Here is a 461,373-nt window from a genome sequence, read left to right as displayed (position 1 = left end):
ACGACCAGGTGCCGGTTTCGGGCGAGCTGCATTACCTCCGGAATTACCTTCAACTCCAGAAAATCCGGTTTGAAGATACGGTCAGCATCGCGCTGCAGATCGAGGACAGGGCGACAAGTGCCCAGCAGATTATTCCGCTCGTGCTGATTACGTTCGTCGAAAATGCGTTCAAATACGGCGACCTGCACGAACCGACCCAGCCGCTCACGGTCGAGGTGGAGAACACGGACGAACGGCTCTTTTTCCGGTGTTTCAACAAAATCCGGAGAAACGGGCTGCCCGAACGGTCGAGCGGCATCGGACTGGCCAACGTCCGGCAGCGGCTCAGCGCCCAGTATGCGCCCGGCCGGTACCGCCTCGACCTGCACCAGACCGAACAGACATTCGAAGTGATTTTTACGCTATTCCACGCCTGATATGCTCAACTGCCTTGTCCTTGACGATGAACCTCACTGCGTGCGGCTGCTGGAGGATTACATTGCCGAAACGCCGTTTCTCAACCTCGTGCTGGCCACCACCGACGCCGTCGAGGCGCTCACTTTCCTGAAGCGGGAGGAAGTCGATGTCCTTTTTCTCGACGTCAACATGCCGACCCTGACGGGCTTTCAGTTTCTGAACGTGGCCAGCCCCGCCTGCCACGTCATCATCACGACCGCCTACACCCAGCACGCCGTCGAGAGTTACAACTACGACGTTTCGGATTACCTGGTGAAGCCGATTTCCTACGAGCGGTTTCTGAAATCCGTCACCAAGGTGCTCAACAAAGTGGCGGAGGCGGCCCAGGGTCCGGCGGAGCAGGCCGCGTCGGATTTTATTTTTGTCAAAACAGAGCACAAGGGGAAGTTTCAGAAGATCAATCTTGAGGACATCCGGTACATCGAAGGGCTGCTGAATTACGTTTCGATCTACACCCGGCAGAGCGACAAGCCGGTCATTACGTACGTGGGAATCGGAGAGATGGAAGCCAAGCTGCCAAAGCATTTATTTGTCCGGGTGCACCGCTCCTACATCGTCTCGATCAGCGACATTGAGGCCATCGACGGAAACGAAGTCATTCTGAAACGCCCGCCCCGCATTCCCACGGGCGAAAAGTACAAGGAAGCGCTGCTGAAAGACTTCTCCAGCGCCATGATCGTTACGCCTAAAAAGAAAAAAAGTTAGGGAGCGAGGGGACAAGAGAGAAGAGATAAGAGGGGGAGAGAAAAGAAACAAGAGATAAGAGAAAAAGAGAGAGAGAAAAGGGTACTGGCTTTGAAGCCGGAAAAGTTGCTTGTCCCTTGTCTATTCTCTCTTGTCACTATTCTCTCGTCGCTTGTCTCTTGTCTATCCTCTCTTGTTTCTTTTCTCTTTTCTCTATCCTCAATTTGCCTCCGCCACGACTTTGACGTTTCGGAACATGAACGTGTTGTCGCTGACGCGCAGGGGCTTGCCGCTGGCGGTGGTCACTTTCCGGAGAACCACTTCGCGGGTGGTGACATACGGGAATTTCTCGCGGAAGGAATCGTCCGTCAACTGGGGATTCATGTTGGCGAAAATGGCCGGTCCCCCGTAATTCGCTGGGTGGCTGGAGTCGTCGATATGGAGATTTTCGATCAGAATCCGCTCCGGCATGTAGCAGATGTACCCGAAATCGTGCTGACCAGAATTGGACCCACCGATCAGCGAAGCGCTGGCGGGCCGGCCGCCCGACGGCACGAAAACGCAGTTGCGGATGATAAAGTCCCCCTGCCAGGTGCTGCCGTAATCGGAGCGCAGATTGACCAGATTACCGCCCCGGATGGTACTGTTCTCGACGGTTAACGTCCCGCTGCCGATGGCGTTGATGCCCATGTGGCCCAGGGTCGAGTTGCGGATGGTGGCGTTGGCCACGCCCATGTGGGCATCGAACCGCGAAAAGACGCACCCGTCGTACAGCATGTTCTTACAGTAGTTGGAGCCCAGAATTCCCCAGTACGTGCGGTCGTTGATGTCGTTGGTCTGTCGGCAGTTGATGAAGGACACGTTCAGGGCGCGGTTGGCCGAGAGGTCGTAGGTGCCCATCGAAACGGGTTTTCCGGCCGCGCCGATGGTCGAGTAGGTTTTGTGGCCGGTCAGAACGGCGTTCCGGACGGTGACGTAGCCGCAGTCGCGGATGTTGAGGAAGCCGCCGTAGGGTGCGCCGTGGTCGCCTTCGCCCGTGATGCGGTGTTCGAGCCCGTCCACCACGACATTGGAGCGTTTGATGGCGATGTTCCGGTTGTAATACGTGTACTTCGATTCGGCCCGGTTGGCAATCGTGGTAAACCGTCCCCCGGTGATCGTCAGCGGCTTTTCGTCGATGGGAAGGGCGCTGATGTCGGTGATCTGGTCGAAGTCCCAGATGATCGGCGCGCCCCGGTCCACCCTGCCGTTTTTATCCACCAGAAAAATGTCGGTCTGCGCGGCTCCGTTGTTCTGGTTCAGCCCAAAGCGGATGTAGTGCTTCACGGCGGCATTGGTGACCGTGACCAGACAGGGCCCGGGCAGAGAAACGTCGATTTTTTCCTGATTCCTTTTCAGGGACGTGATTCCTTTCAACGGAAACGGCTGCAGCCCCGAGCTGACCATGAAAACGGAGGCATTCCGGTTCTGCACCTCGGTATCGTCGATGATAAAGGCCGCCGTTCCGAAGTCGGTATTGGTCCGGATGACGGCCGTACGCTCTTTTCCGCCAATGTAGTAGGTGGCCCCGCCGTCCGCTTTGACGGGCAGTCCCTGCTGATTGGCGAACGCATGGGTTCCGGCGATCGCGTCGATGTCGTCGGTTTTGCCGTCGCCCCGGGCCCCAAAGTCGCCGTAGCGGACCCATCCCCGTTTTTTGAAGGTGCGGGCATCCTGAGGGGAGACATTCACCTGGAGTTCCCCATTTTCGAGGGCCTGAATCCCTGTTTTCTGATTCAGGGAAGTGATGACCACCTTCTCCATCTGGCCTTCCGTCTGCCCGAGGGCCACCACGGCTCTGGACACGAGGAGGACCCACAGAAGCAGGCCGGTCAATAGGGGTTGTCGTCGGGATGCGGAGAAACGTTCGGGCGACCTGTTCATCGGGCGTATGTTTGAGCGAAGCTTAAGATTCATCTGTCTAAAGAAGCCTTCGCCCCAATTCTATCCAAAACCCGCAGGTTCTTCTCCTCTTCCGAATCGGCCGGCCCGGTTTTCGCTGCCCGGCCCACCCTCCGACGGATGGCCGAGGCCGCCGGCAAGTCAAGGGGCGGCGTTGTAAGACAAGGCCCAAAATGGCCGCTTCACCTCCTTCGTTTGCTGCTTCATGAAGTACGCGACATCGCCGGGCCGGACGGCGCTTCACCTTTGCTGCTGTAAACAACAGCAGTACCACACCATGAACAAGTTATATGCCCTCCTCTTCAGCGCTGCCCTGCTTGGCTCGCTGGTTTCGTGCAAGAAAGAGGTCGATGAGGTCACGCCCGGACAACCTGGGACCGGGCAGCCCATCCCGACCGAACCGACCGGGGCCGTTACGCCCGTCGCCGCGCCCCGGGGCGACCTCCTTACGGCAACCATTGGTCCGGCGGGAGGCATCATCGAGTCGGCCGATAAACGCCTGCGGGTGACTGTACCGGCAGGGGCGCTCTCTACGACGCAGACCCTTTCCGTCCAGCCGCTGAGCCAGAACCACTGCCCGCTGGGGACGGGGCAGGCTTTCCGGCTGCTGCCCCACGGCCTGACGTTCGCCAAACCCGCCACCCTGACGATGCAGTACGATCCGCAGGACATCAACGGCTCGGCCCCGCAACTCCTGCGCATCGCTTACCAGACCGACCAAGGCCACTGGCAGTCGCCCGGAACAAAAAGTATCGACACGACGGCCCGAACGGTGACCGTCCAGACGACGCACTTCAGCGACTGGGCGCTTTTTCAGACCATGGAAATCAGTCCGGATCACGCCTTTCTCAATCCCGGCGAGGAAGTCGAGCTGAAGGCGCTGGTCATTCCGGTAAAAGATTATGGCGACGAGTTGCTGGTTCCGATTCCTTACCCGGCTCCGGCCAGATACATTAAAGGCTGGGCTCTGCGCGGAGAAGGCATCCTGGTCAGTTCCGGCAATCAGGCGGCTTACTATGCACCTAAGAAGATTCCGGCCCTTAATCCGGAAGCGGTCACGGTCTATCTGAACCAGTCGGTTACGGTCGGCGGACAGGAATTCAAAGACCTGCGGCTGGTGGCTAACCTCTTCGTGGCACCGGAGGGCATTTCCTTTCAGGTGAGTAAGGATGAGTGGAAAACCTTTCCGGGAGGAGCCAATATAAACGCCGCGTGGAATTTGGTGGCGGGCGCCATCGGCAGCGAGCACGTGCAGCTTGGCTGGAAGGGAGCCCCAACCGGTACGTTTGCCTGGACAGAAGGCACCAGCGTATCGTTTCTGTACGTCAACGGCCTGTTTCATCGCTCGCACATGTACTTCAAGGAAGTCAGCGGCGGAGCCCTGCGGGTCAATAACGAACACCCGGACTGGGTGACCGGCACGTTCACGCTGACGCGGGCGGGCTGGATCGACGCTTCCTCGGCTCCCCCACCCCACGGCACCACGACGATCACCGGCGTTTTCCGCGTCAAGCGCCTGTAAAGGCATTTCAGACCTAGTAAATCCATAAACAACAAATCACTTACAACTATGAACTATTCATTGCCCCACACCATCGAAAATCATCTGGGTGAACGACTCATTTTTCAGCGCATCGAGCACGGACCGGACGGCGACCGGCTGATTGCCGAGGCTTTTGTCCAGCCCGGCAGCGGGCCGCCCATGCACACCCACTGGCTGCAGGACGAAGGCTTTACGGTGCTGGAAGGACGAATGGGCTATCAGGTAGCCGGACAAAGGGAGCAGTACGCCGGGCCGGGTGAGTCGGTGGTGTTCCCGCGGGGCGTTGCCCACCGGTTCTGGAACGCCGGTTCGGAGGTGCTGCACTGTGAAGGCTGGCTCACGCCCCCCAACCACTTTGTGTTTTACCTGAGCAGCGTTTACGCGGCCCAGAACAAGTCCGGCAAAGCCCAGCCCGAGTTCTTCGACGCGGCTTACCTGCTGACCCGGTACGCGAGCGAATACGAGATGAACGAAATTCCCGCTTTAATCCGGAAAGTGATCATGCCCCTGACGTACCGGCTGGGCAGGCTGCTAAACCGGTACGGGCACTTCAAAGACGCCCCGGAACCCATCTTCGCGTCCGGAGCGAAGGTCGTCAGACGGGCCGCCGCGGAGGTTTAACGGGCCTCTACCGATAAACCCGAGCGGGGTGAAACGGTACGGCGGAGGTCAGGGACATTGCAGCAGTTCGCCAAGGACCCGGATGGTTTGCGGGTGCGTCAGGATGGTTTCGTGCGTCACTTGGGGCAAAATCACCATCCGATCCTTCGCCCGCAGAAAGTCCACCAGCCCGTAAGCGGTGCTATGCCTGTTCGGGGTGCTGAGGACCACCACCGTACTCGGCGCGGTCTGCACGTCTTCTTCGGTAGAAAAGACGAAGCCGGTTACGGAAGGCAGGGGAAAGTACAGCAGGTCGGTTACCCGGTCGCTGAAATCCCCGCCCGCCGAAGCCGGGTCGATCAGGATGGTCATTTTAGGCCGGTTTTGAGACGCCAGATACGCCGCAATCCGTCCGCCCAGGGAGTAGCCGCACAGCACGATCTGCTCCTCGCGGTACCGACGCCGGAGCGAATCGTAGATGGTCTGGGCGTCCGTTTTGAAATTTTGCAGGCTGATGGCGCCCCGACTTTTGCCATGCTGGCGGTAGTCGGTTATCAGCACATCGTACCCAAACTGAAGAAAGGTCGGGGCCATCGCTCCCCAGTTGGCCAAAGTGCCGCCATTGCCTTTCCAGAAACAAACGACCCCTTTTGCCCGGGGCGCTTTAAACAGCAGGGCATTGAGCAAACCGCCCCCCGCTGCCGGGAAATTGTGCTCCTCGACGGGCTGGGCAAACTGAAACCGGTAGGACGCAGGCAGCGCGACGGAGCGATACCGCCGCGTTTGCTCGTCCCGGTGCGTATACAGAAACCCGTAGGCGGCGATGTACCCGATTAGGGCGACGGCCCCAACTGTAGCCGCCCGTCGGGTCAGCCCGTTTGCAAAAGACATCCGCAAGACATTGGTAAGGCCGAAAGGTAGGCATCCGGCCGCAAACCAGCGCCTTAAAAAAAGTTAATAAAAGGAGCGTCAGGTCGTCAGGGTGATGCTCACCCCCCTGCGCAGGGTGTTATGGATTTCCGCCACCCGGTCGGTATGCTGCAGCAGGTCCTCAATTTCTTCTGCGGAGGCGCTGGAAGACACCCGGGCGTGGTATTGGAAATCGGAACCGGGCTCTCCTTCTGCGCCAAAATCGGCCGTCACCAGCACTTCCACTTCCTCAAGGGTCAGGCTGCGTTTGGCCGCCTCCCGGTAGAGGTCATTGCAGTAGCAGGTCGCCAGCGCCAGCAGTAGCAGCTCGCCGCCGTTGAAGGCCGAGCCGTACCCGGACGCTTTTGACGGAAGCTGGAGGGTTTTCACGTCTTCGTTGGTTTGCAGCTGAATCTGGTGCTGCTGAAAGCGATTGGTCAGTGTGGCCTTGATTTTCATGGATTTCGGGTCGGCTGGTGATCGGCAGGAACTTTAGCGGGATTGTGCAGGCAGGAACTACCGGAGCGCCGGAACGGGGACACCGGGCTTTATGTCAACGTTATGATAGGTGATGACCTTCCAGTTGCCGGCCTGTTTCTGAAAAACCTGAAGCAGGCGGGTATGAAGGCGCCCCTGGGCATCGACATGCATGCCCGGCGGCAGGTTGTTCTGGGAAAGTCCCGATACGCGGGTAAGCGTTTCGACGAGGGCGACATCCGGGCTCAGAAAACGGAAGGAGGCCAGTTCCTGCTGCAGGACGGTCTTGTGAAACATGCCCTTGAAAATCTCTTTATGCCGGTCGAGGAAGGGCCTGTGCCCGGTAAAGAACATGCCCCTGATGTTGGTAAACGTCCCGTTCTCCGCGAAGTGTTTCGAATACGTATCCGCGTCGCCGCTGTTCCAGGAAGTTGCTTCTTCCTGAAGAATGGCGGCAATGGCCGTCGAATCGGCGGGACTTTGTGCTTTCAGCTTCGCCGCCCAAAGCAGGAACATTCCGGTAAGCAGCATCAGACGTTTCATGTCAACGAGGTTTCGTGAGTGTTCGAATTTGCCTGCAATGCCTTTTCGCCCCTAACGCACCGGCGTTTGAGGGTCCACGCCGGGCGGGCGGCAAAGCGTCTGAGCTAAAAGTAACTGATTTCCTTTATTTTACCCGCACGGATAATCGAAGAGGGTAACCCACCGGGGGCCGACCTGCTTACGGGCGGATTCGCTTTCCGGTGTCAGTAGGTTCGCCCGGCTGGCCGGTTTACGTAAGCAAACCCGTTTGTGCATGGACCGTTTTGTTTTCTGCTGTTGTCTTGGCCTCATTCTGCTCGTTGGTTTAAGCGGAAACGTGGCCGACTGGAGCCGCTCCCACCCCGTCCGAATCAATCCGGCAGACAGCGCCGAACTGGTTTACGTGCCGACGCGCGAGTTTATCATGGGCAGTGACTCCGCCGAACTGGCCTCCGTCTGGCAGCGATTTCACTGGGACCCCCGGGAGCTGGCCTTCACCCGGAGCGAGCAGCCCGCCCACCGGGTGCGGGTTGACGGGTTCTGGATTTACCGAAATCTGGTTACGGTGGCTCAGTACCGTCACTTCTGCGAGGTCACCCACCGGCCAGCGCCCCAAGCCGCCGCCTACGCCCAGCAGGACGATTTTCCGGTCGTTCAGGTGAGCTGGCAACTGGCCAGCGACTACTGCGCCTGGGCCGGGGGAAGGCTTCCCTGGGAAGCAGAATGGGAAAGCGCGGCCCGGGGCACTCGCACCGGAATCGACGGGCGGGCCAGAACCGTATTCGTCTGGGGAGATTCACTGCCGGTCGGGCGGGTGGCCAACCTGGCCGATGAGACGTTCAGAAAAGCGAATTATTACAACCACCCCAATTTTCACGTATTTGCCGGATACACCGATGGCTATGTAACGGCCTCTCCGGTAAGGGCTTTTCCCGCCAGCGAAACGGGCGTGTATGACCTGGCCGGGAATGTGCTGGAATGGTGCGGCGACTGGTACGGGCGGGACTATTACCGGCACTCCCCGGTTCACAACCCGAAAGGCCCCGCCACGGGCAGCCAGCGGGTGCTGCGGGGGGGCGCTTTTGATACCACACCGACCATCACCCGCATTGCCCGGCGGCTGGGCAACGCTCCGGACATCCGCCACAATGAAAAAGGCTTTCGTTGCGTCCAGCCATAAAGAGGTTGTTCGTCAGGCAGCCAGTTCCGTCTGGAGCGCGGCCTCTTCCACCCTTCCGGTGTTGGTCATGTCGGGCAGGGCCGGCAGGTAGACCAGGAAGGTAGAGCCTTCGCCCGGACGGCTGTGGGCCGTAATGTATCCGTGGTGGTTGTCGATCACCCGCTTGCAGATCGCCAGTCCCATGCCGCTGCCTTCAAACTGGACCCAGTTGTGCAGACGCTGGAACATCCTGAAAATTCGGTCCAGGTACGATTCTTCGAAGCCAATGCCGTTGTCCGACACCGAGATTCTGTAAAATTCGGTGGGCGCTTCCCTGCCCGCTGCCGGAGCCCCCGCCGGGACGGACTCCCTCCATTGGTCGGGCAGTTCGTGGGCGGCTACCCGGGAGAAAGCAATCCGGATATGAGGCGCGACGCCTTCCTGCATGTACTTCAAGGCATTGGAAATGAGATTGGTAAACAACTGCTGCAACTGAATTCCATCCCCCATTACCTCGGGCATGGGACCCACGTCAATGCGGGCGTTGCTTTCCCTGATTCTTAATTCCTGATCCTGCAAAACCCCTTCCAGCACCGTTTGCACCGACACCACTCCGACGGGCGTCTGCCGCTGGCTTAGGCGGGAGTAGGTCAGCAGGTCCTGCACCAGCTGGGACATGCGGCGGGCGGCAGCCTGCATCCGTCCAAGCAGGTCAAGGCCGGTAGTGCCCAGGTGATCGCCGTACTGCGTCGCGAGCATATCCCCGAAGGACGTTATCTTGCGCAGCGGCTCCTGCAGGTCGTGGGAGGCCACGTAGGCAAACTGCTGCAGGTGCTCGTTGGAGCGTATCAGCTCCTGATTCTTTCGTTCCAGTTCGCCCGTGCGCTCGGCTACGAGGCTTTCCAGAGTGCCTGCCAGGGTCCGGTAGCGCACCTCGCTTTCCTGCACGGCCCGGGCCAGCCGGGTCTGTTCCAGGGTAATGGCGATCAGGTCGCAGGCCGAGCGGATCGTTTGAATTTCGTCAGCGGCAAAATGCGTCCGTTGCCGGGTAGCAAAGCCAATCGTGCCGACCAACCGCTGACCGGCCTGAATCGGAAAGCCGGCGTACGCCTTCACCCCGGTCTGGTGCAGTTTCTCGCTGCCGGGCAGCAGGTTTTCTCCCAGGTTTTCGGCGACCAGCAACGCGCGCCGCTCGGCGACCTGTCCGCAGAGGTAGTCCCCAAACCGGATGGTGTCGAAATGGTCCGCTTCCTCCGCGGTGAGGCCGCCCCAGGTGTTGAGCCGGAGCAGACGGGCCTTTTCGTCCGCCTCGAAGTTGAAAAACATCTCCAGTTCAAAGGTCTGACAGATGTCTTTAAAAATGGTTTGCAGCAGATCGTTTTCGTTCTGGTGGGTCACAATCAGCGAATGCGACGTCCGCGAAAGAAGATCCAGCTGTTTGTTGCGGCGGCGAATGGCTTCCTCCCCTTTTCGCTGGTCGGTAATGTCGCGGGAGGCGGAAATGACCTGCTCGATGGAGCCATCTTCCTGAATGACCGGCGAAACGACCACGTCCCACCATTTGGCGGTTCCCTGCGCGGTGGGGCAGTAAGCCTGAAACTGCGCCCGGGAGCCGTTGAGGGCCTGGTCGAGAGCGGCTTTGACGATGGGTTGACTTTCGGCCGGCCAGAGGGTCCACCACGGGCGCCCTTCTATCTGGCAGAAATCGGGAATTTCCATCACGCACAGGCCGTTGTGGTTCATGTAATGCAGCCGTCCTTCCCGGTCCAGTACTTTCACGCAGTCGGGATTGCTCTCCAGGGCGGCCCGTATAAAAGCCTGGCTTTCCTCTTCCCGTTTGCGGGCGGCAACCTCCACCGATATATCGTAACTGGCGGCCATAATGCCTTCAATCTCCCCCTTCGAATTGACGATGGGCGAGTGGGTGATCCGGTGAATTTCCTCCACCGTTTTGCCGTCGCGCAGGTAGGTTACCGGCACTTCGGGACGGATAAACGGCTGACCGGTACGGTACACTTTGCGGAGGTCTTCTTTCAGTTGGTCTACGGCAGCGGGCGCAAACGCCTCGAAGTACGGCCGTCCGACCACGTCACCGGCTTTTTTGCCCCATACTTCCAGCAGCCGGTCGTTGGCCAGTTCGAGGATAAACTCCTCGCCTTTCATCACCGCTACGGGGCTGGGAAGTTGCTGCAGCAGGGCCGTTTCCGGGGTTTTCGGGGGCACGGCCGGTTGGTCATTGACCGAAATCAAAAGGACCATTTCCTGCCCGAAAGGCTTTATTTCCAGCCGCATTTCTTCGTTCAGATGAGGGATGTAACAGATTTCCCGGGCGGACTCGCCGGAGAAATAGCAGGCGCTAATCCGGTCCCAGAGCCGGTCCTGCCCCCAGGTCGAAAGCAGATTCCTTAAGGTGCCGTCAGACGTGTTACCCGTCAGGTGTTGTTCCGGCTGAACCCAGCGACTGGCCGCCTCGTTGATCACCTGCACTTGAAAATCAACCAGCGAGCCGCCCTGATAGCAGGGTTGCAGATGAAGCAACCCCTCGGAAAAGGCATTGAGTAAATTGAGCGATACCATGACGCCTCCAGGATTGCCTGACACAGATGGGTATGAATTGGGTGAAAATACTATACTACAAATCTACCTTACAAGTAGAATTTAAATAGAGCCTCTCAGGAGAATTAATTGAGTTTTAACGGTTTTGAGCAGCCCCGCCCGGATGAGGCGAAGCAAGTTCACTTTTTTTACCGCTATGCAGGCTCGCCTGGCCGATCGTGCCGACACACAAGGTATTTTTCTGCGTTATTTGTTCGATTCAAAAAGAACGTAAACCGGATACCCGATGAACCCTCTTTTCACAACGCTACTCCTCTGTCTGGGATTGCACCAGGGCTTTTCGCAATCGTCTCAGGCGATTCCCCTCAACCGCCCGGAGCGTTTACAGCCCGTTAAGGTCGCCCTCTCGCTGGCGGATTATAAAGGAAAACAGGCCCTTCGCGTCGTTGACACGGCCAAAGGCCTTTCCTCTGAAGATAAGTTTGTTAAGATCAAAGACCTCCGGTTCCGGAATGGCCGCATCGATCTGGAAGTGTCCGGAAAGCCCTTAAACACGGCGTCAGAAACGGCACGGGGCTTTGTGGGGATTGCTTTCCGGGTGGCCGATGACAATTCGCGCTTTGAGTGCATTTACCTGCGTCCCACCAACGGCCGGGCGGCAGACCAGGTGCGTCGCAATCATTCGGTGCAGTACATCTCCTTCCCGGACTATCCCTGGGAGCGCAGCCGCAAGGAGACCCCCGAAAAGTACGAATCGTACGTGGATCTGGTCCCGGGCGAATGGACCAAAGTCCGGATTGAAGTGAAGGGCAACACCGCCCGACTCTACGTGCATGGTGCCCAGCAACCCACCCTGCTGGTCAATGACCTCAAGCTTGGGGTCGATCAGGCGGGAAGCATCGGGTTGTGGGTCGGCTCCGGTACCGAAGCTCACTTTGCCAATCTGGTGGTTACCCCGGAGCCCTGAGTCTCCCGCCTTGTGCCAGATAATTGCCCGGCATACCCTGCCGGTGCCGTCGGGCGATGAGGTGTGGGCTTTCCGGTCGTTGCGGGAAAAGGCCGTTCAGGCAAAAGACCGGCGGAATTCCAACGGGGAGTGATTCGTTTTATTCCGGAAAAGTTTACTGAACGACTGCGGGTACTCAAAGCCCAGCCGATAGGCTATTTCGCTTACGGACAACGAGGTTGTACTCAGCACCTCCTTTGCCTTCTCGATCAGCTTGTTGTGAATATGCTGCTGCGCGCTTTGCCCCGTCAGTGCCCGCAGCGAATCGCTCAGATAACTCGGCGAAAGGGAAAGTTGGTCAGCAAGGTATTGCACCGTCGGTAAGCCCGATTGCTGCACCTGGTCGCTGTCGAAATAAGTGGTCAGCAGGGCCTCCACGCGAATCAGCAGGTCGTTGCTGGCCTGCTTCCGGGTGATGAACTGCCGGTTGTAGAATCGGTTGGAGTACGTCAGCAGCAGGTCCAGCTGCGATACGATCACATCCTGGCTAAAGGTATCCAGGGCAGAGCGATATTCCCGTTCGATGTTCGTCATGATCGACGTCAGGATGGTTTCCTCTTTCTCGGAGATATGCAGCGCCTCCGTTACCGCGTAGGAGAAAAAGCCGTACTCTTTCACGCGTTTGGCCAACGGATACGATTGAATAAAATCGGGGTGCACCACCAGCCACCAGCCGTTCAGCGCCTGCTCTTCCGTGGCGTCCGTTGTGATTACCTGACCGGGCGAAAAGAACGTCATCACCCCTTCGTCGAAGTCGTAGTACTGCTGCCCGTACCTGAGTTTTCCCCTGAAGTCCTTTTTGATGCAGATGGAATAAAAGTTATACACGAAACTGCCCACCAGCTCGGGGCACTTCTCCCGCAGGTCACTTAACCGGATCATGCTGACCAGGGGATGCTCCGGTTTGGGCAGCGACAGCAGGCGATGCAGTTCGGAAACCGAGTTGATGACGTGGGGGCTGTTGGTCGTTCTTTTCATCCGGATGGCAGCTAAATCAACGGGAGGAACTTTGCTCACTACGTTCGGTTCCTCCCGTTGGTTCCAATTTGGTTATTTATCGATTCCCATCATATTCGCCTCATCATAGCGCGCTCCGGTGGAAGTACCCAGCGGAACAATCGATTCCAGCCGGTTCAGGTCGGCGGCACTCAGCTGGATGTCGGCGGCGGCGAGGTTCTGCTCGACGTACCGGACCCGCTTGGTCCCCGGAATCGGCAGTGAGCCTTTGGCAAGCGCCCAGGCAATGGCCAGCTGCGACGGCGTCACGCTTTTTTCGGCCGCCAGACTTTTTATGGCCTCGACCAGCTCCAGGTTTTTGTAGAACTGCTCCCCCTGAAACCGGGGAATCATGCGTCGGAAATCGTCCGGGGCAAAATCGTCCGGATTCCGGATGTCGCCCGAAAGAAAGCCTCTGCCCAGGGGCGAGTACGCGACCAGGCCGATGCCAAGCTCCCGGAGCGTATCCAGAATTCCTCCGGCTTCGACCTCGCGCTCAAACAGGGAATATTCGGTCTGGACGGCCGTCAGCGGGTGAACGCCGTGCGCTTTCCGGATCGTTGCCGCCGATACTTCCGAAAGGCCGATGTAGCGCACCTTGCCTTCCTGCACGAGTTCGGCCATGGCGCCCACGGTTTCTTCAATGGGCGTAGCGGGGTCGAGCCGGTGCAGGTAATACAGGTCGATGTAGTCCGTGCCGAGGTTTTTCAGGGACCGTTCGGCCGCTTTCTTCACGTAAGCCGGCTGCCCGTTGAAGCCCCAGGTGAGCTGCTCCTGGTCATCAATCTCGTAGCCGAATTTGGTGGCAATGACGTAGGCGTGGCGGTTTCCCCGGGTGGCTTTCGCCACGAGCCGTTCGTTTTCCAGCGGGCCGTAGAGGTCGGCGGTGTCGAGAAAGTTGCCGCCCAACTCCAGCGAACGGTGAATGGTGGCGATCGACTCCGCTTCGCTGGCCTGGCCGTAAATATCGGCTCCGTTAATCCTGGTCATTCCCATGCAGCCCAGCCCCATGGGGGGAACAACGAGTCCCTGGCTACCCAGTTGCGTTTTTTGAATGCTGTTCATTTGGTTTTTTATGTGGTCTATCAACACCACAAAGGTCAGCCGGTCGGCGGGGAGAAAAGTAGCCCAATCGCGGGTTGTTGTATCCAAATGACGGGTTCCGGGCTTGATACCGGGGAGCGACTTCCCGGCTTTTAAGCCGGTCCCCTCCCCGACGGCGTCCGACGCCGCGCTGCCCATCTGAGAACCGAACGCTCCTTTGGCCGTTTCGATATGCTTCGCACCTGCGAAACGGGTGCACCGGTGTTATGCCTTGGAAAAGAAAAAACCTCCCAACTGATTACTAGTTAGGAGGTTAAAATTAGAGCGGGTGGTCCCGACGGGAATCGAACCCATATCAAACGTTTAGGAAACGTCTATTCTATCCGTTGAACTACGGGACCAGTTATGTACCCACGGGCAAACCGTCCGCAGGTACATAACAGGTGCAAAAATCTGAAAAAACTATCACATGCCCAAACCATCGGAGATTTCCTCGTCCCTGGCGAAATCCGCCAGCGGAATGTCCTTCCAGTTGGGGTAGATGGTGTAGTGCTTTTCCCGGACCAGTTTGTAGAGAATATCCCGCAGTTCGTCGAGGTTGTCGCGCTTCTCCGCCGAGATAAACACTACGTTTTCGGCCTTTCTGGCCAGGTAGGTTTTCTTCAGATAGGCCAGCGCCGACTGCCGGCGAACGGCCACCGGAATGTTGTCGTCGAAGTCGTCTTCGTCGTGCATCCACTCGTCACGGGGCTCGAACTGGTCCATTTTGTTGAAAACCAGGATGGTCGGCTTCTCGCCCGCCCCGATTTCGGTCAGGATGCTGTCGACCACCTCGATATGCTCTTCAAACGACGGGTGCGAAACGTCCACCACGTGCAGCAGCACGTCGGCTTCGCGCACCTCATCCAGGGTCGATTTGAAGGCCTCGATCAGCGTCGTGGGCAGTTTGCGGATAAAACCAACCGTGTCCGATAGCAAGAATGGGATATTTCCCAACACCACTTTCCGCACCGTTGAGTCTACGGTCGCGAAGAGTTTGTTCTCGGCAAACACGTCGGCCTTCGCCAGCGTCCGCATGAGGGTCGATTTCCCGACGTTCGTGTAACCGACCAGCGAAACCCGCACCAGCCGGTCGCGTTCCTTGCGGCGGGTGACGTTCTGCTTGTCGATTTTCGCCAGTTTCTCTTTCAGGAACGCAATCCGGTCCTGCACGATCCGGCGGTCCGTTTCGAGTTCTTTTTCCCCCGGACCCCGCATCCCGACCCCGCCTTTCTGGCGGCTCAGGTGCGTCCACATCCGGGTCAGACGCGGATACATGTACTGATACTGAGCCAGTTCGACCTGCACCCGGGCCTGGGCCGTCTGGGCGCGCATCGAGAAAATATTCAGAATCAGCAGACTCCGGTCCAGTACTTTGATCTCCTGAAAGGCCTGCTCCAGGTTCCGCACCTGCGAAGGCGTCAGGTCGTCGTCGAAGATGATGGTATCCACCGGGTTGGCGGCAATGAACGTCTGAATTTCTTCCAGTTTCCCTTTCCCGACAAAGGTACGGGTATCCGGCCGGTCCAGTTTCTGCACAAAGGCCTTAACGGTCTGGATGCCCGACGTTTCGGCCAGAAAAGCCAGTTCCTCCAGATATTCCTGCGTCTTTTCCGGTGACTGTTTCTGCGTCACCAGGGCGACCAGAACAGCGGTTTCGGGTTGTTTATGGGTATCAATCATAGATAATAGTCAGGGAATGAGGGAGTGAAGCGCAGGAAGTGACTGAATGATGAGTGACCGAATGACTGCTTCCCGGCGCCGCAGTCGCCAGCTTCGTAACTTTTAAATCTTAAAAGCTAATCACTACGGCGGACCGCTCAGTCATTCAGTCACTCAATCATTCAGTCACTTCCTGCGCCCTCTCCTTCCGTCATTATTTTATTTTGGTCATTTTGTAACCGGCTCAGTTTACAAAAAGTTTCGGGACCTTCGGCCGGGTGTATACGTAATTTTAATTTGGCGATCTGAACCGGAGTTGTAACTTTGCGGTATCAAGCTGCTAAGCCCATGATTGTCCTCGCTTAAAGACCTACGCGGTCTTCTATTCTTCCTGCCCCGCAATTCTTTCGGGGTCATCACTTCTGTTTTATTCAGCTTTCATTGGCTGTCCGTCCGCCGGGCTGCCCAACCCTCTCTTTCTGCATGAAAAAGTTCATCCGGCTTTTTGTGGCGGCTTTGCGCGGCTCCGAAAAAAATTTTACGTCCGGAAGTATCAACCGGGCCATCTTTCTGCTGGCCGTTCCGATGATTCTCGAAATGGTCATGGAATCGCTTTTTGCGGTCGTTGACGTGTTTTTTGTGGCCAAAATCGGCACGGAAGCCGTGGCGACGGTCGGGCTGACAGAGTCGGTGCTGACGCTGGTCTACTCCGTGGCCATTGGGCTGAGTACGGCCGCTACGGCCCTCGTTTCGCGGCGGGTGGGCGAAGGCAATCCGCGCGGAGCCGGCACGGTCGTCGGGCAGGTCATTCTGGTCTCGCTGGTACTGGCGCTGCTCATCGGCATTCCGGGCGCCTTGTTCGGAGCCGACATTCTGCGGCTGATGGGCGGCGATGCGCACCTGATTGCCAGCGGCTCGGCCTTCACGCGGATGATTTTTGCCAGTTCACCGGCCATCATCCTGCTGTATACGCTCAGCGGCTGCCTGCGCGGGGCGGGCGATGCCTCGGTTGCCATGCGTTCGCTCTGGATTGCCAACGGCGTCAACATCGTGCTGTGCCCGCTGTTCATTTTCGGCTGGGGTCCCGTGCCGGCGATGGGCGTGCTGGGTTCGGCCGTGGCGACGACCCTCGGCCGGTCGATCGGCGTGCTCTACCAGCTTTCCGCTTTTTACCGGCAAAACGGCGTCATTCACCTGCTGGGCTCCGACTTCAGGCCTGATTCGGGCCTCATCCGCAACCTGTTGAGCGTGGCGGCCGGCGGCACCGGGCAGTTCCTGATTGCCTCGGCCAGCTGGGTGTTCCTGACGCGGATTCTGTCCACCTTCGGACCGGATGTGGTGGCCGGGTACACCATCGCCATCCGGATCATTGTGTTCACAATTCTGCCTTCCTGGGGACTGGCCAACGCCGCCGCCACGCTCGTAGGCCAGAATCTGGGCGCGGGCGAACCCGAACGGGCCGAAACGTCGGCCTGGCGGGCGGCCTTCGGCAACATGCTGTTTCTGGTGGGCGTGGCGATCGTGTTTTTCATCGCGGCGCGCCCCATCGTGGGCATTTTCAATGACACCCCCGCCGTGGTTTCGATTGCCGTCCAGTGTCTCCGGATTTTCTGTCTCGGCTACATCGCCTTCGCCTATGGCATGGTCATCAGCCAGTCGTTCAACGGGGCGGGCGACACCCGGACGCCGACGCTCATCAACATCGTCTGTTTCTGGCTGATCGAAATACCGCTGGCCTACGTCCTGGCGAACCTCCTGAACTGGGGTCCGGAAGGCGTTTTCTGGTCGGTGGCCTTCAGCGAAACCCTGCTGGCCGTGGTAGCCGTCGCCGTCTTCCGCCGCGGCCACTGGAAACTGGTGCGGGTGTAGCGGAAAAGTTTATAGTTTAGGGTTTATAGTTTAAGGTTCAGGGGCGCGGTGTTGGTATCTGAATAGTGGTCTCTTTTCCGTTAAACTATAAACCATAAACTTTAAACTATTCAACCTTTTTGCATGAAAACAGGACTTGTACTTTCCGGGGGTGGGGCGCGGGGCGTGGCGCACCTCGGGGTGATTAAAGCGCTGCTGGAAATGGGGGTGGTCATCGACCGTATTTCGGGGACGAGCGCCGGGGCCATCGCCGGCGCGCTACTCGCCCACGGCTACACGCCCGACGAGATTCTGAAAATCATCGAAACTACGCCTTTTTTCAGGCACGTTCGACCGGCCTTTACCCGCATGGGGCTGCTCCGTCTCGACAAAGCGGAAGCGCTGTACCGGCAGTACCTTCCCCACGATTCGTTCGAAGCACTGAAAATTCCGCTGCATGTGGCCGCTACCGATCTGATCGAGGGCGAGCTGATTGTCTTTGAAAGCGGGGAGTTGATTCGCCCCATCCTGGCTTCCTGCTGTCTGCCGGGCATTTTTGAACCCTATCAGATCAACCAGCGGCAGTATGTGGACGGCGGCGTGCTGAACAACCTGCCCGTCGAATGCCTCGAAAACAAGGTCGATTTCATCATCGGCTCGCACTGCAACCCGTTCCAGCTGTCCAAACCGATCACTTCGCTGAAGGGCGTGCTGGAGCGGAGCCTGATTCTGGCCGTGCAGTCCAAAACGCGGGAGCGTTTTGCCAAATGCCACGTGCTGATCGAACCGACCGAGCTCAACCGCTTCGATGTGCTCAATCTGCGCAAGGCCCGCGAGCTGTTCCGGATCGGGTATGAATACACGCTGACGCTGGAAGACCGGCTGACGAAAGCCGTTCGGGAACTGTCGGTTGGCGGATGATTCCGGAATTGTTGTACTTTTGCAGTTTCCCGCGCTTCATCATCATCCCGTTTCTGCAAAAGTCTATTTATTTCCGTTAGCACCGTCCATGATTATTTCCCTCGCCAAACGCGCCGGGCAAACCCAGGAGTACTACTTTTCCGTCAAGCTGGCCGAAGTTCGCAAGCTGCTTGCCGAAGGCCATGACGTAATTAATATCGGCATCGGCAACCCCGACATGATGCCGTCCGACAATACACTTAGTGCCCTCGAAAAGTCGGCGGGTCAGGCGCTTTCGCACGGGTATCAGTCGTACAAAGGCACGCCTGCCCTGCGCGAGTCGATCGCCCGTTTTTATCAGAAAACCTACGGCGTTGCCCTGAATCCGGAAACGGAGATTCTGCCGCTAATGGGTTCCAAAGAAGGCATTACGCACATTTCGCTGGCTTTTCTGGACGAAGGCGACGAGGTGCTGGTGCCCGAACTGGGCTATCCCGCCTACCGGGCCGTCAGCCAGATGGTCGGGGCCACGGTCAGGACGTATCCACTTCTTGAAAATGCGGGCTGGCAGCCGGATTGGGAGGCCATCGAGAATCTGGTGTCCGACAAAACGAAGATCATGTGGCTGAACTATCCCCACATGCCGACGGGTGCCCCGGCCACGCGCGAGCTGTTCGAGCGAGCGGTCGCTTTCGCGAAAAAGCACAAAATCCTGCTTTGCCACGACAACCCCTACAGTCTGGTCCTGAACCGCCGTCCGCCGATCAGTCTACTGTCGGTGGAAGGGGCAAACGAGGTAGCGCTGGAGATGAACTCGATGAGTAAGTCGCACAACATGGCGGGCTGGCGGGTCGGCTGGGTGATGGGCGCCAAACCGTATATCGACGCCGTGCTGACGATCAAGAGCAATGTCGATTCGGGCATGTTCAAACCCGTCATGGACGCCGCGGCTGAAGCACTGAACAATTCCGACGACTGGCATGCCGCACGCAACGCCGTTTACCACGACCGACTGGAAGCCGCCCGCGCCTTTCTGGATGCCCTCCACTGCACCTATACCGACGACCAGGAAGGCATGTTCCTCTGGGCCAAACTGCCCGACAGCGTAGCATCGGCCGAAAAGCTGGTGGACGACCTGCTCTACCAGAAGCACGTGTTCATTGCCCCCGGCTTCATCTTCGGCCCCAAAGGCGAGCGCTACATCCGCGTCTCCCTCTGCATGCCGAAAGAGCGGATTTGGGAAGCGGTGAAAAGGGTGAACGTTTAAAGTTGAAGGTTGAACGTTTAACGTGGCTCCGCTTTCCTAAGAGCTTGTAAAAAGGCGAAGCAGCGTTAAACTTTCAACGTTCAACCTTTGAACTATTTTCCCTACCTTCGCGTTACAAAATAGCACGCCCTTACGGCGTCAATCTGGGGATGACCGGAATTGACAGCTTGATGAGGCTGCGGGTAAGCATGCCGGGAGTTGAAGACATTTCCTGTATAACAAATCTTCAAACAATAATCGGCGAGTATAACTACGCCCTGGCTGCCTAATCGGAGATTAGCTAGCTTGTGTCTCCCCGACCCTACGTGCTGCTGGGTTGGAATCGGAGGCATCGACTTGCAGCGCTGGTTTAGCGGGCGATACGACCGCTGAACGAGACAAAGTATCTAAGGATGACGGTAGGTTTGATGCCGACCGGCCCGATTCCCGACAATCCAAACGGCATCTAAGCATGTAGAAAGCACGACGGTTTCCTTGTCTGGACCAGGGTTCGACTCCCTGCATCTCCACAAATTCCGTGAAAGCCGCCTCCCGATGGGAAGCGGCTTTTTTCGTCTTTCCTCCCTTGTCCCTTGGACTTTCCCCGCTGACGCTCCGGGCAAAACCCCGCCCAATCGGAAGACACCCGAATTCGTGTAATGACAGCAAACTTTTTGCGCAAAAATTTGGTTGATATATCAACAGCAATTACTTTTGTCGCCATGATATCGCAGGAAAATAAAAATGAACTACAACACCGGATTACCGGAGCACTGGGCCAGCTGTTGGTGTTCAATATTAACCATGTCAGCCACCTGATCGCCAGATTCACCAACCGGGAGCTGGCCAAGCTTGGTTATGACCTGCAGATGGAACAGATGCCGGTGCTGGCACTCGTTTACTTTTCGGGCCCCGAACTGCCTTCGCAGCAGGACATCGCGAACCTGCTGCAGAAGAACAAAGCGGGCATTCAGCGTTCAATCCGCACGCTGGAGCGGGATGGCTACCTGCGAATCGTGGATGATGCCAACGATCGCCGCAAGAACCTGATTGCCCTTACTCCCGCCGGGAAAATGGCCATCGAACGCATCCTGGCCTCGGCCGTTGAACTGAACAAACAGATCACCGACTGCCTGACGCCCGACGAGAACGAAACCCTGATGAAACTCCTTCGCAAAGTTTCGTCGGTTATTGAGTGATATTTTTTTAACCATATGGTTGACATGTATACGGTATACATATCAACAACTACTATGAAAAAGACAATTGTTTTAGGAATTAGTCTCATTCTGGCCGCTACCGGGCTCAGCCGGGCGCAGAGTCCCTGGTCACTGAAGCAGTGTATCGACTACGGCCTTCAGCATTACGGAACAGTACGCATTGCCCAGTATCAGGTTGCCAATGCCAACCAGCAGGCCCGTCAGGCCGTTGGGCAGTACCTGCCGAACATCACGGGTTCCGGTAATTTTACCGATAACATCAAGCTGCAAACCTCGATCATTCCGGCCGGGGTTTTCGGACCTGAGCCGGTCCGGGTAGCTTTCGGGCAGAAGTACCAGACCAACCTGGTGGCTCAGGCGACCCAGCCGATCTACGACAAATCGCTGCTGATCGGCCTGAAAGCGGCCAAACCCAACCAGCAACTGGCGGAACTGAACACCCGTCAGACGCGGGAGGATATTGTGTATAACATCACCAGCAACTTCTTCCAGGTGTTTATCGCCAAACAGCAGATCAACCTGCTGCGGGATAATCTGGCCCGGACGGAGCAGGTGCTGAACATCCTCCGGCTCCAGCGCGACAACGGCGTGATTCAGCCCGTCGATTATACCAATACGGAAGTGAGCTACAACAACACCCGGTCGCTGCTGTCGCTGGCCGAAAATGATCTGGCCCTGTCGCTCAACCGGCTCAAATTCCAGATGGGACTGAACCAGGACCAGCCGCTGGCCTTGCCGGATTCGCTGACGTTTGCCCCGGTACAGGTGGCCGAAACGGCGACGTTCGACCCGCGCCGACTGGCCAGCATCCAGCAGTCGGAAACGAACCTGGCGCTGCAACGCCTGCAGCTCGACCGCATCAAGGCCGGTTATCAGCCGACCCTGAGCGCCACGGCCAGCTACGGAACGCTGGCGTTTGCCAACAACTTCGGCGGTGCGCTGAAGAATTTTACGGGCTTCGGCAGCATCGGCCTGAGTCTGCGGGTGCCCATTTTCGACGGGTTGCAGCGCGACGCCCAGATTCAGCAGCAGCGCCTGACCGTCCTGACGCAGGAAGAGCAGCAGCGCCTGAACACGTCCTCTTTCCAGTTGCAGTTCAACAACGCACAGTCGCAGCTCCAGAAGGCCCAGACCAGCGTTCAGAACGACGAGCGCAACGTCAAACTGGCGCAGGAGGTGTACAACGTCACGACCTTGCAGTACCGCCAGGGGACCAAATCCCTGACCGATCTGATCAACGCCGACAATTCGTACCGCCAGGCGCAGTCGAATTACATCAACTCGCTGATCAATTTCTACCAGGCCCGGCTCGATCTGGAACAATCGCAGGGAACCCTGTTAAACTTTTATAATCAACTCTGAAATACAACCGAAGAAAGTCCATGAAAAAGTCATCCATCATCGTTGTCGTTGCTCTGCTGGCGGTTACGGCGCTAATCGGCTTCCGGCTGGCTTCCAACAAGAAGACCATCGAGGATCGCAAGAAGCAGCCAACCAGCGTTAATGTCGCGATTCCGGTAACGGTAACTCCGGTCGAGGAAGGAACGGTCAGCCAGCAGTTGGTTAAAACCGGCAACCTGATTCCGTTCCGCGAAGCCGCCATCACCGCTACCACGCCCGGCCGGGTTACGCGGGTCAGTTTTGACCTCGGCTCGCAGGTCCGGGAAGGGGCCGTGCTGGTGCAGCTCGACAATAAGCTGAAAGAACTGTCGCTGAAGGCCACCGAACTGAGCATCAAGAAGCTGGAGAAAGACGTTAACCGCTACAACACCCTCCTGGCGGGCAATGCCACCACGGAGATTCAGGTGAACGAGACGAAATATAACTACGAGGCCGCGCTCAACCAGGCCGAGCAGATCCGGAAGCAGATTGCGGACGCCAGTGTGAAGGCCCCCATCAGCGGCCAGATCGTCAGAAAGGACATTGAGCCGGGTGAGTTTGTCAACGCCGGAACGGTGCTGGGCACGGTACTGGACGTAAACCGCCTGAAAGTGAACGTGCTGGTGAACGAAAGCGACGTGTACCAGCTGCGCAAAGGACAGTCCGTCCGCGTGACGGCCGATGTGTTTCCGGGAAAGACCTATACCGGCCAGATTTCGTACATCGCGCCGCAGGGCACCGAAGAGCATAACTACCCGGTCGAAATCACCATCGGCAGCGCCAATGGCCTGAAAGCCGGTACGTTCGTCAACGTCGATTTCTCGCAGCAGTCGAACCAGAAAGCCCTGCAGATTCCGCGCGCCGCGCTGGTTGAAAGCATCAAGAATCCGTATGTGTACGTGATCGAAGGCAACGTAGCCAAACAGCGGAAGATTAAAGTAGGCCGTGAGTTCGGCGATTCCATCGAAGTGCTGGGCGGTCTGACGGCCGGCGAGCAGGTCGTGACCACCGGCCAGTTGAACCTCAGCGACGGTAAGCCCGTCCAAATCACCAAATAAGGAAACAAATCATGTCTGTATCCGAAATAGCCGTTAAACGACCGCTGCTGGTTCTCACGGTCTTCATCGTACTGATTCTGTTCGGTGCGCTGGGCTACCAGCAGCTGTCCTACAACCTGTTGCCTAAGTTCGAGGCCAACGTCATCAGCGTGGCGACGACCTACCGGGGTGCCTCGGCCGACGAGGTGGAAACCAACGTGACCAAGCGGATTGAAGATGCACTCTCGGCCCTGGAAGGGCTCGACCGCATGACGTCCACTTCTCAGGAAGGCGCTTCCATCGTGGTGGTTCAGCTGAAAAACGGGGTCAACACGACTCTGGCCCAGCAGGACGCCCAGCGGAAGGTGGAGCAGATCATCAACCTGCTTCCCGACGAGGCGGATCGCCCGATTATCAATAAATTCTCGACCGACGAAATTCCCGTCCTCCGGATGGGCGTGACGGCCAACCTGTCGCCGACGGCCCTGTACGACCTCATCGACGACAACATCAAGCCGCAGTTGTCGAACGTGTCCGGGGTTGGTCAGGTGAACATCATCGGCGGCAACGAGCGTGAAATTCAGGTAAACGTCAACCAGGAGCGCCTGCGGGCCTACGGGTTGTCGATCGGCCAGGTATCGCAGGCTATCGCCGCGGCGAACACCAGCTACCCCGCCGGTCAGATCGAAACCCGGGAATCGCAGTACTCCATCCGGTTCGACGCTTCTGTCGAGACGACCAACCGGCTCCGGAACCTGATTGTGGCCCGCCGCACCAACGGCAGCCAGGTGCTGCTCCGGGATGTGGCCGAGGTGGTAGATGCCACGACCAAGCCGACGGCTATCAACCACATCAACGCCCAGCCGTCGATCGGTCTGCAAATTCAGAAACAGTCGGACGCCAACGCGGTATCCGTCAGTGAGCAGACGCGGGCCAAGATCGCCCAACTGGAGAAGCAGCACAGCAACATCAACCTGAAGTTCAACATCGCTTCCGACCAGTCTACGTACACGCTGGCTTCGGCCCACGCGGTGGTGGATGACATGATGCTGGCCATCGTGATCGTGTCGCTGGTGATGCTGCTGTTCCTGCACAGTATCCGGTCCGCCACGTTCGTGCTGGTGGCGCTTCCGTCGTCCATGATTCCGACGTTCGCCCTGATGTACCTGATGGGCTTTTCGCTGAACCTGATGACGCTGATGGCCCTTTCGCTGGTCGTGGGTATTCTGGTCGACGACTCCATTGTGGTGCTGGAAAACATCAACCGCCACCTCGAAATGGGCAAGGAGAAGCGGACCGCCGCCCTCGACGGCCGGAGCGAAATCGGCTTTACGGCCCTGGCCATTACCCTGGTCGACGTCGTGGTATTCGTACCGCTGGCGATGACGGGCGGCCTGATCGGGAACATCCTGCGCGAGTTTGCTCTGGTGGTCGTTTTCTCGACCCTGATGAGCCTGCTCGTCTCGTTCACGCTGACGCCGCTGCTGGCTTCGCGCTTCGGCAAGGTGGAAGTGCTGAGTCGCAGCTCGCTCTGGGGTCGGCTGAACCTCGGCTTTGAAGATTTCCTGACGAGCCTGACCAATGCCTACGGCCGCATTCTGGAATGGGTGCTGGGGCACAAACGATACGTGATGCTGGCCACGCTCGCCATGCTTTTCGGCTCCATCGCGCTGGTTCCGGCCGGGTTTATCGGGGGTGCCTTCATGCCGAGCAGTGACCTTGGCGAAGTGACCGTCAACCTGGAGCTGGCGCCCACCGCTTCGATCTACCAGTCCAACGCCGTTGCGCAGCGGGCCGAACAGATCATTCTGAAGCAGCCCGGCGTGACCAACGTCTTTACCAACGTCGGATACGCGAGCACCGGTCTGGCAACGTCGTCCAACAGCAACATCGCCGACCTGAACGTGAAGCTGGTCGATAAGAAAGACCGTACATTTTCGACCGAAGAGTTCGGGCAGCGCATCAAGCAGGAAGTCGCCCAGATTCCGGGCGTGAAAGTAACCGTGAGCCCCGTCGGTATCGTCGGCGCCCAGCAGGCCCCGATTCAGATTGCGGTGAAGGGAACCAACCTGAAGGATATCCGCGAGGCGGCGGCCATTGTGAAGCAGGTAACGCAGTCGGTGCCGGGAACGCAGGACGTGAAATATTCCGTCAAGGACCCGAAGCCGGAAGTGACCGTCAACCTCGACCGGGAGAAAATGGCGCAGTTGGGCATCAACGCCTCCGAGGTGGGTATGGCCCTGCAAAACGCTTTCCGCGGCAACGACCAGACGAAATTCAAGCAGGGAGGAAACGAGTACGACATCCTCATCAGCCTCGACCGGTTCGACCGCTCAAGCGCGGCCGACATCAGCCGCCTGACGTTCGTCAACAACCAGGGCCGCTCCTTTGAGCTTTCGCAGTTTGCCTCCGTGCAGGAACAGATCGGTGAAAGCGTGCTGGAACGGATCGACCGTCTGTCGTCGGTGACGATCAACGCGCAGGTGGTGGGCCGTCCGGTGGGTACGGTCGGTACCGACATTCAGACGAAAATGGCGCAGACGAAGCTGCCGGAAGGGGTCACCATCCAGTACCTCGGTCAGTTGCAGCAGCAGTCCGACGCCTTCGGCAGTCTGGGTCTGGCCCTCGGGATTGCGATTCTGCTGGTGTACTTCATCATGGTGGCCCTGTACGAAAGCGTAATCTATCCATTCGTTGTTCTGTTCTCCATCCCCGTGGCGCTGATCGGTGCCCTGCTGGCGCTGGCGCTGACGATGGAAAGCCTGACGGTGTTCTCGATTGTGGGGATGATCATGCTGCTCGGTCTGGTGGCCAAGAACGCCATTCTGATCGTTGACTTTACCAACCAGCTGAAAGCGGAAGGCCACGACGTAATCCACGCGCTCATTGAAGCCGGGAAGGAACGTCTGCGCCCGATCCTGATGACGACGCTGGCGATGATTCTGGGGATGCTGCCCATCGCCCTGGCGAGCGGGGCCGGTGCCGAGACCAAGAACGGGATGGCCTGGGTCATCATCGGCGGTCTGTCCTCGTCGCTGCTGCTGACGCTGCTGGTGGTGCCGTCGATGTACCTCATCGTTGACCGCCTGAAAGATCGTTTCACGGGCAAAAAGAACCTGCCGAAGAAACCGAAGGACCTGGAAGTCGCTAAAGCAATCAGTTAATACCTAGATTAATAAATGAACCAGCAAAGGGTCTGCCGATTGGCGGGCCCTTTCTTATTTCAGGGCAGCAGGGTTTCGTAAAGCGCCAGTCCTTTCGGCGTCAGCAAACCCCGGATGAAATGGTGCTTGATGGCCGCGTCGGCCTCGCTGAACGGAATATCCCACTGGCTTTCCTCGGCCCACAGCCAGGCCAGAACGTTCTCGTTCAGATCGCGGCGGTAAAGCTCCTGTTCGACGCCCTGCCGCAGGTTGGTCGCCAGAATGGTGTTGATGTACGCCGTCCGGAACGCCTGAAACATGGCCCACACGGTCGGGTAAAACCGCTGGATGTCGCGCAGCAGATTCGGGTTGGTGGTCTGGCGGTAGCCCGACAGCCGGTCCCAGAGCTGCATGGCGGCAACAATCGGGTTGACGACCTGCGCATGAATCGAAGTATCCACGGTCATGGCCTCGTTCAGCTGCGCCTCCAGCATGGCCCGGACGAGTTCTTCCTTGCTGCTGAAATACTGGTACAGCGTTTTCTTGGAAATGCCCAGTTGCTGGGCAATATCGTCCAGCCGGACGGTTTTTACGCCAAAATGGTAAAACTGGTGCCGGGCCTCGGCAAGGATTCGTTCTTTCATTCCTGTGTGCAGAAGCGGACAGAATAAGGCGTGTCGCGTCGTAAGATCTCGTGTTTTTTGTAGAACTAATTTTAATGAATAAGTGCTGAAGAATGAACCGCCCGCGGACAAATAAGCTTAACGTTTTTTAACAGCCCGCCTCCCCCAATCGTCCGTACCTTGCCGCCGCATTCAAGGCACGGACTCTATGCTTCAGAATTACTTCAAAATCGCCTGGCGGAATCTGCTGCGCCGCAAGCTGTATTCCGGACTCAACATCGTCGGGCTGGCGGTCGGCATCACCTTTGCCCTGCTCATCAGCACCTACCTTTGGGGCGAATTTGGGGTGAACCGCCAGTTGCGCCATGCCGACCGGCAGTGCCTGATTCAAAGTCGCTGGAAAGAAGACAGCCGGGCAATGCCCATCACGTCGCTGGCCCCGATGGCGGCGGCTCTCAAAACCGAGTATCCCGCGCTGGTGGCCAATTACTACCGCTTCCACGGCGTCGGGGCGACCCTCTCGAAGGGCAGTAACCACTTCCGCGAATCCATTCAGATTGGAGACTCTACCCTGCTGACCATGTACGGCTTCGGCCTGCTGCACGGCGACCCCCGCACGGCCCTGAACGCCCCGAACGCCATAGTCCTGACCGCCGCCAAAGCCGAAAAACTGTTCGGCACGACAGACGTGCTCCACCAGACCCTGACGGTCGAAACGCCCCAGGCGGGACGGCAGGAATTTCAGGTCACGGCCGTTCTGAAAGCCCTGACGCCCAATTCGGTTTCGCACCTGCTCCGGGAACCGAATGAGATTTTCATGTCGCCCGGGGCCCTGCCTTACTTCGGGGCCGACATGAACTCCTGGCAGAATCCCTACATCGTCAATTACATCGAATTGCAACCCGGCGTGACGCCGCAGGACCTGGCCCGGCCGCTGGCCCAGCTCATCAAAACCAACGCACCCGCCGACATTCAGCAGAGTCTGACGGCCTACGTGACGCCGTTGACGGACTTTTATCTCGAAAGCAACTTCGGGCTGGTTCGCCGCCTGATGACGACACTGGCCGTCGTGGCGGTGTTCATCCTGCTGATGGCCGTTCTGAATTTTGTCAATATTTCGATGGGCGTATCGACGGCACGGCTCCGGGAAATCGGCGTGCGGAAGCTGCTGGGCGGCCTCCGTCGGCAGCTGACGGTCCAGTTTCTGACGGAAGCGCTGGTGCTGACGACCCTGGCCTTTCTGCTTTCTATCGGCCTTTACATGGCTTTCCGGCCCTTTTTCAGCGAGGTGGTGGGCAAACCCATTCCCGCCTTGACGGAGCTGCCCTGGCAGTACGGCGCGCTGATTCCGGTCGGCGTGCTGCTGATTGGCGGGCTGGCGGGCGCTTATCCGGCCCTGCATCTGGCGGCCTATTCGACCGTCGCTTCGCTGAAAGGCAAAAGCCGAACCGCCCGCGAAGGGATGATTTTCCGGCGGGCGCTGGTGACGCTCCAGTTCTCGATTGCCGTTTTCGTGTTTGTGGGAGCCATCATCGTCTCGCGCCAGATCGCCCATTTTTTCCATTCCGACCTCGGTTTTGACAAGGAAGCCGTGCTGACCGTTTCGTCCCTGCCTCGCAACTGGTCGGCGGAGGGCGTCACCCGGATGCAGGCGGCCCGCGACCAGCTCGCCCGGACGTCCGGGGTGCAGGCGGCGAGTCTTTCTTTCGAGATTCCGAACGGCAATGTCGGCAACGATGTCAGCGTGTATCCCGAGGGCCGCGACTCGACCCGGGCCGTCAGCGCCCGGCTCATGACCACCGACGAGCACTACGCCCGCACCTACGGCATCGAGCTGCGCAACGGCCGTTATTTCCACGAAGGCGGCGCGGGGTTCGACTCCACCCGCATCGTCGTCAACGAAGCGGCCATCCGGGCACTCGGGTACGCCAGTCCGGAAGCGGCGGTGGGGCAGCCCGTCCGGTTTCAGGGCGGCCCGGCGACCTTCCGGATTGGGGGCGTTGTGCGGGACTTTCACTTCGGGCCCATGCACCAGGCCATCGCCCCGCTGGTCGTTATGCCGGTTCAGGTCCGTCCGCTGTACCGCTTTTTCTCGTTCCGGCTCGCCCCCGGCAATCCGCGCCGGACGCTGGCCGGGCTGGAGCAGCGGTGGCGCACGCTTTTCCCGGACGCCCCGTTTGAATACGCCTTTATGGACCAGACACTGGAGCAGCTTTACCAGACAGAGCTTCAACTGGAAAAGGCGGCGTATCTGGCAACCGGGCTGGCGCTCCTGATCGTTCTGCTGGGCGTGGTCGGCATGGTGTCGCTGACCGTGGCCCGCCGCACCCGGGAAGTAGGCATCCGGAAGGTGCTCGGCGCTTCGGTGGCGAACGTCGTTCTGCTGTTTCTGCGGGAATATTTCTGGGTCATGATTCTGGCCAATCTGATTGCCTGGCCGCTGGCCCATCTGGCTTTGTCGGACTGGCTGGCCGGTTACGCGTACCACACCCGGATTGGCTGGCAGCCGTTTGTGCAGGTGGCCGCGCTGCTGGCGATTCTCACCACGGGGGTCGTGGCGCTTCAGGTCATCCGGACGGCGCTGATGAATCCGGTGAACTCCATTCGTTCCGAATAAATCGGCACTTCAATTTCTGTTTGAGGCGGTTGCGGGCTTCTTTTCCTCCATTCGTTTGACTTTTGTTGCAAACGCGGGTGTTCGGATCACACCTTTGTCAAAAAAGCAACAAAAAGCTCATTTAAAGAAGGTTAAGGGTAATTTCCAAAAATCACCCTGCCATCCGCACCCGCACTATCAACATGAAAACGTCAACCTTCCTCTTTTTTCTACTGCTCTGGAATATGATCCCTCTTGCCAAAGCAACCCCGCCGACCGGCCCGTCCGGCGACAAACTGCTGGGCGTTCTGCCCCTGATTAACCAGAAAGTCCGGTACGCGGCCGTTGTAGACTGCGGCAGCGTGTCGCAGGCCGAGCTGTTCCGCCGGACCCGCCTCTGGCTGTTGCAGACCGGAGCCGACGAAACGCTGGCCCTCAACGACCCGCAAACCGGCGATCTGGCGGGACGGGTAAAGCTGACCGTCCAGATTCCCCGTTCAGAAAGCTCATCGGGAGGAGTTTATCGGTTCCGGGGCACTGTTCTGGTCGAGTGTGCCAATCGAAAATACCGGGCCACCCTGACGCGGCTTCAGGTCGAGGACGCCAACGGGCAACCGCTTGCCATCGAAACCTACGGCCAGCGGTCGGAAAAAGACCTTCAGGCTGCCTACGCCGAACTTGACAAACAGCTGAAGACGCTGCTGGCCTCTCTGGAAGAAGAGGTAAAAAATTACCCAGCCTTTTGAGAAAGCCGTCCGGCTGCTTCAACCGGACAGGCCACCCTTGTTTGCTTTCCGCACGATGTCCTACACCACGCTTTTCGATGTCTCGACGCGGCCGCCGCTGGACTGGCGGTCGCTGGTACTGCCGTTTGGGCTGGCGCTGCTGGCGGTGCTCTGCTTTGCCTTTTCGCGTTCGTCGTCCGCCGGGCGGTATTTCCTGCTGGTCTTTGCCGCCCTTGCCGTGATTGTTCCGGTGGCCCTGCCGTACTGGGACCATTCCCGGCTGACCAAAGCGCTCACGACGGGGCAGTGCGCGGTGGCCGAGGGCACGCTGACGGGGCATTGGGAGCGGAAATGGACCGAACGGCGCAACGGCAAAAACAACCGGCTCCATTACGAAGGCTTTCGGGTCGGGGCCGTTTCCTTTGGCTATTACCGCTCCCGGGATGCCAGCGATTTCAACAACCCGGACAATTTTCTTTTTCGGGACGGCCTGCCGGTGCGCATTCATTACTTCCCCGAACGCCAGCTCGACGACGGAACCGTGCTGAACCGGATCGTCAAAGTGGAAGTTCAACCCCGTGCGGAACCGGTTGCCAGCCATGAAAAAGCCCGGCCTTGAGGAGCCGGGCTTCAATTAATCCTGCCGTTTGGTCGAGTCTTTGGCCATCTCGCGGTAGTCCTGACGGGATTCTTCCAGTTCCTGGCGCTCCTCCCGGATTTCGCTGCTGTCGCCTTCGGCCTTCGCTTCTTCAACATCCTTATAATCGTCCGTCACTTCGTCGGCTTTCTGTTCGGTTTTCGACTGACACCCGACCGCCCCGGTAGCCAGAAAGGCCGCCAGCGCCAGCATGGTCATCTTCGCTTTGATTTTCATAACATTGTTCGTAATGGTTACGGCCGAATAACCCGCCCCGAATAATCTTTGTTTGTCGGTCTTATTTTGTCGCCACCGGCATCGCCGACTGCAGGGCCGAATTATCCAGCATCAGCACCCAGTCCTGCCCGTACCCGCTGCGGGGCGGCGCGAACTTCTGCTGCCCGGTATTGGCAAAGGTCCCGGCTGGCTGCGTCTTGCCCGTGCGCGGGTCGAACCAATTGGCAATCACCTCCCGACCGCCGATTTTGCCCATGTTGACCGTAAACGGCCGACCGGCGGCCGAGTAAATAAAGGCGTAGTCCTTCCCGCGGGTGGCCTGAATCCGGTCGGCGGGGCCGTTGCTGGCCTCCACCAGCAGCGACTGGTCGGGCACGCGTTCTTCCATCGGCCGGGATTCCATCAGGCTCCGGACGGCCCGCATCTGGTTGGCGGCGGGCAGTTCGAGGGCCTCGTGCCAAGCCATGTGCGGGCCGTTGACTGGTTCGCGGCCGGGGGCGTACATCTGCCAGATGTCGTGGCAGCCGTAGGTATGGCCGAACGCCCCGGCAAACAGGTCGAGGTAGGCGTAGCGGCGCACGTCGTGGGCGTTGGACGTTCCCAAGTCCTTCGCGTTGAAGCAGACCGGGTGGTCTTCGTACAGCGGTTCGCCGTCGATGACGGGCTTGGCCGGTGTGCGGTTATAGGCAAAGGTGATTTTGTCGTAGGTTTCGGTATCGCGGCAGTGCCCGTTCTGGAGCATGTTGAAATCGAGCCAGTTGTCGGTATGGAACCACTTCGACGAGCCGCCGTCCTGCATGCCGTTGGGCTGCGGGTGGTAGGTCATCAGCGCCTTGTCGTGTCCGCCGACGCCCTCGGCCACGCCTTCCGCCATCGCCCGCCAGACGGCCACGTCCTGCGAACCCTCGCGCGGGTTGCGGTCGCCGCCCAGAATCCAGATGACGTTCTCGCGGTTTTTGTAGCGGGCGCCGATCCAGCGGCCGTAAGCCCGGGCATTTTCAGGCGTGAAGATTTCGGGGCCTTTGCCCCAGGTCGATTTATTCAGCTTGTCGCCCCAGGTCGGTAGCAGGCCGATGGCCAGTCCGTTCCGGGCGGCGGCGTCAATGACATAATCGACGTGCCGGAAATACGCGTCGTTGGGTTTGGTCGGGTCGTTGTCGATCAGGGGTTTATCGCCGTTGGCATTGGGGCTGTTCAGGCCGTCGAGTTCGGCCAGGGCCACGGCCTGAATGACCGTAAAGCCCTGCTCCGCGCGGCGTTTCAGGTAGCGGTCGGCCTCTTCGCGGGAAAGGCGGTGGAAAAGCTCCCAGGCCGTATCGCCCAGCCAGAAAAACGGTTTGTTGTTTTTGGAATGAACGAGGTAGCGCTGGTTGGCAGAAATTTTAAGGCGTCCGTTGTCAAAAGGCGATTGTGCCGAGCCGGTCAGAAAAAGGGCCAGCAGGCCGGCCGTCAGGAAGGCTTTTTTCATGCAGAGTAGTATCGTTAAGGTACTCCTTCCAAAAGCAGGGTTCCGCGGGAAAATACTAAACCGGCCGGGGCAAATAAAAAGGCCGTCCGGTTTCCCGAACGGCCCGGCACCGAGGCGCCTGTTTTCATGAACGTTGAGTAAAGTTACGATGTGCGGCCTGTCGGCCTGATACGGAATCCCGTCACGGTCGGCCTTTAAATTTCCCGACCGTTGACATTACAAAATTAGTCTATGGATGTAGTGAAGAAATGAAAATCGTCTTAAAACTGTGTCTGACAAAAATCACGTCCGCGGGACTCCGCAAGGCTCTGTTCAGCAAAAAGGCAGCTTCTCCAGACAAATAAAGAGTGTACCTGTCTAGTTAATCGACTTCCGGAAGCAGACAAGGCGCTCCACTTCGTCGTACCCCAGGGCCGCGTGCGCCCGCAGGCTGACGGCATTATCCAGTTCGACATCCGAGGCCATTTCGGTGCAGCCCAGCTGGCGCGCCCAGGTTTCCGCCGCCCGCACGAGCGCCGCCCCTATCCCCTGCCTCCGGAACGGATCGGCCACGAACCAGCCTTCGATGTACCCGACCGGACTGCTCTCGCAGCCCTCGGCATAGTCGCGCAGGCCCGCTTCCAGAAAACCCACCAGCAGGCCGTCGGCCGTTTCGGCCAGCAGCACATGGATGCGGTCGTTTTGCAGAAAACCGGCCATTTCGGCCAGCCAGTCAGACGGATCGGCATCGCTCCATAACTGGCGGCGGAGCGTATACCAGGCGGGCAGATCAGCGGCAGTAGCGGAACGGATGGTCATGGCGGCGTGTCCTGATTTGGTTTTTGATTGTAAGTTTACGCAAACAAGCCCATTGGGTGTTAGTTTGTCCTGTATGAAAGAAAGCATTGCGGACCTGATTGCTCAGGGAGAAGGCTCCCGGCTCGAATTTAAGGTGACGATTCACTCCGCGCACCGCATCGCCCGAACCCTCACCGCTTTTTCGAATACGGCGGGCGGTCTCCTGCTGGTCGGTATCGCGGACGACGGAAAAGTGGCGGGCATTGAGTCGGAGTACCGCGAAATTCAGAAACTGGAGAAGGCGACCGATTTTTTTGTTGACCCGCCGATTGCCGTCAGTTACGAAGTCGTGATTGCCGAGGGTAAACGGGTGCTGGTCATCCGCGTGCCGGAAAGCGAGGACAAGCCGCACCAGGCCGTCGACGAACGGGGTCAGCGCACGATTTACGTCCGCGCCAAAGACAAATCGGTGCCCACCAACAAGCTGATTCTGACGGGCGAAGGGCCGGATGCCCAGCTCATGCAGTCGTCCAACGTCCGGAATCTGATTCAGTTTCTGCGTAAAAATGAGCACATTACGGCCAAGCGGTTTGCGCAGCTGGTCAACATTTCGGATGCCCGGGCGCTGAAACTTCTGCGGCAACTGACCGAACAGGGTTTGCTGCTGATGGTGGACCGGACGCGGCCCGTGCAGTTCTCGCTGAAAGTGTCGGACTGATTTTTTATCCGGGCGAACCGGCACGTCGGCCGGGTCGGTGCCGCTGCGCTGCGAAATTTTTGCGACCTTTGTCCCCATCATGGCGTCGCTGCGGCGACCGACTTTGCCGTTTACCAGGTATGATCTCAACCGAAACACCTCCCGACAAACAAACCATTACCCAATTTTTCACCGGTCTCCAGGATCGCATCTGTGCCGCGCTGGAAGAAACCGACGGCGGTGCCCGCTTTCAGGAAGACCTCTGGGAACGGGCCGAAGGCGGCGGCGGCCGGACGCGAATTCTGCAGGAAGGCGCCGTGATCGAAAAAGGCGGCGTGCTGTTTTCCGCCGTTCACGGGCCGGCGTCCGAGGCGACGCGGCGGCAGATGAACGTGACCGAGCCCGTCGATTTTTACGCGACCGGCGTATCCATTGTGCTCCACCCGCGCAGTCCGATGGTGCCCATTATTCACATGAACGTCCGGTATTTTGAACTGAGCAACGGCATCAATTGGTTCGGCGGCGGCATCGACCTGACGCCGCACTACCTCGACCGCCAGGATGCCCGGTGGTTTCATCAGCAGCTCAAAACCGTCTGCGACCGCCACCATCCGGATTTTTACGCCAAGCACAAAGCCTGGGCCGACGATTATTTCTACCTCAAACACCGCGACGAAACCCGGGGCGTCGGGGGCATTTTCTTCGATTACCAGAAACCGTCGGAGGAGTTTTCGAAAGAGGCGATCTTTGCCTACGTGCAGAGTGTGGGGGACGCGTTTGCTCCGATTTACACGCATTTTATGCGCCAGAACCGCGACCTGCCCTTTGGCGAAGCCGAAAAACAATGGCAGCTGCTGCGGCGCGGCCGGTACGTGGAGTTTAACCTCGTCTGGGACCGGGGCACCAAATTCGGGCTGGAAAGCAACGGCCGTACGGAGTCCATCCTGATGAGCATGCCACCGCAGGCCAACTGGGCCTACGATTACAAACCACAGCCCGGCAGTCGGGAAGAAGAAACGCTTCTGGGGCTGAAGAAGGGCGTGGACTGGTTGAACCCTTTGGGCTAACTGTGGGGCCGGTTTTACCAGAAAACGCGGCCATTTCCCGGGATTAATCATAAACCGCTGAAGCGGTTGAAAACCGCCTTTCAACGGCTCGTGGCCCACGGTTTCAACCGTTTGAACCCACGGTTAAAACCGTTTGGACCCACGGTTAAAACCGTGGGCTAATCCAACTCGATTTTTAGGTTCGGGAAAGCCCGGTGCAGCACGTCCGCCAGCGTCCGGAGGCCCCATTCCTCGCTTCGCAGGTGTCCGATGGCGGCGACGGCCATACCGGTCTGCTCCACGGCTTTACGAGCGGGCTGTCGCCACTGGCCGGTGATGTACAGCTTCGCACCCCGTTCGGCCGCCTCCCGGACGAGGGCCTCGTTCATGGCCCCGACCACCGCAATCCGGTCCACCGGACAGTCGGGGTCGCCGGTGAGCGAATCCAGTCCGCCGAAGTGCCGGGTCAGCTGCGTCTGCCAGGTTTGCAGCGACTGCCGGGGGGCGTCGCCGAGCATCCCGATGGCGCGCGGCGGCAGCCCTTCTGCCTGTTTATACCCCAGTTCGGCCACTTCTGTCAGGCGGAGAACGTCCGCCAGCGGGGTGTTGTGCCCGAGCGTCAGGGTTTCGTCAAACGGCAGGTGGTGGTACAGGACCGGCACGTCCGGCGGCAACTGGCGCAGATCCAGTTTCCAGGGCCGGTGCAGCCAGAGCGCATCCGGCGGGGCCGTCCGGAGCCGTTCATAGAGCCGGGCGGAAGGCTCCAGCGCCACCGCCAGCCGCCGGAGGGGCCGATGGCCGGCGCGATACACCCCGCCCTGCTCGTCGGGCGCAAAGCTGCGGACCGAAAAATACGTACTCAGAAACGCCACTACCTCCTCCATCGCTGCGCCGTTTGGTCAACCGCCGATCAGATCGGCGAGGCGGCCGCGGTCTTTGACCCGCACGCCTTTTTCGGTTAACTCCACGGTGGCCGCTTCGGTTGTGGGGTCGTGCTCAAAAACCAGAATCCAGTTTTCGGCGGCGGCCTGCTTCAGCACGGCTTCTTTCTCCTGCATCGTCAGCAGCGGACGCACATCGTAGCTCATCACCCAGGGCAGCGGCACGTGGGCGGCGGACGGAATCAGATCGGCGGCGTACAGCACCATCCGGCCGTTGACCTGGAGTTTGGGAAGCGTCATTTTTTCGGTATGCCCGTCCACATGCAGTAATTCCGTTCCGGGCAGCGCAAAGCCGTCCGTGTCGATAAACCGGAGTTGCCCGCTTTCCTGCAGCGGCAGCAGGTTTTCGCGCAGAAAAGAAGCCTTCTCGCGGGGATTGGGGGCCGTGGCCCATTGCCAGTGCGCGGAGTGCGACCAGAAGATGGCATTCGGAAAAGCGGGCAGCAGCCGGTCGCCCTGCCGCACGACCGCGCCGCCGACGTGGTCGAAGTGCAGGTGAGTCAGCAGCACGTCCGTGATGTCGGTTTCGGTGTACCCTGCGTTCCGGATGGAATCGGCTAGCGAAGCCTCGCCGTGGAGGTCGTAGTGACTGAAAAATTTCTCGTCCTGTTTGCGGCCGATGCCGGTATCGACCAGCACGAGCCGGTCGCCCGCTTCGATCAGCAGGCAGCGCATGGCCCAGGTACAAAGGTTACGTTCGTCGGCCGGATTCTGTTTGTTCCAAAGCGTTTTGGGCACTACGCCAAACATAGCGCCTCCGTCAAGTTTGAAGAAGCCGGTGTCGAGGGTTTTGAGTTGCATGGACTTGTCTGGATTTAGCGGCAAAGCAAGGAAAATCCGCTTAAAAACGTGCGACGGCCCGTTTCCCGTTGTCGCCAAAGTCGCTTTGTCAGACACAAAAACGTTGATATGTATGAATTCCGGCTGGTTGACCGCTCCGTTCGGCATCATTTATTTTCCGACAAGTCCGCATCAGATTGAGAAAAAAGCTAGTTTTGCAGAACACAGCAGCCCATTTCAGTTTAAATCCTTTTTTAATTCTGGTAAAATTTTCTGGCACGGTCCTTGTAATTATCAGACAAGAAAGCAGCTTAAAAATTTACCGCCGCCAACGGACCGGGAAACGTTTTGAGAAAGCCTTCCGCCGGTCGGTGCGCCCGTTTTGGGGTGCGGAAACCAACTAGCGAAATTAATCTGTAGACTAGTAGACTGTCAGACGAGATTTTGCGTTATAGGTAAAGCCGAGGGTCTATCCCGAAGCTTCACTTAGGCGCAGGTCGAAGGTTGACGTAGCAATACTTAAAATCTCGCTTGCAAATAAGTGATCAATCGGAAAGTTCGGTGCACACGATTGTGCCGGCCTTTTTTCCAGCCTTGTCTGCGCTACGGTAGGTGTAGGCAAGGCAGGTAGGACAGAGAAAAATGGCAGTAAAAGTCCCCAGACAGGTGTTTCCGGGGACTTTTCTTTTTTTCTGCCGGATCTCCGTTACTGATCTCTGTCCTCTTTTTCGGACTCGGCGCCTTTGGCTCCCGAGTTACCCGGAGCGTCGTCGCGGTGGTTATCGCCCGCTCCCTGGTGGTTGTCTTCGTTCTCGCCTTTGCCGACGTTATCCAGTGAATTATTCTCCCGTGTGTTTTTTTCCATCCTCGTATTCTGCTGCTGATGGCAGAACTGGAGGTTGATCGCAATCAGCGCCACCAGTCCGACTCCAAGCGCCGGCAGCAGCCAGCGGAGAAAGGCCGTGCCGCGCGGGTCGCGGTTGGTTGGAGCCGCCATGGCCCCCTTCCGACTATAGCGAAAAATGATGAATCCCAGAAAAAGCAAAATAACCAGGACAAACAGAACCAACTCAAATCCAAATCCCATAATCGTATCTGTTTAAGGTTTGCCCATACAACCACCTGTATGCGGGGCCGGGAAGGAATGCGGAAGGACAGTGAGGATTTGGCCCAGCGGCTCTGTTTTCGAACTTTCCCTCCCAACAACCCGTTACTTCTCCGGATATGTGCCGAGCGTTCACTATGTGGGAAAAGAGGAATACCGCCGCCAGCAGTCCCCTGACCAAACAGGGCTGTGTACTGGTTGTGGAAGACAATACCGATCAATGGGTGTTTATTCAACTGGCCTTCCGGAAAAGTGCTCCGGCCGTGGAACTGGTGCTGGCCACGACCGTCCAGCAGGCGACCCTTTACCTGGAAGAATGCGAACGGGCCGGCGGCGATTACCCGCTGCTTATCCTGCTTGACCTTTATACCCCCTGGCGCGACGACAGCCTGCTGCTCCTCGAAGCGATCCGCCGCAAAACCACGCCGCTGAGCCAGACCCCGATTATCATGCTGACGGCCTCCGACGATCAGGAGGACATTACCGCCGCGTTTGCCAACGGCTCCAACGCGTACGTGGTCAAACCTTCCAGCTTTTCGGCCTGGCTCGACTGCATTCACGACGTAAACGGGCAGTGGCTGAGCCGGAAACGCAGGCCATAAACCTCCGACCGTTTGTTCTGAGACAAATCACTTTCTTTTTTGAGGGCAATCAAGGCACGGGCGGGAAGAAGACGGTAATCTTGGGACGTTTCCAAACTGCCCGATTGCCATGATCCGCCTCTTGTTTGCTTTTCTGCTGGTCGTCCACGGCCTGATCCACCTCATCGGTTTTACGCAGGCCTGGGGCCTGAGCCGCCTCGCCGAATTTTCCGGCAAAACGATTTTCCCGCTTGGCGAGCAGGCGTCCAAAGCCGTTGGGCTGCTCTGGCTCGTCACCTGCCTCGCTTTTCTGGCGGCCGCGGGCAGTTTTTTGCTGAAACGGGAAAGCTGGTGGATGATCGCCCTCCCGGTGGCCGTTGTTTCCCAACTGCTGGTGATACTGTACTGGCCCGACGCCAAAGCCGGAACGGCCGCCAACCTGCTGATTCTGCTTGTCGCCGCGGTTTCTCTCGCCAACTGGCGCTTTGAGGAGTCGGCCCGGGCCGAAGCGCAGACCCTGCTGGAACAGGAAGCCGATGCACCCGCATCCCGGCTTGTCACTACCGAAATGCTCAGCGAACTGCCTCCGGTCGTGCGGACCTGGCTCGAACGGGCCAACGTGGTGGGAAAACCGTTCATCCACACCGTCCGGCTGAAGCAGCGGGGCCTGATGCGGACCAAAAGCGACGGCAACTGGATGCCGGTCGAAGCCGAGCAGTATTTTACCGTCGACCAGCCGGGTTTTGTCTGGAAAACGCAGGTCCGGATGGCTCCCCTGCTGGAGATGACCGGCCGGGACCTGTACCGCGACGGGCACGGCAACATGACGATCAAGCTGCTGTCGCTGGTGCCGGTGGCTGACGCCCGGGGCAACGAGGTGGACCAGGGCACCCTGCTCCGTTACCTGAGCGAGATCATCTGGTTTCCGACCGCGGCCCTGCATCCCTACCTCCGCTGGGAAGCCCTGGACGGCCGGTCGGCGCGGGCGACCATGAGTTACGGGTCTGTTACGGCCTCGGGAACTTTCCACTTCAACGAAGCGGGCGACGTCGCCGGTTTTGAAGCCAGACGGTACATGGAGCAGAACGGAAACTATTCGCTCGAAACCTGGACAACCCGCGGGGATACGTTCAAAACGCTGAGCGGGGGAATCCGGATTCCCACCGAAGGCGCGGCCACCTGGAAGTTGAAATCCGGCGACTTTACCTGGTTCAAGCTCACCATTGAAGCACTGGACTACAACCGCCCGGTCCTTTACTGATCCGCGTGCGCCCGGCTGTATACATTTTACGGTTTTCCCTACCACTTTTACGGGTAGCGGAATAACCCGGCGTTCGGATTGGTAGTTTTGAGAAAGAAAGGGCCATGATCATCTACGATACCATCCGGAAATACAGCGAGACGTTCAACAACAGGACCCTGCATCCGCTGATCAATCTGGTCCATCTCGATAAGGCCGGTCCCTTGAAACGAACCCGCTTCCGGCTGGATTTTTATGCCGTCATCATCAAGGAAACCAACTGTGGCGATCTGCGGTACGGCAACCAGTACTACGACTATTCGGAGGGCACGGTGGTGTTTATTGGTCCGGGGCAGGTCATGGGCAGCGAACCCGAGGGCGAACTGCACCAGCCGTACGGAAAGGCGCTCATTTTTCACCCCGACCTCATCAAAGGCACTAGTCTGGGCCGACAGATCTACGAGTATTCCTTTTTCAGCTACCAGTCCAACGAGGCCTTACACCTCTCGGATGCGGAGCGGGCGACTCTGGATAACTGCTTTGGGAACATCACCGCGGAAATCAGCCAGACCATCGACCGGCATAGCAAAAAACTGCTGGTCGCCAACCTGGAACTGCTGCTGAAATATTGCTCCCGTTTTTATGACCGCCAGTTTATCACCCGTGAGCACGTGAATCACGGCATCATCGGGCAGTTTGAAGAAGAACTGAAGGAGTATTTATGGAGCGACAAGCTGAAAACGAACGGCCTGCCCGGCGTTGCCTACTTTGCGGACGCCCTCAACCTGTCGCCCAATTATTTTGGTGATTTAATCAAAAAGGAAACCGGCAAATCCGCCCTGGAATACATCCAGCTTCACCTCATCGATCTGGCTAAAGAACGGATGTTTGACCCCAGCAAGTCGGTCAGCGAAATCTCCTACGAGCTGGGTTTCAAGTACCCGCAGCATTTCACCCGGTTCTTCAAGCAGAAAGTGGGCATGGCTCCCAACGAATACCGGGGGCTCCAGTCAAAGCTCAACTGATCCGGGTTCCGCCCGTCAAAGCGTCCTGACCACCTTCGCCGGAACTCCGGCCACCACCGTATTGGGAGGAACGTCCCGATTGACGACCGCACCCGCGGCCACGACCGAGTTTTCGCCCACCGTTACGCCCGGCAGGATGGTAGCACCGGCCCCAATCCAGGCATTCCGGCGGATCACAATGGGCTTGAGCAGGAGCGTTTTGCGGTCGGCGGGGTCCAGCGGATGGTTTTCGGTAATGAGGCTCACTTTGGGGCCGATCAGTACGTCATCTTCCACCGTGATGCCGCCAATGTCCACAAAAGAACAGTCGTGGTTGATGAAGATGTTTTTCCCCAGCCGCGTAAATCGGCCAAAATTGGTATAAAAGGGCGGAAAAATCGTGGTGGAAGCGTCGATCTCCGTGCCGATGATGACGCTGAGCCGGGCGCGGACCGCATCCACATCGGTCGCCGCCGCGTTCATCTCGACACATAAGCGAATGGTGTGCGCCACGGCTTCGCCGAACTTCGGGTACTCGGGGTCATCCCGGCGGAGAGGCTCCCCCGCCTGTAGTCGCTGAAAAATATCGGCAGTTGCTGATTCGTCGGGCATAGGCTGTCTGATTAAGTCGTCCGCAGGAGCTTATCCGGGGTAATGGGCAGCTCGCGGATGCGCTGGCCGGTGGCGTTGAAGACCGCATTGGCGACGGCCCCGGCAAAGCCGATCAACGCAATTTCTCCCATCCCCTTCGCGCCCATCGGGTTGATGATCGGGTCGGGTTTGTCGATGAAAATCGTTTCGATGGCCGGGACGTCGGCGTGGACGGGCACGTGGTAATCGCCCAGGTTATTGTTGACAAAGCGGCCAAACCGGTGGTCGATGACGGCTTCTTCGGTCAGGGCCATGCCGATGCCGCCCGCAACCCCGCCGATCATCTGGCTGGCGGCCGTTTTGGGAGAGACAATCCGCCCCGAATCGGCCACGCTGACGGCTTTGGTGACGCGCACGACGCCCGTCAGCGGGTTGACCCGTACCTGCACGAAATGCACCGAGAACGAATACATGGAGTACTTTGCCTGATTGGGCCCGCCCTTCGAGTCGCCGCTTTTGTCGATCACCGTCAGGTTGTTTGTCCGCATCAGGTCGCTGACGGCCACCCGTTTAGCCGGGTCTTTTTCGACGAAAAGCTGCCCGTCGGCCAGCGTCAGTTCGTCGGCCTTCCTGCCCGCCAGCGGCCCGCCCGCTTTGGTAGCCAGTTCGACGAGCGTATTTCTGATGGCCGTACACACCTCGAACACCGCCGAGCCGACCGCCGACACAATGGCCGAGCCGCCCTGCGTGGGGGCTTTCGGCAGCGACGTATCGCCGTAGGCCACTTTGATCCGGTTCACCGGGACGCCCAGCACGTTGTGGGCAATCACCGTCAGGGCGGTGCCGGTGCCCGGCCCGATGTCGGTCACGGCGCTTTGCACCGTCAGCGACCCGTCGGCGTTTAGCAAGGCCCGTGCGCTGGCCTCCCACCGGAAGGCGTTGAACGTACCTGTGCTCATGCCATAGCCCACCAGCCAGTCGCCCTGGCGCACACTGCCCGGCTGGGGTTTGCGGTCCGTCCAGCCGATGGCCTCGGCTCCTTTCTGGTAGGCTTCCCGAAGGTGTTTACTCGAATAAGGCCGGTTGTGTTCGGGGTCGGTTTCGGTATAATTCCGCAGGCGGAAGTCGATGGGGTCGATGCCCAGTTTGTAGGCCATTTCGTCCATCGCCGATTCGAGCGCGAAGGCGCCCGTCGCTTCGCCCGGTCCGCGCATCCAGATGGGCACACTCCGGTCGAGCCGCACGATGCGGTACCGGGTGCTCACGTGGGGGCAGGCGTACATGAACTTGGTCATGTTGACGGTGGCTTCGGTAAAGTCTTCGTAGCTGGCCGTTTCCGCCGTTGCTGCGTGGGCGATGCCGACCAGCTTTCCGTCCCGGTCGGCTCCCATCTGAATGGTCTGCACGGTATAGGGACGATGTCCAACCAGCGTAAACATCTGCTGGCGGGTGACGACCAGCTTCAGCGGCCGACCGATTTTGCGGGCCACCGCCACCACCGCCGTTTCCTGCGGCCAAGTGCGCAGGCCCATGCCGAAGCCGCCGCCCATGAATTCGGTATGGACGTGGATGTTTTTCGGGTCGAGCTTGAACGCCTGTGCCATTGCCTGCTGGGTAGCGTTGACGCCCTGCGTTTTGGCGTAGATCATGAGGCTATCCGGGCCGGTCCAGTGAGCCAGAATACCGTGCAGTTCCATCGGGTTATGCACCTCGGTCGGAATGGTGTAGTGGGCTTCCAGCGTAACCGGCGCTTCTTTGTACCCGTCCGCTTTGCCCCGCACATAATCCCCGGAACGACCGGGTCGGCCGGGAGCAATGCCTTCGGCCACGTGCTTCCGCAGGTCGGTGCGGGCGGCCTGCCGGGTGTAGGTCGCCCGTACCAGCGAAGCCGCGTGGGTGGCCCGCTCGTAGCTGTCGGCGACTACCAGCGCAATGGGCTGCCCGTCGAACAGGATTTTGGGACTGCTCAGAATCCGGTACGTTTCCTCTGTTTTGGGCTTTGGCGCTGGCCCATCGGCCTCCCCGCCGACCGGCGCGTCCCAGCCCGGAATGGGCGGCATATTCTGGTGCGTAAACACGCCCAGTACGCCCGGTGCGTTCTGCGCCCGTCTGGTGTCGAGGCTGGCGATGGAACCCCGGCCAATCTCGCTGCCGACCAGAACGCAGTAGGCCATGTTGGGCAGCTCAAAATCGGCGAAATATCGGGCGCCGCCGGTCACTTTCATGCGCCCGTCGACCCGGTCAATGGGTGGATTTTTCGTATCGTTCGTCATGGGTCAGGCGGTTTGGGTGGCGGTTCTGAGGGCCTCGACAATGGCGTTGGGGGCCAGCGCCAGTTTAAAATCGTTTTCGCCGTAGCCCTTCGCGCCGGTCATGGCCAGCTGGGCGGCCTGTTTGAAATTGGCTTCCGTGGCGGGTTTGCCGCGCAGAAAATCCTCCGCTCCGGTCAGTCGCCAGGGTTTATGCGCCACCCCGCCCATCGCCAGCCGGATGTCTTCGATGGTATTGCGCCTGAGCTGCACCCCGACGCCCACCGACACCAAAGCAAAGGCGTAGGAAGCCCTGTCGCGCACTTTCAGGTAGTGCGAATGGTCGGCGAAACCGTTCGTGGGTAGGTCCACCGACAGAATCAGCTCGCCCGGCAGCAGCGTATTGTCTTTCTGGGGCGTGTCGCCGGGAAGCCGGTGAAAGTCGCGGAACGGAATTGTCCGGTTGCCTTTGGGACCGGATACGTTGACGGTGGCGTCGAGAGCCGCCAGGGCAATGCACATATCGCTGGGATGAACAGCAATGCATTTACTGGAGGCCCCGAAGATGGCGTGCATCCGGTTGTAGCCGCCGAGGGCTCCGCAGCCCGTCGGGCCGTTGGGCTGCCCCTTGTCCACCCGGGCCGCCGCGCCGCCCGCCTGCACGGGGCTGCGTTTGTTGCAGGGCATCGAGGGGTCGTAAAAATACGAGCAGCGGGTGCGCTGCATCATGTTGCCGCCCACGGTCGCCATGTTGCGCAGCTGCGCCGACGCGCCCGCGTTGAGAGCCATCGACAGCAGCGGAAAATGATTCTTCACGAGGGCGTGTTCGGCCACGGTTGAATTTTTGGCCATGGCCCCGATGCGGAGGCCGGTCGCCGTTTTCTCGATCGTTGCCAGCGGCAGTTTGTTAATGTCGATCAGCCGTTCGGGAATGATCACCCCGCGTTTCATGAGGTCGATCAGGTTGGTACCGCCCGCCAGAAAGTACGTCCCGCTTTCTTTGGCCATAGCGGCAATAGCGGCCTGCGGGGTCGTGACCCGCGTAAATAGAAACGGATTCATACCTTTTTCCCTCCCTCTTTTACGTCCATAATCGCCTCGACAATATTGGCATACGCGCCGCAGCGGCAGATGTTGCCGCTCATGTACTCCCGTATCTGATCGGGATTGTCGGCGTGGCCTTCCCGGATGCAGGCCACGGCCGACATAATCTGTCCGGGCGTGCAGTAGCCGCACTGGAAGCCGTCGTGTTTGATAAACGCCTCCTGCATGGGGTGAAGCCGGTCGCCGTCGGCCAGCCCTTCGATCGTCGTGACTTCGCTGCCTTCGGTGGTCAGGGCCAGCGTCAGGCAGGCGTTGACCCGCTGCCCGTCGAGGTGGACCGTGCAGGCCCCGCACTGGCCGTGGTCGCAGCCTTTTTTGGTGCCCGTCAGGTGCAGTTGTTCGCGCAGCAGGTCCAGCAGCGTAACGCGCGGTTCGATGCTCAGCTGCTGCACTTTGCCGTTGATGGTCACCTGAAGCGGCATCTGCTGGAACGTCGGCCGCTCGAAGGCGGCGGCGACTCTTTCGTCCAGCCCGTTGTCCACCGCGGTCAGGGCGGCGGGGGGTGTCATCGCCAGCGCCGCCAGGGCGGAGGATTGTTTTAAAAAAGTCCGCCGGGATGAATCAGTCTGCCCTGATTGCCCCCCTTGATTTTCCGTCTGTTCCATAATGCCGGATTTTTCTGGGCAATGCCCGGTCTGAATTAATGAGCGGCCTTATATTCTTCGTCCGTAACGGCCTGTAACCAGGTAACGGCACCGCCTTTGCTCACATTTGGATTAATGGCAATATGCGTCATTTTGTTTTGGGGACCGGCTCCGTGCCAGTGCACCACGTTCGGCGCAATGTTGACGGCCTCCCCTTCCCGGATGATCTGAACGGGTTTCCCTTTTTCCTGATAATAGCAGTTTCCCTGCTTCACCACCAGAATCTGACCGTTGGGATGCGAGTGCCAGAACGTCCGGGCTTTCGGGTCAAAAGCGACTTCGCTGACGATGCAATCGGTCTGGTCGTTGGCCGGAACCAGCGTTTTTACCCAGACGATTCCACTGAAACTGGTGGCCGGGCCACGACTGGGCTGCGGGGTACCCGCGGGTTTGTCTGTCTGTGCCATGAGCGTATTGGTTATTCCCCAAAAAAGCCAGATTAACAGGGTAAGTGCCTGACTTACCGCTTTAACGGATGTTTTCATCGCTGTAAAGTGGGTGTCTAAATGGCCGGGCGCTTACAGTGTCGCCATGTCGATCACAAAGCGGTAGCGCACGTCGCCCTTCACCATGCGGTCGTAGGCCTGATGAATGAGAGGGTCCCTCCCCACTCATCCCTGATGACGTGGAGGTCAGAGTGGCAGACCCCGCAGTAGAGAATATCGAACTGCACATCGTGAGGCCCTACTTCACGACGGTCAAAATTCCAGGGGGCCAAATCGGTTTCCTTCGCCTGGGCGGCGTATCCTTTGGCTGCGATCACAACGGATTATCTTTTTTGAATCAGGTTGGATAGACTGGCGGCTTTCAGGAAATCAGACGCCGTAAAGAGGCTCGTTCGCCGTCAGGCTCTGGTTCCAGTTCTGCCACGGGTTGCTTAATCAAAGGTATTTGATTCTCTTCCCGTGCGGTTCTCTATCGGTAAAACTGGTAGGAATATCCGTAATCGAGGTAAGGGGCGGGTGAATGATGAATAATGAAAAATAAACGTCCCTGAACGAGCGGGGGCGGGCTCTTTCAGGGACGTTCGGCAGCGGGATAAGGGGGTTAACGAAGGGTCATTTGCCGGGGCGCGGGGCGGAGACCGACGGCAGTTTCTGCGGGGTGGTGGTCGGTCCGGAGACGGTAATACGGCCCGCTTTCACCTCCATCCGGTCGATAAACACCACGCGTTCCTCGCCCGTCCGGGTGGTTCTGCCGTGGTAGACGCAGAACATTTCCTTGCCGTCGGGCGAATAGGTGATGCTGTTGTGGCCCGTGCCCGTTACGGTACCGCCCTGGGCCGTATTTTTCTGCAATACCGGGTTATTGGCGGCTTTTTTGTACGGCCCCAGCGGGGAAGCGGCCGTCGCGTACCCGACGGCGTAATGCTGACCGCCGAAGTAATTGGCCGAATACATCATGTAGTAGGTCCCGTCTTTCTTAAACGTCACGGAGCCCTCCGTCCAGCGCCGGTTCACTTCGCGGGCGGTGACGGACCGGCTTTCCCACTCGGCCTGTTTATCGTTCAGCCGGACCGGGGGCCGCAGCAGCAGCACCGGCTGGCCGATGGTTCCGGAAAAATCAGGCTTGAGTTCTACGCCGTACACCCAGCTTTCTTCAATTTCCTTGTACCAGCCTTTCTGCCGCGCCCAGTCCGCGATTTCGCTTTCCACGGGGTGTTTGTAGGCCGCGCGGGAGTAGTACAGGTAGGTTCTGCCATTGGAATCAAAAAACACATTGGCGTCAATGATGGGATAGCCGGGGTCAAAAATCGGCTTGCTGGTCAGGTCCACGAAGGGGCCGGTGGGCTTGTCCGCTACGGCTACGCCAATCCGGAAATTCTCGACTTCCCGGTTCGGGTTGACCTTCCACTGGGCGCTGTAAAAAAGGTAAAATTTGCCCTTTACTTCGTACACCTCGGGGGCCCAGTACGCCCCGCCCCAACTGGCTTTGGGATCACTCCACCCGTTTTTGTTGTCGTGAAAATAAACCTGCCCTTCCGGCTTCCAGCTGACCAGGTCTTTGGAAGAATAGGCGGCAAATCCCTTATCGGCTCCGGCCCCCGTGCCGTACATGTAATACGTCCCGCCGGTGTAGAGCACGTAAGGGTCGCCAAACTGTACGTTCAAGGGGTTGGAATAGGTGGTTTTGGCCCGGGCCACGCTTTGGGTGGTCTGGGCCGTGAGAGAGTGGAAAGACAGTGCGGTTAAGCAGAAAAGGAGCAGTACATGTTTCATGCTGACAAAAGGGCGAAAGCTACGCTAATTTACCGTTTAGGTCGGCATCTCTCAGGACAGGAACGAATGTCGGAATTCCAGGGGCGTCACATTTGTCTTGCTCTTGAATAGTTTGCTGAATGACTGCGGGTGCTCGAAACCCAGCAGATACGCCACTTCGCTGACCGATAAGTCGGTCGTCGAAAGTTTCTCTTTGGCCTTCTCGATGAGTTTGTCGTGGATGTGCTGCTGGGTGTTCTGGCCCGTTACCGTCTTCAGTACACTACTCAGGTAAGTCGGCGACACGCTGAGCTGTTCGGCCAGATACCCGACCGTCGGCAAACCGGTTTGTTCCAGCGCCTCGCCGGCGAAATAAGCCTCCAGAACGGCCTCAAACCGGTCGAGGATTTTGTGGTTGGAAATCCGGCGCGTGATAAACTGACGCTGGTAGAACCGGTCGGCATACTGAAGCAGTACGTTCAGGTGCGCGACGATGATGTTCTGACTGAATGAGTCAATCGGCTCCCTGTATTCCCGCTCCACCTGCTGAATGATGCCCACGATCAGCGCTTCTTCCTTCTCCGACAAAAACAGGGCTTCCCGAATGGAATAGTCGAAGTAGTCGTACTGCCGGATTTGCCTGGCTAGGGGCGTATTCCACAAAAAATCCGGGTGAATCATCAGCAGCCAGCCCGTATGCTCATGCGACGCCTCGGCCGAAACGGCCAGCACCTGACCGGGGGCCAGAAAGACCATCACGCCTTCGTCGAAATCATACTGCTGCTGCCCGTACCTCATCCGGCCGCTGAAATTCCGCTTCAGCGCAATCGAATAAAAATGGTTGACGATGCTCTTGGGCCGGTCCGGATTGCGGGGTTTCACCTCCTCGAACCGGACCACGCTGACGAGCGGGTGGACTGGTTTGGGAAGACCCGCAAACTGGTGGTATTCGGCAATGGACTGGATTCGGTATGGCGACTCGGTTGACATCAGGCGACGGGTTAATGGCGGGACATTCCCGGAATCCGGGTTAGCGTTGATACAACAAAGATAACCCTTCGCGGAGCGTCGTCGGCTTCCGGCCGAGCAGCTTTTCCAGGTCAGGGCTTACGGCTTCTTCCTGTCCGTTGGCGATGTCGGCGATAAAGCTGCTAATGCGGCGGGCCACCACCGGCGGCAGTCCGCGGCCAACCAGCTGGGCTTCAAAAGCGGCGGGTTCGGCCGGGCGGTAAGTCACGGACTTTCCCGAAAGGTCGGTCAGGGCCGCGGCCACGTCGGCGAAGGAGTACGACTCACTGCCGGTAAGCAGGTACGTGCGGTTGCCCGTTTGCGCCATCAGCAGGGCATTGGCTATCGCCTCGCCGAGGTCGCGGCGCCAGGCAAACGCGACCCGCCCCGCCCCGGCCGGCACGACGATGCCCCGCTCAAAAACGGCGTCGCCGCCTAAAAATTGCGGAATCGCATCCAGATAAAGGCTGTTTTGAAACAGCGTATACGGCAGGCCGCACTGTTTGATGTAGTCCTCGGTTTGGAAATGTCCTTCCATCAGGCCGTTGACCAGCGTAAGCCGGTCTTTGAGCGCCCGGCCCGTGTAGGCAATCCGCCGCACCTGTGCTTTCCGGGCCGCATCCACCACCTGCTGGTGCTGGCGAACCCGGTTTTCTTCATCCGTCCCGGCAATCAGCAGGACGGTCTCCACGCCCGGCATGGCGCGGTCGAGGGAGTCGGGCTCGTCGTAGGTTCCCACGCGGATGGTCACGCCCCGTTCCGTCAGGTCGGCGGCTTTGTCTGGGTTCCGCACGAAGGCGACAATCTGGGAAGCGGGCATTTTTTGCAGAAGCTGCTGAATGACGGCTCCGCCCAACTGGCCTGTAGCCCCGGTTACTAGAATCATGGCGATGGTATGTTTTAATTGGGACAAAGGTCCGCCGGATTACCCGCAAAGACGTAGCCGGATTCGGGATTGTTGTAGCCGAATCAGAAGTAGCGACAAAAAGGCCCGCCGGTCGAGCTAGCCCTGCGTGCTACACCGGGCGGAAAAACCGGGCGCCTGCTGCTGACGGCCCCAGGCGATAAAAGCCGCCAGAACGGCAAAGCCAACGTTGACGCCCACCCCGGAGGCTTCGTGCCGTAACAGATGGAACATCCCCGCCCCGATCATCCACACCACAACCCCCGCCGCGACCCGGGAGGTGCGTGTTGCCGGGTGACTCCGGATGGGTAAGAGCAGTCCGATGGCCCCCGCCACCTCGACGAATCCGGTAAATTTTACCAAAGCCACCGGGACCTGCGCCACCCAGGGCCACATGGTTGCCAGTTCATCAGTCGGCTGAAACCATTTTATGCCCGCGGCCCACAGGAAGCTAAGGGCCAGAACGACTTGTGTGATCCAGAGGGCGAGGTGAAGATTCCGAAACCATCTCGTTTGTGAGGTCATGGGCTGATTGATTTTGGTGAAAGCCCGAAATTAGATAGGTTTGCAATCCGCCTGCCAGCACTATCCAACCGGAAAGTGCTATCTGACCGGATAGTAACGTACCAGCCTAAACTGCGAGCCCTGCCTATGTTGAACGGTGCCGGATGTCCCAAAACGATGCTTTCTATCCGCGATGCTCTGGAAGCACTGGAAGGGCGCTGGAAGCTGCTTATTCTGTTTGCTCTGGCCACCGGTCCCAAACGGTTCGGGCAGATCTCCAGGCTGGTACCGGGGATTACCGACAAAGTGCTTTCCAAAGAGCTGAAAAGTCTGGAAGCCAACCAACTGATTAAAAGGGAAGCCCACGACACGTTTCCGCCCACGGTGGAATATTCGCTGACCGACCACGGACGATCGCTCGAAAAAGTCATGGATGAACTGCATTACTGGGGCCTCTCCCACCGCAAAATCATAATGCGTTCCTAAGGCCGCCTGTCAGCCCGCCTGGCTGATGACTCTTTGATCGCTACGGGGTCGCTCTCTGCCCGAAAGACAGGTGCTGATTTGTTCCATTCAGTACCAGACAGGCAAAAATGAAACGCATCCGAAAGACTGGTTTTTCACTAAACGAAAATCAGAAAAGTCGCCCCGGTCGAAGCCGGTTTTTGGGCGTACTCCCGCCACCGGCCCGCTTTCGGCGGCCCGCCCGGGGAAGGAATTTTCTGCATCAGGTGTAAAAAACAAAAGGCAGATTCTGAATCTGCCTTTTGTTGAACGGCTTACCACCCGGGGTTTTGCATCGCTGTTTTTTGCTCCGCCGTAAGGATGGCCCCGTTCTGCTTCACCCCGTCGAGGAATTTCTGGGGAATCGGCCGCAGCAGATGCCGGCTTTGCGGCTTCGCCTCATCGTTGAAGGCCGTCGCCCGGGTCACCAGCGTCTGGGTACGCGACAGATCCTCCCACCGCATCAGTTCGCCCACCAGCTCGCGGGAGCGTTCGTTGAGCATGAAGGCTACAAATTTGGTCGCCTCCGAAGTGGCTCCCACCCGCGAATAGAACTGGTTGGTCGCATTGAAGATGTCGGCCACGCTGTTCAGGTGCATTCCCTCCAGCGTACTGGTGGTGGCTACCGGGATGTTGTTCGACTCGAAGTAGGTGTTCTTGTCCGAATACGAGACGAACTGGGCGGTGTTGGCCGCCGGGTTGTTCTTGTAGGCCACGCCCCCGTCGACGTAGGCCGAACGGTCTTCTCCCGTTTTGTAGGCGGCCCGGTCCCGTACCTTGTTGAGGTACGGCAGCGCTTCGGCGTATTTGCCCAAACGGCCATAGGCTTCGGCGGCGATCAGGTAGGTTTCGCCCAGACGGGCCAGAATGCCGTCGCGCTGGCCGAACTGAGAGGCCACGGCATTGCGGGAACCGTCCATAAACTTGGATAAGGCCAGGTACTGGTTGGTGGTGAAGTTGCCATGACCGCCCAGCAGGTTTTCGGGCTGACCGGCGAAGTACCGCACAAACAGCGTCGGGGCCCGGAACGGAAGGCTTGCCGGGGTGTAGCGAGTGTCGCCCGGGGCGTTCACGATGTACAGAACGGCCTCTTCGCCGCCGGCAAATTTGGGTTTACCGACCAGACTCGGGTTGGGGGCCGTCGCCGCGGTCCAGGTGGGTGCCGTGGCAGGCCGGTTGGACAGGTATCTGGTTTTGAAGCTTTTCCAGAAACGCGAATCGTTCACCCGGTCGTAGACATCGATGGAGTAATCCGTGGTACGCAGCCGCTGAAACTCCCGGTCTCCGGCAATATCCCGCTGCATGCCCGGCAAGGTCTGGTACACCGACGGGTAATACAGGTGCACCTGGTTTCCGTAGCGCCCCTGCGTCGCCGTGTTGTTGGAGAACTGGGCCGAGAGGATGATTTCCTTGTTTGTTTCGTTGGGGCCATCGACCGTGCTGAAGTTCCACAAGTCACTGAAGTTCGTGGCCAGGGTGTGCCCACTGGTGTTGATAACCAGATCGGCGTATTTGATGGCGTTCTGCAAATCATCGGCTTTGGTGGCGCTGTTCCAGTCGTTGTTGATTTCACTGGCCCGGTACAGGTAAGCCTTTGCCAGGAAATGGGCCGCGGCCCATTTGGTCAGTCGCCCGGGTTCACCGGCCGTTGCCGGCAGCAGGGTATACGCCTGGGTGAAGTCTTCGACAATCTGGTCATAGACCTGCTTGGCCGTCGCCCGCGTATATTCTTCCTCGATGCTGGTCGATGGCGCCAGTTTGAGCGGAACGCCGCCAAACTGCCTGACGAGCTTGAAGTAATCGAAAGCCCGCATGAAGTACCCCTCGCCCAGGCGGGTATCGGCGGCCGCTCCCCCTCCGTAGTACTTGGGTACATTCTGAATCAGGATGTTGGCCGAGTTGATGTTGCCGTACATGTTGTCCCAAACCGTCGACAGGTCGCCGTTCTGCGAGTTCAGGTTGGCATCGTAGGAGTTGAACATCTGCTCGGTACGGTCGCCGCCCACGGTAAACTCATCGGTCCCATAGTTCGTGGTCGAATAGGCCCATTCGTAGTTAAAATGAAAGCGCAGACTCTGGTACATGCCGATCGAGAGCCCGTCCAGCCCGCTGGCGGTCTGGAAGTTCTGCGTCGTCAGCAGGGTAATCTGGTTTTCTTCCAGAAAGCTTTCCTTACAGGCCGAGGGCAGGGTCAACAGACTGACAGCCAGGACCGTCTTATATATTTTGGTAAGTTTCATAGAAAGTGTCGTTTCTGATTAAAATCCTACGTTTACACCGAAGACCAGGCCCCGATTGAAGTTGGAATTGCCCGTATCGGGATCAAGCCAGCTGATGTTGGAATAAATAAGGCCGGGGTTGAGCAGCTGGGCGTAGACCTTCACCCTCGACAAGCCTACTTTCTGCACCAGCGAAGCCGGGATGAAATAGCCCAGGGTGACGTTACGAATTTTGACAAACGACCCATCCTGGTAATTCATCGCATTCACGAATGCGTCGCCGGAAGCACTGTTGTAGTTGGGTGCCGGGTAGTCGTTGGTCGGGTTGGTCGGCGTCCAGTAGTTCACCAGGCGCTGGGCATACCGTCCCTGCAGGGTTTCTGCGCCGGTCCGAACCATAAAGTTCAACCGCGAGAAGATAAAGGCCGACAGCTGAAAACCTTTGTAGTTGAAGTTGTTGGTGATGCCACCCGTCCAGGACGGGCTGCTGCTGCCCCGGATGACGCGATCATTGTTGGCGTCGATTTTATAATCCCCGTTCTGATCGACCACCTTGATATCTCCCGGCCGAAACACCTGCCCGTTGGCGGCAAACTTCTGCATCTCTTCCCGGTCTTCCGCAGTGTTCTGCCAGATGCGGTCCTTCTCGTAATCGTAGTAGACGTTCAGCCGCTGCCCGATAAACCACAGGTTGTTGATGTCATCCACTTTTCCGTTTGCCAGGCTGACGATGCGGTCTTTGTTGGTGCCCACGTTCAGGGTGGAGTTCCACTCAAAATCCTGCGTCTTCAGGTTCACCGTGTTCAGGGTCAGTTCGATACCCCGGTTGCTGGTTTCGCCCACGTTGGTCAGCGAAGTCGTGTAGCCATTCACCGACAGGATGTTGCGCAACTGGAGCAGGTCGGTGGTTCGCGAGGTATAAACGTCCAGCGCCCCGCTGATCCGGCCTTTGAAGAGGTTGAAATCGACCCCCAGGTTCAGCTGGCTGGTGTGTTCCCAGCCCAGTTGCGGGTTCGGAAAGGAAATCGGGTTGGCCAGGGAGGCGTCCGACGAAACGTAGCCTGCCTGAACGGAACTGCCGAAGGTGTAATACAGGGTTTGCAGAACGCCCTGGGTCGTATAAGGGCCGATGGCGGCGTTACCCGTCACCCCGATGCCCGCCCGCACCTTCAGCTCGTCGATCCAGGGAGTGTTTTTGATGAAGTCTTCCCGGTCCAGACGCCACGCCGCCGAAATGGAGGGGAAGAAATCCCACTTATGCCCCGGTGCCAGCTGAGAGGCCCCGTCCCAGCGACCGAATGCCGTCAGGATGTATTTGCCGTCAAAGCTGTAATTCACCCGCGCCATGTACGAGAGCAGCGACGACTGAACGAGGTTGCTGCCAAACCCATCCAGGGCACTCACCGAGTTGAGCTGATACCACAACTGACTGTTGTAAGGCAATTTGGTCGCCGTCATGGAGGACGTTTCCTGCCGGTACGAAGTGGCATTATGCAGCAGGGTCACACCGATATCGTGTTTGCCGATGGATTTGTCATAATACAGCAGGTGATCGAGCGACCAGGAGAAGTTGTTGGTCTGGCCCAGCTGGGCGTAGTTGGTGGAACCCGGCTCGCCGCCGCCCCGGTTTACCGAGTTCTGGTCCATCCAGCGGCCGTTGCGGTTGTAATAAAAATCCGGCCCGAAGTTTACCCGATAGCGCAAGCCTTTGAGGATGTTGACCTCGCCGTACAGGGAAGCCAGGGCACGGGTGACATTGCGCAGGTTGATGTTGTACTGGTCTTCCCCGATCGGGTTCAGAATGGTGATGTCGCCGCCGGGAAGATTAATCCGTTTGCCATCGGCGTTGTAGGGAACCGCGTAGGGCAGCATGCCGATCGCCGCCGCGTACAGGCTCCCGGCTCCCGATGCACTGGTCGAACTGAAACCGTAATTTTGCTTGCTGAAAGTTCCGTCGATCGAACCGCCCATCCGGAACCACTTCACCGGATTGACGTCCACGCTCACTTTCGCGCTGTAGCGGGTATAATCCTGACCCAGCTGGGTGCCGTTCTGCTTCAGATACCCGAAGGAGCCATACGCTTTGATCTTATCGGTTCCTCCGCTGGCGCTGAGGATGTGGTCCTGGGTAATCCCGGTTCTGGTCACCAGTCCCGTCCAGTCGGTGGTCGGAACGAGGCTGCCGTCCCACGCTCCGTTCACCCAGCCTTTGTTTACGTTGGCCATCGCCACGGCGTCGTTGCCGAAAAGGCGCTGATCATCGGTCTGAGTAGGCAGCTCCGGGTAACCCGTGCCCGCGGGGGTTGTCCGGCCCGCCAGCGTGTTCAGGTAGTTGATGCGCCGGTAGGCGTTTCTGCGGAGTTCAATGTACTGGGCCGAGTTCATCATTTCCCGCCGGTCGTGGATCTGCTCCAGCGTCGTCGTTCCGACGTATTCAAGGGATAAACGACCGCTTCGGCCCCGTTTGGTCGTAACCACGACTACGCCGTTGGCGCCCCGCGAACCGTAGATGGCGGTGGCGGAGGCATCTTTCAGAATGTCGATGGACTCAATATCGTTGGGGTTGATAAACTCGATTCCTCCCGACGAAAGCGGAATGCCGTCGACCACGTAAAGCGGGTTGTTGGTGGCCGTCAGGGAGCGGTTGCCCCGGATGCGGATGCTGCCCATTTCACCGGGCCGCTCGTTGGTGGTGATGTCCACCCCGGCGGCTTTGCCCTGAATGGCCTGCATGGCGTTGGCGACCGGTCTGGACCGGATTTCATCGGCTCCGACACTGACCACCGAGGAGGTCACATCCGACCGTTTGACGGTGTTGTAACCAACGACCACAAACTCATTGAGGGTTTTGGTATCGGGCTGCAACTTAACTTCCAGCGACGTTTGCGCGCCGACAGCCACCTCCTGCGAGGTGTAGCCAACCATTGAAAACACCAGGGTGCTGTTCCCTTCGGGTACGTTCACCCGAAACCGGCCGTCTACATCCGTGACGGTTCCCCGGGTCGAGCCTTTTACCAGCACGTTTACGCCCGGCAGTCCCTCGCCCGTTTCGCCCGTAACCCGTCCGCTTACCGTCCGGTCGGCCGTTTGCGCGACAGCGGTCTGGTTGCCGGAAGGAGTCTCGCTGCCCGTTGTACTGGTTGAGGAAGCGGGCGGCAGCTGTACCAGAATGATCTGGCTGCCAACGATTTTGTAGGTGAGGCGGAGCGTTGGCAGCAAATTATTCAGGACATAGCCCAGCGTCACGTTCTGGGCCTCGAAGGTCACCTTGCGGTTCGACTGGATAACCTGCGGGCTATACGAAAACTTGATGCTGACTGATTTCTCAATGGCCGCTAGAACGGTTTTGATCTTTTCGTTATTCGCCTGAAGACTTAACCGGCGTTCAAGCAGTTCCTGAGCCGAGACGTCGGTAGCCCAGGACATGCTGACAAACAGGCAGAAGGCCATGATTTGTACCACCGAAAGTTTCATGAGTCTCAACAATAGTAAATGGTTTTTTTTCATACTTTTAAGCTGTTTGTTCGATTGTTCGTGAGTGCGGACAAAGACAATCCCCTACCAGCCCCGGTGGCTGGACCTCTGGACCATAAAGGGTAGGGTTCAGGCCAATGGTTGTGCGAGAACCATTGGCTTTTTTTGCTATTAGCGGCTGTGTTTCCGTTTGATCATTCGGTTTTTTGGGTTAGCGTTTAGGTTTACTGATTTTTACATCCCCTGCCGGTGATGATTACCTGCCCTTCCACCACTTCGTAGGAAGCACCGATGGATTGGGTAATGACATCCAGCTTCTGAAATAAAGTCTCTTCGGTGAGCGAGGCGGTGAGCTGGCAGTCCGCCAGCAGTTCGGCGTTGTAGATAATGTCGATGCCGTACGTGGCCTTCAGTCGCTCCAGCACGCTGACGACCGGCGTTTCGTCAAACACGAAGCTTACGACCGTGTGCTTACCGGCAGGCAGCAGCGCCGGTCTGTCGACGATGGTTTTGGTAAACTGCTCGCTTTCCAGCGAGAACACCACCTGCTGATTCGGCTGCAGCAGCACGCCATCCAGCGCCTGCCGGGTCGGCCGTAAATCCTGGGTGGCCCTGCGGTAGACGCTGACCTGCCCCTGCTCCACCTGAACCACCACGTCGCCGGCCTGTTCATACGCTTTCACCACAAAGCGGGTTCCGAGTACTTTGGTGACGACCTTGCCGGCAAACACATAAAAGGGCTTGGCCGGGTTCTTCGTGACGTCGAACGTGGCTTCGCCCACCAGGTATAGCGTGCGGTGTTCCCGGTTAAAGTCCGGAGCGTAACTAAGCCGGCTCTGCGGGGCCAGCCAGACCTGAGAGCCATCCGGCAGCGAGACTTTTTTGGGCTGTGGCGAGGGGTTCACCACTTCGGTTTTGGTGGCGGGCAACAAGGCAACCTGCTCTTCGTAGGAAGCGCCCGCTGCGGAGGAGGTCCGGCGATACCACATCGAGAAGACCAGCACGAGCGCGAGGCAGGCCGCGGCCGCGCCCAGAAGCCAGGGGGAGCGCCAGAGGGGAAGCGTCAGGGTCGTCTCCGCTTTGGTCACCTGGGCGTTGGTCGCCAGGATGCGGGCGAGCAGGCGGGCCTCCGCTTCTTCGGAAAGATAGGTACGGGTATAGTCCGACAGCCCCAGACGCACGGCTTCCAGCAGGTGAACCGCCTGCTCCCAATCCTCCTTTTTGTCGGCATTTTTCTGCAGCCATTCCGCCCAGAAGTGAGTCGACTGGTCGGTGGGCGTCAACTGGTGTTTCAGGAAGGCGTCGTCACAAACAAAGTCCGCTGATGTAAAGTGTTGGTAGGCTGCGTCCACAAAACAGGCTTTTTTTGCCTGTAGATGACACAAGCCCGGCTTCCATACTCAGATAAACTAAAAAAAACTTGAAAATAGTACAACTTAGGCGATCAGCCACTGCCGGAGCTTTTCTACCGCTCTGAAAACCAGGTTCTGCGCCGATTGCCGGTTGATGGTGAGCACTTCCGCGATTTCGGTGTAATCCAGTTCCTCCACAAACCGCAGCCGGACGGCTTCCTGCTGGCGGGGCGGCAGCTGGTTGATGAGCTTCTGAACGAGTTCCTTCCGGTTTGTGGACTCCTGCTGTTCCGTAAAAATCTCTTCGGAGGAAGGCTCGGCCCAGAGGTCATCGAAATCCAGGTTATTCAGGGACTGGAACGGTCGTTCTTTGCGTTGGAGCAGGTGAATCATGCGCGTTTTCAGCGCCTTCAGGAGGTAGTAGCGTATGTTGTCCGGACACGTCAGGCGGGTCCGCTTCACCCAAAGCTCGGCAAAAACATCGTGAATACAATCCAGCACAAACGCTTCAGAGATAGGCGTAAGGCTCATCCCGTAGCGGTACATGGGTCGAATATGGACCCTGTAGATCCGGGTATAGGCCTCTTCGTCGCCCTGCTGGAACGCCTGCCAAACCTGAACGTCTTCTGCGTTGAATGACACGATGAGCGATTAATTTAGGTAATGCATGAATCCCGGTATCCCAAAGATCAGCCATTATTTTTGCTCCTAAAGCTCCCAAACACGCCTGGAAAGCAGGAATCAACCGCCTACTGCGTGGTATTCCCGGTTTCTGACGGATGTGTTTTGGAATTGGGCCAGCGAAGCGCTACGGTAAAGTTAGAGAATAGCAACCGCCAGCCCTCCTGTTCTCTCCTATAGGCGGGAATTAAGTTTTAAACTCTTCAAAAGGGAACATGCTTTTCCCTGCCAAATGGAAATTTGGGGGGCCTTTCGGGGATCCGTCGGGAGAAGCCAGCGGTGGCCGGGTGGGGTCTGGAAGGGATCGCTTATTGAGCGGACAAGCCCAATGCCTACTTTTTCAGGATTCCGTTTTCAACGCTGTCATTAAGGAGCTGCTCTGCGTATTGCCAGATTCGGGTGGAGCCCTTTTGGATGACTTGTTTTTTGGCATACACCCTTTCATAGGTCACGCCGAACTCATTCCAGGTACCGCCGTTATTCGACGTGTTCTGAAGCAGGGGTTCGAGGCGGTCCATGGTCCGGGCAAATTTAGCTTCAGGGGTTTGCCCTTCTTCAAACTCCTCCCAGATGGCTATCAGCTCACGGGCCTGAGCATCGGGCAGCAACCCAAAAATCCGCTCGGCCGCGACTCTTTCCTCTTCGGTATTGTCGTGGCTTTTCTGGGTGTCATAAATAAAGGTGTCACCCGCGTCTATTTCGACAATATCATGGATCAGCAGCATCTTGATTACCTTGAGCAGATCAACCGGAAAATTGGCGTGCTCGACTAAAACCAGGGCCATCAGGGAGAGGTGCCAGCTGTGTTCCGCATCGTTCTCGTTGCGGTCACTGTTAAAGAGCTTCGTCCTGCGGAGGATGTATTTAAGCTTGTCTACTTCCTTGATGAACTCCAGTTGCTTTGAGAGATTCGTCGTTTCCATCGGTCTGGTTTTGATGATTGGGCAAAATTGAGCCCTGGGACGGCAAACACAATTGTCAATTGGCAAGAAATGCGGTCAGAGGATTTTTTTCCGAATCCGACTCAGCGACGAGGGAGTGATGCCCAGATAAGAGGCCAGCATCGTGAGCGGAATCCGATTGGCCAGTCCCGGGTAATGGTCCAGAAAATTCAGATACCTTTCCTGGGCATCCTGCACCAGCATATTACTGGTAAACTTCAATTTATTTTCGAGGACGTGCGACGTAATTTTAGCGAAGATATCGTGCCAGCCGGGAATGAGCCGGGAAAGCTCGGTAAAGTCTTCTTTGGAGAATACCAAAAGCCGACAATCCGTAATGGCTTCAATGTACTCCGCTGACGGAATCTCATCCCGAAAACTGCTGATATCCACGACCAGTCGGTTCTCGTAGACAAAGTACCGGGTGAAGCTGTCGCCCCGTTTATCGTAGTAACAAACCCGGAAAACCCCGTCCGTTACGAATCCCAGGGAAGTAGCAATTTTTCCGGCCTCGGCAAAGTAAGCTCCTTTGACAATCGTCCTGAGTTTGGCCCTGGCCCGGATCAACTCCCGTTGTTGCGGGTCCAGGTAGCCAAACTGCAGCAAATAGGTAAAGAGTTCTTCCATCGACCAAAGTTAGTTCGTTATGCGATATGGCATCAGGTAAGACTATGAGCACGGCAAGTCCGCCAGGGGCAGAAACAAACCAACTCCGTCCAATATGTCGCCAATAAGCCCCATCCACCCATCGGTTTAACGAGCGTATCAGCCACCCACCGCTCAGCAGGAAAGCGGCCTGCGAGAGGAAAAGCAGGCGGGAACCGGCTATGCCCCCAGCGTATGTTCCCGGTAAAGATGCTGCCGAAATGCCGCGCTGTCGGGTGCCTGCCGATACGGCCCGTAGCAAGCTCAGTCAGGGAGGTGCTTTTAGCACATATCTTCCAACCGACTCCTAAGCTTACCTGATACTTAAGCCTGTTTCTTGCGCTGGTAGTAGCGACGAGCCTTCTCGTTAGACCCACAGGACTGCATATCGCACCACTTCCGCCGGTGGTTCTTGGTGGTATCCAGAAAAAACCAGGCACAGCCTCCGCATTGCTTAATCAGCGACTGGTCCTGAGTGCTCAGCAGGTTGTAGGCCGATAAGCAAAAGACCCAGACCGCCTGCATGAGTTCGCTTTGGGGATGTTCCTGGCTCCGTACCAGCTTGTTGGCCTGCGGTAAAAACCCCTGTCTGTCCAGGGCTTCATTGATAAACCCGTTGAAGGTTTTCAAAACCGAGACCGAAACGTTGTCTAACGTACCCTCCACCAAAGCGGCAAAAATAGTCAGCATAGACTGCCTGAACTGACGGGCTTTGAGCAGTACCCGCTCAGCCTGGCGGGAATCTTCTTCGGCTGATCGCTCCAGGGCGGTGAGGGTATCAGCACTCAGCAGGGATAACCGGCGGACCAGAGTCAGCAGATCCTGGTAGGTGTGCAACCGCTCTACAGGCTCATCAAATTCAAGTGCCGTGTTCACCAGGTCAAGACACGCAGCTCCGCCCAGAAGGTCCATCCGGGTTATCGTACTCAGCTTTGGCATACGCTAAAAGGAACGTGGGATTTATTACCTGCAAAACAATTTTAGACGGTTATAAGTTTTGTGAAATATTTCACACCCTTAAAAGCCACTTAGACGGTAAGCTTATGAAAACAGATGCAGCTCCGAAGGGGTGGCTGGTGCTGGCGTTTATCGCAATTTATTTTGTTTGGGGCACTACTTACCTGGCCAACCTGTTTGCGCTCGAAGCCATGACACCCTTTATCATATCAGCCCTTCGCTACGTGGTCGCAGGCTTGTTGCTGGCGACTCTGGCTTACGGTAAAGGGCAAGCGTTTCCCAAGAGGAAAGAGCTTCGGGACTTAGCGATTAGTGGTACACTCATGCTCGCAGGCGGCTCAGGTCTGGTTGTCGTGGCCGAGCAGTATATCTCATCCGGTTCCGCTGCGGTTATTGTCGCCACGGAGCCGCTTTGGTTCGTGCTTTTGGACCGCCGCCGCTGGAGACTGTATTTTAACGATAGAAAAATGATTACGGGTCTGTTATTGGGCTTTTTGGGGATTGTTCTGTTCACCCGATTTACACCCATGCACTCCCCTCAGGGAAGCCCGTCAGGAAGTCCGCTTCTGGGGACGATGATTGTGCTGGCGGGCGTGATCCTGTGGGTAATCGGGACCTTGTTCGCATCGCGGCGGATAAAGCCGAACGCTTATACGCTTTGGCATCCAACGGCCCAGTTACTGGCAGCGGGTATTTTTGCCGGCCTGATTGCCGGGCTGGCTGGCGAGTGGACGGTCTTCGATTTCCGGGAAGTGTCGGGGCCGTCCTGGGGAGGGCTAGGCTTTCTCATCCTCTTCGGTTCGCTCATCGGCTACCTTGCCTACGGTTGGCTGGTGACCGTCCAGCCCCCTGCGCTGGTCAGTACCCATACGTATGTCAACCCGCTGGTGGCGCTGCTGATGGGCTGGCTGTTTGTCGGGGAACCCATCGCCAGCCAGCAATTGATGGCCCTGGCGGTGGCGCTGCTTGGGGTCGTTCTGACTCAGACGAGTAAAGTCCATGCCGAGGCCCATTACGACGGAGAGGGTGAGGTTGAAACTCATTCCTAAACTAGACCTCTCCCCTGGTAAAGAAAGTGAAACTGTTAGCTCAAGTCATCCCTTAACGTCGAGCAGGTAGCCCAACTAACTCATGCGGCCATAGCGACGATCCAGGGGTGGATGAGTTAGCGACTCATTCCTCACCATAGGAAAGGGAAGCGGTTATACTTTTTCGAGGAGAATATCCTGGAATGGCGGTATGGGCCGTGGCTAACGAGCCAACAAGCTGAGGAGGGTTTGGCACAAAATCATGCCAGTTGTGGCCTCACCCTACCGCCTTTGCATTTCCATTAATCCCTTCAATGATTGAAAATAGCTGCGTGGACCGATCATCAAACAGATTCACTACGCCTCCACTGTCGATGTCCGTAAACGGTTGTTTGAAAAGGACTTTCAGCTCAATGGTGCCGTTTTCGGCCAGGTATTCGATGAGGGTATTCAGAAAGGTCTGCTGAGCGACCGTCAGAGAGCCCGCCTCCAGAAACGCGGAGAACGCTTCCTTGGCGGCCGTGACGTCCAGTCCTACCAGACTACGGACAAATTCCCCCAGCGGCCGCTCCCCCAGCACCTGCGTAAACTGCTCGCGGGATTCCAGACCGGTCTCCTCAAACAACATCCACTCCAGTTCTCCCAGTTCGGCCTCGGTAATCGGCGTATTGAAGCGCAGCTTCCGGATGGTGAGGTGATTGCTGTTTTTACGGATGATGCTTTCCATGCGGTCGCGGTACGCTTCGCTGCTGGCGTAGCCCACCAGGTGCTCGTGGACCTCTTCAGGACCGCTGATTTCGTCCGTGAAGTTGGTGTAGATCGGCTCCCGGGTATCCTTATCCAGATAGCGCACCAGCCCCCGGCCGGTCAGACGGATGGGTTCCAGCGACCCAACCGGTACGGCGGGCCAGAAATCTTCCTTACTCCACTGTTCCAGCTGGGGCATTTGCCGGGCCACTTCGGGCACGCTCCCTTTCTTCTGCAGGCCCCGGGCTACCCGCTGAATGCGAGCCGTGAGGGCGGCCTCCTGCCGGCCCTGACCACTCAGCCGGGCCAGGGCGGTTTGCAGCACCAGCAGGTCGAAACGGCGGGCAGATTCGTCGCTGCGTTCGTCGCGCACCAGCGGGGCAACATGCGTGCGCAGGGCCGTCACATCCGCCTCATCCAGCACCCGCCAGCGGGCGGCATCCTTGTAATGGCTTACGACTTCCCATTGCTGCCGGACCAGAAAGGAATCTTCGTCCAGCGCCTGTACCTGCCCGTGCAGGGTTTCCCGTACTTCCTCCCGGAAGGCCAGCAGGTCGCCGGTCGCCTCATCGGGAATGGCCCGCACGATGCGCAGCCGCGTTAGGAAAATCTGCTCGCTCAGGCTCGGCGGAACGGGCGTATCGCGTTCTTCGGTTTGCTGGCTGAAGAAACTGAAGTTGTCGCAGAAATCGAAAATATAGAAAAACTCCTTGTGCCGCCCGGGTCCGAAGAGGTGGGGCCGCAGCCGGGTGCCCCGGCCGATCATCTGCCAGAACTTGGCCCGCGACATCACCCGCTTGAAAAACACCAGATTGACTACCTCCGGAATATCGATGCCCGTGTCGAGCATATCAACCGAAACGGCAAGCTGAAATTCGTTTTTCTTTTCGTCAGAAAACTCGTCGATGAGCTTCTGGGATTCGACCGCCCCGAGCGAGTAATCGATCAGTTTACAGAAATGCCCCCGCAGGTGCGGAAAAAGGAGGTCGAACCGCTGCACAATGTATTCGGGATGGGCGTGATTTTTGGCAAAAATGATGGATTTGCCCAGGCGGTCGCCCCCTTCGATTTTCTGGCCTCGCTCCATGAGGTAGAGCAGTACCTTGTCGACGGTGTCCTGATTGAAAAGCCAGGTATTCAGTTCGTCGGGGTCGAAGCCGTCCGGCACGTTGCCGTTCTCGTCGCCGAAGGTTTCCTCGTATTTTTCTTTTTCTTCCTCCGAAAGGTCGTCGTAGCGGATGCCCTGCCGGGGAAATTTCAGCGGGACCGCCACGCCTTTGTAAGGCCGCAGGTAGCCATCAGCCACGGCCTGACTCAGCGAGTAGTCGTAGGTTGGTTCGTGCTGGGGCAGATCGAAAAAGGTGAACGTATCGCGGTCGGTTTCGTCTTTGGGCGTGGCCGTCAGTCCCACCAGCAGGGCGTCGAAATATTCAAAAATGGCGCTGTATTTTTTGTAAATGCTGCGGTGTGCTTCGTCGATGATGATCAGGTCGATATAGCCTATTCCCAGCGTCCGCTGGTCACCGCTCCAGAGAGCGTCGATGCGGTTCAGAACGGTCTGGTACGTTGAGAACACCAGATGCGCCCCGGCGATTTCGTCCTCTTCCAGCAGGTTGACGCCCGTCAGGTGGGGTACATAGCGACCGAAGCTGTTACAGGCCTGTCGCACCAGCGACCGACGGTCGGCCAGAAACAGCACCCGCTTGATCCAGCCCGCCCGCATCAGCACATCCACCAGTGCGGCGGCGGTGCGGGTTTTGCCGCTGCCGGTGGCCATTACCAGCAGGGATTTTCGAAAGCCTTTCCCGAAATGTTCGCCCACGGCCGCAATGGCCGCTTTCTGATAATAGCGGTCGGCAATGGTTTTGTTGACTTTCTGAGTAGCGAGGGGTTTAGCCTCCTGGCGACGGGCAATGAGCCGCTCCATTTCATCGGGCGTATGAAACCCCTGCACGGGTCGGGGTGGATAGCGCCGGTCGTCCCAGAAATGGGTCTGAAAGCCGTTGGTGTAATAAAGCAGCGGCCGACGACCGTGTTTTGCTTCCAGCGCGTCGGCGTACCGGATGGCCTGCCGCTGGCCTTCTTTGGCATCACGGGTGGTACGCTTGGCCTCCACCTCCACCAGCGGAAGCCCGTCGTCCCCCCGTAGCACGTAATCCGCCCGGTCGGCGACGGTCAGCACCTCCTCCACGGTCACATTTTTTCCGATTTGCCAGCCCGCCTCCCGCAGCAGCCGGTCGATGTACAACTCGCGGGTCTGCTGTTCGCTCAGCACGCCGGTATAAGTCCGCAGGGGTTGGTTGCGGTCTTCCAGCTGGGCTTTCAGGCGTTCTATTTCGGCTTCTCTGGCTTGCAGCAGCGCCTGACTGATCTGAATGGTCTGTTCCTGCTCCGCCTGCAACTGACGAAGCTCCTCCCGTTCGTCGGCGGTCAGGTAGCGGGGCTGGGTGGGCAGCAGACTTTCGTCGAAGCCGGCCGACGGGGCCGCACTGCGGATATAAAGCCGGTCGAAAAGGGTAGCGAAGCCGAACAGCACCTTCAGCATCGGCAGGGAGTCGGCCGGGCTGAAATGGGCCTGGACGGCGTGGAAGGCCTGATTGCCGGTGTTTTTCAGCAGATGAGGCTGCTGATACAATTCCGAAGACAGGGTTTTCCGAAAAGCCGGGTGCTTGAGCAGGTTTTCAGCGTCTGGTCTTTGGGTTCGGCGGGCAGGTGCTCCGTCAGACGCGGGTCGTTGGCATACTGCCAGAAAACGAGCTGTTCGAGCGCCTTGCGGGCGTAAATCAGCGCCATTTCCGGCTCAAGGTGGGTGTATTTCTCGGCTTTGTGGGCCGTTTCAAAAATCAAAGGGTGGGTCGGGGACAGAAACGTAAAATTCGAACTCATGGATCGCTTTCGGTGCCGGGGCTGATAAACCCTCTAATAAAACAAATTAAGGCGAATCGCCCCCCGGCAGGTTACCGGTTTTTTGTGAACGGCAACAGGCGAATCACACGGTTATCAGGTGGTGCCAATCGATTTAGTAGGGTGAGAAAAAGAAGCGAAAAAGGGTAAAAACAGGCAAAGAAAGGGTAATTTACCCGTGGTACCGGGGTTACTTCAGAGGCAGTTTTGCGATCTCTGTTAGTAATCTTCATACATTCATGAATCCGTTTACCAAACTGTCACCCGTGCAATGGTTCCGGTGGATTCTGGGAATACTCACCTTCCTGGCCACTCTTTACCTTTTACTCCACTGGCTCCTTCCGGCAGGCCGGTCCAAAACCAAACTAACCCGGTCCGATATTGCCATCCTGAGCAGTATCCTCGCTACGCAGCCCGACAGCACCTTACTGAAGGACTCTGACCCGTCGGATACGACCCGCAGGAAAACGGCAGCCACTCCGTCGGCACCCGGTTCGCAGACAACGGGCTCCTCCTCAACCGCTACCGACGACAGGCTGACGCCGCTTCAGCGTGGGCGCATACTGGGCTACATCGCCGCCACCTACGAGCTGGAAAAATCCGATTCGCTGGTGGTCAATAACTGGATCAGGCTGTTCGACAAGCGTTCGGACCTTATCCGGTCGCTCAGCAATTTCGTCTTTCCGGTGCGGTCCTACTTCTGGCTATACGACGGCAGCCTGTACGCCGAGATCATCTTCTGGACGTGGTTCGGCCTTATTGCCAGCCTGCTCTACAGCGTCTCGGAAGCCCTTCGGGGCGGGGTGAAGGCTTTCGACCGCAACGAAATCTGGGTCCATATCGCCAAGTTTTTCTACGCGCCGCTCTGTGCGCTGGTCATCTTTCTGGGGTTGAGTCTGGCTATTGGCGAAAAGGAGGTGATCGAGCGCATCGAATACAGTCCCAATCAGGTGCTGGTGGCGTTTCTGATGGGCTTCTTCTCCGGGCGGCTTATCGAACTCCTGCAGGGACTCAAAAACCTGGTCTTTCCGGGCGGGGCAGGCACTCCGGAGGCGGAAAAGGCCACACCTGCCGAAAAGACCGCCTCGCCGGAACCGACCGCCGACGACATCCGCAAGGCCATCGAGGAGCTTGGTCCGGGGCTGCGGCTTCAGTTCCCGAATGTGGTCGGCCTCGCGCTTCAGACCAAACAGACGGCCGGACAACCCACCGGACAACTCTCGATCCTGTTTGAGGTCCGGCAAAAGGTGGCCGGCATCACCACCGGAAAAATTCCGGATACCCTTCCTTTTACCACGCCAGACGGACGCCGGGTGCTGATTCCTACCGACGTGCAGGAAGTGGGCGACATCCGGTTTGCGGCCTACACTCCCGGCAACCCGATCCACAGTAACCTGCCCACCGCTCCCGGCGGCAGCATCCGGCGGCAGTCCCTGACCAACTGGGGCACGCTGGGCCTGCGCCTGCGGGGCAATCAGAAAGACTACGTGCTGTCGTGCTACCATGTGCTTTGCGCCGATTTGCTACAGGCCGGGACCACGTCGGTAGCCAACCAGACCAATTTGCCGGTGGTGGCACCGGGCACAGGAGGCAGCCCGGCACCCATCGGGAGCGTCACCGACGGCCGTTTTGACCCGGAATCCGACTTTGCGCTGGTCGAGTTGACCAACGCGGCGGCGGTGGGCCGGTTTCCGGCCGGTCAGACCCAGGGTTTCTTCGACATCCTGTTTCAGCCGGGAGATTCGCTGGTGGGGCGCACGGCCGTCATGATCGGCGCGAAGTCCAACCGGCAGGAGGGGAAAATTCTGGCCCCGTATCAGGAGGGCGACTTCATCCTGCCCGGCCTGACGGCCAAATCGATGAAAGGACTCATCAAGACCGAACGCCTTGCCGACGAAGGCGACTCGGGAGCGGCCGTCTTTATTGAAGAAAACAACCGCAAACGGGTGGTCGGGATTCTGATCGGGTTCAGCAACGAGGCGTCGTATGTGATGCCCGTCAGCAAGTTCTGTTTAGACCATGGCGTTGATTTACCTTAATTTTCAATCTGTTCATTCATGAAAAGTCTGCTTACCTGCTTAACATTTGTACTGGTATTCTGCCTTTCGGAGGCATCATTCGGCCAACGGCCCGATCCCATCGTTGTGAACCAGCCGATTTCGCGTCAAGATCTCGAAAATGGAATTTCACAGCCTCTTCAGTTGCCCCCCGATCAGTACTGGAAGGCGATCAACGACGGAATCCCTATCGTTGTAAAACTCCCCGTAAATGGATTGGCGCCTGCCGATGCAACTACAATAAAGCTGGCGACTCAAAGACCCGAAAATTCGGACGCAGTTGCTGGTGGAGCCGCCCCAGAATTTAAACAGGACTGGAAACCTGGCTCACCGCTGGCATTGACGTTTGTGTTACCTAGTGGTTTAAAAAGATTAGTAATCTTAACCGAACCGCCGATAACTTCTCAGAGCCTCTCCGGCACCGCTCGGGATAAAAACGATTTTGTACTGGACTTTTGCCCGGAAGTTGAAACACCTTTTCAATTCCCTAGAAATAAAAAATGGGCCTTTCTTAATCCAGGAGACAAAACCCGGCTGGTCATACAGCACATCAATCCCCTCAGGTTTACACTCAACGTAGACGCAGCGGCGATAGCGTTTAATACAGACGCGGCGGCCGCCCGCAGTGCGGTGGACGCTGTCCTGAAACAAGCTATTATCCCTTCTTCGTCAGCCGATGAAAGTTCTATCTCAAATGAAGAAAAGGAGCTTCGGAACATATTAAACCTGTCGGCTTCGCTGGGTTCAACCATCAATAGCTTGCAGAAGCTGGAGTGTCTGACAGACCAGACGATCACTAATCTGACCAATCAATTGAAAATGGTGAGCAGGGCGCTTGCTACTTTTTCGGATGAACACTGGCTTGATATACGCATCAAATCCCTGGTCACTGCAATTGGGGCTGAAGCCGCCGCGGCGGGTAATGCTGGTGATAAACTGCGCCTGACCGAACTGGCCACCTATGCCAAACGCGAAGGCATTGCCAGCGAAATCTTCAGCCGACTTGCGCTGCTCCGGCAGGTGCCGCAGGCCACTACCCTCAGCACGCCCTGGATTAAGGCCAAAGACTACCCCAACGCCGATGTGCTGCGCTTTACGGTCTCGACCAAAAACCGCCTCGACACCACGGCCCTCGCCATTCCGCAGTACAAAGACGTCTGGATTTTGTGGCGGGCCAAGCTGGACTTCAGCGCCGGGCTGGCCCTGACCGGCCTCTACGACCGCACCATGGCCGTGAAGGATGTGGTGGTAGCGCAGACCCGCATCGTGGAAGGACAGCCGCAAACCAACGAGGTGGTACGGCAGCAGCCCATGCCCGAAGAACACGACAAGCGGTCGCTGGCGCTGGTGACGCTCGCCCATCTGCACTGGCGTACGCCGCTGTTCCGGGGTGGATTCAGCTTCGGGCCGACGCTGGGGGGCGGGGTTACTGCCAAAGGGCGGCCCCTGCTGGTGGCGGGCGGCAGTCTGCTGTTCGGGCGCAAACAACGGCTCGTGCTGACGGGCGGCTGGGCCATCGGCACCGAAAAAGTGCTCTCCAGACGCTACGACGACACCACCAATTACTTCCCGAGCGCGCCCGCCGAAAGCCTCACCTACGTAGACCGCACCCGCGCCCGCTGGTTTGCCGGGGCCACGTTCAATTTCGGGCAGAACGAAAAGAAACAGACCATCATCGGCAAGTAGCCCGGCGGGGCCGGAAGCAGGGTAAGGCCCTTCCGGCCCCTCACCCGCCAAAACTCTCCTGCAACAGCCGCCCGAACAACGCCTCGCTCGCGGCCATCTGCTGACGCATCACCGCCTTCTGCGCTTCAATCCGCTCGATAACGGCGGCGAATTGGGTTTAGAGGGAAAGAGGGGGCTGCTTAATTTTTAGCGCTTTAATAACACCTAAGTTTAGTCCATCCATAATCGCTCCTTTGTTCTGAGATTTTAGCTGATACCTTACGTCAGGGTCATAGAGAAAAGAATATGTAAGGTACATCGGTACAGCAGTGTGCTTGTTTAAAGTAATTGCTACCAAATGTTTGGAATTAATCGCTGCTGGCATGTCGTCAGGCACAACAGCAGTTCTTCCGGTTGTACCCATAATTGAAATCAAAACATCCCCAGGATAAACAGTGTATCTTTTTAGCTTTTCGTACTTCTCTTCTGTAATAAAACGAGACTTTGCCCATTCAAAGCGATTATTGACAACATTATTAATACCTAAGACGAATACTCCTTTTTCAACAAACTCACTATGAAGCAAATCACTTCCAAATGGCCCTGTCCTCATGCTTCCTTTTCCGTTTGAAATTGCTTCGATATTGACTGTAGGCCAGCGACCTTCTTCGCCGAACATATCCAGAAAAACGCTTTGGGCGAGGGCGTCGTAGTGGGCGAGCAGTTGGCGGTCTTTCTGCCGCAGGGCGTCGGCGCGGTCTAACAGGGCCGCAATCCGGCGTTGTTCGGGGAGCGGCGGCAGGGGAATTTCGATGTTGACTAGATCATCCCTTGTAACTCCTTTTATGGTTGCTCCTCGGCTGATAACCTTAAACTTTTGTAGTTTTTCCGATAACCCGTATACCAAGAATTTGCTATCAATGACTGGTTTTAAAATTAACCCCTGTAAATCCTGACTAAACGCTAATGGTTGATCATTGACAGCAACTTTTCCTAAGCCTACACGAGTGACGACAAGAACGTTTCCCGCTGGAAGTATGTCGGCACCCGCTTTTTCCGTTAAAAACTTTCGTGGTGTTACCGTAAAATGGCCTTGTACATCGGCACTTGTTATCCAAGGAATATTACCATTCCAAAAATCAGATTTCTCAGTTGAAGGAGTACCTCCACTTAATATTTTACTACAAACCTCCCCCAGCTTAACAACTTTAGTCATTTTGAGTACGAATTAATTAGCGTTTGAAAACAGGCGTTTGCCGTCTTCGGTGAGCATGTAATGACCGTTTTTCAACGCGCCTACTCCGTGAATCCATCCCGCTTCACGGAGTAGCGCAAAGTCGCGTTTTACGGTTTTTTCGGCGACACCAAATTGGTCAGCCCATTGTCTGGGTCGGGCGTCTTCTCCGGCCGCCAACCCCTCCAAAATGAGTCGCAACCGCTTCCGGGTTGCTTCATTCACCGGAAAAGGGAACGGTATAGGGATATTTACAGGGACATCCGACTCGTTTACAGGGAACATTTCCGGCTACATCCGGCTTCACGGGCTCAGGCTGGTACACCGGCAACGGCACCACCGTCCGAAAACATCCCCTTCCACAAACTGTGCGGGCCGTCCGGCATAGGTGCCCTCTGGTGTCATGGCTCCGCAGGCTTACACCGTTTCGGACGCTACGCCCGTCAGCATTTCCTCCAGCGCCTGCAAATCGGCCCCTCGCTCGGCGTCGAGGGCTTTGATGCGGGCGATGATGTCGGCGGGGGCGTCGTACTGCTTCTGTTCGTAAACGACTTCCTTGTAGCGGTTGATGCTCAGGTCGTAGAGGTTGGTGCGAATGTCCGCTACCGGCACCAGAAAACTCTGGTCGGTACGGGTGCGGGTGGTTTCGGCTTCGAGATGCCGCCAGCGGTAAACGATGTCCGGAATGTCGTTTTTCAGCGAATCCACCGTGGCCGCCTGTCCGCAGCCCGCGCAGGATGAGGGCCAGAAACAGCAGTTCGGTTTTTTTGGTGGCCACCGTCCGGACGAGGTCCGGCAGTACGTGGTCCACATCCAGCGAGCCTTTGAAGGGCGGATTGGCGAGCACCAGCGTCGCCTGGTCTTCAAAGTCGGCGTTGCCCGTGCTGAGAGCGTCCACGTCGTGGAGGCGTTCGGTTTCGATGCCGTGCAGGAGCAGGTTCATGGCCCCGATGCGGATCATGGTCGGGTCGAACTCCATGCCCATCAGCATCTGGCGGCGGTAGTGTTCCTGGGTCGTCGGTTTGAGCAGCGCCTGGGCGTGTACCTGCCCGACGTACTCGCCCGCCGTGACCAGAAAGCCCGCCGAACCCGCCGACGGGTCGCAGACCACATCCTCGGGCGAAGGCCCCATCAGGGCAACCATCATCTTGATGATGTGGCGGGGCGTGCGAAACTGTCCGTTCTGGCCCGCCGTGGCGATTTTGGACAGCAGGTATTCGTAGACGTCGCCCTTCGTATCCCGGTCTTTCATCGGGATGTTGGCCAGCAGGTCCACCACCTGTCCCAGCAATTGGGGCGTCGGAATCATGAACGTCGCCCCTTTCATGTAGCGGCTAAAGGCCGAGTCGGCGCCCAGGCTGCGGATAAAGTCGAACACGCCGTCGGGCATCGTAAAGAGGCGGTAGAGCTCGTTGGGGTCTTTGTCTTTGAAGCGGCTCCAGCGGAGGGCGTACTGTTCGGGCCCGTAGACCGGGGTTTCGATGGGTTCGCCGGTAAAGTTGGCCTGCTGTTCTTTCAGGGTCTGGCTTTCGTCGAGTCGCCGCAGGAAGAGCAGGTAGGTAATTTGTTCGATAACGGTGAGGGGGTTGGAAAGGCCGCCGGTCTAGAAGGCTTCCCAGACTTTATCAATTTTTGAGCGTAGATCGCCGGTGAGCATAGCAACAACAAAGGAGATAATGCGCCGAAGCGGGTGAATATATAAGGGAACAAATCTGGCAAAATAGTCGCGGAAAGGAAAGACCTTTCCAAAAGAAGTGAGTAAAGCCGGTTAGGTACCTGCCATAAAAAAAGCCACTTAGCAGGAAGAAGCTAAGTGGCTGATTTTCACTGTGGGCCCACCAGGGCTCGAACCTGGGACCACCTGATTATGAGTCAGATGCTCTAACCGACTGAGCTATAGGCCCTGACTGCGGTTGTGGCCGCAAATCATCGACAAAGGTACAAAATTTTGCCTTTCGGCCAAGCCCCTCCGGACCGAATCTCGTCCGCTTCCGCGCCAAATCCGCATCGCTCGTACCATTCAAAAGATTTTTTGAAGCGCATCCCGGCAGTCGGTGGTTGTCTTTAGTATCAACGTTAGAAACGACACCTATGCTCGCAATGAACTACCGCGGCCCGCAACGGGTCCGCATCGACCACAAACCCATGCCCGAAATCCTCCACCCCGAGGACGCCATCGTTCGGGTAACCCGTTCCTGCATCTGCGGGTCCGATCTGCACCTCTACAACGGCAACGTTCCCGATACCCGGGTGGGCACCACCTTTGGTCATGAGTTTGTCGGTATCGTGGAAGAAGTGGGGCCGGAAGTCCATAACGTGAAGGTCGGCGACCACGTGCTCGTGCCTTTCAACATCGCCTGCGGCCGGTGCCACTTCTGTCAGCAGGGCCTCTACGGCAACTGCCACGAGTCGAACCCCGAGGCTACTGCGGTGGGCGGCATTTTCGGCTATTCGCACACGGCCGGCGGCTACCACGGCGGACAGGCCGAATACGTGCGCGTGCCGTACGCCAACTTCGGCCCGACGGTCATTCCGGAAGGGATGGACCTGGACGATGCCGTGATGCTCACGGACGTGGTCCCGACGGCCTACCAGGCCGCCGAAATGGGCGGCATCCAGCCCGGCGATACGGTCGTCGTTTTCGGCGCCGGCCCGGTCGGCATCATGGCGGCCCGCTGCTCGTGGCTGTTCGGAGCCGGACGGGTCATCATCATCGACCATGTCGAATACCGGCTTGAGTTTGCCAAAAACTACGCGCACTGCGAAGCCTATAACTTCAAGGAAATGGACGACGTGGTCCTGTTCCTGAAAAAGGAAACCGACTGGATGGGAGCCGATGTCGTCATCGATGCCGTGGGCGCCGAAGCCGCCGGCGACGCCATGCAGACCATCACGGGCCGCAAAATGCTGCTGCAGGCCGGGTCGGCCACGGCGCTGCACTGGGCCATCAACTCCGTCAAGAAAGGCGGAATTGTCTCCATCGTGGGCGTCTACGGACCGACGGGCAACCTGATTCCGATCGGTAACGTCGTCAACAAAGGGCTGACCATCCGGGCCAACCAGGCGTCGGTCAAAAAGCACCTGCCGCGCCTGATCGAGCACATCCAGAACGGCATTCTGAACCCGAAAGGGCTGATTACGCACCGCGTGCCGCTGGAAGAAATCTCGGACGCCTACCGCATTTTCTCGGACAAACTCGACAACTGCATCAAACCCGTGCTGATTCCGCCCAGGGCGGCGTAAGGGGGTTTTCAGTTTACAGTTTTCAGTTTTCAGTTTAGGGTTTATGGGGGGCACCGCTATAAACTATAAACCTTAAACTATAAACTGTACACCATAAACTACCAATTCATTAAACAACCAACGTATGGAAACGACCATCGCTCCGGTAAATGCCAAAAATCCGGATTTCAAAAATATTCCCGGCTGGGGCATCGACGCCGACCCGAAAAACGACCCGACTTACCCGATGAAAGATCGGACCGATGCCGAACAGACAGGCTACAGCTGGGAGCGCCCGGCGCAGCAGCCCGTCAACATCGAGGTGCTGCACTCCAACGAGCGGCCCAACGTGAGCGCCGTCTTTGGGACGGCTTCACCGCCGTCGGGCCTGAGCGGGCAAATCCGCCGGTATGCCTTCCAGTACAGCGAAAGTAAATTTCGCCACTGGCTCCCGCTGATCGTTGCCGACCGCGTCAACGTGGTGGAAGGCATCGTGGAAGACATCCGCAACGGCAAAATCCCGAATTTCTTCGCCGAAAAAGGCTACAAAGCCATGTGGAAGCACAACCCGAAAGGACTGGCCACTAACATAGCCATCACCGTCGGCGTCGCCACCCTCGCGTACCTGTGGTTGTCAGGGGGGAGAAATCGTTCAAGAGATTAAGGTTTATCGTTGAAGGTTTAAGGTTTAACGTTGAAGGTATAAGGTTGAACGCGGCTCCGCTTTCCCAAGAACTCGTAAAGAGGCGAAGCTACGTTACACGTTAAACCTTCAACGATAAACCATTATCTTTGCCCAAAACACCCCATCACCGGTTTGGCCAGTTCCAACAAGAAAAAGATTTTTAACGATCCCGTTTACGGGTTTATCACCATTCCCAGCGACCTCATCTACGATCTGGTCGAACACCGTTATTTTCAGCGGCTGCGGCGCATCAAGCAGCTCGGTATGTCGGAATTCGTGTATCCGGGAGCGCTGCATACCCGTTTTCACCACGCGCTCGGGGCCATGCACCTGATGGGGCAGGCCATCCAGGCTTTGCGCGGCAAAGGACATCTCATTACCGAGGCGGAGTGCGAAGCCGTTCAGGCCGCCATCCTCCTGCACGACCTTGGACACGGCCCGTTTTCCCACGTCCTGGAACACACCATCCTCAACGGGGTTCACCACGAAAGTCTGTCGCTGCTGCTGATGCAGGACATCAACTGGGAGTTCGGCGGGGCGCTGACGCTGGCGATCCGGATGTTTGAGGGCACGTACGAGCGGCCTTTCTTCCACCAGCTTATTTCGAGCCAGCTGGACATGGACCGCATGGATTACCTCAACCGCGACTGTTTTTACACGGGCGTGGCCGAAGGCACGATCGGGGCCGACCGCATCATCAAAATGCTGGACCTGGCCAAAGATGCCGGGCAGAAAGACCGGCTGGTGGTGGAAGCCAAAGGCATTCTCAGCATCGAAAACTTCCTCAACGCCCGGCGGCTGATGTACTGGCAGGTCTACCTGCACAAAACCTCGCTCTGCGCGGAAGCCATGCTGATTCAGCTTATCCGGCGGGCCCGGTTCCTCATCAGCCGGGGAACGGCGGTACCGGCCTCCCCCGCCCTGACGCTCTTTCTGAGCAGGGCCGTTACGCTGGCCGATTTTGAAAGCCATCCCGAATACCTCCAGGCCTTCTCGGAACTGGACGACTACGACATCTGGTCGGCCATCAAAATCTGGAGCCGCCACCCCGACCGGGTGCTGGCGGATCTCTGCGCGCGCATGCTCGAACGGAAACTCTTCAAGATCATCCTTTCGGACCAGCCGCTGGCCGAAGAAGTGATTCTGGACGTGCAGCAGCAGCTCGTCCGCCAGAATATTCCGTCCGACGAATTATCCTATTTTATTCACAGCGGCATTGCCACCAACGCCGCTTATCTGTCTTCGCAGGAAGCCCGTACCGACAACATTCTGATCAAATTCAAAAATGGCCGGGTGGCCGATATTGCCGACGCCTCGGACCTGCCCGGAATCAAGGCGCTGGCAAATATTGTACGTCGGTATTACGTCTGCTGGGCTAGAAATCCAATGAATAATGACCAATGAAGAATGAATAAGGAGGTTCTGCCGCAAAAGGCCCAAACCGGCTGCCCTTTCATTATTCAGTAGTCATTATTCATTATTCATCGAAATTTGTCCGAATCCTGTCAATAGTCCAATTTGTTGGCTACCTTAGCGGCTGAATTACCTGAATCTTGAAGGGTTGCTCCGGTGACCCGGCTAACTCTATGGAATTTACTATCAGGCAGATTGCGACCCTGCTAAACGGTACTACCAGCGGCGATGACTCACTGAAAATCAGCCGGGTATCTAAAATCGAAGAAGGCGGCGCGGGTAGTATATCTTTTTTATCAAATCTCAAATACGAGCCTTACTTATACACAACGGCTTCCTCGGCCGTCATTGTCGATAAGAGTTTCCAGCCGAAGCAATCTGTCCAGGCGACGCTTATTTTCGTAGATAACTCCTATTCTGCGTTTACCCAGCTGCTCGAAGAAGTAAACCGGCGCCTGAAAGAAGGCCGCTCGGGCGTTGAACAGCCTTCCTTTGCCGGGGCCGGAACCTCCTTCGGCGAGGGCGGCTACCGGGGCGCGTTCTCCTACGTCGGCGACAATTGCCGCATCGGCAGCAACGTCCGGATCTACCCGCAGGCGTACATCGGCAACAATGTCAGCATCGGCGACAATACGATTATTTACGCGGGCGTCAGGATATACGACAACACGGTCATCGGCCGGGATTGCGTTCTGCATGCCGGGGCGGTCATCGGTTCGGATGGCTTCGGCTTTGCACCCCAGGCCGACGGCACCTACCGGACGATTCCCCAGCTCGGCAACGTGGTCATTGAAGACAACGTCAGCGTCGGGGCCAATACCACCATCGATTGCGCCACCATGGGTTCGACCATCATCCGGCAGGGCGTCAAGCTCGACAACCTGATTCAGGTCGGACACAACGTCGAAATCGGCCGGAATACGGTCATTGCCGCCCAGACGGGCATTGCCGGTTCGACCAAACTGGGCGACAACTGCGTCATCGGCGGACAGGTCGGCTTTGCCGGTCACCTGGTTCTGGCCAGCGGCACCAAGGTCGGTGCCCAGTCCGGCGTCGGCAAATCCATCAAGGAGGAGGGCGTGTCGCTCAACGGCTCACCCGCCACCGAACTGAGCGAAAACATGCGCTCGCTGGCGGTTTTCCGCAAGCTGCCTTCCCTTGAAAAACGCGTCAGTCTGCTTGAAAAGAATCACAGAAATCAATACGGAAGCGAAGTGCCTGCCAACGGAAAAGTTAGTTAACCGCTTCCGGTCTCTATCGGAAAACCTATACATGAATACCAAACAGCAAACGATTCAGAAAGCGGTCTCGGTCTCGGGCGTCGGCCTTCACACGGGGGTTCAGGCGACGATGACGTTCCTGCCCGCTCCGCCCAATCATGGTTACAAGTTCCAGCGCGTGGACCTGCCTGGACAGCCCATCGTCGATGCGGACGTGGACAATGTGGTGGACCTTTCCCGCGGCACAACCCTGGAGCAGAGCGGTGCCCGTGTCCATACCGTTGAACACACCCTGGCCGCCCTGGTCGGTTTGCAGCTTGACAACATTCTCATCCAGCTCGACGGCCCCGAGCCGCCGATCATGGACGGAAGCTCCATCCGCTTCGTGGACGCCCTGCGCGACGCGGGCATCGAGGAGCAGAACGCCTACCGCAACTACTTCGAAATCAACGAGTACGTCCATTACCGGAATCCGGAAAAAGACATTGAGATTGCCGCCCTGCCGCTGAACGACTACCGCCTGACGGTGATGGTCGATTACAACTCCCGGGTCATTGCCAGCCAGCACGCCTCGCTGAACGACATCACCCAGTTTTCGGACGAGATCGCCAAGTGCCGGACGTTCGTATTCCTGCACGAACTGGAGATGCTCTACAAGCAGAACCTGATCAAAGGCGGCGACCTCACCAACGCCATCGTCATCGTGGACCGGGAAGTGGAAGAGGGCGAACTCGACCACCTGGCCCAGCTGCTCAACAAACCGAAGGTAGGCGTCAACCGGCAGGAAGGCATCCTCAACAACCTGGAACTGCATTACCCGAACGAAATGGCCCGGCACAAGCTGCTGGACCTGGTGGGCGACCTGGCCCTGATCGGGCGTCCCATCAAAGCACAGGTACTCGCGGCCCGGCCGGGTCACGCAGCCAATGTGGCTTTTGCCAAAAAAATCAAAAAATTGATCCAGAAAAACGCCGCCAATCAGGTGCCGCAGTACGATCCGAAGCAGCCGCCCGTTATGGATATCAACCGGGTTTACCAGTTGCTGCCCCATCGGTACCCTTTCCAGCTGATTGACAAAATCATCGCGCTGGATGCCAACAGCGTCACCGGAATCAAGAACGTGACGATGAACGAACCGTTCTTCCCGGGCCATTTTCCGGGCAACCCCGTCATGCCGGGTGTGCTGCAACTGGAAGCCATGGCCCATACGGGCGGAATCCTGGTCCTGAGTACCGTGCCCGATCCGGAAAACTACTGGCCGTTCCTGGCAGGCATCGACAACTGTCGCTTCCGCCGGAATGTCCTGCCGGGCGACACGATTATCTTCCGCTGTGAATTTACGTCCCCCATGAAACGGGGCATCGCCAAAATGAACGGCCGCGGATACGTAAACGGACAACTTGTCTGCGAAGCGGACATGACCGCTAGTCTTGTAAAGAAAAAATAGTCGGCAGTCGCTCCGCCGTCAGTCGTTTGGCTTACCGATGACTGCCGGCTTATGGACCGACGACTTTAAACCGTACACTTGGAATGATTCAACCACTGGCATACGTCCATCCTGAGGCAAAAATCGCTCACAATGTTGTGATTGAGCCTTTTGCTATCATTCATAAAGACGTTGAAATTGCGGAGGGCACCTGGATTGGTTCCCACGCCGTTATCAACGAAGGGGCCCGTATTGGCAAAAACTGCCGGATTTATCCGGGAGCGGTGATCTCATCGACTCCCCAGGATTTGAAATTCAAAGGAGAATACACCCGAACCTACATCGGCGACAATACGACCATCCGGGAATATGCCACCATCAGCCGCGGCACGGAAGAACACTGGAAAACCGAAATCGGGAGCAGCTGCCTCATCATGGCCTACTCCCACGTGGCGCACGACTGCCGGATCGGGAACCACTGCATCCTGACCAACAACGTCCAGATGGCGGGTCACGTGCACATGGGCGACTGGGCGATCATCGGCGGCTCAAGCTCGGTCCTGCAGTTCACCAAAATCGGGGCGCACGCCATGATTTCGGGCGGGTCGCTGGTGCGGAAAGATGTTCCACCCTACACCAAAGCCGCCCGCGAGCCGCTGACGTATGCGGGCATCAACTCCATCGGGCTGCGCCGCCGGGGCTATTCCAACGAAAAGATCAACGACATCCAGAACATCTACCGGTACGTGTACCTGCGGGGCCTCAACAACAACGACGCCCTCCAGCTGATCGAACTGGAACTGTCCCCCTCCGACGAACGCGACGAAATCGTCAACTTCATCCGCAACTCCGAACGCGGCATCATGAAAGGCCCCTCGGGACGGGAGAATGAATAGTTAAGAATTAAGAGTTAAGAGTTAAGAGTTAACAGCCGTCTGCCGCACATAACTCATAACTCTTAACTCATAACTCATAATTAATGAACATTGAGTTGTCCGGTATCGGCAAGCGCTTTCGGCGGGAATGGATTTTCAGAGGGGTGGACCTGCGGCTGGAAGCGGGCCGGAGCTACACCTTTGTCGGACCGAACGGCAGCGGAAAATCGACGCTCCTGAGCGTGATTTCGGGTGTTGCTCCCGCGACGGAAGGACAACTCACTTACCGGACCGACACCGGGGCCCTCGACGCCGACGACTGGTACCGGCACATCGTCATCGCCGCCCCCTATCTGGAACTCATCGAAGAACTGACGCTGCTCGAACTCCTCGAATTCCACCAATCCTTCAAGCCTTTCCGCGACGACATCACCCCGGCGGCCCTCTGCGAACGCATGCGGCTCGAACACGCCCGGAACAAGGAGCTCAAGGCGTTTTCGTCGGGCATGAAACAGCGCGTGAAGCTGGCCCTCGCCTTTTATTCGGAGGCGTCCGTGGTCATTCTGGACGAACCCACCTCCAACCTCGACCGGCAGGGCGTCGCCTGGTACCGCGAACACGTCACCGCCCTGAAAGCCCCCATCCTGCTCATCGGCTCCAATGTCCCCGAAGAATACGATTTCTGCGACAACGTGGTGGACGTGATGCAGTGGAAGCCGTAACCCGGAATGGCATTCCGGGCTACTTATCAGCACATCGCCTCTCTGCCGGGCATGACGCCCGAAACGCTGAGCCGCATCCGGAGCAAAGCGCGCTGGACTGGCGTCACGCAGAAAGCCATTTCTTGATTTTTGTCAATTTTCGGAACGGTTTGAGCGTGCAGTTTTGTACCGAACCATTCGCCGTTTCGCCATGTCTTCCATCCGTCTTCAATCACTTTCTGCGCGCCTCTGGCCCGGCGGACAAGCTTACGCCGCCATCGCAGCCGTATCGTTTCTTTTTATCACTGATTGCCACTCCAAAATACCTCTGCCCATTTTTATCTGGCTGTTCGCTGGTTTTTTCCCCGGTTTTACGTTCGTAGCCAAGCTCAGCAGCCTTATTCTTTTGCTCAGTTACGGCTATCTGTGGGGATTTTGCTTTTGGCCGAAAGTACGCCACGGAAACCTGCTGGCGCTATCGCTGAGCGTTCTTGTTGCCTTGACTGCATACGCGGGCTTACTACATGCCCAGAATGCCTGGTTCTGGATACCAGGCACCGTCTTCTGCCTTTCCGCCTGGAAACTGGCCTGGTGGCACCTGGTTACCTGTCAGCTTTAGGCGAAACGATTCCCCATTTCGCGTATATTGGTGTCACCACTGTAAGTCGTGCCACCAATCCGTCATACATCCCATGCCCGTACCCTACCCCTTCGCCGACCTTCCCCTCGCCCGCCAGCTCGAACGCACCGAAGCCCGGGCCAACGCCGCTTTTGTCACTTCCCGCGCCCGCCTTCAACCCGACAGCGGGGCCACGTGGCAGGAAGTTGCCGGGGCCTACGCTATGTTCGACGGGGTCGGCTCGCCGCTCACCCAGACGTTCGGGCTGGGGCTGTTCGAGGCGGTCACGGATGAGCATTTGCAGCAACTGGAAGAATTTTTCGGGAGCCGGGGCGCGGAGGTCTTTCACGAGATCAGTCCGCTCGCCGGGCCTTCGCTGCTGGCGCGGCTGGCCGAACGGGGTTACCGGCCCGTCGAGGTGAGCAGCGTTCTGTTCCGCCCCACCGAGCTGGCCGTTGCGCCTTCCGCTCACCCGGATTCGGGGCTGCGCGTCCGGCAGACGGGCCGTGACGAAGCCCGGCTCTGGGCCCGCACCGCGGCCGAAGGCTGGTGCAGCGAAGCACCGGATCTGGTCGATTTCATGCTCGAACTGGGCGAAATCAGCGCCGGTGCTGATCAGGTTTTCTGCTTTCTGGCCGAGAAGGACGGGCAGCCCATCGCCGCCGGAAGCCTGAGTCTGGGCGAAGGCGTGGCGCTGCTGGCCGGAGCCAGTACCGTCCCGGAAGGCCGCAAACTGGGGGCCCAGCGCGCCCTGCTCGAAGCCCGGCTCCGCTTTGCCGCCGAACAGGGTTACCCGCTGGCGATGATTGCCACCGAGCCCGGCAGCGCCTCCCAGCGCAACGCCGAACGGCAGGGCTTCCGGATTGCCTACACCCGCACTAAATGGCACCGGGTGTAGGGCTTCTGACGTATAGCCATCACGGCCCGGAGGGGTGTACCCAAGATTGCAACGCTTCGGTGCTTTACGGAGTCAGAAATAAGTGTATATTTCTACGCTGATTATCCTGCTCATGCACCGTCTCTACACCATTGCCTTAAGCTGTTTTCTTGCCCTGCTGTTGTTCCCCCTTCTGGCAGCCAACCGGCCCGAAGGAGTGCGCTTTGTTCAGAACAAGGGACAGTGGCCTTCCGAAGTACTGTTCCGCGCCGAGTTGCCGGACGGTTTTCTTTTTCTCAAAAAACAATCGCTGCATTACGTCTTTTACGACGGCGCTACCGTGGCGGCCCTTCACGCCGGTAAGCCGGTTTCGGCCGACAAAGCCCGCCTGAGCAGCACAGAGCCGATACCGCCCACCCAAATCCGGGCACATGGCGTGGAAGTGCAGCTTCAAAACAGCCAGAACGCGCAGATTGAGACACATAAGCCCATTGCGGAGCACCTCAATTACTTTTTTGGAAACGACCCGGCCCGTTGGGCGGCCAAAGTGTCCGTTTTCGGCGAAATCATCTACCGAAACATCTACCCGGACATTGACCTCCGGATTTTCGCCTATTACCAGACCGTCAAGTACGAATTCATTGTCCGGCCGGGGGCGGATGCGTCCCAAATCGCGCTCCGCTACACCGGGGCCGATTCCGTCCGGCTCGACAACGGCCAGCTCCACGTCACGACGAGTCTGCAGCCGTTTCGGGAAGAAAAGCCGTACAGCTTTACCGACCGCGGCGACGTTCCGGCCGAATGGACGCTGACCGGCAACCGCGCCGGGTTCCGTTTCCCGGCCGGTTACGACCACACGCAGACGCTGACCATTGACCCGACGCTCGTTTTCTCGACCTATTCCGGGTCCGTGGCCGACAACTGGGGCCATACCGCCACCTACGACCGCAGCGGCAATCTGTATTCCGGGGGCACCGTGTTCGGGGCTCAGTTTACCGCTTCGGTGGGGGCTTATCAGGTCCGTTTCGGCGGTCAGGTGGATATAGCCGTGCTCAAATTCAGTCCGGACGGCGACCAACTGATCTATGCAACTTACCTCGGCGGCGAATTTACGGAGGTGCCCCACAGCATTCTGGTCGATCCGGCCGGTTCGCTGCTGATCATGGGCACTACGTCTTCCAGCCGGTTTCCGGTAGGCCAGCGGGCGTTTCAGCGGCAATTTGCCGGGGGCACCATCACTTCGCCCATCAGTTCGCTCGATTTCGATCAGGGCAGCGACCTGTTTGTGACCAAACTCGACTCGCTCGGGGAACGGCTGCTGGCCGGCACTTTTATCGGCGGCAGCCGCAACGACGGCCTGGGCAACATCAACCCGCTGATTATCAAAAATTACGGCGATAATTTCCGGGGAGAAATCGTGACCGACGCCGCCGGAAATGTGTTCGTCGCCAGCGTGACGACTTCCCCGGACTTCCCGCTTCAGAATGCCGCCCGGACGCAGCTCGCCGGTCAGTACGACGGGGTGCTGTTTTCCCTCAGCCCGGACCTGGCGACCCTGCGCTGGAGTACGCTGCTCGGCGGTGACGGGTACGACGCCATTTACGGCCTGAAAATGAGTCCTTCCGGCGCTCTGTATGCCTGCGGCGTCACGCGGAGTACCGACCTGCCGACCCATGCCACGGCCCTGCATCCCCGACTGCTCAACGCCGCCACCACGGAGGACGGATTTGTGGCCCGCTTCGTCAACCAGCAATTGACCCAGCTAACCTACCTCGGCACCGAGAGCGCCGACATTGCTTACCTGCTCGACTTCGATACGGCCGAAAACGTGCACATTTTTGGCCTGACGCGGGGCCAGTACCCCGTTTCTGACGGCGTTTACCGAAGCCTGACCGGCGGGCAGTTCGTCCACGCCCTCGACCCGACCTTGTCCAGAACGTTTTTCTCGACCCGCATCGGCTCCGGACGCAGCACGCCGGACATTTCGCCGACGGCTTTTCTGGTGAACGAATGCGGCAACATCTACCTGGCGGGCTGGGGCGGGGCCGTCAACGCCCGTACCGGCATCAACTTCGCCAGCAGCACCATCGGACTTCCGGTCACCAGCGATGCCATCAAGCGCACCACCAACGGCAGCAATTACTGGCTGGCGGTGCTCGAAAAAGGGGCCCAGTCCCTGCTCTACGCCACGTTTTTCGGCAGCGAAAACCCGACTAACCCGAACGAGGAAGACCGCGGCGACCATGTGGACGGCGGCACCTGTCGGTTCGACAAAAGCGGGGTCATCTACCACGCGGCCTGCGCCTGCGGCGGCTCCCGGTTCCCGGCCTCGCCCACGGCCTGGTCGCGGCAGAACCGGAGTTCAAACTGCAACAACGCCGCCTTCAAAATCGACGTAGACCGCCTGAAAGCGTCGTTTGACGCCTTTCAGGGCAACCAGCAGAACGTGGTTCAGGGCTGCGCTCCGCTCTCGCTCACGTTTGTCAACACCAGCGAAGGCGGCATTACGTACCAGTGGGACATCGGAGGGCAGGCGACTTCCAGCAACCCCGAGCAAACGGCGTACACCTTCACCCGCCCCGGCGAGTACACCGTGGTGCTGCGGGCCTTCAACCGGCTGTCGTGCAAACAGGTAGACGTGGCTACGCGGGTCATCCGGGTCTTTCCGGCGGCCTTCAAAGTGAGCGCCGATACCGCCATCTGTCCGGGAAAGAGTGTGCAGTTATTGGCCGAAGGAGCCCGAACGTACGTCTGGACCCCGGCCCAGGGACTGAGCAATCCCAACGTGGCCAATCCCGTCGCGACGCCCACCCAGACGACCCAGTACACCGTCAACATGACCAACGAGTTCGGCTGCACCGTCCGCCGGCAGGTGACCGTCAGCGTCGACGATTCGTTCCGGCCCAACGTGACGCTGCGGACCAGTTCCGGCTGCGGACAGGTCACCCAGGTGGAACTTCTGAATCAGTCCACCGGAGCCGACGAAATCCGCTGGTCGATGGGCAACGGCGATACGCTGAAAATTCCCGAGCCGGGGTCTTACCGGTACGAAAAATCGGGGCAGTACACCATCACCGTCACGGCCCGCAGGGGCGGCTGCACGCTCACGGTCAGCCTGCCGCCGGTCGATGTCGAGAACCTGAAGGACATTCCCAACGTCATCACGGCCAACAACGACGGCAAGAACGACCTGTTCGATACGGGTCTTTCGGGCGCCAAAGTCGAAATCTATAACCGCTGGGGCCGCCTCATTTACAACGCCGCCCCGTACGCCAACAACTGGGGCCGCGACGTGCCGCACGGCCTGTATTATTTTATGCTGACCACCGCTACCGGCGTACGCTGCAAAGGTTGGGTGGAAGTCTTGCAGTAGCGTCGATTTGTTTTGTATTTTTGTTCCATACTAACCTGTTCACGGTAATGAAATACATTCTGACCTTATGCCTGTCTCTGAGCCTGTTCTGCGCTGCACTTGCTCAGGACAATGTAAGCTATCACGGCAAAAAAATAACGCCCGACAAAGCCCTGCCCGCCACCGAACTGCTGACCAAACTGGGCAGCAAAAAATCCATGAACGCCAAAGTGGAAGGCACCGTGGAGTCGGTCTGCAAAATGAGCGGCTGCTGGATGAAGGTCAAAACGGCCGACGGCGAAACCATGCGCGTGACGTTCAAGGACTATGGTTTCTTTGTCCCGAAAGACATCGTCGGCAAGCAGGTCGTCTTTGAAGGCACGGCCAAAGCCACCACCACGTCCGTCGCCGAACTGCGCCACTACGCCGAAGACGCCGGCAAGAGCAAAGAGGAAATCGCCAAAATTACCGAGCCCGAAAAGGCCGTTACGTTCGTGGCCGACGGCGTGATCGTCCGGAATTAATTGCGGTGTTCTTTGCCAAAAATCGTATTTTGAGCCGCTGGGTCCGCCTCAGCGGCTTTTTTGTACCCTTGTAACAGCCCGTTTGCTATGACCAGAACGTTCCGTAAACTCCTTGCCCTGACGGGGCTTACCCTCCTTTCGTCTCCCCTTTTTGCCCAGCGGACCCTCATTCACTGCGGTCAGTTGCTCGACGGCGTCCGCAGCGATCTCCAGCGGGAAGTGACCGTGGTGGTGGAAGGCAACCGGATAACCGCCATCCGGAAAGGCTACAGCCCGCCCGCTTCCGGCGAGACGGTTGTCGACCTCAAATCCAAAACGGTGCTGCCCGGCCTGATCGACATGCACGTCCACCTCGAAACGGAAACGCGCCGGGGCGGGGCTTACGACCGCTTTACGATGAATGTACCCGACGTGGCTTTTCTTTCCGCCAAATACGCCAGAACGACCCTGCTGGCGGGCTTCACCACCGTGCGCGACCTCGGCGGCAGCGGCGTCAACATCTCGCTCCGCAATGCCGTCAACCGGGGTCTGGTCGAAGGGCCGCGCATCATCACCTGCGGCAAGTCCATCGCCACGACTGGCGGCCATGCCGACCCCACCAATGGCTACCGCAAGGACCTGATGGGCGATCCCGGCCCGGACGAAGGCGTCATCAACAGCCCCGAAGACGCCCGGAAAGCCGTGCGCCAGCGGTACAAGGACGGCTCAGACCTCATCAAAATCACGGCGACGGGCGGGGTGCTCAGCAACGCCAAAGACGGCTCGGGGCCGCAGTTTACGGAGGAGGAAGTGCGTGCCGTGGTCGAAGCGGCGAAAGATTACGGGTTTGCGGTGGCGGCCCACGCCCACGGAGCCGAAGGCATGAAACGGGCCATCCGGGCGGGCGTCACCACGATCGAGCACGGCACGTTCATGGACGACGAAGCCATCGCGCTGTTCAAGAAACACGGCACGTATTTCGTTCCCACGATCATTGCCGGAAAAACCGTCGCCGACTCGGCCCGCATCATGGGTTACTACCCGCCGCTGGTCACGCCCAAAGCGCTGGCCATTGGCCCCAAGATTCAGGATACGTTCGCCAAAGCCTATAAAGCCGGGGTCAAGATTGCATTCGGGACGGATGCGGGCGTGTATCTCCACGGCTACAACGCCAAAGAATTTGAGTACATGGTCGAGGCCGGTATGCCGCCGCTGGAAGCCATCCGGGCCGCCACGGTCGTCAACGCCGAATTGCTGGGCCTGCGCGACCAGCTCGGCTCCATCGAAACCGGCAAGCTCGCCGACCTCATCGCCGTCGACCAGAACCCCCTCCAGAACATCAAAACCCTCCAAACCGTCCGTTTCGTGATGAAGGACGGAAAGGTCTATAAGAATTAAGAGTTATGAGTTATGAGTTAAGAATTAAGAGTTAAAAATAGGCTCCGCCAGAGCAGGTTACCTGTTTCAGCGGAGCCTATTTTTAACTCATAACTCATAACTCTTAATTCTTAACTCTTAATTCCTTTCTATTCCGAGCATTAGGCCGCGCAATTCGGCGAGGCCGCGGAGGCGACCGATGGCGGTGTAGCCGGGGTTGGTTTTCTTGCCGGAAGTCAGGTCGTCGAGCATTTTGTGGCCGTGGTCGGGGCGGAAAGGCATGCGGAGATCGGTGCGGCCCTCGGACGCACGGCGCTTCTGCTCCGCCAGCAGGGCTTTCATGACGCCGTACATGTCGACGTTGCCTTCCAGGTGGTTCGCCTCGTGGAAGTTGCCTTCGGCGTCGCGCTGGGTGCTCCGGAGGTGAACAAAGTGAATTCGCGGTCCCAGCCGTTCCACCATGCCGACCAGATCGTTGTCGGCCCGCACGCCGTACGAACCCGTACAGAAGCAGATGCCGTTGGCCGGTGCGTCGGCCGCTTGTAGCAGCATCCGGGCGTCCTGCTCGGTACTGACGACCCGCGGCAGGCCCAGAATTGGGTACGGAGGATCGTCGGGGTGAATCGACAACCGGACACCGGCGTCCTGAGCGACCGGCACGATTTCCCGCAGAAACGCGTACAGGTTCTGGCGCAGTTCCGGATCGCCCACGTGCTGGTAGGTATCCAGCGCCTCCTGAAACTGTTCGACCGTATAACTTTCCTCCGAACCGGGCAGCCCCGCGATGATCGTCCGGGTCAGCCGTCGGGCCGAATCCTCGTCCAGCGCCTCAAAACAGGCTTTGGCTTTGGCAATCCGGTCGGGCGAGTAATGCGCTTCCGCACCGGGCCGTTTGAGGATGAACAGTTCGAAGGCGGCAAATTCGTTCATGTCGAACCGCAGCCCCGTCGAGCCGTCGGGCATGGGATAATCCAGATCGGTGCGGGTCCAGTCGAGAACGGGCATGAAATTATAACAGACCGTATCAATGCCGCAGGCGCCGAGGTTAGCAATCGATTCCTGATAATGCTGAATCAGCTGCTGGTAATTGCCCGAACGGGTTTTGATGTTTTCGTGAACCGGAATGCTTTCCACGACCGACCAGGTCAGCCCGGCGGCCTCGATTTGGGCTTTGCGGCGGGTGATCTCTTCTTTTGTCCAGACAACTCCGTTGGGAAGGTGGTGCAGGGCCGTGACGACGCCCGTAGCGCCCGCCTGTCGTACATCCGACAGACTGACCGGGTCCTTATCGCCAAACCACCGCCAGGTTTGCTCCAATGCCATGTTTGTTACGCTCGGTAAGGCGGATCGATGATCCGTTTGGGGGTTTACTACTTGCGGACCGGAGTCCGGATACATTCGGCAAAGAGACGGAGTCCGAAATTTTACCCCTTCGGTTGAAAACAATCCAATCCTTCCTTTCGTTAATTCAATAAAAGTAAAGCTTTCAAGATATAATGTTTTACTTTACACCCAATCGCAATGATGGAAGCCCTTACCATACCCAAAGAAACGGTTGGCCTCCTCCGGTTTCCGGCTTACGAGGTCCTTCCGGGCGATGCCGCGCGGGCGCAGCGGTTGCAGAATCTGCAAAAGGCGCTGGCGCTGGGCAATCTTGAAAAACAGAAAGTGGTACTGTTTTTCGATACGGTGGACGGTCTGCGGACCGTCGAAGCAACCATCTGGGCCGTACTTGACGACTATGTGCTGCTGAAAGGCGGCAACGTCATTCCGATCCGGGTTATCCGGGATGTTCACTTCTGATTCCGGCGGCGGGATTCTGCCATCCGGCTCCAAACCCGCCGCCCTTTTTCCTTCGCCTTGTCCTGAAATAAGACTACGGAAGCGGTAGGTTTTGCCCCGGTGCTGCTTTCTGGCAGTAGTATTAGCCCCTATCGGCATGTCTCTTACCCCTACCGGAAATTTTCGCTGGCGCATCGTTCTGCTCCTTTTTTTCGCCACTACCATCAACTACATCGACCGGCAGGTGCTGTCGTTTACGATGATTGATGAGGAGTTCCGGCGCGCCATGCTGGGGATTCCGGCGGGACGTCCGCTCACCCAGGCGGATCTGGACGACTTCCGGATTCAGTACAGCTATGTCGATACGGCGTTCAAGATTGCCTATGCGCTGGGGTTTGTGCTAACCGGCTGGCTCATCGACCGGGTGGGCACCAAGCGCGGTTTTGCCATTTCCATCGGCCTCTGGAGCGTGGCCGGGGTGCTCAACGCCTTTGTCGGCTCGATGCGCGGCCTGAGCCTGACCCGTTTTATGCTGGGCATCGGCGAAGCGGGCAATTTCCCTTCGGCCATCAAATCCGTGGCGGAGTGGTTTCCCCGCAAGGAACGCTCTTTTGCGGCCGGGCTCTTCAACGCGGGCACCAACGTGGGCGTCATCGCCACGGCCGCCGTTGTGCCCTGGATGACCATTCAGTACGGCTGGCGTTTCTCGTTCATCACGACCGGCTCGCTCGGCTTTCTGGTGCTCATCGTCTGGCTACTGACCTACCGCCGCCCGGAGGAACACCCGCGGCTGACAAAGCGGGAGTTCCGGCACATCCGGCAGGACCAGGACGATGATGTTCCCGAAGAGCGGCTTTCGTGGTGGCGGCTGCTGGGCTTCCGGCAAACCTGGGCATTTGTGATCGGCAAGCTGCTGACCGACCCCATCTGGTACTTTTACCTGACCTGGCTCCCCGACTTTTTCAACAGCAGCGAGTCGCTCGACCAGAAACTGGACCTGCAAAGCATCGGTCTGCCGTTTCTGGTCATTTACATCGTTTCGGACGGCGGGAGCGTGCTGTTCGGCTGGCTGTCGTCCAAGCTCATGCACCTGGGCTGGTCGGTCAACCGGGCGCGAAAAACGACCCTGCTCATCTGCGCCCTCTGCGTGGTACCGATTTTCTTTGCGGCCCGCACCAACAGTCTTTACGTGGCCATCGCCCTGATCTCGCTCGCTACGGCGGCGCACCAGGGCTGGGCGGCCAACATTTATACATTTGCGTCAGACCTGTTTCCGAAAAACGCCGTCGCTTCGGTGACGGGCATCGGCGGCATGTTCGGGGCGGTGGGCGGCATTGTGCTGGCGGCGGTCGCGGGCGTGATCCGGGTCCATTTCGGGTATTTTCCGCTGTTCCTGATCGCCAGTTCGACTTACCTGATTGCGCTGATTCTCCTGCACCAGCTTGTTCCGAACATGGAACCGGTTCAGCACCGTGAGCTGGAGAAACAGCGGTTTTAATGTGCCGGGATGGGCTTTTTGCCTAAACGGCATGCATTTCTTACGTATCTTGCGGGGCGAAAACGCCTTCCGAGTACCCATAACATTAAGAAAGACTCCAGTCATGAATCCATTGAATCGTTCGACCCACCCGGCACCGGCTCTGCCCGAACGCGTACTCCAATTCGGCACGGGTGTGCTCCTGCGCGGTCTGCCCGATTTTTTCATTCAGAAAGCCAACGAACAGGGCCTCTTCAACGGCAGTGTGGTCGTGGTGAAATCGACCGGCGGGGCTACGGATGATTTTTCCGCCCAGGACGGGCTTTATACCCTCGTAACCCGGGGCATCCAGCGGGGCGAGGCCGTGGACGAAAGCGGCGTGATTTCGGTGATCAGCCGCGTCATTTCGGCCCAGGAGAACTGGCAGGACGTGCTGCAGGCTGCCCGAAACCCTCAACTTCAGATCGTTATTTCCAATACCACGGAAGTGGGTATCCAGTATGTCGAGGAAAGCATTTTTCAGCACCCGCCGAAATCGTATCCGGCCAAGCTGACGGCCTTCCTCTACGAACGGTTCAAGAACTTCGGCGGCAGCAAGCACAAAGGCATGGTCGTCATCCCGACCGAGTTGATTACGGACAACGGGCTGAAACTGCGCGACATCGTCGAGCGGCTCGCCAAGCACAACGAACTGGGCAAGCTGTTCATGAAATGGCTCAAATTCCACGTCCGGTTCTGTAATTCGCTGGTCGACCGCATCGTGCCCGGCGCTCCGGACGAAGCCATCCGCCACGAACTTGAGGAAAAACTAGGCTATCAGGACAACCTGATGATCGTCGCCGAACCCTACCGGCTCTGGGCCATCGAAGGCGACGAACGGGTGCAGGAAATGCTTTCGTTTGCCGGGGCCGACGAGGGCGTGATCGTCGAGGAAGACATCACGTTTTACCGCGAACGCAAACTGCGCATCCTGAACGGCAGCCATACCCTCAGCGCCCCGCTGGGCTACCTGCTGGGCAACGTGACCGTGCAGGACAACAGCGACCACCCGCTCATGAGCCGGTTCATCGAGGAAGCAGTCCTGCAGGAGATCGTCCCGACCATTCCCGGCCTGCCCGACGATCCGTCGGCCGTCCGGACCTTCGCCGAGGAGGTTCTCGACCGTTTCCGGAACCCCTACATCGAACACTTTCTGCTGAACATCACCCTGCAGGAAACCTCCAAGATGCGGGCCCGCAACCTGCCCACGTTCCAGCGGTTCATCGACCAGACCGGCCAGCTGCCCCAGCGGATGACGCTCGGCTTTGCGGCCTACCTGCTGTTTATGAAGGCCGTTCGCGTGGAAGACGGCGTGTTCATGGGCGAAGCGACCACGGAGAAAGGCGTCATCACTTACCCCATCCGCGACGATTATGCCGATTACTTCTTTAAACTCTGGCAGCAAACCACGCCGACCGACGAGGCGTCTGTCCGCCAGTTTGTAGCGACGGTCTGCGGAGACACGACGCTTTGGGAAGCAGACCTCAGCCAATGGGCGGGTTTTACCGAAGCCGTGGCCGACCATCTCCACAATCTGCTGTCGCTGGGCGTCGAAGCAACGCTGGAGCGGCAGATGGTCACTGCCTGAATTTGCCTGTTATTTATTCCCGAAAGCCGCTTTCTCCGGGAAGCGGCTTTTGCTTTTCCGCCCTTTCAGCAACTCCCTAAGCACAAAGCGCTTATAACCGATATAAGACATTCAGTTACAAAGATTTAAAAAATACTCCGCTTCTTCCCGCTGTCCGACAAAAACATGAATATTTACTCATAAGAAAATTCAGCTTAGTTTTGAGAACAGTAGTTATGTTGATCACGTACCGTATCTGTTCTCCTATGTTCAAGAAAACCTTTACCTTTCTTTCTCTTTTCGCGCTAACGTTCCTGATAGCCACCTCCCTTCAGGCCCAGCAGGCAACCGATTTTTATCAGGACGGCCTCAAAAAGCTGGCGGCCGGCGACAATCCCGGCGCCATCACCGCCTTTACGAATGCCATTCTCACGAGCCCCGAACATGCCGCCAGCTACTTCAGCCGGGCCGTTGCCAAACAGAACCTCAAAGACTTCCGGGGCGCCGAGGTCGATCTCGAACAGGCCATCGATCTGAATCCGCAGGACGCGCAGGCGTACCTGTTCCGGGGCCGCAACTACATCCAGCAGCAGGACTATTCCAGCGCGCTGGCCAACTTCACCCGCGCCATCGAACTGGCTCCGCAGGATGCGCAGGCGTACTACCAGCGCGGACAGTGCCGCGAGGCGCTGGGCTCCACCATCGGGGCGCTCAATGATTACAACCGCGCGCTGACCCTGAACGGCCAGGAACCCAACTTCCTGACGGCCCGCGGCCTGATTCGCATGCAGCAGTCGGACTGGAAAGGGGCGCTGGCCGATTTCAACGTGGCCGTCGAACGCTCGCCGAACCTGTCGCGGGCGCTCGGCGGACGGGGCTATGTCCGCTACCAACTGAACGACAACAAGGGCGCGCTGGACGATCTGGCCCGGGCCATCGTTATCTCGCCCAACGACCCGGAACTGTATTACCGCCGGGGTCTGGTGAAAGCCCGGCTGAAGGAGTTTGAAAATGCCCTGGCCGATTTTAACAAAACGCTGGAACTGAGACCCGACTACCACAAGGCCCTCTTCAGCCGCGGTTTCTGTTACAGCCGCCTGAACAACACCAAAACGGCGCTGGTCGATATCGACAAAGCGCTGATCGTCAGCGACAACCTTCCGGTGCAGGGTTCCAAAGCCTATTACAGCAATTTCATCACCTACAATACGCTGGACCTGCTGTCGAAGACCGTCCAGGACCGCTACCGGGTGACCGAGCTGACCGAAGACCGTTCGGAGGCGTTTCTGGTGCGCGGACTGCTGAAAAACTCCTCGGGAGACGGTAAATCGGCGCTGCTGGACCTGAGCCGCGCCATCGAACTGAACCCGACGTATGCCGAAGCGTACTTTATCCGGGGCCTCATCCGCTCGACGCTCGGCGACCAGAAAGGCGCCGTTACCGACTGCAACAGTGCGATCAAGCTAAGCCCGGTGCATTCGGAAGCCTACTACCTGCGGGGCGTTATCCGGTACGATCTGGGAGACGAAAAAACGGGCTGTCTGGACCTGAGCCGTTCGGGCGAACTGGGTTTTCAGGGCGCTTACAAAGTCATTAGTGCCAACTGCGGGGCGGCCCGACCCGCCACGGCATCGGTCAAATAAAGCAAAAGGCCCTCCGCAGCGGAGGGCCTTTTTTATGAGTTCTAAATTTTAGGACTTGCGAACCAGCAGCGGCCAGATGACCATGCTGGCGAGCAGACCGCCGATCACCCCGACCGTATCCGCCAGCAAATCCAGCCATTCGAAGGCCCGGTTGATGGGCATTACCAGTTGGTACACTTCGATAAGCAGTCCGTAGGCCACGCCAATCAGCAAGAGGGTGGCATTGGTCAGCGGAGAAGCTTTTCGCCAGAGAAACGCCCACAGCGCAAAGATGGCAAAGTGCATCACTTTGTCATTCTGATTTCCGCCGGGGCTCCCGTCGCCGGGCCAGGCGCAGCCGATAAAAATGATGACCGTCCAGACGACGGCCAGCGTTCTGACAACTTTCGTAGAAAACATATTAACGCTGGTAAGCGGCCAGCCGCCGCTCCGTAAAAAATAAAAACAGGACCGTCACGCTCAGCAGAAACACCACGTTTCGGGAGTCGATCAGGCCGCGGCCCAAAGCCCGGTACTGCTCGTCGAGCGCCATCCAGCTCAGCGGGTACGCCAGCGGTCCCCAGAACGAAAGTCCGGCCACGGCGCTGAGGCCCACGTACAACAGAAAGCTCAGAAACACGCCGATCACGAAGGCGACCACCTGGTTGTCGTTCAGCGAGGAAGCAAACAGCCCAATGGCGGCAAACACGCCCCCAAGCAGCAGCAGCCCCAGATACGAACCCAGAACCGAAGCCGAATCGATGTTCCCGACGGGGTTGCCGAGCTGGTAAATCGACAGATAGTATACCAGCGTCGGGAGCAACAACCCTGCCACAAGCACCCAGCTCGCCGCAAACTTGCCGACGACCAACCCCCACCGGCTCAGAGGCCGGGTCAGCAGCCATTCCAGCGTACCCGTCCGGACTTCCTCCGCAAACAGCCGCATGGTCAGGGCCGGCACCAGAAACAGCATGACGTAGGGCGTCAGGTTAAAAAACGTGCCCAGATCGGCATACCCGTAATCCAGCAGGCTGGTTTCCGGAAAAACCCAGAGCATGAGCCCGATCGCCGTCAGGAAGACCGCCATGATGATGTAGGCGACCGGAGAACCCAAAAAGCTGTTGATTTCTTTGCGGAGGATAGCGAGCATACGGATTATTGAAATTCAGCAAACGGCTTGTTGCGGCGCAGGAAGGCCGCCACGATCAGGGAGATGATCAGTCCGCCGATCAGAGCAAAGAGAAGTCCGAACAAAAACGTCAGGCCCGGGCTCTGGAACATATTTGTCCACTCCTTGGCCTGTTCGATCTGCTCGTCGGACAGCCCCTGTTCGACCCACTGCTCTTCCATTTTGTCCATCAGCCGCTGGACGACAGTATTGTCAATGAACGTGGTATAGATGTAGCTGAAAATTCCGGAAATAATCGCCGAAATGACCGAAACGAACAGCCCGATGCTGACGCCCTCCCCGTACGTCATAAATCCATCGTTCTGCGTCCGGTAATCACGCATGGCCAGCACGATGAAAATAATGGACACGACAAAGCTGATCCAGCCCAGAGACTGGTTGCCGTACTGGTCGGTCAGGTAAAGAATCGCGGAATAAAGCATGTATACGACGCCAGTGATGACGCCCCATTTCAGACCAATACGAGCGGGGGTAGTCTGTTGTTCCATAGACATAAAAAGGTAGGGTTAATGATACGGTTTGGTTTGCCAGGGTCCGGCTTCAGTCCTGTTTTTGAAAACTGACGTCCTGCTTGCGGAAAATTAACGAAATAATGAGCACCGGCAGCACGGCCAGTACGGTCTTTTTGCTGACTTCGTCGGTGATCAGATCGGCGGGCCGGATTTTGTTTACGTCCTGCAGCACCCGGCTGTACTGCGCCGCCCCCATTTCCTTGGTAATCTGCCCTTTGCGGGACAGGATCAGGTTTTTGATTTCCGCGAGATAGTCCGTGAAAACCGAAGGGTCGATCTGTTCGACAAAAAAATAAATGAGCCAGCCGGTGATGATCGCCGCCACCGTATTGAGCACATAACAGATCGACAGGCCCTCCCAGAGGTGCAGCAGCCCCTTCCCGACGCGCCGGCGATAATACCAGACCGTGGCAATCATCATGATGATGTTGATTCCGAAGTCGGGCGTTCGCTTGTTGCCCAGCGGCATGATGTCCAGGGCGTACAGCGCCAGAAAATACCCGAACGAGAGCACGCCGGTAATCAGGCCCGAGATCATCGCCCATTTCAGCAGCGGGTGACCAAAAATTTCTTTCAGCATACGTTACGATTCTACATGTTCAACCGCTCCCCTGTTCACTATCCACAACGCTTTGCCCGTCAGCTTCTGTCCGAGGAACGGTGTATTTTTTGCCTTGGAAACGCTTTTGGCAAACGTCCATTCCCGGTCCGGATCGAACAGGGTCAGCGTGGCGGGCTGATTTTCGGCAATCGTCAGCGACGGCAGGCGCAGGATGCGGCGGGGCTGACGGGTTAGCTTATCGATCAACCCGTCGAGCGGCATTTCCGTGTGGCTGCGGGCCACCGAGAAAGCTGTTTCCAGTCCAATGATGCCAAATTCGGCCTGGTCGAACTCCAGATTTTTGCTTTCTTCTTCCTGCGGATTGTGGTCGGAAACGAGGGCGTCGATGGTCCCGTCGGCCAGTCCTTCCCGCAGGGCCGCCACATCCGTCGGCAGACGGAAAGGCGGATTTACTTTCAGATTGGTGTCGAAGCCCATCAGGGCTGAATCGTCGAACGCCAGCTGGTGGGTGGCTACGTCGCAGCTCACGGGCAGCCCGGCCGCTTTGGCCTGCCGCACCAGCTCCACCGACCGGGCCGTCGACAGGGTCGAAAAGTGCAGCACCGGCGTATCCTCCGGCTTCTGCCCAAACGTTTCCACGGGCTCCAGCCCGTTCGGCTGACCCGAAGCCTGCGGGTCCAGGGCAAACCGGAGCAGCTGCAGATCCCGTTCGATCATCAGTTCCTCGGCCAGGGCGGGCATGCCGCGCAGCCCCAGCAGCGTGCTCGACACGCCTTCGTTCATCTGCCCGTAAACGGTCAGCCGGGTTTCTTCGGGCCGGTTCATCAGCAGTCCGTTGAAAGGCCGCAGGTAACGCAGCGTTTTGACCAGCAGGTCCGGGTTGGTCAGCGGGTGTTCCCCGTCCGAAAACGCCACGGCCCCGGCATGGTGGAGGTCGATCATATCGGCGAAGTCGGTGCCTTCCGTTTTTCGGGTCACGGCACCGATGGCGTGCACGGACACCGGCTGCCCCGTCGTCGCCTGCCGGACGTAGCCCAGGGTGTCTTTGCTGTCGAGCGCCGGTTTGGTATTGGGCAGGACGGCAATGTCGGTAAATCCGCCCCGCGCCGCCGCCCGGCATACGGTAGAAAGGTCTTCCTTGTGTTCGTAGCCGGGGTCTTTGGCCGACACCCGCATGTCCACCCAGCCGGGGGACACGCACAGATTCGGGGCCGTGAGCACGGTTGTCGTGTCGTCGGCTTCCAGCCCTTCTCCCATCTGCCGGATGAGGCCATTTTCAATCAGGATGTCGCGCACCCGTCCGTTCAGCGGCGACTGGGAATCAATAATGCGGGCGGCTTGTATGAGGATTTTCATGGTTAAATTCGGAACCGGGATTACGCTGATTTTTGGATTTACTGTGATGTCCTCAGCCATTTACATCGTGGGCAAACGCCGGGTATCAGAGCGAAATCGCCCCAATCTGTGTAATCTGTGGTCAAAAAAAAAGCCCCGTTTGGAGCTTTCTATTTATAATACAGGGCGCTTAGGCTCCAACCAGTTCGCGGTAGGCACCGTCGGACAGGAGCGCTTCCAGGTCAGCGGGGTTTTCCACGCGCATTTTGATGATCCAGCCCCGGCCGTACGGATCGGAGTTCACCAGTTCGGGCGACTTTTCGATCTCGTCGTTTACTTCCAGAACTTCGCCGCTTACGGGCAGAAACAGGTCCGAAACGGTTTTAACCGCCTCCACCGAGCCGAAAACTTCGCCCTGTGCCAGCGTACTGCCGACGCCGGTAATGTCTACAAAAATAACGTCACCCAGTTCTTTCTGGGCAAAATCCGTGATACCTACCGTGGCAACGTCGCCGTCCACCCGGATCCATTCGTGGTCCTCCGTGTATTTAAGTTCAGCGGGAAAGTTCATGCGTTCTTAGTTTGGTACGCAAAATACGCGATACCGGGGAAGATTTGCAAACGAAAAAAAGAGCCAGGCCGGAGTGAAAGAATGAATAATGAAAGCTTCGCCTGACCAAGAGTCTTGGTCAGGCGAAGCTTTCATTATTCATTATGCATTTATTACTTACCCTCTACTCCGCCAGGTTAAACCGCACCTGCACCCCGCCGGACGTCGTCGCGCGGCGGAACGAGTTGGACACCAGCGGGTCGTTGAACATCCGGTCGAAGTAGAACTGGACGTTCAGGCGGCGGTTGACCACGTAGCTGAGCTGCGGACGAAGCTGGAAGTTGATGTTCCCGGCCGTGGCAATCTGCTCGCCGACCCCGTTGGTGGCCGTATTGTCGAGCTTGCGCTGGATGGCCCGGGTGTCGCGAAAGGTCATGTTCAGGTTGAACGTCAGGTCGTTTTTCAGGCGCTGGTATTTCCCGTTGATCCGGAACGGCACCCGGAAGTTGTTGCGCGTAAACCCAATCCCGACGGTCAAATCCTTGTTCGACAGCTCGGCCACCTGCGAGTTGGACAGGTTGAGGGCCACGGTCCGGTCCTGGTTGTATTCCAGCCGACCGGTGATTTTGCTCTGCGTCCGGAAGTTGATGCCCAGGAAAGGCGCAAAACGCTCCTGCATCGTGATCGTGCTCATCACAAAGACCGGCACAAAAATTCCGTCCTGGTTATAGCGCGACGCCAGCGGGTAGCCCATCACGGCGAGGTTCACAAACAAGGCGTCGTAGTCCAGCGAGGACGTAAAGTTGCCGACGCTGTACGTCGAATTGTAGCTGTGCGACAACGTGAACGAACTGAACAGCCGCTTGAACGGAGCCAGTTGCGACAGGCCGTTGTAATCAACCCTCCAGTTCGGCAGGGGGAACCTCAGGAACGGGTTTACCTTCACCTTGTTGATATCCTTGCCGCTGTAGGCCGCAAAGAAGGCCGGAATCAGCACGTCCTGCGAATTCAGATTGTATTCCCCGCCCTGCCCCACGGCCGCGTTCTCCCGGATCAGCCGGTCGAGCATGACCTTGCGGTACTCGGCAAAGCGGTCGAAAATCGGGGACGTATTGTCGCGTCGGATACCTTTGAAAGCCGTCATGAACGACCAGAACGACATGCTGAACTGTCCGTTGCGGAATGGACTCAGGCTCCGGTAAGCACCAAGGCTGTCGGGCCGGAAAATCTCCTGATAGCTGTCCTGTCGGGTCAGCCGCGTCTCGATCGTCATCCGGAAGTCGCGGAACGGTTCCAGCGTCGTCCGGGCTTCAAACCGTTTGGCAATGGTCTGCGTAAACGGCTGGTTCTGCTGCTGGCTGCGCGAAATCCAGCCCTGTTCGGCGGCTTTGTACTGAATGTTCCGGTCCTGACTGCCCAGCACGAACGGCAATCCCGGCGCGTTCGAAATCCGGGCCAGCCCGAAGAAGCGCGGCGTCGGCAGGAAGCCCGGCAGTGCGGTCGTTTCCTGCACATTATACGAGAAGTTGATGCCCCGCACCGTCAGCAGCGTCCGCACGAAGCCTTTCACCAGCCGACTTTGTTCCCGCACCAGTTGTTCGACATCGCCCGGATTTCGGGTGAAGTTCTTGCGCGGCTGCGAGGGCGTGTTGGCAAATCGCAGCGCCTTGATCATGTTGTAGAGCATCACCAGATCGGCCCGGCCCTGAATGCCCCGTTCGCGGTTGTTGCGGATGACGTTGCCAAAAAGGACGTCGTTGGTATCCGCGATGCCGAAGGAGTTGGCCATGAACTGCACGCCCACGTTGTAGGTCAGGTCGGCGGCCAGCCAGCGCGTCAGCGGCAGCTTGTCGAGCGGCAGCCGGTAAGTCGACCGGATTTCCTGGTCAAATTGCCGGGTCCGGCCAAAATTGCGCAGGTTGCTCAGGAGAGAATCCTGTTTCTGCTGCGTGTTCAGATCCCCCGCCGGTTCGTCGATGATGGCATTCGTACGCGCTTTGTACGTCACCAGCAGGCTCTTGGTCAGGTTCCACTGAATGTCGTACAGGCGGTTGAAATAAAACCATTTTTCAAACAGCGGCACCTGTCCGCCCGTGGTCAGATCGGCGTTGCGGAGCTGCGTTTTGACAAAATTCCGGTCCAGTTCCCCGCGAATCGCCACCTGCGTCGGTGCCAGCGTCAGGTTGAAATCCCGGAGCCAGTACAGATACGGTTTTTCGAGGGACTTAAACCGTTTAAACGGTTCAATCGCTTTAGGCTGGGCCGTGTAGATGTAGGCCAGACCGCCCCGGTACTGCCGCTGGATAAACTGCTCGGTCAGGACGTTCGTGCGTTCCATCTCGTTGAAAGCGTACGTGGCCGAGAAGTTTTCGATATCCCAGAAATGCGTCTTTGCGTTCGGGTTCGTCTTGATTTTCCGGACGTTCGACAGGTTGATGCCCCGGCGAACCATGTTATCCTCCACCAGTCGCCGGTAATTGCTCCGCTGGTTCTCGCTCAGCGTCGAGAGCGTAGTTTCCAGCGGCGTATCCGGGTTCAGCGGGTTGAAATGCGGCGATACGTTCCGGCGGTCGAAGTTGATGTACATCGGAATGCGCAGTCCCCATTTTTCAGGCAAAAACTTGTCTACCGCCAGCTGCGACTGAATGCCGTATTCCAGCGTGTTATCCCGCGACCGTTCGCCAATGCGCTGCTGCACGCCGCCGAAACCGAAGGTCGAAATTTTACCCGACATGGTCACCGTCCCGACGTCGGCCAGCTTCAGGTTCAGCGTGCCTACACCGGCGCGCCCGGCGGTCTGGTCGTAGCCGTTCGTGCGGAGTTCGTTCACCCAGACCGTAAACGACCGGGGCCGCTGGTCGAGCGACTCGGGGTTGCGCGGGTTCCGGACCCCAATCATGACCACCTGCACCGCCGACAGATCGGGGTTGCCCTGCACCGTCAGGTTGTACCGCCCGTCCAGACTCGCCAGCGAGAACGGCAGGGTCGAAAGGCGCGTCAGTTGCCGGTCGCGTTCGGCTTTCAGGTTAATCAGTTCCTCCAGCGCCAGGTCGAGGTTGTTCTCGGTAGGCCAGATCAGTTCGGGGGCACTCCGGTTCGGTTCCGTTACCCGCAGTTTCGGAATTTCTATTTCGTAATAGTTATCGGTAAAATCCGTCCCAAGCCGCACAAACGCAGCCACTTCGCCGCTGGCGTCCGTTTCGTCGCTGTGCATGTGGATGAACATCTGCAGACGCTTGCGGAACAGGAGGTCGAGGTTCGTGTTCCGGAAGGCCGCCCGCGAATCGCCGTCGCGCAGGTTGGTCACGCTCAGGCTCATCGACTGCTCATTGAGCTGAAAATTGTTGAGCTGCGTGAAATCCCGGTCGCGGATGAAGCCCGGCGGCACCGAGTAGATGTAGCGGGTGGTTCCGGCGCTGGCGTTGCCCGCTCCGTTCTCTTCCACGTTCACCGTTGCTACCTTAAACTGGGCATCGTACGGTTCCGGCACTTCCTGCAGACCGCGGGCCGTCAGGTCGTTGGTGTACTTGCGGTACTGGTTGGCGGTGAGCTGCAACTGGGCAAAACGCAGCACCACCGGCTGTTCGAAGTCCGTCATGTACATCCGCATGAAACGCATGGACTTGAAGCCGTTGATGTTACCGACCCGCCGCTGGTACTCCCGCACCGGAATCCGGAACAGATACCAGGTGGTGCCCTGCACCTGCACCTTGTCCACAATGTATCCCTGTCCTACCTGCAGACTGCCCGGACGCAGGTTCAGTTCGTATTCGTAATACGCATCATTGTCGTTGACGGTATTGTCGATGTTCAGGTCTTCAATATCAGGCAGGTTGGTCGAGGCGGGGGTAAACAGCTCGTTCTGGGTCGTTTCGGGCGAGTTGTTTTCCATGCCCATAAACTGTTTGTACCGGGCCACGATGTAGCGCGCCGAGTCGGCTTTCTGGCCGAAATAAAACTGAAAATCGTCGCCGGAAGGGTCGCTTTCCAGCCGGGTGCGGGCTTCGCCGTTCAGGCGGGGCGCAACCTGATTCAGGTAGTTCCGGTAAAACGTGCGCTCCTGCTCGTTGCTCAGTCCGTCGAGACCGACATCCTGCCGCTGCCGGGCTCCGGCCTGGTTGTCAAAAGCCTGCGTCACAAACTGCGACCGCGTGACGCGGCCCCAGGGCGTGGTGTCCACCTTGCGGCGACCCGTTGCCGTGACGGTATCGCCGTCGATGGGCAGCCCGTTTTCGAAGTTGTAGCGGCTGTCTTTCACGACGTCCTCCGAAATATCACCCAGGTTGAAAATCAGCCGTCCGCCCGTGGTGTTGTTGCGGTTTTCGAAGCCATCGCGCACGACGCCGTTTTCGCCGCTCAGAAACGGGTCCATCATCCAAAATTCCAGGTTCTCGATGTTGGCATTGTCGAAATCGACATCCGACGTAATGGCCCGGGTCACCGACCCGAAGTTGCGGCGCGGGTCACCCGCCAGCCGCCCGTCCTGAGCCAGGTTGGGGTTGTAGTTGTACATACCCCGTTCCCGCGGGAAATAGGCTACGTCCAGAATCGACTCGGGCAGGTTCACGATCCGCTGCGAACGGCCGGGAAACAGCTCCTGGGGCAGGAACGGCCGTTCGTAGAAATTCTGCCGGTCCCGGTCGGTCAGGTTGGTTTGCGGCGTGCGCGCGTCGATGCTGTTGTTATAAAAAGTCTGGTCAACGGTATAAACCGAAATCCGCGCCCGGCTGTAGGCGTACTCCAGCGGGTTGGCGGCGCTCCCCTGCGGGAAACTCAGCGGGGTGGCCCCCAGCCGCCAGCGGGTCGGCTGGCGGGTCAGGTCGAAAATGGTCCGGGCCGCTTCAAAATCGTCGATAAACGAGTTGTCGTTCACCCGCGGTGCCACCCCCGGAATCAGTTGCGCGACTTCGCCCTGAAACGCGATGGCCGACGGTTCCTTCGTTTGCAGCAGCGGCAACCTGTCGAGCAGTTTGGTCAGAAAACGGGAGTCCTTGCGGATGGTGGCATCCAGTCCGATAATCGTGTTGTTGATCGGTTCGTTGCCGATGGCGACGCGCGTCAGGAAGCCCGCCGGGGTTTCGCGCATGGCCATGGCCGTCAGGCCCAGGTTCACGTCCGGACTCATGCGGTAATCCAGCCGCGTACCGAACAGGCGCCGTATCTGGTTCTGGAACAGGTCCGGGCGTTCGTAGCGAATCCGGATTTCCTGCCCGGAGTTCAGCAGGCTTTCGTTCAGAAAACGCAGCGCGCCCGTCTGGGGCTCCACGGCAAAATCCACGCCCGCCGAGAGCGGCACGTTGCCCACCAGCACCTGCACCGACTGCTCATCTACCCCGTAAGGCAGGTTGATGGGCCCGCCGCCAAACGACTGAAAGGAGCCTTTCAGGAAAAATTTATTCTTGCCCGCGATCTGCTGGGCTTCCACCATCGTCTGGCGGTACAGTTCGTTGTAGACGTATTTCGCCCGAAAATCGTCTTCCGTAGGCCCAAATTGCCGCGACAGGTTTGACCCAAACGGCTCCAGCACCGGAAAAATCACCCGGCCAAAGCGGCTGTCCACCGTCACGTTTTCGACATAATCGAAATTCCCGTCCGGCTGGCGGTCGTTCTGCGGGTTCAGATTATCAAGATTGAACAGGCGCAGCAGTTGGATGTTGGCCAGGCTGCTTTCCTGCAGATTCGGGTTGTCGATGCCCGTCTGGTCGTCCTTGTAAACGATCCGCAGCTGGAAGTTCTGCCGGTTCAGCTGGGCGGTATTCAGGTTGTAAATGTTTTTCATCATCAGGTTCCACATCGGCAACTGGGTGTTGTTGCGAAGGGTCGATGATTTCAGCATCTTCAGCACGATGGTTTCGTCCTCGTTGCGGCCCTGGTAGTCTTCGGTCAGTTCCCCGACCTTAAACTTGCGGCCGTTGTAGGTGTATTCGTAGGCTACGGCCAGCACCTCGTCGTTCCGCAGCGGCGTCACCAGCGAGATATAGCCCAGTTCGGGTTGAAATTTATACTCCCGGTCGGTCAGGCGCTTGGCTCCGCGCAGGACTTCGTAGCCCACGCCTTTCTGCAGCCCAAACGTCCCTTCCAGCGCGCCGGACGCCTGGTCGGTCTGCCGAACGGCCGTACTCTGACGGACCCGTTCATAAAGGCCGTTGGTTCCGTTATCGGCCGGCTGGTTTGCCCGGATGGGCTGGTAGTTCGGACTCTGCTGGTTGAGCTGGGACGCTTCACCGAGGTCCGAGAGGCCGACGATGTTGCGCAGGCTCTCGGTGGTGTTGGTCCGGTTGGTTACGTACACTTCCAGACGCGTGATGGTCACGCCCGAGGTGACCTGGGGCAGCGTCCTGAGCGAGCTTTCGTAGGTATTCCGGAAAAACTGCGACAGGAAAAAGTGCCGGTTCTCGTCGTAGGTATCCACCCGGATTTCGTAGGGCCGCTGAAGAGCTCCTCCGCGCATCACGATCTCTTCCTGCCGCGAACGCTGCTGCGAAAACACGAGTGTCGTATTCAGTTTCCCGAACCGAAGCTGCGTTTTCACCCCGAAGAGGTTTTGTACGCCGGGAATCAGCTGACTGCTCAGGGGCCAGCTGATATTTCCCGCTTCGATGCCCTGGATGATGCTGGCGTCCTGCGCCTGGTACTGGGTCGGCACATTCGGCATCTGCACGGGGCTGTTCAGCGAGGGCAGGCCGGGCTGCTGCATGCCCGGTACACCCGGTATGCCCGGCATCCCCGGCACAGTCGGCAGATTCGGCCGGTAGTTCAGCTTCAGCATGTTCTCGAAGTTGAAACTGGCCTTCGTGTCGAAGTTGGCCATCAGCCCGAGACGCTCGCCGATCTTTCCGTTAAAATTGATGTTGATCTGTTCGTTGAAAATAAAATTACCGTTGCGCCGCTGGCGAACCGGAATCGACGGGTTGTCGATAAACTGGTGCAGATAACCAAAATCCAGCGTCACGAAGCCGTTGGGCTTGAAGTCCACCAGACTTCCGCCAAAAATGCGATCCACGATGGGCGGCAGTTCGAGCTTCGGCAGCAGTCCGCGGCCGCTGACGGCGCTCTGTCCGTCGCGGCGGGCGCCGTATTCGCGCCACAGGCTTTGCTGCACGCGGCGATCCTGCATGCGGCTGTACTGCTCAAACGGAATGGTTTCGCCCGGCCGGAAAGGCAGTCCGGCATTGGCGGGAGAAGTAACGGGGGCGGGTGTGCCCGGAACGGCCACACTCGGTGCGCCGACGCCAGGCGTCGCCACACCCGGCGTAGCGACGCCCGGCTGGGTGCGCGTGGCGTCCGGACGGGCGTTGATGCGTTCGTTGACGGACAGACGGCCCAGCGAATCGAGCCGGATATCGGCCGAAACCGAACGCGGGTCGCGGAGAATGAACGGGGAGCGGGATACGCGGCTGCTGTACGGGCTGGTGTACCGGTCGCTCCAGCGGACAACCGGTCGGCGGGCGGCCGACCGCTGCGCCCGGATGCTGTCCTGGCGGGCGCGCGAAGCCGAATCGGCCGGAGTAGTCCGGCGAGTTTGCGCGGCCGTTTCTTCAGGAATGGCACACAGAAGCATCAGGATCAGACCACACCAGGGGGCGGCCGAAACCCAGCGGCTTCTGTATGAAGCGGGGAAGGATGTAAACGAATTCAAGTACAACGGTAGTTGTTCAATAATGTTTCAATCAGGAGGCTTCTACTCTCAAACGGCAAAAATCGTGTCGATAGTCTGTAAGCCGCTGTTTTTAATGCACTTTTAAAAATGCAAAAGGAAAGTCCGGCCGGGCGGCCGGACTTTGGGGGCGAAAGAAATTAGCGTAAGGCCATCCGGATGAGGTCTTCGACGCTGATTCCGTCGCCCTCCCGTTTCAGAATGGTATCGATACTCTTCTCGGCTACCGGCTTCGGAATCCCCAGCGTGGTGAGGGCGGCGAGGGCTTCGTCGCGGACGGGGTTGGCCGCCAGGCGGTAATTGGGCGTGGCCTGGGCGGTAATGCCGGCCTTCTTCATTTTATCCCGCAGTTCGAGGATCACCCGCTGCGCCGACTTGGCCCCGATGCCTTTGATAGCCTGAATCGCTTTTACGTTTTCCATCAGAATGGCGGAACGCATCTCGGCGGGCGGAAGCGTCGAGAGCATGACCAGCGCCGTGTTGGGACCGATGCCGGAGACGCCGATGAGGTCCATGAACAGCTGTTTTTCGTCCGTATCGGCAAATCCGTACAGCGCCTGAATGTCTTCGCGGATGTGCTGGTAGGTGTACAATTTCACCTTTTCGTTCAGGGCGGGCAGCACTGAGGAGGTATAGAGCGAGGTGTGAAGCTCGTACCCGATGCCATTGGCTTCAATAATGGCAAATGTAGGGTCTTTGTGGGCCAGTATGCCGTTGATGTATGCGATCATATCCTGCAGAAAAAAGGCCCGGTTAACGGGCCTGTCGTCTTACAAAAATACAAAATTCTGTTGGCAATTCCTCAGCCTAAAATCAGCTTTTGGCCCGCTTTCAGGGTGTTATCGGTGATGTTGTTGAGCTTTTTCAGCTCATCTACCGAGATGCCGCCGTAGCGTTTGGAAATGTTCCAGAGCGTGTCGCCTTCCTGCACGATGTGGTACTTCGGCTTGTAGGTTTTGCTTTCTTTGCGCGCGGCTATCGGCTCGGCTTTCACCACCGGCTTTTTGTCCACGCGCTCCCGCTCGACTACCGCCGGCTCTTTGAGAATCAGCAGCTTTTGTCCGGCCGCTACTTTCTCTCCTTTCAGGCGGTTCCATTTTTTGAGGTCATAGACTGCCACGCCGTACTTATCGGCGATCTTGCCCAGCCACTCGCCGCGCCGCACGGTATGCGTCACTTTTTTCGGCTTGCGCTGCACCACTTCCTCGATGGTTTCGCCTTCTTCCACCAGCGGGTTGGCCGCCACGACCGGCTGGCTCGACTGCTGCTCGTTGGCATCGGTGAACGGGAACCAGTCGCGTTTCTTATAGGACGTGTCGCTGCGGTAGTCTTCTGCCGAAGCCAACAGCATGTTGGCCGCCATGACCGGCAGGGACGTTACCGAGTCCAGAATAACTTTCCGGTTCGATTCGAAGTACTCAAACCGCTCGGCCGGGACCCGAAGTACGTAGTTGCGGGTATGCGCCGGCAGTACGGTCGTCGTCAGGGCAGGGTTCATTTTCTGCAAATCCTCCAGCGCAATGCCGGTGAATTTCGAAAACTTCGGCAAATTAAAGTAACTGTTGACGTGCAGCGTATCGAACGGAATGGGGTATTGCGGATTTTCGGCAAAAATGCCGTGGTCGTTGGCGTAATGCATCATGTACGTCAGCGCGATGAACTGCGGCACGTACGCCCGGGTTTCCTGCGGCAGGTAGTTGTAAACCGTCCAGAACGAATCGCCGCCCGAACGCCGCATGGCCCGCTTTACGGTGCCGGGACCGCTGTTGTAAGCCGCCAGCGCCAGGTGCCAGTCGCCGAAAATCTTGTGCAGCCGCTTCAGGTACCGGCAGGCCGCATCGGTCGATTTCACCGGGTCAAAACGCTCATCGACGTATTCATCCTGATACAGCCCGTATTCGCGGCCCGTGACGGGCATAAACTGCCAGAGGCCGCCCGCGCTCGCGACCGAAATGGCTTTCGGGTTCAGCGCCGACTCGACGATGGACAGGTATTTGAGTTCATCGGGAATTTCGTACTTCTCCAGGTATTTTTCGTAGAGCGGAAAAAACATCGGAATCCGCTCCATCACCATCCGGGTATAGCTCGGCTTGCGGAAGGTGAAGTAATCGATGAAGCCGTGGACGGTCTTGTTATAATTCAGCGGAATCGTTTTCTGAAGCCGGGCGAGGCGCTGCTGCAGGAGCTCGGCCGGGACGGTCGGCACATCCTGAACCAGGACCACGTTCACTTCTTCGCCAGTTGAATCGGCTACTTCGGCGGCCTTTTCGGCCGGAATCTGTTGGGCAAAAATCGCGGGGCTTACACACAGGGCGATGGCGAGGGTTCCCATTCGCCGCAGACTACTCAAGGCTTTTTTTACGTGCAACATGCGTAATCGGTTCGTTTCAATAGGCTAAATCACAATACAGTAAGGTGCGGTTCTTGTAAAAGTCCGATAATTTTCCGAAAAATCCAATTCCGGTGTCCTATGATTCCCCATTCATGAGGCGGGCCGCCGCCAGCAGGTCGGCTTCGCGGAAAGGAGCCGCCATCATCTGGAACCCGATGGGCAAACCGGCTTCGTCGGTGCCGTTGGGAATGGAAATGGCCGGACAACCGACTACATTGGCCTGAACGGTAAAAATATCGGCCAGATACATCTGGAGCGGATCACTGGTCTTCTCGCCAATGCGGAAGGCCGTTGTTGGGGTAACGGGCGATACGATCAAATCGTATTTTTCAAACAGCGAATCCGTAAATTCTTTTATCAACCGCCTGACCTGCTGCGCCTTGGTATAGTAGGCGTCGTAATAGCTCGCACTCAGGACAAACGTGCCGAGCACGATCCGCCGGCGGACTTCCGGCCCGAACCCTTCCGTCCGGGATTTCTTATACAGGGATTCCAGATCCGTGGCGGCCGGGGAACGATGGCCGTAGCGCACCCCGTCGAAGCGGGACAGGTTGGAACTGGCTTCGGCCGTCGTCAGGATATAATACGTAGGGAGAATGTATTGCAGGAGCGGAAAATCCACCGGCTCGGCCGTATGGCCCTCGGCCCGGAGCCCTTCCAGTCGCTCCTGCGTACGCTGCCGGATAACGGGGTCTACGCCTTCGCTCTCCACGCCTTCCCGCAGATAACCAATACGCAGTTTCCGGCCGTCGGCAGGCTGTCCGGTATACTCCGCAACCGGCTGCCGGGACACCGTACTGTCAAACTCGTCGGGACCGGCCATGATTTCCAGCAGCAGCGCCGCGTCTTCCACCGAATGGGTAATCGGCCCAATGCAGTCGAAGGAGGAAGCGTAGGCGATCAGGCCCCAGCGCGAGACGCGGCCGTAGGTCGGCTTGAGGCCCACCACGCCGCAGAACGCCGCGGGCTGCCGCACCGAGCCGCCCGTGTCCGTCCCCAGCGAAGCCAAACACAGCCCCGCCTGCACGGCCACCGCCGAGCCCCCCGAGGAGCCGCCCGGCACCCGGTCCGGATCGGCCGCGTTGCGCACGGGTCCGAAAGCCGAGTTTTCGTTGGACGAGCCCATCGCAAATTCGTCGCAGTTCTGCCGCCCGATGATGATGGCATCTTCGTCGAGCACGCGCTGCACTGCCGTAGCCGTAAACTGCGACACAAAGCTGTCGAGAATGCGGCTTCCGGCCTGTACGCCGTGGTCTTTGTAACACAGCACATCCTTGATGCCGAGCACCATCCCCGCTAAACGTCCGGCGGTACCGGCGGCCAGTTTCTGATCGACGACCTCGGCCTGCGCTCTGGCCTCCTCGGCATAAACGGCCACAAAGGCATTCAGATGCCCGTTTTCGTCGATTCGCTGGAGGTAATGGTCAACGAGCTGGCGGCAGGTAACAACCCCGGAAGCGAGGTCGGACTGAATCTGGGAAAGGGACTGGTAAAAACGGATGGGCATACGGCAATTACAGCAGGTGATAAAAACAGACAACAGAGCAGCCGCAAAAATAAGGGCTACTCTGTTGCCAAAGGTACTAATGAGTGAATGATTGATTGACTGAATGACTGATTCGCTTTGCCAAATTCAGTCATTCAGTCAATCAATCATTCACTCATTTTATTTCGTGTCTTTCAATCCTTCTTCGATATTCTCGCGAACGTCTTTGGTTGCGTCTTTGAACTCACGGATGCCTTTGCCCAGCCCTTTCATCAGTTCGGGAATGCGCTTCGCGCCGAAGAACAGCAGGATAACCAGACCGATCAACAGCAGTTCGGTCCCGCCCAGGGAGCCTAAAAAGGCAAAAATGGTCAGAAATTCCATGATAAACTTGTTTTGAGAATTATAGACAAAAGTAACAATAAATACGAATCTACCCGACGAATGGATTTAAGAATTAGCCAATTTTAATCGTTTTCTGGCCATCTTCCCATTGCCGGAACTTGTCGAGGTCGACGCTGATGCTTCGTACGAGCCACAGAATAAGGGCCACATCATCCGCAAAGCCGATAACGGGCAGGAAATCAACGATCAGATCGATCGGGCTGACAAAGTAGATCAGCACGGCGGCGGCCGAGATCAGCGTCTTCTGGGGAACCGCTTTGTAATCTCCTTTGGCGTAGGCCCGCAGCATCCGGACCAGCACGTTGATCTGGTCCTTGACGGCCGCATAACTGCCCGAAACCCCCAGCGAACTGGATTTAGAGGCCACTTTTCGAATCAGGTCAAAAATACTTTTGCTGCTCCGTACATAACGGGAAGCTTTACTGGTGGAACGGCGGAAAAAAATGGAGCGAAGAACGCGGGTTAACAAAGCACTGTCTGCCATTGTAAGGGTATGCGGAATGAATGTTGATTAAACTGTTCGGCTTAGTAACAATAATTTAGCAGGAAAAGTCTTTGGTTGCAAAAAAAACTGAGCAGGTAGTCTACCGGGGCTTGCATTCTCTCCTAATTTTGCGCCGGGCCGCTGACGTTCCTATTCCGTGCCGGACCCGTTTCCCGTTAATATTCAACTTAAATTCCGTACCCTCATGAAAATCACCGTTGTAGGTGCCGGTGCCGTTGGCGCGACCTGTGCTGACAATATTGCCCGCCGCGAACTGGCCGAAGAAGTGGTTCTCCTTGACATTAAAGAAGGTCTCAGCGAAGGCAAGGCCCTGGATATGTTCCAGACGGCCACGCTCTGCGGCTTTGACACCAAAATTACCGGCTCTACCAACAATTACGAACTGACGGCCGGCTCGGACGTTGTGGTCATCACGTCGGGAATTCCGCGCAAACCGGGCATGACCCGCGAAGAACTGATCGGCACCAACGCCAACATCGTCAAAGGCGTAACCGAAAATATCCTGAAATACTCACCCGACGCCATCATCATCATCGTGTCCAACCCGATGGATACCATGACGTACCTGGCCCTGCAGGCGTCTGGTCTGCCCAAAAACCGGATCATCGGCATGGGCGGCATTCTGGATTCGGCCCGCTTCAAGACGTACCTGTCGCTGGCGCTCAACTGCCCGCCGAACGACATCCACGGCACGGTGATCGGCGGCCACGGCGACACGACCATGATTCCGCTGACGCGCCTGGCTACCCGCAACGGGGTGCCCGTCAGCCAGTTCCTGGACGCCGAAACGCTGCAGAAAGTAGCGGCCGACACGATGGTGGGCGGCGCTACGCTGACCAAGCTCATCGGCACCTCGGCCTGGTACGCACCCGGTGCGGCGGTGGCAGCCCTGGTGGAAAGCATCGTCCGCGACCAGAAGCACATCTTCCCCTGCTGCGTGGCCCTGGACGGCGAATACGGGCAGTCGGACATCTGCCTCGGCGTGCCGGTCGTGATTGGCCGCAGCGGCTGGGAACAGATCATTGATTACAGCCTGACCGAAGAAGAACAGGCCACCTTCAACAAATCGGCCGATGCCGTCCGGAACATGAACAGTGTTCTGGCTACGCTGTAAGTCAGTCGATACGGTCAACCCCGAAAAGCCCGGTTTTAGCGAACCGGGCTTTTTTGTGCTTTGGAAAGAAATAGTATCAAAATTTTATTTGGTTAAAAATAGATAACGATAAGCCCATAAACGCGGCATATTTATTGCATAAGTACAATTTACCGGTCAAATAGAAAAGCAGCATCTGGACATCTGCCACAACCGCTCCTGTATTTGCCAAATAATATTTTGTAACCGGATTTATCTTTGTATCATTAAAACGAAACAACCACCATCAAATGAAAACGTTAGTAAGTATTTTCGCCCTGTGTGCCGTCCTGATGACGGGCACCGTTACAGCCGCCAATCCGACTGTCCTGACTATAAAAACCGACGCTGAAGTAAAACTGGAAAACGAAATCAGCCACCTGATTGCCTACCCGAAGGTGTTCGGGCAGCAAAGTCGTGGGGAAGTGCTGGTCCGGTTCCGGGTCGACGGCAGCAACCGCATCACCGATGTCCGCGTAGTGGGTGGCAGCGAAGACCTCAACAGGCGCATCCAGCAGCAGCTGGCCGGCAAACGCCTCAAAGGCGCCGATTACGGCCAGACTCAGAGCTATAACATCCGGCTGAAATACCAGACGGTCGGCTAAGCGGCCCAACGCCTGACGGAGAAGCCGGTCACCTGGGTGGCCCGCCTGAGCCCGTTTCCATCCTGAATAGCTTGAATCGCCCGGACGGCTTACCGTTCCGGGCGGTTTTGTTTGGGGTCAATTCGGCCGAAGACCCTGCCGATCCGTAAAAGGCTTCACCGGGCAATCGCCTTTTTTCTCTAACTTAGTCGCTTCATTTTGCATACGTCCCATTGTAACGACTGATTGACCCGGATGAGGCTTGTTAAAGGTATTTTCTCAACGATTCTGTTCTTCTCGCTCAGCAGCTTTTTTAGCCCTTCCCAGACCATTGAGCGACTCGCCGTCCAGCTGACCACCCGGCAGGTGGCGCAGGGCAAATCGGTGACCATCCGGGGCGAGCTGTTCTACCAGCGCAGCGGCGACCTCGTTACGCATTTCACCTACCCGAAGGAAATGGTCATTCTGGCCAACAAATTCGGGGAGACCCGCATCTACGACCCCAAAGCCAACGCGGTCATGCGGGTTCAGAACGCCATGTTCGGCACCCAGACGACCCAGCTTTCTTATTTTCTTTCGGGCGCTACGGCCGACATGGGCCTGAGCCAGATCGGCTTTGTTCAGAAAAAAACCAGCACCGCCAAAGGATTGCTGGTGACCGACTGGAAGCCCAAAACCGCCGACAAAAAAGCCCTCATTCAGCGGGTGCGGGTGGTGTACAACGGGCTGAACCCGATCTACATGCATTATACCGACGGCGGCGGCAAGGTGATCCGGAAGGTGTACTATTCCGGCTATCAAAACCTCGGCGCGCGGCCTTTTCCTACGGCGACCACCGAAATCATGTACGACAAGGGCGATTCGACCGTCTCGAAAACGACCTACACCGATTTTCGCCTGAATCAGCAGGCCAACAGCCCTTATTTCACCTACCGCATCCCGGCCAACGCCCAGGTTCAGAAACTATGAAAACGGTTGGTCTCCTTTTCTTCCTGCTCCTGAGCGCCTTCGCCGTTCAGGCCCAGAGCAGCGACTGGCAGCTCGTGGCCGGACAACCTTCCGGCCCTCCCCCAACGGCTTACTACGACCGGCCGGGCAACGACGCCGACGTGCTGCAAAGCCACCGCCGTAGCTGGATCGCCCAGTACAACCCGGTTTCGCTGGCGCTGAAAGGGGCTATGCTCGGGTATCAGCGACTGGTTTCCCAGCAGCTGGCCCGGAGCTGTCCGTACGACATCACCTGTTCCAATTTCAGCAAACAGGCCATTGAGCGCTTCGGCGTCGTGAAAGGCGTTTTCCTGAGTGCAGACCGGATCATGCGCTGCAACCGCATCGGGCTGCTCGATGTCCACCCGCTCAATATTCATCCCCAGCGCGGCACCATCCTCGACTCCCCCGACCTCTACCGATGAAACGCAGCCTCATTTCGCGGTGGCTGGTGCTGGTGTTCCTGCTCCCGCTGGCGGCGATGGCCCAGGACCAGCCCTCGGCTGAAGCCGATTCGATCCGGGAGGAACTTCGTTTTGCCCGTTATCTTGCCGACAAAGACGCTTTCGAAGAAGCGCTTTCCGTTTTATCAGCCCTCGAAAAAGCGCCGCTGGCCTTACCGCTCCGCGATTCCCTGCGCTACAGCCAGGGCTGGAACGCCTACAGCCTCCGCCGTCTGCTTCCGGCCAGCCGGTATTTTCTGGCGGTCTCGCCCGCCTCGCCGCTCTACCTGAAATCCCAGTTTTTTGGTCATTATTCCCGAGCGTTCGAGGGACAGACGGATTCCGCCTACGCCGCCCTGCGCCGCCTGCCCGTAGCGGATACCGTGCTGAATGAGCTGAAAGCCCTGCAACTGGCCGGACTGTCCCTGCTGAAGCGGGATTTTGCGGCTTATGACGAGCACCAGCAGAGATTTACGCATACTTCGTACGCGCTGGCGGCCGAAGAAAAACGGATGGGGATTTACGCGCAGAACCTGAAAACCTTCAAACGCAAATCGCCCCTGCTGGCGGGCCTGTACAGCGCCGTTGTGCCGGGAATGGGCAAGGTGTATGCCGGGAAGAAAAAACAGGGCATTGCGGCCCTGCTGCCGGTGCTGTCGCTGGCGGCGCTGACCTACGAAGGCTTGCGGAAAGACGGGGTCCGAAGCGCCCGTTTTATTGGTTTCGGGTCGCTGTTCACCATTTTCTACGTCGGCAATATCTGGGGCAGCGTGCTGTCCGTCAAGGTCAAACGCAACGAATTTTACCGCGAACATGACAACAAGATTCTGTTTGATATGCACATTCCTCTGCGTAACCTTTTTCAGTAAGGCGCAGACCGGAACGCTGGCGCTGGCGGATTCGCTTTTCCGGCAGAAGGCGTATTTTGAAGCGTCGATCGCCTACGAACGGGTTTTGTTCCGGAATGAAGGCGTGGAAAACCGCTACCGGGCCGCTCGGGGCAAAACCCAGTGCCTGAAACAGCAAAGCCTGTTTGCGCCCGCCATCCAGTTTCTGAACGGGCAGCTCACGGCCGATTATCCCGACAGCCTGCGGTTCCGGCTTCGCTACGAACAGCTGCTGTGCACCTACCTTGCCGGCCAGTACGAAAACACGCTGGCGGGCCTGGAGCAACTGGCGTACCTGCACCCCGACCAACCCGTTCCGCCGCTGCTGTCGGTGCTGAAAATTCTTTCGCTGAACGAGCTACAGCGGTGGCCGGAGGCGGCGGCGGCCTACCACCAGTTTGTGGCCGCGCGGGGCGTGGATACGACGCAAAACAGTCCGTACCGGCAGCTTCCGAAGCTGAAAAGCGAAAAGAAAGCGCAATGGCTTTCCACGTTCATTCCGGGCGGCGGGCAGTTTTATGCGGGCAAACCCGGCGAAGCCCTGCTGAGCATTGCGGTTCAAGGTGCCGGACTCTACTTTGGCATCGTCAGTTTTCTGGAGGGGTATTACATTTCCGCCTGGGGCATCGGCGCGGGAATGTTCGGCTCTTTCCACATGGGCGGCGTCCGGCGGGCCGAGGTCCTGGTCAGGCAGTACAATGCCAGGAAGACAGCTGATTTTAACGCAAAAGTGAAGCAGTTTTTGGTTTCAATGAATAATGAATAAAGGCTCCGCCGGGTCAGAATCCTGAATCAGCGAAGCCTTCATTCATTCTTCATTATTCATTAATTATTCGCCCACATGAAGAACTTCGGGTTGTCGATGTAAGGCGCAAGATTTTCGTTGTTGATGATCAGGACGATCAAGTCAACCAGGGGAACGACCCCGAAGATACCGCCGCAGGTCAGGATGTAACCAACCCAGGTCAGCGTTTTGGTGCCCAGGTACAGGCGGTGGATACCCAGTCCCCCCAGGAACAGGTTCAGCAGCAGAGCCGGAACAAACTCTTTGGCCTGCACTTTCGATACATCACCCATCCCAACCGTAGCGGCTGACTGGCTCAGTGACATTCCGTCAACGGCAGCAAGGCTGACGTCAGTGCTCTGGTCGAACAGCTGCTCAATTTTCTGATCGTTTGCCAAATACGCTTCGGCGGGGGTTTCGGCGGCGAAAGCCGTAAAGCTGCCTACGGTGAGGGCGAGCATGAAGAAAAACTTTTTCATAAATACAGATGGGTTTTAAATCCGGGCTAAATATATAGTACTTTTCAAAAAGGGCCGCCAACAACTAAACAAAAGTGTTTTTTGTTTTCCCAAACGGCAAAAACGTAACGTACAGTCCGCTAACGGACCCATTCGCAGTCCGGCTCCAGCCACTCCTGACCCGGGTCGATCGGGGCCCCGTCGGGCGGCGCCTGAATGCTGCCAACCGGCAGATTGTCCGGATTTTGCTCGTACTGAGAAATCAGCCAGTACAGGAAGTCCGGGGCTTGACCGACTGAGCTGGCCATCGGTTTGCCAACCACCAACTGGGTATAGCTCCGCTTGATGTTCATGATGGCATCATTGGCGGCCGACCGGACGGCACCGTCCACCGTCTTGTCCGCGGCAAGCTGGATGTATTGCTCCAGCAACTTTTGCTGCACCATCCGGCGAATATCGGCTCCGTACGACCTCTGTTCCTGCCCGGTGCGGTAAGCGCCGCGGTTGCCGAAGACCTCCTCCGTCAAAGCCTGTAGCATCTGCTCCAGTCCAAAGGCGCTATTGCCCGGCGCGTAGGCCGAGCGGGAAAGCCGCGCGAGCCGTTCGGGGTTGAGCAGGAAGCGCAGCGTCATGCCCGCGGCGGCTTCGGGCGGCCCCAGCGGATCGAAGGCCAGCCCCGTCCGCCGCTTGAATACCTCACGCGGGTTGGGTTCGAAGCGGTACGGGCGTGGCGGAATCAGCCGCAGAATCTGGGTCGGAACGGCCAGGAACTCGGGCTTCAGCGTCGTCAGCAGGGCCTGAAATGCCCGCCGCTGCTCTTCCGGCCGTACCGGAGACAGAATCGGCTGGCCGTCGCCACGCAGGGCGTTGGTGTACTCCATGCCCCCGATGACTTTGGCCGCCGCCTCCACCTGGTACCGGTGAAACATGTACATCGGCACGAGGACTTCCTCCAGCGTCGCCAGCGGCATGTTGGCCGGGATTTTCTTTTCGGTAAAATTAGCCAGGGCCACCTTGCGCACCTCGGCAACTCGGTTCAGTTCGTCCACCGCATTGGCCCCGTTGTCCCAGAGGTGGGTAGCCGGGTGAACGCTGCCTTCGGGCCGGGCATCCTGATCGGTCAGGAAGCTAAGTCCCTGGGCGTGCATCTGCTGAACAATTTTCGCCAGTTCGGCTTTCTCGTTTGTTCCGGCCGGAAAATCCTGGTAGCCCCAGACAATGCTCCATTTGTCGTACTCCCCGATTCCGAGGGTGTAGGCGTCGGACAGGTCGATGGAAGCGCCTTTCAGCCGGGCGACCATGTGCGGGTAATCCATGACCGAAGCCCGCTTCTGGGTGCTGGCAATGTAGTTGTGCGGCAGACCCAGCGTATGGCCGACCTCGTGGGCCGCCAGTTGCCGGAGGCGGTTGAGCGACATCTGCATCATCGTATTCAGGCCGGAAGTGTCGGTTTCAAAATTACCGACTAGCCCCTGCGCAATCAGGTAATCCTGCCGGACGCGGAGGGAGCCGAGCGTCACCTTTCCTTTCAGGATTTCGCCCGTCCGGGGGTCGATAACGCTCGCGCCGTACGACCAGCCGCGCGTCGAGCGGTGCACCCACTGGATGACATTATACCGGACATCCATCGGGTCGGCCTCGGCGGGTAGCAGCTTGACCTGAAACGCATTGCGGTAGCCTGCCGCTTCGTACGCCTGATTCCACCAGGCCGTTCCTTCGAGCAGGGCCGTCCGGATGGGCTCGGGCGTGCCGGGGTCCAGGTAATACACAATCGGCTTGACGGCCTCACTGACGGCCGCCTTCGGGTCTTTCTTCTGGAGCCGGTGCCGGGCAATGTACCGTTTGGTAATCGGCTGGCTGACAGGCGTCGCGTAATCGAAATACTCAATGCCGTTGTACCCAACGCGGGGATCGAACTCGCGGGGTTTGAAGCCGCCGTCGAGCGGGGGCAGTTCGACAAACGAATGATGCTGCCGCATGGTCACGGCCGTGGGCGTGGGCACGACCTGCCGCAGATACGCGCCGGGCGAGTCGCCGGTCAGGGTCACGGTGACTTCAAACTCCGTATTTTGGGGAAAATTCTTGGTATGCGGAATATACAGGGCAGAGCGGGAGGCATCGAACCGGTACGACCCCTGCCGGCTCCGGGCAATATCCTGGGCCGCCCCGACGGCATCCTGAAGCAGAAAAGGCGTCAGATCGACCAGCACCCGGTTTTGCTCCTCGGCCAGAATCTCGAAGCCGTGGTGCACCGACTGGGCAAACGACTCCTCGACCGCCCGCCGTTCCAGCGGGTCGTTCGTGATTGCCCGGTACTGGTAATTAGGCTCCAGCATGAGCACTTTCGTTCCGATTCGCTGGAATTTGATGACGTGCTCCTGCCCTAGTCGCCCGCGGTCGAGGCCGATGTCGTTGGAGCCGACCCCCTGCGCCAGCGACGGGTAGTAGAGCAGTTCGGTATCGAACCGGTCGATTTCGAGGTAAATCTTGCCTCTTTTGACATCCCAGTAGAAGGGCAGAAATCCCGGCTGTTTTTCCATGCCGGTCGTAAAGGAGGAAATGGTTTTGGGCGCGTCAGCCGGTTGGGCAAAAGAAGAATGCGCAAACCAGCATAACCAGAAGAGGGGTAAAATGTGTTTCATTGGCGGGTTGACGTTATCCGCCTAAAATACAAAATTTCGGCCTTCCACGACTGTCCATGCAACTGACCATCCCCGAATTTTCCCTGATTTTGCTCACCGGAGCCAGCAGTGCCGGCAAAACGACCTTCGCCCGGCGGCATTTTCGCCCGACGGAAGTGATTTCGTCGGACCATTGCCGCGCCCTCATTACCGACGATGAAGCCGACCAGACCGTTTCGGCGGACGCCTTTGCTCTGCTGCATTACATCGTCGATAAGCGGCTCAAACACCGGAAACTGACGGTGGTCGATGCGACGAATCTCCAGCTTTCGGGTCGGCAAACGCTGCTGAGCCTGGCCCATTATTACAACTGCCCGGCCCTCGCCATTGTCCTGAAACTGCCTTTTTCCACCCTTCAGGAACGGCACCGGCTGCGCCCCGACCGGTCGTTCGGCGAGCACATTCTGGAAAATCACTTCCGGGAAGTTCAGCGCACGCTCGACAGCCTGCCGTTTGAGGGGTTTCGACGCACGTACGTGCTGGAGACCGAAGAAGCGGTCAACAACACGGTGCTGGAGCGGGCGGCGGCGGAAAAGGCATAAAAAAACCGCGGCAGCCAGAGCGTACCGCGGTTTTCCAATAAACTTTATTTCGTCTTAGCGTCCCTGACCGGTCGTCAGCAGGTTGAAGAACTGATCCAGTTTCGGCGTCAGGATGATCTCCGTCCGGCGGTTGATCCGACGGCCATCCGGGGTCGTGTTGTCGCTTTTCGGTTCGTATTCACCGCGACCGGCAGCCGTCAGGCGCTCCGGAGCCACTTTGAATTTGGTCTGCAGCAGACGGGCGACGGACGTAGCACGCAGCACCGACAGATCCCAGTTATCTTTCATGTACTCGGTCTGGATGGGGTATACGTCGGTATGGCCCTGCACCAGGATGTCGAGTTCTTTATGGTCATTTACAACCTGGGCCACTTTACCCAGAACGGTTTCAGCGGCCTTGTTGACTTCGTATTTAGCCGTCTGGAACAGCAGTTTGTCAGCAATCGAAACGTACACGACGCCCTTCTTCACTTCCACCTGCACGTCCTGGTCGTTGATGTCCTGCAGCGAGCGCTTCAGGTTCATCACCAGGGCCAGATTCAGCGAATCCTTGCGCTGGATGGACTGGTTCAGGTTGGTCAGCTGGCGGCTCTGTTCGTTGAGCGTTTCCAGGGATTTCTTGATGCTTTCGGCGCCCGACTTGCTCACCACCGACAGATCCGACAGGCGGTCCAGCAGGTTGGTGTTGGTACGCTTCAGGTAATCGATCTGAGTTTGCAGGTCGGCGAGCTGTCCGTTTTTGGCAGCCAGATCCGTGTCCTTGCTGCCCAGTTGGGTGCGCAGGTCTGCAGTCAGTTTTTCGCAATCAGCGACCGCCTTGTCGCGGGCAGCTTCCAGCTCCGTAATACGGGCTTGAGCCTGCGTCATTTTCTTTTTGCTGACGCAGGAGGTGGCCAGCATTGACAGCACGGCCATTGACATGATTAGTTTTTTCATACGCTTTCCAGGCGGGTAAAAAGGTTCTTCTTTGGTAAACCGGTGCAATTTACAACTGTCCGACTATTCTACCAATGAAAAGTTTGGCTGCCTGTAGTTATACTTATCTTTTTTTCAAGTATAGCCATACAAGCGACCTGCCTTCCTTCCGACCTGATTCAGAAAGAATTATGTCCGATAAACGAAAAACTGGTTGATAATTATATACCTTAACCGGTTTTGTGTCAGAATGATTCAGACAAAATTCAGAATTTGCCCTGTTCTGCAATCAGGCGGCGAGCGAAGTGGGCTGCGGCTCGCTTTGGGATAACGGCGAAGTTTGAAGTCCCTCAAAAATGTTGACCACGGCTTTTTCGATCCGGTTCCAGCTCCGCTCGTTCGTCAGGTCCAGACCGGCCACGGGCCGACCGAGTTTCGCCATGAGCGTCATGTAATTCATGGCCCCAATCAGCAGCGCCCGGACGGCCACCTCGTCGATGGGTTCCTGAAAATGCAGTTGTTCGGCGAAAAGCATCGTTTCTTCTTCCAGCGCATCGGCTACCGTTCCGATTAAGCCCTGCTTTTCGCTGGTGGCCGCCTTGATGAGTTCAACCGCCTGCGGCTGGTGGCGGATGTGATGAAACGTTGTCAGCAGGGTCCAGCAACTCACGTAAAAGTTGTTCTTTTCCATGAATACCTGTTTCTCCGACTTATTCTGCCGGTACGGGAAAAACTGCTTTTGCTGCATGTACTGAACCAGCAGGCCGTCCAGCCCGCCAAAGTAGCGGTAAATCAGCACCTTACTCACGCCTGCCAGCTCCGCAACGCGGTTTACGCCCAGTTTACTGAGCCCTTCTGTGGACAAAATGGTATCGACAGCCTCCAGGATAGCGGCGCAGGTTAAGGCACGGTTTCGAACTCTTCGGGTTACGGGGGTGGTTGCGGTCTTCATGGTTGTTTGAAAAGCATTGATCGGTCAATTTTAAGAAAGACAATGCCGCAAAAAGTAACCAGCCGCTCACCAATTTTTTTTAACTGTCTGTGAATAAGGCACTATAAGCCGGGAATCTTCAGCAGCAGAGCCGGGTTCGGGCAGATCGCCAGGTAGGCGTCCCGCTCGGCCAGCGAACATACGCCGGGAAAGTCGCCTTTCCGCCCCTGCATGTCCCGCATCAACTGAAAATGCAGATGCGGCGGCCAGTCGCCATTCTCCGGAAACGGCCCAATCTCCGCCAGTTTCTCCCCGGCGACAACCCGCTTGCCCTCGTAGAGTCCGTCCAGCGAGGTCCGGCTCAGATGGCCGTACAGCGAGAAAAGGGGGCTGCCCTGCCATTCGTGTTCCAGAATGATCGTCGGGCCGTAATCGCCGAAGTTGTTGTTGTCCTGAAAACTATGCACAACCCCGTTCAGCGGGGCCAAAACGGGCGTTCCGGCCGCGGCCCAGAGGTCGATGCCCAGGTGGATTTCGCGCGGTTCGGCGGTCTGCTGAAAATGGGGACTGCGGCGATAGATGTCGCGGTGTTCGTTGTAGCCGCCCACGCCCACGACGGCTCCCGCCGCGTTCAGCTTCCCGAAAACGTAGTCGCTGAAGGTTTGGGTGTCGGTCAGGTCGAGGGTGGCCAGGTCCGGGTTGGCCCGGGTAAAATCCAGAATCAGGTAAGGCGTGGTCGCGAAGTCGTAAGGAAGTACCATGCTAAAGTCAAAAAAACAGAAAACCGGAGCGGTAGCAAAGATAGCGCAACGGCAGCAATGTCTGCGCCGTTCTTTCTCTTTGTACCGCTCCGGTCCGCTCTGTGTCGGGCGACGGCGTTACGTGACCGGCCCGCCTGCGCGGATTTCGTCGTTCGCCACGTCTTCAAAATCGGCGAAGTTCCTCCGGAACAGACCGGCCAGATAAGCCGCTTTCGCATCGTACGCTGCCGGGTCGGCCCAGGTGCTCCGGGGGTTCAGCACTTCGTCGGGCACCTCCGGACAGGTTTTAGGAACCGCGATGCCGAACACGGGATGGTTTTCGTAGGCAACGGCGTCCAGCTGACCCGTCAGCGCCGCCGTAATCATGGCCCGGGTGTATTTCAGTCTGATGCGCTCGCCTTCGCCGTAAGAGCCGCCCGTCCAGCCGGTATTGATGAGCCAGACGCTGGTCTGGTGCTCGTGCATTTTCTCGCCCAGCATCTCGGCGTAGCGCGTCGGGTGCAGCGGCAGGAAGGCTTCGCCGAAACAGGCGGAGAACGTGGCTTTGGGCTCGGTGATGCCTACTTCCGTCCCGGCCACTTTGGCGGTATAGCCCGAAATAAAATGGTACATGGCCTGTCCGGGCGTCAGCCGGGAGATGGGCGGCAGCACGCCAAAGGCATCCGCCGCGAGGAAGAAAATATGCTGCGGCACCCCGCCCACCGAAGGCTCCAGGGCGTTGTCGATGAAGTAAATCGGGTAAGAAACCCGCGTGTTTTCCGTCTTCGACGTGTCCGCGTAGTTGACCGTCCGGGTTCCGGGATGAAACTTCGTGTTTTCCACGATGGCCCCGAACTGAATGGCCTTGTATATCTGCGGTTCTTTTTCGGCCGACAGATCAATAACCTTGGCATAGCAGCCGCCTTCAAAATTGAATACGCCTTCGGGGGCCCAGCCGTGTTCGTCGTCCCCGATGAGCCGCCGGTTCGGGTCGGCGGAGAGCGTCGTTTTGCCGGTTCCGGAAAGCCCGAAGAACACGGCAGTGTCGCCCGCCGCGCCCATGTTGGCCGAAGCGTGCATCGACAGGGTGTGCCGCTCGACGGGCAGTTTGAAATTCAGCACCGAGAAAATGCCTTTTTTCATTTCGCCGGAATAGGCGGTGCCGCCGATCAGAATCAGGTTTCGGCTCAGGTTGAGGATGGCGAAGTTTTCGGAGCGCGTCCCGTCCTCGGCGGGGTTGGCCTTAAATTCGGGGAGACACAGGATGGTAAATTCGGGACTGAACCCGTTCAGCTGCTCCGGCAAGGGCCGCAGGAACATATTGAAACAAAACAGGTTATGCCAGGCAAGGGTGTTGATGACGCGCAGACTGAGCCGGTAAGCGGGATGGGCGCCGGCGTAGGCATCCCGGATGTAGAGCCGTTTGCCGTCGAGCGTCGCCAGCATTTTGTGGTACAGGCGGTCAAACTGCTCGGGAGAGATACCGTGGTTGATGTCGCCCCACCAGACATCGTTTTCCGTTGTTTCGTCCCGGACGATGTAGCGGTCTTTGGGACTGCGGCCGGTAAACTGGCCTGTATCGACGGCGAGCGCACCCGTCCCGGTGAGTTGGCCTTCGCCGTTCCGGAGGGCGTGTTCGATGAGTTCGGCGGGGGTCAGATTGATAAATTGCTCGGCGGCGCGGTTGGTAGCGGCGGTCAGTTCTTCGAACGCGAGGCGGGGGGCAGCGTCTGAAATCATAAGTGGTTCCGTTTGTTGATGTGAAGTAAATTTAAGGGAAATGGCTTGTCTATGCCGAAACTCAGTCCTTTTCCTGATTTAATGACCCGGCATCTGACTATTTCGTATCTTTACGATCTTTTTCATCGTTAATTACCACAGTTTCACCTTAAAAGTAAATAAACCTTTCTTCATCAGAATGCAAGCAACTGTTTCACCACCGTCCTCCTCGACCGGCCACCCGCGGGGTCTGTATGTTCTGTTTTTCACCGAGATGTGGGAACGGTTCAGTTATTACGGCATGCGGGCCATTTTGCTGCTTTTTCTCATCGCCAACATCGGCGAGGGGGGCATGGGGCTGACCGAAGCGGAAGGCGCGGCGATTTACTCTCTATACACCGCCTCGGTGTACCTCCTGTCGCTGCCGGGAGGCTGGATTGCCGACAATATTCTGGGCCAGCGTAAATCCATCTGGTACGGCGGCATTATCATCATGATCGGGCACATTATCCTGGCAGTACCGGGCGGGGCGGCGCTGTTTTACATCGGTCTGTGCACCGTAGCGCTGGGAACGGGCCTGCTCAAACCCAACATCAGTGCCATCGTGGGCGAACTGTACCCGGAAGGCGGTGCCCGGCGGGATGCGGCGTTCAACATCTTCTACATGGGCATCAACCTGGGCTCGTTCCTCGGCATCACCATCGTCGGGTACCTGGGCCAGAAAGTAGGCTGGCATTACGGCTTCGGAGCCGCCGCCATCGGCATGGCCCTGGGGCTGTTCATCTTCCGCATCGCCGGTCAAAAGTACCTTAGCGAATACGGCAACGCCCCGCGCCCGACGGCAGCGGAGGAAAAAGGGTCCGGCGGCAGCCGTTCATTGCTGGTTTTCCTGGCCGTGCTGGTCGCGATTCTGGCGGGTCTGCACCTGACGGGCACCCTCGACCTGACGACCGCGCAGGGACTGGCCAAAGCCATGGGCTCGATCATTTCCCTGGTGGCCGTGAGCTACTTCGCCTACATTCTGATTGCCGGTGGGCTGACGGAGGTGGAGAAAAAGCGGGTCGGCGTGCTCTTTGTGTTCTTCCTGGCGGCGGCGCTTTTCTGGGCCGGTTTTGAGCAGCAGGGGTCGTCTCTGCAGATTTTTGCGGACCGGCATACGGACCTGAATCTGTTCGGCTGGCAGGTGCCTTCAAGCTGGTTCCAGAACTTCAACCCGTTCTTTATCCTGACCTGCTCCCCGATTCTGGCGTCCCTCTGGATTACGCTGGCAAACCGGGGGACGAACCCGCCCGCCCCGGTCAAATTCGCGATTGGTCTGCTGCTGCTGGGTCTGGGCTATCTGGTGATGGTTTTTGCCTCGCGCATTGCCGTGACGGGTGCCCAAACCTCTCCCCTCTGGCTGACGTTCACGTATCTTTTCCACACGCTGGGAGAAATCTGCCTGAGCCCGGTCGGCCTAAGTTCGTTCACCAAACTGGCTCCGAAGCGGTACGTGAGCCAGCTGATGGGCATCTGGTTTGTAGCCTCCTCGCTCGGTAACCTGATTGCGGGTCTGTTTGCCGGTGGTTTCGACGAAGAAAACGTCGCCCAGATGCCCGACCTCTTCATGAGCGTAGTCTACTTCAGCATCGCCTCCGGCCTCATCATCCTGCTCTTCTCCAAACCCCTCAAGAAATGGATGGGCGGAATAAGTTAAAAATTAAAAGTTAAGAGTTAAAAGTAGGGCTTCGCTTATTCAGGTTTCTGAACCGGCGAAGCCTTACTTTTAACTTTTAACTTTTAACTCTTAACTGGTTTAACCTCCTGCTTTTTTGGCTTTGTACCCTTTTGTGGTGAGCCAGGTCAGGAGTTTGTCGCGGTGGTCGCCTTGGACGAGGATTTCACCGTCTTTGACAGAACCGCCGGAGCCACAGGCGTTTTTCAGCTGCTTTCCGAGATCGTTCAGGTCGGCGTCGGTGCCGACGAAACCGGCCACGGCCGTCACAACTTTATTGCCGCCTTTGCGGTCGAGGAAAATCCGAAGATTCTGCTGCTGGGGGGGCAGCGTTTCGGCCTCGGGCTGGGCGTCATTCAGGTAGTCGAAGTCCGGATTGGTTGAGTACACAATACCGGTTTTGTTTTTCTTGCTCATAGATTTTTTGTTTTAACCACAGAGGACACGGAGGCAGGCACAGAGGGGCACAGAGTTGTTTTCTGCAACATAAAATCTCTGTGTCCCTCTGTGCCTGCCTCCGTGTCCTCTGTGGTTAACCCAAATTACATCGTTCCGTTTTTCAGGTATTTATCCAGATAGTCCGTGTATTGCTGGTGCAGCAGCAGGTAGCTCGGACCGTTGTAGGCCACCCCATGGGCACCCGGCGGATAAATGCGCAGGTCGTGGTCCTTGCCCGCATCGATCAGGGCATTGACCAGTTGCATCGTGTTCCGGACGTGAACGTTTTCGTCCATGGTCGAGTGGGCGATGAACATCCGGCCCTGCAGGTTTTTGGCGTAGGGAGAAACGGCGCTTTTTTCGTAGTTGGCCTTGTTTTCCGGCATCAGGCCCATGTAGCGTTCGGTGTAGATGCTGTCGTACAGGCGCCAGTCGGTTACGGGAGCACCTACCAGCGCCACTTTGAACACGCCGGGATGCGTCAGCATCGTGAAGCTGCTCGTGTAACCACCGTAGCTGTGGCCGCGAATGGCCATGCGGCCGCCGTCGGCCCAGGGCAGGGTGGCGAGGTAACGGGCCGTTTCGGCAAAATCCAGACTTTCGTACTGGCCTAGTTTTTCGTAGACCACCTTTTCGAAGGCCCGGCCGTAGCCGCCGCTGCCCCGGTTGTTTACGCTCACCACCACGTAACCCTGCTGGGCCAGCCACTGGTGCCAGCCGCCGCCCGAGAACTCGTTGTACACCGACTGCGCGCCGGGGCCACCGTAAATATCAATCACGACCGGGTACTTCTTGCTCTGGTCGAAATCCAGCGGTTTGATGACCGAGATGTCGATTTTCTGCCCATCCGAGGTCGTGAAGTTCATCAGTTCTTTGGGGGCGTAGGCGTGCGTGTTGAGGAATTCCCGGACGCGGGCGTTGTCTTCCAGCGTCTTGATTTTCGCACCGCGCGTATCCCAGAGTTCCACCTGCGTCGGAGTGGTCAGGTTAGAATAGCGATCGATGTAGTACTGGCCGTTGGGCGAAAAGTTGATGGTATGGCGGCCGGCCGTCTGCGTGAGGCGGCGTTTGTTTTTTCCGTCGAAATCGACCACGTACAGCTGCCGTTCGAGCGGTGAAACTTCGGTCGAGGTGTAGTAGATCTTCTTTGTTTTTGCGTCCACGCTGTGCACGTAGGTCACTTCCCAAGGGCCTTTCGTCACCTGATTCAGAAGCTTTCCGGTATAATCGTAGCGGTACACATGCGCAAAACCGTCCCGTTCGGAGACCCAGAAAAATTCTTTGGTTTCGGTCGGAAAGTAGAAATAGTGCATGATGCCGGCGAAGAAGTCGAAGACATCCACCCAGGCGTCCGACTTTTCCTCCATCACCTGGCGCGCCTCGCCCGTCCGGGCATCGGCCATGTAGAGCTGCAGGTGATTCTGCTTGCGGTTCAGGTGCACCAGCGCCAGCTGACCCGGCTGGGCCGTCCAGTAAATCCGGGGAATGTAGCCTTCCTCGCCTTCGACTTTCATCCACGCTTTTTTGCCGCTGGCTATTTCAATGGTGCCAATGCGGACGGTCGGATTCCGGTCGCCGACGCGGGGATACGGCAGCGAATCGAACTGTTCGTCAAAACCTTTGTAATCCGTGAGGCGGTACAGCGGCACCTGCCGTTCGTCGGACTGCCAGAAAGCGATGAATTTGCTGTCCGGCGACCAGTCCCAGGCCTGCGCCAGGCCGAATTCCTCCTCGTACGCCCAGCCGAAACGGCCGTTGTAGAAGGCGGGTTTGGCGTCGCTGGTGAGCTGCGTTTCTTTCCCGGCGGCAAAATCGAAGACAAACAGGTTGCCGCCCCGTTCGTAGCCGACCTTCGTGCCGTCGGGCGACAGCTCGGCCGTCTGCGCATCTTTGGCCACCAGTTTCAGGCTTTTGTCGGCAACCGAATACACGTAGTAGTCCGAGATGCCCGAACGCCGCCAGACGGGCCGGAAGTTGGCCTGGAACACCAGGTTCTTTGAGTCTTTTGACCACTGGAACGAACTGTACTGAAACGGCTTGTCGGTTCCGGGAAACTTCAGGCCGCTGCCGTCGAAGACGGTTTCCTCGCGCTGGTCTTTAGGCGAAAAGGTTTTGATGACGTTCTGCCCGGCGATGTACGAAAACCGGTTGCCGCCTTCGATCCAGTTCACGCTGCGGGGCCCGTTGGAACCCGACAGTTGCCCGCCCGCGGAAAGGGCCTGCGGCAGGCTTTGGTACCGTTGTTTCTGCTGCGAGAAAGCAGTGTAGCTTACAAAAAGAAAGAAGAAAAAAAGCCTGATTCTGGGCATATTTCTGATGAAGAAGGATTAGTTATTTTCCCAAACTTAATGAAAATTCCCGGCAACTACTCCACCGCCATTTTCAGTACCCGCCCGACCTCTTTCTGATACAGCCGCCCGACGGGCAGTTCCTGTCCGGCCACGTCGATATGCGTCGGCGTGTAGGCCGTGATTTTATCAATCGCCACCACAAAGGAGCGGTGGATACGCAGGAAAGCGGTTTCGGGCAGCATCTCCTCTACCGACGAAATCGTCTGTTTCACCACCAGCGGCCGGCCCGTCGTCAGGACGATTTTCACGTAATCCTTCAGGCTTTCCACGTAAAGAATGTCGCGGGTGAACACTTTGACCATTTTGCGGTCGGCGCGGAAGTAGAGAAACGTCGTTGGCTCCTGAGCGGCGGGCCGGACCTCCGCCGCGGCCAGCACCGGCGCGTCGGTGCGCATCACTTTGGCGACGGCTTTCAGAAAGCGCTCGAAGGGAATCGGTTTCAGCAGGTAATCGACCGCGTCGAGTTCGTAGCCTTCCAGGGCGTAGTCGGGATAGGCCGTGGTGAAGATCACCTTGGGCGGCTGGCGGAGGCTGCGCAGAAAATCCGTCCCGAGCAGCCGGGGCATCTTGATGTCCAGAAACAGCAGGTCCACCGGCTTTTCCTGCAACACGCCGAACGCCTGCACGGCATTGTAGCATTTGCCCGCTATTTCGAACCCGTCGACCATCTCAATGTACGACTGCAGTACCTCCAGCGCGGGCGGCTCATCATCAATCAACAGGCAGCGTAGCTTCATGATTACCGGCAAAAATTGGGATAAACTTAAGCAGTGGTCGCCGGAACCGACGGAAAAATCGGTTCAGCGGATGCCAGAGCGGGTTGTTCGGCCAGTTCGAGCGTCAGGCTCACCAGAAAGGTTTCTTCTTCGGGAATGATTTTGAGGTCGTGCCGCCCCGGGTACAGCAGTTCGAGCCGCTTTCTGACGTTCTGCAGGCCGATGCCTCCGTACTGCTGCTCGTGTTCGGCCGTCGGCTCCCGGCTGTTGACGAGCTTGAACTTCATGACGTTGTTCTGCACGGCCAGTTCCAGATGCATCCAGGCCTGTTCCAGCTGCTCACTCGTGCCGTGTTTGAAGGCATTTTCCAGAAACGGCACCAGCAGCAGCGGGGCCACCAGTTTGTTGCCGGTATCGCCGGTGATGGACACGGACATGTCCAGGCGCTGGCCGTAGCGCAGTTGTTCCAGGCCAATGTAATTCCGGAGAAACGCGATTTCGGCGTCGAGCGGTACCTGGGCGGCGTTGGCCTCGTAGAGCATGTACCGCAGCAGTTGCGACAGTTTGAGCACCACCGCCGGCGACTGTTTCGACGCGTGCAGGGTCAGCGAATACAGGTTGTTGAGCGTGTTGAACAGAAAATGCGGGTGAATCTGCGATTTCAGCAGTTGCAGTTCGGCGGCCATCTTTTCGCGTTCGATCTGCTGGAGCGCCTGCCGTTTCTGGTACCAGTCCTTGACGATTTTGATCGCGGCGGCAAACCCGCCCACGGTGGTGCCGCCCCGCATCCCGGCCATAAAAATATACACAAACGACCCGGCATTGCGCTGCAGGCCGGTCCATTCGCGAAAATGGGAGACCACCAGAACGTTCATCACCGTCGACATCAATCCTGCCAGCATGATCAGGCAAATCACCCCCAGAGCCGTACCGATGTAGCGCCCCCTGTACAGAAACCGGGGAAACAGCACGTAGATGATCCCGTAGGCAAACACCATGTGCTGGGGCATGTACAGAACGGCCTCCACACCCGACGAAAACAGCCCCCGAATCAGTGCCCCGGACAGGGTATGGCCTTTCCCCAGAAAATAGTACACCGGAAAGACCCCGTACAACACCATGAAATGCAGCCAGTTGATTCCCCAGAACAGGCCATGTCGGGCCAGCCGGTAGCGGGGTGCTTTCGAGAAGACGAAGTCGTGGGTGAAGAGCCGCATAAATCCCTCGTTTTGAGTTCGAAGGTAACGAAAGGAGGGCTAAACCGCCATTCCGCGCGGCCTTTGTAGACGAACGGTGAACCCCCGTCGACAAACGGCAAAGGTTGTCGCCGTCCGGCATTCGGCCCTCCCGCGGTCGTTTCTGGCTATGGACGCCGGTCACCGGGCGAAAACGGCAGCACCGGGCTTTCGGACGCGTTACTTTTCGGTCGTAAACAAACACAACACGACTATGAACATGCTAATGAACTCCTTCCGCGCTTTCGCCGTTCTCACCCTCCTGCTGACGGCCCCGTTGTCTTTCGGCCAGATTCGCCGGACGCTGCCCGTTCCGGAAGGCGGCTACTGGGTCGTCGAGACGGCCCCCCGTCCGAACAGACAATCCGTGGCGTACTTTTACAATACCGATAACGTGCTGGTTTACAAGGAACAACTCAAAAAAGTACGGGTCAACATCCGGCGTATACAGGTAGCCGAAAGCCTCAATACGGTCCTCACCCAGGCCCTGCGGGAATACGCCGCCACCCGGCAGATGCGCGCCGACCAAAACTGGGTAGCGGCCCAGATCAGGTAAACAGACGGGGCGGTCTCGCCGCGCGGTGCGGAAAAAGCGGAGTTTCGCCGGGATTCCGGTCACGCTCCGCTTTGCTTTGCGCCCCCGGCGAGGCCGCCCTTCTGCCGTTGGCACAATAATTTTCCTACTATTTAGAAGGGTTTGCGTATTTTCGGCGGCGATTGGTGTAGCTACCGATATTCCTATGAACAACCCCTTGACCAACCCTTCATCTATTTCTGTCCGAACGGAAGTTCTTGCCGGTATTTCCACTTTTCTGGCCACGATGTACATCATTGTGGTCAACCCCTCGATCCTGAGTCAGGCCGGTTTGCCCTTCAGCGGGGTACTGACGGCCACGGTGCTGCTGTCCTTTATCAGCAGTCTGATGATGGGTTTGTACGCCAAAAACCCGATTGTGGTCGCTCCGGGCATGGGCCTCAATGCGTTCTTCACCTTTACGGCCGTCAAGACGATGGGAATCCGGCCCGAGGTGGCGCTGGGGGCGGTTTTCTGGGCAGGGGTGCTGTTTCTGCTGCTCTCGGTTTTCAACGTTCGTTCTTCCATTGTCAAAACCATTCCGCAGCCGCTGCGCTACGCGGTGGCGGCGGGCATCGGCCTGTTTATCAGCCTCATCGGCTTCGAAAATGCCCGGTTCATCGTCGGCAATCCCGCTACGCTGGTGGGCATCGCAAGCATCAAAGACCCCATCGTGCTGACGTTTCTGTTCGGTCTGATGCTAATGGCCGTGCTGGTAATCCGGCAGGTGCCGGGGGCCATTATCATCGGCATTGTGCTGACGACGCTGGCGGCCTGGCCCATTGGCCGCTGGTACGGCGACGCCTCTGCCGTGAATTATGGGCAGAAAACGCTGGTCAATTTTACCGAGATCGTCGCCGCCCCGGATTTTAGCCTGCTGGGTCGCCTCGATTTCATCAACTCGCTGCAACTGAGCCTCTGGCCCGTTATTTTCGCCTTTGTTTTCACCGATTTGTTCGACAGCCTGTCCACCTTCGTAGGCGTCGCCGAAGCGGCCGACCTCTACGATGAAGACGGAAATCCGCAGCATCTGGACCGCTCGCTGCTGACCGACGCCGTTGCCACGACCCTCGCCGGGGCGCTGGGCACCAGTCCGGGAACAGCCTACATCGAGTCGGCCATCGGCATTGAGCAGGGCGGACGCACGGGATTGACGGCCGTGGTGGCGGGCTGTCTGTTTCTGCCGTTCCTGTTTCTTTCGCCCTTGCTGTCCGTCATTCCGGGCATCGCCACGGCCCCGGCGCTGGTGCTGGTCGGCGCGTTCATGATGAAGCCCGTCACCAAGATCAACTGGGGCGCGCTGGACGAAGCCCTCCCCGCTTTTGTGGCGCTGGTGCTGATTCCGTTCGCCTACTCCATCACGCAGGGCATCATCTGGGGCTTTCTGCTCTGGACCGTCGCCAAGCTGGCAGTGGGCAAACGGCGGGAAATCCCGGTGGGGCTGTGGGTGGTGGATGCGTTCTGTCTGCTGGCGCTGTTTTCGGGGCATTAGCCGCGGCGGAAAACGGCGGCGGGCTTCTGGAAAACATTGTTTAGGTCCGTTGTCTGCGCCCCGGTCCGGGATATTGCCTTTTTCCCGAACTTTACGCCATGAAAAAAATACTTGTACTCCTGCTTTTCCTTGTTCAGACGTCTTTTGCCCAATTGTACAAATCCGAACCGGTCACGGCCCTGCTCGGGGCTTTTGACCAGGAGGTGGACATGGTCCGGCAGTCGCTGACCAACGCGAAGACCGAAACTCTGAACGGCATTGCCTTCACGACCGGCACCCTGAACGGGCGGCGCGTGGTGGTAGCGGAAACCGGCATCGGCAAAACCAACGCCGCCATGACGACGGCTTTTGTGCTGGCCTATTTCAAACCCGAACGGGTCTTGTTTACCGGCATTGCGGGCGGCACCAACCCGGAGCTACAGCCCGGCGACCTCGTGATTGCGGACAAAACGGCCTACCACGACTTCTACTACACCACGTTCGACAAGCGCAAGACGCACCAGACCCGCAATCCTATCACGAAGGAGCTGAACCCCGAGTATTTTCCGGGCGATTCGGTGCTGCTGAAAACCGCCGTGGCCGTGGCCAAAAGTCAGAAGTTTGAAAGCATTCCGCAGACCTCGCGGCCGCCTTCGGTCATCGTCGGGACGGTGGTTACGGGCGATATGTTCGTGTCATCGGAAGAAAAGGTGGCGAGTCTACGGCAGGAGTTCCGCGCCGACGCGACGGAGATGGAAGGCGCAGCGGTGGCGCAGGTGTGCTACCAGCAAGGCGTGCCCTGTCTGGTGATCCGGAGCCTGAGCGACAAAGCCAACTCCAACGCCCGCACGGATATGCTGGCCTTCGTCAAAATTGCCGCGCGGAACTCGGCGAATCTGGTGATGGGGATTGTGCGGGCTCTTCGTTAGATTGTGGGGAGGCAGACCACCGAACAGGCTATGTTTCGGGGCGATGAGACATAGCCTGTCGACAATCAAACGATTTACGACCAGATAAGAAAACCCACTTATCGGTTAGGTTTTCTTTTTATGTCCCAATAAGAAGGTTGGGAGGAATATTTAGGTTACGGCTAATCTCCCTAATCATCTTCAAGGTTAAATTCCGCTTGCCGGAAAGGACTTCTGAAACCCGGTTCGTGCCTCCAAAGAAAGGGGCAACGTCGGACTTGGAAAGCCCCAGTTCCTCCATTTGATATTTTACCAGGTCAATGGGGTCAAGGTCGGGAAGCGAAAAGTGTTTTTTCTCGTAGTCTTCAATCAAAATAGCGAGCACTTCAAGATAGTCCGCTTCGGAACTGCCTTCCGGGCTACTCCAGAGTGCTTCGACCGTCTTCATGGCCTCCTGATAATCCTGTTCCGATTTAATAGCTTTAATTGTCATTGCTGTTCTGGTAAAAGATGGCGTGCAGTTTCGGGGCCGGATGGTTTTGATTTTATAATTTTAACGTATCATACTCTTTGTGAGAGCCAATAAACTTAATCCAGCAGATTTGTTTATCGTACCGGAATGCGGCCACTAATCGGTACTTATTTCGGGCAATATTGAAGATAATTCGCCCCTCGCTTGCCGTATCAGCATCTTTAAAAACTTTTATTACTTCTTGTGGATTCGCATAAGTACTTTTTTCAATTTTGGTGTACCACGTCTTCAGAGCTGCCTGCGCGTCAGGATGTAGTTCCCAAAACTCCCGTAAAGTTTGTAAGGCGATAATTCGCATTGGGGTTTTTGTGCGTTACGGTGTAAATAAATTTCAACCTTAGAGCAAATATATAAATTTCCCATTTTGGGAAATTCCTCTTTGTATTTTTCACTTTTGTACCTCCGACGGGAATTTATGCTTAAACGTATTGGAAGGCGTTAACCAACCCGTGGTCTGTGCAGACACAAGACAGGGATAAGGCCCAAACCGGCCCCCCTTGGCTTGGGATTGGGCGAAGGAATTCGTAATTAGCCAGAAGACCCAATCGCCATTTTTCTCCGAAAGCCCACAGCCCGACCTGTCATGAAGAAATTTGCCAAGTACACCGCCCTGTTTCTGCTCGGCCTCGTCCTCATTGCCGCCGGATACGCTTACTACAACGGCCGCGACCGGCATCCCGGCTACAGCCTCGACCTCGACATCAAGGCACCCGCTTCGCCCCAGCCGCTCCGGGCCGGATTCGCTGCCCTGATCATTACGCCGCCCCTGCCCGACCGCTGGACCGACGCCGACAGCAACGCCGCCTACGAACCCGGCAAAGGCGATACCTTCTACGACGGCAACAACAACGGCCGCTTCGACACCTACTGGATGGCCGGATTTGGCAAGGGCCGCGCCGCCAACGGTGCCCACGACGACCTGTGGGCCCGCGCCGCTGTCATCGACGACGGGCAGACGCGGCTGGCGATTGTGGCGGTGGATCTGCTTGGATTCAGTCATAAAAACGTGGTGAACGTCCGGAAGGCGCTGCCCACAATCGCCGGGATTACCTACACCATCGTTTGCAGCACGCATAACCACGAAGGCCCGGACATGATCGGCATGTGGGGCGACAGCTTCCTCGAATCGGGCGTGAACCGGGACTACGAGCGCTTTGTCGAAGATCAGGTCGTGCGAGCCATCGTACAGGCCGCCAGTCGCCTGCAACCCGCCCGCCTCAAATTTGCGCAGGACCCCACCGGGGCCGATTCGCTGGTGACCGACACCCGCAAGCCCCTGGTCAAGGACTCCGGCCTGTACATCATGCAGGCCCTCGCCGCCGACCGGGACAGCACGCTGGGCACCCTCGTGGTCTGGGGCAATCATCCCGAAACGCTCTGGAGTAAAAACCGCGCAATTACCTCCGACTTCCCGCACTACGTTCGGGAGTATCTCGAAAAAGGCATTTCCGACAGCACCCGGACGGTTCAGCCGGGGCTGGGCGGCACGGTCGTGTACGCCACCGGCTGCATCGGCGGCCTCATGACCACCTCACCCGAAGTGACGGTAGCGGACCCCGTTTCGGGCCAGCGTTTCAGGGAACCGTCTTTCGAAAAAGCCGATGCGGAGGGCAAACAGCTCGCCCGGCTGGTGTATCAGGCACTGCAAGGCCAGGACAGCACCACCGCGCAGGCGGGCATCCGGCTGCTCGCCCGGACCGTGGAGTTACCGCTGGACAACAAGCTGTTCCGGCTGGGCGTGGCGCTGGGAATCATCGATGCCGGGTACAGCCGCTGGGGACAATTGCGGACGGAAGTGGCCGCCGTTCAATTGGGAGAGGCTTCGTTTCTGTTCGTTCCGGGGGAGATTTATCCCGAAATCGTCAACGGGGGCATCGAAAGTCCGGCCGGGGGGGATTTTCCGGGCAAGCCCGTAGAAACGCCCGCCCTGCGCACACTCATGCGGGGCCGGTACAAGTTCGTGGTCGGGTTGGCAAACGACGAACTGGGCTACATTATTCCCAAAACCGAATGGGACACCGAAGCGCCGTATTTGTACGGAGCGGAAGGAAAGCTTTACGGCGAAATCAACTCGGTCGGGCCGGAAACGGGGCCGCGGCTGCACGGGGCGATGGTGGATTTGCTGAAGGGGCTGTAGGCTTGTTTCTCGCAGATTCACGCGGATTTTCTCGCAGATTGACGCGGATTTTTCTGTGAGAATCTGCGAATCAAATCTGCGGGAATCTGCGTGAAACAGCCCTTCTTACTTCTTCGCCTGCTTCTCCGGCTCGGCCGTTTGCAGGTACCGCACGAGATCCACTACCTCCGTATCCGTTAGCGAATCGAACAGTCCGGGCGGCATCATCGACACGGGCGTCACCTCGCGGGACTGGATGGCCGATTTGTTCAGCAGCACCGCCTCCTGCCCCACAATCCGAAGCGTCAGTTGCCGGTCGTTTTCCGACACGATATTGCCCGAATAAGTCCGCCCGTCGCGGGTCGTAATCACGACGAGTTTGTAATCGTCCTGAATTTCCCCGCTGGGATTGAGCACGTTGAACAGAAGGTAATCGACACTGGAGCGGTTAGACCCCGACAGGTCCGGGCCGATATTGCCGCCTTTGCCGTACATTTTATGGCAACTGCCGCAGGTCCGCTGGAACAGCGCCTCGCCTTTCACCGGATTCGCCGCCGCCAGTGCTTTGTCGGTCAGCAGCCGCTGGTATTTTTTGTACGATTTCTCATCCATTCCCTGCTGCTCAATGGGTCCCCAGACTTCCACGAAACCACTGCCTACGACCCGCAGCAACTGCCGGGCAACGTAGGGCGGCACCTCCCGTTTGGGCACCGAGCCGTCTTTGATGGCCCCCGTCAGCAGCCAGCCGTAGCGGGGCCGGGCCGACAGCGTCTGCACCGCTTCCAGCTTTTCGGCGGCATTAAAGCTGTTGTATTTCGACAGCAGCAGCTTTGCCAGCGATTCGTTTTCGTACCCGGCAATGGCCCGGATGGCGTCCGGACGCAGGGCCGGGTCGTTGAGCAGGGCGGGCAGTTCGGCAACCAGTTCGGGGCGTTTCCGGGCCGAAACCGCCGCCAGAGCCTGCCGACGCTGTTCGGCATCGGCGCTCCGGTCTTTGAGGGTCGTCAGGTATTTCTGGGTCGCCTCGGTATCGCCGAACCGCTGCGCTACCTGGAGCGCCAACTGGCTTGTCTGACCGCCGGAACTGCGCAGACTGGCGTAAACGCCCGACCAGGCCGCCGGGGCCGTCAGATCGAAGCGGCCTTCCAGACCGTCGCGGAGTCCTTCCAGCAGGCTCACCTGCGTTTTCGGCTTTTTGCCGATGGCGGTGACCACGCCGTTGACCGCATCTGCATCGACCAGCCGCCGGGCGATGTAGCGGGCAATCATCGGAATGTTGCTTTCTGCGGCCAGCGCCAGCGCCCGGTCGGGAGCCGCTTTCACCAGTGGTTCCAGTCCAAACCAAAGCATTTTCGGCAGATTGTGGTCCTCGGTATCTTCGCCGTGGCGGGCCAGCGCTTCGGCAATCGGCCAGGCCGACGACGCGTTCATCCGCTGCAGGGCCGACGCCAGATACAGCCGCACCACCGGCGAGGCGTCCTCACGGGCCATGCGGGCAAACACGTTCAGGGCTTCGGCCGGGGCAGCCTTGTCTTCACACAACAACTGAATGGCCCAGGCGCGGACGTATTCGTCGCGGTCCGCCAGGAGGCCGGTCAGGTCTTTGGCGCTAAAACCGCCGGTCTGGTGCAGGGCCCACATCGCGCGCAGCCGCCAGTCCGCATTGGAATTTTTCTGAAACACCTCGCGCAGTTGGGCGTGCGTTTTTTTGGCGAGTCGCCCTTCAGCGGCCCGGTGCTGAAGGATCAGGCGGGCGCGGCGGGCGTGCCAGTCGCTGGGACTGGTCTGGAGGTCTACCAGTTGAGCGTCGGTTAATTTGGTCAGATCGGCGTAGCGGCCTTTCCAGTTTTCGGCCTTCGACGCTTTGGGAACAATCCGGAAAATCCGGCCGGTTTCGCTGTTCAAAACCTCTTTGCCGCAAATGTCCGCATCATGCCAGTCGAGGACGTACAACCCGCCGTCGGGGCCGATCTCCATGCTGAAGCCCACCCATTGCGCGTTGTTTGCGAGCAAAAAATCATCCCCGTGTCGGGCGACAAAACCCGAACCTTTCTTTTCCAGAACGTCCGACAGAACGGCATGTTCGTGGATGTTGGCCATGAAAATCCGGCCCTTGTGGTTGTCCGGAAAAGCGTCCGACTGGTAAATCCGCGCCCCGCCATGCGCCGAACGGTGGCTGTGGTCGGCGATGGTCCGGATGTCGCTGTAGACGTAGGGATTGAAATGCTGTCCGCCCTGCCGGTGGTAGATGCCGCCCGGAATGACGTGCCACATGTGCGGGATCACGCAGGCGCTGATGAACAGCTGCCCTTTGGCGTCGTAATCGATGCCCCAGGGGTTCGAGAAGCCGTGCGCCACGACCTCAAACTTGTCCTTGACGGGGTGATAGCGCCAGACGCCGCCGTTAATATCCACGCCGGGGCCGTTCAGAATGTCTTCCGGAAACGGGTCTTTGTGTTTGTAAAGTCGGCCCTTTCCTTCGGGCTTGCGGACTTTTGAAGGCGTCGCGAAACCCTGACAGCCGTAGAGCCAGCCGTCCGGACCCCAGTGGAGGCTGTTGAGCGTTTCGTGGCGGTCGCGGATGCCCCAGCCCGTCAGCCGGACCTGCACATCGGTCATATCGGCCACGTCGTCGCCGTTTTTATCCGGAATAAACAACAGGTTGGGCGGCGCGCCGAGATACAGCCCGCCAAAGCCCACGGCCATGGCGGCGGGGAACGGAATGCCTTCCAGAAAGACCTTGCGGCTATCGGCCCTGCCGTCCTTGTCGGTATCTTCCAGAATCAGAATCCGGCTCGTGCCGGCGTTCGAGAAGCCATGTCCGCGGGATTCGTAGTCTTTATTTTCGGCAATCCAGAGGCGGCCGCGGTCGTCCCAGCAGAACGCCATCGGCTGGGTCATCATCGGCTCGGCGGCCCAGACGTTCACCTGAAAACCTTCGGGGACGGTCATGGCCTTTACTGCCTCTTCCGGCGTCAGAAATTTGGCTTCTTTGGCTTCCTGCTGGGCGATGTTCCAGAGCGCCCAGGTGCCGCCCTGTCCGCTGTAATTGCTCCAGGCCTTGGTAATTTCCACGTCGCTAAGGTCGCCCGTGTAGACAAACAGCTGGTGTTTGATGATTTCGGTTTCGCCCTTCGGAATTTTCCAGTCACCAGTGCGGGCGCGGGCGGGTCCGGCACCGAGTTGGGCGTCCACCCGCCAAATCTGCGGAAATCCTTTGTTTTCGGGATGGTCAAAAACGGCGATGTGGGCCTGGTCGGGGCGACCGTCCACCTGCATGCCGATGTCCACCCACATGGCCCGCTGGCCTTCCGCCTTTTCGTTGCGCTGCCGGGCGGCGTTGACGACCTGCCCGTTGATGCCTTCTTTCCACGGCATCCGGACAAACAGCCCGCCGTAGTCGTATTTGCCGATGGTCACGTCGGTTTGTGCTTCGCCGGCCCACTCCAGGTCCAGAAAATAGCGGCCGCCTTCGTCGCGCATGGCCCAGGTCTGGGTTTCGGTCAGCACCGGGTTACCGGCTTCGTCCAGCAGGTGGTAGACGGTCTGCCATTTCACTTCGGGGCCAGTTCCCTGAAGCACTTTCACCGCCACGCGCCGCCAGTAGGTACCTTCCGGATGGTGGAAATAATCGCGGCCGTTGACCCGGGTGAAGCCCCAGTAAATGCCCGTCTGGTGCTTGTGGTGGCCGGGGCTGTATTCGGTCAGCAGGCCCTTGCCGTCGGGAGCCTGAACCGGGTGCAGGTACGGCCGGAAGTCGGGTTTCGCGTTCTGCACCAGAATGGGCTGCGAACCGCCCGGCCGCAGGACCGAAATCGTCCCGGCGGCCTCGTCCTGCACCAGACGCAGCTCGACGACCAGGGCGCCAGGACGGGTGGTTTCGCTTTCGGGCCTCAGGTGGTACATCCATCCGAAGACAAACGTGACAAACGAAAAAAGAAAGGTCCACGGTTTCAGCATACGGTCGTCAGGGTTTGGAAGCTTGTCGGTCCCTTGCGAGTCCGACTGTTTTCCGTAAAAGCCCTTTGCGTCTGCTTTATAACTGCCTGAACATAAACTTACCACGCCGGTGTAAGCCCGCGCTTAATTCATTTATATTTAGAAAACCAACAACAAATTCAATACTAGCATGAACACGTCCGTCACACCGATTCTCCGGATTTTCGATTACGCCAAGACCAAAGAATTTTACGTTGACTTTCTGGGCTTTACCATTGACTGGGAACACCGTTTTGAAGAAAATATGCCGGTGTACCTGTCCGTTTCCTCCGGCCCCGTCACGCTGCACCTCTCGGAACACCATGGCGATGGTTCGCCCGGTGCCCGCGTCCGGATACACACCCCGACGTGGAGCAGCTTCAGGCGCAGTTACTGGCTAAAAAATACAAATACATGAGGCCCGGACTGGAAGAAACGCCCTGGAATACCGTGGAGATGACGGTTGTCGATCCGTTCAACAACCGTCTGACGTACTGGCGGGAAAAGTAAACCGGATCAGCGCCGCCGCGTCGAACGCTTCACGGGCCGGGCCGCCTTGCCGCCCGGCAGCCACAGGCCACCGCTGAGCGTCACGCCGCGAACGTGGGCGTATTCCCGGCGGCCCGGCCCCAGCCAGGTATCCTGAAAACGCAGCTCGGCGTAGAGCGGCAGTTTGGTCTGCCGCCACAGGTAGCCCACACCCAGCGCCAGTCCCAGCCGAACGCGGTCGGAGCCCTGCCAGGCGTAGTTGTAACGGACGAAATCGTCATCATCGTCCCGGTAAGCCCCGTACATCCACACTTCGGCCATCGGCCCCGCCAGCAGATAAGCTCCCTGCCGCAATGAATTCACGTAATACTTGAAGGTAACGGGTATCTCCAGGCTGGTGGTATAGCCTGAATAAATCCGGCGGCTGACGTACTTGCCGCGCGGATTGACGTAAACGACGTGTTCGCTCCGCCAGCCGCGGGTCGTGAAGGCCAGTTCGGGTTGCAGCGCCCAGTGACGGGTCAGCGGAAACTCCACGGGAACGGCCAGCGTGAAGCCCGGACGATAGGGCTCGGGGTCGTAGTCGCGGGGGTAGTAGAGGCTCGAAAACGTAAGGCCTGCCCGGAGACCCACGCGGGCCGACTGGGCCTGAGAAGAGAACGTGACGCCGAGCGCCAGCAGACAGAATAGAAGCTTTTTCATAACGGTTACGGAGAATAATTGCCTGATTAACGGACAAAAGTAAGCCTTCTGTATGAAGGAATGAAAAGCGCCAGCGCCTCCCGAGCACCGGCCGGAAGGTCTGGTCTTTAAACAATGCTATGAATCAGTCGGTTAGTATTTGGCTCTTTAATTATACTCAACAATGAAAAAAACCGTGCTTCACGGCCTGTTGACGGCCTTTCTTCTGTTTAATTTTTTTGAGGCAACTTCCCAGAGTACCACCGCTTCGGTGAAAACGGGCGCGTCTTCGGCCAGCCTGCCCGCTCCTTTCGCGACCAAATCCGTAGCCCGATTCAGCAATGTCATTGGCTGGTCGAACAACAAAACACCGAAAGCGCCGGAAGGTTTTGTCGTCACCGAATTTGCCCGCGACCTGCGCAACCCCCGCTGGATTTATGTCGCCCCGAACGGCGATATTTTTGTTTCGGAGGCGAATACGGAGCCGAAAGGAACGAAAAAAGTGGCGGCGGTCGCGTCCGGCAAAGCCAAATCGCAGGAGCTGGGAAAAAGTGCCAACCGCATCACCCTGTTCCGGGATACCAACCGCGACGGCAAGCCGGACGTCCGCCAGACGTTTCTGGAAGGCCTCAACCAGCCGTTCGGCATGCTCGTCCTGAACAACAGTTTTTACGTGGCCAATACCGACGGTCTGCTGCGGTTTCCGTACAAAGCCGGACAGACGAAAATGACGGTTCCCGGCAAAAAAATCGTCAATCTCCCGGCGGGCGGCTACAACAACCACTGGACGCGGAACCTGCTGGCGAGTCCGGACGGCAGGAAGATTTACATTTCGGTCGGGTCGGGCAGTAACGTAGGCGAAAACGGCATGCAATACGAGGTGCGCCGGGCCGCTATTCTGGAAGTCAATCCCGACGGCACAGGTGAACGCATCTACGCCGACGGGCTGCGCAACCCGGTCGGCATGGACTGGCTGCCGGGCACGCGCACGCTCTACACGGCCGTCAACGAGCGGGACGAACTGGGCGACGAACTGGTGCCGGATTACCTCACCAGCGTCCGGCAAGGCGGTTTCTACGGCTGGCCTTACGCCTATTTCGGGAAGACGGAAGACCCGCGCCGCAAAGGCGAGCGGCCCGATCTGGTCAAAAAGAGCCTTGCCCCGGACGTGGCACTGGGCGCGCACACGGCCTCGCTCGGACTGGCGTTCTACGACCAGAAGGCATTTCCGGCGCGCTACCGGAACGGCGCGTTCATCGGCCAGCACGGCTCCTGGAACCGGTCGCAGCTGTCGGGATATAAGGTGGTATTTGTGCCGTTTTCGAACGGGAAACCGGGTAAGCCGGAGGATTTCCTGACCGGCTTCATCGCCGATCTGGAAAAACGGGAAGTCTATGGCCGCCCGGTCGGCGTAGCCGTGCTGCCGGATGGCTCTATGCTGGTGGCGGATGACGCCGGCAACCGGATCTGGCGAGTTGCGAAGAAATGAATAGTTAAGAATTAAAAGTTAAAAGTAAGGCTCCGCTCGTTCAGGATTCTAACGAAGCGGAGCCTTACTTTTAACTTTTAATTCTTAACTCTTAATTCATAACTTCTTGCGGTTTCGGTTCGTCTTCGTACATCGACGTATCGACCGCTTTGAAGCGGGACATAAAGGAGTACATGGCCGGGATGACGTACAGCGTCAGGATCAGCGAGAACATGATGCCGCCGACGATCACGATCCCGAGCGGCATCCGGCTTTTCGAGGCGGCCCCCAGCGCCAGCGCAATCGGCAGGGCCCCGAAGGCTGTCACGAGGCTGGTCATCAGAATCGGGCGCAGACGCATGGCCGACGCTTCGATGGCGGCTTCTACCTTGCCCAGGCCCTCTTTCCGCTTTTCGTTCGCGAATTCCACGATCAGGATTCCGTTTTTCGTCACCAGACCAATCAGCATGATGATGCCGATCTGGGAGAAAATGTTCAGCGTCTGGTTGAACATCCAGAGCGAAAGCACCGCCCCGGCGATAGCCAGCGGCACGGTAATCATGATGATGAACGGGTCCGTAAAGCTTTCAAACTGGGCCGCCAGAATAAGGTAAATCAGCACCAGCGCCAGCACGAATGCGAAAAGCGTGTTCGACGAGCTTTCGGCAAAGTCGCGGGACGCCCCGGACAGAGCCGTCTGGAAAGTCGGGTCGAGGGTCCGCTGGGCGATGGCGCGCATGGCCTCCACCCCGTCGCCGATGGTCTTACCCGGTGCCAGACCGGCCGACACCGTTGCCGACTTGAAGCGATTGTAGTGGTACACCTGCGGCGGGCTCGACACTTCCTGGAACTGCACGAGGTTGTCCAGCTGCACCAGTTCGCCCCGGTTGTTGCGGACGTAGAACGCCTGCAAATCCACCGGTTCGTCGCGGTTTTCGCGGTCCACCTGACCAATGACCTGGTACTGCTTCCCGTTCATGAGGAAGTACGCCAGACGACGGTTGCTGAGTGCCAGCTGGAGCGTCTGGGCCACGTCCTGCACCGACACGCCAAGGTTGGTCGCCCTTTCCCGGTCGATGGAGATGTTCAGCTCCGGTTTGTTGAATTTGAGATCCACGTCCACGCCCTGAAAAGTGGGGTCTTTCTGGGCTTCTTCCAGAAACTTCGGCAGGTGTTCGCGCAGTTTCTCGAAATTCAGGTTCTGAATCACGAACTGCACCGGCTGGCCACCGCCCCGGCCCACCTGAATCGTCTGCTCCTGAACGGGCAGCATCCGGGCGTCGGGGAAGCGTTTCAGATTTTTGTTCAGGTAATCGACAATGTCCTGCTGGCTGCGCTGCCGCTCATTGGGCTCGGTCAGGTTCAGGAACACAAAGCCCGAGTTCACCGCGCCCGCGCCCGAGAAGCCCGGTGCCACGACGCTGAAGGTCAGCTTGGTTTCCGGAATCGAGTCCAGCACAAACTGGGTCACGCGCTCGGTCAGGTTGGTCATGGCCTCGTAGCTGGTTCCTTCCGGTGCCGTGATCGGAATCCGAATCCGTCCGCGGTCTTCCAGCGGGGCCAGCTCCGATTTCAGCGTAGAGCCAAGTCCCAGAATCAGGGCCAGACAGGCCGCAATCATGGCAAAGGCCCAGCGCCGCTTTTTCATAAATCCGGTCAGCGACGAGCGGTACGATTCGTCCAGTCGCCGGAAGAACGGCTCGGTCTTTTTATAAAACCACGAGTCCTTGCCGTGTCCTTTGGTCGTCAGTTTCACGCTCAGAACGGGCGTCAGCGTCAGGGATACGAACGCCGAAATCAGCACGGCGCCCGCCACGACAATACCAAACTCCCGGAACAGGCGTCCGACGAAACCTTCGAGGAAGATAATCGGCAGAAACACGACCGCCAGGGTAATGGACGTGGCGATAACGGCGAAGAAAATCTCGTTGGAACCTTCCTTGGCCGCCTTTTTCGGGTCCATGCCTTCTTCAATCTTCTTGAAGATGTTTTCAGTCACCACAATCCCGTCGTCCACCACCAGACCGGTTGCCAGCACGATACCCAGCAGCGTCAGCACGTTGATACTGAAGTCGGCCACGTACATGATGAAGAACGCCCCGATCAGCGACACCGGAATGTCGATCAGCGGTCGGAAGGCAATCAGCCAGTCGCGGAAAAACAGGTAGATCACCAGCACGACGAGCACAAACGAAATCAGCAGCGTTTCGCCCACCTCCTCGATGGCCCGCCGGACGGTTTCGCTTCGGTCGGTGCCCACGTCCATGACAATGTCGGCGGGCAGTTCGCGCTTGATGTCTGCCAGACGCTTATAAAATTCGTCGGCAATATCGACGTAGTTGGCTCCCGGCTGCGGAATCAGCACCAGAATCACCCCCGCGGCATTGTTCTGCCGGGAGGCCGTTTCTTCGTTTTCCGGTCCCAGTGTGGCGTACCCGACATCCTTGAAGCGGATGATCTGGTCGTTGGTCTGCCGGATGATGAGGTTGTTGAAATCCTCCTCCGTGCGCAGACGGCCCACGGCCTTTACGGTCAGTTCGGTGTTGTTTCCGTAAATTTTCCCGCCCGGCAGTTCGACGTTCTGCCGGTTGAGGGCATCCTGCACATCCTGCGTCGTGAGCGTGTAGGCCGACAGCTTCAGCGGGTCGATCCACAGGCGCATGGCGTAGCGCTTGAGTCCGTAGATGGTCACCTGGCTGACGCCGGGAATGGTCTGCAAACGCTCCTGCAGGACGTTTTCGGCATAGTCCGACAGCTGCATGGGGTCGCGCGTCGTACTTTGCACCGGAAGAAAGATAATCGGATCGGAGTTGGCGTCGGCTTTGGAAACGACCGGCGGGGCGTCGATGTCGAGGGGCAAATGCCGCTGCGCCTGTGCCACCTTGTCCCGAACGTCGTTGGCCGCCCGTTCGAGGTCGGCACCCAGATCGAATTCCACCGTGATCGTACTGGCCCCGAGGGCGCTGTTCGACGAGATGGTCCGGATGCCCTCGATGCTGTTGAGCGACTTCTCGATGGGTTCCGTAATCTGCGATTCAATAATATCCGGGTTCGCACCGGTATAGTTGGTCCGAACCGAGATGATCGGCGGGTCGATGGCCGGGTATTCCCGAACCCCCAGAAAAGTGTACCCAATGGCCCCGAACAGCACAATGACAATGGACATTACCATGGCCATGACGGGGCGCTTCAAACTAAGGGATGGCAGACTCATACTGTTGCAGTTATGAGTTATGAGTTATGAATTATGAGTTATGAACAGAAACAACCACCCGGCGCAACAATTCATAACTCATAACTCATAACTCATAACTGAATTTATCTCATGCTTACATTCGCTCCCGACGCGCCAGCGGCTGGTTTTTTGCCGGGTAATCCTTCCACTTTGGCAATCTTCACGGGCGAATCCGGGCGCAGAAAGTTCAGACCAGTTGTGATAACGGTATCGCCCTGCTCCAGCCCGGATGTGATTTCAACCGTGCTGGCCGAGCGGATTCCCGTCGTTACGTCGCGGAAAACCGCTTTCCCTTTGTTGATGATGGCCACCTGTTTGCCGCGCGTCTGCGGAATGACCGCCTGCGTCGGCACCACCAGGGCCCGATCGGTATTGATAATCAGATTGACTTTCGCAAACATGCCGGGCCGCAGGGTTGCTCCGGGGTTGGTGGCCCGGGCCCGGATGCGCAGATTCCGGGTCTCCTCCTCAACGCCGGGGTCGATGGCGTAGACGTTTCCTTTGAAATTCTGCCGTACACCGTCCACCGTAAAGTCCACCACGCTGCCTACTTTGACCGAAGCGCCGTATTTCTCGGGAATCGAAAAGTCCAGTTTGAGCGAGCTGACCTGCTGAAGTCGGGCGATGAGCGTACTCGGGGAAACATAAGCGCCGGGGCTGACGTTCCGCAGACCGATCACGCCGGTAAACGGAGCCCGGATTTCGGTCCGGCGAATCTGCGCCTTGACGAGTTCAATGTCCGCCAGGGCACTTTTGAGGTTCGTCGTCACGATGTCATATTCCTGCTGGCTGATGCCGCCGCGCTGAAGCAGCTGGCGGTTCCGTTCTTCGGTCCGGCGGGCGTTTTCCTCCTGAACATAAAGCTTCTGGAGCTGGGCGCGCAGGTCCGCATCGTACAGCTTGATCAGCAGGGCCCCTTTCTGGACAGACCGCCCTTCCTGAATATTCAACGTAACAATCCGTCCGGCCACTTCCGGATAAATATCAACCTGTTCGGAAGCCAGCAGGGAGCCGCTGGCCACCACCTGTTCCTGAATGCTGGTCGGTGCCACGATAAAGCCGCTGACGGCCGCCGTCTGTCCGGCCCCGGGTCCGCCCAGGCCGCCGCGACCGGCCGCACCTTTGCCACCCCCTCCTGCCTGGCCGCCGGGACCACCGGCGCCGGGTGCGGGTTTCAGGATTTTGTTATACACAATAATGCCGCCCACGACGACAACCAGTAAACCAATAGCAATCCACCTTTTCACGGGATATCCTACTAAGTAAAGATTAACGGACGCTTCGTGCGCCCGGATTGGAATAGGCAAAGGTTGTACTCCTACTGCCAATTATCCAATTTTTCAACCATCAAGATAGCCATAATGTTCGCTTTCCGCTCCCCGAATCGACGGATACCGGGATTTGGTCGATGAATATCGACAAAGGCCCAACCTTCCGAAACGACAAAGCGGCAAAGCGGGACTTTCCGTCCTCCGCTTTGCCGCCTGGCACTTCTCTGACTTTCGACCCGTCAGGGCTTCTTATTTTTTCAAAACTTTCAGCGTCTTCAGCACGTGCGCATCGTTGGAAATACTCAGTAAGTAGACGCCCGCCTGGAGGTTCAGCGACTGAACGGGAATGCGGATGGTCTGCCCGGAAATCTGAACGTCGCCGCGCGCAATGACGAAGCGGTTGCCCTGCAAAGAGGCCAGCGAAAGCTGCACCGACTGCGGATCGAACAGGGTCGGAATGGTCAGCGTCACGTGGTCTTCCACCGGGTTGGGATACAGCGACCAGCTCGCCTGTACCGGCTCCGAAGCCAGTCGCCCGGTGAGTCCGCAGGCGAAGTTGACCATCACGGAATCAACGAGTTGCTGCGAATTGGCGAAGCGGACCACCACCGAACGCGCGCCCTCTTTACGCAGCGCCTGCGGAATTTCCCAGTCAAATCCGTGCAGACCGTTGTCCATCAGGCGCGTGGCCAGATCGGGGCGGTTCAGGTTGGCGACGGTGGTTCCGGCCAGTTTGCCGTCAAGATAAATGTCCACCGAAACGGCGGTATAGCTCTGGTTCAGGTCCGCGGCCCAGCCCCGGATTCGCTGGCAGTCCACGCTTTCGACCTTTCCTTCCGGCCAGCCGTACACGCTCACCTGCGGCGCCGGTTCCGGGCTGGGCATGGGGTCGGCGTTCGGCGAGGGCGTGGGCGTCATGTCGCAGAGGTAAGTTGCCGTCGGTTTGGTGAGCGGGGTCATGCCGCCGGAAAAACGGGCTTCCACCGCGTGATTGCCGGGCGTCTGAAAGCTCTGCGGAATAACGAAGGAAAAGCCGTACCGGCCGTTTCCGCCGATGCGGGTGCCGATGTCGGTGCGCAGGGCGCTGGCTTCCAGCGTTCCGGCCAGCTGGCCGTCAATAAAAATCCAGACCCAGACCGGGCTGGTCAGGTCGTTGCGGTTGGCCGCCCATCCCCACACCCGGCCGCAGTCGGCGCCTTCGAGCTCCCCTTCCAGACGGGTGGTTTGCTGGGCGGGATTCGTCGTGTTCGTCACCGGCGAGGGCTCCAGAAGCGGAGGTACCGGAGCCGTAGTGGTAGTGCCGCAGCGGGTTGTAAAGTTAAAAGTCGAGAGTACCCCGGCCTGCCGTACCCGCAGCGTCAGCGTGACGCCCAGGCGAACGGAAGCGGGCAGAATGAAATTCGGCGACGTCTTCCAGGTACCCAGCCCTTCGATCATGTATTCCTTCAGCTCGGTGCCCCCTCCAGTGGTGTTGATGGTCAGTCCGCCGGTCTCGCAGTCGTAGGTCGGGGCGGTCACCACCAGCGGCGTTTGCGGCTGCGGATTCGGATTCGGGTTGGTTTCCGGCGTCGGAGTCGTTGCCGGGCTGGTCGAGGAATTGAACGGAACGGGCAGCGGCAGGTACGGCACCGAACGGGCGAAGAAAGCGTCCGTCAGGGCATCGGCCCACAGCCGGGCCGCCTTCATCTGGCCGCTCAGGGCCAGGTGGATGTTGTCGTAGCGGTCCGTGCGGTCCAGACCCGCATCGTAGTCCGGCCCGGCAAAGCAATGCGGCGTTGCAATCATCCGCTCCTGCACCCGGCGAATGTGAAACTGCGGGTTGGTCGACAGGTACGGCGTAGCCCGGTTGACCACGCAGGCCAGCTGGCCAAAACCAAGGTCGGTCCGCGCCTGATTTACCCACGTTTTATAGTTGTTCAGCAGAATGTCTTCGGCCTTCTGCGGCGTATCGTTTTGTCCCTGGTCGGAGAGAATGGCCCGGACGCCTGTCTGTTTGATATACGTCAGCAGCGCGTTTTTCAGGTTAACGTACGGCATGCCGATGGATGCGTTCACGAAACCGTGCTCAAACGGCTGGCCCTGCGACGAAAGCGCCCAGTGTTCGAGGCTCGTTCCGCCGAAAGCGGCGTTAAAAATAAGAACGGGCACGTTCAGACGGCGGGCCAGATTGTCGCCGAACTGGCCCCAGAAATAAGCATTGTATCCAAAAGGAGCCGCCGCGACGCCGGTGCCGTAATGCGCGAAGCCGGGCGTCGGCAGAAATTCGGGTTTTGCCGTGCGGTCGTACTGGTCTTTGCGGGCCGGGTCGTTCAGCGGAATGGCGCTGACGCGGTCGTCTTCGGCTCCGGCAATGGTGTTGGGATCGCCCTGCGCGACGGAATGGCCACAGATAACGAACACTTCACCGGCCCCGACCCGCTCCACGAGCGAAGAAGTCAGGATGCCCGAACCGGCCACGGCCCGCACTTCGAGGTCGTACCAGCCGCCGGTCATGGTGAGCTGGCCTTTGAAGGTGCCATTGACGGGACTCATATCGATTACCGTCCAGTTGACGGCCGTACCGATGCCGCTGACGCGCGGGATTAGACGGGCTTCGATCCGGGTTGCATTTGCCGGACATGACCCTTTGATGGGAAGAACCGCCTGGTTGGCGTTGTTACGTTGATAGACGGCGCGTTGGACAGGGCTTTGCACCACCACCTGAGCCATCAGCCAGGTTGGTAAGCATAACAATGCCCCTAACAGGTAGGAGTATTTGTTTTTCATAACGGGTTACGGTGAGCAATTACCAGACAAAAAGCAAATATGAAGCCAAAGACGTCTACCGTCCCATTAATTCGCTTTAATGTGTTGATGGGAACCGCGGGACGGGCATAAAGCAAAAAAGTCGCCGTCCGTAGACAAGCGACTCTATATTAAAAAGTTATAATATGAAATCAATTCTGCTTTGGCACGGAAAGTTGGGCGTTTCCGCCGCTGCGACGCAGCTTTTTCGCGCAGATTACCGCCTTACCTTCCGCAAATCCGCTTGTAATCGCAGAATTCGCAGACTTTCTTGTCCTCGGTGCGCGTAAAAGGCTTTTCCGGATCAAACAGTTCCGCGATTTTCTGCCGCAGCAGCGCCTCGGTCTGCGCCACGTAATCGGCCGCTGTGCCCAGGCTCACGGTATTGCGGATGAATCCCTCGGGCAGGTTGCGGAACGAATAAAACCCGGCTTCAACGGCCGTATCGGGTCCGGCGGTCCAGCCGTTGAACGTCAGCACTCCCTCCTGCACCAGTTTTTTGTAAACGAGGTATTCGTAGAGCCACAACTGCCGCGTTTTATCGAATTCGCTGTTGTTCAGGAGGTCGTCCGTCCCACCGGTTTTGACCTGTTTTTTGTCCACCTTCCCGGTCTTGTAGTCGGCCACGCGGATGATGGCCCTGCCGTTCTTGGTCAGCTTCTCCACCCGGTCGATTTTCCCGGCGATGCGCACCCGAATCACGCCCTGGGCCGTCGGGACGTCCAGAATCGTGTCCCATTCCTGTTCGGTCTGAAGCACCTCCAGACTGCCGTTGTAGTCGGTTTCCTGTTTCCGGTGAAAATCGAGCAGCAGTTTTTCGGCGATATTGTACAGCAGAAAATTCATACCGGCGTCGCGTTCCCGTTTGCCAAACAGGACGGTGTACTGTTCTTCCAGCACCTTCCGGATCACCGCTTCATCGACCGGCTCGCCTTTCATCCGGTAGTCCACATCCAGGTGTTCGAGCACGGCATGCACCCAGGTCCCGAACTCATCGGCGCCGAGCTGTTCTTCCACCTCGTCATCTTCCTTGACCTGGATGACGCGGCTGAAATAATACCGCAGGGAACAGCTCACGAAGTAGTTCAGATGGGTCGGATAAAGCCCGCCGCGCACCCGGATTTTGCCGTTTTTCTCCTCAACCCGCGCTTCGAGCATGCTGCGCAATTCGGCCAGCACACTGTCGCTTTTGGGAATCACCAGGTTGTCGGCTTCGACCGTCGGGAGGGGTTCGGGAACGGGCAATGGTGCGGGCTCCGGACTCCCAAACCGAACGATGGGATAGCTGATTGTCAGGCTGTTACTCGCCTTTTGCTTCAGTTCATGTTCAATTTGCCGGATAAAGCGGCTGGGCTCGCCCTTGCTGGTTCCGTAGGCGTCGGGAGAGGTCACGTACAGCAGCACCACTTCCCTGGCCCGCTGCAGCAACCGGTAAAAGTGGTAGGCCATCACCGACTCCTGATCCTGATAAGTCGGCAGTCCCACTTCCACGCAGGCATCGAACGGAATGAGCGAATTGAGGTGCCGCGACTGTGGCAGCACGCCTTCGTTGACCGACAGAATGATGAGCCGGTCGAAGTCCAGCGCCCGCGTTTCGAGCATCCCCATCACTTGGAGGGCGCTGGCTCCTTCGCTTTCGAACGGGATGCTGGTTTGCCGGATCAGCTCGTACAGAAACTGCTTGAAACTCCGGATGTCGATGAGTTCGCGGCGGTCGTCGCGTTCGAGCGTCGTTTCGAGCTGGTGCAGCAGATTCTGGAACAGAAACAGGTATTCTGTTTCGATGGCGTCCGGCTGGTTGGCGTACACCTGACTCAGCAGGTCGATGAGTTTGTAAAACTGATGGACGATGTCGAGCGGCTTTTCGGGTCGCCAGCGCCGGAACAGCACCCCAAAAAGCTCAGTGTTTTCGCCCATTTCGATCAGGTCCGTTTCGCTCAGGTAAACCCGGTTTTCGGTCCTGATCTTGTGCATCACCCGCCGAAGCAGCGTGGGCGTTTCGGGGTCCTTTTCGGGCAGAAACGCCTGTTCGTACTGCCGGATGAACGGGTGGCTGAGAACCTTCGTGACGTGCCGGTGGTTGAATTTGGGCACCCGCACCACTTCACCTTCCTTCGTGCGAAACTCGGCGATGGTCCGCTGCATTTCAAACAGGGCGTCGATGAGCGTAAACAGCATCGAGTTCCGCAGCGACAGGCCCATCGTGACGTTTAGTTCGCTGACCGACTCACCCAGGGAGTACAGCACCGGGAGCAGCAGCGTTTCGTCGCCGAGGACCAGCGCCGTCTGGGTAGTATCGTCGGGCGCTTTCTCCCGGTTCCATTCTTCGTACAGGTGCCCGGCTACTTTGGCCTGCATGCTGGCGTTGGGCACGCCGATGATGCTCATGTGTTTGGGCGCCGTCAGGGCTTCCTCCTCCCAGTTCCACGGACCGCTCCAGGCTTCTTCCTTGTAGCGGCGCAGGAGTCGCCCGGCTTCCTGGCGGCGGGATTTCATGTAGTATGCATCCGAATCCCAGAGCATTTCGGCCTTCTGCGCCTTGACGAGCGTTCTGACCACGTCCTCCTCCGACCGGCTGAGTGCGTTGAATCCCACGAAATACAGCTTTTCGTAGGCCGGATTATCGCGCACGAAGCCCTCGATGTTGTCGGCCAGCATGCGGTAGGCCATGCCCCGGTACGCCATGCCCTTGGCCTCCAGCCGTTCCCGAAGCGTGAAGTAGGCCGCCTGGAGGTTGTCGAAAAGCTTGAAGTATTTTTTGGTTCCGGCCGTTTCGACATTTGGCATTTTGCCCGCCGGGAGGTCGAGCCGCCAGCGTTCGATGGCTTTGGCCGCCGAGAGGTAGCTGAACAGCTCGGACGGATTGATGCGGTACTGGTCGATGCGGTCGAGGTCGTTGAGCAGGATGGTCGCCCAGTTCATAAACCGCCCGAATTCGAGCGCTTCGTCCAGTTCGCGGAAAACTTCGTAAAGTTCAAAGAGCAGGCTGACCGGATCGATGAGCTGCACCCCGGCGGCCTGCATGATGAAATCGTCGACGGCCAGGGCGTGCGGCGACAGAAACGGCTGGTCGGACTGCCGGGCCAGTTCCTGCTGGAAGGTTGTCACGGCGCGGCGGGTCGGCAGGATGACCCAGACGTTGTCCATCCGGGTGCCGTGTTTTTCAAAAATATATTGGGCGGATCGTTGAAGAAATGACTGCATCAAAGCAAATGCGGGAACGCTAAGGTTATTGCAAAATACGCAAAGATTTACTCGTTCCTGACTTTATTTTCCGGAAAGCAAGCCAGCACGGCCTTCAATGAAACCGGTCGGCCCGCACTTCCAGGTTCCGCATGATGTCGGCTTCGGCTTCGAGCAGTTCTTTCCAGCGGGCCCAGACCTGTTCTTTGGGCAGGTATTCTTCGGCGAGTTCGATGAAATTGCGATAATGTCCGGCTTCCGAAATCATCAGCTCCCGGTAAAATTTACGCAGACTTTCGTCGGCAATGTTCTCCGAAAGCAGCTTGAACCGCTCGGCGCTGCGAGCTTCGATGAGGGCGTTGAGCAGGAGTTTTTCCATCAGCTGCTCGTTGCGGTCGGGCGACTTCCGCAGGACCTGCTGAAGCTGGTTCACGTACTCGTCTTTGCGCTGTCGCCCCAGCGGAATACCCCGTTTGCGCAGTTCTTTCAGCACCCGCTGAAAATGCCCCCACTCCTCGGCCACCACGGGTGTCAGCACCTCCACCAGCTTTTCGTGTTCGGGATACTGCACGATCAGCGAAATGCAGGACGAAGCCGCTTTCTGCTCACAGAAGGCGTGGTCGATCAGAATGTCGCCGAGGTTCATTTCGGCAATATTGACCCAGCGCGGGTCGGAAGGAAGTTCAAGTCCGAGCGTAGTTATAGACATGTTCGGCGCTGTTTTTCAGGGCTATACAATCAATTTTTCACCGTTCCAGCGGTAAGGAGAAGTTCCGGCCTGGTGGTAGCCGCCCAGCCAGCGTTCCGCCGGTGCATGCGGCTTGCGGCCCGTGGCAATGTCGGCTCCTTCGGGCGTCAGTTCGACCTGATGGTCCGTGCGGCGCAGCAGGTGCGGACTCATGCCGCGGATGTACTGCATAACTCCCACGTCGCCCATTCCGAACAGATGGTCCTGGTGCAGAAAACGCCGCACCAGTTCGGATTCCGGCATCGGCCCTTCCAGCACGATGGTCAGCAACTGCGTTTCGATCAGGTTCAGCCCGTTGCCGACAAACGGAAACCGCTGGAGGTGCGCCCGCAGCGCTTCGGGCAGATACGGCAGGTTGCCAAACGTCGCTTCGGCCGCCAGAAACTTCGGAATCGCCAGCGGGTCCGGTCCGGCGTAGGCAAACCAGGCGCGGGAAGCCAGGGCCAGATCGGCGTCCGTCAGCGTCCGGCGCTGGGCGTACAGGGTTCGAAACTGCCCGCCGTTCAGCTGGCCGATGCCTTTGAAGGCCGGATCGGGACGGAACTCGTCAACGTGGATGATGGACAGTTTTATGCCTCCCCGATCAATCCGTTCCAGCCGCATGAGCAGGAAAATGAGGTTGATCTGGCAGAACAGGTCGTGTTCGAACCACAGCACCACTTCGTCGTAGCGGGTCAGGTGCTGCAGCCGGTCGAATTCGCGGACCACCTGCTGGTCGTACGAGGCGGCTTCCGGCCCGCCGATGTAGTGGCGGCGGATATCCCAGAATTCGGTCATGCCCGCATCGGCCCGTACGGGTCCTTCAGACAGCATTTCGCGCCAGACCAGCACGTCGTCACCGGCAAAACCGGCTTCCTGAAACGGCCGCAGCGAAGCGTCACCGTTGAGAATGTGGAGAGTCATAATTTGTCCGTTTTTGTTTCTCCGGTTCGTCCCACGGAATAATTCACCGATAACCCACGATATAACCAACGGAATAGCCCACGGAATAGTCCACGGCTTCAGCCGTGGGTGGGTGGGGTAGGTAACCCAGGTTATTTTATCCGTCTCGCGGCGGAAACAAACCGTTTAAACGGTTTCGGGCGGGGCCATTTCGGGTTCCGCGTTCCACGCCACGGGGTCCCACGGTTGAAACCGTGGGCTATGCGTGCGTTGATTGGAACGAAACCGGTTTTGTCGGCAACGTATTTTTAAATCTTCCTTTTAATCAAACAGCAGCCAGTGCACGCCAAACCCAAACGCCCGCCGCATGGTGTGGAAATACGGGGCCGTAAAATCGCCGACGTTGACGAAGCCCTGGGCCACGTGCGAGAATTTTACAAACAGCCGAACCCGATTGATGCGGGCGTTCACAAACACATCGCCCACCAGGTACGGAGGCAGTTCAAAGCGGTTTTGCAGAAAATACTGCTGCGTCAGCGGCATGTACCAGTCGGCAAAATACGACGACTTGTAATGCACATCCACGCCCGCCTGCAGGAACAGCCGCTTGGCGTACAGAAAATCCTGCTGAAGACGCAGATTGGCAAAAAGGCGGGGAATCCGGATCACATCGTCCCGCGAAACCACCGTGTAATACCCCTGCCCCACTATAGCAAACTTCCCGGCCGTGAACCGCAGTCCCAACCCGGTTCGCAGGATGCTGAATGCCCCGCTGAGCTGCCGTGGCCGCGCCAGCGTGTCGAAATAAATGTAGTTCGTCAGCAGGTAATAATCCAGACCCGGCTGTAAAACCAGTTTATTCACCCGCAGATTGATCTGCCCGTAGGCGTGCTGGGTGCCGCGCAGGCCCAGATTCGGGTTGTTCCAGCGCATGACGTTGCTGACAAAACGCTCCTGAAGCAGGGTCGGAGAAGCAAAAACGCTTTCATAACCGGCCGTAATCAGTTTCGTTTCCAGTTGGCCCTTCAACCGGAAATCCCGGGCGACGGAGTATTCGGCCTCGACCGTCACCCGGCTCAGGCTGTCGGGGAAATAATAACCGAGCCAGCCGCCGATGAAGTTTTCAAAACGGTTTTGCCGGTACGTGCTGTCCTGCAGCCGGTTCAGGTTAAACTGTCCGTTCAGCCGCATCACCCGGGGCCGTATCCACGCCCGGTAGTTGAACCCCTTCAGACGTCCCCGCGTCGCCGTTCCTTTGATGCCAAACTGGTTTTCGACGAGCAGAAACCGGGTATCCTGCCGGATGGCCGAACTGTCGAACGGCGTCTGGCCGACAAGCAAATCGCCCGGAAGGCGGTAAAAATTGAACACTGTATCCGTAAGGGTGGTCCTGAACGTCTCGGCCTCGTCGCGGTACTGGTAATGCTGGCCCTGCACATCAATCGTGTGGTAGGCCTGGAATCCCGGCGCGACCACATACTGCTGGTAGAGGTGCAGGTCGTTGCGCTTTTCGGACGAGTTGACGCCCGCGGGCAGAATGGAAGGCCCGTCGTAGATGTCCCGCAGCGAATCAAACCGGGCCTCCGCCAGACCGCCCTGTTCGACAAGCCGGTGGTTGAGGTTGCTGTAATGCGCCAGCAGCGTGTATTTCTTGTCTTTTGAGCGATAATTTCCGTGGAAAACAAAAGCCCAGTTTTCGGCCAGCCGCTGGTTGCGGTTAGACGCCGCGTTCTGCCCAAACTGCACATCGGACGTAAACCGCTGGATGTTAAAACCCAGATTCAGACGCGGATTGAGGTTCTGGGTGAACTCGAACCGCAGGATGTTCTGGTCGCGTCCGCCCGCCACATAATACATGTTTGTGAAGGGCGATTTGGTGTCGAAATACCGGATTTGCTGCGTCTGGTAGGCATACGGACCAAAGGCGTTCAGTCCCGGACGCGTCCCGACCACCGGCGTTTCGTAGAAAACCGGGCGGAGCGGCGTTCCGAGGTTGCCCAGATCGACCAGCAGGTTTTCGCTCGCCTGCACAAAACTGTAGCGGTGCGTGCCTTCGATCGTGGTATCGACGGTGTACAGTTTCTGGCGGTCGTAGAGCAGGTCGCTTTCCAGAAAAAACCGGGTCGTGCGCGGCCCGTAGATCATCTTGGTGGAATCGTCGATGACCGCCCCCCCGGACCCGCGACCGGCACCGGGGCCACCCGAGCGCCCTCCAAAGCCGCCCGAACCGCCGCCCAGACCGCCCGGCAATCGCGTAGGAAATTGGGCCTGTACGGCCTGGCTGCAACTTATCAGAATCAGTAGAATGCGTAGGATTCGAAACATCAGCGCAAAAATAAGGAAAAAGCCCGGTGCCCGCTTGTCTGGCGGCAAAGCGGACGGCCTTGTCCGCGGGCTTTTAAGAATTCTTAACGAATGGTCGCCGCAGGAGTTGTAAAAATTCTGCTTCGCGGTTCAGAAACTGCACTTCGATGGGCAGGTAAAAAAACCGCGACAGGTCGGCCCCGCTCTCCTCCAGCAGCGGGGCCAGCTTCACAAAATCCTTCTCCGTCGTCAGATACAGCCCCTCCGCCGTATCCAGTTTTTTAAGGTCTTTCGGCGCGAACCGGTAATGGTCCGGAAAGTCCAGATGCTCGCGGAAAGTATCGGCATAGTCTTTCTTTAGATAATCGACCAGCGGCCTGGGGAACGCAATTCCGGTCAGCAAAGTAAATGGCGTATCGGCCGGCGTTTGCCGGGGCGTTCCTCCGAAAACCACCGGCTGCCCGTACTGGATTCCGGCGAAAAAAACGGGCACTTCCGGACGAAGGTAGGGCGCCAGTTCCAGCCGGATTTGTTGCTGCTCGGCTTCCCGGAGCAAATCCGGGCATTTGGTCACCACCACGGCATCGGCCCGGCGGGCTCCGTGTCGCCGCTCCCGCAGCCGCCCGCCCGGAAACGGGTAATCCCTGAAAAACAATCGGTTATAATCGGTCAGCAGAAGCGTGAGGTCGGCCTGTACGGGGCGGTGCTGGTAGGCATCGTCCAGCACAATCGCCCGCAGATCCGGTCGGGCGTCCAGCAGTCGGGGAATGGCTTCGGCGCGTTTTTCGCCCACGGCCACCGTGACCGCCGGGCCATGTTTGCGGTAAAGCAGCAGCGGTTCGTCGCCTACGGTATCGGCTGTATCGGCGGGAGTGGCCAGCCGGAAGCCTGTGGTCCGGCGACCGTACCCCCGGCTCAGCGTGGCGGCGGGACCATAGGATTGAATTTGGTGCAGGATGTAGTCCACCATCGGCGTCTTTCCGGTTCCGCCCACGGTCAGATTACCTACGCTGACAGTCGGGATGGGTGGCCGGTAAACCCGACTGATCTGTTTGTCGTACAAGTAATTACGAAAATCCGTAATTCCGCCGTAGAGCCAGCTAAGCGGACGCAGCAGCCGGGTCAGCACAAAAATTTTAGGTAATAATTTGGTAACGTTCTGTTCATAGATGTTCCAAAATTACTAATTTTAGTTTGTCGTTAACCCCGTGACTGCAACTACCCATGAGCCTGAAGGCTGATTTCATCAAACACACGCTGAACTTCAAATTTGAGGCCGGAACGTCGCGGGGCGTACTGACGGAGAAGGAGACGTATTTCGTCCGGATCCGCAACCACGAAAGTCCGCTGGTGTACGGTCTCGGCGAATGCGGCCCGCTCAAAGGCCTGAGCATCGACGACCGTCCGGACTTTGAAGAGCAGCTCAGCGAGGTGTGTGAGTTGTTCAACAGCCTTGACCTCCAGCTTTTTACCTGGAACATCCCCATCATCCTTTCGCAGCTGATTTCCAACGAATTTCCGGCCATTCAGTTCGGTTTCGAAACGGCCATGTTCGATTACATCCACGGCGGGCGGCGGGTGATTGTGGAGAATGATTTTTCCAAAGGCAGCAAAACCATTCCCATCAACGGGCTGGTCTGGATGGGCAGCCGGGAGGCCATGCTGCGGCAACTGGAAGAAAAACTGGGCGGCGGCTACACGACCATCAAGCTGAAAATCGGCGCCATTGATTTCGAGCAGGAATGCGATCTGCTGGCCTACGTCCGCTCCCGTTTCTCGCCCGAGCAGGTGACGCTGCGGGTCGATGCCAACGGCGCGTTTCATCCCGAAGAAGCCGACGAAAAACTAGCCCGGCTGGCCGGTTTCGGCATTCATTCCATCGAACAGCCCATTCGCGCGGGCCAGCACGAACTGATGGCGGACCTCTGCCGCCGTTCACCCGTGCCCGTGGCGCTGGACGAAGACCTGATCGGCCACATGGAATACGTCGATAAATTCCGGCTGCTGAAAAAGATTCACCCGCAGTTTATTGTCCTCAAGCCCACGCTTCTGGGCGGGATGCGCCACTGCGACGAATGGATCGAAATTGCCAACCGGCTGGGCATCGGCTGGTGGATCACCTCCGCCCTCGAATCCAACATCGGCCTCAACGCCATTGCCCAGTACACGGCCGGCTTCAAGAATCCGTTGCCGCAGGGCCTCGGCACCGGCCAGCTCTATCACAACAACATCGACAGCCCGCTGACGATTGCCAACGGGTACCTACACTACGATTCGCAAAAAGACTGGAAACTCGGGACCGTGGCCGCGCGGACGGGTGTGCAGGTATAATCCAAAGCATCGCTACTTTTTCAGCAGGTTGTTCTCCAGCACGTACTTCACGAGCGTGGCGGTGTTTCGGCATCCGAGTTTGTTAAGAATATTCTTCCTATGCGTATTGATCGTCAGAGGGCTTAAAAAAAGCCTTTCGGCAATTTGCTCGTTGGTGAGGCCGTCGATAATCAGCGCCGTCACTTCTTTTTCACGCTGGGTCAGTGGTTCTATGAGCGAAGCGGAGGTGTTTCGGCGCCCGGCCACGCCTTCGTAGAGGATCGCCGTCAGTTGTGGACTCAGATAAATATTCCCCTGCATAACCATTTCGAGGGCATACCGCAACTCAGCGATTCCGGTATTCTTCACCAGGTAGCCATCGGCTCCGGCCTGAAGCATCTGCCGGATGGTGCTGTAATCGCCCATCATGCTGACGGCAATAATTTTCGGCGACGTAGTGCCTTTTTTCAGCTGTCGGGTTGTGTCCAGGCCACCCATTTTCGGCATCTGAACGTCCATCAAAATGCAATCGACAGGCTGCCGATCCACAAACTCCAGCACCTCCAGCCCATCATGCGCTTCTCCGACGACCTGCCAGCCGTCGAGGCAGTCCAGCAAAATACGGAGCCCATCCAGAAACAGTTGGTGGTCATCGGCAAGCAACAGCGTACGAGGCATGTCCGTAGAATGTTTAGGAAAAGCCGGGTACGGTTTTGCGTAAAACCGTACCCGGCAGGCAAGCGACTGATTTTCCACAAAAGTTACTCAAAATAGGGGATTACTCATCCAGCCATGTTGTATGGATGTACACGTTCTGGCCATTTAAATGGTGTTGTTAGGCAGAAGGTTAGAACAAAAAGGCTGCAAATTTAACGCCCGATGCTCACGCCGCACCCATTGACGGCCCAGCGGCCGCGGTGTTGACCGGTAGTTGGAACTAAAGCGGGGTCACGGCATGAAAGGTGTTTAGTACAGTTTGAACGTACTGCAGCTGTTCGCTTCCACTTCGAACGTCGCGTCCCAGGTGTACACACCGTTCATTGAGGTAGCATTCAGCGAATGGCGCCCGGCCGTGCCGGTGTACACCAATTCTCCACCATCATTGTCGTTCCGGGCGCAGTCCGCTCCTCCCGACGTGTAGTATTTGGTAAGGGTGCCAATAGTACGGCCGTCTACTTTTACAATGACGCCTCCACCAGTAGTTCCCAAGACGGTATAGAACATAATCTCGCCGGTGTCTTCCTTGGGCGTAACCTCGTCATCTTTTTCGCATGAAGTCAGGGCGGTGAGCATTATCATGAGAAACAGTCGGCTCAGTAAACGAAGGTTAGTTTTCATACGTGTGAATGTTAAAAGGTGTTAGAATGCTGAAAATGTCAGTGATTGGACAGTTTAGGGACTACTTGCCACTTGAAGCGCCCCGGCTTGTTGAATTTTAGGTATGGCTTTTTGATTACGAGGCTGGCCAGCAGCATGCCGCTACCGGTTACGAAGACGGGCACTTCCCAGGTAAGCGGGTTTTCGTAGTACGTGTAGCCGTTGTAGGTATAAGACCCCTGATCTGCTTTGGCCCCCTGCGAAGCACCCGCAACAATCATGGCCAGTGCCCCACCGAAGCGCAGGATATTCTGGAGTGCATTCGACTGCTTATGTTTTATACCCGTAATGTTCCGAAACGGCATGTTGTACTCTGTACCGCCCGCTGTCAGCAAAAGGGTTTCGCGGGTGACGCCCAGAATACGATAGCTGGAAAAGTTGCCGCCGTAGCTGTCGTCATCGTTTTTGAGACGTACTTCGTCCCCTGCTTTAAACGTATACTGACGGCCACCGCTGAGCTTGGTTAGCACCAGTTGGTTGGCGGATCCGGACCTTTCCGTTTCTGGGGCCGCTTCCGAACCAGCCTCTGGGGGAGCCGGGGTGCCGGGAGTAGTCGAGGCCGTAAACGATTCGCTTTCGCCGTTGGCGTACACGACTACCGCAATTCGTTCTTTAAGCTGGCTGAAGATTGGGCCCGTCGGATTACTCATTTTGCGGTACCGGACTTCTTTTTCGGTTACTTCCGTAATGAGCGCTTCGATCACCGAATTATCACGCAGGTAAATGCGGTCAGCTTTGACTGCGTTCTCGGCAGGCCGGGGAGCATTCTGAGCCCGCGCCGACGGCATCCCGAACGTAAGCCAGGTGCCGGTAAGGAACCAGAGGCAATAACGTACTGCTTTCATGGCAATAGAGAGTAAAATGGTAGAGAAAGAATGTCAACCGGATACCTGCTGCACCCCTACTGCTCTGCCAGCAAGTGAGATTGCGGATGGTGGCGGATGATGGTTACAAAGCTCTCTCCCACCGGGCTGCCAAACATCATCTTAAAAGTGTAATTGAAAGCCTACTGGTTAAGGCGTAGAAACAGGGGGAAATCCATCGTTTCAAAACCGGAATTGCACCGTTTTGCAGGACTCCTGTTTTTCTGGGAAGACAAAGCGCCCGACGGCAGGTCGTCAGCCCTGCCAACTGCCTGGGCGACGTTCGGACGGCACACTAAAGTCGGGAGAAGATTGGCCCACCTGGTGAAGTTGTCGGAGTGACACTGCAATATTCCCAGAAAAGCCTTACTTTTCCAAAGAATCGTTGGCAGACCGTGCTTATTTCAAAATTTTGCATCATCTTGCCGGTTAAATTGCCAACTTTGCAATCAACAGCCACTGTCGTTGGAAAACATGAAAGAGTACATCCGACCGATTAACCGCCTTCTCGTTGCCAACCGGGGCGAAATTGCGATCCGTATCATGCGGGCCGCCACCGAGTTAGGCATCACTACCGTTGCCGTTTATACTTACGAAGATCGCTACTCGCTCCACCGGTACAAGGCGGATGAAGCGTACCAGATCGGCCGGGAAGACGAGCCGCTGAAGCCGTACCTCGACGTGGAAGGGCTGATTCTGCTGGCAAAACACAAGAAGGTTGACGCCATCCACCCCGGCTACGGCTTTCTCTCCGAAAATGTCAACCTGGCGCGGCGCTGCCGGGAAGAAGGCATTATTTTTGTCGGACCGACGCCCGAAGCGATGGAGGCCCTCGGCGATAAGGTCCGGGCCAAAAACCTAGCCATGAACGCCAACGTGCCGCTCATTCCGGATAGTCGGCTGGAGAACATGGACGTGGCGACGGCGACCTCCGAGGCGCACCGGATCGGATTCCCGGTGATGATCAAGGCGGCAGCGGGCGGTGGCGGACGCGGTATGCGCGTTGTCCGGAACCCGGACGACTTCGAAAAATCGTTCAACGAGGCCAAAAACGAAGCGAAAAACGCCTTCGGGGACGATACGATCTTCCTCGAAAAATTCATCGAGGACCCCAAACACATTGAAGTCCAGCTGCTCGGCGATACACACGGCAACATCGTTCACCTCTACGAACGCGACTGCTCCGTGCAGCGGCGGTTCCAGAAGGTCGTCGAGGTGGCCCCCTCGTTCGGACTACGGCAGGAAACCAAAAATAAACTCTACGAATACGCCCTCAAAATCGGTCGGCAGGCGAATTACTCCAATGCCGGGACGGTCGAGTTTCTGGTCGACAAGCACGAAAATATCTACTTCATCGAGGTTAACCCGCGGATTCAGGTCGAGCACACGATCACCGAAGAAGTGACGGGCATCGACCTTGTGCGGACGCAGCTGCTGGTGGCGATGGGCTACAAATTGTCGGACAACGGCATTTACATCAACCACCAGGATGAGATTCCGCTCAACGGCTACGCCATCCAGTGCCGCATCACGACCGAAGACCCCGCCAACGGCTTCAAGCCCGATTTCGGCACCATCATCGCCTACCGCAACGCGGCGGGCTTCGGCATCCGTCTGGACGAGGGCAGCTCCTACCCCGGCGTTAAGATTTCGCCTTATTTCGATTCGATGATTGTGAAGGTCTCGGCCCGCGGCCGGACGCTGAAAGGGGCCACCCAGCGCCTGAAACGGGCTCTGGTGGAGTTCCGGATCCGGGGCGTGAAGACCAACATTCCGTTCCTGATGAACGTCATCGACCACCCGATTTTCCAGCGGGGCGAGGCGCGCGTATCGTTCATCGAAAATCATCAGGAACTCTTTAACCTCCGCAAACCGAAAGACCGCTCGACTCGCGCCCTGAAGTACCTGGGCGAAGTGATCGTGAACGGAAACCCGGAAGTTAAAGTCAAACAGGAGAAGGTTTTCCGGACACCCGTAGTCCCCCTTTTCGACCGCTACGCCCCCTATCCGAAAGGCAGCAAAGACCTCCTGAAGGAGATGGGCCGCGAGAAGTTCATGGAGTACGTCCGCGATCAGAAAGGCATTCTGTATACCGATACGACTTTCCGCGACGGCCACCAGTCCTTGCTGGCAACCCGCGTCCGGACTCGCGACATGATGACGGTGGCGGAAGGCTTCGCCAAAGCCCATCCGGAACTGTTCTCGATGGAAGTCTGGGGCGGCGCAACTTTCGACGTGGCGATGCGCTTCCTGTACGAGAGTCCGTGGGAACGGCTGCAGCTTTTCCGCGAGGCCATGCCCAACCAGTTGCTCCAGATGCTGTTCCGCGGCTCCAACGCCGTGGGCTATTCGGCTTATCCGGACAATCTGATTGAAAAGTTTGTCGAAAAATCCTGGGAATCGGGCATCGACGTCTTCCGCATCTTCGATTCGCTGAACTGGGTCGAGGCGATGAAGGTCAGCATCCGGGCCGTACGCGAACGCACGGACGCCATCGCCCAGGCCGCCATCTGCTACACGGGCGACATGCTGAATCCGAAGCAGCAGAAGTATACGCTACAATATTACCTCGACATGGCCCGCCAGCTCGAAGACGAGGGCGCGCACATGCTGGCCATCAAGGACATGGCCGGGCTGTTGAAACCGCTGGCCGCCGAAGTGCTCGTGCGCGAGCTTAAGGAGGCCGTCAGCATTCCCATTCACCTGCACACGCACGATACGGCCGCCATTCAGTCGTCTACCTACCTGAGGGCTGTCGGCGCGGGTGTAGACGTGATCGACTGTTCGCTCGGTGCCCTTTCGGGCCTGACCGCCCAGCCGAACTTCAACTCGGTGGTGGCGATGCTGCAGGGCCACGAGCGCGAAAGCAAGATCAACCTGGAGTCGCTGAACGCCTATTCCAATTACTGGGAAGACGTGCGAGAATGGTACTACCCGTTTGAGTCCGGCATGAAAGCGGGCAGCGCGGAAGTGTACGAAAACGAGATTCCGGGGGGGCAATATTCCAACCTCAAACCGCAGGCCATCGCGCTCGGGTTGGGCGATAAGTTCGAGACGCTGAAAAAGAACTACGCCGTGGTCAACCGGATGTTCGGCGATATCGTGAAGGTAACGCCGTCGTCGAAAGTCGTGGGCGACATGGCGCTGTTCATGACTTCCAACAACCTGTCCGAAAAAGACGTGATGGAGCGCGGGGCCTCGCTTTCGTTCCCCGAATCGGTCAAAGGTTTCTTCAAAGGCGAACTCGGCCAGCCCTACGGCGGCTTCCCGAAAGAATTGCAGGAAATTGTGCTGAAAGGCGAAACCCCGTACGAAGGCCGCCCCAACGAACACCTCGCCCCGGTGGATTTTGACGCCGACTTTCAGGCATTTGCCGAAAAATTCCCGCAGAACGAAGGCTTCCTCGATTACCTCTCGTACAAGATGTACCCCAAAGTGTACGAGGAATATTACAAAGCCATCGAGCAGTACGGCGACGTCAGCATCATTCCGACGCCGGCGTTCTTCTACGGCCTGAAGCAGAACGAGGAAATCCTGATCGAGATCGACGAAGGCAAAAACATCCTCGTCCGGCTCCTGTTCGTTTCGGAACCGAACGACCAGGGCATGCGGACCGTTACGTTCGAACTCAACGGCCAGAGCCGCCAGGTGCCGATCCGCGACCGCTCGCTGAAAATCGACCGGCCGCAGAACCAGAAGGTCGGGAAAGCCGGTGACGTGGGCGCTCCCCTGCAGGGCCGTCTGACGCGGATTCTGGTCAAGCCTGGCGACACGGTGAAGAAGAACCAGCCGCTGTTTGTGATTGAAGCCATGAAAATGGAAAGCATCGTGGCCGCACAGGGCCCCGGCACGGTCAAGCAGGTACTGCTGAAAGAAGGCACCGTGGTGGAGCAGGACGACTGGGTCGTTGAACTGGCGTAACGCGGTTTTCCGATAAAAGCGACGGGCACGGTCTTTTGACCGTGCCCGTTTTGCTTTACTCCTGATGCACGTCTCTGAAGCGCAGCATCTCGCCCAGCTTCAGTTCTTTTTCCTCATCAAAACCGCAGGACGACTTAAATTCCTTTGGGTTCTGATACGTCCCGAAGAGCATATCCCACCAGACAATATCGCCGTAGTTGTTGGTGTGCTTGTTGTATTCGTGGTGAATGCGATGCATTTCCGGGCGTTGGAAAATGTAACCAATCCACTGCGGAGTCCGGACGTTGGTATGGTAGAAAAACTCACCCAGAGCCGTACAAAGCGTATAAATGCCTCCCGCCTCCAGATCCAGCCCGAGCAGCGTATAGACCAGCAGACTGCCGATGATCGAATTAACCGTCATTTCGAGCGGGTGTTTGTAGAACGACGTGATGACCTCAATTCGCTGCGGGCTATGGTGAATCTGGTGAAAGTGTTTCCAAAGAAAATCGACGGTATGCCGCCAGCGGTGCCACCAGTAAAAGACGAACGTAGCGATGACGTAAGCCAGCACGCCCCCGCCAACTGGCCCGACATGATCGGAAAGGTGAAATACCGAATAGGCGGAAAGCCATTTTTCCCAGCTGATGCCTGCCAGCAGGACGACAATCAATTGGACAAAGTTGATGGCCAGCACCCGGATCGTCCAGGTCGGAACGGCGGGTAATTTCCAGCCGGGAACGAGGCGTTCGAGCAGGAAACAGAACGCGAACGTAGCAAAGATGATTGGTAACATGGTTTAAGAATGAGTTGGTTGCCAATTCAAACCTCCCCCATTTTTCATTTCCAATCCTTGACAAATATCAATTTCGTCCGTCGCCGGCAAACGGTTGAGAAAGGCAGAAATGAAGTTGCACGATGGTTCGTCAGGCAGCGACTCTCGCGCTATTGCAAATACCTGCAATTATAGTAACTTACTACAAACAAACCTTTTATCCTTATGGAAGGCCAATCTTACCACAATCCGCCCCCACCTCCCCCCTATTCTTCCCTGAGCCAGTCGGACGAACGGATGTGGGGAATGTTTTGCCACCTTAGCGCCCTGGCGGGCTTCCTCATTCCGTTCGGAAACATCATTGGTCCGTTGATTGTCTGGCAAACGCAGAAAGATAAATCCGCCTTTGTGGACTTTCACGGCAAAGAGTCCCTGAATTTCCAGATCACCATGACCATCGCTTACGCGGTCTGCTTTCTGCTCTTCATCATTGCCATCGGTGTTTTTATCCTGCCGATTGTAGCCGTGGTGAGTCTGGTGCTGTTTGTCATTGCCTCCATCAAAGCCAACAACGGCGAGTACTATAAATATCCGTTTACGATCCGGTTTATTCAGTAAACCGCAGGTTTCGGGGAACAGCGTTCCTGAGTGGCAAAGCGTTTTCGGAACGAAACGTTGGCCCTTCGGGAACGCTGTTCGTTTCCCGGCCGGGCGTTTTTACACCGCTTCCGCCTTAAATCCGGCTTCGGTCACGGCCTTCACGACATCAGCCCCGGTTGCTCCGGCCGTTTCGACGGTCAGCGTGCGCTCGGGGCTTTTCAGGTCTACATCCCAGCTCTCAATTCCCGTGACATTGTTCAGGTGCGGCGTAACGGTCGCCAGACAGGCCCCGCATTTTATGGTTGTTTTGAACTTAAGTGTGCTCATCCCTTTTCCTGGTTATTTAGTTTTTTAACAGGACAAAGGTAACAACGGTTCGGCCTTCGGTTCGTACAGGATTTTTCCGAACTTGTGCACCATTTTGCGAAGTACATGAAACACTTACATTACCGATTGGCTTGCGGGAGGAAATGGACCCTTCCGGCTGTTATCTTCTTTTGTTTACTACTGGGACCCACGCAGGCGCTGCGGGCGCAACAAAACCGATGGGGAAGCTGGGGAATTCTAACCGTTCAACTGCCGGGCGGACCCAAAGGCTGGGGCGGTTTTGCAGAAGCGCAGGTCCGGATGGTCGGCGTTCTCCGGGATTTCAATTATTACGAATACAAGGGCGGCATCAGCTACGACATCAGTAAAAACTTCACCGTCCTGCTGGGCGTCGGCCGCTACACCACCTACCAGGTGGACGAATACGATTCGCCTTTGACGCGGGAAACGCGGCTCTGGCAGCAGTTGACGCAAAGCCAGAACATCGGTCGGCTGAAGTTCGAGCATCGGTACCGGGTTGAACAGCGCTGGCTCACGCACCGCGACCGGGACGAGTACCGCAACCGCATCCGCTACCGCCTGAACCTGCAGATTCCGCTGAACAACGAGGAAATCGAGGCCAAAACCTGGTTTGTTTCGACCTACAACGAGATTTTCCTCAACCCAAATCTCCAGCCCTTCGAGCGGAACCGCCTGTACGCCGGGCTGGGCTACGAACTTTCCCCCGAATGGATTCTGCAGGCTGGCTGGCTCAACCAGTACGACTACTCCCCCGGTACACCCCGTCACAAAAACAACCTCGTCCTGACGGCCGTATTCCGCATCCCCCGGTCGCATACGGGCATCCTGCGGCTACCGACGCCGTTTGATTGAATGGTTGATTGGTTGAATGATTGATTGGCTGAATGGCTGAATGGTTAATTTGTTAAATGACTGAATGGTTGAATAGCTCCGCTTAGCTAACCTCTGCGGAGCCATTCAACCATTCAACCTTTCAAAACCAGGGTCTTCGGACTTTGAATTCTTTTTTCAGTCCCCGGATCAGCAGGAAGGCGCCGAGGAGGCCGAAGATGATGGCGAGGAGATTGATTTTGAGCAGGGCGAAGATAACGGCGACCAGAATGACCGGCACGGAGGCTTTCAGCGACCAGTGGATGCGCTGCCACCAGTTCAGTTTCGGGCGGGGCTTGAGGCCGAGAATTTCCCGCAGAGTCTTTTTTTCGCCTGTCCGGGCCTTCGGCTTCGGGCGCGGCTGCGCTTCCACTTCAGATGAGGACGTGGCGGCGGAAGTATGGAGCAGACTGGCGACATGACGGGCGTGCTGCCGGATGCGGCCGGAAGGCTCGGAGGGTTTCAGGGGCAGTATGGAAGCGACGGCTTCCGGGGCGGGTTCGGGCAGGGCCGCTGAGTCGGCAAGGAGGCTAACCCAGTCGGAAGAGTCCGTCAGGACAGGGGTCGGAGCCGGTTGGGGGGCAATGCGGGCGGAAGGCTGCCGGAAGGTTTCAACCGGCATTCGCTGGTAAAGGGCGTGCGGGCGGTGGCAGGAAACGGCAAAAAGACAGCAAATCAGAAGGGCAAAGAAGGCGTTTTTCATCAATAATTCTGCGATTCTTGTGCAAGAAGGATGTTCCTAGAACGAATTTACGTATACTCCAAGTATGAAGTATGTTCTCTGCCTTCTGCTTTTTATCCTGACCCCTGACCTGCGCGCCCAAAACGCCGTTCCGGTCGCCGTTCGGGTGCTGGAAGCGGCGACCGGCAAGCCCACGCCCGTGCGGGTCCGGATCACCCGGGTGGGCCGACCGTTTCCCGGCCTGCCCGCAGAGGCGCTCGCCGTCATGTACGGACTCTGGGACCATGCCGACGGCTACGGTTTTCAGCCGGACAGTTCGTTTTACACTTCAGGCACGTTCCGGCTCAGCCTGCCGCCCGGCCCCTATCAGCTGACCCTGTCCAAAGGCCCTGAATTTCTCGACCAGCAACACGAACTGGTGGTCAGGGCCGCCAACCCGCTCAGCCGGACGTTCTCGATGAAACGCTGGATCGACATGGCGGCGCGCGGGTGGTACTCGGCCGACGACCACATCCACATCCGGCGATCGCCGCGCGAAAACCCCATTCTCCTCGACTGGCTGCGGGCCGAAGACCTCAACGTGGGCGTGCTGCTGAAGATGGGCGATTTCTGGGAGACCTATTACCCGCAATACGCCTTCGGGACGTCCGGCAATTACCAGAAAGGCAATTTTCTCCTGACGTCCGGCCAGGAAGACCCGCGCACGCCCGAACTGGGCCACGCGCTGGGGCTGGGCGCCGACAAATCGGTCCGGTACCGGGACGATTATTACTATTACGACAAAGTGTTCGACGAACTGCACCGCCGCGGCGGGCTGACCGGGTACGCCCACCAGGCCGAATCCTTTCACGGGTATCGCGGCCTGACGCTCGACGGACTGCGCCGGAAGGTCGATCTGCTCGAAATTCTTCAGTTCTGCCACGATGAGCAGCCGCTGCGAACCGCCCATTTTTATCACCTGCTGGACCTGGGGTACGCCCTGACCGCCGTGGCCGGTTCGGATTTTCCCTGGTGCGGGCACGACCACCAGCACGGCCCCGCCGAACGGACGGCCCGCATCGGCAACGCCCGGTTCTACACGCATCTCGACGGCCCGTTTACCTACGAAAAATGGCTTCAGGGCGTCCGACGCGGCCATACATTTGCTACCACGGGGCCTATGCTGCACCTGCGGGTCGGTGAGGCCATGCCGGGCGACACCCTCCGCCCTGCGCCGGGCGACTCGCTGACGATCACCGCTCAGGCGTTCGGGCACCGGGGCAAGGTCCCGCTGGAGCGGCTCGAAATCGTCGGGCACGGGCAGGTGCTGGCCTCGGTCAGCACCGGGGCGCCGGAACAAACCGCCGAAAACCTCACGCTGCGCTTTCGTTACAAGCCGGAGCATGGCCTGTGGCTGGCGGCCCGTTGCTACGCCGGTCCGCAGCAGATTGCCCACACCACACCCGTCTACATCAGCCTGAACGGAAGCGGTTTTCACAACCCCGCCACCGTCAGGCAGTACCTGGACCTCAGCGAGCGTTATTTGCAGGAAATCGAAAAAGAGCTGGATCAGGAGCGCGACAAACCGGAATTCCGGGCCTGGTATTACCGAAAAGGCCTGAAGGAACGAATCGCAGAAACCCGGCGGATTGTGGAGGAGTTGAGGGGAAAGCTGAAGTAAATAGCGAATTAGCGGTCCGCCGCAGCGGTGAATAGCGAATTAGCGAATAGGCTCCGCCGAGCCAGCAATTCTGACAAAGCGGAGCCTATTCGCTAATTCACTATTCATTTTCCACCGTCTCTCCCTGCCGGATCGGTACTTTCCGGACGGTTCGGAACCTGGCCAGTTCCTGCATGGAGAACGAGCGGACAATCGGGTAGGAGAATCGGGTCATCCAGGAGAGCAGTTTGCCGTACAGCGGCATCACAATCAGCTCCCGGTTCTCGGCTACGCCTTTCAGCAACTGCTCGACGGCCTCCTCCACCGGAATCTTTTTGACCTGATTCAGCGCCATCAATTCGTCAAACGAGGCGCCGGAGTAGAGTGATGATTCGTAGATATTGGTCGAGATGTAGCCGGGGCAGAACGCCGATACCCGGACGCCCAGGTCCTTCCCTTCCAGCCGCAGCGCCCGCGAGAAGGCGACGACCGCGTGTTTGGTGGTCAGGTAGGGCACCAGCACCGGCGCATACGTCAGGCCCGCCAGCGAAGCGGTCGTTACGATATGACCGAACCCCTGCTCGACCATCACTTTGTACGCCTCGGTAGCGGTGTAAATGACGCCGTTGAGGTTGACGCTCAGGACCCGCTCCCAGTCTTCGATGGGAATGTCGCGGACCTCGCCCGCCACCCCGATTCCGGCGTTGCAGAAGGCATAATCCAGTCGTTTGTAATTATTCACGCAGTAGCGGATGAGCGTCCGTACGGCATGATAATCCGTCACGTCCAGCCGAAAATACTCGGCTTTCCCGCCCTGCTGCCGGATTTCTTCGGCGAGGGCTTCCACACCAGACTCGTTCACGTCCGTGGCGATTACCATCGCACCGCGCGCCGCCAGTTGAAGGGCTGCCGTACGACCGATTCCGGAGGCAGCACCTGTAATAAAAGCAACTTTCTGGTAAAATGTGCTCATAGGCGAACTGTTTATGGATTAAACTCCGAATAAGTTAGACAAAAATGGCGTCCCGGTAAAGTAAAAATCCAGATACTTAGCCACGAGCATCAACGAAGGATTGTCTGATAATAAAAGAGCAGCCGGAGGTCCAGCTGCTCTTCATGCTTAAAACAGGTGTAGGGTCAATATCCCTGGTTCTGAGTCAGTTCCTTGTTGGTATCAATTTCCCGCTGCGGGATGGGCAGAATCAGGTTATTGGCACTGAAGGCCGTACTGCCAACGCTGGCCCCGGTCCGTTTTACGTCGTGAATCTGCTGGCCTTCGAAAGCCAGTTCCAGACGGCGCTCGGTCAGGACAGAAGCCAGCGTTACGGCTGTCAGCGGAGCCGCGCCCGCCCGTGCGCGAATGGCGTTTACATCCGCCAGCGGCGTGGCCCCCACGGCGGCATTCAGCCGGACGTTGGCCTCGGCCCGGATGAGGTGCATTTCGGCCAGACGCACCACCGGAACATCACCGAAACGGTCGTTGAACTTGTTGGTAAACGTATTCTGGCCTGTCGTGGTGAAGAACGTTCCGCGCACGTCACCCGCGGCAAACTGCTGCCGGTATTTCTGCTGAACCCGTACGTCGCCCCGGCCCTGGTTGGTGGTGGAGGCAAAATAGGTGTTCAGGTCGTTGACGCCATCCTGATCGGTTACGATAATCTTGAACACCGTCTCCGGGCTGGCGTCGGTAAACGCTTCGGCATACGACGGCGCCAGCGAATACTGGCCGGAGGTAATCACCCGGTTGGCGGCGTCCCGGGCGGCCGCAAAATTGCCCTGCTGCAGGTACACCCGGGCCAGAATGGCCTGAGCCGCACCTTTCGTGGCAAAACCCGTCCCCCCGGTCTGACGGGCGGGCAGCAGTTGCTCGGCTTTGGTCAGGTCGTCGAGGACCTGGGTGTACACTTCGGCTACGGTATTCCGCTTGCGGTTGTCGGCTTCCGTGACCGCGCTGGTCGGTGTCAGCACCAGCGGGACGCCGGGGTTCTGGGCCGGGGTGCCGTCGTTCCAGCTTTTTCCGAAGAAGCGAACGAGGTCAAAATACACCAGTCCGCGGATGAAACGGGCCTGTCCTTCAATATTGCCCCGGTTGGCCTCCCCCACTTTGCTGAGGGCGTTCAGGACGTTGTTGGCCCGGTTGATGGCGTTGTAGCTGTCGAGCCAGAAATCACGAACCACCGTGTTGGACGTGGTGATGGACTTGCGCCAGATTTCGTCCAGCGTGGTAAAGGTGCCGCCGAAGACTACGTCCCGGTCGTCGCCCAGCAGGTCGCCCATATACTGGATGCCGCCGCCGTAGACATTGACATCGGAGATGCCGTCGTACGTCCCGGTGAGGGTAATCTGTACGTCCTGTTCGGTAGCCAGGGCCGTGCCGGCTTCAATACTCTGGGTTGGCTGTACGTCCAGCCGGCTGTCGCAGGCCGTCACCAGAAACGTGGTAGCGCCGGCCAGCAACAGGATTTTGATGGATTTATTCATAATGCTAAAGTTCGTTTGTCCGGAAAATTAGAAACCAATGTTGATGCCTCCCGTGATGGTCCGCGCCTGCGGAGCCGTGTAGAAATCATAGCCAAGCGCAATGTTGGTGACAATATCGTCGGCGTTCACTTCCGGATCCCAGCCCGCATAGTTCGTAAACGTCAGCAGGTTCTGCCCCGTCACAAACAGCCGGACATTGTTGAGCTTCACGCGGTTGATGAGGGCTTTCGGCAATTGGTAAGCCAGCGTTACGTTGCGAAGACGAACGTAGGAGCCATCCAGAATAAAGCGGCTCGACGGCTGAGCTCCATTGTTGAAGAACAGCCGGGCCTCGGGCACGTTGGTATTGGGGTTCTGCGGCGTCCAGGCGGCCAGCTGGTCGACCGTCTGGTTGTCTTCAAAACGGCCGTTCGCCGACGAGAAGCGACCCACGCCGTAGAAGTTGATCTTGTTGCCGAATACGCCGTTGAAGAAGACACTCAGGCTCAGCCCTTTGTAGCTCAGCGTATTGGTGACGCCACCCTGCCACTTCGGCAGCGGGTTGCCGACCACCACGCGCTGCGCCTGGTTGTAGCGGTTGGTCGTCGTGCGGTCCACGGAGCCGTCCGGATTGGCCGTATTCTTAAACCACAGAGCATCGCCGTTGGCGGGGTCCACCCCGGCGTATTCCGCCGTAAAGAACACGCCCAGCGGCTGGCCTTCCACGGCCCGGCTCATGGAGCTTAGACCGCCCTCGATGACCTGGTCCTGCAGGTCGGTGATCTTATTGCGGTTGGTCGAGAAGTTGAGGCTCGTCGACCAGCGCAGGGCACCGGTCAGGTTTTCGGTATTCAGCACAAATTCAAAGCCTTTGTTCTCCAGCTTACCGACGTTCTTGAACTGCGTCGCGAAGCCCGTCGTGCCGGGCACGTTTACGTTCAGCAGCAGGCCGGAGGTTTGTTTGTTGTAGTAGTCAATTTCCCCGTTGATCCGGTTGTTGAGCAGACCAAAGTCAACGCCGATGTCAAACTGGTCGGTCTGCTCCCAGCGCAGGTCCGGGTTAGCCAGTTGGGAAGGCCGCTGACCGGGCAGGGCGGCATAACCGGCATCGCCCGTAAACAGGCCCAGCTGCGGGAAATTCAGCGTCGCGGTGTTGGCGGCGTTCTGGATGTCGGCATTCCCCGTCCGGCCGTAGCTCGAACGGACTTTCAGGAAGCTGATGGTTCCGTTGTTTTTCAGGAAATCCTCCTCGGACAGCACCCAGCCTGCCGAAACGGCCGGGAAGAACCCGTAGCGGCTGTCCTGCCCGAAACGCGACGAGCCGTCCACGCGGGCGCTTACGCCCAGCAGATACCGGTCGGCAAATTTGTAGTTGGCACGGGCGAAATACGAGACAAAGCGGAAATCCGCCTGGGTCGAGTTTCCATCCGTTTTGCGGGCCGCGCTGATGATCATGCGGTAGGCGTCCGACGGGAAATCCTGTCCTTCGATGTAGTTCCGCTTATCCAGCGACTGCTGGTACGACATACCCAGGGTGGCGTCGAGGGCGTGGCGGCCGAAGCCCGTGTTGTAGAGGAAGAAATTGTTGGTGTTGTAGTTTTCCACCCGAACGTAGCGGTTCTGGCCCAGGCCCTGCGGAGCGTTGAAGTTCCGCTGCGTCTTGCTGTTGTAGTACAGTTCCTCCTGCTGGTTGAGCACGTCCAGACCGAACTCCGAACGGAATGTCAGGCCCTTCAGGATGTCGAGCTGGCCGTAGAGGCTGCTGATGTTGCGGTACACCGTGGTGTTGTAATAGGCGTTTCCGATGTTGATCAGCGGGTTGTAGTAAACCGGAATGCTGATGTCGCCCGGCGGCATACCAACCGGCAGTCCGGTCTGGGGATCGGTGGCCGGCGTCATCGGCGGCAGGGCCACCATCTGCATCGGGTTATCAAACTGCCGGTCGCCCGAAATCCGCTCGTTCAGCGTGCGGCTCAGGCCGGTATTGAAGCCGATGCGCACCCGGTTCGAAATCCGGTGATCGAGGTTGATGCGGCCCGAGTAGCGTTGCAGGGCGTTGCCGATCAGAATGCCTTTCTGGTCCAGAATCTGGCCCGAGAGGTAAAACGTCGTCTTTTCGTTGCCACCGTTGACGTTCAGGTCGTACTGCTGGAAAGGCGCGTCCTGAAACGCCAGCGCGCCCCAGTCCGTGCTGGCCTGATTTTGGGTGCCGAAGGTTCCGAGGCCCTGCGTTTCAAAGAACTGCTCCATGTACGAAGTGTACGAATCCGGGTCCTTCGGGTCCAGTTCATCAATGCGGTCCGAATTGGCCGCCGCCTGCCGGTAGAAGTTGACGTATTGTTCGGTATTCAGGAAATCAACCTTTTTGGTGGGGGTGCTGGCCCCGTACTGCGCTCCGAAATTGACATTGGTCCGACCGGCCTTTCCGCGCCGCGTGGTGATGAGCACCACCCCGTTGGCCGCCCGGGCACCGTAGATGGCTCCCGCGCTGGCATCTTTCAGAATTTCGATGGATTCAATGTCCTGCGGGTTGATGTCCGACAACGGGTTGGTGTTCCCGCCCGACAAGGCGAGGTTTTCGGTCGTCACCGGAATCCCGTCCACGACGTACAGCGGCTGGTTGGAGGCCGATACGGAAGACTGGCCCCGGACGCGCACCTGAATGCCCTGGCCGAGTTTGCCGCTGCCTGCGTTGACCTGCACCCCGGCGGCCTTTCCCTGAATCGCCTGGTCGAGCGAAGTCACGGGCTGGTCCTGGATATCTGCCGGGCGGATTTTGGCAATATTCCCCGTTAATTCCCGCTTGATCTGCTGGCCGTACCCCGTCACGATGACTTCATTCAGGTTGCGGATGTCCGCTTTCAGGGCCACATTGATTACGGAGCGGTTATTGACCTTCTCTTCCAGCGAGGCAAAGCCGATAAAGCTGAAGACAAGCGTTGCGTCGTCGGCGGCGTTGATGCGGTAATTGCCGGACTCATCGGTCAGCGTTCCCTGAGTACTGCCAAGCACCGTTACCGACACACCCGGCAGGGAACTTCCGTCATCGGATGAAGTGACACGGCCGGTCACCGCTCTTGTTTGTGCATGCGCCCCAAGTGCTGTCAGGATTGTCAGCATCAGCAGGCCATAGCGTAGAATTCTTTTCATTTGACAATGGATTAAATTAGATGGATAGGGAAGCACTTTATTTTGTCAGAAAGCTTAATTAAAAATTAATAAGTCGGATTGTCAACAAATTGCCATTTAATTATGCCACAAAATGCCTATTTTACCCGTATTGTCACTTTGATGTGTGCTGATATTTCGCTTTCTTTACTTTTATCCAATTTTGCATTCTTTAATTGCAATCGTCGATAGCCGGTTGTTCTTCTGTATCTTTCCTTCATGAAGAATCATTACTCCTATCTTACCCTATTTCTTGTGCTGCTGACGTTACCGGGGCTTCTGCAGGCCCAGGATCGGCGCGTGTCCGGGCGGGTGACGTCTACGCAGGACAACAGCACCATTCCGGGCGTCAGCGTCGTGGTTCAGGGCACTACCAACGGTGTCAGCACCGACGCCAACGGCAACTACAGCATCACCGTACCGGGCGACAGGGCCGTGTTGGTTTTCACCTCCATCGGGCTGGTCTCGCAGACCGTCACCGTCGGCAACCGCTCGACGATCAACGTGCAGATGCAGGAATCGGTCAACGAACTCGCCCAGGTGGTGGTAACGGGGTATAATACCGTACAGAAGAAAGACATCACCGGCTCGGTGGTGCAGGTCTCGCCCGAAAAATTCCGGGATATCCCCATCAACAGCTTCGACCAGGCGCTACAGGGGCAGGCCGCGGGCGTGCAGGTGACCCAGTCGTCGGGTACGCCGGGGGGCGGCATCACGGTGCGGGTTCGGGGCAGCACCTCCATTTCGGCCTCCAACCGCCCGCTGTTCATCGTGGACGGCGTTCCGGTGGAAGACGGCCAGCTGTCGAGCCGGGACTTTGGCGGGCAGAACGACAACGCCTTTTCGCTGCTCAATCCCAGCGACATTGAATCCATCCAAATCCTCAAGGACGCTTCGGCCAAAGCCCAGTACGGGTCGCGGGCCGCCAACGGGGTGGTGCTGATCAACACCAAAAAAGGCAAGAACAACCAGCGCACCACGTTCACGGCGGATGTGCAGCGGGGTTTCGTGGACATCATCAAGCGTCCCAGCCTGCTCAACTCCACCGAACTGCTGACCCTGCAGCGGGAGGCCGTTACCAATGCCGGACAGGACCCCGACAAGCTGGGTCTGGTGCGCGGCGTGACCGACGGCATCAAAACGGACTGGGTGGACGCCATTCTGCGGCAGGGCATTTTCCAGCAGTATCAGGCTTCGGCCAGCGGCGGCAATGACCGCACGCGGTTCTACCTGAGCGGCAGCTACCGGGATGAAGAGGGCGTTCAGCTCAACAACCGCTTCACCCGTTTTGCCGGTACGCTGAACTTCGACCATAAAATGACCTCCAAGCTGTCGTTTGGCACCAACCTGACGCTGTCGCGCACGCTCAACCAGCGGGTGAAAGGCGACAACTTCCTCGACGGGGTTTACTCCGGAGCCGTCAAAAGTCTGCCCTATTATTCGCCCTACAACGAACAGGGCCAGCTCTACGGACCCAGCGACCCGAACTACGCCGGTTTTCCCAACTTCAACCCGGTGGCGCAGGCCCTTCTGCCGCGTTTCGACACGTACACGGTCAAAATCCTGGGCGGTCTGTTTGCGGAATACGAAATCCTGCAGAATCTGCGGCTGCGGTCGAAGGTCAGCATTGATTTCAACAACGTGACGGAAGACCAGTTTGAGTCGTCGGCGACGGCCATCGGCGGGTTTCTGGAAAGCGTGGGCGGCAAAGGCTACGGGGTTTTCATCACGGGCAACTACTCGACCCTGATCAACACGAATACGCTGACGTACAACTACATTCTGCGGGAAAAACACCGCTTCAACGCCCTGCTGGGGCTGGAAGTACTGCAACGGCAGGAACGTTCGGGCAGCGTGCAGGGACGGCTTTTCCCCAGCGACGACTTCACGTACATCACCTCGGCCGGGATTGTGGACCAGGGATCTGCGAGTGTTGTCCGGAGCGGCCTCTTCTCCACCTTCGGCGAACTGCGTTATGACTACGACGACCGCTACCTGCTGACCCTGACGGCCCGTTACGACGGTTCATCGCGCTTTGGCCGCAGCCGTCAGTTCGGCACCTTCCCTTCTGCCTCGGTCGGCTGGCGGCTGTCGCAGGAAGAATTTCTGAAAAATGTATCGTTTCTCAATGACCTGAAACTGCGGGCCAGCTACGGCTTTACGGGGAACGAGCGGATTGGCGACTTTCAGTTTCTGGGCACCTGGGCCGCGGCGACCTACAGCGGCTCGACGGGTCTGGGTCCGGCCGCCCTGCCCAATGCCAGCCTGCAATGGGAACGCACCCGGGAGGCCAACGTGGGCGTCGATGTGGCTTTCTTCAACGGCCGGATCAGCGCTTCGGTGGACGCCTACGACAACCTGACCGACCGCCTGCTGTTTGCCGAACCCATTCCGCTGACCACCGGCTTCGGGGCTGTTCAGGGCAACATCGGGAAGGTCTCGAACCGCGGCCTGGAATTTACGCTTTCGACGGTCAACATCGACCGGACCAGCGGCAACCGCACCGGCTTCCGCTGGCAGACGGACCTGAACCTGTCGCACAACCGCAACAAAGTGGTGGAACTGGCCAGCGCCGAGCCGCTTTTCCGGGGTTACGACGGCAACGGCGTCAGTTCCACCAACGTCGTGCTGCCCGGCCAGCCGCTCGGTACTTTCTGGGGTTTGAAGTTCCTCGGGGTGGACCCGGCCACGGGCGACGCCATCTACGAGGATAAAAACCAGGATGGCCGCATCTCGCCGGACGACGGGCAGATTCTGGGTAACGCCCAGCCCCTGCTGTTCGGCGGCCTGACCAATCGCATCTCGTTCAAAGGCTTCGAGCTGAGCTTCTTCCTGCAAGGCTCTTACGGCAACAAGATTCTGAATTTTTCGGATGTAACGCTGGTCAATACCGGGGCCAACCTGCAGGACAACCAGTCGCGCAAAGCCCTCGAACGGTGGCAGAAGCCGGGCGACATCACCAGCGTTCCGCGGTACGTCTACCAGAACACGTACAACAACTACCACAGCAGCCGTTTTATCGAAGACGGGTCGTATTTGCGCCTGCGGAACGTCGTGCTGGGCTATAGCGTACCCCGCCGGTACATCGAACGGTTCCGGCTCAGCAACGCCCGCGTCTACGTTTCCGGCACCAACCTGTACACGCTGACACGGTATTCGGGTCCGGACCCGGAAGTGAGCACCCTCGATGGTTCCACCACGGCCCAGGGCATTGATTTCTTCACGTTACCGCAGGTGAAATACCTCACGGCCGGCGTAACGCTTACTTTCTGACAATTTATGAATCGATTAAAAAAATATACACTCATTGCCCTGCTGACGGGGGGATTTACCGCCTGCGAGTCGGTTCTCGAACCTAAACCCGTCGATCTGCTGGTGGACGCTCTGGTGCTCAACGAAGTTGCCGACGTGGAACCCGCCCGGCTCGGGGCCTACAGCGCGCTTCGCTCGATCGCCTCCCCGATGGTCATTGCCGGGGATTTTTCGGCTGATTACATCCAGCACAATGGCACCTTCACCGATTATCAGGAACTGGGCACCAAGCAGCTGACCGCCGCCAACGGTGCGGTCGCCGCGCTCTGGGGCGCTTTGTACCGGACCATCTACGTGACCAACTTCGTGCTGGAACGGCTTCCGTCCATCACCTCGCTGCCGAGCAGTACCAGCAAGCAGGTGACGGCCGAAATGCGCTTTCTGCGCGGTTTCTCCAATTTCATCGGGACCTACACCTACGGCGACATTCCCCTGGTTACCACCACCGACCAGAACGCCAACCGGAACGTACCCCGGACGGCCCGGGCGACGGTGCTCGCCTCCGTCCTCCAGGATTATCAGGCGGCGCTGACGGATCTGCCCGAACGTTCGACCAACAGCGCCTTTGCTTCGAAAAACACCGTCCGGGCGGCGCTGGCCCGCTATTACCTCTACGCCAAAAACTGGACGCAGGCTGAGCAGTTCGCCAGTCAGGTGATCAACTCCGGAGTGTACTCCCTGGAGGCGGACTATGAGACCATTATCCAAAAGGATTTCACGCGGGAGTCTATTCTGGAAGTAGGCTACAGCCTGACCGATGATCCCGGAACCAGCAATTTTGGCCTGAACAACCTGTTTGTCGGGCGGCGCGAAGTGATTCCCTCGAACCCGTTGGTGCCGCAGCTGATTTCGGCTGAATCCGGCACCCGGTCGGGCACCATCTCCTTTGACCCCCAGCAACTCCGCGGGAGCGACAACGGCTGGACGGTCCGGAAATACGGGACCGGCACGGCCGATAACAACAACATCGTTATTTTCCGCCTCGCCGAGATGTACCTCATCCGGGCCGAAGCCCGGGCGCAGCAGAACAAACTTTCCGGAGCCACCAGCGCCGCCGCCGACATCAACGTGCTGCGGAACCGGGCGGGTGCGCCCATTATCGGCACGCTGACCCAGGCGGATATGCTGCGGGTCATCGAGCAGGAACGGGTCTACGAACTGGCCTTTGAAGGACACCGGTGGTACGATCTGGTCCGGACCGGACGCGCCCAGACGGTAATGACGGCCCTGTATCCCAACTGGAACAGCCGGTTCGAACTCTGGCCCATTCCGCAGGGAGAACTCCAGCGCAACCCCGCCCTGAAAAACGCCCAGAACCCGGGTTACTAAGCCATTATTGAATCAGAAAGCATTAAGATTTCGAATAATGAACTATAAACGAATTTTTACCGGTCTGCTGTCCCTGGCGGCGCTGCTGACCGTCTTCTGGGCCTGCGAGGAAACCGACTACGACCGGACATTCGAAGGACCGTACCATGTGCGTTTTACGGACTCGACGCTGGCCTTCCGCGAAAGCTACAGCAAGCCCATTACCATTCGCGTTCACAACGCCGGACCACAGCTGACCGAGCCGATTTCCATTTCCTACGCCATCGGCGGCACGGCCCGCGAAGGAAAAGATTACGTCATTGAGGGCACCCGGGGCGTAGTGATCATTCCGGCGCGGCAGAGCTTTGGCACCATCACCCTGCGGATGGTCAACAATGCCAACAACATTCTGGAATCGCAGAATATCGTTTTTACGATGACCGCCGTCAAGCCCTCGAATCTACAGCTCGGCTTCGGCACGCGTAACCCCATCGGGCGGCAGCTGACGTTCACCATTCAGGACGATTGCCTGCTGAGCGGGCAGTACACCGGTACACGGCGGGCGGGAAGCACTACGGTAAGCGTCCCGGATATCGACATCACCAGTCTGGACTGTAAAACCTACACCCTCACCAACTGGAACATCGGGTTCTTCAGTTTCAACGCAACCAAAGCCAGCCTGACCTTTACGGATGTTGGCGACAATTCGCTGGTTATCGCGCCCCAGCGTAACGACCAGTTGGAAGCGCCCCGGGATACCATCTCCGGCACCGGCTCGTGGAACCCCCGCGACCGGCGCATTACGCTCAATCTGCGCATCAAAGTGCAGAATACGGTCACGCAGCGCGATACGACCATTACCCAGACCCTGACCTATATACCGCAGTAATTTATGAAAAGACTGATACGCAATCTGCTGTTATGGTCGGCCCTGTCTCCGCTTTATATCAGCTGCTCGGAAAAAATTGAGCCGCAGCCGACGACCTATTCCCAGTTGCTGACGGGCACCACCAAAAAAACCTGGCGGCTGGTGACCGTGCGGGTCATCGATAACGGAGAGGATTCCGGCGCGATTCCCATAAACGAAGTCCTGAACGCCTGCGAAGCCGACGACCAGTATGTCTTTTACGCCAACGCGGAGAAACAGTTTGAGTACACCGACGGGCCGCTGAAATGTTCACCCGACGACCCGGACCTTCTCCTGACGACCAACTGGGCGCTGGTCAACGCCAACGCCACGCTGGAAATGCCCATTCCTGCCTTTTTCGGCGGTTCGCTGGTGCCGTTTACCATTAAAAGCCTGACGGAAACGACGCTGACGGTCGAACTGTATTGGGAGAAATTCACTCCCGATCAACTGAACGCCAGCTATCGGTTTACGTTCAATTCCTCCAACCGGTAAGTTATGAATCGACTTTTAGTAACCACTTTCCTGCTGCTTGCCTCTTTTGCAGGCTGGTCGCAGAAACTGACAAAGCAACCCGAGCAATGCGCCACGATGGAAATGGACAGCCTGCTGCGCGCCCGTTTCCCGCAGTTGGGTACCCTCGGGGATTTTGAGAAAACGCTTCAGGAAAAAGTAGCCCAGATCAACCGACTGCGCCGCTCGGGTCGCATGCAGCTGGCGGTCATTTCCATCCCCGTGGTGGTCCATATTGTGCATAACGGAGAAGCTTCCGGCACAGGGCGCAACATCAGCGAAGCCCAGGTCCGGTCCCAGCTGGAAACCCTCAACGAAGACTTCCGTCGCAAACCGGGCACCCGGGGCTTCAATGACAATCCGGTCGGAGCCGACATAGAAATCGAGTTCTGCGCCGCCGCCCTCGACCCTCAGGGCCGTCCGATGGCGGAGCGGGGCATTGATCGCGTTAACGGCAACCGCGCCAACTGGAGCCGCGACGATATTGAAGGCGTTCTGAAACCCGGCACGTACTGGGACCCCAACAAATATTTTAACATCTGGGTCGTAGACTTTGCACCGGTCGACGAGCGGCTGCTGGGTTACGCCCAGTTTCCGAGCCAGTCGGAGCTGGCGGGGATTCCGGATAACGGCGGTGCGGCGAGTACCGACGGTGTGGTTATCCGCTACCAGTCGTTCGGCAATGCCGAAAAGGGCAATTTCCCGGTGATGCAGGCCCCCTACAATCTTGGCCGCACGCTCACGCACGAAGTAGGCCACTGGCTCGGCCTGCGCCACATCTGGGGCGATGGCCGCTGCGGCGACGATTTTGTGGCCGATACGCCTACTCAGGAGTCCGAAAGCCGGGGCTGTCAGGTCGGGCGGGTCAGCTGCGGCGGCGCCAACATGGTGCAGAACTACATGGATTACTCGGACGACGGCTGTTTCAACGTCTTTACGCAGGGACAGAAAGACCGGATGCGGGCCGTGATGGAACTGAGTCCGCGCCGGGTTTCGCTGACTTCGTCCAACGTTTGCGGCACTCTGGTTACGAGCCGTCCCATACCGAATTTCCGGTCCGAAACCCGCCGCGTGCTGCTGGGCGGCTCCGTGCGTTTTACCGACCTTTCGGGCAATTTCCCCAATCGCTGGGTTTGGACCTTCGAAGGCGGCAACCCGCAGAGCTCCACAACCCAGAATCCGACCGTCACCTACAACACCCCGGGCCGTTTTCGGGTCAAGCTGGTGGTGTCCAATACCGCCGGCACCGATTCGCTGGTTCGGGAGCAATACATCGAAGTACTGAACCAGGGCCTGTGTACGGACGTGACGAACTTCCAGGGCACGCCGACGGTCATCCGGCAGCCGAACGGAAGAGGATATGTGTCGGGCCAGAGCAGCCGCAAAGTTCAGGCTCTATCGGAGCAGTTTAACAATGAACTGGGCTACACCAATCTGAGTACCGCCAGCTTCCGCTTTGGGTTGGCTAAGGCCGCTCAGGGAGCCAACACCGAATCGATCGTGACCGTGATGGTCTGGAACGGGCGCGGCTTCCAGGGAGGGCCGGGTGCCGTGCTGGGTGCCAAGGATATTCCGCTGCGCGTCATTCTGGCCGACGTGGCGGCGGGTCGCCCCACCACCGTTTCCTTCGACCGGAATGTACCGATCTTTGGCCTTTCCTTCCACGTGGGCATCCTGCTTCCCTACGCGGCCGGTGATACGGTGGCGCTATTTACAACCCGCAATGGGGAATCGACACAGGCCACGGCCTGGGAACTGGATTCCAACAGGGTATGGGAGCGCGTCACCATCCGACAGGGGCTCAACATTGCCCATGCCATTTCGGCCAATATCGGCATGAAACCTTCGGTGCAGATCTCGGCTTCGGCCCAGTTTATCAACCCCGGCGAAACCGTAACGCTCAGTGCCCGGGGGGCCAGCGTGTTCAACTGGGGCGCTTCGCCGACCCTGAGTGCGCTGCTGGGTCCGCAGGTGATTGCCACGCCCCGCGAAACGACGACTTACACCGTCACAGGCTCCGGCATCGACCTCTGTAACACCACCGCCTCGGCACGGGTGTTTGTCCGGGCCGGGACCGTGACCGCCACACCCGCCGCTGAATACCCGCTGCGGGTGACGCCCAACCCGAGCGACGGGCAGGTGGAAGTTTCGCTCAGCAACACCCAGCGCGGAACACTGAACCTGGGCATACGGAACCTGAAAGGCCAGGAAATCATCCGGGAAACCCATCAGAAGACGGCCGACGAATTCCGTCGCGGCCTGGACCTGCGGCAGTATCCGGCGGGAACCTACTGGGTAGAGGTGCGCCTGGGAGAAAAAGTGTACCGGCGACGGATAGTGAAATATTAGTCCGTCGGCGCAAAAACGCTCTCAAACCGGACCTCTCCCGAGGCTCCGGTTTTTATTTTTTAAAAACAAAGAATACGGCCAGCACCAGAAATACGAAGCTGACCAGGTAATTCCACCGAACCTCTTCTTTCAGGTACAGCACGGCAAAGCCTACAAACACCAGCAGGCTCACCACCTCCTGAATGATTTTAAGCTGGAAAGCGGAGAACTGGTACGAGCCGATGCGGTTGGCCGGAACCGCCAGACAGTATTCGACAAAAGCAATCAGCCAGCTGATCAGAATGACCTTCCAGAGCGGTTCGCCCTTGTAACGGAGGTGCCAGTACCAGGCGGTCGTCATGAACAGGTTCGACAGGATCAGCAGAAAAACGGTACGCATGAGAGAAGTTGGGGATAAGACGATAAATAAGGTTCTAAACTCTGAGCAGCCTCCGGGGGTTTAACGACCATGAAACCCGATTTTTCGCTCGATCTCGTCCTGTCCCGCATCGAAGAAGCCATCCGGCCGTATCCCAAAGCGGCCATGTTCGATCTTTACGAACGGGGCTACCAAAGTCTGTTCGAGCAGCTCCTTTCCTGCATCGTCTCCATCCGGACGCTCGACGAAACGACCATCCCCGTCTCGCTCCGTCTTTTTGAAAAAGCCCGGACGCCCGACGAACTCCTCCAGCTGACCGCCAACGAGCTGGCGGCGCTGCTGTACGGCAGCAGTTATCCCGAACAGAAAGCCCAGACCATGCTCGGCATTGCCCGCCGGGCCGTCGATGAGTTTGGAGGCACCCTTCCACCGGAATACGACCTGCTGACCAGTCTGAAAGGCGTGGGGCCGAAATGTGCCAATCTCGCGCTGGGCGTCTCGACCGGTCAGGCCGGCATCAGCGTCGATATTCACGTGCACCGGGTCGTCAACCGCTGGGGATACGTGCTGACCCGCCAGCCGGAACAGACGATGCTGGCCCTGGAACAGCGGGTGCCGCCGGAGAAATGGGTGGACATCAATCGGCTGCTGATGCCTTTCGGCAAAAACATCTGCACGGGCAGCCTGCCGCACTGCTCCACCTGCCCCGTTCTGGCCTGGTGCGAGCAGGTGGGCGTGACGAAACACCGCTGAGTTCAGTTCCGTTCGATGATAGCGGTGGTCAGGCGGCTGATGCAGACCAGACGACCCTGTTCGTCGGTGATGCGGATGTCCCAGACGTGCGTGGTCCGGCCGAGGTGAATCGGCGTACAGCGGCCATACACCCAGCCTTCGCGGACGGCACGCAGGTGGTTGGCGTTGATTTCGATGCCCACGGGCTGCTGTTTCAGGGGATTTTCGACGCTGAGCGCCGAGGCCATGCTGCCCAGCGTTTCGGCAAGGGCAACCGAAGCCCCGCCGTGCAGCAGGCCGAAAGGCTGGTGGGTGCGGGCATCCACGGGCATGCGGGCTTCCAGATAGCCTTCGCCGACGCCGGTAAATTCGATTCCCAGATGGGAGACGAGAGTAGGTTTGCTGTTGAACTGCTGGATGGATTCGAGGGAAAGGCCAGACTTCATTGAATCACTTTTTTTCGTAGTTTTGCGGACAATTTGCCACCCAGTCCGGGCGGTGTTCGCATAGGCATTTGCAAAAATAATCGCTTGAAACAAAAAACGATATTCCTGATTCGCCACGGCGAAACTGACTACAACCGCCGGGGCATTGTACAGGGCAGCGGTGTGGACTCGGACCTGAATGCCATGGGTCGCGCGCAGGCCGCCGCCTTCTTTCAGGCTTACCAGCATATTCCCTTCGATAAGATTTACATTTCCAACCTGAAACGAACGCTTCAGACGGTCCAGCAGTTTATCGACGCCGGCCTGCCCTACGAGCGTCATGAAGGCTTAAATGAGATCAGCTGGGGCCTCCGCGAAGGCAAAATCCCCAACAGCCTCGACAATGAATATTACCGGGACCTGATCCAGAACTGGAACGCCGGAAATACGGCCATGCCGACCGAAGAAGGCGAAAGCCCGGAGGATGTGGTGCGGCGGCAGAAACCCGTTTTCGAGCTTATCCTGTCCCGCCCCGAAGAAGAAACGGTTCTGGTGGCCATGCACGGACGGGCCATCCGAATCCTGCTCTCCTGGCTGACGGACCAGCCCCTCTCCCGCATGGACCAGTTTGAACACAGCAACCTCTGCCTGTACGTCCTGAAATACTCCTACGAAACGGGCCAGTACACCATCGAAACGTCGAACGACAGCACGCACCTGATGGCGCTGGTCGTTCCGCAAAGCTGACAAAGTAAAGTTATGAATTATGAGTTAAGAGTTATGAGTTGAAACTTCGCAGACGGGCCGGAGTCGCTCCAAATTATCTTAACTCATAACTCTTAATTTTTAACTCATACCTCTCTCCACCCTCTGGTGTATTTCTTTTACGGATAGTTGTCAAAACATGTATATTAGTTAACTTATCCTAAACGAAGAGACAAATGTATTAGCATGTCAAAACAGCAGATTTATTGGTTTTGCCAGGTATGTGGGTGGACGCTGCTCGTCATGTTTGAGTTTGTGATGTTCACGCTTGAGGCTGGTTTTATTCTGGATTATTTTTTTCTGGCCATTGCCAACATCTTGCTGGGTATCCTGCTGACGCACCTTTACCGCCTGATGATTAAACGGTGGAACTGGGTCCGGCTCCCGTTTTTGAGGCTGGTGCCCCGGGTGCTTGCCTCGGTGCTGGTGCTTTCGTTTCTGATGACGCTCGTCAATCTGCCGCTCGATCGCATTCTGCTTCCGCAATCGTTCATCGACGAACCCGCCATTTTTCTGGGTTATCTGTTCTCCTGGACCAAAACCATTCTGGCCTGGGTGCTGAGTTATACGGTTTATCATTACGTCGAACAAACCCGCAACGCCGAAATCGAGACGCTGTTGCTGAAGACTTCCATCCGGGAAACGGAAGCCAAAGTGCTCCGTTCGCAGCTGAATCCCCACTTCGTCTTCAACGCCCTCAACAGCATCCGGGCGTTGGTGCTGGAAAACCCGATGAAAGCGCAGCAGGGCATTACACAGCTTTCCAATATCCTCCGCAACTCTCTGCTGGCCGACCGGCGCAAAACGGTTGAACTCCGGGAGGAGATCAAAACCGTGGAAGACTATCTGGCGCTGGAGAAAGTGCGGTACGAAGACCGGCTCAACTGCCGTTTGGAACTTGACCCGAAAACCTTATACTTGCAGGTGCCGCCGATGATGCTGCAGACGCTGGTCGAAAACGCCATCAAACATGGCGTCCAGAAAGCCATCGGAGGCGGGTTTATCGAACTGATTTCCAGTCTGGATTCGCACGATCATCTGCATATTCGCATCCGGAACACCGGTGTTCTGGGCGATACGGAAGCCTCGTCGGGTTTTGGGCTGGTCAATACAACCCAGCGGCTCGAATTACTTTACGGACCCGAGGCCTCGTTCCGGATTTACCAGGAAAGCCCCGACATCGTTTGTGCCGAAATTCAGATGCCGACCCAGTCAGACAGCATTCTAAAACGAACCGAAGCAAAGGTATGATCTTAGGTATGAGGTATGAGATTTAAGGTGAGAGCCCTTCTTACCTCATACCTATCACCTCATCCCTCATACCTAAAGTCATACCATATACCTGAAATGAAAGCTCTTATCGTAGACGACGAACGTCTTGCCCGGAACGAGTTGCGCCGCCTGCTCGACAATTTTCCCAAGATTGAAATAATTGGTGAAGCCGCCAACGCCGATGAAGCCCTGAAACTGATCGACGAACTCCAGCCCGAGCTTTTGTTTCTGGATATCCAGATGCCCGGCAAAAATGGGTTTGAACTGCTTCAGGCCATCGAAGGCAAGACGCCGGAGGTGATTTTTACCACCGCCTATGACGACTACGCTATCAAGGCGTTTGAGTTCAACGCGCTGGATTACCTGCTCAAACCGGTCGAGCTCCATCGCCTTACGGAGGCCATCCACCGGGTAGAAGAAAACCAGCCGCACCACGCCGATCAGGAAAACGGGGCGGTCCGCGAAAGCTCCCGGGTGCTGGGCGAAAACGATCAGGTCTTTGTGAAGGACGGCGAAAAATGCTGGTTTGTCAAGCTCGGTAAAGTCCGGCTTTTTGAATCCATGGGCAACTACGTCCGGCTGCATTTCGACGACCAGAAGCCGCTGGTTCTGAAGTCGCTAAACAGCCTGGAAGACCGCCTCGACCCCAACACGTTTTTCCGGGCCAACCGCAAGCACATCATCAACCTCCAGTGGATCGAGAAGATTGAGCCCTGGTTCAGCGGCGGTCTGCTGGTGACGCTGCGGGGCGGCGACAAAATCGAAATCAGCCGCCGACAGGCCATCCGGTTTAAGGAATTAATGAGCCTGTAAGCGTCGGGCGAATAAATATTTTCGCAAGGGCACAAAAAACCGCGTTCCGTTAGCAACTTTGTGTCCTTGCGTAATGCTGCCATGAAAAGCTACCTGCCGCTTATTCTGCTGGCTTTTGTTTTTGCCTGCAATCAACAGGAAAAATCCAGCGATCAATCCCGTGATGCCGAATCCGAAATTCGCTTCAAACCCGAAAATTATTCCTACCGGGAAGGCCGTTGCGACACGACCGGGACGGGCCAGGGTGTTGGCGTCCGCGCCACGTACACACTGCTGGACGGGGATGCTCCGGCGGTAGCGCCCATCAACGATACCCTCCGAAAGTACCTCACCAGCGCGGTGACCAGCCTGCTGGACAGCGCCGAAGTGGCCGGCAATCCGGAGGCCCAAACGGACCTAAACGCCGCGGCCCGACTCTTCGCGGCCAGTTACCGGGCTTTTCAGAAAGAATTTGCCGATGCGCCGATGGGCGGCTGCTGGGAAGTGGAAGTGACCGGCGACACGCTGTTTACTTCGTCCCGGTACCTGAGTTTCCGGATGGAGACGTATGCGTATACGGGGGGAGCGCACCCCAATACGGTAACCAGCCTGTACACCTTCGACCGCCAGACCGGGCGTCCGCTGCGGCTTCATGAGCTGGTGAAAGATACCACCCGGCTGCTGCCCGTGGTCGAAACGTATTTCCGGAAGCAGCAGGGCCTTACGGCCACCCAGAATCTGGAAGCGGAAGGTTATTTCCTTCACGAAGGCAAATTTTTCCTGCCCGGCAACGTAGCCGCCACCCGCACCGGACTGCTTTTCTATTACAACCCCTACGAAATCGCCGCCTACGCCCTCGGCCCCATCGAATTCGTAGTACCCTACCAGGAAATTAAGAATTAAGAGTTAAGAGTTAAGAATTAAGAGTTAAAAATTGGCTTCGCAGGGTCGAGAATCCTCATCAAGCGGAGCTAATTCTTAACTCTTAACTCTTAATTCCCTATTGTAGGCCGGCTCTGGCTTTGTTGTCTACGCTGTTTTTGTACTCGTGCTTTTCGTAGCTGAGGGCTTTCTGGAAGTACTGGCGGGCCTGAGCGGGTTTGTTTTGCTGTTTGTAAATGTAGCCTAGTTGCAGGGCGGAAGTGGCGCCAAAAGAAAGCTGGTCGGCTTCGCTGAGGGCAATGGCCCGCTCGAAATGCGGGATGGCCGCCAGCGGTTCGCCCCGTCGCTGAAAGATGCGGCCCTGCCGGTATTGAAATTCGGCTTTTTCGGGCGTCAACGGAAAGTCCTTCTCCGAAAAGGGCCGGAGCGTGTTGCGGGCGCTGTCCAGATACCCGCCGTCGGTGGCAAACCGGGCTTTGAGCAGAATCTTCTGCCGGGGCGAAATGCCTTTTCGAAAAAACGCATCGGCGAACTTCTGGGCCGCCTTATCGGCCTCTACGCTGGTCGTGCCCGTCTTCTGCGCCTGCTGCAACAGCGGCACGGCCTGCGCCTCCTGACCGGTCAGCCAGAAACACAAAAACTGGCGATAATACGTGTCTTTCCGGAAATTAACTCCTTTGTACTGCCCCAGAAAAGCCCGGTAATGGCCTAAAGCCTGCGGGTAATTTCCCTTTTGCAACTGAATTTCGCCCAGTTGGTATTCAATAAACGGGTAGGGCAGATACTCCGGCCCTTTCGGGCGCTCCAGCAGGAGGGCCTGCGCTTCCTCGCTACGGGCATCTTTCATGAGCAGACTAGCCGCAAAGAGCGAAATCATGAGGTTGTCCGGATGGTCGCGAACCAGCTGGCGCGTCCGGGCGGCATCTTCCGGCGTGAAGGTCAGCACGTGGCCGCGCAGGAGCAGGTCAATCAGCCGGGCCTCGGTCCCGAACAGGGCCTCTTTCCGGCTTACTTCCCCAATTTCCTGCATGCCCTGCTGCACGCTGCCTTTGAGGCCCATCATCTTGATCGCCCAGGTGTAGTTGTTGGGAACCGACCCGATCAGGACGTGCAGGACACCCAGCGATTTGCGGGTTGGCAGAAAATCCGGGAAACGTTTGCGGTTGTCTTCCAGAAGGCGGTAAGCCCGGATAATGTCCCAGCAGGCGCTGACTTCGTGGCCGAATTTGAGCTTGACAAACGCCCAGTGTAGCCGGACTTCCGCCTGGGCAAACCGCTGCCAGGGGGAATTTTCGTCCAGATCATCCAGCAATTCGAGCCGCTGCTCCTGCCGTTTTTCGAGGGTTTTGTAAAGCGTCCGGTCGTCGGAGGTCAGCAGGGTGAGCATATCGCCGAAATTGTCGAGGTACACCGCAATCCCGTTCCGGCGGGCCAGTTCCGGCCCAATCGCCCGGCGCCCCGCTCCCACTTTTAGGCTGAACAGGTCCTGATAAGCCCGCTGGAGCGGCGGAGTAAAGTCAAAATCAGCGGCAAAGGCAGGCCACGACAGCAGCAGGACCATAGCGGCTCCTGCAAGAACCCGCCGGGCCAGACGACCGCCTGCCGTTTTTTTTGCCACCAGTTCGACGTGCATACGCATTCGGAATGCTCAACAAAATCCGATCAATCAGGAGTCAAAAAAAGGCCGCCGTTTCCGGCAGCCTTTGCGTTTGTATGCTTTTGTGCTTAGCGGCGGCCGGTCGGTGCCGGCTCGGGAACGCCTTCCACGTCGGCGAAAACACGACCGCAGTGTTCGCAAACGATGATCTTTTTCTTGTCCCGAATGTCGGCCTGCCGCTGCGGCGGAACCACGTTGAAGCAACCGCCACAGGCACCCCGCTTCACCATCACCACGGCCAGACCGTTGAGGGCGTTGTTGCGGATTTTGTTGTACGATTTCAGCAGACGTTCTTCGATGTGGGTAGCCTGCTGGTCGCGCTCCGTGATGAGTTTTTTCTCGTCCTCTTCGCTTTCGGCCGTAATCTGGTCGAGTTCCTGCATTTTGGCTTTCAGGTCGGCCTTGCGCTCGTCGAGAGCTCCCTGCGTCGCCTTAATTTCCTCCTGCTTGCTGCGGATTTTGAAAGTAGCCTCGTTGATTTTCTTGTCGGCCAGTTCAATTTCCAGCGTCTGAAGCTCAATTTCTTTCGAAATGGCGTCGTATTCGCGGTTATTGCGGACGTTCATCTGCTGATCCTTGTACTTGTTGATCAGCTTTTCAGCGTCTTTCTTGGTCGTCTTGTTGCGGTCAATCTCGTCTTCCAGCGACTGAATGTCGTTGTTGAACTTATTGATCCGGGTTTCAAAGCCGGCGATGTCGTCTTCCAGATCGCGAACCTCTTCCGGCAGGTCCCCGCGAATCTTTTTTATCTCATCGAGCTGAGAATCAATTTGTTGAAGTTTGAGAAGAGCTTCGAGTTTTTGAGCAATCGTCAGTTCCATTCCGCGAAGGTTTTGCTATACGAAGTAGTTCACCGGATTGGTGACCGTTTCGGACAAAATTACCGCAAAGGTATCAAATTTTTTCAACAATTGCTGTTGAATCAATTCTTTGGTATACTGTTCGCTTTCAAAATGACCGATATCCGCAATGATAATTCGGCCGTCGGCGTCGAAAAATTCATGGTATTTATAATCAGCCGTGATAAAAACCTCCGCTCCGGCGCGTACGGCATCATTCAGCAAAAATCCGCCGGCCCCTCCGCAGACCGCCACCCGCCTGACCGACCGGCCCGGCAGCGGCGTGTGCCGTATGAGGGGCAGCGCCATTTTCTCTTTCAGATAAGCCAGAAAAGCCGGCTCGTCCATCGCTTCCGGCAGGTCGCCGACCGCTCCCGAGCCCACTTCCTGGTTCCGGTTGTCGAGCAGGGTGAGGTAGTGCGCCACCTCTTCGTACGGATGTACGCCTTTCTTCCTTAAAGCGGCCATGATAGCTGTCTGCCGATGGGCCGGAAAAATAACCTCAATCCGGTCTTCCGAAGCCGATTCTTCCACGCCCCGCTCACCCAGATTCGGGTTTGACGATTCATTGCCCCGGAAAGTCCCCGTCCCTGCCAGCCGGAAACTGCACCGGTCGTAGTTGCCGATCTGGCCCGCCCCGGCCTCGTACAAAGCATCCAGAACCCGCTGGGTGGCCCCGGCAAATTCAGGATCTGCGGCTTCGGTCGGCACAAACACCACCAGTTTCATGAGCGTGTCGCTTTTTGGCGCGAGAATCCGCACGTTCTGCAAACCGAGTTTTTCGGCAATTTTATAATTCACCCCGCCGACGATACTGTCCAGGTTGGTATGAGAAGCGTAGATGGCCACCTCGGCCCTGATGGCCTTAATCACCGTCCGTTCGACGTAATTCCGGCCGTTCAGTTTCTTCAGGCCCTTGAACACAATGGGATGATGGGCCACGATCAGGTTGCAGCCCCGGGCAATGGCCTCCTCGACTACCGCCTCGGTGGCATCCAGCGTAACCAGAACACCGGTTACGGGCGTTGCCGGGTCACCCACAATCAGTCCGGCATTATCGTAGCTTTCCTGATACGCCAGCGGCGCCCAGGTTTCGAGGTAGGTGGTGATGTCGCGTATAGTCATATTGAGTGATTGAGTGGTGGAGTGATTGAGTGATGGTTGGCGTTCTGCACACCATCGCTCAATCGCTCAACTACTCAATGCTTTTGGTATCTCTCTTTCAGAATGGCCAGGTGGTGCGCCTCGTGGCCGGCGATGATGGCGAAAACGGCGCGGGCGGATACGGAGTGGCCGTTGGCCGTTCCGATACGGACCTGGGCTTCTTCGGGCAAGCTGCGGGCAAGGGCCAGCGTCGCCGCCCGGGTCGTTTCGTACTGGAGCCACAGACTTTCCAGCGGCTGGTGGTCGAAATCGGCCTTTTCAACGTAGGCATTTTCCTCAAAGCCCGGCAGCGACTGGGTTTCGCCGCGGGCAATGCAAAGCGCCCGGTAGGCAAAGATGCGTTCAGCATCGGTCAGGTGCCCGAGCAGTTCTTTGAGCGACCACTTGCCGGGCGCGTACCGATAAAGGGCGGCTTCCTCGGACAGATTTTTATAAAAATTTTTCAGGGTTTCACTTTGCTCCAAAAGCGTTTCAATAACCTCCTCACCAACAACCTGTTCAATGTAGTTGGCGAAGTAGCGGATCGGCGGATACTCACTGGAAAGGGGCTTTTTCATGAAAGTGGCAGCATTTTTTTAGGGCAAAGGTATTGCATCTTCCCAAAATCGCCCTACCTTTGCATCACGATTTCGGAACGGCTCTACGCCGCGAAGAAAATGGTTCGGTAGTTCAGTTGGTTAGAATACCTGCCTGTCACGCAGGGGGTCGCGGGTTCGAGTCCCGTCCGGACCGCCAACAAAGTACAAAGCCCTGTCATCGGGGCTTTTTTCAGCTAAGCCTTCTTCGGAAGCAAAATATTGGTTCGGTAGTTCAGTTGGTTAGAATACCTGCCTGTCACGCAGGGGGTCGCGGGTTCGAGTCCCGTCCGGACCGCCAACAAAGCAAAAAGCCTGTTAAATCTATGATTTGACAGGCTTTTTCTATTCTTCACTTTTCCGCGGCCAATATGCATTTTATAAAGTTCAACCGCCGCTTACTCAATTCATTGTTTTTACATTGGTCAAAAGAAAATCAATTGTAATTTTTGCCTGATTCCTTCGCTCAACGGACATCTCCTATCCGATTAATTCGTTCCCGATTATCGCACGATTCAGCTATTTTTAAAAGTAGTGTCTTACCGATTTCATGCTGACTGGCGAAAGTATGTTAATGCTTATTTCCTAAAGCCTGCAACACACCGCTCTACGAACATATGGAAATAAATCCAACCGCTGACCTAACCACTCATAAGCCCAAATTCTACCACTCCTTTCTAGCACGTATTGACCCTTATATCGATCCCTCCAACTCACCAAACTGGCCTCTTCTCGCTCTTTTGCGGTTCCTTCTTGCCTTTGTTGTGTTTGCCTCTCACGTCGGAGAACATACCGCATCCAGCGGACCTTTGTCTGCCATCAGCACGCTGGGCGCTTTCGAAGCCATTTTAGGTTTCTTATTGATAAGCGGCTATTCAATTGGAATGTCAATTACTAAAAGCAGGAGCGGTTATCTTTTGCGGAGAGTAAAACGAATTTATCCGGTTTATATCGCCTGTCTGATTCTTACTTTTCTGGTTTCGCCCCTGCCTGTCACCGCGGGGTTTGTCGGCATGCTTTGCCTGAATGTCGTCTTCCTGAACCATGTTGTCGTACCGACCTCCTACGTCGGCCCCGCCTGGACGCTTGCCCTGGAAGTATGGCTCTACATCCTGGCGCCTTCACTGCTCCGGTTCTCTTACCGAACTTCACTGTATCTTGTATACTTCTCCTTTGCCTGCTTCTGCCTCTATACCTGTGCCCGGTCTTTATTCAACCTTCCCTATTATGCCGGTACTTATTTTGGGATAAACTTATTGCTACTTTCCTTTATATGGATACTTGGCTTTATGCTCGCTATATTTCATAAAAAAAAGAAAGCAACCACGTTTCATATTCTATTTGTTGTTGGCATGTATTTCGGTTTAAACGCGCTCATACAACTGGCTTTCCGGCTTAAAAATGGCGCTTACAACCTGATTCCCGATGATTGTTTAGATTTTTTGACCAGAGGGATATGCCTCGCCATAATCTGTTATTTTATCATCAACCAGCGAAAGTTCACCATTCGGTCTTCCTCAGTAAAGTCTCTTTTCAATTTTCTCGGAAATATATCTTATCCACTTTACCTAAGCCATGCGGCTTTTTTAGTCCTCTTTATACGCTTTGGAATTTCAAACTGGTTCCTGCTTAGTCTTTACTCCTTAGTTGGCGCAGCCGTATTTTACTGGCTATTTGATTCTTTTTACAGAAGGCAAACCACTTTACCATCCACCCAAAATTAACCCGGACACGGCTTCGCTGACGGAGTAATATCCTCCTGATTGCCGGACCTTTTGGCGGATGGCGCGTACGCTTTTTCCCGAATCAATCCAAAGCCAGCAGCGAAGCCAGACTGGTTTCCAGTGCAGAACCGTGTACCCCTTTCCGGACGATCCGGCCTTCGCGGTCGAGCAGCATATTAATCGGCACCGCCTGTCCAAGCGGTGGCCCTTCCACCGGTTGCCGCGGCAGGTCTTTCCTCATTACCTGCTGCCAGGGCAAGGCCTCCCGCCGAAGGGTCGCCAACCAGGCTTTTCGGTTGCGATCAAGCGATACCGAAACGATTTCAAATCCTTTGCCTACGTACTGCCCGTACAAAGTCTTCAACCGGGTATGCTCGGCCCGGCAGGATTCGCAGCCGCTGGCCCAGTACGTGATGAGCACCACCTTTCCCCGGAAACTGGCCAGATCGACGGGTTCGCCCTTGCTGTTCACCAGCGAAAGGTCCGGGGCGGCCTGACCGACGGGTGTAGCCGACGACCGGCCAGCATGCAGCGGTTTCGGAAAAAACAGCTCTTCACGCAGGGCTTTGCCGACCGAATGCTGTTGCCAGTGGGGCGCAAGCGCTTTCCACAGTTCAAGCACTTCCGGTCGGGGGAGTTTATCGATTAGCGCAGCCAGATTGAACAGACTCACCAGAGACTCCGGGTACGTCCGGATGAAGTCGGCCGTTTCCTCATTGATTTGCCAGGCCAGTCCCCTGTTTTCGAGCGAGGCCCGCCAGTGGGCGAGCGTGTCGCCGTTTTTCCGGGCTTCCTGCGCCCGCCTGTAACTCGCATTCAGCTTTGCGTCGTACTCCCGCAGTATATACGCCAGGACGCGTTCATGGGTGGCGTTGGGCGAACCCGTCACCAGCGCCTGGGCCAGCGAGTCGGCATTGGCACGTATCCGCAGGGGAACACTGTCGAGCGGAAACGCCTTGAAATAAGGCTTATCTTCTACCAGAATAGCGTAATAATGCGGCTCCGGAATGGCTCCTTTCAGCGTAAAAGCCCCGTTCTGGACGACGGTCGAGTCGATGGCCTGCTGACGCCCTTGTCTGGCAAAGGCCGAACGTTTTGAGGTCAGAAAGACCTTTTTCCCCTCGGCATGCGTCACCTGACCCGTGATGAGGTAAGGCACTTTTTGCTGCTGGGCAACAACAGGCGTTGTAATCCACAAAAAGAGGAACAGGCAGATAAAGCTTTTCATGGCGGCATAGCAGAGGTGTCACCATCAAGGTCACTTATTTTAACCAGATTATCAAGTCCTTAACGAGAAACCTACCGATGAACTCGCCCTCCCCCGCCCTCATGCCACCAGTTCTCCAAACAACCGTTCCAGCCGCGCGGCCGCGTCCGAACAAAGGCCCGGATGAACGGGAGAAGTCTGCACAATCGTACTCCGTGCCGCCGTCAGCCAGCGAAACCGGGAGGCCAGCGGCAGTTCGCCGATCGGTCCGCCCTCGCGGCGACCGGCACAGACCCGCTCAAAAGCCCGCAGGCGTTCGCGCAGTTCGGCCAGGTCCAGACCGGGGGAAAAGGCCAGCAGACGGGCTTCGTTCAGGCTGAATTTCGTTTGTAGAAAACCCTGGGCCGGGCAAAAAAGAATCACCCCGACATTCAGGAATTCCTGGCGCTCTACCCGCGGGACGACCCGAATGACGGCGTATTCAAAAACGTGCTTTTCTTGCATCTTGGGCTGCATTCACAAAAATAACCGACGCGGCAAGGCGGGTTTCCAGAAAATTGACATATACCTGACGCCGTTCCTCCGGCGACCCCTCCGACGAGTTGTCCGTCAGCCAGTCGTCCGGCACCAGCGCCACGATGGCCCGGATGCGCTCGGGCGTCAGCAGGGGTTTGTACTCGGCATCCACAGCGGCCAGTTCCGTCGCTTTCGGCAGCAGCACGTGGTCTTTCACCTGCGCAAACGGGCGGCGGGCCTGCTCCTCCCAGGGCTGGCCCGTGTGGTGGAAATACAGCGCCGCCCCGTGGTCGATCAGCCAGAGTTCCTTATGCCACATCAGCAGGTTGGTGTTGCGGGCGGTGCGGTCCACGTTTGTGACCAGACAGTCGAGCCAGACAATCTGCGACGCCAGCCGGGCGTCCACCGACGTGACCAGGGGGTCGAAGGTGATGGCCCCGGACAGGTAGTGCAAGGCCAGATTCAGGCCGGCACTGGCTTTGAGCAGGTCCTGAATTTCCTCGTCGGGCTCGGTGCGGCCAAAAGCGGGGTCGATGTTGGTAAAAACGATCTCGGGCACGCGCAGGCCCAGCGCCCGGGCCAGTTCTCCGGCAATCAGCTCGGCAATGAGCGCCTTGACGCCCTGCCCCGCCCCGCGAAACTTCTGGACATACAGAAAATCGTCGTCGGCCTCGACAATGGCCGGTAAAGACCCGCCTTCGCGCAGCGGCGTGACATACCGCACCACATCGACGGTTCTTAATTGAGGTTCGAGATTGGTCACTGGTTTTTGTTCACAAGGTTCAAACGGTCTCGGTAGCTTAACGCATTTTGTCCCGCTTTGTCACGGGAAAAAGAGACAAGAGACACGAGATAAGAGATTAGAGACAGGGTTCCGTTTCGGAGGGCTGTCGTTCCGTCATTTTTCTTTTCTCCTGCTGGTGTCCGCGAATCGATCCGGGTTTATACCTGAAAGACCGGCTGGGAGGCCAGCAACGGCAAAGTTACCGAAAACTGCCCGTCTTCGTTACTGATTCGGATTTTGTGCCGTCCCAGCAGATCGTACTTGGTTTCGATGTTGGTCAGTCCCACCCCGTTGGACAGCACCCGGCTGGCCCGCCGCTGCAGGTTGTTCCGAACGCGCAGGTAGCCCGGCACCGGCTCCCCCTCGGCCGCTTCCGGTAGGCTGGTTTCAATCCAGATTTCCAGGGGCTGGTCCGCCGCCACGACGTTGTGCTTGATGGCGTTTTCTACCAGCAGTTGCAGTGTCAGCGGAGGCAGCAGCATCGCCATAAATTCCTCCGTCACCTGGACATGCAGGGACAACCCGCTGCCGTACCGCGTGTGCTGGAGGTGAAAATACGACTGGATAAAGCGCAGCTCGGCCGCCAGGGTCGTCAGTTCACCCTCGTTCGTTTTGAGCAGGTAGCGGTACACGCTCGACAGTTCTTCAATGAATTCGTCGGCCCGCTCCGGGTCGTCGTCGATCAGGGACGAAAGCGAGTTGAGGCTGTTGAACAGGAAATGCGGATTGATCTGCTGTTTCAAACTTTCGAGCTGGCTTTGCAGGCTGGCCCGGCGGTACTTCTCGGTTTCGCTCAACGTCTGCGACCAGCGCTCGAAGGTGTACAGACTTTCGTGGACCAGCCCGACGATCAGTTCTCCGGCCAAACCGCAGAGCAAAGCCGTGTAAAGCCGGGTTTCGCTGAAGGTATAGCCCGGAAAGTCGCTCCATTCGTACCCGTAAAAAAGCAGAAGAATGGCGAGGGACGACAGTACTACGTGAATCAGGAGACCCAGCAGTAGCCGTCGCCAGATGTGCCGGACATCCGGATACCACCGGCGCAGGTAACCCGCCGGAAGGGCGTGCAGAAAATAGACCGGCGTCCAGACCAGCAGGACCCCAATCGAGGAAAGCACAAAAACGTCTGCCCGCCGGAAATATACCTCTCCGAAAAGCAGGTAGTTCAGCAGCAGATAGTAAAGCGGCAGGATACCCAGAGCAAAAACGGTATCCCGACGGGTGAACGGTGTGGTCTTCAAGGCTGGTAGCGTCCGGCCTTCCTGGCGGACTTACGACAAAGCTACCAAATCTTCGGTATCCTGAGCAAGTTCCAGTTCGACCCGAAACGTCCGGCCGTCGTCCGTGATGCGGGGGCGCGACAGGCCCAGGGTGCCATAGAGCGTGTCCAGGTGCGAGAGCCCGCCCGAGAGCCGGGCCACCGGGTCTTTTTTCCGCTGAATCGTATTGGTGACAATGATGGTTTCCTGACCCACTTCCACCCGGATTCGCAGCGGCCGGTCGGCTTCGGTGACGTTGTGCCGGATGGCATTTTCGACCAGAATCTGGAGCGTCATCGGCGGCAGGTAGCGATTTTTCGGGGCGTTGCGGGTCTCCAGTTCCAGTTCCAGCGCGGCGCCGTAGCGGGTTTGCAGCAGGAAGAAAAAAGAGCGGATGAAGTTGGTCTCGTTGCGCAGCGGCATCAGGCGGCACTGGCTCGACTGCAGCAGGTAGCGGTACACCGTGGCCAGTTCGTCCAGAAACTCTCCGGCCCGCTGCCGGTCTTCCCAGATCAGCGCCGAGAGCGAATTGAGGCTGTTGAACAGAAAATGCGGGTTCACCTGGTTTTTCAGCCCGTCGAGCTGGCTTTGCAGCCGCGCTTTCTGGAAAGCCTCCGACTCGGCCACGGCCTGCCGGTAGAGGTACAGGTAGTAGGTGACTTCGTAATACCCGCCGACGATGATGACAAACGTCAGGGCCAGGCAGATGTGGATCACGTACGTCCGGGGAAACTCGGGTTCGGCCATCAGGCCCGTCAGGTCGATCTGCGTGATGCCCCAGGTTTCGGCGGGCTGCAGGATGAGGGTAAACAGGGAATAGCCCGCAAAGGTCCAGAAGACGCGCCGGCCCGTTTCGGACTTGCGGGTGAAGCGCGACCGGACCCGCATGACCCACCAGAACAGGACCCACCAGGCCGTCGCCGTCGAAACCACTCCCCAGACAAACGTCATCAGAAACAGGCGCCAGTCGTAGCCGTATTCTTCCAGGTAAAAAAAGACAAACGGCAGCACCGCCACCGGAATGCCGATGATTCGCAGCCACTTATCCTGCTGCGGATCGACGCCGACGAGTGTGCCTGTATGTTGTTTCTCTGGTTGCAAGGGATTGGTTGGTTTACTTTTTCAAAGATAATTGGCAGGGGTGAATGCCCGCAAAGAAATGAGGACCAGTTGACGAACTAGATGTCTCAATGCGTCGAATCCGGTACTGAACCGTAGTTCACCCTTCGCATGAGCCGTATACGTAATCCTTTTCGCCGTCAATCGGCTTTTTTTGTACTTTCGGAAAATTTATAACCTCCTCTAATCCAGTATAGCCGCAATGACTTTTCAGGAGTCGTCCCCGATTTTTCTGGGCATGGTCCTCGCCATGTTTCTGGCTAACGGCGTGCAGTGGTTCATGTACCGCGAACGGATTTACGCCATTTACACCATTTATACCCTCGTCTGGGCGGCTTATTTCAACGTCAATCACTACGCGCTTTCTTACAATATCGCCAATTTTTACAAGCTGCTGCTGTCCTACTCCGGCTACATCCTGTACCTGGAACTGGCGAAGCTTTTCCTGAATCTGCGGGACCGGCCCCATCTGCTGCGCGCGGTGAAATGGGTGCAGTGGGCGATGGTGTTCTACTGCGTTACCAAAACCTACGTCTACCTGTTTACGGATTTCTGGCAGACCCCGCTGCACCAGATTCTGCTGCAGCCCGTCCGGTTCTCGCTGGTGGCCATCGGGGCGTATATTGTCGTGACGTTCATCCGCTCGAAGGACATGGTGGCCCGTTTTTTTGTGGCCGGAACCGCTGCCCTGCTGCTCAACCACTCGGTAGCGCTCGCGCTGCTGCTGCGGGACCCGGCGCTGCAGTTGCAGGCCCTGTCCTGGAAACATCCGGATTTCTGGATTCAGTCGGGGGTGGTGCTGGACCTGATCTTTTTTGCGCTGGGAATTTCCTACCGGCACCGTCGCGAATCCGTCCGGCAGGCGCTCGTGCTCGAACGAGAACGCGAACAGCGCCACCGCGAACAACTGGAAGCCAACCTCACGCTCCAGCAGCTTAAACAGGAAAAAACGGAGGCGCAGATGCGGGCGTTGCAGAGCCAGATCAACCCGCATTTTCTGTTCAACAGCCTGAATACGCTCTCGTCGCTGATTGAAGACAGCCCGCAGCAGGCCGAGGATTTTGTCAACGAACTTTCCAGCGTGTATCGCTATCTTTTACGAAGCAACGAACACGAACTGACCACGCTCGGAATCGAAATGTCGTTCATCGAATCGTATTTTCACCTGCTCCGGACCCGGTTCGGCAACAGCGTGGACCTGCACATCGACATCAGTCCGGCCGATCTGGAGGCCCTGCTCCCGCCCCTGACGCTTCAGTTGTTGCTGGAAAACGCGGTCAAGCACAACATTATCCTGCCCGACCACCCGCTGACCATCCGCATCCGGACGACGGAAGACCGCCAGCTGGTGATGGAAAACAACCTGCAACGGAAGAAGCTCCGGGTAGAGTCCAATGGCGTCGGCCTGTCGAATATTGCGGTCAAATATCGCCTCCTGAACCAGCCCGCCCCGATCATTGAAGAACGGGACGGCTGGTTTCGGGTGACGCTGCCTCTGCTGATGCCGCAGCCCGTGGCGATGACCCGCCGGGATTAACGGCCACCCAGCGGCAACTGGTAGCTCACCGACAGCATGGCATTCTGGGGCGTCAGCTTCGTGCCGTCGGCCGTCGAGCCGTTCATGAGGTAGTTGTAGCGGCCTTCGACCGAAACCCGGCCCGGTCCTGCGGCCAGCGAGATGCCCAGCCCGCCGGCTGCCCCGTACGCCACGCGGCCTTCGTTCTTCATATCCAGGGGCTGCGAACCCGTTTCGCCGCTGGCGCTGTACGACATCGTGCCGTTGAGGACGTACGACACCACCGGCCCGGCGTTGACAAACACCTTCATACCGGGTTTGCCAAAACTCGCTTTTGCCAGAATGGGCACTTCCACCATGTTGTATTTAAACTTGAGGTATTCCGAGCCAGCCGCGATCTTGAAGCCGTACTGCGAATACAGGATTTCGGGTTGCACGGAGAACTTCGGCCCGCCGATGTTGATGACCAGCCCGCCGTGGAAGCCCATGACCCGCTCGATGCTGACACCGCCGCCCAGTTGCGAATCGTTGACCCCGCCAAACGTGGAAGCATTACCGCCTACCCGGAAACCAATCCGGAAGCGGCTCTCCTCCCCGGCCACCACCGGCGCGACCGAGGCCGTGCGGGCCGGTTTCTGAGGCTGGGCCGTTGCCGCGGTGGTAGTCGATTGCGGTTTAGCAGGAGCGGTCGCCTGCGTGGCCGTGGTCGCTGCGGGTTTGGTCGCTTTGTCGGCCTGAGCGACCACCGCCGTTTTCTGAACGGAGGTCGGACGTGCCGGGGCCGGTTTGGCGGCTGACCGGGCGGTGGTGGCCGCCGGACGCGCCGCCGGTTTGGTCGTTGTTGTCTTTACCGCTGCCGGGACGGGCTTTTTGGCGGTTGTCGTTTTGGTTTGAGCCGACAGGCCCAGGGGTACTACGGCCAGAGCAATGAGTGTGAGAAATGTTTTCATGGGATACGCTTACGCGTTTTTTTGTTGTTTACGTTGTAAAATTGGCGTCCCGTAAACACAGGACCATTCGTTGGCTGGATTAAGCGGAGTTTTCGCCCGTTGAGTTGTACAAAACGATGTCCGGAGTGCCGGGCAGCGGCTTGTTTCCGGCTACAACTCCACTTCCACATTCAGTTTGTAGCGTCCCTCCGCACCCGGATAAGCCGGGTCGAAGCTGTCCGTTACGGAGGGCGCATAGGTCTGATTTTTATTCCGGATTCGTACGTTGAGCGGCTTTTTTGCGCTGCCGTAGCGGGCCGTGATTTTGTATTTTCCCAGTGGCACGTCGTCGATGTACATGTTCTGGGGTTTGCGGGTGAGGGTTTTGCCCGTGCTGCCGTCGAGGAGTTTGCCCGCCGGTTCCAGCGTCAGTTCAACCTGTTCGGTTTCGAGTCCCCAGGTAAAAACTTCGATCTGGCCGCCATAAAAGCCGTCGTTCCCAAACTCGCCCGTTCGCGGACCGGCCAGCTTCAGGCTCAGGTTCCGGACGGCGCCGTCGCTGCCGGCAAAAGCCTCGTCCCCGTCCGGATGCAGATCGAGCGTGTAGGACTTTCCGTCGAAGGTTAGTTGGGTTGTGCCGCGCACGTACCAGGAGCCGGGCGTGGTCCGCAGTTCGTAGCGTCCCGAGGCGTCGGTCTGGCCCAGGATGTTGCTGTTGTGGAACTGGGTGTTGTTGACCACGATCCGGGCTCCGGCCAGCGGGCGGCCCTGGATGTCCGTTGCCTTGCCGGTCACGTAACCGCTTCGGGGCGCTGGTCCGTGGTTGTGGTTGTGTTCTTCGCAGGCGGTCGCCCCCAACAGCAGGAGTCCGGCCGTCATTTTCGTGAGTAAGCTTTTCATGGAATAATTTACCGACAACCGCAGGCCATTTGGGTTATCCAGTTGTTTGTTGTTTACCCGGCAAAGGTGGGTTTGTCGGGGGCGGAAGCCAGCCGTGACTGCCGCGAACCGGATGGTTGATTGCCTGAAACGCTAAAAGCCGAAGGCGAAGCCGTACCCGTTTTTTCCCAAAAACCCGTTTATTTGTTGTCTAAAGCCGCTATCAACGGATAGCCACATTCTATTCATCCCGAACAAAACAGAGCTGACATGACCCGTAATGAGTTTCTGCAAATTGCCTTTGGCAGCGCCCTGAGTCTGACCGCCTTCCGCACGCTTGGTCGGCCTACGCAGCAGTCCGGCCCGTTCACCCTGGCCCCTCTCCCCTTCGATGCCGCCGCACTGGAACCGCACATTGACCGTCAGACGATGGAAATTCACCACGGACGGCACCACAAAACCTACGTCGATAACCTCAACAAGGCCGTAGCCGGGACAGACATGGCCAAGATGTCGATTGACGAACTGGTGAAAAAAATTGACGGCAAGAGCCCGGCGGCCCTCCGCAACAACGGCGGGGGACACTGGAATCACACGTTCTTCTGGAGCCTGATGGCCCCGAAAGCCGGAGGCCAGCCCAAAGGCCGGGTCGCGGCGGCCATCAACCAGAAATTCGGGTCGTTCGATAAGTTTAAAGAAGAGTTTGCCAAAGCCGCTACGGGCCGCTTCGGTTCCGGCTGGGCTTGGCTGATCGTGGACGGTAAAAACCTGGAAATCACCTCGACGCCGAACCAGGACAACCCACTGATGGCCGTGGCCGAGAAGAAAGGAACACCCATCTTGGGCCTCGATGTCTGGGAACACGCCTACTACCTTAAATACCAGAACAAACGCCCCGATTACATCACGGCCTGGTGGAACGTCGTGAACTGGGACAAAGTGGAAGAATTATACGGAAAGGCGGTTTAACAGTCGAAAAGTCGGTAAGTCGTAAGTCGGCAAGTCGTAAGTAGCTCCGCCTCAATGTTGAACTGGCGGAGCCACTTACGACTTGCCGACTTACGACTTACGACTTCTGCACTTACGACTAATTTACCTTTGAAGTCTTATCTTTGCCAAAAACTTACATCAACAATGAGCGACATCCTGTATGACGAGATTCCGTCGCTGGATTTGGCCGATTTTAACTCGGGAGACCCGGAGCGGAAGGCGAAATTTGTGCGTGATCTCGGCGCGGCTTTTAACAACATTGGTTTCATTGCACTCAAAAATCATGGTCTGACCGACGACCTGACCGGGAAACTGTACGGTTCGGTTCAGGAATTTTTCCAGGCGCCGGACGAAGTAAAGCAGAAATACGAACACCCCGAACTGCACGGCCAGCGCGGCTATGTCGGTAAAGGCAAAGAAACGGCCAAAGGCTTCAAGGTGGCCGATCTGAAGGAGTTTTATCATGTCGGGCAGCCTGACCCCGTCGACGGCATGCCGGGAAACGTCTTCCCGGAAGAATTTCCCCAGTTCAGGGAACACACCGTCGAAACGTACCGGACGCTTGAAAATGCCGGCAAGACGCTGCTGCGGGCCATTGCCCTGTACCTCGAACTGCCGGAGGACTATTTTGAGGATAAAGTCAAAAACGGCGACAGCATCCTGCGGGCCATCCACTACTTCCCGCTGAACCCGGATGTTGTTCCGGAAGGGGCCGTACGGGCCGCCGCCCACGGGGATATCAACCTCATCACGCTGCTGATGGGCGCTTCGGCCGAAGGGCTGGAGGTGCTGCGCCGCGACGGCCAGTGGATTCCCATTACGGCGCTTCCCGACCAGGTGATTATCAACGTCGGTGACATGCTCGACCGGCTGACCAACCACAAACTCAAATCGACCATCCACCGCGTGGTGAACCCGCCCCGCGAGAAGATGAACACCCCGCGCTATTCTATTCCGTTCTTCATGCACCCCCGCGGCGACATGAACCTGACCTGTCTGGAAAGCTGCGTCACCACCGAACAGCCGAAACTTTACGCCGACATGACCGCCGGTGAGTTTCTGGATGAGCGGCTGCGCGAACTGGGGCTGAAGAAAAGCTGATGATTGTACTGTTTCTCGCCGATGAACGCCGATTTCGAACGCGGATTCACGCAGATCGCTGGTAAAATCTGCGTAAATCCGCGTAACTTAATCCGCGAACATCTGCGAGAAACCTCCTTCCGGTTATGGCCCTATCCCCCCAGCCCCACGTCGCCCCCGTCCGCCGGATTCGTTACCTCATTTTCCTGAAAGATGTCTTCATTCTGGCCTGTACCACCTTTGGCGGACCACAGGTGCACCTGGCGATGATGCTCGACCGGCTGGTAACAAAACGGCGCTACCTGACCGAAGAGGAACTGATGGAGCTGAACGCGCTCTGCCAGATTCTTCCCGGCCCTACCTCCACGCAAACCATTACGGCGCTCGGTTTCAAAATTGGCGGGCCGAACCTCGCCTACATCACCCTGCTCATCTGGTCGCTGCCCGCCGTGCTGCTGATGACCGCCGCCGGAATCGGCATTTTTTATTCGGAACAAAACGCCATTTCGCTCAATTTCACGCGGTTTATTCAGCCAATGGCCGTCGGCTTTCTGATCGTAGCCGGCTACCGCATTGCCCGCAAAGTCATTCACAACCAGCTCGATCTGGTGCTGGCTATTGTCTCGGCCCTGACGGCCTACGCCTTTCCGTCGCCGTTCATGACGCCCATCGTGATTGTCGCGGGAGGACTGGCCACCGCCATGACCTACCGAAAACAGCAGGTGATGGAAAAAGCCCCGATTCGCATTCAGTGGGCGAATTTCTTCCTCTGGCTGGGCGTCCTGATCGGGGCGGCCGTACTCGGGGCGGTTACGCAGTCGCTGCCGGTGCGTCTGTTTGAGAACTTCTACCGCAACGGAAGCCTCGTTTTTGGCGGCGGACAGGTACTCACGCCGATGCTTTACAACGAGTTTGTCGAATTCAAAAAATACCTGAGTCGGGAAGAGTTTCTGTCGGGGCTGGCCCTGGTGCAGACGATTCCCGGGCCGGTTTTTGCCTTTGCGTCTTACATCGGCACCTTATCTATGCGCTCGGAAGGGCTATCCGGACAGTTGCTGGGCAGTCTGACAGCCACTATGGGCATTTTTCTGCCCGGTACGTTCCTGATCTTCTTTGTTTACCGCTTCTGGAACCAGTTGAAGCGATACCGCGTCGTGCGGGCGTCTCTGGAGGGCATCAACGCCGCCAGCACCGGCCTGACCGCCGCCGCCGCCCTGACCCTCTTCCAGCCCATGTCCGACCACTGGCCCTCGGCGGTTGTGGTCATTATCACCATTTTGCTGCTGGAGTTTTCCAAAATTCCGCCGTACCTGCTGATCCTGGGCGGTCTGGTGCTGGGGTTTGTGCTCTGAACCTGAATTACACAGCTTCATTTGAGTAACAGGATTGCCGCTCATGTGGTTAATTCCATAAATCTGTGTAATCCAGGTTCCGACGTTATGAAACAACTTGACCATTTCCTGCGCCTTTTCCGGCAGGAATCCGAATCGGCAGGCCTCTCCCGCCAGCAATTTCTTCATTTTACAGGCCGGGGGTTGGCCGCCGGGGCGCTGGGCGGATTAGCCGCTTCCTGCAAAACGGGACAATCCTCCACCCGCAACCGCCCGACGGTCTACACCGCCCAGGACGGCACCCGGGTTCCCTCGTCCCAGTGGGTTTCTCCTCCGGCAAAAGTCCCCGACAAACCGGGCGAACCCATCGAACTAGAGGCGTGGAAGGCCAAAACCGAACGACAATCGGAAACACCAGCTCCCCTGCCCGACGATCAACGCGTCGGCTATACCATCGTCGGGCTGGGGCACCTGTCGCTCGACGAACTGCTGCCTGCGTTTGGGGAAAGCAAGAAATCAAAACTGGTTGCGCTGGTCAGCGGCAGCCCGGAAAAGATGCGGAAAGTGGCCCAGCAGTACGGCGTAAAGCCCGAAAACTGTTACAGCTACGAGAACTTCGACCGGCTCCGCGACAATCCGGCGGTTCAGGTGGTCTACATCGTGCTTCCCAACTCGATGCATGCCGAGTACACGATCCGGGCGGCGCAGGCGGGCAAGCACGTGCTTTGCGAAAAGCCGATGGCTAACTCCTCGCAGGAATGTCAGGCCATGATCGACGCCTGCCGCCGCGCGGACCGGAAACTGATGATCGCCTACCGGATTCAGTATGAACCGAACAACCGGATGCTGCGGCAGATGGTGCGCGAAAAGAAATACGGGGAAGTGAAGTTTATCGAAGCGGTCAATAACCAGAATTCGGCCAATCCGCAGCACTGGCGGCACATCAAGGCCCTGGCGGGCGGGGGAGCGTTGCCGGACATTGGTCTGTATTGCCTCAACACCATCCGCTTTCTGCTGGGTGAAGAACCGACCGAGGTGTTCGGCTACCAGTACAGCACGCCCGGCGACGCCCGTTTCCGGGAGGTCGAAGAACTGATGTCCTGGCAGATGAAGTTTCCCAGCGGCATTCACGCCAGTTGTGCCACGCACTACGGCGTGCACGAATCCCGCCGCTACCGGGTGCACGCCGACCGCGGCTGGATGGGTCTGGACCCGGCTTTCCCGTACGAAGGCATCCGCATGGAAGTGGCCTGGGCCGAGGGCAAGGTGGAACACAAGGACCAGCCGAATCTGGGGCAGAAAAACCAGTTCGCTACCGAAATGGACCATTTTTCGGAATGCGTCAAAGAAAATAAACCGCCTTTCACCCCCGGCGAAGAAGGACTTCAGGACCAGCGCATCATGGAAGCCATCTACCAGTCCGCCCGCGAAGGCCGCCCCGTCAAGCTGCCCGAAGTGAAAAAACGAGACGCCTTCCGCGGCCCCGAACCCAAAGAAAGTTAAGAGTCAAAAATTAAGAGTTAAAAGTAGGCTCCGCCGAAGCAGGCTTCCTGACTAAGCGGAGCTTACTTTTAACTCTTAATTTTTGACTCTTAACTCCCTACTGGTAACCTCGGGCCTGGAGCTGGAAGAGTTCGGCGTACCGGCCGTCTTTCAGGAGGAGTTCGGAGTGACTGCCGATTTCGAGGAGCTGTCCGCCTTCGAGGACCAGAATCCGGTCGGCCATGCGGACGGTGGAGAAGCGGTGCGAGATGATGACCGACGACTTTCCTTCGGTCAGCGCCGCAAAACGCTGGAACACTTCGTACTCGGCCCGGGCGTCGAGGGCGGCGGTCGGTTCGTCGAGAATCAGCACCTGCGCATCGCGCATGTAAGCGCGGCCAAGGGCCACTTTCTGCCACTCTCCGCCCGACAATTCCACGCCTTTATTGAAGCTGCGTCCCAGTTGCTGCTCGTAGCCAGCGGGCAGTTTGGCTATCACCGTGTCGGCCAGACTCCGCTGGGCGGAGGTTTCAATGCGCGGCTGGTTGGTCCGCTCGTCGATGTCGCCCACGGCAATGTTGATGCCCGCCGACATTTTGAACCGGACATAATCCTGAAAAATGACGCCGACATTGCGCCGCAGGTCGTTCAGGTCGTAATCGCGCAGATCGTGGCCGTCGAGCAGGATGCGGCCTTCCGCCGGGTCGTAGAGTCGGGCCAGCAGTTTGACGAGCGTGGTTTTTCCGGCCCCGTTCTCGCCCACCAGCGCCAGCTTTTCGCCCGGATACAGCGTAAACGACAGGTTCCGCAGGGCCCAGCGCTCGGAGTTGGTATACTTGAAGCCGACCCCTTCGAACGTAAACCCTTCCCGAATCGGCCTGGGAAAAGGCAGCGCTTTGGAGGGCGAGTGAATCAGCGGCTTTATTTCGAAAAAATCGAACAGGTCCTGCAAGTAGATCGCCTCCTGCGTCAGACTGCTGAATTGCAGCAAAATCCCTTCCATCGAAGACCGCAGTTGCCGGAACGAACCTGCCAGAAACGTCAGGTCGCCGATGGTGATCTGCCCGCCAATGGCCCGGGCGACAATCCAGACGTAGGCTCCGTAGTAACCCGCCGTCCCGAGGGCCGTGAGGACCGTACCCCAGCCCGCGCGCCGCACCGACAAAGCCCGGTTTTTTAGATAATACTGCCACGAAAGCGACCGGAAGCGCTCGATCAGAAAGCCAGACAGGCCGAAAATCTTGACTTCCTTCGCCGTTTCGTCCGAAGCTCCCACGTACCGGAGGTAATCCAGTTCGCGGCGTTCGGGCGTCCAGCTCCGCGACAGCGAATAGCTTTGCTGGTTGAAATAATTATCGCCGATAAAAGCGGGCGTAACGGCCAGCAGCAGGAGCAACAACAGCCACGGATTGTAAACCATCAGACCGGCCGCCAGAAATCCGACCGAAATAAGCTCCTGCCCCTGCCCGAAGACCTGCGAAAGCAGAAACGAACGTCCGGTGGTCTGCCGACGCGCCCGTTCGAGCTTGTCGTAAAAGGTCGCGTCTTCGAACTGTTCGAGGTCCAGCGTGGCGGCGTGCTCCATCAGGCGCACGGACGTCCGGTTGGTCACCAAATCGCCCAGCAGCGCATCGAGCAGGCCCGTCAGCCGCCCCAGGGCGGTGGCCAGAATGGCGAGGCCAAACTCTGCGGCCACCAGTTCCCAGAGATAGCCGGTGTCGCGCTCCCCGGTAATACCGGCCAGCCGAACCACCTCGTCGATGAGCAGTTTTCCGATATAAAGCGTCAAAGCAGGCATCGCCGCCCGGATCAGACGGGTCAGGACGTTGCCCAGGAAAAGAGCGGGTGAAGCCTGCCACGCCATGCGGAAGAAAGCGGGCAGATTGCGCAGGGCCGCGAAACGGTCACGCCAGTTAAGGTTTTTATCAGTCGCCGGAGCCGCCCCGTTTCTGGCACCTCCATGATCGACAGGCTTAGAATTTTTTGCCATACCTCTTTATTCACAAAATAGGACGGCAATTAGTTCACCAGCCCGCTGACAGTCAGCTAATAGAACGGATATCCCTTCCAGAGCAACGCCTGCACGTCCGGGTACGTTTTTTCGATGATTTCCAGCTTCAGCGGTTCGCCCCGTTTCAAAACCTGATCGAAGAACAGGCGGGTCAGGTCGGCGGCTACCCGCAGGCTCCGGCGACCGTCCAGGGTACCCAGGCGATTGCGGCGCTGGGGCGGGCTCATGACCCCGGGCGGAATCAGGGCCAGGTCCGCGAAGTTCATGTGCTGGGTATGGTCGATCCGGAGCCGCAGGGCAACCGGAGCCTTGTCCGTAGCCCGCACCCAGTCGGCGTGGCGGCGGTACTCGCTGCGTTCCCGGCCGCGGCGGAAGCCTTCCTGCGTTTCGGCGGCCAGGTCCGGGCGCTCGTCGTGGCTGATCATCAAAGCGGGCTGCAGCATCCGAACGCGCAGCGCCGTACCCATCAGGTCACTGTCCAGATTCACCACCGCCCGGATGGTGCTGTCCCGCGCGCCGGCCACCACCGCCGCCGCGCCGCCCTGTGAATGGCCGAATGCGCCTACTTTATCAAGCGCCAGCCGACCACGCAGCCAGCTCCCCGGCGCGTCGAGGACCTTCAGATTCCGCCGGACAAACAGGGCGTCGTCAAAACAGACATCCTGCTGATGAATGTCGAGCGACTGTTTGAAAATACGGCCATTCTGCAACCGGGTCGCGCTGGCCAGACCCGTCGGAACATAACCGACCACCACGAAGCCGTGGCTCACGAGTTCTTCGACCAGTGTGCTGTAATCGGTAGGCAGCCAGGTATGCCCGGGGCCAAACACCAGTACCGGAAAGGCCTCGTTTCCCGGCGAGACCGGTGCCGCCGTGACTGCCCGAATGGTCAATTGGTTCAGAAAAGCAGCCCCTTCCGCGCCTATTTTGGTGCTCAGGTAAGCGTTCTGGGCGGCGGCCCAGTCGTCCGGCAAAGGCCGTTCGGCTTTACTGGCCGGTTGTTTTGGAGCCGGATACCAGACCCAGATGGGCAGACGGCGGGGTTGGGTGGAATCGGCCGGCTCCCGGCGGGATTCGTCCGTCCATTCCAGCAGACGGCGGCCCACCCCGTAGGCACCGGTCGGCTCGGGAGTAGTGACGGACTGAGCCAGCAAAGGCGGGATGGACAGAAGCAGGAAAATGACAGAGATGCGGATGGTCTGCGCAACGGCGTTCATGAGAGGAAGTATTGGTTATCCTCCCAAAGAGTTCTCTAGCGAAAAGAAGGTTGCTTTTTAACTACGAAAAATTTCGTACAACTTTTCTTTTAGCTATTATCTCCTGGTTTACAGAACCTAAAGCAGCCGGTAGTTTCGGTATTCGCCGACCCGCCAGCCGGTAGTGTCTTCGATGCCTTTCAGCAATCGGTTTTTCAGGGACAACTTTTTCTGGCGGATGTCAAAGTCAAACTGCCAGTCCATTCCGGCGATGCGGGGCAGCATAACAGCCGGGTGGGTTTCGGTGAACAGGGCCAGCGAATCGACCTGGCTGTAGTCGAAGTCGGCGATTTCTTCCCGAACCCGCTCCATTCCCGAGTCCGGTGTCCAGTATTTTTCGAAATCGGCCCGCTTGTCACGCTGGGTTTGCGGCGGACGCACCCAGCCGTAATGGTACATCACCGCATCGATCAGCCGGACGGCCAGCTTGCGGTTGTCCTTCGTCCGGAAGCCCTGCGCATCGCGGTAGGAAGCCACCTGACCCGTATTCCGGACGATACGAATCTCGCGCCGGTACCAGCGCCGGGAGTCGGCCACGTAGCGGTATGAGCCGTAAAAATGTTTGTACTGAAACAGCAGTCCCTCCACTTCCGGCTGGTTCAGGTACTGCTCCATCGCCTGATGAACTACAGGCAGGTAGCGTTCGTGCATCACTTCGTCGCCCTGGATGTAGAACGCCCAGTCGGCGTCGGGTGAGATGGCAGCCAGGGCCTTGTCGGTTTCAGCGGCCAGCACCCGGCCTCCTTCGCGCAGGGAATCGTCCCAAACGGTGTCCAGAATGCGGATTTTAGAGGAATCAATCGCCTCGATCATCGCCCGGGTATCGTCGTCGGACTGCCCGACGGCCACCACGAATTCGTCACAAACGGGCAGAATAGACGTTATGGCTTCAACAATGGGATAGTCGTACTTCCGGGCATTGCGGATAAAGGTAAATCCGGCTACTTTCATGCCGCAAAGGTAGGAAGTTTTCGGACGAAGCGGCCACTTTAAACGGCAAGGCCACTTTGGCCCTTACCGGTACTGAAACAGCATCGGACTCGGCGTGTAGCGGAAAACCAGTTCATGTACGCTCCGCTGCGGGAAAAACGGGTTCTCGGCCGTCCGACTGCTGTAATTGTAGCCTACCCGGATGGTATTCGCGAGCTGGTATTCGGCCAGTGCGAGCACATAACTTTGCCGGGCGATCAGGGAGGCATTGTTGAGCCGGACGGAAACGCCGAGCGCCACTTTCTGCATAAACCAGCTTTTCAGGTTCAGATCGACGCCCAGCGGCAGGCTTTGCTGCTGGGTCAGCAACAACGAAGGCATCAGCATAACCCCTTCGGAAGCGGGCAGTTTGGCCCCGGCCTGGATAAACAGGGGGCGGTTGTATTGCAGGGCGGCATTGGTGCCCGTCAGCCGGAGCGGCCGATCAATCAGTTCGGGCTTTGAGATGCCCAGCCAGAGGGTATTGCCTTCGTAATGCGCGCCAACGCCGACACTCGGCAGGGCCTTGTTCAGTCCTACACTCGTAGCCGGGTCGAATACCGGCAGCACATTGATGCCCCCGGAACCGCCGAAGGAAAGTTTTGCCCCGGATGCCAGACGGATATGGTAAGCCACGCTGCCGTAGATGCCCGTGTTTGAATAGGGACTCATCCGGTCGTTCAGCGCCTGCAGGCCAAGCCCGATGCCGCTGTTGCCCACCTCCCCGTCCATTCCCAGCGACTGCGTGACGGGAAAGCCCTGAACCCCCAGCCATTTCCGCCGGAAGACCGCCGTCATGGTCAGACTCTCCCGAACGCCGGTATAGGCCGGGTTAATGGTCAGTGGGTTGGTGAAATACTGGGCATAAAGCACTTCCCGCTGGGCGTTTGCAGGAGAGAACGAAGCCGTAAGACCGGCGGTGGCAAACAGAATTTTCCAGAAACGATTCAGCATGGGTGGGCCGGGATAAAATGTTCGCTAAGATAAGAACAGAAAAAGCAGACTCCAGCCGTCGCCTGTTTTTCCGGATTTTCCGCGCCGAAAAGTTATTCTAACGCCAGAATTTTAAACTCCGTCCGGCGGTTTTGCTGGTGTTCTTCTTCCGAACAGGTCACCCCGTCGCGGCACGGGTTCAGCAGTTTGCTCTCGCCGTACCCCGCCGCGACCATGCGTTTACCGGCGATGCCCTGCCGCCGGAGATACGATACGGCCGCGATGGCCCGCCGGGTAGACAGCGTCCGGTTAAACGAAGCGGAGGCGCGACTGTCGGTATGCGACCGCAGTTCAATCCGCATTTTCGGATATTTTTTCATCAGTTCGGCCAGTTTGTTGAGTTCGGCCGCCGCATCGGGCCGGATCGTCCACTTGTTCAGGTCGTAGTAAATGTTGTCAATCGCCACCACATCGCCTTTGGTCAGCATCCGGAGTTCGGTTGCCGCCGTGCCGGTGGTATCCACCCGGCCCCCGGTGGTCGCCATGTTCTGGCCGTACGCTTCAATTTGGTAGTTGCAGTCCGGCCGCACCAGAAAGGCATACGTCCCATCTTCCGCCGAAAGCGTATCCCGCGCCGTTGAGTCGCAGTCCGATTTCAGCACCACCCGGACGTTCGGCAGGGGTTTACTGTCTTTCTGGGCCAGAACGCGGCCTTTCAGCAAGGTAGCCTGGGGTTTCGCCCGCTGGAGCGGGATTTCGATCCGGATCGGCAGGTCATCCGCAAGGTCCCGGGTGGAGAAGCCGACCGTGCTGGACTGATAACCGGCGGCTGAGGCGGCCATGACAAAATCGGATTCGGGATCGAGGCAGATGCGGGCAAGGCCGGTACTGTCCAGCGTCAGTTTGCGGGAGTCCTCCGCCGTCAGGTTATTGCCCAGATCGACCGTCGCGCCCGGCAGCGGCTCTTTACTTTCCGCATCGATCACGCTCAGCGAAAGCTCCCGGCAGGGATACAGGGGCCCTTCCCGGCGAAAGCGGTAAATATCGTCGTCCGTTCCGCCATTGCGCCGGTTACTGCTGAAAAAGCCCGCCTGGCGTTGCCCGTCGGTGATGATTCCGAAATCATCCTGCCGCGAATTGAGCGGCGCGCCGAGATTGTATACCTTGCCGGGGACGCCTTCCGGCGAAAGCGTGGTGTAGAACAGATCCAGTCCGCCAAGCCCGGCATGCCCATCTGAGGCAAAATAAAGATTTCCGAATTCATCCAGAAAGGGAAACATTTCATTGCCTTTGGTATTGACGGTTTCTCCCAGGTTCACCGGCTTCGACCAGTGGCCTTTGGCGTAACGGCTCAAGTACAGGTCCGTTCCGCCCTGACCACCGGGTTTGTCCGAGACAAAAATCATCACTTTATCATCCGGCCCCAACGTGGGATGGCCGCAGGAATATTCCTCACTGTTGAAAGAAAGGGACTGCTCGTCGGTCCACCCGTTTCTGGTGGCCTGCGCCACGTATATTTTCAATTTGTTGACGCCGTCTTTACTCTCGCCGTACTGGCCCTTCGAATAGTTGTTCCGCGTAAAATAGATCTTCGAAAAGTCTTTTGTGAAGGCGACCGGCCCCTCGTGGTACCGGGAGTTTAACTGGCTGTTGAATTCCCGGGCCTGCTCCTCTTTTTCGTAACGGTACGTCTGGGTTTTGGAAGGAACGTTCCAGGAGCCGGCCGTGCGGCTGTCATTCGACGTATTGGCCGTGTAATCGTCGCTTCCCAAGGGCCTCACCAGGCGTTCGCGCCGGGCGGTTCTGGGCTCCTGACCCCCTCCGGCTGCGCCCGTTTCTCCGGCGGCCAGCGCTTTCAGAGGCATTTCAAACAGGTCCAGAAAGGGCGTGTTATCCCAGGTAAAAACCCGTCGGATGGCGCCGCTCTCCCGGCGATTTGACACAAAAACCACCTTTTCCCTGAAGTACATGGGGCTGAATTCGGCGCTCTGCGTGTTGAAATCCAGAAAATGCACCTGATAACTGGCGGCATTTCGCGTCAGGACGCTTACGTCCCGGTACAATCGGGAAAAGCTTTTGCCCCGCTGATCATGGGTACTCAGGTTGCTGTAAACGTCGTACGCTTTCTGCGCTTCTTCGTACTTGCCGTTGATGGCCAGAACCTGGGCGTAATGAAGGTAAAAAACGGCGCTGGCAGGCTCGTCGGCCCGGCGGCTTTTCAGCAGTTCGCGGTAGATTTCCTCGGCGCGTTCGGGGTTCTGCACCTTACGGTAGCTGTCGCCCAGCTTTTCAAAGATGTGTTCGCGCTCGGTATCGGTCAGGAAGGAACGGATCAGCGCCTCTTCGTATAGCTCGATGGCTTTGGCGTAGGCCATCAGTTCATGCTGGCGGTCTGCCTGTTTCACAAGCGACTGCCCCAGGGTCTCCGAAACAAAAAATAGTCCCAGCAGGACGCCGAGCAGCATTCGGGAGGTACTCATTACGGGGGATTTTTGGAGGCAGAGAAACAAAACGGACGTACCCACCGGGAAACGATTAAATTACGTTTCAGGAGAATACGCCCGGAAAAGGATTGCTACGAGTGGCCGAACGAATCAGAAATAGCGCGGCGTCAGAATTTTGTTTTTTCCGAAGCCAAACTCATACCGAAGCATGATTTCGTGGGTTTGCGGCCCAAAACCGCCTTTGGTCCGCCCCAGGTTATTGAGCATGCGGTCAAAGGAATATCCCAGACGAAGCTGGTCCGAAAGCTGGACTTCGAGCATCGCTACGACCGCGTCGTTGGTATAGTTGCCCAGGGTGTTGAACTGGTTGCGGCGGTAGGAAGCCCCGACGCCGATCCGGTCGGCGATCCAGAGATTCAGGTTTCCGTCGATACCCAGCGGAGCCCCTTCGGCGTATTTGACGAGCGTCGACGGCTTTAATTTCAGCGTCGGGCTAAGGCCGATCACAAAACCACCCATGGCGTATGCGTGCCGCCGCTGAACGGCCCGGTTCGGTCCGGAATCGTAGTCGCTGAGGCGATTTTTGAGCAGTTGCGGTACCGAAACGCCCAGGTACGAGCGGTCGTTGCTCAGAAAAATGCCCGTTCCGAAATTCGGCAGGGTCTTCACGATATCACGGGCAAAGGCCGGGTCGCCCGGCTGGCCCGTTTCTACCCCCGACAGGGCCCAGCGGACATTGACGGCTCCACCCTGAAGGCCCAGCGCCAGCGTTGACCGTTCGCCAACTTTTATTCGGAAAGCATAGGAAGCAAACGCTCCTGTTTCGTTCCATTCGCCCAGTCGATCGTTGTAAACCTGCAACCCCAGTCCTACCCGCTCCCGATTTACCGGGGCGTCGATGGTAAAGGTGGCCGTCTGGGGTGCTCCCTCGATTCCTCCCCACTGGTTCCGGTACAGTCCCGTCATGCTCAGCACATCCCGACTGCCCGCGTAGGCGGGGTTCAGCGCCAGCATGTTGAACATGTACTGGGAGAACATTTTGTCCTGCTGCGCCTGTACGCCGCGCGGGCTGACAAACGCCAGCAGAAGCAAAAAGGTGGCAAATTTCCAGGGTCGAAATAGGGTCTTCATCTTAGCTTATCAGCGATTAATAGTCATATAGCGTACAAAGCGGCGTCCATCGCTCAACCGGACAATGTAGTAGTACGTCCCGTCGGGCAATCCGTTGGAAGTTGTGCCGATGCGCACGCCGGTATTGGCGGTTCCATCCCAGTCATTGTGATAGTCTTCGTTGCGATACACGGCGTGGCCCCACCGGTTAAAGACTTCCAGATTGACGATCATGCCGCTCGGGCGACGAATGACAAAGCGGTCGTTGATTCCGTCTCCGTTCGGTGAGAAACCCTGGGGAATGTAAACATCCCCGTCATCCAGCGGCAGTACCAGGGCCGTAGCGAGCCCTTCCGTGGCTTCGGTGGGGTCACTGTTTCCGTTCGGGTCGGGTTCAATGCCATCGGTAGACACGTCGCGAACCATCGTTAATCCGGCCAGTCCTTCTCCATTTACCATGTTGAGGTAAGGAGTTGTCCGACCGTCGGTCCTCACGATCAGGGTAAGCAAAAGCGTATCCTGTACGCCGGCGGCCAGTGTACTGGTGTTCAGCAGCAGACGGGTATCCGTATTGCCGTTAAACTGCGGATTGGGAACCAGACCGCTGCCTGTGGGTACGGTTGGCGTTCCGGCCACGGTGTAGGAGGCCCCGGTCGTGACATTGAAGACGTACTTGGCAAGCGAGTCCTGCAGCTGCACATTCTGCAATGGCACCGAACTGAAGTTTTTAACGATGACCCGGTACACGACCCGGTAAGATCCATCGGCCAGACGAACCGTATCTTTCACCGACAGCGCAACGCCCATGCGGGGCTGTACATTCGACGGTTTTTCAAGGGTGACCGGCGTAGCTACACCATTGTTCCGGGGGTCAAGATCGTTATCCGGGTCCGGATTCGCGCCGGTCGTGGAGGTGTCGCCCACCACTACGCTACCCGCTCCCAGCGCCTGCCCGTATGCCGTATTGAAGAACTGCGTCCCCTGCGCATTCCGAACATCGACCTTTATTCTGAACGACAGGCTGCGCGTCGCGCCTCTGGGCAGCGTACTGAGCGTATCGATCAGCAGTTTCGTCAGCAGGCCCCGTCCGGTATACGTCGTATCGACGGTCAGGCCCGTTTGAGCGGTTACAGCAATTTTATTGGAAACAATCAGAGCGCCTTTGGCTTCGAAGGTCTGGGCCAGATTGTCCGTTACCTGCACGCGGCGTAGATCCACGGTACCTAAATTGCTCAGCTGAATGGTATAGGGCACTTCATAGACTCCATTGCCGAGGTTCACCGGCTGTCCAACCGACTTCGCCACGCCAAGCAGGGAGGGGGGCAGGTCAAACCGAACCGGTGTTTTCAGACTGCCCGCAGGATCGGGATCAACCCCATTGTTGGACAAATCATTAACGGACGCGTCGCCTTTTTCAGCCGTTCCAACTACCTGGTTCAGAATCACGCTGCTTAATCCGTTAGGTTGAATACGTACAGTCACCAGCACACTATCGGTCACGCCAGCGGCCAGCGAACTGCCGGGAAGGACGATTACCGAATTGGTCTTGCCGTTATAAGCCCCGTTCGGCACCAGGGTACTGGCCGCGTTGACGACGGGGGCACCCACGACGGTGAAGGTTGCCGGTGCGGTAATGGCCTTGGACAGGCTATCACTCAACTGAACCTGGGTCAGCGGTGTCGTTCCGAAGTTCTTTAGTGTAATCTTATAGGTTACATAGTAGCTTTCGTCCGGCAGCCTGACGGTTTCGACCACGGCCAGGGCAACTCCCAGTTGAGAGCTGGTGGCCGGCGTGTAAACGCGGCTCGGCGTCGGCTGGCTGTTGTTGTTGGGATTTCCGTCGCCATCCGGGTCCGCCGAATCACCATCCGTCGATTTGTCCGACACAGGCGTACCACCCAGAACCGCCGTAAGCGCGGCTACGTTGTAGAATGTCTTAGCAGTATCGGCTTCATTCACCAGTCGCACTTTTACCGTAAGCAGGAACGATTCCGTATCCCCGGCCTTCACCCGGCTTGCCGTGTCCAGCAACTGAACATTTGCACCGGAGCCCGTAAAGCCGCTGTTAAACTTCAGGTTCGAATTGGTGGCCTCCAGATGGGCTTCCGTCACGGAATTGGGGGCAAACACAGTGGTCAGACTATCGGTGATCTGTACCTTCCGGGCGTCTACACTGCTGTAGTTCGTCACCTTAAACGAGTACCGGAAGGCATAGGTGCCATCGGTCTGCCGGGAGACGCCCAGCCCTTTCTTCGCCAGACCCACATACAGTGGCTGCACTTTGGAAGTGTCCTGAATCGTAACCTGGTCCGCGTTGTTTGTCCAGTCCGGGTCAATCTGGTCCAGGTAGGTAATTTTCACGTCATTGACGATAGACCCCTGTTTCATAACCCGGGCTTTGTAGAAGAACTCACGCTCCTCACCCGCCTGCAAAGGCGTGACCCACATGGTCAGGTGGCCGAGGTGATCGACCGCCAGATTTCCGTTGGAAACCAGTTCAAGCCCCTCCGGAAGAATATCCCGGAAGTCGACGTGGGTGGCGGCACAGGTTCCTTTGTTACCCAGTTTGATGGTATAGGTTACCACCTCACCCACTCGCGGATTTTTCTTATCCACCATTTTGCGGATGTACAGGTCGGCGCGGCAGCTGTCCGTGGCACAGTTGAAGATGCTGACCTCTACCGGCGCCCCGGCGCTGTAGCAACCCGCCGCTGTCCGTTCAAATATGTAGTATTTCCCCTGTCCGACCGAGTCGGGGCGAATCACGATGGGCGAAGCTGGCGAACTACCCGCCCGGAACTCAAAAGAACTTCCCTGCATCCGGGGCTGGCTTTCGACCAGTTGCACCAGACTCACCGTAGTGGCGGGGCAGGTATTCCGGGCCATCATGGCTACCTGCGGCGGCAGAACCGGGCTGTTTACCGTTATCGATACCGGCTCAGAGGCCACTGACGTACAGCCTTCGGCGTTCAGAAGCGTCACAAAGTACGATCCCCCCGCTTTGACCACGATGCTCTGCGTCGTGGCATTGGTATTCCAGCGGTACCGGTATCCGTCCGGCAGTGCCTTCAGAACTACCGAATCGCCGTTACACAGGCTCGTATTTCCCTGAACGGTTATGGTCGGTTTAAGATCAACGCCTTTGAACGTCAGCTTGATGGACGCTTTGGCCGCTACGCAGGCACCACTTCCATCCGGATCGTTCGTCGTCAGCGTAAGGGTCACAAATCCGGCCTTAACGTCTTCTGCCGAAGCCCGGTACGTTGCATCCAGCAACAGCGCATTGTTGAACGTCCCGGTTCCGCTCGACGACCAGACCGCACTCGTTGCAGCGCCGCCAATACGGCCGTTCAGTTTGTATTCTTTGGTATCACAAAGCGTTGCGTCAGACCCCGCGGTTGCCGATGCCGGGTTCGTAGTACAGATTTGGGGTGTATTGCAGTCCGTAATCTGTATGTTGATTGCAGAAGGCTCACCATAACAGCCATTGGCCGTCTTTTCAAAAACATAATAGGTTCCGGCTCCCACCGCGTTCGGGTTGGCAACCAGGGGCGAAGTCGGGGTATTTCCCGTTCTGAATTCATAGATACTGCCGGTAGCAGGCCGTCCGACCACCGCCGTAGTCAGATCCACCGTCACGAACGGGCAGGTATTTACCTTGTCTACGGTTACTGGCTTACCCGGCTTTGCCGATACATTTATCGCGATGCCATTGGAAACTACACTCTTGCAGTTTCCGGACGTGCAGCAAACCGCCGTGAACGTGGTGGAAACCGCCGGCGAAACCGTAACCGACTGACCGACCTGCCCATTGGACCAGATGACATACCCCTCCTGACAGGCAGAGGCCGTCAGCGTTACCGCCTGACCAAAGCAAAGGTTGGTCGCTGAAGCCGAAATGGTTGGGGCCGTTGGCGTTACCACCCGGACCGTATTGATCGGTGAACGGGCACTTTCGCACGTTCCAAGTTTACATTTTGCCCAATAACCGGTAGTAGCACCGGGCTTGACGATGATACTGCCCGTTGTTTCGCCCGTTGACCAGACAATCTGACCCGGGCAACCAAGTGCGCTCAGCGTAGTCGTATCCCCCGGACAGATCACGGGTTTGGAAGAAACAATCGTAGGTGCATTGATGAACAGCACATTGACGGCCACCGGGGATGAAGGTGCTGACATACAGAACGCATCCCGCTTGCACATCGCCGTGAACTGCTCACTACGCGTCAGGTTGTTTACCGTAATGCTCGAACCGGTCATGCCATTCGACCAGACTATCGTCCCGGAAGTGCATCCGGTCGCGGTCAGCGTCGCAGAGCCACCGGAGCAGACTTCCGAACTGGCAACGGTTACGGTCGGTGCCGGCACATTGCAGTCGCCCTTTTTCTTGATGGTGATGGTGGTCAGGTCGCTCAGGCAATTATTTATCCGGCACTGCGCATAGTAACTGGTCGTAGCCACGGGATCGACGACGATGGACGTTCCGGTTGCTCCGGTTGACCAGACGACCTGGCCCGTTCCGCAGCCGGTGGCCGACAGCGATACGGGCTGTCCACTTTCGAATTCTAGGGTTGACGCGGTGATAACCGGAGCGGCTGGCGCTTCAACACTGATTGTATAGGCCTGGGACGGATCGCTGCTGCACTGGCCGCTGCGGCATACGACGGTATAGCTCGTCGTTACGGTCGGAGATACGGTTATACTGGACGTGGTAGCCCCGGTTGACCACAACGGCGTTCCTGTACAGCTGCCAACACTAAGCACCACTGTTTCACCCGGACAAATTCGGCTTGCAGAACAGAAGACTTCCGGGGTAGGCGGTGTATTAACCGTAATGGTCACCTTCGCGGGCTGGCTGTTGCAGGACGATCCTACCCGGCAGGCAGCATAATATTCTGTGGTGGTAACGGGCGCAACCGTAATGCTCGCGCCGGTTTCGCCTGTCGACCAAACGATCGTGGCGCCCGTACAGCCGGTTGCCGACAGGACGACGGTTTCGCCTTTGCAAATCGCTGACTTGGAAACCGTAACGGTTGGCCTGGTTGCGCTGCTGTTGGTAACGTTAACCGCAATGAGATTGGAGGATTCGCTCAGACAGGAACCGACCCGACATTTTGCCGTGTAATTGGTAGTACTTCCCGGCCGGTCCGTAATGCTGCTGCCCGTCATTCCGTTTGACCAGACCACCGTGCCGGTACAGCCTTCGGCCGTAAGGGTTACGTCTTCACCGGCACAAAGCAGGGTTTTGGTGGACTTGATCAGCGGGGCAGCCGGACTGACCACAACGATGTTAACCGCGTTGGAAATCTCGCTGGTGCAGGTCCCTATTTTGCAGTAAGCCGTGTAGCTTACATTGTTTCTTGGCGTGATCGTCAGTGTTGCCCCCGTACTGCCTGAAGACCAGAGGACGGTTCCCTGACACCCCGAGGCCGTCAAAGTAACCTGACTACCGATACAAACGGTATCCGAACTGGCGACAATCGTTGGCGGAATGGGCTTAGTCACCGAAATTTCATACTCGGAACGCGGGCTCAGGCAAGAGCCTAACCGACAAACCACTGAGTAGCGGGTTGTCTGCCGGGGCGAAACGGTTATAGACTGGGTGGTATCCCCCGTTGACCAGACAGGCGTGCCCGGACAGTTCAGGATGGTCAGCACGGAGCTTTCGCCTTCGCACAGGCTGGTTTTGGAAACGGTTACCTGGGGCGTTGGAGGCGTTCCAACCTGAATGGTTACAGGATCAGAAGGCGAGCTTATGCAGTTTGCGATCCGGCAGTTGGCATAATAGGTCGTCGACATCGCGGGGGATACCGTCAGACTTGTTCCCGTCGCTCCCGTCGACCAGATTACCCGTCCCGTACAGCCGGTTGCCGTCAGAGTGACCTGAGTGCCCGGACAGATTGTGGTGGCCGAGGCCGCAATCACAGGCGGCTTGGGATCGGCGACAAAGATGGTTACCGGGTTGGAATTTCCGCTGGTGCATTTGTCAACCGAGCAGGTAGCCGTATAGGTCGTTGTATCCGACGGACTTACGATCAACTGGCTTCCCGTCTGGCCGTTGGACCAGGTGACCGTTCCGCTACAATTGGCGGCCAGCAGCGTTACGGCATCGCCCGGACAAATATTGGTAGTAGCGCAGGAAATGATCGGCGGTGTAACCGCACATTCGCACGATTTAACCGTCACGGTAACCGAAGCCGTAGAAGCGCAGTTCACTCCACTGCTCACAGTCACGCTGTAAACTCCGGTAGCAGAAAGAGCCGCGCTGGCAATAATCGGATTAGCATCCGTTGAAGAATACCCATTCGGGCCGCTCCAGCGATAGCTCAGACCGGATGTTGCGCCGCTAACGGCCGCCGTCAGGGTAAAGCTGGTACCGCTGCAAACCTGTGCGCTGGAAACAGAAGCGGCCACAACCGGGGCGGTGCAACTAGGCGTAACACCGGCATCAATCGTCATGTTGGTTCTGGCAATGCTGTTGAGCGGCTGTGATGCATTGATCTGAACCGCCTGCGAGTAGCCATCCACTCCCGCGTCGGAATCTCGCTCGTCATCAGCGGCCGTCCCGGCATTGGCCAGGGTAAACACTTTGCCGCTGGGAAGCAGAAAGCGGACGATGTACGTTCCCGACTGCAGGGAATCAAATTTATAGAAGCCGGTAGCGTTGGTCAGCAGCGACTTGATCGGTGTATTGATCTGATTGGAAGCGTACAGGTTAACCCGTACGCCCGAAATACCTGCTTCACCGCCGTCCTGAAACCCGTTGGTATTGGTATCATCCCACACAAAGTTTCCGATTGAGCCATAAGGCGCCAGACCGAAGTCAATGTCAGGATTGTTCCGACGCTTGTCGTTTTCGGCAAACGCTACATTGATCGGGACAACCGGCGAAAGCGTTCTGGCCCCGGAGTCCTGCCCATCGCTGTCTTTATCGGGAGTGCCGGAGGGATTTTTGAACGTAGACAGAACGGTGCCTTCCGGCTTCACAATACCAACCCGGTAATTGCCGGTCGGCAGGCAGGAAAACGAATAAAAGCCGTTCGCATTCGTCGTGGTTTCGGCAAGCAGGGTGTCTGCATTCTGGGAATACAGCTTTACCGGAACATTTGCAACGCCCGGTTCGCTCTGGTCCTGAATGCCGTTGTAATTTGTGTCTAGCCAGACAAAATCTCCGATGCTTCCGCATGGGCCCTGCACCACTTCGATCGGGCAGCAACCGCTGGCCGGGCAGTTACTTAAAGTAGTAGTGAACGTATAAGTACCCGGCGAACGGATAATCAGTGTATCGCCCCGAACGGCTGCCTGCTCCGAAGGGGTACTGGCGGTTACTGCCTGGTTGTTGCGTAGCCATTGGGTATTCTTGAAGCCCGCAGGAATGGTCACTTCGAACTCCTCGCCCTGGTACCAATAAATCGGTACGGAGAAACAGATTGAAGCATAGTCATCTTCCAATAATTCCTGGTTATCGACCTGTGAGTCCGTGTCCGTTCCCTGCATGGCCGTAATTTCGGCGGTGTTGAACGAAACGCCCTGTCCAAGCACGCGAAGCTTGATTTCCACCATTGCGGAATCACCCGCGGCGACTGTCCCGGGTGTCCAGCTGGCCGTGGTGGCTTGCCGGGTAAACGTGCCGCCGCCGCGGAGGACTGTCCCGCTCACATATTCCGCTCCGCTCGTGAGCAGTTTGTCCTGAATGACAATGCCCGTGGCCGCAGCCGAACCGGAATTGCCGACAACCATTGTTACCGAGACCACATCGCCAATCTGTGGCTTCTGGTTGCTTATTTTCTTGTAAAGGAAAAGATCCGGCCCGGTCGTGGTGGTTTGCTGAGCAAAAGTTGAGTTGCTAACCAGAAAAAGTCCGGTTACCAGACAGAATACAAAAAGGGCAAGACGATTTCTCGTCGGAAGGAAGTAGTCACCTGCCTGGGGTCGGGACTCTATCAATGCAGGATTTCCAATAACGTTTACGTTACGGCTAAGCATTGATATAGAGCAGATTGAGCTGATTAACGAGCTCAATTTTATGGATGGCGATTTCGTCATGGAGAAGGCGCACTTGTGTCGGCGTAGACGCAATGGACATATGTTCCACTTATTCAGACCCCGAAAAACATATTTGGTCACTTTCTTACTCCCGGTTTATTTCAATCATTTACAGGATTAAGCACTCCAAAATTATGCCAACATTTAATTTGTACAGGCAAATAAAGAACAAGCCGCCAATCCGTTCCGGTATTGTTGCATTCTTGCCATACACTTTTGAACTATCCAGAATAAGTGCCTGATTCCCGCTTTGAGGCGCCTTGCAGATGCGTCCAATTCATGCGGAATGAAGCGGGACTTAGTAGCCAAAAGTGTGCCAATACTAAAAAATCTGAAAATTAGTTACCGAGATGCCGAAAGGCACAGGAGCCACACGTGGCTTGGGAAGATGCCGGGAAGTGCGAAGAGAGAAACAACGGGGTCAGCTTTTCACCGCATTTAAAACAGTGTCAGGGAGACTCTGGGCAAATATAAAAACCAGAACGAACAAAGCAACATATTTACGAAAATAAAAAACCCACCTTGCTCGGGTGGGTTTCAAAGCAGCCGGTCGACCCGGATCAGAAGTCGTAGCCTAACGTCAGATAGGCAATGGGCTTGCCAACGACATTGTTTTCCAGACCCCAGGCATAGTCGAATTTAACATAGTAGCCGAACAGCATCGTCCGGGCACCAGCACCGTAGCCAATCAGGAACGGGTTTTTGAAGTTTGTCACGGTCGCAATAAAAGGATCTCCGTTGCCGCCGACGACTTCGGTATTCAGGCTGTTCTGGCGATTGAACGGTCCCCGGCCCGACCAGGCGGTACCTACATCGGAGAAGGCAACCAGTTGGAAGTTTCTCAGGAAGTTTGAAGTTACCGGACCGCGGTGGAAGTAACGGACCAGCGGCAGTCGAAGCTCAGCGTTGAAAACCATGTGGCTTGTTCCGGTCAGTTTACCCAGACGGAACCCTCTCAACGGGGTGGCCAGATCGAGGAAAAAGACATCCCGGTTATCCAGGTTCGGGTCGAGCAGCAGCGGATTGGTCTGCTGGGTGTTGTCTTCGTTCCGCTCTTTGGTGGCCTCGGCAATGCCTATCCAGTTCTCCATTCCGCCCAGCGTACTCCGCTTGGGAGCCCGGCCAGCCGAGTGACTAATCGCCAGCCGACCCGCCAGAATGATGTCCCGGTGCAGTTTCTGATAGTGCCGCAGGTCAAGGCGGACCCGGTTGAAGTTCAGATTGCTCGCCGGCAACTTTCCGGTTTCTGTCTTCTGATACAGACCCGTGTAAGATTCGTAGCTGAGTTTAAACCGCGTGCCTTCGATCATGTTCATGCCGTTCAGCATCGAATTGTCGAAGACAAACTCGGCCCGCGCCCCGGCATAGCCGTTGGAGCGCTCGGCCCCGGAAGCCGCCAGATCGAAGAAACGGGTTACCGTATGAAAAGGCGCTACCGTCACCCGGCTGTTTACCGACAGTGGATAAGAAGCCGAGAAAGTCACCTGATTGAACCGGTATTTCTGGATAATTCCGCCTGGGTCATTGAAAATGGTCTTCCGGTCGACCCGAACGCCGTAGTCGATCCGGTTTACGAGGTTTTTATATTCGGCGAAAAGGTCGCTGTTGCGCAGGTTCGTCGTAATGAAAAGACCGGCCTTAATGATATGATTCTCCAGCAGGTCGTTCATCGTCAGGGACTGGAAATAGCCGAATCCCCGGATAGGGTCGATCCGCCAGTCTGAACTGGCATCGCTGGCAATAAACATCCCCTGATAATTGAAAGGTCCGCGAATCGTCACGTTTTCCCGGCGGCGACCGCGTGTCGAAAGCAGCGACGGCTGGCCGGTGGTCGTCGCCCGGCGTTGCTTGGCTTCAACCGACTTGGCTACTTCGGGGTCGAACTGGTAGTTCTCGGTATCTACTTCGCCTTCTTCCAGATTCAGTTTCCGCGCCGTTGCTTCGTTCGGATCGGGGGCGATTCCGTTGGGTTTACCGGCGGCCGTTGGCGCTGTCGCGGCTGAGCGGCTTGCCGAATCCGTCTCCGGCCGGGCTGCCGCGCCCGTCGATACCGCCCGCTGGGTAAGCGGAAGCTCCACGCTCTGATTCAGGTTCAGTCGCGGCCGGAAGCCAATTACTTCCTGCCCATTCTGCAACTGACTGTACACAAAAGCGCCTGAGGCCGGATTCAGATCGTAGCGGCGAATGCCCTGGCTGAGCGAGGTGATGTATTGACGGGTCCTGGTTTCGGCATCGTACCGGACCAGGTTGCGAACGCCCGACTCATCGCTCAGGTAGTAAAAAGTATTTTCGCTGGCGGCGATGGGCTGTCTTGCCGTGCTGAGGGAATCGGTCAGCCGAACGAGGGCTTCCGGCTTGGGAGAACCGTCGTGCAGAAAGAGGCTCAGCCGATTGTTGATGGTCTTGTACGTTCCTTTGTCGAGTCCGAGAGAGTCCTGCGAACGGTTGGAAGCAAAAATAATCTGCCGCGAACGACCCACAAACTGCGGATACAGGTCGTCGTACAGGTCGTTGGTGATTTGCTGGGCCGTACCGCGGCTCAGGCTGAAGAGGTAAAGGTCGTTCTGGCCCCGGCGGTCGGCGCTAAACACCACGGCGGACCCATCGTCGGAGGCATCCATGTCGATCACCTGGTTCACACCCCGCACAACAATCCGCCGCTGCAGCTTCGGTTTTTTATCCAGATTGCCGTACACGTAGAGGAACGTTTTTCCTTTTTCATCCGTCAGCACCAGCAGGTTGTTGCGCTGAAAAGCGACCAGCGGCGTTGTCACCCGCACCTGCGACTCGTCCTGCCGGTAGCCACCGGTTAATATCGTTGACCGCTTCTTGGTCTGGGTATCGACCAGCACTACTTCAAACTTACCCCGTTCGGCCAGACCATAGGCAATCCGGCTGTTGTCGGAACTGACGCGCAGACTGGTCAGCTGGGCGGGTGACTTGGTCGTCGATACGGTCAGCCGGAAATCATCATTCCCGCTTTTGTAGGCCTCGGCAATGGGCTTCGCCATCGAAGAGTAGTAATCCCGCCATTCGCGCAGGAAGCGGGAGTAAGGGACGCCCAGGGTACTGGCAATCGAGTTTTGTTCATTGCGGATAATCCGCGTCAGGTTCAGGATGTTGGAAATGTTGTCCCGACCGTACTTTTCCGCGATATAATTCCAGATCGAATGACCGACCCGCATGGCGTCATCGCCTTCCAGGGTCGATGGCTTGCGCACGGGCCGGTTCAGGGCGACGTCCCGCATGTAGTCATCCATTTCCACGCTCCAGCCTTCGGCGATGTACGAGGCAATGCCGGGCATGAACCAGTCGGGCAGCGAGAGCAGCAGGGAGCTTTGCAGGGCGTCCTTGAGGCTGCCTCCGTAGAGCATATCGTACACAAACAGCATCGACACTTCCCGGATCAGCTGCTTGCGAAAAGCAATCTGGTTGCCGTTAAAAGCAATCTGAAGCCGGTTTTTAGACAAATCGATTTCCCGGTCGTTGGCATAGCCCGCCACACTCAGTCCGATGTTGCTCTGGGCGAGGTCCTGCGGCGAGTTGTACAGAAAAATTTTTACCCGGTTGTAGGGTGTATAGCCCAGGACTTCCGTGATCCGGTCAAATTCGGTCTCGGCATACTGGGCCGCCAGATTCGCCGCCGGCTGGCCGTCCTGATAAAAATAGATTTCAAAATTGGAGGTTTTGATCACCTTCCAGTCGAAGCGCCGATACTGAATCCGGTTCCGCCCGAACTCCTCCAGCGAAGGATAATGCTGCGCCGCCGCTGCCTGAACTACCAGCATCAATCCGACCGTCCACCGTAGAAATTTACTGCCCATACACGTACTATATCAACAGGGAAAAATACACAGACTTAGTAATGGTAATATAACGAAAAACACCGGCTTATATTCACCTCTGCGCTTAAATCTTTACGGCCGTCGAGAAATCCGGCAAACTCATCCGCAAAATACGGAGCCAGCGAAACCCCCTTGGCTCCCAGCCCGTTAAAGATTCCGATAGCCGGGTGGTCGGGGTGCAGGCCAATGAGTGGCCGCCGGTCTTTCGTCGCCGGACGAATGCCCGCCCACTGGTTGACGATACGGTAGGGTACTTTCAGTAATGTGCTCAGTTTCTCCTCCAGAAACCGTTTTCCATCCTCGGTTGTTTGCCAGTCCAGATCGTGCCAGGTGTAGGTCGCCCCGACCCGACAGATGTTTTCCTGATACGGCAGGATAAAGATACCCTGATTGACGATGCTCCGGATGGGATAATCCCTTATTTCCACCTCCAGAACCTGCCCTTTAACGGGATTGTACGGCAGCCAGTGGAAATACGGGTTTCGCTTGTTTCCTTCCGGCCCTTCGCAGAAAATTACTTTTCGGAAATGCCTTCCCTCCCACTGCACGCCCTCGGGTTCGGGTTTCAGGGTTTCGTAGTCCATCGGTTGTTCGACGTACCGGCCTAGCCCCTGAAAGTATTGCCGGATGGCACGCAGCATGATTCCGGTATCAATCCAGCCCGCCTGGGTCACGGTCAGTCCGCCAAACGGGTTATGGATATACGGGCTGTAGTGCTCGTCGTCCGAAACGGTCGAGACAAACTGCGCAAAGCCGGGTTCGGCCGTAGTGGCGAGGTAGCTGTTCTGCTCCTCGATGCTGCGGTAAGGCCGGTAAACATCCGTTTCGTGCACGAAAGACACCGCCAGTTCGGTCTCCAGCTGGCGGTAAAAGGTGCGCAGAAACGGAAAAAGCTGATCGGCCTTCCAGGTTCGCACCAGTTTTTTTCCGGTTAGCGGATTAAAAACGCCCCCGGCGGCCAGCGAGGACGAATGCCCGCGAGAGTCGCCGACGAGCAGAACTTCTTTCCCCTGCCGGTGCAGCGTCCAGGCGAGAACCGAACCGGCAATGCCCTGCCCGACGATCAGGTAGTCCGCCCTCATACGTTTTGTTCCTTGAAATGGCCTTTCCGGTGCAGGCTGGCAATTTTCTGATCGACCAGTTGAATCACCCATTCCACCTGTTCATCGATGGTCATGTACGAGGTGTCGAGCAGAAGCGCATCTTCGGCCTGCCGGAGCGGACTTTCGGCGCGGGTGGTGTCGATGTGGTCGCGCTTGGCAATGTTTTCCCGGATTTCGTCGAGGCCGACCATTTCTCCCTTCGCCAGCAGCTCGATCTGCCGCCGCTGGGCCCGGATAAAGGTGTCGGCGGTCATGAAAATTTTCAGTTCTGCCTCGGGGAAAACCTTCGTGCCGATGTCCCGGCCGTCCATGACAATGCCTTTCTTGCGGCCCATTTTCTGCTGCTGGGCGACCATCGCTTTCCGCACTTCCGGGAGGGCGCTGACCTCGCTGACCGAGTTGGCAATGTACAGTTTCCGAATCTCCTCCTCGACGTTGAGCCCGTTCAGACAGGTTTCGTTACGGCCGGTTTTGGCGTTGTAATTAAAGGAAATGCTGATTTTGTCGAGGGCTTCGACAACGGACTTCCGGCTGGTTATCTGAACGTGATTTTGCAGAAAAAACAAGGTTACGGCCCGATACATGGCCCCTGTGTCGATGAAAACGTACCCGAGCCGGGCGGCCACCTGCTTGGCGGTCGTGCTTTTGCCGCAACTGGAGTACCCGTCGATGGCAATGATGATTTTAGGCATGATAATGGAAACGTCCGGGGCGTCCGGAAGCATAGCGTCGGAATAAAAAAAGCAACACAGAAACGGTTCCGACTGTTTGCGAAAGCTGTGTATACTCCCTGCAAATATAAGCAGAAAAACCCCGGGCGACCAACCGGGATTAATGACGGGCCATGGCGCTGAGTTCTTCCCGCCGGGCGAGGTACTCCTCCCGGAGCATGGCAAAAATGTGCTCGTCGAGGTATCGGTTGTTTTTGACGGCCGCTTTCCGCATCACCGCCTCCGGACGAAATCCGGCTCCTTCCAGTACGCGCATCGAGGCGCTGTTTCCTTCCAGAACACAGGCGTACAGGCGGTTAATCTGAAAATTATGGAAAACATACTCCACCATCGCCGGTACGGCTTCGCTCATGATTCCGCGGCCCCAGTAGGGTTCGCCCAGCCAGTAGCCGATTTCGGCATTGTAGCGGTAAATGTCCTCCTTGATGGTAAAGCCGACGTTGCCCACGGCCCGACCGTCTATTTCAATGGCCAGGTTCACCGGCATCTGGTAGGAGCGGTTCATGCGAATCCAGGACGTGGCGTCCCGCAGCGTATACGGGTTGGGGAAAAAGTCCCGGACGCGATCCCAAATTTTTCGGTTACTGGCTAATTCGGCTAATGAGTTCTCATCGCCGTCGCGCCACGGCCGGAGCGTGCAGGTGTGTAGGCGGATGACGGTCACGGATAGAAAATATAAAGTTTTTCCAATATACACCAAAAACTGAACAAAACGATGATTGTTTAGGCTCTTAGCAACTTGCTCTTTTAGTCAACGGCCCGGGCCCTGCACACGCCCGGCGCCGTTGACGGGATAACTCCTTACCGGCTCAGTCTGTTTCCTCCAGTTGGAACAGCTGCTCGACCGGCTTCTCAAAAACCGCCGCCATCTTCAGCGCCAGGACCGTGGACGGGACATAGCGGCCGGTTTCGATGGAATTGATGGTCTGCCGACTTACGCCAATCCGTTCGGCCAGATCCGCCTGCGAAAAATCGCGTTCCGCACGGGCTACTTTGATGCGGTTCTTCATAAAGCCAGCACCTCTCTTTCCTGCTTCCGGAGCAGCAGCCGGAAGCGAATGATGAAGACGATCAGCACCGTAAACAGGTTGTATATCAGCACATCTATAAACTTATCGCCGTGAACCAGCAGTACGGCCACGCCCAGAATCAGGTAATTGAGGTAGACCGCCCATTGCAACGACTCCAGCCGCAGCTGACTGATCATCTCGTCTTCCACCCGCTCCCGGGCAAAGGCAATGAAAAGCAGCCCCGTCATAACGCCGAGGGTCGCCAGTTCATCTGTCAGGTTGACGGGCCAATCGACGATCCCTTTTAGCTTCCCAACGGTGAGAAACTCCAACTGAAACTCAGCGTACATACAGGCCAGACCCAGCAATACGGCCGGAACAAAAAGTAACCAGCCAATCAGCCGGTAACGATGCGGAAATAACCAGTTCGTTTTCATTGTATAGTTTAGTTTACTTGTCCAAATGTAAATTAAACTTTACATAAAGGAAAACAGACTTGTACACGAATGGTTCTTCGTCTTGATGAACGGGCCATTACTGTCGTTGCTGCTTGGAGGGCGGAGACGCTGAATTTTTCAACCGGTACTTGACCAGCACGGGCAGATGGGGGGCGATGGTCGGCTCGTTGAGAACCCGGTAGCGAACCAGTTCAAATTCGGCCCCGCGCAGGGTAAGGATGTAGTCCGTGCGCGCCCCGGAATTGTGGATGGTCGGCTGGCGGGCATCGGCTCCGGCATCGTCCCAATTCTCCCTGAGCTTCACAACAATGGGGTCTTCCGGGTCTGTGCTGAGGTCGCCCGCCCAGATGATGGGCTGAATGCTGTTGCCCAGGACCTGCCTCAGCGTCGCCAGCTGTACACCCCGGTTCACGAAGGATTTGGGCTCAAGCTGGGTATTGGTGAAGCGAATGCTGCGGCCGTCGGGCAGTTCCACGTAGGCGTCCTGCAGGATGCGCGGGGCCAGCGAATCGGGGTTGGGCAGCAGCACCCGGTTGTGCGCAATGATGGGGTATCTGGACAGAACGCCCAGACCAATCCGGCCTCCTTCGTAGCTGTCTGCCCCGGCGAAAGCGTACTGCATGCCGGTCAGACCGGCCAGTTGGCGGATCTGGTTGCGGCGGTAGCTGCGCAGGGTGGCACTGTCGGTTTCCTGGATGGCGACCAGGTCCGGTTTATACTGCCGAATCAGCTGAGCGACCCGCAGCAGGTTGCTGTAGCCTTTCGGGTCCAGCCCGTAATTGATGTTGTAAGTCAGGACCGTAATGGTTTCCTGAGCCAGAGCCGGAGCGGCTGTTATCAGCACCAGCAGTGCTTTTCTTGCCCACTTCCACATACTTTTCATAGGTTACGACAGGTACAAAGTTACGAACTTTCAAACGCGCGCCGGGCCAAACTGAGAAAGCGGTCCGGGCCGGGCGCCTTGCCAAGTTAAGGTATTTGGACTATAACTTGAAAATCCGGTCCATGAGCAGCCACTTCTCGCCGGGTTTTGCCAGCGGTAACGCCTGCTGGTACCGCCACATCAGCGTTTCCCATTCCTGCACTTTCGGATTGGCCGCGTCGGCTGCCGCTTTTTGTTCAAACGAAAACGTCTCCTCCGTTTCCATGATCATGAACAGACGGTTTCCGATCCGGTAGATTTCCATCTCCCGAATCCCGGCGGACCGGATGCTGTCTTCGACCTCCGGCCACAGCTTTTCGTGGTATCGTTCGTACTCGGCAATCAAAGCCGGGTCGTCTTTGAGGTCAAGGGCGAGGCAGTAGCGCATAGAATTGACAGAATGATTGAATGACTGAATGACTGACTCTACAGATTGCCACCTGGCGGTATCAGTCATTCAATCATTCAACATTATTTCACTTGTGAACCTTTGAATCCAAACCAGCCAATTACGGCGAAGAACAGGGCGGGGAGCAGGAAGGAGTTGGCGATGCTGCTGTTGTCGGCGATCCACCCCATGACGGGCGGGAACACGGCGCCGCCGACAATGCCCATGATGATGTACGACGAACCCTGTTTGGTGTACTGGCCCAGGTCTTTTACGCCCAGCGCAAAAATGGTCGGGAAGGTGATGCTCTGGAAGAAAAAGAAGCCCAACAGCGCGTAGAGCGATACCTGACCGAGATGCAGACTGACAATGATCAGCAACGCGACGATCGCCACGGAATACCAGCCCAGCAGCACGTTCGGCTTCACGTACCGCATCAGGAAAGTACCGGCAAAACGCCCGATCATGAAGATGACCATCCCCACGCTCAGCAGGTAAGACGCCTTCTGGTCGGTCAGGTTAGACAGTTCAGTTGCGTAATTGATGAAAAAGCCCCAGACGCAGCCCTGCGCGCCGACGTTCAGAAACTGGGCCAGGACGCCCGCCCGGAAGTGCGCATGCTGAAACAGCGTCTTTCCGCTATGGGACTGGGCATCGGTCACCAGCGTTTCCTCCTGAATCTCCGGCAGCGGTGTCCGGTAGAAAATCAGCGCCACCAGCAGCACCAGTCCGCCAACCACCAGATACGGCAGTTGGATCGAATCAAAGCCCTCTTCGACGGACTCGTTGGCCGTATTGGCAAACAGCAGAAAGCCCCCGACCAGCGGCCCGGTGATAGCGCCGAGCCCGTTGAACGACTGGGCTAGATTGAGCCGCTGCTCGGACGTTTCGGGCGTGCCCAGCACAGAAACGTAGGGGTTGGCCGCCGTTTCGAGGAAGGCCAGTCCGCAGGCGAGGATAAACAGGGCGATCAGAAAGAACTGCCACGACTGGGCCTCCCCCGCCGGATACACCAGAAAACCGCCCGCCGCGTACAGCAGCAATCCAAACAGAATGCCTTTTTTGTAGCCGTATCGTTTCATGAAATACCCCGCTGGCAGCGCCATCAGAAAATAGGCTCCAAACGTGACGACCTGCACCCAGGCCGACTCCGCCCGCGATACGTGCAGGACGTTCTGTACTTTTTTATTCAGACCGTCCAGCATGCTGATGGCAAACCCCCAGAGAAAAAACAGGGAAGTCACCAGCGCAAAGGCCAGCCGGACGTTGCCCGCCGGAGCAGTCGCTTTGACGGAGGTAGTAGAGGGCGAAATGGAAGCCATGAAAGGTTGGGTTGAATGACTGAATTTTGAATGTTGAATTTTGAATGCTGAATTTTGAATGATTGAATAGCTTCCCAAATTTTAGCATAGCGAAGCTGTTCTGTCATTCAAAATTCAATCATTCAATCATTTACGTAATGGCCCGGTCCAGGTGCGTGTAGCCGCCGTCGATGTGGATGAGCTGACCGGTGGTGTGACTGGATTTGTCGGAAAGGAGAAAGGCGACTGTGTTGGCAATCTCCTCCGTGGTCGTCATGCGTTTTTCCAGGGGAATTTTGGAAACGATGGAATCCAGCTTTTCTTCCGGGCTGGGCAGCGTTTTGATCCAGCTTTCGTAGAGCGGCGTCCAGCATTCGGCCACGATCACACAGTTGACCCGGATGCCGTACGGCAGCAGTTCCACAGCCCATTCGCGGGTCAGGGCGTTGCGTCCCCCGTTAGCGGCGGCGTAGGCGGAGGTGTTGCCCTGCCCCGTTTCGGCCACTTTGGAACCGATATTGACGATCGCCCCGCGGCTTTCTTTCAGCGCGGGCAGGGCGTAGTGCGCCATCAGGTAATAATGGACCAGATTGCGGTGCAGCGATTCGATAAAGCCTTCGTACGAACCGCTTTCCAGCCCGATGCCGTCGTTGACCCCGGCATTGTTGACCAGCCCGTCGATCCGTCCGAACTCGGCCAGCGTCTGCTCCACGGCCCGGCGACATTCCTCGGGGCGCGTGAGTTCGGCCACCAGCTGATGAGCCCGGCCGCCCGCTTCCACGATTTTAGCCACCGTCGCGCGGTTGTCGGCTTCGTTGCGTCCGACGATGACGGGCATGGCTCCCTCGGTCGCCAGTACGGTGGCAATGCCTTCGCCAATGCCCTTGGCCCCGCCCGTGACCAGAATGATTTTGTCTTGTAGGTTTAGGTTCATGTGTTTTGTGGGCACGGGCTGAAGCCCGTGTATACTTTGTATCCGCAGGCTTCAGCCCGTGTTTAGTCTATTAGTTACCAAAGACGAAAGAACCGTATCCGCCGCGGCGGATACCCAAACGCCCGCTACTCCAATCGGTAAAAATCCACCGCGTTGGCTCCGAAAACCTTTTGCCGGACTTCCTCGCCCCAGGGCTGGATGTAGTCTTCCAGCAGGCCCTTGACCTCTTCGTATTCGGCGGCCACCAGACAAACCGGCCAGTCGGAGCCGAACATCAGCCGGTCGGGGCCGAAGTGTTCGAAGACGACATCGAGGTACGGAAAAATTTCCTCTTTATTCCAGCCTTTCCAGTCCGCCTCCGTCACCAGCCCGGACACCTTGCAGTAGGTATTCCGGTTCTTAGCGATTTCGGCGATGTAGTTGGACCAGCGCGTGATTTCCTTTTTCCGGATCACCGGCTTGGCGCAGTGGTCCACCACGAACTTCACTTCCGGCACCTCCTGCACCAGTTGCCAGGCCGCTTTCAACTGGTTGGGGTAAATCAGAATGTCGTAGGTGAAATCGAAAGCCGCCAGTTGCCGCACGCCGCGGATGAATTCCGGGCGGGTCAGAAAGTCGTCCGGTTCCGACTGGGCCACGTGCCGAAACCCTTTCAGTTCTTCAAACTGCGAGAAAGCTTCCAGCCGATCGTAAATCGTTTCGGAACGCAAATCCACCCAGCCGACCACGCCTTTGACGATATCGTACGCTTCGGCCAGTTTCAGCAGCAGCAGCGTTTCGGCTTCCGACTGGTCGGCCTGCACCGCCACGCAGGCTTCCACGCCATTGGCTTTCAGCACCGGCTCCAGGTCTCCGGGCAGAAAATCCCGCCGGATCACGGCCATCTCGTCGGTAATCCACGTATCGCGTTCAGGCGTATAAAACCAAAAGTGCTGATGGGCATCAACTATCATTTTTCAATTAAGAATTAAAAGTTAAAAGTTAAAAATAAGTGGCTACATTGCCTTCTGAGTCGTTAATTGAATGGCGGCGAGAATTTTTATTAATTCTTCACAATCGCTCAGCATAGACGACGCCATTCGCTCATCGAGGTAATTTGTAGCCTGGAGAAGTCGTAACCAAAACCGCGTTTCTCTGGCTTCTTTGTATGAAATGCCGATTTTTGCCGCAAACTCTTTGCGCGAAAAGCCGCCGGTTGCCTCTTCCAAATTAGCGCCAATGGAAGTTCCGCTTTTGAGTAACTGTTCCGCAAGCTTGTAAGGAACCTGCTGTTGCATTAGCCATTTATGCAGATTCACTACCCGAATCGCAAAGGCAAAAGCCTTGCTCTGGATTATGCTTTCTTTTTGCTCCATTACCAAGCTACGGCCTTACTTTTAACTTTTAATCTTTAACTTTTAACTAAAAGCCACAGCCGTTTGCCGCTGTTCGCCCAGGCCTTCGATGCCGAGGGTGACGACGTCGCCGGGCTGGAGGAAACGGGGCGGTTTGAGGCCCATGCCGACGCCGGAGGGCGTGCCGGTCGAGATGACGTCGCCGGGCAGCAGCGTCATGAACTGGCTGATGTAGCTGACCAGCATCGGGACGTTGAAAATCATGTCGTCGGTGTTGGAATCCTGCAGCAGTTCGCCGTTGACGCGCAGCCAGAGGTGGAGTTTGTTGGGATCGGGAATTTCGTCTTTGGTCACCAGAAACGGACCCAGCGGTGCGAACGTATCGGCGCTTTTGCCTTTCACCCACTGACCACCGCGTTCGAGCTGGAAAGCCCGCTCGCTGTAGTCGTTGTGCAGGGCGTACCCAGCGATGTAGTCGAACGCTTCGTCCTGCGACACGTACGTCGCTTTTTTGCCGATCACAATCGCCAGTTCCACCTCCCAGTCGGTTTTTTCTGACCGTTTCGGAATGACTACGTTGTCGTCGGGACCGCACAGGGCGGTGGTGGATTTGAAGAAAAGAATCGGTTCGGCGGGCACCGGCGCGCCGGTCTCGGCGGCGTGTTTGGCGTAGTTCAGGCCGACGCAGACGATCTTGGACGGCCGTTTGACGCACGACGCGCGGCGCACGCTGCCCGGCACGTTCGGACAGTTAGCGGCGTTGGCTTCCAGCCACTGGGCGAGGCGGGCGGGGCCGTCGGTGGCAAAAAAGGTTTCGTCATAATCCTGGCCGAAAGCCGATACATCGAGGTGGGCACCGGAAGCAAGCATTACGCCGGGGCGTTCATTTTCGGGGGGACCGAAGCGGAAAAGTTTCATTCGTGTTCAAAGGGGTTTTGACGGAAAAGAACCAGACTGGCAAGTTATAATCATTTCGCCAAGGCAGCGCATCGCCGTTTTTATATCTTTGAAAAAGCTTGTCCAATCCACCCGTATGCGTTTTCTGGTTACCCTGCTTCTGTTCCCGCTGTTCTTAAAGGCCCAAAACCCCGTTCAGGTCCGGATTCACAAAAACATCGAGCTGATAAACGTCCTGGCCGTACAGAATGCCGCCGGCTTGCTGAAAGACACCCTGACCAATCCCTGGATGCGCGACAACAGCGTGCTGATGCGGCGGTCGTACTACCATTTTCTGCCCGTTCAGCAGCTTCCCATTTTCCGCACCTATCAGGCTCTCGAAGACAAAATGGGCACCGGCATGTACCTCCTGGGACTTTATTACAGCGAAGTGCCCACGGCCCGGCGACTGGTCGCGTTGCCGGACGTGTTTCTGGAAGCCGTCAGCCCCAACCGGGATTCGGTGATCCGGGCCTTTGACCAGTTCTTCGGGCAGTTGAACCAGCTTTATACCGAGGTCCGGTTTGCAGACTACCTGCGGCAAAATGGGCCGATTTACGCTCAGGCGGTGGCCGAAGTGAAGCGAAACTTACCGCCCGCCGGATTCACGAAGGCACTTGAACAGTACTACGGCGGGCATAAACACAGCTACAACCTCATTCTAAACCCGTATTTCAAAAGCGACTGGGGCATGGGCTGGGAAGTTTCCGGCCCCGCCGGCACGGACGTCTACAACATCACCGCCCCGTTTGTTAAAGCGAATGTTTCCGCCACGGGTCAGGTCGAAACAACGGGGTTCGACGACCGCGCGGGCGTCCGGCGGTTATCCGTGCACGAGTTCGGCCATACGTTCGTGAACCCCCTCGCCTACCAGCCGAGCGTCCGGAAGCAGATTGAAGCCTATAATTCACTGTACGAACCCATTAAGGGTGACGAACAATACAGCGACTGGCATACCCAGTTCTGCGAATACGTCGTCCGGGCGGGCGAAATCCGGATTGCGCTGAAGACCGGTAACCCGGCGGATGCCGAAGCCGTCCGGAAGCAAAACGCCCGCTGGAAGTACCTGCCGCATTTTGTCCGGCAACTGGAGCGCTACGAAACGAATCGGCGGCAGTACCCCACGTTCGAGGCCTTTCTGCCCAGCCTGATCGCGTCGCTGAAGGATTTGCAGCGGGGCCGTTAAAAGGTGTTTGGGGATTTTATTTGGTTTACAAAAGATTCCTCTAACGATCTTTCAATGGAGACCTATCAGACTGATACAGCCAAAGAACCTGGTGAACCAACCTAAATGTTGGCATCGACGCGGTGAAAGTACAATATCAAAACGCCAACAAAAGCCTAATTATCAGTATACTGAAATCACAAATCTACTCTTAAGCTTATAAAAATTTATCAAAAATTATAACCAAGCCTAACCTTGTAAATTTTATAGCGTTGAATGAGCGGAAACGACTGATTATTTAAATCAGTGTATTTGCTGTACGGAGTGATTGTACTTTCATAAAATCCATCAACAGTAAATTTTCCCAAATCTACGCCTAATCCAATAAGTCCAGAAGCACCAAAACGGTTTATGCTATCGGCATACTTAAATAAAATTCTATCCTCGCTGTTGGCCTTGTTTGCTAAAAATTCAGCTGTTTTGTTTCCATAAAATCTATCCTTGGTGTGATAAGACGCAACCAATCCGGCTTGAATACGCAAAAATGAAGTCAAATTTGTTCCCACAATTGCGGAGGCAGAAAACCGCTTGAGTTGATAAATAGGGCCAGTGTAAACCCAAACTCTGCCGGTCCCGAATGCCGTATCTTCCTCGGGGTTCATGTTTCTGAATTGCACAAAATATGTGTTTTGTAAATAGGATAAGGAACCTTGTACGTAAAATTTATCAAACTGTCTTTTGTGGGCTACGCCAACTTCCCACCCCTGGTAATTCTCAAAAGGACCTGTATAGATTTGGTATTTATTATTGACAACTCCATTAACAGAAAAATCGAGCAGATTCCCACCAACAAATAGGCCCCAAGATGATGTATCTCGGTATTTCGCCTGATATGACTGAGAAAACGAGCTATGTACTATTACAAAAAGCAACAAGAAAGTTAAACCAATTTTTTTCACCATATGATTATTCTAGTCAATTGATTAACTGCCAACAATAAACTTAAAGGCACCCCTTACTCAATACAATTAAGTTGACATTTATTGTAATTTAATAAAAGGAAGGGTAGTGATTACCGGGAAACTCACACCATAAATAGGCCAGCCATCCTTCATACCATGCCCTTAGTCATTTATTCCGTCTCGTAAAAAGCTTTCGCAATTCCATGATAATTGACGAATGATTTGATCTTGGCTTTTCACTGTGCATACGTAATTCAGTTTAGAAGATATTCGGGAATTCCCTTTGGCTTACAACAAAAAGCTTCTGAATATTATTCAAAGTATAACTCTTCAAGCCAGTTTGGCCAAAAAATCTATTGACTTCCTAAACCAAACAAAGGCTTTACGCGACAAAAAAGCCAAAGTCTTGCGTAATGAATTGTTAAAAACAGTTTAAAACTTAAAACAAGCCGTTAGTTGTTCAGCCGCGTAAAACCGCCGTCGATGGGATAGTCGCAGCCCGTCACAAAACCGGCTTCGTCCGAGCAGAGGTACAGAGCGAGGGCTCCGATTTCGGCGGGCTTTGCCATGCGGCCGATGGGTTGGGTAGCCGACAGTTTGGCGAACATTTCCTCTTCCTTGCCGGGATAGTTTTTAGCCAGAAACCCGTCTACGAAGGGCGTATGCACCCGGGCCGGCGAAATGCAATTGCAGCGAATGTTGTGCTTTAAATAGTCTTTCGCCACGGACAGGGTCATCGTCAGCACCGCACCTTTGCTGGTCGAATAGGCGAAACGGTCGGGAATGCCGATGGTTGCCGCGATGGAAGCCATGTTCAGAATGACCCCGCCGCCGGCCGCCCTGAAATGCGGAATGGTGGCGTACAGACAGTTGTAAACGCCCTTCACGTTCACATTGTAAATCCGGTCAAAATCGGCCTCGGAAGTCGTTTCCACCGTCCCGACATGCGCTACCCCGGCATTATTGACCAGAATATGCACCGGCCCCTGGGCCGCAATGTCATTCACCACCTGCACCACATCCGCCTGCCGCGACACATCGACGCCATGCGCAAAGACCCGCCCGCCTTCGGCCGAGAGCCCGTCGGCCACCGCCTGCGCCGCTTCGGCGTTCAGTTCCAGAATATGCACCGTCGCCCCCGCGCGGGCAAAGGTTTCGGTAATCGCCAGCCCAATCCCGCTGGCCCCGCCGGTGATGAGGGCGGTCTTGTTGGTGAGGTCGAACATAGTGGAAATGACTGAATGACTGAATGGCTGAATGACTCCGCTAATCTTAGCACTGCGGAGCAACTCAGTCATTCAATCATTCAAAATTTAAAGTGAAACTCCCCGTTTCCAGGGGATGAAATCGTCCTGGGCGAGCTGCTGCGCTTTGGTCTGGACTTCGCCACTGGCGAGTTTGATGACGTATTCGAACAGTTGTTCGGCGTTTTCGGCGATGGTCTGCTCGCCTTCGATGACCGGGCCGCAGTCGAAGTCGATCACGTCCGGCATCCGGTTGGCGAGCGCCGTATTCGTGGCAACTTTCACGACGGGGCAGATCGGGTTGCCGGTGGGTGTGCCAAGGCCGGTCGTGAACAGGATGATGTTCGTGCCCGAGCCCGCCATGCCGGTGGTTGCCTCCACGTCGTTGCCCGGCGTGCAAAGCAGGTTCAGGCCCGGCTGGGTAGCCGGTTCGGTATAGTTCAGCACGTCGGCAACCGGAGCCGTTCCGCCTTTTTTGGCCGCACCCGCCGATTTGATGGCGTCCGTAATCAGTCCGTCCCGGATGTTGCCCGGCGACGGGTTCATGTCAAAACCCGAACCGGCGGCTTCGGCCTGAGCCGAATAGGTCTGCATCAGGGTAATGAATTTCTGCGCTTTGTCGTCCGCCGGAGTTCGGTTGATCAGTTCCTGCTCCACGCCGCAAAGCTCCGGAAACTCGGCCAGCACGGTTTTTCCGCCCAGCGCCACGAGCACATCCGACAGGTGACCAAGCACCGGATTGGCCGAAATACCCGAAAATCCATCCGAGCCGCCGCATTTCAGACCGATGTTCAGCTTACTCAGCGGAGCGGGCTGGCGTTCAATCTTGTTGGCTTCGATCAGGGCCAGGAACGTGTCGCGAATGGCCGTCGCCATCATGGTGTATTCCGTTCCGTCCTGCTGCTCATAGACCAGCATCGGCTTGTCGAATTTCGGATTCCGCTTGCGCACTTCCGCTTCGAGGGCCGAAATCTGGGTGTGCTGGCAGCCGAGGCTCAGCACCGTTACGCCCGCCACGTTGGGGTTGTTGATAAACCCGGCAAACAGGCCGCAAAGCGCTTCCGAATCCTGGCGGGTGCCGCCGCAGCCCATTTCGTGGGTCAGAAACTTGATGCCGTCGATGTTTTTGAAAGGCCGTTCGCCGTTCCGGGGAAATACCTTCATCGTATTCGGCGGCGAGAACGGCTCGATTTTTTTGATCGTCGCTACGTCGCCGTGCTGGTACAGGTGCAGCAACTGCCGAACCTCCTCGCGGTAGATTTCCGGCTGGGCGTAGCCAAGCTCCCGCTCGAACGCATCTTTCAGGATGAGGATGTTCCGGTTTTCGCAGAAAACCAGCGGAATCACTAGCCAGTAGTTGGCCGTTCCGACCTGACCGTCGGCGCGGTGGTAGCCCATAAACGTCCGGTCGCGCCAGGCGCTTACCTCGGGCGGCTGCCAGTTGTAAGGCTGTTTTTTGTCCAGTCCGTACGCCTCCGAATCGTGTTTCAGGTTAAAGGTCGTAATCGGTTCGCCGCGGCGAATGGGCTGGGTGGCCCGCCCGACCCGGACCCCGTACATGGTCACGGCATCGCCGGGCTGTAGATCTTCGGTAACAAACTTATGCTTGACGCCCACCCCGATCGGCAGCGCATAGGTCTGCCCTTCGAACGTCACTTCTTCGCCGGAAGTAAAGTTTTGGAGGGCAACAATGACGTTATCGGCGGGATGAACTTTCAACAATCGATGCTGCATACAGGTAACGCAATTTTTTTACAAAGAGAAACAAAAAGGCCATTCATAACCGCCCTGTAGTCTCCTATATTCGAATAAATAATTTGCGGCGGTACATCCAGTACAGAATCAGCCAGAACACCAGCAGGGCCACCCCGCCGCTGCCGAGCGTTTCGTACGGGCCCAGCGAGGAAAATACCGACTGCCCCAGATGCGTTTTGAAGGTTTCGATAATGAACCGGTCAATCAGGTGCACCAGGCAGTAAATCGCGATGGAATTCATCCCGATCACCACCAGCGGAAACGCCCAGCGGCGGTAATTTCTGAGGTCGATCAGGTAGTAAAAACCCGCCAGCAGCAAAAAACACCAGCCTCCGCTGAACAGGACCCAGCCGGGCGTCCAGATGCGCTTGATCGACGGACTGAGGCCCGTAACGGTCAGCAGCCAGCCGGCGGCAAGGCCCGCAACCCCGGCGATCAGAAAGTACTTCATGCGCTCCGGCCCGGACGCTTCCGACCGCAGCACGCGCCCCGCCTGCAGGCCCAGCAGCATGGTTCCCAGCGTCGGGATGAAACTCAGCGTGGCGTATCCGCCGCCGTTGTAGAGAAAAGGTTTTTGCCGCGGAAAAAGGTTCAGAAACCAGGTATCAAACGCCCAGGCGAGGTTGCTGTTCTTGTTGAAATGGGCGGCCAGTCCGGTAGCGTGAAAAGGCCAGTCGGCAGGAACACCCACCGCTTCGTAGGAAAAGCCGGGGCCGGGCAGCGGATACAGCACAAAAGCCAGCCAGTAGCCGACCAGCACCGCCGCCAGCGCCAGCCAGCCGGTCCGGGTCGAGCGTTGACCGAGCAGGTACAGAAACGGGTAGCCCAGGCCAATCTGCGTCAGCGTGTCCTCAAACGTGAAATGGGTTTGTGACCGACCCACCGACCGCAGAAAAATGCCCAGCAGCACCAGAATCAGCGAACGGCGGACCGTATGGGCGAACATCACCGCCGCCGATTGCCCATCCGACGAGCGCCGCGCCATCGAAAACGGCAGGGCCACCCCCACCAGAAAGGAAAACGACGGCTGAATCAGGTCGTGCAGCGAACAGCCAAACCACTCGGCATGGCTCTGGTGATGAGCCAGAAATCGCCAGAATCCGCTGTCGGGCAGCGCCTCCGAAATCCGCTCGAATTGCAGGATTTCGGCCATCATCAACAGCATGACGAAGCCCCGGTAAGCGTCCATCGACATCAGTCGACCGGCGCGGAACTCGCCCGGCAGGGTAAGCGGCGGAGAGGGATTGGGAGCCAGCATGGCGGCAGATTTTGGCGGTGATGGTAGTTTTTACGACTAAAAAAGCATTTTTTCGGACCGCTTTACTTACAGTGGTTAATCGTTTAGAGTTTAGGGTTTATAGTTTATCGTTAAATCGGCGGAGCAACTCTAAACTATAAACCCTAAACTCCAAACTATACTTTCGCTTTCATGCACTTCTCCGGTAACCTCGTCGATCTCTTTAGCCGCACCATTCGGTACGGGCAGCTGACCGTTGAAAACGGCTTCATCACGCAACGGACCGACCTCGGCGACGAGCGCCCCGGCGAGCCCTACCTCCTGCCCGGTTTTGTCGACGCGCACGTTCACGTGGAAAGCTCGATGCTGACCCCGGCGCAGTTTGCCCGCCTGGCCGTAACGCACGGCACCGTCGCGACGGTGTCGGACCCGCACGAAATCGGGAATGTGCTGGGAGTGGCCGGGGTTGAATACATGATTGAGGACGGGAAACGTGTGCCTTTCAAGTTCTGCTTCGGCGCGCCTTCCTGCGTTCCGGCGACGACCTTCGAGACGGCCGGGGCGACCATCGACGTGGCGGACGTCCGGCGGCTGCTCGAAATGCCCGAAATCGGTTATCTGGCCGAAATGATGAACTTCCCCGGCGTGCTGCACGGCGACCCCGACGTGCTGGCGAAGATTGCGGCCGCCAGGGCGCTGGGCAAGCCGGTGGACGGTCACGCGCCGGGCCTGCGCGGCGGCGACGCCCAGCGGTACATCGACGCGGGCATGACCACCGACCACGAGTGTTTTACCTACGAAGAAGGGCTCGACAAAGCCCGGCGGGGCCTCCACATTCTGATTCGGGAAGGGAGTGCGGCCAAAAACTTCGAAGCCCTGATTCCGCTGCTGGCCGATTTTCCGGAGCAGATCATGTTCTGTTCGGACGACAAGCACCCGGACAGCCTCGTCGTCAACCACATCGATGAGCTGGTCCGACGGGCGCTGGCCAAAGGCCATGACCTCTTTGACACGCTCCGGGCCGCCTGCCTCAACCCGGTACGGCATTACCGGCTCCCGGTCGGTCTGCTGCGGCAGGGCGATCCGGCCGATTTCATCTTTGTCGACAATCTGCAAACGTTTAGGGTGCAGCGTACCCTGATCGACGGCGCGGTGGTGGCCGAAAACGGCGTTACGGGAATTCCGGACTTACGAAGTAAAATCGTGAACAAATTTAACTGCCAGCCCAGGCAGCCGGAGGATTTTGTCGTCCGCAGAACGGGCGGCGGTCCGCTGCGGGTCATCGAGGCGCTCGACGGGCAGCTCATCACCAATGCCCTGCTGCTGGAACCGACCGTTGACGACGGCCGGATTGTGGCCGACCCGGCTCAGGATGTGCTCAAAATTACGGTCGTCAACCGGTATGCCGATGCTCCTCCGGCGGTCGCTTTTATCCGGAACTTTGGCCTTAAACGGGGCGCCCTGGCGTCGTCTGTGGGCCACGATTCGCACAACATCATCGCCGTGGGCTGCGACGACAACAGCCTTTGCCGGGCTGTCAATGAGATTATTGCCGTTGGGGGAGGCGTTTGCGCCGTTGGAGAAGACGGGGGTCAGGTGCTGCCCCTTCCTATCGCCGGGCTGATGACCGATGCCGACGGATATGCCGTTGCCGGGCATTACACCCGCCTCGACCAGTTTGTCAAAAACGATCTTGGCAGTACCCTGCAGTCGCCGTTCATGACGCTTTCGTTCATGGCGCTGCTGGTAATTCCCTTTCTGAAACTAAGCGATAAAGGGCTGTTCGACGGGGGACAATTTTCATTTGTATCAATCGAGGATACAATATAATCCATCAAATAAGCAGCATAAAGGGAAATTGACCGAATTTTATGGATAGCTTTTTATAATAAGTCTAATATTTTTTTAGCCAAAAGCTTTTGATTCCTAATTTTTCTAAATATGTTTACATCCACAACGAAGCCCGTTGGCATTCCTAAACCCTTGACCTTCTTAATCTATGCCCCGCTACCGTACCCCGTCCGGTTTGGACGAAGAACAACTCTGGAATCAATTCCGGGGTGGCGATGAAGTAGCTTTTGCCCGGTTGTATAAGGAGTATGTGCAGGTTTTGTACCATTATTGCTCGCATTTTACAACCGACCGGGCGTTAATTAAGGATTGCATACACGATTTGTTCGTGGAGTTGTGGAAGCACCGCTCAACCATCGGCCAGACCACCTCTGTCCGTTTTTACCTGATGGCCTCCATCAAGCGGAAACTGGTCCGGCATCTGAATGCCGAGCAGAAGTTCAGCAGTCAGGACGACCTGCAGAACAGCCGCGAACTGCTTGCCAACGCAACGCCCTCGCACGAAGCCAGCCTCATTGGTGACGAAGAAGATGTTCACATGCACGGCTGTGTGGCCAAAGCGCTTGAGCGCCTGCCCCGCCGTCAGCGCGAGGCCGTTTACCTCCGTTACTACCAGAACATGAGCAACGAAGAAATTTCGGCCCTCATGCAAATCAACATTCAATCGGTCTATAACCTGATATTCGGTGCTTTATCGAACCTGAAAAAGCACATCACGCCGGAAAAGGTGCTGCTCGGTGCCGCCCCCCTGCTCAGTTTCTTTTGCTAGTTTAATCGTTTGGAGTTTATAGTTTAGGGTTTATAGTTGTAAGCCAACGACAGGCAACTATAAACCCTAAACTATAAACTCTAATTTTTTTATGCCCGCTCCCCTTCCCGAACGAATGCGGCCCCGGACACTCGACGACGTGATCGGGCAGTCGCAACTCATCGGGCCCGGTCGGCCGCTGCGCCGGGCCATCGAAGCCAACCGCATTCCGTCCATGATTTTGTGGGGGCCTCCGGGCGTCGGAAAAACTACGCTTGCCCTGCTGATCGCCGAGACCGCCAACCGGCCCTTCCACGTCCTCAGCGCCATCAGTTCGGGGGTGAAGGAGCTTCGGGAAATTATCAACCAGCCCGCCGGACTGTTTCAGCCCATCTTGTTTATCGACGAAATTCACCGGTTTAACAAAAGCCAGCAGGACGCACTTCTGGGCGCCGTTGAACGCGGGACGATTACACTCATCGGCGCGACGACCGAAAACCCCTCTTTTGAAGTCAACGCCGCGCTGCTGTCGCGCTGTCAGGTTTACGTGCTGGAATCGCTGGGGGCGGACGAGCTCAGACAACTGGTGGACAAAGCCCTGGCCGACGATGTGCTGCTGAAAACGAAGACCGTGCGGGTCGAATCGTACGACGCCCTTATGCGGCTCTCCGGCGGCGATGCCCGTAAACTGCTGAACCTGCTGGACCTGGTCGTGATGAGCCAGCCGGAAGACAGCCTTGTTCTGACGGACGAACTGGTGACCAGCACCGCCCAGCGCAACATCGCCCGCTACGACAAATCCGGCGAACAGCATTACGACATCATCTCGGCCTTCATCAAATCCCTGCGCGGCAGTGACCCCAACGGTGCCCTGTACTGGATGGCCCGCATGTTACAGGCCGGCGAAGAAGCCGAATTTATCGCCCGCCGCATGCTTATTCTGGCCTCGGAAGACATCGGCAACGCCAATCCCACGGCGCTCATCATGGCCAACAATGCCATGCAGGCCGTCAGGGTCATTGGCTACCCCGAGAGCCGCATCATTCTGGCGCAGGTAGCCGTCTATCTGGCCACTTCGCCCAAAAGCAACGCCAGTTACATGGCTATCGAAGACGCCCTGGCGCTGGCCGCCCGAACGGCCGAACTGCCGGTGCCGCTGCACCTGCGCAACGCGCCAACCAAACTGATGAAGCAAATCGGCTATGGCGATAACTACAAGTATGCCCACGATTTTGAAGGCAATTTTGCGCCGCAGAATTACATGCCGGAGGCGTTGAAAGGGAAGAAGCTGTACGAACCGGGGCAGAATGCCAAAGAAGCCGAAATGCGCCGACGCCTGCAGGGCTGGTGGGGCGACTGGTATGATTATAATGAAAAATGAAAATGGGGCGTTGTGGTGGAGGTAGGGCATAAAAAAAGCTGTCAGAAATCTGACAGCTTGAGTGCGCCCGAAGGGATTCGAACCCCTATCTTCAGAACCGGAATCTGAAATTCTATCCATTGAACTACGGGCGCAAATCCGTAAGCGTTTCCGGCTGTTTCGGGTTGCAAATATGGTCTAATGAATCGGCAATCGCAACATTGGCCTAAAAAATTTTAGGAAAATCAGCTCTCCAATTTCCGGATCTGTTCATAGTCACCGACTTGAGTGAGATACAAAAAATGCGCTAACAGGCCGTGGATATTGCTGACCCGCCGGTGCGCCTCTTCGAACGAATGCACCTCCAGCCGGGTCTGCTCGTGCTCGGACTCTTTCCCCATCTTCCTGCCGTGCAGTGCCCGAATCGCGTCGCCGTTCAGCCGGTGTTCGAGCGCGAAAAAATAAAGACATTCGTCGCTGTTGGAGGACATCGAAGCCAGCGGGCGGTCGAAAAGCGGCAACAGGTCGGCTTCCGAAACGTCCAGGCCGGCTTCTTCCTTCAGTTCGCGGGCGGCTACCTGCGCGGGCGTTTCGCCTTCGTCGATCATGCCCGCCGGGTGTTCGTAGGTTTCCGAGCCATCCACCAGTCGCCGCTGCCGCACCAGCAGAACGGACTTTTCGCGCGTTTCGGCATCAATCAGCACAACGAGCATCGAAACGGAATCGCCGCGCAGAAAAAGCAACTGGCCAAATTCGCGCCCGTCGGCGGCTTTCAGCTTCGGGTTCAGCAGGGCGTAAAGCATCTGCCCGTCATTCCCGGTATGCGTGTAGGGGCTCTTAACCGAGGCAATGTCAACCTGATTCTTCTCCAGCCGACGTTGCCAGTTTCTGTACTTAAAGGAGTTTTCCACCAAAGGGTCCATGCTGCGCTGTGTTTTTGTGACTCAACCCCGGGCACGGCAATCTGTTCAAACTCACTGCCAGTTTACTGGTGGCCCAAAAAAACAACGCGGCATCACCAAAGGCGATGCCGCGTTTCCCTATCCCCTCATCCCTGTTATTTTTCCGGACGGTTGGTTGTGGCACCGCTTACAGTGGAGCCACAACTTCGTCGCTTAGTTGCAGCCGGCGTAACCGAAGGTTTCCGTCGTCGTGACGGTGCCGGTTCCGTTCTGCTTCGTTTCAATTTTGGTACCCGTTACCACGCCCTGGCCGTTGGTTTGCAGCGTGTACGTGCGCTCCGAAAGCAGCGTCATTTTGTCGTTTTCATCCAGATCCGCATACTGGGCGTATTTGGCCAGAATGCCGGACTGAGCGGGCAGGGTGTTGACCGACAGACGAACCGTTTCGCCATAAACCGGATCCACATCCTGACGCACTTCCGATTTTACGGACGGGAAGCCCCGGAAGGCCGACGTGGTGCTGACGGTTTTGCCGCTCCACTCCTGCGTTACGTAAGATGCCAGACGCTCACCGACGTAAACTGAGCTTTTGGTCAGGTTCCGCTGGGTGTCGTATTCAAAGCTGGTGTATCCGCCGGCCTGGGCCACACGCGTCACCAGTCCGTTCTGGATGGTACGCGGATGCTTTTCAGCGGCACCGCTTTTCTCGGTATAATCTGCCAGCCGGTTCTGGCTGAACTTCCAGGTACGCAGCAGACCGCTGGTGTAGCCGGGAATCTCCCGGGTCGTAGCCGGATCGATTTCGTAGGTATTGAGCGCCGTTTCCGTCAACAGGTTGCCGGCCTCATCGTATTCGTACGTTCCTTTGATGGTGGTTGCAGGCAGTACGGTGCCGCTGCTCTTGGCGATGTAGCCCGCCAGACGGCCGTTCTGATAGCTGTACGTGGTCGTTTGCAGTTTCTCGCGGGTGATGGTCTTGCCGATGGCGGTGGCAAAACGGGTGATGGTCCGGGAAGAGGCGCTGGTCAGGAAACCGGCTTCATCGAATCCATAATCGACCGTCGTAGAAACGCTGCCGCCCGTGGGGGTTTCGACCGTGGAGATGGTTTTCACCAGACGGCCCTGCGCGTCGTACTCGTACGAGCTGCGCTCGGCACGTCCGACCCCGGCACTGCCTTCGACGGACGAAGCTGCGTAGGTCTGGAGTTTACAAGCCTGCGTTGCCGCCGGCTTCGATACGTCTACATCGCGGTTCTCACAGCCCGCAGTCATCCAGCCCAGTGCCGCCATTACGAGCGACACCTTTGCCACTTTGCAAAAAGTTTTCATAACGTACAAGTTAGATGGGTTATCTTGGTCAGCGACCCTTTACCCTTTTGGAACGATAGGTTAAATCGTTTTCGTATGCAATATTACAAACGCTTCCGAAATAAACAGACAACTGTTTGTCAATCAGCCGTCATTTTCATAACAATTTAATAGTGTCGTAATCTCCGACGACCTTCAGATACAGGAAATGAATAAGCAGTCCATTGACATTATTTACCAGTTTGTGCGCTTCGGGAAGGGTGGCGATGAAGGTGTTAATCCGCTCAAATTCATGGGAGTTACCCATGTTCTTATTGTGAAACTCCATAATCTGCGCCCGGGGCATCCGCTTCTCCACGAAGAAGTAGTGCATTCCTTCGTCGCTGGTGCCGGTGCTCGGAAACCATACACGCGGATTTAATCTGGTCAGTTCGCCGGGGGTAATTGTCAGACCGATTTCTTCGCCAACTTCCCGGGCGGCCACTTCCGTGGGATCATCTTCCGCATCCACCATGCCCGCCGGATGTTCGTACGTATGCGATCCGTCGCAGATGCGGCGCTGCCGGACGAGGACGGTGTATTTCTGGTCTGTTTCTTCGTCGATCAGCACCACCAGCACGCAGGCGGCGTGGCCTTTCAGGAAGCAGACGGGCGGAATTTTGTCACCTTCCGGCGTGTCGGCGTCTACTTCGAGCATGGCAAAGAGCACCTCCCCATTCTGCCGCCGCCGGATGAAATGGTCTTTCACGCCATTAATTTTTAATCCGTTCAGTTCCATCTGTTTTTTCCAGTAGCGGAACTTGTGCGCCTCTTCGAGTTTTTCCTGTTTCATAAACGAGTTTAGCGTTTATCGTTTAAAGTTTCTAGTTTGAACGGGACTTGCCCTGTCAAAACTATATACCCTAAAGCATAAACTTACAAACCGGCTATAAAATGGAACTGACCATCAGTACGCCCGCCCTGCTGTTTTCAACGGTTTCGCTTCTTATGATTGCGTTCACCAACCGCTTTCTGGCGATCGCCGGGCTTATCCGGGATCTGCACGAAAAATTTCGGCAGAAGCCCGATACCGATTATGTGGCCCAGATCCGGAATTTGCACACGCGTCTGCAACTGATTCGCGCCATTCAGGTCATCAGCGTAATCAGTCTGCTGCTGAGTGCCATCTGCATGCTGGTCATTTTTCAGGATGCGCAGCAGGCGGCCCGCTGGCTTTTCGGCTCGGCGCTGATTCTCCAGATCGTCGCCCTGGCGCTTTCGGCCGTCGAAATCTCCATCTCCATCAATGCCCTCAAAATCGAACTCAGCGACATGGAAAAAGAACTGGGCCGCCGCAGTTCGCTCTTCTCCCTCCGCTCCCGGGAAAAAGAAAACGGATAGCGAGGCGAGAGGTGGGAGGTGATAGGTATGAGGTGTTAGGTATAAGGTATGAGGTAGCGGTGCCTCACTGAGATTAAGGGATGTTGTCTCCACCTACCTCATACCTCTCACCTCATAGCTCCCACCTAATACCTCATACCTCTCACCTCATACCTCCTATCTCATACCTATTCCGTATATTCGCTCCCGATTCGCTTGTCTTAACCACCTCCAATGACGTATTGCCTAGGAATTAAAGTGGCCTCCGGCCTGGTTGCTATCGCCGATACACGCCTCACCTCGGGTACTGAAGTTTCGACCAACCGCAAGGTTTCTGTTCACCAGCTGGAACATCATTCGCTGTTTATCATGACCTCCGGTCTGCGGTCGGTACGTGACAAAGCCATCACGTATTTTAGGGAGGTGATTGCCGAAAAAGACCAGTCTTTCAACAAGTTATACAAAGCGGCGAATGCCTTCGGCGAACAGATCAGGCGGGTTTCGGACGAAGACCGGGCCGCCCTCACCGCCGCCGGACTACATTTCAACCTGAACGCCATTGTGGGCGGGCAACTGGAGGACGACGACGAGCACAAGCTTTTTCTGATTTATCCCGAAGGAAACTGGGTGGAGGTCGGCAGCGGCTCGCCTTTTGTCATTATCGGGAATTCGGGCTACGGAAAACCGTTGCTCTACCGAAGCCTGAAATACGAATCGAGCCTTGAGGAGGCGTTGAAAATCGGCTATCTGGCTTTCGACGCCACGCGGGTCAGCGCCAACGACGTGGATTTTCCGCTGGATGTGGTTATCTACCCGAAGGATAGTTTTCAGTTTACCGAACACCGGCTTGAAAAAGAAGATATGGAGGGCATTTCGCACCAGTGGAGCGCCCTGCTCAATAACTCCGTGCGACGTCTGCCGACCGACTGGATGAATCCCATTTTCAACAAACTGCCGCGTTAACGACACGATGGAACTGCACGTCCGGCACCGCCTGCGCTACGATTACTCCGCCCCCGTTTTTCTGGAGCCGCACACGCTTTATCTCTACCCCCGGACAGGGCCGCACCAGCGCCTGAACGACTATCAGTTGCGGATCGAGCCGGAACCGAGCCTGGTTGCCCGCAACACGGACACCGAGGGCAACATCCAGCAGATGGTGTATTTCAAGGGTGAATGTCGGTCCCTGACCGTGGAAGCGGAGATGAAGGTGCAGTCCGAGCCGTTCAATTCGTTCGATTTCGTGCTGTTTCCGTTTGAAACCGAAAAAATGCCGTTCCGGTATTCGGCCAACCAGCAGCGCACCCTGGCTCCTTACCTCGAACGGGACTCGGTTACGATGAAGGTGGAAGATTTTGCCCGGCAGATTGCCAACGAAACCCGCTGGCATACGGTCCCGTTTCTGACGCTGCTCTGCTCACGCATCCGCGAAGGCTTTACGTACGAGGTCCGGGAAGTGGGTCACGCCCATGACCCGGAAGAAACGCTGAACTCGCGCCGGGGGTCCTGCCGCGACTACGCAGTGCTGTACATCGCCTGTTGCCGGAGCCTCGGCATTGCAGCCCGGTTTGTGAGCGGCTACCTCTTCGGAAATCCGCAGCAGGAACACGAACTGCATGCCTGGGCGGAAGCGTATCTGCCGGGTGCCGGGTGGCGGGGCTTTGACCCCACGGAAGGCCACGTGGTCATTAACAAACACCTGCCGCTGGCGGCCTCGTACTATCACGATAAACTGGCTCCGCTCGGGGGAACCTTCATCGGCAAATCAGTGCGGTCGACGATGGAGACAAAAGTGGAGATGTTTTAGGTCAGTCGTAAGTCAATCAGTCGTAAGTCGTAAGCGGTCCGCCGCTGCGGTCGTAAGTACTTCGCCTCAATAGTAATCCTGCGGAGCACTTACGACTAATCGACTTACGACTTACCACCTCCCACTGTTCACTAAAAAATCCTAACCCTAACTACTCCCACTACCCACCGACCGCTATCTTTGTATCCTGTAAAACATTGTTTTCAATCCAATCAACGTGGCATTAATTAAGTCTATTTCCGGAATCCGGGGAACGATTGGCGGCCGGACAGGCGAGGGCCTGACACCGCTCGATGTAGTGAAATTTTCGGCGGCATTCGGGCAATGGCTGCGTACGCGACAGCCGGGCGACGGTCCGCACACGGTCGTCATCGGACGGGACGGTCGCCTGTCGGGCGGGATGGTTTCCCAACTGGTTTCGGCCACGCTGCAGGGTCTGGGCCTGAACGTCATCGACCTCGGCCTGTCTACCACCCCGACGGTCGAAATGGCCGTTCCGGGCGAAAAGGCAGCGGGCGGCATCATCCTGACGGCCAGCCACAACCCGATTCAATGGAATGCGCTTAAACTCCTGAACGAAAAAGGCGAATTCATCTCCGCCGCCGACGGGGCCGAAGTCCTCGCGCTGGCCGAAAGCGAAGCGTTTGAATTTGCCGACGTGCGCAAACTGGGCAGTTACCGCACCGATGCTACCTGGCTGCAAAAACATATCGACGCCATTCTGGCCCTGCCGCTGGTAGACCGCGAAGCCGTGGCCGCCCGCAAGTTCCGGATTGTGGTAGACGCCGTCAATTCGACCGGCGGACTTGCCGTGCCGATGCTGCTGGAAGCCCTCGGCGTGGAAACCATCCAGAAACTGCACTGCGAACCGACCGGCAATTTTGCCCACAACCCCGAACCGCTGCCGGAAAACCTGCGCGACATTATCAAGGAGATGGAACGCGGCGCCTTCGACCTGGGCGTCGTCGTCGATCCCGACGTAGACCGGCTGGCGCTGATTTGCGAAGACGGCTCGCCGTTTGGCGAAGAATATACGCTGGTAGCCGTCGCGGATTACGTGCTGAAGAACAAACCGGGCAATACGGTGTCCAACCTGTCGTCGACGGTGGCGCTGCGCGACGTGACGCAGAAACATGGCGGTACGCATTACGCCTCGGCGGTGGGCGAAGTGAACGTGGTGGAAATGATGAACGAAGTCGGCGCGGTGATCGGCGGCGAAGGCAACGGGGGCATCATCTACCCCGACCTGCACAGCGGCCGCGATGCGCTGGTCGGCATTGCGCTTTTCCTGACCCATCTGGCCAAGTCCGGCAAATCCGCTTCGGTGCTGCGCCGGACGTACCCGAGCTATTACATTTCGAAAAACAAAATCGAACTGACGCCCGAAATCGACGTGGACGCCGTGCTGGAGCGCATCAAGTCCAAGTACGCCCGCAATCCGATCAACACCATCGATGGCGTGAAGATCGAGTTCGACAAGGAGTGGGTACACCTGCGGAAGTCCAACACCGAGCCCATCATCCGCATCTATTCCGAGTCCGACACCCTCGCCACGGCCGACCATCTGGCCGGGAAAATCATCGCGGATATCAAGGAAGTGATTTCGGCGAAGATGTAAATAAATTACCTGAAGACACTGGATAAAAAGCCCGTGCAGCAAATGCGCGGGCTTTCTTTTTGCCGTTTACGAAAGGCTTGAGAGAGTATTGTCGTTTGTCTGCTAATTTGCTTGCGCAAACCTACCTTTCTTACCGCTACACTTCATGACAAGCGTGAACGAAGCTCTTTGCGCAGGCAGTTTTCTGCTTTTACAAGCTTACACATCCAAAGCACAGTCGATTAGTGATGCCCTTACCGGCGGCGGCTACGTTTCCTGTGGCATCTTTTGCGAACCGGCCCCCGCTCTCGAACACCTCGCCAGCCAGCAACCCGACTTCTTTCTGACCGAATCCTACCTCGCAGGTGTCAATGGCTACGAACTCGTCCGGCAGGCCAAACAGCTTTGCCGGGCCGACTGCGTCATGCGCGTTTCGGATACGGGGCTGTCCACCCACGAGGCCCTGACCACCAACCTCAGCGGTTACCTCACCCCCGGTGCCGGACCGGAGGAATACCTCACCTGCCTGCGCCACATCCGGCAGGGGCGGCGCTACGTCAGCCCTGCGCTGATGGATTGGCTGCGCGACACGTCAAGCCACCCGGAAAAGGGCGCTCCCCTGCTGCGGCGGCTCAGCGATCGGGAAAAGCAGGTGCTGCGGCTGCTGGCCGACGGCCTGGAAAACGACGCCATAGCCGACGCCCTTGGCATCAGTTCTACTACCCTGACCAGCCACTTCGCTAACCTCAAACAGAAGCTCGGCCTGACGACAACCCGCCAATTGGTCATCTACGCCGCCCGGCACTCGTTGCCCGGCAGTTCGCTGCCCGGCAGTTTCCGGCCCTAAAAGTTTTCTCCTGAAAAGCAGTAATAATTTGCCAAAACGGGTTCGCAGGGCCTATACGAATCGGCGCGGCGATCCGGCTGGGCCGTCAGGAAGAAGAAAACCTGACGCCCGTTCCCCGCCGACGGCCATCGGTGCTTTCGTTTCACATCGAGTTCAACCCCGGCCTGATGAATGTCCATACCGGTACGCTGGCCGGGAGTGCCAGTCTGAACGGCTCGCCCCCACCCGCGCTATTTGGCAATCGGTACCCCGTCAGCCGGGTGCTGATCAACTCGTCGTTTGGGTTTTATGTAAGCTACGCCTGGGGAAAAACTGGACGTTGAATCTGGTATCATAGCTTCTTCCAGCGGGTTTAGCTGCAAATAACCAGCAACTCAGACCGGACTGGCCAGCGATATTGTCATGACGTCAACCTGAGGTTCCGGGCGGGTAATCGGCGATTTCGACAAATCTTTTGCGAAGAAACACTTCATAGTCTCCGTATTGCCAATGGTATTTGCCCGCATGTATAAAAATTCCGGCAGCGTTTCGTCCGGCATAGCGGTCCTGCACATCCCGGCAGGGACAGACGTTACGGCTGAAATTTCTGAAAGAAAATCGGCCAGCGAGGCAAATTATTTCACAAACAGCGGGACAAACAACTATAAATCATCTAAAATACTCTCAATCTGGAAGCGAAAGCAGCGTTTTGACCGAACGAATCGGAACCTGCATTACTAACCCACTTTCTCAAAAATGGGGCGTAGCCAACCTTAAAATGCTCCATAATTGCTTAAAATGCCGCATCCTTGATTAAAGACGAAGCATCTTTGATAAAAACGTCGCATATTTTACCTGAGGAGGCGACGTTTTATCAAAAGATGCTTCGTCCTTGATTAATATGATCCATCTTTATGAATGAAGCGGCATCTTTGGCAAAGACGAACCGTTTTTGCCAAAAATCAGACGTAATAATCGGCTAATACAGCTTCTTCGCCGGGTGCGGTGATGCGTTCCTGAGCGGGAGCCGGGGCCGCTTCGACGGAGTTGGCAATCGACCAGCCAATGCCAATAGCCAGCGCATCTTCGACCAGCGCCACCAGCGGGTCGGGTAGGCCCACTTCTTCATCCAGCCATTGCCGCAGGCGGAAAAAGGCCAGGGTCCCGATGACGGCTCCCAAACCGCCCGCCGCCGCTCCTGCCGGTACGGCCGCGCCTTCGGTCTGGCTGACAATGGCTCCGCAGGCCGCCCCCGACGCGACCCGGAAGCCAAACTCCGGTGCCACCGTACGGTCGGGCACATTGGGAATCTTGTCGGCGAGAATCTCCCCACCCGCCAGCACCTTCAGGGCCAGACTGGCCTGCGGCTGCACAAAATAATGAATCGGTTCGCTCGGCTCCTTGGCCGGAATCGTGCGGACCAGTTTGTGGCTCAACAGGGCCGGGGCGACAAATGAGCGCATCCCGGCAATAATGCCCAGGCCAAAAGCTTTGGCGTATGTCTGTATCATAACGTTTTCGTTTTCAATGGTTTTGCCCGGAGCACGTCCTCACTCCTCGTCCTTCAGCGTCTGCATATCAATCACAAACCGGAACCGGACCTCGTTGTCGAGCATCCGGCTGAACGCCTTGTTGATGTCTTTCATCTCGATCAGTTCTACCTCGGGCTGAATGCCGTGCTCGGCGCAGAAATCCAGCACTTCCTGCGTTTCGGCGATGCTCCCGATCAGCGAGCCCGACAGGCTCCGCCGGTGAAACGCCACTTCCATGTTGTTCAGCGGCCCTTTGTACGGCCCCAGCATGCCTACCGTTACCAGTGAGCCGTTTTTCTTCAGCAAACTGACGTACGGATTGACGTCGAACTTGTCGGGAATCGTCACCAGCAGAAAATCAAAGGCCAATTCGTGCGCGGTCATTGCTTTTTTGTCGCTTTCCAGCAACACCTCGTCCGCGCCCAGTGCTTCGGCACTGCCCTGCTTTTCTTCGCTGTGCGTGATGACCGTTACCTGGGCACCCATCGCTTTGGCCAGCTGCACGGCCATATGGCCCAGCCCACCCAGGCCGACGACGCCAACCCGGTCTCCGGCTTTCACGTCCCAGTGCCGCAAAGGAGAGTAAGTCGTTACCCCAGCACAAAGGATGGGCGCAGCGCGGCTGATGTCGAGCGCCTCCGGAATGCGCAGTACGAACGACTCCCGGACAACAATGCTGGTCGAATAGCCTCCAAAGGTATTGAAGCCGTTGCCGTTGGGTTTCATGTAGCCGTTGTAGGTAGCCGTCCAGCTGACCGGCCCTTCGCAGTAATTTTCCTCCCCATCCTGGCAGGAGGCACACTGGCCGCAGGAATCCACCATGCAGCCGACGCCCACCACATCGCCCACCGCAAACTTCGTCACGCCGCTGCCCGCCTGCGTCACCCGGCCGACAATTTCGTGGCCCGGAACGCAGGGATAGATGGTATTGGCCCAGTCGTTACGAACCTGGTGCAGGTCGGAATGGCATACGCCGCAGTACAGAATGTCGATCAGGAGTTCGTCCTCCCCCGGCGCCCGGCGCTCAATATCCATGCGCGAGAGCCGACTCATGGAATCGATCAGCGAGGCTTTGGCACCGTACGCTTTTGTTTTGATTGTTGCCATAAAAACAGGTTTTTCCGGTCACCGGTGGCACCGCTGGGGCCGTCGCCTATTCAGAACCCGTCTGGTCCAATGATGAACGGAGGTTTGGGTTTGTAACGGCCTTCGGAATGAATGGTTCGGAAAAAAGTAGCCTGCGGAGAGGCCTCTAACGGGTTCGGGGGCGTACAGACGCCTGACCGGGCTACCGGCTCGTCGCCACCGTCGTCACCATTCCATCGGCCGACAGTTTGCGGATGCAGTCGTTGCCCCCGTCGAGAATGTAGATGTTCTGTTTGCTGTCCATCGCGATGGCGCACCGCTGCGGAAAGTTGAACAGGGCCGTGAGTGCCCTGCCGTCCTTGTAGCCTTCTTTTGAACGGCCGCCCATGTTGACGTTGTTGGGCTGGATTTCGCTGTTTCCGGCGAGGGTGGCGACGATCCGGTTAGCGATTTTGATGAGACGGTTCAGACGTCCGTCGATGAAGATAACGTCGCCTTTCGGGTTGATAACGATGTCCTGCGGGGCCATCAGTTCGGCTTTGCTGATGTCGCCCTGCACGTAAACCGGATGAAAATCGCGCTTTCCGCAGAGTCCCGCCGCCGTGCTGACGGCCCCGCCGGAGTCGAGCTTGCGGATGCACCGTCCGGCCCCGTCGCTCAGATACAGGTTTCCCCCGGCATCGACCCCCATTCCGGCAATCCATTTTGTCTTCAGGACCGGATGCTGCCGGGTATTCAGGAGCGTTGTGACCAGACCGTTCGTATCAATTTTGCGAATCAGGTAAAAATCGCCCAGATTGTCTTTGTTCGTATTGTCCCGTTCGGTCACGTACAAATTGCCCGCCGGGTCGATTTTCAGATGTTCGATGCTCCGGAACTGGGCCGTTTTCAGGGGTCCGTCCTTCGCCGCCGCCATGTACGGCACTCCGGCAAAGAGAGTAATCTTCCCCTCCGGGGTCATTTTCCAGATGAGATCGTCGCTCGCCATGTACACGTTATCCTGCGCATCGATGGCCAGGGCGCGGCAGCTCGGGTAAGCCCCGGAGATTCTTGCTTTCTTCAAATCACCGTTCAGAACGGTCAGCGTACCGTCCGGAGCCAGCTTCAGAATCCGGTCCATGTGAGCGGCGATAATCAGGTTATCCCGGCTATCGACGGCGATGGCCATCGCCGATGAAGGAAGTTTGGGAAAGGCGGACTGCGCCCGGACCGGGGCAGAAAACAGCAGCAGCGACAGGACGATCAACCTGATTCTCATGGCGTTTGGTGGTTTATGCCCCCAATTTATTAACCGTCGCACAAAATTTCATATTACCGCCTTTTTCAACTGCAGAATTTTCCCTATTTAGCACTGTTGACCCACGTTTTCATCCTCTTCCTATCCTTTAATGAACCAATACTACTATCTCGACAACAACAACCAGCAGGTTGGTCCTTTTTCCGTCGAACAACTTCGTACCCAGCCCATCACCCCCGACACGCTGGTTTGGATGCAGGGCATGACCAACTGGACCCGGGCGGCCGATGTTCCCGAAATTCGTCCGTATTTCGGCAGCGCTCCCACCGCTCCCCCGACCGGCCAGCCCTACGGAATGCCGCCGACTGCCGCGTATCCGCAGGTCGGTCCGGCGCCCCAGAACTTCGGCGGGTATCCGGGCGGCGTGATGCCGAAGACCTGGCTGGTGGAGTCCATTCTGGTGACGCTGTTCTGCTGCCTGCCGCTGGGCATTGTCGGTATCATCAACGCGTCGAGGGTCGAATCCCGCTACCGGATCGGCGATCTTGCCGGGGCGCAGCAGGCATCGCTGGAGGCCGGTCGCTGGACCAAATATGGTCTTCTGGCCAGTCTGGTCATTATTGGTATTTATTTCCTGCTGTTTATGCTGGGAATCGCCGGAGCCATTTTTTCTTCCTGATGAAGCCCTTCCGAATCCTGTTCCTGGTTGCCGGAGCGGGATTGCTGTACCTGTACTATCGTTTCGACCCGGCGCAGGGAGGGCTGTTTCCGCCCTGCCCGTTTCGGTGGCTTACGGGCCTGCCCTGTCCGGGCTGCGGTTCGCAACGCTGCGTCCATCACCTGCTGCACGGCCGTCTGCACACGGCTTTTCTGCATAATCCGCTGCTGGTGCTGTCCCTGCCTTACGTCCTGCTGGGAATTGTGGTGGAATACAGCCCGCTTCGCTCGACGTATCCGGTGTTCCGGCAGCGTTGGTTCGGCCTGAAAGCAGCCCGTCTTGGCCTGCTGGTTGTGCTGCTCTGGTGGGGCTGGCGCATCGGGCAGGCACTTTTATAACCGGGCCGATGTTCCCCTCAGAAGCGCATTAACAAAAAGGATATGGACATTAAAGTCATCATTACGGGCGCTACCGGCATGGTCGGGGAAGGGGTTATGCTGGAATGTCTGGCGCATCCGGCCGTTACGGAGGTGCTGCTGCTGGGCCGCCGACCCAACGGTACGACTCACCCCAAACTGAAAGAATGCCTTGTCCCCGATTTCCTGAAACTGGACGGACTGGAAGCGCAGTTGTCCGGCTACAACGCCTGCTTCTTTTGTGCCGGAGTGAGTTCGGTCGGCATGAACGAGGCCGATTATACCCGCCTTACCTACGACACCACGCTGAACGTAGCCCAAAAGCTTGCGGCGCTCAATCCGGGCATGGTCTTCACGTACGTCTCCGGTGCCGGGACCGACAGTACGGAGCAGGGGCGGGTGATGTGGGCGCGGGTGAAAGGCCGGACCGAAAACGCCCTGACGCGCCTGCCCTTTCGTGCGGTGTACAACTTTCGGCCGGGTTTTATCAAAGCGCTGCCGGAGCAACGGTATACCAAGAGCTATTATCGGTATGTGGGCTGGTTGTTTCCTATCCTGGACACCCTTTCCCCTAACCTCGCCAGCACCATGCAGCAGCTCGGTCAGGCGATGATCAACAGTGTGCTGAAAGGCTATCCCAAGTCCATTCTGGAGGTAAAAGATTTTAAGGAACTGGCACGCGTCTGAACCCACGACCCGGACAGGCCGCAGGCAGAAAACCGGGAAACGGAGAAGACTTGACTTTGCTGAAGCCTATAGAGTTCTGTACCTTTGTACTTTCTTTATTTGATCCCTCACGCCTATGCGCGTTTATTTTGACAATGCCGCCACCACCCGCCTCGACCCGGAGGTGCTGGAGGCGATGCTGCCCCTGATGACCGAAGAATTCGGTAATCCATCGTCCATTCATTCCCACGGACGCAAGGTGCGCTCGGCTGTGGAAAAAGCCCGCAAGACAGTCGCGACGCTACTGAACACGTCCCCGGCCGAGATTTTCTTCACCTCGGGCGGCACCGAAGCGGACAACACAGCCATCCGGTCGTCCATCGCGTCCTATGGCCTGACGCACGCCATCACCTCCCCGCTCGAACACCATGCCGTGCTGCACACGCTCGAACACCTGGCCCACCTCGGACAGGTAAAGCTCAGTCTGGTGAATGTGGACGAACAGGGCCGCATCGACCTGACCCATCTGGAAGACCTGCTCAAAACCGCCCCGCGTTCGCTGGTTTCCCTCATGCACGGCAACAACGAAATCGGTAACCTGCTCGATCTGGAAGCCGTCGGGTCGCTTTGCAGCCAGTACAACGCGGTGTTTCACTCGGATACGGTGCAGACGATGGGCCACTACCGCCATGATTTGCAGAAACTTCCGGTGGACTTTATTGTCGGAGCGGCGCACAAGTTTCACGGACCCAAAGGCGTCGGGTTTCTGTACGTCAACGCCCATAACAAAATCCATCCTTTCATCCACGGCGGGGCGCAGGAGCGCAACATGCGCGGAGGTACCGAGAACGTATACGGCATCGTCGGGCTGGCGAAGGCGCTCGAAATCGCTTACCGCGACATGGACAGCCACCGCACTCATATCGAAAACCTGAAACGGCGGATGATTGCCCAGTTGACCGAAAAACTGGACGGGGTGTCGTTCAACGGTCTTTCCGGCGACCTTCAAAACAGCCTGTACACGGTTTTGAACGTCAGCCTGCCCGCCTCGGATCTGAGCGATATGCTGCTGTTCAACCTCGACATTACCGGCATTTCGGCTTCCGGCGGCAGCGCCTGTTCCAGCGGGACCAACATCGGTTCGCATGTGCTGGCGGCCCTGCCCGGTCTTGACCCCGCCCGCGACGCCATCCGTTTCTCTTTTGGCAAATACAACACCGAAGCCGAAGTGGACTTTGTGGTCGATACGCTGGTGGGGCTGTTTCAGAAGGAGAAGCAGATGCTTTGAAATGATGAATAATGAAGGCTCCGCCTCAATCCAATACGGGAGAAGAGGCGGAGCCTTCATTATTCATTCATTTTTTCACTCAACCAGGCTCCCCACGTTCCACCGCTGCGCTACGTTCAGCGAGTACTCCACAAAGGCGCGGGCGGCTTTTTCGTAGATGGCGTTGCCGGTCGATTCGCCGGACTCGTTCAGGTTCAGCGACGTTTCGTGGGATTCCCAGATGCGGGGCGAAACGATTGAGTACTTGTTCAGGAAGTTGATGAGTTTGTTCAGCACCGTCGTCACTTCCAGGGCCGGTACACGGCCGCCGCGGGCACCGGACGTTCCGGCCACGGCAAACACCTTGTTGTCAAACAGATGGGCGAACTTCGGGCCGCCGGCCTGGTGCAGCAGATTCAGCAGTTGCGGACTGGTGGTCCAGTTGTATTCCGGAACCAGAAAAAAGACCAGATCCGCTTCTTTCCAGGCGTTTAATACCGTTTGCTGAAAGTCCGTCAGGTTATCCGGGTCCAGTTGGCCCTGGCCTACCAGCGGAACATCGTAGTGCTCAAACGAAACGACCGATACCTCCGTCGTTTCGTGTTCCTTCAGAATTTTTTCCAGAAAATGGGCTACCCGCAGCGAACCACTTTGGGCACGCGGCGAGGCCGACATGATGACTGTCTTCATTGGTCAGGTAAACTATAAGGTTGTATTCGCCAGCCCTGACGGCGGTCGCAGACCCCGCCAGCGGCTCTTCAGCACGTTGCGTCTGCCCTGACCCCTGCCGGGCGACCGCCGTCGGAAGCAGGCCAGACTAAGAATGTATTCTTATTCCAAACAGCCCGCCAACGCTTTTAGTTTAGCCCACTGTACTCAACACGTGAATTATGGAGCAAGCGCGGATTTGCCTGATTTCGGGCGCTAACTCAGGGTTAGGGAAAGTGACGGCAATGGAGTTGGCCCGTCAGGGGTTCGATATTATCATGCTGTGCCGGGATGTAGAGCGCAGTATCCGGCCCCAGCAGGAAATACAGTCGGTCAGCAAAACCCGGAATGTGTATCTGGTTTCCTGTGACTTAAGCAGCATGGACTCGGTGCGGGCCGCGGCCGAAAACATTCATCACCGTTTCGACCACATCGACGTGCTCATCAACAATGCGGGGCGCGTGGTAGACCCGCTGCAATACTCGCCGGACGGCATCGAACTGACGTTTGCCACCAATTACCTCGGGCCTTTTTTGCTCACGCAGCTGATGCTGGACCTGCTTCGGAAAAGCAACGAAGCCCGGATTATCAACGTGGCGTCGGAACTTCACCGCTTCGCCCGGTTCGAGACGCTGGTTCACCGCACGCCGGAAAACTACAGCGCCCTGGGCGCTTACAATGACTCCAAACTGGCTAAGCTTCTCTGGACATTCGAACTGGCCGACCGGCTGATGGACGACGGTATCACCGTGAACGCCCTTCACCCCTGGCTGGTCGATACCAATTTTGCGGAAGACGGCGACGCCAAAGGACTGCTGTACACGGCGTTTCAGATTGGTAAGTTTTTCGCCCCGCCGCCGGAAGTGCTGGCCAAAACCCATGTTTACCTGGCGTCTTCCCCCGAAGTGCATTATGTGACGGGACTGTATTTTGCCAACTGCGCCCCTTATGAACCGAGCGCCAAAGCCCAGGACCGGGAACTGGGCAGACAACTCTGGCAACTCAGCGAACAGCTCACCGGCGTCATTGATTATCAGAAACGATTGGAATTGTTCAGTACACTCTAAAATAGTTTAGGGTTTAGCGTTTGAAGTTACTCCGCCTTGCAAAACGGCGGAGCAACCTCACACCATAAGCTTTTATCGTCCTCCCTATGCAATCACAACTTTGCCTCATTACCGGTGCCAATTCCGGTATCGGGCGTATTACGGCCCTTGAACTGGCCAAAAAGGGCTTCGATATTCTGATGCTGTGCCGCAACCTGGACAAAGCCCGTCCGGTGCGGCAGGAAATCAAGGCGGTCAGCCAGACTAAACGGGTGGACCTGATCCAGTGCGATCTGGCCTCTCAGGAATCGGTCGTGCAGGCCGCCCGGGAAGTGATCGACAGGTATGACCACCTCGATGTTCTGCTCAACAACGCCGGGCTGTTTATCGACAAACAGGCGTTTTCGCCCGAGGGAATTGAACTGACGTTCGCCACGAATCACCTGGGTCCGTTTCTGCTGACGAACCTGCTGCTGGATTTGCTGAAGAAAGGCCAGCAGAGCCGGGTCGTGACGGTTTCGTCCGAAGCCCACCGCTGGAACAGAGGTTTTCACCTGAACGAAATGGCCCGCCCCCGCTCCTACAGCGGCATGAATACCTACGGGGCGTCGAAGCTGTGCAATATTCTGTTTGCCAAAGAACTGGCTAACCGGCTGATGAACGATGGCATCACGTCCAACAGTCTGCATCCGGGAGCGGTAAACACCAATTTCGGCGTTGGCGCGGTCAGTTTGCAGGGACTGGCGTTCAAACTGATGAAACCGTTTTTTATCTCGCCGGAGAAAGGGGCCCAGACCAGCATTTACCTGGCCTCTTCGCCCGAGGTCAACAAGGTTACGGGGCTTTATTTTGACAAATGCCGCCCCAAAACGCCCAACAGTGATGCCCAAAGCGACTTTAACGCCAAGAAGCTCTGGGAGCTGAGCGAACAGCTGACGCATCTGAAGGAACGGACGGCGCTGGTAAAAGTCTGACCCATTTGCAACACTTCGGGCCGGAATTGTATCTTTAGGCTAAAGACAATTCCGGTCATGAAGTATTTCCTTTGCAGTCTTGTCGGTTTGCTGGGTTCGCTGGCGGCCAGCGCCCAGACGATCTCCGCGGACTCCTCGCGCCGTTCGTCGCCCGATGTTTTACGCCTGGGCACCTATTTTTACCGACAGCCGGGCGATTCCAAAAATGTCATGCGCGCGGGCCTGGACAACATGCCTGTCCGATTACCGGATAGTTCGGGCATTGCGGTCATGCCGAATAAATACCCCGAACAGGCGCCCAGAATGCCGTCGTTGCCGCAGCCCAAAAAGGACCAACCTTAGATAAAAATGAATGCCATATCTCCCAGATATGGCATTCATTTTTATCTAGGGTTGAAGGGCCTCTTTGAAATCTTCTATCAAATCCTCCACGGCTTCCAGCCCGACCGAGACCCGCAGCAGGTTCGGCGGCGTAGTCGAGTTCGGCCCTTCTACCGACGCCCGGTGTTCTATTAAACTTTCCACGCCTCCGAGGCTCGTTGCGTGGGTAACCAGCTTCAGCCGTCCGGCAACCGCCAGCGCCTCCACGGCTCCGCCCCGCACCTGAACCGACAGCATGGCTCCGAAGTCGGTCATCTGCGCTTTGGCGATTTCGTGCTGGGGATGTGTCGGCAGGCCCGGATAATGCACCGCTTCAACCGCCGGATGCTCGGTCAGAAAGCGGGCCAGCTGCGCCGCCGAGGCTGTTTGCGCCCGCACCCGCGTCGCCAGCGTCTTGATGCCCCGCAGCACCAGCCAGCACTCGAACGGAGAAGGCACAGCCCCGCCCAGCACCTGTAGCCGCTTGACGCGCTGGGCCAGTTCGGTCTCTTCCTTAAAAATCAGCGCCCCGCTTAACACGTCGCTGTGGCCGCCGAAATACTTGGTCGTCGAGTGCATCACCACATCACAGCCCAGCGCGAGCGGCTTCTGGAGAAAAGGCGTGGCCCAGGTGTTGTCGCAGACGGTGGCGGCCCCCACCGACTTTGCGAGTTCCGTAACGGCCCGGAGATCAGTCACTTTCAGCAGCGGATTCGAAGGCGTTTCGACCCATACCAGCCGCGTTGTCGAGCGCAGGGCCGCTTTCAGGTTGTCGGAATTTGTCAAATCCACGCGGTCGAAAAGCAGTCCCCAGGGGCCGAACACTTCTTCCAGCAAAGCGGGGGTACCGTAATAAGCATCGTCGGCCACGATGACGTGATCCCCGGGCCGCAGGGCCTGAAACAGCACCATCGCCGCCGCCTGCCCCGAGGCGAAAGCCATTCCAAGCGCTCCGCCCTCCAGCGCCGCCAGACTTTTCTCGACAGCCTCCCGATTCGGATTGTTCATGCGGCTGTAGAGAAAACCGTGCGGCAGCGAGCCGTCGGCGGCTTTTTCGTAAGTCGTGGTCAGGTAGATCGGCGGGGCCACCGCACCCGCGTTTTCATCCTTAAAGTGCGTGCTCCATAGAGCGAGTGTATCGAAGTTCATCAGCGGGCAAAGCAAAGTTGTGAGGAGAGCCAACAGACAATTACAGAACACGAAGTAAGGCGTTAGCAGGAACTTCTGCTTTATCCCGCCCGCATATCTGGCCAGAAGAAATATTTTCCCCGTTTTTTTTATATAAACAAGGGCTTTTCTACCTTTGAAAACAAAGGTATGCAAGCATACCACCTTTCCACATGGAGAATTCCTATCAATCCTTACGGGTAGAAACCGCCGACGGCGTCGCCACGCTCACCTTGCTGGGTCCCGGCAAAGGAAACGCGATGGGGCCGGAATTCTGGGACGAACTGCCCCGAGCCGCCGACGCACTGACGCAGGATTCCGCTGTTCGTGTCATCATCGTGCGCGGGAGCGGCGACCATTTCAGCTATGGTCTGGATTTGCCCCGGATGCTCCCCCGCATGGGCGCCCTGCTGACCGGCACCGTCATGGCCGACGGCCGCCGCAAGCTCATGGCTATGATCCGGCAGATGCAGAGCGGTTTTCAGAAACTGCACGAATCGCCGAAGCCCGTCATTGCGGCGGTGCATGGCTGGTGCATCGGCGGAGGTGTCAACTTCATCGCTGCCTGCGACATCCGGCTTTGTTCGGCCGAAGCGAAGTTTAGTCTGCGCGAGGCCCGGTTGGCCATCACGCCCGATATTGGCGGTCTGCAATGGCTACCCGGCATCATCGGCGAAGGCTACACCCGCGAACTGGCGTTTACGGCCCGGGATTTTGACGCCGCTTTTGCCGAAAAAATCCGGCTGGTTAATCATGTGTACGCCAGTCCGGAAGAGCTTTTTGCCAGAGCGGCCGAAATGGCCCGGCAGATTGCCGACAACTCGGCCACGGCCGTACAGGGCGCGAAAGCCGTGTTGAACTACGGCATCGGCAAAGCCATCGAGGACGGCCTGCAATACGTCGCCGTCTGGAATTCCTCCCAGCTTCAGTCCGCCGACTTCGCCGAAGCGATTCAGGCGACAATGGAACGGCGGAAGCCGGTTTTTAATCAATAGCGAATAGTGAATTAGCGAATAGCGAATCGGCTCTGCCAAAACGCTGTTCGCCAATTCATTATTCGCCATTCGCTATTCACTAATTCGCTATTCTCATGACTCAGGGCATGCTCCGCGACGGAGCTTTACAAGGCAAAACCATTATTGTGACGGGCGGCGGTACGGGCCTCGGCAAGTCCATGACCCGCTATTTTCTGCAACTGGGCGCGAATGTGACCATCTGCAGTCGTCGGCAAAATGTTCTGGACGATACGGCCCGGGAACTGACCGACGAACTGGCCGGTGCGCCGGGAGCCGGTCAGGTGCTGGCCGTGGCCTGCGATGTCCGGAAGCCGGATGAAATCGAAAAGGTCATCGGCGCGACGATTGAACGGTTCGGGCGCATCGACGGGCTGCTCAACAACTCGGCAGGCAACTTCATCAGCCCCACCGAACGACTGTCGTACAAAGCCTTTGATGTGGTGGTCGATATTGTGCTGCGCGGCACGTATTATTTCACGCTCGCTGTCGGTAAATACTGGATCGAGAACAAGATTCGGGGCACGGTGCTGAATATTTCCACTACGTACGCCTCCACGGGTTCGGGCTACGTGGTGCCCTCGGCAGTGGCTAAAGGCGGGGCGCTCATCATGACTAAATCGCTGGCCGCCGAATGGGGTAAGTACGGCATTCGCCTTAACTGCATTGCACCGGGGCCCTTCCCGACCAAAGGGGCCTGGGACCGGCTGTTTCCGGAACCTTTAATGAAAATGATGGACCCAACGAGCCGTATCCCGCTCAAACGGGTGGGCGAACACCAGGAACTGGCCAACCTGGCGGCTTACCTGATGTCCGACTATTCGGCCTACATGACGGGCGAATGCGTCACCATCGACGGCGGCGAAGTGCTTTCCAACGGGGAGTTCAATCACCTTGAACAGGTAACGCCGGAGATGTGGGACCTGATTGCGCAGAGCATCAAGCAGGCCAATCGGGAAAGCAAGTAAGGTCTGCACCCCGGCGCGCTGTTCCGTTGAGCATTTGTTTTGCTAAACCTCAACGGGCAGCGCGCCGCGGTACAGAGGTTATTTTTTCGCCAGATAGAAGAAGTCCAGACTGCCCGCCGGGTTCTGGCTGCGGACGTAGTCGGTGTAGTGAATTTCGGCCGCCAGGCCACCCTGCTCGTGCAGTTTGTTACGGTTCATGCGGTTCAAAATGTCGTACGGAATCTGGAGCATCCAGCGCGGCAGGCGGTATTGCAGGTTCAGAATGTCGAAGCGGGTGAATTTTTCGACCGACGCCTTATTCTGTTCGTAGTACTCCATCACCTTCGCGTTGCCGTGAATTCCTTCCGTGGCTACGGTCGGGAAATGGCGGCGCAGGAGGTTCTTCAACTCGTCGGCGGTGTATTCGCGGACGTGCCAGGGATTCCGGGTGAGCGAGAAAAGCCGGTTGACCGTCGTCAGCAGCAGCGTTCCGCCCGGCTTCAGCACGCGGCAGGCTTCTTTGACAAACAGGTCGTCGTTTTCGATGTGCTCGATAACCTGGAACGTCACTACATAATCAAATTCGTTGTCCGGCAGCGGTACGCCGTTGGGGCCGGCCAGCGGCGGGATGTTCGCCTGCATGAACCGGGACTGCGGGTATTGCTGCTGGAGGGCTTCGATGAGCGCGCCGTTCTTGTCGATTCCAGTGTAGTGATCGGCCGCCTGGGTGAGCAGTTCGGTTCCCCGTCCCCAGCCGCAGCCTATTTCGAGCACCTTGCCGCTGACCATCTTTGCCGCTTCGACGTAGGGAAACAGCAGCCGCTGGTGAACGGGATTGTCCGAAGCGATTTCGGCAGAGGTGATTTCGGTGGTTTTATACATGATCCGTCTTGAACTTGGATTCTGCTGTTTTCGGGATTACACTGATTTCCGTACAAAATCAGGCCGCTTTTCCAGAACCAGCCTGGTCCGCTTTCCTCTGATTCCGTTCGGGCGCATTCAGTGTAAATCCATAAATCAGCGCAATCCGGGGTCTAAAGTTACGGCTTTTGTGCTAACTTGAACGAAAAAACCACGCGGACACGTCAATCAAACCGATTCGTTCGTTTTGTAACTGACTTTTGACCGATTATGAACGTTCGTATTTTACTTCTCAGTATAGCCATTCTGACCGGAGCTTTCTCGTCGGGGTCCCTCCTGACCGGATGCACTTCTTCCAAAAAAGCGAAAGAACTGGCACGGCAACGGGCCCAGAAAGCCGGGACCCAGACCGCACAGAGCACGCCGACACGCCCCGCAGGCAGCAGCACGACGCCTTCCTCGCCGACTTCCGGTCCGGACTGGAGGATGACCTCCGTCAAAAGCCGCTATCTGCACAAAGATTCCTCGACGGTCCGGGTATACATGAACGTCATTGCCCAGAAGGGACAGGCCTTCGCGACGGTGGACGACCTGGGCGCCCGTTTTGTGCTAAACTACGTTATCTACCCCGACTACAACAACCGGGAGCGGCTTGGCTACGGCTCGGTTACGCTGAGCAACCAGAACGTCACGGCCGACGTGCCCGATAAAGAAGACCATCACCTGACCGTTTTCTTTGATGTTCCCAAACCCAAAACGGTCGTGTCGGGCGTGATGCTGGCCGAATTTGTCGAAACCAACAGCGGCCGGAAGGTTCTGCACGACCTGCCGATCCGTTTCCGGCAAACCCGCCTGAGCGACCACTTCACGTTTTTCGACCCGAAAACGGGCCTGCCGGTGCTGAAAAACTTCGCGACGGTCAACGACACGGTTCTGATCCGCGACGTTGCGGGCACTTCGCGACCGCTCCAGGTGCTGCGCTACCGGCACGAGTTCGAAGCGGCCTCTTCCCCGATGAACACCACCCCCCGGACGACCCCGCGCTCGCTGAACGTGGACTCGACCCTGACGGTGACGACCAACCAGCCGGTTATTCTTCCGGCAGAAGGACTTTATCTTTTTCTGGCCGACACCACCGACGCCAACGGCGTGGGTCTGCTGGTGGGCGACAAGCGTTTTCCGCGGCTGACCCGTCCTGAAAAGCTGGTCAAGCCGGTCATGTACATGAGCACAACCCAGGAAAACGGGGAACTTAACCGGGCTACCGACGTTAAGAAAGCACTGGACCGTTACTGGCTGACGCTGATGGCGGGCAATCAGGACGTGGCGCGCCGGACCGTCCGGGCCTATTACAACCGCGTGGAGGAAGCCAACCGGCTGTTTACGACGCATAAGGAAGGCTGGAAAACCGACAAGGGCATGATTTACATCATCCTCGGTCCGCCCGACCGCGTGCAGCGCAGCCGCGACCGCGAAGTGTGGGTGTATAACCAGCGCGCCAACGTCTCCGAGATCAATTTTACATTTACCAGAAGACCCAATCAATTTGTCGAGGACCACTATGAACTGGTGCGGTACGTGGAGTACCAACCCATCTGGTATCCCGTCGTAGAAGCATGGAGAACAGGCGCAATCCGCGAGTAAATCGTCATCATTCCGACCGTCCGAAGCCCAACCCCGAGGAGTTTGTCTTTGGCGTTCAATCTGTTACCGAAACGCTCCGGTCCGGCAAGGACATCGACCGGCTGTATCTGCTCAAAGGCGGCAGCTACCCGGAAATACAACAACTCGCCTTTGAACGTAAAGTGACCATCCAGCGCGTTCCACCCGAACGGCTGGACCGGATTACCCGCAAAAATCACCAGGGCGCGATCTGCTTCGTGTCGTCGGTGCATTACGCAAAGTTGTCGAACATCATTGCCGACGTATTCGAACAGGGGAACGTGCCGCTGCTGCTGGTTCTGGACCGGATTACGGACGTGCGCAATTTCGGAGCCATCGCCCGGACTGCCGAATGCGCCGGGGTGCAGGGCATTGTGATTCCGGCCCGGGGTGCTGCCTTGATTAATGCCGACGCCATGAAAACGTCTTCGGGCGCGTTGAATCACGTGGCCGTCAGCCGCGAGGTGAACCTGGAGGAAACGATCAAATACCTGAAGGAATCGGGCATCAAAGTAGTGGCCTGTACCGAAAAAACGGACAATTACCTGTACGAAGTGGATCTGTCCGGCCCGACGGCCATCGTCATGGGCTCCGAAGAGGACGGCATTTCGCCGGAGCTGCTGCATCTGGCCGATCACCACGCCCGGATTCCGCTGGTAGGCAACGTCGAATCGCTGAACGTCTCGGTGGCGACGGGTGTCGTGCTGTACGAAGCCGTACGGCAGCGGATTTTCAGCGGGGAATAAAAATCGAATTAAAACAAAAGAGCCTGACTTTCTGCAAGTCAGGCTCTTTTGCATTAAACATTATGCTTTTTTCTTGGTCGCCGTTTTAGCCGCTGCGCCGCCGTTCAGGGAGTTGATCCACTTGGCGATTTTCAGCGCCTCGTCCTTCGGCACCTGCTTCATCGGTGCCATCGGAGGATAGCCGGGCCAGTGCTCAGGTTTCGGATTGTAAATCAGGTCCACAATCTGGTCGTTGGTGTATTTTTTCTTGGCAACATCCTTATAAGCCGGACCCACGACGCGCTTATCGGCATTGTGGCAGGCCAGACAGGTATTCTTCTGCAACAGGGCATTGATGTCGTCGGGCACTTTGGTCTGCGCCTGTGCATCGACAGCCGCCGTTCCTACCAGCACCGCAACAAACAATCCAAACAGTTTTTTCATGAGAAAAAGAGCAAAAAATGGTGAAACAAAAAGGGACCCGAAGGCTTTGGTTTAGTAACAAACAAAATTAAGCGGAAACCACAGATGTGCCAATTTATACTTGGCTTTTTCCAACCGGAACCCGAGCTTTGACTTCAACTTCCCCGGAAAGTTTAACGCATTATGTAAAAAATCCGCCCCCATGTCTACCCTCGACCGCTTCTCCGGACACGCCAGTCTGTACGCCCGCTACCGTATTGATTATCCAAACTCGCTGTACGATTTTTTGTTAAGCCGCACGCCCAATCGCCGGCGAGCCTGGGACTGCGCCACCGGCAACGGGCAGGCCGCCGTGGTACTTGCCGACTATTTTGACGAAGTAGAAGCCACCGACCTGAGCGCGAATCAGCTGGAAAACGCCCCCGCCCGCGGCAACCTGACCTACCGGGTGTCGGCCGCCGAGAAAACGCCCTTCCCCGACGCCCATTTCGATCTGGTCACCGTGGCCCAGGCTCTGCACTGGTTCGATGTGGACGCCTTCCATGCGGAAGTCCGGCGCGTAGCCCGGCCCGGAGCGACCCTTGCCGAATGGGGATACGGACTGAACGAAGTAAGTCCGGAAGTGGACCGGATTGTGCGGTATTTTTACAATGACCTGGTGGGGCCGTTCTGGGACGCCATGCGGCGGCACGTAGAGGACCAGTACGCCCAACTGGCTTTTCCCTTTGCCGACATCCGGCACGAACGGTTTGTAGCCAGCCGACTTTGGGACTCCGGGCGGTTTCTGAATTACCTACGCACGTGGTCCAGCGTGCAGAAATACCAGAAACAGCACGGAACAGACCCGGTCTCGCTGATCGAAGACGAATTAAAAGCGGTCTGGGGCAACGGGGAACGGGAGGTACGGTTCCCGATATTTCTGCGGACCGGACGGGTTTAGAGAGCCTCAGACCCACTCTACCCGCAGCACGCGCGCCCGCACGTCCAGCGTCTGGAAAAACTGTAGCCAGTGCAGCTGCTGGGCACTCAGGTGGTCGGTCGGGGATTTGACCTCGACAAATTCGTAGTCGCCGGTTTCGTTCCAGATCAGCAGGTCCGGAAAGCCCCGGGTGTTTTCGCGCAGGTTCCGCGACATTTCCAGCAGAATCAGGCCCAGCTGCTCCGGTTCCAGCAGGTCGATGATTCGCAGGACCAGGTTCAGCAGTTCCTCGTTCCAGTCAACCAGCACGTTGGTGATACCGGCTTTTTCCCGAAAAATCTTTTCGGTATGCGCCCGCCAGTCGTCCCGGGTCTTGAGACTGGCCAGCCGCTTTTTCAGGGCATCCTCCCGTTTCAGGTAAAAGTCCGGCAGGTAAAAGTCCGACGGGGCGCGCTGCAGCGGGTGGTGGATGGCCGAGACGTTGGCGTCGTAAATAACGTCCCAGAATACCAGCCCGAACAGCCCGCGCCAGGGATAATTTTCGGAGAAAGCCGCCTCCCGGCCTTCTTCCAGAAAATGATTCATGACGCCCGCTTCGACGTGGTGCCGGTACACGGCGGGAATCGCCACACTTTCGGCGTCCGACAAAAAGCGCGTCGTGGACTTGCGGCTCCGCTTCTTTTCGGCCGCCGACAGGATTTTTTCCCGGAAATCAACCGCAAAAAACCGCTCGTCGGCGTTCTGGGGCGTCAGCGCAATATCGTCGCAGAGGGCCAGCGCCTCTTCTGTCAGGCCGGATTTGGCCAGCAGCCGAACGCGGCGTTCGCGGGCCGGAACCTTATCGGTGAGCTGGTAGACCTGCATGGCCTGTTCGGGCAGTTTCTGCCGTTCGAGGTAGCCGCCGACGCGGGTCACAAGCCGGGCATAGCCGGGAATGGCAATTTCGGTCAGCTCGGGCCGGGTTTCGTTCCAGTTCATGAACCAGTTGTAAATGTCCTCGGGCGGCGTGGCGGCGTCCTGCAGTTCGTGGAATTCTTCGTTGGTCAGCGAAATAAGCAGTTTGTCCTCCACTTCCTTGCGGCTGAAGAAGCGGGGCGTCAGCTTGCTTTCGTCGTAACGCTCAAAGCTCACCTTGCCGAGGTCGCGGATGACAAATTCGCTCATATCCGACGAACGGTTGCCGAAAAACAGGTATTTCAGCATCATCACCTCCGCCTCGTAATTCATCTTGACCACCGTTTCGCGGGTGGTCAGGCTCGTCACGATTTCGGCAAAATCCAGTTCGTGCAGGGCGTACCGGAGGATGCCTTCTTTCTTTTCCTTCGACAGCGGGCGCAGTTCTTCCGGCTCCAGCGGCAGCAGACTGAGCAGTTCGGGCTTGGTAAACGTGTTCAGCACCTCGTTGCCCATCACCTCGTGGTGCGGGTTGAGGCGTTCGATGAATCCCTGAATGAGCAGCTCGCCGACGGCGGCAGGCAGTTCTTCGATTTCTTTATATTGCAGCTTATTGATCCGGAAAAACAGACCGCGCCGGTTGCTGAATCGCACGAACAAGCACTGCGCGTCTTCGGTTAGGTTTTCAAAACGGTCAATAAACGACGTTTCCGACTCGTTTAACAAATGTCCATACATCCGGCGGACAAAGCCGATGAGGTAGCGGAAATAATCGAGGTAATATTTCGGCGGTAATTCAAGTTGTTGCTGTCCGGAAGCCATTGCATTTCAGTTTAAACGCAGAAAGCGCTACGTTTTCGGCAGCAGACACAAAATCTCTTCTGGCGAAAAGTCTGGGTTGAACTGCGCTTAGAATAAACACCAAAATCTCCCTTTATGTCCCCAGAATGGATATTGGATATACTTGAAAAAGACCAGATTCTTACCCGGCAGCACCGGATTACGCTCGAACGGGCGGAAGCCGACAGGCCCTTTTCGGTCCACTGGGAACTCCGGGTGATGCTCTATCTGGGTATTTTGCTTTTCACGACGGGAGCCGGTCTGTTAATCTACGAAAATCTTGACCGCATCGGCCATAACGCGCTGCTGTCGGTGCTGACGCTGCTGTGCGCCGCCTGTTTTGCCTTTGCTTTTCGGGACAAAAAGCCTTACATGCCGGTTCAGACGGGTACCAAAACGCCCTTTGGTGAATACGCGCTGCTACTCGGCTGCCTGCTTTTTCTGACGCTGGAAGGCTATGCGCAGTATACGTACACCATTTTTGGGACGCGCTACGGACTGGTTACGGCCATTCCGGCCGTGCTGTTCATCGCCCTGGCCTACGCCTTCGACCACCGGGGCGTGCTCTCTCTGGGTTTGACGGCCTTGATTTCGTGGGTCGGGGTTACAATCCGGCCGCTGGAATTTTACTTTAAAGGCAACCTGCGTGACCTGTCGGTGCTGGTATCGGCCCTGCTGCTGGCGGTGCTGCTCATTGCCGGGGCACTTTACCTGGATCACCGACGCATCAAACGGCATTTTACCAACACGACGCTCGCCTTTGCGGGCAACCTGATGCTGGTCGCGCTCATCGCCGGGCTGTTCAACTTCCCGGAATACCACCTGATTCTGACGGCGGTGCTGGCGGTGGTTTGCTATGGATTTGCCGTCTACGCCCGGAAGGAGCAGTCGTTTCTGTTCCTGCTGATGAGTACCATTTACGGCTATATCGGCCTGACATACCTGATTTTCCACTACCTCAAACCCGGTACCACTACGGCCTATCTGTACTGGATTGTCACGGGCATTGGGCTGATTGTTTATTTACTGTCGTATAAAAAAGTGGTCAGTAAGTAGCGAATAGTGGTTAGTGGCCAGTGTTTCGCCTCCATGCAAACTCTGCGGAGCACTCACCACGACTCGCTGACCACTGTCCACCAACCGCTCAATTTCTTTATGAAAGCATATAACGAAACCTGGCTCCGCAACCGGCAGATTGTCCGGCAGTCCGAACGCTGGCAACGGCGCGGTCTGCTGTCTGCCGAACAACTGGGCCGTATCCGCACGGAACATCCGGTGGGGTTCCGCCAGACGAACGGCTTTGTCGAAATTGGTTTGTTCGTGTTTACGATGGTGGCCGTCAGCGGGCTTTTTTTCCTGCTCGTTTCGCTGTTCGACCCGCTGCTGAACATCAACATGCTCAGTCTGGCTACCGGCCTTATTGTAACCGTGCTGCTGCATGTGCTGCTGCGCGAAAAGCATTTTTACCGGTCGGGCATCGACAATGCGCTGGTTCTGGTCACAACGGGTCTGGTGGCCGCGGGCCTTGGCGGGCTTCTGCCGGACGGGCTGCCTACCTGGGCCATTTGTCTGGCTACGCTGCCGATCCTGCTCACTTCGGTCTGGTATTACGGCGATTTGCTGGTGACCTTCGCGGCGTTTGCGGCGTTCTGTACGGCGGTGGTCGACTTTACGCTCGAATTGCCCGCAGGCCAGGCGATCCTGCCCTTTGTCGGCATGGCCGCGGGTGGCGGGCTCTACGCGCTGGCCCGGCACTACGACAACCGGCCCGGTCTGCTTTACTGGGAAGACGATTTTACCCTGCTGGAATGGCTGGCGCTGGCCCTGCTGATTCTGAGCAGCAATTACTTTGTCGTCCGGACGGTCAACTTCTGGCTGCTGGACACCCGTTCGCCGGAACCGCCGGAAATCGCACTGGGGTGGCTGTTCTGGCTGCTGACGTTTCTGATTCCGGCGGGGCTTCTGGTGCTGGGCCTTCGCAAACGGGACCGGCCGCTGCTCATCATGAGCTTTCTGGGTCTGGCCGGAGCCCTTTCGGCTTTACGGTATTACCATCCCCTGTTTTCGCTGGAAACCTACGTTGCCCTGAATGGGTTCCTGCTGATTTTGCTGGCGGGTTTCATCATCCGTTTTCTGAAAACGCCCCGGCACGGCTTCACTGACCAGCCCGACGAAGAGTCTCCCGACGACCTGCTGTTCGCCCCCGAAACGCTGACGGTGGTGCAATCCGCCGCACCGGGTTTGTCCCACAATACTGACGAACTGCGGTTTGGCGAGGGAGATTTTGGCGGCGGCGGGGCTGGTGAGAAATATTGAAAAAGTGGAACAATCTTTTACAAAATAGCACAATAGCAACAAGATATTGGGCCTTTCACGCCTTTTCAACGAAAACCCGTAAGTTTCGGACAGTTTAGGTTTTTATTCAAACCCTGTCGCATGAAAACACTTGACGCTTACAATTTCGCCGGGAAAAAGGCGCTTATTCGCGTGGATTTCAACGTTCCGCTGAACGAACGCTTTGAAATTACGGATGATACCCGCATGAAAGCGACTCTGCCGACGATCAGCAAAATCCTCAACGACGGCGGCGCGTGCATCCTGATGTCCCACCTGGGTCGTCCCAAAAACGGTCCCGACGAAAAAAACTCCCTGAAACACCTCGTCAACCCGCTGTCGGTCATGCTGGGTCGGCCGGTAAAATTTGCCGACGACTGCATCGGGCAATCGGCCGTCGATCAGGCCGCGGCTCTGCAACCCGGCGATGTGCTACTGCTGGAAAACCTGCGTTTTTATAAAGAAGAAGAAAAAGGCGACGTGGCGTTTGCCGAAAAACTGTCCAAACTCGGCGATGTATGGGTCAACGACGCTTTCGGAACGGCCCACCGCGCGCACGCCTCAACGGCGGTTATCGGACAGTTCTTTTCCGACCGGGTTTGCGGCTACGTCATGCAGGCCGAGATCGACAACGCCCAGCGGGTACTGGAAAACGCCGAACGGCCTTTCACCGCGATCATGGGCGGAGCGAAAATTTCCGACAAGATTCTGATTATCGAACGCCTGCTCGATAAGGTAGATAACCTCATCATCGGCGGCGGCATGACTTATACGTTCGTCAAAGCTCAGGGCGGCCAGATTGGCAAATCCCTTCTGGAGGCGGACAAGCAGGAGCTGGCGCTGGAAATTCTGGAAAAAGCCAAGGCGAAAGGCGTCAACATCATCATGCCACTCGACAACGTCTGCGCGGATGACTTCTCCAACAACGCCAACCGGCAGGTTGTCGCCTCCGGCCAGATTCCCGACGGCTGGGAAGGGCTCGACATCGGTCCGGAAACGGTAAAACTGTTCATGGAGACGGTCGAGAAGTCGAAAACGATCCTGTGGAACGGCCCAATGGGGGTATTTGAGTTTCCGAACTTCGCCACGGGTACCAACGCCATTGCCAAAGCCGTTGTGAAGGCTACGGAAGAAAACGGGGCCTTTTCTCTCATCGGCGGCGGCGATTCGGCTTCGGCCATCAACAATGCCGGTTTCGGCGATCGCGTCAGCTACGTGTCAACGGGCGGCGGCGCGCTGCTGGAATACATGGAAGGCAAGACGCTGCCGGGTGTAGCGGCGCTGGCGTAAACCAAAAAGAAATGCCATATCTCGCAGATATGGCATTTCTTTTTGGTGAAAAGATACTTTTTGGGCTTGTCTACGTCTCATGGGTATACCATCCTGTACTTCCCATGAGCCTGCGTCAGCATTACTACCCGCCCCTGCTCGAAAATACGTATTACCACATCTACAACCGGGGCAACAACGGCGACAACCTTTTTTATCGCCCCGAAAATTACGTTTACTTTCTCAGGTTATTCGATTACTATCTGACAGCCTATCTCGAAACATATGCGTTCTGCTTACTGCCCAATCATTTTCATCTCCTGATCCGGATCAAAAACTTTGATACGCTGCCCGAACCGGCCAAGCGGTTACAACATGGTTTGAAAGTGCTGGAAACGCCCGAGGCGGTCATCAGCGAACAGTTTCGCCGTTTTTTTATTGCCTATGCCAAGGCTATCAAAAAGCAGGAAGACCGAACGGGCAGTTTGTTCGAAAAGAATTTTCGTCGAAAAGCGGTAACGTCCGACCGGTATTTCACCAATCTGATTGCTTACATTCACCGCAACCCGCAGTTACACGGCATCTGGCCCGACTTCCAAAGTTATCCTTACAGCTCTTATGAACGTATTCTAATCCCCAGGCAGACGAACCTAAGAAAACAGGAGGTTCTGAACTGGTTCGGGTCGGAGGAAGATTACCGGTCTGTTCACACGAGCGGCTATAGCTATAGAACCATCGTAAATCTTACCATTGAAGAATAACTTTTTAAAAAACAAATGCCATATCTGAGAGATATGGCATTTGTTTTTTAAAAAGACCTAGCACAAAAAAGCTACCCCGCAAGGCGGAGCAGCTTTTCGGCTTTCTTAACCTAAACTTTCTTTTCGATAGCGAATTGCGAATAAGCTTCGCAGGATTAGAGAATTGGTAGTCTTTATTCACTATTCGCTATTAATTATTTGCCTGTACCCGGCTTTGCTCGGCGGAGGTGGCGGACTGCCGCTGGCGGGCGGCTTTCACGTTCTGGTTACCGAAGCGGTAGGTGAAGGTGGCCCGCACCTGCCGGCTTTCCCAGCGCGACATAATCCGGAAGTTGATGTCCTGGTAGTTTGTCCGACCGCGGAACATGTTCAGCCACAGCGGGTCGTTTACGTTCAGACGGATCGTTCCTTTTTTGTTCAGCACCTGCTTCTGTACACCCAGGGCAAAGCCGCCCTGCGGTCTGCTTTTGAAGAACCCGTACAGTCCGGCTGAATTGTACCAGCCTGAAATTTCACCCGTAACCCCTTTGCCAAGCGTCAGGTTGTTGGCGATGTAGCCGTTGTAGGAGACAAAGTCAACGTCGTAGCGGGCATCCAGGTAGTCCGTCTTGATGTGGTTATACAGCACCGTAAAGTTGGTCTGGACGTTCCACCACTTGGTCACCGGCATCGGGAAACTCACCGTCAGGTTCACGTTGCTCTGCTTGCCCAGGTTCTGCGTCATCACGAACGTCTCGTTCCGTTCGGCATTCTGGCCCGGCACTTCCCGGACAATAAGGTCCGTCGTGCGGCTGTAGCCAAGCGAGGTCGAGAAGGCGCTCTTGAAGACGTGCGTAAGTTGCAGCGAGTGCGTCATCTGAGGTTGCAGAAACGGGTTGCCTTCCTGATACGTATACTGATCGAGGTAGAAGCGGAACGGGTTGAGGTCCTGGTAGTTGGGCCGGTCGATGCGGCGGCTGTACGACAGGTTCAGCACGTTGTTGGTGTCCAGCTGACGCGACAGGAAAACGGTCGGAAACAGGTTCGTATAGTTTCGCTCCACGACTTTTTTCATCGTGACCGAATTGCCGCGCGAACTGGTATTTTCCAGACGCAGACCCACCTGCACGCTCGTCCGTTTGTTCAGTTTGCCGGAGTAGTTTCCGTAGACGGCATTGATGTTTTCTTCGTATTTGAAGCGGTTGCTGGCGTTCGGGACGGGTGCCCAGCGGTTTTCGATCAGGTATTCAAACGCCATGTCGTTGTCCGAGTTCACCACGCTGGTTTTCACCCCGGCCTCCCACTTTCCTTTTTTGGTCGGGTGGACATAGTCCGCTTTGGCGGCCCAGATGCTGATGGTCGAGGGCATCACGTTGCGGGCTACCGAATCCGGGCGGCTTTTGGCGTCGGCCGCGTTGTAAAAGGCCATGTTCAGCTGGTTGTAGGAGTCTCCCGTATAGCGTGAGTAGTCCATATCGGCGGTCAGTTCGCGGCCCTGGCCATAATCCTGGCGGAAGTTGAGGTTACCGACCAGGTTGCTCCATTTGTTTTGGGCAACCACGTTGGTGACCGGCTTCAGGGAAATGGTGCCATCAGCGTCCCGGAGCACCGACCGATTGAGGCCGTCCGAAGACCAGTCGTTGGTAAAGCCCGAAACGACAGCCCCCAGCGTTGTTTTCTTGGTGGCAAAGAAGTCCAGACCTGCCCGGTAGTTCAGCCCGCTGAACTGCATCGGGCGAAACGTGACCTGGTCGAAATACGTGACCCGCTTTTCGCCGGTCGTCGGGTTGGTAAACGGAATGACCCGGTTCAGTTCGTTTTCGTTGAACGAGCGGCGGTCCATGTAGCTGGCGTTGGCAAAGGCGCTGATTTTGCCTTCGCGGTGATTCAGGTTGACGCTGCCGTTCATTTTGGGGTAATTCCCGTTGTATTTCTCGTACCAGCCGAAGCCCGCGCCGACCGTGGCCGTGCCGTTGGTACCGAAGTTCTTGTTCCGCTTCATCTTGATGTTGATGATGCCGGAATTGCCCGCCGCGTCGTATTTCGAACCCGGGTTTGTAATGATTTCGATTTTCTCGATATTGTCCGAAGGCGTGTTTTTCAGGAGATTAGCTACCTCCTGAGCGGAAAGATAGGTCTGTTTGCCGTCGATCATGACGATCACCCCCGCTTTGCCTTTCAGTTGAATGCCGTCGTTCTGGCGGTCAATGGTGACGCCCGGTGCTTTTTCCAGTACTTCCAGAGCTGTATTGCCGCTGGCGACGATGCTGTTTTCCACGTTCACCACCGTCCGGTCCACCTGCTGCTCGATGAACGGCTTCTTGGTAACGACCTTCACCTCTTTGAGGCTTTGCGTTTCCTCGTTCATCACCAGCGTCGGTACCTGCACTTCGGAACTGGCCGCGTCTACCGCGAACGGTGCCGAATATACTTTCTTGTATCCAACCATGGTCCCGGCGACCAGATAACGGCCCTCGGTGACGTTGTCAAAATCATATTTCCCACCCGTTCCCGACACGGCGCCTTTGACCAGCGTCGAGTCTTTGGCCCGCAACAGCAGCATGGTAGCAAATTCGAACGGTTTCTGGCTTCCTTCCAGCACAATCCCGGCCACTTTGCCTTTGACGGGACTTTGACCGAAAGCCGCCGTTGCCAAGAGCCAGGCGCCTAAACTGAGGGTAGTAAAAGTTTTCATTAGTATTTGTTGTGTTAGGTTATTATTCAGAAGTCGTTGTTGTTCACTGTTCGGTGTACTTTAAGTACAGGGCAAAGTTAGGTAGTGGGTAATACATAGTTCCTTTTCTTACATAAATGGTAAATAAAAAAGGATGACTGGTTGAAAGGCCTATTGAGCTTATTTGGGCCTTATTCGGAGGCGAAATTCATACGATAGATGTGCTCCTGAAAGAAAAGGTTGCTTGAGCCAGTCAATTTTCGTGATGAACGACCGATTTCGCGCGCCGAACGATTCCGTACGGTAATTTGGACAGCCGCCCGAAAGTCGGGCCGGTTATGCTTTCATGGACAATCGACTCTACGGTCACTCCCTGGGACTGCTTACGGACTTGTACCAGCTGACCATGGCCTATGGCTACTGGAAGTCCGGCAAGGCCGAACAGGAAGCCGTTTTCAACCTGTATTTCCGCAAAAATCCGTTCGAAGGCGGGTTTACGATCGCCTGCGGGCTGGCGACCGTGCTTAATTACATCCGGGGCTACCGGTTTACGGACGAGGACCTCGCCTATCTCCGGACGCTGCCGGGCAACGACCACCGACCGCTGTTCGAACCCGCCTTTCTGGAGTATCTGGGGGCGCTTTCGCTGACCATTTCCATCGAGGCCGTTCCGGAAGGCACCGCCGTTTTTCCGAACGAACCGCTGCTGCGGGTGCGCGGATCGATTCTGCAATGCCAGTTGCTCGAAACGGCGCTGCTGACGCTAATCAATTTTGAATCCCTGATCGCGACCAAAGCGGCCCGCATCCGGCTGGCGGCCGAAACCGATACGATTCTGGAGTTCGGGCTCCGCCGTGCTCAGGGCATCGACGGCGGCGTGACGGCCAGTCGGGCGGCATACATCGGTGGGGTGGACGCCACGTCCAACGTGCTGGCGGGGAAGCTCTACAATATCCCCGTCCGGGGTACGCACGCCCACAGTTGGGTGATGTCGTTTGATACGGAGCTGGAAGCGTTCCAGACCTACGCCGAGGTGCAGCCCAACAACGCCACCTTTCTGGTCGATACCTACAACACCCTGGACGGCGTACGCCACGCCATTGAGGCGGGCCGGACGCTGCGGGAACGGGGCTATAAACTGTCTGGGATTCGCCTGGACTCGGGCGATCTGGCTTATCTGAGCATCGAAGCCCGCCGCCTGCTCGACGAAGCGGGCTTTGCGGACGCCGGCATCGTCGCCAGCAACGACCTGGACGAATACCTGGTGACGAGCCTGAAACAGCAGGGCGCGAAAATCAACATCTGGGGAATCGGTACCAGGCTGGTGACGGCCTACGACCAGCCCGCGCTGGGCGGCGTTTACAAACTGGCGGCCATCCGGACGCCGAAGGGGTGGGAATATAAGCTAAAACTGTCCGAACAGACCGCGAAAGTATCGAACCCCGGCATTCAGCAGGTGCGCCGTTTCCGCGACGAGCGGGGCTTTGTGGCCGACATGATTTACGATGCCGAACGGCCGCCGAAAGCCGCTCCGCAGATGATCGACCCACTCGATTTCACGCGCCGACGGCGGTTTGGAGCCGATGTAGAGTTCGAGGATCTGCTGGTGCCGGTTCTCGAAAACGGCCAGCAAACGTACGTTTGTCCGCCGATCCATTCTGTTCGGCAGCGTGTTCAGGAACAGCTCAGGGGTTTTCATCCCGGCATCAGGCGGTTTACGAATCCGCACACCTATCCCGTTGGTCTGGAAGAACAATTGCATCAGTTGAAAACAGAGTTGGTACTGCACCTAAGGAATACCGCCTGAGCGGGAATAGTACTGACAAACCTCTGAATGGCGCCTTTCATCCACTCGGACAATCCGGCGAAGGCTACGCTGGCCATTTCGAGCCATTTCCGCCGCGACAAGGCCGGGCCGGTTATCCAGCGTACAGTGCCAAGAACGTGGCTTTTCTTTGACCGGACTCTTTCCGCAAATCTATTTTCCTTCATCTTTGTTACTTCATTGGAAGGAATACAACTGCATGAAACTGATAAAAATTGCCGCCGGCGTGCTGAACACCATCCCGCTGGCCTGGGAGCACAACCGCCGCATCATTATCGACGCCATTGAGGACGCCCGCCGTCAGCAGGTAAGCCTGCTCTGTCTGCCGGAACTTTGCATCACCGGCTACGGCTGCGAAGACATGTTCTACTCGCACGAACTGACCGAACAGGCGAAGCAAAGCCTTCTCGAAATCGTCCCGCATACGGGCGACATCGTGGTGGCGGTCAGTCTGCCGCTGCGGCTGGCCAACAACCGGACCTACGACACGGCCTGCCTGATTGCCAACAAGCGGATTCTGGGCTTTGCCTGCAAACAGTATCTTGCCAACAACGGCATTCACTACGAAACCCGCTGGTTCCAGCCCTGGCTGCCGGGCCTGCGCGACGAAATTCAGATCGGCGAATTCAGCTACCCGGTCGGCGATCTGCTGTTCGACGTTTCCGGCGTGCGGATCGGTTTTGAAATCTGCGAAGACGCCTGGATTGCGAACCGCCCCGGCCGCAGCCTCGCCGAACGCGGCGTCGACATCATCCTGAATCCCAGCGCAAGCCATTTTTCGTTCTTTAAATCACAGGTGCGCGAGCGCTTCGTCATCGACGGATCGCGGTCGTTCGGCGTCAGTTATGTGTACTGTAATCTGGTGGGTAACGAGTCCGGCCGGGCGATTTTCGACGGCGACGCCTTCATTGCCTCCAACGGGCAGTTGCTGGTGTCGAGCAACCGCTTCACCTACGCGGACTACGGACTGGTGACGGCCGTGATCGACGTGGACGACACGCGGCTGAGCCAGGTGCAGAACAAGGTCAATCTGATGGGCCTGCAGGCGGCCCTACGCGTCCCGGCAAACTTCACCTGGCCGGACGTGAAACCCGTTCAGCAACGCGCCGAACTCGAATACTGGGAGCGCGGCGAACATCTGAAAGAAGAAGAATTTGCCCGGGCCGTGGCCCTGGCCCTGTTCGATTACCTGCGCAAAAGCCGGTCGCAGGGCTTTGTGCTGTCGCTGAGCGGCGGGGCCGACTCCTCGTCCATCGCTTCGCTCGTTTATCTCATGATCAAACTGGCGGAAGAAAGCATCGGGCTGGACGGCTTCAAACGCAAACTCTCGTACATCGACGCCATTCAGGATAAGAAGACCGCCGAGGAAATCTGCGGCGCTCTGCTGACGACCATCTATCAGGGCACCGAAAACAGCTCGACGGACACCTACGAATCGGCCGAATCGCTGGCCAGCTCGCTCGGCGCGACGTTTTACAACATCAACATCAACGGCCTCGTGGAAACCTACCGCAAGCTGATCGAGGAACAACTGGGTCGCGAGCTAAGCTGGGATACCGACGATCTGGCCCTGCAAAACATACAGGCCCGCGTCCGTGCCCCGAGTGCGTGGATGCTCACCAACGTGAAAGGTGCACTGCTCCTTTCGACCTCCAACCGTTCGGAAGCCGCCGTGGGCTACGCCACGATGGACGGCGATACGGCGGGCAGCATTTCGCCGATTGCCGGGATCGACAAGCACTACCTGCGGGGCTGGCTGCGCTGGGTCGAAACGGTGGGCGTCGGCGGACACATCAAACTGCCCGGTCTGGCGAAAGTCAACAGCCTGCAACCCACGGCCGAACTGCGCCCGCCCGACCGCAAGCAGACCGACGAGGAAGACCTGATGCCGTACGATGTGCTGAACGCCATCGAGAAGTTCGGCATCCGCGACAAACAATCGCCCAAAGAGGTTTTCCAGCGCGTGGAAGTGGCCTTTGAAGGGCAATACAGCCGCGAAAAGCTCTACACCTCGGTAGACCGTTTTTTCCGCCTCTGGAGCCTCAACCAGTGGAAACGCGAACGCTACGCCCCGGCTTTCCACCTCGACGACGAGAGTCTCGACCCGAAAACATGGTGCCGCTTCCCGATTCTGAGCGGCGGTTTTGAGAAGGAGCTAGCGGAGTTGAAAGTGTACTACGAAGGCAAAGACGGGTTTGGCCGCAAGGGGAAAATCGGGTTTTGATTGAAACGGTTAAAACCGTTATCCGTTATTTGTAATTTCGCCATCCAGCCCACGGTTTAAACCGTGGGCTATTCGTTGGCTTTTAATCTACTACCCGTGCAAACCCTCCTCCCCGGCATTCTTTTCGCCCTGCTCTGGGCTTCGGCTTCCGTGGCGACCAAGTTCGGCATCCAGTCCGCCGACCCGCTGATTCTGGCCAACATGCGCTTTTTCATCGCCGGCGGACTCATGTTTCTGTACGCCTATGGCCTGAAGCGCAACCCGCTGCCGAGGGGCAAAGAGTGGGGACAACTCGCGATTTTCGCCCTGTTGAACACGACCGTATACCTGGGCGCGTTCGTGCTGGCCATAAAGGAGGTCGCGGCGGGCATCGGCAGCCTGTCCACGGCGACCAATCCGCTGTTCATCATCGTGATGTCGGCCGTCTGGCTGAAGCGGCCGCTGCGCTGGTACGAAGGAGCGGGCGTGGTGCTCGGCCTCGGCGGGGTGACCCTGGCGACGTATCCGCTGCTGCAGAACAGCTTTGCCACCGTACGCGGCCTGCTGATTCTGATGGGCGGGATGGTGTCGGTTTCGGCGGCGACGGTCTACCTTGCCCGCTGCAAGTTTCAGCTGCCCAACGTGGTCATCAACGGCTGGCAGGTTTTTCTGGGGGGCCTGCAGTTGCTTCCGTTTACCCTGTTCTTCGCCGACTGGTCGCAGGCGCAATTCGACGGGCGGTTCTGGGGATCGGTTTTCTGGCTCATTATTCCCGTCTCGATTGCCGCGCTGCAACTCTGGTTCTATCTGGTGAAACAGGATGCCGTGCGGGCCTCGTTCTGGCTGTTTCTCTGCCCGATTTTCGGGTTTCTGTACTCGTCCGTTCTGCTGAACGAACCGCTTTCGTGGCACACCTTCGCCGGTACCTTTCTGGTGCTGGCGGGGCTTTACCTGGGCCAGCTGGAGAAGTTCCGGAAGGCTCCAAAAGAGGTTCTTTCGCAGCGCTGAACGGCGACAAAACCCGATGTCCGGCGGTGCCTCCGCGCCCTTTTTCCGGCTCCGCCAGACCCCGCGAAACCGTCTTTTTTGAAATCCCTCAAAACTAAAGCTAATTCGCTGACTACAAGCGTTTTATATACATAAATAAATCCAAAAAAAAGGAACATCAGCATGCTCTTTTTTGTTAAATTTATGTATGCAAACGAACAGTGAAAATACCCAGAACCCGGTTGGAACGACCTGGCAAATCACGCCTGGTACCCTGGCTGATGAAACGTGGCGCAAGTCCATTCCGGCACAGGTGTTCCTGAACCACTTTTTTGCAATCGACTTTCATATCCAGCAACTCGACGACCTCGCCGACCTGTCGCGTTTCCCCATTTTTGAGGGCTTCGCCCCGACGGTTACCGACGAGCAGCGCCGGGCGCTGGAAAAGCTGCTGCTGAACTGCTGGAGCGCCGAATATGCGCTGCGCATTACACCGGTAGTGAACGACAATCATTATCTGCAGAACTCGCTGCACTGGACATTTCCGCAGGCGTATTACAGCGTTCTGTTCGGCGTACGGGCGTTTCTGTCGGTACTCGGCGAAACGGTGAGCAACGAAGAGGCGATTCGTCGCCGCGTCGGCAACATGGTCGTGCGGGGCTATTACCCGGCTTCCGTTGGCTTCTATGCGTCGGGACCGATGAACAACTACCGCTTCAACCGGCTGCCGCTGGCCCGTCGGGTAGAAGGCAAGTCGGACCTCACGCTCCCGAACCGGGAAGCGGCCGCACAGGCCGAAGTTGCCCAGTTTCTGAAAACAACCCGCGACCAGCGCATGAAAGCGCTTCGTCAGGCGATTCAGAAGAATCCGAAGACGGCCTTCCGCAGTCTGAAGACGGGCGAGATTCTCCAGAAGTTCGGGGAAGAGCAGTACCGGCAACTGGGCCGTCAGATGGGCTACACGACCTATTTTGACATCCTGAGCCGGCTGCGGATTTCGTCGACCAACCGCGAGATTGAGCGTTTTGTTGATTCGGATATCGACATCCGCCTGTTCCACGAATCGCTGGTGAACATTGTGGCGCATGTCAACTCGGTGCACGAACTGTACATTGCCAAGGCACTTGGGTTGCAGGGCTACCGCCAGTTGATCGCTAAACTGCCGGTGTATCTGCAGGAAAGTTTCCTGAGCGAACGCCTCCGGACGGTCGTTGAGCCCGCCCTGACGCAGAATCCGCCCCAGCCCCTGCGAATCGCCGCCTGATTTAACTGACTTTCGTCATGTAAGCCCCGTTCAGTCCGACGGGGCTTTTTGCTTTTTTCAACTTTTTTACAATCACCTGACAGACAACCTTATTGCCAGCTTTCACCGGAAGCCGATCTTTTATCAGACATAAATTTTTACAACTCTGCCATTATACGATACTAATTTAGCGACGTATTTATTGATTAAAATTACCTTCTTATCTTTTTTATCTATAAACAGGTAAATAAAAATGATATGACTTGCATGTATTTGGGCTCCATCTTTGTGCTATAATCAGACACAATACAACCTTATAAATCATGAGCAACCGTATCATTTCTGTTGGTTCACAGTTCCCGGAGTTTAAGAAGCTGGCCGTTGTTTCCCTCGAAAAAGGCAACGAGTTCTACGAAATCTCGTCAGAAGACCACAAAGCGGCCGGCAAATGGCTGGTGATGTTCTGGTGGCCGAAAGACTTCACCTTCGTTTGTCCGACCGAAATCGCTGAATTCAACAAGAAATTTGAAGATTTTGAAGATCGCGACGCCGTTCTGATCGGTGCTTCTACCGACAGCGAGTTCGTCCACCTCGCATGGCGCAAAGACCACGACGACCTGCGTGGCCTGAAATTCCCGATGCTGGCCGATACTTCGAAGTCACTGGCCGAAGAACTGGGCATCCTGGAAGCCGCCGAGAAAGTAGCTTACCGCGTCACGTACATCGTTGACCCGCAGGGCATCATCCGCTGGGTGGCTGTCAACGACCTGTCTGTAGGCCGTAACGTCAACGAAGTGATCCGGGTCCTCGACGCGCTGCAAACCGACGAGCTGTGCCCCTGCAACTGGACGAAAGGCCAGGAGACGATTAAGGCCTAATTTTGAATGATTGAATGACTGAATAATTGATTGGTGCGCACGATGCCATTGTAGGTTAGTTATTCAGTCATTCACTCATTCAGTCATTCGAAATTCAAAATTATGATCGCTACCAAATCAGACACCATTCTCTCCCTGCTGACGCTGGTGGGGCTGGATACGGAGGCGAGTTACCCGGCGCTCGAATCGCTGGGCGACGCCCGTTACCTGCGCGACCTGAAGATCAACCTGGGGAACGTCCTGAATAATAACCAGAACCTGTCGAAGAAAGAGTCGCTGCTGCTGGCGCTGTCGATTGCCGTCAACGAGAAGCAACAACCGCTGGTAGACAGCCTCACGACACTGGCGAAAGCCGAGGGCGCGACGGATGCCGAAATTGCCGAGATTCTGGCCTGCACGTCGCTGCTGAGCACCAACAACGTGTTCTACCGCTTCCGGCACTTTGTCGAGAAGGATTATTACAACCAGACCCAGCCGGGCATCCGCATGAGCATCATGATGAACCCGGTGCTGGGCAAAGAGTTTTTTGAGCTGGTGAGCCTGGCTGTTTCGGCGGTGAACGGCTGCGAACTGTGCGTGAAATCGCACGAAGACAGCGTCCTGAAGCATGGCGCGTCAGAAGCCCGGGTATTCGAGGCCATCCGCCTCGCGGCGGTGGTGAAGGGGTTTATTACGCTGATATAGTCTTGAACCTGGATTACACAGATTAAGGGATGAACTATGATCTTCTCAGTCAGGCGAAGCGTCATAGTTCATCCCTTAATCTGTGTAATCATCCAGGTTCAAAAATTACGCCTTCCGGACCAGGTCCGCTACGGCTTCGATCCACAACGGGCTGTCGTTCAGGCTTTCGACAAGCTGCCAGTGTTCTCCGCCGAGTTCTTCAAACACCTCCTTGTATTCCTCTCCGACCTCAATGGTCGTCTCCAGGCAGTCGGCGACGAAAGCCGGCGAGAAGGCCAGCACGCTTTTGATGCCTTTCTTGGGCAATTCTTTAATGACATCTTCCGTGTAGGGCTTAATCCAGGGGTCGTTGCCCAGCCGCGACTGGAAGCAGGTTGTGTATTTCCCTTCCGGAATGCCGAGTGATTTGACCAGCAGGCGGGTCGTTTCAAAACATTGCGCCCGGTAGCAGTGCTGGTTCATGGCCGTCAGCGAACCGCAGCATTCGCCGAGTTTACAGACACTTTTGGTCACATCGCCCTTCCGGATCTGGCGTTCGGGCAGGCCGTGGTAGCTGAACAGGAAATGGTCCCACTCGCGCTCAGCCATGTATTTTTGGGCATTATCAACGAAGCCCTGAATGAATTTCGGATGGTCGAGGAAGCTGTTAACAAACTTCACCTGGGGAATTACCTGCCAGTCCGAAATCACGTCCATCACTTTTTCGTAAACCGAGCCGGTCGTCGCGGAAGCGTATTGCGGGAAGAACGGCACCACGATAATCTCCGTCAGCCCCAGCCGCTGGAATTCCGCCAGTCCGGCCTGAATGCTCGGGCTCTGGTAGCGCATGGCCAGCCTGACGACATAGGGCTCGCCGAGCAGCTTCTGCAACTCCCGTTCGACGACCTCACCGTAATACTTGAGCGGAGAGCCGTTTTCGGTCCAGACTTCCCTGTAGGTTTTAGCCGATTTGGGTGCCCGAAACGGGGCGATAATCCCGTTGACAAGCAGAAAACGGGGAATAAACGGAATGTCGATCACGCGGCCATCCATCAGAAACTCCCGCAGGTATTTCCGCACATCCGGCACCGACGGGCTGTCGGGCGTGCCGAGGTTAACAATCAGGACGCCGGTTTTGCCCAGCGTTTTGGGTATACTCGTTGACGTTTGCGAAACAGTAGCTTCCATAAAGTAAGAAACCGTGTTTTTAAGTGGTTAGTTGCAGCCTTCGGCGGCGTTTTACGGGCAAAGGCGAACCGGGCAGCCGGGCTTATTTTGCCAGCGGAAACCGGCTCAGATCCGGCCGTTTGAAATCCGTAAAGACTTCGCCCGGCAGACCGGTAAAGACCATGATGTCGGTCAGCTCGCGGTCCCCGCGTTTGCCCGAAAGCAGGATGCCGCCGTATTTTTTGTAATCCGTCCAGGGCAGCGTAAAACGCGGGGCCTCGTCGGTGTATTTCGGGAAATAAGCCCATTGCGATACCAGGTGCGAGGTTTTATCGACCCAGACCTTGTATTTATTTTCGGGGGTTACGCCTACGCCTTTGAACGTCAGCTGAATGACGTCGGCGGGCTTGCCGTCCTGCGCCGCTTCCTCGCCCAGGTACTTGAGCGTCACCCCGGAGTCTTTCAGTTTGTAGGGCATCACCAGCCAGTAGGAATCATTGATCCAGGCCGCCCGGGCCTGTTTGACGTACTTGGCGACCGAATCCGGCCCGGTTTCTTCCTTTCCGTTCCGAAAAACGCGGCCCTGCTCGTTATTCACGTTCAGCACAACCGTCTGGTCGTTTTTCAGGTTGTCGATCCGCACGTTGCCCGTCCATTTATCCCAGATCAGCCGCCGGTTGCCGAAGAACGTCCAGGCGAGGTAATGCACGTTATCCCAGGCCTTCCGTCCGCCCATCGCCGCCATAACCTGATCGGCAATCTGCACCGCCCGGGCGTCAGAACCCGCAACATCAAAACCGGCCGCAGCAGGATTGTCACTGCTGCGCTGCGCCACGGCCATTGTACTAAAAAAGAAGAGCAAAAAGCAAGCAGGCAATAAACGGGACCATTTCATGGATGTGTGTCAGAGTTTTGGGACAAAGTTACGGCTTTGTACGCCGCTTTTACGTTGATATGTTTCTAAATTTGCATAGATTTTAACTATACGGAATCAGTAGTTTACCCAATGACGCTTACCCAGCTTGATTATATCGTCGCCGTAGATACGCACCGCCATTTCGCCACCGCCGCCGAAAGCTGCCACGTCACCCAGCCGACCCTGAGCATGCAGATTCAAAAACTGGAGGACGAACTCGGCGTGCTGATCTTTGACCGGTCCAAGCAGCCCGTGGTACCGACCGAAATCGGGACGACCATCCTGCTGCAGGCCCGCGAAGTGCTGCAGGCAGCCCGGCGCATTCCGGAGATTGTGGGCGAAATGAAAGAAGAGTACAGCGGCGAACTGCGCATCGGCATCATTCCGACGCTGGCTCCCTATCTGCTGCCGTATTTCATCGGGTCGTTTATGAAACGCTACCCGTCGGTGACCGTCCAGATTCAGGAGCTGATGACAGAGCAGGTCGTCGAACGGCTGAAGAACGGGCTCCTCGACGTAGGCATGGTCGTCACGCCGCTGCAGGACCACGGCATCAACGAAGTGCCGCTGTTCTACGAGCCGTTTATGGTGTATGCCGCGGAAGGAAACGCTCTGCTGCGCCGTCCGCACATCGCCGCGGCCGAGCTTCCCCAGGATGGCCTCTGGTTGCTGACGGAAGGGCACTGTTTCCGGAACCAGGTAGTCAATCTCTGCGCCCCTTCGCGCCGGTCGGACGGCCAGCCCCAGTTGTTACGGTACGAAACCGGCTCGCTCGAAACGCTCGTCAAACTCATCGACCGCCAGGATGGCTTCACGCTGCTGCCCTACCTGGCGACGCTGGACATGAACGATGCCCGTCGCCAGCGGCTGCGGCCTTTTACGGCACCCCAGCCCGTCCGGGAGGTGAGTCTGGTGACGCACCGGAGCTTTCTGAAACGGAAGCTGATTACGGCGCTGAAAAAGGAAATTCTGGCAAATTTGCCGGCGGGGCTGCAACTGGAGAAAAAGGAAAAGGCAGTGGTGGCGATTTAACAGGCAGGCCATTTACTGTTATTGGGTCCCGGTTGCCAATAAAGCCCGGACTTCTGCTTGTAAAATAGGAAGACTGCGCGTAACAATGCTCCAGATGATGGGTAGATCCACGCGATCATAGGCATGAATTACGTGGTTTCGCAGGTCCACAATTCTTCTTGCCTGAGAAATAGGAATAGCGGGTTCTAATCGCAGTACAACATTTACTGCCTCGCCAATTATTTCGAGTTCGCGCTCAACAGCCCGCCGAACGGTAATGTTTCCGGAGAACAAGGCATAGTCCCGCTGCCTATCCAGATGAATGTCGATGTGCTCAATCGCTTCATTGATGTCGTACAGGTATTTGAGGACTTCGTCACTCATATATGGGTGTTTTTGTCTGATTAAGCACCTTAATAAAATAAGGATTATGCAAAGAACCCTCCGTTACCAGATCAACCGGGCGCTGCAAAAGCTCTTCCATCGCCCACAAAATATTAAAATAACTATCCCCGTAAGTCCCGTAATCCAGTCCGTCCTCGAAGGCAATCAGGATGTCTATATCGCTGTTTTCGCCAAAATTTTCCGTACAAACCGACCCGAAAGCATACGCCTTCTTGACCCGATTTTGCTTCAGAATCTGTTTAACCCCTTCGAGCTTCTCGTTGAGCACCGGCTGTAGCATGTCTTTTCCTGATTAATCCGTTTGTTAACATAACCACTCCGACAAAACGTTTCTTTCCCCTCGGTCCGTGTCCACACGGACCGGGGACAAGGTTTATCAATCCGTTCCGACAAAACGTTTCGGCGCCCTCCCCTCAGTCTGTGTCCGCCCAGACCGGAATTTTTAGATGTTTCGGCCTGTGGCGACACGGGCCGAGGGGCAGATACGAAAACTCACACCATCAGCAACCGCCACACGCCCGAAAGCAGCACCAGCACCAGCGCAATAGGCGTCAGCACCTTCCAGCACAAATACATCATCTGATCAACCCGAACGCGGGGAAATGTCCAGCGCACCCACATCTGCACCAGCACGGCCAGCAGCGCCTTCGACAGCAGCCAGAATGCGCCGGTGATGTTGCCCCAGACCGTTCCCGGCACGCCGCTCGTCCAGTCGGCGAGGCGCACGGGGCCGAGGTTGGGAAGCGGGGTGTTCCAGCTACCAAGAAACAGGATCGCACCCAGAAACGACACCAGCAGCATCATGGCGTATTCCGACAAAAACAGCAACGCGAACCGCATGCCGGAATATTCCGTATGGAAGCCCGCCACCAGTTCGGATTCACCCTCCGGAATGTCAAAAGGTGCGCGGTTGCTTTCGGCCAGCGTAGCGATGAAGAAAATGACGTAGGCAATCAGCAGAAACGGGTTTCGGAGGATGTTCCAGCTAAAAATGCCGCCCCAGTCGGTGACGTTGATGCCGAGGGCCTTAAGGCCGAAGAGATAGTTGGCTTCGTAGGTGTAAATGCCCTGCTGAAAGCTGATTTCCTGCAGGTTCAGCGTCTGGCAGATCATCACGGTGCAGAGGATGGTCAGGCCCAGCGGCACTTCGTAGCTCACAATCTGCGCCACGGCCCGCATGGCGCCAAAGAGCGAGTACTTGTTGTTGGAGCCCCAGCCCGCCATCAGAATGCCCACCACATCGACCGAGACAATGGCCATCAGGTAAAACACGCCCACGGCGGCGGCCGAGCCCTGCAAATCCGGCGTCAGCGGCATGACGGCAAATCCGGCAAAAACGGACGCAAAAATAATCGCGGGGGCCAGCATAAACAGCGTCCGGTCGGCAGCCAGCGGCACGATGTCCTCTTTCTGCATCAGTTTGACCAGGTCCGCAAACAACTGCAGAAGCCCATATTTACCGACCTCCATCGGACCAAGCCGGTCCTGAATGAAGGCCGAAACTTTACGTTCCAGATATACACCCACGACGACAAACCCCGTCGCCATGGCCAGAAAAATCGGTAGTGCCAGCATATGTATTTACGGACGGTCCGTCGCTGCGGCTTTAGCCCGTGACGAAACAGGTCTTTAGAGAATCACAGGCTGAGGCCAGCGATGCAAGAAGATTGTCAAAATTACAGGCTGAAGCCCGTGGAGATGCAAAGTTCCAAACATTTCGCTTTAAATCCGCGTTGGCCCTAAAAATACCCCCGTATGAACACACTTTCCTCCCCGCCAGTGACCCTGTTCTGGTACCGCCGCGACCTGCGCCTGCACGACAATGCGGGTCTGTATCATGCCCTGCGCAGCGGCTACCCGGTCCTCCCCATTTTCATTTTCGACCGCAACATCCTTGACCAGCTCGACGATCAACGTGACCGCCGTGTCGAATTCATTCACAAGGCGATTCTTGACATGCAGGACGAATTCCGCGAGTTGGGCACCTCGCTGCTGGTCCGCTACGGCTATCCGCTGGACATTTTTCAGAAACTGCTTCAGGAATTCAACGTACAGGCCGTTTATACCAATCACGATTACGAACAGTACGCCCTCGGGCGGGATACCGCCGTGGCCGGTATGCTGCGGGAAAACGGAGTGCCTTTACACACGTTCAAGGACCATGTCATTTTTGAAAAAGACGAAATCCTGACCGGCAGCCGCACGCCATACACAGTTTTTACGCCCTACAGCCGCAACTGGATGGGCAAGCTGAACGACTTTTACCTCCGCTCCTATCCCATCGACCGCCATCAGCATGCCTTTTGCAAAATTTCGGCGCAGCCGGTGCCGACTCTAGGAGAAATGGGCTTTCAGCCGCTGGACGAAGCGTTTCCGCGCAAAACGGTGCCCGGGGATTTGTTGAAAACCTACCAGCAGACCCGCGATCTGCCCGCCCTCCGGGGCACGAGCGAAGTGGGTATTCACCTGCGGTTCGGCACGGTCAGCATCCGCGAACTGGCCCGGCAGGCGCGGGAAAGCAGCCAGACGTTTCTGAATGAGCTCATCTGGCGTGACTTCTACTTTCAGGTCCTGCACCACTTCCCGCATGTCGAACAGCATTCGTTCCGGCGGGAATACGACAATATCCAGTGGCGAAATAATGAGGAGGATTTCCGGCGCTGGTGCGAAGGCCGGACGGGTTATCCCATCGTGGATGCGGGAATGCGGCAACTGAACGAAACTGGCTGGATGCACAACCGCGTGCGGATGATCGCCGCCTCGTTTCTCTGCAAACACCTGCTGATCGACTGGCGCTGGGGTGAGGCCTATTTCGGCAAAAAACTTCGGGACTACGACCTGGCGGCCAACAACGGCGGCTGGCAGTGGGCTGCCGGGTCCGGGACCGATGCCGCCCCGTATTTCCGGGTGTTCAACCCGACGCTGCAGGCCCAGAAATTCGACGCCAAAGGCGAATACATCCGACGCTGGGTCCCGGAATTCAACTCCCTGAACTACCCCCAACCGATGGTCGAGCACACCTTCGCCCGCCAGCGAGCCGTAGAAACGTATCAGAAAGCGGTGAAAAAGGAAGTATAAGGCTTGTTTTAGGTATGATAGGTATGAGGTATGAGGTAGCTTCGTCGGAAAGCTGACTTATGGGCGAAGCCACCTCATACCTAAACAAGCTTCATCCCTAAAATCAAATCGCTTTCCAGCCTACGGTCCAGCCGGGTTTGGCGGGTTTGGGGAGTTTCACACCGGCCAGGCCCGTGCGCGGATTGAGGCAGATGAGCGTCACCTGGGCGACTTCTTTGGTCGTTTCCGAAACAATTTTGGTCGTGCGGAAGAATATCTGTCCGGTTCGGGCGTCCACATCGTCCACGACCGCCAGCAGCAGGTCGTTTTTGGCCAGCTTCTGGTCGCCAATCTGGGCTTCTTCGGTAATGCGAAACTGCCAGGTCTGGCCCAGAACCGGCTTTCCGGCCTTAACCAGTTCGGCCTGCACGTCGCCGCGGAAGGCGGGTGCTTCGGCCGTGGCGATCACGGGCACTTTCCCCAGCGAGTTCAGCAGGCTATCGACCGACGCGCCTTCGGCCAGCCGCTCGCCCGCCGACAGGGGCAGAATGGGCAGTCCTTCCGGCTCCGGCTCTTCTTCGATCAGCACGCCGCGGGCGATGGCATCGGCCCGTTCGCGTTCGTACTCGTTCCCCAGAGAGGCCATCAGCGCCGGATTCGCGAGCGCGGGGTTATTGAAGAATTCTTTGACGGCGACAATTTTGTAGAGATACTGGCTCGTTTCCTGATTCATGCTCAGGAAATAATAGTTCGACTCCCGCTGCTTGCGCATGTGCGACTGCATGCGGCCGATGCCGCCGTTGTAGGCCGCCGCCACCATCGTCCAGGAGCCCAGGTTTCGGTACAGCACCCGCAGGTACCGGCAGGCCGCATCGGTGGATTTATGCAGATCTTTGCGTTCGTCCAGCGTCGGCGAAACGGTCAGGCCGAGCTCCCGGGCGGTTTCCGGCATCAGCTGCCAGTAGCCCATAGCGCCCTTGTGCGACACGGCGTCGGCCCGCAGGCCGCTTTCCACCACGGCGAGGTATTTAAAATCCTCCGGAATCTGGTAGCGGTACAGGTATTTTTCGATGATCGGGAAATATTCCGCCACGGCCCGCTTCCGGAAACGCTGTAGGTATTGATGGTACGAAGCAGTCCGGAGCAGGGCAATCGACAGATTCTGTGAAACCGCGGCATTCTCGACCGGCACCGGCTCCCCCGAAAAAGTAATCCGCGTCGCCGGCCGTACGGCAGGCTGGCGCGGCCCGGCCTTACGCGGGGCGACTTTCGCTGTTTTCTTTCGGGATGGCTTCTGGGCAATCGCCTGCCGGAGAGTGCCTCCGAGCAGAGCCACGCACAGCAGGCCGGTCAGGAAATGATTCGAATAGCGCACAATAACAGTTTCTCAGTTGTCAAATGTCCAAAACACCATTCCTGGCAAACGAGTTCAGAATGATTCCTTTACACCCGGTTGCCAGAAGTGGTGATTAGAACAGAATTGCTCACAGAGGTTTAAGCGTGACGGTCCAGCCCGCCCGTACTTCGTCCAGATCCGGCAGGGGAATGCCCGTCTGACCGGTGGCCGCATTGACCGCCGACAGCAGGGCGGGAACCACCAGTTTATCGCGCCTTGAATACGCTTTCTCTACCCGGAAGAACAGTTTGTTGCGCGAAACGTCCACCGTTTCGACCATGGCGTACAGCAAATCGCCTTCGTCCAGCGTCAGCCCCCCGACGGTCGTGCTGCGGGTCAGGCTGAAGACCCACATTTGTCCCGGCTGGAGGCCCGCCGATTCGACCAGACGGGCTTTTACGCCGTTGCGCATGATGTCGGCCACGGCTTCGTTATGGACTTCGGCCCATTCTTGCCGGGTGGCCTGCGGCAGGTTTTTGACCTCGATCACACCCGGTTCCGCCGATTGCTCGACTACTTCCAGGTATTGTTCCGGAATCAGAACGTCGTCCGTATTTTCAAATTCATTGCCCGGCAGCGGCGTGCTCAGCGTCGCCAGGGCCAGCGCCGGGATGATGCCTTCGTAGTTGCGGTAATTCGTGAACAGCTCCTTAAAGGCCACAATCCGGTACAGGTAGCGCCCGGTTTCCGGATTTAGCTTCAGGTAATAGTAATCCACTTCCTGCTGGCGGTGAATGTTGCGCAGCAGGTTCCCGATTCCGGCGTTGTAGGCGGCCGCCACGAGCGTCCAGGAGCCAAGACGGCCGTAGAGATGCCGCAGGTACCGACACGCGGCGTCGGTGGATTTGATCAGATTCCGGCGTTCGTCGTGGCCGGTGCGAACCGACAGGCCCAGTTCCCGGGCGGTGGCGGGCATCAGCTGCCAGTAGCCCACGGCTCCTTTCGGCGAGACGGCTCCGCTGCGCAGGGCACTTTCGACCAGGGGGAGGTATTTGAAATCGGAAGGAATCTGGTAACGATTCAGAATAGGCTCAATTTCCCGGAAAAATACCGACGCGCGAAGCCGGAGCCGATACAGCGAACGGTTGTAAGTGGCGTGTTCGGTCAGGGTGGAGACGAGGCGCCGGGCAACCGTCCGTTCGTGTGTAGGCACTTCTTCGCCGCAGAAGTAGACGGGAGGAAGGCCCGCCGCCGCTGGCGCCGCCGCCATCACCCGGACGGATGCAATCAGAAAAAGTACAAAAAAATAAAGCAGTCGCATGAAACGGTGAGTGTTCTTCGCTCTTTTCGGGTTTAGACCGCAGTTTGAGCGATAGGTAACAGAATCAGCCAGAATTATGCAACTACTATACCATTTACTCCACCTATCTGCTATTCTGTCGAAAACCCGGCGGCAGTCCGTAAAAAAAGCCAGTCCCTGCTGAGGAACTGGCGTTTATGACACCGTCTTTTACACTTAATAGCAGATAATCAGGCAAGTGGGCCTCCGTCAGACCCAATCCCAGCCGAAAAGCGGCGCAATTTTCCGCTTGGCCGCCAGAAAAACCTGATACAGTCTCGACCGCCGAAAGCGCAGGACGCGCAGGCCCATCAGGCCCATCACGGCCGTCTGCGCCGTCACCGGCTGGGTCACGCTGGACGAGGATACGGGCACGGCTTCGAGGGCCACGGCCTCCATGCGCTCGATCTGAGCAATGATTTCGTCCAGGACGTTCCGGTTCCGCGGGCCCCAGGTCGGGTCAACTTCGTCGCCTTTGCTGGTGTCCGGTACGGGCGGGTGCGTCGGATTCAGGGCCGGCGCCTTCCGGTATTTATGCCTCGGCAGCGGGAACGTCAGGTACGCCAGCACATCGGGCTGGAGCAGCGTGCTGTACTCGCGCGGGCGGGTCATCAGTTCTTTGTAAGCCAGCACCCGGTACAGATAAGCCCGCGTTTCCTGGTGCAGACGCAGGGCGTAGTAGCTGCGCTGTCCGCCCTGGGCTTCCATCCGGGTGGTCACGTGGCCCGAGCCGCTGTTGTAGGCCGCCGCCACGAGGGTCCAGGAACCGAGTTCCTTGTGCAGCGAGCGGAGGTAGCGGCAGGCGGCTACCGTTGATTTCTGGAGGTTAAAGCGCTCATCTGTAGCGCCATCGACCCGCAGGCCCATCTCCCGGGCGGTCTGCGGCATCAGTTGCCAGTAGCCCCCGGCCCCTTTGTGGGAAACGGCCGAAGACACCAGCGAACTCTCTACCAAAGGCAGGTACTTGAAATCCCTGGGGATTCCGTAGCGGGCCATAATCGGCTCGATAATTGGAAAAAACCGGGAAGCTTTCTGTCTCAGCACATAGAGGTACTCGCGCTGGGCGGCCTGCTGAAGCAGGACCTGTATCCAGCGGCGTGTCACCGAAGCTTCGTAAAGAGGCACTTCTTCCCCGCAAAACTGAACTGGTTGCAGTACCGGGGCAATCTCTTTTCCGGGCACGGCCAGCAACACGGGGTCGCTGGGAAGGGGGATTAACTGGGTGGTATCCGTACCCGCCGGCAGTGCCGCACCGCTCGCCTGAGCGGCCGACAACAGGAGTGAAATGGTGGTTTCTTTGATCAAAATGTTCGTAGCATTTGTCAACGCCTACGGTAGGGCGTTCTGTGTTTAACAACAAGACGGTTCTACGAACTTAATTGATCATCTGCTATTTACAAAAATTTGTCACCTATAAACTACTAAACGGCCTTTGTCTACAAAATCCATATGGCTTACTCTGTGTAGCCATTAAGCGTCGCGACAAGGCGGATTTTGGCGTAGTCGTAGCGGCCCGCTAAATGCTCAAAAACGGGCTTAAACTGGTTATTTTGCACTCCAACCCGGGCCAGTCCCCGCTCAATTTCCAGACGGTCGGCCGTGCTTACCAGCGATTCCAGGTCGACGTCGTATCCTTTTTGATACAACAGCCCCAGATGCCCCGCAATTGTCCCGGTGGATAGATTTCGTTCCGCCGCAATCTCTTCCAGAGAGTACCCTTTTTGGTATAATTCCAAGGTCAGCAGTTGCGTTGAGCCGCGCAGCGCCGAGCCTTCCTTGGCCTGCCCGGTCATGAAGCTGACGATGACTTCCATGAACGTCTTTCCGAACAGCTCCAGTTTGCGGTCCCCCACCCCGCTGATGCTCCGGAAAGCGGCCGCGGTAGTCGGGCGCTGGCGGGCCATCTCTTCCAGCGTCGAATCGGTGAAGATGACGTAGGGCGGCACGTTCTGTTCGTCGGCCAGCCGCTTGCGGAGCGCTTTGAGCCGGTCGAAAAGTTCGTCGCGGGCCGTTTCGGTCTTGGTCTTCGGTTTGGGCTGTTCCTGTTTTTTCTGGGCCGCCTCCTCGGGCTTGATCAGTTCGATTTTCCGTCCCTGAAACAGCACGCTCTCAGCCAGAATGCCCCGGCGCAGCGCATAGTGATTGTCGTAGGCGATTTCGATGACCCCGATGTTGATCAACTGCTGGATGTAGTTCCGCCAGTCTTCAAACCGGAGGTCGCTGCCCGCCCCGTAGGTTTTGATCAGGTGGTAGCGGTTCTGCATCACGGTCTGGCTGCGCGAGCCCCGCAACACATCGATCAGCGTGTTCATCGGCACCTGCTCCTGCAGGCGGACAATGGCCGACAGGGCTTTCTGGGCGAGTACCGTCCCGTCGAACATCACCCGCGGGTTCTGACACACGTCGCAGTTGCCGCAGGGTTCCGGCAATTCCTCCGAAAAATAAGACAGCAGAATCTGGCGCCGACAGCAGTGGGCATCGGCATATTGCTGCATCCGCTCCAGTTTCGCAAGCTGTACGCCGAGGTTGGCCGGTGCGTTTTCCGACAGCATGTCTTTCCACATCATCATGTCGGCAAAGCTGTAGAACAGGTACGTGTCCGCCTTCAGCCCGTCGCGGCCGGCGCGGCCGATTTCCTGATAGAAGCTTTCGAGGTTTTTGGGCATGTTGTAGTGCATCACCCAGCGCACGTTGGATTTGTCGATGCCCATGCCGAAAGCAATCGTGGCGCACATGATCTTGATGTCGTCCCGCACAAACGCTTCCTGCACCCGGGCCCGGCTGTTCGGGTCCATCCCGGCATGGTAGAAAGCCGCCGAATAACCGTTTTCCTGGAGTTTGGCCGCCAGTGACTCCGTAGACTTCCGGCTCTGGCAGTAGACGATCCCCGAGTGGTCGGGGCGCTGGCTCATAATCCGCATCATCTGCTGGATGCGCTTCGTTCCCGGCAGGACGTGCAGGCTCAGGTTCGGGCGGTTGAACGAGGCGATGAAAATGGCCGGGTCGTTCAGGCCGAGCTGCGCCACGATGTCCTGACGGGTCAGTTTATCGGCGGTGGCCGTCAGGGCCACGACCGGTACGTCGGGGAAGTAGTTCTTGAGAATGCTCAGTTGCTGGTATTCCGGCCGGAAGTCGTGCCCCCAGGACGAAATACAGTGCGCCTCATCGACGGCGAAAAGGCTGATGCGGACCGACTTCAGAAAGACGTAGAACGATTCGCTGACCAGTTTTTCGGGCGACACGTACAGCAGTTTGAGCCGCCCGGACGCCGCTTCGCTCTCGATCTGCCGCTGCTCGGAGGCCGACTGGGTGCTGTTGAGGTAGGCCGCCGGGATGCCGTTGAGCAGCAGCGCCTCCACCTGGTCTTTCATGAGCGCAATCAGCGGCGACACCACCACGCAGACGCCCGGCCGCATGAGCGCCGGAATCTGGAAGCAGACCGACTTGCCGCCGCCCGTCGGCATCAGGACCAGCGTGTCGCGCCCGTCGAGGACGGACTGGACGATGGCTTCCTGCATCGGTCGGAAACGGTCGTAGCCGTAGTAGCGTTTGAGCACGTCCACCGGCCGGGTGTTCGGAGCCGGTTCTTCGAGCAGCGGTAATTGGTCAGAGGAAATCAGCATACGGAAAACTTTTTTCGGTAAGACGCTGCCGGCCGGTTTTTGTCACCCCCCGCAGGACCATCGATTAAAAACCCCGCCCGGAGCAGACGGCACCGGACGGGGTTCATTAATCAAAGATAAGCAAAATATGACTTTTTAACTATCGCCTTTTCCGGGCATTTTAGTCTCGCTGAGCCGGTTTTTGTACCGCCCGCCGGTATGACTTTACCAGAGTCAAAAAAAATCATGGTGAAATGCATTACCGCAAACGTTTGCGGGAACGTTTGCACCGATATTCCCATTTTCCGCTCCGTTTATCAACTTGCATTTTGGAAATGGTCCTTTAACTTATCCACAAAATATAGTGTATACGTTGTCTGAAAAACAGACCTTTTCTCTCCTGATTGCATTTTTTCAGGAAAGTATTCACGGCCTGTTTTAAGCCCGCAGGTGCTTTGCCGGACACATCGTTGAGAATTCCTAAACTCTTTCGTTCTTTACAGTTGCTTCTTTTACCATCTTATGCAGACAGAGCACATTACCCTTCCCGTTGAGTCTTTCGATACCGTGACTCATTTCGAAAGCCGCCACGCGACTTCGCCGCGTGAGGTGAAAGGCATGGATACCCAGCAGCTCCGGCAGAGCTTCCTGATCGAGACCCTGTTTCTGGCCGACCAGACCCGCTGGACGCTGACCTTTTTTGACCGGTACCTGACCGGCGGCGTCATGCCCGTTACCTCGCCGGTTTCCCTGACGACTCCCGAAAATCTGAAAGCGACGTATTTTCTGGAACGCCGGGAACTGGGCATCATCAACGTAGGCGGCCCCGGCCGGGTGGTAGCCGACGGGGAAGTGTACGATCTGGAGTACAAAGAAGCGCTTTACATCGGCCAGGGCATCCGGGACGTTCAGTTCATCTCGCACGACCACCAGGCTCCGGCCAAATTTTACCTCAACTCAACACCTGCGCACCGCCCCTATCCGACCCGCAAAGTGTCGCGGACGGATGCCGAAGTGGTGGAACTGGGCAGCCCGGCGACGGCCAACCACCGCGTCATCAACAAGCTGCTCGTCAACAGCGTTCTGCCGACCTGCCAGCTGCAAATGGGCATGACCGAGCTGAAAACGGGCAGCGTCTGGAACACCATGCCCGCCCACACGCACGACCGGCGGATGGAGGTTTACTTCTACTTCGAAATTCCGGAGGGGCAGTCGGTCTGCCATTTCATGGGAGAACCCCAGGAAACGCGCCACATCTGGATGCAGAACGAACAGGCGGTCATTTCGCCCAACTGGTCGATTCACTCCGGGGCGGGCACGTCGAACTATACCTTTATCTGGGGCATGGCCGGAGAAAACCTCGATTACGGCGACATGGACTTCTGCGCCATTACGGATCTGAAATAAGCAACAAACCCACTGCATGAATTCTGTTCTTTCCTCTTTTTCGCTAGAAGGCAAAACGGCGCTGGTAACGGGCTGTAAACGGGGCATCGGCAAAGCGATGGCCGAAGCCCTTGCCGAAGCCGGCGCGGATATTATCGGCGTTTCCGCCAATCTTGAATTACAGGGTAGTGCCGTCGAACAGGCGGTCGTGGCCCGGGGTCGCCGTTTTTTTGCCTACCAGGCTGACTTCGGAAAGCGGGAGGCCCTCAAAGCGTTCATCGAGCAGGTCAAAGCCGACCACCCGGTGATCGATATTCTGATCAACAACGCCGGGACCATCCTGCGCAAGCCCGCCGCCGAGCACCCCGACGAATACTGGGATGAGGTGATCGCCATCAACCAGACGGCCCAGTTTGTCCTGACGCGCGAAATCGGCCGCGACATGATTGCGCGGGGCAGCGGCAAAGTTGTCTTTACGGCCTCGCTGCTGACCTTCCAGGGCGGAATCAACGTGCCGGGTTATGCCGCCAGCAAGGGCGCCATCGGCAGTCTGGTCAAAGCCTTTGCCAACGAATGGGCCGGAAAAGGCGTCAACGTCAACGCCCTGGCACCGGGTTATATTTCCACGGACAATACCGAGGCGCTCCGCAACGACCCCGAGCGGTCGGCCTCGATCCTGAGCCGCATTCCGGCCGGGCGCTGGGGAGAACCGGACGATTTCAAAGGCCCGGTGGTGTTCCTGTCTTCGGACGCCGCCAGCTACGTCCACGGCACCATCATGACCGTCGACGGCGGCTGGATGGGGCGCTGAGTTTATCCGGGGAAGGCCGCCCGAAAGCCGGTCTTCCCCGGCTTCAAAAGTTAGCTGGCCGGTAAATTTTCGTGCAGATACTGCTTCATCTGCCGGATTTCGGCCATGATAGTTTCGAGGGTCGGCGCAGACAGATCGGTCGTCATATACATCACATACCGCCACGCTTCGAGCAGGTCTTCCTGCCGAATTTCAAACGGCCGGTACGCCGGATTGAGCGACGAGGCGATGAGCTTGCCGTTTTTGCTGAGTTCGTTGCGTACCACCTTGCAGACGCAGCCTTCCCGCGTGATGAGGATGTACGTCCGGCCGCTGCGGATGTCCCGAAAATCGGCCACGTATTCGCCCAGAATCTGCGCGCCTTCGGGAATGGGCGGCATGGAATCGCCGCTGGAGTCGAACAGCCGGTATTTTTTATTCTTGGAAACGACCGGCAGCGGCAGCCGGAACGTGGGCAGCTGCCCGATAAATCCTACATCTTCGAAGCCGCCCCGGCAGTAGCCTTTCTGGACCCGCATCGGCACGTATTCGATATTTTCCTCATTATCCGTCCCTACCGTCGTGGCCAGCACCCGGACGGCTTCCTGTCGCCGCCCTTCGCCCTCGCCCTGCAGCAGCCGGCGAATCTGCTCTTCCGTGAGCCCGCTCAGATCGTTTTTCAGCAAAGCGTCGATGGACAGCCGAAAGCGCTCGGATACGGCAATGACAAACTCGTAGGGAGGCAGCAACCGGCCGGTCTCGTAATTGGCGATACTGGACCGTTTGGTCCCCAATTCGGTTGCGAACCCTTCCTGCGAAAGCCCCGTGGCCAGCCGTAATGTCTTCAGATTATCAGCGATATACATGCCCTTTGTCAACGTATACAAAGATACAAAACTGTGCTGGCAAAGCACAGGAAACTGTGCTGTTATTTAGCAACGAAACGGGACCGGTGAAAAATATTTTTTACCCCGGAAAAACAACACCTGTTGCTTTGTGCTTAAATAGCACATACATTGCACCAAATAAGCACAAAGCCATTTTCTATGCCGAACGACTCCCGCCACGTACTCCACCTGGACCTCGATGCCTTCTTCGTTTCCGTCGAGCGGCTCAAGGAGCCTTCGCTGGTGGGGAAGCCCGTCCTCGTGGGCGGACTCGGCGACCGGGCGGTGGTGGCGGCCTGTTCGTACGAAACCCGGCGCTTCGGGGTACGTTCGGCCATGCCCATGCGGCTCGCCCGGCGGCTCTGCCCGGATGCGATTGTGCTGAAAGGCGACTGGGAGAAGTACAGCCAGTATTCCGATGCCGTTACGGAAATCATCACCGAGCGCGCGCCAATCGTCGAGAAAGCGTCGGTCGATGAATTTTACGTCGATATGACGGGCATGGAGCGCTTTGTGGGCTGCGCCAAATGGTCGGCGGACCTGAAAAGCCAGATTCGCCGGCAGACCGGCCTTACCGTCACCTGGGGCCTTGCGGCCAACAAAACCGTCTCCAAGGTTGCCGCGGGCGAAGCGAAACCGGACGGGGCCCTGGAAGTCTTTACCGACAACATGCTGACCTTTCTGGCCCCGCTGGACGTAGGGAAACTGCCCGGCGTGGGCGAGACCACCGCCCGAACCCTCCGCTGCATGGGCGTCACGCGGATCGGCACGCTGGCCCAGATTCCCCGCCGGATGATGGAACGGGCCTTTGGCAAGTCCGGGGTCAAGCTATGGGAAAAAGCCAACGGCATCGACCTGGCTCCGGTTCTGCCCTACCACCGCCAGAAGTCGCTTTCGAAGGAAATGACCTTTCATACCGACACGACGGATGTGGTGCAGCTCCGGGCCACCCTTGAGCGCATGACCGAACTGCTGGCCTTCGAACTGCGGGGCGGCGGCTGGTGCGCCGGGAAAGTGACCGTCAAGATTCGCTATGCGGATTTTCAGACCCACACCCGCCAGCTTACGATTCCGCCCACGGCGACCGACAATCAGTTGATCGCGGCGGCGCTGAGCGCGTTTCAGGGGCTGTACGACCGCCGCCTGCTGATCCGGCTGGTGGGCGTAAGCTTCTCCAAACTGGTGCGGGGCACCGAGCAGTTGTCGCTTTTTGAACCGGAAGGCGGCCCTTCCCAGGCGCGTCTTCAGTCCCTTTGTCAGCAACTGGACCGCATCCGGCAGCGGTACGGGGAGCGCAGCATCGGGCGGGCCAGCAGTTTCCACTTAGGCATTTAACCGATGTACCTCAACTGCCACAGCTACTTCAGTCTGCGCTACGGGACGTTTTCGCCCGAGGAACTGGTAGAACGGGCGGTTTCGCTGAACATTGGCCGGGTGGCGCTGACGGACATCAACACCGTTTCGGGCGTTTTTGAATTTACCCGGGCCTGCCTCAAAGCGGGTATCGAACCGGTCGTGGGTGTCGAGTTTCGGAACCGGCAGCAAACGCTGTACGTCTGTCTGGCCCGCAACGCCGCCGGACTGGCCGAAATCAACCGTCACCTGTCGGACTACCTGATGAGCGGGCGCGACTTCCCGCTGCGTCCGCCCCGCTTTGAGCACGTCGCGGTGATTTATCCGCTTCAGCAATTCGACCGGCTGGGCGAGCTGGCCCCGCACGAATACATCGGCGTGGAGCCGAAAGACCTGAAACGGCTGTGGCGTTACCGGAACCGCGTGTGCGAAGACCGGCTGGTGGCGCTTGCTCCGGTTTCGTATCCGAACAAGGTCGGCTTTTCGCTGCACCGGCTGCTGCGCGCGATTCATCACAACTGCCTGCTCTCGCGTCTGGCCGAACACGAAACCATCGAGGAAGACGAGTATTTTCTGCCTCCGGCCAACATGGAGTACGCCTTCCACTCCCACCCGGAGCTGCTCCAGAACGCCCAGCGGCTGCTGGATGGCTGTCAGTTTCGTTTCGACTTCGAATCGCCCAAAAACCGGCGGCTTTACACGCCCAGCCGGGAAGACGACGTGGCCCTGCTGCGCAAACTGGCCGAAGACGGGCTGCTCGACCGGTACGGCCCGCACCATCCCGAAGCCATCCGGCGGGTAAACAAGGAACTGGGCATCATCGAAGAACTGGACTTTACGGCTTATTTCCTCATTACCTGGGACATTATTCGTTACGCCCGGTCGCGGGGCTATTTCCACGTGGGACGGGGTTCGGGGGCCAATTCGATCGTGGCCTACTGCATGGGCATTACGGATATTGACCCTATTGAACTGGATTTGTATTTCGAACGCTTCATCAATCCGCACCGCACCTCCCCGCCGGACTTCGACATCGATTTCAGCTGGGACGAACGGGACGAGATTATTGACTATATTTTCAAAAAGTGGGGCCGTCACCACGTCTGCCTGCTGGCGACCTACAGCACCTTCCGCGACCGGGCGGCTTACCGCGAACTGGGCAAGGTCTTTGGACTTCCCAAGGCGGAACTGGACGCGCTGGTGGCCGACCCTTCCGGCACGCCGCCCGGCGAGTACACCAAATACATCCTGCGGTTTGCGCCCCTGCTGGAAGATTTTCCCAATCACCTGTCCATCCACGCCGGCGGAATTCTGATTTCCGAGGAGCCGCTTTACCACTACACCGCCCTGCAGATGATGCCCAAAGGCTTTCCGGTCTGCCAGTGGGACATGTATACGGCCGAAGACATCGGGTTTGCCAAGTGGGATGTGCTGTCGCAGCGCGGCCTGGGGCATATCAAGGAAGCGGTCGATCTGGTCCGGCAGAACCGGCAGGTGTCCGTCGATATTCACCGCATTCAGGATTTCAAGCGGGATGCCGCCATCCGCCGCCAGTTGGAAGCCCACGAAACGATGGGCTGCTTTTACATCGAGTCGCCCGCCATGCGGGGGCTGATCTGGAAACTGGGCTGTTCGGACTACCTGACCCTGGTGGCGGCGAGCAGCGTCATCCGGCCCGGTGTGGCCTCGTCGGGCATGATGCGGGAATATATCCGCCGCCACCACAATCCCGCCGAGACGGTCCACCTGCATCCCCGGATGGGCGAACTGCTGGCCGACACGTACGGGGTCATGATTTATCAGGAAGATGTGATCAAGGTGGCCCACCATTTTGCCGGGCTTTCGCTGGCCGAGGCCGATATTCTGCGGCGGGCCATGTCGGGCAAATTCCGGTCGCGACGGGAGTTTATCCGCATCGAAAACCGCTTTCTGGAAAGCTGTCGCCAGCAGGGCTATCCGGAGGAGACGATTCGGGAGGTCTGGCGGCAGATTCAGAGCTTCGGGGGATACAGCTTTTCCAAGGCGCATTCGGCCTCGTTTGCCGTTGAAAGTTACCAGAGCCTGTTTCTGAAAACGTATTATCCGCTGGAATTCATGACGGCCGTGATCAACAACTTCGGCGGCTTTTACCGAACCGAGTTTTACGTCCACGAAGCCCGGCGTTCCGGCGGCCATATCGAAGCCCCGGACATTAACCAGAGCGACTGGCTTACCCGAATCGACGGCCAGACGCTGTGGCTGGGCTGGTCGCTGGTCCGGAGTCTGGAAAACCGCACCGTCGCCACCCTGCTGGCGCAGCGGCAGCAGACCGGGCCCTACCGGAGCCTGGAGGATTTTACCCGGCGGGTCGGGGCCGGACTGGAGCAGCTCATCGTCCTGATCCGGACGGGCGCTTTCCGCAGTTTTGGGCACACCAAAAAAGAGCTGCTCTGGCAGGCGCACGCCCTGCTCAACAAGGCCACCCAGCACCCGGAAACGGGCGACCTGTTCCAGCTGGAAGACATCCGGTACGCCCTCCCGCCCCTGCCGCAGGAAGCCATCGAAGACGCCTACGACGAACTCGAACTGCTGGGTTTTCCGCTCTCCACTCCTTTTGCGATGCTGGCGGTCCCTTCGGCGGGCATCCTGACGAGCGATCTGCTGGCCCATGCCGGTCAGCAGGTTGTTCTGGATGGGTATCTGATCACGTACAAACCCATACGGACCAAAAACGGCCGGGCGATGCAGTTCGGCTACTTCATGGACCGGGAAGGCCAGTACTTCGACACCGTTCATTTTCCGCCCGTCATGGAGAAGTTTCCGCTGCGGGGCCGCGGCGTTTACCGGCTGCGCGGCAAAGTGGTGGTGGAGTTTGGCTTCCCGTCGCTGGAAGTCGTGCAGGTGGAGAAGCTGTCCACCCTGCCCGATCCCCGTCATGCCGGCGAAGGGTTAGGCGGAGGTGGACGGTTGCCGATGGCGGCGTGAGGGGCTTCGTAATCCAATGTGGACAATCTCCTGAAAATGGGAGAAGTAGTCAAATTTCCCTTCAAAAAGAGCACCTGCTTCAGCGCGACCTTCCCGGAAAATAACCAAGTCACCGATAAGTTACCGATAAATAAAAAGCATAGTCGGTAGTAACTTCCGGAGACATATATTTAGAAAGACTTGATTATCAACGGACAAGTCTATTTTTCGCTTCTGCACTCAGCGACCCACCATCAGTCTTTCTCCAGGGTATCACTGTCTATTCATCTTTTGCTCTTATATCCGTTTAACAAAAACTAATTAGGTCATGAAACTACGTACAACCTCAAGACAAATTCCTTATGTCATCTGGGCGGTAGCCTTGCTTATGACCCTTGTTTTCAGCTGTAAGTCCGACAAAGACAGCGTTTCTCCCGAAGAGCCCGCCTGTAAGGTGCAGACAATTTCCAACTCCTTCAACGGGGGAACGCCCGTGGTTACTACCGCCGAATACAATGCGCAAAATCTATTAACCTCCTTTGTGACTTCTTCAACCACCACGACGGGCGTAACCGTGACGGGGAAGGAAACTTATGAATATGATAACAACGGCTACCTTTTAGTCCACAAAATAGTGTCGAACCCCGGTCAGGCCAGCGAGCGGGTTAACGTTTTGACTACCTACAAATACGAAAACGGCCGCATTGTAGAACAGAAGTTTATGAATATTTACACGTTAGTACTTGATACACAGGTAACTCAGGACACCTCCTCGTCATCTACCCGGTACATCTATAATGCTGCCGGCAGACTAACCACGTTCATCGATGATTGGGGGTATAGTGTCGATACCTACAACTTTACCAACGGGGTATTGACCAGCGCTTCTTCCCGAATTAGCGGGACAGACTATCCCATGACAGTCGCTAACGGGCGGATCGAAGCGGTAAGCGGACCGGGAAATTATCGCTACCGCCATATCTACGACGCTAAAGGATACCGGGTTAAATTTGAAAGCATTGGACCGGATGGAACCGTTAATTTCTATAGCACCTTTGAATACGGACCAACTCCGGTCAAGAGCTTTGAACCGGTCAGAAAAGGATTTCCTGGAATTGAAATGTACGGCAAGAGGGACCTGCCGGAAGTCAAAGTCGTTCAGTATAACCAGGGTCGTCAGACCAGTCAGTCACAAACCCAGTACCAGCTCAATGCACAAGGTTACCCCATCAGTCTCAGGCATACCAATACTTCTGCGGATGGCAGTTTTCCACCCTCTTCTCAGACAATTACCTACACATACTCCAATTGTAAATAACGCCAGCGCGAAGGTAATACTTAGTCCGGTTGTCCGTAGCCGCCGTGCAAAGGCGCTGGCAGCCTATACCGGTACAAAAGCTATCCATTCCGGCCGGTTTGTAGATAATTAACGGAAACAAAAAAGCCGCTTAGCGATTGCTAAGCGGCTCCTAATCAGTGCACTCGTAGGGATTCTTACTCCCTGTGCTAAGTATCTAATTTTAAGCCTTGTACAGTGCATAACTGTACGGTGTACCCCAAACTGCACCCCAAATGCCCGAAAAAAGGCGATTTCGCCTTCTTTTTCTTAAGCGGCCTGCTGCTCGGATTGCTCCTTAACAGCAGATACGCGAACATCCTTTGAGTAAGGATGCTTACGAACATTAGATCCAGTCTGGCTCTGGTGTACACCACTAGACTTTCCCAGCAGTGTCTTTTCCAGCATGCGCTGAAGACCTTCTATTTGCCGATCCTTCACATTTAACTGGTCCGACAACTTGGCAAAGTTTTCTTCAAGACGTTTAAGATATTCCCGTAAATAATCCGCCGACTCATTTACTGGTTCTTGAACAGGCTGAGATGCTTTAAACATCTCTCCATGTCCAGTAAGTAGCCACTCAGAATTTACTTGCGGATAAATTTTCAAGATTCCCTCCAGTACATCAAACCCAGGCTTGTTACGCCCATTCAGTACCGTATAAATTGCGGTTGGCGTCTTATCGAGTGATTCTGCAAAAGCCTTTGTAGAAATCTTTAATGCCTCGATCAAACTATTGAGTCTTTGGTTAATTGTGTTTTCCATTTATCAATTGGTATGGTTTACTCACACTGTTCAAGTCCCTTCTTAATCATAGGGCTAATATCCTTACCCGTAATTTGAATTTCATCGACTTTAATCCACCCCTCGTCTTCAGCAACTGACTGAGCCGTTCCATTTAGAGCATAAGTTGCTTGATCGGTTTCCAATACAACACGACCATCTAAACACTTAACAACACCCTGATCAACGCCATTTAAGGGCCATTCTGCTCCAAGGTCTTTTTTAGTCATTAAGTAAGGATTTACATCTGCTAGCTCCTGGACCTCCTTCACCTGCTCCTTGCTGCCTTCGGTAGCACAGCTAGCTATAGTTATTGCTATAGCCGATAGAGCAAGACTAAAGAACGACCCGTTAAAACCTGTCACTCTTTTCAAACTTTTGCTTAGGATTAACATAGTCACAAGTGGGTGATAGTGAGATATTTATATCAATATTGCGTAATTTATTTAGAAAATGCTTGATATGTTCAATCATTTGCTATATAATTGCACAACAGATAACATTATCAAAGTTAGATAATTCTATCAGACTTACTAACGAACTCAAGAAAAAGTTCACAAATGGTAATTTTTTTCTGCTGTCACCCCTATGAAAGAGAACCCCATCGAAAAGTTGCTTAACCTGCTGCCGGCGGAAATCGCCCAGCTTAAGAGAGAGGAGATCGAAGCCGATCTTAAGGCTGCTGATCTTTGGGAACATTACCGCCAACGCGTCCGCAAGCCAGGTTACGCTCTGCACAAAACAGACGTTGGCGCCGCTCAAATCTTCATGCGCCGTTTAGGCGTATCACTCGACTTCTTCACCGCTCGAGGAGAAAAAGCACTGGAGGTTCACCAGCGCGAAATAGCCCGGATTGTTCGCCAGCATTACAAGGAAACCGAACAAACGCTTCAGGCTGCATGAACCCCTTTATTCTCGCCTTCTGTGTCAGCAGCACGTACCTGTTACTGCTCGTGCTGAAGGTCATCTGGAACATCCAGCTGCGGCACACTTGGCGGAGAATCTTTAAGAAGTAATCAAGTCCTATCTATTCCTATATGATTACTACCGTTAAAATGACCGAAACCGACCTGCTGTCGATGACCGAATACGACTTTCGGTCTATGACTAAGTTGGAAATCGAGGAAGCCTACGAGCTGGCCAAATCTCTGCTCGACTCTGTTCAGAAGCAGGTTATTCTTGCCCGTCAGCTCTGCAAGCCTTCCCACCAGCAGGAAGAGCGCCTGAAAGCGATACGCCGTCAGTATTCATTCCTGCATTCATTCCGCTGCATGCCCTGGCACGTGGCCAGCAAACTCCACACCGCTGCCGCATGAAAAAGAGCATCCTGACCATCAGCAATCGCCAGGACATCGACCAGATGCTGGCCTCCTACGAAGCCCACTTTCAGGCTTCCACCTTCGCCGACCATTACGTCTCCTTCGAACAGCGCCTGCGCCGTTTCCGCAAGCTCCCCCGCCTGCTGCGCGCGCTGTACGCCCTGGCCACCGTGGTCCTGCGATACCATCGCAACATGGCGCTCGAGGAATACCTGCAGGAAGTACAACCCTTTCCGGGCCGGTAGCCATGTTTGCCACTTCGCCGACCTTTCGCCAGCTCTACGACAAGGCTAAAGAAATGAAGCTGGAGCGTGAAGCTGAACTTATGCGAAACAAGCAGCCCGACCCACGGCTGGCTGGTCAGGTTAGCGAGCTCAATAAGATAATGGATCTGCTGGTCTACGCCTTCAAAATGGCAGGACCGCAGCCCAAAGGAACTCCTGGGGAGGGGTAATAGATGGGCCGGAACGCTTACGAGCCGACCGCCCTGGGTGCCAGGCGTCAGGACGCGCAGCCGCAAGGCTGAGACCCGGTTCGAGTCCGGGTGGCATCGCGAGCAGAGAGGTATGTGTTTCCGAAAAGTACAAGTTACGGTGGGTACCGACTGCCGGTCTGGCCTCTGGACCGGCAGTTTTGAAGCCAAAGCGAATTATTTTCTTTCATAAAATACCTACTGGGTCTTCCGGCCCGACGCGAATCAGGCCGGAAGCCTTGCAAACCATTAACGAAAACATACTGTGGGGGTCTGCCGACCTGGTATCCGGGTCGGCAGCTTTTATCAAACGCCGGAATCGTCTAAGGGTAAGACAGCGGCACCAGCACAATAGACCGGCTAAGCTATGGGACTGGTAACCGCCGAAAATGCAGGTTCGACCCCTGCTCCGGGCGCAAAGGTCAGAAGTCCATTAAACTGAATCCTAAACATCAAAGACATGCCGACCTGGCACAAAGGAACCATCCAGTACCAGCGCGAAGAGATCGTCACCGACAAACGTGGCGACCAGATCAAGCTGAAGACGATTACGGAGCAGTACCTGATTGATGCTGTCTCCTACACCGAGGCCGAAGCCCGGCTTTACAAAGAAGTGGCCACCAACACGCCCAACTTCTCCGTCAAGAACATCAGCCCGGTTCGCCTGGCAGATGTCTTCTGCCACGACACCGGCGACGCCTGGTTCAAATGCAAAGTCGTCTACCTGACGGAAGACGATCGCGGCCGCCAAAGGCGAATCGTAAATTCAATGCTCGTCAACGCCCAGAACGCCAAAGAGGCTTACGAGCGCATTCAGGACAGCCTAAAGACCATGCTGATCCCAATCGAAATCGAAGACGTAGTCAAGACCAAAATACTGGACGTATTCCCCTACCGGGAGGAAGCGGCCTGACCCCATTCAAAGAAAAGGTTAAGGGTTTAGGAATAGACGGGTATGGCAGCCCGGCACCGATTCGGGCTGTCATCCTTCATAACGCCACCAGGTCGGACAACAGACAGTTCGGCCGCTGGTTCACGCGGGTTCGATTCCCGCTGGTGGCACCACCGAAGTAGGCAATAGCCAAAATCACCGAGGCTCCGAAGGCCTCGGGATATCATTACCTCCCCAAACGAGTAACGTATGCAGACGCAGACGCCATTTGACCCGAAGTCCATCTACCAGTACGGTGCCCTCCAGCGGTGGCACCAGATGGTCGAGAAATTGAACGAGAGCCAGCCGGTCAAAACGACCACCCGCCGCATGCCCGATGGCCGGGAGATCACCATCATCCGCAAGCCCAGGGCCATCAACGCCAACGAAAAGGCCACCGGCGAACGCATCATCAAAGATTACATCCGGGATTATATGAAAGCCATCCAGCACCTGGGCGACGCAGCCTTTTCTGACGGCCTGCCGGGCCTGCTGACGAACTCTGTGGAGATCGGTGCCCGTCGCTCGTGCAGCGACCGTACGGCCCGTACACACGTCAGAAAGCTGCAAAAATACGGTCTCATCAGCCAGTACAAATTCCGCGGCTCACGGGCCGATTTTGAATTGTGGATAAACCCCGAAATCCTGTGGACAACTCCGCAAACGGCTGTGGATAACGCTTCTGAATCCGCTCCCCAAACCGCTTCAATAGGTCAGATTCTGAAAAATTTTCCGCATAAAGTCACAGTGAATCATAGTAACAATGAAACAGAAACAATAGAATGTTCACATGTTGAGCACGGCGACGGACTTTCTGCTGAAGCTTTGGGGAAGCACGGCGACGATAACCATGGCAACCCCGAACGGCAACAGCCAATTTCGGCTCAAACCGAACCCGACCGGCACTCAACACCGCAAGGGTACATTGTTTCAGAGGGGGGGGCGGCCGGCGCGGCCGAAAACGGAGCCTACACAGCCCGGATCCGCGACAAAATGAGGGGCAAAACACCCACAAAAGCACCCAACCCGGCTAATTTTCAGCGCACCGACGAGCAGAAACGGGCTATTTTGGAAGGGTATCTGAGCTCCTTCTGGACCTACGCCAAGAAAGTTCTCTACCCCAGCCGCAGCTTCCAGGCTTACGAAGAAAAAGCCGCCCTGGACTCCATCCGCCGCGGCGTTTACCTGAATTTCGAGGTAGAGATTACTGAAAAACAGTGGGATCAGGTGCAGGATGCCTTCTACCAGCGCCTGAATCTGGTGGCCAAATACTACCAGCGACACACCGACAAATACATTCCCGAGCCATTTGCGCTCTACCGCGAAGGCACCGGGTATTTCGACGCCGAAAACATGCGCGGCTTCCGGGCCACCGAGGGCTGGCTGGCCGACAACCGCCTCAAATACAAGCGGGCCTACATTCAGCAGCGCATCACCGCAGCCATCCGGCAGCTCCACCTGCACCGCGCAGGCCGGGCCAACAAACGCCTGCAGGCCAAATCCTACCTGGATGCTTTCAAATTCCTGAACGAATCCATGGCCCGCTACGGTCAGGACGCCCAGGCGAGGTTCCAGCAGCTGGCCAGCACCATTGGCCAGGCAAAGACCCAGCACGTGCCGGGTTTCAACCGGAATTTCCGTAAGTGACGAATTTCAACAGATGTTTCAACTATAAATCAACTCTCCCCATGGTTGCCCAATCCTATCCCAACCGTTCACAAGGCCAGAACGCCGATCCGCTGAAGCGCCACGCCTGCATTCAGGTCATCGTTCGCTTTGTCGACGACAACGTCCGTGTTTTCTACAGCCGCGACATCGATTGCCATAATATCCAATCCAAGCAGTGGAAATACCGGAACCTGAACTACTGGGTCCAGTACTGGAAATACCGCATCGAAAAAGAGACGCCTAACGGCTGGGCAGGCCGGGTCAAAGAAGGAGCCATTTTCCACTCCTGGGATGGCAACCGCGGCGACCGAATCGCCCAGTTTGATAAGCGCACTGGCTGGCAATACCACTGAGCCGTTTTCAGAAGATTATTCGGTTGATCAGCTGGTGCAGCAGCAGCTTCACCAAACATTCTTCCTGCGATCGGCGCGGTACCACCAGCCGATCGCACCAGGCACGCAGAATTTCTTACAACCATAAATCCCGATGTTTCACCCATGAGCTATGTAATTGTTACACGTCTCCCTGAAAGAAAATCAGCCATCCCTCTGACGAGTATCGTCAATCTTGAGGAAGGTCCGGATAACACGGCCAGGATTCGACTCATCAACGGCGATCTCCTAAGTCTGCAAGAGAGCTTCACTGAAGCGATTTCGCTTCTCGACCAGGCCACAAGCAGGAAACAGGAAAGCTGGTCACCCCTATGACGGTAATGTTGCACCCTACCGAGCTGGCTGCTCTGGCCTACAACCTGCAACAGTCAATTAAGCCTCGCCACCTGAAGGTCGAGTGGTGGTCTGCTCAGGAAATCATGATCTGGGAATACTGGCAGAAAAGTCGGCTCCCGGAGAAGGTAAAAGCCTGGTCTGCCCGGAAAGCCAACAGGCGCTACGCCTGGCGGATCCCGCTTTCAGTGGCCAAGTACCTGCACGTACAGCTCCAGCAGATTGCCGACGATCCCTTCAGCTTGTCGCTACTGGCCCAGCTCGACGCCGCCCTGGTAAACCTGCCCGACCACGAACGGCCCGGTTTTTAAACAAAAAATCCCCCGGTAGCAACTGCCGACCGGGGGATTGAGATTGAGATGTTTCTGCGCAAACGTACACAAAAATTGAATACCTGGTCTGACTACCCTGTTACCTGCCACCTCTTTGCCTGGGTGCGCGACGATGCCGGCAGCCCGATGAATATCTGCAAGCGCCTGGAGCTTTGCGTCAACAACGAGTGTATCGCCGCTTTTGTGGGTACCGAGCCCGATTACCATTACTGGTGTATGGGAGCCTCGTGCCTGGTGTTCCACCACCGGCCGTTGATTCGCCTGGCGGGCCAGCTATTCAACTACACCGGTCACCAGCGGCTCGACGAAAACATCGACCGTTTTGATACCACCCACTACGATCTCGTCGAAATTCTCGGCGCTCTGAACAAGTCCGACGAATGGCGGCTCGACGCGATCGGCAACGAGTTCATGCCACTCCTGGACTGCCCGGCCTACCTGACCCACATGAAATTGAAACAAATCCTTTACGAACGAATAACCACGTAACGCATGCCTACCGTCGATACCGAGTTTGAAACCATTTTCCATCAATACGTCACCGGCATGCAGAGCCGGTACCGGGCCGCCACCGGACAAACGCTTACAGTCAATCTTAACGCAGAATCCAATGAGTCTGAACAGCAAACAAAAACTTCACCTGTCGGCCTTCCTGCATGAGCTGGCCTTTCTGCTCCTGGAGCAATCACCGCTTAAGAGCAAAGTATCCCTCGAAGCCGAGCGCTTTCGCGGGATGCTTCTGGCCCAGCTCGGCAACGAAGAGCAAAAGTTCTACCTGACCAGCCGCGACATCATAAAGGAGCTGGTCACCCTCCTGGCTAAGCAGCAGAACATGGAAATGCTTTGCCTAACGCTGAGCTACATCCGCTCTCTGAACAAAGGAGAAGTGCTCATCGCGGCCGACGACAGGCTGATCGATCAGAACGAGGATCAGGCACTCGTGGCCAATAGTAAGCAGGCAACCATTTAAACTAAACATACAATGCAAAAAGGATTGAATTACGGGCAGGCTCTTGAAGCTTTGAAACAAGGCAAACGGGCCAGCCGCGAAGGTTGGAACGGCAAAGGAATGTTCATCTTCCAGCGTCCCGGCGATGTGCTGGCAAAAGACTTTCTGCCAAAGGTTAAGAGCCTACCGGACACCGTTAAGGCCTTTCTGGAAACACAGCAACGCGATATTGAATTTCTGCCCTACCTGTGTATGTGGTCAGCAACGGGCGAAGTTGTTAATGGCTGGCTGGCAAGTCAGACCGATATGTTAAGTGCTGATTGGTGTATTCTGGATTAATCAACCCAAATGCTCGGAGCAGGTACGAACAATGTTCGTAGCACCTCCGAGCATTTCACCACAAAACCAACCTTATGTTTTACCAGCATCTACGAAACGAAAGAGCCATATCAGGCAAGCAAGAACCGGAAAAGGAAAAGGGTTCGCACAATGGCGTATGCTTCCGTACGGCCTGTTCCAATACGGGCGCTATCTGGTACAACCATGCCACCGATCACTACTACTGCGCCGGTTGTGCTATGACGATCAACGAAGCCAACTACTCTGACGCTATGCGTATTTACGGGCACGACCTGTGCCAGCGATTTGAAACCCCAAGAAACTAATTTTTGTTGTCGCCAGGTTTCCATTTCAGGAAACTAACCACTTGGGAAGAGATGGTAAGGTACTGCTCCCTGAAACCTTCCTGTACTTGGTAACAGCTATCAGTGAGTTTAACGATGAAGCATTCTCCACCTTTTCCCTGTTTTCGCAATTCGTAGATATAGGTTAGTGCATCACTAAGTGATTTAAATTTAGGACAGGTCAAATCCTTATCGGTTTGCATTTTTAGTCTTCTAGTTAAGGTAGGGCTATATTTTTAGTAAGCTTGACGCTTGCCATGCAAAGTTAATTATTGAGAATTACTTAGTACTTTCTTTCTAGGTAGTAAGCAAGTGATTTTTTTAACTATACGTCCAATCAGGGAGGAACCTGGAATGAGTTCGGGGTGAATTATGAAAAGGTATATACCAAAAAACAAGTCATTTTAGCAATAACCTACTTAGCTGCAAGCTATGAGATGGGTGAATTAAAGGTATTATAATTCAATGCCTTATAATCAAAGTTTAGCCGAATTAATCATTATTTAATCGAACCTTTCCTGAAGCCCGGCCCAGCAGCCAGGGCTTATTTTTGTACCACAAAAATTAAGAAACTACCTCCCTCCAGGAGCACCATTGCACTGTTCCAGTGACCTGTGCGAACGTTCCTGGAACTAGCCTCAGAAACTTGCTAGTGCCGGCAGATAGTGCGTGTGTTGCATCATCAAACAACGCACATAATCGCTACAAACCCATGAAATTCAACACACACGCCGCCGCCGAAGCCTACCGGGACCGCGCCTTCGAATCAACCGGAACCAGCCTGATGATTGTGATGATGGAAAACCACCTTTATGTGACCACGCGCCGGGAAGCCGCCCGCCTCGAAAAGCAGGGCTACGAAGTTTTTTAAAGCCATTCTGCTCACTACCTGCCCGGCCCAGCTGCCGGGCTTTTTTGTGTGCAAAAAGCCACGACCAACCCCGGATTGCACTGTTCCAGTGACCTGTGCGAACGTTCCTGGAACTAGCCTCAGAAACTTGCTAGTACCGGCAGATAGTGCGTGTGTTGCATCATCAAACAACGCACATAATCGCTACAAACCCATGAAATTCAACACACACGCCGCCGCCGAAGCCTACCGGGACCGCGCCTTCGAATCAACCGGAACCAGCCTGATGATTGTGATGATGGAAAACCACCTTTATGTGACCACGCGCCGGGAAGCCGCCCGCCTCGAAAAGCAGGGCTACGAAGTTTTTTAAAGCCATTCTGCTCACTACCTGCCCGGCCCAGCTGCCGGGCTTTTTTGTGTGCAAAAAGCCACGACCAACCCCGGATTGCACTGTTCCAGTGACCTGTGCGAACGTTCCTGGAACTAGCCTCAGAAACTTGCTAGTACCGGCAGATAGTGCGTGTGTTGCATCATCAAAACGCACATAACACGCACGTAACGAATGGAAACGCAGGTAATTTTAAACGACGCCACCTTAACCAAAACCGAAAAAATCCGCCGCCTCCTGGCACTGGGCCTGACCCGCCGCCAGGTGGCTGACCTGACCGGCGGCAACTACGGATTTGTTCAGAACGTTTTCGCCAAGTACTGGCCTAACCAGGTACGGAGCCGCGCCGGCCAGCCTGCCGACACTTTCACCTTCATCGCCTTCAACCGCCGCTTCGGAGTCGAGATCGAAGCCTACAACGTAGAACGCCACACGCTCGCCCGGGCGCTCAACGAAGCCGGGATTTACGCCGTAGTCGAAGGGTACAACCACACCACCCGCCCACACTGGAAAATCGTAACCGACGCCAGCATCAGCGGCCAGAACGGTTTCGAGCTGGTAAGCCCGATTCTGGAAGGCTCCGAAGGACTGGAGCAGCTCCGGACGGTCTGCCGGATCCTGAAGCAGCAGCACGCCTACATCAACCGCTCCTGCGGCCTGCACATCCACTTCGACGCCGAAAACATCGGCCTGCCGCAAACCAAGAACCTGCTCGTTAACTACGCCCGCTACGAGGCCATTATCGACAGCTTCATGCCGGCCAGCCGCCGGGCAAACACCAACGGCTACTGCCTAAGCCTGCGCGGCCGCGAAGCCGGGATCGACGCGGCCACCAGCATGCAGACCCTCGCCGGACGCGCCCTGCCGAGCCGGTATTTCAAAGTAAATTTGCAGAGCTACCTGCGGCACAAGACCATCGAATTCCGCCACCACAGCGGCACCATCGAATTCGGTAAAATTTCAAACTGGGTGTTATTTTTACACAACCTCGTTGAATACAGCCGCACCAGCCGGGTCGAGACGGCAACCTTCCAAGGCCTGACCCGTTTTCAGCAACCCGAAATTGTAACGTACATAAACAACCGCATCAGCGAGTTAGCCGCATGAGATACAAAACCGAAGACGGCGAGGTGGTAGAAGCCACCTCGCCCACAGGCATCGTAGAAGCGCTCCGGGACGGGAGCCGCTTTGCCAGCCACCAGAGCGTAGAAGAGTACATGGAAGCCTTCGCCGAACGGATGTTCGAGTGGAACGAGCAGCAGATCAAGTACGACTCGCCCGAGGCATTTGTAAGTGAATTGGTACGGGTCGGATGGCTCCGCCCGATCCAGTAAGTGTGTTATTTAGCGTGGTATTCGAAAGCCCACCGGCGTTGCCGGTGGGCTTTTTTTTGCATTGTAGGCAACCGGAATAGGCATTTGCAGGTTGCACATATGAATAATTAAAATTGTTATGAACCCATATCAAACAACCCACCCACCTGTTTTTGTCTTACTGAAAAAAATCGAAGAGACTGTTTCGAGCTGGACTCCAATCTCAGAAACATTAATTCAAACTAATCGGCCTGCTGACAGGAAGGAATGGATTCATCCGGCCATAATAAGCCAGCTGGAGCAGTTGTTTTTACCAATCCACACCCAAACGACGCCTCCATTCTCTGATTTTGTTCGCTCCAGTCTTTCCGGGTTTGACATCAATTTGCATGAACTCTATAAAGATGGCTACTACTTATACCACCATCTAACCATTTCGAGTTCAAAGCTTAAATCGGAGATTGAGTCTCACGGATTAAAGATTAAGGAGGGCTGGTATCGAATACCAGTCAGCGAATTTGATCTGCAAAATCTAGAAATCTAAATTTTAAAGCCCGCCCACCAGCGGGCTTTTTTGTGTCCTTTCTGAGTGCGCGCGGGGAAATAATCTTGCCGAAAAAAAGCCCATGGCATCCCGACGCATCGACGACCTGCACCCCTTGCTGGCCTACGCCTTCGGCCTGGCGCTGGGTGAATGGCGGATCCGCTACCCGGACCGCCCGCAACCTATCCTGACGGCCACGTACCGCTCTCCTGCCGAGCAGGACCGCCTGTTCCGCCAACCCTCTGACCGCATTGACAACGACGGCGACGGCCGCATCGACGAACCCGACGAACGGGTTACGGCTGCCCGGGCCGGTGAGTCCCCGCACAACTTCCTGCCGGCACTCGCCTTCGACGTGGCTTTCCAGACCGCCGATCGCAAGCTTGACTGGTCTCCCCGCAACTTCTCGGACTTTGCTCAGCTCGTGCTGAAGTCCGGCGGCATTACCTGGGGCGGCAACTTCAGGACCTTGCCCGACGCGCCGCACTTCGAGCTGACCGGCTGGAAGACGTTTGCCAAAATCGGCATTTAACATTCCCCAAAATTCAATGAAAATATTCCAAACGCTCATTGCCTACCTCAAAGGCTCAGCCGAGCACCTGGGCACCACCAAAAACCTGATGCGCGAAGTGCTGGTGGCGGTGCTGACGGCCGTGTGTACCTACATGGCGCTCCAGCTCCTGAAGCCGGCCGAAGCCAACCCCGTCCACGAGCTGCGCGAGGTGCTGCACCAGACCATGGACGTCCAGCGCGAAAAAGACTCGCTGCGCTGGGCCGACGAGCGCGCAGGCCTGAAAGAAACCATCGATTCCCTCAAACATGAAAACAACCTTCTGCTCCTGCGCGATTCGCTGCGCGCTAACGCTGCTTTGTCTGATCTGGATGCTGCCCGGGCGATCAACCGCGCAATCGAGGCCGCCAAAAAACGATAGCCTGGTGGTGGTTCGTCAGCTGATAGGCAACGCAAAACCTATTCTCGACAGCCTGACCCAGCTCCACTTCCTGCGCGGCCAGCACTCAGCACTCCAGCTCCAGCTGGCCGAAAGCCGAAGCAACCTCTCGGCCGCCCATGGCAGGCTGGCCGCCTCCCTGGGCCAGCAGGAGCAGTACGGCCACCAGGTCGTGCAGCTCACCTACCAGGTAGGCCAGCTGCGCCGCCGACTGGGCCGGGCACGCCTCGAAGTCTGGCTCTGGCGGACCGGTGCTGCAGTCGGAATTTACCTCAAAGTACGTCCTATGTTCCGGTAAGTCCGGGCAGCATCTTGGCACTATGAAACGAACGATTTCTCGACGGGCCGTCTTCGCCGAAATCCAGCAGGACACCCGGGGCGGTGAGCCGCACGTGTTTTCGCTGAAATACCGCAAAAAGGACGGCACCACGGGCCTGAAAGCCCGGCTCCGGAAGAGCACCAAAAACACGCCCGGAACGGGCCGCTACCGGGGCAACGTGAAGCTTAACCACGTGCTGCTGGTGGAAGATCTGGACAACAATAACCAGCCGCAAAACCTGCTGATCGACCTTCTGGTGGAGTACAACGGCCAAATCATTGACCATACAGTCTGATGGTAGAACAACTTTCGAGTAACCTGTTTGTGGTCGGCGGTGCAGCCAATGCCGCCCTGCTGCAGATCACGCCCGGCTCCCGGGATGCGGCCTACGGTCCGCCGGGCTCTGGCGCCATGGTCGACGACGGCTATCCGCACGTGCGCTGGGGAGCCAGCGACGCCCAGCCCAATGTCATGCAGAAACTCATCCAGAAGAACGGCCAGGCACAGGCCTTGCTGGAGTCCAAGCGCGACCTGATTTTCGGCTCCGGCATTGAGTTTTTTTCAAAAGAAGATCGTCGAAGACAAGATTCAGCTGGCGCCGCTCCTCGATGACAAGCTGGATCAGTGGAAGCGCAAAAGCCGGCTGTGGTACTATGCCGTAGCGGCCATCAACGAGGCCATCACCAACGGCAACATCTTCACCCGCTTCGAGTGGGATATCAAAAACAAGTGGCCGCAGCTCTCGGCCAGCGATTGCTTTGTGACCCGCATCGGCAAGCCCAAAGACGGCAAAACCATCTCCGAGTACCACGTCAACGCGGGCTTCGGCGGCCGCGGCTTCGACGAAAAAACGACCGAAAAGGTGCCCGTTTTCGACGAAGAAACCCTGGAAACGGACGTGGTGCAGATGTTTCACTCCAAAATCCCGCTTTCGGGCAACCCCTATTACTCCTACCCCTCCTGGTGGGGATCCGATGACTGGATCGAAGTGGCCAACCTGATTCCGCTGTTTCATAAATCCGGCCTCAAAAACGGCTACAACATCAAGTACCTGATCCGGATGCCCCAGGACTACTTCTCGCCCAAAGGCACCAAAGACCTCTCGGAGACCGAGAAGAACAAGAAGTTTTCCGACTTCAGTGACAACCTCTCCAAATGGCTGGCGGGTGTGGATAACGTCAACAAGAGCATGCTGATCCGCTACATGAGAGGCCAGGACGGCAAAGCCCAGGACTCGGTCGACGTCGTGCCGCTCAAAAACGAGATGTCCGACGACGCCTACAGCAAGGTCTGGGAAATGTCCTCCATCTCCATTGGCAACGCGGTCGGCATCCTGCCGGTACTGGCCGGGGTCACGCCCGGATCCAAGTCCGGCGACTCGGGAAGCCAGATCCGGGTGGTGGCCGACTACCAGCAGCACTTCCGCACGCCCATTATCCGGAAGATGGTCCTGGAGCCGGTCGAGCATGCGCTGAGCCTGATGGGCTACACCAACGTGGTGCCGGCGTTCAAGGAAGTTCTTATCACCACTCTCGACGCAAATCCGACAGGCAGCCAGGCGGTGGTTAACCACAACGCTTAAGGCCGCCCATGGAAGAAAGCCTGAAAGAAGACCTGCGCGGACTGCTCGGCGAAGCCGCCAGAATGTCGCCGCTCCTGGGCATGATGGTCGGCTACTGGATCCTGCTGATGCTGGCCAGCCAGTCGCCGAAGGAGCCGAAGGAGCCGAAGCGGGTCGCCCGAAAACGTAAAAAACGACGCAAATGGTAACGATCGAAATACTGAAAGCCCACCTGGGCGGAGTCCAGATGAGCCTGAAAATGGAAACAGTGCAGCCGTTCGTAGATACGGCCGAGCGCTGGTTCCGCAAGCGGATCGGCCGGGAGCTCTACCAGTACCTTCAGGCGGTAACCACCCCTGACGCCGCCGAGCTGGAGATGATCTCGCTGGCGCAGGCCTGCATCAGCTGGTACGCCTACAGCCTGGCCTTCCCCCATCTGAAAGTGCGCGTAGGCAACGCCGGCATGTCCAAGCAGGTGCCCCAGGATTCGGCGGCCGTCACCAAGTGGGAATACGTCGACTCCATCGAAGCCATCCAGACGATGCTTAACCGCCAGTACGAAGACTTCTGGATGCTGGTCGACGAGCTGATGCCCGAAGCCTGGACCGCTTCGGCCGCCTACCAGGCTCGTCAGGCCTTACTGCTGCGCAGCGCCACCGAGATTCTGAAGTTCGTTACGGTCGAGAACCTGGGCGTGATGCTCTACGAGCAGCTGATGCCCTACATCGCCCGGGCCGAAGAGTTCTACCTGCGGCCGCTGGTTACCGAAGACGACTACGATCACCTGAAAGCCGGGTGGAAAGCCCCAACTGCCGTGCTTTCGACCCAGGAGCAACGCCTGGTGGAACTGCTCCAGCCGGCACTGGCTCACCTGGCCATTTTTGAAGCGTATCCCTACCTGCGCCTGTCGATCAGCTCGCGGGGCATCAGCGAGAAGCGTTCGAAAGACGGACTGATGGAGGAAGTCTCGCCCAGCATCGACGCCATCAACACCCAGCACCGGCAGCTGTTCATCGACGGCCAGCTCTACCTGAACCGGGCCAAAGAGTATCTCGACCGGACGGCTTCGAACGTGGCCTTCATCGGCTACCGGGCCGCCCACCCCATCGGCAGCAGCGACGACGACAATGCGGATTACTCAAATACACCCCATATCCTGCTATGAACGCACAAGCTGGCCGCGTGAACGGCCGTCATTTTCAACCAAACATCACCATCGGCATGAGTTCCGAAGACAACAATCTCGACCAAGACAAACAGGCACTGGAAGAGCGTCGGCGCAAATTTCAAAATCTGGAAGATGAGTTCATGCGCGAATCCCAGGAGCTGGCCAAGGAGGAAGAGCTGCTCCGGATGAAAGAGCAGGAGCGCCTGCGCCAGGAGCGCCAGGAGCTGCTCGACCACGCGACCTACTGCCAGCAGCTGGCCGACCAGGCTAGCGACCCTGAGCAGGCCGACAAATACGCCCGGCTCGCCCGCGAACACTACACCCGGGCGCAGGCCATCCGGATGCCCGGCGAAGAGCCCGCGATCGTACCCCAGGCCAAAGTACCCTTCTGGCAAACCCGCGCTGGCCAGCGCCTGGCTGTTGCCCTGCAGGTGGCCGCGGCCATCCTGGTGATGCTCTGGGCGGCGTCGATGTTCGACGTCATCAAGACCAAAATCGTAGCCATCAACGCGGGTTTGCCCGAAGACGCCCGCTCCAGCTATTACAATCTCGACGAGTTCCAGAAGTTCTTCTTCCACTTGTTTGTGGAGCTGGCCAACGTGACCACCGTACCCATCAAAGCTTTCATCCTGTTCCCGGCCGTTGCCTGGTACGCCGCATCCGGACTACGACGGGAGTTCACCAAAAACCTCACACCATGGCAGCGCGTACAGGTCACCTTATTCTTGCTTTTCTGTTTGTTGCTGCACTCAGCGCTGTCGCATTAACGCGAAAAAAGCCGCAGCGCCCGAAGGCGCGCCGGCCACCGGCCATCCTGCCGAGTCGGCCCGTCACCTTCGACGAAACGGCGCTGCGGCTGGCCATCCGCGATTCGGCCTTTCGCTTTGTTGGCCTGCTGGAGTCGCCCGGGCGCGACAACCGGGCACCCTGGCTCGACGAGCTCAACGCCGGTACCGGTTTTCCGATCGGCTCCCGGTACTGCGCCATCGGGCTCTACCGGGCGTACCTGGTAGCCGGTGTCCGGCTACCGGTTTCTGCGCCCGGGCGCGTGAATGCCTACTTCCTGGACGCCGACCGGATCATCTACCGGCGCAACGCGCAGCTGCACTACAGCCGGGAGCCGCAGCGCATGGACTGGGTGTCGCTTTTCGAATCGCACGTGGAAGCCTACGACGAGCCATCCGGATGGCTTCAGCGCGGCATTGATTCCGACCGGGCACTCGACAAACAGGATGCCGAAGACCAGCTGCGGGAACGGCGGGTGTGGCTCATCGGCTATAACACCTCGGGCGGCCGCGGTACCCGCGAAGGCGTTTACCGCAACAAACGCAAAGTGAAGGACATCAAAAAGATCGCCAACCACCTGACCCCGTTTCTGAAAGCATGGCCGAAATCCCGTTAATCCCGCTGGGCCCGCTGGCTGATCTGTGGCAGCAGATCACCGATCCGGTCCTGCTGTACATGGTCGCCGCGGCCGCCGTTGTCCGTTTTTTTCAATTCATCCTTTTTAACAACCATGAAAAATCTGCAAAACGAGCTGACGCTCCTGGAGCGCCTGTCGGCTCCCACTCCGAAACTGTTCCGGACCATCCGAAACCTTGGACTTATCGTGGCGGCTATCAGCAGCACCCTGATTGGCCTCGCCCAGCAGGGCATCAATCTGCCTCCCCTGCTCGACTCCCTGGCCTCGTGGCTGGGCGTAGTGGCGGGGATCATCGCCACGGCAGTCAGTTCGCTGACGGTCGATCTGGAGGCGTTTAAGAAGCAAACAGCGCTGAAATGATTGATGGCTTTCTGGCTGGACGTAAAATCCAGATTCCCGAGTCCTGGGCAGAACTTCCGGCCGGCAAAGTGCCGGAAGTTCTCCAGCTCCTGTACGTGCTGCCCGAGAGCGGACAGACCTACCACGAGCTGCTCCGCATCTGCCTGGGCATGGGCCGGCGGCAGTGGAAGGCGCTCATCGGCCCGTTCTTCGCCGCGGATTTAAGTGACGAAGAAAAGCAGGAGAACGCCCTTGTGCTGCACAACGTGATGACGATGGTATCCTGGCTCTGGACCCAGCCCGTTACGGTGCGGCCGTTCCCGCACTTCGATCACGACGACGTGCGCTACCTGCTGCCCGAAGAGCAGATGAAGACGATGTCGTTTGGCGAGCTTTCTGACGCCCACATCCATTTCACCGCTCACGTCAAAGGCATGGCGGAAGGCGACGAGCAGCTCGACCTGCTGGTGGCCACCATCTGCCGGCCGCAGCGCCCGGGCGATTGCGAGTCCGATCCGGCCTGGGACGGAGACCACCGGGAGCCCTACAATCCCGCCCTGACCGAGTACCGGGCAAAGAAGCTGGCCAGCCTGCCGATCGACATCAAAACCGGGATTCTGGTGTACTTCGCCGGCATGGAAAAGGACGTGCTCGACCATTACGACATTTTCGAGAGTGCGTCGCCTGACTCTGCCGGCGAGGAAGAATATCCGGGCCAGGGCTGGATCAAGAACCAGCACCTGATTGCTGCCACCGGCATTTTCGGAAACATGCGCGACACTAAAGGCACGTCGGTCCACGACATTCTGCTTTACCTGGAAGAAGACAAAAAAGACCGCGCTGCCCGGGCGAAGGCGGAAGCGGCGATCAACAGATAATCCAATGAACCCCACTGCTACCCAATTATTCTGGTCCTATTTTGAGCCTATTGCCCAGGCCACACCAGGCGTCAACAAAGTCCTGCTCAGTGACGGCGACCGCATGGACCGCCTGGTGGCCGACAGCCGATCGGAAGACCTGTACCCGGTCGTGTTTCTGCTCCGGCCCCGCTGGACCGGCCGCGAAATGGGCGGCATGGACGTGGCCGCATTCGACGTGCGCTTCTTTGTATTCGTGGAAGCCTCCATGGCCGAAGATGCCGACCAGGACCGGGCTTACGACGATGCCGAGCGCATTGCCTCCGATATCATCCGGACGATCCGGGAAGGCGGCCGCGTCTACGAATCAGTCTTCGACTTCGATTCGCTGAGCATCGACCCTGTTCGGTTCGTGGGCATGGACACGGTCTGGGGCGTGGAATGCCGCTGCAAGATCGGCCTGGCCGTCAACGAGATTTTTAACTCGTAACCACCCATAGCCGTCCTTTCCTACTCCCCCGAGCCGGCGCATCTTCACTTAAAAAAGCACTGCCATGATTGATGCGCTGGCTCAAAACCTTACGTTTCTCCCCCTTAAATTCAGTCGAAACCGGATCGACCACGTCGTTGATCCGGCTGACACCTCGCTTTCCGACCGCTCCCGGCTGCGCTATTACCTCGAAATTCTGGTGCCCGAGTTTCCCCAGTCGACGGCGTTCGAGCCGCTGGTGAAACTGCCCGGCACCGAAAAGCCGCCGGTCACCTCGGGCGGAGCGACCACCTACGAAGGCGCGTTTTTCCCCCACATCAACGAACTGCTCGACGGCTTTCTGGAGCGGACCAAACCGCAGTCCGCACAAAGCGCCATGTCGCTTTCGGCCAGCCTGACGATGCCCTACTGCCTGCGCGAATGGGTGGAAAATGACGGGACCCCCATTTCCGGCACGGACAAAACCAGCGCCAAACAGCACGCCATCAAGGCCGGACTTTCCGAGGAAGACTACGCCGGCTGGGGAGAAGTGTTCTTTGACCGGTACCAGCAGACCAACCGCCGTTTTCTTACCTGGCAGCCCGACCGCAAAGTGGTTTCCGAAACGAGCGAAGAGTACCTGTATTTCCTGCTTAACTGCACGCCACTGCCCACCACCATCCGCCGGCGCGTGGAAGTAACCTACAGCGACGGAACGGCCGAAACGCTGACCGTAGGCTCGCTGTCCGGACCGGCGCTCTACCAGGTGGCCTGCGTGCCGGCCGGTCCGGCTGCGCTGGGCCTGACGAGCCTTGCCAAAGAGGCCACCTCCTACAGGGTCTGGCTCTCGGACGGGGCAAACAACCGCATCAGCGAGGTTCGCTCCTTCCGCATCGACCGGCAGTACCGCCGGGCTGAGCGGCACCTGTTGTTTTCCAATTCGCTGGGCGGCTGGGACACGCTGCGCCTGGTGGGTGACGGCAGCCAGAGCCTGAAGACCCAGCGCCTGACGGCCCAGATGGAACGGCCTGTGGGAGCGGCGGCCGATTATCCCGAGCTGCGGGTGGTGTACATCCAGGGCGAGCGGGAACTGGTGGTGTCGACCGGCTTTTTCGAGCGGGCTGCCGCCGATCGGCTGCGGTACCTGGGCGATCTGATGCTGTCGGAAGAGTTGTACCTGGTCACCGACCGCGGTCACCAGCCGGCCGAGCTGGCCACCACCTCGCTGGTCGACGCCGAAGACAATCCGGATCTGGTTTCGCGTACCTTCACCATCCGGCTGACAACGCCGGTGCAGAACTACAGCAACCTGCCGGCAAGCCCGGCGCAGCCTGCCCGGCCAACGGGCTGGATTGGCATCAACGTCGTGCACATCCTGGATTCCTTCGGCAAACGTACCGGCCGCGGCCGACCAATGAAACTGCGGAAGGTGTATCTGGACGATTACTCGGTTGTGAAGCCGCTGACGGAAAAGCCCAATGTTGCCGGCGATCCGGATTACATCGACTCCAACTTTGTGCCGGGTGTCGATCCGGGCAGTACGCCCTATCCCAGCGATGCCATCAGCCGCATGGGTGAATTCGTCCGGACGAACTGCCCCACTGGGCAGGTGGGCGGCCCGGCCCTGATCGAAATTGCCGCGGGCCGCTGGGGCGGAGAGTCGCCCGGCGATGCAAATGTGCTGGCTGAAGCCGAATGGCAATCCCTCAATACGCAGGCGTACGCAAATCAGCATGGATCCTGCACTCTCTCTCCCGAGCTGTACGCCCAGACCGTTCCGGCGGGGCAATTCTGGTACCGGACGGGCAACCCGGCGTCTTTTGGCATCTACTGGTACAGCGGTCCAACGGGATCCGAAAACGTGGGTAACACCTGGGACCTGCAAGGCCAGAACCGGCCCTTTATCTACCCGGTCGGCACGCACAACTTCGCCCTGCCGGTAAAACCCGACAGCTGGCGGATGCTCATGTTTGCGCCGGCAGGTAGCACACGCCGTCTCCAGATCTGGAGTAACGGCACCTTGCAGCACGATCAGAACTACACCATGAACAGCGATGGCTACGAGCACATCAACATGCCCTTCAACCCGGCTTCAGGTGCTCGCCTTTACTTTAAACTTTCGGCCGTAGCATGAACGGAAACGGAATTCAGATACGCTTTGACGGGCAGGTAGTGGACCTGCCCAAAGACTTTAAGGTGGATATCGAGCGGGTATCGCCTTACCTGACTTTTGAAGATATCCTCAGTCCCCGCACGACCATTCCGGCGCTGCCGGCAACGGCCCGAAACCGGCAGATCCTGGGCTATCCGGATCTGCTCCAGTCGGACAATGTCGCCTTTCAGTACGAGTGCCAGACCTACTTCAACGGCCAGCTCATAAACCAGGGCATCGGCGTAATCACGGAAGTAGCCGAAGCAGGCTACAGCTTTGGCGTGGTGCAGGCGCTGGGTCAGTTCTTTGGCGACTACCAGACCGAACTGCTAACAGAGATCGATCTGGGCACGGTGGCTATTCCGGCGCCGCTGACGGCCGTCGTACAGCAGGGCGGCCGCGATGCCTGCTGCTTTCCGGCCATGGTCAATCCCGACTTTTACGGTAGCAACGGCGGACAGGTAGGTTACAGCTGGGTTATGAACGATATCAGCGGCGGGGTGTACACGGCCGAAGGTCCCAAGATTCCGATGTTCTTTGTGCCGTTTGTGCTGCACCGGATTGCCCAGCTGACGGGCACTACCATCGAAGGAGACTTTCTGACCCATCCGGTTCTAAGCAAACTCTTTATCGTCAACACCCGGGCGCTCGACGGCGCGGCGTCGGCCGACGTGGCCAGGCACCTGCCCGAAATGAGCGTGGCCACTTTCCTGCTGGAGCTGCGGAAGATGTTCTGCCTGAAGATGGACATCGATACGGTCAGCAAGCGGCTGCGGCTGGATTTCCTGAAAGACATGCTCGCCCGGCCGACGCGGCTCGACTGGAGCCGTAAAGCTGTCAAACAGTACCGGAAAGTACCCGAAACGGCGCGGCGGCTGCAGCTGGGTTCCGACCTGGACTCGGGCGATGCGCTCTCGAAGGACAAACCGCCGCAGCTCGACGATTACCTGACGCCGGAACTGGACACGCCCACCCAGATCGCCCAGATGAAAACCAGGTTCTCGGCTCTTTTGATGGATCCGGATGTGGGCATACCGGCACTACGGCAGCAGGGCATTACTCAGCTTTTTAATCAGGGTGCGGGCAAGTTTGGAGCAAGGCTTTGCCTTTGGAAAGGCTTTGAGGAAAACTATCCGGTTTCGGCATCGACGCTGTACGGCGTCTCCCTGTATTGGAAATCGCCCGATGGCGCGCCCGGTACCGGCCTGGCCGACGTCTTCTGGCGGCCTTACATCGAAATGCGAAAGCGCCAGTATTACGCGAGCCGGGAGCTCGTGCTGACCGAAACTGACCTGGCCGGGCTCGACTTTTCGGAGAAGATCCATATCAACGGCGTGGACTATTTGCTCGCCCGGGTTCAGGTAAGCCTGCCCATCAAAGCGCCGGCGCAATGTCTGCTGGTGCGGGTGTAAATGTTTTTCAGGCAGTTACATGCCAGTCGCTACAGTTGGCGTTGAAGCCTGTTTACAGCTGTCAACCGGTTTTTATGTTTACGGATGTAAAAGCTGCTTGTCCTTCCAGCCTGATGCGCTACTTTTGCCCTGCGATCATTAGTTTTCCTTGACAGAGTAGCCAGCCGGCCAGCGATTCACGATCTGGTCGGCTGGCATTCTGTTGCAAGTACAGAGCATTTGGCTACTCGTCAAGGAGTAAACAATGATCGCAGTGACCAGCCGACCTCCATATTTCAGTCCTTCCCCTGCCGCCCTTATAGGGCCAGCTTGCGAGCTCAATTAAATAATGATCGCGCATGCTTAACGGCAAAGTAAAACCCCTTTTAAAAACTCCGATTACCTATTACGGCGGCAAGCAGATGATGCTGCGCCACATCTTACCACTCATTCCCGAGCACCATACCTACGTGGAGCCTTTCTTCGGCGGTGGCGCGGTGTTCTGGGGTAAAGCGCCCAGCGCGGCCGAAGTCGTCAACGACATCAACAACCGGCTGATCACGTTTTACAAGGTGCTCAAGTACGACATCGACGAGCTGCAGCGGCTCATCGACGACACGTTTCACAGCCGGGCCCAGCACCGGGAAACCGATGCCGAGTACGAGTCCGGCGAGGAAGAGATCAGCGACGTGCTGCGCATGGCCTGGGCCGTGTGGGTGCAGACCAACATGAGCTTCAGCTCGGTCATCGGCGGGGGCTTCGGCTTCGACCGATACGGCAAATGCGCCCTGAAGATTTACAATAAAAAGAAGCTGCTCACCGAGGCCTACCAGGAGCGGATGAAAAAGGTCACCATCGAAAGCTACGACGTGCTGAAGGTGATGAAGGCCTACGACGCGCCGGATGCGTTTTTCTATCTGGATCCACCGTACGTCAGTTCCGAGCAGGGGCATTACGACGGTTATACCGAAGCCGACTTTCGCCGGCTCCTGGAGTTCTGCGCCACCATGAAGGGCAAGTTTCTGCTGAGCTCCTACCCGGAGCCGGCGCTGCTGGAGTACCGGGAGCGGCTGGGCTGGAAGAGTTCGGACCAGACTCGCAAAGTGGCCGTCGACGGAAAGCGGCAGGGCTCCAAGGAAAAGGTTGAATGCCTGACGTGGAATTACTAACGCAAAGCCTGGCCAGTCGGTCAGGCTTTTTTTAGTCCTTACATTCTGCGGCCGGCCGTGCCACTTTCGTAGCATGGCGAATGGTCTGAATCCAATCTTATCGGAAATCCCCGAAAACGCGAATCTGGCGTGGGTGGCGGCGAAAATTCTCGACCGCACCTACTCCCAGGCAGTACCCATCCTGAAAGCCCGTCTGGCGGCCGCTAATCTCGAACTAACGGGTCGGTTGCTGGCCAGCCTCTCCTCCCACGTCAACGCGCTCTATCAGGAAAATGTGGTGACGGCCGTGCTCCAGATGGAAGCCTACGGCGCACTGCAGGACCTGAAGCACCTGCGCTACACGGGCCAGCCGCCCGTAAACGACTGGGGCGGAAGGCTGGAGTACTCCATGTCGTACCTGGTCCAGAAGAGCATGGAGACAGGCACCTTCACCTATGATAAGGTTCCTGGCTATCCGGACGGTGTTTTCCCGGCCGACCGCTCCAAGGCCATCGAGCGTATTGCCTGGGCCCTGGCCCGCAGTCGGGTGAAAAACCCCAACGTCACCAACGCCGGCCGCGGCTGGCTGATGAAGACCTACTTCGAAGAATTCATTCAACCATTCGAACAGCAGATTATGGATGCCGCCTGGGCGGTGGCCCTCCGGACGTTTGACGCATTCGAGAAAAAAAATCAGAAATAAATGGCACTCGGCGACGAAACCAGAAAACTCACCTTTCAATTCGACGGCAAACAGGCAGGTAACGAATTGAAGGTCCTTCAGGAGAATGCAGACACCCTGAAGAAAAAGCTGAAGGATATCGAAAAGCAGGGACTCAAAGGCAGTCCAGAGTGGCTGGAAGCCAAGAAAGCGTTCGACGATACCAACAAGGCCGCTACCACGCTGCAGAAGACGATGAAGGCGTCGGAGCTCACCTACGGACAGTTGATCAACCACGTAGGTAAGCTTGAAAAAGAGTTAAAAGGTCTGGTGCCTGGTCAGGCAGCTTATAACAAAAAACTGGCCGAGCTAGGGGAAGCTAACAAGGTCCTGAACCAGCACCGCCGGCAAATCAACGAAGTCAAGAACGCGGCTGAAGAACTGGCTAAACCCGGCCTCTGGGATCGGACCAAGAACATGATATCGGGTCTGGGTGTGGCGGCCGTCGCCTCCTTTACCGGCATAGCCGCTTCCATCGGCAGCGCTTTCGGATTTTCCATCGGCAAATTCCGGGAGTTTGACGCCGCCGCTCAGGAGCTGTCGGCCGTCTCAGGCCTGGTGGGCGACGATTTTGAGTACCTCAAAAAGCAGGCTAATGAAGTAGGGCCAGCAGTCGGCAAATCCGGTGCGGAAATGCTCGAGGCCTACAAACTGATGGGTTCAGCCAAACCCGAACTGCTGGCCAATAAGGAAGCCCTGGCGGCTACCACCCTGGAAGCCATCAAGCTGTCGCAGGCCGGTAAGATTGATCTGCCACTAGCTACCAAGGTAGTAGCCGAATCGCTTAACCAATGGGGCGAAGGAGCCGATAAGGCAGGCAGGTTCGTCAACGTGATCGCGGCTGGAGCCAAAGAAGGCGCGGCCGAAATCTCCGAAATGAGCATGTCGCTGAAGGCTTCGGGTACAGTAGCTGCAGCCGCAAATGTGAGCTTCGAACAGACCAACGCCATGCTGCAAAGTCTGTCGACGATTGCCCTCAAAGGCGAGCAATCCGGAACGATGCTGCGTAACGTGCTTATCAAACTCCAGTCCGGTGCCAAGGAAACAAACCCGGCTGTAGTGGGTCTGGATAAAGCCCTGGAGAACCTGGGTAAACAGAACCTGTCGACGGCTCAGCTGGCCAAGATGTTCGGTACCGAAAACATCGTGGCTGCCCAGCACATCATCAAAAAGCGGAAGGAAATCGGCGAGCTGACAACGAAGCTGACCGGTACCAAAGAAGCCTACACGCAGGCGCAGAAAAACACCCAGACTCTTGATCACACCATCAAGCAGGCAACGGCCACCGTTACGGGTTATGCCGTCTCCTTCGGTCAAAAGCTGGCTCCGGCCGTGAAACTAGGCATTGAGTACGGGCTGGCATTTATGCGAGCACTGGCCAGCCTTCCCAAGTTCATTTCTGACAACCGGGTGGCGCTGGGGCTGCTGGTAGTCGGTCTGGTGGCGTTCAACAGGGAAATGATCCTGGCGCAGGCGGCTTCGCTCAGAATGGCCGCTTTGGAGCGGGCGCGGGCCATCGCCTCCCAACTGGCCGCCGCAGCGGATAGGATCAGGGCGGCTCAGGCTGCTCAAAAAGCCGCTGCTGAAGCTGCTGCCAACGTTGTTACTACGGCCGGAACGGCGGCCACAAACGCGGCTACAGTTGCGACAAGTCGCCGGACAATTGCCGAACGATTGCAGGCTGCTCAGGCTACGGCCATGACTCTAATCGATAAAGGGCGAGTGCTATTGACCAACGCTTTGACCGTCGCCCAGAACGCCTTTAATGTTGCGTTGAAGAACAATCCAATCGGTCTGGTTATAACTGTGGTGGCAGGTCTGGCCTTCTGGCTGACTGATCTGTACGGTAAAAACCAGAAGGTCAGAGCTTCCTTTTCCGGTCTTTTCGCCGCATTTAAGGAAGGAATTGCGATTATCAGCCGGATGTGGCAGGCCATCAAAAATCTGGACTTTTCCGCTTTATCAAAGGAAATGGACACGGCCAGCTCACGAATGGCCGCAGCTTTCACCAAAGGTTATCATGACCGCATAACCAGTGAAATGCCCAAGGCCGCCAAAAAAGCCGCTGAAGCCGCCGGACAGGAAACTATCAAAACCAACCAGCAAACCCAGAATACCCTTACCGAGGAAGAGAAAAAAGCCCAGGAGAAGCGCGAAAAAGCCGCCGAGAAAGCCCGCAAAAAGCAGCAGGAAGAGCACAAAAATCACCTGGAGAAAATCAAGGAAGCCAACGCCGAAGCGCTCCAGAAAATCGACGAGCTCGAAAACGAGAACTACGTGGCTTTTATCAGGCGCACCAAAGGCGAAGTGGAAGCCGAGAAGGTAAAGCTGGCCCAGCAGCTGGATGCCGAACTGCTGGCGGTACAGAAGTCGCTGGCGTCGGCCGAAAATAAGCAGAAACAGCGGGCCGCCATTTTTGCCAAGTACGAGTGGCAGATCGTCGAAGTGGAAAAGAAGGCCACCGAGGAAAGCGAGAAAAAGAAGGAAGAGAAAGTCAGGGCTGAATACGACCGCCAGCAGAAACTGCTGAGCCATAAAAAGACCATTCTCGACGCCGAGCACAAAGCCGAGCTGATGATGCTCGACGGGCTGGAGCTGGCCAACCGCAACAACGCCAATAAGCTAATCGACCTGCAGCGCGACCGGCTGGAGAAAGAGCACAAGTACCGGCAGCAGAAGCTCGATCTCGACACGGCCGCCGAGAAGGCCAAAGCCCAGCACGAGATCAAGGATAAAGACGAACTGGAGAAGGCGCTCCGCCAGATCGAGAAGAACTACGACGGGGCAAAGCTGGCCGACACCCAGCTCTACGAAAAGTCGAAACTCGAAATTGAGAAGGCCGCCCACGAGGAGCGCACCCGGAAACTGACGGCCGTCAGTACTGGATTCCAGGCCTTGCTGAAGGGCGACGTCAGCGCGTTTGCGTCGGCCATGGGCGGCATGGTGCAGGGCGAGAAAAAGGCCTGGCAGCAGCGACTCGACGAGAACATGAAGAACTACGAAGCGGTTGGCCAGATGGCCGTGGCCGCCGTGCAGTTCCTCAATGACTTAGCCCAGAAGCGGGCCGAAAAAGCCATCGCCCAGATCCACCGGGAACGCGACGCGGCCGTCTCGAGTCTACAGGAACGCCTCTCGACCGAGAAGGCGCTTCAGGACGCCGCGGAAGCCGAGAAACAGCGCCTGGTCGACGAGTCGAACGCCAAGGTTCAGTCGCTGAAAGACGCGGCCTCCAAGCAGGTGTCCGATCTGGAGGCGGCTTACCGCGAAATCTCCAACGAGAACAACAAAGCCAAGCTCGACGAGCAACTGGCCGCCTACCAGGCGAACGCTGCTGAGAAGAGCCAGGAAGCGCGCGCAGCGGCCGATGATGCCATCGCTTCAGCGAAAGACGAAGCCGAAAAGAGCATTGCCGAAACGACCCGGGCCAAACAGGAAGCCATCACGGCGGCCAACAACGTCCGGGAAGAGAAGATCATTGCGGCCGAAGCGACGCGGGATGCGGAGATCAACGCCATCAACGCCCGCAAAGACATCGACCAGGCAACGCGCGCGCAGCTGATCGCCGAAGCCCAGGCAAAGTTTGAGCAGGAAAAGTCGATGGCCAGTCAGGAGGCTGACCACAAGATCACCGAGGCAACCAAGGAAGCGGACATGAAGCTGGCCATGGCCCAGCAGACGATGGACCTGAAGATTTCGATGGCTGAGCTGACGCGGGATGCGGAGCTGGAAGCCATAAAGGAAATGCAGAACGGCAATACCGAAGCGGCCAAAGCCATTCTGGCCCGGGCGAAAGCCGACCAGAAGGAGAAGATCAAAATGGCCAAAGAGCAGGCCGACCAGACCATTGCCCAGGCCGAAAAGGAAAAGCGCGAAAAGCTCAAACTCGTCGAACAGGAGAAGGCCACCCGGATCGCCAACCAGAAGGAGCTAAACCGCCAGATCGCCTCGGAAAACGCCAAAGCAGCCGCCAAGGAGAAAGACGAAAAACGCAAGGCCTGGCAGGCGCAGAAGCGGGCCGATATCGCCACGGCCATTATCACCGGTGCCCTGGCGATGCTGAAGTCGCTGGCCGGCGCGCCGTTCCCATTGAACCTGGTGTTTGCGGCCGTGACGGCAGCCATGACGGCCATTCAGGTGGTGAAAATCAGGAACCAGCCCGAGCCGCAGTTCGCCCAGGGTGGCTTTATCGCCCAGGGTGGAAAGCACGGATCCAGATACGGCGAAGGAGGCATCGCCCTGGTGGACCGGGCCTCCGGAAGAGAAGTCGGTGAAATGGAAGGTGGCGAAGCCATCGTGTCGGCCGACCAGACCGAGGCCAACCTGCCGCTCTTGAACCAGATGTTTGCCAACGCCCGCAATCCGAGCAAACGCCGGCAGCCCATCGACCGCGCTCCCATGGCCTTCAAATCCGGTGGTGTTTTTGAATCCGGATACTGGGACAAAGAGATGTACCTGTTCGGATCCAAGAAAAAGAAGGAAGCCGAGAAAGCCGCCAGGGCCGCCGAAGCGGAAGCCGCAGCGGCCTCCGGGCCCGACATGAGTGAATACAGCGTGGAAGGGGCCGACGTGGGCAGCGTGGAAGGAGGTGGCGAAGCCTCGGGCGAACTGGATGCCGCCAAGAAAATGGGCTCCGACCAGATCAAGCTGCTGACCGAGATCCGGGACGCGGTAAAGGCCAACGGCGAAGACATGGATGCGGCACTCAGTAAAATGTCGGTACGTCTGGGTCTGTCGATTGCGACAATGGGTCAGGAAGTTTCGGGCCTGAAGGGCAGCATCAACGCTGTGGAAGGAGCCGTGCGGGAAGTGAAGTCGGCCGTCGACGGTGTGCAGGGCGCAGTTCACGGTACCAACCAGGGCAGCCGGCTGGATGCGCTGCTGGGAGCCATGTCAAAATTTAGCGGAAAATAAGTACCTTTAAGCACTCTCCCTCCCCATGAGACATAAACCATCTCATCACCATTATCAAATGCTTAAGAAGATTACTTTGCCGGTGCCCAGGCACCTGAAGAAGTTTCTGGAAGGAGAGTATGGCGTAACGCCCAAGGGCGTGATCCATGTCGAGAAGTGGAGCGAAGTCGGCCGGCTGATTCACCTGGCCAGCCGGGTAGTTCCCTTCCCCATCAAGGCCGAGAAACCCTCGGGAACGACCGTGACCATTTCGTACTACTGCCGGGAGAAAGCCTACGACGTGCCGCCCGAGAAACTGAAGGAACTGGTGCTGCAGCTGGAAGAAATCTTCCGGCGCTCGCTGATCTTCGAAGTGAGAAAAGTGCACGAGCTGACGGGCCAGCAGTACGGTCGCTTTGTGACCGACTTTTTGGACCGGTACGGAATCGTGGCCGATGAAGACATCGAATGGCAGACGGTGCGCAAGGTTTACCGGGATTATCTGGACCGGATCAATAAACAAAACCAAAAAATTTATGCGTAGAAAGTCCACTTCTGGACAAGAAAGTCCACTTTTTACGCAGAAAGTCCACTTATAGCCAAGAAAGTCCACCCTTCTATCCACCCAAAAACCGCGTAAAACCCTGATTTTACGCGGTTTTTATTTTGCCCTAATTACCGGACAGGCCTGAAATCTCGTCCTTTTGACGGCCCATCATACGGGATACTTTTGGGCATGACGGAACAGGTAATTGGCAGAACGGGCAGGCCAGCGGCCGGGTGGGTAGCCGAACTCTGGCTGATCGACATCGAGCACGTGCTCGACGTGCCTACGGCCGAAGACGCGCTGGTGGGCGACGACGGCTTTCCCCTATCGCTGGATGCCCAGGCGACCAAAATCAATTTTGCTTTCCGGACGTGCTCCTACCAGGAGACGTCGGCCGACGCGGCCGATGGTACCATTTTCTCCCTGGGCATTGAGGCTGTAGTCTCCGGCCAGGACGGGGATCTGCTCGACTGGGCAACGGCCAATCTGCGCCGGCGCTGGCTGGCCGTCTGGCGCGACTCCAACAACTGGGGCTATGCGGCCGGAGATGCCGGTAACGGCTTGCGGCTTTCGCTGGAGCGCAATGTGGGCGGGCAAAACTTCTGCCGCCTCAAACTGAGTGGCCGCTCGTGGCACACAGCCTGGCGCCTGGCCGATGGCGATCTGGATACGCTTCTTCCATACACACAGATAGTTTACGATTCCCTGACTGACACAATATGATCAGCACCACCTCAAGCCCGGTAACGCCGTACGCGGTGATAGAGCGTTTCCGGCAGGACGTTTGCCAGGTAGGCATACGGTTTTTCGATAACAACACCAACACGCCGGCGAACCTGGCAGGCAAGCAGATCCGCTTCCAGCTGCTGGACAACGAGACGCCGGTCGTTGATGTGGCCATGCAGGCAGATCCGCAGATTGCCAACCGGCTCACCACGGAGCTGTCGGCCGAAACCAAGCAGCTCCTGCGCAAAAGCCGGTACGCCTTCCGGATTTTCAACGTAACGGCCAACCTGACGGAAGTGGAAGGCGTGTTTGCCTGGATCAAAGCGCGCCCAAGCCGGGTGGCAGGGCCGCAGGTGCCGCCCGATCTGGCGGTGGTTTACCAGTCGAGCACCGGTCTTTCGGATGTGATGCTGGTTTTGCAGGGTCTGCAAGGCTTTAAGGGCTGGTCAGCTCTGTTGGCCAACGTACAGGACGGTGAGCGCGTAGTGCAGCAGATCGTTGGCTGGACCGGTGGTACCGGGGTCGCGCCGTCAACCGGCTCCTACCTGGGCAGCAACGGTCTGGTGACCGACATTGCCCAGGCACGCAACATTCGCGGCCGGGGATTCTGGCCGCGCGGAGCCTGGGCGGCCACCACGGCCTATGCCATCGACGACATTGTCACTTTCCAGGGCAGTACTTACCGGCGAATTTCGGCGGGAAACTCGGGTGCTACCTTCGACTCAGCCAACTGGGAGCTCTGGTCCCGAGGCCTGAACCTGCGCGGAGCCTGGCAGGCAAACACCGTTTATGCGGACAACGACCTGGTCACTTTTGCAGGCAGTACCTACCGGCGGCTAACGGCCGGAACTAGTGGCTCTACCTTCGCTCCCGCGCAATGGGAGCTTTGGGCCCAGGGTGTTAACTTCCGCGGAGCCTGGGCGGCCACGACGGCTTACGCGGTCAACGATATTGTGACACTTCAGGGCAGCACGTACCGTTGCATTACGGCCCATACTTCGGGCGCTTCCATCACGCTGGCCAACTTTGAACAGTGGGCACGTGGATTTAATCCCCGCGGAGCCTGGGCCGCGGCGACTGCGTATGCGGTTGACGACATTGTGACGCTGGCGGGTAGTACTTACCGCTGCATTACGGCCCATACTTCCGGATCAAGCATAGCCCTGGCCAACTTTGAGCAGTGGGGCCGCGGCTTCAATCCCAGAGGTGCCTGGGCGGCCACCACGGCCTACGCGGTGGATGATTTGATTACCTACTCCGGCAGCACCTATCGCTGCGCAACGGCTCACACCTCGGGCGCTACCTTCTCGGGCACAAACTGGATCCTGTGGGCGGCCGGGCTGAACTACCGCGGTAACTGGCAGCCTTCCACTTATTACGAGGCCGGCGACCTGATCGTCGCCCGAAATACGTTGTACCGGGCCAACGCCACCCATACCTCCGGTACCGGGTCGTTCACTACGGCCAACTGGACGGTAGTGGCTGCTGGACTGAACAACCGGGGAGCCTGGGCGGCCACCACGGCCTACGAAGTAAACGATTTCTTCACGCAGGCAGGAACCACCTACCTGGTCACTGCCGCATTCACTTCGGGCGCGGCGTTTTCGGTGGCCAACACGATTGTGTTGGCGCAGGGAGCCAATATCTCCGACGATGCGACGCTGGGAGGCAACGCGCCCAGCAACACAAACGGCATTTCGCAGCGGGTGGCGAAGGTGATCCGGGATGCCATGCCCAATATGCACCGGGTTCGCGTGATTGAAAACACGATGGCCTGGAGTGAAGACTTCACCAACGCCGTCTGGAGCCGCACGCGGGCATCCATTACCACAGGGGCCGGTCTTTCTCCTGATGGGCGCAACAACGCCAGCAAGCTGGTCGAAGATACCTCCAACAATACCCACCAGCTGGCCCGCGCAGTTGGTCCGGTAGTCGTGGCCGGGTTGGTGTACACTGGTTCAATCTACCTGAAAGCTGCCGAGCGGACCTTTGCCCAGGTCATTCTGCAGAATGCTACCCAGTGGGGTGGGTCCAATCCGTCGATTTACATCAACCTGACGACCGGCGAAGTTGGTGGCATCGGCTCATCGGTACTCCGCTATACCGTTACCGATGTGGGCAACGGCTGGTGGCGCGTGAGCCTGACGGCCAGTTGTACCACCAGTGGCAACTCCGGTGTTGGGGTCAACCTCTCCACAGGCGTATTTACCAACTCCTTTGCCGGGGATGGAACATCCGGTATTCTGGTATGGGGCGGGCAGTTTTCGCAGTCCGAAGGGCCAATTGAGTACGTACGCACCGAAACCTTCCTCATCAGCCGCTCGCCGGTTACGGTGCCGGATTTCCGGCCGCTGGCCTCGCTGGCGGGTGCCGAAAACCTGCTGCGTTATAGCGGTGATCTGTCGTTTGACGTGTGGACGAAGGTGCAGATGACCGTGAGCCTGAACAACACGGCCCAGCCGAGCGGGTACAATCAGGCGTACAAGGTAGTACCCACCACCAGCAACGTTGATCACCTGGTGCGACAGGAGTTTGAGTACACAGCCGGGCAGCAATACGCCTTTACGGTGGTGGCCCGGGCGGCCGAATGGTCGGTCATCAAAGTGTGCTTCAACAATACGGTCATGGGCGTTTCTTCGTTTGCCAACGTGGACCTGACCGACGGTTCCTTTGTCAGTAACGGACTCGATGCGGTGATTGTCAGTTCCCTGGGTGGCGGCTGGTGGCGCATTACGATTGTGGACACGGCTCTGTATTCGGTCAATGATCAGTTCGGGGCCTTCTTCCGGGTAGGACCTGCCCCCGCCGCTTCCTTCAGCAACACCTTTGCCGGGGATGGAACATCCGGTATTCTGGTAGCGGCCATGCAGATGAACGTGGGCCGCTATCCAACGCCGTATGTCCGTTCATTCAACTCGCCGGTCTACTCGCAACGAACGGTTGAGCTTGGCCTGAAGCAGGATATCGCCCGGGTCAATGTGCTGGAAAACTGGTTCACCAACTCCGAAACCGCTACGGCGGGCGGGCGGACAGGCCTCTCAAACCAGCAAATCGCCGGTATTGTGCTGCCCGATGGCAACACCGGACAGGCCTGGAAACTCACTGAAGATACCTCAACCGGAACGCATGGCGGATCGGACATTTTTGCCCCTAACGTCGTCGGGCCGGTTAACAGCCAGATAACGATTTCGGCGTATCTGCGCGCTGCGGGCAGAAACCGGGTGCGCTTTGGTACGTCCAACAACAGTCTGTGGGCCAACGGCAACATGATTATTGATGTCGATCTGCAAACCGGACAGATAATCGGCGTGTCCGCCTTTTTAGCTCATTATTCCATCACGGACGTGGGCAACGGCTGGTTCCGGCTGAGTGTCACCAACGTGACGGCCTCCAGCAACGGCTCGAACTTGAGGCCGGGCATTCAGATCGGGCTGATGGACGCCAGCGGGGCAACCAGCTACGCGGGCGATGGTACGTCAGGCGTCTACGTTTGGGGTGGGCAGATATCACAAACGTACGGGCCTATTCCTTACGTCAGAACCGGTGCCAACTCGATCACCAAGACGGTTTTTGAGGTCAAAAACGACCCGGCATTTGCCAGTCCTTCGGCGGTTCTTCCCGTATCGGAACAGGCCGTGGCAACCGCCCTGGCGGGAAAGCGAAATGCCGTCAACGGGGTATCGACCGTTACAACGGCCTTCCAACTTGCCACCACAGACGTTGGAAACACCATTCTGGTAAACAGCGCTTCCAACGTTGTCTGCACCATCCCAACCCATGCGGTCGCGGCCATCGGCATTGGCGGCATGATCCGGCTGATTCAGCAGGGCACGGGCCTGATTACCTTCGCCACGACCGGCATCACGGTACTGTCTACGCTTTCGCCGGTACAAAGCAATGGGGCGGGATCGGTGATGGTGCTGGAAAAGCTGGCCAACAATACCTGGGTTATTTCACGGATTTAACAATTAAGTACCATGCTGCAAGACATCGAAATGCCTGCCCATAGTGCCCTGCCGGACGTCAAACGTCGGCTGTTGGTGAACAAACACAAACGGACGGTGGATATGGAAAACCGGACCGTCACGCTTGATCTTGCGGTGCTGCACTACCGAACGGTGCAGCGATCGGAGCCAGCTCCTGAAGTAGACGGTAAGCCCATGCCACCCATTACGGTGAATGACGAAGTGCCGCTGTCGTACATCGGCAAGGGAAACGGTTTGCGTCGCTTCCGGCTGGTGGCGACGGACCGGACGCTGGTTGATGCCCGGACGGGCCTCAATGCCACTCCAGACGGCACCAACGACCCGTACCTGATGCCGGAGTTTTCGTACCTGCTGTCGGCTCTGTCCAGCGGCGTGACCGAAGCACAGCTCGTTCAGAGCATCTGCCAGCGCAATGTGCAGCGCAATAACTTCGACACGGACGTATACGAGATTCTGGAGTAATGGTAGTCATCACCCGCTCATCCAGGCGCTACCGGCTGCCCATTGCCTGCGATTCGACGCTGTCCAAAACGGACCAGGTCGTACTCCAGGACGATGTGCAGGTGGAGCTCTTCGACGGCCGTACGCTGTTAATTCCGAAAGGATTTATCTCGGACTTCCACTCGACGCCCAGGGCGATGTGGTCACTGGTGCCGGCCTACCACAACCGCACGAACCTGGCGGCTCTGGTGCACGACTACCTGTACATGCACTTTGATGAGCTGAATCCGGATCTGGTTAAGGACAATCCCAGAAAGTACGCCGACCAGGCTTACCTGATGCTGATGCAGCAGTTCAACCCGCTGCAGCCGGCAAAGAACCTGCTCTACTACGCCGGTGTCCGGGCGGGCGGATGGTACAACTGGCGCAAGTTCCGGCGGGCGGCTGCCCTTCATTAACCTGTCCTTTATTGGGCGAAAGAGTCCTGTCATTTTCGTATCGCTACAATGCATCACGAAGATGACAGGACTTAATTTTTCAGGCGTATGGGCAATTGATGAAACAGCGGAAGGCCTGCTGCGCGACGCAATGATTCGCGGTGCCTTCCAGCCGAGCCTGACCGGCATCAGTCAGCAGGCGCAGGCACAGTCCGGCATTGGGCCCATGGCGGCCGACAGAGTCGCCCAGGCGTATATGGACTACCTATCCATGGGTGCCAACAGAAATGTGGCGATGATCCCCATCTACGGCGTTATGAGCCGAAACTCCACGTACGATAACCTTTTCTCCAACGAATTCCTGATCCGGATGATCCGGGCGGTCATCGAGGACGAAAGCAAGGTGGGTGCCATCGTGGATGTAAAGTCGGGCGGTGGCTCGGTGGACTCGGCAGACGAGCTGGCAGACGCAATTGCCGAACTTCGCCAGGCTAAACCGGTCGTTGCCCAGGTAACTTTCGGTGCTTCAGCTGCGCTCTGGGCCTACTCGCAGTCGACCGAGATTCAAGTTTCGGGCGGACCCCTCGCCCGGGTGGGCTCCATCGGCACCATCTACATGCACGTCAACCAGGCTAAAGCGCTGGAGCAGGCCGGCCTGAACGTAAAGATTTTCCGTTCTGCAGGCAGCAAAGACAAAGCATCGCTCAACGATATCGAGCCGCTGACGCCTGAGCAGGAAGCCGCCATTCAGGCTGATCTCAATGCCGCCAACAAGCTTTTCAAATCGTACGTCCGCCGCGGCCGGGGGAATAAAATCGCCTCGGACGAAGTCTTCACCGGCAAGATGTACAACGCCCAGAACGCCATCCGTCTGGGTCTGGCCGACCGGGTCGGTACCATCGACAGTGCTTACAAACGAGTAATTCAACTTTCCAAATCCAAATGAGCAAACCAACTACCAGCGGAAGCGTACTGGCCAAGCTGTTTCCGGCATTTTTCGGTGTGTTTTCGGCGAACGCATCGACGGAAGAATTCAACAAAGCCGAAGCCGAAGCGGCTGCTCTCGAGAAGAAACTGGCTGCTACTGGAAACACTCAGACCACAGCCGAAACGACCGAGCCGCCGACCGCCGAAGCCCTCCAGGCGCAGGTAACCAAGCTCCAGGCTGACCTGGCCGCCGAGAAGAAAATCGGTGCCGAAGTGCCGGGCCTTAAAGACCAGGTCACCAAGCTGAAAGCCGACCTGGCCGCGGCCGAAAAAGACCGCGACACCTACAAAGCGCACTACGACAAGCAGAAGGGGAACGGAAAAGTGCTGCCGACTCAGGACGCCAGCACGGCCAACCAGGATCCGTCGATGACAGATTACAACGCGCATGCCCTCGAAGTATTCAAAAAGGCTCACTAAGCCGCTTTGAGGGGGTTAACTACAGGATTTTAGACAGACAGCCAACTTAATTTTTCACGAAAATGCCCGCAGAAAAGGCTTTTGATTTTACCAATTTGGCCACCGACCTTCAGCGCACCGTTGAAGAAATGGGCGGTGGCATGGTCATCGTCAACGCGATGATGGACGGAGTGGCCGCGCTCCGCAATGACTTCACGGTCCGCACGATCCGCGATCAGGGCGCGCTGCTTTCGGTGAAGTTCCTGGACGCCTGGAAAGCTGCCTCCGACTCGTTCGAGGGACGGAAGATTATGGAGGTGAAATCGCGCAAGGCGAGTTTCACCGAGGCCGATATCGACATCGAAATCAAGCTGTCGGATATCAAGGATTACTATAACAGCTACCTGGGATGGCTGCGGGCTCCTAACACAACCCTGAAACAAGCGACCGAAACGCCGTTCGAGCTGTTCATGATTCAGGAGGTGATCAAGAACCACTTCGCCTTCATTCGCACCAAAACAGCCTGGAAAGGGGTCTACAACACCACCAACATCGGGGCGGAAAACATCACGGACGGGTTCAACGTCAAAACAACGGCCGGCCGCGGCGTGGGTGGCGATATTTCGACCGGCCACGTGTTTACGGCTGCCACGACCATCGACGCCACCAACGCATACGCCCAGGTCAACGGCGTGGCTGATCTGGTGAAGTCGGCCCGGCCGGAGCTGCTGAACATGCCGATGAACTGCTACCTCTCGCAGAGTCTTTACGACTTCTATCGCCAGAACCGCCGGACGCTGTTCCCGCAGTGGGTAGGTCCTGCCGAGAAGCCCACGGAACTCGACGATTACTCCAACGTCACGCTCGTGGTCGATCCGGGTCTGGCCGGCAAGCAAACCATCGCCGTCACGCCGAAGGAAAACCTGCAGTTTATCGGGAACGAGGCTCCGGGCGAATACTCACTCAACATCGTGCGCCAGGTGAAGAGCTGGCAGATGTCCATCCGGGTGTCGCTGGGCTTTGATTACGCTTCGCCGGATCTGCTGTTTATCAACAACAAAATCTAGGTTCAATTCGCAGGCTCCCCCTCGCCCCAGGGGAGCCTGTAAAAACCACAACGGGCTTCTGGTTTACTCAGTTTTTCAACTCATTTTCTTACATCGCAATGAAGAGTTTGCTTCAAATCTTTGCCGCATTTTCCCTCATTCTCATGGGCGCTCTGGTGGCTAGTGCCACCAACAATCCGGTTGCCGGCATGGCGGCCATGTCGGCCGTCGCGGCTGGAATTACCTATTCCACCGATTTCGAGCTTTTCCCCAGCGTCCCGGGCCTGCACGCGCTGGCGCTGCTTGGGCTGAAGCGCCGGCACAACAAGCCCAGCATCGGCGGTAACAAGCGGATCTACCTGGTACTGACGGAAGACCTCTCGGCCGAATTCTTAAACTTTGATCTGGCACTTACGACGGGTAAATTCTCGGGAGCTATTCCACTGGTGACGGGCAAGAAGTTCGTGGAGATCGAGGCCTGGTACGATACCACGAAATGGGACGGCGAAATGAAACCGGGCGGTGGATTTACGCAGGGTCTGGAATTTGAAGCGCTGGGCTACGATGCCGATATCGTTCGCCTGCAGGCACTGCTCTACGAAACGCCGGTGAACGTGATCGTTCAGGGTAACGACGACAACCTGTACTACCTGGGCCAGAAGTACATTCCCCTCATGTTCGAGTGCGTGGGCACCTCGGGCGTGAAAGGCACCGACCGGAAAAAAGTCACGTTCCGGGCTAAGCAGGACGGTCTGACGGTGCCGGTGTTCCCGCTCGACGCGGATGTGACCTTCGCCATTACGCCGCTCGCGGCCTAAAAATTACCTCAAGCCCTGTCAGCCCAACGGTTGGCAGGGCCTCCCCAACTTAGTTTTTAATCAGTCTAACCTTATTTCATATCATACGATATGGCACTGACCAAATACAAAATCACCGACAAAGAAGCGGCCGCCAAGGAACACGTTTTCGTGAAAGGCAACACCAAGTTCATTACTGAGGAATCGCTGACCGACGCCGAAGCCGAAATCCTGCACAACAACGGCTGCCCGTTCATTGAGCCGGTTGCCGCAAAAGCCACCAGGGAGGCATCGGCTCCAAAAGCCGCTTAAGCGTGCCAAAAACCTCAGAAAGCGTATCAAAAAAGTCGATAAACGTTATTAATCATTCATAAAATGGATTTGATCAGATTAGAAGGCGACCTGCAGCTCGCCGAAATGCGATACAATGCCGATAAGTCCGATTCGAACAAGGAGCGGCTCGACGTCGCCAAAGCGGCCTACGAAAAAGCAGCTGGAGAACAGGAGTCGGCTACGAAGGCTCCGGAAACGCCGGCTACACCAGGCGGTACTACGACCGCAACTGGATCCGGTCGCGGCCAGGCTGGTCGTGGCAGAGCGGCGACGGCAGCTCCGGCAACTCCAGCGGCTCCGGCGAGTGACGAAGGTGCTGGTGCGGCAGAAGACGCTTCAAAAAAAAACACAGCAGTATCGTAACTGCGGGGGCCGGCCATCCGGTAACTGCTTCTGTCCAGGAAGTAAAAGAGCAGCTCATGCTGCAGGCGAATCGTCTGCACCGTGAAGCTGCTCTTTTGTCTAACAGCCTGCACACCTATCCGGATGAAGAGACCGAAGCGGTAAAGCCGGTGGTCGATCAGATACTGGCCAAACGGGAAGAATGGAAAGAAGTTCGCCGGCAGATTGACTACATCGACGAGTTCGGCAAGCTGCCCGAGCCGAAGCCCGAAAAGCCGACCACGGCCGCCACGGATCTGACGGAAGGCGAAATTAAGGCTGAGCTCCAGCTGACGATGGTGAAGATCTCCCAGAACAAAAAGAAGCTCCGCGATCGTCCGGATCACGCCAAGGCTCCAGAATGGGAAAGCGAAATTGCTCGCCTGGAGGCTATCAAACGCGAATACAACGAACAGTTAATCCGACTCAAGTATGCGTAAGTATAACAAGTACATCGAAAAGGTGCAGGAAGAGATGAGCGTCTTCCAGAAGCACATGCTGGATGGAACAGAGCTCACTCCTACCCAGCAGGCAACCTTTGAGAAGATGAACATCGCCCGGGGCTGGCTAAAAGATGGCTATGCCGATACGGACGTAATCCAGCTCCTGAAAAACGACCCGTCGACCAAGCTCCAGGACCGCCGCGCGCGCGAAGTGCTGGCCATGACTTACCAGGTGTTTGCCGAGCTGCGGCAGAGCCGTGACAAGCACGGCATCAAGATGCTCTACGCCGAAATGTTCCGCGAAGCCGCCCAGCAGGCGCTCGAGGCCGGGGATTATATGTCATTTTCGGCGCTTTTGGACAAGGCGGCCAAAATCGACGGCGCTTACGATAAGGAGGCCGAAGCCGACATCGAGCAGAAGAAAAAGCCCACGAAAGTGACCTTCAAGAAGGTCGTCAACGTCACCAACAACTACGGGGCCCAGAAAGAGGAGCCGCGGCAAATCGAGGATATCAGCCATGAGTCAGCAGAATAGCGAAGAGCTCGAAATTTCCTTAAATCCCAAACAGCACGACTTTCTTTCCCACATTTCGGAAATGCAGAGTGGAGTCGTAAAGGGCGTCGGCATGATCGGCGGGCGCGGATCCGGAAAGTCAGTGACGCTGTCGGATCTGACCATGATGATGGTCCAGGAGCTGCCGAAAGCCAAAATCCAGATGGCCTGCGGGGAAGTCTCCAAAGCCAAGCGCTCGCTGACGCCGCAGTTGAAGGCCGGCTGGGATCGCTGGGGTTACAGCGAGTACAACTGGAAAACCGGTGCCGGCGAATACGTGCTCTGGCGGGAACCGCCCGACACCTTCGACCGGCCTTACCAGGCACCGGATGACTGGGAAAACTGCATTTCCTTCCCCAATGGCTTGGTCTTCGAATACGTGGGTTACCGGCAAAATGCCGATGCCAACCGCGGTCCCAACTACGACGGGCTGGTAATCGACGAAGCCGCTTTCTTTAAGGAAGAATGGCTCAAAATTGCGGTGGCCACCGTCCGGGCAAATCCGCGAAAATTCGATAGTCCCTTCCATTGGCTATTTGCCTTTTTCTCGTCGCCTCCCTGGCGGCCCGAAGGTCAGTGGGTCTATAAATACCAGGAGCTGGCCAGGCAAGAGCCTAAAAAATACTACTTTATGGAAGTCTGGACCCGAGATAACCAGATGTTTCTGCCGCCGGATTATATCGACAACATGAAGAAGAGTCTCCAGAAAATCGTCTATGAGGTGGAAGTGGAAGGCCGCCGGATCACCAGGCTTCCCAAGAGTTTCTACCCCAGCTTTGACTGGGAGAAGCATTGCGACATTGACGATGTGTTTCCTTATTATAAGCCGGACGAGCCGGTGGAGATATCCGTCGACTTCAATGCCCACTTCACTTGCTGCTCTATTTGGCAGCCCGATTACCAGATGCTGAAGCAGGTAAAAGACTGTTTTGTGAAGGAGGCGGAAGAAGGGCTTACCATGGCAAAAAGCCTGGCTAAAAAAGTGGTGGCTGATCTGGCTGACCATGAGCACAAGGTGGCTTATGTAACCGGTGACCGCAACGGTAACAGCAAACATGCGGGTGCTTCTGAGACCATGTTTGAACAGTTCGCTGAAATACTGGAGGCCGCTGGGTGGGAGGTTATTCTGGATCCACTTGATTACAACCCAGACCACCAGGATAAGTATGTGCTGGTTAACGATGTGTACGAGGAAACCAAGGAGGACGAGTACACAGTACGGCATGACCCGGTCGAGTGTAAGGACACCATCGTGTCGATACAGAACAGCCCGATCACGCATGACTATAAGAAGGATAAGCGAAGTGAGAAGAGCGACAGCATAGACCAGGAGCGTGCCACTCACTTAAGTGATACAGTGGACTACTATATAATCTGGAAGAAGCAGCAGGGCTATTCGTCCGGTGGCAGCATACAGATCGACTTCATTTAACTTAAGCGAGCTCAAAAAAAGAGGGACCCGGCGAGAAATCGTCCGGGTCCCTGCTTTATTCAGCAGTTCGGAAAATACCCAATTCTTAATTAAGCATCCGCTAAAGGGCGGGCATCCCACAGGGAAACGCGAGGTTTTTATGAATTTGGCACCTCCATAAGTAGCTGATTAACAGTCTTCTAATAAGTTTTAAGCCAAACAAAAGAGTGCAACTTTTTCATTGCCCAAAATAAGGCCCTTTAAGTGAGTATTTATTGAGCTCCCTCTTCTTAAAGAACTTATCAAACATGATACATTTGCCAAGCCAGTATATAAATTCAAGAGTATATCTTTGCATTCTTAAACCCAGAAACTGTAATATTATTGGCCGTAACTTACCAATCTATGACTGTAAACGAGAAACTCTATGCTCGTCTCCGATTTAAGCTAGAACTACTTGAAAGGAACGCTCAAAGCTTTCAGGACTTGTTTACTAAGGTTATGACAGCCCATTGCTCCAGCTTTGAACCTGTCAAGCCTTATGGTAATATGGGTGATCGTAAGAACGATGGTTTTAACCCAGACACTGGAACTTACTATCAGGTATATGCACCTGAAGACCCCTCAACCAACAAGCTACAGGCGATTCAGAAGTTACATAAAGACTTTGAAGGCCTATTTAAAAATTGGAATCACATAACACCTATTAATACCTTCTACTTTGCTGTAAACGACAAGTTTGTGGGTATGGGACCATTTCTTCACGAAGAATTAAAAAAGATTGAGGGTAATTATCCCACCGTAAAATGCAAACCGTTCTATGCCCATCATTTAATGGAGGTATTTATGAGTTTACCAGAGGAGCATATCTACTCTTTAATTGGCAATATACCCGACCCAACTGAGATTGAGCCATTTGAGTCACACGTAATGAACGATGTTGTGCGTTATTTGCTAGGGAACTTTACTCAAACAAACACGACTCCGCCACCCAAAGACCCTGATTTTGATTTAAAGCTTAGATTCAATAAACTCAGCGAACACCCTGCTACTTGTCTTAAATTTGCTGGCTATCAATATGGCGATCTCCGAGACTTCTTTGCAACATCGGTTGACGTCAAAGAAAAGTTGAAAGAGATTTTTAACGGCCTTTATAAAAAAGCTCTATCAGATCTACCTGATACCGAAGATAGGAATGACTTAGTCTTCTACTACATTTTAAACAAGGCTCATCCTAAGGCTTCTGAGAGGAAAGACATATACAACGCTGTACTCGTCCTAATGAGTTATTATTTTTCAGCCTGTGATATTTTCGAAGATCCTCGTAAGCCAATTCAAGGCACTTTTGATTTCTTAAAAAGTTATGCTCCTTCCAACTAAACATATAAGAATAGCGGAGTCTATCCTTGGTCTGGGAGGAGTTGCACTGCATTATTTAAAGGAGAAGCCAAGAACAATTGACGATCTCTGGCAAGCTTTAAAGTTAGGGAAGGCTAAAGAATTGATGGGTGCCTACCATACTTTTGACAATCTAATCCTTGCACTTGATTTTTTGTTCATTACGGGTGCGATTTCAGTAGACAACCAAGGGAGAATTTACAATGAAGCTAATAAAACTGAGCGCTAACAAAGAAGGCTTCAAAACGGTCAACTTCAATCCTAAAGGGATTTCTTTGATCGTTGGCCAAAGGTTTAACGAAAATTCCCAAGACAAACAGTCGACTTATAACTCAGTAGGAAAATCTCTTATTATAACATTGATTCATTTTTGCTTAGGTTCAAAATCTATACAAGATTTTGAAGACAAGCTAAATGACTGGGAGTTCTCATTGGAGTTCATGATAGATGATGAAAGATTTGTCGCTAGGCGTGCATGTGCAGACCCTAAGACGATACTCCTTAATGATAATGCAATGAGCGTTGCAGAATATACTAGCTTGTTAATGAGCAAAACATTCCTAGTATCAGAAAAGGTCAAATTTTTATCGTTTAGAAGTCTAATTTCTAGGTTTATCCGTCCATATAAGGGAAGTTACAATAGTTACGATACATACATACCTCTTGAAACTCCTTATGCACAGCAACTTAACAACGGTTTCTTGCTAGGTTTAGACCCTCATTTAATTGACAAAAAATATAAACTTAAGCAAGAACTTGAAAATACTGAACAATTAAAAAGGAAAGTACCTAAAGACCCAATAATTAAGTCTTTCTTTGATAAAGACATCGAATCAGGTGCAATCCAGTCAGTAGAACTTAAGGATAAAATTGATCATTTAAGGGCCAACATAGAGCATTATAAAATAGCTAACGATTATTACCAAGTTTTAAAAGAAGCTGATAAACTGAAGTTTGATAAAAGGAGATTAGAACTAAAAGCCACTGCCTTAAGGAATGCAATGGCACAAATTGAAAAAAGCCTAGATTGGCAGCCTGATATCCCTAGTCAAGCAATTATCAGCATGTATGAAGAAGCTAAGGTGCATTTTAGCGATTTAATTAAAAAAAGCTTATCAGAAGTAGAGGAGTTTAATGTAAGCTTGATTGAGAACAGGCGTAAAAGGTTACAATCCGACCGTACTAACTTATATAAAGAACTTATAAGTATTGAATCTTCTATTGAGCGTCTTGGCGCTCAGATGGAAGAGAAACTTCAATATCTTGATGGGCGGGGAGCATTGGAAGATTATAATAAAATGATTACTCAACTCAAAGACTTCGAGTTTAAACTCCATAAGTTGGAATCATATAGAAAGCTACTTGAGGAATACAAAATTAAAATAGAAGAAATAAAACAAGAATTAAGCCGCCAAAACATTGAAGCTCTTAAATTTCTCCATACTCATGAAGAGGAAATGAAATTAAATCTAATAATATTTAGAAACGTTGTTCATGAACTATATGGAGAATTTAAAAAATCAGGAATAGAAATTAGCGTTGACGATGGTCAAAGCCAAAACAGGTTTGTCATAAAAGCAAAAATTGATGATGACAGTGGAGATGGTGTTGGCTCAGTTAAAATATTCAGTTTTGACTGGACTTTACTTAGAGCCAAACACAATCACAAAGTGAAATTTTTGTTTCATGATAGTAGGTTATTATCTGAAATAGATTCTCGGCAAGTGTCCACCCTTTTTGAGCTCGTACATAAAGCGACTAATGACAATGACCTTCAATATATTATATCAAGTAACCAGTATATCCTAGACTCATTAAAAAATGAAATGGACCCTATTATTTTTAACAAAGTTATTGATGAAAGTATAGTTCTCAGGCTTACTGATGAATCTGACAATTCTCGATTGCTAGGCATGAAGATTGACTTAAACTATGAGAACGCAAAACAAATGGCTGTCCCGCAAGAACAGGAATAAATTTTATTGCAATAGCTATTCATAAAAGAAGCCCGGTCTACCAACCGGGCTTTCTTATTTACCACTGCACCTCTTTAGCCACCCTCCTTTCATCCGCTCTGCCATAATGCCGCACGTGCCTGGTCGACTTGTGGCCCAGCATGGTGGCCACCGTCTCTTCCGAGATCCCGAGTTCGTTAAGCATCAAGTCTGTGAAAGTCTTCCGGGCGATTTTCACCGTTAGATTGATCTTGATCTCGGCAATAAACTGCACCTGCTTCAGGTAATCATTGTAGCGAACGTTGCTGATCTTGGGCAGTTGCTCCACTCCGCCGTATTTCTGGATAATGGCCAGCGCTTTCGGGTGCAGTGGGACGACTTGAACGCTTTCTTCCGGAAAAAACTGGCTGTCGGCGTACTTGCCGCGGGGCTTAAAGAGCCACATCCGTCCGTCGATGCCTTCGCCTACTTCGCTGGCCTGGAGCGTCTGGCTGTCTTCGTAGTGCAGGCCGGTATAGCAGCTGAAGAGAAACAGATCCACTACTCGCTGCAGCGGACCCCGCCAGGTTGTTGTCTCCAGCGTCTGGATCTGCTTGCGGGTTAGGTGATCCGTGTTTTTCTTCTCCCGTTTCTTCAGCTTGAAAGACGCCAGCGGATCCACTTTGATGATTTCCTTCCGGGCGGCCGCTTCGGTAACGTTCTTCAGCACCTGGGTGTGCCGGATAATATAGTTGTGATCTTTGCCTGCCTCTTTCATGGAGTCGACAAATTCATCGATGTGGCCCAGCGTAATCCGATTAGCTTTTAACTTTTCGTAACCGGTCTCTTTCAAAAACGTCCGGATGTTTTCAATGCGCGTTTTGTAGGTGCGCAGCGTGCCGGCATTGTTGTAAACCTTCTGGCAATGCTGGTCGAAATTGTCAACCAGGTCGGCAAAACTATAGGTCTTTACCTTTTTGCCGGTGTAGAGATCGGCCAACTCCTGGGCGCTCAGTTCAGGTTCTGCCAGAAACAGCCTGGTGATATCCGAGCGCAGCTGGTCGAGCATCATGTTGATGTCATTGGCCTGCAGAGAACGGCCGACCACGCGCTGTTTTTTGGAGTCCCATTCTTTGGGAAACACTTTATGGAACGTACTGAAATCATTGGCGTGGATACCATCAACCTTAATTCTGCAGTAGATGGTGGCGATTGCGGCCCGATCTTTTTTGTTTAGGCGCAGTTTGAAAAGAACCCGCATTTTTTGCGTGTTAGCATCGATTTAACGTGTTACGGTTTGAAAAATCCGCAAACGTATTAACAACCATTCATGTATAATAGGTAAGTATTTTTGCGGTGTACCCCATTTATTTAACGGTGTACCCCAAAAAATACCTAAACATATGTTGTTGCTTAAGAAGACAATAAGGGGGCAGAAACGACAAAAACCCGCTTTAAAGGCGGGTTTTGTCTGGCTTAAAATTGATTCTGGTGCACTCGTAGGGATTCGAACCCCAAACCTCCTGATCCGTAGTCAGGTGCTCTATCCAATTGAGCTACGAATGCATTAACACCTGGTGTCTGTTTCTTTGTCTCTTACCTCCGTGTTGGGATTGCAAAGGTAGGAAGTCATTTTAAAAATCCAAAGCCCTGATCCTGAAAAAATGTGCTTTCCTGCCGCCCCAAGCGGGAATCCACTGAAAAACAGGCAGAAAAATTTTTGTTTTTTTTCTCATAAACCCCGAAACGCCGGCTTCCGCTTCGTCAGAAAGGCCATGATTCCTTCGGCCGCATCGGCCGACCGGCCCAGGCTGTCCTGATGAACGGCCTCCTGCTCCAGCTGGTCCTCCAGATTCGAGTACAGCGACTGGTTGAGCACCTGCTTCATGGCCCCGATGGCGGCCGTCGGGGCGGCGGCGTAATAGGCTACCACTTCGCGGACAGCCTCGTCCAGCGCGGCGGCGGGTACCGAACGGCTGACCAGACCCAGTTGCGCCGCCTCCGGCCCGTACACCCGGCGACCGGTGCTGCACAGCTCGAAGGCCTTCAGCGGCCCCACCAACCGCGGCAGAAAAAACGTCGAACCCGCATCCGGCATCAGGCCGATGTTCACAAAAATCTGGCTCAGATACGCTTCATCGGCCGCAATCAGCACGTCGCAGGCCAGCGCCAGCGAACAGCCCGCTCCCGCCGCCACGCCGTTCAGACGACCAATGACGGGTTTCGGCAGCTTCCGAATGGCCAGAATCATCGGATGGTAGCCGCTCCGCAGCGAATCGCCCAGCGCCAGCCCACCCGCTCCGGTGGCCACACCCTCTTTCAGGTCGGCTCCCGAACAGAAGGCTTTGTCGCCAGCGCCGGTCAGCACGACTACCCGCACCGCTGCATCGGCCCCGGCGGCCTCGACGGCGGCGGTGATTTCCCGGATCAGCTGCGGACTGAGGGCATTGTAAACCTGGGGACGGTTGAGCGTGATGCGGCAAACGCCGTCGGCAACGTCGTAGAGAAGGGTTTCGAACATGGTTTCAGGATGGATGAATGAAAGGTTTCAATAACCGAAAAAAGCGGGACGTTGGCAACTTCGGGTCCGGGTGGAGCGGGTTGTTTTTGTCCTGGTTAGGCCGGACTCCGGGCTAAAGCCCGAGGGTACAGGCCAGCCCTACGGCCAGTCCCAGGCCGTAGCCCGCCCAGACCTGCGCGGGCGTGTGGGCGTTCAGGTACAGCCGCGCCGTACCGACCATGCCCGTCAGCGCCACCAGCACCAGCAGCGGAAAAAACAGCCGGTCTTCGCCCTGCTGAATCGTGATGCCGAGCAACGCGCCGATCATCCCGCTCATGCTGACGCTGTGGGCGCTGATTTTCCAGAAAATGCTGATGAGCCCTACCAGCGTCACCGAAACGGTCACACTGGCGAGAATGATGCCGATTCCCGGCGCAATCGTGGCCAGTTGCTCCAGTCGGAACGTGAACAACAGCGTCAGCGTGGTGTAAAGAACGGCCGTCAGAAAGTACGGCACGCGGCGGTCGGTGAGTTCTTCCATGTGCAGACTGCGCACATAACCCGCCCGGTGGAGCAGCGTAATCAGCAGCGCGGGCAGCAGAAACGTCCCGAGCGCAATCAGCACCAGCAGATTCAGCCGGACACGCAGACTAAAAGTGTCGGCACCCACCGCACCCGGTACGCCGATCAGGAGCAACCCGAACAGCAGGGTCGGAATCAGCAGCGGGTGAAACACAACGGAAAGAAAGCGGGCAAGCGGGGTGTTCACAGAAAAAGTCGTAAGTCGGTGAGTCGTAAGTCAGTCAGTCGTAAGCGGTAAGTCGCTCCGCCAGTTTCAAATTGAGGCGGAGCGACTTACCGCTTACGACTGACTTACGACTTTTATTACAATTGCTTCCGCAGCCGGGCTACGGGGATATTGAGTTGTTCGCGGTATTTGGCCACCGTGCGGCGGGCGATGTTGTAGCCCCGTTCGTTAAGCATTTTTTCCAGCTTATCGTCCGAAAGCGGGTTGCTCTTCGGCTCGTTGTCGATAAATTCCTTCAGAATGTTCTTCACTTCACGACTGCTGACGTCTTCGCCCGAATCGGTCGAAATGCCCTCGGAGAAGAAGTATTTCAGCGGATAAATGCCGAACTCGGTCTGCACGGACTTGCTGTTGGCGACCCGCGAAACGGTCGAAACGTCCATGTCGATCAGTTGGGCGATGTCTTTCAGAATCATCGGCCGCAGCTTCGTTTCGTCGCCCGTCAGGAAGAAATCGTACTGGAATTTGACGATGGCGTTCATCGTCTTCAGCAGTGTGGCCTGCCGCTGTTTGATGGCGTCGATGAACCACTTGGCCGCGTCGAGTTTCTGCTTCACGAACGAGACGGTTTCTTTCAGCGCCTTGTTGTTCTTGTCGCTTTTCTCGTAGGTGTCCATCATTTCGGCAAACGACCGGCTGATGCGCAGTTCGGGCGCGTTGCGCGAGTTGAGCGTCAGTTCGAGTTTGCCGTTGTTGTTGGTCAGGATAAAATCCGGAATCAGGTACTGCGCCCCGCCCACATCCCCTTCCACCGAACCCGGCTTGGGATTCAGCTTCGTAATCAGCTGAATGATCTTTTTCAGCCGGTCTTCGCTGATGTTCAGGCGCTTCTGAATCTTATCGAAGTGTTTTTTCGAAAATTCCTCAAAGAAATCGTTGATGATCCGGATGGCCATCCGCACGTTTCCGTCGGAGGTATCCTTGCGCTGCAGTTGTAGGACGAGGCATTCCTGCAGAGTTCGGGCGGCGATGCCCGGCGGGTCGAAGCTCTGGATTTTCTGGAGCACCACCTCCAGTTCCTCGACGTCGGTGAAGATGTTATGCGAAAACGCCAGGTCGTTCACAATCGCCTGCATCGAGCGGCGGATGTAGCCGTCACTTTCAATACTGCCGATAAGCTGTTCGCCGATGAGGCGCTGCTGTTCGTCCAGGTTGAGGTAGCCCAGCTGCTGCATCAGGGCGTCGAGCAGCGACGAGGCCGTCGCCAGCGGCATTTCGCGCTCTTCTTCGGCATAATTGCCGTCGCCCTGCATTTTGTACCCCCCGTATTCTTCGTCGTTCAGGTAACTGCCCAGGTCTACATCGTCGCTGCGGTCCTTGTAGTCGTCGCCATACTCATCGGCAAAGGGATCATCTTCAGACTGGTCATTGTCAAACTCGTCCATCCCCTCTTCCAGCGCCGGATTGATTTCCAGTTCTTCTTCAATTCGCGTGTCCAGTTCGGCCGTCGGAATCTGCAGCAGTTTGATAAACTGGATTTGCTGCGGGGACAGCTTTTGCTGCAACGACTGGCTAAGACTTAATTTCTGCATGGGTTAGTGTGTAAGCAATTTACGCTGAGTCTACGGCCTGAAACCGATCCGACTCCCGTTCCGCGCGTGAACCGGAAGCGCCCGTTTTCACAAATACCAGACCAATATTACAAATTTTTGTTCAGACTCCCGACCACCGGGTATAGCAATAATCATGCAATGGTTTGATGTACAAAAACTTAACCGATAATATCTGAGCCAAAGGAATTTTGACCCAGCGGGCAATCTGTGGCGGGGCCTCTGTCAGTTTCTGAACGAAATCAGTACCTTTACGGCTCTTTTCCGCGCGCAGGCGCAGCCTGCTCAATACCGGTTTTAAATCCATTTATCGTCTATGGTTCCTGGTTCAGGTTTGGAAAAGACGTTCGCCGGAACGGGACCAACCGCCGGCCGGAGCCGCTAAGCCATTCATTCTAAAGATTATATGAGTTATCAGCCCATCAAGCACGTATTGACCGCCGCCGAAATCAGCCAGACCGTGACGGTGCGGGGTTGGGTGCGGACCAAGCGCGAAAGTAAAAACGCCATTTTCATTGCCCTCAACGACGGCTCTACCATCCACACCATCCAGGCCGTCGCCCAGCCCGGCCAGTTTGCCGAAGACCTGCTGAAACTGGTCACGACCGGCTCGTGCGTCGCCGCCACGGGCACGCTCGTCGAATCGCAGGGCGCGGGCCAGAAAGTCGAAATCCAGCTTTCGGACCTGCACGTCTACGGCACGGCGGACCCCGACAAGTACCCGCTGCAGCCCAAAAAGCACTCGCTCGAATTCCTGCGCGAAATCGCCCACCTGCGGCCGCGGACCAACACGTTCAGCGCCGTGCTGCGCATCCGCCACGCACTGGCCTACGCCGTGCATAAGTACTTCAACGACAACGGCTTTTATTACCTGCACACCCCCATCATCACGGCTTCCGACGCCGAAGGAGCCGGGGAAATGTTCCGCGTGACAACGCTGGACATGACCAACCCGCCGCGCAACGAAGAAGGAGCCATTGACTACAAACAGGACTTCTTCGGCCGCGAAACCAACCTGACCGTCTCGGGCCAGCTCGAAGGCGAGCTCGGCGCCCTGGCCCTCGGAAAAATCTACACCTTCGGCCCCACCTTCCGCGCCGAAAACTCCAACACGACCCGCCACCTCGCCGAGTTCTGGATGATTGAGCCCGAAATGGCCTTCTACGAACTGGAAGATAACATGAATCTGGCCGAAGATTTCGTCAAAAACGTCATCGGCTACGCCCTCGAACACTGCGCCGACGACCTGGCGTTTCTCGAAAACCGGCTGAAAGAAGAAGAAAAAACGAAAAAAAAGGAAGAACAGAGCGAACTGTCGCTGCTCGAAAAGCTGCGCTTCGTGGTCGATAATAACTTCGAACGGCTCACGTACACCGAGGCTATCGACATCCTGCTGCAATCGAAGCCGCACAAAAAAGGCCAGTTTCAGTACGATGTCAAATGGGGTATCGACCTGCAATCGGAGCACGAACGGTATCTGGTGGAGAAGCATTTCAAAAAACCCGTCATCCTGACCAACTACCCCCGCGAAATCAAGGCGTTCTACATGAAGCTGGACGAGGACGGGAAAACGGTGCGGGCCATGGACGTGCTGTTTCCCGGCATTGGCGAGATCATCGGCGGCTCGCAGCGGGAGGACGATTACGAAAAACTGCTGATGCGCGTCAAGGAAGTAGGCATCGAGCCGGAAAGCCTCTGGTGGTACCTCGAAACCCGGCAGTTCGGGACGGCCCCGCACGCGGGCTTCGGACTTGGCTTCGAGCGGCTGGTGCTCTTTGTGACCGGCATGGGCAATATCCGCGACGTTATCCCGTTCCCCCGGACACCCAAATCGGCTGATTTCTAAACAGAACGCGCTCAGGCACTTGTCTGGCAAAGCGAAAAATTGTCTCCGTAAAGCACCGTTTCTGCATTAGCTAACTTTTCAAAAAAGTTGGACGTATATTGGTCGGGTTTTAGTAAATTCGAGAACACCATTTAGCCCAAAGCCCCTGCATGCAGGGGCTTTGGCATATCTACCGATGTTTTTGATCAATGAACTCATTCAGTACCCGGCCCTTATTGCGTACCTGAAAGGGTACAGCAATTACTCCTGGATACACTTCAGCGACGGGCGCAAAGTGCTGACGGCCAAACCGTTGTGCTACTTTGAAAAACGGTTGTCCGGCTTCTTCCGGTCGCACAAGACCGTGCTCGTAAACCCGTACTACGTGGAGAGTGTGGAGGCCCCGCAGCGGGCCAAGATGGCCGGCAGTCTGCAGTTGCGGGGTGGAGCGGTGCTGCCCGTTGGCCGCCGCCGCTGGCAGGCACTGGAAGAGCTGCTGCCCAACCTGGTCCGTCCGGAATCCCGCCTGGCGGTCCGTCCGGCAAAACCGGCGGCAACCGCTACCGGGCAGCGGGTTTTGTTCTTCACCCGCAACGAAATCCGCGGGCTGCTGATCCGGCAGCTGATGGCGGAAAAATGGCCCAGTTGTACAGTTGATATCGTGATGACGGATTCGGCCCTTGAAAAATACATGACCCGGTCCCGAAACCGGCCGTCGCTGATTCTGCTGGAAGAAGATGATGTGAGCGGAAACGGCCCGATCGGCAAATTCAAGATGCACCCCTCGTTCGGAGCCGTGCCCATCCTGCTGCTGGTGCCTTCGGGAAGCCCGTCGCTGGTTACGCGGGCGTATCAGTTCGGCGTCAGTTCGGTCGTCGCCCTGTCGGCGGACCCGCTTCATTTTATGCGTATGATCGAGAAAGTCTTCCGGTTCTGGCTGGGTTTTGCGGCGACATTGCCGACTCCCCCATCGGTCCGGAGCACCTATTCCGGTTTTCGGGTGGCCTGATTCGGGCCACCCGCCCTTTTCGGGCTTTTAAAGAAACTGGGTAAACCGCTGGTCAGGCAGCGAAACGACGTCCATCCAGTACTCCCGCAGGGCCTGAAAATATTCCCGCCAGGCGTCGTAACTCATAGGCTTCACCACGTAGGAGTTCACTCCCTGCTCGTACGAATCCGAAATGTCTTCCTCGGCGGACGAACTGCTGAAAACCACAACCGGCACCTGGCTTACCGGCGCGGGTTGGTCCTTGATGGCCCGCAGCAGCGCAAGCCCCTTCTCCCGCGTGGGAAAATAAAGATCCAGCAGCACCAGCAGCGGCATTTCCTGCGGATTGATCGCACAGCGTTCCAGATACTCCAGGGCTGTTTCCTCGGTCGTGACCAGTACCGGATCGGCGGCGCTGAAGCTTTCCTGAATGGCTTTCAGGATGAAAAAGGAGTGGTCAGGATTATCTTCTACAATGAGTAAACGAATGCGTTTTTCCTGGCGGCGGGTGCTTCCTCTGCTTATCTGAGACATGATGTGGACTCGGTTATCAAACAAAGGTAAAGCTACCCCCCGCCAGAAAGTTTAATTACGCCGCCCGGCAATTAGGCAACGGTCCGCCGGTTTCGTCCGTCACGCCACTTCGCTTTGCGGGACGAACTCCCACCAGCCGGGCCCTTCCGGACGCAGGCTGCCTACGGGCTCGCCCAGCGCCAGGCGCTGCACCACATCGCCCAGGGGCGTCCGGACCGGCGTTCCCGAACGAACGTCGAAAGCCCCCGGCTCATAGTAGCCCTCGCAGCGCGTTACCAGACAATGCCAGTCGTAGGAACCCAGCAGGGCCCAGACGGTCATCGCCCGAACGTCGGCACCCATCGTGCGGGCCTCGTGCACCTGCTCCCAGACTTCCATCAGCCAGCGAATCTGCTCGTCGACGGTGCAGCCCAGGTGCGCCTCCGTAATGGCCAGCGGCAGATGGTAGCGCTCCCAGGCCTGCAGCAGCAGGCCTCCCACGCCTATCCGCTGGTCGGGAGCGGCGCGGACCACTTCTGTATCCACGTACCGATGCCGCCCGTTGCCGCCGTGCATGTGCTCGGGGTAATTTCGGATGTTGGGGTCCAGAAACCGTTCGCTGGTCAGGTAATGATTGACGCCGATCACGGAAGGCGGACAGGCGTTTTCGATAAAATAACAGAGTTCGCTTTCGGTAATTCCGCAGCTGCGCAGATAGTCCCACATTGCATGGCCGGGCGTGATGCGGCCGCAAAGCAGGTCCCAGGTGAGCCAGCGGCGCTCGTTCTCCCAGTCGGCCTGATAGGTCAGCGGAGCCGCCGCATGCGTGTAGCCCAGATCGTCGGTCTGAATCAGCCGGGCCGCCGGCTGTACCTTCCGGATTTCCTGCATCGCCTTGATCGTCGCCCGGCACTCGCGCAGCAGAATCTGCGCAAACGACTGGTCCGAACGGGTGTGCGGATACCAGTGTCCATACAGCCCGGCGAAACGGGCCGTTGTCAGCGGTTCGTTGACGGGCGTGTAATCTTCCACCCACGGGTAGCGCTCGGCTACATGGCGGGCAAACCGCGCCAGCCCCTCCTCAAACGCCGGTGTATCAAACGAGGCGTAGCCGGGGCCGCTGCCGTGGTGCACCAGTCCCAGAATAGGCCGGATTCCCTGCTGCTTCAGCAGCGTAAGCCGTTCGTCGGACCATCGCCAGTCGAGGTCATCCGGATGATGGGGTGCCGTGCGCTCCCACACCATCGGGTAACGCAGCGTTTTGAGCCCCAGATCGGCCAAATGCATCAGATCGACCGGCCGGTGATGATGTCCGTTGCGCAGGAGCTGGTCATGATAAACGTCCTGTACGCGATTGACTGTACATTCAATACCGCCCCAGACTTCGGGCTTCGGGTGTGGTAGATGTTTTGCTAAATCAGACGAAACAATCGGTTGATGCATGGGTGGAGGATAGCCCGACAGCCGGAAATCCGGAAGTGCCACGCTTGTTGATTTGTCTAAAGGAACATGACCTTGGTGACAAAGTTGACACAAAGGACCGTGAACTGAGTGAACGGTCCTATCCGGCAGCCGACTTGGCTACTCGCCCAAACGGAGTTCGTCGCCGGTCCGGGCGGTGCTCCAGACGGGGTCGGCGGACCGAAAATGGCCGGTTTCTGTTTCGACAACCCACAATTTTTCTTTTTCGTCGTAAAACACGGCCGTAATCCGGAGCCTGAACGTCCGGCCCGGTCCCGGAGCGGCCTCTTCCGTTGTCCATTGCCCGTGCTGCATCCGGACCACCCGGTCGGCCAGGTGCCGCACGTCGTCTTCGTTATGGCTGACCAGCAGCGTGGTGGTACCCATCTGCCGATGCAGGCGCAGCAGTTCGCCGCGCAGAAAACGGGCGGATTCGGGGTCGAGGGCCGAAAACGGTTCGTCGAGCAGCAGCAGGACCGGCCGCCGCACCAGGGCCCGGGCCAGCGCCACCCGCTGCCGCTGCCCTCCCGAAAGGGTCGAGGGCCTTCGGTCGGCAAACGGCTGAAGCCCGGTCAGTTCCAGCAGTTCATCGACCACCGCCCGGTCGCCGGACGGCGCGGCATAGGCCAGATTGCCCCGGACGGTCATGTTCGGAAACAGCGCCGTATCCTGAAACACAAACCCGACCGAACGCTGCTGGGGCGGGAGAAAGCGGCGGCGGGCCGTGTCCAGCCAGATCACCTCGCCTGCCTCCACCCGGCCTTCGGGCGGTGTTTCCAGACCCGCCAGCACGCGCAGCAGCGTACTTTTCCCCGCTCCGGATGGCCCGACGAGGGCGGTCAGGCTGCCCGGCGGCAGGTCCAGACTCCCGTGCAGGTCTCCCGGACCTTCCGCAAACAGACGGGGCATCCGCAGCGAGAGTCGAATCATAGAGTCAGGCGTTTGTTAAAGCGGTAAACGAGCACCAGAATGGCGAGCGAAATGACCAGCAGCAGGGCGGCGTAACCATGCGCCGCGTCGTAGTTGAGCAGTTCCACTTCGTCGTAAATGGCGATGGACGCCACGCGGGTCTGGCCGGGCAGATTCCCGCCAATCATCAGCACCAGCCCAAATTCGCCGATGGTGTGGGCAAAGGATAACACCACCCCGGTCAGCAGGGCCGGTTTGCAGTTGGGCAGCAGCACCCGCAGCAGCGTTTTCAGGGGCGAATGACCGAGCGTGTACGAAGCCTCGCGCCACGAAACGGGCAGCGCCTCCAGCCCCGCCTGCACCGGATGCACCATAAACGGCAGGCTGTACAGCACCGACGCCACCACCAGCCCTTCAAACGAAAAGACCAGTTTCAGGTTCAGGTGTTCGAGCAGCCAGCCCCCCAGCCCGCTCGCCGGACTGAACGCCAGCAGCAGGTAAAACCCGATGACCGAGGGCGGCAGCACCAGCGGCAGACTAATCACGGCCTCGACCAGCGGCTTCAGCCGAAACCGGCTCAGGGCCAGCCAACCCGCCAGCGGCACGCCCAGCAGCAGCAGCACAACCGTGGTGACGGTCGCCAGCTGGAAAGTCAGGAAGATGGGTTGCCAGTCGAGCATTTTAGTGGGTTAGTGGACAGTGGTTAGTGGGTGACGCGAGTAGCGGTCGAAGCCTTCCGCCATGGTGTTTGGGATAGACACCGACGCCCGGCAAATCTGGTCTTTCAAGCTAAAATTGCTATCCACTACCCCCTATTTTATACCCATATTCCTCAAAAATCCGCCGCGCGGTCCGGCTTTTCAGAAACGCGACAAACCGGCGGGCCTCGGCCATTCGCTCCGTTCGTTTCAAAACGACCACGCCCTGCGCCATGGGCGTGTACAGGCGGCCGGGCACTTCAACCCAGCGGCCTTTGCCGCGCATTTTCGGGTCCAGCACAACCGACTTGGCGGTGAAACCAACCTCCGCCGCTCCCGACAGGACGTACTGGTTCACCTGCGCGATGCTCTCGCCGAAGACCAGTTTCGGCTGCACGTTATCGTACAGCTTCAGCTTTTGCAGAGCCGCCTCGGCCGCCTCGCCGTACGGAGCCGTTTTGGGGCTGGCCAGGGCAATGTGGCGAACGTCCGGGGCCGTTAGTTCCTTCAGACTTGCGGAAAGGGGCCCGCCTCCCGCCCGCCAGACCACCAGCGTGCCGTAGGCGTAAACGACCGGCGCCTCGGTCGTCAGTCCTTTTTCGTGCAGTATTTTAGGAAAATCCATGTCCGCCGACAGAAACACGTCAAAGGGCGCGCCCTGCTGAATCTGCGTCGTCAGGCGACCGGAGGAATTGATGATCGGTTCCACGGCAATCCCGCTCTCCTTCCGAAACGCCGCCTGGAGCTTTTCCATCACAAATTGGGCGTTGGCGGCCACGGCGATCCGGAGTCGCGGGGCCTGCGACTGACCGAAGGCTGAGCCGGTCAGCAGCAGCCAGAGCAGGAAAGCATGCCTCATGGCTGCGGCATTTTGGCGTTCCGGACTTCCAGAACGGTTACCTGCCGCACCCAGCGGGCCTGCTTCTTCTCTCCCGGCACGACGAGCCGGTACGGACCGACGCTTTTGGGCAGGGGTTCGCCGTCGGCCTTATCCACCAGCAAAACGGGCCGGTCGGCAAACTCGGGGTCCAGTTCGGGCAGGGCGAACACGGCCTCGTAGCCGTCCGCGGCCTTCACCAGCAGGTATTTCGTCAGGTTTTTTCCACGCAGCTGAGCGCCCTGGGCTACTCCCGCCCGTTTCAGCAGGTCGGTCAGCGGGATGCCGGAGTAGCGGCGCTTTTTGCCGTCGTGGTCGGTGGCTTTTACTTCGGTATGCGGCATGGCGTCCAGTTCAGCGGTCGTGAGCGTGAGCGGCGAAGCGACTTCGCCGGAAAGAGTAATCTGGGCTTTTGCCGGCAATGAACACAGGAGGGCTGCCACCAGAGCCGCCAGCAGGACGCGCCCCGGACGAAAGGATTTGCCCGCAGCCTGTTCGTCTGCCCGCCGAACCGACGGGTAAAGAGAAATCGTCATGAGTACCGGGTTTATTTCGAAACCAAAATAACCGCTTTTCCCACAACTTTCCGCGTCATGATGTCCGCCAGCGCCTGCGGGGCCTCCGCCAGCGGGTAGGTTTTGTAAATGTGCGGACGGAGTTTGTCTTCCACAAAATAGCGGGTCAGGTCGAGATTGTTCTGATACGCTTTGGCCGGTTCGCGCTGGACAAAAGCGCCCCAGAACACGCCCACAACGGCGCAGCCCTTCAGCAGGGCCAGATTCGTCGGGATTCGAGGAATATCTCCCGCTGCGAAGCCGACGACCAGATAGCGGCCTTTCCAGCCGATCGAGCGCAGGGCCGGTTCGGTGAAGGCGTCGCCAACGGGGTCGTACACCACATCCACGCCTTTGTCGCCGGTAATTTCCCGGATGCGGGTCCGCAGGTCGTCGGTGCTGTAGTTGATCAGGTGGTCCGCGCCTTTTTCGCGGCAGACGGCCAGTTTCTCGTCCGACGAGGCGGCGGCAATGACCGTAGCGCCGAGCAGTTTGCCCAGTTCGACGGCGGCCAGCCCGACGCCGCCGCCCGCGCCGAGCACCAGCAGCGTTTCGTCGGCTTTCAGCTCCGCCCGGTCTTTCAGCGCGTGGTACGAGGTAGCGTGATTGTAGAGAAAAGCGGCTCCGTGGACGAAGTCCATTTCGGCCGGAATCGGAACGCAGCGCAGGGCATCGACCACCGCCTGTTCGGCCATGCCACCCCAGCCGGAAAGGGCAAAGACGCGGTCGCCGGGCCGGACATTCCGGACGCCCTCGCCCACTTCTTCCACCACGCCCGTCAGTTCACCGCCGGGCGAAAACGGCAGCGGCGGCTTGAACTGGTACTTGTTCTGAATCATCAGCGTGTCCGGAAAGTTGGCCCCACAGGCCCTGACGGCAATCCGAACCTGTCCGGGGCCGGGCGTCGGTGCAGGAATTTCCTCAAGTGTAAGCTGATCAGGCAGGCCGTGGGTTTTGCAGAGAAGGGCGAGCATGGGAGTGATTGAATTTTGAATGATTGAATTTTGAATGACTGAATGAGTGATAGGCAACTCACGCAGCCAACAGGCTTCGCTAAGGTAACAGGTTTACCGCTAACGAAAACAAAGCCCAATCAACCGCAGCCGCAGACCACCTATCATCCAGTCAGTCATTCAGTCATTCACGCACGCAGTCATTCAAAATTCAATCATTCAAAATTCAACCCTTCAATACGTCACTGGTTCGGTTACCGTTTTGCGCTCCATGATGAAACTCAGCAGGTCCTGGTTCAGGCGGTCGCGTTCGGTGAAGAAGAGGCCGTGGGGAGCCCCGCTGTAGGTGAGCAACTGAGAATGCGGCATCAGGCGGTGAGTCAACTGCCCGGACGATTCAAACGGAACGGTCTTGTCGGAATCGCCGTGAATGATCAGCGTCGGCACTTTGATACGCTGGAGGTCCTGCCGGAAATCGGTTTCCGAAAACGAACGAACACAATCGACCGTCGCTTTGGGCGAAGCCAGATAGGCCCGCATGAAGTCGCCGTCGAGGTGCGCCTGGCTAACCGGGTGGCTGATGAGGTTGACTCCGTAAAACTGCTTGCCGAAGGTTTGCAGAAAATCGGCCCGGTCTTTCTGGATCTGTTCGACCATGTCGTCAAACGTCGAGCGGTCTACGCCGTCGGGGTTGCTGTCGTCCTGCAGCAGATACGGGGTTACCGAACTGACAAAAACAACTTTGGACACCCGTTCGCCGCCGTAACGACCCATGTACCGGGCCACTTCGCCGCCGCCCATCGAGAAACCCACCAGCGTAACATCGCGCAGATCGAGTTCCGTCAGCAGTCCGTGCAGGTCCTGCGCCAGCGTGTCGTAGTCGTAACTTGCCCAGGGCTTTGACGATTTACCGAAACCGCGCCGGTCGTAGGCAATGCAGCGCAGGCCATGTTTGGGCAGTTCGGTCATTTGATACTCCCACATTTCGTGGCTCAGCGGCCATCCGTGAATCAGTACTACCGGCTGACCTGTGCCCCAGTCCTGGTAGTGCAGGCTGACATCCGGTGAGACTTGTACGTAGCTCATGAAGATAATCTTGTTTAGTGTGAATACAGTCAATTATCTTCTTTGTAACCGTTGGCTTACTGATGGGTTTAGACTTCGAACAAGTTTTTATTGAAATTTTAGCCTTTATACGTTCCCGCTCGGGACGCGTCTGCGCTTACCTTCTGGAAAGATTCGGGCCGCCTGCTGCGCCGTCTTATTCCCAAAAAGAAATGCCATATCTCCAAGATATGGCATTTCTTTTTGGGGAAATTATTAAGCCTCCGCCCGCAGGACTTCCAGCGGCGGCCGCACCAGAACATCGCGGCTGTTGAAGAGGCCAATCACGACCGTCAGCGTTGTCACCACCAGCACCACCAGCGCCAGCGGACCGTAGGTCGGGTTGAACGGGCTTTCGAAGACGTAATGCGCCAGTGCCCAGCTTCCGGCCAGCGACAGACCGATGCCCGTCAGCGCGGCCAGCAGGCCCAGCAGCAGGTATTCGATCGCCGTGATGAGCAGAATCTGCCGCCGGCTCGCGCCGATGGTCCGCAGCAGCACGCTTTCCTGCACCCGCTGGTATTTGCTGATGACTACCGAACTGCCCAGCACCAGCAGGCCCGTAATAATGCTAAAAAGGGCCATAAACCGGATCACGAACGAGATTTTGTCCAGTATCTCGTCGATCGTCCGCAGAATCAGCCCGAGGTCGATGGCCGAAACGTTCGGGTACTGCTGCACCAGCTGGCGCTGAAACGCCGCCGACTGCTCCGTCGAACCGACCCGCGTCATCAGCACGTGGAACTGCGGGGCCTGTTCGAGTACGCCGTTGGGAAACACGACGAGGAAGTTGGTCTGCACCCGGTTCCAGTCGATCTGCCGGGTTCCGCCCACCACGGTCGGGACGAGCGCACCCTGCACGTTGAACGTCAGCGTATCGCCCAGTTTGCCCTTGATGCGTTTCAGGTACGCATCTTCCAGCGAAATATAAATCGTCCCGGCCTCCTGTCGGGGAGCGCCGCCTTCCGCCATTTTTTCCGATACGATCAGCGAATCGCGGTAGGTCACGCGGTATTCGCGGGTCAGGGCCCAGTCGGGGATTTTGGCCGACGTATCCGCCTGCAACTCCTCCACCGAACGGCCGTTGATTTCGGCCAGCCGCATCGTCACGATGGGCACCGATTGCAGAATAGGCAGCTTGTTTTCCCGAACCAGTTGTTGCACACCCGCTTTCTGTTCGTTCTGAATATCAAACAGGACCATGTTAGGCTGCTGGCCGCTGCCCGACAACTGCACCCGGCCCAGCAGCAGACTCTGCACCAGGTACAGCGTCGCGATGAGGAACGTGCCGAGGCCGATCGAAATCACCAGAATAAGCGTCTGGTTCTGCGGCCGGTACAGATTGGCGAGGCTCTGCCGCCAGACGTAGCTCCACGAAACGGGAAAGAACCGCCGCACGAGCCACATCAGCAGCAGCCCGAAAACCGTCAGCACCGCGAAGGTAATCCCCAGGCCCACCGTAAAGCCCAGCGCCAGTTTCCAGTCGCGGGTCTGCCACCAGGCAAAGCCCGTCACGAAAGCGGCAATCAGCGTGTACACCAGCCAGCGCAGCGGGTCGCGGGAACTCACATCTTCCTGGTAATCCGTCCGGAGCGTCCGGAGAGGCGATATTTTCCGCACCATCAGCAGGGGCAGCAGCGCGAACAGCACCGCCACCACCAGCCCGGTCAGGATGCCCTGCGCCACGGCTTTCCACGAAATCGCGACCGACACCTCCACGGGCAGGAACCCGCTGAAGACCTCCGGCAGGGCAAACTGCACCGCCGTTCCCAGGGCCGTACCCAGCACCGCGCCCAGCAGGCCCATAAGCGACGTTTGAATGAGGTAAATCAGAAACGCCTGCCGTCCGCTGGCGCCGAGGCACCGCAGCACGGCCACCGAAGCCATTTTTTCCTTGACGTACAGATGCACCGAACTCGCCACGCCCACGCAGCCGAGCAGCAGGGCCACAAACGCCACGAGGTTCAGGAAACGGGTCAGGTCGGCAAACGCCCGGCCGGTCTGCCGTTTACGGTCGGACACGGTATCGACGTTCAGGCCCGCTTTGTCCAGACGGGTTTCGTTGGCAGCCACCAGCTTGTCCACGTCGGTTCCTGCCGGGAATTTGTAATAATAGCGGTACTGCGCCCGGCTGCCCATCTGCAGAAGGCCGGTCTGTTTGAGGTATTTGGCGGGAATAAAAACGGTCGGGGCGACGGTCGTGGTCACGGCGGTCTGTCCGGGCGTTCTCAGGACCCGGCCGGCCACCACAAACGTCAGCGTTCCGACCTTGACCGAATCGCCGGGCTGCGCGCCGAACTGCACCAGCAGCGCGTCGTCGACGAGGGCCACCTGCTCCCCCGACTGCCGGAAACGGTTCACGGCCGCCGCAGGCTCCGCTTCCCAGACGCCGTAATACGGAAAACCGCCTTCTACGGCTTTCACCTGCGCCAGACGGACGTTACCAGACTTCGGAAAAAAGATCATGGACGGGAAGGCCACTTCCATCGAGCGTTCGGGGCCGATGGTGTCCAGCAGCGTCTGCGTTTTGGGGCTGGGCTGTCGTCCGGAACTGAGCACAAGGTCGGCCCCGAGCAGTTCCTGCGCCTGCTCGTCGATGGTCCGGGCGAGGTTGTCGCCGAACGAATTGATCGCTACCAGCGCCGCGATACCCAGCACGATGGACGACATAAACAGCAGCAGCCGCGGGCGACTCCGGCGACTGTCGCGCCAGGCCATGCGGAAAAGCCAGGAGAGGGAAGTCATAGGGATTGAGCGAATTAGTGATTGAGTGAATGAGTGATTGAGCGGGTGAGTGATTAGCGTCGCCAATGCAATAAGTTCTAGCGGAGCTATTCGCTCAATCGCTAATTCGCTAATTGATTTTCCACCACCCCGCCCCGAATCCGGATGATTCGCTGCGTGCGGGCGGCGAGGTCGAGGTCGTGGGTGACGAGGACGAGCGTGGTGCCGGCTTCGCGGTTGAGTTCGAAGATGAGGTCGGTGACGGTGGCGCTGGTGTCGGCGTCGAGGTTGCCCGTGGGTTCGTCGGCAAACAGGATTTTCGGCCGGTTGGCAAACGCCCGGGCCAGCGAGACCCGCTGCTGTTCGCCGCCCGAAAGCTGCGTCGGGTAGTGGTGACCGCGCTGGCCGAGCCCGACCCGTTCGAGCAGTTCCTGGGCGGTGCGGGCAGCCCCGCGTTTGCCCTGCAGTTCGAGCGGCACCATCACGTTTTCGAGGGCCGTCAGCGTGGGCAGAAGCTGGAAGTTCTGGAAGATAAAGCCGACGTGCTCGTTGCGGACGGCCGCCCGCTGGTCTTCCGACAACTCATCGAGGCGAATGCCGTTGAGGTAGACGCTGCCTGACGACGCCCGGTCGAGGCCCGCGCACAGGCCCAGCAGCGTGGTTTTGCCGCTGCCCGACGGCCCGACGATGGAAAACGTGTCGCCCGCCTGCAACTCAAAATTGACGGTATCCAATACGGTCAGCGTGCGGCCGCCGCTCTGGTAGGTTTTGGTAAGGTTCTCAACGCGCAGAATGCTCATGAAACAAAGTGGTTTCCGGAAAGATACAAAACGGAATGATTAGGGGTTTCTGTTCGAATGAACGCAGATTCAGTCGGTTCGATTCCGGAAGGCAGGCTTTTGGGACGGGTGGCGGGATTGCGGGGATGGATGGCCGATGGGCAAGCGTTTGCGGGCGGCTAAAAAAGATGCGGCCGGTGAGGACACCGGCCGCGGGTTGGTCTATCTCCTGACAATTAAAATACAAATGCAATAAACTGCTACGAAACTATTTTGTATGGGCACAACGAGGTGTGAAATTTACAACCAAAAACAACAAAATACTTTTCATTAACACACCAATGCCTTTTCTCAGATGGTATAACTTTTCGGCTCCGCTATCTATTATATCGTAGACAAAAACATCCATTACATACATTAGTGCAGCAATAGCCAAAAGACAAAAAAATCTCCCCGCTTTATTTTTAACCCACCAAAACAGCGCAACGTTAACAGCAAGCAACAGCGTCCAAATAGATTTAAAACTAATATCAGTTAACTTGATATTGTTGATGTTCGATATTGCTCCTATAGCCCCTCCAACCAAATACAGAATAGCATCATTAAATAAGTAGTCGGAAATCACGTAGATTACCAATATCACTATAAAAAGTAAATACTTGTTCTTCATTATGAGGTTAGTTTATGCTATAGGTAGCAGAATAATTAGGAGTCTACACAGACTTATACTAACCTTGGTACAGTCAAAGGATCAATGTAACGGTAAAATAAATCTCCCGATTGTATAAGCCAGACTCACCGGTCCCGCCAACATTTTTTAGCCCCAGCTGGTAGCCGAGCTGGGCTTCAATCTGGGACGTTTCGCCGACAAAAACGCTCAGGCCCAGCTTGCTCCCATAGTCGTAAGAGTTGACAGGCAAATTTGGGCTATTGATGAGTCTGGCGACGTAGGGATTAAAAATAGCCCGATACCCACCGGGAAGGCCCAACATGCGTGCTCTGCGCAGTAAATTAAGACAGGTTTACCGGAAGGGCCACATATTGGAGCCGCAACGGCTGACCGTCCTCTAACCTACCGCCAACAGACATTAAACTAAGTCCCGGTCGAATACTGATTCGGCGTTTGGTGCAGACCAGCAGCAAACTAATATCGTAGCCTGCTTTCCGGCCGGGCGCCAGTGGGGAAACCTGGGTTAGATTGACTCCTGCCTGAATGCCTGCTTCAACTTTCCACCGCGCATTTTCGATTTGCCGTTGTCGATACCGTTCTTCAGTGCTACGCAGCTCAAACCTGGGACGTTCCTCCGTTGGGGTGGCGGGAGGAGTCAGGAAACGGACAAACTCAGCCACTGTCAACCGCCCAGGTACTCGCCTCTCAACGGCCTCCAGCGAATCGAGGATGATAAACGTGGGCAAACCCGCAACCCGATATTTCTCAACCAGGGGTTTGGTGCTCCAGGCATCATAATCAACTTTAAAGGCAATGAATTGTCGGTCGGTAATTTGCGTGACGGAATCTGCCTGGAACACAGCCCTTTCCATGTAGCGACAGGGGCCGCACCACTTGGCGGTGACGTAGACGAGCAGTTTTTTGTGCTCCTGTTTACTTTTTTCGAAAGCCTGTTGATACGAACCCTCAAAGAGGGTGATCGCATGGACGGTCTGGGCGTGCAGGAGGACTACCAGGCAAGCCCATAAGCCATGACGGAGGCGTAAACAGTTAAGCATTGGACAGATGAGTAAGGTTGTTTCTGTTGTATTATCCCTACAAAGGAAACCTTACCCAAGATAGCCGTTTATCTTACTCCCCCAAACAGACTGAAAACCAACCGATAAGCAAAGCGATTGCGAACCGGATTTCCGATCTACTGCTTTAGCACCCGCGCCGTACCCAGCACTTTTCCGGCCTTATCCAGTAACGCTACCCCGTACACGCCCAGCGACAGTTTTGCCAGCGATAACGTTCCGTCGGTACCCACCGGAAACGTCCCCAGCGACCGCCCCGCCGCGTCTGTGAGGGTAGCCGTGGCGGCGTCTGCGCCCCGAATCTGCAGGGTGTCCAGAACCGGGTTGGGAAAGAGACGCAGGGTCGTTCCGGCGGTGGGTTCGGTGCCCAGCACGATCAGCTGGCCGGTGCGGTAGGTGTTCACGGCGGCCAGCATGCAGGGCATCAGCGTGGACGTACCCCGCTCAAACATCGAGAAGCCCCCGTCCCACTCCCACCAGGTCGACGGAATCTGTAGTTTCCCCAGCGCAAAATAGATCGCTTCGGCATGACGGCACCGGCTGTCGGCCTGCGCATTCTGGCCGTAGGAGCCGAATTCACCCAGAAAAATGGGAACCTTGTTGGCAACCGACCAGTTCTTGGCCGCCTGTAGGTTGGCGTAAATCCGTTCGTAGGTCGCCTCGCTGGCGTAGTTGTTGATCGCACTTTCCACCCACGTCCCGCGCGCGGAAGCGGGCACGGTGATCTTTGTCGCCGGGGTGGCCGGGAAAGGCACGTTGCGCAGGTCGGGCAACCCCGCACTCGACCAGGTCGCGCCCTGGTGGGTGAACACAAACGGGTCGTAAAAATGAAAGGTGTACAGGAGGTTCGGATCGGCAAACGGCTGGGACTTAATCATGGCGTCGCGGCTGTTCCAGTCGTGGAAACCCACGACCAGCGTGTGATGGGGCGCAATCCGGCGAACGGCCTGGATGAGTTGGGTGGCCTGCTCGCGCCAGGCGGCGGCCGTGATGTCGTGTGGTTCGTTCCGGAGTTCGAACAGCACCCGCTCGGGATCAGTGGCCTTGTAGCGCTCGGCGATCTGCTCCCAGAGCCAGACGACCCGGGCCGGAGCGTCGGCCCCCGGAACACTGCCGTCGAACTCGACATGGTGGAGGTCGATAATGACGTTGAGGTTGTTGTTCAGCGCCCAGCGCACCAGGGAGTCCGGGGCGGCCAGAAACTGCGGCGCATCCCAGCGGTAGGGCGGCTCAATGGTAGCCCAGGCCCCGAAGCAGACCGGAATCCGCACCGTCTGGAAACCCGCCCGGGCGATGTCGGCCAGCCGCTGTTTGCGCACCGGCACTTCGTTCAGTTTGACGAAATTGGAGAAATGAGACGCCTTGCTGCCGTTCCAGTAGCCTTCCAGATACGACAGATTGACGCCCAGTCCCAGCCGGGCGGCCCGGCGGTCGGCGGTCGTCTGGGCGCTGGACGGCTCTATTGAGCCGCAGGTAATCAGGCAAAGTAACAGGAGCAGACGCTTCATCAGGGTTCATTTTAGCACAAAACGGCTTGAAGTCGCCGATTTACTGCCTGCAAAGAACGACCGGTTATGACTTTTCTGCCAAACCCGTGAAGACCCGGCTGCTCCGGACCAGATCTTCCTCAATCAGTTCCCGGTTGATCCAGGCGGCGGCCATGATCCCTTTACTGATCGCCACGCCCACGCTGCGCATCGGCGAGCTGTTGTCTCCGGCCACGTACACGCCCGGAACAGTGGTTTTGCCAAATTCATCGGCCTCGATCAGGCCCGGAAACGGCACCGTGGACAGCCCGCAGCCCAGTTGCTCGGCCAGGGTGTGATGCTGTCGGATCGGCAAACGGGTGAACATCGCGTCGAGCGGCTGACGGCTGCCGTCCGCAAACACAACGCTCCGTAGCTGCCCGTTCTCGTGGTCGATCCGGCTGACCGGGCTTTCCACCACCGGTACCTGCAACCGCGCAATCAGGTCGCGCTGTTCGTCGGTAAACGTGGCTGGACCGTTGGTCAGAAGCACCAGTTCCCGGCTCCAGTGCTGGATGAGCTTTGTCAGTTCGTAGCCCGTGTCGCCGTTGGCCAGCAGGCCCAGCTTCCGGCCGCGCACTTCGTAGCCGTGGCAGTACGGGCAATGCAGAATGGAAACGCCCCAACAGGGAGCAAATCCGTCCAGATCGGGCATCTCATCCACAACGCCCGTCGCCAGCAGCACTTTCCGGGCGCTTAGTTCCACCCCGTTTTCAGTCGCTAAAACGAAAGTATCCTCCTCCCGGCGGGCCGTGATGACCTTATCCGTGAGAAACGAGACGGTCGGGTAAGCCAGCACCTGCTCCCGGGCGATCCGTGCGATTTCGCCGGGCGTACGACCGTCGTGGGTAATCAGGTTATGGGAATGGGGCGTCTGTCGGTTGCAGGGCAGGCCGGAGTCGATGACCAGCCCGTTTCGCAATGACCGGCCGAGCGTCATGGCCGCGCTCAGTCCGGCATAACTTCCGCCAACAATGACGACATCGTACAAGGTAGAATTCATAAACACACCATTTGACGTTTTTGAAAAGGGCCGCCCGGTTGAAATACCCGCTTTCCTTTCTGTCAAAGGTAGAGACAAATGTTTCCTTTTGCAACATAGTTGCAAAAGGAAACATTTGTCTTCGGACTCCTAACCGGCTAAAATGAAAACGGCCTGCGTCCACACGCAGGCCATCCGCGCCGATGTCAGGCGGACTTAGCTGTTCGACGGATCGAATGGGATGCCGTCGCTCTCGTTTGGGGTGGTACTGACGTTCAGGACCGACTGGCCTTTGTTGTTCTTGCGCAGTACGTAATAGTAGGTTTTTGCCTGCTGCTTCAACTCGTCGGCGCGGGCGTCGCGTTTGAAATTGCTGCCCGGCGTGCAGGAGTAGAAGCCGCGGTAATTGCCCGAGATCGGCGTGACGGAGAACGTGTGCGCCTCCTCGTCGAACCTGACGGTACCCTTGAAGTACGTGTACGCTTCCGTTCGGCAGTTGTAGCTCGTAACGGCGTTGATGACGTACATTTCGTACTGCCCGTTGGTCTTGAAATCGAAGACCATGCCCTGTTCGAAACCTTTCCCGGCATACGAACCGTCATAGTTCCAGAAATCGCCCGACGAAAACGAGCCGCCGTAGGCCCATTTACCCTGTACCTCCGAAGGGGTGTTGCCTTTTCCGCCCGGTCCGATTTCGCCGCCGTTCTGCTTGCAGCCCGTGGCCAGCGCCAGCAGGGTCATTCCCGCCCAAATAAGCTTGTTCATGTTGTCGTATTGTTGTGTGGTGACGGCTGCAAAAGTGCAGAACCGTCCCTCACCCCGCACGACGTTTCCGCTGGGCTGGCAAAGTTGGCCGTTGAATTGGGAAGGATCGGGAATCGATTGAACAACCCCGCCCGGCCATCTGCAGGCATTACGGAAAACTTCCGTCGAAAACAGCGCCCGATTTCAGGTCTTTGAGCGTAAAGGCGTGGACCGTTCCAATGCCGGCGAACCGGAGGTTTACGCCGTAGATGCGGCGCAGCGGCCGGTCGTAACGGGCGGTGTACACCTTGCGGTTATTGATGAACAGGCTCGCCTGCCGGTTCACCACTCGGAGTTTGAGCGTCCCGCCCGTCCGGAGGTCCGCTCCCAGAAAGCCCAGGTCCTCTTTCTGGCCGCTTCGGAGCCGTTCCGACAGCTGCATCTGCGTCCAGTACACGCAGCCGGGCATCATGACATCGAACGAATGCCGCGACGATTCGCCGTAGACCGTCACGTCCACCTGCGAACAGCGGACGCCGCTCCGGGCGGGCGAGGTCGTGACGCGGGTCGTCAGTTCGAAGTTATCCCCGTCAATGTCCGTCGGGTGGGTGTTGGCAAACTCGATGAAAAACGTGCGGTTGGTATCGATGCCCGCGTGGGCGGCCTCCGCCGCGCTGATGCTTCGTTTTCCGCTGACAAACAGGTCCTTCGTTTCGATGGGGTACACGCGCGTGGTGTCGTACATCATGTACGAAGTGGCCGTCCAGCCTTTGGTGGGCAGATAAACCACGGCCGAGTCCAGATTCCGGGTTCCTTGCCTTAGAACTGCCAGATAGCGCCCCGGCTTTTCGTAATAATGGTTGTATAAAATCGTGGTGGTGTCGATCACCGTGCGCCGCCCGTCGCCGAAATCAAGCACGTAGGCGACTCCGCCCGCCGACGGCTCCAGATTTTTCAGCTGAAATTTGGCCGAATGCGGGTTTTCGCCCACCGGATTTTCGCAGATCAGTTGGGCGGGGCCGGACATGACCGCCGCCTGCTTCCGGGGCCACAACCAGGCGGCGGCACCCAGCAGCAAAAAGGCGGCCGCCGCCAGCCAGATTCCGGCCTTCGGCCGGGCCGCCGGCGGGGTCGCTGCTTTTTCGGCGGGGACCTCCGGAGCGGGCAGGCGGTAGGCGGCTTCCGGGGTTTTCGGGTATTCCGCCGGAGCGACGTGTGCCTGGGCAAAATCCTCCCAATCGGGAAAGCCGATGTAACTGGCCAGCGCGTCCCGGGTAGCTTTCTGGGGATAATACCGCGAGTCGGTCTTGATTTTACCGAAGATCCGCTTCAGCGTATTCGGACTAATCTGCACGCTGGTTTTCCGGAACAGGATGCGGCTTAGCCGGATGTAGTCACTATTCGTCCATTCAGCCCGTTCGGGCTTCCCGTAGGTCTCGCTCACGAGCTGACAACAGCGCTCCAGGGTGTAGTAAAACTCAGCCCGGCCTTGTCCATTCTCTGCTATCATCACTTCCTAATCTACTGTCTTTCAACAGGTTTCCTTGTCCAAAATTCTGAACAGGCAAATGGTCAGGCCCGCCTGACTTATCTCCGCATAATGCAAGTTTATATTCGCAAACTGAAATTTTCCAAAAAGCCATTCCACGGTCCAATCGGTGCGAACCATTAAATATCCGAAAAAATGCAACAAAAATTACTACTCAGTCTTGGGCTGTTACTTTGCTGGTGCACCACGCTGATGGCTCAGACGCGGCAGATCAGCGGTAAAGTTACCGACGAAACGGCCAAAGACCTTCCGGGGGTCAGCATTGTGGTCAAAGGCACCCAGCGGGGCACCGTCACCGACGCCAGCGGCGAGTACCGCCTGACCATTCCTGACGCCGCTTCGGTCGTGCTCACGTTCTCGTTTGTGGGCTACCAAAGCCAAGAAGCGGCGGTGACGGGCCAGTCTACCCTCAACATTACGATGAAGCCCAACGACAATTCGCTCGAAGAAGTCGTCGTGGTGGGTTACGGCACCCAGAAGAAAAAAGACCTCACCGGAGCCGTTTCGACCATCGACGCCAAAGATGTGGCCGGGCGGCAGACCGTCCAGATTTCGGAGGCGCTTCAGGGCAGCATCGCGGGCGTTTCGGTCACCCGGAGCAGCGGCGCGCCGGGGGCCGGTTCGAGCATCCTCATCCGGGGCATCACGACGCTGGGCACCAACAGCCCGCTCATCATCGTCGACGGCGTGCCGGTCAGCAGCATCGACAACGTGAACCCGAACGATGTCGAGAACATCACCGTCCTGAAAGATGCTGCTTCGGCCGCCATCTACGGGTCGCGGGGCGCCGCCGGGGTAGTGCTCGTGACGACCAAACGGGCACGCGAAGGGCAGAGCAGCTTTGAGTACAATGTCGAATACGGCGTTCAGAAACCCACGGCCCTGCCCGAATACGCCAGTGCGCCCGAATACATGCGGCTTTTCAACGAGCAGGCGACCAACGACGGCTCCTCCACCGGCCCTTACGCCCAGAATTTCATCGATAACTTCGCCCAGTTCAACCGCGACACGCCCGACCTGTTTCCCTTCGCCAATACCGACTGGCAGAAAACGGTTATGACCCGGGCGACGGCCCCCCGCATCCGGCACGACCTCGTGTTCACGATGGGAACGGGCAAGATCAAAACCAAAGCCTCGCTGGGGTACGCTAAGTCAGAGGCGTTTTATACCAATTACGAATACGAACGATACCTGTTCCGGGTCAACAACGACCTGCAGATCAACCCGAAGCTGGGCGTCAACCTCGACGTGGCCTACAAACGGACCAACACGCTCTCGCCCGTCATCAACCCCATTTACGAAGCCCGGGTGATGCCGCCGATTTACGATGATTTTTATTCCGACGGCCGCTACGCGCTGGCCAAAGACGGCCGCAACCCGATTGCGCAGCTCAACGAAGGCGGAACGTCGCGGGGCACCTTCAACCAGATTCTCGGCCGACTGGCGTTCAATTTCAAACCCATCGACGGGCTGACGCTGACCGCCCTCATTTCGCCCACGCTCGACCTCGACAAGAGCAAAAGTTTCTCCAAACGCCTGACCTTCACCAATCCGGACGGCACGCCGAGTTCGTTCAGTAACCAGGCCCGCACCACGCTTTCGGAAAGCCGCAATGAAGGAATGGGTCTGACGGGGCAATTGCTGGCCAACTACACGCGGGACTTCGCGGGCGGCCACAACATCGACGTGCTGGGAGGTTACGAGGAAATTTACAACACCAGCGAATCCCTGAACGCATCGCGGAGCGGGTTTGCTCTCAACGATTTTCCGTACCTCAACGCCGGTTCGCAGGAATTGCGGGACAACTCCGGCAGCGCGAGCGAAGTGGCGCTCCGGTCGGTATTCGGGCGGGTCAAATACGACTATAAAAACAAGTACTACATTCAGGGAAATCTGCGCTACGACCAGTCGTCCCGGTTCAGCCGCCAGTTCCGCGATGCCCTGTTCCCCTCCATTTCGGCCGGGTGGACGATTTCGGAAGAGCCGTTCCTGCGCAACAACAGCTGGGTATCGTTCCTGAAACTGCGCGGGTCGTACGGAGAGGTCGGCAACGAACGCATCGGCAACTACCCGTATCAGGCCACCATCAGCTTCAGCAACGCCCTGTTCTACCAGAACGGCGTCGTGGTGCCGCTCAACGGCGGCGGGCAGGTCGATTATGCCGTAGAAAACATTTCCTGGGAAACCACCCGGACGCTGGATGCCGGTTTCGACGCGGCTTTTCTCAAAAACCGGCTTTCGGTAACGGCCGATTATTACCAGAAACGCACCTACGACATTCTGCTGGCCCTCGACATTCCGCTGTATCTGGGATACGAACGGCCGCAACAGAACGCCGGGATTCTGGACGTGAAAGGCTGGGAACTCGAAACAAATTGGCGCGACCGGGTCGGTAAACTCAATTATTCCGTGGCCTTCAACCTCTCGGATGCCCGCTCCCGCATTGTGGACCTCAAAGGCACGCAGATTCTGGGCAGCCTGTCCACCTTCAAGGGCAGCGAGTACAACGAATGGTTCGGCTACCGCTCGGCGGGACTTTACCAGACGCAGGACGAAGCCAACAACTCGCCCCGCCTGAACACCAACGTCACGGCCGGCGACGTGCGCTACGTGGACATCAACCAGGACGGCAAAATCACGCCCGACGACCGGGTTCTGCTGGGAGGCTCCCTGCCCCGCTACCAGTACGGCAGCACCCTGCGGCTGGATTACAACGGCTTCGACTTCGGCGTAGTGATTCAGGGCGTGGGCAAAAAGCTGAGCCGCCTGCCCGACGAGGTCGTGCGCCCGTTTGCGGAAGCGTTCGGCAACGTGCCCCGCGAACTCATGGGCAACTACTGGAGCAAAAACAACACGGCGGACCAGAATCTACAGGCCCGGTATCCCCGCCTGTCGACGCGCTCGCTGAGTGCCAACTACGAAACGTCGGATTTCTGGCTCATCAGCGGGGCTTATTTCCGGGTCAAAAACATCACGCTGGGCTACACGCTGCGCAACGATTTTCTGAAGCGCCTCGGGCTCCAGTCCACGCGGGTGTACGTATCGGCCAACGATGCCTTCGCCATCCATAAGTTTCCCCGGTACTGGGACCCCGAACTCGGCAACTCGGCTTACCCCATCGTGACGACGCTGATGGCCGGGGCCACGCTACGCTTCTAACCACCAGCTTCCTGACCGAATCCTGTTTAGCCTTATGAAAAAATCACTTTCCATATTCCTGCTGGCCGCCAGCCTGACGGCCTGCAACACCCTGGATCTGAACCCGCTGTCCGAACCGTCGACCGGCACGTTCTATTCCAACCAGACCGAACTCGAACTGGCCGTCAACGACCTTTACCGGCTCGATTTCTGGGGTAATGACAACGAGCAGTTCACCGATAACTACTGGCACCGCGGGCAGCTGGGCAATGCCGTGACGTTCGGGACGATGAACGCCGAAGACGGCACCGTGCAGTCGTACTGGACGAACTGCTACAAGGCTATCGCCCGGGCCAATACCTTTCTGGCCAACAAGGACCGCGCGGCAGCCAGCACGCCTGCCCCGGTGATTACGACGCTCGAAGCCGAAATGCGGCTCATCCGGGCGTATCAGTACGCCCGGCTCATCACCCATTTCGGCGATGTGCCGCTGGTGACCAAACCGGTATTGCTGGAAGAATCGTACAGCGTAACGCGGACGCCCCAGGCCGAAGTGCTCAAATTTATCTTTGACGAACTGGACTTTGCCATCGCCAGCCTGCCGCAGTCGTACCCGGCCTCGGCCGTCAAACGGCTCACCAAGGGCGCGGCGCTGGCCGTGAAAGCCCGCACGGCCCTGTATACCGGCAACTGGGCCGTCGCCCGCGATGCCGCCCTGGCCATCATGCAGTTCACCGGCGCGGGAGCCTATAGCCTCCATCCCAATTACAGCCAGCTTTTCCTGAAAGCGGGCGAAACCAGCAACGAACTCATCATCAGCATTCCCCGCGACGAAGCGCAGAAGGTCTTCACCTCGGGCACCAACGTCCGCGACCAGCTGCCCCGGACCACGGGCGGCTTCGGAGCGCAGATTCCGACGCGGGAAATGGTGGACGCCTACGAAGCCCGCGATGGCAAGCCCATCGACGAATCGCCGCTGTACAACCCCCGCGACCCGTTCCGCAACCGCGACCCGCGCCTGACGGCCAGCATCGTGGAGTTCGGCACGCAGTGGCTGGGCTACTCCTACCAGCCGCACCCGGATTCGGTGACGATTTTCAGTTCCAAGGACAACCGGCGCGTTTCGAACCTTGACACCCGGACGGTGGCCGCTTTCGCCAGTTTTACGGGTTTTCTCTGGAAAAAAGGCATCGACCAGTCGTGGGCTGACAAGCAGAGCGAAGATGCCGACGCCATCATCATTCGCTACGCGGAAATCCTGCTGACCTATGCCGAGGCGAAAATCGAACTCGGCCAGATCGACAACACCGTTTTGAACGCCATCAACCAGGTACGGGCGCGGGCCTACGGGGTGCCGGTCGGGCAGACGGCGGCGTACCCGGCCGTCACGACCACCAACCCGGCCGAATTGCGGCGCATCGTCCGGCGCGAACGGCGGGTAGAATTCGCCAAGGAAGGCCTCCGGTACATGGACCTGATTCGCTGGCGGCTGGCCGAAAAAGCCCTCACCCGCCCCGTCATCGGCCTGCCCGACCCGGCGGCCCAGAACCGGACCAAATGGCCTTTCCCCGGCGTGACGCCCCTGGACGACGACGACATTGCGGATTACACGGTCTTCGGGTCCGACGTGAAAGTGGTCGCCCAGCGCAGTTTCGACAAAACCCGGCAGTACCTCTGGCCCATTCCGTCGCTGGAACGGCGGGTGAATCCGAATCTGAGCCAGAATCCGGGATATTGAAGGAATGATTGAATGTTGAATGACTGAATGACTGATTGGGCGGTTCGCCGCGGTGAATGATTGAATGGGTGCGATTGAGCGCCGGATAACCTGAATAAATCCTTTCTTGATGAAAAAATACATGCTTATGGCCTGTCTGGCGGGGGGACTCTCGATGGTGGGGCACTCGGTGGCGGCGCAGGGAAACAAACGGCCTTCGTACAGCGGCATCTACCCGCATCTGGCCATGTACAACAACGAGGGCGAATGCGGAACGGGCGCGGTGGTGCCCTGGGCCGGTCGGCTGTGGGTGGTGACCTACGGTCCGCACCTGCCCAACGGCTCGTCGGACAAGCTTTACGAAATCACGCCTGACTTACAACAGGTTGTCCGTCCGGAAAGCCTTGGGGGCACGCCCGCCAACCGGATGATTCATCCCGAAAGCAACCAGTTGTTCATCGGCCCCTACGCCATCGACAGCAAAGGCGGCGTGCGGGCCATCTCCTACAAGGCCATGCCCGGACGGCATACGGGCAACGCCCGCCACCTGACCGACCCCAGGGGCAAAATCTATTACGGCACGATGGAGGAGGGCTTTTACGAAGTCGATGTCAACACGCTGATGCCGACGCTGCTCTACGAAGACGGCAACATCAAACACGAAAAAGGGGCCGACGAAACCAGCAACCAGCCGACGTCCCTCCTGCCGGGGGCGCACGGCAAAGGGCTGTATTCGGGGCAGGGCGTGATGGTGTATTCCAACAACGGGGAGTCCGGTCCGCAGGCGCTCCAGAAGTTTGATATCGAAGCCGGTTCGCTCGCCGAATGGAACGGCAAAAGCTGGAAGGTGGTCCGCCGCAACCAGTTCGTGGAAGTCACCGGCCCCGGCGGACTGTACGGCAACAAAAACCCCGACACGGACCCGATCTGGGCCACGGGCTGGGACCATAAATCGGTGCTGCTCGGCGTGCGCGACCGGGCCCTCGGCTGGCGCTTTTTCCGGCTGCCCAAAGCCAGCCACAGCTACGACGGTGCCCACGGCTGGAACACCGAATGGCCCCGCATCCGGGACATCGGTACGCCGCAGCAGGCCGACTACCTGATGACCATGCACGGCATGTTCTGGCGTTTCCCCGGCAGCTTTACGGCTTCCAGCACCGCCGGAATCCGCCCCCGCTCGGCTTATCTGAAAGTCGTCGGCGACTTCACCCGCTGGAACGACCGGCTGGTGTTCGGCTGCGACGACTCGGCCCAGAAGGAGTTTCTGAACGTGCGGAAGGCAAAAGGCTCCATCGAAGGCCCCGGCCAATCGAACTCCAACCTCTGGTTTGCTCCCCTGACCCTGCCCGACCAGCTTGGCCCGGCCACGGCCGAAGGGGCTTTGTGGCTCAACGAGGCGGTAAAGGCGGGCGAACCCTCCGAGCCGTTCCTGTTTGCGGGCTGGGCCAACCGCTCGGCCTGGGTGCAGAACCACGGCGACGCCGACGTGACGCTCACCTTCGAAGTGGACAAAGCCGGAAACGGCACCTGGACCCCGCTGCGGACGCTGACCGTCGCCGGAGGCCGGGCCGCCCAGACGGCCTTCGCGTCCAACGCGCCGGGCGAGTGGATCCGGGTGAAAACGGGCCAGGCCGCCAATCTCTCGGTGCACTTTGCCTACGCCGCCAACGACACCCGAACCACCGGTACGCCTCCGCTTTTTGCCGGACTCAGTTCGGTCGGTACGGTCAGCACCACGGGGGGCATGCTGTACGGGCTCGGTAAAAATCGCCGGGTGCTGGGGCTGGCGGCCCTGACCTACAACGGAGACAAGCCGACGGACGTGGGGTATTATGAACTGAACAGCGACATGCAGCTCGTCCGGAAGGAAGACACCGGGACGCATTCGTTCATCAAAACCAAATTTGCCATTCCCCGCCAGGTGGTGACCATCGACGAAGCGAGCGTACTGGTGGTCGATGACAAAGGGCGGCGCTGGCGGCTGCCGCTGGGCAACGAGGCGTATACCAACCTGACCAACGGGGCGGCGCTGCGGATTTGCCGGGAGGTGGCGACGGAACGGGACCTGTTCAACTGCCACGGCACTTTTTACGAACTGCCCGCCGAAAATGCGGACGGTTACGCCAAAATCCGACCGGTCGCCTCGCACAACCTGCGCATCAACGACTACGCCTCCTACCGCGGCCTGCTCGTCATGACGGGCATCGACCTCGCTTCTGCGGCCGGAAATGAGCACATCATCGTTTCGGACGACAAAAAAGCCGCCGTCTGGGCCGGGGTAATCGACGACCTCTGGAAGCTCGGCAAACCGACCGGACGGGGCGGCCCCTGGAAGGCCGCGGCGGTCAAAGCCGGGCAGGCGTCCGACCCTTACCTGATCGGCTTCTACGACCAGCGGAGCCTGCAACTGTCGCACCGGGCGGCGGCTCCGGTCACCTTCACGCTGGAAGCCGACCCCGTGGGCACGGGCGTCTGGATGCCTTACAAAACGTTTACGGTCGCGCCGGGGCAAACGACGACCTTCACTTTTCCCGTCGATTTTCAGGCCCGCTGGGTCCGCTTCAAAACCGACCGGGACTGCGAAGCGACGACGCTTCTGGTTTACAAGTAAGGGCGTGCAGCATACAAAAAGGGCCGTTTCTGATAGAAACGGCCCTTTTTGTATGCCAGCTAGACCCGTTCACCCACGCGCGCTAATCACTGCCCTCGTCATCGCTCCCAACATGCCCGTGTATAAAGCCTCCCGGCAATTCCTCCTGATCGTCCAGCGGTGTATTCCCCGGCTCGTGAGATCCCTCGTCATTTCTCGTCGAACCACCCGTTGAAGAGCTGCCCCCTGTTGTTGTTCCGCCGCCCTGGTCGTTACCGGGCGAATACCATTTTTGCGTTTTCATCGTAAATCTTTTCGAGTTTTCTGGTGTGGAATGGTTACTTATTTTGCTATAACCACCGCCGGGCGACTTGGTTTGTCAACTTTTCTCGGGTCGAGCTTTCGGCCCTGCCGAGGGGCTTCAGCCTGCCTGATAAGCGGGGGCGAATTCGCGCTGGGCGAACTGTTCCAGGGTCGTCGGCGTCGAGTTTTCCGGGGTGCGAACGAAACCTTCGGCCAGACTTCCGTCGTTGACGCGCTGGCAGAACTCCACATAGGCATCGGCCAGGGTCGGCTTCATGCCCATCTGCAGCATGCCTTCGCGGGCCTGTTCGTAGGAAAACGTCACCCAGGGCAGGTCGTCGCGGCCGATGGCTTTGCCGAGGGTGGCGGCCACTTCGTCAAACGTCAGGTCGCGCGGTCCGGCCACAAATTCATGACTCTGCCCGGTGAAGTCGAGGGCCAGCAGGCGGCGGGTGGCCACCTCGGCGATATCGTCGGTATGGACCATCGCCATCGGTTTGTTGCCGTCGATCGGGAAGCCGCCGAGGATGCCCGCCTGTTTCACCAGCCCGATGTTTCCCAGAAAATTCTGGAAGAAAAACCCCGCCCGCAGGTGCAGGACGTGGAGGCCGGTCCGGCTTTCGAAGGCTTTTTCCATGTGGCCCAGCCCTTTGACCACGCCTCCGGTCTCGGTCAGGTGGGCGCCCATGCTGCTCAGCGTAACCACGTGCGTCACCCCGCCCGTCTCCAGTGCCGCCACCAGCGCGTCGGCCGTCCGGCGCTGGTAGCCGGGGAAGTCGTCGGTGGCGAAATGGGGCGGAATCAGCGCATAGACGGCCGTAGCGCCGTCGAACGTCCGGCGCAGAAACGCCTCATCTTCCAGCGACCCGATGGCCGCCACGGCTCCTTTGTCCACCAGTTCCTGCAACCGCCCGGCATCCCGGCCAATAACCGTCACCGGCTTGCCGGCTTCCAGCAAATGAATGGCAACCTGTTTTCCCGTGTTGCCGCTTGCTCCTGTGATTACGTACATGATTGTTTCGGTAAAGTTTGATGTGCAAATGTGGCGCTAATAGTTTACATTTGTCAAGTAATCACTTTAAAGTGGCTTAGTATCCAAAAAGAAACTATTGACAAAATGGAGGCAACAGACGTATTGATATCGGCACCGGTAGCGAAAAAAAAGCTGGAAACGAACTGCCCCGTCACCCTGACGTCCGAGGTGTTGGGCGGAAAATGGAAGCCGGTGATTATTTACAACGTGTCGCGGGGTGTCAACCGGTTTGGAGAAATGCAACGGGCCATGCCGGGCATCAGCAAGAAAATGCTGACGCAGGAGTTGCGTGATCTGGAACGGAACGGCATTCTGAACCGGAAGATTTACGCCCAGATTCCGCCGAAAGTAGAGTACAGTCTGACCGACATGGGCAAGGCCACGCTGCCGATTCTGAACGCGATGGCCGACTGGAGTATGAAGTATCTGTTCCGATAAGCCGCTTTGCCGGGGCGGGCCGGTCAGACTTCGGCCGGAACCGACTCTTTTTCCAGCACGGTCGCCAGTTGGTCGATGAGTTCGTCGGCCAGCCGGTGGTACTGAATTTCGTCGAGCAGGCCCTGCCGGTAGAGCAGCAGCAGGTGGTCGAGGTCCTGTTCGATCCGGCTCCGCAGGCGGCGGTGGCTCAGTACCGGCGGCACCTGCGCCGGGCGGAAATCGCGCACGTACTCCCACAGCCGAACCGCCATCACGCAGCCAATCCCCAGAACGAGCGTTGCCAGAAGAATCACAAGCAGCATAGCCTAACCGTAAATAGTAACTTCATCGTTTATTCTCAGAGTGCCGCATCCAGCGGGAAGCCGGACCGAAATCCTCAGGGCGCTGAGGCAACTTAGAAATTTATTAGTCAAAAATACGCAGCTAATCCCGAAGCCTCTACCCTTTAACGAACAAAAGTTTTGAATAATGTACGTGCCAGCCCCCTCACAACCCGTTGGCCCAGAGCTTTTCCCTTATTTTTCATATACTGCCGAACGCGGTTTTTGTTTATCTCCGGGGCCACCGGCATCCGGCCGAGACCAGTCCCGCGGCCGGTGCGCCTGAAAAATCTGAAAAAAATTTTCTTTTTTTAAAACACTTAATCGACAGGGTGAGTTATGTATGTGTAAATCGCTTCCAGATGGGGATACCGTGAAACGTATCCGTTTTGAAAAGAACAAACCGGACGGAGTGCGGTTCAAAAAAAGCCAGGTGACATTCGTCGTCTGGCTTTACTTTTTCCCGGCGGTCGGCTGCCCGGGTGCCTAAGACTTTGCCCCTGTTTTCGCATTCCTGCCGGTTTGCCCGTATCTTGCCTTCACGGGCTCATCAGGAGTCTGCTTTTACCGATCATTTGCTCCTCTCTGCTTTATGGCAAAATTGTTGATTCAGTTTGCCCACCCGGCGCTGGAAAAGTCCCGCACAAACCGCATCCTGCTGGAAGCAGTCCAGGATCTGCCCTTTGTGACCATCAATGACCTGTACGAACTTTACCCGGACTTTGACATCGACATCGACCGCGAACAGGACCTGCTGCTGCAGCACGATTACCTTATTTTTCAGCACCCGTTTTACTGGTACAGTGCTCCGGCGATGGTCAAACAGTGGGAAGACCTCGTGCTCGAACACGGCTGGGCCTACGGCCACGAAGGCGTCGCGCTGACGGGCAAGAAGATGCTGAACGTGCTGACCGCCGGGGGCCGGAACGAAGCGTACCAGACTTCGGGCTACAACCGGTTCACCATCCGGCAGTTTCTGGCGCCGTTTGACCAGACGGCCACCCTTTGCAAAATGATCTACCTGCCGCCTTTTGTGGTCCACGGCACCCACCGGATGCCGGACGAAGGCATTCAGGAAGCGGCCCGGCAATACCGGTCGCTGCTGACCCGCCTGGCGGACGACGACTTCGATCCGGAAGCCGTTCGCCCGATGGCCTACCTCAACGATCTGATCACCGAACAGCAATCCCTATGACACAGTCCGTACTTTTTCAGGCGATGGTTTATTTGGCCGCCGGGGTTCTGTTTGTCCCCATTGCCAAGCGGCTCGGGCTGGGCTCCGTGCTGGGGTATCTGCTGGCGGGCGTTTTTATTGGCCCCGCCGTGCTCGGGCTGGTCGGGGAAGAAGGCCAGGACATCATGCATTTCGCCGAATTCGGCGTCGTGATCATGCTGTTTCTCATCGGCCTCGAACTGGAACCCGAACTGCTGTGGAAACTGCGCGTCCCGATCCTGGGTCTGGGTGGCCTGCAGGTGGTCCTGACGACGCTGTTGGCCGGCGGCGGGGCGCTGCTGCTGGGCCAGCCCTGGCAGGCGGCGCTGGCCATCGGGATGATCATCGCCATGTCCTCCACGGCCATTGTGCTGCAAACGATGAACGAGAAAGGGCTGATGCAGGCCGCCGCCGGGCAGAGCACATTTGCCGTTCTCCTGTTTCAGGACGTGGCCGTCATTCCGATTCTGGCCATCATGCCGCGACTGGCTACGTACCCCGTCGCCGAATCCGGCGAGGCCGCGCACCCGTCCGTGCTGAGCACGCTGCCCGAATGGCTGCAGCCGCTGGCGGTGGTCGGGGCGGTCATCAGCGTGGTGATGCTGGGGCGGTTTGGCATGCGGCCCCTGTTCCGCATCATCGCCCGGACGGGCATGCGGGAAGTTTTCATCGCCACGGCCCTGCTGCTGGTGGTCGGTGTGGCGCTGCTGATGCAGAGCGTGGGCCTTAGCCCGGCGCTCGGGGCTTTTGTGGCCGGGGTGGTGCTGGCCAACAGCGAGTACAAGCACGAGCTGGAAAGCGACATCGACCCGTTCAAAGGGCTGCTGCTCGGGCTGTTCTTCATCTCGGTCGGCGCTTCCATCGATTTCAACCTCATTTTGCAGAATCCGGCCCTGATCGTCGGGCTGGTCGCGGGCATCATGACCCTGAAAGCCCTGATTATCGGCCTTTTGGGGAAACGTTTCGGCCTGAGCACCGACCAGAACCTGACGTTTGCCCTGGCGCTGTCGCAGGTCGGCGAATTTGCCTTTGTGCTGCTTTCCTTTTCCCGGCAGAACGGCGTTCTCAGTGAAGAAACGAACGGCATCCTGACGGCCTGCGTCGCCCTGAGCATGGCCCTGACGCCGATTGTTTTTCTGGTCAACGAACGGCTGCTGCTGCCCCGCATCGGTACGCTCGCCAAACCCGACCGGGAGACGGATAACATCGAAGAGAAAAATCCCGTCATCGTGGCGGGTTTCGGGCGGTTCGGCAACATCGTCGGGCGCTTCCTGCGGGCCAACGGCGTCGAAACGACGGTCCTGGACTTCGACTCCGATCGGGTGGACGTGCTGCGAAAACTGGGACTGAAAGTGTATTACGGCGACGCTTCCCGCTACGACCTGCTCCGGTCGGCCGGGGCCGCTTCGGCAAAACTGATCATCATTGCGCTGGATTCGCCCGAGAAGTCACTGGAACTGGTCGAGACCATACGGAAGCATTTCCCCAACCTGAAAATTCTGGTGCGGGCCAACGACCGCGACGACGCCTACGATTTCATCGACCTCGGCGTGGACCATATCTACCGCGAAACCCTCGACACGTCCCTCCGGATGGGCGTCGATGCCCTGCGGCTGCTCGGCATGCGGGCGTATCACTCCGAACGGCTGGCGCGGCTGTTCCGGCGGCACGATGAGGCGGCGCTTCAGGAACTGGCCTCCGTACGCCGGGACAGTCGCCAATACTTCAGCACCGCCCGCCGCCGCATCCGCGAACTCGAACAACTGCTCGGCTCCGACACCCCCGACCGCTGGCTCAAAGGCATCGGCGAAGGCTGGGACGCGGAAAGCCTGCGGGAGGAAGCGAGGAGGAGTAGTGATTGAATTTTGAATGACTGAATGATTGAATGACTAAATGACTGATTTGCTCCGCAAGGTTCTGGATTTGGCGAAGCTATTCAGTCATTCAGTCATTCAATCATTCAGTCATTCCCCTAAGTAGACCCTCCCCGACATCCTCTTTTACCACTGACAACGAACCCGTTATCTTTGTGGAAAAATTCTGGCTCTGGCAATTTCTGGGGCGGCTTCATCCGCTGATTGTGCATTTTCCGGTCAGTCTGCTGACGGTGGCGTTGGGGCTCGAAGCCCTGGCCTGGCGTCGGCGGTCGTCGGACCTGCGGGCGGGCATCCGGGCGCTGGTCTGGATTGGGGCCGCCGGCGCGGTGGTTTCGGCGGGGCTGGGCTTTCTGCTGGCAAACGGGGAGGAGTATGGCGGCGACACGCTTACCGTCCACCAGTGGTCGGGACTGGCCACGACGGGGCTGGCGCTGGCCGCCGCGCTCAGTCTGCGGGCCCACCGGATGGCGCTCTACCGGAGCCTGTTGACCGTCAGTGTGCTGGGCGTCGTGCTGGCGGGCCATTACGGGGCGCTGCTCACCCACGGCGAAGATTACCTGACGAGCGTTCTGCCAACTCAGCAGCCCCCCGAAACGCCGGAAGGCGGGCGGAGCCGGTTTGTTTTTGCCAGCAATACCCAGACATTGACGGAAGAGCAGATCGGCGAGCTGAATCTGGAAGTCCGGTCGATTCTGGCCCATAACTGCTACAGTTGCCACGGGGCCGCGAAGGTCAAAGGCGGGCTGCGGCTGGACCGGAAAGAGACCCTTTTCAAAGGCGGGGAAGACGGCCCGGTGATTAGCCCCGGTTCGCCCGAAAACAGCGAACTGATTCGGCGCATCAGCCTGCCGACCGGCCACAAGGAAGCCATGCCCACCAAAGGCAAACGCCTGACCGAAGACGAAGTAGCCCTTTTGACCTTCTGGATTAAACAGGGCGCTCCTTGGCCCAAAGGTCCCGAGCGGAGCCTTTACCGCGTGGCGGCGCTCGAACCCCGGTTGCCCGCCCTGCCGCCCGAGGCACCCGGCGTTTCCAATCCCGTCGACCGGTTTGTCAACGTCTATTTCGACCAGCATAAACAGCCCTGGAAAGCGGTGGTGGACGACCGGACGTTTCTGCGCCGGGTTTATCTGGATGTCGTCGGCCTGCTGCCCACCCCCGAACAGACGCGGGCTTTCCTGACCGACCCACGCCCGCAGAAACGGGAATGGCTGGTCAGAGAACTGCTGAACCGGAACGAAGACTACGCCCAGCACTGGCTCACCTTCTGGAACGACGCCCTCCGCAACGATTATTCGGGAACCGGCTACATCACGGGCGGGCGCTGGGATATTACAAAATGGCTTTACCAGTCTTTAAAGGAAAATAAACCGTACAACCGCTTCGTCCGGGAGCTGATCAGCCCGTCGAAAGAGTCCGAAGGGTTCATCAAAGGCATCCGGTGGCGGGGGACCATCAACGCCAGCCAGCGCACCGAAATGCAGGCGGCGCAGAACGTGGCGCAGGTCTTTCTGGGCCTGAATCTGAAGTGCGCCTCCTGCCACGACAGCTTTATCAGCGACTGGAAACTGGAAGATGCCTACGCTTTCGCCAACCTGTTTGCCGACTCGACGCTGGAAATTCACCGCTGCGACAAACCGACGGGCAGGATGGCCGGACGCCGGATTTTATTCAAAGAACTGGGCGAAATCGACGGCGCTGCGCCTACGCCCGAGCGGCTGCGCCAGCTGGCCGACTACCTGACCCAGCCCCGAGACGGGCGGCTTTACCGGACAATCGTCAACCGCATCTGGGCGCAGCTGATGGGCCGGGGCATCGTCGAACCCGTCGATATGATGGACAACGAACCCTGGAGCCAGGACCTTCTCGACTGGCTGGCCTCTGATTTTGTGGCTAACGGCTATGACGTTAAGAAGCTCATGTACACGATTCTGACGTCCAAAACCTACCAGTTGCCGTCCGTGGCCGTCAAGGACCCGGCGCAGCTGACGGCCAAAGACTTTGTGTTTGAAGGGATGGTGCGGCGGCGGCTCACGGCCGAGCAGTTCTCAGACGCTGTGAGTCTGGCCTTCACGCCGCTTTATCCGGATTCGGCGCTGGCGGAAAAACGGCTTCCAGCGACCATCCGGCAGGAAATCCGCTTTCCGCGCGCTTCGCTCGTACTTAACGACCCGTTCCTGACCGCGCTGGGCCGCCCCAACCGGGAAACCGTCTCGACGGGCCGCATTTCGCAGGCCAGTCTGCTCCAGGCGCTCGAACTGACCAACGGCACCCAATTCAACCGGGCGCTGCAACGGGGCGCCAAGCAGTGGAAAGCCCGGTACCCGTCGTCGGACCTGCTGATCCGGAACCTCTACCGGCAAACGCTGCTGCGGGACCCCATACCGAAGGAACTGGCCGTGGCGCAGAAAGTGCTCGGTCCCCGTCCCAGTCCGCAAGGCATCCAGGACCTTGTCTGGGCGCTGGCCCTGCATCCGGAGTTTCAGTTGATATATTAGTTTAGGGTTTATAGTTTAGAGTTTATAGTTACTCCGCTATTCGACGAAAGCTGTGTTAAGCGAAGCAACCCTAAACTATAAACCCTAAACCATAACCTCTAAACCTTAAACCCCTAAAACCATGCACCGCCGCGCGTTTCTCCGCCACACTTCGGCTGCTGCCCTGGCTGCTATGGCTGCGGGCGCTCCGTTCTCTTCGGTGCTGACGGGCTGCACCCGCAAAGGGGGCCAGAGCAACGGGACCGCCGACACGGTAATCCTGCTCTGGATGGCCGGCGGCATGGCCCATACCGAAACCTTCGACCCCAAGCGGTACACGCCTTTCGAAAAGGGCATGGAGGGAAACCGGGTTCTGAGTACGTTCCGATCCGTACCCACGGCGCTGGACGGCATTCACTTTTCGGAAGGGCTGGAACGCATTGGCAAGGTGATGGACAAGGGGACGCTCATCCGCTCGTACGTCGCCGCCGATCTGGGCCACATCCTGCACTCGCGGCACCAGTACCACTGGCATACGGGCTACGAACCGCCGCAGACGGTCGCCGCGCCGCATCTTGGGGCCTGGATTGCGAAAGAACTGGGGCCGAAAAATCCGGCGATTCCCGCGTTCATCGACATCGGGCAGCGGTTCACCGTCGGCGAAGCGGAGGAACTGAAGGCGTTTCATACGGCCGGGTTTCTGGGCAGTGAGTTCGGCCCGTTCTTCATTCCCGACCCCAGCCAGGGCCTCGAAAGCGTACGGCCGCCCGTGGGGATGGACGCCCGACGCTTCGAGCGGCGGAACCAATTGTACAACGAGCTGATCAGCAGCGGGCCGATGGGCGAATTCGGCAGCGATTACCAGAAAGAATCCCTGCGGCGGTCGATGGAACAGGCGTACATTCTGCTCAATTCGCCCGAGGCAAAGGCGTTTGATCTGAGCACCGAGCCGAAAGAAAGCTACGCCATTTACAACACGGGCCGCTTTGGACTGGGCTGTCTGCTGGCGCGCCGCCTGACCGAGCAAGGCGCCCGTTTCATCAGCGTCACGACGGAATACGAGCCGTTTTTTGGCTGGGATACGCACGAAAACGGCCACACGCGGCTGGTGGACATGAAAAAGATGATCGACGGTCCGGTGGCGCAGCTCGTCAAAGACCTCGACAAATCCGGCCACCTTGACCGGACGCTGATTATTCTGGCCAGCGAATTCAGCCGCGACATGATGGTGGAAGGCCGCCCCGACGCCAAGGTGCAGGAACAGGTTTCCCAGCCGGATATTCTGTCGGACATGAAATTTTACGGCATGCACCGGCACTTCACCGACGGCTGCTCCATCCTGATGTTCGGTGGAGGCGTCAAAAAAGGCTTTGTCTACGGCAAAACCGCCGACGAACGGCCCTGCAAAACCATCGAAAACCCGGTCAGGATCGACGGCATCCACCAGACCATCTACCACGCCCTCGGCATCCCGCCCGACACGCAGTACGAAGTCGAAAAAAGACCGTTCTACACTACGCCGGACGGAAAAGGCAAGGCCGTGACGGAGTTGCTGGCCTGAAAGGGCCGGTACGCAAAAAGCCTGCGGAGAGCAGGCTTTTTGCATCTGTTATTGAAGCTAAAATCAGTTATCGGAACGCTTTTGGAGAAGGTTGCAGTCAAGCCAATTTTCACCTTCACTTGTTCTTTTAACAGAAACGAGAAGCTGTCGCTCTGCTGCCTCACGGCTTCGGTCAGGGCCTGAAGAGCCAGGGTGATGCGGCGCAGCCACCGCCCCGTCAGCCCATTGACCGCGGGCGCAACCGGCTGACGGGGCGGGCGGTGTCACTGACGGATACGTTAGAAAAGATTTATTCGCTCCAAATGCTAATTTCACCTAACCCCGCCGCTATTGCGTTAGTTGTCTTTCTGTATGGAAATGACCGCTACTCAACCTTTGAAGCCCGGCGTCTCGTTCGACTCCGGGCAAGCCGACATATCGCTCTGGGCACCGCTGGCCGAAGCGGCTGCGCTTTTTCTGCCCGATAAAAACCAGACGCTGGCCCTCCAGCCGGCCGCACCGGGTTACTGGCGGCTGCAAACGTACCAGTTGCAGCCCGGCGACCTCTACTGGTTCGTCCTCAACGGAGAAGCCCGCCGCCCCGACCCCGCTTCGCTTTCGCAGCCCGAAGGCGTGCACGGCCCCTCGCAGGCCCTTGACCTGAAAAATTTTCCGTGGACGGACGAAGGCTGGCGGGGCATCCCGCTGGAAGAGTACATTCTCTACGAACTGCATACGGGTACGTTCACTGACGAAGGCACGTTTGCCGGTATCGAATCCCGGCTTGCGTACCTGAAAGAGCTGGGAATCAACGCCATCGAACTTATGCCCTGTGCGCAGTTTCCCGGCGGCCGCAACTGGGGGTACGACGGGGTCTACCCCTTTGCCGTGCAGGATTCGTACGGCGGAGCGCGGGGCCTTCAGCAGCTGGTAGACGCCTGCCACCGCCAGGGCATCGCCGTGGTGCTGGACGTCGTGCTCAACCACCTCGGTCCCGAAGGCAACTACCTGGGCGAATTCGGACCGGCGTTTACCGACAAATATACCACGCCCTGGGGCCGGGCGCTCAACTTCGACGACGCCTGGTGCGACGGCATGCGGCAGCTTTTCATCGAAAACGTGCTGATGTGGTTCCGGGATTTTCACATTGATGCCCTGCGGCTCGACGCCGTTCACGCCATCAAGGATTTCAGTCCCGACCACCTGCTCCGCGAGATGAAAAGGCGGGTGGACGAGCTTGTTCAGGAAACCGGCCGGCCGTTTTACCTCATTGCCGAATGCGACCTCAACGACACCAAGTTCATTGATCCGCTTCACAAACGGGGCTACGGCATGGATGCCCAGTGGGTCGATGAGTTTCACCATGCCCTGCGGGTCACGGCTACGGGCGAACAGAGCGGTTACTACTCCGATTTCACCGGCATCGCCCATCTGGCCAAGTCGTACCAGGATGCTTTCGTGTATACCGGCGAATTCTCCCCGCACCGGAAAAAGCGGTTTGGCGAACCGCCGGTCCACAATCCGGGCCACCAGTTTGTGGTGTTTTCGCAGAACCACGACCAGATCGGAAACCGCATGCTGGGCGACCGCATCAGCCAGCTGGTGAGCGCCGAAATGCTGAAACTGCTGCCTGCAGCGGTGTTTGTGAGCCCGTTTCTGCCCCTGCTGTTTATGGGCGAAGAATGGGGTGAGACCGCGCCGTTTCTGTACTTCGTCAGTCATACCGACCCCGGGCTGGCCGAGGCCGTCCGCGAAGGCCGCAAACGGGAATTTTCCTATTTTAGCGGGCAGGGCGACCCTCCCGACCCGACCGACGAGGCGACGTTCCGGCAGTCGAAACTGCAATGGAACCTCCGCGGACAGGAGCCGCACCAGACGCTGCTCCGGTATTACCAGGCCCTGATCCGGTTGCGCAGGCAGCATCCGGTCCTGCGCCGACCCGACCGCTCCTGCGTGCAGGTGGGCCACAACGAAGCGCAGCAGACCCTCTGGCTCTTCCGCGAATGCGGCGAGGAACGGGTGCTTTGCCTGATGAATTTTTCAAAAACGCCCCAGTCGGTTCCCGTTCCGGCCCTATCGGAGCCCTGGCGGTTGCTGTTCGACTCCGCCGACCCGCAGTGGAACGGCCCGGCGGCCTCTCCTGCCGTGCTGGAAAACGGCCGCGAGGTCACGCTGCAACCCGAATCGATTCTTATTTACGACCAACGCTATGAATAACCCGGTTTCGACCTACCGCATACAGTTTCACAAAGACTTTACGCTTCAGGATTTTGACCAGATCCTGCCTTATCTCCAGCAACTCGGCGTTCGCACGCTTTACGCTTCGCCTATTTTTGAAGCGCCGCCCGACAGTACGCACGGCTACGACGGCGTCAACCCGCACCGGATCAACCCGGCCATCGGCACGGAGGAACAACTGCTGGCCCTGAGCCGTCGTCTGAAAAAAGCGGGCATGCACTGGTTGCAGGACATTGTGCCCAACCACATGGCCTTCACCCCCGACAATCCCTGGCTGGCCGATGTGCTCGAAAAAGGCCAGTTGTCGCTCTACGCGCCGTTTTTCGACGTCGCCTGGACGAGCCAGCTTTACCACGGACGGCTGATGGTGCCGTTTCTGGGTGCGCCGCTGGAAGAGGTGCTGGACCGGGGCGAACTGAAAGTCGCTTACGCCAATGACCGGCTCGTTCTGAACTACTACGAAACCGCCTGGCCGGTGCACCTGCGTTCGTACGCCACCATCCTTCGGGCCGGAAAAGAGCACATGAACGAAGCCGTCCGGCAGTTTCTGGAGCAGATTTCGCAGCTTCACGACATTGAGGACGCGCCCGCCTACGCCACCCGTTTCGACGAACTGCGCCAGCAGCTTGTCGCCCTGATGAAATCCGACGTTTTCCGGGCGTACGTGGAGACCTGCCTGGATGCGGTCAACAGCACGGCGGAAGGCGTGAAGCAGATCGCCGACGAGCAGATTTACCGGCTCTGTCACTACGTCGAAACCGACCGGCAGATCAACTACCGCCGCTTTTTTACGGTCAACAGCCTCATTTGTCTGAACATACAGGAAGAAACGGTTTTTGCGGAATACCACCGGCTGGTCAAAACCCTGCTCGACGCGGGCGTGTTTCAGGGCCTGCGCATCGACCACATCGACGGCCTCTACGACCCCGGCCAGTACCTCGACCGCCTGCGCGAACTGGCCGGACCGGAGACGTACATCGTCGTGGAAAAAATTCTGGAACCGGGCGAAGACATTCCCAAACGCTGGCCCATTGAGGGCAATACGGGCTACGATTTTCTGTCGGACGTCAACAACCTGTTCACCAACGCCGGGAGCCGGGAAGCCTTCACGCAGTTTTACACCGGCCTGACGGGCGACCAGACGCCCGTTCACGAGCAGATTTACCGGAAAAAGAAATACATTCTGTACCAGCACATGCAGGGCGAACTGGCCAACCTGCATTCGCTTTTTCTGGAACTGGACCTGTCCGGCAATGAACACCGCCCGGAAAGCCAGTCCGGCCCGCTGCGGGAGGCGATCGGCGAGCTGCTGATCCGCTGCCCGGTCTACCGCTTCTACGGCAGCCAATGGCCGCTGGACGAGGCCGAAACGGCCGAACTCCGCGAAATTTTCGGGCATATCCGGAAAGCAAACCCGGAATTGGAAGCGGCCGTGGCTACGCTTGAAACCGCGCTGCTGGAGCCGACGACGGGCGACCCGGCCTCCCGGGAAGGGGTGCTCCGGTTTTACCAGCGACTGATGCAGTTTACGGGTCCGCTGATGGCCAAGGGCGTCGAGGACACGCTGATGTACACCTACAACCGCTTTATCGGGCATAATGAAGTCGGCGATGCTCCCGACGCGTTTGGCATTTCCCCGGCCGAATTTCACCGCCGGATGGTGGCCCGCCGTGAGCACTGGCCCCTGTCGATCAACGGCACGTCGACCCACGACACCAAACGCGGCGAAGATGCCCGCGCCCGCCTCAACGCCCTGACCAGCCTGCCCGACGAATGGTTTTCGCTTGTCCGGCAATGGCAGGAAACCAACGCCGCGCTGAAGCAGGCCGACGGGCCGGACGCCAACGACGAGTACTTCATCTACCAGACACTGACCGGCACCTTTCCGATGCCGGAACAGGCGGGCGAAAACTACGCCGAACGGCTGAGCGAATACCTCCAGAAAGCCCTGCGGGAAGCCAAAGTCCACTCCAACTGGAGCGAACCCAACGAAGCCTACGAGACCGCGGCCAAAGCGTTCGCCACCCGCCTCCTCGATCCGAAGGGCAGCTTCTGGACCTCGTTTGAGCCTTTTTACCGGAAGGTGGCGGACCTCGGCATCATCCATTCCCTGGCGCAGGTCGTTTTGAAATTCACCTGTCCGGGGACGCCGGACGTGTACCAGGGCACCGAACTCTGGGACCTGAGCCTGGTCGATCCGGACAATCGCCGGGCGGTGGCCTACCCGCAGCGGCAGCAGTGGCTGGCAGAACTCGACGCCCGCCGCGACGACCCGCAGGCCCTCCTGTCCGACCTTTGGGAAAACCGCTACGACGGCCGCATCAAACTCTGGCTGACGCACCGCCTGCTGACCGAGCGGGCCAGCCTCGCCGACCTGTTTGCCGAAGGCGAATACCTGCCTCTGGCCGTTGAAGGGCGGCACCGGGACAACCTGCTCGCTTTTGCCCGGAAACACGAATCGGACTGGATTGTCGTGGCTGTGCCGCTCAATCACACCCGCGTGGCGCAGCAGCAGGGCCGGGTCACGCTCGACCTTGACTGGGGCGATACGGAGGTGCTGCTGCCGGAAGGCGCTCCCTCCCGCTGGCAGAACCTGCTCCTCGACACCTCGGGTCAGGCCGGGAATAGGCTGCCTGTTTCGCTCCTGTTCGACGAATTTCCGCTGGCCGTTCTGCGGCTTTCGGAGCCAAAGACCGAGCGTTCGGCGGGTATTCTGCTGAGTATCACGTCGCTGCCCTCCCGCTTCGGAATCGGCGATCTGGGACCGGAAGCCCGGGCTTTTGCGAACTTTCTGCGCAGCAGCGGGCAGACCTACTGGCAGTTGCTGCCGCTCAATCCGACCGTCGCCCAGCAGGGCCATTCGCCGTACAGCGCCATTTCGAGCCGCGCCGGGAACACGCTGCTGATCAGTCCGGAAGAACTGGTTTCGCAGGGGGTGCTAACGGCCGATGACTTAAGCAGACACGAAATTCCAAACGCCGGGAAGGCCGATTTTGCCGCCGCCGGGCAACTCCGCGCCGCCCTGTTCGAAAAGGCGTACCGGACTTTTTCGGAAGGAAATTTTCCGGAGATGAAAAGCCGGTTCGACGCGTTTTGCCGCCAGGAGGCCGACTGGCTGGACGATTTTGCGCTGTACCTGACCCTCCGGCATAGCCAGCAGGAGGCGCCGTGGTACGAGTGGCCGGACGAATACAAACACCGCCGGGCGGAGGCTCTGGCCGCTTTCCGGGACGAAAACCGGGAGGCCATCGCCCGCGAAAAATGGCTTCAGTTTGTTTTTTTCCAGCAATTTGCCGCCCTGAAAACGTACTGTCACCAGCGGGGCATCCGGCTGTTTGGCGACCTGCCATTTTACATCAGCTACGATTCGGTAGACACCTGGGCGCAGCCGGAACTGTTTGCGCTCGACGAGGCCGGCCGGATGACGGGCGTGGCCGGTGTGCCGCCGGATTATTTCAGCGAAACGGGTCAACTGTGGGGCATGCCCGTTTTCCGCTGGGATGTCCTGAAAGAACGCCAATACGACTGGTGGGTGCGCCGCATCGGCAAGAATCTGGAGCTGTACGACCGGCTTCGCCTCGACCATTTCCGGGCGTTTGCCGATTACTGGGAAGTAGCGGGCGGCGAGCCAACCGCCATCAACGGCCAGTGGAAGCCGGGACCCCGCGCCGACCTTTTTCTGGTTTTAGGGGAAAAACTGGGACCGCTGCCGCTGGTGGCCGAAGACCTCGGGGAGATCGACGAGCCGGTTTACGCCCTCCGCGACGAATTCCGGCTGCCCGGCATGAAGGTGCTGCAATTCGGTTTTGGCGACGACACGCCCACCTCAGACCACATTCCGCACCGTTTTTCGGCCAACAGTCTGGTTTACACCGGCACGCACGACAACAACACCACCCGCGGCTGGTTTGAGGAAGACGCCAGTCCGGCGGCGCGGCGCTGGCTGGAACGCTACGTCGGGCATCCGGTCACGGCGGAGACTGTGACCGTCGAACTGGCGCGGATGGCCTACGGCACGGTGGGCCATACGGTCATTCTGCCGATGCAGGACGTGCTGGGTCTGGGCGCGGAAGCCCGCATGAACACGCCCGGTCTGGGTGGCGGAAACTGGCAGTGGCGGCTCCGGCCCGGACAATTAACCAACAGGGAGATCCGCCAGCTTCGGGAGTTGGCGACGGTGTTCGGGCGGCGGAACTAACGCCCCGCCGTCGGCGGTTGTCTAACCTCATGGCATACTTTTTGTCCTTTCAGAAGCGACCGTTTTTCGCCCTGAAAGGACAAATTATTCCATTTACTCACTGTAGACATGCAGGCAACCAACGAACTAAGCCGGCTGACGGCCCTCCGTCAGTATGGCCTTCTTGATTCCCTTCCCGAAAAAGATTACGACCGCCTTACGTTTCTCGCATCCCAGATTTGCCAGACACCGGTAGCTTCCGTTAGTCTGGTGGACGAAGACCGTGTGTGGTTCAAATCCGTGCAGGGCATCGAAATCCGGGAAGTTTCGCGCAATGGCGCGTACTGCTCCTACGCGATTATGCAACCCAATGAACTGATGATCGTGCCGGATGCCACGCAGGACCGCCGGTTCGACGCCAACGTGGCCCGCGACGCCTTTCCTTTTTACGCCGGTATACCGCTCACCGATTCGGAAGGGTACGCGCTGGGAGCGCTGTGTGTGTTCGACAGCCAGCCGCGCACGCTTACGCACGAACAGCAGGAAGCCCTCCGGGCGCTGGGGCATCAGGTAGAACGTCTCATTGAGCTGCGGCGGACCCATGCCGACCTGGCCCACGCCCGGCAAAAGGCTGAAGAACGGGCTCAGGAAAACAGCCGCCTGCTCGCCACCCTCAGCCACGAACTTCGCAACCCCGTTCACGCGATGGCGGGGCTGGCCCAGCAGCTCATCGAAGACTCGCCGCGGCCCGACCAGACGCCTACGCTGGTCACTCTCCAGACAGCCGGGAAAAACCTGATCGCGCTGACGACCTGCATTCTGGATTACGGCAAACTGAAAGCCGGACGAATTCAACTGGATGCGCACCCCTTTTCGCTTCTGTCCTGGCTGACCCACGGCATCCAGCTTCACGCCTCCAGGGCCAGCAGCAAAAATCTGACGCTGAAGCTCGAAACCGAACGGGGCATTCCCGATTCCGTACTGGGCGACCATACCCGTCTGACCCAGGTTCTGAACAATCTGATCAGCAACGCCCTGAAATTTACTCCCGCCGGCGAGGTGGTGGTACGCATGCGGCAGCTTCGCACCTCGTCTACCCACGTCACGCTGCAGATCGAAGTGGAAGATACCGGCATCGGCATTCCCGAAGATGCGCTCAATACGCTTTTCAACGAATACACCCAGGTAGGCAACTCGTCGAAGGGGCACGAAGGCACGGGGCTGGGCCTGTCGATCACGTTTCAGCTGCTGAGGCTGATGGGCAGCAGTCTGGAAGTCCGCAGTGAGGTTGGCCGGGGCAGTACGTTCTGGTTTACGCTTTATCTGCCCATCGCGCCGCCCGCGCTTCCCGAAATCACCGCCGAGTCGCTGGCGTCTTCGTGGGAAAATGTTTCGGTTCTGGCCGTGGACGACAATTCGATGAATACGACGCTTCTGTCGGCTACGCTGAAGGCTATGGGCTTCCGGGTGACCGTTCTGAACGTCCCGGAAGAAGCCCTGGAACTGGCAAAAGTCCAGCCGTTTGACCTCGTTCTGCTCGATCTGCACATGCCGGGCCTGAGCGGCTACGCGCTGGCGAAGGAACTGGCCCTTTTGCAGCCCGGCGTACCGATGATTGCGCTTTCGGCGGACGGCTGCCCCGATACGCTCGAACTGGTGGAGGCCGCCGGTTTTCGGGCGTTTCTGACCAAGCCTTACCGCCGAGCGCAGTTAAAAAGCCTTTTTGATACTATCTTATTGCCGAAATGATTTCCTCTCCTTCCCCAAAACGGGCTCAACCTATCCAAAAACCATTTTTTCACCCCCAGTTCTGGGCCCTTTCGGTCGGCTGGCTGACGCTGATTCTGCTCGTCCGGCTGGGCGAACTGCTCTGGCTGGCCGTCTGGCAATCCGGAGCTACGCTGAACGCCCCGCTGATCGGCCAGGCGCTGATGTACGATGCGCGGTACTTCTGGCAGACCAGTGCCGGGCTGTTTGTGCTGTTCACCGGATTTTCGGTTGTCTCGCTCCGGGCGGCGCGGCGGGCCTATCTGACCGCCTGCGTGCTGCTGACGCTGGCGCACCTGGGTCTGGTGGTCTATTTTTCCAAAACCTCGGTTCTGCTCGGGGCCGACCTGTACGGCTACGACGCGGCCGAAATCCGGCAGACGGTCGGGTCAGAAGGGGGCCTGAGCTGGCTGATTCTGCTGGCGCTGGTCGTGGCGGTCGCCGGGGTCACGGCTGCACTCCGGCTGGCTCCGCGCTTCGTCGGTGCGCCCGGAAGAAGTTCTGTAGCCGGTCTGGTGGGCGTCGCTTTCCTGTCGCTGCTGCTGCCGCCCAACAGCTTTGTCCACGCCCCGGAATTTGCCAACGACTACGCCAATTCGCTGAGCGACAACAAATCGCTCCATTTTCTGACGGCCAGCCTTGACCATTTTGGCCGGGAGGCCGACGGCGGGCCGGACATCTACGCCGATTCGTACATTGCGGGCAGCGGCCCGGCAACGGCGGCCGAAGAACTGCGGCTGGCGACCTACCTCGACGAGCAGCAGTACCCGTTTCTGCACCGCGATGAAACGCCCGACGTGCTGAGTCCGTTCTTTCAGGCGGGTGCGGCCAAACCCAACGTGGTCCTGATTGTGGTGGAAGGTCTGGGCCGGGCGTTTTCGGGCGAGGACGCCTATCTGGGGTCGTTCACGCCGTTTCTGGACTCGCTGGCGCAGAAAAGTCTGTACTGGAACAACTTCCTGAGCCAGGGCGGCCGGACGTTTGCGGCCCTGCCGTCGCTGCTGGGTTCGCTGCCGTTTGCCCAGCACGGCTTTGCCGACCTCGGCCCGCGGATGCCCGAACACCTGTCGCTGACGGGTGTGCTCAAACGCAACGGCTACCGGACGGCCTTTTACTACGGCGGCAATTCTTCCTTCGACAACATGAATCCGTTTCTGCGGAAAGAGGGCATCGACCGCATTGCCGACGAGGCTTCGTTTAGTCCGGCCTACCGCAAGATGCCTGCGGCCAACGGCTTTAGCTGGGGCTACGGCGACAAAGACTTGTTTGATTTCTTTCTTGCACAAAATAATCCCGCCGACGCGACGCCCAAACTTCAGGTTCTGCTGACGGTTTCGACGCACAGTCCGTTCCGGTACGAAGGACACGAACGGTTTGAGCAACGTTTTGAACAGCGCCTGAACGAGCTTTCGCTTTCGGCCGACGAAAAAGCCGCCCGCCGCGAATACAGGGACGAACTGGCGTCGGTGATGTACCTCGACGACGCGCTGCGGCAGTTGATGGACCGCTATCGCCAGCGCCCGGATTTTGCCCGGACGGTGTTCCTCATTACGGGCGACCACCGGATGCCCGAAATTCCGATGGTCAGCAAGGTGGACCGCTACCACGTACCGCTGCTAGTGTATTCGCCGCTGCTGAAACAGTCCGCGCGGTTCCGCTCCGTGTCGGGGCACTACGACGTCGCGCCGTCTCTGCTGGCGCTGCTCAGAACGCAGTATGGCCTTCGCACGCCTTCCGTCGCCAGTTGGGTCGGGACGGGTCTGGACACCACGCGCGCGTTCCGGAACGTGCACGCCTACCCGATGATGATGACGAAAGTGGAGATGGTCGATTACGTGATGGGCCGTTACCTGCTCAACGAGCAGAGCCTCTACCGGCTCAGCGACAACCTGCAGATGGAACCTGTCAACGACGAAGCCGCGAAAAGCCGCCTCGAAAATGCCTTTGCCCGCTTCAAACAGCAGAACGCCCGGATTGGAGCCGGCACCAGAATGCTGCCCGATTCGGTGCGGTAGAACTTCCCGGAAGGCAGCGGCCTTCACTCGATTTGGAAAACAAAAAGGGAGCGATGAGCGAATTCCAGTGCCGGATTCACTCGCCGCTCCCCTTTTTATTTTGTCATAAAAATTGTCAGAAAAGTAAAGCCAACGCGTTCCAAAAAAATAACCCGCCGTTTCAACGGTGGCCTCGAACTACCGGCTCCCCTGCGCCGCCCAACCGTTTCAACGGTTTAAGCATCTGGAGTAAACCGTTGAAACGGTTCAGGCAGTAACCGGAGGTACCGGGATCGATGACCCGCCGTTGAAACGGTGGGCTGGTTTGCCGGAAACATGAGAAAATAGGCATCCCCGCCCCCAAAAACACCCCGCCGTTTCAACGGTGGGTTCGCAATACCGGTTTCCTGCGCCGCCCCAACCGTTTCAACGGTTTAAACATCCGGGCGCGGCGGGCTGGTGTCAGGGCCGGGTGGTCGGCTTCTTCGTCCGGTCGTAATACTCTTCCAGAATTTTGGTCGTCATCGGCCGGTAGACGCGCCAGAAAAACCCTTCGCGCTGGGCCAGATTTTCCGCCCAGTAGAACACCGGACCCAGCAACTCCACGCCCCGGAAGTACGACGAAAGCATGCTTACCGGATTGTCGCAGAAATCCCCGGCGAAGTAATAGAACTCATAATCCGCGCCTTTGTGCATCAAGATGGCCGGAAACCGGCTCGGAATGCCGTGGCGGGCCAGTTCGCGCTGTCCGGCGGCGTTGGCGTACACTTCGTGCGTGGCCACCTCGCGGTTGACGGCCGGATTGTTTTCGAGCACATCAAACCAGTACGAATACGGCAGGCGCTTCGGCAGGTCGAAATACTGCTGTCCGAATTCCGACGACACCATGTACGGCACTTCCCGCTGCAGGTGCGTTTCGTTTTCGAGCACCACTACCTCGTCGCGCTCGGACACAAACGCGACGCCGGACTTGGTGAACGGCCACTGCCCGTTATGCTGGCGGCGGTAGTTGCGCACCAGCCACCGCGGCAGTTCCTCGTTGACGGTGGTGTCCAGTGAATCGAAGTAGCGGCCGATCCAGCCCGTCCACCGAAGTCCGAAGGCGGCCTCAAACTCCTGGCGCACCCCGGGATTGGTCGGCGAATTGATGTCGTTGAATTCGGCCAGAATGAGCTTGTGGCGGGCTTTCATCCGCTTCAGAAACATGACGTCCTTCCGACTCATGCCGCCGTAGAGAATGCCCGAACGCTCGGTCTGCTGCTCGCCGCTGTACCATTCGTTGCGGTAAATGCCGTACGTGTCCGTGTAATACACCAGATCGGCATCCTGACTCAGTTGCTCCAGTTCGCCATCCGAAAACCGTTCGAGTCCTTTCAGACTGTACTTTTTATCCCGTTCCGGAAAAAATCCGAAGTAATCCCGGCTGCTCCGGTAGGGCTGCGTCCGGGTTTTGGTAAACCGCTGGTGGTTCAGCAGCCATGTCAGCGAGATGTGCTCCTGCCCCGATTTTTCGAGCACCGTTTTGTCCACAATGGCCGCCACCAGCGTACGTTTCGGCAACAGCCACCACCCCAGCCACATCCAGAGCGGGGTAAGCAGGAAGAAAAGGAAGATGTAACGTTTCTTCATGTTGAGTGAAAGAGTGATTGAGCGATTGAGTGGGCGCCCACTCGGAGAGGTCACTCAATAAAATTAAAATCGTTTCTTATACCCCACGCCGACACCCCACTGGCTGCCGCGGGGGCGGTTGGCCTGTTCTTCGCCGTACCAGGAGGCCGTCAGGGACAGCACGTCGCGGCTGGTCAGGCCCTTGCGGAATTCGGCGCTGGCGCGCTGGGAAAGCAGATTCTGGCGGGTTTCGCCCAGCAGCACGTTGCGGGTTTCGTCCGGCGAAAGGCCCGTGCCGCCGCTGAGGCCGAGGTAGTCGTCCGCCCCGCCGTAGTAATAGCGCACCGTGCCGATGAAGGTTTTCGACAGCGCGTGGTCGCCCGGAATCAGGTACGTCCGCAGGTTGATCCAGAAGCTGGAGACGTACTTGCCCGCCGAGGCCGTGTAAATCCAGGTCGGACTGCTGAATTTCAGGTAGCGAGCCCCCACTTCCGCCTCGAAGCTGCGCGGCAGGTTAGCGTACAGCGAAGCCCCGGCCCGGAAACGCGGAAAAATCGGCTCGTCGCCCGACAATCCGACGCTTACGTAGGCGTAAAACGTCGGGCTGAGGCGCGGATACGCGTCCAGTTCGGCCTGAAAACCCGTGCCGCTGAAACGGTTGGCGTAGTTGACGCGGGCGGCCAGCGAACCCAGTCGGGTCGTGCGGCCGTAGGTCAGGCTGGCCACCTGCCAGGGTGCCTTGTGTAGGGCGTCGTTGTAGTTTTTGTCAAAATACAGGTAGTCGTAGCTGAGTGCCACGGAGTTCTGGCTGGCATTTGCCTTGATGCGTTCCACCAGCGAACGGGCGTCCGCATTGGCCGGAGCCGCCTTCAGCACGGCCAGCGCCAGGGCGTAGGCTTCGGAATATTGCCGCAGTTCGTCGAGCACCCGGACTTTCTTCAGGCGAATCTCCACGTCGTCGGTGTAGAACTGCAAAGCCGTGTTGGCGTGGGTCAGGGCCTGAACCGGGCGGTCGTTCCAGTAATTGAGGTCGATCAGCCCGACCAGCGCCTCGCGGTTCTGCGGCTGCCCTTTCAAAACCGTCGTAAACTGCTCGTTCGCCTCCGCCACCTTTTTTTCCCAGGTGTAAAGGCGTCCCAGAAAATTGCGGATATCGGCGTAGTTCGGGCTTTGCGTCAGGGCCTGCTGGCAGAGGGCTTTGGCCTTCTCGTAGTCCTTGCGGTCGAAAGCGGCCTCGCGGGCCTGCCGGAACAGTTCGTCGGAATCCACCGACTGCGCCCGGACGGTCCGGACGCCGGACAGCATCAGCAGGCAGAAAAACAGGAAATAACGGAGGGTATGCATAAAATACGCGGTACGGGATGGTCTTGCTTGTCGTCAGGCGGCCGGTTTGCTCAGCCCCTGCCGGGTCATGGTGCCCCAGCCTTTTTTGCCCCGGAAATAATCGATATTGCCCCGGATGCTGCTGTAGACGATAAACGGATGGTAAAAAATCGGTTCGGTCAGCGCCAGCAGCACCAGCCGGACCAGGTCGTTGAAGCGCCGGTATTGCAGATACGTTTTCTGGTCGGTCCAGATGGCCAGACTCGACAGAAAGACGGAAAACGCGTACACGGCGCCGACCAGCAGGAAAAAGAAGGTGTAATTGATTTTGCCGAAGGCGATCAGGTACACCGTAAACGCCAGTCCGGCCGTTTCGATGACCGGCGCGAGCCATTCGTAGAAGAACCAGTACGGCATACTGAGCATGCCCGTCACGTGGTAATTCGGGTTGAAAAACATCCGGCGGTGGAACTTCAGCGAGTCCATCAGGCCGCGGGTCCAGCGGTTGCGCTGCCGACCGAGGATCTGCCATTTGGAAGGTCCTTCGGTCCAGCAGAGCGGGTCGGGAATGTAGCGGACCGCGTACGGCTCGCGGCGTTCTTCCATCATCCGCCGCATCCGCATCACCAGTTCCATGTCTTCGCCCACCGTCTCGTGGGAATAGCCGCCCGCTTCGATGACCGTTTCTTTTTCAAAAATGCCCAGCGCCCCCGACACCAGCAGCAGTCCGTTGGCTTTGGCCCAGGCGACCCGGCTCAGCAGAAACGCCCGCATGTATTCCAGCACCTGCGCCCCGACGATGAACGAGCGCGGCATCCGGACCTTCAGCAGCCGGCCGTTGCTGATTTCGCAGTCGTTGGCCAGGCGAATGACGCCGCCGATGGCAATTACCCGCTGGTCGGTTTCCTGCAAAAACGGCTTGATCATGCGCAGCAACGCGTCCCGCTCCAGCACGCAGTCCACGTCGATGCAGGCGATCAGCCGCCCGGTGCAGACGTTGATTCCGGCGTTGAGCGCATCGGACTTCCCGCCGTTCATTTTGTCCACTACCGTCAGGTGCGATACGGCCCGGTCGCGGGATTTGTAAATGCCCCGGATGGGTTTGCAGGGCACTTTCTCCAGAACGGCAACCGGTTTTTTTTCCAGATTATAGCCTTCCAGAAGGCGCTGCAAGGTTTCGTCCTTACTGCCGTCGTTCACAATGACGACTTCAAAATCAGAATATTCCAGCGAAAGGAGCGACTTCGCATTGTCCACGATGTTCAGCGCTTCGTTGTAGGCGGGTGCAATGATGGAGATTTTGGGCGCCAGCGGCGAGGTCAGAATCTGCCGGTAATCAATAAACGACGACTCGGCGACGTGGTTCCGGATGCTCCGGTACGAAACGACAGCCGAGGCGAGGTAGATTCCCATCAGCATGAGGGCGTAAAACAGAAACACAAAGGTTGTCCAGTCGTAAACAAGCGTCAGCAGCATCATGATACGGATGGGGTTAAAGCGTTGTCTGCGTGCGTTGCGCCGGTCAGCCGGAGGAGTTCTTCTTCCGCCATGAAGTTTTCCCGCAGGGCGTGCAGGGCCGTATGCCGCACGGCATCGTCGGCATGAACGGCGTAGGCCATCAGCAGCGGCACTACTTCTTCGTCGCTGAGGCGTCCCAGCAGGCGCAGCGTCCGCAGCAGGCATTCGCCCACGGCCGATTCCACGTACGCCAGCAGCGGCTCGACCACCTCCGGCGAACCCAGGTATTCGAAGGCGTCCAGAATGGCGCCCTGCACGCGCTCGTCGGGGTTGCCCAGCAGGTCGCCGAGTTCCACAATCTTGTCGAGGCGATTGAAATAACGGCACAGCCGCACGCCAAAGAGCACCCAATCGGCCTCGGAGGAGCGCAGCCAGTTTTCAAACGGCGGCAGTTCGGTCAGTTCGAGGGCGCGAAAGCGTTCCAGCAGCAGCAGTTGCTCCCAGTCCGACAGCCGCTGCCCGCTGTGTTCGACGCGCTGAAGGCCGGAGAAGTCCCCAAAGGCCGCCAGGGCCGAGATCAGTTCAATGCGCAGCATCATTTCCTGCGTGTTCAGTTTGGACCAGATCACCGGGATGGATTCGTGAATCTGCATCTGGCTGAGCACGCGGGCGGCGTAGGCCTGCCGGTGCCAGACGCCCTGCCGCAGCGTTTTGAGGCAGTAGCGGTCCAGACCCAGACTCCGGAACAGAAGCTGAAGCGGCTCCTGGGATTCGCCCCGGAGCAGTTTGCTGGTTGAATAAAGAATGTCGGTCACCACCCGGCGGTTGAGCCGGCTCTGGACGACAAACCGGTGAAAATGCCGGGACAACGCCTCGTCGTCCATATCCCCCGACATCCAGGCGGCAATGGCGTCTTCGGCGAGCTCGCGGAGTTTGGCTTCCCGCCTCTGTTCCCGTTCCCGCCGCCGCATCAGCACCAGGACGTTGACCAGCAGGCCCGCGCCGCCCAGCAGAAAACTGCCGATCAGGAGCAGCAGCAGAGCCTGTAGCCGTGCCGGTCCGTCAGACCATTCCCACCATTCGGTCAGTAATTGAATCATGAACGCTGCAAGGAGTGTATAAGACAGAAAAGCCCGGGGCTTATTTTTTCAGGTGGCGGCGAACCCGCGTCATTAGTTCGTTGGGGCTGAAAGGCTTCACGGTATAGTCATCGGCGCCGAGGCTGAACGCTTTCAGCACGCTCGGCTCCTGTCCGGAAGCCGACAGGATAATCACCGGAATATCGGACATCGACCGCTTCACATATTCCAGAACTTCGAGGCCGTTGTGGTACGGCATCATCAGGTCGGTGATGACCATATCCGGAACGTTGTTCTTCAGACATTCGAGGGCTTCCTTGCCGTCGGCGGCCTGAAGCACGTTAAAACCTTCTTTCTGCAACCGATACGACAACATTTTGCGAACCAGCGGTTCGTCTTCGGCGATAAGAATGGTAGCGGTGGTGGGTGTATTAGTCAACATTCAACGTATGTGTAAGAGATTGTTTTCAGACATTTGACAACTCAATCATTGGGCGCAGCAACCGGGGTTAATTCCCCGCGCTCCACCATTTTTTCGAGCTGGCTGACGCCCCGGCCGACGGCATCGAACAGGCGGTCAAGCTCCGTCCGGGCCCGTTCGGGGTCGAAAGGCTGGCTGTATTCCAGTTCCTTGAGCTGTTCGGCGGTGCCGAGCATGGCCAGGGAGTTCAGCGACGACCGGTATTTGTGGGCCACGCCCCGGAACGCTTCGTAGTCCGCCGAGTTCACCGCCTCGAAGAAGCGGGTCCGGTAGGCTTCCTGCTCCTGCCGGAAGGTGTCCAGCAGAATGTCGAGCAGCGCCACGTCGCCATCGGTCATTTCCAGCAGATATTCGCAGTTGATCAGGCTCTCCGCCTCGCCGGATACCGGCATTTCGGAAACCGGCGTCACCGGGACCGGGGCAGCTTCCGTTTCGGCCGCGCCCCCCTCCGGCCGCTCCACGGCGACCGGCGCGTACCGGTGCAGCAGGTCGTCGAGCTGGGTCAGCCGAATGGGCTTGATGATGTATTCGTTCATCCCGACGGCCATCGCCCGTTCCCGTTCGGCGGCCATCGCGTAGGCGGTCAGGGCAATGACGGGCGTGTCGTGGTGCAGTTCCTTGCGGATGAGTTCGGTGGCCGTATAGCCGTCCATTTCCGGCATCTGGATGTCCATAAAAATGAGGTCCGACCGGGATTTGGTCAGAAAGTTCAGCGCCTCCACGCCGTTGCAGGCAATGACGGGCCGGATGTTGTAGCGGCGCAGAAACCCTTCCAGTACCTTCTGATTCAGGGCGTTATCCTCTACCACCAGTACGCGGATGTTTGACAGGCTTTCTTTTTCCTCGGGCCTCGCTTCGGCAACGGCCGCACTCGGCAGCACTTTGAATGTGAGGTGGACCCGGAAGGTCGTGCCCTTGCCGGCCGCGCTTTCTACCCGGATGGTGCCGCCCATTTTCTGCACAATGCTGCGGGCGATATTGAGGCCCAGCCCCGTGCCCGCCGGGCGGTACAGCGTGTCGCTGCCGATGGGCGTGTACCGGTCGAAAATCCGGGAAAGCTCATCCGGCGCAATGCCGTTACCCGTATCGCTGATGACGAACTCGACCCCCGCCTCGGCGGCCGGTCCGGTATGCGTCGTACGCACGGCCAGCCGGATTTCGCCTTCTTTGGTAAACCGGACCGCGTTGTTACAGATATTGAGCAGGACCTGCGACAACCGGCCGGCGTCGGTCAGGACCGTGTGGGGCAGATCGTCGGCCAGCACCAGGCGGAAAGCCAGGTTTTTCTGCTCGGCCCGGGGCACCATGATCCGCTGGATAGCGTTCACGAGGTCGGCCAGCCGGGTCGACGACAGGTCCAGCGTGAGCCGTTCGGCTTCAATTTCCGAGATGTCGATGAGGTCGTTCAGGGTAGCCAGCAGGCTCAGGCCGGACTCCTGGATGGCGTCCACGGATTCGCGGTGCCGGGGGTCGGCGATTTCTTCCAGCAGCAGGCTCGAAAGGCCGATGATTGCGTTCAGCGGAGTCCGGATGTCGTGGCTCATGTTGGCCAGATGCAGCTCCATTTGCCGGATTGTCTGTTCGGCCGCCTGCTGGGCTTCGGCCCGCTCGTCCCGCTCGGCTCTGATTTGCAGCGTTTTCTTTTCCCGACGGGTGTTGTAGGCAAAAAAAGCGAGGGCCAGCAACCCGATCAGCACCAGGGCCATCGCGTCGATGGCCGCCGCCAGCCGCTTCAGGGTGTAAAGGTTGGGAAGCAGGTCCGGACGGCTGTCGGCCAGTTCGGCCAGCAGAAAACTGTAAAGATCCTGTACGTAAAAAAACCGGCTAATGATGATCACCGCGATTCCGGCGAATACGACATAAAGCAGGTAAAGAATGGTGCGACTCTGTAATTTCTGTTTCATGAACCGGCAGGCGAACGTGGGATAGCTCAGCGTTCAGCCTCTCGTTTTTGTCTGTTAACAACGGTCGCAAATACAATACCAATTTGGTAGAAAACATAAAAATAAGCGGTGTAACGCTTAGAAGGCTTCCAATTGTGATTGACAAATATTAATTTTATTGTCTTTTAAATCAAGCGTTATTTTGTATGTAGTACCAAAAACTTTGTCTTAATTCGGTCTACCGAAGAAACTTATTCCGTTTTGAAAAAAATCAACAGCGCCTTTCTTTCTACGCTGCTTTCCGGCTTGCTGCTGCTGCCGGGCTGTCGGGAAAACGGTTTCCAGCAGGCAGCCCTCCCCCACGATGCCGGGCGTCTGGCCACCCGGTCGGCGATCAGTCCGTGCGAAGTCCCGTTCAACGAATCGGCCCTGCTGCGCGAAGGCTGGACCAAGACCTTCGAAGACGAGTTCAGCCGCGACCTGAGCCGCTGGAACCTCTGGACGGGCGGAGCCTACAACGAAGAACTGCAGCATTACCAGCCGTCCAATCTGGTGCTCAGCAACGGCATCCTGTCGATTGTGGCCAAACGGGAGACGGTGGTAGGCCGGACCCGCCCGAACCTTCCGGAGCCCAAAACGTTCCGGTTCACCTCCGGACGGATCGAGTCCAAAACGGCTTTTGCGCCCGGCGGCCGGGTCAAAGAGCTTCGGATTTCGGCCCGCATCAAATGCCCGGGCGGCTACGGCATGTGGCCCGCTTTCTGGGCTTACGGCGACCCCTGGCCGACCAAAGGCGAAATCGACATCCTGGAAATGCGCGGCAACGAGCCCCTGAAATACACGACCAACTACGCCTACGGACCCCGTGCCGGTGAGAACCAGGCCCCCGACGCCACGGCCGTCATCCAGCCCGGCGTCAGCCTGACCGACTGCTGGCATACGTTTGAACTCATCCGCGCCCGCAAAACCCTGACGTTTCTGTTCGACGGCCGGGTGGTGGACGTAAAGCAGGGTCGGATGGTGGAAGAACTCTATACCAAACCGGAGAATATCGTGCTGAATCTGGCCATCGGCGGGACGTTCTTTGGGCACCCCTCCCCCGACCAGATTGTGCCGGGAACGATGCAGGTGGACTGGGTAAAGGTTTTTACCAAATAATATCGGAACGACAAACGGGGTAAAACGCGGAAGAGACAACTTATTTCGTTGTAATTTGGTAGTATAGCTAACCGCTGAATACAACGATGGCAGTAACCATGAAACGCAATCCGCTCTTTTTAACCTTTCTGCTGATTACTGGCGTTCTGGCCGGCTGCACTTCCTCTTCCGAGAAGGAACAGGCCAGCCAGACCCGTAGCGCCACCCAGACTCCGGCCCAGACACCCGCCGACTCCAACCGTCAGAAAACCATTCTGTTCTTTGGCAACAGCCTGACGGCGGGCTACGGCGTGGACCCCGCCGAAGCGTTTCCCGGCCGCATCGGCCAACGCCTCGACTCGCTAAAATTGAACTATCGCGTCATTAACGCCGGTGTCAGCGGCGAAACCACGGCGGGCGGACGCAGCCGGGTGGGCTGGACCCTGCGGCAGCCGGTCGATATTTTTGTGCTCGAACTGGGCGGCAACGACGGCCTGCGCGGCCTGCCGCTGGCGGCCACCCGCCAGAACCTCCAGGCCATCATCGATACCGTCCGGGCGCGAAGCCCGCAGGCGCAGATCGTGCTGGCCGGGATGCAGATTCCGCCCAATATGGGACCCGACTACACCTCGGAATTCCGGCAGATTTATCCCGAACTGGCGAAAAAGAACAACCTGACGCTGATTCCGTTCCTGCTCGAAGGCGTCGGCGGCATTCCCCGCCTGAACCAGCCCGACGGCATCCACCCCACCCCGGAAGGGCACAAGTTGGTGGCCGAAACCGTCTGGAAAACGCTGGAATCACTGGTGCGGGCCCAGGGCGTGTAGGCGTCAACTCTGGCCTTTTGGCCCGGTTTTCCCAAAACTCTATTCCGGTGGACCTTCTTCTGCACTACCAAACCTGTCTTGGCGGGCCTTTTCCGGAGCCGCCGCCGCTGGACCCGGTCGTTCGGGAAACGATTTCACAAAACGGCTATCAACGGGTGTCCGTCACCTACGCGGCCGAACCCGACGACCGCGTTCCGGCCCTGTTGCTGATTCCGGAAGGCGTGTCGGCCAGTCACCCCGCCCCGGCGGTCTGCGTCTGGCACCAGCACAACGACCAGTACCAGTTGGGCAAGGCCGAACCGGCCGGGCTGGCGGGCGACCCCACGCAGCACGTGGCCGTGGCGCTGGTCCGCGAAGGGTACGTGGTACTGTGCCCGGACGCGCTGGGCTTCGAAGAACGGCAGGACCCGGCGGGTCGGCTGTCGGGCAGCGATTACGAACGGTTCCTTTTTCTGTGGTACGTGGTGCGGGGGCAAAGTCTGGCCTGGAAAGCCGTGCTGGATATACGCCGCGCCGTGGATTACCTCTGCTCCCGACCGGACGTGCTGCCCGACCGGATTGGCTGCTACGGGCACTCGATGGGCTCGACCCACGCCTGGCTCGCCGGACCGCTCGAACCCCGCCTGACCTGCCTCGTCGGCAACGGCTGCCTGCCGACCTACGACGCCATTGAACACGAACGGCTGCTGCACTGCTTTTCCAACTTCGTCCCCGGCTGGAAAGCGGTGGGCGATACGCCCGACATCGCCGCCCTGATTGCTCCCCGTCCGCTGCACCTGAATTTCGGCGAACGGGATGCCGGGTCGCCAATTGACTTTGTCCGGAAAGGCCTCGGGCGGATTGCGGCGGCGTACGAAAGGGCGGGCGTTCCGGAGCACTTTACGTCGTTCATCGAACCCGGCGCTGGGCACGCCTGCACCCCGGCCATGTGGGAGCAGACGCTTGCGGTATTTCGACGGTATCTGCGGCGATAAGATTAGTTTCACGCAGATTGGCGCGGGTTTGTTCGCAGAAAACCAGCGGAATCGGCGCTTAAAATCGGCGCGAAACCATTTTCGCTACGCCCTTCCAAAACATTCCTTCTCCGCATCCGTTCGATTCAGATAACCTGTTCACTCAACGGATGCGCTATCTTCTTTACCTTCTGCTTCTGGTCGGCCTGCCCGCTCAGGCCCAGCTTCAACTCGACGCCGAGACCGGCGGACTGCTTTCCGTACCGTATCTGGAGACCCGCATTCCGGGCGAAACCGGGACGTTTATTGACCTGAAAAACGACCTGACCATTCAGAAAAGGCCGTTCGTCCGCCTTCGGCTCAGTTACACGATCAACGACCGGCACACGCTCTCGCTGCTGGCCGCGCCGCTGATCGTGGCGTCGGAGGGCAGCATCAGCCGTCCGGTCCTCTTCAATGGCGTGACGTTTCCGGCCGACGTGCCGCTGCGGACCGAGTACCAGTTCAACACCTACCGGCTGACCTACCGCTACGCCTTCGTTCGGAGCGAACGGGTCCGGCTGGCGGCGGGCCTTACGGCATTCGCCCGGGACGGCGACGTGCGGGTCGAATCGGCCACCCAGCAGCAGGGTAACCGCGGCCTCGGCGTTCTGCCGCTCCTGAATATTTACGCCTCCTGGAAGCCCGTCAATGCTTTGCAGGTGATTGTGGAAGGCGACGGTCTGGGCTCGCCCAACGGCCGGGCGATTGACCTGTTCGGCGGTGTCGCGGTGCAGGTGACCGACTGGCTGGCCATCAAAGGTGGTTACCGGGTGGTGGAAGGGAAGGCTGATAACGAAGAAGTGTTCACCCGCGCCTGGTTCAACTTCGCTTCCGGCGGCGTTCTGCTGACGATACCGGGGCGGTAAGCCTGGTCAAACCGGGTCGTTTTTGTTACCTTGCGACCTGATTTGAACCTTCGCAAACCACCGTTTCATGTACACCTTATACGCTATTCCGGCCTGTGATACCGTCAAAAAAGCCCGGACCTGGCTGGCGGACCGGGGCATCACCTACCAGTTTCATGATTACAAAAAACAGGGCATCGACCGCCCGACCATCGAACGTTGGCTCACGCAGCGATCGTGGGAAGACCTTGTCAACCGCGCCGGAACGACCTGGAAGAAACTGCCGGATGCCGAGAAACCCACCGACGCCGAAGGGGCCATTCAACTGATGATGGAGAAACCTTCGGTCATTCGCCGCCCGCTCATCGAAGCCGACGGCCGGATCGTCGCGCTGGGATTCAAGGCGGAAGAGTACGGAAGCGTGTTTGAAGGAAATGATTGAATGATTGAATGACTGATTAGCTTTGCGCCTTTTTCCAGGAACATCCCCCTAAACCCTCGTGCCGCCGACTCTACCTTCCTGCTAAAACCGAACTGAGCCGCCAAGAGTAATACGGGGAATCAGGGCGTCGCGCGTGTCATAGATGGTTCGCGCCGCTCTTCCAACCGCCACAGCACCCAGGTCCAGAAATACGCTTAATGGCTTTTGTTCGCCCTTTTCCAAATAAAATTTAGCTCCAATTTTCCAGAAGTTATTGAAGCCCCGCTTCATGGCCGGATTGAATTCCAGTAGTGGGCTTCGATTCACAACAGGACTCACAAAGTTCAAATCGGTGTAGACACTTACAAAGTTCTTTACCGGGATCAATTGAACTCCTAGTTTAAAGTGAACCACATCGGTAGTAAAACGGGTAGTATCCGTTCCCCTGATGCCCTGAAGGTTTTTTCCAAGGTAGTTGAAATGAAAATAGGTGCAGAACCAGTTTACTTCGGTTCTCTCATTATTCTGGCCAACATCCGTGATTCTTCCAAACGGCAGAGCATTGATGCTCATGGAAATACCATACGTGCTGGTCTCTGGAAAAAAGATACTGACATTGGAAACTCTTCGCTGGGCGAAGGCTGACGTGAACAACTTAACGTCTCCGTAGAAACGACGACTTGATCTAAAATTGGTTAACCCCCTAATTTCGATCTGCGGCAGCAAAAGGTTATTGCCTAGCAGGCTGTTCAAATTGGGAATCGTCGAAGCCTGATTGATGGGCACTTCCGAAACCGGAGCCGATGAAGATCCACTCCCACTAGCCGGCGTACTGGCAGAATACCCTTTCTTATAAAATTCATTAATCTCCTGCATTAACTGAGCAGAAGCACCGCAAGAGGCAAGCAGGATGAGGAACACTATGCGTAGAAAGGCCATAGCGGTTTCGGTTAAAGATGAATAACTATCGTTATTGTAAACTCCTTATCCAACCGGATTCAGTTCATCTACACCGGCTTGAGAAGTATTCGCCCGGACAAACATCAACAGGTCGGTCATGGTGTAAAATGAGGCATTCTCGCCCCGCTGCGGGTCCGCAAAAAGCTCTTTTGTCGGCTTCCAGTTCGATTCCTGAAAAATTGAAACGCGGCTACTTTTCGCCAGGCCTAAAAACACTTCGCAAATAATAACGCTGGCCAGTTTGCCGAATTTACCCGTCCCGGCGAATTCTGCCTCCCGGTTAATATAGTACCACAACGGCGTCTTCAGGTGAAACTCGTGCTTTTCAAGAACTTTACTCTGCTCCGCGTTGCCCTGTAGCATTTCCACCGGTGAAAGGACCGCGATACCCATATGCCGGGCCACATCCTGAGCCGAAGGTAAACCCAGCCGGCTGCCTCGAATGAGATTCTTCGTTGCCAAATTCATAGGTTCGCCGAGCCCTTGGGTCAGAAGCGTATCAATGGGTTTGGTCATGTTGAAACCCGGCCCCTGCGGAATGCTGTGATTAGCAAAATCAAAAAACCGTGTCCAGTCGATGACCCACTCACTGGTAAGCCGGGAAAGATCATCCTGTTGGCGACCGACGAACTCATCCTTATTTGAACGCCCCGTAAACTGAAACAAGAGCCTTAATGTCCCATCCGCCAGCGCACCAGAATCTGGCAATCCGTTAAAAAATTGATTCCAATTGTAATTTTCCCGAATCAGGGTATGCCAGCGGTAGACCGCACCCGAAAATTCGATGGGCATGAAGGGCATCTCGCCTTTAATGATATTGAAGAACTCAACTTTTCCATCCTCAATGACCTCCTTATAGACGGTATCATCCACAAACTGCTTCAGAAAGTCATGCAACACAATGGATTGATAATGCTTTTCTACCAATTCACGAGCCTGCTGCCGAACCTCGGCTGGGTTGTCCGCAAGGTTGAAGTCCCTCCTGAGCACATCCACCACTGCGTTGTGAAATTTCAGAAACGCCAGGTGCGTCTGTGCTACAGCCAAATTTTCATCGTTGCGCGGATCCCCAATCAGCGCTTTAGCGGGTGTCGGCTCAACCCCGCTACGGGGGAGATCGTTGAAAAATGGCCGTCCTACCAGACTTGGTTCGGTCTGGCCTAGCAGGAATTTAGCAGGGTCACTGGGATCCCAGGCCACCAAATTGAGGGTATCACCGCTGCCGTAAAGGCTGTCGAGGTCCAGCGAGGGGGTACGTTGTTGAATCAGGGCGGATAATTCAAGGGGCAGAAGGATGGCCGGGTCCGTATCGCCGAGGGAATCTTTAGTAATGTCGTGATCGATAAACTGCCCCAAGTAGGTGTATCCTGCTGGAATGTTGGAATTTAAATGGACGGTTTCATCCCGCATCAATAGACCTAATTCCTTCAAGGCTTCATCCTTAGGTCGGAAAGGCAGCAAATCAGGAAACAAACGCCCAAACCGGTTAGGCACCAGCGGTTCGACTTCCAAACTGGAAAGACCGTGTACTCTTTCTGAAAGTAACATTGACTGCAACTTGTTTAAGTGAAAAATCTTCACCAAAATTGCAGCCAGCCTTTTGGCCCATCAACGGGAAATGTCCCCTCCATCAAAAGGTCTTTTCCCCTTTTTCAACCCATCAACCATTCAGCCATTCAACCATTCAATCACTTCGTGTTGCTCTCCCGCATCAGCTGCACCCACCCCTTGTACACCTGCACACTGCCGTTGCGGTTCACCCCCCCGAAGCGTACACTCGCCTGGTAGTAGTACAAACCCGCCGACAGCTCCTGGCCCCCGCTCGTGCGGCCGCTCCAGTTGATGTTCACGTCGCTGGTCTCGAACACCTTACCCCCGAACCGGTTGTAGACCACGAACTGCACGCTCACCACCCCAGCAGGACAGGGCAGCGGCACGAACACGTCGTTCTTGCCGTCCCCGTTGGGCGTGAACACGTTGGGCAGCTCGAAGACCGGGCAGATGTCCTTGCACACCCGGTTGCTGGGAGCACTCTCCACCCCCCCGCGCGTCACCGCCGTTACGTAGTAGCAACCCGCCACACTGCTCAGGTTCGTGTGTGCAAAGCTGGTCGTCGGGGCCGGCACCCCCGTCAGCCGCTGGTGCTCGGTGTCCTCCTGGTAACGGGAATAATAAACATTGTAGCTGGCAATCCGCGTGTCGCAGGGCTGGTTGTTCGGGCCCGTGGTGGCCCCCTGCCAGCTCAGCGTGTTGGTAAACGTCGTCACCGTACAGGCCGACTCCCCGCTCAGCGTGGCGCAGTCCAGCGAATCCAGACTCAAGCGCGGCGGGCAGGGACGGGTCGTGTCAATGGGACTGGCACACACCGCCTGCGAGTAGTTCAACAGCTCGTTCTGGGGACGCAAGCTCACGGCCGGATTGGTGTACACCCCCACCGTCTCCACCCGGTAGCAGTACACGCTGTCGGGCGACAGCGTTAGCGTCTGGACCCCGTCCCCGGCAAAGCTGTCGCTGCCCGTATCGGTGAAGGTGAACGTGTTGGGACCCTGCACGGCCACCTCCGCTATCCGGTTGAAGGGACCGTTGGGACCGCTCACGCTGCGGTACACCCGGTGGCGCTGGTTCGTGTTGTCCCAGGGGACCACCGCCTGCCACGACAGCCGCACCCGCCGCAGCTCCCCGGCCGCCGCCAGCACCACCGAACTGGCCGCATCGGTCACGTCCAGCCGCGTCAGGGCACCCGTGCCCGCCTCGGTATAATAAAACTCCACCCGGTAGCGGTAGCCGCCCCCACTGGTGTTCAGGCCCCGGTCCACGTACACCGTATCGGCCCGGGTGCCCGACAGGTCCGCCTCGATGGCCGCGATCTGCACAAAGTCATTGCCCGCCGTAGCCGTGAGGCCCGGAGCCCGGAACAAGCGGTACTGGAAGGGGCCGCCCACGTCGGTGGCCCCCAGCCCGATGGGCCGCGTCCAGCGCACGGTGATCCGGCCCCTTGTAGCGTCGGTGGAGTCCACCGTCACGTTCGTCATCAGGGGCACCTGCAGGGGCAGGGCCAGACAGGCCTCGTTGGACACCACGCTCTCCCCGCCCCGGGGCCGGGGAAAGGCCGCCACCAGGCGGTAGCTGTAGCTGGCCCCCCGCCGCAGGCTGGGGTCGGTGTCGGTGAAGGTGGTGGCCGTGATGGGCACCCGCCCGATCTCGGTGTAGCCCGCCGTGGCCCCGATGCCCGTCGAGCAGGGCGGGGTGGCCAGGGTGGTGCAGCCCTCGCGGCGGTAGATGACCATCTCGGCCCCGGGCACCCCGCAGGCGTAGGCCGACCAGGTCAGGATGGTGGCCCGGCCCGTGCCGGGCCGGGCCGTCAGGTTCTGGGGCCGGGGGGCGTAGACCCGAATGCGAAAAGACTCCAGGGTGGCCAGTTGGGTCTGGCCCCGGGCCGGCAGGTCGACGGCGCGGATGACCACGTCGTAGGGTTCCTCCCGGACGTGGGCGCAGGCGGTCTGCCAGCGGAAGGTGCCCGTGGCGGGAGAGTTCAGGGTCTGGTCGGGCCGGGGGTTGAAGGTGGCGAAGGGGGGAGCGATGATGTTGATGGGCTGGTTGTTGGTGGGGTCGGTGTAGGGCCGTCCGTCGGGACCGACGTTGAAGGGTCCGCCGAAGGCCGAGAGCTGGAGTCGGTTTCCGTCGGGGTCAGTGGCAGTGATGGCCTGGTTGATGATCGTACCGGCCTCCACGCAGAGGTCGTCGGGCACCCGCAGTTCGGGACGGCGGTTAGGGCCTTCTACCACGACAATCTGAATGTCCCGGACGATTTCGCCAATCTTAATGCCATCCCGGTACTCCTCAATGATAAACGCAATGTTGTATTGTCCCCGTTCAGCGGGGGCGTCCCAGCAGAGGTCACCGGTGCGGGGGTCGATGGTCAGCGTGGCCGGGCCCGCTCCCGCTTCGGTTGTCGGATTCTGCCCGATCACTTCGGGCCGGATGTAGCCCGCAACCGGCTGGGGACCCCGGCAGGCCACATCTTCGCCGCTCTGGCGACCAGCGGAAACCGTCAGGCGATAGGCCAGGCTGTCGCCGTCGCTATCGAAGGCGGCGGGGTTGTGGCAGAACTTCTGGCCTACGCGGGCCGAGTCCAGGGGCGGGTTGAGCATGACCGGGGTGCTGTTGAGGCCCAGGGGGGCACTCACTACGATGGTGGTGCGCAGTTCAAAGGTGGTGTTGACCGAGTTGGGAATGTTTCGCGTGTTTTCATTCCGGTTGGAAATGCTGACGCTCAGATTATAGGTTCCCGGCCCGGGGTACGTATGGACCGTTCGGTAGATGTTGATGGTGGTGTTGCGGTTGATCGGTCTTCGTTCCACCCGTGGAACCGGGAACGAAGGGGTGCCGTCGCCGAAGCAAAGCGGAAAATCGTCTTCCGTTTCGGAAGCGCCCCTCCCGCCTACTTCGTCAAAGTAAAGTGTGACCGTGATTTCGTAGGTCAGGGAAGTATTGGAAATCCGCCGGGTGGTAATTTCCCCTGCCCGTACGTGCGTGGCCATAGCCTGATGTAAGCAAGCAAAAACCAGGAGAGTCCCCAGCAGAAGTGTCCTCATTGTAGAGCCCGATAGTCTGTACCATTCCTTAAACTGGCAAAGCGGTAGATTCGTATTAATCAGACAGAAAACTTCTTAAAAGGTAGCTTAACCGGCCGAATCGGGCAGGGTATGCGGCCGCCGTGCCTTCTGGTTTTATGGACGGCCCTAAAGTAAAAAAGTGGAAACGAACCGGGTTCATTTCCACTTGACTCCGTCAATTCGCTCAGGAAGCTTGTCGGCGGGTCTTCTTGACCGCCACCGGCTTTGGTTTATACTCTCAGACCGGCAGTCGCACCTGGGCGGAAGAAAGGCAGACACCGAAGGGCTAGAGCGGCTTCAGATGCAGGTACCGCTCCACCGAACGGCTGTCGCTCAGGTTGACTTTGCCGCTGCTGAGCATGTTGGTGACGACCTGGGTCGATTCAATCAGGATGATTTTGACATCCGCACGGTAATTCGTCAGCAGGTTTTCGTTGCGGGGTGAGGTCATCCTCGCCATCACCTGAATCCGGTCCCGCTGGGGGCGTACTTCGGTTTCGACACGCCCGTTTTTGTCGCCCGGCTGAGGTCCGAAATACAGCGTTTGCATGCTGTTCAGGGTCCAGGCGTGGACGTGGTCGCGGACGTAGACCAGCACGGCCCCTTTTTCGGCCACGGCCGCGTATTTGTCGGGCGTATAAGACCGATACCCCGCCAGGGTATACAGCTTCGTCACACTATTATACTCCGGCGGAACGGGCGTCGGAAACTGCTGGTCCGTGTAGATATACGTCCAGACGTTGGCCGTGCCGGGGTCTCCTTTTTCGCCGGTGTCGCCCTTAGGACCCTGCGCCCCGGTATCGCCTTTGGGACCCTGCGCGCCCGTATCCCCTTTCGGGCCGGGAATTTCTTCAGTTTTGCAGGAAGCCAGGCACATCAGTCCTGCCAGCATAAAACCTACCAGATTCTTCATGTTCGTTTGCGTTACTGTTCGGATTATCAACCAGAAGACCAAGGGCTTATGATTGATAATCCAAATGTCAGCAACCGCAATCGGAGACGAAATTGGAAACGGCATGGATTGCCAGGACTACCGCCTGAGTTGGGACAAGCGCCGATTCAATTGCGCGGCAAGGCGGGCCGTTCTTACTTTACCGGTTGCCCCGCCCGCCAGAACGGCTCCGGGGCGGCCACAAACGCCACGGGTACTTCCGGCACAAAGCCTTTCAGCCACTCGGCACAGTACTTCATCCCCGCCTGCTCGGAAACCAGATGCCCGAGTACGATCAGCGCTTTTTTCTGCCCCGCGGCGATGGCGTCCTGCACGTATTCGACCAGTTCCCATTCGTGCGTTTCGCCCACGATCAGCACGTCGGACTGGGCCAGGTACGGAATGCCCGGCTGCAGACTGACGTTTCCCCAGCTCGCCAGCACGTTCCGGACGGGCAGGTTCGGGTCGCCGACTACGCGCATGGTTCTGATCTTCAGCTTCGATTCGAGTTCTCTGGCCAGCCGGGACAGCGTGGTTTCGGGCAGCGTAAACTGCTTGGGCTGCTCGGGGTTCATGTACTTCTCCCACCCCATCTCGCGGGCCATGCCCGTGGCGATTCCGTCGGGTTTACGGCCGTGCCAGTGGTCGTGAAAGTGGAAAACGCTGAGGCCGCGTTTTTCCAGAAAGTCGCGTTTGTACTGGTAAACGGGGTCCTGTTGCAGGGTTTCGGTTTTGTCGGGATGGTTGAAGAACGTCGGCTCGTGGGTAATGATGAGGTTCAGCCCCTGGGCGGCGGCGCGCCGGGCCACATCCAGCGTAGCCATCATGGCCACGGCGATGCCTTTCACTTCCTGCTCGCGCGCACCGACAATGAGGTTGTCCACGGTCTGTTCACGCCAGGGAATGCCGACATTCGTTTTGATGCGGTCGATGACACCGCCGACGGTCAGGGCCGGAGCGTGTTCAAGACGAATAAAGCCGGTGGCGGTCAGGCCCAGGGAGGCCAGCAGAAAGTCGCGGCGGGAAGGTTGCCAGGTAGTCATGCGGTTGGATCAGAATCGTTTCTCCGCTCAAAGATGTTGCATTATTTGCTAACGGCGCCGCCTTTTTCGAAGAAATCAACCGCCTTTGGTGTAACTTTGCTCCATGAGAATGGCACCCATGCTTTAAGCCCCCCTTCCGTCGCTCCGACAAACGGCCTTTCCGAAGGCCCGTCTTCTCATTGCCTTTTCTCACACCCATTCTCTCTTCTTATGCTGACTTCCGAACAAGTCGAACAATTCATCCGTGATGGATTTGTGCGTATCGATAACGCTTTTTCTGCCTCCCTCGCCGGGCAGATCCGCGCCATTCTCTGGCAGGAAATGAACCTCGATCCGACGCGCCCGGCCACCTGGACCCGGCCCGTTGTCCGGCTGGGTATGTACGCGCAGGAGCCGTTTCAGGAAGCGGCCAATACGCCCGTGCTGCACCACGCTTTCGACCAGTTGGTCGGCCGTGGCAAATGGCTGCCCTGCCGCAGCGTCGGGACTTTTCCCATCCGCTTTCCGTCGCCCGATGACCCCGGCGATACGGGCTGGCACGTCGACGCCGGCTTTCCCGGTGCGGAGCCTGAGGATTATTTTCAGTGGCGAATCAATGTCCGGTCGAAAGGTCGGGGCCTGCTGATGCTGTTTCTGTTTTCGGATGTGGGTGAAGCCGACGCCCCGACCCGGATTCGTGTCGGTTCGCACCGGGAGGTGGCCCAGCTGCTGGAGCCCGCCGGAGAAGACGGCCTCTCGTTTCTGGAACTGGCCCGGCAACTGGAGACGCTTCCCCAGCGCCCGGAAGCGCTCGCCACGGGACCAGCCGGGACGGTTTACCTCTGCCACCCTTTCCTGGCCCATGCCGCCCAGCCGCATACCGGCACCGAACCGCGTTTTCTGGCCCAGCCGCCCTTGCTGCTTCGGGAGGAGCTGTCGATTGACAATGCGACGGCAGCCTATGCACCAGTAGAAGAAGCCATCCGGCGGGCCCTGACGGAATAGCGGATTCTGTTCCCGGTTCGTCCGTGAGGCCGGTGTAAACGAACCGGGAACAATTACAGGGCCTTCATAAACGCCACCAGCGCCTTTTTCTCGGCCGCGCTCAGGTTCAGTTTGTCCTCCGGCAAGGTCTGGTTTTCGAGCGGAAAACCGAGGCCACGGCCGCCGCCGTTGTTGTAAAACTCGACCACTTCCTCCAGCGTGCGGAAGGCGCCGTTGTGCATGTAGGGCGCGGTATGGGCCACGTGACGCACCGTCGGGGTTTTGAAGGCGTACTTCAGCGGGTCGAGGCGGGTGTGGGCGTAGCGGCCCAGGTCGGGGTCAAGCTGGCGGGCCTCCGGCCGGACGGGTACGCCGATCACCTCCGATTCGCTTTTCGTATACCCCGGCGGCACGGTTCCGTTGAACAGCGGGGTAAAATGGCAGATGCCGCATTTCGCTTTCCCCGTAAACAGGTTGAAGCCGTACTTTTCTTCCGCCGTCAGGGCCTGGCGGTCGCCGCGGACGTAGCGGTCGAAGCGGGAGTCGAGCTGCACCAGCGACCGCTCGTAAGCCGCCAGCGCGCTTTGAATCCGGGAGGGCGTCACGGCTTCTTCCGTCGCCGGAAACGCCTTCTGAAACAGCCGGACGTATTCCGCATCTTTCCGGAGCTGCTGCGCCGCCTCGTCCAGCGAACCGTGCATTTCGGCCGCGTTGTGCACCACGTCCATCGACTGATTCTCCAGCGACGGGGCCCGCATGTCGTAAAACTGTGCCCCCTGCATGGCCGCGTTGAGCAGCGTCGGGGTGTTCCGGGCGACCAGCTCATTCCCGGCCAGCGTCACGGCCTTGGGCAGGCCATCGGTAAAGGCCCGGCCCGGCTGGTGGCAGCTCGCGCACGAACGGCGGTTGTTCTGCGACAAAACGGGGTCCGCAAAAAGCTTCTGCCCCAGCACGACCCGGTCGTTCAGCCGGTGGCCGTCGGCCGTCGGGGCGTAAAAATCGGGGTTGAAGGCGTTGGCCTCGAACAGCGTCCGGGCGGCGGCGCGCAGGGGGCGGGCTTCCGTGAAGAGCGCAATGCCCCGGTTTTGCTGGTACGCGACCAGTTGCTGCGTGATCGGATTGGCAAACCCGGTGATAAAGCCCAGCCGGTCAAACGAGTCGAAATCCGGATGGCGGTTCAGCTGCTGCCGGGCTCCCTGAATCGTTTTCCGCAAATTCCGGAATTCGGGCGTGTCGGTTTCGTAGAAGGCCAGGTACGCCTCGACCCCGGCGAGGGCTTCCGCCGCTTCGGGCAGGGCCGTCTGGCAGAGCGGCGTATCGAAGCCCGCCAGACCGAGAGAGATCAGACGAAATACCTCCAGTTTCAGGGCGTCGAACACGTGGGCGTCAGTCAGTTCGGTGCTTTCCCAGAGGGCGGCCGTCCGTTTCAGTTCGCGCTGCAATTTGCGCACCTCCCGCACCAGTTCCTTCCGCTGGCTCGTGTCGATTTCGGGATACAGAAATTCCTCGATTACCTGAAGGCCGCCCGGCTCGAACTGCTTGGTTTCCTCGACCTCAATTTCAGGCAGTGGCGGTCCGTTGACCAGCCGCGTGGTGGCCGGGAAATAATACTCCGTGAACGCCTCCAGCCGTTTGTATTTTTTCCGGCAATCCAGAAAAGCGGTCCGCAGCGAGTCCGCATTCCGGCCGGATTCGGCCAGCGGGCGCAGGCGGGTCTCCACGGTCGTCTGCAAATCGGCCAACCCGGTGAGAAAGAGCGCGTGAACCTGCTCCGTTGGCGGAGCAGGTTCACGGCATTGCAGAAAAAGGGTGGAAAGGAGGAAGCCGAAGAAAATTCTTTTCATTATGAATGCCTTCATTTTACCCTCAATCCCCTGAAGGAGACTCAGTTCCGCCTGTTTACCGGCAGCGTCAAGTCCCTTCAGGGGATTGGGGAAATTTTGAGGTTGCTTTATTTCTGCACGCCGCGCACGATCACGACCTGTCCGCCTTCCTTGTTGCCGGACACGCCCGAGCCGTCCGAGTTCAAGTACTTATCGTCCTGCCAGGTGTGCGGGTGGATGTTCACGGCGAAGGTGTTGGGCACGCCGATGATGTCGGAGATGTCGTACATCGCTCCGTACTCCCACGAGCTCAGGTTGTTGCTTTTCACGGAGTTGTACTTGGCATTGAACGCCGCGTCGTCGCGCCGGTGGTTCATTTCGATCATCGGTTTGATCTGCGCATTGCTGATGCCCCACTGCCAGATGCGGCCGTCGTGCCTGGTATCAAGGTAGAACGAGTCGCCGTCTTCCTGGATGTAGACAAAATCGTCGGTCACGCAGATGTTGTCGGGATTGACGATGCTGTTGCCCGGATCGATGCCGCCGTCGATGACCGGCGTCAGTTTGCCCGTCAGCGGGTTGCTGGCGTCCAGCACCAGTTTGTAGATCCGGCCCCACATGGTTTTGCCCGTTACCGGCGTCTTCTTGTCGGCCTGGCTTACGCCCGTGGCGGTGAAGTAAATCTCCCGGCCCCGGCCGTTGCCGCCTTTGCGATAGTCCACGTCTTCCACGCGGGCAAACTGGATCGCTTTTTTGTCTTTCGACTGCTGGGCAATCTGAGCGCCGGTTGACGTTTTGGCGTTATCGACTTCGACGAATTCAACGTCGTAGGTTTGTCCCACGGCCAGGTTCGTTTCGACGGGGTCCCCATTTTTGGTACGGAGGAAATACAGCTTGCCGTTTTCAAGGTCGCCGACCGTGTTGGACACGTAGGCCAGCAGTTGCCCGTCGCTGTCGTCCTCGCCGATGATGACGACGGTTTTGCCGGGGAATGCCTCTTTCGGCAGCGGCACGGCATTTTCCATCGAAGCTTTGCCGAGGGCGGGCAGCACCCGATTCTTGTTTTTCTTGTCGGCTACTCCAATCGGATTGATCGCGTGCACCATCGACTCGGCCCCGGATTCACCGGCCGTCAGGAAAACCGGCCCGAAACCGTGTTCCTGCTGGGTGGCCAGCGTAGCCGAGCAAAGCCGCCAGATTCCGCCGTCACCGTCTACGATGTACTCACCTTTGGTCGGCTTCAGCGTTTTGTCCAGATAAACGCGGGATACCGCACGGTGAATTTCGTGGTTGTTGATGAGCACATAACCGTCGCCGCTGGGGTCTTTCATCAGGGCGGCACCGTCGGGCTGGGCGCCGAAGATAAAGTCCGGCGACCCGGCCAGTTTGTCGTCCGAACTGATGAGCGTCGTGATTTGCAGGTTCTCAAAACCCGGCAGCGTTTTGACCAGCGACGGGTTCACAGAGTAGTTTTCAAACTTGATGTTCTCGTTAACGGCAGGCGTCCCGATCGGGTGATCGGTGCTGCAGCTGGCGAGTACCAGGGCAAACAGTGTGGCAGTTTTGGCACTAATCTGTGCTTTTGAAGCAAACATGTACGTGAGAGGTTTGGTAGCTGTTTTTCGCTACACAAAGTTGCACCCGCCACGTTACCTCAGTTTTTCGAAAAAATTACGGCTTAGCAAAGTTTTCAGGGCTTGAATTAACAATAATAAAACAACCGGAGTCTTTCGGGCAAACTTTTATTTGTGTGTAAATGCAACATTTTTGTAACTAGCGAATTCGAAAAACTGCTGTTTTGTGAACGTTAACGAAGCGCTCTATCAACTTGGACTGGCCGTGGCTCCGGGCGTCGGCGACGTACTGATTCGCCAGCTGGTCAGTTACTGCGGCTCCGCCGAAGCTGTTTTCAAATCCACGGCTTCGCGGCTGGTCAGGATACCGGGCATCGGCGAGGTCACGGCCCGTTCTGTCCTGAATCCGACCGTGCTGAGAGAAGCCGAAACGGCGCTGCACCGGATCGAGCGGCTGGGCGTTCGCCTCTTTTTCTACACGGATGCCGACTATCCCGACCGCCTCAAAACGCTGTACGACGCCCCGGCCCTGCTGCTGCACCAGGGAACGACCGACCTCAACGCCGCGCGGACCATTGGCATCGTCGGCACGCGGCAGGCGACGGACTACGGGCGCCGCATCACCGAAGAACTGGTACAGGCGCTGAAACCTTACCAGCCGCTCATCATCAGCGGGCTGGCTTACGGCATCGACATTGCCGCGCACCGGGCCTCCCTGCTGCACCAGTTGCCGACGGTCGGGGTGATGGCTTCGGGCATCGACATCATTTATCCGTCTGTTCACAAAAAAACGGCGCAGGACATGCTGGCAAACGGCGGTCTGCTGACGGAAAACCTGCCCGGCGTCAAGCCCGACGCCCGCCTGTTTCCGGCCCGCAACCGCATCATCGCCGGACTCAGCGACGTGGTGATCGTCGTGGAGGCGGCGGCCAAAGGCGGGGCCCTCATCACGGCCGAATACGCCAATAACTACCACCGCGATGTGTTTGCCGTGCCGGGACTGGTGGGCCAGACGTTTTCGCAGGGCTGCAACAAACTGATTCGGGAAAACAAGGCCCAGATTTATACCCGCCCCGAGGACATCATCGAAGCCCTCAACTGGGACCAGCCCATCCGGACGGAAGCCGCCCCGCTCCCGAACCTGAATTTTACGGAAGAGGAAAGCCAGATTCTGACCCTGCTCCGCGGCCAGTCGGACGTTCACGTGGACGATTTAAGCTGGAAAAGCCAGATACCGCTCGGGCGTCTGGCTTCTATGCTGCTCAATCTGGAATTTCAGGGCTACGTCCGGTCGCTGCCGGGGAAACGGTACAGACTACAGTGAAGGAATGATTGAATTTTGAATGATTGATTGACTGAATGACTGAATGACTGATTAGCTCCGCAAGTTTCAAATTGAGGCAGAGCTTCAGTCATTCAGTCATTCAGTCAATCAATCATTCAAAATTCAAAATCCCAGCCCTACGGTCATGCCTTTCACCGCGGTCGGGAAGGTGGCGATCTGGGTGGCGGCGCCGGTGCCGAGGTTGAGGCGGTAGATGCGGGTAGTGCCGCCGACCGAGAACAGACCGTAGGCAGTGTCGGTGGCTCCGGTCACGTCAAAGCCGTTGGAGGCGTCGATGTCGATGCCCAGCCCGCCGACTTCAACCAGCGTACCGTTGTTGGGCGGCATCTGCCGGTAAAGTTTGTCGGTGTTGCTGTCGATGACAAAGAGGGTGGTGGCCGTTGTTCCGGGGAAATTCTGGCTGTAGCCTGCCGCGGTGACGGCGGGAGAACCGGGGTTCAGATTGCCGTCCGTACCGGCCAGCGCGCCCGTCGTCGGATTGACACGCAGGTTTTGTCCGGTATTGCTCACAATCCGGATCAGATCGACCGCCGGGTTGAAGTCAAAGCCGAACTCGGTGCCGGAAAGAGCGGGCGTGAACGGACCCGCCCCAACGGCCGTAGCGGCTCCGGAAGAGGCGTTGATGGTGTAAATGCGGCTGGTGCTGCCGAGCGCGTAGATCTGCCCGTTAGCCGGCCGCATGTCGATACCCAGAATCGTCTCGCCGGTTTGCAGTCCGGTAATCGCTTTGGAAACCGGCGTCAGCGCCATCGGATTGAAAATAATCAGGTTGTTGGACGCATCGACGGCGTACGCCACGGCTTCGGTCGGGATGGCCAGACCGGTGAAGGTGTAGGCCGAACCCAGATCCCCGCGTTTGGTGATCGCTCCCGTCGAGAGGTTTACGTTATGGAGTTCGGACCGTCCGCCGACCGTCACCGCCAGCAGCGCCAGGGAGTTGTCCGGCGAAATATCGAAGCCTTTTCCGGCCGTTACATCCATGCCGAGGCCGCCCACTTCGACCAGCGTGCCGTTGTTGGGCGGGTTCTGGATAAAGAGCTTGTCCTGCGCAATGTTGAGGTCGTAAAGAGTGGTCGTGGCGGCGCCCGCCCGGTTGTTGGTGTAGGCTACCGCCGTAATGGCGCCGTTGATCGTCCCGTCGGTGCCGGTGATCGTGCCGTTGTTGGGATTCACCCGCAGGTTTGTGCCGTTGGTGCTGACCACCCGGAGCAGATCGACCGTCGGGTTGAAGTCGATTTCCACCTCCCCGATACCGCTGAACAGCGCCGTCGCGTTGATTCGGCGGGCAGCGCCGGATTCCGGGTTGATGACGTACAGAAAGCCGCTGTTGGTCAGGCCGTAAAGCTGACCGGTGGCGGGCCGGAAATCGATGGAGGCAATTTCGTTGGAAGCATCGAGCCCCTCCCCCGTAATGGCGTTGACGTCCATGTCGCGGTCAGGCATCTGAAGGTTGCGTTTGACCAGCCGGTTGCCCGTGGTGAGCAGGTAGATGGTCTGGTCCGGCCCCGAGCCGCCAGGCAGGGGGTGGTCCTGAAGCTGGCAGGCATTGAGCCCAATCAACGAACCGACAATCAGCGTCGAAAACGCCAGGCGAATTTTGTGGAGGAATATTGTTGACATAGCAGGTGTGAGAAGGTGATACAAACGGATTGCCCCACACCTACGATAAACCCTCCGTTTTGGATTGGACGGGTCATTCTTTTTTGAAACAGCCAGGGGATGTTTCACGCAGATTAACACAGATTCTAAGCGCAGATTAACGGTTCGCCGTTGCGACGCAGATTCTAAGCGCGGAGGTTCGCAGAAATTCTATTGAAGCTGCGTCGCAACGGCGAACCGTTAATCTGCGAGAAATACCTCACCTAAATCCCCCACTCCGCCGGGTTCTGCCGCCAGGCTGCCAGCGAGGCCAGCGCTTCCGCCGGGATGTAATTCAGTTGCCGGGCTTCGTCCACCAGCGTTTCGTAATTGCTCAGCGTGACCAGCCGGACGTCTTTGGCAGCAAAATTTTCGTCGGCAACCGGAAACCCGTAGGTGAAAATGGCGGCCATGCCCAGCACCTCGCCGCCCGACTGCCGCAGCGCATCGACCACTTTCAGGGAACTGCCGCCCGTCGAAATCAGGTCTTCGATGACCACTACCTTCTGCCCTGCTTCCAGCCGCCCTTCGATCTGGTTGCCCATGCCGTGTTTTTTGGGCTCCGGACGGACGTAGAGGTACGGCAGATTCAGCACGTCGGCCACCAGCGCGCCCTGGGCGATGCCGGCGGTAGCGACGCCCGCGATGGCATCGGCGCCCGGAAACTCGCGGCGGATGGCATCGGCCAGCGCATTTTTGATGAAGGTCCGGACCTCCGGAAACGAGAGCGTCAGCCGGTTGTCACAATAAATCGGTGATTTCCAGCCGGAACTCCAGGTGAATGGCTCCTCAGGCCGCAGGCGCACGGCCTGGGCGTCGAGCAGTAAGCGGGCTATTTCGTTTGCGATCATAACTCTTTGTCAGGCGTTCGCGGGTCACTTCGCCAACGCATTCCCGGGATGGGGTCGGGCAAGCGGCGACGGACCGGCGAACGGCTTTTATTCTTCCAGTTTCTTCACCAGAATCTTGTCGATCCGGCTTTTGTCCATGTCCACGATTTCGAATCGGTAATCCTGCCAGTTGAATGTTTCGCCGGTTGTGGGGATGTCTTTCAGAATATGCAGGGCGAATCCGCCGAGGGTATCGAAGCCGGTCAGGTCTTTCCGGTTCTGGACGGTGATGTCAAAATGTTCCAGAAACTCGTCGAACGGAATCTGGGCGTCGATCAGGTGGCTGCCGTCTTCGCGTTCGGTAATTTCCCAGGCAAATTCGTCCGTTTCGGAAATATCACCGACCAGCGCATCGAGAATATCGTTGAGCGTTACCAGTCCCAGCACACCGCCGTACTCGTCCACAATCACGCCGACGTACTGTTTCTTTTCCTGAAAACGCTCCAGCACCTGATACGCGCGGTTGTTTTCGGGAATGTACAGCACGTCCCGTTTGATGTCGGTCAGCCGGGTCAGTTCGGTATCCAGGTCTTTTCCGAGAAAATCCTTGATGTAAATGAGTCCGACAATCTCGTCCACACCGCCTTCGCAAAGCGGAAAAACAGAGTGCTTGTACTCAATGACCTTGTTTTTGTTTTCCTCCACGCTGTCTTCCAGGTCGAGGTAAACGACATCCTGCCGGTTGGTCATCAGGGACGTAATGCGGCGGTCGCCGAGCTGAAAAACGTTCTGCACGATTTCCTGCTCGATCTCGTCGATCACCCCGCCCGTCGTGCCCTCCTGAATGAGGCTTTTGATTTCTTCTTCCGTCACCGCCGAGGCATTCTGCCGGATGCCCAGCACGCGGATCAGCACGTCGCTCGACACACTCAGCAGCGAGATGAACGGGGCCGTGAACCGGGAAACGACGTTCATGGGACCCGCCATGACCTTGGCGATGCCTTCCGGGTTCGACATGCCAATCCGTTTCGGAACCAGTTCCCCCAGCACCAGCGACAGGTAGGTCAGCAGCAGCAAAACAATCGCGACGGCAATCGTGTTGGCGTAAGGGCGCACGGGTTCGATGTTCGCCACGGCTACGGCTACCTGATCCGTCAGGCGGTCGCCGCTGAAAATACCATTCAGAATGCCGATGAGGGTAATGCCGATCTGGACGGTGGACAGGAAACGGTTGGGCGATTCGGCGAGTTTAAGGGCCTCCTGCGCACGGCGATCTCCGTTGCGGGCGTCGGCTTCCAAACGGGCTTTACGGGAGGAAACCAGCGCAATCTCGGACATGGAGAAAACGCCGTTGAGGATAATAAGGAAAAGGATTATGGCAAGTTCCACACAGGAATGAATTGACCCGTCGCAAAAATAGTAATTCTGGTCACTCTTTCATTATGCGGAGTTTAGCTAATTTCGCGGCTTATGATTCTATTCATCGATGACCGGCCTATCCGTCTGGCGGGTCCCAAGGCAGGCAGTCGGCACGAAGACGTTGCCGAACACGACCATATTTTTGACGCCCGGCTGGAGGCCATTCGTCCCGAAATCCTGCGCGGTCACGTAATGATTCTGAACGTTACGCCTGCTGTTATTGAAAAACTGATCAATCTTTTCAACAACACGTCCCTGCTCGACCTACTGTCGGTCACGCTAATCTGCGTGGATAAAAAAGCCGTGGAGGAGCGCCTGAAAAGCCTTTTCAAGGTGGTGAAAGCCGCGGGCGGGGTGGTGACGAAAGACGGAAAAACGCTGCTGATGTTCCGCCGCGGCAAATGGGATCTGCCCAAAGGCAAACTGGATGAGGGCGAGAAATCGCGCGAAGCCGCCGCCCGCGAGGTCGAGGAAGAAACCGGCGTAGTCGGTAAGGTCGGCGAGCGCCTCTGCACTACCTGGCATACCTACCGCCAGAACGGCAACCGCTATCTGAAACGGACGAAATGGTACGCCATGACCTGCGTGGATGATTCGCGGATGGCCCCGCAGGCCGAAGAAGATATCGAGCGCCTGGAATGGGTGGACCGCCGTACGGCCCAGACGCTGCTGGCCAATTCGTTCAGTTCGATCCGGTACGTCATGGACGCCGCCAGCGACTATTCCGTCCTGTAAGTGTCAGGGAATCAGGTTCTGATTGACGGCCATTTCGATCATCGGCTTGAACGCCTGGTAGCGGTCGTGCCAGATCATGGCCAGATTCCACAGAATCAGGGCAACCAGCACCTGGATCAGGTCGCGGTACGTCAGTTCGTGGCCGAATACCCGTAAAATTACATCTTTCATAGCTCTGGTCTGAAAAGAGGGAAGGCAGAGGCAGAAAATACCGCCCGAAGTAACAACATTCCTTCATTTGTTTAGACAAAAGAAATCTTTTCAGGTCACTCCCGGCTGACAAAAATTTAGTGAGTCTTTTCCAGATCCAGCGAATACGGCAGAAACTCGTCTACTTTCTGTCCGTAGCGGTGCAAATCACGAATAATGCTGGAACTGATCGGGGCCAGTGGCGGCGAAGTAATCAGAAAAACCGTTTCCACCTCTTCGTACACGTGTCGGTTCACCTGCGAAATGCCATTTTCATACTCAAAGTCGGTGGTGTTTCGCAGGCCCCGCAGCAGAAACCGGGCGCCAATCTCCCGGGCGACGTTGGCGGTCAGGTCGTCGTAGGCCAGCACCCGGACGTTGGGATGTTCCCGGAACGTCCACTCGATGAGCCGAACCATATCGTCGAGCGGAAAATAACGCTGCTTGCTGGCGTTGCGGCCGATGCCGATCACCACTTCGTCGAACAGCCGCAGACCGCGCAGAACGATGTCCTGATGTCCTTTGGTAAATGGGTCAAAAGAGCCGGGGAAGAGGGCAATGCGCTTCATACGGGGCGGCAGGTCGTTTGCAGTGGGTAGTCGTTATCGGACGGGAACAATTTCCGGCGGCCAAGTTACGGCATTCCGGCAACACTGCCTAAAGTTTACAGAAGACCGAGACTAAAGAGGCTGGCGTACCGATGCTCGGGCAATTCGTCGAAGTCCCCGGTAAAGGCCAGCGCATCGGGCGGCAACCCAAACGACAGGCGCGGCAGAAAACGGGCCATCAGCGTATAACTGTCGGCGAAAGGCGTAATCTCGCCGTACAGCACCACCTCCATCTCCGCGGGCTGCCGTTTCAGTTCACTGATGACAAACAGGATGTAGTACACCAGATCGCTGGTATTCTTGTAGCCGAACTTGTTGCAGAATTTCAGCGCCCCCGCCTCCCGGGCCACCAGTGTCACGTATTCCTCCTCAAAGTACAGAATCAGTTCGTAGCCGCCGGATTTCCGCCCTTTCGAGGCGTGGAGCACCGTGCTGGTCTGGTGCAGAATGGTCAGCTGCTGCAGCGGAAAAGCCGCGGCCAGCCAGTCCTGAAGGCGAATTTCGAGGTTAAAAATGGAATGGAAGCCTTCGTCCTGGTGCGCGTAGGTATGCGTCTGCTCGGTGGCGGGCAGGGCACTTCCGCGCGTCATCTGCAGGTAATGCGAAGCGTATTCTTTCCGGAACAGCACCGACGGCACCAGCGTAAACGTGGGCGTATTGAGCGACACGATCACCTGTTTCCAGTCATGATTCTGAAAAACGGCATGCTCCTCCTGTAAGGTTTTCAGGGCCGGCAGCAGCGGGTAGTCCGTCACCAGCGTTGGGAAGGTATAATCTTCGAGCCAGTGGCAGATTGCCCGGTCCTCTTTTCGGGCGGCGGGTTCTACGATGCAGAACCGAAACCGATCTTTTCCCATCTCCAGGCAAAGCTGATAAGGGCTGGTCTGGGCGGTTCCCAGCACCCCTTTATCGGTTAGCCTGGCGGATACCGTCTCGCTGCGAACGGCAACGGTCGGCGTCATGGTGGGTGGAAGATCAGTTTGCACGCTGGTGGACATAGTTCAACAGGAAGTGTTGAAATTAAACAAAATCCCGTAACTCAAGCCATTACTGCTCCAGATAACCTCTCAGACGGAACACATCTTCCAGCGAACGGCACTGGCGGAAGAGCTGGTGCACCTCGTTTTCGGGATAGGCCTTGATTTCTTCGAAGGACATCAGACGGACGTCGGTAATGATCTGACGGTCGGCGGCCATCTCCGGATCGCCGCCCTGCAGCAGTTTGCCGCCAACCACGTTGACCCGGAAAAACAGTTCCATGGCGTGCAGCGGCGGGGCCATAAATTCGTTCACAAAGAGCAGGTCGCCGATTTCCACCGCCAGCCCGGTCTCTTCGGCAAACTCACGGACGAGCGCCTGCGGGGCCGTTTCCCCAAACTGAGGGCCGCCTCCCGGCGGACACCAGAACGTATCCGTCGCGTTAATGCCGCGGTGCCGCACCATCAGCAGTTTTCCGTCAAGCTGGCAAATGCCGCATACGCGCAGCCGCAGTCGGTTGCCATACAACCGCAGTACTTCTTCCCTTGCCTTGTCCACTAGAGTTTATAAGAGGTAGTTCCGGACGGCAAAGGTAGCTAATAATGAATAATTAATAATGGATATTGAATAAGGCTTTCGCTCCCAGCCCAATACGGCCGGTTTACCGCACTCCGCCTTCCTCCAATACCCCTTACGATCCACGGTCCGCCGCGGTTCATCATTCATTACTCAGTACGAACCGGTAATGTAGCTTTCCAGCGAATCAATGCGGGCTTTCTGGTCGCGGATAATGGCCGACACGACGTCGTTGATGGAAATAATCCCGACAAGCTGGCCTTCGTCGAGCACGGGCAGGTGCCGGATGTGTTTCTCCGACATCAGCCGCATGGCGTCCTCAATCCGCTGGTCGGGGGCGATGGTGATGAGGTTGGCCGTCATAACTTCGCGGACGGTGGTGTCGCGGGAGGCCCGGCTTTGCAGAACCACTTTACGGGCATAATCCCGTTCGGAAAAAATTCCGGCCAGCCGTCCGTTTTCGATCACCAGCACCGCCCCGATGTTTTTTTCCGCCATCAGCTCAAGGGCCTCATAGACAGTTGCCTGAGGCGCCACGGAGTAAATCGTATTGATCGATTTGCCCCTCAGAATTGCTGTAATTTTCATGGACTGAGAAAGTTAATGTGTGTCGAGAAAGGTAAAGAAAAAAGTAATTAAGTGCAAAGCGAATGGCCATCAATAGTCAATGTCGCCTTCGGCCGCCGGTCGCCGGAGCCGGAAGCCGGACGGAGCCTGAACGCCTTTTGCCAAAATCCTCGATTTCCCGTAAATTAGAGGTATGAATACAACCCAGTCGCCCGCCCAGATGCTGGCAAAACGTTTTCCGTTCAAACCCACGCCCGGTCAGTCGGAATTTTTTGAACGCATGGGCCAGTTTCTGCTACCGGAAGAGCATGAACGTTACCGCGACTGTTTTCTGCTGAAAGGCTTTGCCGGGACCGGTAAAACGACGCTCATCAGTACGCTCATCAAAGTGTTGCCCAAAGTAGGCATGAAGTCCGTGCTGCTGGCCCCCACCGGCCGGGCGGCCAAAGTGATGGCCAATTACTCCAAACGGCAGGCGCTCACCATTCACCGCAAAATATACCGGCAGATTTCGGACGGCGACTCCGGCAGCCTGGTCTTCCAGCGCCAGAAAAATTACCACGACGACACGCTGTTTATCGTGGACGAAGCCTCCATGATCAGCGACGATGCCGAAATCGGCATGAACGGACTGCTGGCCGACCTTATCGATTTTGTTTACGAAAATCCCGGCAACCGGCTGATGCTGGTCGGCGACGTGGCCCAGCTCCCGCCGGTCGGCAAGGAACTCAGCCCTGCCCTCGACCCCGACTACCTCGAACGCCAGTTCGACATGACGGTTTTCCGGCAGGAACTGACGGAGGTGATGCGTCAGGATGTTGAGTCCGGCATTCTGCTGAATGCCACCCATCTGCGCGCCGCCCTGGTCCAGCCCGAGCCCGGCATTTTTTTCACCACGAAAGGCTACCGGGATATTTACAGAATGACCGGCGACCGGCTCGAAGACGGGATGCGCTACGCCTACAACAAGTACGGTCGCGAAAACACCATCATCATCACCCGTTCCAACAAGGCGGCGGTGCAGTATAACCAGTACGTCCGGCGTGTCATCAACGGGGCCGAGGAAGAACTGGATGCCGGAGACCTGCTCATGATTGTCCGGAACAACTATTCGGTGCTGGACGACGACAGCCCGGCGGGTTTTCTGGCGAACGGTGATTTTGTAGAGGTGATGAAAATCCGGAAGCGGGAAGAAGTCCACGGACTTAAATTTGCCACCGTCATGCTGCGTCTCGTCGATTATGAAGAGCAGCCGGAATTTGAAACGAAGATCATTCTGGACACCCTGTATTCGGCTTCGCCCTCGCTCGGGCGGGACGAAAACAAACAGCTGTACGAAAGCGTCCAGAAGGATTATTTTTACATAAAATCCAAACGCGAACGGGCCGAAGCCATCCGCCGCGACCCGTATCTGAACGCCCTGCAGGTGAAATTCGCCTACGCGCTGACCTGTCACAAGGCCCAGGGTGGTCAGTGGCCGGCCGTGTTTATCGACCAGGGTTATCTGCCCAACGGAAAAGTGGATGCCGAGTTTGTCCGCTGGCTGTACACGGCCCTGACCCGGACCACCGACGAAGCGTTTCTGATGAATTTTCACCCGAACTTCTTCGGTGTACAATCTTAACCGGAGCAAACCAAACCGATTTCAGCGCTGATTACTGCCAACCCATGACCTTTCAGGATTTTTCGAACACCCTTTCCCAGTCTCAGCCCCCGTCGGGCATCTCGCCCGTTCTGGAAGCCCTTTGGTACGATGCCCGCGGAGACTGGGAACATGCTCACAACATCGCCCAGAGCCGGGAAGGCACTCCCGCCTACGACCGGCTCCACGCCTATCTTCACCGGAAAGAAGGCGATCAATGGAACGCCGGCTACTGGTACCGCCGCGCCAAAAGCCCCGTCTTCACAGGAACGCTGGAGGAGGAATGGGAAGAATTGGTCAGAGTTGAATGTTGAATGGCTGGAGGTTGAATGGCTGAATGATTGATAGGTTGAATGATTGATTCGCTCCGCAACCCCAAGAACCGCGAAGCGAATCAATCATTCAACCTATCAGCCATTCAACCATTCAATCACTTCGCGTTGCTCTCCCGCATCAGCTGCACCCACCCCTTGTACACCTGCACACTCCCGTTGCGGCTCACCCCCCCGAAGCGTACACTCGCCTGGTAGTAGTACAAACCCGCCGACAGCTCCTGGCCCCCGCTCGTGCGGCCGCTCCAGTTGATGTTCACGTCGCTGGTCTCGAACACCTTACCCCCGAAACGGTTGTAGACCACAAACTGCACGCTCACCACCCCAGCAGGACAGGGCAGCGGCACGAACACGTCGTTCTTGCCGTCTCCGTTGGGCGTGAATACGTTGGGCAGCTCGAAGACCGGGCAGATGTCCTTGCACACCCGGTTGCTGGGAGCACTCTCCAGACCCCCCCGCGTCACGGCCGTCACGTAGTAACAGCCCGCCACACTCGTCAGACTCGTGTGCTGGAAGGTGGTCGTCGGGGCCGGCACCCCAGTCAGCCGCTGGTGCTCGGTGTCTTCCTCGTAGCGCGCGTAGTACACGTTGTAGCTGGCAATCCGCGTGTCGCAGGGCTGGTTGCCCCCGGTAGCCGCCTGCCAGTTCAGGGTGTTGCTGAAGCTTGTCTGGTTGCAGGCCGCCTCTCCCCGCAGGGACGAGCAGTCCAGCGAGTCCAGACTCAGCCGGGGCGGACAGGGACGGGTCGTGTCAATGGGACTGGCACACACCGCCTGCGAGTAGTTGAGCAGCTCGTTCTGGGGACGCAAGCTCACGGCCGGGTTGGTGTACACCCCCACCGTCTCCACCCGGTAGCAGTACACGCTGTCGGGCGACAGCGTTAGCGTCTGGACCCCGTCCCCGGCAAAGCTGTCGCTGCCCGTATCGGTGAAGGTGAACGTGTTGGGACCCTGCACGGCCACCTCCGCTATCCGGTTGAAGGGACCGTTGGGACCGCTCACACTGCGGTACACCCGGTGCCGCTGGTTCGTGTTGTCCCAGGGCACGTTGGCACTCCACGACAGCCGCACCCGCCGCAGCTCCCCGGCCGCCGCCAGCACCACCGAGCTGGCCGCATCGGTCACGTCCAGCCGCGTCAGGGCGCCCGTGCCCGCCTCGGTATAATAAAACTCCACCCGGTAGCGGTAGCCGCCCCCACTGGTGTTCAGGCCCCGGTCCACGTACACCGTATCGGCCCGGGTGCCCGACAGGTCAGCGTCGATGACGGCGATCTGCACAAAGTCATTGCCCGCCGTGGCCGTGAGGCCCGGCGCCCGGAACAACCGGTACTGGAAAGGACCGCCCACGTCGGTGGCCCCCAGCCCGATGGGCCGCGTCCAGCGCACGGTGATCCGGCCCCTTGTAGCGTCGGTGGAGTCCACCGTCACGTTCGTCATCAGGGGCACCTGCAGGGGCAGGGCCAGACAGGCCTCGTTGGACACCACGCTCTCCCCGCCCCGGGGCCGGGGAAAGGCCGCCACCAGGCGGTAGCTGTAGCTGGCCCCCCGCCGCAGGCTGGGGTCGGTGTCGGTGAAGGTGGTGGCCGTGATGGGCACCCGCCCGATCTCGGTGTAGCCCGCCGTGGCCCCGATGCCCGTCGAGCAGGGCGGGGTGGCCAGGGTGGTGCAGCCCTCGCGGCGGTAGATGACCATCTCGGCCCCCGGCACCCCGCAGGCGTAGGCCGACCAGGTCAGGATGGTGGCCCGGCCCGTGCCGGGCCGGGCCGTCAGGTTCTGGGGCCGGGGGGCGTAGACCCGAATGCGAAAGGACTCCAGGGTGGCCAGCTGGGTCTGGCCCCGGGCCGGCAGGTCGACGGCGCGGATGACCACGTCGTAGGGTTCCTCCCGGACGTGGGCGCAGGCGGTCTGCCAGCGGAAGGTGCCCGTGGCGGGAGAGTTCAGGGTCTGGTCGGGTCGGGGGTTGAAGGTGGCGAAGGGGGGGGCGATGATGTTGATGGGCTGGTTGTTGGTGGGGTCGGTGTAGGGTCTTCCGTCGGGACCGACGTTGAAGGGTCCGCCGAAGGCCGAGAGCTGGAGTCGGTTTCCGTCGGGGTCAGTGGCGGTGATGGCCTGGTTGATGATCGTACCGGCCTCCACGCAGAGGTCGTCGGGCACCCGCAGCTCGGGACGACGGTTGGTGCCTTCCACGACCACAATCTGCATGTCACGCACAATCTCCCCTACTTTGATGCCGTCGCGGTATTCTTCGATAATGAAAGCGACGTTGTACTGGCCTTTCTCGGCGGGGGCATCCCAGCAGAGGTCGCCGGTGCGGGGGTCGATGGTCAGCGTGGCCGGGGCATTGCCGGTCTCGGTGGTTGGACTGCCTCCGATGACTTCCGGACGCTGGTAACCCGCTACGAACTGCGTCGGGCGGCAGGTTACGTCCCATCCCTGGCGACCAGCCGGGGTGGTCAGGCGGTAAGCAAGGCTGTCGCCGTCGCTGTCGAAGGCGGCGGGGTTGTGGCAGAACTTCTGGCCTACGCGGGCCGAGTCCAGGGGCGGGTTGAGCATGACCGGGGTGCTGTTGAGGCCCAGGGGTGCACTCACTACGATGGTGGTGCGCAGCTCAAAGGTGGTGTTGACCGAGTTGGGAATGTTCCGCGTGTTGTCGTTCCGGTTGGTAATGATGGTAATGATGTTGTAAGTCCCCGGTCCCGGAAACGTGTGCGTCGTTCGGTAGATGTTGATGGTGGTGTTGCGGTTGATATTGCCGCGAAACGAGCGGCGGACCTGCGCAATCGGCGAACCATCGCCAAAACACATATCGATGTCGTTTTCCTGTTCGGAAGCCATGCGGCCACCTCCTTCGTCAAAGTAAAGTGTCGCCGTAATCTCGTAAGTCAGGGAGGTGTTGGATATTCTTCGGGTCGTGATTTCCCCCGCCCGTACGTGGGTGGCAGATGCCTCATTCCCCAGCACAAACAGACAGCAGAACCCAAGAAGAATCAGTAGATAATTTGCTTTCATACACAGGTAAGTTCTCGTTAGAGAACAACGAAGGAATTGGGATGTTTTGTATACCTGTACGGGATAACCGTATCAATATTGAAAGAAACGAAAAAGCGGGCAATCTGCCGCAGGGTCAGCCCTTTTTGGAGCGCTCCTTTCAGCAAATTGTCCGCTTTATGAGGCAGTTGGCCGCTTTAGACCAAAACTGCTTCTTTTTCCTTTGCTTCAAACAATTCAAGCCACTGATCGGTCAGGTGCGAGATGTCGAACTGGTAGGCCCGCTGGCGCAGCATGTCCGGAGAAATCCGGATGCGTCCGGCCATCAGCGACCGCATGGCTCCGGCCAGTTCTTCCGGATTAAAGCTCGAAACGTAGGTTCCCATGCCCGGCAGCAGAAACTCGCTGATGCCTCCCGACTCAAAGCCGACGATCGGCTTGCCAAGGAAGGCCGCTTCGATCATCACCAGCGGGTACGGGTCTTCACGGGACGTCAGCACGAAGCCGTCGCAGAGATTGAGGTAATCGTAATAATCGTCGGAATGAGCGCCGAGGTGGATGAAGTTCAGCCCCTCCTGTTCTGTCCGGCTCTGGACGTACAGATGCACACCCGACTCTTTTTCTTTCCCCAGCCACAGCAGCCAGGCGTTTTTGGGCAGATGCTGAACGATGTCCGGCACCAGGTCGTAGCCTTTGCGCAGGCAGCTCGTTCCCGACATCATCCAGATAAAGTCGCCCGGCGGAATTCCCAGTCTGGCGCGCAGCAGGGCGGGGTCCTGTCTGGGCAGAATCCGGGACGTGTCGATGCAGGAATGCAGCAGTTCTACGTTCGGAAAGCCCATCTGGCGCACGCGCTGGCAGACCACCTCCGCGCAGCCGATAAGCCGTGAAGCCCCCGACAGCATGTCATAAATCGGTTTGGTCCAGAATTCGTCAAAGGTGGAAAGCAGTTCGTGGAAGTGGACCGTGTAGGGAACACCCAGTTTGCGGGCCATCTCGGCCACATTCGGCATCGTCACCGTGTTCAGGTACCACATGTCCGGTTTGAATTCCCGGTGCAGCCTCATCAGTTCCTGATCGCAGGGGCTGAGGCCAAAGACTTTGGAGTAGGCGGCGTCGTAAACCGAGTAAAAAAAGCGATCGTTGTACGGATAGAATTCCGTCCGGAAGGCCACTTCGTCCTTATGGCGGTACAGCTGATTTCGCTGGCGGGAAAACAAAGCCACCTCGATTCCCCTTTTTTCAAGCTCTTTGAGCAGATACCAGAGCATCATCTCCGAGCCGGTATAGCCGCCCGAAGGAGTGATAAACAGAATGCGCATAACGTACAGTTCGATGGGTTTCCGGGGCCTCCGGACCCGATGTCATTCAAACTTCACAGCTTATAGAAGCCGGGTTTTTTCAGTAACGTTGGCCAGAAAAATCGCAAAAATAGTCTCACTTTCCGGGTAAACTCATGCTGCCGCTCCAGCTCGCTGAATGGCCTGCCCGACCGGCGCAGGTTCATGACGATCTTCCAGGCATAAATGATGGGCACCATCGTCAGATAATGCAAAATCAGGATCAGATAAGCGCCGACGCCGTACGATTTTCGCACCCACAGCAGATTCGATACCTGCATCTGGGGTTTGAACCGGTTGATCCACGACATCTGCGCCTGCTGGTATTCGGGACTGCTGCCGTACTCCAGGTGCACGTAAAAGGCATCCCGCAGCAACAGAATCCGCCCCTGTTTCCAGAGCCGCCAGCCCCACTCTACGTCTTCTCCGTACATGAAGAAATCCGGATCGAGTTTGCCCGCCTTGTCGATCACCGTCCGGCGCGTCATCACAAACGAACCCGTCAGCCAGTCGACCTGATTGGGGTCGGCGTATTTCCGTTCCGGCATAAAAAACTCCAGCAGCCGGTCGAAAAAAGGAGTCGGCGGAAGCACAAAAAAGAACTTCCGGATCTGGTTGAATCCGTGATACAGGTCGTAATGCACCTTGCCGTGCCGGTTGATCTGCATCGGCCCGACCGCCGCCACGTCGGGCTGGTTGTCCAGCACGTCCGCGCAGCGTTTGAGGACATTATCCACCAATAACGTATCGGAGTTCAATAACAGTATAAGCCGCCCCCGGGCTTCGTCGATTCCCCGGTTATTGGCCCGGGCAAAGCCGGAATTGTAGCCCATGTCGATCCAGCGCACCTCCGGAAAATGGCTCAGCACCAGATTCCGGCTCTGGTCGCCGGACTCATTATCAACCACAAGTACTTCGTAGGTTAGACCGCTGGTGAACTTTCGGACCGAAGTCAGGCAGTCGATGATTAACTGAGGCGTTTTGTAATTGACAATTATAATCGATAAATCCATTCAAACGGGTGGGACAAGTAGGTCGTCAACAGGATTCCGTCAACCGTCGGCGTTCCGCTGCCCCGGCTGGTTTGGGTGCAAACTTACCAACTAACCAACGTTTTATCTAATCCTTTTGATAACGTTCGTTCCGGACGGCCTGCGTTCGCGTTTAGACGCCGGTCCGCGCCGCGGGTCACCGGCCGCCGGAAAATTGCCTGCAAAAGCCGGGTTCAATACAGCACCCAGGTATCCTTGCCGCCTCCGCCCTGGGACGAGTTGACCACCAGCGAGCCTTTGCGGAGCGCCACCCGGGTCAGGCCGCCGGGAATGACGTTGATCTTGTCGCCGTAAAGAATGTACGGCCGCAGGTCCACGTGGCGGCCTTCGGCATGGTCGTCGATCAGCGACGGCACCCGCGACAGTGAAATGGTCGGCTGGGCGATGTAGTTGCGGGGATTATCGCGGATTTTCTGCCGGAACAGTTCGTGTTCATCTTTGGTCGCCTTCGGGCCGATGAGCATGCCGTAGCCGCCCGCCTCGTTGGCTTCCTTCACCACCAGCTTTTCGATGTTTTCCAGCACGTACTTGTAATCGTCGGCCTCGCGGCAGATGTACGTCTGCACGTTGGGGATGATGGGGTCTTCGCCCAGGTAATACCGGATGATGCGGGGCACGTAGGCGTAGATCACCTTATCGTCGGCCACGCCCGTTCCCGGAGCGTTCGCCAGCGCAACGCGGCCTTTTTTGTAGACTTCAAAAATGCCCGGAATGCCGATGAGCGAGTCCGGCCGGAATACGTGCGGGTCCAGAAAGGTGTCGTCAATGCGCCGGTAGATCACATCGACCGTCTGGAAGCCTTTGGTCGTCCGCATTTTGACGTAGCCGCCCGACACCACCAGGTCGCGGGCGTCCACCAGTTCGACGCCCATCTGCTGGGCCAGGTACGAATGTTCGAAGTAGGCGGAGTTGTAAATGCCCGGCGTGAGCACTACCACCGTGGGGTCCGGGCGGTCGGCGATATGCTGAAGCATCTGGAGCAGGCGGGTCGGGTAATCGGAGACCGGCTGAACGCCCGTCCGGGCCAGCACTTCGGGGAAGGTCTGCTTCGAAAGCTCGCGGTTTTCGAGCATGTATGACACGCCCGACGGGCAGCGCAGGTTATCTTCCAGAACCATAAACTGCCCGTCGTCGCCGCGGATCAGGTCGGTGCCGGTGATGTGGCACCAGATGTTCTTGGGCGGTTTCAGGCCGAGGCAGGGCTTGAGGAAGCACTTGCTGGATTCGATCAGGTCGCGCGGCACGATACCGTCGCGCAGGATATGCTGTTCGTTATAAAGGTCGTGAATAAAGAGGTTCAAAGCCGTAATCCGCTGGATCAGACCCCGTTCGAGCCGGGCCCATTCGTCGGACGGGATGATGCGCGGAATAATATCGATAGGCATGATCCGTTCGGTGCCCTCGCCTTCCGAGTAGACGTTGAAGGTAATGCCCATCGACATCAGGGCCCGTTCGGCGGCGTGCTGCCGGGTCATGAGTTCCTGCCGGGTCAGCTGCTCGACCCGCTGCCGGAACGCATCGTAGCCGGGCCGGACATGGCCGTCGGACGAAAACATTTCGTCGTAAAATCCCTCAATCTGATAATCCGAAAAGGAGAAGTTCTTTTCGCCGGACGAAACAGCGTCTTCAAAATTCTGGTTTTGTACCTGATATTGCATGGCGGGCAACTATGTTAATGTAAGCTGCGTAGGCAAACAATATATCAATAGTTCGTCCAACCGCAAAATACTATTCCGAAAATGCAAGATTATACCGGCGAATTAACACACTGAATAGTCGTTCTTCCGTCTTTTTCAACTACTTCTGGTTAAAAATGGCATTAAATTTATCGGGCAGGCTGGAGAACGACGTATTAAAAAGCGGCCCGGCGCCTATCTTTGTGCAGTTACCGACCCGTACTGTACTCAACATGAACCTGAAAAACTTCCTTTTGGCCCTGACGCTGAGCAGTTTGCTGACCGTCAGCGCGTCGGGCCAGTATTTGGCCGGGCACGTCAATAGCAACTACGCCGGAACCAACTCCCTGTATCACAACCCCGCCTTTGCCGCCGACTCGCGCTACCGCGTCCATGTCAATCTGGCAACCGCCGACGCCTTCATCAACAATAACTTCCTCCGCTGGAACGCTCCGTTTTCGTTTATCAGCCTCATTTCGGGCAACGTTCCCCGCCCGTACCGGAACGAGAAAGGGCTGGTTCGCTGGGAAAAATCCTACATGCAGGAAACGCAGCACCACCGGCCCAAGCACGTCGCCTCGGCGATGGACCTGCGCGGCCCGTCGCTGCTCATCAACCTCAATCCGCGCTGGGGCCTCGGCCTGACGACCCGCGTCCGGACCGGCGTCGGCATGCGCCGGGTGTCCGAAAACCTCGCCCGGCAGCTCTACAACAGCAAACCCGACGAGGTTGCCACCGACGAGCTTTTCTACGAAAACCAGCGCGGCTATGCGGCCCTCAACAGCGCGTTCGAAATGGGCGGAACCGTCGGGTATGTGCTGGCGGACAACGAAGAAGATTTCTGGAAAGTCGGTCTGACCCTCAAGCGGCTGGTCGGCCTCTACAACGCCCACATTCACCTCGACCGGGCTACCTACGAACTCATCGGCAACCCCGGCGACAAGGCTTACGAGGCCCTGGCGATTCATAACGCCAACGGAGAACTCGGCTACACGAGTTTCGACGGGCTGGCCAACTTCCGCTTCACTCCCGGCTGGCTGCTCGGCCGGGCGGCGGCCGGCGGCGGCTGGGGCGCCGACCTGGGGGTGGTGTACGAACACCGGCCCGACGTGCGGCGCTACCGCTACCGGGACGGGAAACACGGCATGCAGAAGGACGCCTCGCAAAACAAGTACCAGTACCGCATTTCGGCCTCCCTGACCGATCTGGGCGGTATTCGCTACCGAAACGCCAACTACGTGACCAATTATCCGGTCAATGTCGAAAACAAACTGCTGACGAAGGAGTTTCTGGGCGAGGTCAAGGACCTCGACGATGTCACGAACGGCTTCGTGTCGGCGCTGGGCATTTCGGATGCCGAAAAGCAGTCGCGCATGAACGCCAGCCTGCCGACCGCCCTGCAGCTGAGTGTCGATTACAAGGTCAGACCGCACGTCTACGTCAATGCCCTGTGGGTACAGTCCCTGACCGGGGCCCGTTCGCGGGGAATGCGCACGCCTTCGATGGTCGGCGTCGTGCCGCGCTGGGAAACGCGCTGGGCAGAAGTTTCGCTGCCCGTTCTGTGGCAGGCCGACTATTCCAACCTGTCGGTCGGGGCGGCGGTACGGCTCGGAACGATTTTTGTAGGTTCGGATAACCTGGCGGGCATCCTGAACGTGGGTAAGCCGCGGGGGGCGAGTGTCTACGCCGGAGCCGGTATTCCGCTGTTCCGGCCTGCGCCGACCAACCCGAACGCCTGTTACCAGCCCTGGCGCCGGAAGGGCCTGCTAGACTGGTTCCGCCGGGATTAGGCCCGTTTCAATACCGTTATTCATCAACCCGTTACCCAGGCGGCCTTGTTACCGTCTGGCTGGATTTTAATTCTTATGAAAAAAGCAATTTTCTTCCTTGTTCTGCTGACGCTGGGCGGCTGCGCCAGACGGCCCGTTACCAATCCGCGCACGATCGATGGCCGGCCGGGGGCCCAGATTCCGAAGCCTTCGCATCCGGCGGCGACCGCTCACGTAATCGGCTAGGAACGCATTAGCATATTCGGTAAAAAAAAGCTTCATTTGTGGCTGGTTCAAGCCCTCCAATGAAGCTATTCTTTACCCTGTTGACCGCGGTGCTGTCCGGCAGTTCCGCCCTTGCCCAGTCTGTGACCGGCGGCGCTCCGGTCCGGCCTGACCTCGCCTATGCGACCGCGCTGTACCAGAGCGCCCGTCTTCAGCAGGCCAATCTTTTCAACGGCATCGAACACCTCCGGGGGTATCCCACCGCCGAGGGGCACCCTTATTTTGGCAACGGCGAATGGCAGCGGGGCTCTATTCAGTACGATCACATCCGTTATCAGGATGTCTCCCTGCTCTACGATCTGACCCTGGACCGCGTAGTGGTCCAGCATCCGGACAGTGCTTTCCGGGTGGCGCTGGTGCCCGAAAAAACAGAGTCGTTTTCGCTCGGCGAACAGACGTTTACGCACCTCCGGGAGGACAGCGCCCGCCAGCTCGGACTCTCCGGCGGCATTTATCAGATTCTGACCAACGGCCCTTCCCGGCTGCTGGCCCGCCGCACCAAAGTCATTCGCTCCGAACTTTCCCGCAATACCGTCACAAACTGGTTTGAGCAGCAGGACCAGTACTTTCTGCGTCTGAACGGCACGTATCATCCGGTCAAAACGAAAAGCGCCGTGCTGAAACTGGCGGGCGACCAGCAGAAAGGCCTTTCCCGCTACTGGCGGGAGAAAAAAGTCCGTTTCCGGAAAAACCGCGAACTGGCCCTGATTGAAGCTGCCCGTTATCTCGACACGCTGAAACCGTAACGTATGCCGTCATTTTACCGCACCCGTTTTTTTCTTTTTATTGCCCTCATCCTGTCGGCAGGGGCTTACGGGCAAACGCAGCCCGGCCCCGTGATCAGCGGCCGCTTCGAGCGCCTGCCTTTCGGTCAGTTTGCCGAGCGGATCGAGCAGCAGTCGCCCTACCGCTTTTTCTTCAACCCCAAAGAGACCGACAGCCTGACGGTCACGGTCAATGCCGACCACCAGCCGCTGCCCGCGCTGCTTAAGCTGGTGTTTGCCGGAACCGATTTTCAGTTTGCCATCGACGCCCGGCAACGGGTCTTCGTGACGAAAGGCCGCAGCATCCGGACCGATCTGCCCATCGGCTTTTTCGACCGGGGCCGGACCGAAACAACCGAAGACACGCTGGCGGAGGCTTACCTTACCGAGCAGGAAAAACGCAAGGCGGCCCTGGAAACCAAGCTCTACACCCTCGGCCCCAAATCGAATCCGCTGCGGGGCACGGCCAACGTTGCCGGACACGTGCGCAATGCCGCCAACGGCGAGCCGGTGATCGGCGCGGCGGTGTACCTGGAAAAACCGCGCATCGGGACCATGACCGACCAGTTTGGGTACTTCTCGCTCACCCTGCCGCGCGGCCGTCACGAACTGCGCGTCCGGAGCATCGGCATGAAGGACACCAAACGCCAGCTGATGCTGTACGGGGACGGGAAGCTCGAAATCGAACTGGAAGACGACGTGGTGCCCCTGCGGGAACTGGTGGTGGAAGCCGAGAAGGACCGCAACGTCGCCAGCCTGCAAATGGGCCTCGACCGGCTGGACATCCGGACGCTCCGGCAGGTGCCGACCGTCTTTGGCGAGGCCGATCCGCTGCGGGTCGTGCTGACGCTGCCGGGCGTGAAGTCGGCGGGCGAAAGCAGCGTCGGGCTGAACGTGCGGGGCGGCTCGACCGACCAGAACCTGATTCTGTACAACGACGCGACGGTGTACAACCCGGCCCACCTCTTCGGCTTTTTCTCGGCTTTCAATCCGGACATGCTCAAAAACGTCGAGCTGTACAAAAGCGGCGTTCCGGCCAAATACGGCGGGCGGCTTTCCTCCGTGCTGGAAGTCGTGACGCGGGACGGCAACCGGAAGAAGTACAATGTGTCGGGCGGAATCGGGCTGCTGACAGGCCGGGTCACGGCCGAAGGACCCATTATCAAGGACAAAGCTTCGTTTCTGATCGGCGTCCGCTCGACCTATTCCGACTGGCTGCTGAAACAGCTGAAGCAAAGCACGTTTCAGAATAGCGCCGCTTCGTTTTACGACATCAACGCGCACCTGAGTTACGACCTGGACGAGAAAAACAGCCTTTACCTGACGGGCTACCACAGCCAGGACCAGTTCCGGCTCAACAGCGACACGACCTACGGCTACCGCAACCAAAGCGCCACGCTGAAGTACAAGCACATTTTCAACAACAAGCTTTATTCGGTCCTGACCGGTTCGTGGAGCCAGTACCAGTACGATATTGCCAGCGACGCCAACCCGGTCAACGCGTTTAAACTGGATTTTGCGGTCGATCAGAAAACCGGCAAGCTGGATTTCAACTACTTCCCGCACCCCAAACACACCGTTGAATTCGGCGTCGCGACGGTTCGTTACGACATCCGGCCCGGCACCCGCCGCGCGCTGGGCAGCGAGTCCCTGATTCTGCCGACTACGATTCAGAAAGAACAGGGCCTCGAAAGCGCCCTGTACGCCAGCGACCGGTTTGATATCAGTCCGCGCCTGTCGGTTCAGGTCGGCCTGCGTTATTCGCTCTATTCTTACCTCGGCCCCAAAGACGTGTTTGTGTATCCGGTTGGCGCCCCGCGAACGGATGCCAACCGCGTGGATACCGTTTCCTACGGCCGCAACAAGCCGACGCAGACCTATCATGGCCCGGAATACCGCCTCTCGGCGCGGTTCGTGCTGGCGCCCGGAACGTCCGTCAAGGCCAGCTTTAACCGCATGCGGCAGTACATTCAGATGCTTTCCAACACGGTTACGGTAGCGCCGACGGACATCTGGAAACTCAGCGACAACAACCTCCGCCCGCAGATCGGCGACCAGTACGCCGTGGGTCTTTACAAAAACCTGCGGAGCAACACCATCGAGATTTCAGCCGAAGGGTATTACAAAACGATGCAAAACATGCTGGACTTCCGCAGCGGGGCGAAGCTGATTCTGAACGACCATATCGAAACGGACGTTGTCAACGCGGAGGGCAAAGCCTACGGCCTTGAACTGCTGGTCAAGAAGCTGACCGGACGGCTGAATGGCTGGCTGAGCTACACCTATTCGCGGACTTTCCTGCGGGTCAACGACCCGTCCCAGGCCGAACAGATCAACCGGGGCGAATGGTACCCGAGCAACTACGACAAGCCGCACGATTTCACCATGATCGGCAATTACCGGATCAACAAGCGGTTCAGCACCTCGCTGAACGTGACCTACAGCACCGGCAGGCCCCTGACCCTGCCGCTGGCGGTTTACGACCTCGCCGGTTCGCCGCGGGTTTACTACTCGGACCGGAACCGGTACCGGATTCCGGACTATTTCCGGACAGACGTTTCGCTGAACATCGAAGGCAACCACAAGGTCCGGAAACTGGCGCACAGCTCGTGGACGGTCGCAATCTACAATCTGACGGGCCGCCGCAACGTGTATTCGATCTATTTTACCTCGAACAAAGGGGTTGTGAAGGGATACAAACTGTCGATTTTCGGACAGGCGATTCCGACCATTACGTATAACTTCAAATTCTGAACCGCCGCAAACGGTAAACAGCATCTATGCATACGAACTTTTGGAAATTCTGCCTTCTGGGCGCTTTTCTTCTGACCATCGCCGGCTGCGTCGATTCGTACCAGCCCCCCGAAATCACGGCCCCGAACCGGTATCTGGTCGTGGATGGTTTCCTGAACGGCTCCGGCCCGACCGTCATCCGGCTGTCGCGGACCCGCAATTTGGCCGACGCCCGGAAGGCTTCCTTCGAAACCAAGGCGCTGGTTCAGGTGGAAGGCGAAAAAACCAAAGCCATGACCCTGGCCGAAACCAGCACCGGGGTTTACACTCTCAGCAGCACACTGGGTCCGGGCGACCGTTACCGGCTGCGCGTCAAAACTAGCGGCGGGACCGAATACCTGTCCGATTACGTCGCCATCAAACAAACGCCGCCCATCGAACGGCTCACCTGGCAGCCCCTGTCGAACGCCGTGCAGATTTACGTGGATACCCGCGACCCGAGCAACAACACCCGCTATTACCGCTGGGAGTACCAGGACACGTACGAGTTCAACTCGGCCTACGAGCCTCTGCTGGAGGTGGCCCCGGGCAACACCATCCGGGACCGCAGCAGCGCCACACCGGAGAACATCTACAAGTGCTGGACCAGCGGGGCTTCTACGGAAATCATGATCGGGTCTACCGAACGGCTTAGTCAGGATGTGCTGTCGAAACAGCCGCTGCTGCTGGTAGCGACCAATACGCCGAAGCTTCGGGTCAAATACAGCATTCTGGTGCGGCAGTACGCCCAGACCCGGGAAGCGTACGAATACTGGGACAATCTGAAGAAAAACACCGAACAGCTGGGCTCGCTCTTCGATCCGCTGCCTTCGCAGCTTCCGGGCAACATCCGCTGCGTGACCAATCCGAGCGAACCGGTGCTGGGCTATCTGAGCGGCCATACCGTTGCGGAAATGCGCCTTTTCATTTCCAACGCAGAACTGCCGGCGATTGTCATTCCGAACGGCAACGAATCCTGCATGCTCGATACGGTGGAAGCCAAATACCAATCGGCCATGATTGCGTCGGGGATGCTGCCGGTGTCAACGCTGGATGGGACGCCCTATTCCAAGGGAGTTGACGTTCTGATGTCCCACAAAGCCTGCGTCGACTGCCGCGAAAAAGGCACCAACATTCGGCCCTCGTTCTGGAAATAACCTTTTGCCGGTCTGTCGGCTGGCACAACTGCCTTTGTCATGAAACTTGCCCATAAACTTGCTTTCCTAACCGTTCTGCTGTCGGCGTCCCAACCGCTGCTGGCCCAGACGGAAACGGTAGCCGCCCTCCAGAAAGCTTTTGAAAGTCACCAGACCCGGTCGCTGACGGAAAAACTCTTTGTGCATACCGACCGCAGCACCTACCTGACCGGCGAGCTGATGGCGTTCCGTATGTTCTGTGTCGATGGCCGGCAGCACCGCCCGCTCGACATGAGCAAGGTGGCGTATCTGGAAGTGATGGACAAGGACAAAAAACCGGTTCTTCAAACCAAAATCCGCCTTAGTCAGGGGTCGGGGCATGGCGCTTTGTTCCTGCCCGCCTCGCTCGCTTCCGGCCACTACCTCGTCCGGGCGTATACCAACTGGATGAAAAACACGGGGCCGGACTATTTTTTCGAGAAGACGATTACGCTGGTTAACCCGTTCCGCCAGCTGGGGCTGCCTCCCCGCCGCGATTCGGTGGCCTATGACGTGCAGTTTTTCCCGGAAGGCGGGCATCTGGTAGCGGGGCTTTCTTCCAAAGTAGCTTTTCGGATGACGGACGTTACCGGCAAAGGCACTTCGCTACCGGGCTTTGTGCTCAATCAGCAGAACGATACGGTAGCCCGTTTCAGTCCTGCCCGCGCCGGAATCGGCACGTTCACCTTTACGCCGGAACCGGGTCAGACGTACCGGGCCGTCGTGCGGGATGCCCGCCGGGGAATCTTTGCGGCTCCGTTCCCGGCAGTTCAGGGCAGCGGCTATGCCATGCAGGTTTCCGAGACCGGCGGCCGACTTTCCGTTCAGGTGCAGACCCGGACGCCCGCTTCCAACGCGGTTTACCTGCTGGTTCATACCCGCCAGAGCCTCAAAACGGTCCTCTACCAGCCGCTTGTCAACGAGGCTGCCCGGTTTGATCTGGACCTGAATTCGCTGGGCGAAGGAATTTCGCATCTGACGCTGTTTGACGGGCAGCGCCAGCCCGTCTGCGAACGGCTCTTTTTTCGTCCGCCCGCCCAGCCGCTGCCCGTTAAGCTTCAGACGGACCAACCCCAGTATGCCACCCGCTCCCGGGTTTCCCTGGGTGTTTCCACGGCCCGTCCCGCCGATCTGTCCGTCTCGGTTTACCGGCTGGATTCTTTGCAGGAGACCGAAAAAGGCAGCATTCTGGCTTATCTCTGGCTCGCTTCCGACCTGCGGGGAACCGTGGAATCGCCGGAGTATTATTTCGGAGAAAATACCCCCGAACGGAAAGAGGCGTCCGACAACCTGATGCTGACACACGGATGGCGTCGTTTCCGCTGGGAGAACGTTTTGCGTCCCGCCCCGGCCTCTCCAGAGTTTCTGCCTGAAATCAACGGGCATCTGGTCACGGGACAAGTTCAGGACCCGGCGACGGGCGCTGGCGTTCCCAGTGTCGAAGCCGTTCTGTCGGTGGTCGGCAAGCCGACGCGCCTGTATGGTGCCCGCAGCGACAACCGGGGTCGCCTGCTTTTTGAACTGACGGACTTTTACGGTCCTCACGAACTGGTCGCGGCCACCCTGCCAAAAGACAGTCTGTTCCGGGCCGATATTCTGAGTCCATTTGCCGAAACTCCTTCCGCCACGCCGCTGCCGCGCTTCGACTTGTCCCCCGCCCGGGAGGCGGAACTGGTTACGCGCAGCGTTGCCATGCAAGTTCAGAACGCTTATCACCGCGAACGGCTGGCCCCGTTCCGCATTCCTGCCGTTGACAGCCTGCCCTTTTTTGGTACCGCCGATGAGCGCTACCGGCTGGATGACTACACGCGGTTTACGACCATGGAAGACGTCTTCCGCGAATACGTGCCCGGAATTCAGGCCCGCAAACGGCGGGAGGGCTACCGGCTTCAGGTATTGAACCTGCCCTACAAGATGTTCTTCGAAACAACGCCGCTGGTGCTGGTCGACGGCGTTCCGACTTTCGACATGGATAAACTGATGGCGGTTTCGCCCCTCAAGATGCAGCGGCTGGAAGTGGTGACCCGGCAGTATTTTCTGGGCCCGCTGGTTTTCAGCGGTATTGCTAACTTTTCGACGTACAAAGGGGATCTGGCCGGTTTCCGACTTGATCCGCGCATCAGCCAGCTCGACTATGAAGGTCTGCAATGGCCGCGCGAATACTACGCCCCTAAGTACGACACGCCGGAACGCCAGCGCAGCCGCCTGCCGGATTTGCGTAACCAGTTGTTCTGGGCCCCGGAAGTGCGTACAGACTCCACCGGGCGGGCTTCTCTCGACTTTTACACCTCCGACCAGACCGGCCGGTACCTCATAATCGCCAACGGACTCTCGGCCTCGGGCGAGGCCGGACAGGCGGCAACAACCATCGACGTTATAAACGTAGTCAAATAAGTCGGAGCACCTGTCTGACTATTTATCCCGTTTAGCACAGTTTTTGTCAGTTACTATGCCGGAAAGGATTTTTTACCAACACCGTGCTTGTCAACATGAACGTGCTTCAGGGAATTAGTACCGCAATATTTGGGCTGTTATTTTGTTATTTATGCTATAATGTCGTCTTCCAGTTTTTGTTTTCTTTGGCGGGGCGACTGATTCGTCCACAAGGTCCAAAAGCAAATCAAAAGTCTGGCAATACGCGGTTTGCCGTCCTCATTCCCGCTTATCGGGAAGATTCGGTCATCATTCAGACGGCCACGCAGGCGTTGCAGCAAAGTTACCCCAGCGATGCCTACGACGTGGTAGTGATTGCGGATTCGCTTCAGCCGGATACCGTCGAGCAGCTTTCCCGGTTACCTCTCCGGGTAGTCGAGGTTCATTTCGAAAAAAGCACAAAAGCCAAGTCGCTGAATACGGCCCTGGGTCAGTTGCGGCCGACCGATTACGACGCGGTCGTTGTGCTTGATGCCGACAATATCATGACTGCCGATGCGCTTTCCGAATTCGACCGGTGGCTGCAGTCCGGCTTTCAGGCGGTTCAGGGAAAACGGGTTGCCAAAAACAAGGACACGGCCGTTGCCTTTCTGGATGCGATCAGCGAGGAAATCAACAACCATATTTTCCGGCGCGGCCGACGGTCGCTGGGCCTTTCGAGTTCGCTGATCGGCTCCGCGGCCGCTTTCGACTTCACGCTGTTTAAGCGACTCATGAGCCAGATTGAAGCGGTTGGCGGTTTTGACAAAGAACTCGAACTGAGGCTCTTCACCGAACGAATCAAGATCGCTTATGCGGAGGACGCTCTGGTGCTGGATGAAAAAGTGCGGAAATCAGAAGTGTTTTACAACCAGAGAAGGCGCTGGCTCTCAGCACAATGGCGTTACCTGACCACGCACATTGGAACCGGTTTCGGCCAGTTGTTCAAAGGGAATCTGGATTACTTTGTTAAGTTCTGCGACATGCTGGTCGCTCCGCGTTTACTTCTGCTGGGCGCGCTCAGTCTTTTGGCCGTGGGCAGCCTGCTTCTTCCTTTTCCATTTGGAGCCAAAGCGTGGGTTGGCCTCTGGCTAGGATTTGCCCTGACGCTGCTTTTAGCTTTTCCCAAAGAGTATTTTACGAAGCAGCTTTTGGTGTCGATCATGCAAATTCCTCACTTATTCTGGCTGATGTTCCGGCTCCTGTTCAACCTGAAAGGTGCCAACCAGCAGTTCATTCACACACCTCACGAAAACTGATCAAAGCAAGTAGATAGGCAGAAGTTGACGCTCCGGTTAAAGGGGCGTCTTTTTTTGTATTAAGCGGGAACAGTAACGCTTGATCCTGCGACAAGTGCGTTAAGTAACGGTCGCTCAGCCGATTGCCTTTACAAATCTGGGAAGTGAATGGTAACGCAGCTTGTAAACAAAAAAGGCCACAGACAGTGTCTGTGGCCTCTGATTCAGCGGTGGCGGCTACCTACTCTCCCGGATGCGACTCCAGTACCATCGGCGTGGCGGGGCTTAACGGCTCTGTTCGGAATGGAAAGAGGTGGACCCCCGCACCATGGCCACCATCCCTGCTCTTCCCCCACGCTTACCCGGCACTCGCGTCCCGGCGGTGGGTTAAGGGAATGGCTCCCCTGATGTCTATGGCGTTTCTTGCCGCACTGGAAACTACAACCGCTACCTTGTGAGTCTGTCGACTGCACTTCTTGGCCTGTAAAGGAATGGAGCCACGCGTTCGGGCCATTAGTACGACTCGGCTCTAGCGCTCTCACGCCCTGCACCTGTCGCCTATCCACGTCCTGGTCTCGGACGACCCTTCATGGAAGTCTCATCTTCGGGCCTGCTTCGCACTTAGATGCTTTCAGCGCTTATCAGTTCCCCACGTAGCTACCCGGCCGTGCCGCGGGCACGACAACCGGTCCACCAGCGGTGGGTCCATCCCGGTCCTCTCGTACTAAGGACAGCCCCCGTCAGACTTCCCACGCCCACCACAGATAGGGACCGAACTGTCTCACGACGTTCTGAACCCAGCTCGCGTGCCACTTTAATCGGCGAACAGCCGAACCCTTGGGACCTTCTCCAGCCCCAGGATGTGACGAGCCGACATCGAGGTGCCAAACCTCCCCGTCGATGTGAGCTCTTGGGGGAGATCAGCCTGTTATCCCCGGCGTACCTTTTATCCTTTGAGCGATAGCCCACCCATGCGGAACTACCGGATCACTATACCCTGCTTTCGCACCTGATCGGCCTGTTCGCCTCACAGTCAAGCCCGCTTCTGCTATTGCACTCCCCAGCTGGTTACCAACCAGCCTGAGCGGACCTTTGGAAGCCTCCGTTACCTTTTCGGAGGCGACCACCCCAGTCAAACTACCCACCAACCACTGTCCCCTTAACCTAAGGGTTAGACTCCAGCACAGACAAGGGTGGTATTTCAACGTTGGCTCCACGATGCCTGGCGACACCGCTTCACTGCCTCCCACCTATCCTACACATCCCTGCCCCGAAGTCCATGATAAGCTATAGTAAAGGTGCACGGGGTCTTTCCGTCCCGTGGCGGGTAAGCGGCATCTTCACCGCTACTACAATTTCACCGAGCTCATGGTTGAGACAGTGCCCAGATCGTTACACCATTCGTGCAGGTCGGAACTTACCCGACAAGGAATTTCGCTACCTTAGGACCGTTATAGTTACGGCCGCCGTTTACTGGGGCTTCAGTTCAATGCTTCCCTTGCGGTAACATCCCCCCTTAACCTTCCAGCACCGGGCAGGTGTCAGACCTTATACCGAATCTCTCGATTTCGCAAAGTCCTGTGTTTTTGGTAAACAGTCGCCTGGGCCTCTTCTCTGCAACCTCCCATCACTGGGTAGGCCCCCCTTCTCCCGAAGTTACAGGGTCATCTTGCCGAGTTCCTTAACCATGACTCACTCGTGCACCTGAGGCTCTTCGCCTCGACTACCTGTGTCGGTTTGCGGTACGGTTACCGGAAAGATTAGCGATAGCGGCTTTTCTTGGAAGCCCATCCCCGGCGCTATCCCGCAGCCCCGAAGGGCCCTGGGTACTTTCAGCTTCCAGCTAAGGTGGTGTACTTCACTGCCACCCCACTACCTTCCGCCTTCAACGGCCTATTCCCGCAGGCCGCGGCCAGTTCTGTACTCCGTCCCCGCTTCTCTCTTCCCGGCAGTACGGGATTATTAACCCGTTGCTCCTCAACTCCGGCTTTCGCCTACGCCTTAGAGGCCGACTAACCCACCGTTGACTGCCATCGCGGTGGAACCCTTAGTCTTTCGGTGTGAGAGGTTCTCACTCTCATTCTCGTTACTTATGCCTACATTTGCTTTTCTTACCTCTCCACCTAGGCTCACGCCACAGCTTCGCTGATGTAAGAATGCTCTCCTACCAAGATACACCCGAAAGTGCACTTCCATCGCTTCGGTGAATGACTTCATGCCCGTTTATTATCGATGCCCGCCTCGCTCGACCAGTGAGCTGTTACGCACTCTTTAAAGGAATAGCTGCTTCCAAGCTAACCTCCTGGCTGTCCCGGCAACCGGACCTCCTTTGTTCAACTTAGTCATCACTTGGGGACCTTAGCGGATGGTCTGGGTTGTT

387 protein-coding genes, 7 tRNA genes, 2 rRNA genes, 1 other RNA gene and 3 pseudogenes (2 of these 400 cut by a window edge) are annotated in these 461,373 nt (G+C 57.5%); 203 read left to right on the top strand and 197 right to left on the bottom strand.

The annotated features are described in order from the left end of the window. Both ORG26_RS19390 and ORG26_RS19385 read left to right on the top strand, forming a co-directional pair. On the top strand, positions 1-416 hold the 3' portion of the coding sequence (locus tag ORG26_RS19390; protein WP_266364723.1) for a sensor histidine kinase. 724 nt of this gene lie to the left of the window's left edge; 416 of the gene's 1,140 nt are visible here — the last part of the coding sequence; the start codon falls outside the window, past its left edge; the stop codon is at positions 414-416. Between the two features lies 1 nt (position 417). Then, complete coding sequence (locus ORG26_RS19385; RefSeq protein WP_266364721.1) at positions 418-1,161, top strand: LytR/AlgR family response regulator transcription factor; 744 nt, start codon at positions 418-420, stop codon at positions 1,159-1,161. A 198-nt stretch (positions 1,162-1,359) separates the two neighbouring features. On the opposite strand, the gene ORG26_RS19380 is transcribed toward ORG26_RS19385, so the two are convergent. Next, a complete protein-coding gene (locus tag ORG26_RS19380; protein ID WP_323134295.1) occupies positions 1,360-3,063 on the bottom strand; it encodes a hypothetical protein in 1,704 nt (567 codons plus the stop codon). Between the two features lie 223 nt (positions 3,064-3,286). On the opposite strand from ORG26_RS19380, the gene ORG26_RS19375 reads away from it, so the two are divergent. Beyond that, a complete protein-coding gene (locus tag ORG26_RS19375; protein WP_266364720.1) occupies positions 3,287-4,603 on the top strand; it encodes a hypothetical protein in 1,317 nt (438 codons plus the stop codon). Positions 4,604-4,651: 48 nt separating this feature from the next. After that, on the top strand, positions 4,652-5,245 hold the full coding sequence (locus tag ORG26_RS19370; RefSeq protein WP_266364718.1) for a cupin domain-containing protein: 594 nt from the start codon (positions 4,652-4,654) through the stop codon (positions 5,243-5,245). Between the two features lie 48 nt (positions 5,246-5,293). On the opposite strand, the gene ORG26_RS19365 is transcribed toward ORG26_RS19370, so the two are convergent. The 3 genes from ORG26_RS19365 to ORG26_RS19355 all read right to left on the bottom strand — a co-directional run bounded on the left by ORG26_RS19365 (position 5,294) and on the right by ORG26_RS19355 (position 7,153). After that, positions 5,294-6,115: an alpha/beta hydrolase gene (locus tag ORG26_RS19365; RefSeq protein ID WP_266364716.1), complete on the bottom strand. Its 822-nt coding sequence runs from the start codon at positions 6,113-6,115 to the stop codon at positions 5,294-5,296. A gap of 78 nt (positions 6,116-6,193) precedes the next feature. Further along, positions 6,194-6,592: an OsmC family protein gene (locus tag ORG26_RS19360; RefSeq protein ID WP_266364714.1), complete on the bottom strand. Its 399-nt coding sequence runs from the start codon at positions 6,590-6,592 to the stop codon at positions 6,194-6,196. Between the two features lie 57 nt (positions 6,593-6,649). Further along, positions 6,650-7,153 carry an SgcJ/EcaC family oxidoreductase gene (locus ORG26_RS19355; protein ID WP_266364712.1) on the bottom strand — a complete coding sequence of 168 codons (504 nt, stop codon included), beginning with the start codon at positions 7,151-7,153 and terminating at the stop codon, positions 6,650-6,652. Positions 7,154-7,406: 253 nt separating this feature from the next. Here ORG26_RS19355 and ORG26_RS19350 point away from each other — a divergent pair, with 253 nt between their 5' ends. Beyond that, positions 7,407-8,312 (top strand): formylglycine-generating enzyme family protein, encoded by a 906-nt coding sequence (locus ORG26_RS19350; RefSeq protein ID WP_266364710.1) that lies wholly within the window; start codon positions 7,407-7,409, stop codon positions 8,310-8,312. Between the two features lie 12 nt (positions 8,313-8,324). On the opposite strand, the gene ORG26_RS19345 is transcribed toward ORG26_RS19350, so the two are convergent. Next, positions 8,325-10,868, bottom strand: a complete 2,544-nt coding sequence (locus ORG26_RS19345; RefSeq protein ID WP_266364708.1) for a PAS domain-containing sensor histidine kinase — start codon at positions 10,866-10,868, stop codon at positions 8,325-8,327. Between the two features lie 265 nt (positions 10,869-11,133). On the opposite strand from ORG26_RS19345, the gene ORG26_RS19340 reads away from it, so the two are divergent. Beyond that, positions 11,134-11,814, top strand: coding sequence for a hypothetical protein (locus ORG26_RS19340; protein WP_266364706.1), 681 nt, complete (start codon positions 11,134-11,136; stop codon positions 11,812-11,814). Between the two features lie 96 nt (positions 11,815-11,910). Here ORG26_RS19340 and ORG26_RS19335 read toward each other — a convergent pair whose 3' ends face one another. From ORG26_RS19335 to hflX, 4 genes are all read right to left on the bottom strand, one after another. Beyond that, positions 11,911-12,831 (bottom strand): helix-turn-helix domain-containing protein, encoded by a 921-nt coding sequence (locus ORG26_RS19335; protein WP_266364704.1) that lies wholly within the window; start codon positions 12,829-12,831, stop codon positions 11,911-11,913. 72 nt (positions 12,832-12,903) lie between these two features. After that, complete coding sequence (locus ORG26_RS19330; RefSeq protein ID WP_266364702.1) at positions 12,904-13,914, bottom strand: aldo/keto reductase; 1,011 nt, start codon at positions 13,912-13,914, stop codon at positions 12,904-12,906. Positions 13,915-14,222: 308 nt separating this feature from the next. Then, positions 14,223-14,294, bottom strand: a tRNA-Arg gene (locus ORG26_RS19325). A 64-nt stretch (positions 14,295-14,358) separates the two neighbouring features. Continuing rightward, positions 14,359-15,615 carry a GTPase HflX gene (gene hflX, locus ORG26_RS19320; RefSeq protein ID WP_266364700.1) on the bottom strand — a complete coding sequence of 419 codons (1,257 nt, stop codon included), beginning with the start codon at positions 15,613-15,615 and terminating at the stop codon, positions 14,359-14,361. Positions 15,616-16,077: 462 nt separating this feature from the next. Here hflX and ORG26_RS19315 point away from each other — a divergent pair, with 462 nt between their 5' ends. From ORG26_RS19315 to ORG26_RS19280, 8 genes are all read left to right on the top strand, one after another. Next, the gene (locus ORG26_RS19315) at positions 16,078-17,463 is read left to right on the top strand and encodes an MATE family efflux transporter (protein ID WP_266364699.1); all 1,386 of its coding nucleotides are present in this window, start codon (positions 16,078-16,080) and stop codon (positions 17,461-17,463) included. A gap of 123 nt (positions 17,464-17,586) precedes the next feature. Further along, positions 17,587-18,363, top strand: a complete 777-nt coding sequence (locus ORG26_RS19310) for a patatin-like phospholipase family protein (protein WP_266364697.1) — start codon at positions 17,587-17,589, stop codon at positions 18,361-18,363. Between the two features lie 88 nt (positions 18,364-18,451). Beyond that, positions 18,452-19,609: a pyridoxal phosphate-dependent aminotransferase gene (locus ORG26_RS19305; protein WP_266364695.1), complete on the top strand. Its 1,158-nt coding sequence runs from the start codon at positions 18,452-18,454 to the stop codon at positions 19,607-19,609. 145 nt (positions 19,610-19,754) lie between these two features. Further along, positions 19,755-20,121: a transfer-messenger RNA gene (gene ssrA, locus ORG26_RS19300) on the top strand. Positions 20,122-20,310: 189 nt separating this feature from the next. Further along, entirely contained in the window at positions 20,311-20,787 is a 477-nt protein-coding gene (locus ORG26_RS19295; protein ID WP_266364693.1) for a MarR family winged helix-turn-helix transcriptional regulator, read from the top strand. A gap of 54 nt (positions 20,788-20,841) precedes the next feature. After that, the gene (locus ORG26_RS19290; RefSeq protein WP_266364691.1) at positions 20,842-22,170 is read left to right on the top strand and encodes a TolC family protein; all 1,329 of its coding nucleotides are present in this window, start codon (positions 20,842-20,844) and stop codon (positions 22,168-22,170) included. Positions 22,171-22,190: 20 nt separating this feature from the next. Continuing rightward, complete coding sequence (locus ORG26_RS19285) at positions 22,191-23,246, top strand: efflux RND transporter periplasmic adaptor subunit (protein WP_266364689.1); 1,056 nt, start codon at positions 22,191-22,193, stop codon at positions 23,244-23,246. A gap of 11 nt (positions 23,247-23,257) precedes the next feature. After that, complete coding sequence (locus ORG26_RS19280) at positions 23,258-26,389, top strand: efflux RND transporter permease subunit (protein WP_266364687.1); 3,132 nt, start codon at positions 23,258-23,260, stop codon at positions 26,387-26,389. A 59-nt stretch (positions 26,390-26,448) separates the two neighbouring features. Here the strand turns inward: ORG26_RS19280 and ORG26_RS19275 are convergent, their stop codons facing one another. Next, positions 26,449-27,012 carry a TetR/AcrR family transcriptional regulator gene (locus tag ORG26_RS19275; RefSeq protein ID WP_266364685.1) on the bottom strand — a complete coding sequence of 188 codons (564 nt, stop codon included), beginning with the start codon at positions 27,010-27,012 and terminating at the stop codon, positions 26,449-26,451. 187 nt (positions 27,013-27,199) lie between these two features. Here ORG26_RS19275 and ORG26_RS19270 point away from each other — a divergent pair, with 187 nt between their 5' ends. From ORG26_RS19270 to ORG26_RS19260, 3 genes are all read left to right on the top strand, one after another. After that, positions 27,200-29,608: an ABC transporter permease gene (locus ORG26_RS19270; protein ID WP_266364683.1), complete on the top strand. Its 2,409-nt coding sequence runs from the start codon at positions 27,200-27,202 to the stop codon at positions 29,606-29,608. 182 nt (positions 29,609-29,790) lie between these two features. Beyond that, a complete protein-coding gene (locus tag ORG26_RS19265; protein ID WP_266364681.1) occupies positions 29,791-30,333 on the top strand; it encodes a DUF4468 domain-containing protein in 543 nt (180 codons plus the stop codon). Positions 30,334-30,370: 37 nt separating this feature from the next. Beyond that, the gene (locus ORG26_RS19260; protein WP_266364679.1) at positions 30,371-30,931 is read left to right on the top strand and encodes a hypothetical protein; all 561 of its coding nucleotides are present in this window, start codon (positions 30,371-30,373) and stop codon (positions 30,929-30,931) included. A 15-nt stretch (positions 30,932-30,946) separates the two neighbouring features. Here the strand turns inward: ORG26_RS19260 and ORG26_RS19255 are convergent, their stop codons facing one another. The 3 genes from ORG26_RS19255 to aac(6') all read right to left on the bottom strand — a co-directional run bounded on the left by ORG26_RS19255 (position 30,947) and on the right by aac(6') (position 33,452). Next, positions 30,947-31,186: a hypothetical protein gene (locus ORG26_RS19255; protein WP_266364677.1), complete on the bottom strand. Its 240-nt coding sequence runs from the start codon at positions 31,184-31,186 to the stop codon at positions 30,947-30,949. A gap of 61 nt (positions 31,187-31,247) precedes the next feature. After that, the gene (locus ORG26_RS19250; protein WP_266364675.1) at positions 31,248-32,654 is read right to left on the bottom strand and encodes a glycoside hydrolase family 140 protein; all 1,407 of its coding nucleotides are present in this window, start codon (positions 32,652-32,654) and stop codon (positions 31,248-31,250) included. Positions 32,655-33,011: 357 nt separating this feature from the next. Then, positions 33,012-33,452 carry an aminoglycoside 6'-N-acetyltransferase gene (gene aac(6'), locus ORG26_RS19245; protein WP_266364673.1) on the bottom strand — a complete coding sequence of 147 codons (441 nt, stop codon included), beginning with the start codon at positions 33,450-33,452 and terminating at the stop codon, positions 33,012-33,014. Positions 33,453-33,525: 73 nt separating this feature from the next. Here aac(6') and ORG26_RS19240 point away from each other — a divergent pair, with 73 nt between their 5' ends. Beyond that, complete coding sequence (locus tag ORG26_RS19240) at positions 33,526-34,149, top strand: RNA-binding domain-containing protein (RefSeq protein WP_266364671.1); 624 nt, start codon at positions 33,526-33,528, stop codon at positions 34,147-34,149. A 119-nt stretch (positions 34,150-34,268) separates the two neighbouring features. Beyond that, positions 34,269-35,195, top strand: coding sequence for an oxygen-dependent coproporphyrinogen oxidase (gene hemF, locus ORG26_RS19235; RefSeq protein WP_266364669.1), 927 nt, complete (start codon positions 34,269-34,271; stop codon positions 35,193-35,195). Positions 35,196-35,353: 158 nt separating this feature from the next. Here hemF and ORG26_RS19230 read toward each other — a convergent pair whose 3' ends face one another. Both ORG26_RS19230 and ORG26_RS19225 read right to left on the bottom strand, forming a co-directional pair. Next, the gene (locus ORG26_RS19230) at positions 35,354-36,058 is read right to left on the bottom strand and encodes a Nif3-like dinuclear metal center hexameric protein (RefSeq protein ID WP_266364667.1); all 705 of its coding nucleotides are present in this window, start codon (positions 36,056-36,058) and stop codon (positions 35,354-35,356) included. Between the two features lie 15 nt (positions 36,059-36,073). Continuing rightward, positions 36,074-36,916: an MBL fold metallo-hydrolase gene (locus ORG26_RS19225; protein ID WP_266364665.1), complete on the bottom strand. Its 843-nt coding sequence runs from the start codon at positions 36,914-36,916 to the stop codon at positions 36,074-36,076. 112 nt (positions 36,917-37,028) lie between these two features. On the opposite strand from ORG26_RS19225, the gene ORG26_RS19220 reads away from it, so the two are divergent. Further along, entirely contained in the window at positions 37,029-37,247 is a 219-nt protein-coding gene (locus tag ORG26_RS19220; RefSeq protein ID WP_266364663.1) for a hypothetical protein, read from the top strand. 354 nt (positions 37,248-37,601) lie between these two features. Here ORG26_RS19220 and ORG26_RS19215 read toward each other — a convergent pair whose 3' ends face one another. Next, a complete protein-coding gene (locus tag ORG26_RS19215; RefSeq protein WP_266364661.1) occupies positions 37,602-37,982 on the bottom strand; it encodes a hypothetical protein in 381 nt (126 codons plus the stop codon). A gap of 137 nt (positions 37,983-38,119) precedes the next feature. Here ORG26_RS19215 and ORG26_RS19210 point away from each other — a divergent pair, with 137 nt between their 5' ends. From ORG26_RS19210 to ORG26_RS19200, 3 genes are all read left to right on the top strand, one after another. Beyond that, on the top strand, positions 38,120-38,602 hold the full coding sequence (locus ORG26_RS19210) for a response regulator (protein WP_266364659.1): 483 nt from the start codon (positions 38,120-38,122) through the stop codon (positions 38,600-38,602). A gap of 109 nt (positions 38,603-38,711) precedes the next feature. After that, positions 38,712-39,842: a DUF6544 family protein gene (locus ORG26_RS19205; RefSeq protein WP_266364657.1), complete on the top strand. Its 1,131-nt coding sequence runs from the start codon at positions 38,712-38,714 to the stop codon at positions 39,840-39,842. A 104-nt stretch (positions 39,843-39,946) separates the two neighbouring features. Then, entirely contained in the window at positions 39,947-40,846 is a 900-nt protein-coding gene (locus ORG26_RS19200; RefSeq protein ID WP_266364655.1) for a helix-turn-helix domain-containing protein, read from the top strand. Between the two features lie 15 nt (positions 40,847-40,861). Here the strand turns inward: ORG26_RS19200 and ORG26_RS19195 are convergent, their stop codons facing one another. The 10 genes and pseudogenes from ORG26_RS19195 to ORG26_RS19150 form a co-directional block, all read right to left on the bottom strand. Beyond that, a complete protein-coding gene (locus ORG26_RS19195) occupies positions 40,862-41,437 on the bottom strand; it encodes a sugar O-acetyltransferase (protein ID WP_266364653.1) in 576 nt (191 codons plus the stop codon). 11 nt (positions 41,438-41,448) lie between these two features. Then, positions 41,449-43,689: a xanthine dehydrogenase family protein molybdopterin-binding subunit gene (locus ORG26_RS19190; RefSeq protein ID WP_266364651.1), complete on the bottom strand. Its 2,241-nt coding sequence runs from the start codon at positions 43,687-43,689 to the stop codon at positions 41,449-41,451. A gap of 3 nt (positions 43,690-43,692) precedes the next feature. After that, positions 43,693-44,727, bottom strand: coding sequence for an FAD binding domain-containing protein (locus ORG26_RS19185; RefSeq protein WP_266364649.1), 1,035 nt, complete (start codon positions 44,725-44,727; stop codon positions 43,693-43,695). Next, a complete protein-coding gene (locus ORG26_RS19180; RefSeq protein WP_266364647.1) occupies positions 44,724-45,374 on the bottom strand; it encodes a (2Fe-2S)-binding protein in 651 nt (216 codons plus the stop codon). Before ORG26_RS19180 ends, ORG26_RS19185 begins: the two co-directional genes overlap by 4 nt. A 35-nt stretch (positions 45,375-45,409) precedes the next feature. Further along, entirely contained in the window at positions 45,410-45,820 is a 411-nt protein-coding gene (locus tag ORG26_RS19175; protein ID WP_266364645.1) for a (R)-mandelonitrile lyase, read from the bottom strand. A gap of 194 nt (positions 45,821-46,014) precedes the next feature. Next, positions 46,015-46,176 (bottom strand): annotated as a pseudogene (locus ORG26_RS23610) (NAD(P)-dependent alcohol dehydrogenase); the annotation flags it as partial. A 295-nt stretch (positions 46,177-46,471) separates the two neighbouring features. Then, positions 46,472-47,632, bottom strand: a complete 1,161-nt coding sequence (locus tag ORG26_RS19165; protein WP_266364643.1) for a glycoside hydrolase family 43 protein — start codon at positions 47,630-47,632, stop codon at positions 46,472-46,474. A 51-nt stretch (positions 47,633-47,683) separates the two neighbouring features. Continuing rightward, positions 47,684-48,601, bottom strand: a complete 918-nt coding sequence (locus ORG26_RS19160) for a helix-turn-helix domain-containing protein (RefSeq protein WP_266364641.1) — start codon at positions 48,599-48,601, stop codon at positions 47,684-47,686. Positions 48,602-48,641: 40 nt separating this feature from the next. Next, positions 48,642-49,505, bottom strand: a complete 864-nt coding sequence (locus tag ORG26_RS19155; RefSeq protein ID WP_266364639.1) for an SDR family oxidoreductase — start codon at positions 49,503-49,505, stop codon at positions 48,642-48,644. Positions 49,506-49,622: 117 nt separating this feature from the next. Then, positions 49,623-50,048: a DoxX family protein gene (locus ORG26_RS19150; protein WP_266364637.1), complete on the bottom strand. Its 426-nt coding sequence runs from the start codon at positions 50,046-50,048 to the stop codon at positions 49,623-49,625. Between the two features lie 156 nt (positions 50,049-50,204). Here ORG26_RS19150 and ORG26_RS19145 point away from each other — a divergent pair, with 156 nt between their 5' ends. After that, a complete protein-coding gene (locus tag ORG26_RS19145) occupies positions 50,205-50,513 on the top strand; it encodes a winged helix-turn-helix transcriptional regulator (RefSeq protein WP_323134293.1) in 309 nt (102 codons plus the stop codon). 293 nt (positions 50,514-50,806) lie between these two features. Here the strand turns inward: ORG26_RS19145 and ORG26_RS19140 are convergent, their stop codons facing one another. The 7 genes from ORG26_RS19140 to ORG26_RS19110 all read right to left on the bottom strand — a co-directional run bounded on the left by ORG26_RS19140 (position 50,807) and on the right by ORG26_RS19110 (position 60,755). Next, the gene (locus tag ORG26_RS19140; RefSeq protein WP_266364633.1) at positions 50,807-52,771 is read right to left on the bottom strand and encodes a RagB/SusD family nutrient uptake outer membrane protein; all 1,965 of its coding nucleotides are present in this window, start codon (positions 52,769-52,771) and stop codon (positions 50,807-50,809) included. 18 nt (positions 52,772-52,789) lie between these two features. Next, on the bottom strand, positions 52,790-56,224 hold the full coding sequence (locus ORG26_RS19135; RefSeq protein ID WP_266364631.1) for a TonB-dependent receptor: 3,435 nt from the start codon (positions 56,222-56,224) through the stop codon (positions 52,790-52,792). Positions 56,225-56,448: 224 nt separating this feature from the next. After that, the gene (locus ORG26_RS19130; protein ID WP_266364629.1) at positions 56,449-57,576 is read right to left on the bottom strand and encodes a FecR family protein; all 1,128 of its coding nucleotides are present in this window, start codon (positions 57,574-57,576) and stop codon (positions 56,449-56,451) included. A gap of 84 nt (positions 57,577-57,660) precedes the next feature. Continuing rightward, complete coding sequence (locus ORG26_RS19125; protein ID WP_266364627.1) at positions 57,661-58,218, bottom strand: RNA polymerase sigma factor; 558 nt, start codon at positions 58,216-58,218, stop codon at positions 57,661-57,663. 371 nt (positions 58,219-58,589) lie between these two features. Continuing rightward, complete coding sequence (locus tag ORG26_RS19120; protein ID WP_266364625.1) at positions 58,590-59,180, bottom strand: HD domain-containing protein; 591 nt, start codon at positions 59,178-59,180, stop codon at positions 58,590-58,592. Positions 59,181-59,255: 75 nt separating this feature from the next. Then, on the bottom strand, positions 59,256-59,825 hold the full coding sequence (locus tag ORG26_RS19115; protein ID WP_266364623.1) for a Crp/Fnr family transcriptional regulator: 570 nt from the start codon (positions 59,823-59,825) through the stop codon (positions 59,256-59,258). A gap of 342 nt (positions 59,826-60,167) precedes the next feature. After that, positions 60,168-60,755, bottom strand: coding sequence for a CGNR zinc finger domain-containing protein (locus tag ORG26_RS19110; RefSeq protein ID WP_266364621.1), 588 nt, complete (start codon positions 60,753-60,755; stop codon positions 60,168-60,170). Between the two features lie 131 nt (positions 60,756-60,886). Between ORG26_RS19110 and ORG26_RS19105 the strand changes: the two genes are divergently transcribed. Continuing rightward, positions 60,887-61,849 (top strand): EamA family transporter, encoded by a 963-nt coding sequence (locus ORG26_RS19105; protein WP_266364619.1) that lies wholly within the window; start codon positions 60,887-60,889, stop codon positions 61,847-61,849. A 256-nt stretch (positions 61,850-62,105) separates the two neighbouring features. Here ORG26_RS19105 and ORG26_RS19100 read toward each other — a convergent pair whose 3' ends face one another. Continuing rightward, complete coding sequence (locus tag ORG26_RS19100) at positions 62,106-65,210, bottom strand: type I restriction endonuclease subunit R (protein ID WP_266364617.1); 3,105 nt, start codon at positions 65,208-65,210, stop codon at positions 62,106-62,108. After that, positions 65,186-65,461 carry a hypothetical protein gene (locus ORG26_RS19095; protein WP_266364615.1) on the bottom strand — a complete coding sequence of 92 codons (276 nt, stop codon included), beginning with the start codon at positions 65,459-65,461 and terminating at the stop codon, positions 65,186-65,188. Before ORG26_RS19095 ends, ORG26_RS19100 begins: the two co-directional genes overlap by 25 nt. A 257-nt stretch (positions 65,462-65,718) precedes the next feature. On the opposite strand from ORG26_RS19095, the gene ORG26_RS19090 reads away from it, so the two are divergent. Both ORG26_RS19090 and ORG26_RS19085 read left to right on the top strand, forming a co-directional pair. After that, entirely contained in the window at positions 65,719-67,518 is a 1,800-nt protein-coding gene (locus ORG26_RS19090) for a chymotrypsin family serine protease (RefSeq protein ID WP_266364614.1), read from the top strand. 777 nt (positions 67,519-68,295) lie between these two features. Further along, entirely contained in the window at positions 68,296-69,222 is a 927-nt protein-coding gene (locus tag ORG26_RS19085; protein WP_266364612.1) for a hypothetical protein, read from the top strand. A 157-nt stretch (positions 69,223-69,379) separates the two neighbouring features. Here the strand turns inward: ORG26_RS19085 and ORG26_RS19080 are convergent, their stop codons facing one another. From ORG26_RS19080 to ORG26_RS19060, 5 genes and pseudogenes are all read right to left on the bottom strand, one after another. Continuing rightward, on the bottom strand, positions 69,380-70,417 hold the full coding sequence (locus tag ORG26_RS19080) for a restriction endonuclease subunit S (RefSeq protein WP_266364610.1): 1,038 nt from the start codon (positions 70,415-70,417) through the stop codon (positions 69,380-69,382). 12 nt (positions 70,418-70,429) lie between these two features. Beyond that, positions 70,430-70,660: a DeoR family transcriptional regulator gene (locus tag ORG26_RS19075; RefSeq protein ID WP_266364608.1), complete on the bottom strand. Its 231-nt coding sequence runs from the start codon at positions 70,658-70,660 to the stop codon at positions 70,430-70,432. Positions 70,661-70,852: 192 nt separating this feature from the next. Then, a complete protein-coding gene (locus tag ORG26_RS19070; protein ID WP_266364606.1) occupies positions 70,853-71,143 on the bottom strand; it encodes a hypothetical protein in 291 nt (96 codons plus the stop codon). Positions 71,144-71,195: 52 nt separating this feature from the next. Further along, positions 71,196-71,981: pseudogene (locus ORG26_RS23605) on the bottom strand (N-6 DNA methylase); the annotation flags it as partial. Positions 71,982-72,265: 284 nt separating this feature from the next. Further along, positions 72,266-72,339 (bottom strand) — tRNA-Ile (locus ORG26_RS19060). Positions 72,340-72,526: 187 nt separating this feature from the next. Here ORG26_RS19060 and ORG26_RS19055 point away from each other — a divergent pair. The 12 genes from ORG26_RS19055 (at position 72,527) to ORG26_RS19000 (ending at position 86,726) form a co-directional block, all read left to right on the top strand. After that, positions 72,527-73,678, top strand: a complete 1,152-nt coding sequence (locus ORG26_RS19055; protein ID WP_266364604.1) for a zinc-dependent alcohol dehydrogenase — start codon at positions 72,527-72,529, stop codon at positions 73,676-73,678. A gap of 124 nt (positions 73,679-73,802) precedes the next feature. Next, positions 73,803-74,321: a hypothetical protein gene (locus ORG26_RS19050; RefSeq protein WP_266364602.1), complete on the top strand. Its 519-nt coding sequence runs from the start codon at positions 73,803-73,805 to the stop codon at positions 74,319-74,321. Positions 74,322-74,474: 153 nt separating this feature from the next. Beyond that, positions 74,475-75,746, top strand: a complete 1,272-nt coding sequence (locus ORG26_RS19045) for an HD domain-containing protein (RefSeq protein WP_266364600.1) — start codon at positions 74,475-74,477, stop codon at positions 75,744-75,746. A gap of 182 nt (positions 75,747-75,928) precedes the next feature. Continuing rightward, positions 75,929-76,996: a UDP-3-O-(3-hydroxymyristoyl)glucosamine N-acyltransferase gene (gene lpxD, locus ORG26_RS19040; protein WP_266364598.1), complete on the top strand. Its 1,068-nt coding sequence runs from the start codon at positions 75,929-75,931 to the stop codon at positions 76,994-76,996. A 31-nt stretch (positions 76,997-77,027) separates the two neighbouring features. Next, the gene (locus ORG26_RS19035) at positions 77,028-78,422 is read left to right on the top strand and encodes a bifunctional UDP-3-O-[3-hydroxymyristoyl] N-acetylglucosamine deacetylase/3-hydroxyacyl-ACP dehydratase (protein WP_266364596.1); all 1,395 of its coding nucleotides are present in this window, start codon (positions 77,028-77,030) and stop codon (positions 78,420-78,422) included. An 83-nt stretch (positions 78,423-78,505) separates the two neighbouring features. After that, positions 78,506-79,297 carry an acyl-ACP--UDP-N-acetylglucosamine O-acyltransferase gene (gene lpxA / locus ORG26_RS19030; RefSeq protein ID WP_266364593.1) on the top strand — a complete coding sequence of 264 codons (792 nt, stop codon included), beginning with the start codon at positions 78,506-78,508 and terminating at the stop codon, positions 79,295-79,297. Positions 79,298-79,380: 83 nt separating this feature from the next. Further along, positions 79,381-79,998, top strand: a complete 618-nt coding sequence (locus tag ORG26_RS19025; RefSeq protein WP_266364591.1) for an ABC transporter ATP-binding protein — start codon at positions 79,381-79,383, stop codon at positions 79,996-79,998. Positions 79,999-80,188: 190 nt separating this feature from the next. Next, positions 80,189-80,596 (top strand): hypothetical protein, encoded by a 408-nt coding sequence (locus tag ORG26_RS19020; RefSeq protein WP_266364589.1) that lies wholly within the window; start codon positions 80,189-80,191, stop codon positions 80,594-80,596. A gap of 73 nt (positions 80,597-80,669) precedes the next feature. Beyond that, positions 80,670-81,494 (top strand): GNAT family N-acetyltransferase, encoded by an 825-nt coding sequence (locus tag ORG26_RS19015; RefSeq protein ID WP_266364587.1) that lies wholly within the window; start codon positions 80,670-80,672, stop codon positions 81,492-81,494. Between the two features lie 112 nt (positions 81,495-81,606). Further along, positions 81,607-84,846 (top strand): DUF7948 domain-containing protein, encoded by a 3,240-nt coding sequence (locus ORG26_RS19010; protein ID WP_266364585.1) that lies wholly within the window; start codon positions 81,607-81,609, stop codon positions 84,844-84,846. Positions 84,847-84,893: 47 nt separating this feature from the next. After that, positions 84,894-85,349, top strand: coding sequence for a DUF4920 domain-containing protein (locus tag ORG26_RS19005; protein WP_266364583.1), 456 nt, complete (start codon positions 84,894-84,896; stop codon positions 85,347-85,349). Between the two features lie 87 nt (positions 85,350-85,436). Then, positions 85,437-86,726 (top strand): metal-dependent hydrolase family protein, encoded by a 1,290-nt coding sequence (locus ORG26_RS19000; RefSeq protein ID WP_266364581.1) that lies wholly within the window; start codon positions 85,437-85,439, stop codon positions 86,724-86,726. A gap of 117 nt (positions 86,727-86,843) precedes the next feature. Here the strand turns inward: ORG26_RS19000 and uxuA are convergent, their stop codons facing one another. Further along, complete coding sequence (gene uxuA / locus ORG26_RS18995; protein WP_266364579.1) at positions 86,844-88,028, bottom strand: mannonate dehydratase; 1,185 nt, start codon at positions 88,026-88,028, stop codon at positions 86,844-86,846. Positions 88,029-88,226: 198 nt separating this feature from the next. Here uxuA and ORG26_RS18990 point away from each other — a divergent pair, with 198 nt between their 5' ends. The 4 genes from ORG26_RS18990 to ORG26_RS18975 all read left to right on the top strand — a co-directional run bounded on the left by ORG26_RS18990 (position 88,227) and on the right by ORG26_RS18975 (position 93,213). Continuing rightward, complete coding sequence (locus ORG26_RS18990) at positions 88,227-88,508, top strand: hypothetical protein (RefSeq protein ID WP_266364577.1); 282 nt, start codon at positions 88,227-88,229, stop codon at positions 88,506-88,508. 136 nt (positions 88,509-88,644) lie between these two features. Then, the gene (locus tag ORG26_RS18985) at positions 88,645-89,985 is read left to right on the top strand and encodes an MFS transporter (protein ID WP_266364575.1); all 1,341 of its coding nucleotides are present in this window, start codon (positions 88,645-88,647) and stop codon (positions 89,983-89,985) included. A gap of 103 nt (positions 89,986-90,088) precedes the next feature. Next, positions 90,089-91,591, top strand: coding sequence for a tagaturonate reductase (locus tag ORG26_RS18980; protein WP_266364573.1), 1,503 nt, complete (start codon positions 90,089-90,091; stop codon positions 91,589-91,591). A 245-nt stretch (positions 91,592-91,836) separates the two neighbouring features. Further along, positions 91,837-93,213 (top strand): tetratricopeptide repeat protein, encoded by a 1,377-nt coding sequence (locus ORG26_RS18975; RefSeq protein WP_266364572.1) that lies wholly within the window; start codon positions 91,837-91,839, stop codon positions 93,211-93,213. Positions 93,214-93,261: 48 nt separating this feature from the next. Here the strand turns inward: ORG26_RS18975 and ORG26_RS18970 are convergent, their stop codons facing one another. The 12 genes from ORG26_RS18970 to ORG26_RS18915 form a co-directional block, all read right to left on the bottom strand. Beyond that, a complete protein-coding gene (locus ORG26_RS18970; protein WP_266364570.1) occupies positions 93,262-93,612 on the bottom strand; it encodes a VanZ family protein in 351 nt (116 codons plus the stop codon). A gap of 1 nt (position 93,613) precedes the next feature. After that, a complete protein-coding gene (gene gldF / locus ORG26_RS18965; RefSeq protein WP_266364569.1) occupies positions 93,614-94,342 on the bottom strand; it encodes a gliding motility-associated ABC transporter permease subunit GldF in 729 nt (242 codons plus the stop codon). A 5-nt stretch (positions 94,343-94,347) separates the two neighbouring features. Then, entirely contained in the window at positions 94,348-94,875 is a 528-nt protein-coding gene (locus ORG26_RS18960; RefSeq protein WP_266364567.1) for a DUF4199 domain-containing protein, read from the bottom strand. A gap of 46 nt (positions 94,876-94,921) precedes the next feature. Next, complete coding sequence (locus tag ORG26_RS18955) at positions 94,922-95,473, bottom strand: DUF4199 domain-containing protein (RefSeq protein WP_266364565.1); 552 nt, start codon at positions 95,471-95,473, stop codon at positions 94,922-94,924. A gap of 3 nt (positions 95,474-95,476) precedes the next feature. Further along, positions 95,477-96,811 carry a dihydroorotase gene (locus ORG26_RS18950; RefSeq protein ID WP_266364564.1) on the bottom strand — a complete coding sequence of 445 codons (1,335 nt, stop codon included), beginning with the start codon at positions 96,809-96,811 and terminating at the stop codon, positions 95,477-95,479. A 169-nt stretch (positions 96,812-96,980) separates the two neighbouring features. Next, a complete protein-coding gene (gene gcvH / locus ORG26_RS18945; protein ID WP_266364562.1) occupies positions 96,981-97,361 on the bottom strand; it encodes a glycine cleavage system protein GcvH in 381 nt (126 codons plus the stop codon). A gap of 163 nt (positions 97,362-97,524) precedes the next feature. Then, on the bottom strand, positions 97,525-104,901 hold the full coding sequence (gene sov, locus ORG26_RS18940; protein ID WP_266364560.1) for a T9SS outer membrane translocon Sov/SprA: 7,377 nt from the start codon (positions 104,899-104,901) through the stop codon (positions 97,525-97,527). Positions 104,902-105,137: 236 nt separating this feature from the next. Continuing rightward, positions 105,138-105,728, bottom strand: a complete 591-nt coding sequence (ruvA, locus tag ORG26_RS18935; RefSeq protein ID WP_266364558.1) for a Holliday junction branch migration protein RuvA — start codon at positions 105,726-105,728, stop codon at positions 105,138-105,140. Between the two features lie 71 nt (positions 105,729-105,799). Continuing rightward, positions 105,800-107,368 (bottom strand): lytic transglycosylase domain-containing protein, encoded by a 1,569-nt coding sequence (locus ORG26_RS18930; RefSeq protein ID WP_266364556.1) that lies wholly within the window; start codon positions 107,366-107,368, stop codon positions 105,800-105,802. Positions 107,369-107,465: 97 nt separating this feature from the next. Continuing rightward, positions 107,466-108,896 carry an Asp-tRNA(Asn)/Glu-tRNA(Gln) amidotransferase subunit GatA gene (gatA, locus tag ORG26_RS18925; RefSeq protein WP_323134291.1) on the bottom strand — a complete coding sequence of 477 codons (1,431 nt, stop codon included), beginning with the start codon at positions 108,894-108,896 and terminating at the stop codon, positions 107,466-107,468. A gap of 159 nt (positions 108,897-109,055) precedes the next feature. Continuing rightward, positions 109,056-109,259, bottom strand: a complete 204-nt coding sequence (locus tag ORG26_RS18920) for a Sec-independent protein translocase subunit TatA/TatB (RefSeq protein ID WP_266364554.1) — start codon at positions 109,257-109,259, stop codon at positions 109,056-109,058. A 73-nt stretch (positions 109,260-109,332) separates the two neighbouring features. After that, positions 109,333-109,647, bottom strand: a complete 315-nt coding sequence (locus ORG26_RS18915; protein ID WP_266364553.1) for a YkvA family protein — start codon at positions 109,645-109,647, stop codon at positions 109,333-109,335. Between the two features lie 322 nt (positions 109,648-109,969). Between ORG26_RS18915 and mdh the strand changes: the two genes are divergently transcribed. The 6 genes from mdh to ORG26_RS18885 all read left to right on the top strand — a co-directional run bounded on the left by mdh (position 109,970) and on the right by ORG26_RS18885 (position 114,584). Beyond that, positions 109,970-110,899 carry a malate dehydrogenase gene (gene mdh, locus ORG26_RS18910; protein WP_266364551.1) on the top strand — a complete coding sequence of 310 codons (930 nt, stop codon included), beginning with the start codon at positions 109,970-109,972 and terminating at the stop codon, positions 110,897-110,899. Positions 110,900-111,168: 269 nt separating this feature from the next. Further along, positions 111,169-111,522 (top strand): hypothetical protein, encoded by a 354-nt coding sequence (locus tag ORG26_RS18905; protein WP_266364549.1) that lies wholly within the window; start codon positions 111,169-111,171, stop codon positions 111,520-111,522. 234 nt (positions 111,523-111,756) lie between these two features. Next, positions 111,757-112,470: a LolA family protein gene (locus ORG26_RS18900; RefSeq protein ID WP_266364548.1), complete on the top strand. Its 714-nt coding sequence runs from the start codon at positions 111,757-111,759 to the stop codon at positions 112,468-112,470. Continuing rightward, positions 112,467-112,913 (top strand): membrane protein insertion efficiency factor YidD, encoded by a 447-nt coding sequence (gene yidD / locus ORG26_RS18895; protein WP_266364546.1) that lies wholly within the window; start codon positions 112,467-112,469, stop codon positions 112,911-112,913. The genes ORG26_RS18900 and yidD overlap by 4 nt, the downstream gene beginning before the upstream one ends. Further along, positions 112,910-113,800 carry a hypothetical protein gene (locus ORG26_RS18890; RefSeq protein ID WP_266364544.1) on the top strand — a complete coding sequence of 297 codons (891 nt, stop codon included), beginning with the start codon at positions 112,910-112,912 and terminating at the stop codon, positions 113,798-113,800. The genes yidD and ORG26_RS18890 overlap by 4 nt, the downstream gene beginning before the upstream one ends. Next, a complete protein-coding gene (locus tag ORG26_RS18885; RefSeq protein ID WP_266364542.1) occupies positions 113,763-114,584 on the top strand; it encodes a hypothetical protein in 822 nt (273 codons plus the stop codon). Before ORG26_RS18890 ends, ORG26_RS18885 begins: the two co-directional genes overlap by 38 nt. A 59-nt stretch (positions 114,585-114,643) precedes the next feature. On the opposite strand, the gene ORG26_RS18880 is transcribed toward ORG26_RS18885, so the two are convergent. Both ORG26_RS18880 and ORG26_RS18875 read right to left on the bottom strand, forming a co-directional pair. Then, complete coding sequence (locus tag ORG26_RS18880) at positions 114,644-115,081, bottom strand: TM2 domain-containing protein (RefSeq protein ID WP_266364540.1); 438 nt, start codon at positions 115,079-115,081, stop codon at positions 114,644-114,646. Between the two features lie 119 nt (positions 115,082-115,200). Further along, the gene (locus ORG26_RS18875; protein WP_266364538.1) at positions 115,201-117,702 is read right to left on the bottom strand and encodes a zinc-dependent metalloprotease; all 2,502 of its coding nucleotides are present in this window, start codon (positions 117,700-117,702) and stop codon (positions 115,201-115,203) included. A 56-nt stretch (positions 117,703-117,758) separates the two neighbouring features. On the opposite strand from ORG26_RS18875, the gene ORG26_RS18870 reads away from it, so the two are divergent. Beyond that, positions 117,759-118,283: an AAA family ATPase gene (locus tag ORG26_RS18870; protein ID WP_266364536.1), complete on the top strand. Its 525-nt coding sequence runs from the start codon at positions 117,759-117,761 to the stop codon at positions 118,281-118,283. A 54-nt stretch (positions 118,284-118,337) separates the two neighbouring features. Here the strand turns inward: ORG26_RS18870 and ORG26_RS18865 are convergent, their stop codons facing one another. The 4 genes from ORG26_RS18865 to pckA form a co-directional block, all read right to left on the bottom strand. Then, positions 118,338-119,219 (bottom strand): OmpA/MotB family protein, encoded by an 882-nt coding sequence (locus ORG26_RS18865; protein WP_266364534.1) that lies wholly within the window; start codon positions 119,217-119,219, stop codon positions 118,338-118,340. A 268-nt stretch (positions 119,220-119,487) separates the two neighbouring features. Next, entirely contained in the window at positions 119,488-120,150 is a 663-nt protein-coding gene (locus tag ORG26_RS18860) for a TetR/AcrR family transcriptional regulator (protein WP_266364532.1), read from the bottom strand. 101 nt (positions 120,151-120,251) lie between these two features. After that, entirely contained in the window at positions 120,252-120,890 is a 639-nt protein-coding gene (locus tag ORG26_RS18855) for a peptidoglycan DD-metalloendopeptidase family protein (protein WP_266364530.1), read from the bottom strand. A gap of 117 nt (positions 120,891-121,007) precedes the next feature. Then, positions 121,008-122,609 (bottom strand): phosphoenolpyruvate carboxykinase (ATP), encoded by a 1,602-nt coding sequence (gene pckA / locus ORG26_RS18850; RefSeq protein WP_266364528.1) that lies wholly within the window; start codon positions 122,607-122,609, stop codon positions 121,008-121,010. Between the two features lie 178 nt (positions 122,610-122,787). Here pckA and ORG26_RS18845 point away from each other — a divergent pair, with 178 nt between their 5' ends. Then, positions 122,788-124,284 (top strand): peptide MFS transporter, encoded by a 1,497-nt coding sequence (locus ORG26_RS18845; protein WP_266364526.1) that lies wholly within the window; start codon positions 122,788-122,790, stop codon positions 124,282-124,284. 99 nt (positions 124,285-124,383) lie between these two features. Here the strand turns inward: ORG26_RS18845 and ORG26_RS18840 are convergent, their stop codons facing one another. The 4 genes from ORG26_RS18840 to ORG26_RS18825 form a co-directional block, all read right to left on the bottom strand. Continuing rightward, entirely contained in the window at positions 124,384-124,719 is a 336-nt protein-coding gene (locus ORG26_RS18840) for a translation initiation factor (RefSeq protein ID WP_266364524.1), read from the bottom strand. 125 nt (positions 124,720-124,844) lie between these two features. Next, positions 124,845-127,049 carry a S9 family peptidase gene (locus ORG26_RS18835; RefSeq protein WP_266364522.1) on the bottom strand — a complete coding sequence of 735 codons (2,205 nt, stop codon included), beginning with the start codon at positions 127,047-127,049 and terminating at the stop codon, positions 124,845-124,847. A 56-nt stretch (positions 127,050-127,105) separates the two neighbouring features. Next, complete coding sequence (locus tag ORG26_RS18830) at positions 127,106-127,828, bottom strand: LytR/AlgR family response regulator transcription factor (protein WP_266364520.1); 723 nt, start codon at positions 127,826-127,828, stop codon at positions 127,106-127,108. A gap of 26 nt (positions 127,829-127,854) precedes the next feature. Further along, complete coding sequence (locus ORG26_RS18825) at positions 127,855-129,024, bottom strand: sensor histidine kinase (protein ID WP_266364518.1); 1,170 nt, start codon at positions 129,022-129,024, stop codon at positions 127,855-127,857. 76 nt (positions 129,025-129,100) lie between these two features. Between ORG26_RS18825 and ORG26_RS18820 the strand changes: the two genes are divergently transcribed. The 3 genes from ORG26_RS18820 to ORG26_RS18810 all read left to right on the top strand — a co-directional run bounded on the left by ORG26_RS18820 (position 129,101) and on the right by ORG26_RS18810 (position 132,016). Further along, positions 129,101-129,598: a hypothetical protein gene (locus ORG26_RS18820; RefSeq protein ID WP_266364516.1), complete on the top strand. Its 498-nt coding sequence runs from the start codon at positions 129,101-129,103 to the stop codon at positions 129,596-129,598. 184 nt (positions 129,599-129,782) lie between these two features. Continuing rightward, positions 129,783-131,108: an NCS2 family permease gene (locus ORG26_RS18815; RefSeq protein WP_266364514.1), complete on the top strand. Its 1,326-nt coding sequence runs from the start codon at positions 129,783-129,785 to the stop codon at positions 131,106-131,108. A 98-nt stretch (positions 131,109-131,206) separates the two neighbouring features. Further along, positions 131,207-132,016 carry a 5'-methylthioadenosine/adenosylhomocysteine nucleosidase gene (locus ORG26_RS18810; RefSeq protein ID WP_266364512.1) on the top strand — a complete coding sequence of 270 codons (810 nt, stop codon included), beginning with the start codon at positions 131,207-131,209 and terminating at the stop codon, positions 132,014-132,016. Between the two features lie 118 nt (positions 132,017-132,134). On the opposite strand, the gene ORG26_RS18805 is transcribed toward ORG26_RS18810, so the two are convergent. Together ORG26_RS18805 and ORG26_RS18800 are read right to left on the bottom strand one after the other, a co-directional pair. Next, complete coding sequence (locus ORG26_RS18805; protein ID WP_266364510.1) at positions 132,135-132,488, bottom strand: helix-turn-helix domain-containing protein; 354 nt, start codon at positions 132,486-132,488, stop codon at positions 132,135-132,137. 52 nt (positions 132,489-132,540) lie between these two features. Then, positions 132,541-132,825 (bottom strand): type II toxin-antitoxin system HigB family toxin, encoded by a 285-nt coding sequence (locus ORG26_RS18800; RefSeq protein WP_266364508.1) that lies wholly within the window; start codon positions 132,823-132,825, stop codon positions 132,541-132,543. A 285-nt stretch (positions 132,826-133,110) separates the two neighbouring features. On the opposite strand from ORG26_RS18800, the gene ORG26_RS18795 reads away from it, so the two are divergent. Then, positions 133,111-134,664 (top strand): hypothetical protein, encoded by a 1,554-nt coding sequence (locus tag ORG26_RS18795; protein WP_266364506.1) that lies wholly within the window; start codon positions 133,111-133,113, stop codon positions 134,662-134,664. Between the two features lie 105 nt (positions 134,665-134,769). Here ORG26_RS18795 and ORG26_RS18790 read toward each other — a convergent pair whose 3' ends face one another. Further along, complete coding sequence (locus ORG26_RS18790; RefSeq protein WP_323134290.1) at positions 134,770-138,603, bottom strand: PVC-type heme-binding CxxCH protein; 3,834 nt, start codon at positions 138,601-138,603, stop codon at positions 134,770-134,772. A 169-nt stretch (positions 138,604-138,772) separates the two neighbouring features. Between ORG26_RS18790 and ORG26_RS18785 the strand changes: the two are divergent. Further along, positions 138,773-139,131, top strand: a pseudogene (locus tag ORG26_RS18785) (glyoxalase superfamily protein). A gap of 6 nt (positions 139,132-139,137) precedes the next feature. Here the strand turns inward: ORG26_RS18785 and ORG26_RS18775 are convergent. Continuing rightward, on the bottom strand, positions 139,138-139,812 hold the full coding sequence (locus ORG26_RS18775) for a porin family protein (protein ID WP_266364500.1): 675 nt from the start codon (positions 139,810-139,812) through the stop codon (positions 139,138-139,140). A gap of 163 nt (positions 139,813-139,975) precedes the next feature. On the opposite strand from ORG26_RS18775, the gene ORG26_RS18770 reads away from it, so the two are divergent. Next, positions 139,976-141,280 (top strand): PQQ-dependent sugar dehydrogenase, encoded by a 1,305-nt coding sequence (locus ORG26_RS18770; protein WP_266364498.1) that lies wholly within the window; start codon positions 139,976-139,978, stop codon positions 141,278-141,280. A 91-nt stretch (positions 141,281-141,371) separates the two neighbouring features. On the opposite strand, the gene ORG26_RS18765 is transcribed toward ORG26_RS18770, so the two are convergent. The 8 genes from ORG26_RS18765 to lpxK form a co-directional block, all read right to left on the bottom strand. Then, positions 141,372-144,473, bottom strand: a complete 3,102-nt coding sequence (locus tag ORG26_RS18765; protein ID WP_266364496.1) for an efflux RND transporter permease subunit — start codon at positions 144,471-144,473, stop codon at positions 141,372-141,374. A gap of 104 nt (positions 144,474-144,577) precedes the next feature. Then, positions 144,578-145,741 (bottom strand): efflux RND transporter periplasmic adaptor subunit, encoded by a 1,164-nt coding sequence (locus ORG26_RS18760; protein WP_266364494.1) that lies wholly within the window; start codon positions 145,739-145,741, stop codon positions 144,578-144,580. Between the two features lie 273 nt (positions 145,742-146,014). After that, a complete protein-coding gene (locus ORG26_RS18755) occupies positions 146,015-148,531 on the bottom strand; it encodes a T9SS type A sorting domain-containing protein (RefSeq protein ID WP_266364492.1) in 2,517 nt (838 codons plus the stop codon). Between the two features lie 243 nt (positions 148,532-148,774). Further along, on the bottom strand, positions 148,775-151,753 hold the full coding sequence (locus tag ORG26_RS18750; RefSeq protein WP_266364491.1) for a PD-(D/E)XK nuclease family protein: 2,979 nt from the start codon (positions 151,751-151,753) through the stop codon (positions 148,775-148,777). Positions 151,754-151,847: 94 nt separating this feature from the next. Next, positions 151,848-152,441: a MiaE family protein gene (miaE, locus tag ORG26_RS18745; RefSeq protein ID WP_266364489.1), complete on the bottom strand. Its 594-nt coding sequence runs from the start codon at positions 152,439-152,441 to the stop codon at positions 151,848-151,850. A 21-nt stretch (positions 152,442-152,462) separates the two neighbouring features. Further along, positions 152,463-153,383, bottom strand: coding sequence for a DUF1835 domain-containing protein (locus ORG26_RS18740; protein ID WP_266364487.1), 921 nt, complete (start codon positions 153,381-153,383; stop codon positions 152,463-152,465). 300 nt (positions 153,384-153,683) lie between these two features. Beyond that, the gene (locus ORG26_RS18735; protein ID WP_266364485.1) at positions 153,684-155,687 is read right to left on the bottom strand and encodes a putative porin; all 2,004 of its coding nucleotides are present in this window, start codon (positions 155,685-155,687) and stop codon (positions 153,684-153,686) included. A gap of 73 nt (positions 155,688-155,760) precedes the next feature. Continuing rightward, positions 155,761-156,795 (bottom strand): tetraacyldisaccharide 4'-kinase, encoded by a 1,035-nt coding sequence (lpxK, locus tag ORG26_RS18730; protein WP_266364483.1) that lies wholly within the window; start codon positions 156,793-156,795, stop codon positions 155,761-155,763. A 95-nt stretch (positions 156,796-156,890) separates the two neighbouring features. On the opposite strand from lpxK, the gene ORG26_RS18725 reads away from it, so the two are divergent. Further along, positions 156,891-157,997 carry an o-succinylbenzoate synthase gene (locus ORG26_RS18725; RefSeq protein ID WP_266364481.1) on the top strand — a complete coding sequence of 369 codons (1,107 nt, stop codon included), beginning with the start codon at positions 156,891-156,893 and terminating at the stop codon, positions 157,995-157,997. Positions 157,998-158,009: 12 nt separating this feature from the next. On the opposite strand, the gene ORG26_RS18720 is transcribed toward ORG26_RS18725, so the two are convergent. The 3 genes from ORG26_RS18720 to ORG26_RS18710 form a co-directional block, all read right to left on the bottom strand. After that, on the bottom strand, positions 158,010-158,654 hold the full coding sequence (locus ORG26_RS18720) for a response regulator (protein WP_266364479.1): 645 nt from the start codon (positions 158,652-158,654) through the stop codon (positions 158,010-158,012). A gap of 288 nt (positions 158,655-158,942) precedes the next feature. Next, positions 158,943-159,314 carry a hypothetical protein gene (locus ORG26_RS18715; RefSeq protein WP_266364477.1) on the bottom strand — a complete coding sequence of 124 codons (372 nt, stop codon included), beginning with the start codon at positions 159,312-159,314 and terminating at the stop codon, positions 158,943-158,945. A 38-nt stretch (positions 159,315-159,352) separates the two neighbouring features. Beyond that, the gene (locus ORG26_RS18710; protein ID WP_266364475.1) at positions 159,353-160,198 is read right to left on the bottom strand and encodes a hypothetical protein; all 846 of its coding nucleotides are present in this window, start codon (positions 160,196-160,198) and stop codon (positions 159,353-159,355) included. A 492-nt stretch (positions 160,199-160,690) separates the two neighbouring features. Between ORG26_RS18710 and ORG26_RS18705 the strand changes: the two genes are divergently transcribed. Next, positions 160,691-164,137 (top strand): pyruvate carboxylase, encoded by a 3,447-nt coding sequence (locus ORG26_RS18705; protein WP_266364473.1) that lies wholly within the window; start codon positions 160,691-160,693, stop codon positions 164,135-164,137. Positions 164,138-164,192: 55 nt separating this feature from the next. Here ORG26_RS18705 and ORG26_RS18700 read toward each other — a convergent pair whose 3' ends face one another. Next, the gene (locus ORG26_RS18700) at positions 164,193-164,912 is read right to left on the bottom strand and encodes a sterol desaturase family protein (RefSeq protein ID WP_266364471.1); all 720 of its coding nucleotides are present in this window, start codon (positions 164,910-164,912) and stop codon (positions 164,193-164,195) included. A 204-nt stretch (positions 164,913-165,116) separates the two neighbouring features. Here ORG26_RS18700 and ORG26_RS18695 point away from each other — a divergent pair, with 204 nt between their 5' ends. After that, positions 165,117-165,509 (top strand): DUF4870 domain-containing protein, encoded by a 393-nt coding sequence (locus ORG26_RS18695; protein WP_266364469.1) that lies wholly within the window; start codon positions 165,117-165,119, stop codon positions 165,507-165,509. Positions 165,510-165,608: 99 nt separating this feature from the next. Here ORG26_RS18695 and ORG26_RS18690 read toward each other — a convergent pair whose 3' ends face one another. Beyond that, positions 165,609-165,818 (bottom strand): heavy-metal-associated domain-containing protein, encoded by a 210-nt coding sequence (locus ORG26_RS18690; RefSeq protein WP_266364467.1) that lies wholly within the window; start codon positions 165,816-165,818, stop codon positions 165,609-165,611. Positions 165,819-165,923: 105 nt separating this feature from the next. Between ORG26_RS18690 and ORG26_RS18685 the strand changes: the two genes are divergently transcribed. Then, positions 165,924-166,691, top strand: coding sequence for a DUF2490 domain-containing protein (locus tag ORG26_RS18685; RefSeq protein ID WP_266364466.1), 768 nt, complete (start codon positions 165,924-165,926; stop codon positions 166,689-166,691). Between the two features lie 121 nt (positions 166,692-166,812). Here the strand turns inward: ORG26_RS18685 and ORG26_RS18680 are convergent, their stop codons facing one another. Further along, on the bottom strand, positions 166,813-167,412 hold the full coding sequence (locus tag ORG26_RS18680; protein ID WP_266364464.1) for a hypothetical protein: 600 nt from the start codon (positions 167,410-167,412) through the stop codon (positions 166,813-166,815). Positions 167,413-167,476: 64 nt separating this feature from the next. Between ORG26_RS18680 and ORG26_RS18675 the strand changes: the two genes are divergently transcribed. Then, positions 167,477-169,051, top strand: a complete 1,575-nt coding sequence (locus tag ORG26_RS18675; RefSeq protein WP_266364462.1) for a CehA/McbA family metallohydrolase — start codon at positions 167,477-167,479, stop codon at positions 169,049-169,051. 100 nt (positions 169,052-169,151) lie between these two features. Here the strand turns inward: ORG26_RS18675 and ORG26_RS18670 are convergent, their stop codons facing one another. The 3 genes from ORG26_RS18670 to ORG26_RS18660 all read right to left on the bottom strand — a co-directional run bounded on the left by ORG26_RS18670 (position 169,152) and on the right by ORG26_RS18660 (position 174,640). After that, positions 169,152-170,003: an SDR family NAD(P)-dependent oxidoreductase gene (locus tag ORG26_RS18670; RefSeq protein ID WP_266364460.1), complete on the bottom strand. Its 852-nt coding sequence runs from the start codon at positions 170,001-170,003 to the stop codon at positions 169,152-169,154. Positions 170,004-170,167: 164 nt separating this feature from the next. Continuing rightward, positions 170,168-171,511, bottom strand: coding sequence for a RagB/SusD family nutrient uptake outer membrane protein (locus ORG26_RS18665; protein ID WP_266364458.1), 1,344 nt, complete (start codon positions 171,509-171,511; stop codon positions 170,168-170,170). Positions 171,512-171,538: 27 nt separating this feature from the next. Continuing rightward, entirely contained in the window at positions 171,539-174,640 is a 3,102-nt protein-coding gene (locus ORG26_RS18660) for a SusC/RagA family TonB-linked outer membrane protein (RefSeq protein WP_266364456.1), read from the bottom strand. Positions 174,641-174,877: 237 nt separating this feature from the next. On the opposite strand from ORG26_RS18660, the gene ORG26_RS18655 reads away from it, so the two are divergent. The 5 genes from ORG26_RS18655 to ORG26_RS18635 are packed head-to-tail and all read left to right on the top strand — an operon-like array spanning position 174,878 to position 183,047. Further along, positions 174,878-177,931 carry a SusC/RagA family TonB-linked outer membrane protein gene (locus ORG26_RS18655; RefSeq protein ID WP_266364454.1) on the top strand — a complete coding sequence of 1,018 codons (3,054 nt, stop codon included), beginning with the start codon at positions 174,878-174,880 and terminating at the stop codon, positions 177,929-177,931. Between the two features lie 6 nt (positions 177,932-177,937). Then, the gene (locus tag ORG26_RS18650) at positions 177,938-179,299 is read left to right on the top strand and encodes a RagB/SusD family nutrient uptake outer membrane protein (RefSeq protein WP_266364452.1); all 1,362 of its coding nucleotides are present in this window, start codon (positions 177,938-177,940) and stop codon (positions 179,297-179,299) included. 37 nt (positions 179,300-179,336) lie between these two features. Then, positions 179,337-180,167, top strand: coding sequence for a hypothetical protein (locus tag ORG26_RS18645; RefSeq protein ID WP_266364449.1), 831 nt, complete (start codon positions 179,337-179,339; stop codon positions 180,165-180,167). A gap of 3 nt (positions 180,168-180,170) precedes the next feature. Next, positions 180,171-180,680, top strand: coding sequence for a hypothetical protein (locus ORG26_RS18640; protein ID WP_266364447.1), 510 nt, complete (start codon positions 180,171-180,173; stop codon positions 180,678-180,680). A 3-nt stretch (positions 180,681-180,683) separates the two neighbouring features. Beyond that, positions 180,684-183,047 (top strand): M43 family zinc metalloprotease, encoded by a 2,364-nt coding sequence (locus tag ORG26_RS18635; RefSeq protein ID WP_266364445.1) that lies wholly within the window; start codon positions 180,684-180,686, stop codon positions 183,045-183,047. Between the two features lie 52 nt (positions 183,048-183,099). Here the strand turns inward: ORG26_RS18635 and ORG26_RS18630 are convergent, their stop codons facing one another. Further along, on the bottom strand, positions 183,100-183,426 hold the full coding sequence (locus tag ORG26_RS18630) for a DMT family protein (protein ID WP_266364443.1): 327 nt from the start codon (positions 183,424-183,426) through the stop codon (positions 183,100-183,102). 69 nt (positions 183,427-183,495) lie between these two features. On the opposite strand from ORG26_RS18630, the gene ORG26_RS18625 reads away from it, so the two are divergent. Beyond that, positions 183,496-184,158 carry an endonuclease III domain-containing protein gene (locus ORG26_RS18625; RefSeq protein WP_266364441.1) on the top strand — a complete coding sequence of 221 codons (663 nt, stop codon included), beginning with the start codon at positions 183,496-183,498 and terminating at the stop codon, positions 184,156-184,158. A 2-nt stretch (positions 184,159-184,160) separates the two neighbouring features. On the opposite strand, the gene ORG26_RS18620 is transcribed toward ORG26_RS18625, so the two are convergent. Further along, a complete protein-coding gene (locus ORG26_RS18620) occupies positions 184,161-184,583 on the bottom strand; it encodes a hotdog fold thioesterase (RefSeq protein ID WP_266364439.1) in 423 nt (140 codons plus the stop codon). Positions 184,584-184,667: 84 nt separating this feature from the next. Between ORG26_RS18620 and ORG26_RS18615 the strand changes: the two genes are divergently transcribed. The 4 genes from ORG26_RS18615 to ORG26_RS18600 all read left to right on the top strand — a co-directional run bounded on the left by ORG26_RS18615 (position 184,668) and on the right by ORG26_RS18600 (position 188,294). Further along, positions 184,668-185,309 (top strand): histidine phosphatase family protein, encoded by a 642-nt coding sequence (locus ORG26_RS18615; RefSeq protein ID WP_266364437.1) that lies wholly within the window; start codon positions 184,668-184,670, stop codon positions 185,307-185,309. Positions 185,310-185,513: 204 nt separating this feature from the next. Continuing rightward, positions 185,514-186,578 (top strand): sensor histidine kinase, encoded by a 1,065-nt coding sequence (locus ORG26_RS18610; protein WP_266364435.1) that lies wholly within the window; start codon positions 185,514-185,516, stop codon positions 186,576-186,578. 96 nt (positions 186,579-186,674) lie between these two features. After that, a complete protein-coding gene (locus ORG26_RS18605; RefSeq protein ID WP_266364433.1) occupies positions 186,675-187,412 on the top strand; it encodes a LytR/AlgR family response regulator transcription factor in 738 nt (245 codons plus the stop codon). A gap of 81 nt (positions 187,413-187,493) precedes the next feature. Continuing rightward, positions 187,494-188,294, top strand: a complete 801-nt coding sequence (locus ORG26_RS18600) for a DUF3298 and DUF4163 domain-containing protein (RefSeq protein WP_266364431.1) — start codon at positions 187,494-187,496, stop codon at positions 188,292-188,294. Between the two features lie 97 nt (positions 188,295-188,391). Here the strand turns inward: ORG26_RS18600 and ORG26_RS18595 are convergent, their stop codons facing one another. The 4 genes from ORG26_RS18595 to ORG26_RS18580 all read right to left on the bottom strand — a co-directional run bounded on the left by ORG26_RS18595 (position 188,392) and on the right by ORG26_RS18580 (position 192,490). Then, the gene (locus ORG26_RS18595) at positions 188,392-189,906 is read right to left on the bottom strand and encodes a tetratricopeptide repeat protein (RefSeq protein WP_266364429.1); all 1,515 of its coding nucleotides are present in this window, start codon (positions 189,904-189,906) and stop codon (positions 188,392-188,394) included. 92 nt (positions 189,907-189,998) lie between these two features. Further along, on the bottom strand, positions 189,999-190,751 hold the full coding sequence (locus ORG26_RS18590; RefSeq protein WP_266364427.1) for a zinc ribbon domain-containing protein: 753 nt from the start codon (positions 190,749-190,751) through the stop codon (positions 189,999-190,001). 15 nt (positions 190,752-190,766) lie between these two features. Continuing rightward, positions 190,767-191,894 carry a Nif3-like dinuclear metal center hexameric protein gene (locus ORG26_RS18585; RefSeq protein ID WP_266364425.1) on the bottom strand — a complete coding sequence of 376 codons (1,128 nt, stop codon included), beginning with the start codon at positions 191,892-191,894 and terminating at the stop codon, positions 190,767-190,769. A gap of 74 nt (positions 191,895-191,968) precedes the next feature. Further along, positions 191,969-192,490 (bottom strand): DinB family protein, encoded by a 522-nt coding sequence (locus ORG26_RS18580; protein ID WP_266364423.1) that lies wholly within the window; start codon positions 192,488-192,490, stop codon positions 191,969-191,971. Positions 192,491-192,591: 101 nt separating this feature from the next. Between ORG26_RS18580 and ORG26_RS18575 the strand changes: the two genes are divergently transcribed. The 3 genes from ORG26_RS18575 (at position 192,592) to ORG26_RS18565 (ending at position 194,232) form a co-directional block, all read left to right on the top strand. Beyond that, positions 192,592-192,668, top strand: a tRNA-Asp gene (locus ORG26_RS18575). A gap of 64 nt (positions 192,669-192,732) precedes the next feature. Further along, positions 192,733-192,809: transfer RNA gene (locus tag ORG26_RS18570), tRNA-Asp, on the top strand. A 316-nt stretch (positions 192,810-193,125) separates the two neighbouring features. Next, positions 193,126-194,232, top strand: a complete 1,107-nt coding sequence (locus tag ORG26_RS18565; protein WP_266364421.1) for an acyltransferase family protein — start codon at positions 193,126-193,128, stop codon at positions 194,230-194,232. An 82-nt stretch (positions 194,233-194,314) separates the two neighbouring features. Here the strand turns inward: ORG26_RS18565 and ORG26_RS18560 are convergent, their stop codons facing one another. The 5 genes from ORG26_RS18560 to ORG26_RS18540 form a co-directional block, all read right to left on the bottom strand. Beyond that, the gene (locus ORG26_RS18560; protein WP_266364419.1) at positions 194,315-195,460 is read right to left on the bottom strand and encodes a redoxin family protein; all 1,146 of its coding nucleotides are present in this window, start codon (positions 195,458-195,460) and stop codon (positions 194,315-194,317) included. A gap of 99 nt (positions 195,461-195,559) precedes the next feature. Further along, the gene (locus tag ORG26_RS18555; RefSeq protein WP_266364417.1) at positions 195,560-195,943 is read right to left on the bottom strand and encodes a DUF3037 domain-containing protein; all 384 of its coding nucleotides are present in this window, start codon (positions 195,941-195,943) and stop codon (positions 195,560-195,562) included. Further along, positions 195,921-196,718: a HipA family kinase gene (locus tag ORG26_RS18550; protein WP_266364415.1), complete on the bottom strand. Its 798-nt coding sequence runs from the start codon at positions 196,716-196,718 to the stop codon at positions 195,921-195,923. Before ORG26_RS18550 ends, ORG26_RS18555 begins: the two co-directional genes overlap by 23 nt. A 179-nt stretch (positions 196,719-196,897) precedes the next feature. Beyond that, positions 196,898-197,977 carry a sensor histidine kinase gene (locus ORG26_RS18545; protein ID WP_266364413.1) on the bottom strand — a complete coding sequence of 360 codons (1,080 nt, stop codon included), beginning with the start codon at positions 197,975-197,977 and terminating at the stop codon, positions 196,898-196,900. A gap of 30 nt (positions 197,978-198,007) precedes the next feature. Continuing rightward, positions 198,008-199,096 (bottom strand): sensor histidine kinase, encoded by a 1,089-nt coding sequence (locus ORG26_RS18540; protein ID WP_266364411.1) that lies wholly within the window; start codon positions 199,094-199,096, stop codon positions 198,008-198,010. A gap of 220 nt (positions 199,097-199,316) precedes the next feature. Between ORG26_RS18540 and ORG26_RS18535 the strand changes: the two genes are divergently transcribed. Beyond that, positions 199,317-200,651: a sensor histidine kinase gene (locus tag ORG26_RS18535; protein WP_266364410.1), complete on the top strand. Its 1,335-nt coding sequence runs from the start codon at positions 199,317-199,319 to the stop codon at positions 200,649-200,651. Here the strand turns inward: ORG26_RS18535 and ORG26_RS18530 are convergent. Together ORG26_RS18530 and ORG26_RS18525 are read right to left on the bottom strand one after the other, a co-directional pair. Next, positions 200,648-201,580, bottom strand: coding sequence for a porin family protein (locus ORG26_RS18530; protein WP_266364408.1), 933 nt, complete (start codon positions 201,578-201,580; stop codon positions 200,648-200,650). The two genes, ORG26_RS18535 and ORG26_RS18530, sit on opposite strands and share 4 nt — an antisense overlap. A gap of 150 nt (positions 201,581-201,730) precedes the next feature. Further along, a complete protein-coding gene (locus tag ORG26_RS18525; RefSeq protein ID WP_266364406.1) occupies positions 201,731-202,459 on the bottom strand; it encodes a carboxypeptidase-like regulatory domain-containing protein in 729 nt (242 codons plus the stop codon). A gap of 249 nt (positions 202,460-202,708) precedes the next feature. Between ORG26_RS18525 and ORG26_RS18520 the strand changes: the two genes are divergently transcribed. The 4 genes from ORG26_RS18520 (at position 202,709) to ORG26_RS18505 (ending at position 207,342) form a co-directional block, all read left to right on the top strand. Then, positions 202,709-203,407: a superoxide dismutase gene (locus tag ORG26_RS18520; protein ID WP_266364404.1), complete on the top strand. Its 699-nt coding sequence runs from the start codon at positions 202,709-202,711 to the stop codon at positions 203,405-203,407. A gap of 165 nt (positions 203,408-203,572) precedes the next feature. Next, positions 203,573-204,529: an isopenicillin N synthase family dioxygenase gene (locus tag ORG26_RS18515; RefSeq protein ID WP_266364402.1), complete on the top strand. Its 957-nt coding sequence runs from the start codon at positions 203,573-203,575 to the stop codon at positions 204,527-204,529. 125 nt (positions 204,530-204,654) lie between these two features. Beyond that, a complete protein-coding gene (gene chrA, locus ORG26_RS18510) occupies positions 204,655-205,860 on the top strand; it encodes a chromate efflux transporter (protein WP_266364400.1) in 1,206 nt (401 codons plus the stop codon). 87 nt (positions 205,861-205,947) lie between these two features. Then, the gene (locus tag ORG26_RS18505; RefSeq protein ID WP_266364398.1) at positions 205,948-207,342 is read left to right on the top strand and encodes a Gfo/Idh/MocA family protein; all 1,395 of its coding nucleotides are present in this window, start codon (positions 205,948-205,950) and stop codon (positions 207,340-207,342) included. Positions 207,343-207,439: 97 nt separating this feature from the next. Here ORG26_RS18505 and ORG26_RS18500 read toward each other — a convergent pair whose 3' ends face one another. From ORG26_RS18500 to ORG26_RS18405, 20 genes are all read right to left on the bottom strand, one after another. Then, on the bottom strand, positions 207,440-209,311 hold the full coding sequence (locus ORG26_RS18500; protein WP_266364396.1) for an ABC transporter ATP-binding protein: 1,872 nt from the start codon (positions 209,309-209,311) through the stop codon (positions 207,440-207,442). Positions 209,312-209,367: 56 nt separating this feature from the next. Further along, on the bottom strand, positions 209,368-210,549 hold the full coding sequence (locus ORG26_RS18495; RefSeq protein ID WP_266364395.1) for an alpha/beta hydrolase: 1,182 nt from the start codon (positions 210,547-210,549) through the stop codon (positions 209,368-209,370). 117 nt (positions 210,550-210,666) lie between these two features. Next, positions 210,667-211,539, bottom strand: a complete 873-nt coding sequence (locus ORG26_RS18490; RefSeq protein WP_266364393.1) for a glycosyltransferase family 2 protein — start codon at positions 211,537-211,539, stop codon at positions 210,667-210,669. Positions 211,540-211,602: 63 nt separating this feature from the next. Then, a complete protein-coding gene (locus ORG26_RS18485) occupies positions 211,603-212,511 on the bottom strand; it encodes a PorP/SprF family type IX secretion system membrane protein (protein WP_266364392.1) in 909 nt (302 codons plus the stop codon). Positions 212,512-212,603: 92 nt separating this feature from the next. Then, the gene (locus ORG26_RS18480; RefSeq protein WP_266364390.1) at positions 212,604-214,970 is read right to left on the bottom strand and encodes an OmpA family protein; all 2,367 of its coding nucleotides are present in this window, start codon (positions 214,968-214,970) and stop codon (positions 212,604-212,606) included. A 114-nt stretch (positions 214,971-215,084) separates the two neighbouring features. Next, positions 215,085-216,065 carry a PorP/SprF family type IX secretion system membrane protein gene (locus ORG26_RS18475; RefSeq protein ID WP_266364388.1) on the bottom strand — a complete coding sequence of 327 codons (981 nt, stop codon included), beginning with the start codon at positions 216,063-216,065 and terminating at the stop codon, positions 215,085-215,087. 9 nt (positions 216,066-216,074) lie between these two features. Then, complete coding sequence (locus ORG26_RS18470) at positions 216,075-224,030, bottom strand: SdrD B-like domain-containing protein (RefSeq protein WP_323134288.1); 7,956 nt, start codon at positions 224,028-224,030, stop codon at positions 216,075-216,077. A gap of 620 nt (positions 224,031-224,650) precedes the next feature. Then, positions 224,651-227,914, bottom strand: coding sequence for a hypothetical protein (locus ORG26_RS18465; protein ID WP_266364385.1), 3,264 nt, complete (start codon positions 227,912-227,914; stop codon positions 224,651-224,653). Between the two features lie 35 nt (positions 227,915-227,949). Further along, complete coding sequence (locus tag ORG26_RS18460; protein ID WP_266364383.1) at positions 227,950-229,017, bottom strand: NAD(P)/FAD-dependent oxidoreductase; 1,068 nt, start codon at positions 229,015-229,017, stop codon at positions 227,950-227,952. Then, a complete protein-coding gene (gene cmk / locus ORG26_RS18455; protein WP_266369437.1) occupies positions 229,014-229,730 on the bottom strand; it encodes a (d)CMP kinase in 717 nt (238 codons plus the stop codon). Before cmk ends, ORG26_RS18460 begins: the two co-directional genes overlap by 4 nt. A gap of 139 nt (positions 229,731-229,869) precedes the next feature. Continuing rightward, a complete protein-coding gene (locus ORG26_RS18450) occupies positions 229,870-230,433 on the bottom strand; it encodes a GNAT family N-acetyltransferase (RefSeq protein WP_266364381.1) in 564 nt (187 codons plus the stop codon). A 145-nt stretch (positions 230,434-230,578) separates the two neighbouring features. After that, a complete protein-coding gene (locus ORG26_RS18445) occupies positions 230,579-230,779 on the bottom strand; it encodes a helix-turn-helix transcriptional regulator (RefSeq protein WP_266364380.1) in 201 nt (66 codons plus the stop codon). Further along, a complete protein-coding gene (locus ORG26_RS18440) occupies positions 230,776-231,216 on the bottom strand; it encodes a hypothetical protein (protein WP_266364378.1) in 441 nt (146 codons plus the stop codon). Before ORG26_RS18440 ends, ORG26_RS18445 begins: the two co-directional genes overlap by 4 nt. 97 nt (positions 231,217-231,313) lie before the next feature. Continuing rightward, positions 231,314-232,120, bottom strand: a complete 807-nt coding sequence (locus ORG26_RS18435; protein ID WP_266364376.1) for an endonuclease/exonuclease/phosphatase family protein — start codon at positions 232,118-232,120, stop codon at positions 231,314-231,316. Positions 232,121-232,220: 100 nt separating this feature from the next. Further along, a complete protein-coding gene (locus tag ORG26_RS18430; protein ID WP_266364374.1) occupies positions 232,221-232,547 on the bottom strand; it encodes an L-rhamnose mutarotase in 327 nt (108 codons plus the stop codon). An 83-nt stretch (positions 232,548-232,630) separates the two neighbouring features. After that, complete coding sequence (gene fucP / locus ORG26_RS18425; RefSeq protein WP_266364372.1) at positions 232,631-233,869, bottom strand: L-fucose:H+ symporter permease; 1,239 nt, start codon at positions 233,867-233,869, stop codon at positions 232,631-232,633. A 130-nt stretch (positions 233,870-233,999) separates the two neighbouring features. Next, on the bottom strand, positions 234,000-234,782 hold the full coding sequence (locus ORG26_RS18420) for an L-fucose dehydrogenase (protein WP_266364370.1): 783 nt from the start codon (positions 234,780-234,782) through the stop codon (positions 234,000-234,002). 125 nt (positions 234,783-234,907) lie between these two features. Next, positions 234,908-235,735 carry an amidohydrolase family protein gene (locus ORG26_RS18415; protein ID WP_266364368.1) on the bottom strand — a complete coding sequence of 276 codons (828 nt, stop codon included), beginning with the start codon at positions 235,733-235,735 and terminating at the stop codon, positions 234,908-234,910. Positions 235,736-235,777: 42 nt separating this feature from the next. Next, complete coding sequence (locus ORG26_RS18410) at positions 235,778-236,137, bottom strand: four helix bundle protein (protein ID WP_266364366.1); 360 nt, start codon at positions 236,135-236,137, stop codon at positions 235,778-235,780. Between the two features lie 42 nt (positions 236,138-236,179). After that, positions 236,180-237,034, bottom strand: coding sequence for a fumarylacetoacetate hydrolase family protein (locus tag ORG26_RS18405; protein ID WP_266364364.1), 855 nt, complete (start codon positions 237,032-237,034; stop codon positions 236,180-236,182). Between the two features lie 115 nt (positions 237,035-237,149). Between ORG26_RS18405 and ORG26_RS18400 the strand changes: the two genes are divergently transcribed. Further along, positions 237,150-238,238, top strand: a complete 1,089-nt coding sequence (locus tag ORG26_RS18400) for a DUF4932 domain-containing protein (protein ID WP_266364362.1) — start codon at positions 237,150-237,152, stop codon at positions 238,236-238,238. Between the two features lie 209 nt (positions 238,239-238,447). Here the strand turns inward: ORG26_RS18400 and ORG26_RS18395 are convergent, their stop codons facing one another. The 4 genes from ORG26_RS18395 to ORG26_RS18380 form a co-directional block, all read right to left on the bottom strand. Beyond that, positions 238,448-239,179, bottom strand: a complete 732-nt coding sequence (locus ORG26_RS18395; protein ID WP_266364360.1) for a hypothetical protein — start codon at positions 239,177-239,179, stop codon at positions 238,448-238,450. A 452-nt stretch (positions 239,180-239,631) separates the two neighbouring features. Then, positions 239,632-240,405: an SDR family NAD(P)-dependent oxidoreductase gene (locus ORG26_RS18390; protein ID WP_266364358.1), complete on the bottom strand. Its 774-nt coding sequence runs from the start codon at positions 240,403-240,405 to the stop codon at positions 239,632-239,634. Positions 240,406-240,492: 87 nt separating this feature from the next. Then, the gene (locus ORG26_RS18385) at positions 240,493-242,157 is read right to left on the bottom strand and encodes a UxaA family hydrolase (RefSeq protein ID WP_266364356.1); all 1,665 of its coding nucleotides are present in this window, start codon (positions 242,155-242,157) and stop codon (positions 240,493-240,495) included. 64 nt (positions 242,158-242,221) lie between these two features. Further along, entirely contained in the window at positions 242,222-243,436 is a 1,215-nt protein-coding gene (locus ORG26_RS18380) for an acyltransferase family protein (protein ID WP_323134286.1), read from the bottom strand. Between the two features lie 171 nt (positions 243,437-243,607). Between ORG26_RS18380 and ade the strand changes: the two genes are divergently transcribed. The 3 genes from ade (at position 243,608) to ORG26_RS18365 (ending at position 247,395) form a co-directional block, all read left to right on the top strand. Then, the gene (gene ade, locus ORG26_RS18375; protein ID WP_266364354.1) at positions 243,608-245,245 is read left to right on the top strand and encodes an adenine deaminase; all 1,638 of its coding nucleotides are present in this window, start codon (positions 243,608-243,610) and stop codon (positions 245,243-245,245) included. A 169-nt stretch (positions 245,246-245,414) separates the two neighbouring features. Then, a complete protein-coding gene (locus tag ORG26_RS18370; RefSeq protein WP_266364352.1) occupies positions 245,415-246,035 on the top strand; it encodes an RNA polymerase sigma factor in 621 nt (206 codons plus the stop codon). Positions 246,036-246,126: 91 nt separating this feature from the next. Then, positions 246,127-247,395 carry a replication-associated recombination protein A gene (locus ORG26_RS18365; protein WP_266364350.1) on the top strand — a complete coding sequence of 423 codons (1,269 nt, stop codon included), beginning with the start codon at positions 246,127-246,129 and terminating at the stop codon, positions 247,393-247,395. A gap of 62 nt (positions 247,396-247,457) precedes the next feature. On the opposite strand, the gene ORG26_RS18360 is transcribed toward ORG26_RS18365, so the two are convergent. The 4 genes from ORG26_RS18360 to ORG26_RS18345 all read right to left on the bottom strand — a co-directional run bounded on the left by ORG26_RS18360 (position 247,458) and on the right by ORG26_RS18345 (position 250,416). Beyond that, positions 247,458-247,529, bottom strand: a tRNA-Arg gene (locus ORG26_RS18360). Between the two features lie 90 nt (positions 247,530-247,619). Continuing rightward, a complete protein-coding gene (locus ORG26_RS18355; protein WP_266364348.1) occupies positions 247,620-248,297 on the bottom strand; it encodes an NUDIX hydrolase in 678 nt (225 codons plus the stop codon). Positions 248,298-248,489: 192 nt separating this feature from the next. Further along, complete coding sequence (locus ORG26_RS18350; RefSeq protein ID WP_266364346.1) at positions 248,490-249,605, bottom strand: hypothetical protein; 1,116 nt, start codon at positions 249,603-249,605, stop codon at positions 248,490-248,492. Positions 249,606-249,741: 136 nt separating this feature from the next. After that, positions 249,742-250,416, bottom strand: a complete 675-nt coding sequence (locus tag ORG26_RS18345; RefSeq protein ID WP_266364344.1) for an NUDIX hydrolase — start codon at positions 250,414-250,416, stop codon at positions 249,742-249,744. Positions 250,417-250,517: 101 nt separating this feature from the next. Between ORG26_RS18345 and ORG26_RS18340 the strand changes: the two genes are divergently transcribed. From ORG26_RS18340 to ORG26_RS18315, 6 genes are all read left to right on the top strand, one after another. Next, positions 250,518-250,964 (top strand): DUF2721 domain-containing protein, encoded by a 447-nt coding sequence (locus tag ORG26_RS18340; RefSeq protein WP_266364342.1) that lies wholly within the window; start codon positions 250,518-250,520, stop codon positions 250,962-250,964. 213 nt (positions 250,965-251,177) lie between these two features. After that, positions 251,178-251,906 carry a proteasome-type protease gene (locus ORG26_RS18335; RefSeq protein WP_266364340.1) on the top strand — a complete coding sequence of 243 codons (729 nt, stop codon included), beginning with the start codon at positions 251,178-251,180 and terminating at the stop codon, positions 251,904-251,906. Between the two features lie 7 nt (positions 251,907-251,913). Continuing rightward, positions 251,914-252,750 (top strand): transglutaminase family protein, encoded by an 837-nt coding sequence (locus tag ORG26_RS18330; RefSeq protein ID WP_266364338.1) that lies wholly within the window; start codon positions 251,914-251,916, stop codon positions 252,748-252,750. 217 nt (positions 252,751-252,967) lie between these two features. Next, positions 252,968-254,368, top strand: a complete 1,401-nt coding sequence (gene glmM / locus ORG26_RS18325; RefSeq protein WP_266364336.1) for a phosphoglucosamine mutase — start codon at positions 252,968-252,970, stop codon at positions 254,366-254,368. Between the two features lie 154 nt (positions 254,369-254,522). Beyond that, complete coding sequence (locus ORG26_RS18320) at positions 254,523-255,194, top strand: response regulator transcription factor (RefSeq protein ID WP_266364334.1); 672 nt, start codon at positions 254,523-254,525, stop codon at positions 255,192-255,194. Positions 255,195-255,361: 167 nt separating this feature from the next. Then, positions 255,362-255,517 carry a hypothetical protein gene (locus tag ORG26_RS18315; RefSeq protein ID WP_266364332.1) on the top strand — a complete coding sequence of 52 codons (156 nt, stop codon included), beginning with the start codon at positions 255,362-255,364 and terminating at the stop codon, positions 255,515-255,517. 618 nt (positions 255,518-256,135) lie between these two features. On the opposite strand, the gene ORG26_RS18310 is transcribed toward ORG26_RS18315, so the two are convergent. From ORG26_RS18310 to ORG26_RS18300, 3 genes are all read right to left on the bottom strand, one after another. Continuing rightward, positions 256,136-256,684: a DUF4126 family protein gene (locus tag ORG26_RS18310; protein ID WP_266364330.1), complete on the bottom strand. Its 549-nt coding sequence runs from the start codon at positions 256,682-256,684 to the stop codon at positions 256,136-256,138. 39 nt (positions 256,685-256,723) lie between these two features. Beyond that, on the bottom strand, positions 256,724-257,812 hold the full coding sequence (locus tag ORG26_RS18305; protein ID WP_323134285.1) for an NAD(P)-dependent alcohol dehydrogenase: 1,089 nt from the start codon (positions 257,810-257,812) through the stop codon (positions 256,724-256,726). 181 nt (positions 257,813-257,993) lie between these two features. Next, positions 257,994-259,049 carry an NHL repeat-containing protein gene (locus tag ORG26_RS18300; protein ID WP_266364328.1) on the bottom strand — a complete coding sequence of 352 codons (1,056 nt, stop codon included), beginning with the start codon at positions 259,047-259,049 and terminating at the stop codon, positions 257,994-257,996. 130 nt (positions 259,050-259,179) lie between these two features. On the opposite strand from ORG26_RS18300, the gene ORG26_RS18295 reads away from it, so the two are divergent. The 4 genes from ORG26_RS18295 (at position 259,180) to ORG26_RS18280 (ending at position 262,056) form a co-directional block, all read left to right on the top strand. Beyond that, positions 259,180-259,707, top strand: coding sequence for a CD225/dispanin family protein (locus ORG26_RS18295; RefSeq protein WP_266364326.1), 528 nt, complete (start codon positions 259,180-259,182; stop codon positions 259,705-259,707). Further along, positions 259,707-260,084, top strand: a complete 378-nt coding sequence (locus ORG26_RS18290; protein WP_266364325.1) for a DUF2752 domain-containing protein — start codon at positions 259,707-259,709, stop codon at positions 260,082-260,084. The genes ORG26_RS18295 and ORG26_RS18290 overlap by 1 nt, the downstream gene beginning before the upstream one ends. A gap of 42 nt (positions 260,085-260,126) precedes the next feature. Continuing rightward, complete coding sequence (locus ORG26_RS18285; protein WP_266364323.1) at positions 260,127-260,789, top strand: NAD-dependent epimerase/dehydratase family protein; 663 nt, start codon at positions 260,127-260,129, stop codon at positions 260,787-260,789. A gap of 115 nt (positions 260,790-260,904) precedes the next feature. Beyond that, positions 260,905-262,056, top strand: coding sequence for a cysteine desulfurase family protein (locus tag ORG26_RS18280; protein WP_266364321.1), 1,152 nt, complete (start codon positions 260,905-260,907; stop codon positions 262,054-262,056). Between the two features lie 75 nt (positions 262,057-262,131). Here ORG26_RS18280 and ORG26_RS18275 read toward each other — a convergent pair whose 3' ends face one another. Then, complete coding sequence (locus tag ORG26_RS18275) at positions 262,132-262,725, bottom strand: NAD(P)H-dependent oxidoreductase (RefSeq protein ID WP_266364319.1); 594 nt, start codon at positions 262,723-262,725, stop codon at positions 262,132-262,134. A gap of 200 nt (positions 262,726-262,925) precedes the next feature. Between ORG26_RS18275 and ORG26_RS18270 the strand changes: the two genes are divergently transcribed. The 3 genes from ORG26_RS18270 to ORG26_RS18260 all read left to right on the top strand — a co-directional run bounded on the left by ORG26_RS18270 (position 262,926) and on the right by ORG26_RS18260 (position 265,105). After that, entirely contained in the window at positions 262,926-263,810 is an 885-nt protein-coding gene (locus ORG26_RS18270) for an SDR family oxidoreductase (protein WP_266364317.1), read from the top strand. 86 nt (positions 263,811-263,896) lie between these two features. Beyond that, a complete protein-coding gene (locus tag ORG26_RS18265; protein ID WP_266364315.1) occupies positions 263,897-264,763 on the top strand; it encodes an SDR family oxidoreductase in 867 nt (288 codons plus the stop codon). Between the two features lie 57 nt (positions 264,764-264,820). After that, complete coding sequence (locus ORG26_RS18260; RefSeq protein ID WP_266364313.1) at positions 264,821-265,105, top strand: hypothetical protein; 285 nt, start codon at positions 264,821-264,823, stop codon at positions 265,103-265,105. A gap of 45 nt (positions 265,106-265,150) precedes the next feature. Here ORG26_RS18260 and ORG26_RS18255 read toward each other — a convergent pair whose 3' ends face one another. Further along, a complete protein-coding gene (locus ORG26_RS18255; RefSeq protein WP_266364311.1) occupies positions 265,151-266,272 on the bottom strand; it encodes a trans-sulfuration enzyme family protein in 1,122 nt (373 codons plus the stop codon). Positions 266,273-266,463: 191 nt separating this feature from the next. Between ORG26_RS18255 and ORG26_RS18250 the strand changes: the two genes are divergently transcribed. Both ORG26_RS18250 and ORG26_RS18245 read left to right on the top strand, forming a co-directional pair. Further along, entirely contained in the window at positions 266,464-267,285 is an 822-nt protein-coding gene (locus ORG26_RS18250) for a crotonase/enoyl-CoA hydratase family protein (RefSeq protein ID WP_266364309.1), read from the top strand. A gap of 95 nt (positions 267,286-267,380) precedes the next feature. Beyond that, a complete protein-coding gene (locus ORG26_RS18245) occupies positions 267,381-268,271 on the top strand; it encodes an SDR family oxidoreductase (RefSeq protein ID WP_266364307.1) in 891 nt (296 codons plus the stop codon). Positions 268,272-268,349: 78 nt separating this feature from the next. Here ORG26_RS18245 and ORG26_RS18240 read toward each other — a convergent pair whose 3' ends face one another. Continuing rightward, the gene (locus ORG26_RS18240) at positions 268,350-269,132 is read right to left on the bottom strand and encodes a class I SAM-dependent methyltransferase (RefSeq protein ID WP_266364305.1); all 783 of its coding nucleotides are present in this window, start codon (positions 269,130-269,132) and stop codon (positions 268,350-268,352) included. A gap of 249 nt (positions 269,133-269,381) precedes the next feature. Between ORG26_RS18240 and ORG26_RS18235 the strand changes: the two genes are divergently transcribed. Both ORG26_RS18235 and rlmB read left to right on the top strand, forming a co-directional pair. Continuing rightward, positions 269,382-270,755, top strand: coding sequence for a GWxTD domain-containing protein (locus tag ORG26_RS18235; RefSeq protein WP_266364303.1), 1,374 nt, complete (start codon positions 269,382-269,384; stop codon positions 270,753-270,755). Continuing rightward, a complete protein-coding gene (gene rlmB / locus ORG26_RS18230) occupies positions 270,728-271,519 on the top strand; it encodes a 23S rRNA (guanosine(2251)-2'-O)-methyltransferase RlmB (RefSeq protein WP_266364301.1) in 792 nt (263 codons plus the stop codon). The genes ORG26_RS18235 and rlmB overlap by 28 nt, the downstream gene beginning before the upstream one ends. 60 nt (positions 271,520-271,579) lie before the next feature. On the opposite strand, the gene ORG26_RS18225 is transcribed toward rlmB, so the two are convergent. Beyond that, positions 271,580-271,942, bottom strand: a complete 363-nt coding sequence (locus ORG26_RS18225; RefSeq protein WP_266364299.1) for a c-type cytochrome — start codon at positions 271,940-271,942, stop codon at positions 271,580-271,582. Positions 271,943-272,123: 181 nt separating this feature from the next. On the opposite strand from ORG26_RS18225, the gene ORG26_RS18220 reads away from it, so the two are divergent. Further along, on the top strand, positions 272,124-272,861 hold the full coding sequence (locus ORG26_RS18220) for a class I SAM-dependent methyltransferase (RefSeq protein WP_266364297.1): 738 nt from the start codon (positions 272,124-272,126) through the stop codon (positions 272,859-272,861). 6 nt (positions 272,862-272,867) lie between these two features. Here ORG26_RS18220 and ORG26_RS18215 read toward each other — a convergent pair whose 3' ends face one another. Then, on the bottom strand, positions 272,868-274,556 hold the full coding sequence (locus ORG26_RS18215; RefSeq protein ID WP_266364295.1) for a VRR-NUC domain-containing protein: 1,689 nt from the start codon (positions 274,554-274,556) through the stop codon (positions 272,868-272,870). A 114-nt stretch (positions 274,557-274,670) separates the two neighbouring features. Here ORG26_RS18215 and ORG26_RS18210 point away from each other — a divergent pair, with 114 nt between their 5' ends. The 4 genes from ORG26_RS18210 (at position 274,671) to ORG26_RS18195 (ending at position 278,938) form a co-directional block, all read left to right on the top strand. After that, a complete protein-coding gene (locus ORG26_RS18210) occupies positions 274,671-275,630 on the top strand; it encodes a DUF2157 domain-containing protein (protein WP_266364293.1) in 960 nt (319 codons plus the stop codon). Between the two features lie 99 nt (positions 275,631-275,729). Continuing rightward, positions 275,730-276,890 (top strand): hypothetical protein, encoded by a 1,161-nt coding sequence (locus ORG26_RS18205; protein ID WP_266364291.1) that lies wholly within the window; start codon positions 275,730-275,732, stop codon positions 276,888-276,890. A 120-nt stretch (positions 276,891-277,010) separates the two neighbouring features. Continuing rightward, entirely contained in the window at positions 277,011-278,198 is a 1,188-nt protein-coding gene (locus ORG26_RS18200) for a phosphoglycerate kinase (protein ID WP_266364289.1), read from the top strand. A gap of 104 nt (positions 278,199-278,302) precedes the next feature. After that, on the top strand, positions 278,303-278,938 hold the full coding sequence (locus tag ORG26_RS18195; RefSeq protein WP_266364287.1) for a hypothetical protein: 636 nt from the start codon (positions 278,303-278,305) through the stop codon (positions 278,936-278,938). A gap of 190 nt (positions 278,939-279,128) precedes the next feature. Here ORG26_RS18195 and ORG26_RS18190 read toward each other — a convergent pair whose 3' ends face one another. After that, complete coding sequence (locus ORG26_RS18190; RefSeq protein ID WP_266364285.1) at positions 279,129-281,612, bottom strand: TonB-dependent receptor; 2,484 nt, start codon at positions 281,610-281,612, stop codon at positions 279,129-279,131. A 325-nt stretch (positions 281,613-281,937) separates the two neighbouring features. Between ORG26_RS18190 and ORG26_RS18185 the strand changes: the two genes are divergently transcribed. The 6 genes from ORG26_RS18185 (at position 281,938) to ORG26_RS18160 (ending at position 289,411) form a co-directional block, all read left to right on the top strand. Further along, positions 281,938-283,398: a nicotinate phosphoribosyltransferase gene (locus tag ORG26_RS18185; RefSeq protein ID WP_266364283.1), complete on the top strand. Its 1,461-nt coding sequence runs from the start codon at positions 281,938-281,940 to the stop codon at positions 283,396-283,398. A gap of 217 nt (positions 283,399-283,615) precedes the next feature. Then, positions 283,616-285,640 (top strand): NAD(+) synthase, encoded by a 2,025-nt coding sequence (nadE, locus tag ORG26_RS18180; protein WP_266364281.1) that lies wholly within the window; start codon positions 283,616-283,618, stop codon positions 285,638-285,640. A gap of 96 nt (positions 285,641-285,736) precedes the next feature. Next, on the top strand, positions 285,737-286,627 hold the full coding sequence (locus tag ORG26_RS18175) for a DMT family transporter (protein WP_266364279.1): 891 nt from the start codon (positions 285,737-285,739) through the stop codon (positions 286,625-286,627). 187 nt (positions 286,628-286,814) lie between these two features. Then, a complete protein-coding gene (locus ORG26_RS18170) occupies positions 286,815-287,870 on the top strand; it encodes a hypothetical protein (protein WP_266364277.1) in 1,056 nt (351 codons plus the stop codon). A 302-nt stretch (positions 287,871-288,172) separates the two neighbouring features. Further along, entirely contained in the window at positions 288,173-288,727 is a 555-nt protein-coding gene (locus ORG26_RS18165; protein WP_266364275.1) for a peroxiredoxin, read from the top strand. 102 nt (positions 288,728-288,829) lie between these two features. Next, the gene (locus ORG26_RS18160) at positions 288,830-289,411 is read left to right on the top strand and encodes a carboxymuconolactone decarboxylase family protein (RefSeq protein WP_266364273.1); all 582 of its coding nucleotides are present in this window, start codon (positions 288,830-288,832) and stop codon (positions 289,409-289,411) included. A 105-nt stretch (positions 289,412-289,516) separates the two neighbouring features. On the opposite strand, the gene hemH is transcribed toward ORG26_RS18160, so the two are convergent. Beyond that, positions 289,517-290,578 (bottom strand): ferrochelatase, encoded by a 1,062-nt coding sequence (hemH, locus tag ORG26_RS18155; protein ID WP_266364271.1) that lies wholly within the window; start codon positions 290,576-290,578, stop codon positions 289,517-289,519. A gap of 82 nt (positions 290,579-290,660) precedes the next feature. Continuing rightward, a complete protein-coding gene (locus tag ORG26_RS18150; protein ID WP_266369434.1) occupies positions 290,661-291,398 on the bottom strand; it encodes a hypothetical protein in 738 nt (245 codons plus the stop codon). 165 nt (positions 291,399-291,563) lie between these two features. On the opposite strand from ORG26_RS18150, the gene ORG26_RS18145 reads away from it, so the two are divergent. Beyond that, positions 291,564-292,505 (top strand): hydrogen peroxide-inducible genes activator, encoded by a 942-nt coding sequence (locus tag ORG26_RS18145; RefSeq protein ID WP_266364269.1) that lies wholly within the window; start codon positions 291,564-291,566, stop codon positions 292,503-292,505. An 18-nt stretch (positions 292,506-292,523) separates the two neighbouring features. Here the strand turns inward: ORG26_RS18145 and ORG26_RS18140 are convergent, their stop codons facing one another. The 3 genes from ORG26_RS18140 to nuoH all read right to left on the bottom strand — a co-directional run bounded on the left by ORG26_RS18140 (position 292,524) and on the right by nuoH (position 294,464). Continuing rightward, complete coding sequence (locus tag ORG26_RS18140; RefSeq protein ID WP_266364267.1) at positions 292,524-292,868, bottom strand: HepT-like ribonuclease domain-containing protein; 345 nt, start codon at positions 292,866-292,868, stop codon at positions 292,524-292,526. Next, complete coding sequence (locus tag ORG26_RS18135; RefSeq protein WP_266364265.1) at positions 292,861-293,169, bottom strand: nucleotidyltransferase family protein; 309 nt, start codon at positions 293,167-293,169, stop codon at positions 292,861-292,863. Before ORG26_RS18135 ends, ORG26_RS18140 begins: the two co-directional genes overlap by 8 nt. A gap of 212 nt (positions 293,170-293,381) precedes the next feature. Further along, the gene (gene nuoH, locus ORG26_RS18130; RefSeq protein ID WP_266364263.1) at positions 293,382-294,464 is read right to left on the bottom strand and encodes an NADH-quinone oxidoreductase subunit NuoH; all 1,083 of its coding nucleotides are present in this window, start codon (positions 294,462-294,464) and stop codon (positions 293,382-293,384) included. Between the two features lie 180 nt (positions 294,465-294,644). Between nuoH and ORG26_RS18125 the strand changes: the two genes are divergently transcribed. Beyond that, complete coding sequence (locus ORG26_RS18125; RefSeq protein ID WP_266364261.1) at positions 294,645-295,967, top strand: cryptochrome/photolyase family protein; 1,323 nt, start codon at positions 294,645-294,647, stop codon at positions 295,965-295,967. Positions 295,968-296,070: 103 nt separating this feature from the next. Here the strand turns inward: ORG26_RS18125 and ORG26_RS18120 are convergent, their stop codons facing one another. The 4 genes from ORG26_RS18120 to recQ all read right to left on the bottom strand — a co-directional run bounded on the left by ORG26_RS18120 (position 296,071) and on the right by recQ (position 302,244). Continuing rightward, positions 296,071-297,321 (bottom strand): lytic transglycosylase domain-containing protein, encoded by a 1,251-nt coding sequence (locus ORG26_RS18120; RefSeq protein WP_266364259.1) that lies wholly within the window; start codon positions 297,319-297,321, stop codon positions 296,071-296,073. A 109-nt stretch (positions 297,322-297,430) separates the two neighbouring features. Further along, on the bottom strand, positions 297,431-298,603 hold the full coding sequence (locus ORG26_RS18115) for a lytic transglycosylase domain-containing protein (RefSeq protein WP_266364257.1): 1,173 nt from the start codon (positions 298,601-298,603) through the stop codon (positions 297,431-297,433). 228 nt (positions 298,604-298,831) lie between these two features. Continuing rightward, complete coding sequence (locus ORG26_RS18110) at positions 298,832-299,926, bottom strand: lytic transglycosylase domain-containing protein (protein ID WP_266364255.1); 1,095 nt, start codon at positions 299,924-299,926, stop codon at positions 298,832-298,834. Between the two features lie 149 nt (positions 299,927-300,075). Continuing rightward, on the bottom strand, positions 300,076-302,244 hold the full coding sequence (gene recQ, locus ORG26_RS18105) for a DNA helicase RecQ (protein ID WP_266364253.1): 2,169 nt from the start codon (positions 302,242-302,244) through the stop codon (positions 300,076-300,078). Positions 302,245-302,745: 501 nt separating this feature from the next. Here recQ and kduI point away from each other — a divergent pair. Continuing rightward, entirely contained in the window at positions 302,746-303,630 is an 885-nt protein-coding gene (gene kduI, locus ORG26_RS18100) for a 5-dehydro-4-deoxy-D-glucuronate isomerase (RefSeq protein WP_266364251.1), read from the top strand. Positions 303,631-303,646: 16 nt separating this feature from the next. Next, positions 303,647-304,420, top strand: coding sequence for an SDR family oxidoreductase (locus ORG26_RS18095; protein WP_266364249.1), 774 nt, complete (start codon positions 303,647-303,649; stop codon positions 304,418-304,420). Between the two features lie 50 nt (positions 304,421-304,470). On the opposite strand, the gene ORG26_RS18090 is transcribed toward ORG26_RS18095, so the two are convergent. After that, positions 304,471-305,265: an XRE family transcriptional regulator gene (locus ORG26_RS18090; protein ID WP_266364247.1), complete on the bottom strand. Its 795-nt coding sequence runs from the start codon at positions 305,263-305,265 to the stop codon at positions 304,471-304,473. Between the two features lie 180 nt (positions 305,266-305,445). Between ORG26_RS18090 and dinB the strand changes: the two genes are divergently transcribed. The 3 genes from dinB (at position 305,446) to ORG26_RS18075 (ending at position 310,900) form a co-directional block, all read left to right on the top strand. Further along, a complete protein-coding gene (gene dinB, locus ORG26_RS18085) occupies positions 305,446-306,621 on the top strand; it encodes a DNA polymerase IV (RefSeq protein WP_266364245.1) in 1,176 nt (391 codons plus the stop codon). Between the two features lie 3 nt (positions 306,622-306,624). Then, positions 306,625-309,603, top strand: a complete 2,979-nt coding sequence (locus tag ORG26_RS18080; RefSeq protein WP_266364243.1) for a DNA polymerase III subunit alpha — start codon at positions 306,625-306,627, stop codon at positions 309,601-309,603. 307 nt (positions 309,604-309,910) lie between these two features. Continuing rightward, entirely contained in the window at positions 309,911-310,900 is a 990-nt protein-coding gene (locus ORG26_RS18075; RefSeq protein ID WP_266364241.1) for a hypothetical protein, read from the top strand. Between the two features lie 288 nt (positions 310,901-311,188). On the opposite strand, the gene ORG26_RS18070 is transcribed toward ORG26_RS18075, so the two are convergent. Beyond that, positions 311,189-311,683 carry a helix-turn-helix transcriptional regulator gene (locus tag ORG26_RS18070; RefSeq protein WP_266364239.1) on the bottom strand — a complete coding sequence of 165 codons (495 nt, stop codon included), beginning with the start codon at positions 311,681-311,683 and terminating at the stop codon, positions 311,189-311,191. A 17-nt stretch (positions 311,684-311,700) separates the two neighbouring features. Beyond that, the gene (locus ORG26_RS18065; protein ID WP_266364237.1) at positions 311,701-312,096 is read right to left on the bottom strand and encodes a DUF2511 domain-containing protein; all 396 of its coding nucleotides are present in this window, start codon (positions 312,094-312,096) and stop codon (positions 311,701-311,703) included. Positions 312,097-312,289: 193 nt separating this feature from the next. Between ORG26_RS18065 and ORG26_RS18060 the strand changes: the two genes are divergently transcribed. From ORG26_RS18060 to ORG26_RS17800, 53 genes are all read left to right on the top strand, one after another. Continuing rightward, a complete protein-coding gene (locus ORG26_RS18060; RefSeq protein WP_266364235.1) occupies positions 312,290-312,604 on the top strand; it encodes a hypothetical protein in 315 nt (104 codons plus the stop codon). Positions 312,605-312,738: 134 nt separating this feature from the next. Then, positions 312,739-313,017 (top strand): hypothetical protein, encoded by a 279-nt coding sequence (locus tag ORG26_RS18055; protein WP_266364234.1) that lies wholly within the window; start codon positions 312,739-312,741, stop codon positions 313,015-313,017. Continuing rightward, positions 313,014-313,265, top strand: a complete 252-nt coding sequence (locus ORG26_RS18050) for a hypothetical protein (RefSeq protein WP_266364232.1) — start codon at positions 313,014-313,016, stop codon at positions 313,263-313,265. The genes ORG26_RS18055 and ORG26_RS18050 overlap by 4 nt, the downstream gene beginning before the upstream one ends. Positions 313,266-313,267: 2 nt before the next feature. Next, positions 313,268-313,474, top strand: a complete 207-nt coding sequence (locus ORG26_RS18045; protein ID WP_266364230.1) for a hypothetical protein — start codon at positions 313,268-313,270, stop codon at positions 313,472-313,474. A 478-nt stretch (positions 313,475-313,952) separates the two neighbouring features. Further along, a complete protein-coding gene (locus ORG26_RS18040) occupies positions 313,953-314,405 on the top strand; it encodes a DUF4494 domain-containing protein (RefSeq protein WP_266364228.1) in 453 nt (150 codons plus the stop codon). 83 nt (positions 314,406-314,488) lie between these two features. Continuing rightward, positions 314,489-314,557: transfer RNA gene (locus ORG26_RS18035), tRNA-OTHER, on the top strand. A gap of 76 nt (positions 314,558-314,633) precedes the next feature. Continuing rightward, entirely contained in the window at positions 314,634-316,070 is a 1,437-nt protein-coding gene (locus ORG26_RS18030; protein ID WP_266364226.1) for a hypothetical protein, read from the top strand. Between the two features lie 41 nt (positions 316,071-316,111). Then, positions 316,112-316,444, top strand: a complete 333-nt coding sequence (locus ORG26_RS18025) for a hypothetical protein (protein ID WP_266364224.1) — start codon at positions 316,112-316,114, stop codon at positions 316,442-316,444. Positions 316,445-316,803: 359 nt separating this feature from the next. Beyond that, the gene (locus ORG26_RS18020) at positions 316,804-317,127 is read left to right on the top strand and encodes a hypothetical protein (protein ID WP_266364222.1); all 324 of its coding nucleotides are present in this window, start codon (positions 316,804-316,806) and stop codon (positions 317,125-317,127) included. A gap of 75 nt (positions 317,128-317,202) precedes the next feature. After that, positions 317,203-317,637 carry a hypothetical protein gene (locus ORG26_RS18015; protein ID WP_266364220.1) on the top strand — a complete coding sequence of 145 codons (435 nt, stop codon included), beginning with the start codon at positions 317,203-317,205 and terminating at the stop codon, positions 317,635-317,637. Between the two features lie 121 nt (positions 317,638-317,758). Continuing rightward, positions 317,759-318,118, top strand: coding sequence for a hypothetical protein (locus ORG26_RS18010; RefSeq protein ID WP_266364219.1), 360 nt, complete (start codon positions 317,759-317,761; stop codon positions 318,116-318,118). A 12-nt stretch (positions 318,119-318,130) separates the two neighbouring features. Then, positions 318,131-318,436 carry a DUF2829 domain-containing protein gene (locus ORG26_RS18005; protein ID WP_266364217.1) on the top strand — a complete coding sequence of 102 codons (306 nt, stop codon included), beginning with the start codon at positions 318,131-318,133 and terminating at the stop codon, positions 318,434-318,436. A gap of 74 nt (positions 318,437-318,510) precedes the next feature. Further along, positions 318,511-318,762: a hypothetical protein gene (locus ORG26_RS18000; RefSeq protein ID WP_266364215.1), complete on the top strand. Its 252-nt coding sequence runs from the start codon at positions 318,511-318,513 to the stop codon at positions 318,760-318,762. A gap of 730 nt (positions 318,763-319,492) precedes the next feature. Then, positions 319,493-319,651, top strand: a complete 159-nt coding sequence (locus ORG26_RS17995) for a hypothetical protein (protein ID WP_266364213.1) — start codon at positions 319,493-319,495, stop codon at positions 319,649-319,651. A 193-nt stretch (positions 319,652-319,844) separates the two neighbouring features. Further along, entirely contained in the window at positions 319,845-320,003 is a 159-nt protein-coding gene (locus ORG26_RS17990; RefSeq protein WP_266364213.1) for a hypothetical protein, read from the top strand. Positions 320,004-320,195: 192 nt separating this feature from the next. Continuing rightward, entirely contained in the window at positions 320,196-321,128 is a 933-nt protein-coding gene (locus ORG26_RS17985; RefSeq protein ID WP_266364212.1) for an amidoligase family protein, read from the top strand. Then, on the top strand, positions 321,125-321,355 hold the full coding sequence (locus ORG26_RS17980; protein WP_266364210.1) for a hypothetical protein: 231 nt from the start codon (positions 321,125-321,127) through the stop codon (positions 321,353-321,355). Before ORG26_RS17985 ends, ORG26_RS17980 begins: the two co-directional genes overlap by 4 nt. Positions 321,356-321,473: 118 nt before the next feature. Then, entirely contained in the window at positions 321,474-321,878 is a 405-nt protein-coding gene (locus ORG26_RS17975; RefSeq protein ID WP_266364208.1) for a hypothetical protein, read from the top strand. Positions 321,879-321,960: 82 nt separating this feature from the next. Continuing rightward, positions 321,961-322,410 (top strand): M15 family metallopeptidase, encoded by a 450-nt coding sequence (locus ORG26_RS17970; protein ID WP_266364206.1) that lies wholly within the window; start codon positions 321,961-321,963, stop codon positions 322,408-322,410. 16 nt (positions 322,411-322,426) lie between these two features. Beyond that, positions 322,427-322,810 carry a hypothetical protein gene (locus ORG26_RS17965; protein ID WP_266364204.1) on the top strand — a complete coding sequence of 128 codons (384 nt, stop codon included), beginning with the start codon at positions 322,427-322,429 and terminating at the stop codon, positions 322,808-322,810. 4 nt (positions 322,811-322,814) lie between these two features. Continuing rightward, positions 322,815-323,126 carry a hypothetical protein gene (locus ORG26_RS17960; protein WP_266364202.1) on the top strand — a complete coding sequence of 104 codons (312 nt, stop codon included), beginning with the start codon at positions 322,815-322,817 and terminating at the stop codon, positions 323,124-323,126. Between the two features lie 22 nt (positions 323,127-323,148). Beyond that, positions 323,149-323,442, top strand: coding sequence for a hypothetical protein (locus ORG26_RS17955; RefSeq protein ID WP_266364200.1), 294 nt, complete (start codon positions 323,149-323,151; stop codon positions 323,440-323,442). Further along, positions 323,442-323,759, top strand: a complete 318-nt coding sequence (locus tag ORG26_RS17950) for a VanW family protein (protein ID WP_266364198.1) — start codon at positions 323,442-323,444, stop codon at positions 323,757-323,759. The genes ORG26_RS17955 and ORG26_RS17950 overlap by 1 nt, the downstream gene beginning before the upstream one ends. Beyond that, positions 323,698-324,729, top strand: a complete 1,032-nt coding sequence (locus ORG26_RS17945; RefSeq protein ID WP_266364196.1) for a hypothetical protein — start codon at positions 323,698-323,700, stop codon at positions 324,727-324,729. The genes ORG26_RS17950 and ORG26_RS17945 overlap by 62 nt, the downstream gene beginning before the upstream one ends. 8 nt (positions 324,730-324,737) lie before the next feature. Then, the gene (locus ORG26_RS17940) at positions 324,738-324,917 is read left to right on the top strand and encodes a hypothetical protein (protein WP_266364194.1); all 180 of its coding nucleotides are present in this window, start codon (positions 324,738-324,740) and stop codon (positions 324,915-324,917) included. Next, entirely contained in the window at positions 324,911-325,873 is a 963-nt protein-coding gene (locus ORG26_RS17935) for a DUF6712 family protein (RefSeq protein WP_266364192.1), read from the top strand. Before ORG26_RS17940 ends, ORG26_RS17935 begins: the two co-directional genes overlap by 7 nt. Continuing rightward, entirely contained in the window at positions 325,870-326,643 is a 774-nt protein-coding gene (locus tag ORG26_RS17930) for a hypothetical protein (RefSeq protein WP_266364190.1), read from the top strand. The genes ORG26_RS17935 and ORG26_RS17930 overlap by 4 nt, the downstream gene beginning before the upstream one ends. After that, positions 326,574-327,278, top strand: coding sequence for a hypothetical protein (locus tag ORG26_RS17925; RefSeq protein ID WP_266364188.1), 705 nt, complete (start codon positions 326,574-326,576; stop codon positions 327,276-327,278). Before ORG26_RS17930 ends, ORG26_RS17925 begins: the two co-directional genes overlap by 70 nt. A 114-nt stretch (positions 327,279-327,392) precedes the next feature. Further along, positions 327,393-327,659 carry a hypothetical protein gene (locus tag ORG26_RS17920; protein ID WP_266364186.1) on the top strand — a complete coding sequence of 89 codons (267 nt, stop codon included), beginning with the start codon at positions 327,393-327,395 and terminating at the stop codon, positions 327,657-327,659. Beyond that, positions 327,656-328,516 carry a hypothetical protein gene (locus tag ORG26_RS17915; RefSeq protein ID WP_266364184.1) on the top strand — a complete coding sequence of 287 codons (861 nt, stop codon included), beginning with the start codon at positions 327,656-327,658 and terminating at the stop codon, positions 328,514-328,516. Before ORG26_RS17920 ends, ORG26_RS17915 begins: the two co-directional genes overlap by 4 nt. A gap of 4 nt (positions 328,517-328,520) precedes the next feature. Next, complete coding sequence (locus ORG26_RS17910; protein ID WP_266364182.1) at positions 328,521-328,985, top strand: hypothetical protein; 465 nt, start codon at positions 328,521-328,523, stop codon at positions 328,983-328,985. A gap of 64 nt (positions 328,986-329,049) precedes the next feature. Beyond that, positions 329,050-331,098 (top strand): DUF5977 domain-containing protein, encoded by a 2,049-nt coding sequence (locus ORG26_RS17905; RefSeq protein WP_266364180.1) that lies wholly within the window; start codon positions 329,050-329,052, stop codon positions 331,096-331,098. Next, positions 331,095-332,528, top strand: a complete 1,434-nt coding sequence (locus ORG26_RS17900) for a hypothetical protein (protein ID WP_266364178.1) — start codon at positions 331,095-331,097, stop codon at positions 332,526-332,528. Before ORG26_RS17905 ends, ORG26_RS17900 begins: the two co-directional genes overlap by 4 nt. 338 nt (positions 332,529-332,866) lie before the next feature. Then, positions 332,867-333,676, top strand: a complete 810-nt coding sequence (locus ORG26_RS17895; RefSeq protein ID WP_266364176.1) for a DNA adenine methylase — start codon at positions 332,867-332,869, stop codon at positions 333,674-333,676. A 73-nt stretch (positions 333,677-333,749) separates the two neighbouring features. Then, a complete protein-coding gene (locus tag ORG26_RS17890) occupies positions 333,750-334,358 on the top strand; it encodes a hypothetical protein (RefSeq protein WP_266364174.1) in 609 nt (202 codons plus the stop codon). Next, positions 334,359-339,287, top strand: a complete 4,929-nt coding sequence (locus ORG26_RS17885; protein ID WP_266364172.1) for a phage tail tape measure protein — start codon at positions 334,359-334,361, stop codon at positions 339,285-339,287. Between the two features lie 58 nt (positions 339,288-339,345). Further along, positions 339,346-339,810, top strand: a complete 465-nt coding sequence (locus ORG26_RS17880) for a hypothetical protein (RefSeq protein WP_266364170.1) — start codon at positions 339,346-339,348, stop codon at positions 339,808-339,810. Between the two features lie 192 nt (positions 339,811-340,002). Next, entirely contained in the window at positions 340,003-340,536 is a 534-nt protein-coding gene (locus tag ORG26_RS17875) for a hypothetical protein (protein ID WP_266364168.1), read from the top strand. After that, positions 340,533-344,504 carry a phage head spike fiber domain-containing protein gene (locus ORG26_RS17870; protein ID WP_266364166.1) on the top strand — a complete coding sequence of 1,324 codons (3,972 nt, stop codon included), beginning with the start codon at positions 340,533-340,535 and terminating at the stop codon, positions 344,502-344,504. Before ORG26_RS17875 ends, ORG26_RS17870 begins: the two co-directional genes overlap by 4 nt. A 12-nt stretch (positions 344,505-344,516) precedes the next feature. Next, on the top strand, positions 344,517-344,987 hold the full coding sequence (locus ORG26_RS17865; protein WP_266364164.1) for a hypothetical protein: 471 nt from the start codon (positions 344,517-344,519) through the stop codon (positions 344,985-344,987). Beyond that, positions 344,987-345,424 carry a DUF1353 domain-containing protein gene (locus tag ORG26_RS17860; RefSeq protein ID WP_266364162.1) on the top strand — a complete coding sequence of 146 codons (438 nt, stop codon included), beginning with the start codon at positions 344,987-344,989 and terminating at the stop codon, positions 345,422-345,424. Before ORG26_RS17865 ends, ORG26_RS17860 begins: the two co-directional genes overlap by 1 nt. A gap of 61 nt (positions 345,425-345,485) precedes the next feature. Further along, a complete protein-coding gene (locus tag ORG26_RS17855) occupies positions 345,486-346,349 on the top strand; it encodes a S49 family peptidase (protein ID WP_266364160.1) in 864 nt (287 codons plus the stop codon). Beyond that, positions 346,346-346,810: a hypothetical protein gene (locus ORG26_RS17850; RefSeq protein ID WP_266364158.1), complete on the top strand. Its 465-nt coding sequence runs from the start codon at positions 346,346-346,348 to the stop codon at positions 346,808-346,810. Before ORG26_RS17855 ends, ORG26_RS17850 begins: the two co-directional genes overlap by 4 nt. Positions 346,811-346,872: 62 nt before the next feature. Further along, complete coding sequence (locus ORG26_RS17845; protein WP_266364157.1) at positions 346,873-347,856, top strand: hypothetical protein; 984 nt, start codon at positions 346,873-346,875, stop codon at positions 347,854-347,856. A gap of 98 nt (positions 347,857-347,954) precedes the next feature. Beyond that, the gene (locus tag ORG26_RS17840; RefSeq protein WP_266364155.1) at positions 347,955-348,653 is read left to right on the top strand and encodes a hypothetical protein; all 699 of its coding nucleotides are present in this window, start codon (positions 347,955-347,957) and stop codon (positions 348,651-348,653) included. Positions 348,654-348,743: 90 nt separating this feature from the next. Then, entirely contained in the window at positions 348,744-348,944 is a 201-nt protein-coding gene (locus ORG26_RS17835; protein ID WP_266364153.1) for a hypothetical protein, read from the top strand. A 63-nt stretch (positions 348,945-349,007) separates the two neighbouring features. Then, positions 349,008-349,328: a hypothetical protein gene (locus ORG26_RS17830; RefSeq protein WP_266364151.1), complete on the top strand. Its 321-nt coding sequence runs from the start codon at positions 349,008-349,010 to the stop codon at positions 349,326-349,328. A 56-nt stretch (positions 349,329-349,384) separates the two neighbouring features. After that, positions 349,385-349,786 (top strand): hypothetical protein, encoded by a 402-nt coding sequence (locus ORG26_RS17825; RefSeq protein ID WP_266364149.1) that lies wholly within the window; start codon positions 349,385-349,387, stop codon positions 349,784-349,786. Next, positions 349,779-350,324: a hypothetical protein gene (locus ORG26_RS17820; RefSeq protein ID WP_266364147.1), complete on the top strand. Its 546-nt coding sequence runs from the start codon at positions 349,779-349,781 to the stop codon at positions 350,322-350,324. Before ORG26_RS17825 ends, ORG26_RS17820 begins: the two co-directional genes overlap by 8 nt. Then, positions 350,308-351,774: a terminase large subunit domain-containing protein gene (locus tag ORG26_RS17815; protein WP_266364145.1), complete on the top strand. Its 1,467-nt coding sequence runs from the start codon at positions 350,308-350,310 to the stop codon at positions 351,772-351,774. The genes ORG26_RS17820 and ORG26_RS17815 overlap by 17 nt, the downstream gene beginning before the upstream one ends. A gap of 384 nt (positions 351,775-352,158) precedes the next feature. Then, complete coding sequence (locus ORG26_RS17810) at positions 352,159-353,133, top strand: ABC-three component system protein (protein ID WP_266364143.1); 975 nt, start codon at positions 352,159-352,161, stop codon at positions 353,131-353,133. Next, positions 353,117-353,380 carry an ABC-three component system middle component 6 gene (locus ORG26_RS17805; protein WP_266364141.1) on the top strand — a complete coding sequence of 88 codons (264 nt, stop codon included), beginning with the start codon at positions 353,117-353,119 and terminating at the stop codon, positions 353,378-353,380. The genes ORG26_RS17810 and ORG26_RS17805 overlap by 17 nt, the downstream gene beginning before the upstream one ends. Then, a complete protein-coding gene (locus tag ORG26_RS17800) occupies positions 353,355-355,127 on the top strand; it encodes a DUF2326 domain-containing protein (RefSeq protein WP_266364139.1) in 1,773 nt (590 codons plus the stop codon). Before ORG26_RS17805 ends, ORG26_RS17800 begins: the two co-directional genes overlap by 26 nt. 58 nt (positions 355,128-355,185) lie before the next feature. Here the strand turns inward: ORG26_RS17800 and ORG26_RS17795 are convergent, their stop codons facing one another. The 5 genes from ORG26_RS17795 to rpoN form a co-directional block, all read right to left on the bottom strand. Then, positions 355,186-356,346: a phage integrase SAM-like domain-containing protein gene (locus ORG26_RS17795; RefSeq protein WP_266364137.1), complete on the bottom strand. Its 1,161-nt coding sequence runs from the start codon at positions 356,344-356,346 to the stop codon at positions 355,186-355,188. Positions 356,347-356,574: 228 nt separating this feature from the next. After that, positions 356,575-356,651 (bottom strand) — tRNA-Arg (locus tag ORG26_RS17790). A 166-nt stretch (positions 356,652-356,817) separates the two neighbouring features. Continuing rightward, positions 356,818-357,606, bottom strand: coding sequence for an enoyl-CoA hydratase/isomerase family protein (locus ORG26_RS17785; protein ID WP_266364135.1), 789 nt, complete (start codon positions 357,604-357,606; stop codon positions 356,818-356,820). Positions 357,607-357,718: 112 nt separating this feature from the next. Continuing rightward, positions 357,719-358,354 carry a phosphatase PAP2 family protein gene (locus ORG26_RS17780; RefSeq protein WP_266364133.1) on the bottom strand — a complete coding sequence of 212 codons (636 nt, stop codon included), beginning with the start codon at positions 358,352-358,354 and terminating at the stop codon, positions 357,719-357,721. 116 nt (positions 358,355-358,470) lie between these two features. Continuing rightward, positions 358,471-359,925, bottom strand: a complete 1,455-nt coding sequence (gene rpoN / locus ORG26_RS17775) for an RNA polymerase factor sigma-54 (protein ID WP_266364131.1) — start codon at positions 359,923-359,925, stop codon at positions 358,471-358,473. A 424-nt stretch (positions 359,926-360,349) separates the two neighbouring features. Between rpoN and asnS the strand changes: the two genes are divergently transcribed. Both asnS and ORG26_RS17765 read left to right on the top strand, forming a co-directional pair. Continuing rightward, positions 360,350-361,789 (top strand): asparagine--tRNA ligase, encoded by a 1,440-nt coding sequence (gene asnS / locus ORG26_RS17770; protein ID WP_266364129.1) that lies wholly within the window; start codon positions 360,350-360,352, stop codon positions 361,787-361,789. Between the two features lie 175 nt (positions 361,790-361,964). Continuing rightward, on the top strand, positions 361,965-362,777 hold the full coding sequence (locus ORG26_RS17765) for a LytR/AlgR family response regulator transcription factor (protein WP_266364127.1): 813 nt from the start codon (positions 361,965-361,967) through the stop codon (positions 362,775-362,777). Between the two features lie 27 nt (positions 362,778-362,804). Here the strand turns inward: ORG26_RS17765 and ORG26_RS17760 are convergent, their stop codons facing one another. The 17 genes from ORG26_RS17760 to ORG26_RS17685 all read right to left on the bottom strand — a co-directional run bounded on the left by ORG26_RS17760 (position 362,805) and on the right by ORG26_RS17685 (position 379,836). Further along, the gene (locus ORG26_RS17760; RefSeq protein WP_266364125.1) at positions 362,805-363,290 is read right to left on the bottom strand and encodes a response regulator; all 486 of its coding nucleotides are present in this window, start codon (positions 363,288-363,290) and stop codon (positions 362,805-362,807) included. Between the two features lie 99 nt (positions 363,291-363,389). Then, the gene (locus ORG26_RS17755) at positions 363,390-364,712 is read right to left on the bottom strand and encodes a family 1 glycosylhydrolase (protein WP_266364123.1); all 1,323 of its coding nucleotides are present in this window, start codon (positions 364,710-364,712) and stop codon (positions 363,390-363,392) included. A 138-nt stretch (positions 364,713-364,850) separates the two neighbouring features. Next, positions 364,851-365,660: a sulfate/molybdate ABC transporter ATP-binding protein gene (locus ORG26_RS17750; protein WP_266364121.1), complete on the bottom strand. Its 810-nt coding sequence runs from the start codon at positions 365,658-365,660 to the stop codon at positions 364,851-364,853. Further along, a complete protein-coding gene (modB, locus tag ORG26_RS17745; protein ID WP_266364119.1) occupies positions 365,657-366,319 on the bottom strand; it encodes a molybdate ABC transporter permease subunit in 663 nt (220 codons plus the stop codon). The genes ORG26_RS17750 and modB overlap by 4 nt, the downstream gene beginning before the upstream one ends. Positions 366,320-366,328: 9 nt before the next feature. Then, positions 366,329-366,445 (bottom strand): four helix bundle protein, encoded by a 117-nt coding sequence (locus ORG26_RS23650; protein WP_407704802.1) that lies wholly within the window; start codon positions 366,443-366,445, stop codon positions 366,329-366,331. Continuing rightward, positions 366,438-367,196 carry a molybdate ABC transporter substrate-binding protein gene (modA, locus tag ORG26_RS17740; protein WP_266364117.1) on the bottom strand — a complete coding sequence of 253 codons (759 nt, stop codon included), beginning with the start codon at positions 367,194-367,196 and terminating at the stop codon, positions 366,438-366,440. The genes ORG26_RS23650 and modA overlap by 8 nt, the downstream gene beginning before the upstream one ends. Then, complete coding sequence (locus ORG26_RS17735; RefSeq protein ID WP_266364115.1) at positions 367,193-367,750, bottom strand: molybdopterin-dependent oxidoreductase; 558 nt, start codon at positions 367,748-367,750, stop codon at positions 367,193-367,195. The genes modA and ORG26_RS17735 overlap by 4 nt, the downstream gene beginning before the upstream one ends. Positions 367,751-367,761: 11 nt before the next feature. After that, positions 367,762-368,742, bottom strand: coding sequence for an NADPH:quinone oxidoreductase family protein (locus tag ORG26_RS17730; RefSeq protein ID WP_266364113.1), 981 nt, complete (start codon positions 368,740-368,742; stop codon positions 367,762-367,764). A gap of 213 nt (positions 368,743-368,955) precedes the next feature. After that, the gene (locus ORG26_RS17725; protein ID WP_266364111.1) at positions 368,956-369,807 is read right to left on the bottom strand and encodes an alpha/beta fold hydrolase; all 852 of its coding nucleotides are present in this window, start codon (positions 369,805-369,807) and stop codon (positions 368,956-368,958) included. Between the two features lie 234 nt (positions 369,808-370,041). Then, complete coding sequence (locus tag ORG26_RS17720) at positions 370,042-372,570, bottom strand: ABC transporter permease (RefSeq protein ID WP_266364109.1); 2,529 nt, start codon at positions 372,568-372,570, stop codon at positions 370,042-370,044. Between the two features lie 101 nt (positions 372,571-372,671). Beyond that, a complete protein-coding gene (locus ORG26_RS17715; protein WP_266364107.1) occupies positions 372,672-373,349 on the bottom strand; it encodes an ABC transporter ATP-binding protein in 678 nt (225 codons plus the stop codon). A 247-nt stretch (positions 373,350-373,596) separates the two neighbouring features. After that, the gene (locus ORG26_RS17710) at positions 373,597-373,953 is read right to left on the bottom strand and encodes a hypothetical protein (protein ID WP_266364105.1); all 357 of its coding nucleotides are present in this window, start codon (positions 373,951-373,953) and stop codon (positions 373,597-373,599) included. Positions 373,954-374,339: 386 nt separating this feature from the next. Further along, entirely contained in the window at positions 374,340-375,056 is a 717-nt protein-coding gene (locus tag ORG26_RS17705; protein WP_266364103.1) for a thioredoxin family protein, read from the bottom strand. Between the two features lie 137 nt (positions 375,057-375,193). Next, positions 375,194-376,582, bottom strand: a complete 1,389-nt coding sequence (locus ORG26_RS17700; RefSeq protein ID WP_266364101.1) for a glycoside hydrolase family 5 protein — start codon at positions 376,580-376,582, stop codon at positions 375,194-375,196. Between the two features lie 64 nt (positions 376,583-376,646). Further along, positions 376,647-377,603, bottom strand: coding sequence for an NAD(P)/FAD-dependent oxidoreductase (locus ORG26_RS17695; RefSeq protein WP_266364099.1), 957 nt, complete (start codon positions 377,601-377,603; stop codon positions 376,647-376,649). A gap of 195 nt (positions 377,604-377,798) precedes the next feature. After that, complete coding sequence (locus ORG26_RS17690) at positions 377,799-378,347, bottom strand: hypothetical protein (protein ID WP_266364097.1); 549 nt, start codon at positions 378,345-378,347, stop codon at positions 377,799-377,801. Between the two features lie 148 nt (positions 378,348-378,495). After that, positions 378,496-379,836, bottom strand: a complete 1,341-nt coding sequence (locus tag ORG26_RS17685) for a hypothetical protein (protein ID WP_266364095.1) — start codon at positions 379,834-379,836, stop codon at positions 378,496-378,498. Between the two features lie 174 nt (positions 379,837-380,010). Here ORG26_RS17685 and ORG26_RS17680 point away from each other — a divergent pair, with 174 nt between their 5' ends. From ORG26_RS17680 to ORG26_RS17670, 3 genes are all read left to right on the top strand, one after another. After that, entirely contained in the window at positions 380,011-383,034 is a 3,024-nt protein-coding gene (locus tag ORG26_RS17680; protein WP_266364093.1) for a SusC/RagA family TonB-linked outer membrane protein, read from the top strand. Positions 383,035-383,068: 34 nt separating this feature from the next. Further along, entirely contained in the window at positions 383,069-384,751 is a 1,683-nt protein-coding gene (locus ORG26_RS17675; RefSeq protein ID WP_266364091.1) for a RagB/SusD family nutrient uptake outer membrane protein, read from the top strand. A 109-nt stretch (positions 384,752-384,860) separates the two neighbouring features. Next, entirely contained in the window at positions 384,861-387,341 is a 2,481-nt protein-coding gene (locus ORG26_RS17670) for a hypothetical protein (protein ID WP_266364089.1), read from the top strand. Positions 387,342-387,741: 400 nt separating this feature from the next. Here the strand turns inward: ORG26_RS17670 and ORG26_RS17665 are convergent, their stop codons facing one another. Next, positions 387,742-388,635 carry an NmrA family NAD(P)-binding protein gene (locus ORG26_RS17665; protein ID WP_266364087.1) on the bottom strand — a complete coding sequence of 298 codons (894 nt, stop codon included), beginning with the start codon at positions 388,633-388,635 and terminating at the stop codon, positions 387,742-387,744. Positions 388,636-388,740: 105 nt separating this feature from the next. On the opposite strand from ORG26_RS17665, the gene ORG26_RS17660 reads away from it, so the two are divergent. Next, entirely contained in the window at positions 388,741-389,094 is a 354-nt protein-coding gene (locus tag ORG26_RS17660) for a winged helix-turn-helix transcriptional regulator (RefSeq protein WP_266364085.1), read from the top strand. 23 nt (positions 389,095-389,117) lie between these two features. Here the strand turns inward: ORG26_RS17660 and ORG26_RS17655 are convergent, their stop codons facing one another. Then, on the bottom strand, positions 389,118-389,396 hold the full coding sequence (locus tag ORG26_RS17655; protein WP_266364083.1) for a hypothetical protein: 279 nt from the start codon (positions 389,394-389,396) through the stop codon (positions 389,118-389,120). 610 nt (positions 389,397-390,006) lie between these two features. Here ORG26_RS17655 and kefF point away from each other — a divergent pair. The 8 genes from kefF (at position 390,007) to ORG26_RS17615 (ending at position 406,718) form a co-directional block, all read left to right on the top strand. Next, the gene (gene kefF, locus ORG26_RS17650) at positions 390,007-390,609 is read left to right on the top strand and encodes a glutathione-regulated potassium-efflux system oxidoreductase KefF (RefSeq protein ID WP_266364081.1); all 603 of its coding nucleotides are present in this window, start codon (positions 390,007-390,009) and stop codon (positions 390,607-390,609) included. After that, on the top strand, positions 390,606-392,489 hold the full coding sequence (locus ORG26_RS17645; protein WP_266364079.1) for a monovalent cation:proton antiporter-2 (CPA2) family protein: 1,884 nt from the start codon (positions 390,606-390,608) through the stop codon (positions 392,487-392,489). The genes kefF and ORG26_RS17645 overlap by 4 nt, the downstream gene beginning before the upstream one ends. Before the next feature lie 167 nt (positions 392,490-392,656). After that, on the top strand, positions 392,657-395,002 hold the full coding sequence (locus tag ORG26_RS17640) for a PSD1 and planctomycete cytochrome C domain-containing protein (RefSeq protein WP_266364077.1): 2,346 nt from the start codon (positions 392,657-392,659) through the stop codon (positions 395,000-395,002). Between the two features lie 121 nt (positions 395,003-395,123). Next, the gene (locus ORG26_RS17635; RefSeq protein ID WP_266364076.1) at positions 395,124-396,542 is read left to right on the top strand and encodes a DUF1501 domain-containing protein; all 1,419 of its coding nucleotides are present in this window, start codon (positions 395,124-395,126) and stop codon (positions 396,540-396,542) included. 357 nt (positions 396,543-396,899) lie between these two features. After that, positions 396,900-398,738 carry a malto-oligosyltrehalose trehalohydrolase gene (gene treZ, locus ORG26_RS17630; RefSeq protein WP_266364074.1) on the top strand — a complete coding sequence of 613 codons (1,839 nt, stop codon included), beginning with the start codon at positions 396,900-396,902 and terminating at the stop codon, positions 398,736-398,738. Continuing rightward, positions 398,731-402,957 carry a malto-oligosyltrehalose synthase gene (gene treY / locus ORG26_RS17625; protein ID WP_266364072.1) on the top strand — a complete coding sequence of 1,409 codons (4,227 nt, stop codon included), beginning with the start codon at positions 398,731-398,733 and terminating at the stop codon, positions 402,955-402,957. The genes treZ and treY overlap by 8 nt, the downstream gene beginning before the upstream one ends. A gap of 108 nt (positions 402,958-403,065) precedes the next feature. Then, positions 403,066-404,685, top strand: coding sequence for an ATP-binding response regulator (locus ORG26_RS17620; protein WP_266364070.1), 1,620 nt, complete (start codon positions 403,066-403,068; stop codon positions 404,683-404,685). After that, positions 404,682-406,718, top strand: coding sequence for an LTA synthase family protein (locus ORG26_RS17615; RefSeq protein WP_266364068.1), 2,037 nt, complete (start codon positions 404,682-404,684; stop codon positions 406,716-406,718). Before ORG26_RS17620 ends, ORG26_RS17615 begins: the two co-directional genes overlap by 4 nt. 441 nt (positions 406,719-407,159) lie before the next feature. Here the strand turns inward: ORG26_RS17615 and ORG26_RS17610 are convergent, their stop codons facing one another. The 6 genes from ORG26_RS17610 to ORG26_RS17585 form a co-directional block, all read right to left on the bottom strand. After that, a complete protein-coding gene (locus ORG26_RS17610; protein ID WP_266364067.1) occupies positions 407,160-408,326 on the bottom strand; it encodes a hypothetical protein in 1,167 nt (388 codons plus the stop codon). 63 nt (positions 408,327-408,389) lie between these two features. Next, complete coding sequence (locus ORG26_RS17605) at positions 408,390-409,649, bottom strand: YaiO family outer membrane beta-barrel protein (protein WP_266364065.1); 1,260 nt, start codon at positions 409,647-409,649, stop codon at positions 408,390-408,392. Between the two features lie 33 nt (positions 409,650-409,682). Continuing rightward, on the bottom strand, positions 409,683-411,107 hold the full coding sequence (locus ORG26_RS17600; RefSeq protein WP_266364064.1) for a glycosyltransferase family 2 protein: 1,425 nt from the start codon (positions 411,105-411,107) through the stop codon (positions 409,683-409,685). Further along, the gene (locus ORG26_RS17595; RefSeq protein ID WP_266364062.1) at positions 411,104-412,186 is read right to left on the bottom strand and encodes a HEAT repeat domain-containing protein; all 1,083 of its coding nucleotides are present in this window, start codon (positions 412,184-412,186) and stop codon (positions 411,104-411,106) included. The genes ORG26_RS17600 and ORG26_RS17595 overlap by 4 nt, the downstream gene beginning before the upstream one ends. A gap of 40 nt (positions 412,187-412,226) precedes the next feature. Next, entirely contained in the window at positions 412,227-412,607 is a 381-nt protein-coding gene (locus ORG26_RS17590; RefSeq protein WP_266364060.1) for a response regulator transcription factor, read from the bottom strand. Between the two features lie 41 nt (positions 412,608-412,648). Further along, positions 412,649-414,550, bottom strand: a complete 1,902-nt coding sequence (locus ORG26_RS17585) for an ATP-binding protein (protein ID WP_266364058.1) — start codon at positions 414,548-414,550, stop codon at positions 412,649-412,651. Positions 414,551-414,790: 240 nt separating this feature from the next. Here ORG26_RS17585 and ORG26_RS17580 point away from each other — a divergent pair, with 240 nt between their 5' ends. The 5 genes from ORG26_RS17580 (at position 414,791) to ORG26_RS17560 (ending at position 418,775) form a co-directional block, all read left to right on the top strand. Beyond that, positions 414,791-415,687, top strand: coding sequence for a glycoside hydrolase family 16 protein (locus ORG26_RS17580; protein WP_266364056.1), 897 nt, complete (start codon positions 414,791-414,793; stop codon positions 415,685-415,687). Positions 415,688-415,785: 98 nt separating this feature from the next. Further along, complete coding sequence (locus ORG26_RS17575) at positions 415,786-416,493, top strand: arylesterase (RefSeq protein WP_266364054.1); 708 nt, start codon at positions 415,786-415,788, stop codon at positions 416,491-416,493. Positions 416,494-416,540: 47 nt separating this feature from the next. Further along, positions 416,541-417,467: a dienelactone hydrolase family protein gene (locus ORG26_RS17570; protein WP_266364052.1), complete on the top strand. Its 927-nt coding sequence runs from the start codon at positions 416,541-416,543 to the stop codon at positions 417,465-417,467. 149 nt (positions 417,468-417,616) lie between these two features. Continuing rightward, positions 417,617-418,354, top strand: coding sequence for a porin family protein (locus ORG26_RS17565; RefSeq protein WP_266364051.1), 738 nt, complete (start codon positions 417,617-417,619; stop codon positions 418,352-418,354). Positions 418,355-418,421: 67 nt separating this feature from the next. Beyond that, a complete protein-coding gene (locus ORG26_RS17560; RefSeq protein WP_266364049.1) occupies positions 418,422-418,775 on the top strand; it encodes an ArsC family reductase in 354 nt (117 codons plus the stop codon). Between the two features lie 81 nt (positions 418,776-418,856). Here ORG26_RS17560 and ORG26_RS17555 read toward each other — a convergent pair whose 3' ends face one another. The 5 genes from ORG26_RS17555 to ORG26_RS17535 form a co-directional block, all read right to left on the bottom strand. Then, on the bottom strand, positions 418,857-419,693 hold the full coding sequence (locus ORG26_RS17555; RefSeq protein WP_266364047.1) for a hypothetical protein: 837 nt from the start codon (positions 419,691-419,693) through the stop codon (positions 418,857-418,859). Positions 419,694-419,738: 45 nt separating this feature from the next. Continuing rightward, the gene (locus tag ORG26_RS17550) at positions 419,739-421,226 is read right to left on the bottom strand and encodes a peroxidase family protein (protein WP_266364045.1); all 1,488 of its coding nucleotides are present in this window, start codon (positions 421,224-421,226) and stop codon (positions 419,739-419,741) included. Between the two features lie 176 nt (positions 421,227-421,402). After that, a complete protein-coding gene (locus ORG26_RS17545) occupies positions 421,403-424,255 on the bottom strand; it encodes a T9SS type B sorting domain-containing protein (RefSeq protein ID WP_266364043.1) in 2,853 nt (950 codons plus the stop codon). A gap of 361 nt (positions 424,256-424,616) precedes the next feature. Further along, positions 424,617-425,243, bottom strand: a complete 627-nt coding sequence (locus ORG26_RS17540; protein WP_266364041.1) for a collagen-like triple helix repeat-containing protein — start codon at positions 425,241-425,243, stop codon at positions 424,617-424,619. 173 nt (positions 425,244-425,416) lie between these two features. Then, a complete protein-coding gene (locus ORG26_RS17535) occupies positions 425,417-426,304 on the bottom strand; it encodes a Nif3-like dinuclear metal center hexameric protein (protein ID WP_266364039.1) in 888 nt (295 codons plus the stop codon). 210 nt (positions 426,305-426,514) lie between these two features. Here ORG26_RS17535 and ORG26_RS17530 point away from each other — a divergent pair, with 210 nt between their 5' ends. Beyond that, positions 426,515-427,288, top strand: a complete 774-nt coding sequence (locus ORG26_RS17530) for a phytanoyl-CoA dioxygenase family protein (RefSeq protein ID WP_266364037.1) — start codon at positions 426,515-426,517, stop codon at positions 427,286-427,288. 53 nt (positions 427,289-427,341) lie between these two features. Here the strand turns inward: ORG26_RS17530 and ORG26_RS17525 are convergent, their stop codons facing one another. Beyond that, complete coding sequence (locus ORG26_RS17525) at positions 427,342-429,111, bottom strand: cytochrome-c peroxidase (protein ID WP_266364035.1); 1,770 nt, start codon at positions 429,109-429,111, stop codon at positions 427,342-427,344. A 107-nt stretch (positions 429,112-429,218) separates the two neighbouring features. Then, positions 429,219-430,685, bottom strand: a complete 1,467-nt coding sequence (locus ORG26_RS17520) for an alkaline phosphatase PhoX (protein ID WP_266364033.1) — start codon at positions 430,683-430,685, stop codon at positions 429,219-429,221. Positions 430,686-430,890: 205 nt separating this feature from the next. Here ORG26_RS17520 and dprA point away from each other — a divergent pair, with 205 nt between their 5' ends. Beyond that, positions 430,891-431,988, top strand: coding sequence for a DNA-processing protein DprA (gene dprA / locus ORG26_RS17515; protein ID WP_266364031.1), 1,098 nt, complete (start codon positions 430,891-430,893; stop codon positions 431,986-431,988). Between the two features lie 123 nt (positions 431,989-432,111). Here the strand turns inward: dprA and ORG26_RS17510 are convergent, their stop codons facing one another. The 3 genes from ORG26_RS17510 to ORG26_RS17500 form a co-directional block, all read right to left on the bottom strand. After that, entirely contained in the window at positions 432,112-433,629 is a 1,518-nt protein-coding gene (locus ORG26_RS17510; protein ID WP_266364029.1) for a DUF4394 domain-containing protein, read from the bottom strand. A gap of 242 nt (positions 433,630-433,871) precedes the next feature. Continuing rightward, the gene (pyrE, locus tag ORG26_RS17505) at positions 433,872-434,498 is read right to left on the bottom strand and encodes an orotate phosphoribosyltransferase (protein WP_323134283.1); all 627 of its coding nucleotides are present in this window, start codon (positions 434,496-434,498) and stop codon (positions 433,872-433,874) included. Between the two features lie 87 nt (positions 434,499-434,585). Beyond that, a complete protein-coding gene (locus ORG26_RS17500; protein ID WP_266364027.1) occupies positions 434,586-435,866 on the bottom strand; it encodes a hemolysin family protein in 1,281 nt (426 codons plus the stop codon). 81 nt (positions 435,867-435,947) lie between these two features. Here ORG26_RS17500 and ORG26_RS17495 point away from each other — a divergent pair, with 81 nt between their 5' ends. Beyond that, the gene (locus ORG26_RS17495) at positions 435,948-436,631 is read left to right on the top strand and encodes an NUDIX hydrolase (RefSeq protein ID WP_266364025.1); all 684 of its coding nucleotides are present in this window, start codon (positions 435,948-435,950) and stop codon (positions 436,629-436,631) included. A 3-nt stretch (positions 436,632-436,634) separates the two neighbouring features. Here ORG26_RS17495 and ORG26_RS17490 read toward each other — a convergent pair whose 3' ends face one another. From ORG26_RS17490 to ORG26_RS17470, 5 genes are all read right to left on the bottom strand, one after another. Further along, positions 436,635-436,802, bottom strand: a complete 168-nt coding sequence (locus ORG26_RS17490) for a hypothetical protein (RefSeq protein ID WP_266364023.1) — start codon at positions 436,800-436,802, stop codon at positions 436,635-436,637. Positions 436,803-436,918: 116 nt separating this feature from the next. Next, the gene (coaD, locus tag ORG26_RS17485; protein ID WP_266364021.1) at positions 436,919-437,389 is read right to left on the bottom strand and encodes a pantetheine-phosphate adenylyltransferase; all 471 of its coding nucleotides are present in this window, start codon (positions 437,387-437,389) and stop codon (positions 436,919-436,921) included. Positions 437,390-437,484: 95 nt separating this feature from the next. Further along, the gene (locus ORG26_RS17480; RefSeq protein WP_266364019.1) at positions 437,485-438,390 is read right to left on the bottom strand and encodes a DUF3822 family protein; all 906 of its coding nucleotides are present in this window, start codon (positions 438,388-438,390) and stop codon (positions 437,485-437,487) included. A gap of 85 nt (positions 438,391-438,475) precedes the next feature. After that, complete coding sequence (locus ORG26_RS17475) at positions 438,476-438,964, bottom strand: NUDIX domain-containing protein (protein WP_266364017.1); 489 nt, start codon at positions 438,962-438,964, stop codon at positions 438,476-438,478. Positions 438,965-439,135: 171 nt separating this feature from the next. Next, a complete protein-coding gene (locus tag ORG26_RS17470; protein ID WP_266364015.1) occupies positions 439,136-439,570 on the bottom strand; it encodes a CBS domain-containing protein in 435 nt (144 codons plus the stop codon). A gap of 172 nt (positions 439,571-439,742) precedes the next feature. On the opposite strand from ORG26_RS17470, the gene ORG26_RS17465 reads away from it, so the two are divergent. Together ORG26_RS17465 and ORG26_RS17460 are read left to right on the top strand one after the other, a co-directional pair. Further along, a complete protein-coding gene (locus ORG26_RS17465) occupies positions 439,743-441,173 on the top strand; it encodes an ATP-dependent DNA helicase (RefSeq protein WP_266364014.1) in 1,431 nt (476 codons plus the stop codon). A 44-nt stretch (positions 441,174-441,217) separates the two neighbouring features. Further along, positions 441,218-441,505 (top strand): hypothetical protein, encoded by a 288-nt coding sequence (locus ORG26_RS17460; RefSeq protein WP_266364012.1) that lies wholly within the window; start codon positions 441,218-441,220, stop codon positions 441,503-441,505. A 116-nt stretch (positions 441,506-441,621) separates the two neighbouring features. Here the strand turns inward: ORG26_RS17460 and ORG26_RS17455 are convergent, their stop codons facing one another. From ORG26_RS17455 to ORG26_RS17440, 4 genes are all read right to left on the bottom strand, one after another. Further along, positions 441,622-444,531, bottom strand: coding sequence for a gliding motility-associated C-terminal domain-containing protein (locus tag ORG26_RS17455; RefSeq protein ID WP_266364010.1), 2,910 nt, complete (start codon positions 444,529-444,531; stop codon positions 441,622-441,624). Positions 444,532-444,707: 176 nt separating this feature from the next. Further along, the gene (locus ORG26_RS17450; protein ID WP_266364008.1) at positions 444,708-445,832 is read right to left on the bottom strand and encodes a glycosyltransferase family 4 protein; all 1,125 of its coding nucleotides are present in this window, start codon (positions 445,830-445,832) and stop codon (positions 444,708-444,710) included. A 53-nt stretch (positions 445,833-445,885) separates the two neighbouring features. Next, positions 445,886-446,863, bottom strand: a complete 978-nt coding sequence (locus tag ORG26_RS17445; RefSeq protein ID WP_266364006.1) for a glycosyltransferase family 2 protein — start codon at positions 446,861-446,863, stop codon at positions 445,886-445,888. A gap of 212 nt (positions 446,864-447,075) precedes the next feature. Next, positions 447,076-448,560 (bottom strand): circularly permuted type 2 ATP-grasp protein, encoded by a 1,485-nt coding sequence (locus ORG26_RS17440; protein ID WP_266364004.1) that lies wholly within the window; start codon positions 448,558-448,560, stop codon positions 447,076-447,078. 155 nt (positions 448,561-448,715) lie between these two features. Here ORG26_RS17440 and ORG26_RS17435 point away from each other — a divergent pair, with 155 nt between their 5' ends. From ORG26_RS17435 to ORG26_RS17405, 7 genes are all read left to right on the top strand, one after another. Beyond that, a complete protein-coding gene (locus ORG26_RS17435) occupies positions 448,716-450,368 on the top strand; it encodes a DUF5723 family protein (RefSeq protein ID WP_266364003.1) in 1,653 nt (550 codons plus the stop codon). A 75-nt stretch (positions 450,369-450,443) separates the two neighbouring features. Continuing rightward, the gene (locus tag ORG26_RS17430) at positions 450,444-450,593 is read left to right on the top strand and encodes a hypothetical protein (protein WP_266364001.1); all 150 of its coding nucleotides are present in this window, start codon (positions 450,444-450,446) and stop codon (positions 450,591-450,593) included. A gap of 59 nt (positions 450,594-450,652) precedes the next feature. Then, positions 450,653-451,378 (top strand): hypothetical protein, encoded by a 726-nt coding sequence (locus ORG26_RS17425; RefSeq protein ID WP_266363999.1) that lies wholly within the window; start codon positions 450,653-450,655, stop codon positions 451,376-451,378. Between the two features lie 3 nt (positions 451,379-451,381). Next, positions 451,382-454,150, top strand: a complete 2,769-nt coding sequence (locus ORG26_RS17420; protein ID WP_266363998.1) for a TonB-dependent receptor — start codon at positions 451,382-451,384, stop codon at positions 454,148-454,150. Positions 454,151-454,176: 26 nt separating this feature from the next. Beyond that, positions 454,177-455,325 (top strand): DUF4249 domain-containing protein, encoded by a 1,149-nt coding sequence (locus tag ORG26_RS17415; protein WP_266363996.1) that lies wholly within the window; start codon positions 454,177-454,179, stop codon positions 455,323-455,325. A 39-nt stretch (positions 455,326-455,364) separates the two neighbouring features. Beyond that, positions 455,365-457,737, top strand: coding sequence for a hypothetical protein (locus tag ORG26_RS17410; RefSeq protein ID WP_266363994.1), 2,373 nt, complete (start codon positions 455,365-455,367; stop codon positions 457,735-457,737). A 176-nt stretch (positions 457,738-457,913) separates the two neighbouring features. Then, the gene (locus tag ORG26_RS17405; RefSeq protein ID WP_266363992.1) at positions 457,914-459,014 is read left to right on the top strand and encodes a glycosyltransferase family 2 protein; all 1,101 of its coding nucleotides are present in this window, start codon (positions 457,914-457,916) and stop codon (positions 459,012-459,014) included. A gap of 207 nt (positions 459,015-459,221) precedes the next feature. Here the strand turns inward: ORG26_RS17405 and rrf are convergent. Both rrf and ORG26_RS17395 read right to left on the bottom strand, forming a co-directional pair. After that, positions 459,222-459,333, bottom strand: a 5S ribosomal RNA gene (gene rrf / locus ORG26_RS17400). A 153-nt stretch (positions 459,334-459,486) separates the two neighbouring features. Further along, positions 459,487-461,373, bottom strand: a 23S ribosomal RNA gene (locus ORG26_RS17395); it runs 1,009 nt beyond the window's last position.

Source organism: Tellurirhabdus rosea, from assembly GCF_026278345.1.
GTDB lineage: Bacteria > Bacteroidota > Bacteroidia > Cytophagales > Spirosomataceae > Tellurirhabdus > Tellurirhabdus rosea.
The sequence above is the reverse complement of the archived record's forward strand: the minus strand, read 5'-3'. Positions and strand labels throughout refer to the sequence as shown.

Bases quoted from the DNA above. Each gene is read 5' to 3' on its own strand.
- ORG26_RS19385 (WP_266364721.1), top strand. From the start codon at position 418: ATGCTCAACTGCCTTGTCCTTGACGATGAACCTCACTGCGTGCGGCTG.
- ORG26_RS19380 (WP_323134295.1), bottom strand. From the start codon at position 3,063: ATGAACAGGTCGCCCGAACGTTTCTCCGCATCCCGACGACAACCCCTA.
- ORG26_RS19375 (WP_266364720.1), top strand. From the start codon at position 3,287: ATGAAGTACGCGACATCGCCGGGCCGGACGGCGCTTCACCTTTGCTGC.
- ORG26_RS19370 (WP_266364718.1), top strand. From the start codon at position 4,652: ATGAACTATTCATTGCCCCACACCATCGAAAATCATCTGGGTGAACGA.
- ORG26_RS19365 (WP_266364716.1), bottom strand. From the start codon at position 6,115: ATGTCTTTTGCAAACGGGCTGACCCGACGGGCGGCTACAGTTGGGGCC.
- ORG26_RS19360 (WP_266364714.1), bottom strand. From the start codon at position 6,592: ATGAAAATCAAGGCCACACTGACCAATCGCTTTCAGCAGCACCAGATT.
- ORG26_RS19355 (WP_266364712.1), bottom strand. From the start codon at position 7,153: ATGAAACGTCTGATGCTGCTTACCGGAATGTTCCTGCTTTGGGCGGCG.
- ORG26_RS19350 (WP_266364710.1), top strand. From the start codon at position 7,407: ATGGACCGTTTTGTTTTCTGCTGTTGTCTTGGCCTCATTCTGCTCGTT.
- ORG26_RS19345 (WP_266364708.1), bottom strand. From the start codon at position 10,868: ATGGTATCGCTCAATTTACTCAATGCCTTTTCCGAGGGGTTGCTTCAT.
- ORG26_RS19340 (WP_266364706.1), top strand. From the start codon at position 11,134: ATGAACCCTCTTTTCACAACGCTACTCCTCTGTCTGGGATTGCACCAG.
- ORG26_RS19335 (WP_266364704.1), bottom strand. From the start codon at position 12,831: ATGAAAAGAACGACCAACAGCCCCCACGTCATCAACTCGGTTTCCGAA.
- ORG26_RS19330 (WP_266364702.1), bottom strand. From the start codon at position 13,914: ATGAACAGCATTCAAAAAACGCAACTGGGTAGCCAGGGACTCGTTGTT.
- hflX (WP_266364700.1), bottom strand. From the start codon at position 15,615: ATGATTGATACCCATAAACAACCCGAAACCGCTGTTCTGGTCGCCCTG.
- ORG26_RS19315 (WP_266364699.1), top strand. From the start codon at position 16,078: ATGAAAAAGTTCATCCGGCTTTTTGTGGCGGCTTTGCGCGGCTCCGAA.
- ORG26_RS19310 (WP_266364697.1), top strand. From the start codon at position 17,587: ATGAAAACAGGACTTGTACTTTCCGGGGGTGGGGCGCGGGGCGTGGCG.
- ORG26_RS19305 (WP_266364695.1), top strand. From the start codon at position 18,452: ATGATTATTTCCCTCGCCAAACGCGCCGGGCAAACCCAGGAGTACTAC.
- ORG26_RS19295 (WP_266364693.1), top strand. From the start codon at position 20,311: ATGATATCGCAGGAAAATAAAAATGAACTACAACACCGGATTACCGGA.
- ORG26_RS19290 (WP_266364691.1), top strand. From the start codon at position 20,842: ATGAAAAAGACAATTGTTTTAGGAATTAGTCTCATTCTGGCCGCTACC.
- ORG26_RS19285 (WP_266364689.1), top strand. From the start codon at position 22,191: ATGAAAAAGTCATCCATCATCGTTGTCGTTGCTCTGCTGGCGGTTACG.
- ORG26_RS19280 (WP_266364687.1), top strand. From the start codon at position 23,258: ATGTCTGTATCCGAAATAGCCGTTAAACGACCGCTGCTGGTTCTCACG.
- ORG26_RS19275 (WP_266364685.1), bottom strand. From the start codon at position 27,012: ATGAAAGAACGAATCCTTGCCGAGGCCCGGCACCAGTTTTACCATTTT.
- ORG26_RS19270 (WP_266364683.1), top strand. From the start codon at position 27,200: ATGCTTCAGAATTACTTCAAAATCGCCTGGCGGAATCTGCTGCGCCGC.
- ORG26_RS19265 (WP_266364681.1), top strand. From the start codon at position 29,791: ATGAAAACGTCAACCTTCCTCTTTTTTCTACTGCTCTGGAATATGATC.
- ORG26_RS19255 (WP_266364677.1), bottom strand. From the start codon at position 31,186: ATGAAAATCAAAGCGAAGATGACCATGCTGGCGCTGGCGGCCTTTCTG.
- ORG26_RS19250 (WP_266364675.1), bottom strand. From the start codon at position 32,654: ATGAAAAAAGCCTTCCTGACGGCCGGCCTGCTGGCCCTTTTTCTGACC.
- ORG26_RS19240 (WP_266364671.1), top strand. From the start codon at position 33,526: ATGAAAGAAAGCATTGCGGACCTGATTGCTCAGGGAGAAGGCTCCCGG.
- hemF (WP_266364669.1), top strand. From the start codon at position 34,269: ATGATCTCAACCGAAACACCTCCCGACAAACAAACCATTACCCAATTT.
- ORG26_RS19230 (WP_266364667.1), bottom strand. From the start codon at position 36,058: ATGGAGGAGGTAGTGGCGTTTCTGAGTACGTATTTTTCGGTCCGCAGC.
- ORG26_RS19225 (WP_266364665.1), bottom strand. From the start codon at position 36,916: ATGCAACTCAAAACCCTCGACACCGGCTTCTTCAAACTTGACGGAGGC.
- ORG26_RS19220 (WP_266364663.1), top strand. From the start codon at position 37,029: ATGAATTCCGGCTGGTTGACCGCTCCGTTCGGCATCATTTATTTTCCG.
- ORG26_RS19215 (WP_266364661.1), bottom strand. From the start codon at position 37,982: ATGGGATTTGGATTTGAGTTGGTTCTGTTTGTCCTGGTTATTTTGCTT.
- ORG26_RS19210 (WP_266364659.1), top strand. From the start codon at position 38,120: ATGTGCCGAGCGTTCACTATGTGGGAAAAGAGGAATACCGCCGCCAGC.
- ORG26_RS19205 (WP_266364657.1), top strand. From the start codon at position 38,712: ATGATCCGCCTCTTGTTTGCTTTTCTGCTGGTCGTCCACGGCCTGATC.
- ORG26_RS19200 (WP_266364655.1), top strand. From the start codon at position 39,947: ATGATCATCTACGATACCATCCGGAAATACAGCGAGACGTTCAACAAC.
- ORG26_RS19195 (WP_266364653.1), bottom strand. From the start codon at position 41,437: ATGCCCGACGAATCAGCAACTGCCGATATTTTTCAGCGACTACAGGCG.
- ORG26_RS19190 (WP_266364651.1), bottom strand. From the start codon at position 43,689: ATGACGAACGATACGAAAAATCCACCCATTGACCGGGTCGACGGGCGC.
- ORG26_RS19185 (WP_266364649.1), bottom strand. From the start codon at position 44,727: ATGAATCCGTTTCTATTTACGCGGGTCACGACCCCGCAGGCCGCTATT.
- ORG26_RS19180 (WP_266364647.1), bottom strand. From the start codon at position 45,374: ATGGAACAGACGGAAAATCAAGGGGGGCAATCAGGGCAGACTGATTCA.
- ORG26_RS19175 (WP_266364645.1), bottom strand. From the start codon at position 45,820: ATGGCACAGACAGACAAACCCGCGGGTACCCCGCAGCCCAGTCGTGGC.
- ORG26_RS19165 (WP_266364643.1), bottom strand. From the start codon at position 47,632: ATGAAACATGTACTGCTCCTTTTCTGCTTAACCGCACTGTCTTTCCAC.
- ORG26_RS19160 (WP_266364641.1), bottom strand. From the start codon at position 48,601: ATGTCAACCGAGTCGCCATACCGAATCCAGTCCATTGCCGAATACCAC.
- ORG26_RS19155 (WP_266364639.1), bottom strand. From the start codon at position 49,505: ATGATTCTAGTAACCGGGGCTACAGGCCAGTTGGGCGGAGCCGTCATT.
- ORG26_RS19150 (WP_266364637.1), bottom strand. From the start codon at position 50,048: ATGACCTCACAAACGAGATGGTTTCGGAATCTTCACCTCGCCCTCTGG.
- ORG26_RS19145 (WP_323134293.1), top strand. From the start codon at position 50,205: ATGCTTTCTATCCGCGATGCTCTGGAAGCACTGGAAGGGCGCTGGAAG.
- ORG26_RS19140 (WP_266364633.1), bottom strand. From the start codon at position 52,771: ATGAAACTTACCAAAATATATAAGACGGTCCTGGCTGTCAGTCTGTTG.
- ORG26_RS19135 (WP_266364631.1), bottom strand. From the start codon at position 56,224: ATGAAACTTTCGGTGGTACAAATCATGGCCTTCTGCCTGTTTGTCAGC.
- ORG26_RS19120 (WP_266364625.1), bottom strand. From the start codon at position 59,180: ATGGAAACGACGAATCTCTCAAAGCAACTGGAGTTCATCAAGGAAGTA.
- ORG26_RS19115 (WP_266364623.1), bottom strand. From the start codon at position 59,825: ATGGAAGAACTCTTTACCTATTTGCTGCAGTTTGGCTACCTGGACCCG.
- ORG26_RS19110 (WP_266364621.1), bottom strand. From the start codon at position 60,755: ATGGACCTTCTGGGCGGAGCTGCGTGTCTTGACCTGGTGAACACGGCA.
- ORG26_RS19105 (WP_266364619.1), top strand. From the start codon at position 60,887: ATGAAAACAGATGCAGCTCCGAAGGGGTGGCTGGTGCTGGCGTTTATC.
- ORG26_RS19095 (WP_266364615.1), bottom strand. From the start codon at position 65,461: ATGAGTTCGAATTTTACGTTTCTGTCCCCGACCCACCCTTTGATTTTT.
- ORG26_RS19090 (WP_266364614.1), top strand. From the start codon at position 65,719: ATGAATCCGTTTACCAAACTGTCACCCGTGCAATGGTTCCGGTGGATT.
- ORG26_RS19080 (WP_266364610.1), bottom strand. From the start codon at position 70,417: ATGACTAAAGTTGTTAAGCTGGGGGAGGTTTGTAGTAAAATATTAAGT.
- ORG26_RS19055 (WP_266364604.1), top strand. From the start codon at position 72,527: ATGCTCGCAATGAACTACCGCGGCCCGCAACGGGTCCGCATCGACCAC.
- ORG26_RS19050 (WP_266364602.1), top strand. From the start codon at position 73,803: ATGGAAACGACCATCGCTCCGGTAAATGCCAAAAATCCGGATTTCAAA.
- lpxD (WP_266364598.1), top strand. From the start codon at position 75,929: ATGGAATTTACTATCAGGCAGATTGCGACCCTGCTAAACGGTACTACC.
- ORG26_RS19035 (WP_266364596.1), top strand. From the start codon at position 77,028: ATGAATACCAAACAGCAAACGATTCAGAAAGCGGTCTCGGTCTCGGGC.
- lpxA (WP_266364593.1), top strand. From the start codon at position 78,506: ATGATTCAACCACTGGCATACGTCCATCCTGAGGCAAAAATCGCTCAC.
- ORG26_RS19025 (WP_266364591.1), top strand. From the start codon at position 79,381: ATGAACATTGAGTTGTCCGGTATCGGCAAGCGCTTTCGGCGGGAATGG.
- ORG26_RS19020 (WP_266364589.1), top strand. From the start codon at position 80,189: ATGTCTTCCATCCGTCTTCAATCACTTTCTGCGCGCCTCTGGCCCGGC.
- ORG26_RS19015 (WP_266364587.1), top strand. From the start codon at position 80,670: ATGCCCGTACCCTACCCCTTCGCCGACCTTCCCCTCGCCCGCCAGCTC.
- ORG26_RS19010 (WP_266364585.1), top strand. From the start codon at position 81,607: ATGCACCGTCTCTACACCATTGCCTTAAGCTGTTTTCTTGCCCTGCTG.
- ORG26_RS19005 (WP_266364583.1), top strand. From the start codon at position 84,894: ATGAAATACATTCTGACCTTATGCCTGTCTCTGAGCCTGTTCTGCGCT.
- ORG26_RS19000 (WP_266364581.1), top strand. From the start codon at position 85,437: ATGACCAGAACGTTCCGTAAACTCCTTGCCCTGACGGGGCTTACCCTC.
- uxuA (WP_266364579.1), bottom strand. From the start codon at position 88,028: ATGGCATTGGAGCAAACCTGGCGGTGGTTTGGCGATAAGGACCCGGTC.
- ORG26_RS18990 (WP_266364577.1), top strand. From the start codon at position 88,227: ATGATGGAAGCCCTTACCATACCCAAAGAAACGGTTGGCCTCCTCCGG.
- ORG26_RS18985 (WP_266364575.1), top strand. From the start codon at position 88,645: ATGTCTCTTACCCCTACCGGAAATTTTCGCTGGCGCATCGTTCTGCTC.
- ORG26_RS18980 (WP_266364573.1), top strand. From the start codon at position 90,089: ATGAATCCATTGAATCGTTCGACCCACCCGGCACCGGCTCTGCCCGAA.
- ORG26_RS18975 (WP_266364572.1), top strand. From the start codon at position 91,837: ATGTTCAAGAAAACCTTTACCTTTCTTTCTCTTTTCGCGCTAACGTTC.
- ORG26_RS18970 (WP_266364570.1), bottom strand. From the start codon at position 93,612: ATGTTTTCTACGAAAGTTGTCAGAACGCTGGCCGTCGTCTGGACGGTC.
- gldF (WP_266364569.1), bottom strand. From the start codon at position 94,342: ATGCTCGCTATCCTCCGCAAAGAAATCAACAGCTTTTTGGGTTCTCCG.
- ORG26_RS18960 (WP_266364567.1), bottom strand. From the start codon at position 94,875: ATGTCTATGGAACAACAGACTACCCCCGCTCGTATTGGTCTGAAATGG.
- ORG26_RS18955 (WP_266364565.1), bottom strand. From the start codon at position 95,473: ATGCTGAAAGAAATTTTTGGTCACCCGCTGCTGAAATGGGCGATGATC.
- ORG26_RS18950 (WP_266364564.1), bottom strand. From the start codon at position 96,811: ATGAAAATCCTCATACAAGCCGCCCGCATTATTGATTCCCAGTCGCCG.
- gcvH (WP_266364562.1), bottom strand. From the start codon at position 97,361: ATGAACTTTCCCGCTGAACTTAAATACACGGAGGACCACGAATGGATC.
- sov (WP_266364560.1), bottom strand. From the start codon at position 104,901: ATGCTTCTGTGTGCCATTCCTGAAGAAACGGCCGCGCAAACTCGCCGG.
- ruvA (WP_266364558.1), bottom strand. From the start codon at position 105,728: ATGATCGCATACATCAACGGCATACTGGCCCACAAAGACCCTACATTT.
- ORG26_RS18930 (WP_266364556.1), bottom strand. From the start codon at position 107,368: ATGTTGCACGTAAAAAAAGCCTTGAGTAGTCTGCGGCGAATGGGAACC.
- gatA (WP_323134291.1), bottom strand. From the start codon at position 108,896: ATGCCCATCCGTTTTTACCAGTCCCTTTCCCAGATTCAGTCCGACCTC.
- ORG26_RS18920 (WP_266364554.1), bottom strand. From the start codon at position 109,259: ATGGAATTTCTGACCATTTTTGCCTTTTTAGGCTCCCTGGGCGGGACC.
- mdh (WP_266364551.1), top strand. From the start codon at position 109,970: ATGAAAATCACCGTTGTAGGTGCCGGTGCCGTTGGCGCGACCTGTGCT.
- ORG26_RS18905 (WP_266364549.1), top strand. From the start codon at position 111,169: ATGAAAACGTTAGTAAGTATTTTCGCCCTGTGTGCCGTCCTGATGACG.
- ORG26_RS18900 (WP_266364548.1), top strand. From the start codon at position 111,757: ATGAGGCTTGTTAAAGGTATTTTCTCAACGATTCTGTTCTTCTCGCTC.
- yidD (WP_266364546.1), top strand. From the start codon at position 112,467: ATGAAAACGGTTGGTCTCCTTTTCTTCCTGCTCCTGAGCGCCTTCGCC.
- ORG26_RS18890 (WP_266364544.1), top strand. From the start codon at position 112,910: ATGAAACGCAGCCTCATTTCGCGGTGGCTGGTGCTGGTGTTCCTGCTC.
- ORG26_RS18880 (WP_266364540.1), bottom strand. From the start codon at position 115,081: ATGAAAAAGTTTTTCTTCATGCTCGCCCTCACCGTAGGCAGCTTTACG.
- ORG26_RS18875 (WP_266364538.1), bottom strand. From the start codon at position 117,702: ATGAAACACATTTTACCCCTCTTCTGGTTATGCTGGTTTGCGCATTCT.
- ORG26_RS18870 (WP_266364536.1), top strand. From the start codon at position 117,759: ATGCAACTGACCATCCCCGAATTTTCCCTGATTTTGCTCACCGGAGCC.
- ORG26_RS18865 (WP_266364534.1), bottom strand. From the start codon at position 119,219: ATGAAAAAACTAATCATGTCAATGGCCGTGCTGTCAATGCTGGCCACC.
- ORG26_RS18860 (WP_266364532.1), bottom strand. From the start codon at position 120,150: ATGAAGACCGCAACCACCCCCGTAACCCGAAGAGTTCGAAACCGTGCC.
- ORG26_RS18855 (WP_266364530.1), bottom strand. From the start codon at position 120,890: ATGGTACTTCCTTACGACTTCGCGACCACGCCTTACCTGATTCTGGAT.
- pckA (WP_266364528.1), bottom strand. From the start codon at position 122,609: ATGATTTCAGACGCTGCCCCCCGCCTCGCGTTCGAAGAACTGACCGCC.
- ORG26_RS18845 (WP_266364526.1), top strand. From the start codon at position 122,788: ATGCAAGCAACTGTTTCACCACCGTCCTCCTCGACCGGCCACCCGCGG.
- ORG26_RS18840 (WP_266364524.1), bottom strand. From the start codon at position 124,719: ATGAGCAAGAAAAACAAAACCGGTATTGTGTACTCAACCAATCCGGAC.
- ORG26_RS18835 (WP_266364522.1), bottom strand. From the start codon at position 127,049: ATGCCCAGAATCAGGCTTTTTTTCTTCTTTCTTTTTGTAAGCTACACT.
- ORG26_RS18830 (WP_266364520.1), bottom strand. From the start codon at position 127,828: ATGAAGCTACGCTGCCTGTTGATTGATGATGAGCCGCCCGCGCTGGAG.
- ORG26_RS18825 (WP_266364518.1), bottom strand. From the start codon at position 129,024: ATGCGGCTCTTCACCCACGACTTCGTCTTCTCGAAAGCACCCCGCTAC.
- ORG26_RS18815 (WP_266364514.1), top strand. From the start codon at position 129,783: ATGAACAACCCCTTGACCAACCCTTCATCTATTTCTGTCCGAACGGAA.
- ORG26_RS18810 (WP_266364512.1), top strand. From the start codon at position 131,207: ATGAAAAAAATACTTGTACTCCTGCTTTTCCTTGTTCAGACGTCTTTT.
- ORG26_RS18805 (WP_266364510.1), bottom strand. From the start codon at position 132,488: ATGACAATTAAAGCTATTAAATCGGAACAGGATTATCAGGAGGCCATG.
- ORG26_RS18800 (WP_266364508.1), bottom strand. From the start codon at position 132,825: ATGCGAATTATCGCCTTACAAACTTTACGGGAGTTTTGGGAACTACAT.
- ORG26_RS18795 (WP_266364506.1), top strand. From the start codon at position 133,111: ATGAAGAAATTTGCCAAGTACACCGCCCTGTTTCTGCTCGGCCTCGTC.
- ORG26_RS18790 (WP_323134290.1), bottom strand. From the start codon at position 138,603: ATGCTGAAACCGTGGACCTTTCTTTTTTCGTTTGTCACGTTTGTCTTC.
- ORG26_RS18775 (WP_266364500.1), bottom strand. From the start codon at position 139,812: ATGAAAAAGCTTCTATTCTGTCTGCTGGCGCTCGGCGTCACGTTCTCT.
- ORG26_RS18770 (WP_266364498.1), top strand. From the start codon at position 139,976: ATGAAAAAAACCGTGCTTCACGGCCTGTTGACGGCCTTTCTTCTGTTT.
- ORG26_RS18765 (WP_266364496.1), bottom strand. From the start codon at position 144,473: ATGAGTCTGCCATCCCTTAGTTTGAAGCGCCCCGTCATGGCCATGGTA.
- ORG26_RS18755 (WP_266364492.1), bottom strand. From the start codon at position 148,531: ATGAAAAACAAATACTCCTACCTGTTAGGGGCATTGTTATGCTTACCA.
- ORG26_RS18750 (WP_266364491.1), bottom strand. From the start codon at position 151,753: ATGCAGTCATTTCTTCAACGATCCGCCCAATATATTTTTGAAAAACAC.
- miaE (WP_266364489.1), bottom strand. From the start codon at position 152,441: ATGTCTATAACTACGCTCGGACTTGAACTTCCTTCCGACCCGCGCTGG.
- ORG26_RS18740 (WP_266364487.1), bottom strand. From the start codon at position 153,383: ATGACTCTCCACATTCTCAACGGTGACGCTTCGCTGCGGCCGTTTCAG.
- ORG26_RS18735 (WP_266364485.1), bottom strand. From the start codon at position 155,687: ATGTTTCGAATCCTACGCATTCTACTGATTCTGATAAGTTGCAGCCAG.
- ORG26_RS18725 (WP_266364481.1), top strand. From the start codon at position 156,891: ATGAGCCTGAAGGCTGATTTCATCAAACACACGCTGAACTTCAAATTT.
- ORG26_RS18720 (WP_266364479.1), bottom strand. From the start codon at position 158,654: ATGCCTCGTACGCTGTTGCTTGCCGATGACCACCAACTGTTTCTGGAT.
- ORG26_RS18715 (WP_266364477.1), bottom strand. From the start codon at position 159,314: ATGAAAACTAACCTTCGTTTACTGAGCCGACTGTTTCTCATGATAATG.
- ORG26_RS18710 (WP_266364475.1), bottom strand. From the start codon at position 160,198: ATGAAAGCAGTACGTTATTGCCTCTGGTTCCTTACCGGCACCTGGCTT.
- ORG26_RS18705 (WP_266364473.1), top strand. From the start codon at position 160,691: ATGAAAGAGTACATCCGACCGATTAACCGCCTTCTCGTTGCCAACCGG.
- ORG26_RS18700 (WP_266364471.1), bottom strand. From the start codon at position 164,912: ATGTTACCAATCATCTTTGCTACGTTCGCGTTCTGTTTCCTGCTCGAA.
- ORG26_RS18695 (WP_266364469.1), top strand. From the start codon at position 165,117: ATGGAAGGCCAATCTTACCACAATCCGCCCCCACCTCCCCCCTATTCT.
- ORG26_RS18690 (WP_266364467.1), bottom strand. From the start codon at position 165,818: ATGAGCACACTTAAGTTCAAAACAACCATAAAATGCGGGGCCTGTCTG.
- ORG26_RS18685 (WP_266364466.1), top strand. From the start codon at position 165,924: ATGAAACACTTACATTACCGATTGGCTTGCGGGAGGAAATGGACCCTT.
- ORG26_RS18680 (WP_266364464.1), bottom strand. From the start codon at position 167,412: ATGAAAAACGCCTTCTTTGCCCTTCTGATTTGCTGTCTTTTTGCCGTT.
- ORG26_RS18675 (WP_266364462.1), top strand. From the start codon at position 167,477: ATGAAGTATGTTCTCTGCCTTCTGCTTTTTATCCTGACCCCTGACCTG.
- ORG26_RS18670 (WP_266364460.1), bottom strand. From the start codon at position 170,003: ATGAGCACATTTTACCAGAAAGTTGCTTTTATTACAGGTGCTGCCTCC.
- ORG26_RS18665 (WP_266364458.1), bottom strand. From the start codon at position 171,511: ATGAATAAATCCATCAAAATCCTGTTGCTGGCCGGCGCTACCACGTTT.
- ORG26_RS18660 (WP_266364456.1), bottom strand. From the start codon at position 174,640: ATGAAAAGAATTCTACGCTATGGCCTGCTGATGCTGACAATCCTGACA.
- ORG26_RS18655 (WP_266364454.1), top strand. From the start codon at position 174,878: ATGAAGAATCATTACTCCTATCTTACCCTATTTCTTGTGCTGCTGACG.
- ORG26_RS18650 (WP_266364452.1), top strand. From the start codon at position 177,938: ATGAATCGATTAAAAAAATATACACTCATTGCCCTGCTGACGGGGGGA.
- ORG26_RS18645 (WP_266364449.1), top strand. From the start codon at position 179,337: ATGAACTATAAACGAATTTTTACCGGTCTGCTGTCCCTGGCGGCGCTG.
- ORG26_RS18640 (WP_266364447.1), top strand. From the start codon at position 180,171: ATGAAAAGACTGATACGCAATCTGCTGTTATGGTCGGCCCTGTCTCCG.
- ORG26_RS18635 (WP_266364445.1), top strand. From the start codon at position 180,684: ATGAATCGACTTTTAGTAACCACTTTCCTGCTGCTTGCCTCTTTTGCA.
- ORG26_RS18630 (WP_266364443.1), bottom strand. From the start codon at position 183,426: ATGCGTACCGTTTTTCTGCTGATCCTGTCGAACCTGTTCATGACGACC.
- ORG26_RS18625 (WP_266364441.1), top strand. From the start codon at position 183,496: ATGAAACCCGATTTTTCGCTCGATCTCGTCCTGTCCCGCATCGAAGAA.
- ORG26_RS18620 (WP_266364439.1), bottom strand. From the start codon at position 184,583: ATGAAGTCTGGCCTTTCCCTCGAATCCATCCAGCAGTTCAACAGCAAA.
- ORG26_RS18610 (WP_266364435.1), top strand. From the start codon at position 185,514: ATGTCAAAACAGCAGATTTATTGGTTTTGCCAGGTATGTGGGTGGACG.
- ORG26_RS18605 (WP_266364433.1), top strand. From the start codon at position 186,675: ATGAAAGCTCTTATCGTAGACGACGAACGTCTTGCCCGGAACGAGTTG.
- ORG26_RS18600 (WP_266364431.1), top strand. From the start codon at position 187,494: ATGAAAAGCTACCTGCCGCTTATTCTGCTGGCTTTTGTTTTTGCCTGC.
- ORG26_RS18595 (WP_266364429.1), bottom strand. From the start codon at position 189,906: ATGCACGTCGAACTGGTGGCAAAAAAAACGGCAGGCGGTCGTCTGGCC.
- ORG26_RS18590 (WP_266364427.1), bottom strand. From the start codon at position 190,751: ATGGAACTGACGATTGCTCAAAAACTCGAAGCTCTTCTCAAACTTCAA.
- ORG26_RS18585 (WP_266364425.1), bottom strand. From the start codon at position 191,894: ATGACTATACGCGACATCACCACCTACCTCGAAACCTGGGCGCCGCTG.
- ORG26_RS18580 (WP_266364423.1), bottom strand. From the start codon at position 192,490: ATGAAAAAGCCCCTTTCCAGTGAGTATCCGCCGATCCGCTACTTCGCC.
- ORG26_RS18565 (WP_266364421.1), top strand. From the start codon at position 193,126: ATGGAAATAAATCCAACCGCTGACCTAACCACTCATAAGCCCAAATTC.
- ORG26_RS18560 (WP_266364419.1), bottom strand. From the start codon at position 195,460: ATGAAAAGCTTTATCTGCCTGTTCCTCTTTTTGTGGATTACAACGCCT.
- ORG26_RS18555 (WP_266364417.1), bottom strand. From the start codon at position 195,943: ATGCAAGAAAAGCACGTTTTTGAATACGCCGTCATTCGGGTCGTCCCG.
- ORG26_RS18535 (WP_266364410.1), top strand. From the start codon at position 199,317: ATGACTTTTCAGGAGTCGTCCCCGATTTTTCTGGGCATGGTCCTCGCC.
- ORG26_RS18530 (WP_266364408.1), bottom strand. From the start codon at position 201,580: ATGAAAACATTTCTCACACTCATTGCTCTGGCCGTAGTACCCCTGGGC.
- ORG26_RS18525 (WP_266364406.1), bottom strand. From the start codon at position 202,459: ATGAAAAGCTTACTCACGAAAATGACGGCCGGACTCCTGCTGTTGGGG.
- ORG26_RS18520 (WP_266364404.1), top strand. From the start codon at position 202,709: ATGACCCGTAATGAGTTTCTGCAAATTGCCTTTGGCAGCGCCCTGAGT.
- ORG26_RS18515 (WP_266364402.1), top strand. From the start codon at position 203,573: ATGAGCGACATCCTGTATGACGAGATTCCGTCGCTGGATTTGGCCGAT.
- chrA (WP_266364400.1), top strand. From the start codon at position 204,655: ATGGCCCTATCCCCCCAGCCCCACGTCGCCCCCGTCCGCCGGATTCGT.
- ORG26_RS18505 (WP_266364398.1), top strand. From the start codon at position 205,948: ATGAAACAACTTGACCATTTCCTGCGCCTTTTCCGGCAGGAATCCGAA.
- ORG26_RS18500 (WP_266364396.1), bottom strand. From the start codon at position 209,311: ATGGCAAAAAATTCTAAGCCTGTCGATCATGGAGGTGCCAGAAACGGG.
- ORG26_RS18495 (WP_266364395.1), bottom strand. From the start codon at position 210,549: ATGAACGCCGTTGCGCAGACCATCCGCATCTCTGTCATTTTCCTGCTT.
- ORG26_RS18490 (WP_266364393.1), bottom strand. From the start codon at position 211,539: ATGAAAGTAGCCGGATTTACCTTTATCCGCAATGCCCGGAAGTACGAC.
- ORG26_RS18485 (WP_266364392.1), bottom strand. From the start codon at position 212,511: ATGCTGAATCGTTTCTGGAAAATTCTGTTTGCCACCGCCGGTCTTACG.
- ORG26_RS18480 (WP_266364390.1), bottom strand. From the start codon at position 214,970: ATGAGTACCTCCCGAATGCTGCTCGGCGTCCTGCTGGGACTATTTTTT.
- ORG26_RS18475 (WP_266364388.1), bottom strand. From the start codon at position 216,065: ATGAAGACCCTATTTCGACCCTGGAAATTTGCCACCTTTTTGCTTCTG.
- ORG26_RS18470 (WP_323134288.1), bottom strand. From the start codon at position 224,030: ATGCTTAGCCGTAACGTAAACGTTATTGGAAATCCTGCATTGATAGAG.
- ORG26_RS18465 (WP_266364385.1), bottom strand. From the start codon at position 227,914: ATGGGCAGTAAATTTCTACGGTGGACGGTCGGATTGATGCTGGTAGTT.
- ORG26_RS18460 (WP_266364383.1), bottom strand. From the start codon at position 229,017: ATGAGGGCGGACTACCTGATCGTCGGGCAGGGCATTGCCGGTTCGGTT.
- cmk (WP_266369437.1), bottom strand. From the start codon at position 229,730: ATGCCTAAAATCATCATTGCCATCGACGGGTACTCCAGTTGCGGCAAA.
- ORG26_RS18445 (WP_266364380.1), bottom strand. From the start codon at position 230,779: ATGAAGAACCGCATCAAAGTAGCCCGTGCGGAACGCGATTTTTCGCAG.
- ORG26_RS18440 (WP_266364378.1), bottom strand. From the start codon at position 231,216: ATGAAAACGAACTGGTTATTTCCGCATCGTTACCGGCTGATTGGCTGG.
- ORG26_RS18435 (WP_266364376.1), bottom strand. From the start codon at position 232,120: ATGAAAAGTATGTGGAAGTGGGCAAGAAAAGCACTGCTGGTGCTGATA.
- ORG26_RS18430 (WP_266364374.1), bottom strand. From the start codon at position 232,547: ATGCGCTACTGCCTCGCCCTTGACCTCAAAGACGACCCGGCTTTGATT.
- fucP (WP_266364372.1), bottom strand. From the start codon at position 233,869: ATGGCTTCCATTTCGCCCTCTACTACCTCCGTCAAAGCGACTGCTCCG.
- ORG26_RS18420 (WP_266364370.1), bottom strand. From the start codon at position 234,782: ATGAACCTAAACCTACAAGACAAAATCATTCTGGTCACGGGCGGGGCC.
- ORG26_RS18415 (WP_266364368.1), bottom strand. From the start codon at position 235,735: ATGATAGTTGATGCCCATCAGCACTTTTGGTTTTATACGCCTGAACGC.
- ORG26_RS18410 (WP_266364366.1), bottom strand. From the start codon at position 236,137: ATGGAGCAAAAAGAAAGCATAATCCAGAGCAAGGCTTTTGCCTTTGCG.
- ORG26_RS18405 (WP_266364364.1), bottom strand. From the start codon at position 237,034: ATGAAACTTTTCCGCTTCGGTCCCCCCGAAAATGAACGCCCCGGCGTA.
- ORG26_RS18400 (WP_266364362.1), top strand. From the start codon at position 237,150: ATGCGTTTTCTGGTTACCCTGCTTCTGTTCCCGCTGTTCTTAAAGGCC.
- ORG26_RS18395 (WP_266364360.1), bottom strand. From the start codon at position 239,179: ATGGTGAAAAAAATTGGTTTAACTTTCTTGTTGCTTTTTGTAATAGTA.
- ORG26_RS18390 (WP_266364358.1), bottom strand. From the start codon at position 240,405: ATGTTCGACCTCACCAACAAGACCGCCCTCATCACCGGCGGGGCCAGC.
- ORG26_RS18385 (WP_266364356.1), bottom strand. From the start codon at position 242,157: ATGCAGCATCGATTGTTGAAAGTTCATCCCGCCGATAACGTCATTGTT.
- ORG26_RS18380 (WP_323134286.1), bottom strand. From the start codon at position 243,436: ATGCTGGCTCCCAATCCCTCTCCGCCGCTTACCCTGCCGGGCGAGTTC.
- ade (WP_266364354.1), top strand. From the start codon at position 243,608: ATGCACTTCTCCGGTAACCTCGTCGATCTCTTTAGCCGCACCATTCGG.
- ORG26_RS18370 (WP_266364352.1), top strand. From the start codon at position 245,415: ATGCCCCGCTACCGTACCCCGTCCGGTTTGGACGAAGAACAACTCTGG.
- ORG26_RS18365 (WP_266364350.1), top strand. From the start codon at position 246,127: ATGCCCGCTCCCCTTCCCGAACGAATGCGGCCCCGGACACTCGACGAC.
- ORG26_RS18355 (WP_266364348.1), bottom strand. From the start codon at position 248,297: ATGGACCCTTTGGTGGAAAACTCCTTTAAGTACAGAAACTGGCAACGT.
- ORG26_RS18350 (WP_266364346.1), bottom strand. From the start codon at position 249,605: ATGAAAACTTTTTGCAAAGTGGCAAAGGTGTCGCTCGTAATGGCGGCA.
- ORG26_RS18345 (WP_266364344.1), bottom strand. From the start codon at position 250,416: ATGAAACAGGAAAAACTCGAAGAGGCGCACAAGTTCCGCTACTGGAAA.
- ORG26_RS18340 (WP_266364342.1), top strand. From the start codon at position 250,518: ATGGAACTGACCATCAGTACGCCCGCCCTGCTGTTTTCAACGGTTTCG.
- ORG26_RS18335 (WP_266364340.1), top strand. From the start codon at position 251,178: ATGACGTATTGCCTAGGAATTAAAGTGGCCTCCGGCCTGGTTGCTATC.
- ORG26_RS18330 (WP_266364338.1), top strand. From the start codon at position 251,914: ATGGAACTGCACGTCCGGCACCGCCTGCGCTACGATTACTCCGCCCCC.
- ORG26_RS18315 (WP_266364332.1), top strand. From the start codon at position 255,362: ATGAATGTCCATACCGGTACGCTGGCCGGGAGTGCCAGTCTGAACGGC.
- ORG26_RS18310 (WP_266364330.1), bottom strand. From the start codon at position 256,684: ATGATACAGACATACGCCAAAGCTTTTGGCCTGGGCATTATTGCCGGG.
- ORG26_RS18305 (WP_323134285.1), bottom strand. From the start codon at position 257,812: ATGGCAACAATCAAAACAAAAGCGTACGGTGCCAAAGCCTCGCTGATC.
- ORG26_RS18300 (WP_266364328.1), bottom strand. From the start codon at position 259,049: ATGAGAATCAGGTTGATCGTCCTGTCGCTGCTGCTGTTTTCTGCCCCG.
- ORG26_RS18295 (WP_266364326.1), top strand. From the start codon at position 259,180: ATGAACCAATACTACTATCTCGACAACAACAACCAGCAGGTTGGTCCT.
- ORG26_RS18290 (WP_266364325.1), top strand. From the start codon at position 259,707: ATGAAGCCCTTCCGAATCCTGTTCCTGGTTGCCGGAGCGGGATTGCTG.
- ORG26_RS18285 (WP_266364323.1), top strand. From the start codon at position 260,127: ATGGACATTAAAGTCATCATTACGGGCGCTACCGGCATGGTCGGGGAA.
- ORG26_RS18280 (WP_266364321.1), top strand. From the start codon at position 260,905: ATGCGCGTTTATTTTGACAATGCCGCCACCACCCGCCTCGACCCGGAG.
- ORG26_RS18275 (WP_266364319.1), bottom strand. From the start codon at position 262,725: ATGAAGACAGTCATCATGTCGGCCTCGCCGCGTGCCCAAAGTGGTTCG.
- ORG26_RS18270 (WP_266364317.1), top strand. From the start codon at position 262,926: ATGGAGCAAGCGCGGATTTGCCTGATTTCGGGCGCTAACTCAGGGTTA.
- ORG26_RS18265 (WP_266364315.1), top strand. From the start codon at position 263,897: ATGCAATCACAACTTTGCCTCATTACCGGTGCCAATTCCGGTATCGGG.
- ORG26_RS18260 (WP_266364313.1), top strand. From the start codon at position 264,821: ATGAAGTATTTCCTTTGCAGTCTTGTCGGTTTGCTGGGTTCGCTGGCG.
- ORG26_RS18255 (WP_266364311.1), bottom strand. From the start codon at position 266,272: ATGAACTTCGATACACTCGCTCTATGGAGCACGCACTTTAAGGATGAA.
- ORG26_RS18250 (WP_266364309.1), top strand. From the start codon at position 266,464: ATGGAGAATTCCTATCAATCCTTACGGGTAGAAACCGCCGACGGCGTC.
- ORG26_RS18245 (WP_266364307.1), top strand. From the start codon at position 267,381: ATGACTCAGGGCATGCTCCGCGACGGAGCTTTACAAGGCAAAACCATT.
- ORG26_RS18240 (WP_266364305.1), bottom strand. From the start codon at position 269,132: ATGTATAAAACCACCGAAATCACCTCTGCCGAAATCGCTTCGGACAAT.
- ORG26_RS18235 (WP_266364303.1), top strand. From the start codon at position 269,382: ATGAACGTTCGTATTTTACTTCTCAGTATAGCCATTCTGACCGGAGCT.
- rlmB (WP_266364301.1), top strand. From the start codon at position 270,728: ATGGAGAACAGGCGCAATCCGCGAGTAAATCGTCATCATTCCGACCGT.
- ORG26_RS18225 (WP_266364299.1), bottom strand. From the start codon at position 271,942: ATGAAAAAACTGTTTGGATTGTTTGTTGCGGTGCTGGTAGGAACGGCG.
- ORG26_RS18220 (WP_266364297.1), top strand. From the start codon at position 272,124: ATGTCTACCCTCGACCGCTTCTCCGGACACGCCAGTCTGTACGCCCGC.
- ORG26_RS18215 (WP_266364295.1), bottom strand. From the start codon at position 274,556: ATGGCTTCCGGACAGCAACAACTTGAATTACCGCCGAAATATTACCTC.
- ORG26_RS18210 (WP_266364293.1), top strand. From the start codon at position 274,671: ATGTCCCCAGAATGGATATTGGATATACTTGAAAAAGACCAGATTCTT.
- ORG26_RS18205 (WP_266364291.1), top strand. From the start codon at position 275,730: ATGAAAGCATATAACGAAACCTGGCTCCGCAACCGGCAGATTGTCCGG.
- ORG26_RS18200 (WP_266364289.1), top strand. From the start codon at position 277,011: ATGAAAACACTTGACGCTTACAATTTCGCCGGGAAAAAGGCGCTTATT.
- ORG26_RS18195 (WP_266364287.1), top strand. From the start codon at position 278,303: ATGAGCCTGCGTCAGCATTACTACCCGCCCCTGCTCGAAAATACGTAT.
- ORG26_RS18190 (WP_266364285.1), bottom strand. From the start codon at position 281,612: ATGAAAACTTTTACTACCCTCAGTTTAGGCGCCTGGCTCTTGGCAACG.
- ORG26_RS18185 (WP_266364283.1), top strand. From the start codon at position 281,938: ATGGACAATCGACTCTACGGTCACTCCCTGGGACTGCTTACGGACTTG.
- nadE (WP_266364281.1), top strand. From the start codon at position 283,616: ATGAAACTGATAAAAATTGCCGCCGGCGTGCTGAACACCATCCCGCTG.
- ORG26_RS18170 (WP_266364277.1), top strand. From the start codon at position 286,815: ATGCAAACGAACAGTGAAAATACCCAGAACCCGGTTGGAACGACCTGG.
- ORG26_RS18165 (WP_266364275.1), top strand. From the start codon at position 288,173: ATGAGCAACCGTATCATTTCTGTTGGTTCACAGTTCCCGGAGTTTAAG.
- ORG26_RS18160 (WP_266364273.1), top strand. From the start codon at position 288,830: ATGATCGCTACCAAATCAGACACCATTCTCTCCCTGCTGACGCTGGTG.
- hemH (WP_266364271.1), bottom strand. From the start codon at position 290,578: ATGGAAGCTACTGTTTCGCAAACGTCAACGAGTATACCCAAAACGCTG.
- ORG26_RS18150 (WP_266369434.1), bottom strand. From the start codon at position 291,398: ATGGCCGTGGCGCAGCGCAGCAGTGACAATCCTGCTGCGGCCGGTTTT.
- ORG26_RS18145 (WP_266364269.1), top strand. From the start codon at position 291,564: ATGACGCTTACCCAGCTTGATTATATCGTCGCCGTAGATACGCACCGC.
- ORG26_RS18140 (WP_266364267.1), bottom strand. From the start codon at position 292,868: ATGAGTGACGAAGTCCTCAAATACCTGTACGACATCAATGAAGCGATT.
- ORG26_RS18135 (WP_266364265.1), bottom strand. From the start codon at position 293,169: ATGCTACAGCCGGTGCTCAACGAGAAGCTCGAAGGGGTTAAACAGATT.
- nuoH (WP_266364263.1), bottom strand. From the start codon at position 294,464: ATGCTGGCACTACCGATTTTTCTGGCCATGGCGACGGGGTTTGTCGTC.
- ORG26_RS18125 (WP_266364261.1), top strand. From the start codon at position 294,645: ATGAACACACTTTCCTCCCCGCCAGTGACCCTGTTCTGGTACCGCCGC.
- ORG26_RS18115 (WP_266364257.1), bottom strand. From the start codon at position 298,603: ATGCGACTGCTTTATTTTTTTGTACTTTTTCTGATTGCATCCGTCCGG.
- recQ (WP_266364253.1), bottom strand. From the start codon at position 302,244: ATGCTGATTTCCTCTGACCAATTACCGCTGCTCGAAGAACCGGCTCCG.
- kduI (WP_266364251.1), top strand. From the start codon at position 302,746: ATGCAGACAGAGCACATTACCCTTCCCGTTGAGTCTTTCGATACCGTG.
- ORG26_RS18095 (WP_266364249.1), top strand. From the start codon at position 303,647: ATGAATTCTGTTCTTTCCTCTTTTTCGCTAGAAGGCAAAACGGCGCTG.
- ORG26_RS18090 (WP_266364247.1), bottom strand. From the start codon at position 305,265: ATGTATATCGCTGATAATCTGAAGACATTACGGCTGGCCACGGGGCTT.
- dinB (WP_266364245.1), top strand. From the start codon at position 305,446: ATGCCGAACGACTCCCGCCACGTACTCCACCTGGACCTCGATGCCTTC.
- ORG26_RS18080 (WP_266364243.1), top strand. From the start codon at position 306,625: ATGTACCTCAACTGCCACAGCTACTTCAGTCTGCGCTACGGGACGTTT.
- ORG26_RS18075 (WP_266364241.1), top strand. From the start codon at position 309,911: ATGAAACTACGTACAACCTCAAGACAAATTCCTTATGTCATCTGGGCG.
- ORG26_RS18070 (WP_266364239.1), bottom strand. From the start codon at position 311,683: ATGGAAAACACAATTAACCAAAGACTCAATAGTTTGATCGAGGCATTA.
- ORG26_RS18065 (WP_266364237.1), bottom strand. From the start codon at position 312,096: ATGTTAATCCTAAGCAAAAGTTTGAAAAGAGTGACAGGTTTTAACGGG.
- ORG26_RS18060 (WP_266364235.1), top strand. From the start codon at position 312,290: ATGAAAGAGAACCCCATCGAAAAGTTGCTTAACCTGCTGCCGGCGGAA.
- ORG26_RS18055 (WP_266364234.1), top strand. From the start codon at position 312,739: ATGATTACTACCGTTAAAATGACCGAAACCGACCTGCTGTCGATGACC.
- ORG26_RS18050 (WP_266364232.1), top strand. From the start codon at position 313,014: ATGAAAAAGAGCATCCTGACCATCAGCAATCGCCAGGACATCGACCAG.
- ORG26_RS18045 (WP_266364230.1), top strand. From the start codon at position 313,268: ATGTTTGCCACTTCGCCGACCTTTCGCCAGCTCTACGACAAGGCTAAA.
- ORG26_RS18040 (WP_266364228.1), top strand. From the start codon at position 313,953: ATGCCGACCTGGCACAAAGGAACCATCCAGTACCAGCGCGAAGAGATC.
- ORG26_RS18030 (WP_266364226.1), top strand. From the start codon at position 314,634: ATGCAGACGCAGACGCCATTTGACCCGAAGTCCATCTACCAGTACGGT.
- ORG26_RS18025 (WP_266364224.1), top strand. From the start codon at position 316,112: ATGGTTGCCCAATCCTATCCCAACCGTTCACAAGGCCAGAACGCCGAT.
- ORG26_RS18020 (WP_266364222.1), top strand. From the start codon at position 316,804: ATGTTGCACCCTACCGAGCTGGCTGCTCTGGCCTACAACCTGCAACAG.
- ORG26_RS18010 (WP_266364219.1), top strand. From the start codon at position 317,759: ATGAGTCTGAACAGCAAACAAAAACTTCACCTGTCGGCCTTCCTGCAT.
- ORG26_RS18005 (WP_266364217.1), top strand. From the start codon at position 318,131: ATGCAAAAAGGATTGAATTACGGGCAGGCTCTTGAAGCTTTGAAACAA.
- ORG26_RS18000 (WP_266364215.1), top strand. From the start codon at position 318,511: ATGTTTTACCAGCATCTACGAAACGAAAGAGCCATATCAGGCAAGCAA.
- ORG26_RS17995 (WP_266364213.1), top strand. From the start codon at position 319,493: ATGAAATTCAACACACACGCCGCCGCCGAAGCCTACCGGGACCGCGCC.
- ORG26_RS17990 (WP_266364213.1), top strand. From the start codon at position 319,845: ATGAAATTCAACACACACGCCGCCGCCGAAGCCTACCGGGACCGCGCC.
- ORG26_RS17985 (WP_266364212.1), top strand. From the start codon at position 320,196: ATGGAAACGCAGGTAATTTTAAACGACGCCACCTTAACCAAAACCGAA.
- ORG26_RS17980 (WP_266364210.1), top strand. From the start codon at position 321,125: ATGAGATACAAAACCGAAGACGGCGAGGTGGTAGAAGCCACCTCGCCC.
- ORG26_RS17975 (WP_266364208.1), top strand. From the start codon at position 321,474: ATGAACCCATATCAAACAACCCACCCACCTGTTTTTGTCTTACTGAAA.
- ORG26_RS17970 (WP_266364206.1), top strand. From the start codon at position 321,961: ATGGCATCCCGACGCATCGACGACCTGCACCCCTTGCTGGCCTACGCC.
- ORG26_RS17965 (WP_266364204.1), top strand. From the start codon at position 322,427: ATGAAAATATTCCAAACGCTCATTGCCTACCTCAAAGGCTCAGCCGAG.
- ORG26_RS17955 (WP_266364200.1), top strand. From the start codon at position 323,149: ATGAAACGAACGATTTCTCGACGGGCCGTCTTCGCCGAAATCCAGCAG.
- ORG26_RS17950 (WP_266364198.1), top strand. From the start codon at position 323,442: ATGGTAGAACAACTTTCGAGTAACCTGTTTGTGGTCGGCGGTGCAGCC.
- ORG26_RS17940 (WP_266364194.1), top strand. From the start codon at position 324,738: ATGGAAGAAAGCCTGAAAGAAGACCTGCGCGGACTGCTCGGCGAAGCC.
- ORG26_RS17935 (WP_266364192.1), top strand. From the start codon at position 324,911: ATGGTAACGATCGAAATACTGAAAGCCCACCTGGGCGGAGTCCAGATG.
- ORG26_RS17930 (WP_266364190.1), top strand. From the start codon at position 325,870: ATGAACGCACAAGCTGGCCGCGTGAACGGCCGTCATTTTCAACCAAAC.
- ORG26_RS17925 (WP_266364188.1), top strand. From the start codon at position 326,574: ATGGCAGCGCGTACAGGTCACCTTATTCTTGCTTTTCTGTTTGTTGCT.
- ORG26_RS17920 (WP_266364186.1), top strand. From the start codon at position 327,393: ATGAAAAATCTGCAAAACGAGCTGACGCTCCTGGAGCGCCTGTCGGCT.
- ORG26_RS17915 (WP_266364184.1), top strand. From the start codon at position 327,656: ATGATTGATGGCTTTCTGGCTGGACGTAAAATCCAGATTCCCGAGTCC.
- ORG26_RS17910 (WP_266364182.1), top strand. From the start codon at position 328,521: ATGAACCCCACTGCTACCCAATTATTCTGGTCCTATTTTGAGCCTATT.
- ORG26_RS17905 (WP_266364180.1), top strand. From the start codon at position 329,050: ATGATTGATGCGCTGGCTCAAAACCTTACGTTTCTCCCCCTTAAATTC.
- ORG26_RS17900 (WP_266364178.1), top strand. From the start codon at position 331,095: ATGAACGGAAACGGAATTCAGATACGCTTTGACGGGCAGGTAGTGGAC.
- ORG26_RS17895 (WP_266364176.1), top strand. From the start codon at position 332,867: ATGCTTAACGGCAAAGTAAAACCCCTTTTAAAAACTCCGATTACCTAT.
- ORG26_RS17890 (WP_266364174.1), top strand. From the start codon at position 333,750: ATGGCGAATGGTCTGAATCCAATCTTATCGGAAATCCCCGAAAACGCG.
- ORG26_RS17885 (WP_266364172.1), top strand. From the start codon at position 334,359: ATGGCACTCGGCGACGAAACCAGAAAACTCACCTTTCAATTCGACGGC.
- ORG26_RS17880 (WP_266364170.1), top strand. From the start codon at position 339,346: ATGCTTAAGAAGATTACTTTGCCGGTGCCCAGGCACCTGAAGAAGTTT.
- ORG26_RS17875 (WP_266364168.1), top strand. From the start codon at position 340,003: ATGACGGAACAGGTAATTGGCAGAACGGGCAGGCCAGCGGCCGGGTGG.
- ORG26_RS17870 (WP_266364166.1), top strand. From the start codon at position 340,533: ATGATCAGCACCACCTCAAGCCCGGTAACGCCGTACGCGGTGATAGAG.
- ORG26_RS17865 (WP_266364164.1), top strand. From the start codon at position 344,517: ATGCTGCAAGACATCGAAATGCCTGCCCATAGTGCCCTGCCGGACGTC.
- ORG26_RS17860 (WP_266364162.1), top strand. From the start codon at position 344,987: ATGGTAGTCATCACCCGCTCATCCAGGCGCTACCGGCTGCCCATTGCC.
- ORG26_RS17855 (WP_266364160.1), top strand. From the start codon at position 345,486: ATGACAGGACTTAATTTTTCAGGCGTATGGGCAATTGATGAAACAGCG.
- ORG26_RS17850 (WP_266364158.1), top strand. From the start codon at position 346,346: ATGAGCAAACCAACTACCAGCGGAAGCGTACTGGCCAAGCTGTTTCCG.
- ORG26_RS17845 (WP_266364157.1), top strand. From the start codon at position 346,873: ATGCCCGCAGAAAAGGCTTTTGATTTTACCAATTTGGCCACCGACCTT.
- ORG26_RS17840 (WP_266364155.1), top strand. From the start codon at position 347,955: ATGAAGAGTTTGCTTCAAATCTTTGCCGCATTTTCCCTCATTCTCATG.
- ORG26_RS17835 (WP_266364153.1), top strand. From the start codon at position 348,744: ATGGCACTGACCAAATACAAAATCACCGACAAAGAAGCGGCCGCCAAG.
- ORG26_RS17830 (WP_266364151.1), top strand. From the start codon at position 349,008: ATGGATTTGATCAGATTAGAAGGCGACCTGCAGCTCGCCGAAATGCGA.
- ORG26_RS17825 (WP_266364149.1), top strand. From the start codon at position 349,385: ATGCTGCAGGCGAATCGTCTGCACCGTGAAGCTGCTCTTTTGTCTAAC.
- ORG26_RS17820 (WP_266364147.1), top strand. From the start codon at position 349,779: ATGCGTAAGTATAACAAGTACATCGAAAAGGTGCAGGAAGAGATGAGC.
- ORG26_RS17815 (WP_266364145.1), top strand. From the start codon at position 350,308: ATGAGTCAGCAGAATAGCGAAGAGCTCGAAATTTCCTTAAATCCCAAA.
- ORG26_RS17810 (WP_266364143.1), top strand. From the start codon at position 352,159: ATGACTGTAAACGAGAAACTCTATGCTCGTCTCCGATTTAAGCTAGAA.
- ORG26_RS17805 (WP_266364141.1), top strand. From the start codon at position 353,117: ATGCTCCTTCCAACTAAACATATAAGAATAGCGGAGTCTATCCTTGGT.
- ORG26_RS17800 (WP_266364139.1), top strand. From the start codon at position 353,355: ATGAAGCTAATAAAACTGAGCGCTAACAAAGAAGGCTTCAAAACGGTC.
- ORG26_RS17795 (WP_266364137.1), bottom strand. From the start codon at position 356,346: ATGCGGGTTCTTTTCAAACTGCGCCTAAACAAAAAAGATCGGGCCGCA.
- ORG26_RS17785 (WP_266364135.1), bottom strand. From the start codon at position 357,606: ATGTTCGAAACCCTTCTCTACGACGTTGCCGACGGCGTTTGCCGCATC.
- rpoN (WP_266364131.1), bottom strand. From the start codon at position 359,925: ATGCAGAAATTAAGTCTTAGCCAGTCGTTGCAGCAAAAGCTGTCCCCG.
- asnS (WP_266364129.1), top strand. From the start codon at position 360,350: ATGAGTTATCAGCCCATCAAGCACGTATTGACCGCCGCCGAAATCAGC.
- ORG26_RS17765 (WP_266364127.1), top strand. From the start codon at position 361,965: ATGTTTTTGATCAATGAACTCATTCAGTACCCGGCCCTTATTGCGTAC.
- ORG26_RS17760 (WP_266364125.1), bottom strand. From the start codon at position 363,290: ATGTCTCAGATAAGCAGAGGAAGCACCCGCCGCCAGGAAAAACGCATT.
- ORG26_RS17755 (WP_266364123.1), bottom strand. From the start codon at position 364,712: ATGCATCAACCGATTGTTTCGTCTGATTTAGCAAAACATCTACCACAC.
- ORG26_RS17750 (WP_266364121.1), bottom strand. From the start codon at position 365,660: ATGATTCGACTCTCGCTGCGGATGCCCCGTCTGTTTGCGGAAGGTCCG.
- modB (WP_266364119.1), bottom strand. From the start codon at position 366,319: ATGCTCGACTGGCAACCCATCTTCCTGACTTTCCAGCTGGCGACCGTC.
- modA (WP_266364117.1), bottom strand. From the start codon at position 367,196: ATGAGGCATGCTTTCCTGCTCTGGCTGCTGCTGACCGGCTCAGCCTTC.
- ORG26_RS17735 (WP_266364115.1), bottom strand. From the start codon at position 367,750: ATGACGATTTCTCTTTACCCGTCGGTTCGGCGGGCAGACGAACAGGCT.
- ORG26_RS17730 (WP_266364113.1), bottom strand. From the start codon at position 368,742: ATGCTCGCCCTTCTCTGCAAAACCCACGGCCTGCCTGATCAGCTTACA.
- ORG26_RS17725 (WP_266364111.1), bottom strand. From the start codon at position 369,807: ATGAGCTACGTACAAGTCTCACCGGATGTCAGCCTGCACTACCAGGAC.
- ORG26_RS17720 (WP_266364109.1), bottom strand. From the start codon at position 372,570: ATGACTTCCCTCTCCTGGCTTTTCCGCATGGCCTGGCGCGACAGTCGC.
- ORG26_RS17715 (WP_266364107.1), bottom strand. From the start codon at position 373,349: ATGAGCATTCTGCGCGTTGAGAACCTTACCAAAACCTACCAGAGCGGC.
- ORG26_RS17705 (WP_266364103.1), bottom strand. From the start codon at position 375,056: ATGCTTAACTGTTTACGCCTCCGTCATGGCTTATGGGCTTGCCTGGTA.
- ORG26_RS17700 (WP_266364101.1), bottom strand. From the start codon at position 376,582: ATGAAGCGTCTGCTCCTGTTACTTTGCCTGATTACCTGCGGCTCAATA.
- ORG26_RS17695 (WP_266364099.1), bottom strand. From the start codon at position 377,603: ATGAATTCTACCTTGTACGATGTCGTCATTGTTGGCGGAAGTTATGCC.
- ORG26_RS17690 (WP_266364097.1), bottom strand. From the start codon at position 378,347: ATGAACAAGCTTATTTGGGCGGGAATGACCCTGCTGGCGCTGGCCACG.
- ORG26_RS17685 (WP_266364095.1), bottom strand. From the start codon at position 379,836: ATGATAGCAGAGAATGGACAAGGCCGGGCTGAGTTTTACTACACCCTG.
- ORG26_RS17680 (WP_266364093.1), top strand. From the start codon at position 380,011: ATGCAACAAAAATTACTACTCAGTCTTGGGCTGTTACTTTGCTGGTGC.
- ORG26_RS17675 (WP_266364091.1), top strand. From the start codon at position 383,069: ATGAAAAAATCACTTTCCATATTCCTGCTGGCCGCCAGCCTGACGGCC.
- ORG26_RS17670 (WP_266364089.1), top strand. From the start codon at position 384,861: ATGAAAAAATACATGCTTATGGCCTGTCTGGCGGGGGGACTCTCGATG.
- ORG26_RS17665 (WP_266364087.1), bottom strand. From the start codon at position 388,635: ATGTACGTAATCACAGGAGCAAGCGGCAACACGGGAAAACAGGTTGCC.
- ORG26_RS17660 (WP_266364085.1), top strand. From the start codon at position 388,741: ATGGAGGCAACAGACGTATTGATATCGGCACCGGTAGCGAAAAAAAAG.
- ORG26_RS17655 (WP_266364083.1), bottom strand. From the start codon at position 389,396: ATGCTGCTTGTGATTCTTCTGGCAACGCTCGTTCTGGGGATTGGCTGC.
- kefF (WP_266364081.1), top strand. From the start codon at position 390,007: ATGGCAAAATTGTTGATTCAGTTTGCCCACCCGGCGCTGGAAAAGTCC.
- ORG26_RS17645 (WP_266364079.1), top strand. From the start codon at position 390,606: ATGACACAGTCCGTACTTTTTCAGGCGATGGTTTATTTGGCCGCCGGG.
- ORG26_RS17635 (WP_266364076.1), top strand. From the start codon at position 395,124: ATGCACCGCCGCGCGTTTCTCCGCCACACTTCGGCTGCTGCCCTGGCT.
- treZ (WP_266364074.1), top strand. From the start codon at position 396,900: ATGACCGCTACTCAACCTTTGAAGCCCGGCGTCTCGTTCGACTCCGGG.
- treY (WP_266364072.1), top strand. From the start codon at position 398,731: ATGAATAACCCGGTTTCGACCTACCGCATACAGTTTCACAAAGACTTT.
- ORG26_RS17620 (WP_266364070.1), top strand. From the start codon at position 403,066: ATGCAGGCAACCAACGAACTAAGCCGGCTGACGGCCCTCCGTCAGTAT.
- ORG26_RS17615 (WP_266364068.1), top strand. From the start codon at position 404,682: ATGATTTCCTCTCCTTCCCCAAAACGGGCTCAACCTATCCAAAAACCA.
- ORG26_RS17610 (WP_266364067.1), bottom strand. From the start codon at position 408,326: ATGAAGAAACGTTACATCTTCCTTTTCTTCCTGCTTACCCCGCTCTGG.
- ORG26_RS17605 (WP_266364065.1), bottom strand. From the start codon at position 409,649: ATGCATACCCTCCGTTATTTCCTGTTTTTCTGCCTGCTGATGCTGTCC.
- ORG26_RS17600 (WP_266364064.1), bottom strand. From the start codon at position 411,107: ATGATGCTGCTGACGCTTGTTTACGACTGGACAACCTTTGTGTTTCTG.
- ORG26_RS17595 (WP_266364062.1), bottom strand. From the start codon at position 412,186: ATGATTCAATTACTGACCGAATGGTGGGAATGGTCTGACGGACCGGCA.
- ORG26_RS17590 (WP_266364060.1), bottom strand. From the start codon at position 412,607: ATGTTGACTAATACACCCACCACCGCTACCATTCTTATCGCCGAAGAC.
- ORG26_RS17585 (WP_266364058.1), bottom strand. From the start codon at position 414,550: ATGAAACAGAAATTACAGAGTCGCACCATTCTTTACCTGCTTTATGTC.
- ORG26_RS17575 (WP_266364054.1), top strand. From the start codon at position 415,786: ATGAAACGCAATCCGCTCTTTTTAACCTTTCTGCTGATTACTGGCGTT.
- ORG26_RS17565 (WP_266364051.1), top strand. From the start codon at position 417,617: ATGCGCTATCTTCTTTACCTTCTGCTTCTGGTCGGCCTGCCCGCTCAG.
- ORG26_RS17560 (WP_266364049.1), top strand. From the start codon at position 418,422: ATGTACACCTTATACGCTATTCCGGCCTGTGATACCGTCAAAAAAGCC.
- ORG26_RS17555 (WP_266364047.1), bottom strand. From the start codon at position 419,693: ATGGCCTTTCTACGCATAGTGTTCCTCATCCTGCTTGCCTCTTGCGGT.
- ORG26_RS17545 (WP_266364043.1), bottom strand. From the start codon at position 424,255: ATGGCCACGCACGTACGGGCAGGGGAAATTACCACCCGGCGGATTTCC.
- ORG26_RS17540 (WP_266364041.1), bottom strand. From the start codon at position 425,243: ATGAAGAATCTGGTAGGTTTTATGCTGGCAGGACTGATGTGCCTGGCT.
- ORG26_RS17535 (WP_266364039.1), bottom strand. From the start codon at position 426,304: ATGACTACCTGGCAACCTTCCCGCCGCGACTTTCTGCTGGCCTCCCTG.
- ORG26_RS17530 (WP_266364037.1), top strand. From the start codon at position 426,515: ATGCTGACTTCCGAACAAGTCGAACAATTCATCCGTGATGGATTTGTG.
- ORG26_RS17525 (WP_266364035.1), bottom strand. From the start codon at position 429,111: ATGAAAAGAATTTTCTTCGGCTTCCTCCTTTCCACCCTTTTTCTGCAA.
- ORG26_RS17520 (WP_266364033.1), bottom strand. From the start codon at position 430,685: ATGTTTGCTTCAAAAGCACAGATTAGTGCCAAAACTGCCACACTGTTT.
- ORG26_RS17510 (WP_266364029.1), bottom strand. From the start codon at position 433,629: ATGTCAACAATATTCCTCCACAAAATTCGCCTGGCGTTTTCGACGCTG.
- pyrE (WP_323134283.1), bottom strand. From the start codon at position 434,498: ATGATCGCAAACGAAATAGCCCGCTTACTGCTCGACGCCCAGGCCGTG.
- ORG26_RS17495 (WP_266364025.1), top strand. From the start codon at position 435,948: ATGATTCTATTCATCGATGACCGGCCTATCCGTCTGGCGGGTCCCAAG.
- ORG26_RS17490 (WP_266364023.1), bottom strand. From the start codon at position 436,802: ATGAAAGATGTAATTTTACGGGTATTCGGCCACGAACTGACGTACCGC.
- coaD (WP_266364021.1), bottom strand. From the start codon at position 437,389: ATGAAGCGCATTGCCCTCTTCCCCGGCTCTTTTGACCCATTTACCAAA.
- ORG26_RS17480 (WP_266364019.1), bottom strand. From the start codon at position 438,390: ATGACGCCGACCGTTGCCGTTCGCAGCGAGACGGTATCCGCCAGGCTA.
- ORG26_RS17470 (WP_266364015.1), bottom strand. From the start codon at position 439,570: ATGAAAATTACAGCAATTCTGAGGGGCAAATCGATCAATACGATTTAC.
- ORG26_RS17465 (WP_266364014.1), top strand. From the start codon at position 439,743: ATGAATACAACCCAGTCGCCCGCCCAGATGCTGGCAAAACGTTTTCCG.
- ORG26_RS17460 (WP_266364012.1), top strand. From the start codon at position 441,218: ATGACCTTTCAGGATTTTTCGAACACCCTTTCCCAGTCTCAGCCCCCG.
- ORG26_RS17455 (WP_266364010.1), bottom strand. From the start codon at position 444,531: ATGAAAGCAAATTATCTACTGATTCTTCTTGGGTTCTGCTGTCTGTTT.
- ORG26_RS17450 (WP_266364008.1), bottom strand. From the start codon at position 445,832: ATGCGCATTCTGTTTATCACTCCTTCGGGCGGCTATACCGGCTCGGAG.
- ORG26_RS17445 (WP_266364006.1), bottom strand. From the start codon at position 446,863: ATGGATTTATCGATTATAATTGTCAATTACAAAACGCCTCAGTTAATC.
- ORG26_RS17440 (WP_266364004.1), bottom strand. From the start codon at position 448,560: ATGCAATATCAGGTACAAAACCAGAATTTTGAAGACGCTGTTTCGTCC.
- ORG26_RS17435 (WP_266364003.1), top strand. From the start codon at position 448,716: ATGGCATTAAATTTATCGGGCAGGCTGGAGAACGACGTATTAAAAAGC.
- ORG26_RS17430 (WP_266364001.1), top strand. From the start codon at position 450,444: ATGAAAAAAGCAATTTTCTTCCTTGTTCTGCTGACGCTGGGCGGCTGC.
- ORG26_RS17425 (WP_266363999.1), top strand. From the start codon at position 450,653: ATGAAGCTATTCTTTACCCTGTTGACCGCGGTGCTGTCCGGCAGTTCC.
- ORG26_RS17420 (WP_266363998.1), top strand. From the start codon at position 451,382: ATGCCGTCATTTTACCGCACCCGTTTTTTTCTTTTTATTGCCCTCATC.
- ORG26_RS17415 (WP_266363996.1), top strand. From the start codon at position 454,177: ATGCATACGAACTTTTGGAAATTCTGCCTTCTGGGCGCTTTTCTTCTG.
- ORG26_RS17410 (WP_266363994.1), top strand. From the start codon at position 455,365: ATGAAACTTGCCCATAAACTTGCTTTCCTAACCGTTCTGCTGTCGGCG.